418 protein-coding genes, 2 tRNA genes and 3 pseudogenes (2 of these 423 cut by a window edge) are annotated in these 452,414 nt (G+C 68.5%); 233 read left to right on the forward strand and 190 right to left on the reverse strand.

All coding sequences use genetic code 11. The annotated features are described in order from the left end of the window. On the reverse strand, positions 1-1,005 hold the 5' end (the start) of the coding sequence (locus tag ASD69_RS11555) for a primosomal protein N' (protein ID WP_056177956.1). Its footprint begins 1,227 nt before the window's first position; the window shows 1,005 of its 2,232 coding nt (coding positions 1-1,005); its start codon is at positions 1,003-1,005; its stop codon lies off the left edge, out of view. 440 nt (positions 1,006-1,445) lie between these two features. On the opposite strand from ASD69_RS11555, the gene ASD69_RS11560 reads away from it, so the two are divergent. Both ASD69_RS11560 and ASD69_RS11565 read left to right on the forward strand, forming a co-directional pair. After that, positions 1,446-2,477, forward strand: a complete 1,032-nt coding sequence (locus tag ASD69_RS11560) for a hypothetical protein (protein WP_056177958.1) — start codon at positions 1,446-1,448, stop codon at positions 2,475-2,477. Further along, positions 2,464-3,123 carry a DUF3106 domain-containing protein gene (locus tag ASD69_RS11565; RefSeq protein ID WP_056177960.1) on the forward strand — a complete coding sequence of 220 codons (660 nt, stop codon included), beginning with the start codon at positions 2,464-2,466 and terminating at the stop codon, positions 3,121-3,123. The genes ASD69_RS11560 and ASD69_RS11565 overlap by 14 nt, the downstream gene beginning before the upstream one ends. Before the next feature lie 432 nt (positions 3,124-3,555). Here ASD69_RS11565 and ASD69_RS22245 read toward each other — a convergent pair whose 3' ends face one another. After that, on the reverse strand, positions 3,556-3,867 hold the full coding sequence (locus ASD69_RS22245) for a DUF4286 family protein (protein ID WP_056177961.1): 312 nt from the start codon (positions 3,865-3,867) through the stop codon (positions 3,556-3,558). Further along, complete coding sequence (locus ASD69_RS11575) at positions 3,864-5,357, reverse strand: DUF3667 domain-containing protein (RefSeq protein ID WP_056177964.1); 1,494 nt, start codon at positions 5,355-5,357, stop codon at positions 3,864-3,866. Before ASD69_RS11575 ends, ASD69_RS22245 begins: the two co-directional genes overlap by 4 nt. A gap of 124 nt (positions 5,358-5,481) precedes the next feature. On the opposite strand from ASD69_RS11575, the gene ASD69_RS11580 reads away from it, so the two are divergent. Together ASD69_RS11580 and sppA are read left to right on the forward strand one after the other, a co-directional pair. Continuing rightward, the gene (locus tag ASD69_RS11580; RefSeq protein WP_056177966.1) at positions 5,482-6,894 is read left to right on the forward strand and encodes an MATE family efflux transporter; all 1,413 of its coding nucleotides are present in this window, start codon (positions 5,482-5,484) and stop codon (positions 6,892-6,894) included. A 130-nt stretch (positions 6,895-7,024) separates the two neighbouring features. After that, entirely contained in the window at positions 7,025-8,914 is a 1,890-nt protein-coding gene (gene sppA, locus ASD69_RS11585; protein WP_056177968.1) for a signal peptide peptidase SppA, read from the forward strand. 129 nt (positions 8,915-9,043) lie between these two features. Here sppA and ASD69_RS11590 read toward each other — a convergent pair whose 3' ends face one another. Next, positions 9,044-9,292: a hypothetical protein gene (locus ASD69_RS11590; protein ID WP_056177970.1), complete on the reverse strand. Its 249-nt coding sequence runs from the start codon at positions 9,290-9,292 to the stop codon at positions 9,044-9,046. Between the two features lie 123 nt (positions 9,293-9,415). On the opposite strand from ASD69_RS11590, the gene ASD69_RS11595 reads away from it, so the two are divergent. Continuing rightward, the gene (locus tag ASD69_RS11595) at positions 9,416-10,192 is read left to right on the forward strand and encodes an SDR family oxidoreductase (protein WP_056177972.1); all 777 of its coding nucleotides are present in this window, start codon (positions 9,416-9,418) and stop codon (positions 10,190-10,192) included. A gap of 261 nt (positions 10,193-10,453) precedes the next feature. Here ASD69_RS11595 and ASD69_RS11600 read toward each other — a convergent pair whose 3' ends face one another. The 10 genes from ASD69_RS11600 to ASD69_RS11645 all read right to left on the reverse strand — a co-directional run bounded on the left by ASD69_RS11600 (position 10,454) and on the right by ASD69_RS11645 (position 21,676). Further along, positions 10,454-11,107 carry a hypothetical protein gene (locus ASD69_RS11600; RefSeq protein WP_056177973.1) on the reverse strand — a complete coding sequence of 218 codons (654 nt, stop codon included), beginning with the start codon at positions 11,105-11,107 and terminating at the stop codon, positions 10,454-10,456. Further along, positions 11,107-11,784: a DUF4124 domain-containing protein gene (locus tag ASD69_RS11605; protein ID WP_056177976.1), complete on the reverse strand. Its 678-nt coding sequence runs from the start codon at positions 11,782-11,784 to the stop codon at positions 11,107-11,109. Before ASD69_RS11605 ends, ASD69_RS11600 begins: the two co-directional genes overlap by 1 nt. A gap of 76 nt (positions 11,785-11,860) precedes the next feature. After that, a complete protein-coding gene (locus ASD69_RS11610; protein WP_056177978.1) occupies positions 11,861-12,430 on the reverse strand; it encodes a Sua5/YciO/YrdC/YwlC family protein in 570 nt (189 codons plus the stop codon). 237 nt (positions 12,431-12,667) lie between these two features. After that, on the reverse strand, positions 12,668-13,750 hold the full coding sequence (locus tag ASD69_RS11615) for a lytic polysaccharide monooxygenase (protein WP_235567228.1): 1,083 nt from the start codon (positions 13,748-13,750) through the stop codon (positions 12,668-12,670). A 410-nt stretch (positions 13,751-14,160) separates the two neighbouring features. Then, the gene (locus tag ASD69_RS11620; RefSeq protein WP_056177982.1) at positions 14,161-16,689 is read right to left on the reverse strand and encodes a DNA topoisomerase I; all 2,529 of its coding nucleotides are present in this window, start codon (positions 16,687-16,689) and stop codon (positions 14,161-14,163) included. Positions 16,690-16,893: 204 nt separating this feature from the next. Continuing rightward, positions 16,894-17,826: an RDD family protein gene (locus ASD69_RS11625; RefSeq protein ID WP_056177984.1), complete on the reverse strand. Its 933-nt coding sequence runs from the start codon at positions 17,824-17,826 to the stop codon at positions 16,894-16,896. Between the two features lie 6 nt (positions 17,827-17,832). Beyond that, positions 17,833-18,615, reverse strand: a complete 783-nt coding sequence (locus ASD69_RS11630) for a GYF domain-containing protein (RefSeq protein ID WP_056177986.1) — start codon at positions 18,613-18,615, stop codon at positions 17,833-17,835. Between the two features lie 96 nt (positions 18,616-18,711). Continuing rightward, positions 18,712-19,200, reverse strand: coding sequence for a DUF494 family protein (locus ASD69_RS11635; RefSeq protein ID WP_056177988.1), 489 nt, complete (start codon positions 19,198-19,200; stop codon positions 18,712-18,714). Positions 19,201-19,278: 78 nt separating this feature from the next. Continuing rightward, positions 19,279-20,421, reverse strand: coding sequence for a DNA-processing protein DprA (dprA, locus tag ASD69_RS11640; RefSeq protein ID WP_056177989.1), 1,143 nt, complete (start codon positions 20,419-20,421; stop codon positions 19,279-19,281). A 91-nt stretch (positions 20,422-20,512) separates the two neighbouring features. Beyond that, positions 20,513-21,676 (reverse strand): LysM peptidoglycan-binding domain-containing protein, encoded by a 1,164-nt coding sequence (locus ASD69_RS11645; protein ID WP_056179841.1) that lies wholly within the window; start codon positions 21,674-21,676, stop codon positions 20,513-20,515. 161 nt (positions 21,677-21,837) lie between these two features. On the opposite strand from ASD69_RS11645, the gene def reads away from it, so the two are divergent. From def to ASD69_RS11665, 4 genes are all read left to right on the forward strand, one after another. Continuing rightward, positions 21,838-22,359, forward strand: a complete 522-nt coding sequence (def, locus tag ASD69_RS11650; protein WP_056177991.1) for a peptide deformylase — start codon at positions 21,838-21,840, stop codon at positions 22,357-22,359. 220 nt (positions 22,360-22,579) lie between these two features. After that, complete coding sequence (fmt, locus tag ASD69_RS11655; protein ID WP_056179842.1) at positions 22,580-23,503, forward strand: methionyl-tRNA formyltransferase; 924 nt, start codon at positions 22,580-22,582, stop codon at positions 23,501-23,503. Next, the gene (gene rsmB / locus ASD69_RS11660; protein ID WP_056177993.1) at positions 23,500-24,801 is read left to right on the forward strand and encodes a 16S rRNA (cytosine(967)-C(5))-methyltransferase RsmB; all 1,302 of its coding nucleotides are present in this window, start codon (positions 23,500-23,502) and stop codon (positions 24,799-24,801) included. The genes fmt and rsmB overlap by 4 nt, the downstream gene beginning before the upstream one ends. 844 nt (positions 24,802-25,645) lie before the next feature. Further along, positions 25,646-27,328, forward strand: coding sequence for a glycosyltransferase family 39 protein (locus ASD69_RS11665; protein WP_056177995.1), 1,683 nt, complete (start codon positions 25,646-25,648; stop codon positions 27,326-27,328). A gap of 540 nt (positions 27,329-27,868) precedes the next feature. On the opposite strand, the gene ASD69_RS11670 is transcribed toward ASD69_RS11665, so the two are convergent. Then, entirely contained in the window at positions 27,869-28,720 is an 852-nt protein-coding gene (locus tag ASD69_RS11670) for a glycosyltransferase family 2 protein (RefSeq protein WP_056177998.1), read from the reverse strand. After that, positions 28,717-29,532, reverse strand: a complete 816-nt coding sequence (locus ASD69_RS11675; protein WP_056177999.1) for a glycosyltransferase family 2 protein — start codon at positions 29,530-29,532, stop codon at positions 28,717-28,719. Before ASD69_RS11675 ends, ASD69_RS11670 begins: the two co-directional genes overlap by 4 nt. 22 nt (positions 29,533-29,554) lie before the next feature. On the opposite strand from ASD69_RS11675, the gene ASD69_RS11680 reads away from it, so the two are divergent. Continuing rightward, the gene (locus ASD69_RS11680; protein WP_200943989.1) at positions 29,555-30,610 is read left to right on the forward strand and encodes a CDP-glycerol glycerophosphotransferase family protein; all 1,056 of its coding nucleotides are present in this window, start codon (positions 29,555-29,557) and stop codon (positions 30,608-30,610) included. 234 nt (positions 30,611-30,844) lie between these two features. Here ASD69_RS11680 and ASD69_RS11685 read toward each other — a convergent pair whose 3' ends face one another. The 4 genes from ASD69_RS11685 to ASD69_RS11700 form a co-directional block, all read right to left on the reverse strand. Continuing rightward, the gene (locus ASD69_RS11685) at positions 30,845-32,293 is read right to left on the reverse strand and encodes a PH domain-containing protein (RefSeq protein WP_056179846.1); all 1,449 of its coding nucleotides are present in this window, start codon (positions 32,291-32,293) and stop codon (positions 30,845-30,847) included. An 82-nt stretch (positions 32,294-32,375) separates the two neighbouring features. Then, positions 32,376-32,906: a PH domain-containing protein gene (locus ASD69_RS11690; protein WP_082576440.1), complete on the reverse strand. Its 531-nt coding sequence runs from the start codon at positions 32,904-32,906 to the stop codon at positions 32,376-32,378. Next, positions 32,903-34,345: a tetratricopeptide repeat protein gene (locus ASD69_RS11695; protein ID WP_157499163.1), complete on the reverse strand. Its 1,443-nt coding sequence runs from the start codon at positions 34,343-34,345 to the stop codon at positions 32,903-32,905. The genes ASD69_RS11690 and ASD69_RS11695 overlap by 4 nt, the downstream gene beginning before the upstream one ends. A 71-nt stretch (positions 34,346-34,416) precedes the next feature. After that, positions 34,417-35,334 (reverse strand): lauroyl acyltransferase, encoded by a 918-nt coding sequence (locus tag ASD69_RS11700; protein ID WP_056178005.1) that lies wholly within the window; start codon positions 35,332-35,334, stop codon positions 34,417-34,419. A gap of 109 nt (positions 35,335-35,443) precedes the next feature. Between ASD69_RS11700 and dtd the strand changes: the two genes are divergently transcribed. Continuing rightward, entirely contained in the window at positions 35,444-35,884 is a 441-nt protein-coding gene (gene dtd, locus ASD69_RS11705) for a D-aminoacyl-tRNA deacylase (RefSeq protein WP_056179852.1), read from the forward strand. A 72-nt stretch (positions 35,885-35,956) separates the two neighbouring features. Beyond that, positions 35,957-37,810, forward strand: coding sequence for an RNA polymerase sigma factor RpoD (rpoD, locus tag ASD69_RS11710; RefSeq protein WP_056178007.1), 1,854 nt, complete (start codon positions 35,957-35,959; stop codon positions 37,808-37,810). 63 nt (positions 37,811-37,873) lie between these two features. Here the strand turns inward: rpoD and ASD69_RS11715 are convergent, their stop codons facing one another. The 3 genes from ASD69_RS11715 to ASD69_RS11720 form a co-directional block, all read right to left on the reverse strand. Continuing rightward, complete coding sequence (locus tag ASD69_RS11715) at positions 37,874-38,440, reverse strand: HEAT repeat domain-containing protein (protein WP_157499164.1); 567 nt, start codon at positions 38,438-38,440, stop codon at positions 37,874-37,876. A gap of 348 nt (positions 38,441-38,788) precedes the next feature. Further along, positions 38,789-39,253, reverse strand: a complete 465-nt coding sequence (locus ASD69_RS21930; protein ID WP_157489358.1) for a hypothetical protein — start codon at positions 39,251-39,253, stop codon at positions 38,789-38,791. A 455-nt stretch (positions 39,254-39,708) separates the two neighbouring features. Continuing rightward, positions 39,709-40,080 (reverse strand): nuclear transport factor 2 family protein, encoded by a 372-nt coding sequence (locus ASD69_RS11720; protein ID WP_056178011.1) that lies wholly within the window; start codon positions 40,078-40,080, stop codon positions 39,709-39,711. 142 nt (positions 40,081-40,222) lie between these two features. On the opposite strand from ASD69_RS11720, the gene ASD69_RS11725 reads away from it, so the two are divergent. Then, a complete protein-coding gene (locus tag ASD69_RS11725; RefSeq protein ID WP_056178014.1) occupies positions 40,223-40,690 on the forward strand; it encodes a hypothetical protein in 468 nt (155 codons plus the stop codon). 99 nt (positions 40,691-40,789) lie between these two features. Here ASD69_RS11725 and ASD69_RS11730 read toward each other — a convergent pair whose 3' ends face one another. The 3 genes from ASD69_RS11730 to ASD69_RS11740 are packed head-to-tail and all read right to left on the reverse strand — an operon-like array spanning position 40,790 to position 44,332. Beyond that, complete coding sequence (locus ASD69_RS11730) at positions 40,790-42,019, reverse strand: AGE family epimerase/isomerase (protein WP_056178017.1); 1,230 nt, start codon at positions 42,017-42,019, stop codon at positions 40,790-40,792. 13 nt (positions 42,020-42,032) lie between these two features. Beyond that, positions 42,033-43,028, reverse strand: a complete 996-nt coding sequence (locus tag ASD69_RS11735; RefSeq protein WP_056178019.1) for a carbohydrate kinase — start codon at positions 43,026-43,028, stop codon at positions 42,033-42,035. Further along, entirely contained in the window at positions 43,028-44,332 is a 1,305-nt protein-coding gene (locus tag ASD69_RS11740) for a sugar MFS transporter (protein WP_056178022.1), read from the reverse strand. Before ASD69_RS11740 ends, ASD69_RS11735 begins: the two co-directional genes overlap by 1 nt. 472 nt (positions 44,333-44,804) lie before the next feature. Here ASD69_RS11740 and ASD69_RS11745 point away from each other — a divergent pair, with 472 nt between their 5' ends. The 5 genes from ASD69_RS11745 (at position 44,805) to ASD69_RS21265 (ending at position 50,528) form a co-directional block, all read left to right on the forward strand. Continuing rightward, on the forward strand, positions 44,805-47,189 hold the full coding sequence (locus ASD69_RS11745; RefSeq protein ID WP_082576441.1) for a GH92 family glycosyl hydrolase: 2,385 nt from the start codon (positions 44,805-44,807) through the stop codon (positions 47,187-47,189). Positions 47,190-47,301: 112 nt separating this feature from the next. Beyond that, positions 47,302-47,377, forward strand: a tRNA-Ile gene (locus tag ASD69_RS11750). Between the two features lie 457 nt (positions 47,378-47,834). After that, positions 47,835-48,725, forward strand: coding sequence for a Dam family site-specific DNA-(adenine-N6)-methyltransferase (locus ASD69_RS21260; RefSeq protein WP_082576442.1), 891 nt, complete (start codon positions 47,835-47,837; stop codon positions 48,723-48,725). 10 nt (positions 48,726-48,735) lie between these two features. Beyond that, positions 48,736-49,365, forward strand: coding sequence for a hypothetical protein (locus ASD69_RS21935; protein WP_157499165.1), 630 nt, complete (start codon positions 48,736-48,738; stop codon positions 49,363-49,365). Next, positions 49,365-50,528, forward strand: a complete 1,164-nt coding sequence (locus tag ASD69_RS21265) for a DGQHR domain-containing protein (RefSeq protein WP_082576527.1) — start codon at positions 49,365-49,367, stop codon at positions 50,526-50,528. Before ASD69_RS21935 ends, ASD69_RS21265 begins: the two co-directional genes overlap by 1 nt. 111 nt (positions 50,529-50,639) lie before the next feature. Here ASD69_RS21265 and ASD69_RS11765 read toward each other — a convergent pair whose 3' ends face one another. After that, positions 50,640-51,986: an ATP-binding protein gene (locus tag ASD69_RS11765; RefSeq protein ID WP_082576443.1), complete on the reverse strand. Its 1,347-nt coding sequence runs from the start codon at positions 51,984-51,986 to the stop codon at positions 50,640-50,642. A gap of 274 nt (positions 51,987-52,260) precedes the next feature. On the opposite strand from ASD69_RS11765, the gene ASD69_RS11770 reads away from it, so the two are divergent. Continuing rightward, positions 52,261-52,815, forward strand: a complete 555-nt coding sequence (locus ASD69_RS11770) for a DUF2058 domain-containing protein (RefSeq protein ID WP_056178031.1) — start codon at positions 52,261-52,263, stop codon at positions 52,813-52,815. A 180-nt stretch (positions 52,816-52,995) separates the two neighbouring features. Here the strand turns inward: ASD69_RS11770 and ASD69_RS11775 are convergent, their stop codons facing one another. The 7 genes from ASD69_RS11775 to ASD69_RS11805 are packed head-to-tail and all read right to left on the reverse strand — an operon-like array spanning position 52,996 to position 59,398. Beyond that, positions 52,996-54,381, reverse strand: a complete 1,386-nt coding sequence (locus tag ASD69_RS11775) for an ATP-binding protein (protein ID WP_056178033.1) — start codon at positions 54,379-54,381, stop codon at positions 52,996-52,998. Between the two features lie 11 nt (positions 54,382-54,392). Continuing rightward, positions 54,393-55,070 carry a response regulator transcription factor gene (locus tag ASD69_RS11780; RefSeq protein WP_056178035.1) on the reverse strand — a complete coding sequence of 226 codons (678 nt, stop codon included), beginning with the start codon at positions 55,068-55,070 and terminating at the stop codon, positions 54,393-54,395. A gap of 21 nt (positions 55,071-55,091) precedes the next feature. Further along, positions 55,092-55,763, reverse strand: coding sequence for a hypothetical protein (locus ASD69_RS22710; RefSeq protein ID WP_056178037.1), 672 nt, complete (start codon positions 55,761-55,763; stop codon positions 55,092-55,094). A 29-nt stretch (positions 55,764-55,792) separates the two neighbouring features. Next, the gene (locus ASD69_RS11790; protein ID WP_056179858.1) at positions 55,793-56,584 is read right to left on the reverse strand and encodes an SDR family oxidoreductase; all 792 of its coding nucleotides are present in this window, start codon (positions 56,582-56,584) and stop codon (positions 55,793-55,795) included. After that, positions 56,584-57,258, reverse strand: a complete 675-nt coding sequence (locus tag ASD69_RS11795) for an iron-containing redox enzyme family protein (protein ID WP_056178039.1) — start codon at positions 57,256-57,258, stop codon at positions 56,584-56,586. The genes ASD69_RS11790 and ASD69_RS11795 overlap by 1 nt, the downstream gene beginning before the upstream one ends. Further along, positions 57,255-58,742: an AMP-binding protein gene (locus ASD69_RS11800; protein ID WP_056178041.1), complete on the reverse strand. Its 1,488-nt coding sequence runs from the start codon at positions 58,740-58,742 to the stop codon at positions 57,255-57,257. Before ASD69_RS11800 ends, ASD69_RS11795 begins: the two co-directional genes overlap by 4 nt. Then, entirely contained in the window at positions 58,739-59,398 is a 660-nt protein-coding gene (locus ASD69_RS11805) for a thermostable hemolysin (protein WP_056178043.1), read from the reverse strand. The genes ASD69_RS11800 and ASD69_RS11805 overlap by 4 nt, the downstream gene beginning before the upstream one ends. A gap of 431 nt (positions 59,399-59,829) precedes the next feature. Here ASD69_RS11805 and ASD69_RS11810 point away from each other — a divergent pair, with 431 nt between their 5' ends. Next, positions 59,830-61,266, forward strand: coding sequence for a hypothetical protein (locus tag ASD69_RS11810; RefSeq protein WP_056178045.1), 1,437 nt, complete (start codon positions 59,830-59,832; stop codon positions 61,264-61,266). Positions 61,267-61,369: 103 nt separating this feature from the next. On the opposite strand, the gene ASD69_RS11815 is transcribed toward ASD69_RS11810, so the two are convergent. Continuing rightward, a complete protein-coding gene (locus ASD69_RS11815; RefSeq protein WP_157489361.1) occupies positions 61,370-61,828 on the reverse strand; it encodes an Lrp/AsnC family transcriptional regulator in 459 nt (152 codons plus the stop codon). A gap of 160 nt (positions 61,829-61,988) precedes the next feature. On the opposite strand from ASD69_RS11815, the gene ald reads away from it, so the two are divergent. The 4 genes from ald to ASD69_RS11835 all read left to right on the forward strand — a co-directional run bounded on the left by ald (position 61,989) and on the right by ASD69_RS11835 (position 65,741). Beyond that, positions 61,989-63,107, forward strand: a complete 1,119-nt coding sequence (gene ald / locus ASD69_RS11820) for an alanine dehydrogenase (RefSeq protein WP_056178048.1) — start codon at positions 61,989-61,991, stop codon at positions 63,105-63,107. A gap of 512 nt (positions 63,108-63,619) precedes the next feature. Continuing rightward, complete coding sequence (locus ASD69_RS11825) at positions 63,620-64,132, forward strand: hypothetical protein (RefSeq protein WP_056178051.1); 513 nt, start codon at positions 63,620-63,622, stop codon at positions 64,130-64,132. Between the two features lie 164 nt (positions 64,133-64,296). After that, positions 64,297-64,812, forward strand: coding sequence for a lipocalin-like domain-containing protein (locus tag ASD69_RS11830; RefSeq protein WP_056178053.1), 516 nt, complete (start codon positions 64,297-64,299; stop codon positions 64,810-64,812). A gap of 32 nt (positions 64,813-64,844) precedes the next feature. Beyond that, positions 64,845-65,741 (forward strand): hypothetical protein, encoded by an 897-nt coding sequence (locus tag ASD69_RS11835; RefSeq protein WP_056178055.1) that lies wholly within the window; start codon positions 64,845-64,847, stop codon positions 65,739-65,741. A 35-nt stretch (positions 65,742-65,776) separates the two neighbouring features. Here ASD69_RS11835 and ASD69_RS11840 read toward each other — a convergent pair whose 3' ends face one another. The 5 genes from ASD69_RS11840 to ASD69_RS11860 form a co-directional block, all read right to left on the reverse strand. Beyond that, entirely contained in the window at positions 65,777-66,055 is a 279-nt protein-coding gene (locus ASD69_RS11840) for a hypothetical protein (RefSeq protein WP_056178056.1), read from the reverse strand. A gap of 99 nt (positions 66,056-66,154) precedes the next feature. Beyond that, on the reverse strand, positions 66,155-67,060 hold the full coding sequence (locus tag ASD69_RS11845; protein WP_235567203.1) for a trypsin-like serine protease: 906 nt from the start codon (positions 67,058-67,060) through the stop codon (positions 66,155-66,157). Between the two features lie 836 nt (positions 67,061-67,896). Next, on the reverse strand, positions 67,897-68,781 hold the full coding sequence (locus ASD69_RS11850) for an RNA polymerase sigma-70 factor (protein ID WP_056178060.1): 885 nt from the start codon (positions 68,779-68,781) through the stop codon (positions 67,897-67,899). Positions 68,782-68,866: 85 nt separating this feature from the next. After that, entirely contained in the window at positions 68,867-69,280 is a 414-nt protein-coding gene (locus ASD69_RS11855) for a cupin domain-containing protein (RefSeq protein WP_056178062.1), read from the reverse strand. Positions 69,281-69,345: 65 nt separating this feature from the next. Next, positions 69,346-69,825, reverse strand: a complete 480-nt coding sequence (locus ASD69_RS11860; RefSeq protein WP_056178064.1) for a carboxymuconolactone decarboxylase family protein — start codon at positions 69,823-69,825, stop codon at positions 69,346-69,348. A gap of 175 nt (positions 69,826-70,000) precedes the next feature. On the opposite strand from ASD69_RS11860, the gene ASD69_RS11865 reads away from it, so the two are divergent. The 4 genes from ASD69_RS11865 (at position 70,001) to ASD69_RS11880 (ending at position 72,879) form a co-directional block, all read left to right on the forward strand. Beyond that, a complete protein-coding gene (locus ASD69_RS11865; protein WP_056178066.1) occupies positions 70,001-70,273 on the forward strand; it encodes a sigma factor-like helix-turn-helix DNA-binding protein in 273 nt (90 codons plus the stop codon). Further along, positions 70,270-71,316, forward strand: coding sequence for a LysR family transcriptional regulator (locus ASD69_RS11870; RefSeq protein WP_056178069.1), 1,047 nt, complete (start codon positions 70,270-70,272; stop codon positions 71,314-71,316). Before ASD69_RS11865 ends, ASD69_RS11870 begins: the two co-directional genes overlap by 4 nt. Before the next feature lie 136 nt (positions 71,317-71,452). Further along, positions 71,453-72,223, forward strand: a complete 771-nt coding sequence (locus tag ASD69_RS11875; protein ID WP_056178071.1) for an SDR family oxidoreductase — start codon at positions 71,453-71,455, stop codon at positions 72,221-72,223. Between the two features lie 119 nt (positions 72,224-72,342). After that, positions 72,343-72,879 (forward strand): Ohr family peroxiredoxin, encoded by a 537-nt coding sequence (locus ASD69_RS11880; RefSeq protein ID WP_056178073.1) that lies wholly within the window; start codon positions 72,343-72,345, stop codon positions 72,877-72,879. Positions 72,880-72,980: 101 nt separating this feature from the next. On the opposite strand, the gene ASD69_RS11885 is transcribed toward ASD69_RS11880, so the two are convergent. From ASD69_RS11885 to ASD69_RS11905, 5 genes are all read right to left on the reverse strand, one after another. Continuing rightward, the gene (locus tag ASD69_RS11885; protein ID WP_082576444.1) at positions 72,981-73,634 is read right to left on the reverse strand and encodes a hypothetical protein; all 654 of its coding nucleotides are present in this window, start codon (positions 73,632-73,634) and stop codon (positions 72,981-72,983) included. Between the two features lie 19 nt (positions 73,635-73,653). Beyond that, positions 73,654-74,439 carry a thioredoxin family protein gene (locus ASD69_RS11890; protein ID WP_056178076.1) on the reverse strand — a complete coding sequence of 262 codons (786 nt, stop codon included), beginning with the start codon at positions 74,437-74,439 and terminating at the stop codon, positions 73,654-73,656. A gap of 501 nt (positions 74,440-74,940) precedes the next feature. Then, positions 74,941-77,007, reverse strand: a complete 2,067-nt coding sequence (locus ASD69_RS11895) for a serine hydrolase domain-containing protein (RefSeq protein WP_082576445.1) — start codon at positions 77,005-77,007, stop codon at positions 74,941-74,943. 78 nt (positions 77,008-77,085) lie between these two features. After that, complete coding sequence (locus tag ASD69_RS11900; RefSeq protein WP_056178079.1) at positions 77,086-78,456, reverse strand: M56 family metallopeptidase; 1,371 nt, start codon at positions 78,454-78,456, stop codon at positions 77,086-77,088. Beyond that, complete coding sequence (locus tag ASD69_RS11905; protein ID WP_056178083.1) at positions 78,453-78,848, reverse strand: BlaI/MecI/CopY family transcriptional regulator; 396 nt, start codon at positions 78,846-78,848, stop codon at positions 78,453-78,455. The genes ASD69_RS11900 and ASD69_RS11905 overlap by 4 nt, the downstream gene beginning before the upstream one ends. A 228-nt stretch (positions 78,849-79,076) precedes the next feature. On the opposite strand from ASD69_RS11905, the gene ASD69_RS11910 reads away from it, so the two are divergent. Beyond that, the gene (locus ASD69_RS11910) at positions 79,077-81,938 is read left to right on the forward strand and encodes a ThuA domain-containing protein (protein WP_056178085.1); all 2,862 of its coding nucleotides are present in this window, start codon (positions 79,077-79,079) and stop codon (positions 81,936-81,938) included. A gap of 21 nt (positions 81,939-81,959) precedes the next feature. Here the strand turns inward: ASD69_RS11910 and ASD69_RS11915 are convergent, their stop codons facing one another. The 7 genes from ASD69_RS11915 to ASD69_RS11945 form a co-directional block, all read right to left on the reverse strand. Next, positions 81,960-82,496, reverse strand: coding sequence for a hypothetical protein (locus tag ASD69_RS11915; protein WP_056178087.1), 537 nt, complete (start codon positions 82,494-82,496; stop codon positions 81,960-81,962). 183 nt (positions 82,497-82,679) lie between these two features. Next, positions 82,680-83,321, reverse strand: a complete 642-nt coding sequence (locus ASD69_RS11920; protein ID WP_056178089.1) for a DUF2894 domain-containing protein — start codon at positions 83,319-83,321, stop codon at positions 82,680-82,682. Next, entirely contained in the window at positions 83,311-83,973 is a 663-nt protein-coding gene (locus ASD69_RS11925; protein WP_056178090.1) for an OmpA family protein, read from the reverse strand. The genes ASD69_RS11920 and ASD69_RS11925 overlap by 11 nt, the downstream gene beginning before the upstream one ends. Further along, positions 83,970-86,066: a DUF802 domain-containing protein gene (locus ASD69_RS11930; protein WP_056178093.1), complete on the reverse strand. Its 2,097-nt coding sequence runs from the start codon at positions 86,064-86,066 to the stop codon at positions 83,970-83,972. The genes ASD69_RS11925 and ASD69_RS11930 overlap by 4 nt, the downstream gene beginning before the upstream one ends. Then, entirely contained in the window at positions 86,047-86,778 is a 732-nt protein-coding gene (locus ASD69_RS11935) for a DUF3348 domain-containing protein (RefSeq protein WP_056178096.1), read from the reverse strand. The genes ASD69_RS11930 and ASD69_RS11935 overlap by 20 nt, the downstream gene beginning before the upstream one ends. A 124-nt stretch (positions 86,779-86,902) precedes the next feature. After that, entirely contained in the window at positions 86,903-87,799 is an 897-nt protein-coding gene (locus ASD69_RS11940) for a LysR family transcriptional regulator (RefSeq protein ID WP_056179861.1), read from the reverse strand. A gap of 57 nt (positions 87,800-87,856) precedes the next feature. Continuing rightward, on the reverse strand, positions 87,857-88,456 hold the full coding sequence (locus ASD69_RS11945) for a cysteine hydrolase (protein WP_343123521.1): 600 nt from the start codon (positions 88,454-88,456) through the stop codon (positions 87,857-87,859). Between the two features lie 400 nt (positions 88,457-88,856). Here ASD69_RS11945 and ASD69_RS11950 point away from each other — a divergent pair, with 400 nt between their 5' ends. Then, on the forward strand, positions 88,857-89,945 hold the full coding sequence (locus tag ASD69_RS11950) for a serine hydrolase domain-containing protein (RefSeq protein ID WP_056179867.1): 1,089 nt from the start codon (positions 88,857-88,859) through the stop codon (positions 89,943-89,945). A gap of 54 nt (positions 89,946-89,999) precedes the next feature. Here the strand turns inward: ASD69_RS11950 and ASD69_RS11955 are convergent, their stop codons facing one another. After that, complete coding sequence (locus ASD69_RS11955) at positions 90,000-90,629, reverse strand: NAD(P)H-binding protein (protein WP_056178100.1); 630 nt, start codon at positions 90,627-90,629, stop codon at positions 90,000-90,002. A 261-nt stretch (positions 90,630-90,890) separates the two neighbouring features. Here ASD69_RS11955 and ASD69_RS11960 point away from each other — a divergent pair, with 261 nt between their 5' ends. Together ASD69_RS11960 and ASD69_RS11965 are read left to right on the forward strand one after the other, a co-directional pair. Beyond that, positions 90,891-91,961 carry a DUF5694 domain-containing protein gene (locus ASD69_RS11960; RefSeq protein WP_082576446.1) on the forward strand — a complete coding sequence of 357 codons (1,071 nt, stop codon included), beginning with the start codon at positions 90,891-90,893 and terminating at the stop codon, positions 91,959-91,961. Between the two features lie 66 nt (positions 91,962-92,027). Then, positions 92,028-92,555, forward strand: coding sequence for a MarR family transcriptional regulator (locus tag ASD69_RS11965; RefSeq protein WP_056178102.1), 528 nt, complete (start codon positions 92,028-92,030; stop codon positions 92,553-92,555). 34 nt (positions 92,556-92,589) lie between these two features. Here the strand turns inward: ASD69_RS11965 and ASD69_RS11970 are convergent, their stop codons facing one another. From ASD69_RS11970 to ASD69_RS11995, 6 genes are all read right to left on the reverse strand, one after another. Further along, the gene (locus tag ASD69_RS11970) at positions 92,590-94,395 is read right to left on the reverse strand and encodes an MFS transporter (protein ID WP_056178104.1); all 1,806 of its coding nucleotides are present in this window, start codon (positions 94,393-94,395) and stop codon (positions 92,590-92,592) included. A gap of 97 nt (positions 94,396-94,492) precedes the next feature. Further along, complete coding sequence (nagA, locus tag ASD69_RS11975) at positions 94,493-95,605, reverse strand: N-acetylglucosamine-6-phosphate deacetylase (protein WP_056178106.1); 1,113 nt, start codon at positions 95,603-95,605, stop codon at positions 94,493-94,495. Beyond that, positions 95,602-96,378, reverse strand: coding sequence for a DeoR family transcriptional regulator (locus ASD69_RS11980; RefSeq protein ID WP_056178108.1), 777 nt, complete (start codon positions 96,376-96,378; stop codon positions 95,602-95,604). Before ASD69_RS11980 ends, nagA begins: the two co-directional genes overlap by 4 nt. A gap of 41 nt (positions 96,379-96,419) precedes the next feature. Continuing rightward, entirely contained in the window at positions 96,420-97,748 is a 1,329-nt protein-coding gene (locus ASD69_RS11985; RefSeq protein WP_056178110.1) for a D-tagatose-bisphosphate aldolase, class II, non-catalytic subunit, read from the reverse strand. 16 nt (positions 97,749-97,764) lie between these two features. Beyond that, entirely contained in the window at positions 97,765-98,712 is a 948-nt protein-coding gene (locus ASD69_RS11990) for an ROK family protein (protein WP_056178112.1), read from the reverse strand. Then, a complete protein-coding gene (locus ASD69_RS11995) occupies positions 98,705-99,862 on the reverse strand; it encodes an SIS domain-containing protein (RefSeq protein ID WP_056178114.1) in 1,158 nt (385 codons plus the stop codon). The genes ASD69_RS11990 and ASD69_RS11995 overlap by 8 nt, the downstream gene beginning before the upstream one ends. Positions 99,863-100,230: 368 nt before the next feature. Here ASD69_RS11995 and ASD69_RS12000 point away from each other — a divergent pair, with 368 nt between their 5' ends. The 9 genes from ASD69_RS12000 (at position 100,231) to ASD69_RS21955 (ending at position 116,907) form a co-directional block, all read left to right on the forward strand. Beyond that, positions 100,231-103,539 (forward strand): TIM-barrel domain-containing protein, encoded by a 3,309-nt coding sequence (locus tag ASD69_RS12000; RefSeq protein WP_056178116.1) that lies wholly within the window; start codon positions 100,231-100,233, stop codon positions 103,537-103,539. A gap of 128 nt (positions 103,540-103,667) precedes the next feature. Beyond that, a complete protein-coding gene (locus ASD69_RS12005) occupies positions 103,668-106,655 on the forward strand; it encodes a TonB-dependent receptor (RefSeq protein WP_056179874.1) in 2,988 nt (995 codons plus the stop codon). Positions 106,656-106,740: 85 nt separating this feature from the next. After that, positions 106,741-107,850 (forward strand): ricin-type beta-trefoil lectin domain protein, encoded by a 1,110-nt coding sequence (locus ASD69_RS12010; RefSeq protein ID WP_056178118.1) that lies wholly within the window; start codon positions 106,741-106,743, stop codon positions 107,848-107,850. Positions 107,851-107,955: 105 nt separating this feature from the next. Then, the gene (locus tag ASD69_RS12015; protein WP_056179876.1) at positions 107,956-109,311 is read left to right on the forward strand and encodes a Gfo/Idh/MocA family oxidoreductase; all 1,356 of its coding nucleotides are present in this window, start codon (positions 107,956-107,958) and stop codon (positions 109,309-109,311) included. Between the two features lie 738 nt (positions 109,312-110,049). Continuing rightward, a complete protein-coding gene (locus ASD69_RS12020) occupies positions 110,050-114,789 on the forward strand; it encodes an RHS repeat-associated core domain-containing protein (protein ID WP_162250646.1) in 4,740 nt (1,579 codons plus the stop codon). Continuing rightward, the gene (locus ASD69_RS21940; protein WP_157499167.1) at positions 114,786-115,121 is read left to right on the forward strand and encodes a hypothetical protein; all 336 of its coding nucleotides are present in this window, start codon (positions 114,786-114,788) and stop codon (positions 115,119-115,121) included. The genes ASD69_RS12020 and ASD69_RS21940 overlap by 4 nt, the downstream gene beginning before the upstream one ends. 194 nt (positions 115,122-115,315) lie before the next feature. Next, positions 115,316-115,696 carry a hypothetical protein gene (locus tag ASD69_RS21945; protein WP_157499168.1) on the forward strand — a complete coding sequence of 127 codons (381 nt, stop codon included), beginning with the start codon at positions 115,316-115,318 and terminating at the stop codon, positions 115,694-115,696. A 26-nt stretch (positions 115,697-115,722) separates the two neighbouring features. Next, positions 115,723-116,145 carry a hypothetical protein gene (locus ASD69_RS21950; protein ID WP_157499169.1) on the forward strand — a complete coding sequence of 141 codons (423 nt, stop codon included), beginning with the start codon at positions 115,723-115,725 and terminating at the stop codon, positions 116,143-116,145. 237 nt (positions 116,146-116,382) lie between these two features. Beyond that, entirely contained in the window at positions 116,383-116,907 is a 525-nt protein-coding gene (locus ASD69_RS21955) for a hypothetical protein (RefSeq protein ID WP_157499170.1), read from the forward strand. Between the two features lie 216 nt (positions 116,908-117,123). Here ASD69_RS21955 and ASD69_RS12025 read toward each other — a convergent pair whose 3' ends face one another. Together ASD69_RS12025 and gcvA (ASD69_RS12030) are read right to left on the reverse strand one after the other, a co-directional pair. Further along, positions 117,124-118,008: an alpha/beta fold hydrolase gene (locus tag ASD69_RS12025; protein WP_056178123.1), complete on the reverse strand. Its 885-nt coding sequence runs from the start codon at positions 118,006-118,008 to the stop codon at positions 117,124-117,126. 191 nt (positions 118,009-118,199) lie between these two features. Then, positions 118,200-119,111 (reverse strand): transcriptional regulator GcvA, encoded by a 912-nt coding sequence (gene gcvA, locus ASD69_RS12030; RefSeq protein WP_200943990.1) that lies wholly within the window; start codon positions 119,109-119,111, stop codon positions 118,200-118,202. Positions 119,112-119,490: 379 nt separating this feature from the next. On the opposite strand from gcvA (ASD69_RS12030), the gene acnD reads away from it, so the two are divergent. The 12 genes from acnD (at position 119,491) to ASD69_RS12090 (ending at position 135,863) form a co-directional block, all read left to right on the forward strand. Next, a complete protein-coding gene (gene acnD, locus ASD69_RS12035) occupies positions 119,491-122,088 on the forward strand; it encodes a Fe/S-dependent 2-methylisocitrate dehydratase AcnD (RefSeq protein ID WP_056178127.1) in 2,598 nt (865 codons plus the stop codon). A gap of 86 nt (positions 122,089-122,174) precedes the next feature. After that, on the forward strand, positions 122,175-123,365 hold the full coding sequence (gene prpF, locus ASD69_RS12040; RefSeq protein WP_056178129.1) for a 2-methylaconitate cis-trans isomerase PrpF: 1,191 nt from the start codon (positions 122,175-122,177) through the stop codon (positions 123,363-123,365). Between the two features lie 346 nt (positions 123,366-123,711). Continuing rightward, the gene (locus ASD69_RS21960; RefSeq protein WP_056178131.1) at positions 123,712-125,322 is read left to right on the forward strand and encodes an XVIPCD domain-containing protein; all 1,611 of its coding nucleotides are present in this window, start codon (positions 123,712-123,714) and stop codon (positions 125,320-125,322) included. A 61-nt stretch (positions 125,323-125,383) separates the two neighbouring features. Further along, on the forward strand, positions 125,384-126,862 hold the full coding sequence (locus ASD69_RS12050) for an XVIPCD domain-containing protein (RefSeq protein WP_056178133.1): 1,479 nt from the start codon (positions 125,384-125,386) through the stop codon (positions 126,860-126,862). 183 nt (positions 126,863-127,045) lie between these two features. Further along, positions 127,046-129,241: a DUF5916 domain-containing protein gene (locus tag ASD69_RS12055; protein WP_056178135.1), complete on the forward strand. Its 2,196-nt coding sequence runs from the start codon at positions 127,046-127,048 to the stop codon at positions 129,239-129,241. A 107-nt stretch (positions 129,242-129,348) separates the two neighbouring features. Then, positions 129,349-129,897 carry a sigma-70 family RNA polymerase sigma factor gene (locus ASD69_RS12060; protein ID WP_162250647.1) on the forward strand — a complete coding sequence of 183 codons (549 nt, stop codon included), beginning with the start codon at positions 129,349-129,351 and terminating at the stop codon, positions 129,895-129,897. 3 nt (positions 129,898-129,900) lie between these two features. After that, positions 129,901-130,734: a hypothetical protein gene (locus ASD69_RS12065; protein ID WP_056178140.1), complete on the forward strand. Its 834-nt coding sequence runs from the start codon at positions 129,901-129,903 to the stop codon at positions 130,732-130,734. Then, positions 130,731-131,804 (forward strand): hypothetical protein, encoded by a 1,074-nt coding sequence (locus tag ASD69_RS12070; RefSeq protein ID WP_056178142.1) that lies wholly within the window; start codon positions 130,731-130,733, stop codon positions 131,802-131,804. Before ASD69_RS12065 ends, ASD69_RS12070 begins: the two co-directional genes overlap by 4 nt. Positions 131,805-131,829: 25 nt before the next feature. Next, positions 131,830-132,429, forward strand: a complete 600-nt coding sequence (locus tag ASD69_RS12075; RefSeq protein WP_056178144.1) for an ankyrin repeat domain-containing protein — start codon at positions 131,830-131,832, stop codon at positions 132,427-132,429. A gap of 456 nt (positions 132,430-132,885) precedes the next feature. Then, complete coding sequence (locus ASD69_RS12080; protein WP_082576449.1) at positions 132,886-133,998, forward strand: NAD-dependent epimerase/dehydratase family protein; 1,113 nt, start codon at positions 132,886-132,888, stop codon at positions 133,996-133,998. Between the two features lie 129 nt (positions 133,999-134,127). Next, positions 134,128-135,105 carry an ABC transporter ATP-binding protein gene (locus ASD69_RS12085; RefSeq protein ID WP_056178146.1) on the forward strand — a complete coding sequence of 326 codons (978 nt, stop codon included), beginning with the start codon at positions 134,128-134,130 and terminating at the stop codon, positions 135,103-135,105. Continuing rightward, positions 135,102-135,863 (forward strand): ABC transporter permease, encoded by a 762-nt coding sequence (locus ASD69_RS12090; protein ID WP_056178148.1) that lies wholly within the window; start codon positions 135,102-135,104, stop codon positions 135,861-135,863. The genes ASD69_RS12085 and ASD69_RS12090 overlap by 4 nt, the downstream gene beginning before the upstream one ends. 37 nt (positions 135,864-135,900) lie before the next feature. Here the strand turns inward: ASD69_RS12090 and ASD69_RS12095 are convergent, their stop codons facing one another. Beyond that, positions 135,901-136,185: a DUF4031 domain-containing protein gene (locus ASD69_RS12095; protein ID WP_056178150.1), complete on the reverse strand. Its 285-nt coding sequence runs from the start codon at positions 136,183-136,185 to the stop codon at positions 135,901-135,903. 46 nt (positions 136,186-136,231) lie between these two features. After that, a complete protein-coding gene (locus ASD69_RS12100; protein ID WP_056178152.1) occupies positions 136,232-137,281 on the reverse strand; it encodes a diguanylate cyclase in 1,050 nt (349 codons plus the stop codon). Positions 137,282-137,517: 236 nt separating this feature from the next. On the opposite strand from ASD69_RS12100, the gene ASD69_RS12105 reads away from it, so the two are divergent. Continuing rightward, the gene (locus ASD69_RS12105; protein WP_056178156.1) at positions 137,518-137,913 is read left to right on the forward strand and encodes a VOC family protein; all 396 of its coding nucleotides are present in this window, start codon (positions 137,518-137,520) and stop codon (positions 137,911-137,913) included. A gap of 10 nt (positions 137,914-137,923) precedes the next feature. Here ASD69_RS12105 and ASD69_RS12110 read toward each other — a convergent pair whose 3' ends face one another. The 3 genes from ASD69_RS12110 to ASD69_RS12120 all read right to left on the reverse strand — a co-directional run bounded on the left by ASD69_RS12110 (position 137,924) and on the right by ASD69_RS12120 (position 141,514). Then, positions 137,924-138,841: a rhodanese-like domain-containing protein gene (locus ASD69_RS12110; protein ID WP_056178157.1), complete on the reverse strand. Its 918-nt coding sequence runs from the start codon at positions 138,839-138,841 to the stop codon at positions 137,924-137,926. 134 nt (positions 138,842-138,975) lie between these two features. Beyond that, a complete protein-coding gene (locus ASD69_RS12115; protein ID WP_056178160.1) occupies positions 138,976-140,400 on the reverse strand; it encodes a nicotinate phosphoribosyltransferase in 1,425 nt (474 codons plus the stop codon). Between the two features lie 64 nt (positions 140,401-140,464). Continuing rightward, positions 140,465-141,514, reverse strand: a complete 1,050-nt coding sequence (locus tag ASD69_RS12120; RefSeq protein WP_056178161.1) for a bifunctional nicotinamide-nucleotide adenylyltransferase/Nudix hydroxylase — start codon at positions 141,512-141,514, stop codon at positions 140,465-140,467. Between the two features lie 233 nt (positions 141,515-141,747). On the opposite strand from ASD69_RS12120, the gene ASD69_RS12125 reads away from it, so the two are divergent. After that, entirely contained in the window at positions 141,748-142,554 is an 807-nt protein-coding gene (locus ASD69_RS12125; RefSeq protein ID WP_162250648.1) for a class I SAM-dependent methyltransferase, read from the forward strand. 34 nt (positions 142,555-142,588) lie between these two features. Here ASD69_RS12125 and ASD69_RS12130 read toward each other — a convergent pair whose 3' ends face one another. After that, complete coding sequence (locus ASD69_RS12130; protein ID WP_056178165.1) at positions 142,589-143,047, reverse strand: carboxymuconolactone decarboxylase family protein; 459 nt, start codon at positions 143,045-143,047, stop codon at positions 142,589-142,591. Between the two features lie 108 nt (positions 143,048-143,155). Here ASD69_RS12130 and ASD69_RS12135 point away from each other — a divergent pair, with 108 nt between their 5' ends. Both ASD69_RS12135 and ASD69_RS12140 read left to right on the forward strand, forming a co-directional pair. Then, entirely contained in the window at positions 143,156-144,061 is a 906-nt protein-coding gene (locus tag ASD69_RS12135) for a LysR family transcriptional regulator (protein WP_056178167.1), read from the forward strand. Between the two features lie 184 nt (positions 144,062-144,245). Further along, entirely contained in the window at positions 144,246-144,461 is a 216-nt protein-coding gene (locus ASD69_RS12140; protein ID WP_056178169.1) for a hypothetical protein, read from the forward strand. Positions 144,462-144,524: 63 nt separating this feature from the next. Here the strand turns inward: ASD69_RS12140 and ASD69_RS12145 are convergent, their stop codons facing one another. After that, positions 144,525-145,148 (reverse strand): nucleotidyltransferase family protein, encoded by a 624-nt coding sequence (locus tag ASD69_RS12145; protein WP_056178171.1) that lies wholly within the window; start codon positions 145,146-145,148, stop codon positions 144,525-144,527. Further along, positions 145,145-146,146: an XdhC/CoxI family protein gene (locus ASD69_RS12150; protein ID WP_162250649.1), complete on the reverse strand. Its 1,002-nt coding sequence runs from the start codon at positions 146,144-146,146 to the stop codon at positions 145,145-145,147. Before ASD69_RS12150 ends, ASD69_RS12145 begins: the two co-directional genes overlap by 4 nt. A gap of 167 nt (positions 146,147-146,313) precedes the next feature. On the opposite strand from ASD69_RS12150, the gene ASD69_RS12155 reads away from it, so the two are divergent. From ASD69_RS12155 to ASD69_RS12165, 3 genes are read left to right on the forward strand one after another with little or no spacing between them, the layout of a single operon-like run. Continuing rightward, positions 146,314-146,769, forward strand: coding sequence for a (2Fe-2S)-binding protein (locus tag ASD69_RS12155; protein ID WP_056178173.1), 456 nt, complete (start codon positions 146,314-146,316; stop codon positions 146,767-146,769). 58 nt (positions 146,770-146,827) lie between these two features. Beyond that, entirely contained in the window at positions 146,828-148,993 is a 2,166-nt protein-coding gene (locus ASD69_RS12160) for a xanthine dehydrogenase family protein molybdopterin-binding subunit (RefSeq protein WP_056178175.1), read from the forward strand. 13 nt (positions 148,994-149,006) lie between these two features. After that, positions 149,007-149,576 carry a hypothetical protein gene (locus ASD69_RS12165; RefSeq protein WP_056178176.1) on the forward strand — a complete coding sequence of 190 codons (570 nt, stop codon included), beginning with the start codon at positions 149,007-149,009 and terminating at the stop codon, positions 149,574-149,576. Positions 149,577-149,819: 243 nt separating this feature from the next. Here ASD69_RS12165 and ASD69_RS12170 read toward each other — a convergent pair whose 3' ends face one another. The 4 genes from ASD69_RS12170 to ASD69_RS12185 form a co-directional block, all read right to left on the reverse strand. Further along, positions 149,820-153,005 carry a CusA/CzcA family heavy metal efflux RND transporter gene (locus ASD69_RS12170; RefSeq protein WP_056178178.1) on the reverse strand — a complete coding sequence of 1,062 codons (3,186 nt, stop codon included), beginning with the start codon at positions 153,003-153,005 and terminating at the stop codon, positions 149,820-149,822. A 97-nt stretch (positions 153,006-153,102) separates the two neighbouring features. Beyond that, positions 153,103-154,323, reverse strand: coding sequence for an efflux RND transporter periplasmic adaptor subunit (locus tag ASD69_RS12175; protein ID WP_056179881.1), 1,221 nt, complete (start codon positions 154,321-154,323; stop codon positions 153,103-153,105). Positions 154,324-154,358: 35 nt separating this feature from the next. After that, a complete protein-coding gene (locus tag ASD69_RS12180; protein WP_056178181.1) occupies positions 154,359-155,684 on the reverse strand; it encodes a TolC family protein in 1,326 nt (441 codons plus the stop codon). A gap of 56 nt (positions 155,685-155,740) precedes the next feature. After that, the gene (locus tag ASD69_RS12185) at positions 155,741-156,109 is read right to left on the reverse strand and encodes a hypothetical protein (protein WP_056178184.1); all 369 of its coding nucleotides are present in this window, start codon (positions 156,107-156,109) and stop codon (positions 155,741-155,743) included. A 120-nt stretch (positions 156,110-156,229) separates the two neighbouring features. Between ASD69_RS12185 and ASD69_RS12190 the strand changes: the two genes are divergently transcribed. From ASD69_RS12190 to hemC, 5 genes are all read left to right on the forward strand, one after another. Beyond that, positions 156,230-157,186 (forward strand): energy transducer TonB, encoded by a 957-nt coding sequence (locus ASD69_RS12190; protein WP_056178186.1) that lies wholly within the window; start codon positions 156,230-156,232, stop codon positions 157,184-157,186. Positions 157,187-157,244: 58 nt separating this feature from the next. Then, complete coding sequence (locus ASD69_RS12195; RefSeq protein WP_157499172.1) at positions 157,245-157,931, forward strand: carboxylesterase; 687 nt, start codon at positions 157,245-157,247, stop codon at positions 157,929-157,931. A gap of 2 nt (positions 157,932-157,933) precedes the next feature. Next, entirely contained in the window at positions 157,934-158,995 is a 1,062-nt protein-coding gene (locus ASD69_RS12200; RefSeq protein ID WP_056178189.1) for a histidine kinase, read from the forward strand. An 8-nt stretch (positions 158,996-159,003) separates the two neighbouring features. Further along, positions 159,004-159,732 carry a LytTR family DNA-binding domain-containing protein gene (locus ASD69_RS12205; protein ID WP_056178191.1) on the forward strand — a complete coding sequence of 243 codons (729 nt, stop codon included), beginning with the start codon at positions 159,004-159,006 and terminating at the stop codon, positions 159,730-159,732. A gap of 424 nt (positions 159,733-160,156) precedes the next feature. Then, positions 160,157-161,077, forward strand: a complete 921-nt coding sequence (gene hemC, locus ASD69_RS12210) for a hydroxymethylbilane synthase (protein ID WP_056178193.1) — start codon at positions 160,157-160,159, stop codon at positions 161,075-161,077. A 73-nt stretch (positions 161,078-161,150) separates the two neighbouring features. On the opposite strand, the gene ASD69_RS12215 is transcribed toward hemC, so the two are convergent. The 7 genes from ASD69_RS12215 to ASD69_RS12245 form a co-directional block, all read right to left on the reverse strand. Then, complete coding sequence (locus ASD69_RS12215) at positions 161,151-161,843, reverse strand: DUF481 domain-containing protein (RefSeq protein WP_056178195.1); 693 nt, start codon at positions 161,841-161,843, stop codon at positions 161,151-161,153. A gap of 91 nt (positions 161,844-161,934) precedes the next feature. Continuing rightward, complete coding sequence (locus ASD69_RS12220; RefSeq protein WP_056178197.1) at positions 161,935-162,933, reverse strand: DmsC/YnfH family molybdoenzyme membrane anchor subunit; 999 nt, start codon at positions 162,931-162,933, stop codon at positions 161,935-161,937. A gap of 100 nt (positions 162,934-163,033) precedes the next feature. Then, positions 163,034-163,822, reverse strand: coding sequence for a 4Fe-4S dicluster domain-containing protein (locus ASD69_RS12225; RefSeq protein ID WP_056178199.1), 789 nt, complete (start codon positions 163,820-163,822; stop codon positions 163,034-163,036). Further along, the gene (locus tag ASD69_RS12230) at positions 163,819-164,037 is read right to left on the reverse strand and encodes a hypothetical protein (RefSeq protein WP_157489366.1); all 219 of its coding nucleotides are present in this window, start codon (positions 164,035-164,037) and stop codon (positions 163,819-163,821) included. The genes ASD69_RS12225 and ASD69_RS12230 overlap by 4 nt, the downstream gene beginning before the upstream one ends. Beyond that, positions 164,034-167,042 carry a molybdopterin oxidoreductase family protein gene (locus ASD69_RS12235; protein ID WP_056178203.1) on the reverse strand — a complete coding sequence of 1,003 codons (3,009 nt, stop codon included), beginning with the start codon at positions 167,040-167,042 and terminating at the stop codon, positions 164,034-164,036. Before ASD69_RS12235 ends, ASD69_RS12230 begins: the two co-directional genes overlap by 4 nt. A gap of 43 nt (positions 167,043-167,085) precedes the next feature. Then, positions 167,086-167,703 carry a hypothetical protein gene (locus tag ASD69_RS12240; protein WP_056178204.1) on the reverse strand — a complete coding sequence of 206 codons (618 nt, stop codon included), beginning with the start codon at positions 167,701-167,703 and terminating at the stop codon, positions 167,086-167,088. An 82-nt stretch (positions 167,704-167,785) separates the two neighbouring features. Continuing rightward, entirely contained in the window at positions 167,786-168,364 is a 579-nt protein-coding gene (locus ASD69_RS12245) for a hypothetical protein (RefSeq protein ID WP_157499173.1), read from the reverse strand. Between the two features lie 92 nt (positions 168,365-168,456). Between ASD69_RS12245 and ASD69_RS12250 the strand changes: the two genes are divergently transcribed. The 10 genes from ASD69_RS12250 (at position 168,457) to xerC (ending at position 179,199) form a co-directional block, all read left to right on the forward strand. Continuing rightward, positions 168,457-169,425, forward strand: a complete 969-nt coding sequence (locus ASD69_RS12250; RefSeq protein ID WP_056178209.1) for a YafY family protein — start codon at positions 168,457-168,459, stop codon at positions 169,423-169,425. Next, positions 169,425-170,387, forward strand: a complete 963-nt coding sequence (locus ASD69_RS12255; protein WP_056178211.1) for a patatin-like phospholipase family protein — start codon at positions 169,425-169,427, stop codon at positions 170,385-170,387. Before ASD69_RS12250 ends, ASD69_RS12255 begins: the two co-directional genes overlap by 1 nt. Positions 170,388-170,720: 333 nt before the next feature. Then, positions 170,721-171,056, forward strand: coding sequence for a hypothetical protein (locus tag ASD69_RS12260; RefSeq protein ID WP_056178212.1), 336 nt, complete (start codon positions 170,721-170,723; stop codon positions 171,054-171,056). A 245-nt stretch (positions 171,057-171,301) separates the two neighbouring features. Continuing rightward, the gene (locus ASD69_RS12265; protein WP_157499215.1) at positions 171,302-173,392 is read left to right on the forward strand and encodes a prolyl oligopeptidase family serine peptidase; all 2,091 of its coding nucleotides are present in this window, start codon (positions 171,302-171,304) and stop codon (positions 173,390-173,392) included. A 110-nt stretch (positions 173,393-173,502) separates the two neighbouring features. Then, positions 173,503-175,695 carry a S9 family peptidase gene (locus tag ASD69_RS12270; protein WP_056178217.1) on the forward strand — a complete coding sequence of 731 codons (2,193 nt, stop codon included), beginning with the start codon at positions 173,503-173,505 and terminating at the stop codon, positions 175,693-175,695. Positions 175,696-175,744: 49 nt separating this feature from the next. Then, positions 175,745-176,158 carry a YbaN family protein gene (locus tag ASD69_RS12275; protein ID WP_056178219.1) on the forward strand — a complete coding sequence of 138 codons (414 nt, stop codon included), beginning with the start codon at positions 175,745-175,747 and terminating at the stop codon, positions 176,156-176,158. Between the two features lie 37 nt (positions 176,159-176,195). Next, entirely contained in the window at positions 176,196-176,480 is a 285-nt protein-coding gene (locus tag ASD69_RS12280; RefSeq protein ID WP_056178221.1) for a lipoprotein, read from the forward strand. Continuing rightward, complete coding sequence (gene dapF / locus ASD69_RS12285; RefSeq protein ID WP_056178223.1) at positions 176,477-177,331, forward strand: diaminopimelate epimerase; 855 nt, start codon at positions 176,477-176,479, stop codon at positions 177,329-177,331. The genes ASD69_RS12280 and dapF overlap by 4 nt, the downstream gene beginning before the upstream one ends. After that, positions 177,328-177,996, forward strand: a complete 669-nt coding sequence (locus ASD69_RS12290; RefSeq protein ID WP_056178225.1) for a DUF484 family protein — start codon at positions 177,328-177,330, stop codon at positions 177,994-177,996. Before dapF ends, ASD69_RS12290 begins: the two co-directional genes overlap by 4 nt. A gap of 273 nt (positions 177,997-178,269) precedes the next feature. Further along, positions 178,270-179,199 carry a tyrosine recombinase XerC gene (xerC, locus tag ASD69_RS12295; RefSeq protein WP_200944006.1) on the forward strand — a complete coding sequence of 310 codons (930 nt, stop codon included), beginning with the start codon at positions 178,270-178,272 and terminating at the stop codon, positions 179,197-179,199. A gap of 153 nt (positions 179,200-179,352) precedes the next feature. Here the strand turns inward: xerC and ASD69_RS12300 are convergent, their stop codons facing one another. Continuing rightward, complete coding sequence (locus ASD69_RS12300) at positions 179,353-180,564, reverse strand: M23 family metallopeptidase (RefSeq protein ID WP_056178229.1); 1,212 nt, start codon at positions 180,562-180,564, stop codon at positions 179,353-179,355. Positions 180,565-180,727: 163 nt separating this feature from the next. Here ASD69_RS12300 and hslV point away from each other — a divergent pair, with 163 nt between their 5' ends. From hslV to ASD69_RS12330, 6 genes are all read left to right on the forward strand, one after another. Then, positions 180,728-181,297, forward strand: coding sequence for an ATP-dependent protease subunit HslV (hslV, locus tag ASD69_RS12305; RefSeq protein ID WP_056178231.1), 570 nt, complete (start codon positions 180,728-180,730; stop codon positions 181,295-181,297). Between the two features lie 115 nt (positions 181,298-181,412). Then, the gene (hslU, locus tag ASD69_RS12310; protein WP_056179887.1) at positions 181,413-182,756 is read left to right on the forward strand and encodes an ATP-dependent protease ATPase subunit HslU; all 1,344 of its coding nucleotides are present in this window, start codon (positions 181,413-181,415) and stop codon (positions 182,754-182,756) included. Between the two features lie 91 nt (positions 182,757-182,847). After that, entirely contained in the window at positions 182,848-183,405 is a 558-nt protein-coding gene (locus ASD69_RS12315; protein WP_082576455.1) for a sigma-70 family RNA polymerase sigma factor, read from the forward strand. Continuing rightward, complete coding sequence (locus tag ASD69_RS12320; RefSeq protein ID WP_056178233.1) at positions 183,402-183,998, forward strand: hypothetical protein; 597 nt, start codon at positions 183,402-183,404, stop codon at positions 183,996-183,998. Before ASD69_RS12315 ends, ASD69_RS12320 begins: the two co-directional genes overlap by 4 nt. A gap of 76 nt (positions 183,999-184,074) precedes the next feature. After that, complete coding sequence (locus tag ASD69_RS12325) at positions 184,075-185,382, forward strand: SDR family oxidoreductase (RefSeq protein ID WP_056178235.1); 1,308 nt, start codon at positions 184,075-184,077, stop codon at positions 185,380-185,382. After that, positions 185,379-185,849: a DUF2269 domain-containing protein gene (locus ASD69_RS12330; RefSeq protein ID WP_056178236.1), complete on the forward strand. Its 471-nt coding sequence runs from the start codon at positions 185,379-185,381 to the stop codon at positions 185,847-185,849. The genes ASD69_RS12325 and ASD69_RS12330 overlap by 4 nt, the downstream gene beginning before the upstream one ends. Before the next feature lie 36 nt (positions 185,850-185,885). Here the strand turns inward: ASD69_RS12330 and ASD69_RS12335 are convergent, their stop codons facing one another. After that, on the reverse strand, positions 185,886-187,124 hold the full coding sequence (locus tag ASD69_RS12335) for a hypothetical protein (protein ID WP_157499174.1): 1,239 nt from the start codon (positions 187,122-187,124) through the stop codon (positions 185,886-185,888). A 158-nt stretch (positions 187,125-187,282) separates the two neighbouring features. Continuing rightward, a complete protein-coding gene (locus ASD69_RS12340; RefSeq protein ID WP_056178240.1) occupies positions 187,283-187,738 on the reverse strand; it encodes a nucleoside deaminase in 456 nt (151 codons plus the stop codon). Positions 187,739-187,849: 111 nt separating this feature from the next. Here ASD69_RS12340 and ASD69_RS12345 point away from each other — a divergent pair, with 111 nt between their 5' ends. Continuing rightward, complete coding sequence (locus tag ASD69_RS12345) at positions 187,850-188,971, forward strand: helix-turn-helix transcriptional regulator (protein ID WP_056178242.1); 1,122 nt, start codon at positions 187,850-187,852, stop codon at positions 188,969-188,971. Here ASD69_RS12345 and ASD69_RS12350 read toward each other — a convergent pair. Further along, positions 188,948-189,610: a DUF2306 domain-containing protein gene (locus ASD69_RS12350; protein ID WP_057160278.1), complete on the reverse strand. Its 663-nt coding sequence runs from the start codon at positions 189,608-189,610 to the stop codon at positions 188,948-188,950. The two genes, ASD69_RS12345 and ASD69_RS12350, sit on opposite strands and share 24 nt — an antisense overlap. A 109-nt stretch (positions 189,611-189,719) precedes the next feature. Next, the gene (locus ASD69_RS12355) at positions 189,720-190,196 is read right to left on the reverse strand and encodes a GNAT family N-acetyltransferase (RefSeq protein WP_056178246.1); all 477 of its coding nucleotides are present in this window, start codon (positions 190,194-190,196) and stop codon (positions 189,720-189,722) included. A gap of 204 nt (positions 190,197-190,400) precedes the next feature. Here ASD69_RS12355 and ubiE point away from each other — a divergent pair, with 204 nt between their 5' ends. From ubiE to ASD69_RS12370, 3 genes are read left to right on the forward strand one after another with little or no spacing between them, the layout of a single operon-like run. Continuing rightward, a complete protein-coding gene (gene ubiE, locus ASD69_RS12360; RefSeq protein WP_056178248.1) occupies positions 190,401-191,165 on the forward strand; it encodes a bifunctional demethylmenaquinone methyltransferase/2-methoxy-6-polyprenyl-1,4-benzoquinol methylase UbiE in 765 nt (254 codons plus the stop codon). Between the two features lie 22 nt (positions 191,166-191,187). After that, the gene (locus tag ASD69_RS12365; protein WP_056178250.1) at positions 191,188-191,400 is read left to right on the forward strand and encodes a hypothetical protein; all 213 of its coding nucleotides are present in this window, start codon (positions 191,188-191,190) and stop codon (positions 191,398-191,400) included. 35 nt (positions 191,401-191,435) lie between these two features. Then, positions 191,436-191,891 (forward strand): GNAT family N-acetyltransferase, encoded by a 456-nt coding sequence (locus ASD69_RS12370; RefSeq protein WP_056178253.1) that lies wholly within the window; start codon positions 191,436-191,438, stop codon positions 191,889-191,891. Positions 191,892-191,920: 29 nt separating this feature from the next. Here the strand turns inward: ASD69_RS12370 and ASD69_RS12375 are convergent, their stop codons facing one another. Together ASD69_RS12375 and ASD69_RS12380 are read right to left on the reverse strand one after the other, a co-directional pair. Beyond that, a complete protein-coding gene (locus ASD69_RS12375) occupies positions 191,921-192,235 on the reverse strand; it encodes a multidrug efflux SMR transporter (RefSeq protein ID WP_056179893.1) in 315 nt (104 codons plus the stop codon). A gap of 25 nt (positions 192,236-192,260) precedes the next feature. Next, positions 192,261-193,001, reverse strand: coding sequence for a 3-oxoacyl-ACP reductase family protein (locus ASD69_RS12380; RefSeq protein WP_056178255.1), 741 nt, complete (start codon positions 192,999-193,001; stop codon positions 192,261-192,263). Between the two features lie 216 nt (positions 193,002-193,217). On the opposite strand from ASD69_RS12380, the gene ASD69_RS12385 reads away from it, so the two are divergent. The 5 genes from ASD69_RS12385 (at position 193,218) to ASD69_RS21965 (ending at position 199,769) form a co-directional block, all read left to right on the forward strand. After that, complete coding sequence (locus ASD69_RS12385) at positions 193,218-195,164, forward strand: M1 family metallopeptidase (RefSeq protein ID WP_056178257.1); 1,947 nt, start codon at positions 193,218-193,220, stop codon at positions 195,162-195,164. A gap of 8 nt (positions 195,165-195,172) precedes the next feature. Further along, positions 195,173-196,141: an alpha/beta hydrolase gene (locus ASD69_RS12390; RefSeq protein ID WP_056178259.1), complete on the forward strand. Its 969-nt coding sequence runs from the start codon at positions 195,173-195,175 to the stop codon at positions 196,139-196,141. 58 nt (positions 196,142-196,199) lie between these two features. Further along, the gene (locus tag ASD69_RS12395) at positions 196,200-196,907 is read left to right on the forward strand and encodes a hypothetical protein (protein WP_056178261.1); all 708 of its coding nucleotides are present in this window, start codon (positions 196,200-196,202) and stop codon (positions 196,905-196,907) included. Then, positions 196,904-197,608, forward strand: coding sequence for a GH25 family lysozyme (locus tag ASD69_RS12400; RefSeq protein ID WP_056178263.1), 705 nt, complete (start codon positions 196,904-196,906; stop codon positions 197,606-197,608). The genes ASD69_RS12395 and ASD69_RS12400 overlap by 4 nt, the downstream gene beginning before the upstream one ends. 526 nt (positions 197,609-198,134) lie before the next feature. After that, a complete protein-coding gene (locus ASD69_RS21965; RefSeq protein WP_157499175.1) occupies positions 198,135-199,769 on the forward strand; it encodes a hypothetical protein in 1,635 nt (544 codons plus the stop codon). Between the two features lie 56 nt (positions 199,770-199,825). Here ASD69_RS21965 and ASD69_RS12410 read toward each other — a convergent pair whose 3' ends face one another. From ASD69_RS12410 to ASD69_RS12430, 5 genes are all read right to left on the reverse strand, one after another. Next, a complete protein-coding gene (locus ASD69_RS12410) occupies positions 199,826-201,628 on the reverse strand; it encodes a CshA/CshB family fibrillar adhesin-related protein (RefSeq protein WP_082576456.1) in 1,803 nt (600 codons plus the stop codon). 920 nt (positions 201,629-202,548) lie between these two features. Beyond that, entirely contained in the window at positions 202,549-204,393 is a 1,845-nt protein-coding gene (locus ASD69_RS12415) for a DUF11 domain-containing protein (RefSeq protein WP_056178269.1), read from the reverse strand. Between the two features lie 556 nt (positions 204,394-204,949). After that, a complete protein-coding gene (locus ASD69_RS12420; protein WP_157499177.1) occupies positions 204,950-206,860 on the reverse strand; it encodes a DUF11 domain-containing protein in 1,911 nt (636 codons plus the stop codon). Positions 206,861-207,239: 379 nt separating this feature from the next. Next, positions 207,240-207,596 (reverse strand): hypothetical protein, encoded by a 357-nt coding sequence (locus ASD69_RS12425; RefSeq protein ID WP_157499178.1) that lies wholly within the window; start codon positions 207,594-207,596, stop codon positions 207,240-207,242. Positions 207,597-207,942: 346 nt separating this feature from the next. Then, positions 207,943-208,875, reverse strand: a complete 933-nt coding sequence (locus tag ASD69_RS12430) for a carbohydrate kinase family protein (RefSeq protein WP_056178275.1) — start codon at positions 208,873-208,875, stop codon at positions 207,943-207,945. A 325-nt stretch (positions 208,876-209,200) separates the two neighbouring features. Here ASD69_RS12430 and ASD69_RS12435 point away from each other — a divergent pair, with 325 nt between their 5' ends. The 8 genes and pseudogenes from ASD69_RS12435 (at position 209,201) to ASD69_RS12470 (ending at position 220,298) form a co-directional block, all read left to right on the forward strand. Further along, positions 209,201-210,247 (forward strand): rod shape-determining protein, encoded by a 1,047-nt coding sequence (locus ASD69_RS12435; RefSeq protein ID WP_055908252.1) that lies wholly within the window; start codon positions 209,201-209,203, stop codon positions 210,245-210,247. A gap of 226 nt (positions 210,248-210,473) precedes the next feature. Beyond that, positions 210,474-211,523 carry a rod shape-determining protein MreC gene (gene mreC / locus ASD69_RS12440; RefSeq protein WP_235567204.1) on the forward strand — a complete coding sequence of 350 codons (1,050 nt, stop codon included), beginning with the start codon at positions 210,474-210,476 and terminating at the stop codon, positions 211,521-211,523. After that, positions 211,520-212,005 carry a rod shape-determining protein MreD gene (mreD, locus tag ASD69_RS12445; protein WP_056178279.1) on the forward strand — a complete coding sequence of 162 codons (486 nt, stop codon included), beginning with the start codon at positions 211,520-211,522 and terminating at the stop codon, positions 212,003-212,005. The genes mreC and mreD overlap by 4 nt, the downstream gene beginning before the upstream one ends. 39 nt (positions 212,006-212,044) lie before the next feature. Next, positions 212,045-213,877: pseudogene (mrdA, locus tag ASD69_RS12450) on the forward strand (penicillin-binding protein 2); the annotation flags it as partial. Positions 213,878-214,296: 419 nt separating this feature from the next. Further along, the gene (gene rodA / locus ASD69_RS12455) at positions 214,297-215,412 is read left to right on the forward strand and encodes a rod shape-determining protein RodA (RefSeq protein WP_056178281.1); all 1,116 of its coding nucleotides are present in this window, start codon (positions 214,297-214,299) and stop codon (positions 215,410-215,412) included. An 871-nt stretch (positions 215,413-216,283) separates the two neighbouring features. Continuing rightward, complete coding sequence (mltB, locus tag ASD69_RS12460; protein WP_056178282.1) at positions 216,284-217,447, forward strand: lytic murein transglycosylase B; 1,164 nt, start codon at positions 216,284-216,286, stop codon at positions 217,445-217,447. Further along, positions 217,444-218,853, forward strand: a complete 1,410-nt coding sequence (locus tag ASD69_RS12465; protein ID WP_056178284.1) for a septal ring lytic transglycosylase RlpA family protein — start codon at positions 217,444-217,446, stop codon at positions 218,851-218,853. Before mltB ends, ASD69_RS12465 begins: the two co-directional genes overlap by 4 nt. A gap of 212 nt (positions 218,854-219,065) precedes the next feature. Next, a complete protein-coding gene (locus tag ASD69_RS12470) occupies positions 219,066-220,298 on the forward strand; it encodes a D-alanyl-D-alanine carboxypeptidase family protein (RefSeq protein ID WP_056178286.1) in 1,233 nt (410 codons plus the stop codon). 72 nt (positions 220,299-220,370) lie between these two features. On the opposite strand, the gene ASD69_RS12475 is transcribed toward ASD69_RS12470, so the two are convergent. The 4 genes from ASD69_RS12475 to ASD69_RS12490 form a co-directional block, all read right to left on the reverse strand. After that, complete coding sequence (locus ASD69_RS12475; RefSeq protein ID WP_157499179.1) at positions 220,371-220,805, reverse strand: hypothetical protein; 435 nt, start codon at positions 220,803-220,805, stop codon at positions 220,371-220,373. A gap of 167 nt (positions 220,806-220,972) precedes the next feature. After that, positions 220,973-221,608, reverse strand: a complete 636-nt coding sequence (locus ASD69_RS12480) for an HAD family hydrolase (RefSeq protein ID WP_082576457.1) — start codon at positions 221,606-221,608, stop codon at positions 220,973-220,975. A 114-nt stretch (positions 221,609-221,722) separates the two neighbouring features. Further along, on the reverse strand, positions 221,723-222,226 hold the full coding sequence (locus ASD69_RS12485; RefSeq protein WP_056178290.1) for a hypothetical protein: 504 nt from the start codon (positions 222,224-222,226) through the stop codon (positions 221,723-221,725). Positions 222,227-222,382: 156 nt separating this feature from the next. Continuing rightward, a complete protein-coding gene (locus ASD69_RS12490) occupies positions 222,383-222,586 on the reverse strand; it encodes a hypothetical protein (protein ID WP_056178292.1) in 204 nt (67 codons plus the stop codon). An 81-nt stretch (positions 222,587-222,667) separates the two neighbouring features. On the opposite strand from ASD69_RS12490, the gene ASD69_RS12495 reads away from it, so the two are divergent. The 6 genes from ASD69_RS12495 (at position 222,668) to ASD69_RS12520 (ending at position 230,299) form a co-directional block, all read left to right on the forward strand. Beyond that, positions 222,668-222,946 carry a DUF493 family protein gene (locus ASD69_RS12495; RefSeq protein WP_056178294.1) on the forward strand — a complete coding sequence of 93 codons (279 nt, stop codon included), beginning with the start codon at positions 222,668-222,670 and terminating at the stop codon, positions 222,944-222,946. Continuing rightward, entirely contained in the window at positions 222,946-223,626 is a 681-nt protein-coding gene (lipB, locus tag ASD69_RS12500) for a lipoyl(octanoyl) transferase LipB (RefSeq protein WP_157499216.1), read from the forward strand. Before ASD69_RS12495 ends, lipB begins: the two co-directional genes overlap by 1 nt. A gap of 221 nt (positions 223,627-223,847) precedes the next feature. Beyond that, a complete protein-coding gene (lipA, locus tag ASD69_RS12505) occupies positions 223,848-224,882 on the forward strand; it encodes a lipoyl synthase (RefSeq protein WP_056178299.1) in 1,035 nt (344 codons plus the stop codon). An 80-nt stretch (positions 224,883-224,962) separates the two neighbouring features. Further along, complete coding sequence (locus tag ASD69_RS12510) at positions 224,963-226,876, forward strand: S41 family peptidase (RefSeq protein ID WP_157499180.1); 1,914 nt, start codon at positions 224,963-224,965, stop codon at positions 226,874-226,876. Between the two features lie 229 nt (positions 226,877-227,105). Continuing rightward, positions 227,106-229,292: a carboxy terminal-processing peptidase gene (locus tag ASD69_RS12515; RefSeq protein ID WP_157489391.1), complete on the forward strand. Its 2,187-nt coding sequence runs from the start codon at positions 227,106-227,108 to the stop codon at positions 229,290-229,292. 161 nt (positions 229,293-229,453) lie between these two features. Then, positions 229,454-230,299 carry a methylated-DNA--[protein]-cysteine S-methyltransferase gene (locus ASD69_RS12520; protein ID WP_235567205.1) on the forward strand — a complete coding sequence of 282 codons (846 nt, stop codon included), beginning with the start codon at positions 229,454-229,456 and terminating at the stop codon, positions 230,297-230,299. Between the two features lie 181 nt (positions 230,300-230,480). Here the strand turns inward: ASD69_RS12520 and ASD69_RS12525 are convergent, their stop codons facing one another. Next, positions 230,481-230,981, reverse strand: coding sequence for an Lrp/AsnC family transcriptional regulator (locus ASD69_RS12525; protein ID WP_056178304.1), 501 nt, complete (start codon positions 230,979-230,981; stop codon positions 230,481-230,483). A 111-nt stretch (positions 230,982-231,092) separates the two neighbouring features. Here ASD69_RS12525 and ASD69_RS12530 point away from each other — a divergent pair, with 111 nt between their 5' ends. The 3 genes from ASD69_RS12530 (at position 231,093) to rarD (ending at position 233,523) form a co-directional block, all read left to right on the forward strand. Beyond that, positions 231,093-231,620 carry a GNAT family N-acetyltransferase gene (locus ASD69_RS12530; protein ID WP_200943991.1) on the forward strand — a complete coding sequence of 176 codons (528 nt, stop codon included), beginning with the start codon at positions 231,093-231,095 and terminating at the stop codon, positions 231,618-231,620. A 62-nt stretch (positions 231,621-231,682) separates the two neighbouring features. Next, complete coding sequence (yedA, locus tag ASD69_RS12535; RefSeq protein WP_056178308.1) at positions 231,683-232,621, forward strand: drug/metabolite exporter YedA; 939 nt, start codon at positions 231,683-231,685, stop codon at positions 232,619-232,621. Beyond that, a complete protein-coding gene (gene rarD / locus ASD69_RS12540; RefSeq protein ID WP_056178309.1) occupies positions 232,618-233,523 on the forward strand; it encodes an EamA family transporter RarD in 906 nt (301 codons plus the stop codon). The genes yedA and rarD overlap by 4 nt, the downstream gene beginning before the upstream one ends. A 40-nt stretch (positions 233,524-233,563) precedes the next feature. Here the strand turns inward: rarD and ASD69_RS12545 are convergent, their stop codons facing one another. The 16 genes from ASD69_RS12545 to ASD69_RS12620 all read right to left on the reverse strand — a co-directional run bounded on the left by ASD69_RS12545 (position 233,564) and on the right by ASD69_RS12620 (position 250,889). Next, on the reverse strand, positions 233,564-234,439 hold the full coding sequence (locus ASD69_RS12545) for a hypothetical protein (protein WP_056178311.1): 876 nt from the start codon (positions 234,437-234,439) through the stop codon (positions 233,564-233,566). Between the two features lie 164 nt (positions 234,440-234,603). Then, the gene (locus ASD69_RS12550) at positions 234,604-235,911 is read right to left on the reverse strand and encodes an ABC transporter permease (protein ID WP_056178313.1); all 1,308 of its coding nucleotides are present in this window, start codon (positions 235,909-235,911) and stop codon (positions 234,604-234,606) included. A 12-nt stretch (positions 235,912-235,923) separates the two neighbouring features. Next, a complete protein-coding gene (locus ASD69_RS12555) occupies positions 235,924-237,081 on the reverse strand; it encodes an FtsX-like permease family protein (protein ID WP_056178315.1) in 1,158 nt (385 codons plus the stop codon). Positions 237,082-237,219: 138 nt separating this feature from the next. Beyond that, complete coding sequence (locus ASD69_RS12560) at positions 237,220-237,909, reverse strand: ABC transporter ATP-binding protein (RefSeq protein WP_056178317.1); 690 nt, start codon at positions 237,907-237,909, stop codon at positions 237,220-237,222. A 117-nt stretch (positions 237,910-238,026) separates the two neighbouring features. Continuing rightward, the gene (locus ASD69_RS12565; RefSeq protein WP_056178319.1) at positions 238,027-239,298 is read right to left on the reverse strand and encodes an efflux RND transporter periplasmic adaptor subunit; all 1,272 of its coding nucleotides are present in this window, start codon (positions 239,296-239,298) and stop codon (positions 238,027-238,029) included. Positions 239,299-239,399: 101 nt separating this feature from the next. Then, positions 239,400-239,708, reverse strand: coding sequence for a transcriptional regulator (locus tag ASD69_RS12570; RefSeq protein WP_056178321.1), 309 nt, complete (start codon positions 239,706-239,708; stop codon positions 239,400-239,402). After that, entirely contained in the window at positions 239,705-240,274 is a 570-nt protein-coding gene (locus tag ASD69_RS12575) for a hypothetical protein (protein WP_056178324.1), read from the reverse strand. Before ASD69_RS12575 ends, ASD69_RS12570 begins: the two co-directional genes overlap by 4 nt. Before the next feature lie 115 nt (positions 240,275-240,389). Next, entirely contained in the window at positions 240,390-242,264 is a 1,875-nt protein-coding gene (locus tag ASD69_RS12580) for a Calx-beta domain-containing protein (RefSeq protein ID WP_162250650.1), read from the reverse strand. Positions 242,265-242,486: 222 nt separating this feature from the next. Beyond that, the gene (locus ASD69_RS12585; protein ID WP_056178328.1) at positions 242,487-244,499 is read right to left on the reverse strand and encodes a CshA/CshB family fibrillar adhesin-related protein; all 2,013 of its coding nucleotides are present in this window, start codon (positions 244,497-244,499) and stop codon (positions 242,487-242,489) included. 149 nt (positions 244,500-244,648) lie between these two features. After that, a complete protein-coding gene (locus ASD69_RS12590) occupies positions 244,649-246,031 on the reverse strand; it encodes a leucyl aminopeptidase family protein (protein WP_056178331.1) in 1,383 nt (460 codons plus the stop codon). Continuing rightward, positions 246,028-246,759 (reverse strand): HAD-IA family hydrolase, encoded by a 732-nt coding sequence (locus tag ASD69_RS12595; protein WP_056178333.1) that lies wholly within the window; start codon positions 246,757-246,759, stop codon positions 246,028-246,030. The genes ASD69_RS12590 and ASD69_RS12595 overlap by 4 nt, the downstream gene beginning before the upstream one ends. 84 nt (positions 246,760-246,843) lie before the next feature. Beyond that, complete coding sequence (locus ASD69_RS12600) at positions 246,844-247,869, reverse strand: AI-2E family transporter (protein ID WP_235567230.1); 1,026 nt, start codon at positions 247,867-247,869, stop codon at positions 246,844-246,846. Between the two features lie 98 nt (positions 247,870-247,967). Then, the gene (locus ASD69_RS12605) at positions 247,968-248,372 is read right to left on the reverse strand and encodes a hypothetical protein (RefSeq protein WP_056178337.1); all 405 of its coding nucleotides are present in this window, start codon (positions 248,370-248,372) and stop codon (positions 247,968-247,970) included. Between the two features lie 46 nt (positions 248,373-248,418). Continuing rightward, the gene (locus ASD69_RS22715; RefSeq protein ID WP_235567206.1) at positions 248,419-248,997 is read right to left on the reverse strand and encodes a phage holin family protein; all 579 of its coding nucleotides are present in this window, start codon (positions 248,995-248,997) and stop codon (positions 248,419-248,421) included. A 17-nt stretch (positions 248,998-249,014) separates the two neighbouring features. After that, positions 249,015-249,377, reverse strand: coding sequence for a hypothetical protein (locus ASD69_RS12615; RefSeq protein ID WP_056178339.1), 363 nt, complete (start codon positions 249,375-249,377; stop codon positions 249,015-249,017). Positions 249,378-249,452: 75 nt separating this feature from the next. Next, positions 249,453-250,889 (reverse strand): Do family serine endopeptidase, encoded by a 1,437-nt coding sequence (locus ASD69_RS12620; RefSeq protein WP_056178341.1) that lies wholly within the window; start codon positions 250,887-250,889, stop codon positions 249,453-249,455. A gap of 645 nt (positions 250,890-251,534) precedes the next feature. Here ASD69_RS12620 and ASD69_RS12625 point away from each other — a divergent pair. The 10 genes and pseudogenes from ASD69_RS12625 (at position 251,535) to ASD69_RS12665 (ending at position 265,699) form a co-directional block, all read left to right on the forward strand. Next, entirely contained in the window at positions 251,535-253,688 is a 2,154-nt protein-coding gene (locus ASD69_RS12625; protein WP_056178343.1) for an adenosylcobalamin-dependent ribonucleoside-diphosphate reductase, read from the forward strand. A 287-nt stretch (positions 253,689-253,975) separates the two neighbouring features. Further along, complete coding sequence (locus ASD69_RS12630) at positions 253,976-254,494, forward strand: hypothetical protein (protein ID WP_056178345.1); 519 nt, start codon at positions 253,976-253,978, stop codon at positions 254,492-254,494. 113 nt (positions 254,495-254,607) lie between these two features. Further along, positions 254,608-255,390 (forward strand): NrdJb, encoded by a 783-nt coding sequence (locus ASD69_RS12635; protein WP_056178347.1) that lies wholly within the window; start codon positions 254,608-254,610, stop codon positions 255,388-255,390. Between the two features lie 522 nt (positions 255,391-255,912). After that, on the forward strand, positions 255,913-257,343 hold the full coding sequence (locus ASD69_RS12640) for a Wadjet anti-phage system protein JetA family protein (protein WP_056178349.1): 1,431 nt from the start codon (positions 255,913-255,915) through the stop codon (positions 257,341-257,343). After that, positions 257,343-257,942 (forward strand): DUF4194 domain-containing protein, encoded by a 600-nt coding sequence (locus tag ASD69_RS12645; RefSeq protein ID WP_056178351.1) that lies wholly within the window; start codon positions 257,343-257,345, stop codon positions 257,940-257,942. Before ASD69_RS12640 ends, ASD69_RS12645 begins: the two co-directional genes overlap by 1 nt. After that, positions 257,929-261,354: an SbcC/MukB-like Walker B domain-containing protein gene (locus tag ASD69_RS12650; protein WP_056178353.1), complete on the forward strand. Its 3,426-nt coding sequence runs from the start codon at positions 257,929-257,931 to the stop codon at positions 261,352-261,354. Before ASD69_RS12645 ends, ASD69_RS12650 begins: the two co-directional genes overlap by 14 nt. Then, a complete protein-coding gene (locus ASD69_RS12655; RefSeq protein ID WP_056178355.1) occupies positions 261,338-262,516 on the forward strand; it encodes a Wadjet anti-phage system protein JetD domain-containing protein in 1,179 nt (392 codons plus the stop codon). Before ASD69_RS12650 ends, ASD69_RS12655 begins: the two co-directional genes overlap by 17 nt. Before the next feature lie 139 nt (positions 262,517-262,655). Then, a pseudogene (locus tag ASD69_RS22720) lies at positions 262,656-262,793 on the forward strand (NrdJb); the annotation flags it as partial. A gap of 859 nt (positions 262,794-263,652) precedes the next feature. Continuing rightward, positions 263,653-264,912: a delta-60 repeat domain-containing protein gene (locus ASD69_RS12660; protein WP_056178357.1), complete on the forward strand. Its 1,260-nt coding sequence runs from the start codon at positions 263,653-263,655 to the stop codon at positions 264,910-264,912. A gap of 244 nt (positions 264,913-265,156) precedes the next feature. Next, on the forward strand, positions 265,157-265,699 hold the full coding sequence (locus ASD69_RS12665) for a DUF4189 domain-containing protein (protein ID WP_082576463.1): 543 nt from the start codon (positions 265,157-265,159) through the stop codon (positions 265,697-265,699). A 225-nt stretch (positions 265,700-265,924) separates the two neighbouring features. On the opposite strand, the gene ASD69_RS12670 is transcribed toward ASD69_RS12665, so the two are convergent. Next, positions 265,925-266,581 (reverse strand): phytanoyl-CoA dioxygenase family protein, encoded by a 657-nt coding sequence (locus ASD69_RS12670; RefSeq protein WP_056178360.1) that lies wholly within the window; start codon positions 266,579-266,581, stop codon positions 265,925-265,927. 200 nt (positions 266,582-266,781) lie between these two features. On the opposite strand from ASD69_RS12670, the gene ASD69_RS12675 reads away from it, so the two are divergent. From ASD69_RS12675 to ASD69_RS12685, 3 genes are all read left to right on the forward strand, one after another. After that, complete coding sequence (locus ASD69_RS12675; RefSeq protein ID WP_056178362.1) at positions 266,782-267,144, forward strand: metalloregulator ArsR/SmtB family transcription factor; 363 nt, start codon at positions 266,782-266,784, stop codon at positions 267,142-267,144. After that, positions 267,122-267,622, forward strand: coding sequence for an SRPBCC family protein (locus ASD69_RS12680; protein WP_056178364.1), 501 nt, complete (start codon positions 267,122-267,124; stop codon positions 267,620-267,622). Before ASD69_RS12675 ends, ASD69_RS12680 begins: the two co-directional genes overlap by 23 nt. 139 nt (positions 267,623-267,761) lie before the next feature. Next, on the forward strand, positions 267,762-268,610 hold the full coding sequence (locus ASD69_RS12685) for a trypsin-like serine protease (protein ID WP_082576464.1): 849 nt from the start codon (positions 267,762-267,764) through the stop codon (positions 268,608-268,610). 66 nt (positions 268,611-268,676) lie between these two features. Here the strand turns inward: ASD69_RS12685 and ASD69_RS12690 are convergent, their stop codons facing one another. From ASD69_RS12690 to ASD69_RS12700, 3 genes are read right to left on the reverse strand one after another with little or no spacing between them, the layout of a single operon-like run. Then, positions 268,677-268,937: a hypothetical protein gene (locus ASD69_RS12690; RefSeq protein WP_056178366.1), complete on the reverse strand. Its 261-nt coding sequence runs from the start codon at positions 268,935-268,937 to the stop codon at positions 268,677-268,679. Beyond that, positions 268,937-270,250, reverse strand: coding sequence for a hypothetical protein (locus ASD69_RS12695; protein WP_056178367.1), 1,314 nt, complete (start codon positions 270,248-270,250; stop codon positions 268,937-268,939). Before ASD69_RS12695 ends, ASD69_RS12690 begins: the two co-directional genes overlap by 1 nt. Before the next feature lie 20 nt (positions 270,251-270,270). Continuing rightward, positions 270,271-271,425, reverse strand: a complete 1,155-nt coding sequence (locus ASD69_RS12700; RefSeq protein WP_056178370.1) for an SPFH domain-containing protein — start codon at positions 271,423-271,425, stop codon at positions 270,271-270,273. 495 nt (positions 271,426-271,920) lie between these two features. Here ASD69_RS12700 and ASD69_RS12705 point away from each other — a divergent pair, with 495 nt between their 5' ends. Continuing rightward, complete coding sequence (locus tag ASD69_RS12705) at positions 271,921-272,259, forward strand: hypothetical protein (RefSeq protein ID WP_056178372.1); 339 nt, start codon at positions 271,921-271,923, stop codon at positions 272,257-272,259. Between the two features lie 21 nt (positions 272,260-272,280). Further along, positions 272,281-272,781, forward strand: a complete 501-nt coding sequence (locus tag ASD69_RS12710) for a DinB family protein (RefSeq protein ID WP_056178374.1) — start codon at positions 272,281-272,283, stop codon at positions 272,779-272,781. A 15-nt stretch (positions 272,782-272,796) separates the two neighbouring features. Here the strand turns inward: ASD69_RS12710 and ASD69_RS12715 are convergent, their stop codons facing one another. Beyond that, on the reverse strand, positions 272,797-273,150 hold the full coding sequence (locus tag ASD69_RS12715) for a hypothetical protein (RefSeq protein WP_157499181.1): 354 nt from the start codon (positions 273,148-273,150) through the stop codon (positions 272,797-272,799). Between the two features lie 65 nt (positions 273,151-273,215). Further along, a complete protein-coding gene (locus ASD69_RS12720; RefSeq protein WP_056178382.1) occupies positions 273,216-274,544 on the reverse strand; it encodes a sorbosone dehydrogenase family protein in 1,329 nt (442 codons plus the stop codon). A gap of 227 nt (positions 274,545-274,771) precedes the next feature. On the opposite strand from ASD69_RS12720, the gene ASD69_RS12725 reads away from it, so the two are divergent. The 10 genes from ASD69_RS12725 to ASD69_RS12770 all read left to right on the forward strand — a co-directional run bounded on the left by ASD69_RS12725 (position 274,772) and on the right by ASD69_RS12770 (position 285,887). Beyond that, positions 274,772-275,638 (forward strand): NAD(P)H-binding protein, encoded by an 867-nt coding sequence (locus ASD69_RS12725; protein WP_056178383.1) that lies wholly within the window; start codon positions 274,772-274,774, stop codon positions 275,636-275,638. 153 nt (positions 275,639-275,791) lie between these two features. Continuing rightward, entirely contained in the window at positions 275,792-276,196 is a 405-nt protein-coding gene (locus tag ASD69_RS12730) for a VOC family protein (RefSeq protein ID WP_056178384.1), read from the forward strand. A gap of 485 nt (positions 276,197-276,681) precedes the next feature. Then, positions 276,682-279,021: a S8 family serine peptidase gene (locus ASD69_RS12735; RefSeq protein WP_162250651.1), complete on the forward strand. Its 2,340-nt coding sequence runs from the start codon at positions 276,682-276,684 to the stop codon at positions 279,019-279,021. A 213-nt stretch (positions 279,022-279,234) separates the two neighbouring features. Then, positions 279,235-279,672, forward strand: coding sequence for a hypothetical protein (locus tag ASD69_RS12740; RefSeq protein ID WP_056178387.1), 438 nt, complete (start codon positions 279,235-279,237; stop codon positions 279,670-279,672). A 224-nt stretch (positions 279,673-279,896) separates the two neighbouring features. Next, positions 279,897-280,364: a hypothetical protein gene (locus ASD69_RS12745; RefSeq protein ID WP_056178390.1), complete on the forward strand. Its 468-nt coding sequence runs from the start codon at positions 279,897-279,899 to the stop codon at positions 280,362-280,364. 105 nt (positions 280,365-280,469) lie between these two features. Further along, the gene (locus tag ASD69_RS12750; RefSeq protein WP_157489376.1) at positions 280,470-280,808 is read left to right on the forward strand and encodes a hypothetical protein; all 339 of its coding nucleotides are present in this window, start codon (positions 280,470-280,472) and stop codon (positions 280,806-280,808) included. 312 nt (positions 280,809-281,120) lie between these two features. Next, positions 281,121-282,659 carry a hypothetical protein gene (locus ASD69_RS21970; protein WP_235567207.1) on the forward strand — a complete coding sequence of 513 codons (1,539 nt, stop codon included), beginning with the start codon at positions 281,121-281,123 and terminating at the stop codon, positions 282,657-282,659. A 96-nt stretch (positions 282,660-282,755) separates the two neighbouring features. Continuing rightward, a complete protein-coding gene (locus ASD69_RS12760) occupies positions 282,756-282,998 on the forward strand; it encodes a helix-turn-helix transcriptional regulator (protein ID WP_056178397.1) in 243 nt (80 codons plus the stop codon). Between the two features lie 255 nt (positions 282,999-283,253). Next, the gene (locus ASD69_RS12765; protein WP_056178399.1) at positions 283,254-283,544 is read left to right on the forward strand and encodes a hypothetical protein; all 291 of its coding nucleotides are present in this window, start codon (positions 283,254-283,256) and stop codon (positions 283,542-283,544) included. 660 nt (positions 283,545-284,204) lie between these two features. Beyond that, complete coding sequence (locus tag ASD69_RS12770; RefSeq protein WP_157499182.1) at positions 284,205-285,887, forward strand: serine hydrolase; 1,683 nt, start codon at positions 284,205-284,207, stop codon at positions 285,885-285,887. A gap of 200 nt (positions 285,888-286,087) precedes the next feature. On the opposite strand, the gene ASD69_RS12775 is transcribed toward ASD69_RS12770, so the two are convergent. Continuing rightward, positions 286,088-286,495, reverse strand: coding sequence for an OsmC family protein (locus ASD69_RS12775; protein ID WP_056178401.1), 408 nt, complete (start codon positions 286,493-286,495; stop codon positions 286,088-286,090). 230 nt (positions 286,496-286,725) lie between these two features. Here ASD69_RS12775 and ASD69_RS12780 point away from each other — a divergent pair, with 230 nt between their 5' ends. Next, positions 286,726-287,271, forward strand: coding sequence for a hypothetical protein (locus ASD69_RS12780; protein WP_157499183.1), 546 nt, complete (start codon positions 286,726-286,728; stop codon positions 287,269-287,271). Between the two features lie 101 nt (positions 287,272-287,372). Here ASD69_RS12780 and ASD69_RS12785 read toward each other — a convergent pair whose 3' ends face one another. The 10 genes from ASD69_RS12785 to cyoA all read right to left on the reverse strand — a co-directional run bounded on the left by ASD69_RS12785 (position 287,373) and on the right by cyoA (position 298,958). Then, entirely contained in the window at positions 287,373-288,917 is a 1,545-nt protein-coding gene (locus ASD69_RS12785) for an alpha-lytic protease prodomain-containing protein (RefSeq protein ID WP_056178407.1), read from the reverse strand. A gap of 95 nt (positions 288,918-289,012) precedes the next feature. Then, positions 289,013-291,412: a serine/threonine-protein kinase gene (locus tag ASD69_RS12790; RefSeq protein WP_056178408.1), complete on the reverse strand. Its 2,400-nt coding sequence runs from the start codon at positions 291,410-291,412 to the stop codon at positions 289,013-289,015. 70 nt (positions 291,413-291,482) lie between these two features. Next, the gene (locus ASD69_RS12795) at positions 291,483-292,046 is read right to left on the reverse strand and encodes an ECF-type sigma factor (RefSeq protein WP_056178409.1); all 564 of its coding nucleotides are present in this window, start codon (positions 292,044-292,046) and stop codon (positions 291,483-291,485) included. A 143-nt stretch (positions 292,047-292,189) separates the two neighbouring features. Next, positions 292,190-292,726 carry a response regulator transcription factor gene (locus ASD69_RS12800; RefSeq protein WP_056178411.1) on the reverse strand — a complete coding sequence of 179 codons (537 nt, stop codon included), beginning with the start codon at positions 292,724-292,726 and terminating at the stop codon, positions 292,190-292,192. After that, entirely contained in the window at positions 292,716-294,062 is a 1,347-nt protein-coding gene (locus tag ASD69_RS12805) for an ATP-binding protein (RefSeq protein WP_056178412.1), read from the reverse strand. Before ASD69_RS12805 ends, ASD69_RS12800 begins: the two co-directional genes overlap by 11 nt. After that, the gene (locus tag ASD69_RS12810; protein ID WP_056178414.1) at positions 294,037-294,843 is read right to left on the reverse strand and encodes an SURF1 family protein; all 807 of its coding nucleotides are present in this window, start codon (positions 294,841-294,843) and stop codon (positions 294,037-294,039) included. The genes ASD69_RS12805 and ASD69_RS12810 overlap by 26 nt, the downstream gene beginning before the upstream one ends. Then, the gene (cyoD, locus tag ASD69_RS12815; protein WP_056178416.1) at positions 294,840-295,229 is read right to left on the reverse strand and encodes a cytochrome o ubiquinol oxidase subunit IV; all 390 of its coding nucleotides are present in this window, start codon (positions 295,227-295,229) and stop codon (positions 294,840-294,842) included. Before cyoD ends, ASD69_RS12810 begins: the two co-directional genes overlap by 4 nt. Then, on the reverse strand, positions 295,226-295,837 hold the full coding sequence (gene cyoC / locus ASD69_RS12820) for a cytochrome o ubiquinol oxidase subunit III (protein ID WP_200944008.1): 612 nt from the start codon (positions 295,835-295,837) through the stop codon (positions 295,226-295,228). The genes cyoD and cyoC overlap by 4 nt, the downstream gene beginning before the upstream one ends. Positions 295,838-295,847: 10 nt before the next feature. After that, a complete protein-coding gene (gene cyoB / locus ASD69_RS12825; protein WP_200944009.1) occupies positions 295,848-297,827 on the reverse strand; it encodes a cytochrome o ubiquinol oxidase subunit I in 1,980 nt (659 codons plus the stop codon). A 78-nt stretch (positions 297,828-297,905) separates the two neighbouring features. After that, positions 297,906-298,958, reverse strand: coding sequence for a ubiquinol oxidase subunit II (gene cyoA, locus ASD69_RS12830; protein WP_056178426.1), 1,053 nt, complete (start codon positions 298,956-298,958; stop codon positions 297,906-297,908). Positions 298,959-299,108: 150 nt separating this feature from the next. Here cyoA and ASD69_RS12835 point away from each other — a divergent pair, with 150 nt between their 5' ends. Further along, positions 299,109-300,422: an MFS transporter gene (locus ASD69_RS12835; protein ID WP_056178429.1), complete on the forward strand. Its 1,314-nt coding sequence runs from the start codon at positions 299,109-299,111 to the stop codon at positions 300,420-300,422. A 37-nt stretch (positions 300,423-300,459) separates the two neighbouring features. On the opposite strand, the gene ASD69_RS12840 is transcribed toward ASD69_RS12835, so the two are convergent. Continuing rightward, complete coding sequence (locus ASD69_RS12840) at positions 300,460-300,894, reverse strand: VOC family protein (RefSeq protein WP_056178432.1); 435 nt, start codon at positions 300,892-300,894, stop codon at positions 300,460-300,462. A gap of 223 nt (positions 300,895-301,117) precedes the next feature. Here ASD69_RS12840 and ASD69_RS12845 point away from each other — a divergent pair, with 223 nt between their 5' ends. From ASD69_RS12845 to ASD69_RS12865, 6 genes and pseudogenes are all read left to right on the forward strand, one after another. Next, a complete protein-coding gene (locus tag ASD69_RS12845; protein ID WP_162250652.1) occupies positions 301,118-302,668 on the forward strand; it encodes a serine hydrolase domain-containing protein in 1,551 nt (516 codons plus the stop codon). A gap of 140 nt (positions 302,669-302,808) precedes the next feature. After that, on the forward strand, positions 302,809-303,951 hold the full coding sequence (locus tag ASD69_RS12850) for a type 1 glutamine amidotransferase domain-containing protein (RefSeq protein ID WP_056178438.1): 1,143 nt from the start codon (positions 302,809-302,811) through the stop codon (positions 303,949-303,951). Position 303,952: 1 nt separating this feature from the next. Beyond that, positions 303,953-304,108: pseudogene (locus tag ASD69_RS22940) on the forward strand (response regulator); the annotation flags it as partial. 76 nt (positions 304,109-304,184) lie between these two features. Further along, positions 304,185-304,640: a response regulator transcription factor gene (locus ASD69_RS12855; RefSeq protein ID WP_304438367.1), complete on the forward strand. Its 456-nt coding sequence runs from the start codon at positions 304,185-304,187 to the stop codon at positions 304,638-304,640. Further along, on the forward strand, positions 304,637-305,938 hold the full coding sequence (locus ASD69_RS12860; RefSeq protein WP_056178441.1) for a HAMP domain-containing sensor histidine kinase: 1,302 nt from the start codon (positions 304,637-304,639) through the stop codon (positions 305,936-305,938). The genes ASD69_RS12855 and ASD69_RS12860 overlap by 4 nt, the downstream gene beginning before the upstream one ends. 162 nt (positions 305,939-306,100) lie before the next feature. Further along, entirely contained in the window at positions 306,101-306,448 is a 348-nt protein-coding gene (locus tag ASD69_RS12865; RefSeq protein ID WP_056179899.1) for a gamma-glutamylcyclotransferase family protein, read from the forward strand. A gap of 25 nt (positions 306,449-306,473) precedes the next feature. Here the strand turns inward: ASD69_RS12865 and ASD69_RS12870 are convergent, their stop codons facing one another. Both ASD69_RS12870 and ASD69_RS21975 read right to left on the reverse strand, forming a co-directional pair. Further along, the gene (locus ASD69_RS12870; protein WP_056178444.1) at positions 306,474-306,761 is read right to left on the reverse strand and encodes a hypothetical protein; all 288 of its coding nucleotides are present in this window, start codon (positions 306,759-306,761) and stop codon (positions 306,474-306,476) included. A 200-nt stretch (positions 306,762-306,961) separates the two neighbouring features. After that, positions 306,962-307,162, reverse strand: coding sequence for a hypothetical protein (locus ASD69_RS21975; protein ID WP_157499184.1), 201 nt, complete (start codon positions 307,160-307,162; stop codon positions 306,962-306,964). A gap of 11 nt (positions 307,163-307,173) precedes the next feature. Between ASD69_RS21975 and lexA the strand changes: the two genes are divergently transcribed. The 6 genes from lexA to ASD69_RS12900 all read left to right on the forward strand — a co-directional run bounded on the left by lexA (position 307,174) and on the right by ASD69_RS12900 (position 315,331). After that, the gene (gene lexA / locus ASD69_RS12875; RefSeq protein ID WP_056179902.1) at positions 307,174-307,773 is read left to right on the forward strand and encodes a transcriptional repressor LexA; all 600 of its coding nucleotides are present in this window, start codon (positions 307,174-307,176) and stop codon (positions 307,771-307,773) included. A gap of 1 nt (position 307,774) precedes the next feature. Continuing rightward, positions 307,775-308,401 carry a translesion DNA synthesis-associated protein ImuA gene (imuA, locus tag ASD69_RS12880; RefSeq protein WP_056178447.1) on the forward strand — a complete coding sequence of 209 codons (627 nt, stop codon included), beginning with the start codon at positions 307,775-307,777 and terminating at the stop codon, positions 308,399-308,401. 9 nt (positions 308,402-308,410) lie between these two features. Beyond that, positions 308,411-309,829, forward strand: a complete 1,419-nt coding sequence (locus ASD69_RS12885) for a DNA polymerase Y family protein (RefSeq protein ID WP_056178450.1) — start codon at positions 308,411-308,413, stop codon at positions 309,827-309,829. Then, positions 309,826-313,068 (forward strand): error-prone DNA polymerase, encoded by a 3,243-nt coding sequence (locus ASD69_RS12890; protein ID WP_056178453.1) that lies wholly within the window; start codon positions 309,826-309,828, stop codon positions 313,066-313,068. The genes ASD69_RS12885 and ASD69_RS12890 overlap by 4 nt, the downstream gene beginning before the upstream one ends. 8 nt (positions 313,069-313,076) lie before the next feature. Next, complete coding sequence (locus tag ASD69_RS12895; protein ID WP_056178456.1) at positions 313,077-313,673, forward strand: alpha-ketoglutarate-dependent dioxygenase AlkB; 597 nt, start codon at positions 313,077-313,079, stop codon at positions 313,671-313,673. A gap of 110 nt (positions 313,674-313,783) precedes the next feature. Further along, complete coding sequence (locus ASD69_RS12900) at positions 313,784-315,331, forward strand: winged helix-turn-helix domain-containing protein (protein WP_056178459.1); 1,548 nt, start codon at positions 313,784-313,786, stop codon at positions 315,329-315,331. A 1-nt stretch (position 315,332) separates the two neighbouring features. Here ASD69_RS12900 and ASD69_RS12905 read toward each other — a convergent pair whose 3' ends face one another. Beyond that, positions 315,333-316,418 carry a serine hydrolase gene (locus tag ASD69_RS12905; RefSeq protein ID WP_056178462.1) on the reverse strand — a complete coding sequence of 362 codons (1,086 nt, stop codon included), beginning with the start codon at positions 316,416-316,418 and terminating at the stop codon, positions 315,333-315,335. 130 nt (positions 316,419-316,548) lie between these two features. Next, positions 316,549-317,463 carry a sterol desaturase family protein gene (locus ASD69_RS12910; protein ID WP_056178465.1) on the reverse strand — a complete coding sequence of 305 codons (915 nt, stop codon included), beginning with the start codon at positions 317,461-317,463 and terminating at the stop codon, positions 316,549-316,551. Positions 317,464-317,611: 148 nt separating this feature from the next. Here ASD69_RS12910 and ASD69_RS12915 point away from each other — a divergent pair, with 148 nt between their 5' ends. Then, positions 317,612-318,133: a hypothetical protein gene (locus ASD69_RS12915; protein ID WP_056178468.1), complete on the forward strand. Its 522-nt coding sequence runs from the start codon at positions 317,612-317,614 to the stop codon at positions 318,131-318,133. 61 nt (positions 318,134-318,194) lie between these two features. Beyond that, a complete protein-coding gene (locus ASD69_RS12920; protein ID WP_056178471.1) occupies positions 318,195-319,109 on the forward strand; it encodes a hypothetical protein in 915 nt (304 codons plus the stop codon). Between the two features lie 41 nt (positions 319,110-319,150). On the opposite strand, the gene ASD69_RS12925 is transcribed toward ASD69_RS12920, so the two are convergent. The 10 genes from ASD69_RS12925 to ASD69_RS12965 all read right to left on the reverse strand — a co-directional run bounded on the left by ASD69_RS12925 (position 319,151) and on the right by ASD69_RS12965 (position 332,028). Beyond that, a complete protein-coding gene (locus tag ASD69_RS12925) occupies positions 319,151-320,161 on the reverse strand; it encodes a saccharopine dehydrogenase NADP-binding domain-containing protein (protein ID WP_056178474.1) in 1,011 nt (336 codons plus the stop codon). Between the two features lie 52 nt (positions 320,162-320,213). Next, a complete protein-coding gene (locus ASD69_RS12930; protein ID WP_056178477.1) occupies positions 320,214-321,107 on the reverse strand; it encodes an alpha/beta hydrolase in 894 nt (297 codons plus the stop codon). Then, the gene (locus tag ASD69_RS22490; protein ID WP_175488926.1) at positions 321,104-321,241 is read right to left on the reverse strand and encodes a hypothetical protein; all 138 of its coding nucleotides are present in this window, start codon (positions 321,239-321,241) and stop codon (positions 321,104-321,106) included. Before ASD69_RS22490 ends, ASD69_RS12930 begins: the two co-directional genes overlap by 4 nt. A 97-nt stretch (positions 321,242-321,338) precedes the next feature. Beyond that, positions 321,339-322,175, reverse strand: coding sequence for an AraC family transcriptional regulator (locus ASD69_RS12935; protein WP_056178480.1), 837 nt, complete (start codon positions 322,173-322,175; stop codon positions 321,339-321,341). A gap of 103 nt (positions 322,176-322,278) precedes the next feature. Next, on the reverse strand, positions 322,279-322,962 hold the full coding sequence (locus ASD69_RS12940) for a glutathione S-transferase family protein (RefSeq protein WP_056178483.1): 684 nt from the start codon (positions 322,960-322,962) through the stop codon (positions 322,279-322,281). Positions 322,963-323,042: 80 nt separating this feature from the next. Beyond that, positions 323,043-324,344, reverse strand: coding sequence for a condensation domain-containing protein (locus ASD69_RS12945; RefSeq protein WP_056178486.1), 1,302 nt, complete (start codon positions 324,342-324,344; stop codon positions 323,043-323,045). Further along, the gene (locus tag ASD69_RS22250; protein ID WP_056178490.1) at positions 324,341-325,321 is read right to left on the reverse strand and encodes a glycosyltransferase; all 981 of its coding nucleotides are present in this window, start codon (positions 325,319-325,321) and stop codon (positions 324,341-324,343) included. The genes ASD69_RS12945 and ASD69_RS22250 overlap by 4 nt, the downstream gene beginning before the upstream one ends. Then, positions 325,318-326,670 carry a condensation domain-containing protein gene (locus ASD69_RS12955; protein ID WP_056178493.1) on the reverse strand — a complete coding sequence of 451 codons (1,353 nt, stop codon included), beginning with the start codon at positions 326,668-326,670 and terminating at the stop codon, positions 325,318-325,320. The genes ASD69_RS22250 and ASD69_RS12955 overlap by 4 nt, the downstream gene beginning before the upstream one ends. Next, a complete protein-coding gene (locus tag ASD69_RS12960) occupies positions 326,667-327,995 on the reverse strand; it encodes a glycosyltransferase (RefSeq protein WP_235567208.1) in 1,329 nt (442 codons plus the stop codon). The genes ASD69_RS12955 and ASD69_RS12960 overlap by 4 nt, the downstream gene beginning before the upstream one ends. 7 nt (positions 327,996-328,002) lie before the next feature. After that, complete coding sequence (locus tag ASD69_RS12965) at positions 328,003-332,028, reverse strand: non-ribosomal peptide synthetase (RefSeq protein ID WP_056178499.1); 4,026 nt, start codon at positions 332,026-332,028, stop codon at positions 328,003-328,005. A gap of 555 nt (positions 332,029-332,583) precedes the next feature. Between ASD69_RS12965 and ASD69_RS12970 the strand changes: the two genes are divergently transcribed. From ASD69_RS12970 to ASD69_RS12985, 4 genes are all read left to right on the forward strand, one after another. Next, positions 332,584-333,021, forward strand: a complete 438-nt coding sequence (locus ASD69_RS12970; protein WP_056178501.1) for a GNAT family N-acetyltransferase — start codon at positions 332,584-332,586, stop codon at positions 333,019-333,021. Between the two features lie 118 nt (positions 333,022-333,139). After that, positions 333,140-334,078 (forward strand): alpha/beta hydrolase, encoded by a 939-nt coding sequence (locus ASD69_RS12975; RefSeq protein ID WP_056178505.1) that lies wholly within the window; start codon positions 333,140-333,142, stop codon positions 334,076-334,078. 80 nt (positions 334,079-334,158) lie between these two features. Continuing rightward, positions 334,159-335,175 carry a hypothetical protein gene (locus tag ASD69_RS12980; RefSeq protein WP_157499186.1) on the forward strand — a complete coding sequence of 339 codons (1,017 nt, stop codon included), beginning with the start codon at positions 334,159-334,161 and terminating at the stop codon, positions 335,173-335,175. Between the two features lie 91 nt (positions 335,176-335,266). After that, positions 335,267-336,637 carry an amino acid permease gene (locus ASD69_RS12985; protein ID WP_056178509.1) on the forward strand — a complete coding sequence of 457 codons (1,371 nt, stop codon included), beginning with the start codon at positions 335,267-335,269 and terminating at the stop codon, positions 336,635-336,637. A 99-nt stretch (positions 336,638-336,736) separates the two neighbouring features. Here ASD69_RS12985 and ASD69_RS12990 read toward each other — a convergent pair whose 3' ends face one another. Next, positions 336,737-337,285, reverse strand: a complete 549-nt coding sequence (locus tag ASD69_RS12990; RefSeq protein ID WP_056178512.1) for a C39 family peptidase — start codon at positions 337,283-337,285, stop codon at positions 336,737-336,739. A 22-nt stretch (positions 337,286-337,307) separates the two neighbouring features. Then, on the reverse strand, positions 337,308-338,135 hold the full coding sequence (locus ASD69_RS12995) for a hypothetical protein (RefSeq protein WP_157499187.1): 828 nt from the start codon (positions 338,133-338,135) through the stop codon (positions 337,308-337,310). A 205-nt stretch (positions 338,136-338,340) separates the two neighbouring features. Between ASD69_RS12995 and ASD69_RS13000 the strand changes: the two genes are divergently transcribed. Both ASD69_RS13000 and ASD69_RS13005 read left to right on the forward strand, forming a co-directional pair. Further along, positions 338,341-338,943, forward strand: coding sequence for an ECF-type sigma factor (locus ASD69_RS13000; protein WP_162250653.1), 603 nt, complete (start codon positions 338,341-338,343; stop codon positions 338,941-338,943). Positions 338,944-339,395: 452 nt separating this feature from the next. After that, positions 339,396-341,330, forward strand: coding sequence for a tetratricopeptide repeat-containing protein kinase family protein (locus ASD69_RS13005; RefSeq protein WP_255357236.1), 1,935 nt, complete (start codon positions 339,396-339,398; stop codon positions 341,328-341,330). Positions 341,331-341,406: 76 nt separating this feature from the next. On the opposite strand, the gene ASD69_RS13010 is transcribed toward ASD69_RS13005, so the two are convergent. The 3 genes from ASD69_RS13010 to ASD69_RS13020 form a co-directional block, all read right to left on the reverse strand. Next, positions 341,407-342,939 carry an amidohydrolase family protein gene (locus tag ASD69_RS13010; protein WP_082576469.1) on the reverse strand — a complete coding sequence of 511 codons (1,533 nt, stop codon included), beginning with the start codon at positions 342,937-342,939 and terminating at the stop codon, positions 341,407-341,409. A gap of 184 nt (positions 342,940-343,123) precedes the next feature. Next, entirely contained in the window at positions 343,124-344,830 is a 1,707-nt protein-coding gene (locus ASD69_RS13015; protein WP_056178526.1) for a hypothetical protein, read from the reverse strand. Between the two features lie 157 nt (positions 344,831-344,987). Next, the gene (locus tag ASD69_RS13020; RefSeq protein WP_056178529.1) at positions 344,988-345,548 is read right to left on the reverse strand and encodes a TetR/AcrR family transcriptional regulator; all 561 of its coding nucleotides are present in this window, start codon (positions 345,546-345,548) and stop codon (positions 344,988-344,990) included. Positions 345,549-345,722: 174 nt separating this feature from the next. Here ASD69_RS13020 and ASD69_RS13025 point away from each other — a divergent pair, with 174 nt between their 5' ends. Both ASD69_RS13025 and ASD69_RS13030 read left to right on the forward strand, forming a co-directional pair. Further along, positions 345,723-346,718: an alpha/beta hydrolase gene (locus ASD69_RS13025; RefSeq protein ID WP_056178532.1), complete on the forward strand. Its 996-nt coding sequence runs from the start codon at positions 345,723-345,725 to the stop codon at positions 346,716-346,718. Positions 346,719-346,781: 63 nt separating this feature from the next. After that, on the forward strand, positions 346,782-347,261 hold the full coding sequence (locus ASD69_RS13030; protein WP_056178534.1) for a nuclear transport factor 2 family protein: 480 nt from the start codon (positions 346,782-346,784) through the stop codon (positions 347,259-347,261). 73 nt (positions 347,262-347,334) lie between these two features. On the opposite strand, the gene ASD69_RS13035 is transcribed toward ASD69_RS13030, so the two are convergent. Then, a complete protein-coding gene (locus tag ASD69_RS13035; protein WP_056178537.1) occupies positions 347,335-348,036 on the reverse strand; it encodes a hypothetical protein in 702 nt (233 codons plus the stop codon). Between the two features lie 256 nt (positions 348,037-348,292). Between ASD69_RS13035 and ASD69_RS13040 the strand changes: the two genes are divergently transcribed. Next, positions 348,293-348,718: a RidA family protein gene (locus tag ASD69_RS13040; protein ID WP_056178540.1), complete on the forward strand. Its 426-nt coding sequence runs from the start codon at positions 348,293-348,295 to the stop codon at positions 348,716-348,718. A gap of 85 nt (positions 348,719-348,803) precedes the next feature. Then, positions 348,804-350,072, forward strand: coding sequence for an alpha/beta fold hydrolase (locus ASD69_RS13045; RefSeq protein ID WP_056178543.1), 1,269 nt, complete (start codon positions 348,804-348,806; stop codon positions 350,070-350,072). On the opposite strand, the gene ASD69_RS13050 is transcribed toward ASD69_RS13045, so the two are convergent. After that, complete coding sequence (locus ASD69_RS13050) at positions 350,069-350,299, reverse strand: hypothetical protein (RefSeq protein ID WP_056178545.1); 231 nt, start codon at positions 350,297-350,299, stop codon at positions 350,069-350,071. The genes ASD69_RS13045 and ASD69_RS13050 overlap by 4 nt on opposite strands. Before the next feature lie 148 nt (positions 350,300-350,447). On the opposite strand from ASD69_RS13050, the gene ASD69_RS13055 reads away from it, so the two are divergent. Further along, entirely contained in the window at positions 350,448-350,837 is a 390-nt protein-coding gene (locus ASD69_RS13055) for a putative quinol monooxygenase (protein ID WP_235567209.1), read from the forward strand. A 16-nt stretch (positions 350,838-350,853) separates the two neighbouring features. Here the strand turns inward: ASD69_RS13055 and ASD69_RS13060 are convergent, their stop codons facing one another. Beyond that, positions 350,854-351,222, reverse strand: a complete 369-nt coding sequence (locus ASD69_RS13060; protein ID WP_056178548.1) for a GFA family protein — start codon at positions 351,220-351,222, stop codon at positions 350,854-350,856. Between the two features lie 155 nt (positions 351,223-351,377). Here ASD69_RS13060 and gnd point away from each other — a divergent pair, with 155 nt between their 5' ends. The 3 genes from gnd to ASD69_RS13075 all read left to right on the forward strand — a co-directional run bounded on the left by gnd (position 351,378) and on the right by ASD69_RS13075 (position 353,896). Beyond that, the gene (gene gnd, locus ASD69_RS13065) at positions 351,378-352,283 is read left to right on the forward strand and encodes a phosphogluconate dehydrogenase (NAD(+)-dependent, decarboxylating) (RefSeq protein ID WP_056178553.1); all 906 of its coding nucleotides are present in this window, start codon (positions 351,378-351,380) and stop codon (positions 352,281-352,283) included. 76 nt (positions 352,284-352,359) lie between these two features. Next, complete coding sequence (locus ASD69_RS13070) at positions 352,360-352,875, forward strand: hypothetical protein (protein ID WP_056178556.1); 516 nt, start codon at positions 352,360-352,362, stop codon at positions 352,873-352,875. Positions 352,876-353,125: 250 nt separating this feature from the next. After that, complete coding sequence (locus ASD69_RS13075; protein ID WP_056178559.1) at positions 353,126-353,896, forward strand: N-acetylmuramoyl-L-alanine amidase; 771 nt, start codon at positions 353,126-353,128, stop codon at positions 353,894-353,896. Between the two features lie 306 nt (positions 353,897-354,202). Here ASD69_RS13075 and ASD69_RS13080 read toward each other — a convergent pair whose 3' ends face one another. Beyond that, positions 354,203-354,979, reverse strand: coding sequence for an NAD(P)H-dependent oxidoreductase (locus ASD69_RS13080; RefSeq protein WP_056178561.1), 777 nt, complete (start codon positions 354,977-354,979; stop codon positions 354,203-354,205). A gap of 84 nt (positions 354,980-355,063) precedes the next feature. Between ASD69_RS13080 and ASD69_RS13085 the strand changes: the two genes are divergently transcribed. The 3 genes from ASD69_RS13085 to ASD69_RS13095 all read left to right on the forward strand — a co-directional run bounded on the left by ASD69_RS13085 (position 355,064) and on the right by ASD69_RS13095 (position 358,179). Further along, positions 355,064-355,957, forward strand: a complete 894-nt coding sequence (locus ASD69_RS13085) for a LysR family transcriptional regulator (protein ID WP_056178564.1) — start codon at positions 355,064-355,066, stop codon at positions 355,955-355,957. 378 nt (positions 355,958-356,335) lie between these two features. Continuing rightward, positions 356,336-357,511 carry an MFS transporter gene (locus ASD69_RS13090; RefSeq protein ID WP_235567210.1) on the forward strand — a complete coding sequence of 392 codons (1,176 nt, stop codon included), beginning with the start codon at positions 356,336-356,338 and terminating at the stop codon, positions 357,509-357,511. Between the two features lie 179 nt (positions 357,512-357,690). Beyond that, on the forward strand, positions 357,691-358,179 hold the full coding sequence (locus ASD69_RS13095; RefSeq protein ID WP_157499188.1) for a hypothetical protein: 489 nt from the start codon (positions 357,691-357,693) through the stop codon (positions 358,177-358,179). A 61-nt stretch (positions 358,180-358,240) separates the two neighbouring features. On the opposite strand, the gene ASD69_RS13100 is transcribed toward ASD69_RS13095, so the two are convergent. Together ASD69_RS13100 and ASD69_RS13105 are read right to left on the reverse strand one after the other, a co-directional pair. Beyond that, positions 358,241-359,647 carry a S8 family peptidase gene (locus ASD69_RS13100; protein ID WP_056178569.1) on the reverse strand — a complete coding sequence of 469 codons (1,407 nt, stop codon included), beginning with the start codon at positions 359,645-359,647 and terminating at the stop codon, positions 358,241-358,243. A 240-nt stretch (positions 359,648-359,887) separates the two neighbouring features. Then, on the reverse strand, positions 359,888-361,174 hold the full coding sequence (locus tag ASD69_RS13105; RefSeq protein ID WP_056179912.1) for an APC family permease: 1,287 nt from the start codon (positions 361,172-361,174) through the stop codon (positions 359,888-359,890). A 247-nt stretch (positions 361,175-361,421) separates the two neighbouring features. Between ASD69_RS13105 and ASD69_RS13110 the strand changes: the two genes are divergently transcribed. Both ASD69_RS13110 and ASD69_RS13115 read left to right on the forward strand, forming a co-directional pair. Continuing rightward, complete coding sequence (locus ASD69_RS13110) at positions 361,422-362,027, forward strand: hypothetical protein (RefSeq protein WP_056178571.1); 606 nt, start codon at positions 361,422-361,424, stop codon at positions 362,025-362,027. Positions 362,028-362,055: 28 nt separating this feature from the next. After that, positions 362,056-362,820, forward strand: a complete 765-nt coding sequence (locus ASD69_RS13115) for a lytic transglycosylase domain-containing protein (protein WP_235567211.1) — start codon at positions 362,056-362,058, stop codon at positions 362,818-362,820. Between the two features lie 34 nt (positions 362,821-362,854). On the opposite strand, the gene ASD69_RS13120 is transcribed toward ASD69_RS13115, so the two are convergent. Further along, on the reverse strand, positions 362,855-363,358 hold the full coding sequence (locus ASD69_RS13120; RefSeq protein ID WP_056178577.1) for a hypothetical protein: 504 nt from the start codon (positions 363,356-363,358) through the stop codon (positions 362,855-362,857). Positions 363,359-363,590: 232 nt separating this feature from the next. Here ASD69_RS13120 and ASD69_RS13125 point away from each other — a divergent pair, with 232 nt between their 5' ends. The 11 genes from ASD69_RS13125 (at position 363,591) to ASD69_RS13175 (ending at position 370,822) form a co-directional block, all read left to right on the forward strand. Next, the gene (locus tag ASD69_RS13125; protein WP_157499190.1) at positions 363,591-364,082 is read left to right on the forward strand and encodes a hypothetical protein; all 492 of its coding nucleotides are present in this window, start codon (positions 363,591-363,593) and stop codon (positions 364,080-364,082) included. Positions 364,083-364,188: 106 nt separating this feature from the next. Continuing rightward, positions 364,189-364,383: a CPXCG motif-containing cysteine-rich protein gene (locus ASD69_RS13130; RefSeq protein ID WP_056178582.1), complete on the forward strand. Its 195-nt coding sequence runs from the start codon at positions 364,189-364,191 to the stop codon at positions 364,381-364,383. Further along, entirely contained in the window at positions 364,380-365,264 is an 885-nt protein-coding gene (locus ASD69_RS13135; RefSeq protein ID WP_235567212.1) for a hypothetical protein, read from the forward strand. Before ASD69_RS13130 ends, ASD69_RS13135 begins: the two co-directional genes overlap by 4 nt. Before the next feature lie 85 nt (positions 365,265-365,349). Beyond that, positions 365,350-365,628: a hypothetical protein gene (locus tag ASD69_RS13140; protein ID WP_056178585.1), complete on the forward strand. Its 279-nt coding sequence runs from the start codon at positions 365,350-365,352 to the stop codon at positions 365,626-365,628. Positions 365,629-365,704: 76 nt separating this feature from the next. Then, positions 365,705-366,841, forward strand: a complete 1,137-nt coding sequence (locus tag ASD69_RS13145) for a winged helix DNA-binding domain-containing protein (protein WP_056178587.1) — start codon at positions 365,705-365,707, stop codon at positions 366,839-366,841. Positions 366,842-367,208: 367 nt separating this feature from the next. Then, a complete protein-coding gene (locus tag ASD69_RS13150) occupies positions 367,209-367,601 on the forward strand; it encodes a hypothetical protein (protein WP_056178591.1) in 393 nt (130 codons plus the stop codon). Positions 367,602-367,730: 129 nt separating this feature from the next. Further along, positions 367,731-368,468 carry an HAD family hydrolase gene (locus ASD69_RS13155; RefSeq protein ID WP_056178593.1) on the forward strand — a complete coding sequence of 246 codons (738 nt, stop codon included), beginning with the start codon at positions 367,731-367,733 and terminating at the stop codon, positions 368,466-368,468. Between the two features lie 130 nt (positions 368,469-368,598). Then, on the forward strand, positions 368,599-369,087 hold the full coding sequence (locus tag ASD69_RS13160; RefSeq protein ID WP_056178596.1) for a hypothetical protein: 489 nt from the start codon (positions 368,599-368,601) through the stop codon (positions 369,085-369,087). A gap of 106 nt (positions 369,088-369,193) precedes the next feature. Further along, positions 369,194-369,634, forward strand: coding sequence for a hypothetical protein (locus tag ASD69_RS13165; protein ID WP_056178598.1), 441 nt, complete (start codon positions 369,194-369,196; stop codon positions 369,632-369,634). Positions 369,635-369,636: 2 nt separating this feature from the next. Continuing rightward, positions 369,637-370,284 (forward strand): hypothetical protein, encoded by a 648-nt coding sequence (locus ASD69_RS13170; protein WP_056178601.1) that lies wholly within the window; start codon positions 369,637-369,639, stop codon positions 370,282-370,284. Positions 370,285-370,327: 43 nt separating this feature from the next. Continuing rightward, positions 370,328-370,822 carry a GNAT family N-acetyltransferase gene (locus ASD69_RS13175; RefSeq protein ID WP_056178604.1) on the forward strand — a complete coding sequence of 165 codons (495 nt, stop codon included), beginning with the start codon at positions 370,328-370,330 and terminating at the stop codon, positions 370,820-370,822. Positions 370,823-370,912: 90 nt separating this feature from the next. On the opposite strand, the gene ASD69_RS13180 is transcribed toward ASD69_RS13175, so the two are convergent. Beyond that, positions 370,913-371,176: a hypothetical protein gene (locus ASD69_RS13180; protein WP_056178609.1), complete on the reverse strand. Its 264-nt coding sequence runs from the start codon at positions 371,174-371,176 to the stop codon at positions 370,913-370,915. A gap of 166 nt (positions 371,177-371,342) precedes the next feature. Between ASD69_RS13180 and dusA the strand changes: the two genes are divergently transcribed. The 5 genes from dusA (at position 371,343) to ASD69_RS13205 (ending at position 376,135) form a co-directional block, all read left to right on the forward strand. Then, positions 371,343-372,341, forward strand: a complete 999-nt coding sequence (dusA, locus tag ASD69_RS13185) for a tRNA dihydrouridine(20/20a) synthase DusA (protein WP_056178612.1) — start codon at positions 371,343-371,345, stop codon at positions 372,339-372,341. Beyond that, positions 372,338-373,249 (forward strand): arginine deiminase-related protein, encoded by a 912-nt coding sequence (locus tag ASD69_RS13190; protein ID WP_056178615.1) that lies wholly within the window; start codon positions 372,338-372,340, stop codon positions 373,247-373,249. Before dusA ends, ASD69_RS13190 begins: the two co-directional genes overlap by 4 nt. Before the next feature lie 257 nt (positions 373,250-373,506). Further along, positions 373,507-373,860 carry a hypothetical protein gene (locus tag ASD69_RS22725; RefSeq protein ID WP_235567231.1) on the forward strand — a complete coding sequence of 118 codons (354 nt, stop codon included), beginning with the start codon at positions 373,507-373,509 and terminating at the stop codon, positions 373,858-373,860. A gap of 54 nt (positions 373,861-373,914) precedes the next feature. After that, positions 373,915-374,598: a response regulator transcription factor gene (locus ASD69_RS13200; protein ID WP_055909122.1), complete on the forward strand. Its 684-nt coding sequence runs from the start codon at positions 373,915-373,917 to the stop codon at positions 374,596-374,598. Between the two features lie 139 nt (positions 374,599-374,737). Then, positions 374,738-376,135, forward strand: coding sequence for an ATP-binding protein (locus ASD69_RS13205; protein WP_056178618.1), 1,398 nt, complete (start codon positions 374,738-374,740; stop codon positions 376,133-376,135). Between the two features lie 183 nt (positions 376,136-376,318). Here the strand turns inward: ASD69_RS13205 and ASD69_RS13210 are convergent, their stop codons facing one another. After that, positions 376,319-377,065, reverse strand: coding sequence for a M90 family metallopeptidase (locus tag ASD69_RS13210; RefSeq protein WP_056178620.1), 747 nt, complete (start codon positions 377,063-377,065; stop codon positions 376,319-376,321). A gap of 134 nt (positions 377,066-377,199) precedes the next feature. Next, on the reverse strand, positions 377,200-377,457 hold the full coding sequence (locus ASD69_RS22255; protein WP_056178623.1) for a hypothetical protein: 258 nt from the start codon (positions 377,455-377,457) through the stop codon (positions 377,200-377,202). Positions 377,458-377,593: 136 nt separating this feature from the next. On the opposite strand from ASD69_RS22255, the gene ASD69_RS13220 reads away from it, so the two are divergent. From ASD69_RS13220 to ASD69_RS13250, 7 genes are all read left to right on the forward strand, one after another. Further along, positions 377,594-379,411, forward strand: a complete 1,818-nt coding sequence (locus ASD69_RS13220) for a DegV family protein (protein WP_056178627.1) — start codon at positions 377,594-377,596, stop codon at positions 379,409-379,411. 237 nt (positions 379,412-379,648) lie between these two features. Continuing rightward, positions 379,649-380,308, forward strand: a complete 660-nt coding sequence (gene plsY, locus ASD69_RS13225) for a glycerol-3-phosphate 1-O-acyltransferase PlsY (protein WP_056178630.1) — start codon at positions 379,649-379,651, stop codon at positions 380,306-380,308. Continuing rightward, the gene (gene birA / locus ASD69_RS13230) at positions 380,308-381,309 is read left to right on the forward strand and encodes a bifunctional biotin--[acetyl-CoA-carboxylase] ligase/biotin operon repressor BirA (RefSeq protein ID WP_056178634.1); all 1,002 of its coding nucleotides are present in this window, start codon (positions 380,308-380,310) and stop codon (positions 381,307-381,309) included. Before plsY ends, birA begins: the two co-directional genes overlap by 1 nt. Further along, a complete protein-coding gene (locus ASD69_RS13235; RefSeq protein WP_056178637.1) occupies positions 381,306-382,070 on the forward strand; it encodes a type III pantothenate kinase in 765 nt (254 codons plus the stop codon). Before birA ends, ASD69_RS13235 begins: the two co-directional genes overlap by 4 nt. 90 nt (positions 382,071-382,160) lie before the next feature. Continuing rightward, entirely contained in the window at positions 382,161-382,406 is a 246-nt protein-coding gene (locus ASD69_RS13240; RefSeq protein ID WP_056178641.1) for a hypothetical protein, read from the forward strand. Between the two features lie 242 nt (positions 382,407-382,648). Beyond that, on the forward strand, positions 382,649-383,431 hold the full coding sequence (locus ASD69_RS13245) for an SPOR domain-containing protein (protein ID WP_056178644.1): 783 nt from the start codon (positions 382,649-382,651) through the stop codon (positions 383,429-383,431). An 86-nt stretch (positions 383,432-383,517) separates the two neighbouring features. After that, positions 383,518-383,593 (forward strand) — tRNA-Thr (locus ASD69_RS13250). 187 nt (positions 383,594-383,780) lie between these two features. Here the strand turns inward: ASD69_RS13250 and ASD69_RS13255 are convergent. From ASD69_RS13255 to ASD69_RS13270, 4 genes are all read right to left on the reverse strand, one after another. Beyond that, the gene (locus ASD69_RS13255) at positions 383,781-384,467 is read right to left on the reverse strand and encodes a L,D-transpeptidase (protein WP_343123522.1); all 687 of its coding nucleotides are present in this window, start codon (positions 384,465-384,467) and stop codon (positions 383,781-383,783) included. Between the two features lie 153 nt (positions 384,468-384,620). Then, a complete protein-coding gene (locus tag ASD69_RS13260; RefSeq protein WP_056178649.1) occupies positions 384,621-384,887 on the reverse strand; it encodes a hypothetical protein in 267 nt (88 codons plus the stop codon). Between the two features lie 500 nt (positions 384,888-385,387). Continuing rightward, positions 385,388-386,560 (reverse strand): serine hydrolase domain-containing protein, encoded by a 1,173-nt coding sequence (locus ASD69_RS13265; protein ID WP_056178655.1) that lies wholly within the window; start codon positions 386,558-386,560, stop codon positions 385,388-385,390. Positions 386,561-386,836: 276 nt separating this feature from the next. Continuing rightward, on the reverse strand, positions 386,837-387,049 hold the full coding sequence (locus ASD69_RS13270; protein WP_056178658.1) for a hypothetical protein: 213 nt from the start codon (positions 387,047-387,049) through the stop codon (positions 386,837-386,839). A gap of 260 nt (positions 387,050-387,309) precedes the next feature. On the opposite strand from ASD69_RS13270, the gene ASD69_RS13275 reads away from it, so the two are divergent. Continuing rightward, on the forward strand, positions 387,310-387,606 hold the full coding sequence (locus ASD69_RS13275) for a hypothetical protein (RefSeq protein WP_056178662.1): 297 nt from the start codon (positions 387,310-387,312) through the stop codon (positions 387,604-387,606). Between the two features lie 84 nt (positions 387,607-387,690). Here the strand turns inward: ASD69_RS13275 and gcvA (ASD69_RS13280) are convergent, their stop codons facing one another. Beyond that, positions 387,691-388,626 (reverse strand): transcriptional regulator GcvA, encoded by a 936-nt coding sequence (gene gcvA / locus ASD69_RS13280; RefSeq protein WP_162250655.1) that lies wholly within the window; start codon positions 388,624-388,626, stop codon positions 387,691-387,693. Positions 388,627-388,760: 134 nt separating this feature from the next. Between gcvA (ASD69_RS13280) and ASD69_RS13285 the strand changes: the two genes are divergently transcribed. Then, positions 388,761-389,585: an MBL fold metallo-hydrolase gene (locus tag ASD69_RS13285; RefSeq protein ID WP_056178668.1), complete on the forward strand. Its 825-nt coding sequence runs from the start codon at positions 388,761-388,763 to the stop codon at positions 389,583-389,585. Next, positions 389,582-390,439, forward strand: coding sequence for an MBL fold metallo-hydrolase (locus ASD69_RS13290; protein ID WP_056178670.1), 858 nt, complete (start codon positions 389,582-389,584; stop codon positions 390,437-390,439). The genes ASD69_RS13285 and ASD69_RS13290 overlap by 4 nt, the downstream gene beginning before the upstream one ends. 179 nt (positions 390,440-390,618) lie before the next feature. On the opposite strand, the gene ASD69_RS13295 is transcribed toward ASD69_RS13290, so the two are convergent. Together ASD69_RS13295 and ASD69_RS13300 are read right to left on the reverse strand one after the other, a co-directional pair. Next, positions 390,619-391,251 (reverse strand): hypothetical protein, encoded by a 633-nt coding sequence (locus ASD69_RS13295; protein ID WP_056178673.1) that lies wholly within the window; start codon positions 391,249-391,251, stop codon positions 390,619-390,621. An 18-nt stretch (positions 391,252-391,269) separates the two neighbouring features. Further along, the gene (locus ASD69_RS13300; RefSeq protein WP_056178675.1) at positions 391,270-392,481 is read right to left on the reverse strand and encodes a hypothetical protein; all 1,212 of its coding nucleotides are present in this window, start codon (positions 392,479-392,481) and stop codon (positions 391,270-391,272) included. Positions 392,482-392,728: 247 nt separating this feature from the next. Here ASD69_RS13300 and rocF point away from each other — a divergent pair, with 247 nt between their 5' ends. From rocF to ASD69_RS13315, 3 genes are all read left to right on the forward strand, one after another. Further along, positions 392,729-393,652: an arginase gene (rocF, locus tag ASD69_RS13305; RefSeq protein WP_056178678.1), complete on the forward strand. Its 924-nt coding sequence runs from the start codon at positions 392,729-392,731 to the stop codon at positions 393,650-393,652. Between the two features lie 158 nt (positions 393,653-393,810). Next, complete coding sequence (locus tag ASD69_RS13310; protein WP_056178681.1) at positions 393,811-393,960, forward strand: entericidin A/B family lipoprotein; 150 nt, start codon at positions 393,811-393,813, stop codon at positions 393,958-393,960. 243 nt (positions 393,961-394,203) lie between these two features. Further along, positions 394,204-394,404, forward strand: coding sequence for a CsbD family protein (locus tag ASD69_RS13315; protein WP_056178684.1), 201 nt, complete (start codon positions 394,204-394,206; stop codon positions 394,402-394,404). Positions 394,405-394,514: 110 nt separating this feature from the next. On the opposite strand, the gene ASD69_RS13320 is transcribed toward ASD69_RS13315, so the two are convergent. Then, positions 394,515-395,327 (reverse strand): hypothetical protein, encoded by an 813-nt coding sequence (locus ASD69_RS13320; RefSeq protein WP_056178688.1) that lies wholly within the window; start codon positions 395,325-395,327, stop codon positions 394,515-394,517. Between the two features lie 177 nt (positions 395,328-395,504). Between ASD69_RS13320 and ASD69_RS13325 the strand changes: the two genes are divergently transcribed. The 4 genes from ASD69_RS13325 to ASD69_RS13340 all read left to right on the forward strand — a co-directional run bounded on the left by ASD69_RS13325 (position 395,505) and on the right by ASD69_RS13340 (position 399,549). Beyond that, positions 395,505-396,830 (forward strand): tryptophan--tRNA ligase, encoded by a 1,326-nt coding sequence (locus ASD69_RS13325; RefSeq protein ID WP_056178691.1) that lies wholly within the window; start codon positions 395,505-395,507, stop codon positions 396,828-396,830. A 133-nt stretch (positions 396,831-396,963) separates the two neighbouring features. Further along, positions 396,964-397,890, forward strand: coding sequence for an MBL fold metallo-hydrolase (locus ASD69_RS13330; protein ID WP_056178694.1), 927 nt, complete (start codon positions 396,964-396,966; stop codon positions 397,888-397,890). Between the two features lie 137 nt (positions 397,891-398,027). Next, positions 398,028-399,131 (forward strand): sensor domain-containing diguanylate cyclase, encoded by a 1,104-nt coding sequence (locus tag ASD69_RS13335; protein ID WP_056178697.1) that lies wholly within the window; start codon positions 398,028-398,030, stop codon positions 399,129-399,131. A 133-nt stretch (positions 399,132-399,264) separates the two neighbouring features. Then, positions 399,265-399,549: a DUF4242 domain-containing protein gene (locus tag ASD69_RS13340; protein WP_056178699.1), complete on the forward strand. Its 285-nt coding sequence runs from the start codon at positions 399,265-399,267 to the stop codon at positions 399,547-399,549. 60 nt (positions 399,550-399,609) lie between these two features. Here the strand turns inward: ASD69_RS13340 and ASD69_RS13345 are convergent, their stop codons facing one another. The 8 genes from ASD69_RS13345 to ASD69_RS13380 form a co-directional block, all read right to left on the reverse strand. Further along, positions 399,610-399,993: a VOC family protein gene (locus ASD69_RS13345; protein ID WP_056178701.1), complete on the reverse strand. Its 384-nt coding sequence runs from the start codon at positions 399,991-399,993 to the stop codon at positions 399,610-399,612. 9 nt (positions 399,994-400,002) lie between these two features. Then, positions 400,003-400,380 carry a VOC family protein gene (locus ASD69_RS13350; RefSeq protein WP_056178704.1) on the reverse strand — a complete coding sequence of 126 codons (378 nt, stop codon included), beginning with the start codon at positions 400,378-400,380 and terminating at the stop codon, positions 400,003-400,005. 46 nt (positions 400,381-400,426) lie between these two features. Further along, complete coding sequence (locus ASD69_RS13355) at positions 400,427-401,782, reverse strand: dihydrolipoamide acetyltransferase family protein (RefSeq protein WP_056178708.1); 1,356 nt, start codon at positions 401,780-401,782, stop codon at positions 400,427-400,429. A 60-nt stretch (positions 401,783-401,842) separates the two neighbouring features. Continuing rightward, positions 401,843-402,223 (reverse strand): cupin domain-containing protein, encoded by a 381-nt coding sequence (locus ASD69_RS13360; RefSeq protein WP_056178711.1) that lies wholly within the window; start codon positions 402,221-402,223, stop codon positions 401,843-401,845. Continuing rightward, positions 402,220-402,573: an SH3 domain-containing protein gene (locus tag ASD69_RS13365; protein ID WP_056178715.1), complete on the reverse strand. Its 354-nt coding sequence runs from the start codon at positions 402,571-402,573 to the stop codon at positions 402,220-402,222. Before ASD69_RS13365 ends, ASD69_RS13360 begins: the two co-directional genes overlap by 4 nt. A gap of 10 nt (positions 402,574-402,583) precedes the next feature. After that, complete coding sequence (locus ASD69_RS13370; RefSeq protein ID WP_056178718.1) at positions 402,584-403,615, reverse strand: alpha-ketoacid dehydrogenase subunit beta; 1,032 nt, start codon at positions 403,613-403,615, stop codon at positions 402,584-402,586. Then, positions 403,612-404,685: a pyruvate dehydrogenase (acetyl-transferring) E1 component subunit alpha gene (gene pdhA, locus ASD69_RS13375; protein WP_056178721.1), complete on the reverse strand. Its 1,074-nt coding sequence runs from the start codon at positions 404,683-404,685 to the stop codon at positions 403,612-403,614. Before pdhA ends, ASD69_RS13370 begins: the two co-directional genes overlap by 4 nt. Positions 404,686-405,189: 504 nt before the next feature. Beyond that, complete coding sequence (locus ASD69_RS13380; protein WP_056178724.1) at positions 405,190-408,408, reverse strand: lamin tail domain-containing protein; 3,219 nt, start codon at positions 408,406-408,408, stop codon at positions 405,190-405,192. Positions 408,409-408,601: 193 nt separating this feature from the next. Here ASD69_RS13380 and ASD69_RS13385 point away from each other — a divergent pair, with 193 nt between their 5' ends. The 6 genes from ASD69_RS13385 (at position 408,602) to ASD69_RS13410 (ending at position 414,277) form a co-directional block, all read left to right on the forward strand. Then, positions 408,602-409,474 carry a tryptophan 2,3-dioxygenase family protein gene (locus tag ASD69_RS13385; protein WP_056178727.1) on the forward strand — a complete coding sequence of 291 codons (873 nt, stop codon included), beginning with the start codon at positions 408,602-408,604 and terminating at the stop codon, positions 409,472-409,474. Next, complete coding sequence (locus tag ASD69_RS13390) at positions 409,471-409,887, forward strand: NUDIX domain-containing protein (protein ID WP_056178730.1); 417 nt, start codon at positions 409,471-409,473, stop codon at positions 409,885-409,887. The genes ASD69_RS13385 and ASD69_RS13390 overlap by 4 nt, the downstream gene beginning before the upstream one ends. A 360-nt stretch (positions 409,888-410,247) precedes the next feature. Beyond that, a complete protein-coding gene (locus tag ASD69_RS13395) occupies positions 410,248-411,783 on the forward strand; it encodes an oligopeptide:H+ symporter (RefSeq protein ID WP_056178732.1) in 1,536 nt (511 codons plus the stop codon). Positions 411,784-411,882: 99 nt separating this feature from the next. Further along, positions 411,883-413,361, forward strand: coding sequence for an oligopeptide:H+ symporter (locus ASD69_RS13400; RefSeq protein WP_056178736.1), 1,479 nt, complete (start codon positions 411,883-411,885; stop codon positions 413,359-413,361). A gap of 53 nt (positions 413,362-413,414) precedes the next feature. Then, positions 413,415-413,744: a hypothetical protein gene (locus tag ASD69_RS13405; RefSeq protein ID WP_056178739.1), complete on the forward strand. Its 330-nt coding sequence runs from the start codon at positions 413,415-413,417 to the stop codon at positions 413,742-413,744. A gap of 170 nt (positions 413,745-413,914) precedes the next feature. After that, a complete protein-coding gene (locus ASD69_RS13410; RefSeq protein ID WP_200943993.1) occupies positions 413,915-414,277 on the forward strand; it encodes a hypothetical protein in 363 nt (120 codons plus the stop codon). A gap of 10 nt (positions 414,278-414,287) precedes the next feature. Here ASD69_RS13410 and ASD69_RS13415 read toward each other — a convergent pair whose 3' ends face one another. Further along, the gene (locus ASD69_RS13415) at positions 414,288-415,148 is read right to left on the reverse strand and encodes a helix-turn-helix transcriptional regulator (RefSeq protein ID WP_056178742.1); all 861 of its coding nucleotides are present in this window, start codon (positions 415,146-415,148) and stop codon (positions 414,288-414,290) included. Between the two features lie 96 nt (positions 415,149-415,244). On the opposite strand from ASD69_RS13415, the gene ASD69_RS13420 reads away from it, so the two are divergent. Then, positions 415,245-415,709, forward strand: a complete 465-nt coding sequence (locus tag ASD69_RS13420) for a DUF6265 family protein (RefSeq protein ID WP_056178746.1) — start codon at positions 415,245-415,247, stop codon at positions 415,707-415,709. A 363-nt stretch (positions 415,710-416,072) separates the two neighbouring features. Here the strand turns inward: ASD69_RS13420 and ASD69_RS13425 are convergent, their stop codons facing one another. Continuing rightward, a complete protein-coding gene (locus tag ASD69_RS13425) occupies positions 416,073-416,555 on the reverse strand; it encodes a MarR family transcriptional regulator (protein ID WP_056178748.1) in 483 nt (160 codons plus the stop codon). A gap of 102 nt (positions 416,556-416,657) precedes the next feature. On the opposite strand from ASD69_RS13425, the gene hppD reads away from it, so the two are divergent. The 6 genes from hppD (at position 416,658) to ASD69_RS13455 (ending at position 423,311) form a co-directional block, all read left to right on the forward strand. Then, the gene (gene hppD, locus ASD69_RS13430; RefSeq protein ID WP_056178751.1) at positions 416,658-417,749 is read left to right on the forward strand and encodes a 4-hydroxyphenylpyruvate dioxygenase; all 1,092 of its coding nucleotides are present in this window, start codon (positions 416,658-416,660) and stop codon (positions 417,747-417,749) included. 248 nt (positions 417,750-417,997) lie between these two features. Further along, positions 417,998-419,323 carry a homogentisate 1,2-dioxygenase gene (hmgA, locus tag ASD69_RS13435; protein ID WP_056179921.1) on the forward strand — a complete coding sequence of 442 codons (1,326 nt, stop codon included), beginning with the start codon at positions 417,998-418,000 and terminating at the stop codon, positions 419,321-419,323. An 85-nt stretch (positions 419,324-419,408) separates the two neighbouring features. Next, positions 419,409-420,032 carry a hypothetical protein gene (locus ASD69_RS13440; protein ID WP_056178754.1) on the forward strand — a complete coding sequence of 208 codons (624 nt, stop codon included), beginning with the start codon at positions 419,409-419,411 and terminating at the stop codon, positions 420,030-420,032. 176 nt (positions 420,033-420,208) lie between these two features. Further along, complete coding sequence (locus tag ASD69_RS13445; RefSeq protein WP_056178757.1) at positions 420,209-421,162, forward strand: sodium:calcium antiporter; 954 nt, start codon at positions 420,209-420,211, stop codon at positions 421,160-421,162. A gap of 40 nt (positions 421,163-421,202) precedes the next feature. Continuing rightward, on the forward strand, positions 421,203-422,447 hold the full coding sequence (gene nhaA, locus ASD69_RS13450) for a Na+/H+ antiporter NhaA (RefSeq protein ID WP_157499193.1): 1,245 nt from the start codon (positions 421,203-421,205) through the stop codon (positions 422,445-422,447). 3 nt (positions 422,448-422,450) lie between these two features. Then, the gene (locus tag ASD69_RS13455; RefSeq protein ID WP_056178761.1) at positions 422,451-423,311 is read left to right on the forward strand and encodes a nucleoside-diphosphate sugar epimerase; all 861 of its coding nucleotides are present in this window, start codon (positions 422,451-422,453) and stop codon (positions 423,309-423,311) included. A gap of 10 nt (positions 423,312-423,321) precedes the next feature. On the opposite strand, the gene ASD69_RS13460 is transcribed toward ASD69_RS13455, so the two are convergent. The 7 genes from ASD69_RS13460 to ASD69_RS13490 all read right to left on the reverse strand — a co-directional run bounded on the left by ASD69_RS13460 (position 423,322) and on the right by ASD69_RS13490 (position 428,099). After that, entirely contained in the window at positions 423,322-423,945 is a 624-nt protein-coding gene (locus ASD69_RS13460; protein ID WP_056178764.1) for a hypothetical protein, read from the reverse strand. 38 nt (positions 423,946-423,983) lie between these two features. After that, positions 423,984-424,769, reverse strand: coding sequence for a hypothetical protein (locus ASD69_RS13465; protein ID WP_157499194.1), 786 nt, complete (start codon positions 424,767-424,769; stop codon positions 423,984-423,986). A gap of 99 nt (positions 424,770-424,868) precedes the next feature. Then, positions 424,869-425,756: an EamA family transporter gene (locus tag ASD69_RS13470; RefSeq protein ID WP_056178771.1), complete on the reverse strand. Its 888-nt coding sequence runs from the start codon at positions 425,754-425,756 to the stop codon at positions 424,869-424,871. Positions 425,757-425,870: 114 nt separating this feature from the next. Next, positions 425,871-426,386, reverse strand: coding sequence for an Mpo1-like protein (locus tag ASD69_RS13475; protein WP_056178773.1), 516 nt, complete (start codon positions 426,384-426,386; stop codon positions 425,871-425,873). Between the two features lie 46 nt (positions 426,387-426,432). Then, a complete protein-coding gene (locus ASD69_RS13480; RefSeq protein WP_056178776.1) occupies positions 426,433-426,768 on the reverse strand; it encodes a multidrug efflux SMR transporter in 336 nt (111 codons plus the stop codon). A 65-nt stretch (positions 426,769-426,833) separates the two neighbouring features. Continuing rightward, positions 426,834-427,154 carry a hypothetical protein gene (locus tag ASD69_RS13485; RefSeq protein WP_056178779.1) on the reverse strand — a complete coding sequence of 107 codons (321 nt, stop codon included), beginning with the start codon at positions 427,152-427,154 and terminating at the stop codon, positions 426,834-426,836. A gap of 18 nt (positions 427,155-427,172) precedes the next feature. Further along, positions 427,173-428,099, reverse strand: a complete 927-nt coding sequence (locus ASD69_RS13490; RefSeq protein WP_056179927.1) for a phosphoribosylaminoimidazolesuccinocarboxamide synthase — start codon at positions 428,097-428,099, stop codon at positions 427,173-427,175. A 152-nt stretch (positions 428,100-428,251) separates the two neighbouring features. On the opposite strand from ASD69_RS13490, the gene ASD69_RS13495 reads away from it, so the two are divergent. Beyond that, on the forward strand, positions 428,252-428,593 hold the full coding sequence (locus ASD69_RS13495) for a DnaJ domain-containing protein (protein ID WP_056178783.1): 342 nt from the start codon (positions 428,252-428,254) through the stop codon (positions 428,591-428,593). 63 nt (positions 428,594-428,656) lie between these two features. Here ASD69_RS13495 and ASD69_RS13500 read toward each other — a convergent pair whose 3' ends face one another. Further along, a complete protein-coding gene (locus tag ASD69_RS13500; protein WP_056178785.1) occupies positions 428,657-429,508 on the reverse strand; it encodes an outer membrane beta-barrel protein in 852 nt (283 codons plus the stop codon). A 166-nt stretch (positions 429,509-429,674) separates the two neighbouring features. On the opposite strand from ASD69_RS13500, the gene rpe reads away from it, so the two are divergent. The 18 genes from rpe to ASD69_RS13590 all read left to right on the forward strand — a co-directional run bounded on the left by rpe (position 429,675) and on the right by ASD69_RS13590 (position 448,269). Then, positions 429,675-430,349 carry a ribulose-phosphate 3-epimerase gene (gene rpe, locus ASD69_RS13505; protein ID WP_056178787.1) on the forward strand — a complete coding sequence of 225 codons (675 nt, stop codon included), beginning with the start codon at positions 429,675-429,677 and terminating at the stop codon, positions 430,347-430,349. Further along, positions 430,346-430,819, forward strand: coding sequence for a ribonuclease E activity regulator RraA (gene rraA / locus ASD69_RS13510; RefSeq protein WP_056178790.1), 474 nt, complete (start codon positions 430,346-430,348; stop codon positions 430,817-430,819). Before rpe ends, rraA begins: the two co-directional genes overlap by 4 nt. Positions 430,820-431,043: 224 nt before the next feature. Continuing rightward, entirely contained in the window at positions 431,044-431,988 is a 945-nt protein-coding gene (yegS, locus tag ASD69_RS13515) for a lipid kinase YegS (RefSeq protein ID WP_056178793.1), read from the forward strand. A 155-nt stretch (positions 431,989-432,143) separates the two neighbouring features. Next, a complete protein-coding gene (gene trpE, locus ASD69_RS13520) occupies positions 432,144-433,634 on the forward strand; it encodes an anthranilate synthase component I (RefSeq protein WP_056178795.1) in 1,491 nt (496 codons plus the stop codon). 315 nt (positions 433,635-433,949) lie between these two features. Further along, positions 433,950-434,732, forward strand: coding sequence for an SIMPL domain-containing protein (locus ASD69_RS13525; protein ID WP_056178797.1), 783 nt, complete (start codon positions 433,950-433,952; stop codon positions 434,730-434,732). A 182-nt stretch (positions 434,733-434,914) separates the two neighbouring features. Beyond that, the gene (locus ASD69_RS13530) at positions 434,915-435,100 is read left to right on the forward strand and encodes a hypothetical protein (protein ID WP_056178800.1); all 186 of its coding nucleotides are present in this window, start codon (positions 434,915-434,917) and stop codon (positions 435,098-435,100) included. 142 nt (positions 435,101-435,242) lie between these two features. Next, entirely contained in the window at positions 435,243-435,917 is a 675-nt protein-coding gene (locus tag ASD69_RS13535; protein WP_056178803.1) for a response regulator transcription factor, read from the forward strand. Beyond that, entirely contained in the window at positions 435,914-437,287 is a 1,374-nt protein-coding gene (locus ASD69_RS13540) for a HAMP domain-containing sensor histidine kinase (protein WP_056178806.1), read from the forward strand. Before ASD69_RS13535 ends, ASD69_RS13540 begins: the two co-directional genes overlap by 4 nt. Before the next feature lie 402 nt (positions 437,288-437,689). Beyond that, the gene (locus ASD69_RS13545) at positions 437,690-438,271 is read left to right on the forward strand and encodes an aminodeoxychorismate/anthranilate synthase component II (protein ID WP_056178809.1); all 582 of its coding nucleotides are present in this window, start codon (positions 437,690-437,692) and stop codon (positions 438,269-438,271) included. A 1-nt stretch (position 438,272) separates the two neighbouring features. After that, entirely contained in the window at positions 438,273-438,620 is a 348-nt protein-coding gene (locus tag ASD69_RS13550; RefSeq protein WP_056178812.1) for a hypothetical protein, read from the forward strand. Between the two features lie 28 nt (positions 438,621-438,648). Continuing rightward, positions 438,649-439,680, forward strand: a complete 1,032-nt coding sequence (trpD, locus tag ASD69_RS13555; RefSeq protein WP_056179930.1) for an anthranilate phosphoribosyltransferase — start codon at positions 438,649-438,651, stop codon at positions 439,678-439,680. Positions 439,681-439,713: 33 nt separating this feature from the next. Further along, positions 439,714-440,064: an antibiotic biosynthesis monooxygenase gene (locus ASD69_RS13560; RefSeq protein ID WP_056178816.1), complete on the forward strand. Its 351-nt coding sequence runs from the start codon at positions 439,714-439,716 to the stop codon at positions 440,062-440,064. After that, positions 440,057-441,268, forward strand: coding sequence for a beta-aspartyl-peptidase (gene iadA, locus ASD69_RS13565; protein ID WP_056178819.1), 1,212 nt, complete (start codon positions 440,057-440,059; stop codon positions 441,266-441,268). The genes ASD69_RS13560 and iadA overlap by 8 nt, the downstream gene beginning before the upstream one ends. 19 nt (positions 441,269-441,287) lie before the next feature. Next, a complete protein-coding gene (locus ASD69_RS13570) occupies positions 441,288-442,130 on the forward strand; it encodes a cyanophycinase (protein WP_056178822.1) in 843 nt (280 codons plus the stop codon). A gap of 12 nt (positions 442,131-442,142) precedes the next feature. Beyond that, positions 442,143-444,932, forward strand: coding sequence for a cyanophycin synthetase (gene cphA, locus ASD69_RS13575; protein ID WP_056178825.1), 2,790 nt, complete (start codon positions 442,143-442,145; stop codon positions 444,930-444,932). Continuing rightward, positions 444,933-446,744, forward strand: coding sequence for a Mur ligase family protein (locus tag ASD69_RS13580; protein WP_056178828.1), 1,812 nt, complete (start codon positions 444,933-444,935; stop codon positions 446,742-446,744). Then, the gene (gene trpC, locus ASD69_RS13585; RefSeq protein WP_056178831.1) at positions 446,741-447,532 is read left to right on the forward strand and encodes an indole-3-glycerol phosphate synthase TrpC; all 792 of its coding nucleotides are present in this window, start codon (positions 446,741-446,743) and stop codon (positions 447,530-447,532) included. The genes ASD69_RS13580 and trpC overlap by 4 nt, the downstream gene beginning before the upstream one ends. After that, on the forward strand, positions 447,529-448,269 hold the full coding sequence (locus ASD69_RS13590) for a haloacid dehalogenase-like hydrolase (RefSeq protein WP_056178833.1): 741 nt from the start codon (positions 447,529-447,531) through the stop codon (positions 448,267-448,269). The genes trpC and ASD69_RS13590 overlap by 4 nt, the downstream gene beginning before the upstream one ends. Before the next feature lie 251 nt (positions 448,270-448,520). On the opposite strand, the gene ASD69_RS13595 is transcribed toward ASD69_RS13590, so the two are convergent. Both ASD69_RS13595 and crp read right to left on the reverse strand, forming a co-directional pair. Beyond that, positions 448,521-448,982 carry a GNAT family N-acetyltransferase gene (locus ASD69_RS13595; RefSeq protein WP_082576477.1) on the reverse strand — a complete coding sequence of 154 codons (462 nt, stop codon included), beginning with the start codon at positions 448,980-448,982 and terminating at the stop codon, positions 448,521-448,523. 14 nt (positions 448,983-448,996) lie between these two features. After that, complete coding sequence (gene crp / locus ASD69_RS13600) at positions 448,997-449,662, reverse strand: cAMP-activated global transcriptional regulator CRP (RefSeq protein WP_036148366.1); 666 nt, start codon at positions 449,660-449,662, stop codon at positions 448,997-448,999. A gap of 243 nt (positions 449,663-449,905) precedes the next feature. Between crp and speD the strand changes: the two genes are divergently transcribed. Beyond that, a complete protein-coding gene (speD, locus tag ASD69_RS13605; protein WP_056178839.1) occupies positions 449,906-450,697 on the forward strand; it encodes an adenosylmethionine decarboxylase in 792 nt (263 codons plus the stop codon). Positions 450,698-450,805: 108 nt separating this feature from the next. Here speD and coq7 read toward each other — a convergent pair whose 3' ends face one another. Beyond that, on the reverse strand, positions 450,806-451,450 hold the full coding sequence (gene coq7, locus ASD69_RS13610) for a 2-polyprenyl-3-methyl-6-methoxy-1,4-benzoquinone monooxygenase (protein WP_056178842.1): 645 nt from the start codon (positions 451,448-451,450) through the stop codon (positions 450,806-450,808). A 9-nt stretch (positions 451,451-451,459) separates the two neighbouring features. After that, positions 451,460-452,414, reverse strand: partial view of a (Fe-S)-binding protein gene (locus ASD69_RS13615; protein ID WP_056178845.1) — the 3' portion only. It continues 224 nt past the right edge of the window; 955 of the gene's 1,179 nt are visible here — the last part of the coding sequence; its start codon lies off the right edge, out of view — the gene reads right to left on this strand; it ends in the stop codon at positions 451,460-451,462.

Consider the following 452,414-nt stretch of genomic DNA (forward strand, 5'->3'; position numbering starts at 1 on the left):
GAAGCTGCCGTCGTGCTCCTCGTCGATCACGATCAGGCCGGCCTCGGGCAGAGGCAGGAAGATCGCCGAGCGCGTGCCCACGATCACCCGCGCCTCGCCGCGCAGGCAGGCGGCCCAGGTGCGCGCGCGTTCGCCGTCGCCCAGGCCGGAATGCAGCGCATGCACCGGTACGCCCAGACGCGCGCGGAAGCGCGCCAGGGTCTGCGGGGTCAGGCCGATCTCCGGCACCAGCACCAGCGCCTGGCGGCCGCGCGCGAGGCAGTCGGCGATCGCGCGCAGGTAGACCTCGGTCTTGCCGCTGCCGGTGACGCCATCCAGCAGCAGCGGCGCGAAGCCGTCGCGCACGGCCAGGATGGCGTCGACCGCGGCCTGCTGTTCTTCGTTGAGCGCGGGCCCGGGCTGCGGCCCGGCAGCGATGGTGTTGGCCGGCACCGCGATGCGCTCGGCCAGGCCGCGCTTGGCCAGCGCGCGCGCGGCGGCGCGCCAGTCGGGATCGTGGGCGGCGTCGACGAGCTCCAGCGCGTCCTCGTCGCAGGGGCCGGCCTCCAGCCGGTCGGCGAGGCGGCGCGGGCGGCCCGCGCGCAGGCCCGGCCGCGCGGTCGCCCCGGTCTCGGTGAGCCGCCAGGCCCAGGCGTGAGTGTCGGCCAGCGGTTCGCCGTGGCGCAGCGGCGCCGGCAGCGCGGTCGCGAACACTTCGCCCAGCGGGGCGTGGGTGTAGCGGGCCAGCCAGCGCAGCGATTCCAGCAGCTCGCCGTGGAACAGCGGCTGCGGGTCGAGCCGGCTCAGCGCGGACTTGGGTTCGGGCGCGCTGGCGTCGGCGGCGCCGGTGTCGGCGACCACGCCGACCAGCTCGCGGCTGCCGAAGGGCACGCGCACCCGCATACCGACGTCGGCCGCCGTCGCCTCCAGGCCGTCGGCCGGGCGGTAATCGAACAGGCGCGGCAGGGGCACGGGCAGGGCGACCCGCCAGACGTGTGTAAGTGACTGAGCGGAGCCGTCGGACATGCGCTCAGTCTAGCGAGCGCGGTCGCGAATCGGCGCCGACGCAGTTGCGACCTATTGCTGCCCCCGCCGTGACAAAGCGCACGCAAGTGGCGGTGCTTAAAGAAAATTCACCCTTATCCACACGAGCTGTGGATAAATCTGTGCATGCCGTGTCGGCAGGGCTGCGCGATGACGCTGGAATAAGCTCTGCAGCCAGGTTGGTGAAAAAATCGCCAATGCGTATATCTCTTTGATAATCAAAGGCTTGATCGTGAAACATCGTTGTAATGCAGGGCTTTTGGGGGTTCTTCCTCAGCCCCATGACGGTTCCGTTACCGCTGTGCACAACCGTTTTTTCCTGCAGGCCGCGTCCTGCTTCGCGGAGCAGGTATTGGCGCCGTGTCAAGCGGTTTTATGCGACGGCCGCCTCGCTATGATGCGGCCATGCTGATGCGTACGCGATGAGCCCCGCCGCAACGGGCTCCACACCCTCCGGTCCCGCCGGGCACACGAACGACGCGCCGGCCGCGCTGGCCGCATTTCTGCGCGGCGTCGAGCGCCGCGGCGCGGTCCTGGCCGAGCTGCAGGCGGGCGACGCCGGCGCCGGCGATGCCGCCCTGGCGGCGGCGATGCGCGCGTTCCGCGACGGCATCGAGGCCGCGCCCATGGCCGACTGGCCGCGCCGCTTCTGGTCGCAGCTGCTGGCCCAGCCCGGGCTGCACCAGCGCACCCGCGTCGCGATCCCCTTGGACGCCACCGACCGCCTCGGCGAACTCGGCCATGGCCCGCGCGCGGCCCTGCTGCTGCGCCTGGCGGCCGGGCTGTCCGAGCCCGACGCGGCCGCGGCCCTGGGCGTGGCCCAGCCCACCTACCGCCTGGCCCTGCAGCGCGCGCTGCCGCATCACGCCGACGGCAGCGCCGATCCGGCGGCCTGGCAGCAGCTGCGCGAGCAGATCCATCGCCGCATCAAGACCCTGCCGCCGGAACGGCTGACGCGGCTGACCGCGGCGCGCGAAGCCGCCTTGCGCGGCGCGCCGGTCGCGGCCGAGGGCCAGCGCGGCGACGCGCCCGTCGTCGCTGCCGGGCGACGGCCGCGCTGGCTTATGGCCCTGCTGTGGACCTTGCTGGCGCTGTGCGCGCTCGCGTTCGCGGCGACCTGGTGGTGGCCGCTGGGCGGCGTCGCCGACTGGCTGGGCGGCCCGCCCATCCAGGTGGAGGCCCTGCCCGAGGCCGAGGCCCCCGCCGCGCGCTACAGCCACGAAGCCGGCCTGATCGGCGACCGCGACTTCGCCCTGCTGGCCGATCCCGAGGGCGAGGCCGGTGCGCGCGAGCTCGCCTTCCACAGCTGGCTGGCCGCGCGCGAGCGCGCCGGCCCTGAGGGCCTGCCCGGCGAGAGCGCCGAGCCGGTCCCCGCCGAGTCCGACGCGGCGACCGCGCCGGGCGCGGAAACCTCGACCGAATCCGAAACGGAGAGCGCCGATGTCCCGGGCTGACGCGGCCCGCCCGCGCGCCTGTCTGCGCGCCGTTGCCCTCCTGGGCCTGAGCCTGCTGCTGGGCGCGGTCGCGGCGCAGAGCTTGCCGCCGGAGTACGAAAAACTCGCTCAGCGCCTGCCCGCCGACGCGCGCGCGCGCCTGCAGGCCAACGCGGCGCAATGGGCGGCCTGGAACGCCGAGCAACGCGCCGCCTTCGCCACCCGTGCCGCGCGCTGGAGCGCGCTGCCCGCGCCCGAACGCGCAAACGCGCGCGAACGCTACGCCGCCTGGCTGGCCCTGCCCGCGGACGAGCGCGCGCTGGCCCAGGCCGCGGCCGCTCGCTATGCGGCGCTGCCGCCGGAGCAACAACAGGCCTTGCGCGCGCGCTACGACGCGCTCGACGGCAGCCTGCAGCGCGGCTGGCTGCTGGGGCCGAGCCTGGGCCTCGACTACGCGGCGTTGCAGCCCCTGCTGGCGCAGCTGCCGCCGGAGCAGCACGAGCCGATGCTGCGCGTGCTGCGCGAGCTCAGTGCGCAGCAGCGCAAGGACCTGGCGGTGCTGGTGCAGCGCACGCCCCCGCAGGCGCGCGACGCGCTGCGGCGGGAACTGCTGGCGACGCGTTGGGACGAGCGCGACGGGTGGTTCTGGCACAAGTTGGGGCAGTAGGGCTGTAGTCCCTAACCACATGCGCTGCCCTCATCCGCCCTGGCGGGCACCTTCTCCCGCAAGCGGGAGAAGGGGGCGTGTGCAACTGCAACCATGTGCGCTGCCCTCATCCGCCCTGGCGGGCACCTTCTCCCGCAAGCGGGAGAAGGGGGCGTGCGCAGCTGCAACCTCGTGCGCTGCCCTCATCCGCCCTGGCGGGCACCTTCTCCCGCAAGCGGGAGAAGGGGGGGCGTGTGCAGCTGCAACCGCATGCGCTGCCCTCATCCGCCCTAGCGGGCAACTTCTCCCCTGAGCGGAGGAAGGGGGGCGTGTGCAACTGCAACCGCATGCGCTGCCCTCATCCGCCCTGGCGGGCGCCTTCTCCCGCAAGCGGGAGTAGGGAAGGCAGACGTTCTGCGTGCGTACTCGCGCGCTCCAGCCCGCGTGCCGCGCTTAATCCTCGCGCAACACCCGCCGCGTCGCGCTGAACCGATCGCCGAACCGCGCCACCGCGTCGGCTCGCATGCGCGGCGCGTGATCGCGCACATAGGCATCCAGCGATTCCTGGCGATCGAGCCGGTAGCGCACACTCAGGCGCACCCGCCCGGGCTCGGCCGGCGGGTCCAGCTGGGTGTGGATGCGCGCTTCGAGAAAGCCGGGCAGGGCCAGGATCTCGCGCGTATGCGGCCCCAGCCAGGCGCGGTAGTCGTCGGCGATGGCCGCGTCGAGATCGAGGTTGACCTCGTAGACCACGCCCGCGCTCACATGCGCACCAGGCTGGCGATCATCAGGAAGCCCACCGCGAACGCCAGCATGAAGAAGTAGCAGCCGCCGACCACCAGATAGCGCAGCAGGGTCACCAACCAGCCGTTGCCGTACACGCGTTTTTGCATCAGCAGCAGATAGATCGGCATCCACAGCCAGAGCCCGGCCTCGACGATGCCGGCGACCCAGCCGAAGCCGGACCAATGCGGCGAGATCCAGGCGTCCAGGCCGAACATCAGGAACATCGCCAGCAGGCTCAGACACAGGTAGGCGTGGCTGTACAAGGCCACCACCAGGTGCTCCAGGTAACCGCGGCCCGAGCCCAGGTAGGTCAGCTTGAGCAGCAGCGCGAACATCGGCACCAGCAGGAACAGCGCCGAGGGCACCGCGCTCAGCGCGGCATGCTCGTACAGCGAGGGGTCCTGGGTGGCGCGCTTGAAGTTGGCGTAGCCGCGGCCGATCTGCTTGTTGAGCCAGCGGTTGAAGAACTCCGGCGCGCCGGCCATCACCACCGGATTGGTTTCCGCGTCCCAGGGCGCGTTGCCGAAGAAGGTCAGGCCTTCGTTGCATTCGCCGTCGCCATAGGTTTGCGCGTCGGTCGCGGCCTTGCGCTTGAGCGCGCCCTCGGTGTCGACGGCGTGATCGATCTGCAACTGCGCGGCGCGGCAGCCGGCACGGCGGTTGATATCGCGGATCGCGTTGGCGTTGCGCGCCAGCGCCGTGGCGTTGCCGGCGGCGATGCCGGCGCGTTCGGCCTGCAGCGGCTTGAGCCTTTCGTCGCGCAGGGCTTCCAGCTCGGCCAGCGAGTCGGCGTTCTCGATCGTGGCCGGGAGCGCGGCGTTCTCTTCCTCTTGGGCGGGCGCGACGATGCCGGCGGCCTCGGCGGCGGCGTCAGGCCGTGCGCGCTCGCGCAGTTCGGCCACGCGCTTGTCGGCGATCGCGTTGACCTGCTTGATGCCGGCGGCGATGCCGACCTGCGCGCCGCCGGGCAGGCCGACCGGGATCGCGGCGCGCGCTTTTTCGAGTTCCTTCAGGGCCTGCGCGCGTTCGCTCTCGACTTCGGACACGCTGCGCGCGTTCTCGATGCGTTCGCCGGTGCGGCCCAGGCGTACCTTCTTGCCGTCGATGACCATAGGGCCGTTGCCCTTGTAGCTGCCGCCATCGTCCTCGCCGAAATGCACCGTGAACTGGGCGATGAAGAAGGTCAGCACGCTCAGGATCACGAACAGCCGCAGCGGCGGCACGTAGCGCACGCGATGACCGCGCAGGTAATTGAGCGCGACCCGGCCCGGCGACAGCAGGTCGCGCACGGTGCGGAAGATGCGGCCGTCGAGATGCCAGAACGACTCGAACACTTCCTCCAGCGCATGCCCGGCATGGCGCAGCGGATTGACGATCGACTGCCCGCACTGGTGGCAGTAGTGGCCCTGCAGCGGCGCCGCGCAGTTTTCGCAGTGGGTCGGCGTGGGGTGGTCTTGGGCTTCGCTCATAGGTCCGATCGCTCGCGGCTCCCAGGCCGTTCATGGGCGAGCGCGTAAGATAGCGGGCTGCTATGGCCCGGCGCCAGCGCCCTTTGCGGTTGCGCGGCCGAAGTCGTGGTTCTGGTTCCGCGTCATGTCGTCTCTTTCCTCTTCCGTGCGCCCCGGATTGTCGGGCGAAATCCGCACCACCGCCCTGCTCGCCGCGCCGCTGGTCGCCGGCCACGTGTCCACCGGCCTGATCGGCTTCATCGACAACGTCCTGGCCGGGCACCACAGCACGACCACGCTCGCGTCGGTCACCATCGGCACCGCGCTGTGGTGGCTGCCGATGATGATTCCGATCGGCACCCTGCTGTCGGTGCCGCCGTCGGTGTCGCAGCTCGACGGCGCCGGCCGCCGCGGCGAAATCGGCGCGCTGTTCCGTCAGGCGCTATGGCTGGCCTTGGGCCTGGGCGTGCTGCTGTTCGCCTTCCTGACCTTCATCCCGCATGCGCTGGCGCCGATGGGCATGGCGCCGGAGATCATTCCGGGCGCGCGCGACTTTCTGCACGGCATCCGCTGGGGCGTGTTCGCGCTGACCCTGTTCTTCTGCATGCGCTATCTGGCCGAGGGCCTGCATTGGACCTTGCCGACCATGCTGATCAGCGCCGGCAGCCTGCTGGTGCTGCTGCCGATCGGCTACGTGCTGACCTTCGGCAAGCTCGGTTTCCCGGAAATGGGCGCCGGCGGCCTGGGCATCGCCTCGGCGATCATGCTGTGGATCGAGGCGATCGCGTTCGCGGTGGTGCTGTGGAAGGCCAAGCGCTTCGCCGATCTCAAGCTGTTCGAGCGCTTCGATCCGCCGAACTGGCCGACCATCCGCGGCCTGCTCGCCACCGGTCTGCCGATCGGCGTGACCGTGCTGATGGAAGGCAGCTTGTTCATCGTCACCGCCCTGCTGATCGGCCGCCTGGGCGAAGTGCCCGCGGCCGCGCATCAGATCGCGATCAACCTGTCGGCGCTGTGCTTCATGATCCCGATGGGCCTGGCCGAGGCGACCACGGTGCGGGTCGGCCACTCGCTGGGCCGCAACGACCTGCACGGCGTGCGGCGCGCGGCCGCGGCCGGCTACGCGATCGTGCTGGGCACCCAGCTGGTGTCGGGCATCGTCTTGTTCAGCGCCAGCGACTTCCTGGTCGGCTTCTACACCGCCGACGCCGCCGTCGCGACCCTGGCCGCCTCGCTGCTGCTGTACGCGGCCGCGTTCCAGTTTCCGGACGGGATCCAGGTGCTGTCGGCCGGCGCCCTGCGCGGGCTCAAGGACACCAAGGTGCCGATGCTGCTGGCCGCGCTGGCCTACTGGGGCATCGGCATGCCGCTGGGCGCGGGCCTGGGCCTGGGGCTGGGCTGGGGCCCGAAGGGCATGTGGATCGGCCTGATCGCCGGCCTCACCGTGGCCTCGGTCCTGCTGTGCACCCGCTTCGTGCGCTCCAGCCACCCGCGCCGGATCGCCGAGCGGGCCGCCCGCCAAGCCCCGCAGGCCCCGGCCCTGCAGGCCGAGGCCTGAATCCCGGGCCTGGCCCTGGCCGGCCCGGCCCGCCGGTCTTGGCCGTATGCGAAAAATCCGCGTTACGAATGGCGGATGAAGAAAAACCCCGGGTCGCGGTACGCTGCGTACGTCTAATGGAGTGTGCGCAATGAACGATACCTCGCGTCGCGGCCCGGTGGCCCGGTTTTTCGTCGGCCTCTGGGATGCGATGAATTTCACCCGCCGGCTGATCTTCAACCTGGTGTTCTTCACCTTGTTGTTCCTGTTCCTGATCGCCATGAGTTCGGCCGGGCGGATCAAACCGCTGCTGGAAGGCACCACCCTGGTGATCGCGCCAGAGGCCACCCTGGTCGAGCAGTACAGCAGCGACCCGGCCTCGCGCGCGCTCGGTAAGGCGCTGGGCGAAAAGGGCGGCGAAGTGCAACTGCGCGACCTGCTGCGCGCGCTGGACGCGGCCAAGGACGACAAGCGCATCAACCGCGTGGTGCTGCGCCTGGACCAGCTCCAGGGCAGCGGCATGGCCTCGATGCGCGACGTCGCCGCCGCGATCGCGCGCGTGCGCGCGTCCGGCAAGCAGGTGATCGCCTTCAGCGAAGCCATGGACCAGAAGCAGTACCTGCTGGCCGCGCAGGCCAACGAGGTCTATCTGGATCCGATGGGCGGCCTGATGCTCGAGGGCCTGGGCCGCTATCGCCTGTACTACCGCCAGGGCCTGCAGGAAAAGCTCGGCGTCGACGTGCACCTGTTCAAGGTCGGCGAGTACAAGTCCGCGGCCGAGCCCTACGTGCTCGATGCGGCCTCGCCGGAAGCCAAGGAAGCCGACCTGTACTGGATGAACGACGTGTGGCAGCGCTACCTGGCCGACATCGCCAAGGCGCGCAAGCTCGACGCCGCCAAGATCGCCGCCGACATCGACCAGATGCCGGCTCAGATCGAGGCCGCGCAGGGCGATCTGGCCAAGTACGCCGTGCAGCAGAAGCTGGTCGACGGCCTGAAGACGCGCGAACAGGTCGACGACCTGCTGATCGAGCGCGGCGTGGCCGACGAAGATGCCGAAGGCGGTTTCCAGCAGATTTCGCTGGACGGTTACCTTGCCCACCTCAACAGCGCGGCGCTGTCGGCCGCGGCCGTCACCGGCCCGCAGATCGCGGTGGTGGTCGCCGAGGGCGAGATCAGCGGCGGCGAGCAGCCGCCGGGCACGGTCGGCGGCGTGTCGACCGCCGCGCTGCTGCGCGAGGCCCGCGACGACGAAAACGTCAAGGCGCTGGTGCTGCGCGTGGATTCGCCCGGTGGCGAAGTGTTCGCCTCCGAGCAGATCCGCCGCGAGATCGTCGCGCTCAAGGCCGCCGGCAAGCCGGTCGTGGTCTCGATGGGCGACCTGGCCGCTTCGGGCGGCTACTGGATCTCGATGAACGCCGACAAGATCTACGCCGATCCCTCGACCATCACCGGTTCGATCGGCATCTTCGGCATGATCCCGACCATCCCGCGCACCCTGGAGAAGATCGGCGTGCGCGCCGACGGCGTCGGCACCACCCGCTTCGCCGGCGCGTTCGACATCACCCGCCCGCTGGCGCCGGAAGTCGGCCAGGTGATCCAGTCGGTGATCGACAAGGGTTACCGCGACTTCACCGGCAAGGTCGCCACCGCGCGCAAGCGTCCGGTGGAGGAGATCGACGGCATCGCCCGCGGCCGCGTCTGGAGCGGCGCGCAGGCCAAGCAGCGCGGCCTGGTCGACGACTTCGGCGGCCTGCAGGTGGCGATCGAGGACGTGGCCAAGCGCGCCAAGCTGGGCAAGGACGAGTATCAGCTGCGTTACATCGAGAAGAGCGCGACCCCGTTCGAGCGCTTCTTCACCGGCTTCGCCGAAAGCCGCATCGGCGCGGCCTGGCTGCGCAACGACTCCGATCTGGCGCGCAGCCTGATCGGCAAGGCCATGCCGCAGGCCGCGGCCGACCTGCGCTTCCTGCAAAGCTCGGTGCAGCCGACCCGCGGCGTGCCGGTGAAGTCGCTGGCCTATTGCTTCTGCGGGCTCTGAGTCCTGCGGCGCAACAAAAACCCCGCTTCGGCGGGGTTTTTTGTTGCTGGAAGTCAGCGCGGAGAAGCGAGAAGTGAGTGAGGGCAGAAGCTTTCGCTCACTTCTCGCTTCTCCGCGCTCACTCCTGCTTCAATTCGCCTGCGCTTCGATCGCGCCGCGCTGCTTGTCCGCCGCCTCCAGCACATCCGCCTCCACCGCCTGCGCCTTCTGGATCGGTTGCTGGATGCTGTCGCGCAGCTGGGTGGCCTTGGGATCGACCGGGCGTTCCTTCTCCGGCGGCTGCGGCTTGGAGCAGCCGGCCGCCAGCAGCAGCGCCAGCGTGGCCGCGCCCAGCGGCGCCAGGCGGAGCGGGGTGGTGCGGGACTTCGGTGAGCGCATCGCGGCATCCTCGTCGGTGACGCGGCTATGCTACGCCGGCGGCCGCGCGCGACAAGCGCAGGCCGCCGCAAAACGGCGACGCCGCGACGGCGATCGGCCGGACATTCGGAGGCGGAGGCAGGCATGGACCCCAAACGTTGGCGACTGGACGGACAGCTGGCCCTGGTGACCGGCGGCAGCGCGGGCATCGGCCGCGCGATCGCGCGCGAACTGCTGGGCTTCGGCGCCGACGTGCTGCTGGCCGCGCGCGACATCGCCGCGCTGGACGCCGCGCGCGCCGAGCTGCTGGAGGACTTTCCCGAGCGCGAGGTCCAGGCCTTCGTCGCCGACGTCGCCGACGAGGAGCAGCGCCGCGAGCTGCTGGACTGGGTCGAGGACTTCGGCGAAGGCCTGCACATCCTGGTCAACAACGCCGGCGGCAACCTGGTCAAGGCGTCCACCGACTACACCGAGGACGAATGGCGGCAGGTGTTCGAGATCAACCTGTTCTCGGCCTTCGAGCTGTCGCGCTACGCGCATCCGTTGCTGACCCGGCATGCGGCCTCCAGCATCGTCAACGTCGGCAGCGTGTCCGGCGTCACCCATGTGCGCACCGGCGCGCCCTACGGCATGAGCAAGGCGGCGATGCACCAGATGACCCGCAACCTCGCGGTCGAATGGGCCGAGGACGGCGTGCGCGTGAACGCGGTCGCGCCCTGGTACATCCGCACCCGTCGCACCTCCGACAAGCTCGCCGATCCGGATTACCTGGACGAAGTGCTGCTGCGCACGCCGCTGGGCCGCATCGGCGAAGCCGAAGAAGTCGCCGCCGCGGTCGCGTTCCTATGCCTGCCCGCGGCCGGCTACATCACCGGCGAATGCATCGCGGTGGACGGCGGCTTCCTGCGCTACGGATTCTGAAGCGGGCGTGGCGCGACGCGCATAGAGCCACGCGAGCCCGCCGCTCCGCCTCCCCCTTTGAAAAAGAAGGATTGAGGGGAATTTGCTTTTAGAGCCACGCGAGCCCACCGCTCCGCCTCCCCCTTTGAAAAAGGGGGATTGAGGGGGATTTGCTTTTAAAGCCAGGCGAGCCCACCGCTCTGCCTCCCCCTTTGAAAAGGGGGATTGAGGGGGATTTGCTCTTGCCAGCACGCGCATCGCCGCGACGCGCGACAACCCAGCCTATTGCCCGCAAGTGCTCTCGCGCACGATCCGCCCCATGCGCTCAACGTCCGCCTGCGCGCCCGCGCGCTGATCGGCGGGGCCGAAGCGCAACTGCGACTCGGCCTGCCGCAGGCGCTGCCGCCAGCTCTCGCACAACGCGCCATCGGCGACGCGCTGGCACTGGTCGGTGACCATCTGGCAGGCGGCGCCCGCGCTGGGGCCGCCGTTGACGCCGTAGGTCTGCAGCGGCGCGCAGCGCTCGGGTTGGTCGCCCTTGTCGCTGAGGTAGCGGTCGTTGTCGAAGGTGCGGCACTCGAACAGGGTCGGCGGCGGCAAACGGTCGCTGACGGCGCTGTCGTCCCTTTGCGCCGTGCTGGCGGGCGGCACGGCCGGCGCGGTGCTCGCCGACATCGGCGCGGCGGGCGGCGATTTCGGCGCCGCGTTCGGTGGCGGCGCGGGCGCCGCCCCGATCGGGGTGACGAACGCGGGCGGCGTGGACGTGGTCGGCGCCGAGCCGATCACGCGCTTGTCCTGCTTGCTGCCCTTCGGACAGGGCACGTCGTTCTGCACCGTCAGCGCGCCGCTGGCGTCGGTGCAGCGATAGATCGTGACCTGCTGCGCCTGCGCGGCGCCGGTCAGGGCCAGCAAAGCCAAACTCCACAGCAACCGCATCAGTACGCTCCGCAATCGTCGGCCAAGCGCGCATCGATGCCGCGCTGTTCGCTCTGGATGCGCACGCGCTCGCTCTGCAGCGCGCTGTTGTAGCGGCGGTCGAGCTCGTAGCGGCGGTCGCTCAAGCGCGCGCAGACTTCGCGTTGCGGCAGAGCGTGGCATTCGTCGCGTACCCAGGTGCCCGCAGGGTACGCGAATCCCACCCCCGGCGGCAGCGGACGCGGCGGACCGGGACGGAACTCGCTGGGCGGCGGCCGGCGCGCGCCGACGTGGTCGCCCAGCGGATTGCGGGTGGCGATCACCGGCATCAGCGTCCACAGCGGCACCCAGCGCGGATTGCCCTCGGCGGTTTCGCTGGTGTAACGGTCGCCATCGGGCGTCACGCACTCGTACATCGGGCGCGGCGTGTTGACCACGATCACCTGCGGGCGCGGCGCGGGCGCCGCGGCCGGCGCCGGCTCGGCGCGCGCGACCGCATCGGTCGGACGCGGCGGCGGATCGCGCGGCACCGTCATCGATCGGGTCTGCTGCTGCTCGCCGCGCGCGCAGGGCGTATCGCGCAGGCTGGAGCGGCCCTGGGCGTCGGTGCAGCGGTAGATCGTGACCTCGGCCGCCTGCGCGCCGCCGGCCAGGGCCAGCAGCGCGAACAGCAGGCAGGGGCGCGGACGCGGGTGCATGCGCGCATCTTGCGCCTGAGCTTCGCGGCGCGGAAGTCGATGCCGACGACGCGCGGGCCGCCGCGTTGACCGCCGTTCAGGCGCGCAATACGGCGCCGCTGCGGGCATCGCGGATCCGGGTCGGCGTGCTCAGCCCGCCGGTCTCGCCGACGCTGACGCCGTCGACCAGGCCCAGCACGGCGGGGGCCAGGGCGGCGCGCGAGGGCGCGGGCGGGGCGCCGGCGAGGTTGGCGCTGGTCGAGACCAGGGCGCCGCCGAACGCGGCGCACAGCGCGATCACGCTGGGGTGCGCGCTGACCCGCACGGCGACGCCGTCGTGGGCGCCGGTGATCCAGCGCGGCACGCGCGCGGTGGTGGGCACGATCCAGGTATGCGGGCCGGGCCAGCTCGCGTGCACGGCGGCGCGGCGTTCCGGCGCCAGCGCGTCCCAGTCGAGCAGGCCGCCGAACTGGCTCAGCTCGCCGGCGATCAGGATCACGCCCTTGTCGACCGGGCGCTGCTTGATCGCCAGCAGGCGCAGCAGGGCGGCCTCGTCGAAGGGGTCGCAGCCCAGGCCCCAGACGGCCTCGGTCGGGTAGGCGATCACGCCGCCACGGCGCAGCGCGGCGGCGGCGGCTTCGATGGTCAAATGCGCGGAGGTGTTCATGCGCGCAGTGTCGCATTCGGAGGTCGGGGCCGGAATGCATCGGAGGCCGCTTGCTGTGGGGTAGGAGCGGCGTGAGCCGCGATCCCGAAGCGAGGACAGTCGGCCGCCGGGGGCCAAGCAGGATTCGTGATTCGCGATGGCGGCCGAATGGCGCGGTCGTGGCTCGCGCCGCTGCTACCCAAAGCCAGGCGACGCCGGCAAGCGACGCAGGGGCGCAACCCCTGCGTCGCGCGCGGCTCAGTAGGCGATCCAGGCGTCGCGCCAGGCCCAGCCGGTGCCGGGGCGGTAGGCGTCGGCGTCGATGTTGCACCAGGCGCCTTCGGGGAAGGGCTTGCAGGCGTAGAGCTTGCCGTCGCCGGCCTTGACCACGGTCTGTCCGGGGACGTACTGGCCGATGCCGGCCGGATAGACGTAGTCGTAATCCGGCGTGGGGCCCGGCGGTTCCGGCGGCTGCGGCGGATCGGGCAGGCGCACATCGATTTGGTGGGTACGCCCGCTGCCGTTGAGGTAGACGCGGTTACCGGTGGCGGCGGGCACCGGCGTGATCGCGCCGTTCTGGAGCACGCCGATGCGCACGGTGCTGGCTTGCGCGTTCACGTTCTGCGCGACCCGCAGCGGCCAGGCCGCGGCGCTGGTCTGGCCGGCCATCAGCACGGTGTCGATGCGTTCGGCATCGCTGCCGTTGGCGTTGAACACGCGCACGCTGACGGTGGTGCCGATCGGGTGATCGTTCTGCGCGGTCAGCGGGCCGGCGTCGCGCCATTGCGGCGGCGGAGGCGGATTGCCGCCGCCGGCGAACTTCACGTCCATGCAGGTGTAGAAGGCCTCGGTCGAATCCGAACGCTGCCAGGTGTTGTAGATCACGTGGCGGCCCGTGCGCTGCGGGACCGTGCACTGCAGGCGGTAGATGCCGCCGACCACGGGCGTGTTGCCGACGCTGCAGAAGTGCTCCAGGTCGTTCCAGCGCAGCGGCGTGTTCGGATCCCAGCCTTCGCGGGTGATGTAGAACGCCCATTCGCGCGTGGCGTGCGGCGCGGTGCCGCGGAACTGGAACTCGTAGCTGCCGGCCGCGATGTCGGTGGCCTGCCAGTCGTCGCGCGCCAGGTCCAGGCCGCGGAAGGTCGCGTTGTTGCCGCTGCACAGCTTGCCGTCGGGCACCACCGCGCGGTGATTGTCGTTGGCGTTGGCCTGGTTGATGCTCATCCAGTCGTAGAACGCCTGGGTGCCGCCGACCTGGGTGGCGGCGCGACAGGCGGGATCGGTGGGATTCTCGATGTTGCCCTGCGCGCAGTAGTACACGCGGCTGTAGGGATGGATCATGGTGCCGTGCGCTTGCGCCGCGCCGTGCGGCCACAAGGCGGCCAGGGCGAGCGCGGCGGCGCAAGCGGCCTGCGTTCGCGTGTTGAGGATGGTCATGTCGACTCCCGACAAGAGTGGAAGGGTGGGTGGTGCCCCCTCGGTCAGGAAGTTCTGCGTCGCGCGCGTCGCGGGACATGGCCGCGATCTGTTCTAGCGTTCGATAGTAGGGCGCGCGGACGCGCGAATCTGTGGCGCAGTTCGCTATGCGGTCACGTCCGCCCGCATCGAAACGCCTCGATGCGACTGCACGCGGCATCGCGCGTGCGTCCGCGCGCCATACCGCCGCGCATGTTGCGCGCATGCGTCGCGCGCATACGAAAAACCCCGGGCAGGCCGGGGTTTTCGTTTCGTCCGCAGCGATGAGCGCGCGATCAGGAGGCTTTCTTGACCAGCTTCTTGGCGGTGCTGATCGGCTTCTTGGGCGGCGCCACGGTCTCGATCGCCGGTGCGGTCTTGGCCGCGGTCTTCTTGGTCGCCTTCTTCGCGGTCTTCTTGGCGGCTTTCTTGACCGCCTTCTTCGCCGCCGGCTTCTTTTCCGCGGTCTTCTTGACCGCCGCCTTCTTGGCCGGCGCGTCCTTCTTGGCCGCGGTCTTCTTGCCGAAACGCCCGCGCATCGGCTTGCCGGTCTCTTCCATCAGCTTGACCACTTCCTCCAGCGTCAGCGACGCCGGCTCGCGGTCCTTGGGAATGCGGCCGTTGAGCTTGCCGTCGCTGATGTAGGGGCCGAAGCGGCCGTTGAGGACCTGGATCTCGCTGCCTTCGAATTCCTTGATGATGCGATTGCGCGCGATCTCTTCCTTCTCTTCGATCAGGAACACCGCGCGCGCCAGGTCGATCGTGTACGGATCGTCCTCCTTCTTCAGCGAGGCATAGGTGCTGCCGCGCTTGGCGAAGGGGCCGAAGCGGCCGATGCCGACGCTGACTTCCTCGTCCTTGTCCTGGCCCAGCTTGCGCGGCAGCTTGAACAGCTCCAGCGCGTCGTCCAGGCCGATGGTGTGCATGCTCTGGCCCGGGCGCAGCGAGGCGAAGGTCGGCTTGTCCTCGTCCTCGGCGGTGCCGATCTGCGCGTACGGCCCGTAGCGGCCCAGACGCACGCTGACCGGCTTGCCGCTCTTGGGGTCGGTGCCGAGCTCGCGCGCGCCGGTGGCCTCGCTGCGATCGACCGATTCCTTCTTCTCCTCGACCAGCTTCTTGAACGGTTCCCAGAACCGCTCCATCAGCGGCACCCAATCCTCTTCGCCGCGCGAGACCGCGTCGAGCTCGTCTTCGAGCTTGGCGGTGAAGTCGTAGTCGACGTACTGAGTGAAGTGGCCGGACAGGAACTTGGACACCGCGCGGCCGACGTCGCTGGGACGGAAGCTGCGGCTTTCCAGTTCCACGTACTTGCGGAACAGCAGGGTCTGGATGATCGAGGCGTAGGTGGAGGGACGGCCGATGCCGTATTCCTCCAGCGCCTTGACCAGCGCCGCTTCGGTGTAGCGCGCCGGCGGCTGGGTGAAGTGCTGGTCGGTGTGGATGCGGTCCAGCGGAATGCGGTCGCCGGTCTTCATCGACGGCAGCTTGCGGCCTTCGTCCTCGTCCTCGGCGGCCTTGCTGTCCTTGCCTTCCTCGTACACGGCCAGGAAGCCCGGATCGATCACGGTGGTGCCGCTGGCGCGGAAGCTGTGCTCGCTGCCCGCGGCCAGATCGACCGAGACGGTGTTGAGCGTGGCCGGCACCATCTGCGAGGCGACGGTACGCTTCCAGATCAGTTCGTACAGGCGGCGGGCGTCGTCGTCGAGGAAGCGCGACACCTGCGGGGGCGTGCGCAGCGCCGAGGTCGGGCGCACCGCTTCGTGCGCTTCCTGGGCGTTCTTGGATTTGGTCTTGTAGACGTTGGGCTGGTCGGGCAGGGCGCGGGTGCCGTAGTCGCGCGCGATCACGTCGCGCAGTTCGACCAGGGCATCGGCGGACAGCGCGACCGAGTCGGTACGCATATAGCTGATCAGGCCGACGGTGCCTTCGTCGCCGATCGCCACGCCCTCGTACAGCTTCTGCGCGACCTGCATGGTGCGCTTGGTGGTGAAGCCGAGCTTGCGCGCGGCCTCCTGCTGCAGGGTCGAGGTGGTGAACGGCGGCGCCGGACGGCGCTTGCGCTCCTTGCTGGCCACGTCGGTGACGTGCAGGGCGCCGTTGGCGGCCGCGACGATGCGCTTGCGCGCGTCCTCGGCGGTGTCGCCCTGGGTGATGGTGAATTGCTCGAACTTCTTGCCGTCCAGCTTGGCCAGCTTGGCGGTGAAGGTCTGGCTGGGATGCGCGCACTCGGCCTCGATGGTCCAGTACTCGCGCGCGACGAAGGCTTCGATTTCCTCCTCGCGCTCGACGATCATGCGCAGCGCGGGCGACTGCACGCGGCCGGCGGACAGGCCGCGCTGGACCTTGCGCCACAGCACCGGCGAGAGATTGAAGCCGACCAGGTAGTCCAGGGCGCGGCGCGCCTGCTGGGCATCGACCAGGTCGCCGGCGATCGCGCGCGGGTGGTTCATCGCCTCCTTGATCGCGCGCGGCGTGATTTCGGTGAACACCACGCGCTGCAGCGGCTTGCCTTCGAGCAGGCCGCGCTCGCGCAGGATCTCGCCGATGTGCCAGCTGATCGCCTCGCCTTCGCGGTCCGGGTCGGTCGCCAGAAACAGGTTGTCGGCGCTCTTGGCGGCCTTGGCGATCGCATCGACGTGCTTTTCGTTCTTCTCGATGACCGCGTAGTCCATCGCGAAGTGGTTGTCCGGATCGACCGCGCCTTCCTTGGGCACCAGATCGCGGACGTGGCCGTAGGAGGCCAGGACGGTGAAGTCCTTGCCGAGGTACTTATTGATCGTCTTGGCCTTGGCGGGCGACTCGACGATGAGGAGGTTCTTGGCCATTGGAGCTCCGCAGGGGCCATTGCCGGCGCACTGCAACTGACTAACGCAAAGAAGGCTACGCCCGCGGCAATGAAGACGCGGGCGTTCAGGGTTTCCTTTTTTATTGGGACCATGCGGTGGCCCCGGCTGTCAAGCGCGGGGCGTTGCGAGTGCGACCGGGAGCCGCTTAGGACCGGGCTCCCATTCAGCTTCAGCCGTTCAGGTTCAGCGGCTGGCCAGGCCCACCGCGGCCAGCATGAACAGCGCGAACACCACGTACAGGGCGATCAGGACGCCGAAGATCACCAGGATCACGGTCGCGACCGTGCCCAGCTCGTGGCGCTGGCGCTCCGGGTGGGCGGTGTAGGCCCACTGGTCCACCACCAGGGTGCTGGCCATCATGTCGTGCAGGCCGCGCTTGCGGTCGGTGAAGGCCACCATCAGCACGCCGATGCCCAGGGTCAGGCTGCTCAGCAGATAAGCGAAGAAGCGGCCGATGCCGCGCGCCAGGCTGATCCGGCCGCCGTTGTCGTCGACCACCTTGATGCCGATCGCCATCTTGCCCAGCGTGGCCTGCTTGGCCGAGGAATGGAACATGCCGAAGTACAGCGCCTGCATCGCCAGCGGCAGCAGGTAGACCAGGACCAGCAGGGCGATCGCGCCGCCGCTTTCGAACATGGTCTCGGGATTGCCGCTGAGGCCGGCGCCGATGCCGAAGAACACCATCATCAGGATCATCTGCAGGATGCCGCCGACGATGCCGACCACGAAGCCGTCGATCATGCTGGCGGCGACGCGCTTCCAGAAGCCGGCATAGACGACTTCGCCGCCCTGCACGACTTGCGCGGTCTCGGCCAGCGCCGCGCGCGGCGGGGCGTAGGGCGAGGCCGGTTCGGCGATCGCGTAGGGGTTGGCGTCGGCGTCCGGTGCGGCGTCTGCCGAGGCGGTCGCGAAGGTGGCCGCGGCCGGCGCGGGACGGCCGGCGCCGGGGATGACTTCGCCGATCATTTCGCGCCAGGGACGCCAGGTTTCCATGCCTTCGCGCCAGACCAGGGTTTCGGGCGAGAGCTGGCCGTGGCTGTGCAGCTGTTCCAGGTCTTCGGCGCGTACCGGGCCGTGGCGGTTGCGGTCGCTGTCGCTGTAGTACCAATCGGTCATGTCGGTTCAGCCGTTACTGATGGAGGTGCCCGGGCGGCAGGTGCCCGGTCGGTAGATGGCGGGCAGATCGCCGCCGCTGCAATCCCAGTCCACGCGGTCGCCCGTGGGGATGGCTTCGAACCAGATGGTCTTGCCGTCGACCTTCGGGCCGATGCCGCGCAGCTCGATTTCGAGCGCGCAGTGGCCGTTGCGCATGGTGCCGATCTTGATCTGCGCGGTGGTGGCGCTGGCGTAGTCGGTGGCCTCGCCGAAGCCGTCGTCGCCGTTGCTGGGGCAGCGCCCGTTGGCGGCCATATGCTCGGCCACCGCCAGCTTGACCGCATTGGCTTCGTTGAAGCTCTGCGCGGTCTTGGTGCGCAGGGTGTAGTCCTGGTACGCCGGCAGCGCGATCGCGGCCAGGATCCCGACCATCGGCACCGCCAGTACCGCCAGCACGATCACGGCGATCAGGCAGCCGGACATGCCGCGCTTGGGCGGCGCCGAATAGCGCACGTCGGTGCGCACGCTGCCGCTGCCCGCGCCGGCGGCGGGGCTGGCGTAGGCGGTACTGGCGCTGACGCCGATCGGGCCGCCCGGCGGCAGCGGCGGCGGCTTGGCGGTGTCTTGCTGGATGCCGTCCAGGCCGAGCTCCTCGGACAGACGGTCCAGCGGCTGCCATTCGCGCAGGCCTTCGCGCCATACCAGGGTGTCGCGCTGAATGCGGCGTTCGCGATAGCGCGCCTGCAGGTCTTCCGCGCTCAAAGGTCCGACACGGCCTTGCGCCGCATCGTGGTAATACCAATCCGCCATCTTCGCTCCCCCTGGAGTCGTCCTTGATGAGGCGCAGCCACGGAGTCGACGCCGCGCGGCGCCTCCCCAGGCGCCGCGCGCTTGATTCGTGCGCGCTTAATGTACCGGTTCGGGCTCGTCCTCGAACATCTGGGTCTCCATCCAGGCGTAGGCCGCTTCCGACCCCGGCTGGTTGAACAGCACCATCAGCACGACCCATTTGAGGTCGTCCAGATCGAGCTCGTCCTGATCCAGCGCCATCGCGCGGTCCAGCACCAGTTCGCGCTGGTCGGCGTCGAGGATGCCGTGCTGTTCCAGGAACATCAGGAAACCGCGGCATTCGACATCGAGCTTGTCCAGCTCGGGGCCGAAGTAGATGCGGGTCGGGCCGTTCGCGCGCGGCGCGCTGACGCCCGGCCGCTGTTGGGCCAGCGCATCGAGCCACTCGAAGGCTTTGTTGATTTCGGCGGGACTGAAACCGGCCTGGCCCAATTCGTCGAACAGGGGGCCGCTGCGGAGCGAATCGCGGTCGCGGACCAGGTCCGCATCGTCGGTGAAGTAATGCTCGAACAGGTACAGCAGGACGTCCAGGATGCTCTCTTTCATTTCCCTCGGCCTGCGCCGCATGCGGCGCGGTGGGTCCGGAGTGGCTGACGACCGCTGGGCCCCTGCACAGAGAGTGGCTCAGCGGTTGCGGAAGTAACGGCCGTGTTGCGCCGCTACGCGACCCTCAAGCTCCATGAGCAGCAGCATGGAGGACAGTACGGCAGGCGTCAATCCGGTCCGCTCGACCAGGCGATCCATACCGGTGGGGTCGTGGCCGAGCGCGTTCCACAAGGACTGGTAGTCGCGATCATCGAGGCGTTCATCCTGAGCGGGCCTCGTGACGAGCGTGTGGCCGCACTGTATGGGGGCGTTCAGACGCAGCCGCAAGTCGGCGGCCAGCTCCTGGGCCAGCGGCGCCAGGGCGACGGTCAGCTCCACCGCGCTTTCGACCAGGGCGGCGCCGTCGCGGATCAGGCGATGGCAGCCGCGCGCGAGCGGGTTGTGGATGGAGCCGGGCAGGGCGAACACCTCGCGCCCGGCCTCGGCGGCCAGACGCGCGGTGATCAGCGCGCCGGAGCGTTCGGCCGCCTCGACCACCAGTGTGCCCAGGCTGAGGCCGGCGATGATGCGATTGCGCGAGGGGAAGTGCGAAGGCCGGCCCTGGGTGCCCGGCAGGTGTTCGCTGACCACCGCCCCGACCTCGGCGATGCGCGCGTGCAGGGCGGTATTGGCGCGCGGATAGGCCAGGTCCGGCCCGGTGCCGAGCACGGCCACGGTCAGCCCGCCCGCGTCCAGCGCGGCCTGGTGCGCGGCGGCGTCGATGCCGGCCGCGAGCCCGCTGGTCACCCCCAGGCCGGCGCCGGCGAACGCGCGCGCGAAGTCCGCGGCGTTGTCGCGCCCGCCCGGGGTGGGCGCGCGGCTGCCGACCACGGCCACGGCCGGGTGCCACAGGCGGACCGGATCGCCGGCCACGAACAGGGCCAGCGGCGGATTCGGCGCGCGCCGCAACAGCGCGGGGTAGTCCGGATGCCGCCAGCCGAGCAGGTGGTGGCCGGGCCGGTCCAGCCAGGCCTGGGCGCGCGCCGACACGGCCGCGTCCGGGGCCTGCAGGGCCGCGATCTGGGCCGGGTCCAGCCCGGCCTGGCGCCAGGCCGCGGGGCCGGCCGCGAGCGCGGCGGTGGGGCTGGCATGGCGCTCCAGCAGGGTCCGGCGCGGCGCGCAGGGGCCGTCGGCGGCGACGAGGGCGATCAGGGCGTGGCGGTCGGCGGCGGTTTCGGGCATGCGCACAGCCTGGCCCGGAAACGACGACGGCGCCCTAGGGCGCCGTCGCTGCTTGCTGTAGGAAAACGCCCCGGCCTGCGGGGTGCCCCGATCAGTACGGGGCGTCCGGATGCTTGAGCTCGTAGCCGACCCGGGTCGGGCGCACGCCTTCCATGACCAGGCCGTAGCTGACCTTGTCGAAGGTGCGGAAGATCATCACGTGGCCGGCGTACTCGTCGGGTACGCGCACCTTGTTGGCGCGGCCGACGGTGTCCTCGGAGCGCTCCGCGCCGACCTTGACCCGGTCGACCACGTTGCGGCCGACGCGCCAGGTCGACAGCACGGTGCCGTTATCGATGCCGTCCAGACGGCCCACCGACAGGGCGACCACGTCGCGCGCGCCGCCGCTGGTGAGCTGGTCGGCCACCGCCAGGACGCGGGCGTGACCGTACTGGAGCTCCTGCTTCGGCGGGTGCGGGAAGAACTGCAGGTCGTAGGGCTGGGCTTCGACCGGGATCAGACGGTCGCCGACCCGGACTTCGCGGCCGGCATCGTCGATCACCAGCGTGCTGGCGCCGACGCCGCCGACTTCGCCGCGGCTCACGGTGCCCGTGGTCAGCTGCATCAGCTCGTAACCGAGCAGATCGCCGCGGCCCTGGGGCAGGGTGGAGTCGGTCCACAGGGCCTGGAACCCGGGCGGGTTGCGGCCGTTGAAGTCCAGATCGTGGCTGCGCAGGGTGGTGGTGCGGCCGGTGACGTCGCAGCACTTCTCCTTGCTCAGGCGGGTGTAGCGCTGGGTCGGGCGGACCACGGCGTAACGCTGCCCGGCCTCAGCGCCTGCCAGGCCCTTGATGTAGGCGACCTGGCCTTGGGAGCCGCGCAGGCGGTCCTCTTCCAGGCTGACCACATAGGGCAGCTGCTCGAAGCTGTCGACCACGCGCAGGTTCTTCAGGAACGGCTCGACCTGATCCAGCGGGATGCCGGTGACCGGGGCTTCCTGGCGCGGACCGGGCTGCACGCCCAGGCGGTCCAGGTAGGCCAGCGAGATCACGTCGCCCGGGTAGATCAGATGCGGATTCTTGATCTGCGGGTTGGCCTGCCAGATTTCCGGCCACAGCCACGGACGCTTAAGGAAACGACCGGCGATGTCCCACAGGGTATCGCCCCGCTTGACTACGTAGGTGTCGGGGTGACCGCCCTGCATCTCCGCCGCGAGGGCGTAGGTGGCGATCGTCAGCAACGCGGCGGTTGCAACCGCGCGGAATGGTTTAAACATGGCGGCCATCTACCTGATTCCCCTTGCAGGTTTGCCCTTTGCGGGCCTCGGAACTATAGCCCAGAAGAACCCCGTGCTTGCAAGCTTTCGAGGCCCAAAACGGGGTTACAATCCCCTTCTTGCTTGTGTATGTGACCAACGCCCCCATTTTTTTCGACGCTATGTCTCTGTTGCCGATCCTCGAATTTCCCGACCCGCGGCTGCGCACCAAAGCCGTGCCGGTCGACCCTGCCCACGTCACCGAGCCGGCGTTCCAGACGCTGCTCGACGACATGTTCGAGACCATGTACGAGGCCCCGGGCATCGGTCTGGCGGCCAGCCAGGTCGACGTGCACCAGCGCTTCATGGTGATAGACGTGTCCGAGGAGCACGACCGGCCGTTGGTCTTCATCAACCCCGAAATCGTGGCCAAGGCCGGCGAGCAGGTCTATCAGGAAGGCTGCCTGTCGGTGCCCGGCATCTTCGCCGACGTGACCCGCGCCAACGAGATCACGGTGCGCGCGATCGGCCGCGACGGCCAGCCCTTCGAGCTGCAGATCGACGGCCTGCTCGCGGTCTGCATCCAGCACGAGATGGACCACCTCGACGGCAAGCTGTTCGTCGACTACCTCTCGCCGCTGAAGCGCGAGATGGTGCGCAAGAAGCTGGCCAAGCAGCGCAAGCTCGCCGGCGACGCGGCGTAAAGGCCGCTCGCGCGGCGAACCCGCCGCGCGCCGCGCCGATCGCCTGCCGACGGCGCTAACACGATGCCGCATGTCGCCCGCAGCGTGGGCGGCCTGTCGCGTTTCCCGCATTCGCTCTGCGCGCGGCGCGCAACGCGCCCGCCGCAAACGGCATGCTAGTCCCCGGACCTCCGCCGCACGGACGCGTCCGTAATCCCGCTTCCGGAGTTTGCGCATGTCCCTGAGGATCGTCTTCGCCGGTACGCCCGATTTCGCCGTGCCCAGCCTGCGCGCCGCCGCGCAGCGCAACGAAGTCGTGGCCGTGTACACCCAGCCCGATCGCCCGGCCGGGCGCGGGCGCGAGCTCACGCCCTCGCCGGTCAAGCGCGAGGCCCTGTTGCGCGGCATTCCGGTGCTGCAACCGGAGAACTTCAAGGCCGCGATCTCGCGCAAGGCGCTGCGCGCGCTGGAGCCCGATCTGATGATCGTGGTCGCCTACGGCCTGATCCTGCCGCAGTCGGTGCTCGACATTCCCGTCCACGGCTGCTGGAACGTGCATGCCTCGCTGCTGCCGCGGTGGCGCGGCGCCGCGCCGATCCAGCGCGCGATCGAGGCCGGCGACCGCGAGACCGGCGTGTGCCTGATGCAGATGGAAAAGGGCCTGGATTCCGGCCCGGTGCTGCTGGCGCAGACCACCGAAATCGGCGAGCAGGAAACCGGCGGCCAGTTGCACGACCGCCTGGCCGAACTCGGCGCGCAAGCGATCCGCGACGGTCTGGGCCTGCTGCGCGCGGACCTGTACCCGCGTCCCTGGGCGCAGCCCGAGGAGGGCGTGACCTACGCCCACAAGCTGGACAAGGCCGAAGCGCGACTGGATTGGAGCCAGCCCGCGATCGCGCTGGCGGCCAAGGTGCGCGCCTTCAATCCCTGGCCGATGGCCGAGGCGGTGCTGGCCGGCGAGCGCGTGCGCCTGCACGGCGCGGTCGCGCTGGCGCTGGACCACGGCGCCGGTCCGGGCACGGTGCTGCAGGCCGGTCGCGACGGCATCGACGTCGCCTGCGGCGAAGGCGCGCTGCGCATCCGCGTGCTGCAGCGCGACGGCGGCAAGGCCATCACCGCCGCCGACTACCTCAACGGTCGCCGCGACCTGGCGGTCGGCGCGTGAACGCCGCCAGCGGCGCCGAAAGCCGCGCGGTCGCCGCGCGCGTGCTCGATGCGGTGCTGCACCGCGGGCGCTCGCTCAAGCCCGAACTCGCCAACGCGCTGCCCGCACTGAAGGACCCGCGCGACCGCGCCCTGGTCGAGGCGATCTGCTTCGCCGTGCTGCGCCGTCCGGCGCGCTACGAGGCCGCGCTCAAGGCCTGGATGCCGCGCCCGCTGGGCAAGCGCGACAGCGACCTGCGCGCGCTGCTGTTCGTCGGTTTCGCTCAACTCGATCTGGCCCTGCCCGCGCACGCCGCGGTCGCGGCCACGGTCGACGCCGCACGCGCGATCGGCCGCAGCCATCAGGCCGGCCTGGTCAACGCGCTGCTGCGGCGCGCGCAACGCGACGGCCTGCCCACGGTCGAGGCGCATGCGCATTGGCCGGCTTGGCTGCGCGCGCGCCTGCGCCACGATTGGCCCGAGGACGAGGCCGCGATCCTGGACGCCAGCACCAGCGCGCCGCCGCTGTGGCTGCGCGTCAATCGCCAGCAGGGCGGGCGCGACGGCTATCGCGCGCGTCTGGGCGAAGCCGGCCTCATCGCCGGCGTCGACGAGGCCTTGGCCGATGCGCTGCGTCTGGATGAGGCGGTCGCGATCGCCTCGCTGCCTGGCTTCGCCGACGGCTCGGTCTCGGTGCAGGACGGCGCCGCGCAACGGGTCGCCGACGCGCTCGCGCCGCCCGCCGGCGCGAGCGTGCTCGACGCCTGCGCCGCGCCCGGAGGCAAGGCCGCGCATCTGCTCGAACGTGACCCCACGCTACGCCTCACCGCGCTGGACGTGGACGCGGCGCGTTTGAACACGGTGCGCAGCGGCTTGGCGCGCTTGCGCCTGGGCGCGGATGCGCGTCTGCTCGCGGCCGACGCGTCGGATCTGGCCGCCTGGTGGGACGGGACGCCGTTCGATGCGGTGCTGTTGGACGCGCCGTGTTCCGCCACCGGTATCGTGCGGCGCCAGCCCGATGTGCTGATGCACCGGCGCGAAACCGACATCGCGGCGGTGACGGCGGTGCAGGCGCGTCTGCTCGATGCGCTGTGGCGGACTGTGGCGCCTGGCGGCGTGCTGCTGTACGCGACCTGCTCGATCCTGAAGCAAGAGAACGAGGATCAGGTGCGCGCGTTCCTGGCGCGGACCGACGATGCGCAGGCCGAGGCCTTGGATGCGAGCTACGGGCGCGATTGCGAAGTCGGTCGACAACGGCTACCTGGGGAGTTGGGCTACGACGGTTTCTTCTATTCGCGCTTGAGGAAGGCCGTGCGGTAGCGGCGGGCGTCGCTGCCCGCTACCGCTGTCCCGAAGTTGTAGCCATCCCGCGCCATCATTCTTGCCTAGGCGTGGATCCCGTTCCGTAGGATGCAGCGCCCACAGGCAAACGGCGACGCGTATCGCCACCTCCTCTCAGGGGCGCTTTCCGTAGGAGCGGCGCAAGCCGCGACCGCGAATCCCGGCCACGTTGCTCGTTCCGGGTTGGACCGGCCTTCTGTGGGAGCGGCGTAAGCCGCGATGGCGAACTCCGGCTACAGCGCTGGCCGGGGTTTTGTTGAGATCCGCTGGCATCGGACTTGCTTTGGATCAAGGGCTAGCGCCTGCTGCGCATGTGCGTCACTTGCTTTTGCTCCTGGCTCCCTCCTTTGGAAAAGGAGGGTTGGGGAGGATTTGCTGTTGCTTTGCTTTGCGCGTGTTCTTCACGGAAGTCAAAGGCTTCCGCCTGCTGCGCATGCGGGTCACTTTCTCTTGCTAGCCCAAGAGTCCGTCTGGATTCCCTTCGGTCAAAAGTAACCAAAGAGAAGAATGGACATCCCTGTCCATTCGAAAAACGGCGCGCGTCCTGCGCGCCGCCCTTTGGGTCTACGGTTCGTCGTGTGAGTGCGGGACTTTTGGATTTGAATGCAACGGCAACGGCAACGGCACCTACAGCCACAGGCACCGCCATGGGAGTAGGGCAGGAGCGGCGGTGGGCTGCGATCGCGATCGCGAGGGCCGGGTTCTTGGGGTGGTTTGGCAATCGGGGAGATAGCGCGCTGATCCCACGTCCGCCCGCCGAGTCCGCCGGGTCCTGAACGTTTCTCCGACATCCGCCCGCGGCTTCGCGGCTATCATCCCGCGCATGCAGAATTCGACCCGCTCCCGCGACACCTGGTTGTTCTGGATCATCGCCCTGCTGGTGCTGGGCGCCGGCCTCGGGCTGCGCGATCCCTGGCCGGCCGATGAGCCGCGGTTCACCCTGGTGGCCAAGCAGATGGTCGAAAGCGGGGACTGGCTGTTCCCGCATCGCGGCGTCGAGTTGTACTCGGATAAGCCGCCCTTGTTCATGTGGTTGCAGGCCGCGGCCTACACCGTCTTCCGCGATTGGCGGGTGGCCTTCCTGCTGCCGTCGCTGCTGGCCGCGCTGGGTACCTTGTGGTGCGTGGTCGATCTCGGCCGGCGCCTGTGGACGCGCAAGGTCGGGCTGTACGCGGGCTGGGCGCTGTTGTTCGCGTTCCAGTTCACCTGGCAATCCAAGAAGGCCCAGATCGATCCGCTGGTGGTGTTCTGGATCACCCTGGCCAACTACGGCCTGCTGCGGCACCTGCTGTCCTGGCGCAAGGACGGCGGCGGCGACTGGCGGATGTGGACACTGGCCTGGGCTGCCGCCGGCCTGGGCACGATCAGCAAGGGCGTGGGCGCGATCGCGCTGCTGATGCTGGTGCCGGCCGGCATCGCCTCGCTGCGCGGCTGGCGCGTGCGCGTGCAGGCCGGCAACTGGCGGTTCTGGTTGGGCCCGCTCGCGTTCGTGGCTGCGGCCTGCGTGTGGCTGGTGCCGATGGTGATCGCCGCGACCACCAACGGTTCGCCCGAATACCGCGCCTATATGGACGACATCCTGCTGCGCCAGACCGCCAAACGTTACGGCGCGTCCTGGGACCACGGCCAGCCGCCGTGGTACTTCCTGGAGGTCGTGCTGACCATGTGGCTGCCGACCATGCTGGCGCTGCCCTGGGCGCTGCCGGCGTGGTGGCGCCGCCTGCGCCGGCGCGATCCGCGTTACCTGCTGCCGCTGGCCTGGTGGCTGTTGGTGCTGGTGTTCTTCACCCTGCCCAACGGCAAGCGCGACATGTACATCCTGCCGGCGCTGCCGATGGTGTGCCTGGCGCTGGCGCCGCTGCTGCCGGGCATCGTGCGCAAGCTGTGGCCGCGCCGCATCGCCGCCGGTTTCAGCTGGCTGTTCGCGCTGGGCCTGTTGGGCCTGGGCGCGGCGATGTGGTTCGGCAACCCCGGTTTCGAACGCAAGCTGGTCGCCGAGCGCGGCATCGCCGAGGGCGCGCATGCGATGGCGGCCAGCCTGATGGCGGTCGGCGTGTGGGGCTTGGCCAGCCTGCTGTGGTTCGGTCCCAAGCGTCCGCTGGCGGCGATGGTGTCGCTGCTGACCGGCCTGTGGGTCGGCTTCGGCCTGCTGATGGCGCCGCTGCTCAACGACTCCTCGTCCGCGCGCGGCCTGATGACCGAGGTGGGTCAGAAGATCGGACCGAACGCGGAGCTGGCCCTGGTCGCCTGGCGCGAACAGAACCTGCTGATGGCCGACCGCCCGGCCACCACCTTCGGCTTCAAGCTCGACTTCAAGGAGCAGATGCGCCGCGGCCTGGCCTGGCAGGCGCAGCGCCCGGACTCGCGCTGGCTGCTGGTGCAGGACGTGGCCTTGGATGCCTGCGTGGACGAAACCAAGACCACCCACATGGGCAACGCCAACCGCCGCGGCTGGACCCTGGTGCCCGGCGCGGCCATCCACGCCTGCGCCATTGATCGCAAATAAGGGGCGGGGTTCTCGCCCTGGCGCGTTGCGTGACCTTGTGGGAGCGGCGTAAGCCGCGATGAAGGGCGGCGATGACGCCAGCCACGAGCCCGTCTTGTGAAACGGCGTTCCGGCCGGGCTCTCTCGGGGCGAAAGCGCCGCCTGCGGCGGCATCGCGGCTCACGCCGCTCCCACAGAGAGCCGGCCGCATCGTCGCGCCGGTCCACGCTTGCGTTATCGATCGCGAATGAGAGGCGCGGATTTCCGCCCTCCACAACGACCTGCCCCTGTGGGAGCGGCGTAAGCCGCGATGAGCTGTGGCAACGACGCTAGCCGCGAAGCCGTTTCGCGAAACGGGTCCAGCATGGTCTCGCGCTTGGGACAAATTCGCCGCCTGCGGCGGCATCGCGGCTCACGCCGCTCCCACAGAAAGCTGGCCGTAGGATGCGGTGAGCCGGAGGTGAACCGCATCGTCGCGCCGAACCGAATACCCGCGCCGCCATGGCCATCGTCGCGCGCTGTTGTCGGCGCCGGCAAGAACGGTGCTGGCCTACGTTCGCGCTACTGCTTACGCAAATCCACCAACGGCGCCGCCGCGAACTCCGCCAGATGCCGATCCAGCCCCACCGGCGCGCGCACCCGCCCGCTGGCCCTGGCTTCGGCCAGCAGCGCATCGTTGGGGCTGTCGCCGTCGTCGTGGCGTTCGCGGTGGTACAGGTGCGTGGCCAGGCCGGCGAAGCGCAGCGAGCGTCGTTCCAGGCCGGCGTGAAACGCACGCACGGCCAGGTCCTTGTCCTCGCGGCCCCAGCCTTCGTAGCGCTCGTCGAAGCCGTTGAGCGCGACCAGATCCTCGCGCCACCAGCCCTGGTTGCAGGTCTTGATCGCGGCGGTGCTCTGGCCGCGCGTGCCGCGCAGCGACAGCGCCGCCAGCGGCGGGATGCGCAGGGTGTGGCGGCGCCGGGTCAGCCCGCGGTCGAAGAAGCCCAGCGCCTGGGTTTCGCCCGACAGCAGACGGTCGCGGCCGAGTTCGTCGGTGAGCACGCGCTGGCCCTGCACGAAGCTGCCCGCCTGCGCCGCGCGCAGATGATCGGCGACGAACTGCGGGTGCGCGACCATGTCGCCGTCCAACAACAGCACGTAGTCGCCGGAGGTGGCCGCGATCGCGCGATTGCGCGCCAGGGCGACGCGGAAGCCGCGGTCCTCCTGCCAGCTGTGGCGCAGCGGCACCGGATAGTCGCGCGCGGTCGCGGCGATCAGCGCGCGGGTGTCATCGCGGGAGCCGTCGTCGGCCACCACCACCTCGTAGGGCAGGCGGCGCTGGCGCGCGAGCGCACCCAGGGCCAGTGCCAGCGCCTCGGGCCAGTTGTAAGTGGTGATGACCACGCTCGCGCGCGGGGCGGTGGATGCGTTCATGGCTCGGAGGTGGTGACGGGCTGACCGTTCTGCAACATCCACAGCATGATGGTTTTCTGGCGAACGTAGTTGGCGCGCACGTAGGCGTAGACCAGGCCGTGCCAGCCGTCCAGGAAGCCCAGGCGCAGCACGTAGCCGCGCCAGAAGCGCCAGGCCGGCGCCAGCACCAGCTTGCCCAGGGTGGCGCGCTTGCCGCGCGCGTAGTCGTGTTCGGCCATCATCCGCGCGTAGCGCTGGGTCTTGGCCAGTTGCTGTTCCAGCGAGCGGTAGGGGTAGTGGATCAGATCGCCCGGCAGGGTCCGCACCGTGCCGTCGACGCTGGCGGCCTCGTGCACCTCGCGCTGGCCGCGCCAGCCGCCGCGGCGGCGGTCGAACAGGCGCAGCACCCGGTCGGGGTAGGCGTTGCCGTGGCGCAGGAACTTGCCGAAATACGCCGACAGGCGCGCGAAGCGGTAGCCGGCCGCGGCGGCGAAGCCCGTCGCCTGTTCGGCCTGGATCGCCGCGCGCAGGGCCTCGTCGACGCGCTCGTCGGCGTCCAGGCACAGCACCCAGTCGTGCGCGGCCTGCTCGATCGCGAACTGCTTCTGGCTGCGGAAACCGTCGAACGGGCGCTGCAGCACGCGCGCGCCGGCCGCGCGCGCGATCTCGACCGTGGCGTCGGTGGAATACGAGTCCACCACCACCACCTCGTCGCAGAATGCCAGCGAGGCCAGGCAGTCGCCGATGCGATCGGCCTCGTTGAACGCGATGATGCAGGCCGAAAGCTGGCAAGATGCCTGCGCCGCGCGCGCTTGCGCGCCCGCGGCGGCCACGTTCGATTCAGTCCGGGATGCGTTGATGGCGGATTACCTGTTGTTCGCGAGCGAGCGTTATGCGCTGCCCATCCTGCAACCGCTGGCCGATGCGCTGCAAGCGCAGGGGCACTCGGTACATGCCTGGTTCGTCGACGGCGCGGCCGGCGCCAGCCTGGCCGCACCGGTGCGCAACGTCGGTCTGCACGAGGCGGTGGCGCTGAAACCACGCGCCGTGTTCAGCGCCGCCAACTGGGTGCCGCCCTTCGTCGGCGGGGCCAAGGTCCAGCTGTTCCACGGCTTCAACGTCGAAAAACGCGAGGACGCGCGCGGCCATTTCCGCGTGCGCGGCCTGTTCGACCTGTACTGCACCCAGGGCCCGGCGACCACCGCGCCGTTCCGCACCCTGGCCGCCGAGGCCGGCCATTTCGCCGTGGTCGAAACCGGCTGGCCCAAGCTCGACCCGCTGTTCCGCGACGACGACGGCAGCGCCGCGCGCTTGCGCCGGCGCGCCGGCCGGCGCCCGGTGGTGTTGTTCGCCTCGACCTTCACCGAGCGTCTGAGCGCGGCGCCGCACCTATACGACGCGATCGCCCAGGAGGTTCGGCGCGGCGATCGTTTCTGGCTGCTGACCCTGCACCCCAAGTGCCCGCCGGCGCTGTTCGAACGCTACCGCAAGCTGGCTGGTCCGAACGCCGATTTCGTCGAGACCGAGCAACTGATCGCGGCCCAACGCGCCGCCGACGTGCTGGTGGCCGATACCACGTCGGTGGTCTCGGAGTTCGTGGTCCAGCGCAAGCCGGTCGTGACCTTCCGCAACCGCGCGCCGAAGGCGCACATGATCGATTTCCACGAGCCGGCCGAGCTGCCGGCGATGTTGGAGCGCGCGTTCACGCCGACGCCGGAGTTGCAGGCCTCGCTGGACGCCTACGCCGACGCCATCCACCCCTACCGCGACGGACGCTCGTCCGAGCGTGTGATCGCGGCCACCGAGGACCTGCTCGCCGGCCGTCTGGGCCGCCTGAGCGCCAAGCCGTTCTCGGCGCGCCTGCGCGCGCTGCAGATCCGCCGCGAACTGGGCTATTGGGGCCGCGGCTGAGCCGGACGTAGGCGCGGCAGCCACCTGCCTTTGGCCTTCGTAGGATGCGGTGAGCCGCAGGCGAACCGCATCATCGCGAGGGCCCGCAAGTCCGCGCCGGTGCGGTTACCACCGCACCCTACGGCCGGCGCGGCTGCGTAAGACAGCCCGCCGCGAGTCCCGCCTTCGTAGGATGCGGTGAGCCAAAGGCGAACCGCATCATCGCCGCACCGCACGTGCGCCGCCGCCCTCCGCCTACCAATGCAGCTTGCGCACCGCCAGGGTCGCCGACAGCTCGCGATACAAGGCCTCGGCCTCGGCCACCGGCAGAAAGCGGATTCGCAACGGCGGCGCCATGGCTCCGGCGCCGGCGGTGTCCAGCCATAGCGTCGCGGTGCCGCAGCGGCGGTCGATCGGGTTGCGGACCAGCTGCAGCGCCTGCAGCTTGTCGATCTCGGCGAAGCGCCAATAACGCTTCCACCAGCCCTCGCGCACGGCCACCACTTCGGCGCCCAGCGCATAGCCCATGCGCCGTGCGCGCTGGCGCGCCTTGAACACCGCCCACGGCAGCCACAGCAGCGCCAGCAGGCCCCAGGCGCCGAAGCGGACGCACAGCAAGGCGGTGATTGCCGCCAGCCAGGGCATGCCGGACAGGAACAACCGCCACCAGCTCACCAGCGGCAGCGAGCGCCAATCCAGGCGCGACCATCCGGCCTTCGGCAGCAGATGCTCGATCAGCGATTCGCAGACCGCCGGCGTGGCGATCGGCGCGAGCTCGCGCAAGGCGCGCTCCTGCTCCTGCTCGTTGCCGACCGCGGTTTCGATTTCCAGCGTGCGCCGGCGCAACAAACGGTGCACGGGGCCTTCGCGCAGCGTCCAGGCCTGGATCCGGCGGCGCGACGCGCTGGTGCGCCAGCGCGCCAGCAGGCCGCGTTCGACGGTCAGGCGGCGCCCGTGCTCACTCAGGCGGAAACCGTAGTACTGCAGCAGCGCCAGCGCCATCGACAGCAGCCGCACCAGGCCGACGAACAGCCCCATCAGCACCAGCGCCGCGAGCAGGTACTGCGGCGCACCGAAGTGATGCTCGTTGGTCCAGCCGAACAGGGACAGCACCAGTTGCCGGATCTGGCCGCCCATGCCTTCCGGCAGCAGATCGCGGCTGTAGGGCATGAAGCCGGCGATGCCGGCGCCGACCACGAACATGCCGCGGTTGTTGACCACGCCCAGGCGCAGCACCTCGCCCAAGGACATGGCCAGCAGCGGCGGCGCGGCGCTGTCGTCGGCGGCCAGGGCCGCGCCCGCGGCCGCGCCGCGCCGGCGCACCAGCGCTTCCAGCGCCAGCGCGTCGGACAGCTTGAGCACGCGCATCTCGGCTTCGGGCTTGTTGCCGCCGGCCGATTCCAGGCGCACCTCGGCCACGCCGAATACCCGGTGCAGCGCCGACTGGCGCAGCGCGACGTTGTGGATGCGCGCGAACGGGATCACCCGCAGGCTGCGTTCGAACAGGCCGCTGCGCACCACCAGGCTGTCGCCGGTGGCGCCGTAGCGATAGGTGAAGTACTGCCACAGCGACAGCACCACCAGCACGCCGACCGCGATCAGCGACCACAGCTCGTTGCGGTCGCCGCGCCCGAGCACCAGCAGCACGATCAGCGGAACCACGAACTGGCGCAGCTGCGCCAGCAGTACGAACAGCCACGACATCGGGTGCAGGCGGCGTTCGGCGCTCGCGGCCTCGACCGCGGTCGGTGGCGCACGCTCGCCCGCGGGCTCGTCCGCGATCGGATCAGGCGTCGTCATCGAGATCGATCTGCCGGCCCAGGCGATCGCGCAGGCGCTGCGCGTCGTCGGCGTCCAGGTGGGGCACGTTGACCGAGCTGTGGCGGGTGCCGGCGGTATGCACCACCAGCGTCGCCAGCTTGCGCCGGCGCTGCCAGGGGCCGTGCTTGATGTCCAGGTGCTGCACGCGGGTGATCGGCACCCGCGTCTCGCGCTGCCACAAGCGGCCGCGCCGCACCGCCAGGCCGTGCTCGTCCAGGCGCCAGTAGCAATGATTGAACTGCTTGGTGCCGATCCAGATCCCGGTGGCGATGCCGAGCAGGGCCCCGGTGGCGCCGGCGGCGATGCCCGCGGCCATGCCCAGGCCCAGCGTGCCCGACACCACCCCGGCCACGCCGAACAGCACGCCCAGCGAGATCGAAGTATCCAGCAGGAACAGCGGCCGCGCGCGCGCCGGCAGCGCCTGCCATTCGACTTGGGCGGCCGGAGTCAGGTCAGGCGCGGTGTCGAGCGCGCTGTCTTCCGATGCGGAGGTCATTTCGGTTGAGTCTCGAAGACGCTGTAGTCCTGTACCCAGTCGCGACGGGCGCTATAGGCCTTGAGGCGCTCGCGGGCGCGCTTGGGCGTTTGCGTTTCGGCCGGGTCTTCGAACTTGATCAGGGCGCGCTTCTGCAGCGCGACCGCCTCGTCGAACCGGCCGTTGGCGGCGTAAACGGCGGCCAGCGTGTCCAGTTCGGCGGCGCCCAAACGATCCTGTTCCTCGATCATGCGCTGGGCCAGCGCCAATGCGCGCGCAGGGTCGCGTTGCTCCGGAATCGGGCAGACGGCCAGGTTCCAGACGCGATTGTTGCGCGCATCCTCGTAGCCCGCGTCTTCGGCGCGCGCGATCCATTCGTCGGCCTGGCGGCAGTCGCGCTTCAGGCCCGCAGCGCCGTTGAAATAGAGCAGGGAGAGCTCGGACATCGCCATCGCATGGCCGCCCTCGGCGGAACGGCGCAGATGCGGCAGCGCCCTTGCCAGGCGCTCGGGCGGAATCGGCTGGCCCTTGGGCAGGTCGTCGCCCGCGATCAGTTCACCGGCGACCAAGGTGGCCGCGGCGACGTTTCCGCCCTCGCTGGCCTGTACCAGCAGTGTCATGCCGCGGACTTTGTCCTGGGGCACCCAGTCCGAGAGCTTGCCCGTGTACAGCATCGTGCCGAACGTGACCTGCGCGAGCGGATCGCCGTCCTCGGCCTTGCGTTGAATAGCCGCCATGCGGGTCTTGTAGGTCGCCAGGTATGTCGGCCAGCGATCGTTGAGGCTGGCGCGCAGGGCGGCGTCGTCCCGCGTCGGCTGCTCCAGGCTCGCGACCGCCGGCGTCTCGGTCTCGTCGCCGAGCATTTCGCCGAGGACGAACTGCACCAGGTCGGCTTCGCTCGTGCCCGTCTGTTGCGCGTGCCGCGCGATCTGGACCGATTCGTCGTTGACCAGCGATTCGGCCACCACCTTCCAGCCGTCTTGGGTACGCACGAGTTCCGGGCCGAACTGGAAATTGGTGCCGGTCGGCGGCCCGAACTCGCCGACCGCGCGATCGCTGCCGATCAGGGTCACGTGGCTCAGCGCCGGCAGCGACTCGCCCTCCTCCGGCGCCGCCACGCCGCACCAATCGCGGCTTTGGCACAGTTTGGCTACGCCGGTGCCGTCAAGCTCGGCCAACTGGGCGTCGCTGCGGCTGGCGCGCAGTGCGTACACGATCAGGCGGTCGCTGATCGGGATGCGCCGCACCTGGTCGGAGGAGGCCGCACGCGCCGCGTCGCGCAGGAACAGGTAGTAGTCCAGGCTGGACGGCGCGAGCAGGGCGGCGCTGGCGGGATCGTCGCGGCTGCTGAGCTGCGCGTAGCGGTCCCAGGCCTGGCTGACGGCGTTCATCTCGGCCAGATCGTCGGCCGCCATCGCCGGTGCGGCGAGCAGCGCGAAACACAACATCCAACAACGCATCCATCATCCCCTTGAGTGATTCGTTCGCGCGCCATGGAGTCGCGCGACCGTGCTCCGCCAGCGTCGTCCGCTCAGCGATTCCAGTACGGATTTTCCTCGCCCGAACCCGGCGGTCGCAGCGTATAGCGTTTGTAGGTCCACTGGTATTGAGCCGGATCGCGGCGCGCGATGCGTTCGACCGCGGCGTTTAGCGCGGTCGTCGCGATCGTCAGATCCTCGTCGCCGATGTCCGCGGGCGCGGGTTCGATGTGCAGCGCGAAGCCGGGCGCGCCGTCGTGGGTGTCGATGCGTTCGCAATAGGCGAACAGCACCGTCGCGCCGGTGCGGCCAGCGAGGCGGCCGAGCAGGGTCATGGTCAGCGCGGGCACGCCGAAGAACGGCGCGAACTCGCCGTCGCCGGCCTTGGGCTGCTGGTCGGGCAGGATGCCGGTCACGCCGCCGGCGTTGAGCAGCTTCCACAGCTGGCGTACCGCCGGGCCCTCGGCGCGGATCTGGGTGACCCGGTCGGGGGCGTCGGCGCGCACCAGGTTGAGGAAGGCTTCGCCGATCCTGGACTCCGGCGGCCGGTACAGGATCGCCAGCGGCGTGCGCGAGGCCAGCCACTGGTTCAGCAGCTCCCAGTTGCCGTAATGCGGCGCGGCCACGATCACCCCGCGCCCGGCCGCGATCGCTGCGTCGAACAGCTCGGTGCCGTGGGTCTCGCGCAGCAGGGTCAGGTTCTCCTGGTGCGGCCGGGTCCACAGGCGCAGGGTCTCCAGGATCTGGCGTCCGGTGGTGCGCAGGATCGCCCGGTGCCACTGCTCGCGCTGGGCCGGCAGCAGCTCGGGGTAGGCCAGCTCCAGATTGACCCGGGTGACCCGGCTTTCGCGGCCGTCGCGCCAGCGCCAGGCGGCGGCGACCAGGTCGCCCAGGCTCAGCAGCCAGGACCAGGGCAGGCGCGCGAGCGCGGAGGCGAGCAGATAGAGCAGGCGGGCGACGAAGCGGGTCATCGCGTCAGTCTAGCCGGCGCGGCCGCCCGGCCCGGTGCGCAGGCTGGCCGGATGCGCCGGGCCGGGCGACACTGTGCGGCCCGTCGCCGAACCGCAGGACCTCGCCGCCGTGCTCAGCCTGATCCAGCGCGTGACCCAAGCCGCCGTGACCGTGGACGGCGAGACCGTCGGGGCGATCGGCCCCGGCCTGCTGGCCCTGGTCGGGGTCGAGCCCGGCGACGGCGAGGCACAGGTTTTGCGCATGGCCGAGCGCCTGCTCGGCTACCGGGTCTTCGCCGACGAGGCCGGGCGCATGAACCGCGGCCTGGCCGACACCGGCGGCGGCCTGCTGCTGGTTAGTCAGTTCACCCTGGCCGCCGACACCCGCAGCGGCATGCGCCCGGGCTTCAGCACCGCGGCCGCCCCGGAGCTGGCTGAACCGATATTCAACCGGCTGGTCCAGACCTGCCGGGCCGCGCACGCCGGGGGGGTGGAAACCGGGCGCTTCGGTGCCCATATGGTGATCAGCCTGGTCAACGATGGCCCGGTCACCTTCCTCCTCCGGTCCTAGATCGGGCCCCAGCCGGCCCGGCCTGCTATACTGGAACGTTCCCTAGACCTACAAGCGCGGGTGGCGCAGCCCATGGCCAACGAACGACAGCCCCCTCCGTCCGATATCAAGCTCCTGATCAGCAAGGGTTTGGAGCAGGGCTATCTGACCTATGCCGAGGTCAACGATCACCTGCCGGACGACCTGGTCGACGCCGAGCAGATCGAAGACATCATCGGCATGATCAACGGCATGGGCATCGAGGTGCACGAAGTTGCGCCCGACGCCGAAACCTTGCTGCTTGCCGACGGCAACACCGGTAACCGCGAAGTCGACGACACCGCGGCCGAAGAAGCCGCGGCCGCGCTGACCGCGCTGGACGGCGAAGGCGGCCGCACCACCGACCCCGTGCGCATGTACATGCGCGAGATGGGCACGGTCGAGCTGCTGACCCGCGAAGGCGAAATCGCCATCGCCAAGCGCATCGAGGAGGGCCTCAACCAGGTCCAGGCCTCGCTCGCTTCGTTCCCGGCGACGATCCAGCTGATCCTGGAAGACTACGAGCTGCACAAGGCCGGCAAGAAGCGCCTGGCCGAGATCGTGGTCGGCTTCAACGACCACCTCGACGAAGAGCCCGAGCCGCCGGCACCGGTGGTGGTGGCCGAGGTCGAAGTGGGCGACGACGAAGAAGTCGAAGCCGCCGCCGACGAGGAAGCCGAAGAGACCGTCAGCGGTCCGGATCCGGTCGAGGTCGCCAACCGCATGGAGTCGATGGCGGACAACTACGCCAAGTTCCAGAAGGCGTACGCCAAGAACGGTCCCAGCCACAAGACCGTGCTCAAGGCGCGCGAGGACATGGCGGCGGTGTTCGTCACCCTCAAGCTGCCGCTGGCGCTGACCGATTCGCTGGTCCGCAACCTGCGCGACGTGGTCGGCAAGATCAAGGACCACGAACGCAAGATCCTCGACCTGTCCACGCGCGTGGCCAAGATGCCGCGTAAGGACTTCATCCGCGCCTGGGAAGGCAACCAGACCAATCTGGAGTGGGTGGACGAGCTGCTCAAGCGCAAGCAGAAGTGGTCGTCGGGTCTGCGCGACGTCAAGGACCAGGTCATCGCCGAGCAGGAAGCCACGATCGCGATCGAACAGGCCTCGTTCCTGACCCTGGCCGACATCAAGGAAATCAGCCGTGCGATGGCCTATGGCGAAGCCAAGGCGCGCAAGGCCAAGAAGGAGATGGTCGAGGCCAACCTGCGCCTGGTGATCTCCATCGCCAAGAAGTACACCAACCGCGGCCTGCAGTTCCTCGACCTGATCCAGGAAGGCAACATCGGCCTGATGAAGGCCGTGGACAAGTTCGAGTTCCGTCGCGGCTTCAAGTTCTCGACCTACGCCACGTGGTGGATCCGTCAGGCCATCACCCGTTCGATCGCCGATCAGGCCCGCACCATCCGTATCCCGGTGCACATGATCGAAACGATCAACAAGCTCAACCGCATCTCGCGCCAGATGCTCCAGCAGTACGGCCGCGAGGCCACGCCGGAAGAGCTGGCGAAAGAAATGGACATGCCCGAGGACAAGATCCGCAAGGTCATGAAGATCGCCAAGGAGCCCATCTCGATGGAGACTCCGATCGGCGACGACGAGGACTCGCACCTGGGCGACTTCATCGAGGACACCAACGTGGAGTCCCCGGTCGAAGCCACCACCAACATCAACCTCTCCGAGACGGTCCGCGACGTGCTCGCCGGCCTGACTCCGAGGGAGGCCAAGGTGCTGCGCATGCGCTTCGGCATCGACATGAACACCGACCACACCCTCGAGGAAGTCGGCAAGCAGTTCGATGTCACCCGCGAGCGCATCCGTCAGATCGAAGCCAAGGCGCTGCGCAAGCTGCGTCACCCGAGCCGCTCGGAACAGCTGCGCAGCTTCCTCGATATCGACTGATCGAGGCTGCGAAGTGCGTGGAAACAGGCCCCGCTCGCGGGGCCTGTTTCGTTTGTGCGGCGATCAGGGCGAGCGGGATGAGCCGGAGGCGTTCTGATAGATCGCGAATTCGCGCGCGTCGAGGCTGAAGTCGCGCAGCGCGGTGACTGCGGCATCGCGCAGTTCGGACCCCGCTGGACTGTCGCTGGCCAGCAGTAGCAAGGTCTGCTTGAGCTCGTCGGTGCGCGCGTTGGACAGGGACACCGCGGTGATCGCCGAACGCACCACTTCCGGATCGGCGTCGTCCAGACCTTCGCGCAGTGGCCGCTCGATCGCCGCACCGCGGTCCCATTGCGCGAGATGCACTAGGCCGGCGGCGCGGATGCGCGGATCGTCGGCTTCGCGCAGCGACTGGATCTGCGCGAGCAGTGGCGCGAGCTGGTCGGTCGGGAGCGGGGTTGGTGTCATCGCCGAGATGACCTCTTCCCTGCGCGAGGGATCGCGCGTTGTCGCGAGGTATGCAAGGAACGTGTCGCGGATCTGCGGGTCGGAGAGCGAGAACCTGGCGAGTTCTCCTAGACAGTTTTGCGATACCGCTCTTCGCGCGCTTTCCGAGCAATTCAGCGTCGCGAGCAGGGCGGCACGGCTCAAGTAGTCGTGGGTCGGGACGCCGCCGATTCGGCCCTCGTGCTGCGCATGCGCAGCGTCGCCGCTTGCAATCTGGTCTTGAGACAGTGGATGCGCTGCCGGAGGGTGTGCCGCGGAGGCTGCAGCATTCGCCACCACAGCGGAGCGGACCTCGTCGTCTCCGTTCCGTCCCGCGAACCGGACGGAAGCGAACCAGCCGCACGCGAAAGCTACTGCCGCGATCAATGCGACCGCGGCGCAGCGGACCGGGAGCCCAGAGATGCGAATGGGCGCGTCGAGAGATCTATCCATCGAGTGGCGAGTATCGCTGATGCGCTGTTCCGCGTATGGAGCGGACGGTCTTTCCGGATGTTAGCGGCAGTGTCCGGAAATGCCAGTGCTATAGGCGTGGACGCCGCCGGGCCTGTTGGCAACAGCGTCTATGCCGCCCTGGACCATTACGCAACGGCCCTTGCCCGGCAGGCTGAGTGGACCGGCCTGGTACTTGTAAACCTTGCTATCGAACTTAAACGGTGAGTCCGAAGCGCAGGTTCCGTAGCGGGGGTCGAAGTTGCTGCGTGTGCAGGTGCTTATCATCGCCTGCGTCCAGTGCGATTTCCCCCAAGTCCGTGCGGAATGCATGGTGCGCGCGCAGTTCTTGCCCGAGGCGGCGTCCCAATAAAGCTGAAGCTCGCCCAGCTTGGGGCCGTCTGGATAACCTTGGCGGATTACCTTCATCGCAACGAGCTTACCGGGACATGTCTGTGCGGCAGCGACCCCGGATGCGGATAGACCGGCCAACAACAACAGGCTTGCGCAGATCATTTTCATGTTCATGTTCCTTCTCCCCTGCTTCCTTTCGCCTAGTCGGCAACGCGAGCCTACGCAGGAGATGTGAAGCCAATGTTTGCGGATGAGGTTGCTGCGGAATTTAGGTGGTGAATTGCATTCCAATCAAATAAAAAAAGTGAATTTTTAATGTATTAATAGTTTAGAAAATCCAGGCGCCGCCCCGCCCAAAAGCAGCGGCGCTATTGCTCCCTGTAGGCGCGGCGTAAGCGGCGACCGCGTAAATGAAACGACGCCGAAAGCTCGGATCGCCGACACAGCCTCAAAGCGCGGCGGCTGTGCCTGCATCGGCGTAGCAACCACTGGGTGCATCGGATTCGTCCCGAACCGCATCACGGCTCACGCCGCTCCTACCCCAAAGCAGCACCGCCGCTGCTCCCTGTAGGAGCGGCGCAAGCCGCGACCACGAAAACGAAACGACGCCGAAGGCTCGGGCTGCCGACTCAACCCACGTCGTAGAAAAACTGCTCGTGCACGATCTTGCCGTCACGCACGCGGTAGACGCAGATCTCCGACATGTCGATGCGGCCCATGCCCTTCATGGTCACGTCCAGGCGCATGGACACGCTGAACCAGTTGCCCGCGACCACCGGGTCGCTGCAGCTGCTGCCGTGCATGGTCTCGATGCTCTCGTTGAACTTGCGGCCCTTCTCGCGGATCGCTTCCATCCCGTGCGCATTGCCCAGCGCTTCCGGCGGCAGGCCCTCGGGTTCGATGCTCACGGCGTCCTCGGCGTACAGCTCGACCTGGGCCTGGTCGTATTCGCCCTTGCGGCACAGCTCGACCAGGCGTTGCGCGATCTGTTCGGTATTCATGCGGGGAACTCCTTGGGTGGGAGCCAAAGACTACGCCCGGCCTGCTGACAGCGTGTTGTCAGGGGTGAGCGCCCGGGCGCATCCGGCTTGCGGGGCCTAGGCGGCTGCGGCATCGTGCGCTCTGACCCGCCGAGAGCCGCGCATGTCGCACGACAATCCGTACCAACCGCCCACCGTCTCCGTGCACGACGCGCTTGCGGTCGATGCCAAGGCGCGCCTGTACAGCCTGCGCAGCATCGGCCTGGCCACCTTCCTGGGCAGCGTCTTCGCCGGCGGTCTGCTGATGGCGCTCAACTACCGCGCGCTGGGCCGGCCCAGCCAGATGCGCATGGCGCTGATCGGGGCCTTTGTCGGGACCGTGGCGTTGATTGCGCTGTCCATGGTGCTGCCGGAAGAAGTGCCCGCTATCGCCTTCCTGTGCGTGCAATTGGCGATCGTGCTGTCGCTGGCGCACCTGCTGCAGGGGCCGACGATCCGCGCTCACGAAGCACAGGGCGCGACGATGCACTCGAACTGGCGCGCGGCCGGGATCGCCCTGCTCGTGCTGCTGGGCCTGGTCGCGGTCATGGTGGTGCTGGCCCTGCTGCTGCCCGATTCGCTGCCGGGCTGAATGCGCGGCAGCGCCTGCCGCTGCGCAGCCGACCGCCGACCCGGTGGCTTTGAAAGGCGGCGGCGCGCGGAACGCGAACGGCCGATCGGTCCGCGCGAATCAACGCGGCCGCAGCAACTCCAACGCGTCGTAGCACGCGCCCATGGTGTGATAGTCGGTCTTGCCGGCCGGGCTCTTCTCGTCGCTGTACTTGCGGTTCTCGCGATCCAGGATGCGGAACCAGGCGCCGTGCTGATGATCGATGAAATGGTCCCAGCTGTACGCCCACAGGCGCTGGTACCAATCCCAATAGCGCGCATCGCCGGTGCGCTGCGCCAGGCGCGCGGCCGCCGCCAGCGTTTCGGCCTGCACCCAGAAGTATTTGTCGTCGTCGCAGACCGCGCCGTCCGGGTCGAAGCCGTAGCTCAATCCGCCATAAGCCTCGTCCCAGGCGTGCGCGACCGCGGTGTCGAACAACTGCTGCGCGGTCGGCAGCAGCCAGTCCACCGGCGCGCCGCGCTCCTGCGCATGGTGATCCAGGATCAACAGCAGCTTGGCCCATTCGGTCTGGTGCCCGGGCTGGAAACCCCAAGGCCGGAACAGGTGCTTGGGGTCGTCGCGGTGGTAATCCCAGTCGATGTTCCAGTCGCGGTCGTAGTGCTCCCACACCAGCCCGCCGGCCAGCGCCGCTTGCCGGCGCGTGATCTGACTGGCCAGGGTGCGCGCGCGGTAGTAATAGCGCGCGTCGCCGCTGGCCTCGTAAGCCGCGATCAGGGCCTCGCACAGGTGCATGTTGGCGTTCTGGCCGCGGTAGTCGCTGAAGCGCCAGCCGGCATCGGCCTCGTCGCGGTAGAGCCCGGCGTCCTCGTCCCAGAACCAGGTCTCCAACAGCTGCCAGGTTTCCTCCAGCCAGGGCGCGGCCTCGTCGATGCCGGCCTTGATCGCGCTGGCGTAGGCCAGCATCACGAAGGCGACGCCGTAGGCATGGTTGCTGCGGTCCTCGGGCACGCCGTCGCGCAGGGTCCAGGCGTAGCCGCCGCCGACCGGGTCGCGATGGGCCTGGCGCAGATAACGCAGGCCGTGGCGCGCGGCCTCGCGGTATTCGTCCAGGTCGAACTCGCGCGCGGCCATGGCGTAATTGAAAACGAAGCGCGTGCTGCTGACCAGGTGCCGGTGCGAGCGGTCGTAGACGCTGCCGTCGTCGCGGAAGTAGTGGAAGAAACCGCCGGCCGGGTCGATCGCGCGCGGGTGGTAGAACGCCATGGTGTCGGCGATGTGCGCGCGCAGGAACGCGGGGTCGCGGAAATCCGGCGGCGTGCCGTCGTGCAGGGGGGCGTCGTAGCGGCTCATAGCGGTTCTTCCATCACGGCTGCTCTTCCATCAATAGCTCCACTTCCGAACGCGGCGGCATCGCCGCGAACGCGCCGTGGCGCGTGGTCGCCAGCGCGCCGGTCGCGGCGGCGTAGCGCAGCGCATCTTCGAACAGCTCGCGGCGTTCGAGGAAGGCCGGAAAGTCAGGGGCTTGCACGTCCAGCGTCGCCAGCCGGTGCAGCCAGCCGCCGACGAAGGCGTCGCCGGCGGCGGTGGTGTCGGCCGGCAGCACTTCGAAGGTGCTCAGCTCGCCCTGGCGCGTGCGCGTGTACCAGCGGATCGGCGCGGCGCCGTCGGTGACCAGCACGCAGGTCGCATAGCCGTGCCACAAGCGTTGCAGGGCCGCGGTCTCGCTGCCCAGCGGTGCGGCCAGGAACGCCAGCTCGGAGCGGCTGAGCTTGATCGTGTCCGCCTCCAGCAAGGCCCGCCACACCGTCGGCAGCGGGTCGAAGGCGTCGGCCCACAACGCCGGGCGCAGGTTGAGGTCCATGCTGACCAGCGCGCCGGCCTGGCGCGCGCGCTGCATGCCCGACAGGGTGGCGTTGGCGATGCCGGCCTCGGTCAGGCTGTTGGAGCAGACGTGGAAGGCCAGCGCATCCTCGAAGCAACGCGCCTGGTAGTGCTCGGCGCGGAACAGCAGATCGGCCGCGGGCGGGCGGTAGAAACTGAAACTGCGCTCGCCATGCCCGTCCAGCGACACGAACGCCAGCGCGGTCTTGGCGCCGGCGGTGCGCACCGTATAGCGCACGTCCACGCCGACGTCGCGCAGCTGGTCGTAGAGGAAGTCGCCGAACATGTCCTCGCCCAGCATGCCGACGAAGCGCGCCTGCCCGCCCAGGCGCGCGATCGCGGTGGCCACGTTGGCCGGCGCGCCGCCCGCGTATTCGACGAAGTGGCGCGGCTCGCCCGGGCGCTGCGGCGGGCGCGCGAGGAAATCGATCAACGCTTCGCCGAAGCAGACGATGGCCTGGCGCGCATCGCGGGCCATCAGTGCATCGCCCGGACTGGCGGCGCCGATGCGGACGCATCGCCCAGCAGCGACGGCGCCAGGCGCGAGCCGCGCCAGCCGTACCAGACGACGAAGGCGTAGCACAGCAGCGGGATCGCGTAGGAGGATTGCAGCCCGATGCGGTCGGCCAGCGCGCCTTGCAGCCAGGGCACGATCGCGCCGCCGACGATGGCCATCACCAGCAGACTGGACGCCTTGCTGGTCATCGGCCCCAGCCGCTCGATGGCGATGGTGAAGATGGTCGGGAACATCACCGAGTTGAACAGGCCGATCGCGAGCACCGCCCACATCGCCGGCTTGCCGTGCAGCGACATGGTCGCCAGCAGCAGGGCGATCGCGATCACCGCGGCCAGCGCCAGCAGGCGGCGCGCGTCGTAACGCCGCAGCAGCGCGGCGCCGATGAAGCGGCCGACCATGGCGCCGCCCCAGTAGTAGGCCAGGTGCCGGGTGGCGGCGTCGCCGTCCAATCCGCCGATGCCGGGCTCGCTGAGGTAGTTGATCATGAAGCTGCCGATCGAAACCTCGGCGCCGACGTAGACGAAGATCGCCAACACGCCCCAGCGCAGGTGGCGGTGGCCCAACACCTCGCCGTAGCTGTGGCGCGCGTCGTCGGCGCGCTCGGTGGCCTCGGTCAGCGGCGGGATCCGCATCAGCGCCACGAACGCCGCCATCGCCAGCAGGCCGCCGGCGATGATCATGTAAGGCAGTTGCACGGATGCGGCTTCGTCGGCGCGGTAGGCCGCCAACTGGCCCGGCGACAGCGCCGCCAGTTCGGTCGCGCCCAGCACCGCGCCGGACAGGATCAGCGGACCGATCAGATACGGAAACAGGGTGGTACCCAGCGAGTTCAGCGCCTGCGCCAGGTTGAGCCGGCTGGGCGCGCCGGCCGGGTCGCCCAGCAGACTGATGTAGGGGTTGGCCGCCACCTGCAGCAGCGTGATGCCGCTGGCCAACACGAACAGCGCGCCCAGAAACAGCGGATAGGAAGGCAGCCGCGCGGCCGGGAAGAACATCGCCGCGCCGGCCGCGGCCACCAGCAAGCCGACCACGATCGCGCGCTGATAACCCAACGTGGCCAGCACCCGTCCCGCCGGCAGCGACATCAGGAAGTAGGCGCCGAAGAAGCTGGACTGGATCAGCATCGACCGCGCGTAGTTCATGTCGAAGACGGACTTCAGATGCGGAATCAGCACGTCGTTGAGGCTGGTCAGCCCGCCCCAGGTGAAAAAGATCAGGCTGACGACGGCGGTGGCCGCGCGGTAGGACAAGGTGCGATCGTTCATGCGCTGCCTCCGCGCGGGGCGGAAGCGGTGTCGTAGCCGGCGCGAATAGGTGGACGCATCCACCCGATAGTACGCGCGGATATCGCATCGCAATCGTGCGGACTCGGCATGATTTGTGCGGCTTGGATGTGCGTGCGTTGGCAGGTGCCGATCAGCCGATGGGCCGCAGCCGTTCGAAGGCGCGGCGTGGCGGGGCGCGGATCGTGGGCGGTGCCGCCCAAAGTCGCTCGGCCAAGGCGGACGCGGGTCGGCGCCGACGGGGTGCGGCCATGGCGTCGAGCAAGGCAGGGGCGCATGCGTTGGATCGGTCTAATTGCATCGCATGCTGCGCCCCGGTGCAGCGCCTTGCATTCTGCGGTGCAGCATGCGGGCGTATCGGCCACATGCTAGCGTTTACGACGTTTAGAACGATCTAAATTCACTGTCAGCGCCCCGACCGGGCCCGTCCCGGCGCGCCCAGCCGGAGCCGTCCATGCCTGCCGATACCTCGCCCCCGCGACCCACGCCGAAGCGCCGCCTGCGCTGGCCGCTGCTGTTGGCCTGGGCCATGAGCGGCCTCGCCGCCGCGGCCGCGCCGCCCGCGCCCGACGACGCCGGTCGCCGCGCTTACGCAGCGGTCGATCCCTTCATCGGCACCGGCGGCGAAGGCCACACCTTTCCCGGCGCGGTGGTGCCGTTCGGCATGGTCCAGCTCAGCCCCGACACCCAGATCAAGCCGCGCAAGGAGGCCTACGGTTGGGCCGCGGGCTACCGCTACGACGACACCAGCATCGTCGGCTTCTCGCACACCCATTTCTCCGGTACCGGCCACTCCGACCTCGGCGACGTGCTGCTGATGCCGATCGCGGGCGAGGTGCGCCTGGAGCGCGGCGAGGACGGCAAGCCCGGCAGCGGCTACCGCTCGCGCTTCCGTCACGACGACGAAGTCGCCCAGCCCGGCTACTACGCCGTCACCCTCGACGACTACCAGGTACGCGCCGAACTCACCGCCACCGAACGCGTCGGCGTGCATCGCTACAGCTTCCCCAAGGGCAAGCCCGCGCACGTGCTGATCGACCTGCGCACCAGCATGTACGACTACCCCGGCAAGGTGCTGTGGTCGCGCCTGCGCCTGCGCCCCGACGGCACCGTCACCGGCTTCCGCGAAACCCGCGGCTGGGCGCCCGGCCGCCAGCTCTATTTCGCGATGCGCTTCTCGCGCCCGCTCAGCGGCCACCAGTTCCACGACACCGAACAGGACGTGATCTACAAGGGCTTCCCGCCGCCGGCCGAGAAGACGCCCGCACTGCGCGCGCAGATCGAAGGCCGCCAGCTGGTCGGCGCCTTCGACTTCGCCGACGCCGCTGGGCAATCGCTGGTGGTCAAGGTCGCGATTTCGCCGGTCAGCGAAGACAGCGCCATCGCCAATCTCGACGCCGAAGTGCCCGGTTTCGATTTCGATGGCGTGCGCACACAGGCGCGCGCCGGCTGGACCCAGGCGCTATCGGCGGTCGATCTCGACGCGCCCGAGCCGATGCGCAAGAGCTTCTACACCGCGCTCTATCACACGCTGATGGGCCCCAGCCTGTTCATGGACAGCGACGGCCGCTATCGCGGCCCCGACAACGCCGTGCATCAGGCCAAGGGCTATCGCCACCATTCCACCTTCTCGCTGTGGGATACCTACCGCGCGCTGCACCCGCTGCTGACCTTGGTGCAGCCCGAGCAACGCAACAGCGACTTCGTCAATTCGCTGCTGGCCTCGCGCCGCGAAAGCCCCTACGGCGTGCTGCCGGTATGGGCGTTCCACGGCCAGGAGACCTGGTGCATGGTCGGCTACCACGCCGTCCCGGTGATCGCCGACGCCTACATGAAAGGCATCCGCGGCTACGACGCCGACGAAGCCCTGCAGGCCATGGTCGCCAGCGCCAGCTACGGCCCCTACGACGGCATCGCCCAGTACATGGAACTGGGCTACGTGCCGATCGACGAAGAAGGCGAGGCCGCGTCCAAGACCTTGGAATACGCCTACGACGACTGGACCATCGCGCGCATGGCCCAGGCCATGGGCCGCAAGGACATCGCCGCCAACTTCAACAAGCGCGCCGGCAACTGGAAGCACGCCTTCGACGCCAAGACCGGCTTCATGCGCGCGCGCAAGCGCGACGGCGCCTTCCGCGAACCCTTCGACCCCACCGTCAGCGGCTACGGCAGCGACTACACCGAAGGCAACGCCTGGCAGTACTCCTGGTACGTCCCGCAGGACGTCGCCGGCCTCACCGCCGCGCTGGGTGGCGACGCCAACCTGGTCGACAAACTCGACCAGGTCTTCGACGCTAAGGTCGACCCCAAGATCTTCGAGCACATGGAAGACATCACCGGCCTGATCGGCTGGTACGCGCACGGCAACGAGCCCAGCCACCATGTCGCCTACCTCTACGCCTATGCCGGCCAACCCTGGCGCACCCAGGAACGCCTCAAGCAGATCATGGCCACCCAGTACGCCCCGCGCCCCGACGGCCTGGCCGGCAACGACGACCTCGGCCAGATGTCGGCCTGGTACGTGTTCACCGCCCTGGGCTTTTATCCGGTGGCCCCGGCCAGCAACGAGTACGTGATCGGCCGCCCCTTCGTCCCGCGCGCCACCCTCAAGCTGCCCAACGGCAAGCGCTTCAGCGTGATCGCCGACGGCCTGGACGAGGCCCACACCTACATCGGCCGCGCCACCCTCAACGGCCAACCGCTGGACCGCGCCTACCTGCGCCACGACGAAATCCTCGCCGGCGGCGAACTGCGTTTCACCATGCAGGCCCAGCCCGACAAGACCTGGGCGACCGACCCCAAGCAGCGCCCGTACTCGATGTCCTCCCAGCCCTGACCCGCAGTGGCCGCACCGCGCCCACCGGCGCGGCCGCCTCCGGCATACCTGGCCGGCACGCACAGCCCGGCTTATGCCGCGCGGCCCGCTCCCGTAGAATTCCCCGACGCGCGGGCCTATAGCTCAACGGTTAGAGCAGAGGACTCATAATCCTTTGGTTCCAGGTTCGAATCCTGGTGGGCCCACCAGTCTTTTGCCGTCAAACGCCGGCACTGCTGACCAAGCGACAATCTCGATGAGGCAGCATTAGTCGCTCGCACCAAAGGCGATCGTAAGTACGGCGCGTATCGTCTGCGGAGGGCGGGCGAGAGTAGCCCGGACGAGGCGACCAGGTAGTCCTCTTCGCCCAGTAGGTTCGAGCCCAGGATCCGTACGTCGGCTGGACGGCCGCCGAGCTTGAAACGATTGCCCAGGCTCAGCGTCGTCACGGCCGGTGCCTCAAAGCTATGCGCCGTGTCGACCCAGCGTTCGTCCATGTCGCTGAGCGTCGCATCCAGCGACCAGTCTGGTCCGATGCTGTCCTTTGAGTGGGGTGTTGGGACTTGCATGGTGCAGTTGTAGCTTTCCAAGCGTGCCCTGCTTTGAGAAATTGGCCCAAGCCGTGATACTGCCCTCCGTGGGCTCTTGCCAAGGGACGGATCTTGCATGAGGGAAATTATCAGGGGGCTACAGCGGGTAATTGATTCCGCTGGCAGTGCCCCATTGCCGAGATCGCGTGGAAGCAAATCCACGCCCGCCGATAGCGTTGTTCCATTTCTTAAATGGGCTGGGGGGAAGCGCTGGCTTGCGCCATTGGCAGTTGATCTCCGCTCTTTGCGTTTTGACCGATACTTTGAGCCGTTCCTTGGGAGCGGTGCGATGTTTTTTGGCATAGCCCCGGCTACATCTGTGCTTTCGGATTCAAATGCCGACCTGATTGACGCTTACTGCGCCATCAAAGGTGATTGGCGCGCTGTTGCAAGAAAATTGCGCGAGCATGACCGCAATCATTGTGAAGACTATTATTATTTGATTCGCTCGCAAGCTCCGCTTAAGCCACATACCAGGGCCGCAAGATTCATATACTTGAATAGGACTTGTTGGAACGGTCTGTACAGAGTTAACAAGTTAGGTGTTTTTAATACTCCGATTGGAACCAAGACGCGTGCGGTCCTCGATAGTGACGATTTCGAGCGGGTAGCCAATCGTCTGAAGAGTGCAAAATTGATTGCAGCCGACTTCGAGCATCAGATTGATATGGCTCAAGAGGGTGATCTCGTATTCGCAGATCCTCCTTATACGGTGCGTCATCAATACAATGGCTTTGTTAAATATAACGAGAAGCTTTTTTCGTGGTCGGATCAGGAGCGCTTGTGCGAAGCCCTGTGGCGAGCATCCAAGCGCGGCGCTGCGATCATATGCACGAATGCGGATCATGAGAGCGTGCGTCAGCTTTATGGGCCATATTTCAACTTGACACCTAGGCAACGGTTCAGTGCCATCGCGGGAAACGGTGGTGCTCGCGGTCAGTATGCCGAGCTGATAATTTCAGGATGAGGGCTGGGTAATGTTCTCAAAGCAAAGGATTCAAGAATTCATTAAGGGTCGTTGGGAGTGGTTTAAGCGATGGTGGGGGCCGCTGCCTCTTGTTGGACATCTGGTTCATTGCACTGGCAAGAACCATATAGACACCCTCAAGGAGTTCTCAGCCACTTTCGTTTTTAGCTCGGCAACATTCTGGCTTACGGCCATATTTCTGCTTGCGTTTAAGCCGAATGTGCCGGCAGATTATTTTCGCTTGGTCTACACGACTATGAGCACGGGGCAGCTATTTATTTTCGCTGTAGGCATGCTTGGCCCAATCCTCTTCATTGCGCTTGACGAGCCGGCTAACGCCAAAAAGTTCCCCGGCAGAATAAGTCACGTCATCTTTCTGGTTTTACTTTCAGCGATGGCTGCGGGTTTCTACTCGCTGGAGCTGGCGGCGAGAAATCCCGCGCATAAGTTTCTGCAGATACTGAATACTGATTTCCTGTTCTTCGCATCTGTATTTGTTGCCGTGGTGGTTCTGATACTTCGCTATCTCACAACTGTGTACCGGAAGAACATTTCTGGGTTCAATGTTGAAGAAGCTATGAAGGAGCAGGCCAACGATTTTGCCGGAAGCTTCTCCGCTCGGCATAAGGAGCAAGGGTGATGAGGTCTCAGAGCGTTCTTGATCAGGATTTCACTATAGATGTTCCCTGCGTTCGTGTCTCGCAACCTATTGGAGACTTCTTTGTAGCCTCGATCGACTCCGCGATACTTCGACAAATTACCTATTCGGATGTCAGAGAGCTACGTGGTGGGCGTCCTATTGATGAGTATTTAGGTATTCAGCGCGAGGTTAATCCTAAGCGTGTTAAGGACATTGGCAAGTATGTCAACACGATTGACGCATGCTTTCCGACCGCTGTGATCCTTGCTATTCCCGGCCGCTGTGCCGAGTACAATGAGTTAAATCGTACTTTGACTCTGAAAAGTGATTTGCACGTTGACGAGTCAGAAAATCGAATTGATCGGACACAAATCGCTCGCGTGCTTGACGGGCAGCATCGTATTGAAGGGCTCTTTCATCTAGCCGAGGGTCATCCGCCCTTTGAAATTAATGTGTCCATTTTTATTGAAATGGACATTGAAAGTCAGGCGTATCTGTTTTCTGTTGTTAATCTTTCGCAGACTAAGGTCAGTAAGAGCCTCGCCTATGATCTGTACGAGTATTCGCAGGCACGCAGCCCGCAGAAGACCGCGCACAATATTTCAGTCGCGCTTGATCTTGAGCCGAAAAGCCCCTTTTACCAGAGCATCAAGCGATTGGGTGTGGCAACCAAGGGGAGGTTTACCGAGACGCTGACACAGGCGACCTTTGTGGAAGCGCTCTTGCCGTACCTAACGCCGGATCCTATCAAGGATCGAGATATCTTCCTGCGTGGCTCCAAGCCTGCTAAAGCAGAGGTTAAAGATCTAGAGCGGCATATATTTAGAAACATGTTTCTAGAGAACAGAGATCTAGATATAGCAGACGTTATATACAATTTCTATAAAGCTGCTTCTGAGCGTTGGCCCACGGCTTGGGCTCAGGGGGGATCCGGCGCGATGCTAAAGAAAACGAATGGCTTCAGAGGTCTTATGAGGTTATTGAGACCGGCGTACCTACATCTTGCTAGACCTGGTGATGTGGTGACAGCGGACCAGTTCAATGTGCTTTTCTCTCGCACTAAGATTCAAGACGCTGATTTTAACGTCGACAACTTCAAGCCCGGCACGAGCGGTGAGACAGCGGTTTATCATCAATTGTTTTCTGAAATGGGGCTTCGATAGGGGGCATTTCGCCAGCATCCGGCACAAGCTGCAAAGCTTGGGCTCAGAGTGCGTTTTGGGAGGAGTTTAACTGGTGGCACAGTGCAGTGGGCTCTGAATCCGTTCGGTAACTTAGTCGCCGAAAGTCCTCGGAGCGCCGCCATATTTGCGAGGGTCGTGGTATCGCTTCTCGCGTACTTGGGCAGTGATCCGTGGGCCGTTCTCGTCAGGATGGATGTCCCGTAACTCGATTCCCTCGGCAGCCGCACATAGTCGGACGTAGCCCCGTACGATGTTCTCTGTGAACTGATACTGTCCCTTCCGATAACCTGCACGAAGTAGAGGCCCATGGCTCGGCTTTTTGAGCGTCGCAAGAGCCTGAAGGATCTTATCCTTCGGCAGCGCACTTACGCTGAGGTCTTCGCAGATGGTGGTGTACGAGGTGTATATCTGCGCAGCCGTTCGCTCCAGTTGCCACGAGTCTGCAGCCGCCCATGCAAGCAGCTTGTAATGTGGTGCTCGCCCTCGTGTGGCCTTGTCGTACGGCTTGCGGATCTCTTCCTGAGCATCGGTCACCGCTGCCGCAATGGCCCCAGAGAGATGCTCTAAGGTGATCTGAGTTGCTCCCTTGTCACCGTAAACCTTGTAGAGCAGCTTCTCCATTAGAAGGTGAACATAGTACGGAAAGCCGTTTGCGATGCTAGCAATCCTGAAGCGAGCAGTCCTTGTGGGCTCCACCTCCCAAGAGAGGCCAAACTTTGCGAGAGCGTCATCAATGATGTCGAGTGCGGACTGATAGTCGATCCGCTCAAGCGGAATCTGTGCAAGCTGTCGAAACGAAGAAGCGTGGCTGCCTAGTATCTGCTCCAGATCGGACCCTACGCCAGTGAAAATTATCGTGATCCTGGCACCTCGATCGCCTAGGAGTTTGACCAGTTCGGCGAACTGTCCGCGAATGCTCTGGTCTGTTATCCGATCCATCTCGTCAATTACTACGACGCGAAAGTAGTCACTCCGATCAGCATCCAGGGAAGCGAGTGTGTCTGCTGCCAACGCAACAGTGATGCGCGGCGCAACGCTCGTCTCAATTGTTGTGGCGCCGAGACTTAGCCACTGCCCAAAGCCCCAAGTTGACGACTTCTGGATGGTCTTCAACCGCCTCTCGTCGAAGACCTCGATAACCAACCTAAGAATGTCGTCGAACGTCGAGTCGCTGGAGCAGCCGATCTGCTTGAAGCAGTCTGCGGTCGTGGCTGCCCGTCGGCCCGCGGTCTTCGCGAGGGATGTCTTCCCGACGCCGCGTTCTCCGAATACGAAGACGTGCCTTCCTGCGGCATAAATTGCCTGGGATACATTGCTTAGTTGTTCTGAGCGTCCTTTTAGGTGAGTCTCATCGTCGATAGGCCGCGAATGAGAGACAACCGTCTGCAGCTCTAAAGCGAACTGCGCGGGGTATAGCGAGTGGATTTTGGGTATCACTAAACGGCTCCTTTGCTTCCCTTCTCAGCGGTCGCTCGTAACGGGTACGCCCGTGTCGGTGGCATGCCCCAAGTCGGTACAAGTCCACGGAAACTGGGGTCAGAGTGCACTTCACGAGACGTGCTGGCCGGAGGTCCTAAAGAGCAGCCTGCTCCCATATCCGACCCCTCGCAAGGCAATCGCACGTCCCCGCTTCAACGCCTCCACCATCTCAGGGGAAGAGCGGCGGGGGTGGGGGTATGATGCCCAGAAACCCCCAGTAAGAACCCGCAGCATGGCAAAGGCGAATCCACTTCAGGAACAGCTGCTCAAGGCAGGCCTGGTCAAAAAGTCCAAGGTGGCCGAGGTGGCGCGCGAGCAGAACAAAGCGCGGCATGCCAAGGGGCCGTCCGGGCCCAGCGAGGCACAGCTGGAGGCGGAGCGGGCGCGGGCCGAAAAGGCCGAGCGGGACCGCGCGCTGGCGGCGGAGCGCAAGGCGCAGGCGCGGGTCGCCGAGCTGCGCGCGCAGGCGCGGCAGATCATCGAGGACAGGAAGGTGCCGCGCTCGGGCGAGAGCGAGTACCGCTTCACCGCGGGCGGGGTCATTCGCACCTTGCTGGTCAATGAGGATCTGCGTAAGAAGTTGTCCGCCGGCGAACTCGTGATCGCCTGCCTGGGCGAGCGCTACGAACTGTTGCCCCGCGCGGCGGGGGATAAGGTCCGCGAGCGCGACGCCAGCATGATCGTGCTCGACCATGGGCTGGCCTCCGACGCCGGTGCTGCTGCGACGACGGCCGAAGACGATGCGTACTACGCGCAGTTCAAGGTGCCCGACGATCTGGTTTGGTGACTGGCGCTGAAATCCGGGATTAAAGCTCGGCGTCGGAGTTCGCCTTTGGAGGACTTTCGCTGGCGGTAGTGGCGAAAGTGCATTCTGGCTCCATCTTCGGCAGCTCTACCTGCGCACGGACCAGCGCCACCTCGAGCAGTGCGGACGCTGGCGCTTTTCGAAAGCGACCCGCCGTATAGATCAAACGGCGGCGAAGGTTACCGTGATGCGCAGGCCGCCCAGCTCGGGCGAGCGGTCCATCGCAATCCGCGCGCGATGCAGGGACACGGCTTCGGCGACGATGGACAGGCCCAGGCCGCTGCCCTCCACACCGGTGCCCAGTTCGCGGTAGAAGCGCTCGAACACTCTGGCGCGCGCGTCTTCGGCGATCCCCGGCCCCGAATCCTCGACCACCAGCACCGCCGAGTCGCCGTCGCGGGATACCCGCAGGGCTATCGCCCCGGGTACGGGGCTGTAGCGCAATGCGTTGTCGAGCAGGTTGCGCATCAGGGCGTCTATCGCGAGCTCTTCTCCGAATATGCTCACCGACGCTGCCGACATGGTCAGGGTCTTGCCTTGGGCCGCGGCCAGGGCGCTGTAGTCGCGGAAGTGCCGGTTGCCCACGACCGACAGGTCGATTCTGTCCATCTGCGGCTTGCGCTCGCGCGATTCGAGTCGGCTGAGCATCAGCATTTGGCTGACCAGTCGCTCCATGCGCTCGATGCTGTCGTCGAGATAGCCCTGCGATTGGGCTCTCTCGTCCTGCGTGGGCGCCTGGCGGACGTTGAATGCGTGAACCTTCAAGGCCGCCAGGGGCGTTCGAAGCTCGTGCGCGACATCGGCGGTGAAGCGACGTTCGCGCAGCAGCGCATCGTTCAGTCGCGACAGCAATCCGTTGATTGCCTGCACGATGCCATGCACTTCGGTCGGCACTTTCGCCAGGACGATGGGCTCGAGCTGTCTGGGATCCTTCAGGGCGACCGCGTCCGACACGTCCTGGATGGTGCGGGTGACCCAGCTCACCGCCAGCCACACCAGTAGCGCAAGCACGGGCAAGGCCAGCAACAGCGGCAGCATGGTGCCGAAGGCGATGTCCTCGGCCAGCTCGCTGCGGATCGCGGATTGCTCGGCCGATTGATACCAACGCCCCGCCGGCGTCTTCAGAGTGAAGGTCCGCCACTGCTCGCCGTCGAATACCGCATTGCCGTAGCCGGGCACCAGCGGCGCGAGGCCGGTACGGGGGCCGCTATCGGAAAGCAGCAGTATCTTGCCGGTGGCGTCGCGCACCTGGAACGCCAGCTTGGTCTCGTAGGCATGACCCGTGGAGAACGCCAGGGCGTCGCCGACGCCGCTGGCGTTGCCGTGCCACACCTTCACTTCGATCGGGTTTCCGGGGTGCTCGGCCAGGTCGGCCAGCGGCTCGTCCACGAGGCTCATCAGCACCCGCGCGGAATGCGCGAGCTTGGCGTCGAACATCTCGCCGGCCTCCTGCAGGCCGGCGCGGTAGCTGAAGAACGCGGCCACCAACAGCACGGCCGTGGTCCCTCCCAGCAGGGATCCCAATAGTCTGTTGCGGATGGATCCCATGAGTGTTCGCTCTATCCGTCGGCGTGGGCGATCTTGTCGTCGATAGCGTAGCCCACGCCCCTCAGCGTTCGGATCAACTCGGGGTGAAGCTTCTTGCGCAGGGCGTGCACGTGCACGTCCACCGCGTTGCTGGCGACATCCTCATCCCAGCCATACAAGCGCTGCTGCGCGGACTCGCGGCTGATGGGCCGGCCCTTGTTCTCCATCAAAAGGTGCAGCAAGGCGAACTCCCGACGCGGCAGATCGAAGCGCTTGCCCCTCCACGTCACCAGCAGCGTCGCCGGATCGAGCACCAGGTTGCCCAATCGCACTATCGGATCGGCGCGCCCCTGTGTGCGGCGAATCAGGGCCCGCACCCTCGCCAACAACTCATTGGTGTCGAAAGGTTTGCCCAGGTAGTCGTCGGCACCGGTGTCCAGCCCGAGCGCGCGGTCGCTGGCGCGTTCGCGCGCGCTCAGAACGAGGATGGGCAGGCCGTCTCCCGTGCGCCTGGCCTGGCGGATCACTTCCAGGCCGTCCATGTGTGGCAGGCCCAGGTCCAACACGACCAAGTCGATGCCGCCGTCCTTGATCGCGGCCAGCGCGCTCACGCCGTCCTGCAGCCAGTCCACCGAATAGGTGGCCCGGCGCAATGCCGTTCGGATGCCTTCGCCTAGCGACAGATCGTCTTCGACGAGCAGGATGCGCATGCGGGCAGTGTCTTCGCTGGATCAGCGGCTGGCAAGGTGCGAGCGGACCTTGGTGAGCAAGGCCTGGATGTCCTTGCGGCGGCCCTGGTCGGCCAGTTCGCGGCCAGGGCGGGCCGGCGCGGCCAGGGCCTTCTCGAGCGACGCGGCGGCGGCTTTCCAATCGCCCTGGTCCTGGAGATAGTCGCCATAGAAATAGTTGGCGTCGATGCCGTCGGGGTCCACCTGAAGACCGGCCTTCAGCAGTTCGCGCGCCTTGGCATCGTCGCCGAAGCCGATCGGCCAGCCGGGTACCTGGTAGTACAACGCGCCCAAGCTGGTGTAGGCCGCGCCGTCCAATGCCTTGGGATCGATGGACAGGGCTTGTTCGAAGTCCTTTTTGGCCTGTTTCACCAGGCTCAAGGCGCCCAGGCCGCCGCGCTCGCCGGCGAAGCTGGACAGGACGATGCCTTCCCAAATCAACGCCGATGCGTTGCCGGGCTGCGCGGCGCGAACGGTGGCGGCCTGCTTGGCCAAGGCCTCGAACCCGGATTCGCGCTGCTTCTTAGGCGTGTTGTAGTTGATCTGCGCCCAGCGGTCTTGCACGGCCGCGACTTGCGCGGGCACAGCGGCCTGCGCGGCCAGGCACGGCAGGGCGGCGACGCCGAGCAGCAGGCCGGCCAGCAGGGACGCGCGACGAATGCGGAAATCGAACATGGCTGGTTCCTCGGAAATAGGGGCGGCGATCAGGGGCGCGCGTGGCGCCGGATCAGGGACAGCTGCGCTTTCAGGTTTCGATCAATCAAGCTGGGGAACGCGCCGTTCAAGCGCGCGAACAGCTTTTCCGGCCAGCCCAGCTGCATGCGCGGTCGTTCTTGCTCGATCGCCGAGATGAGTTGCGCGGCGACCGCGGCGGGCTCGTCCTGGGCGACTTTCATCGCCCGGTTCAAGCTGTTCACCGCCTCGGAGTTGAAGGCCGTTCGCGTCGCGCGAGGCGCGAGGTATTGGAATCGCAAGCCGGTGTCGGCGTACTCGCGCGACAGGCCTTCCATCAGCCCGCGCAGTCCGAACTTGCTGGCGCTGTAGGCGGAGAACCCCGGAAACGCCAGGCTGCCGAAGGTGGAGCCGATAGCGGCCACCGTCGCGCGTTCGTGCTGCTTCAGTATCGGAAGCAGGTCGTGGATCAGTAGCACCGGCGCCACCAGGTTGGTGTCGAACAACTGTTCGAGCCGTGCGGGCGATTGATCCTCGAACAAGCCGAAGGCGCTCTGGGCGTGGGCGAGGATGACGACGGACGGCGATGGCGACAGGCGGCGCGCGAGATCGATCACGCGCGTGCGCCCCTCCGCGCTCGACAAGTCGGCGGCCAGCGGCGTCACGCGCCCCGCTTCGTGGCGCTGCGCCAAGGCGGCCAGGGCCGGCTCGTTGCGGCCGACCGCGATCACGCGGGTTCCCGTCGCCACCAGCGCGTCGCACAGCGCGGAGCCGATTCCGCCGCTGGCGCCGGTCAGCAACACCGTCTTGTCGCGCAGCGCGATCATGCGGCGGCGGCCAGTTCGTCGGACTCTTCGCGCAGCGTGCGGAAGATGTCGCCGTAGAGCTTGTAGAAGCGTCGGGCGGCATGCACCACCGCCTGGCGGTCTTCTTCCTCCTCCAGGCGGTTCATCAGCTGCTCGTAGAAGCCGGTGTGCTCGACATCCAGATCGCCGTGGGATCGCAAATAGGTGAACGCGTTGCGCGGTAGTCCCAGCGAGGTCTCGATGGTCTCGGCGGCGCGCGTGGCCAGCGCCACGCTGGTGCCCTCCAGCACCAGCACCATGCCGAAAAATCCGACCGGGTTGCCGCGCGCGATGGTGTCGTAGGCATAAGCCACCATCAGTTCGGTGGCTTGCGACGGGGCCGAGTTCGCCTTCTCCGCCCGATCGCAGCCGCAGGCCGCCAGATCGTCCAGCACCCATTCGTGGTGGCCCATTTCTTCTTCGATGTATTCGCCGATCGCGGTGCGCAGCCATTCCAGGCGGGCCGGGAGCCGCCCGCCGCAGGCCATCAGCAGCGGCACCGTGTGCCGCACATGATGAAAGGCCTGGGTCAGAAACGCGATGTAGTCCTGCCTTTCGATTTTCCCGGCCAAGGCGGTCTGGATGATGGGAATCGCGATCAGCGCTTCGCGCTCGCGCTGGGTCTGCGCCAAGAGGCGCTCGTGGAACGTCATGCGGGTACTCCTGTCTCGATAGGGGGAGAGGAAGACGGATAGCGCTGCTCGATCGCATCGGCGTAGCGCGCGAAGATCGCGTCGCGTCGCGGCCGGCCGTTGCTGGTCATCAAGCCGTCGAGGGCGCTGAAGGCCGCATCGGCGCGCACGATGTCGTGCACTTGCGCGTAGTCGGGCAGTTGCGCGTTGACCTGGTCCAGCGCCGAGCGCAGTTGCGCGTCGGTGAGCGCGGGGTTCCGCGGCCAGACCACGGCGACGTTGAATTCGCGGGCCTCGCCATGCACCACGGCTTGAGCGAACATCGGGTGTTGCAGCAGTTCGCTCTCGATCCATTCGGGCGAGACGTTGCGGCCGAAGGCGGTGATGAAGACGTTCTTGCGGCGGCCGGTGATGTAGACGTAGCCGTCCTCGTCGATTCGTCCCAGATCGCCGGTGGCGATCGCGCCGGGAGCGGGTGTGTCGGCGCCCAGATAGCCCAGGCAGCGCACGCCTTCGACCCACAGTTCATCGTCGACGACCGTCACGCGCGCATGCGGCAAGGGCTGGCCCACGCTGCCGGGCCGGATGGCGCCCGGGCGATTGAGGCAGACGACCGAGCCGCATTCGGTCAGGCCATAGCCCTCATAGACCGGCAGGCCGACGGCTTGCGCGCGCGCCAGCAGGGCGGGCCCGACGCGCCCGCCGCCGACGGCGAGAAAGCGCAGCGAGTCCGGCAAGGCGGCGCCATGTTCGGCCGCCATCACCAGCGCCAGCAGCAACTGCGGCACGACGATCGCGCTTTCGGGGCGGTAGCGGTGCAGACATGCCAACAGGGTGGGCACGTCGAGTCCGGCGGCGCCGGTGTAGCCGATCTCGGCGAGGTGGGGCACCGCGATTTCAGCGCCGGCGATCAGCGCGGCGTACACGCCGGCGACATTCTCCAGCAAGGTCGACAGCGGCAGCAGGCACAGATGGCGGCGCGGCGCCAAGGGTTGTGCGGCCTGGGCGAGGGATTGCGCCACTTGGTACAGGGCCGCTTCGTCCAGGCACACGCCCTTCGGGGCGCCGGTGGTGCCCGAGGTGTAGGTGACGCAGGCGGTGCCATTCGGCAGCGCCACCGCGGCCGCGCTCAGCGGCCATAGTCGCAGGCCCGGCGCCAGTTCCTGCGAGACGGTGATGTCCGCGTCGCCGGGGGGCGTTGATTGGTCGGACAGCACCAAGGCCTGGGCACCGCTGTCGGACAGGGCATGGGCCATCTGCGCGGGGCTGAAGAAGGTCGGCACCGGTACATGGGCGATGCCCTGGCGGCGCAGCGCGAGATCCAGGATCAGCCAGTCGGGGCCGTTGTCCAGGCGGCTGGCGACGCAGCGCAACGCCCGCGCCGCGAGCTGTTCGGCCACTCGGGAAACCCGTGCCCGCAAGTCATCGTCGCTGAGATCGCCGTCGTTCCAGGTCACGCGCAGCGCAGGTCCGACGCGTTCTTCAATCAGTCGCCCGATGCTCATGACCGCGCACCCGCGAGCGTCTTCTCGGACTGCGCGTCGGCGGCCACCGTCGACCGCTTGGCCTCCGTCAGGTAGGCGTACCCGGCTGCGAGATCGCCGAACATGAGCTTGGGCTGGGTCTCGTAGTAGCGGCCCCAGTCGCTGGAATCGCCCGCCACGCGCGCGGGCGAGGCGTCGGCGATCTCCACCGTGGCCAGGTGCAGGCGATCGAAGGCGTTGCGCAACTGCCGGGTGGCCACGAACAGCACCCAGCGATAGCCGCTGCGATGCAGGCGCGACGTCAGGTCGACGATGACCTCGCGGCTTTGCCCTGCCGACACGGCCGCGAAGTTTCCGACCTCGACCAGCTCGTTGCGATTCACCGGCCGCCCGACGAAATCGCCGATGGCGCGCTCGGCGGGCTCGTCGAGGTACTGTTCGACGAACAGTCGGCCGTCGGCGCCGCCACGCAATCCCACCGCGGCGTGCAGGGCATTAGTCTGGTCCCGGAATGCGATCAGTCGCGGCAGGAAATTGCGCAGGCGCGCGCCGTATCGCAACTGGTACACCTGAGCGATGAAGGACTCGACTTCGGGGCGGACGGCATCGTCGGAATCCACCTCCAGGCCGGATGGCCGCAGATCGAGGTCGGTATTTTTGTGGGGATGAGTGCGCATGGAGCGGCATCATTCCGCTCCCCGATTAAGTCACCATTAGCACATTGTTAGGCAGATGTAAGGCGCGCATTAGCTTCTCGTTCAACGCGTCCGCCATGCGCGCGATCCCTTGCGCGATGGGGCCGACCACCTCTGCGGTTGCGCCGCCCCTGATTGCGAATCGGAGCGATTCGCAACGCTGGCGGCCTCGTTCCCGCCACTTGGGGCGTATCGCTAGGATCGATATCCGCTCGAGCCCGGGCCGGGGTTCCGACAGGCTGGGGGCCGGGGGGAGGGGCGCGCCTTCGTGCCGCCCAGGCCGATGAATGTAGCCGCGCGTCATGGAAAACGGATGGGTCGTCAGGGTGGCGGCCCTGGGCGGGGCTATGCTGCCCACGCACCACGAGCAGCACAGACCGCAGCTCCCTATCACCCAGCTCAAGGATGAAGCCATGAACGACACTCAGGATGGCGGGGCCACGCAGCAAGGCGTGCCCGCCGACAAAGCGGCCTATCTGGCCGAAGCCACCGCACTGTTCAAACAGATCCTGCCGTTGTGGGACTCGGCCGGCAATGTCTGGCGCACCGCCTGCGCGTTCGACAGCCTGCTCGACTACTTCGTGGTCAGCGGCACCGACAGCACGAACTATGCCGATGACGCGTTGACCGCGTTGGATCCGACCAAGAAAGGCAATTGGTGGGACGATTTCGGTTGGATCGGCATCGCTGCCTTGCGGGCGGCCGAGTTGGGCTTCGCGGCCCAGCACCGTTACGACTTCCTCAAGATCGCGATCAACTCCTGGTGCTACATGTACGGCGCGGGCTGGTCGACGGCGTCGGGTCCGCAAGGGATTTATCCCTACCTCGATCCGCCGGGTTGGGCGAGCTTCGCCAGTACCCACACCAAGAACACGGGCGCGCCCAATTGCTGGGTCTACATCGACCAGACCTGGCCGGGCGTGACGCCGGACATGCAGGCCAAGCTGCGTCCGCGCTATTCGCCCGGCGGCATCTGGAACTCGCCGTTCACCGCCACCGAGCATCCCCTTCCGTCGGCCGAGTACAACAGCGGCGGTGGCGACGTCCTCAATCCGATTCAGAACACCGTCACCAACGCGGTCTATGCGCTGCTGAGCCTGCGCTTGTCGCAGGCCGCGAAGCGGCCGGATTTCGCGCCGTACTTCAGCGGTGTGGGCTTCAATCTCGCGGCCTGCAATCAGGCTTGGGAGAATCAAATCGCCTGGTGGCAGTTGTGGATGCTGAAGACGGCGGACCCGCTGCAGTCGTTGTTGTTGACCGGGCAGCAGGGCTCGCAGGGCGGGTCCTTGGTGCGCGAACGCGTGTCCAGTTTCCATGCGGTGAACAACGAGATCTACTGGGATTCCTCGTACAACAAGGACATGACCTGGAGCGGCGACCAGGGGCTGCTGATCGGCGCCCTGCGCGAGGCGAACGCGATCTACAAAGCCTCGCCGCCGCCGGTGTGCGGCCTGTACCCGGATCTGATCAAGGGCACGTTCGCCAACTACTTCCGTGCGCGCACTTATGGCTCGGTCAGCGGCAATTTCCCGTTGCCGTGGCTGGAGGTAGGCGCCGCGGACCCGTACAACGCGACGCCGCCGGGCAGCGACTACGGCGATTACCAGACCGGCGTGGGCGCTTACATGCGCTATCTGCTGCAGGCCTATCAGGCCGAGCCGGCGCTGCTGACCGCGTACAAGCCGGCGATCATCGCCACGGCCAACGCGCTGGTGAATCCGAACTTCGGTACGGCATCCCCGGTCGGCCAGTGCGACGCGTTCACTCCGCAGGGCTTCGACAAGGCCGATCTGATGTCGGCCTACGTCAACCGTTTGGCGGTGCTGACGCTGGCGATCGCGATGAGCTGAGTGTTTGCAGTGCGGTCGTCGGTGCCTGCGGGCGCCGGCGACCGATTGTTTCGATTGAGGATTCGATGCGCAGCGCGCGCTGAGTCGACGGCAGCGCGCGGTCTCACACCGGCAGTGCGGTGGTCTTCTTGACCGTGCGCAGCGCCAGCGTCGATTGCACGCGCACCACACCGGGCAGCTGGGTCAGGATTTCGGTGTGGATGCGCTCGAAGTCGGCGGAGTCCGCATAGGCCACGCGCACCATGTAATCGGCGGTGCCGGCGAGCAGGCAGCACTCGGTGACTTCGGGGTGGTGTTGGATCGCCGCCTCGAACGCGTCCAGCGAGGCGCGCCCCTGTTGGTCCAGCGACACCAGTACGAAGGCGGTGCCGGGCAGGCCCACCACTTTCTCGTCGAGCAGCATCACGTAGCGTGCGATCAGGCCGCGCTCCTCCAGCAATTTGACCCGCCGCAGGCAGGCCGAGGGCGACAGGTTGATCTGCTGGGCCACGTCGGCATTGGTCAGGCGGCCGTCCTCCTGAAGCAGGCGCAGGATGGCGCGATCGCGGGAGTCCAATTTCATTCGCATATTATTCGATGAATAGCCGGAATACTGGCGAATAGTGCGGCATTGCAGGTCTGGCAGCAACGAAATTGGCGAATAAGTGCATGTTTGCTCGTCCATACTGCCTCCCCACAAGGCGCCGGACGAGCCGGGGCCAGATCAACGGCGAGAGCAGACCATGCGCATTGGTGTCCCGAAGGAAATCAAGAACCACGAGTACCGCGTAGGTCTCGTGCCCTCGTCCGTGCAAGAGCTGGTGCACCACGGCCATCAGGTGATGGTGCAGGCGGGCGCCGGTCTGGGCGCCGGTCTGTCCGATGCCGACTACCTCGCCGCCGGCGCCGTGATCGTGGACGGCGCCGACCAGATCTTCGCCGAGGCCGAAATGATCGTGAAGGTGAAGGAGCCGCTGGCCGAGGAGCGCGCCAAGCTGCGCCCGGGCCAGATCCTCTTCACCTATCTGCACCTGGCGCCCGATGCGGCGCAGACCAAGGACCTGATCGCGTCGGGCGCGATCTGCATCGCGTACGAAACCGTGACCGCCGCGAATGGCTCGCTGCCGCTGCTGACCCCGATGTCGGAAGTCGCCGGTCGCCTGGCGCCGCAGGTCGGCGCGCACGCGCTGGAGAAGGCGCAGGGCGGTCGTGGCGTGCTGCTGGGCGGCGTGCCCGGCGTGCCGGCGGCCGAGGTCGTGATCCTCGGCGGCGGCGTGTCCGGCACCCACGCGGCGACCATCGCCGTGGGCATGGGCGCTCAGGTCACCGTGGTGGATCGTTCCGCCGATGCGCTCAAGCGCCTGGCCACCCAGTTCGGCACCTCGATCTCGACCGTGTTCTCGACCCGCTCGGCCATCGAAGAGTTGGTGCGCCGTGCCGACCTGCTGATCGGTACCGTGCTGGTGCCGGGCGCCGCCGCGCCCAAGCTGGTCACGCACGACATGGTCCGCACCATGAAGCCGGGTTCGGTCATCGTCGACGTCGCCATCGATCAGGGCGGTTGCGTCGAGACCTCGCACGCCACCACCCATGCCGCGCCGACCTACGTGGTCGACGGCGTCGTCCACTACTGCGTGGCCAACATGCCCGGCGCGGTCGCGCGCACCTCGACCTTCGCGCTCAACAGCGTGACCCTGCCGTTCACCCTGGCGTTGGCCAACCACGGCTGGAAGGAAGCGCTGGTGCGCGACGTCCACCTGCGCAACGGCCTCAACGTCTCCGAAGGCCACGTGACCTGCGAGCCGGTCGCCGAGGCGCACGGCCTGCCTTACGTGAGCGCGGAAACCGCGATCGGTCTGTAAGCGGCGGACGTCGCATGTGCGAAAGGGGCGGCGGTGTTACGCCGCCCCGTCTCGCGAAGGGCGCTTAGTCCTTCGCTGCCAGGGGCGAGCCCTGGCGGGACGGCATCGCGGCGCACTCCAGTCGCGGTGCGCTCCGGTGGCCTGAGACGGTCCCCGGCCGTTCTCGATCTCTGCTCCTACGCCTTTCCTGCGTTCCCCGTAAACGCGCCGACGCCTTGCGCGTAAGCGGCGCGCTTGCGTTCGGCTGCATGCGCGGCGCAGGCCTCCGGCTGTGCAACCGCGCGCCCGCGACAGCGATCCACTCCGATATTGCATTCCCGAGCGCTGCCCAATGGGTAGGGAGGCCGCGCGGTGCCCGCGTTCTTCTTATTGCGGCGGCTCGCGAGCCCAGGAGGGCGAGCGATGCCGCGACGCATAGGGGAGAGGTGCCGGTCGATCGCGACGTTGCGCAAGCGGCGGGCCCTGCTTCGTCCCCGACATGGCAATCAAGGAATTCACACAGGAGGTGACTCATGATCGTGCGTACGGCAATGGCAGCGGTACTGGTGGCGGGTTTGGTCGGCGCGGTGCCGGCGGCGAAAGCGGCGCCCTTGGCCCCGTCCTTCGAGGAGAATTGCCCCATCGGCACCGAATGCGGCGGCGATGGCGAAGGCGGCGGCAGCAGCGGCGGTGGCGGAGCGGGTCCGACCTACGTGCTGCAGGGCGTGATCCAGAACGAGGGCTACGAGAGCGGCCCGGCGGGCGGCAAGCGGGTCAAGATTCGCGGTTACTCGCGCTTCGCCGACGTCAACAACAACCGCGTCGATGCGGACTTCATCAGCGTGCGTTGCAACGCCTACGATGCCCTGGGCGGTTACACGACCGAGTACGACGAAGAGAGCGATGGCGCTCTGGTCGACGTGCATTTCCCGTCGAACTGGATCTACGGCGCCTACCGCAAGATCACCGTGGTCTGCGTCCACAACGCGACCAACGGCGTGAACACCTACAACGCGACCAGCACGGCGGAGTTCACCATTCCGTAAGGGTCGGGCTTCCGATCCGCAATGCGGCCGCGGCGCCCGGAGCGTATCCGGGCGTCGCGGCCAACCGCCGGCGCTTCGTTCCGATCCGTCGCTCACAGCGTTCCAGGAACGGGCGGCGCGACGCTGGTAGGGTGTAGGCCCCGACGCCGCCACGCGATAGCCGCATGAACATCGCCCGAGCTTTCTCCGCTGCTTGCGCCGCCCTGCTGGCGCTATCGGTCAGCCTGCCTTCGCACGCGGCCGACAAGGCCGCCTCGCTGGTCGGCACCTGGTGCGTCGAGCGCATCACCGATACCGACATCAAGACCGGCAAGGTCGTCCATCCCTATGGCGAGCACCCCAAGGGCTACATCGTCTACGACCCCACCGGCCATCTGAGCGTGCAACTCATGCGCACGCCCGCCACGCCGCCGTTCGCCTCGGGCGACGACGCCAAGGGCAGCGATGCCGAGGTGCGCGCCGCCTACGATGGCTTCGTGGCCTATTTCGGGACCTATGAAGTGGACGCCAAGCGGGGCATCGTCGTGCATCGGGTGGAAGGCAGCCTGATGCCCAGCTATACCGGCACCGATCAGCCGCGGCCGTTCCGGGTCGAGGGGGATGTGCTGACGATCGAAGGAGATAGCGAGGGCGTGCACTTCCTGCGTCGGCTGAGGCGCGTGCCTCAGTCGGCCCGATAAACTCGCTACGATCGATCCGGCGGGGAGCGAAAGTGCAGCAGGAAAAGGGATTCTCCAAGTACTTCGATTTCGTATCGAACTTCGTCCATCTCGAAATCAACCTGCGTTCGGAAAGCGAATGCGGCCAGTACCATGAAAGATGGATGCGGGTTTACGGCGCCGCCATGGCCACCTGGACCGATTACGACACCGTCATCTGGTGCGTTCGGGTCAGGCAATCGTTGAAGCTGTGCTTCAGCGCCACCTACTTCGCCTTGGTCGCCAATCAAACCCGCGAGCAGGGCTCGCTGGCGGCCAGCTACTACATGGGCTACTACGCCTCCATGCACGCCATGTGGGCGGTCATGTACCTGCATCCCCACGAGTCGGTCGATAAGATCACCGATATCACCCACTCGAAGATGGCTAACGCCTTCTATGCGGGTTACTCGCAGGGCAATACGCCGATCATCCGCTTGAACTCGAAAGAGCTGGTGGAGGATCTTCGCTTCCTGCGCGAGTACTACTCGTATCGGATGCCTTTGAACCCGCCGTTCGGCAAGGAGGAGGCGATCTCGAGGGCCCACGTTTCCCTTGGCGGTTTCGTCAAGCAATGCATTCAGCTGGCGAATCTTCATTCGCACCTGATCTGCAAGGCCGCCAGGAAGGCTGGCGTATCGAGCGCGGTCGTTCCTGCCGACAGGTGGGAGGACTTTAAGAACGATTTCTTTCGGATCAACGGCAAGGAGCATCGCTCGCGCGGTCTACGCCTGCTGGATCCGGCCGATAAGTATGCGCAGGCGGAGCTGTTGAACACGGGGGGCGATCTGCTGCCCATTTGCCTCCACTACGACCACATGTTCGACGAGTACATGACCTACGTCCGGGAGGATGCGTCTGAGGGCCTTTTAAGGGAAGTCAGGTCGCTGGTGTATCGCGCGCTGTTCTAGCGCCAGCGTCCGATCCGGCTTATGACCTGGGCCGGCTAACGCAATTCGCCGGTTCGAGGCATTCGCTGGAGTTCTTCGATCACCTTCTTGGGGGCGCGCAGGCGGATTTGCACCGGGAAGGATTCCTGGACGACGACATCCTTCACCACGCCGCTCTTCTCCAGCTCCATCACCCGCGCCAATACGGGGTCCGGGGATTGAGCGCTGCCGACGATCAGCGCGCTCTCGTACGGTTCCTGATCGGTAGCCGCTTGCTTGTCGCCAGGGTTGCAGCTGGCCGACAACATCAACGCCACGATGAATGCGATTCTCATGCTTGCCGCCTTGCGTGTTGGACTTGCGGGCTGGAACGTGGCGCGCCGTACCGCGGCGCGCCACGTAGCTGTTGCGGTACTTCGATAGCCGTCGCCGGGTCAGGGATAGGTGGCGATCCAGTTCTGCAGCTGGTTGTAGACGGTGCTGGTCAACCGCGTTCCGCAGTTCTGCGTGGACGAGCCCGTGGTGTGGATGCCGCGCACGTTGACGCCGCCGTCGCTGGCGATGCCGCTGCCGCTGTTACCGCCGAAGGTGTCGATGGTGTAGCACAGCCGGTAGGAACCGCTGGTCGAGACCGTGCCGGAGTGCGTCCACATCGTGCCCAGGGGTTTGTCGCCCGGATAGCCGCTGATGGTGTGGGTGCCGCCCGAGTACACGCCCCAGCCGGAGTTGCCGCCGTGCGGGGCCGAGCTGAGCACGATCAGCGCGTAGTCGTAGTTGCTGTCGGCGCTGTTGTGCCAGGCCGTCGTGGTGACGGCGCGGGCCCAGCTGGTCGTGCCCCAGGGCTGGTAGCTGCCGTTCTGGGCGGTGGTGAAATTCAGGTCGGAGTACCAGGTGCCGGCGCCGTTGGACACGCAATGCCCGGCGGTGAGCACGTGCTTCGGCGTGATCAGGGTGCCGGTGCAGCCGATCGCGATGCGACCGATATGCCAGTACGGCGAGGCGACCGTATTGGTCACTTGCACGCGGTTGTCCGGGCCGATCACGACGGTGGGCCCGACCATGTTGCTGCCGAAGCGCAGCGGCAGCTTGGGCGGGGTGTTCATGCTGGTGGAGGTGCGGCCGATCATTTCGAGGTCGCTGATGGCCTGCTCGAAGATCGCGACATCTTCCGGATCCATGCGCGATTCGTACTGGTCGCCGTTGCGGGTGACCATGATGGTACTCAGACCGGCCGCCTTCTGGCCGGGCGTCTGCTGGCGTGCGTCGGTGGCGATGCCCATTTCCGGCAACGCGCGCGTCACCAGATTGCCGCCATGGATGAACCGGGCTTTTTTGTTCAACTTCCGGAATGAAGGCTCCTTGGCTTGCGCCGTCTCCATCGCCGGGACCGAAATAAACAGCACCAAACTCAGCGCGACTAGCGTTTTCATAACAAGCTCCGTTTGTGGTGGGGTAGTCCTTTAACGGGTGGTCGAGCAAGCGCGTCCTGCACCCTCGACCTGAGCGATTCGAGCGCAAGCCCGGACCGGCTCCGACGGAACGGACGCGGGGCTGTCCGTTTCGCCTATGCGGCCGTCCATGGCCGCGCGGACAGCGCATCTGGCGACGCGCCGCCGATACCGGTGTCTGAAGCCGCATGCGGACGGGCACCCGCGCTCGCTCGCTGCGTGCCGAACGTCGCGGCTGCGGTCGTCGCTGCGGGGCGTCGAGCGTGATCGGTTCGATCAGGCGCGCGCGGCCAGGGCGCGCCTGGGAGGCGGCCTGAGCTCGTAGACGACAAGACCCAGCGTGAAACGGGCGGCCGCGAAGACTATCGGGCCTGCGCCTGCGTTGATGCGCATAGCGACCTCCATGTCCGGACGGCTGATCGCTACTGCATCAACCGCGCGTGCGTGGTGAGAAAGTCCATTTCTTGCGCGACTTAATTACGCTCTAAAGAATGTGTCCGTCGTGATGCGACTCACAAATGCTCAAACATGAGCGGAGTCGATCACCCGGCATCGCGTAGATCGCGTCTGAGGCGCATCGGCGTGTTTACCGCAAGCAACGTTTTTAACTTCTTTGAAGGTTCAGCATCGCGATTCCGTACTGAGTCCGTCTGCGAGCGCGGATTTTTTGCGGAGTCCAGCTTGCGGCGTCCGCCGTGTGCGAAGGCGCGACTGGTGCCGCGTCGCGATCAGTGTATGAGCGTGCTCGACACCGCGATCCGCCGCAACTTCTCCGGATTGCGCTGCACATACACCCGCAGGATCCGTTCGCCGTCGGTGTCGTAGGACTGCGCGGACTCCAGTTGGTCGCCGAAGTAGCGCAGCACGCCCATGCGGCCGTTGATGGTCGCCAGCTGCAGGCGCAGTTCGTGTTTGCGACGCAGGGTGCAGGCGAACAGCAGCTGGGCGATGCGGTCGCCGCCGACCATGGGCTTGGGCAGGGCGGTGACGATGCCGCCGCCGTCGCCGACCAGGACCGCGGACTCGGCCATCAAGTCCTTCATGGCGCGGAAGTCGGCGTTGGTCCACGCCTCGGTGAAGCGGCGCATCAGCTGGCGGTGGGCTTCTGCGGACACCACGTAGCGCGGGCGTTCCTCGCGCAGCTGGCTCTTGGCGCGGTGCACGATCTGGCGGCAGGCGGCTTCGCTCTTGTCCAGGGTGCTGGCGATGTCGGTGTAGTCGGCGTCGAAGACCTCGCGCAGCAGAAACGCGGCGCGGGCTTCGGGGGCGAGGCGTTCGAGCACGGTCAGGAAGGCGATGGACAAGTCGCTGGAGGCTTCCTGCAGCTCCTCGGGCGTGGCCGGGCTTTCGGTGAGGATGGGCTCGGGCAGCCAGATGCCGACGTAGTGCTCGCGCCGGCTTTGCACGCGGCGCAGGCGGTCGATGGAACGGCGGGTGGTGGCGATCACCAGCCAGGCCTCGGGATCGGCGACCTGCTCGGAGGCGGCTTCGTTCCAGCTCAGCCAGACGTCCTGGACCACGTCCTCGGCCTCGGCCAGGGAGCCGAGCATGCGGTAGGCCACGCCTAGCAGGCGGGGCTGGAGCTGGGTAAAGGTGTGAGTCGCGCCTTCCATAAAACCAAGGTCGCACGAGGAAGCCCGATTGTGACGGATGAAACGTCGGGCCGGCGTGGAGCCGGCCCGACGCTTCGTCGCCGGCTCAGGGCGACAGGATCAATGCGGGCTTGTCGATGTCCTTGAGCAGCACCACGACGAACTTGGCCGGCTTGTCGCGGCTGGCGTTGCGGCCGACGGTGTGCAGGTCGCCCGGGCCTTCGTAGAAGCTCTGCCCAGGCGTCAGCGTGACCTCCTTGCCGCCGGCCACGCCCATCACGATCGAGCCTTCGAGCACATAGACGAAGGCGTGCGCGTCGTGGCGGTGAACCGGGTCGGCGCCGCCGGGCGGGTACTCGACGGTGAGCATCAGCGCTTCTTTGCCCGGGTAATCGGGCAGGGCCTGGGTCATGACTGGCGCGACCGTGGGATGCGGGGCGTCGCTGCCGGTCTGGCCATGCGCCGCGCCCGCGCCCGTCCACAGCAGGGCGAGCAGGCTCAGGGAAGGGGGAATGCGCATGCGGGGGACTCCTGTGTGACCGCCGCGGGGCGGTGTGGGATGGGCCGGGCGCGTGGCGCCCGCTTTCAGGACAGTTGCGCCTTGTCCAGGCCGAAGGCTTGGTCGGCGCTGCCGGGCACGGTGCGGAAGCCGACGTTGACGCGGTTCCAGGCGTTGATCGCCATGACGTCGAAGCTCAGGTCGGAGATCTCTTTCTCGGACAACTGCGTGCGCACGCGATCGTAGACCTCATCCGGCACGCCCAGCGGGGACAACTGGGTGAGCGCCTCGGTCCAGGCCAGGGCCGCACGTTCGCGCGGGACGAACAGCTGCGATTCGCGCCACGACGCGATGTGGTGCAGACGCAGCGGGCGCTCGCCGTGGATGGTGGCTTCCTTGATGTGCATGTCGAGGCAGAAGGCGCAGCCGTTCAGTTGCGATGCGCGGATGTTGACCAGGTCGCGGATCGACTGTTCGATCGACGACTTGTGGGTGAGCAGGCTGAATTCGACGAGCTTCTTGAACAGCTCGGGCGACTGCTGCTGGTAATCGACGCGTTGGCTCATGGCGAAAGCTCCAGTGGGTGAGGGGCGCCGGCGGGCGCGGGCCCGACCGGTTGGCGGCCAATCTAGGCAGGACCGGACCGCGCCGGTAGGTCGCCGCGCGGACGCGCGGTGTTGAGCGCGGCGCACCAATGCGGAGGCGCTGTAACAAAACGGCCCGCGGCTGCGTCCTTGTCGTATGAGCCACCCCCAGGACGATCTCGAAGCGCCAGCGACAGCCTCGAATGTGGACCGCGTCTGGTCCGAATTCAGGGCGGCGCTGAATCTGTTGGCGCCGGAGGTGCGGGCCGCGTTTCTGTTGCATGAGGTGTTCGAGGCCGGCTACGACGACATCGCCCGGCTGATCGGCCAGCCGGCGCAGGTCTGCCGCAGCCATGTGGAGTACGCGCGAGCGCATGCGCGCACCCGCATGCCACCGTTGAGTCCGAAAGCGAAGGTCACGTCGCGATGAACGCCACCCTGTCAGACACCCACGAACGCCAGCTCCCGCTGGAATCCAGCTTCTCCGCCAGCTATGCCGGCGTGATGGCCTTCATCGCGGTGGCCACCGAGGGCAGCTTCGCGCGCGCGGCCGACCGCCTGGGCGTGGGCCGTTCGGCGGTGAGCCGCAGCGTGCAGAAGCTGGAAGGCCAGTTGGGCGCGCGTTTGTTCTCGCGCACCACCCGGTCCACCTCGCTGACCAGCGAGGGCGAGCTGTTCTTCGAGAACTGCCGCCCCGGCGTGGAGCGCATCGAGCAGGCGCTGGAGGACATGCGCGATCTGCGCGAAGGACCGCCGCGCGGACAGCTGCGGATCGCGGCGACGCACGGCTTCGGGCGCAAGGTGCTGGCGCCGCTGATGCGCGAGTTCCGCCTGCGCTACCCGGGCATCGCCATCGAGCTGATCCTGGACGAACGCGAGGCCGACCTGGCCACGGAACGCGTCGATGTGGCCTTCCGCGACGGCCGCCTGGACGACAGCCAGGTGATCGCCAAGCAGTTGGTGCCCATGCAGATGTTCGTCTGCGCCTCGCCGGAGTACGCGCGTCGCCACGGTCTGCCCACGTCCGTCGCCGATCTGGACGCGCATGCCTGCATCAATCGCCGCTTGCCCAATGGCCGCCTGCGCAGTTGGGACTTCAAGCTTGAAGGCCGCGCTCACAGCCTGCTGCCGACCAGCGATCTGGTGTTCAACGACGACGATCTGATCCTGCAGGCGGTGCTGGACGGGCAGGGCTTGGCGCAGATGCCGGGCTTCCAGGTCTGCGACGCCCTGCGCCAGGGCGCGCTGCGGTTCGCGCTGAACCAGTACGCGCCCGACGATCGCGGGCACTACCTGTGCTACCTGAGCCGGCGCCAGCTGCCCAAGCGCATTCGCGCCTTCATCGACTTCGTCACCGTGCAGGTGCGCGCGCTGAATCTGGATTGCGTCGAGTACTTGAGCCGCCTGCCGGCGCAGCCGGCGGCGCGTGCGGAGGCGATGTGGGCGCGCGCGGTCGAGGACGAAGCCGCCTGATTGGTGCGCGCCGGGAAACACCGTGCAGCCGGTTGCGTGGCTACTGCGGGCCGCGCGCGGCGCCTAGCATCGTTGCGCAGTCGCCGGTGACGCCTACGGACACCGGCTCCCCCGTCAGGACCTCAAGAGGTGGAACATGAAATTCGTCGTCATCGGTGGCACCGGACTGATCGGCAGCAAGGTGGTCTCGCGCCTGCGCGAGCAGGGCCATGAGGCGGTCGCGGCGGCGCCGTCGACCGGCGTCAACATCCTGACCGGCGAGGGCCTGGACACCGCGATGGCGGGCGCCGATGCAGTGGTGGACTTGGCCAATTCGCCCTCGTTCGAGGACGCCGCGGTCATGGACTTCTTCCAGACCGCAGGCCGCAATGTACTGGCGGCCGAAGCGCGCGCGGGTGTGGGCCATCATCTGGCCTTGTCGGTGGTGGGTACCGAAAAGCTGTCCGCCAGCGGCTACTTCCGCGCCAAGAGCGCGCAGGAGGAATTGATCCGCGCGTCCGGCCTGCCTTACACCATCGTCCACTCCACCCAGTTCTTCGAGTTCCTGCCCGGCATCATCCAGTCCGGCAGCGAGGGCGACACCGTGCGCCTGCCGACGGCGCTGATCCAGCCGATCGCGTCGGAAGACGTGGCCGCGGCGGTCGCGCGGCTGGCCTTGCAGGCGCCGGCCAACGGCATCGTCGAGATCGCCGGCCCGGTGCGCGAGCCCTTGTCCGATCTGGCGCAGCGTTTCATGAACATCGTCCAGGACCCGCGCGAGGTGGTCGGCGACGCGCATGCGCGCTACTTCGGCGCCGAATTGCAGAACGACACCCTGGTGCCTGCCGGGCCGGCCTGGCAGGGCGCGCTGAACTTCGAGCATTGGCTGGAACAGTCCGAGTACGCGCGCTACGTCCCGCGCGCCTGAGCGCGCAAGCGCAGCCCGCGCATCCATCGGCCATCGCAACCCGCGTGCGCGCGACGCGTCGCGCGCACGCCCCGCGGCTGCAAGGAATCGGTCGAACCCGCCACGGACACCCGTCGCGCATGAGCCCTTTGCAGCCGCCCTCGCCGAGCTTGCTGGACAAGTACCACGGCGACGAAACCCTGGCGCTGTACACCGGACGCGTGCGCGTGACCGGCGGCGAGGCCGCGCACGGGCGCGCGTCCGGCGTGGTGCGCTCGGACGACGGCGCACTCGATGCGCATCTGCGCCTGCCGGTCGAACTGGGCGGGCCCGGCGGCGGCAGCAATCCCGAACAGCTGCTGGCGGCGGGCTATGCGGCCTGCTTCCACGGCGCGCTCCTGCTGCTGGCCACTCGCGCGGGCGTGGCGTTGAGGGACGTGGCCGTGGAGGCGGCGGTGACCTTCGCGCGCGACCCCATGGATGGCCTGTTCCTGCTGTCGGCCGACATCCGCGTGAGCCTGCCCGGCGTGGAGCGCGCGCTGGCCGCCGAACTGGTGCGCAACACCGAGCGCGTCTGCCCCTACGCCAAGATGTTGCGCCATGGCATCGATCACGTGGTGGTGTTGGCCAGCGAGCCCGAAATGTCGTCGTCCGCCGGTCGCGCGGACCCTGCTTGAGCGACGCGCGTTCGTTATCGCGGCCGCGCCAGCCGTCCGCGTCGACGCATGATCCACAGGTGCTGCACGCGCTTCACGCCTGATCGGCGTCGGCGCCTGCGCTAACGCAGCACCATCAACAGCGTGCCTGCGGCCGCCAGTGTGGCGATCCAGAGCGGGCGCCGCGCGCTCGCACTCAGCAGGGTCGGGAACCTAGCGGCTCCGCGGCAAACGCCGACGGCGATGGTGCCGGTGGTGATCAGCATGGCGGTCATGTGCAGCGCGACCGCGGCCAGAGCCAGGGTCAGCGAACCGGTGGCCGTGATTTCGCGCGCCGGCGTGTCCGACATGCACAGCGGCACCAGCGCTGGAACCAGCATCAGTCCGGCGCCGTGCGCCGTGGCCATCAGGCAGGACCACAGCGCCATGCCGGCGTGACCGGCATGCGCATGGACGCGGAAAGCGGTGCCGCCGCGCCGCTCTTCGCGCGGCACGGCGCGATGCAGCCAGCGGTAGCACGCCAGGGCGACGAGCAGGGCGCCCGCGAATGCCTGCACCCGGCCACGGTCGACCAGCACGCCTTGCGCGACCGCGAGCACCACGATCGCCACCGAGGCGGCGTGTCCGATCGCGATGGGCAGCAGGGCAAGGCGTGCCCGGGCGCTGTCGCGCGAGCCCAGGCCCGAGGCGGCGGCGAACATCCAGCCGCTGGTCGGACTCAGCCCGTGCAGCGCGCCCAGTCCGGCGACCGCCAGCCATGGCCATAAGCCGCTCACGATGCGCGCCTGCGAGCGGTCAGGATTGAGACGCGCAACACGCGGCCGCCGCCGGCGCCTTTGCTGGCGCCTCGGACGCGTAGCGATCGTGATGGCGTACCCAGGCCATCGGATAGTCCAGGCCGTCTTCGTCGCGCCCCTTGGGAGTCAGGTCCAGCAGGGCGTAGGTGTGCATCATCGCTTCCACGCCGCGGCCGTAGCGCGAGTAGGTATGGAACACCTGGCCCGCATCGTCGCGATAGAACACGCTGATGCCGGGCGCCTCCTCGTGCGGGAAGCGCTGGATCGTGTAGTTGTAGTCGGCGTTGCCGTCGGCGACTTCGTCCGCGCTGAAATTGACGCCGAAGTCGCGATTGAAGTCGGTTCCGTACGAGGACACCCAATTGAACCGCCAGCCCATGCGTTCGCGAAAGCGCTGGATATCCGGCAGCGGCGCACGCGATACCACCAGCAGCGTCACGTCGCGCTGGGCGAGGTGGAGGTTGGCGCCGTCGTTGTGGTCGGCCATGTAGGAACAGCTCTTGCAGCCTTGCTCCCAGCCCGGCGCGAACATGAAGTGCTGCACCAGCAACTGACGGCGGCCCTCGAACAGATCGGCGAGGCGGCGCGGGCCGTCGGGGGTGTCGAACCGGTAGTCCTTGTCGACGCGCAGCCACGGCAGCGCACGGCGTTCGCGCGCGATCCGGTCCTGCAGGCGGGTGAGTTCCTTCTCCTGCGCCAGCAGCGCCTTGCGTGCGGCCAGCCAGGATTCCTTGGACACGACGGGATGATCGGCGAGGTGGGTTTCGGCAAGTGCGGCGTTCATGCGGTGCTCCTGGACCCGGGGGGCGGTGGTGGTGAGCGGGCACGGAATCGGCGGCGTGCGGGCAAGGCGCGCCCGTCTCCGATCCGTTGGCCGGAGGAAGGCGGAGCGCTTGCGGGCGCGGCGCGGACCCGACGCTCGGGCGGTCCGCGGGGCGGGGTTTCGGCGACGTCCGCCGATGCTCGGTCGGCCGTGCTGCCGGTGCGGCGCCTGATCCCGATGTCCGATGGCGCCAACGGCGGCGCCGTGGGAGCAATGTACCCAGCGATCGGCGCGGCGGGGAGTAACAGGATTGTCGCGAATGCGGCGGGCGGAACGGCCTGGTTGCTGTGCGGCCCGCTGCCGCGGGGAGAGGCCGATCCGGCAACGGTGCGGAGAGATCGCGATCGGCCCGGCCCACGCTGGGCGAGGTCGACGTGCCGGCGCCGGCCGAGCCCCGCGGCGAGGTCGCGGTGCGATGGCCGCTTGAGCGCAGGTTGCGGTGCTCCGCCGGCGAGCGCTCGCCTAGGGCGAACGCTCGGGCCGGTCGTTTCCGGTGGTGGCGTCGGGCGGGGCGGCGAGCGACAAGGGGCGATCGCCCTCCAGGAAGGTGTAGGTCCTTTGCTCGTCGTCCAGCACCAGGGCGCGCGCGCCGTCGCGCTGCGTCGCGGTGAACCGGAATCCGGCGACGCTGGGCGAGATCGATTCGATCACGGTGTCCGCGTCGTCCCGGTTCAGGAGCACCTCGGTGCGCCAGCCGCCGAAATCGAACCAGGTCTTGGCGCCTTCCGTGACGATGCGGATCGAGCCCAGCGTGGGGTGGGAGTACACCGGCGCCAGTCGCCGCAGGGTCTCGGCGTCCAGCGGCGCGAGCTGGGCGCGATGCGCCTCGCGCTCGCGTTTCAGGCGGGCGGGCAGCGCGTCCAAGGTCGCGGCGGCGCCGCGGTCCACGTCGAACAGCAGCTCCAGAAAGCGATCGGCGAAGAATCCACGCAGCTGCGCGCCGGCATCGGCGTTCATCAGCAGCACATAGCCGGCGTCGATCTCCGGCAGCCAGAAGATCTCGGCCTGGTAGCCGGCCATGCTGCCGCCGTGGGTCACTTGCAGGATGCCGGCCCGGCGATCGGTTTTCAGGCCCATGCCGTACCACTGGTCCACACCGCCGCGCGCGACCTGAGGCTTCAGACGTTCGTGCAGCGCCTGTTCGCCGATGTAGCGGCCGCCTTGCGGCAGTCGCCCGGAGGCCAGTTCCATGCGCAGGTATCGGTTGAGGTCGTCGATGTTGCTCCAGGCGCCGCCGTCGGGCCGCATCGGGATCGACATCCGGTTGTAGCCCATAGCGGCCACGGCGAGGTCGCCGTCGATGGTGAGGCCGTGCGGCGAGGCGAAGTTGCCGCGTTGCGCGAGCTCGAAATCGAAGGTCGTCGAGCGCATGCCCAGCGGGTCGAACACCAACTCCTGCATGCTGCGGTCGTAGGCCTCGCCCAAGGGCAGCTCGGGATGCGCGACGTGGGCGCCGAGGTAGCCCGCCGCGACGGCCATCAGATTGGAATACTGGTACAGCTCGCCGATTTCGGCCGTGGGCCCGATGCGCGCCAACAGGCCCAATACGTCTTGCGGCTTCAACTCGTCGCCGGACAGCGCCCATTCCATGTCTTGCGCGGGTATGCCGGTGCAGGCGCACAGCAGGTTGCGCACGCGGATTCGTTTCGTCAGTGCCGGGTCGCCGACCTGGAACGAAGGCAGCAGGCGCGCGGCGGGCGCGTTCCAATCCAGTTCGCCCCTGTCGACCAGTTTGGCCAGCATCAGCGAGGTCATGGGCTTGGTGACCGAGGCGGTCAGGAAGCGCGTGGAGGCGTCGACCTTTTCGTCGCTGCCGAGCTTGCGGACGCCGAGGCCGCCGGCGTACTTCACCTCGCCGTTTTGGACGACGCCCAAGGCGACGCCCGGGATCCCGAGGCGGGTGCGCGCGTCCTCCAGGAAGCGCAGCAGGGCCGCGATCCGGTCCGCGTCCAGCGCGTGCGCTGGCTTGCCCGCCAGGGTATCGGGCACGTAGTTCCTGGCGCGCAGGCTGGAAAGCACGCGCGTGACTTGGGCTTCGCGTCGGCTCATGGCCTCGGACGGCAGGTCCAGGATCACGACGATCCAGGTATCGCCCTCGTGCAGGAGTTGGGCGCGCAGCACGCGATTCGGCTGTGCTGCGTTTGCGTAGTCGTAACTGCGCACGGACGACCAGCCATTGCGCAGCGGACGGTCGCGCGCGTCAGGCAGGCTAGGCGCGGCGGTGGGCCGATAGTGCTTCCATGCCGATGCGATGGCTTCGTCCGCGGACTGGGCGGCGACGTCCACGATCGCGATCCTGGCGTCCTCCGCCGGCGTGCGCATCACGGTCAAGGCGCCATGCGTTTGCCCGGTCCAGCCGGCCGGCGTGATATAGCGCACGCCCGATGCGGTTCGGTTCCAAGCGTCTTCGCTCAACGCTTCGGTCGGCGCCGGACGGGCGGTGTCGGTGCCCGCGAACGCGCCAACGCAGCTGGCGTGAAGCAATAGACATCCCAGGGCGGCCCAGGGCCACCAATGGCGTCGTTTCATGTTGGAACCCTTTGTTGGTCTGTGCGCGGGACGTACGGCGGCTGCGGGAAACGGCGATTGGGCCGCGGGGCCAAGGTGTCAGGGATAGCCCAGCGACTGCTGTCCGGCCAGGAATTTGGCTTCGGCCTGCGCGGTCGCGATGCGGTAGCGCGACTCGGCGGCCGCGTGCAAGCGGCTGTAGTCCCGATTCAAGCGGTGGAGGCGCGCATCGCGGTCTGCTTGCGGCGCCGTACGCTCCAGCGCAGCAAGCTCCTGGCCGTAAGCGTCCATGAGCTTAGTCAGGGTCTGGGTATAGTCGTCGTGGCTGGCGTAAAGGAACTGGGAGTATTCGTCGTGCAGGGCGATGACGGCATCGGGATCCGTCGCTGTCGTCGGCGTGGCGGTGCGATGGCGCGAGGGCGCTTGCGCCGACGTTCGGACCGATTCGGTGCTGCCGGCCACGGGATGCTTCAAGGCGATGCGCGGTGCCGCGATGTCGGCCGCGACCCACAGGACGATCAGTGCGCCGCTCACGGACAACAGGGTCGCCGTGGCGGCCCACGTCGGCGTCTTCGGCGCCTCGATGATCGCATCGATACGCTCATCCAGTGTTGCCAGGGACGCGGCGGCGCACAGCGCCTGCGTATCGCGTCGCGGTTGCGCCGGAGCGAGGTGCTCGATCGACAGCAGCAGGGCTTCGGCATAGTCGACGGACGCGCCGTAGGCCCGCGACGCGCGCAGATCGCAGGCGATCTCGCGCGCGGAGTCGATGGCCGCGCTCATCAGTCGCAGAATCGGGTTCCACCAGAACAGCGCTAGCGCCAGACGCTGCATCAGCAGTATCGGCAGGTCCTTGCGCCGGATGTGCGAGGCCTCGTGCAGCAGCACCGCGCGCAGCGCGTCGTCCGGCAACGAGGTGGCCAGTTCGCGAGGCAGGACGATCTTCGGAGCCGCGATACCTAGCGCCGCCGGCCCGAACGAGGGCGAGACATGGATCTGCGTGCCTGCGGGAATCGCATGTCGATACCTGTGTTCGAGTTCGTGCGAGCGCTGCGATGCGGCCAGGACGCGCCGCGCGCCGGCCTGCGCCGACAACAGGCGCGCCAGGCCCCAGGCGGCGCCTGCCAGCCACAGCGAGATCAGCAGCGCGGCCAGCTCCGGAGCGATCGTCATGGCGTCGCGCTGCCAGGCAGTCATGAGTGCCGCGCCAGGATCGGCCGCGGCGGGTTCGGCTGCGCGCGGTTGGCTCGAAGACGAAGCCGGAACGATCGAGTGGCCCAGCTGTGTCGTCGGCAAGGGAATCGCGGGGCCTATCACGGTCAAGGCGAAGGCCAACAGCAACAGCGCGGCGCGTTTGCCGGGGGCGACCGCGCCGGTCCGGATCGCGAGGTACAGCAGCGGCGCGACGATCAGGCAGAGCAGCAGGTGCTCGACCGCGTAGTTCAGCAACCAGAACAGCAGCTGCGTCATCGCGCCTTCTCCTGCTTCCGCGCCGCACGAATCTTGTCGCGCAGCGCCGCGATCTTGCCGGGGTCGACGTCGTGGTTCTCGATCAGGTGCAGGGCCAGCGCTTCCGGCGAGCCGTCGAACAGCTGCGTCATCAGATGGCTGAGCGCGCGTTCGCGTACGTCGGCCTTGGTCAGGGCGGGGCGGTAGATGAAGGCGCGTCCTTCCTGCCGGAACGTCACCAGCTCCTTCTTATGCAGGATGCCGAGCATGGTCAGCACGGTGGTGTAGGCGACGGGCTTTTGCCGGGCCAGGGCATTGGCGACCTCGCGCACCGAGGCTTCGCCGAGTTCCCACAGGACCTCCAGGATCGCTTGCTCCGCTTCGGTCACCGATTGCGCCGTGGGTCGGGCCATGGGTATCGCCACTAATTCCTTAGTTGTTGCCAGCCTAGGCCGCCCTGGATGGCTTGTCAACTATGTAATTAGTCGTGGTGCCGGCTGCGCGATCGATCGCGGCATCGTCGCGCCGCATCGCAAACAAAAACTGTCGATTGAACATAGATCGGCCCGCCGCTTGCCGCAGAGCGACGGGACTAGGATGCGCTCAGGCCCGAGTGCGGCCGGTCCTTGGGAGAGGCGTCGATGAGCGTGCGCAAGGCCCGCCCCGCCGCGCGTTGGCGCGGTTGGAGGCACGCAGCGGCGCTGTCGGTCTGCGTCCTGCTGTCGGCCTGCGCCGAGCCGCCGCGCACGGTGGTCATCATTGGCGGGGCGGCCAGCGAAGGGCCGGGCAAGCACGATTATCCGCAAGGCGTACGCAAGCTGCAGGCGCTGATCGAGGCCTCGCCGGACGCGCGCGCCGCGCTGCGCGTGGTCGCCTATCCGGACGGCTGGCCGCAGGACCCGCGCGCGCTGGACGGCGCCGACACCGTGGTCTGGTACTTCGACGGTCTGGATCGTCATCCGTTGCGCGATCCGCAGCGGCGCCGCCGTTTCCAGGCGCTGATGCAGCGCGGCGTCGGCCTGGTCGCCTTGCATCAGTCCTCGACGGTGCCGGTGGGCGAGGACCTGGGCCTGGCGCGTTGGTTGGGCGGAGCCCGCGAGGGCATGTTCGACCGCAGCACCGAGTGGGCGCAGTTGCTGCCGGCCGATGCAGGCGCGTCGCTGAGCCGCGGCGTGGCCGCGTTCGCTTATCGCGACGAGTTCTATCCCACGTTCCGGTTCGCGGCGGCCGGCGGCAAGCGCCTGCCGGTGCTCAAGACCACGCTGCATCCGCAGTTTCGTGCGGGGCGACCTGTGATCGCCGATCGCGCCGAGGACGTGACCGTGGCCTGGGCGTTCGAGCGCGACGGCGGCGGTCGCGGTTTCGTCTACAGCGGCGCGCATTACCTCAGCGCACTGGATCGGCCGCAGCTGGCGACGCTGTTGCTCAATGCGATCGCGTGGTCGGCCGGCGCGCAGATCCCGCGCGATGGCCTGCGGGCGGCCGGCTTGCCGGCCGACGATAAGCCGCCCGAGGCGGTCGCCGCCGCGAGTCCGCAGCGTGCGACGTTCCATGTCGATGCGGCGCGCTCCGGCTGGCGCAGCGACGAAGCCGTGCTGACGCCTCAGAACGTAGACGAAACGCGATTCGGCGAAGTCTGGCAATCGCTGCCGCTGGACGGCGTGGACGGCCAGCCCGCGCGCCTGTACGCCTCGCCGTTGTATCTGGACCGCCTCACCCTGACCCAGGGGCCGCTGCGCGGAGAGGTCTTCCCGGTGGTGATCGCGGCCAGCAATAGCGGTTACGTCTACGCCATCGCCGCGGCCCAACGCGGCGATATCGCCGCTGGCCGGATTCTGTGGCGCACGCGTCTGGGCGCGCCCTGCCATCTGCAGCCGGCGCCGCTGGACGGCGTCGCCACCGGCATCCTGAGCACGCCGGTGATCGACGCCAAGCGCGGGCGTTTGTATGTGACCCATTGCGATCCCGCCGCGCGCTGGCAGGCGTATGCGCTGGATATCGGCAGCGGCGCGGTGCAACCCGGTTGGCCGGTGCGACTGGACGAAGAACGCTTCAACGCCGTGAACGCGAATGCCGGTCCGCAGCGCGTGCCGCCGAGGCGTCGCCACGATTTCCGCGTACAGCGCGGCGCCTTGAACCTGTCGCCCGATGGCGGGCAGCTGTACGTGGTGTTCGGCGAGAGCGAGACCGGTTGGCTGGTGGCGGTGGATACGCGACGCGCCGAAGTCAGCAGCGCGTTCGCGGCGGTAGCGATGCCGCACCGCGGCAGCGGCGGCATCTGGGGCGCGGGCGGGCCCGCGGTCGATCTCGAAGGTCGGGTGTACGTGGTCACCGGCAGCGGCTTCGAGGGCTATCAGGACAGTGCCCACGACTGGACCCAGTCGGTGCTGCAGCTGACGCCGCCGGGAGAGAAGCACGGGTTCGCGCTCAGCGGTACGTATACGCCGTTCAATTACTGCCAAAGCGCGAAGATGGATATCGACCTGGGCTCCGGCGGCGCCATCCTGCTGCCGGAAGCGAGCTCCGGCGATCGACGGCGCCTGCTCGCGGTGGGCGGCAAGCAGGGCAATGTCTATCTGCTCGATCGCGATCGCATGCCGGGCCGCCTGGATCGGCGCCCGCCTTGTTCCGATGACGCCTCCAGCGACGCGTCCCTGTTGCCGCCGCAGCGCCAACCGCAGTTCGGCGCGCGCGGGCCCTTGAACGTGTTCGGTCCCTATTCGGAACGCGACGCCGCCCTGGACCTGGCGCGTTCGCGTTCGCTGCCGGCTAGCTTCCGCGATCGGCATGGCAAGGACTATCTGTTCGTCACCGGCAACAGCAAGCGCGCGCCGGGTTCGGCCGACAGTGTGCCGCCTTCGCTGGTGCGTCTGCGGGTGGTGCGTCGCAAGGGCCTGGCCCCGTTCCTGGAAGTAGACCGACGCCAGACCTCGCTGGTGCTGGGCAACCCGGGCTCGCCCGTGGTCACCAGCCGGGGGCCTGAGCACGCCATCGTCTGGGTGCTGGACGAGAATGCGCCGCGCTCGGCCTTGCTGAGCGGCGCCGACGCGCCGCGCCCGGTGCTGTATGCCTTGGAAGCCGATAGCCTGCGCCTGCTATGGCGCAGCGCGCCGGGCGAGCTGTACACCAGCGGCAAATACAACGAGCCGGCGTTCGGCGGCGGCCAGGTGTTCGTCGGCACCGACCGCATCCAGGCCTTCGGTTTGGGTGGGCGCCGCATAAGTCGGCCGCCACCCGTGCCGCCCACGGTCGCGACCGTGGTGCCGCCCGCGCCCTCGAACGCGTTGGCGGGTGCGGCCGTCGACGAAATCTACCGCCAACGCTGCGCGGCCTGTCACGACCACGCCGTGGGCAACATCCCGCCGCGCGATGTGATCGCCCGCCATCCGCGCGAGCGCATCGTCCATGCCCTGAGCGAAGGCGCGATGCGCCCGCAAGCGGCGGGCCTCAGCGCGGAACAGATCGCACAGCTGGCGGACTACCTGCGGCGCGGCCGCAGGTAGGCGCCCTGCGCCGCGCACGCTTCAGCCGGCGCCGGTGGCGAGATAGTGCCCGACCACGCGCTGGAACCGGTCGTGATCCATCTGCAGGCTGTTGGTGTACACGACCACCGGGGTGGACACCGTGGAGTGCGTGGACAGCATGCGCTTGTAGAGCCGGTGATCGCGGTGCGCGGCCAGGAAACGATCCGCATCCTTCAGCAGCACCTTGTAGCCGTTCAAGGACGGCGTGGTGAAGTCGGTATAGCGCTCGATACCGGCGATGTCGTTCCAGCGGATCTTGATATCGCCGCTCAGGTCCAGCCCTTCCGGACCGGCCCTCAAAGGGCTGCCGCCGCGCAGCTTCGCCATGCCGAGCAAGCCCAGGCCCAGGAACAGCAGGGCGCCCAGCACCGTCATGGGATAGAAGATGGCGGGATTTCGCAGCATCGCCTTCAGGCTGTTCGGGTCGGGTCCGCGGTAGGCCATGTAGGCGGCCGCCAGGCCCAGCGCGAACAGGAACAGCGAGGAGATCAGGACCTTGCCTTTGTGGATGTCGGCCGAAAACGTAGGGGTGTTCACGTGTCGCCTCGAAGTCTGTTTCGTGGCCCGGCGCGATCGCGCACGGGGGTCCTTGCAACGCAGGCGTCGCAGTCGCGCCGGCGGCTCCCGGCGCGATGCAGCGACGGGTTGCGGTCGATCTTCGCGCAGGTGCGCTTGCGTCGGCAACAGGCACGATGCTGTCCGCCGCCGTGCGCTCTGATGCTACTCGCGGCGCTTGCGCGGTTTGCTGCGCGTGCGCGGCTTGCCGCTTTCGCGCGGCGGCGGATCCTGCGCCGCCAGCACGCCGCTGCCGTTCATCTGCTCCAGCCACGACAAGGCGTCGGCGTAGGCCAGGAACTGCTGCAGGTAGCCGGGCGAGAGTTCGCGCATCAGGCTGAGCGAGCGATGCACCAGGCGGCTGGAGTTGAGCGGGCCGGCGTGGCTGGAGGACTGTTCCAGCGAACGCCGCACCTGGCTGTCGGTGCGCACATTCGCCCACAGCGTGCGGAAGTCGCCGAGCAGGGCGAGTTCCGGCAGCGGGGTGCCCTGGGCCGCGCGTTCTTCCGCCGCGCCGCCATTGCGGGAGTCGCCGCGGCGGGCGAGTTCGTCGGCCAAGGCGCCTAGCGGCCCGCGCTCGCGCTCCAGGTCGGCGCTGGCGGGTTCGCTGCGCGCGAGCCGGCGTGCGTAGGCGTCGATCAGGTCGGCGAGTTTGCTATCCAGCACGCGTCGCGCCTCGCCGTCGTAGTCGGGTGCGCGCCGGCGCAGCGCCGTCATGTAGTGGAAGGCGAGGGGATCGACGCGATCGGCGCCCCGCTCGCGCCAGGCGTCGAGGATGGCGGGGTCGGGCGAGGGTTTACTTCGCATCGGAGGACGCGCGCGTGCGCTGCAGGCGCGGCACCGGCGCCATTTCCACGCGCCGGTTGTTGGCGCGGCCGGCCGCGCTGGTGTTGGCGCTGACCGGCTGCTCGGCGCCGAAGGCGGCGGCGAAGACCGCGGACGAGGGCAGGCCTTCGGCGATCAGGGCGCGGGTCACGGTAAGCGCGCGCTGCGCCGACAGTTCCCAATTGTCGGCGAACTCGGGATTGGCGTCGCTGACCTGGCGGTCGTCGGTGTAACCGCTCACCATCAGGGCTTCGTCGCGCTCGCGCAGGTAGGCGGCGAGCGGGCGCGCGATGCTCTTGAGCAGCTCGCGTCCCTCGGGCTGCAACTGGTCCGAGTTCAGGGCGAACAGCACGCTGCCGCGGATGCCGATGCGCCCGTCGACCAGGGTGATCCGGCCCGCCGCCAGGGGCACGGCCAAGGCGCGCTCCAGGGTCTGGCGGCGCTGGGTTTCCAGCTTGCGTTGCGCGATTTCCTGGTTGAGCTTGATCTCCAGCTGCAGCTGCACGGCGATCACGCCGACCAGGATCAGCACGAAGGCGCCGAGCAGGATCGACATCAGGTCGCCGAACGCGGCCCACACCGGCACCGAGGCGTCGGCGTCGCCATCGACCTCGCTGCTGAAATCCGCGCTCATGCCGCCGCGGCGCCGTTGGCCGCGCGTCGGTCGGACAGCTGCTGCATGTCCTCGACGATCTGCTTCTGCGCCAGCAGGCTCAGGTCGACGACTTCGCGTGCCTGGGCGACGTAGTAGGCCAGCTGTTCGTCGCTGCGCGCGAGCGAGCGCTGCAGCGCGTCTTCGATGCCTTGCAGGCGCTCGCTGAGCTGGTCGTTGGCCTCGCCGAAGACGCGCGCGGCGGCGCCGAAGGCTTCGCCCAGGCTGGCCACTTCGACTGCGCCTACGCTGACCTGGTCGGCGACCGCGCCGAGCTTGCCGGTCTCGGATTCGATATGGCCCATGAAGCGCGTGCCGACCCGATCCAACAGGTCCGCCGAGGTCGAGACCAGCGCGTCGATGGCGGCGCGCTGTTCGGTGGACGCGTGGTTCACGGCCGCCAGCAGGGTGTCCAGCGTCGCCATCAGCTGGGTGCGTTCTTCCAGCACCGCGGTGTCGCGGGCCATGCTCTCGGACAGGTTCTGGCGCAGTTCGCCGATCACTTCGGCGGCGGCCTTGGGCGCTTCCGAGGCGGTATCCACCAGTCGCGAAATCTCGGCGATGGTCTGGCTGGCGTGCGCCTGGCCGCGTGTGCCGATCTCGTCGGCGGTGCGGGCCAGGGTGTCGCAGATCTCGCGCTGGCGTTGCGCGGTGTCGGCGCTGGCCTGTGCCCAATCCTCGCGCAAGGCGGCGCTCATCGACGCCAGCGATTCGGTCCAGGCGCTCAGGCGTTGCTGGTCCTGCGCCGCCAGCGCGGTCTTCAGCTCGCCGTGCGATGCATCCACCGCGCGCAACAGCGCGGCCGAGTGCCGTTCGAAGGTGGCGGCCGCCGCGCTCAGCGCGTCCTGGTTCTGCGTCGCCAGGCCGGCGTTGAGGTCCTGTTGCTGCGACAGCGCCTGGGTCCAGGCTTGTGCGACCTGATCGGCGGTCGCGTCCAAACGCGTGGACACGCCGTCCACCAACGCGAGCGAGCGCTGCTCGAAGCCGGCGCCGAATTGATCCAGCGCGCCGCGCAGATCGCCGGTGAGGGCTTCGTGGGTCTGCTGCTGCTGAGCCAGCGATCGGTTCCAGATCTCGGCGATGTTGCCGGTGGTGGTTTCCAGGCCGCTGGACCAACCCTGCAGCTGCCGCTCCACGGCGAGGCCGACGCTGTCGCGCAGCGCGGCGGTCTCGCGCGCCATCGCCGCCATCGTGGTCTGCATCACCGGCTGCAAGGCCTCGCTGGCCACGCGCACGCTGTCGGAGACGCTGTGCTGCAGGGACTGCTCGACCGAGGCCGCCAGTTGCGTGAACACCGCCTGGGTCTGGGCGTGGAAGGCTTGCTGTTGGGCGAGCTGGCGTTCGTTCGCGCCCAGGCTGTGCTGCTCGATGGTCGCCATCATGGTCTGCAGGCGCTCGATCAGGGTCGGCATCAGATCGGTCTGGCGCTGCAGCAGGCGCAGGCTCTCCTCGCGCCGATGCGCCTGCGAGTACGCATGCAGGTCGGTGGCGATCTTCGCGTCCAGCGTTTGCACCGCGCGCAGGCGTTCGCGCCGGCGCAGCGCCGACAGCAGACCCAGCATCGCCGAGGTCGCCACGCCCGCGATCGAGGTGCCGAAGGCGAAGCCCAGCCCCTGCACGGGCGCGGCCAGCGAGTCGCGGATCGCCTGCAGATCGGTCGCGGTTTCCAGCGCCATGCCGGTGCCGCGCAGCATCGCCATCATGCCCAGCAAGGTACCCAGCATGCCCAGCAGCACCAGCAAGCCGACCAGATAAGGCGTGAGCGTCGGGCCCGGCAGCGGCAGGCGCTGGCCTTCGACGCGCTGACGCACCGCATTGCGCAGCGAAGGATCCAACTGGCCGAGCCAGCTGTCCAGGCTGGAAGGCGGCGTGGACAGCTCGCCCAGGCTGCGCTCCAGCGTGGCCGTGGCCTGCCGGTAGCGCAGCAGTTCCAGCGCGCCGGCGAGGTAGCCGGCGGCGATCAACGCGGTGACCGCCAGCCCCAGCGGGTTCGAACCCAGATAACCGGCGCCGATCCAGCACACCGCCACCAGGCCGAGCGAGAACACAACGAAATCAAGCGAATGTCTGTACATGACGTCCCTGGGGGTGGGGGCGAAGCGCTGCAAGCAGGCCTTCCAGCGGGAGAAAACGGACATCCAGTTCGGCCAGCAGCACGCCCTGCATGTCCCTGCGAAAACCATCCAGCCAAGCATCGGACGCCGCCATCGGCGCCTCGATCCGGGCCTGTTGCGCGGCCAGGCGCGAACGCTCGAAGTGCTCGCCGAGCAGGCCGGGCACCGCGGCCAGCAAGGCCTGTTCGCGCGGGCTCAGCACCGCTTCCATCAGCGCGTCCAGGTCGGCGAGCCGGCTCAGTTGCGCCGAGCGCGCGCCGAGCAGATCGCGCAGGCGCCCGCGCCAACGCCCGGTCGCGGTCAGCATCGCCCGCTGCGTGGACAGGTAATGCTGGCGGAACACCGCGTAGTCGGGCTCGGCCTCGGGCGTGTCCGCGGCCTGCGGTCCGGTTGCGCACAGCTGCAGGCAGCCGGCGATCGCGCTGGTCAGCGAGGCGCGCGTGGCGGCGTAGGCGGCCTCTTCGACCGCGTCGAACGCGGGCCCGCCCGTGCCCGCCATTGGTGTGGCGGCATCCAGCACCCGCGACAACGCGACCGCGCGGGTCCAGTCGATCCAGTCGCTCAATCGGTCCGACAGCGATGCGGGAGGAGGGGGTACGTCGACGTCCGTGAGGCGAGCGAGCAGGCGAATGAACGTCGGGCCACGGACCAGTGTCCGTTGTAGAGCTTCCAAAGATCGATTGGCCAAAAAACGACCAGTTTACAGGGTGCGGGGGGATGCCGGGCGCCGACGCTGGGCCGCGCCCGGGCCGGCCCGGGCATGCGGGCGGGGCCTGCCTGCCGGTCTAAACGGCCGTTCAGCTGGCCTGGGCGGCGGCGTAATGGGCGCGCATGAACTCGGTGTAGGCCCGCACCTTCGGCGCCAGCTGCCTGGCATGTGGATAGATTGCGTAGTAATGGCGCTGGCCGGCATGCAGCTGCGGCAGGATCCGCAGCAGGCGGCCGGCCGCCAGGTCCTCGCGTACGGTCAGGCGGGTGAACGCGGCGATGCCCAGTCCGGCGATCGCGGCCGCATGCAGGGCCAGGATCGAGTCCAGGCGCAGGCGCTCGCCGCATTCGACCGTGGTTTCGGCGCCGCCAGGCGAAGTCAGCCGCAGGCTAGGGCCATCGCCGGCATAGGCCATCAGCGCGTGCCCCGACAGATCGTCGACGCCGCGCGGCAGGCCGCGCTGGGCGACGTAGCGCGGGGCGGCCACCAGCACGCGCTCGGACACCGCCAGCTCGCGCGCGACCAGGGCGCTGTCCCGCAGCGGGCCGGCGATGCGAATGGCCAGATCGAAACCGCCCTTGACCAGATCGACGATGCGGTCGTCGCAGGACAGGTCCAGGTCGATGCGCGGATGGCGCTGCATGAATGCCGGCAGCCATTGCGCGAGTTCCAGCGCGCCCACCGCGTGCGGCAGGCTCAGCCGCAACAGGCCGGAGGGTTGCTCGGGGTCCGCGCTCAGGCGCTGCTGCGCGGCGTCCATCCGGTCGAGGATATCGACGCAGTCGCGGTAGTACCGCGCGCCGGCCTCGGTGGTGGTGAAGTTGCGGCTGTTGCGATTGAGCAGACGCACGCCCAGGTGGGTTTCCAATTGCCGCAGCAGGCGCGACACCGAGGTATGGCTGGTGCCCAGGCGCTCGGCGGCCTGGGTGAAGCTACCCGACTCGATGATGCTGCGGTAGGCGCGCATGGCGGACAGCTGATCCATCATCCCACTCCGGCGGACGGCACCCGCGACGTACGGATGCCGCGTGCGCGCAGGGTATCAGCGCACCGGAAGCGCGAGTATCCGCTCGCTGCTCATCACATCGCCGAAGGTGTCCTCGATTTCGGCCAGGGCAGAGGCGTGCAACTGCTGGTGGCCGATGCGGCCGCCATCGCGCAGATCGAGGTCGCGCGTGGCGGTCGCGTCGGAGGACACCACGACCCGGTAGCCCTTGGCGGCCGCGTCGCGCGCGGCGCCGGCGACGCAGGCATGGGTCTGCAGGCCGGCGATGATCAAGGTGTCGGCGCCGGCTTCCTTCAGAACCTGCTCGATCTCGCCCGCGGAGCGGCCCGCGAACACGCTCACCGCGTCCTTGCGCACCACGCGCTCGCCCTTGCGCGGTTGCATGTCCGCATGAAAGCCGACGGTGTCGCCGCCCTCGGCGAACAAGGGCGCGCCCGCCGGCAGCACATGCTGGACATGGATCACGCGGATGCGGCGACGGTCGGCGTAGTCGATCAGGCGGCGGGTCTGGCGCAAGGCGGCCTCGCCGTCGGGAATCGGCATGCGGCCGCCGCGGAAGTATTCGTTCTGGAAATCGATCACCAGCAACACGGTCTTGTCGGCTTGCAGTTCGGCGATCGGCGCGGCGCCGGCCATGCTGCGGATGGTGGGATGGGACGCGCGGGTGGCGGCTTGCGCATCGACGCCGCCGAGTCCGGCGATTCCGAGCGTGGCGATTCCGAGCAGAGCGGCGATATGCATGCGAGCAGGCCTTGAGTGGGGAGGGCGCCATGATGCGAGCCCGCACGCGCCGGTGTTAGAGGCCTGGGCGAACACCAGCTGTGCGGTTTTCGCACAGATGCGCGGGGCGACGCCGCCCCGACCCGCGGCTGGCCTGGCGGCGTCCTGCGCGGGAGCGCTTAAACCCGCAAGGCTATGCGCGCATCCCTGTGCTGGGTGTCGGGTGCGCGCGATGCGCGCCGCGGCCATCGACCATCGCATCATGGGCGGATCCGCCCGAGGGAGTTTCATGCTTTTCGGAAAGCCGCGTTTCATGATGGCGGTCGTCGCCATTGCCTTGTTGTGGCCCGGCTTCGGTGCGGGTGCGAGCGCCTTGGGCGACGCCAACGAGCGAGCCAGGCGCTATGTGCTGCAGACGATGCGGGAGCAACGCATCCCCGGCCTGCAGGTCGCGGTTATCCGCGACAACCAACTCGTACTGTCGGAAAGCTATGGTCTGGCCAATGTCGAGAACCAGGTGGCGGTCACCGACACGACGCGGTTCCCGATCAATTCGGCGACGAAATCCTTCACCGGCGTGGCCATGATGCAGCTGGCCGAAGCCGGGCAAGTGGACCTGGATGCGCCCGTCTCGCGCTACCTGGACGATTTGCCCGAAGCCTGGCGCCCGATTCGTGTGCGGCAACTGCTCGCGCATACCTCCGGTCTGCCGGATGTCGTCGGCCCCGACGGGATGATCGACGGCCTGCCCGAGGCCGAGGCCTGGAAGGCGGTGAAGCTGCGGCCCATGCAGGCGCCGATCGGCGCGCGCTACCGCTACAACCAGACCAACTACGGCCTGCTCGCAAGGATCATCGCGAAGCAGACCCAGCGGCCCTACGAACGCTATATGGCCGAACGCCAGTTCGCGGTGGTGGGCATGCCTCGGACCACGTTCGGCGGCAGCTACGACCTGATCGCCAATGCCGCGACCATGTACAGCTACTCCCCGCGCGGCACGATGGCCGCGGACGATGGCGATCGCTTGTCGCACTGGTACTACGAGATGCCGCCCAGCCTGTGGTCGGGCGGCGGCATCCAGACCACGGCCAGCGAGTTGGCGCATTGGCTGATCGCGCTGTCGGACGGGAAGCTGATCGGTGCCGACGCGGTTCGGCGCATGTGGATTCCGGAAAAGCTCAACGACGGCGCCGACGGCGCCTGGGCGGCCGGTTGGCCGGTGCTGGCATCGTCTCCGCATCGGCAGTTGGCCGGCATCGGCGGCGCCCGCGCTGCGTTCGTGGTCTATCCCGACGATGGCTTGGCGGTGGTCGTGTTGACCAACCTGGTCGGCGCGAATCCGGAGCGCTTCATTCCCGAGATCGCCGAAATCTATGAGCCCGCGCTACGCACCCGCGCACGCTGAGCCGATCGGGCATCAGCGGCGGCGATGGCCGCATCGCCCGCGCTGGACGACGCCTTAGATCAGTCGGTCGGAACCGACGATGCGGGTGCCCGGCGCCGGCGACAACGCCGCTTCCAGCAGCGCCTGGGCGATGCGCTCGGCGGGGTTGATCCGCCAGGCGCGCGGCAGCACCGGTCCCAGCAGGCCCAGGGCCAGCAGCGCGGCGCGCTCCCCGCCGCGATGCTCGTCGCGCTGGCCGCCGATCAGGCCGGGGCGCACCAGGGTCAGCGAGCGGAAGCCCAGCTCGCTTAGGTCGCGCTCCAGTTCGCCCTTCACCCGGTTGTAGAAGAAGCGCGAATCCGGATCCGCGCCGACGGCGGAGTTCAGGGCATAGCTCGCAACCCCATGACGGCGGGCGAGCTGGGCCACCGCGAGCGGGTAGTCGTGATCGACCCGGCGGAAGGCCTCGCGCGAGCCGGCGATGCGCAGGGTGGTCCCCAGCGTGCAGATCACCGCATCGGCGCGCCACCACGCGGCCTCCGCGGGCAGCGCATCGAAGTCCACGACCGGCGCCAGCAGCCTGGGCTGGGCGATGGACGCTCGGCGCACCGGTGCGACCACGTGTTCGATATCGGGGTGCGCCAAGGCCAGTGCGAGCACGTGACGGCCCACCAGCCCGGTCGAACCCACCAGCAGCAGTTTCATTCGCGCCAATCCGGGTAGCGCCGCGCGCAAGGGTCGCGTCGGCCTTCGCCGGATACTTGCACGGCGCAGGCCCGATTGCATTCGCCATTGCCGCTTTAATCCTTTTGCATGCCGGCTGCATCGCAGCGGAGGCGGATGCGCCGCGCGGGCCGGATCGCGAGATCGGGCGGGCGGTCAGGCGCATGCGCGTACCGGTGCAGCACGCCACCCGACATCAACGATAGCGCCGGCCTCGACGGCCGCGTCACAAGGAGTACGACATTGGCTAGAACATGGGCGATCTGGGGTCTGTTCTTGGGATTGATCGGTCCGGGTCCGGCCTGCGCGCAGGTGGACTTGTCCACCCTCGACCAGGGCATGCAGGGGACGCGCACGCAGGTGCTGGTGTTGGGCTCGGTGCATCTGAGCCAGATGCCGGAGGGTTTCGAGCGCGCGTCGCTGGCGCCGGTGCTGGAGCGGCTGGCCGCGTTCAAGCCGGACATCATCACCATTGAGGCTTTGTCCGGCGAGCAATGCGATCTGGTGGCGCGGCATCCGGCGATCTACGGCGGGCCGGACGGTCCGGGCGGGTATTGCCGCAAGCTGGATGCGATCAAGGCGGCGACGGGGCTGGACGTGCCGACGGCGATCGGCGAGGTCCACAAGACCCTGAAGCAATGGCCGGCGGCGCCCACCCCCGCGCAGCGTCGCCGCCTTGCGTCGCTGTTTCTGGCCGCCGACGACCGCAACTCGGCCCTGGTCCAGTGGTGGCAGTTGCCGGAATCGGAGCGACGTGTCGGCGACGGTTTGGACGATGCGCTGGTGGCGATGCTGGAGAAGGCCGCGCTGAGCAATAACGAGAACGCGTCGATCGCGGCGCGGCTGGCGGCGCGACTGGGTCTGCAGCGCGTGCATGCGGTCGACGACCATACCGGCGACAACGTCGACGTGAGCGATGTCGAGGCGTTCGGCAAGGCGGTCCAGCAGGCCTGGGCCGCCGGGGCGCCCGCGGCGCAGGCCATGCGCGACGGCGAAGATGCGCTGAGCAAGGCCGGCGACATGCTGGGCTTGTATCGCTACATCAACCGCCCCGAAGCGATGCGCATCGCGATCGCGGCCGATTTCGGCGCGGCCCTGAAGGACCCCTCGCCGCAGCGCTACGGCCAGCTCTACGTGGCCGGCTGGGAAACCCGCAACCTGCGCATGGTCGCCAATATCCGCGAGACTTTCCGCGAACGACCGGGCGCGCGCGTGCTGTCCATCGTCGGCAGTTCGCACAAGCCCTGGTTCGACAGCCTGCTCGGGCAGATGCAGGGCGTGGAGATCGTCGATGCGGAGCAGGTGCTGAAGTGAGCCGGTAGCGATCCTCCGGGCGTAGTATCTTCATGTGGAGATACTTCGCCTGGATAGGATCGGCGTATGCCCCAGTCCGCAAAATCGCAGATCCCCAAACCCGACGAAGACGTCGTCGATCAATTGCTGCGCGATTGGCGGCGCGAGCGGCCCGACCTGGATGCGTCGGCGATGGCGGTGGTCGGCCGCATCCTGCATTTGGGGCGCTTGCTGGAGACCGGCGCCAGCGAGAGCCTGCGCGAGACCGAGCTCAGTTACACCGAGCTGGACGTGCTGGCCACGCTGCGACGCTCGGGCGCGCCGTATCGGCTCACGCCGACCTTGCTGCGGCGTTCGGTCCTGCTGACCTCCGGCGCTATGACGGCCTGCCTGAACCGGCTGGAGGCGCGCGAGCTGATCGTGCGCAGCCACGAAGACCACGACCGCCGCGCGCTGGCCGCGGCGCTGACGCCCAAGGGCCGCAAGCTGATCGACCGCGCGATCGAGGCGCGTTTCGCCCAGGCCGAGCAGGCCGTCGCCGGGCTCAGCAAGACCGAAAGCGCCGAGTTGGCGCGGCTGCTGCGCAAACTGCGCCTGCACCTGCCCGTCGGCTAAAGCGCCGCCGGGCGCGCGCAGCGCGCCGCGATCCTCAGCGGAAGTGCGCTTCGATCTGTTCCAGCGACTTGCCCTTGGTCTCCGGCAGGAAGAACGCGGCGACCAGGAAATACACCACGGTGCAGCCGGCCCAGAAGAAGAACATGCTGGCGTAGCCGTAGTGGCCGACCGTGGGCAGGAAGATCGCGGCGATCACGGTGGACACGAACTGGTTGATGAGCAGGGCGATGCTCATGCCGTTGGAGCGGATCCGGGTCGGCATCAGTTCCGATAGCGCCAGCCACACGCATACGCCGGGGCCGACCGCGAAGAACGCCACGAACACCAGGATGCAGGCCGCGACCGCCCAACCGTGCGCGGGCGGCGGCACCGGGCCCAGGCTGGCGCGTTCGATCCGCAGCGGCGCCTGCGCGGCGGCGGCGGGATCGGGGAAGGGGTTGAGGTGGATGCGGCGGAAGAAGGCGCCGATCACGCTGTCGGCCTGGACGCTGTCCTGGCGCCGGATCGTCAGCTCGGTATCGCCCAGCGCGTCGCTGCGCAGCGAACGCACGTTGCTGAAGCCGGCATAGGCATAGGCCACGGTGAGCTGCTGCGGCTGCGCCGTCGGGTCCACGCCCAGGCGTTGCCACTGCGCCGTATCGAAACGCAGCGACAGGGCGTCGCCGGCGATCGCTTGCTGCAAGGGCGGGCGCACGTCCTGCAAGCCGCGTTCGGCCTGCACGAACAACAGCGCCGCCGCGAGCAGGGACAGGGCGATGCCGCCGCTGCCCAGCATCAGCAGGAACTTGCGGCCTTTGCGATCGACCAGCACCAGCGCGACCACGGTCATCACCGCGTTGAGCAGCTTGATCGAGACGTCGGCCCAGTTGGCCGCCGCGCCGGGCAGGCCGGCCTGGTTGAGGATGTTGACCGCATAGGCCAGCACCGAGTTGATGCCGGTGGCCTGAGTGAAGGCGAGGATCGCGCAGGCCAGCAGGAACGGCCAGACGTAGCGGCGGCTGAGCAGGCGGTCGCGCTCGGGCGCGCTGCCGGTGGCGGCGGTCGCGGGCGACTGCATCTGCTGCAGGGTGGCCTCGACTTGGGCGGCGGGCACGGTGCGCTGCAGGGCCGCGCGTGCGCGTTCGACGCGGCCGCGTCGGACCAGCCAGCGCGGCGATTCGCTCAGCAGCAGCACGCCGGCGCTGAAGACCAGGCCCGGCAGCAGGCAACTCCAGAAGATGGTGCGCCAGGCATGATCCTTGACCGCGAACAGCACGCGTTGCTGTTCGGCCGCGGCCAGCGACTGCACCGAGGCCGTCGCGGCATCGACCGCGTGCGCGTGATACAGGCCGATCGCCGCGGCCAGCACCAGGCCGACGGTGAGCAGCAGCTGGAACATCGCCGCACCGCGGCCGCGGCGTTCCGGGCTCAGCACCTCGGCCAGGTACAAGGGCACGACCACGCCGATCAGGCCGCCGCTGATGCCTTGCAGCAAGCGGCCCAGCAGCAGCGGCAGATAGCCCGAGGCCAGCGCCATCACCGGAATGCTGAGGGTGAACAGCACGCCGGCCAGCAGCATCGCGCCGCGCCGGCCGATCAGATCGGCGATGGCGCCGGCGAACAGCGAGGACAGCACGCTGCCCAGCAGCACCGCCGCCACCACGAAGCCCAGTTGCTGGCTGCTCAGGTGCCAGCTCGCGGTCGCGGTCGCCTCCAGATACGGCAGGGCGCCGGCGATGATGCCGATGTCGATGCCGTAGAGCAGCCCGCCCATGCCGGCGATGAACAACAGGTAGCGGATGCTCCAGCGCGGCGTGTCGTCGGCGGCGGGCGGGGACATGGCGGCGGTAGCGTCGTTCATCGGGCCGATCCTGTGTGCGGGTGAGCCGGCGTGCGGTGCGCGTGCGCGCCGAACGGGCGATGGCGGTGCGGGTGGTTGCGACTCGAGCGGGTGCCGCTTAACTCAGGGCGACCTCGTCGCCTTCGACGAAGACCTGGCGCAGTTGCAGTTGCGGATCCAGCACCACCAGATCGGCCCAGGCCTCGGCCTGCAGGCGGCCGCGCTCGTGCAGGCCGAGGTAATCGGCCGGATACAGCGACAGACGATTGGAGGCGTCGGCCAGGTCCAGGCCCAGCGAGACCAGGTTGCGCAGGGCCTGGTCCATGGTCAGCGCGCTGCCGGCCAGCGAGCCGGTGGACAGGCGCACGCAGCCCAGGCACTTGTGCACGCGCTGCGAGCCCAGCGCGTACTCGCCATCGGGCATGCCGGTGGCGGCGGTGGCATCGGTCACGCAGTACAGGCGGGGGATCGCGCGCAGGGCGGCGCGGATCGCGCCGGGGTGCACGTGCTGCAGGTCGGGGATCAGTTCCGCGTACTGCGCATGCGCGAGCGCGGCGGCGGCGATGCCGGGACGGTAGTGGTCCAGTCCGGTCATGCCGTTGAACAGATGGGTGAAGCCGGCCGCGCCCGCTTCCAGCGCGGCCACGCCGTCCTCGTAGCTGCCGGCGCTGTGGCCGAGCTGGACGCGGATACCGAGCGCCGTGAGTTGCGGGATCAGTTGGCGGTGTTCGCCGATCTCGGGCGCCAGGGTGAGCACGCGGATCGGCGCCAGCGCGTGCAGGCGCCGCACCTGCTCCATGGTCGCCTCGACCACCAGCGGCGGCTGCGCGCCCAGGCGTTCCAGGCTGATATAGGGGCCTTCCAGATGCACGCCCAGCACCCGCGCCATGCCCGCTTCGGGGGCTGCCATCGCCGCGGCTAGCCCGCGCAGGGCATGGACGATGTCGTCCTCGTGCGCGGTCATGGTGGTGCCCAGCAGGGCGGTGGTGCCGTGGCGCGCATGGGTGCGCGCGATCGTGCGTGCGGCGTCGCCGCCTTGCATCAGGTCGACGCCGGCGGCGCCGTGTACGTGCAGATCGATGAAGCCGGGCAGGATCAGCGCGTCGTCGTCGCTGCCCTGGTCCGTGTGCGCGGCGCGGATGCGGCGCACGCGTTGGTCGAATTCGATGCTTCCGCGCACCCATCCCGTTGCGGTGAGGATGCGGCCGTGCAATACGCGGGGCGTGGTCAAGGTGGCGACTCGGCGATGATCACCTCGATGCCCAGCCGCTGCAGTCCCTCGCGGTACTCGTTGCTGATGCCGTCGTCGGTGATGACGGTGTGGATTTGATCCAGGCGCGCGATCCGGTGCAGGCTCACGCGTCCGAACTTGGAGGCGTCGGTCAGCACCACGACCCGGCGCGCGTGCTCGACCATGCGGTGGTTGAGGCTGGCTTCGGCCTCGTGGTGGGTGGTCAACCCGAACTGCAGGTCCAGGCCGTCCACGCCCAGATACACGGCGTCGAAGCTGTAGGGGTTGAGGCTGGCCTCGGCCTGGCTGCCCTGCAGCGACAGCGATTGCTTGCGCAACAAACCGCCGGTGAGCAGCAGCTCCACGCCGGGCGCGTTGGCCAGCTCCCAGGCGATGTTGAGGCCGTTGGTCATCACGGTGACGTCGCGATGCTGGCGCAGGTGGCGCGCCAGGGTCATCGTGGTCGAGCCGGAGTCGATGATGATGTTGTCGCCGGGCTTGACCAGCCGCGCCGCGTGCGCGCCGATGGATTCCTTCAGCGGCAGGTTGAGCGCGTCCTTCTCGTGGATGTCCTGTTCCTGCGGCGGCGTGCGCACCAGGGTGGCGCCGCCGTGGTTGCGCGTGGCCAGCCCCTGCGATTCGATGTGGCTGAGGTCGGCGCGGATCGTCACCGAGGACACGCCGTAGCGTTCCACCAGATCCGCGACCTGCACGTTGCCGTGCTGGACCAGCAGTTGCAGGATCTGTTGCCGGCGTTGGCGGGTGTTTCGCATGACGGGCCCTGGAGGTTCGGAACGGAAGCGAAAGCTTAGCCTTACGAAAGCGTGTTGGCTGCGGAGGTTTCGTTTCCGGTCCCGGCGCCGGCCCCGTTGCGGGCGCAGGCGCGTGCGTACTCGGCCAGGCGGCCGTGGATCTTGTGGCGGATCAGCGCCAGCGGCTCGGCGGCCAGGCGGCCGGCCTCGACCGCGCGCTGCTGCTCGGGCATGAACTGGCTGAGCAGGATCGCCGGCGGCGGGGTCTGGCGCAGGTTGTCGATCAGCGTGCGCAGCGCGGCCCGCACCTCCGGCTCGCCCCAGTAGTAGCGGCTGCGGTCGCTGAGCGCGTAGGCGCGCAGCAGGCGCAATTGGCGCTCGTCGCCGTGGTAATGCTTGCGCCAGTGCGCGGGCTGCTCGCGCATGCAGCGGTCCAGCACCTCGACCAGGTCGGAGCACTGCGCCGGCGGCAGCAGCTCGCGTTCGATCGCGGCCAGCGCGAACACCGCCTCGCGGTAGGCGTAGGTCGCGGCCGGGCCGACCTTGAGCACGGCGTAGTGATCGCGCACCAGCGCGTGCAGGGAGGCTTCGGTTTGGTAATCGGTGGAATGCGCTTCGTAGACGATGCGCGGCTGGCTTTCGACGAAGGCCGACAGCGCCTGCGCGGCCTGCGGGTCGTAGTGCTGCACGTGGCTGTGGTCGAAGTCGACGCCGGGCTGCACCACCATCGCGATCACGCGTTCCCAGGCCGGCGCGAGGTCCGGCGCGAGGAAGGCCTGGCGATGGATCTCCAGCGTGCGTGCGGCCGCGTCGGGTGCGGTCACCGCGACGCCACCGGCGAGCGAGGCTTCGCCGCCGGGCACCGGCACTTCGGTGCCGATCACGTAGACCGGCGGCGCCAGGCCGGCTTGCGCGGCGGTGCGTTCGGCGACGCGTGCCAGGTCCGCCGAGCGTGCGGCCACGATCTCGTCGGGCAGCGGCGTGGGGTCGTCGGCGCAGGACATGCTGCAGTCGAGATGGATCTTGTGGAAGCCGGCGCCGACGTAGGCGGCGATCAGCTCGCGCGCATGCGCCATGGCCTCGGCGGCCGGGCGCTTCTGCCAGGCGTTCGGGCCCAGATGGTCGCCGCCCAGGATCAGGCGTTCGCCGGGGAAGTCCTGGGCCTGCGCGAGCGCCAGCACGTAGTCGCGGTACTGCGCCGGGGTCATGCCGGTGTAGCCGCCGAACTGATCGACCTGGTTGGAGGTGGCCTCTATCAGCAGCACGGTGCCGTAGTCGCGCGCGACCTGCATCGCGGCCAGCAGCACCTGTTCGTTGCTGCAGCACACGCTGTACAGGCCGACGGGTTCGCCTCGGCGGTGGGCGGCGATCAGGCTTTGGACGGCGGACATGGACGGGTCTCGAAGATCAGACGGTGCGATGGCGTTGGCGCGCGAGCAAGGCGGCGCCGCGTGCGCCGCCGGCATCGCCGAACATTGGCGGCAGGATCGGCGGCACGCGCGGGCCGCCGAACAGATGCGCGGCCACCGCGGCGGGCAGATCGCGATACAGGGCGTCGAGCTTGGACAGGCCGCCGCCGAGCACGATCACGTGCGGGTCCAGCGTCAACACCAGGCCGGCCAGGCCGTAGCCGAGCAGGTCGCGATGGATCGCCAACGCCTGGCGCGCCTGTGCGTCGCCTTGTTCGGCGCGCTGTGCGATCGCGCTGGCGTCGACGGCGTCGCCGCCGAGCTGTTGGTGGATCAGGGCCAGACCGCTGCCGGACACGTAGCGCTCCATGCAGCCGCGCAGGCCGCAGGCGCAGTCCAGCAGCGGCAGGTCGTGGCGCTGCAGCAGCGCGGCCGGCACGCTCCAGTGGCCCCATTCGCCGGCGATGCCGTTGTAGCCGGCGATCAGGCGGCCTTCCAGGCAATAGCCGCCGCCGGCGCCGGTGCCGAGGATGGCGCCGAACATGCTGGGATAGTCGGCGGCCGCGCCACCCTGCGCTTCCGACAAGGCGAAGCATTGGCAGTCGTTGCCCAGATACAGTGGACGTTGCAACTGTGCGCGCAGGTCCTGTTCGACGCGCTGGCCGGTCAGCGCCGGCACGTTGGAGCTGAGCTGGCGCCCGCTGTCACGGTCGACCACGCCGGGCACGCCCAGGCCCACCGCGAGGCCGCTGTCGCCGAGTTCCGCGTCGGCGCCGCGCACCAGCTCGATCACCGCCCGCTGAAACGCCTCGTAGTCCTGCGTGGGCGTGGCGACGCGGCGGCGATAGCGCACCTGCATGGCCTCGTCGCAGGCGACCAATTCGATCTTGGTCCCGCCGATGTCCAGGCCGTAGTAGGTCCGCGCGCTGGCGCCGGCATCAGTCATGGCGATGGACGATCACGCCCTGGACGACGCGATTGACGGTGCCGTCGGGAAAGGGATTGTCGGGCGTCAGGCCGAGCGCGGCCGAACGCAGCAGGGCGTAGCGCTGGGCCATGCTCAGCCACAGCGGCGCCAGCCAGGGATCGGGCAGGGCCGGCGCGTCCAGGCTGAAGTCGCCGTCCGCGGCCTCGTCGCGCGCCGGGCCCACCGAGAGCACGCGGCCGGCGATGCCGTCGCGACGCAGCTCGTCCAGCAGGTCCTGTTCGTAGCGGCGCGCCACTGCTTCGGCGCTGCGCAGCACCACCACCAGGGTGTCGCCGTCGAGCGTGGACTTGGGGCCGTGGCGGAAGCCCAGCGGCGTGTTGGCCAGCGCCAGTACGCGCCCGGCCGTGAGTTCCAGCAGCTTGAGCGCGGCTTCGCGCGCCAGTGACTCCAGCGGTCCGCTGCCCAGATAGATCACGCGCGTATACGGCGACTGCGCCAGCGCCGCGACCGGCGCTGCCCAATCGTCGAGCGCATCGCGCAGGTGCGCGGCCAAGTCGTGCAGGCGCTGCAAGCGTTGCGGCCACGGCGCCGTGTCGAACGCCGCCAGCGCCGCCAGCTGCATGCAGCTCAGGCTGCTGGTCATGGCGAAGGCGCGGTCGCAGCTCAGCGGCGGCATCAGCAGGGTCAGCGTGTCGGCGCGATCGCGTCCGCGCCGCGCGAGTTCGCCCTCGCCGTTGCAGGTGATGTCGAGGAAGCGCGCATCGGCGACGCGTTCGCGCACCAGATCCACCGCCGCCGTGCTTTCCGGGCTGGAGCCGCTGCGCGCGAACGACACCAGCAGGGTTGGGCGATCGCGCTGCAGGTACAGCGAGGGATGCGTGAGCAGGGTCGTGGTGTGCAAGGCGCGCACCTCGGCCGGCCATTGCGCATTGATCTGGTCGGCGACCATCTCGGCGATGAAGCCCGAACTGCCGGCGCCGGTGAAGATCACCCGATGTCCGGGCTGGCGCAGCCAGTCGCCGAGAAAGGCATCGATGCGCGCGCGGTTCTGCTCCAGCACCTGCGCCAACTGCTCCCACAGCTCGGGTTGCTGGGCGATTTCTCGGGCGGTATGGGCTCCACCCAGGCGCTGCCAGGCGGACAAATCGGGGAGCAGGGAAGCGTCCATTCATGGTTCCTGTTGGGCGCGCTCACGATCTGCGTTTTCTTTCGAAATGTCAAACATCGAAAGCTAATTGAAAGATTTTGGCGCCGCGCCTGGGTTTACGGTGTCCCTAGGGCGGATCGTGCTGCTAAGCAGCAATTCCGCGGTTCTTGCGCAAGTTTCGATCATTCCATGCCTCGATACGAAAGTGGTGCTTTGCACAATCTTTCGATATGAGGAAAATATCCTTCTTTTTCCTTTGCAATTTGTTGACATATTTCGACAGGCTGCCCTAGAGTCGGTCGCAAGCGTTTCGGATCCCCGCGTTAGGCGGGCTTGGGGGCAAGGTGGACACCAGCGCACGAGGCCATGGCCGCCTGCTCATCGCAGCGATGTCCTGGCTGCTGCTTTCGGCGGTGCCGGCGCTGGCCGAGCCGGTCGGCGACCTGCGTGCGATCGCACCCGGCCCGGCGCGCGAGGGGACCCCGAGTTGGGAGCTGACCACCGCCAGCGGCGCGCGCCTGCGCATCGAACTGCTGCGCGCCGATCTGCTGCGCGTGCAGGCCGTCCGCGGCGGCGAGCTCAGCGCCAACGGCGACAAGGCCACGCCTATCGTGCCCGCGCAGCCCGTCAATAAGGTCGAGCACACCTACGAAGAAGACGCGAACGAAGTGCGCATCCGCACCGAAGCGCTGCTGCTGCATATCCAGCGCCAGCCATTGCGGCTGTCGCTGGAACGCATCGAAGGCGGTCGCGCGATCGCGTTGTGGCGCGAACTGCAGCCGTTGGATCTGGCCGCCGAGCAAAGCGTGCAGGTGCTGTCCAGCGACGCGGGCGAACACTATTACGGCGGCGGCCAGCAGAACGGTCGCTACGAGTTCAAGGGCCGCGAGTTGGAGATCTCCTACTCCGGCGGCTGGGAAGAGGGCGATCGCCCGAGCCCGGCGCCGATGCTGTTGAGCTCGCGCGGCTGGGGCATGTTGCGCAACACCTGGAGCGACGGCAGCTACGACCTGCGCCAGCCCGACCAGGCCACCCTGCTGCATCGCGAGGATCGGTTCGACGTCTATTACTTCGTCGGCGCCGGCCTGCCGCAGTTGCTGGACCGTTACACCGCGCTCACCGGCCGCGCCGGTCTGTTGCCGCGCTGGGCGCTCTCCTACGGCGACGCCGATTGCTACAACGACGGCGATAACAAGAAGAAGCCCGGCACCGTACCCGAAGGCTGGAGCGACGGCCCCAGCGGCAGCACCCCGGACGTGGTCGACAGCGTCGCGCGCAAGTACCGCGAGCACGACATGCCCGGCGGCTGGATTCTGCCCAACGACGGCTACGGCTGCGGCTACAAGGAGCTGCCCAAGGTGGTGCAGGGCCTGGCGCGCTATGGCTTCCGCACCGGCCTGTGGACCGAGGACGGCGTCGACAAGATCGCCTGGGAAGTCGGCACCGCCGGCAGCCGCGTGCAGAAGCTGGACGTGGCCTGGACCGGCAAGGGCTACCAGTTCGCGATGGACGCCAATCACGCCGCCTACGACGGCATCTTGAAGAATTCGGATTCGCGCCCGTTCCTGTGGACGGTGATGGGCTGGGCCGGTATCCAGCGCTACGCGGTGGCCTGGACCGGCGACCAGAGCGGCAGCTGGGACTACATCCGCTGGCATATCCCGACCCTGATCGGCTCGGGGCTGTCGGGCCTGGCCTACGCCACCGGCGACGTCGACGGCATCTTCGGCGGCAGCGCCGAGACCTACACCCGCGATCTGCAGTGGAAGAGTTTCACGCCGGTGCTGATGGGCATGTCGGGTTGGTCCTCGGCCGGGCGCAAGCATCCGTGGTGGTACGACGAGCCCTATCGCAGCATCAATCGCGACTACCTCAAGCTCAAGATGCGTCTGACGCCGTATATGTACGGCCTCACCCGCGAAGCCGAGCTGACCGGCGCGCCGCCGCTGCGCGCGCTGATGTGGGACTACCCGCAGGATCCGCAGGCCTATACCGAGGCGCACAAGTACCAGTTCCTGCTCGGTCGCGAACTGCTGGTGGCGCCGGTGTACCGCAGCCAGGCCGCCAGCCGCGGCTGGCGCCGCGACATCCATCTGCCGCCGGGCCGCTGGATCGACTATTGGGACGGCCGCCAGCTGCAGGCCGGCGCTCAGGGCCGCCAGCTCGATCGCCAGATCGATCTGGCCACCCTGCCGGTGTTCGTGCGCGCCGGCGCGATCCTGCCGATGTATCCGGCCATGCTCTACGACGGCGAGAAGCCGCTGGACGAGCTGACCCTGGACCTGTATCCGCACGGCGAGTCGCGCTACGTCTTGTACGAAGACGACGGCAACACGCGCCGTTACCAGAAGGGCGAGTTCAGCGAGCAGGCCATCGCGATGCAGGCGCCGGCGCAGGGCAGCGGCGAAGTGCGCGTGCGCATCGAAGGCCAGCGCGGCGAGTACGCCGGCCAATTGCTGCAGCGCCGCTACGCCTTGCGTCTGCTCAGCCGCGAGCGCCCGCGCGCGGTCGAACTGGACGGGCGTGCGCTGCCGGCGCTGGCCGACCGCGCCGCGCTGCAGGCCGCCAGCGAAGGCTGGACCTACGATCCGGCCGATCGGCGCGGCACCGTGCTTGTGCGCACCGCGCCCATGGACATCCGCAGCGCGCTCGCGTTCCGCATCGATCTGCCGACCGCGCCCGCCGCGGCCGATGACGACTTCCCGGCCGCGCCCGCGCAGGGCCGCGCGCTGCCGCCCGACAGCCTGCTGGTGGTCAACCGCCCGGCCGAGGAGCCTGGCCATCCGCTGGAGAACGCCTTCGACGACGACCCGGCGACCTGGTTCCGCAGCGTGCGCAACCAGGCGGTGCGCACCGGCGCGCACGAATGGACGATAGGCTTCGGCGAGCGCGCCCTGGTCGACGGCCTCGAGATCGCGCCGCGCAACGATCAGCACTGGAAGCATGGCCAGGTCCGCGACTACGAAATCTATCTGGCCGACAGCAACGGCGAGTGGGGCGAACCGATCGCGCGCGGCCAGCTCAAACTGCAACAGGAGCTGCAGCGCATCGATTTCGCGCCGCGCGCCGGCCGCTTGTTGCGCTTCCGCGTGCTCAGCACCCAGAACCCGGACGGCGACGCCGCCAGCGGCAGCGATCCCATGGTGTCGGCCGCGCAGGGCGGCGGCGCGCGCGCGGTCGACGCGCAGCGTCCGCGCGACGTCGGCCCGATCGCGCTGTCGACCTTCCGCGTGCTCGAGCACCGCGCGCCGGAGCGCCCGGAGCGGCACTACTACCTGTCCGAACTGGCGACGGCCACCGACATCGCGCGCGACCGCGCCTACGGCGGCGCCAGCGAGATGCGCATGAACGGCCTGCAGTTCCGGCGCGGCCTGGGCGTGGGCGCGAATAGCCGGCTCGATCTGAACCTGCAGGGCGACTGGCGCCTGCTGCGCGCCGATCTGGGCATCGACGACCGCTGCCGCGATGCGGGCGGCCTGCAATTCCAGGTCTGGGGCGACGAGCGCTTGTTGTTCGACAGCGGTCTGGTCCGCGCGCCGGGCGTGGTCAAGCCCGAACTGGATATCCGGGGTCTGAAGCGTCTGAGCCTGCGCACCCTTGGCGCGCAGGGCGCGCATCCGGCGCAGGTCTGCGCCAACTGGGCCAATGCCGTGTTGATCGGACAGGAGGGCGATACCGCCGCCATCGCCACGCCCTAAGCCAGCGTCATTCCTAGCACTCGCCTTCCGACTGCGGCCCGTGGGCCGCGGCACCGGAGCTTTGTTGCCTCACGCAAGCCAACCCGCCCGCGCAGCGCCCAGCGCCGCCGATCGAAATGGAGCCGAAGATGTTGCATTCAAGCCAACGCTGTCGCCACCGCCGCATCCCCGTCACCGCGCTGTCCATCGCTCTGGCCGCCGCGCTCGCCGGCCCGGTCTACGCGCAGACCGCCGACACCGCCGCGCCGGACGCCGAGGCCAAGGAAAAGGCCACCGAACTGGAACGGATCCAGGTCACCGGCTCCAACATCAAGCGCACCGATGTCGAAACCGCCTCGCCGGTGCAGGTCATCAGCAAGCAGGACATCGAGAACATGGGCGCGCGCACCCTGCTGCAGGTGCTCGACAACCTGCCCGCGGCGCGCCCGGCGCAGGTCGATTCCAAGTCGCTGTTCACCGGCTCGGACGGCGCCTCGCAGGCCAACCTGCGCGGCCTCGGCGCGCAGGGCACGCTGGTGCTGTTGAACGGTCGCCGCCTGTCCTATTACGGCGCGCCGGCGGGCTTCCAGACCCAGTTCGTCAACATCGACTCGATCCCGGCTGCCGCGATCGAGCGCATGGAAGTGCTGACCGACGGCGCCTCGGCCGTGTACGGCACCGACGCGGTCGCCGGCGTGATCAACGTGATCACCCGCCGCGAGTACCAGGGCGCGGAGATCAACCTCACCACCGACTTCGCGCCGCGCTTCGATTCCTACGGCGAGCACCAGCTCAGCTTCACCGGCGGTTTCGGCGATCTGGACGAGGACCGCTACAACGTCTACGGCTCGGTCAATCTGTACCGGCGCGACCCGATCCCGCTGTCGGAGTGGTACGACAAGAAGCCCGAGCAGTTCTACGTCAACAACCCGAACTACATCAACAATCTGCGCCTGGGCAGCGGCAGCGCGCCGGGCGTGTTCAATCCCGGCAGCTACTTCGCGATCAATCCCGTCACCGGCCGGCGCACGCAGGAGGCGGCCCCGGGCTGCCAGAACGTCGTCGTCGAAGCGGCCGGACCGCGCTGCATCTGGCAGACCTGGCTGAACAACGAGATCGACGGCGGCGCCCAGTCCGAGCGCGCCACTGCCTATGTCAGCGCGCGCTTCCTGATCGGCGACACCACCGAAGCCTTCGCCGAAGCCACGTACACCGACATCGACCTGCGCGCCAACGGCGGCACGCCGCGCGCGTTCGGCACCACCACCGGCAACCCGACCAGCTGGTTCTCGCGCAACACCGGCAACACCGTCAACCAGTTCTTCTATCCCTACCTCGGCCCCAACAACGTCTACAACAAGGCCAGCCCCGCGCTGCGCGCGATCAACGGCGGCGTGGTCGGCCTGCAGTACCTGCTGCAGGACGTGGGCGGCAACCACTTCGGCCAGCGCAACACCGACAAGAGCTACCGCGGCATGTTCGGCCTGCGCGGCGCGCTGGGCGACTGGAACTGGGAAAGCGCCTTCACCACCGCCGGATCGCATTCGGTCACGTATCAGACCACCAACGTCAACCTGGAAGGCTTCGAACGCGCTTTCGGTCCGTTCACCGTCGACCCGGCCACGGGCCGCGTGATCATCTCCGACAACCCGGCCTACAAGTTCGGCGAGATCAGCGAGGCCAACGCCAAGCTGCTGCGCGAGGCGTATCCGACTTTCGATATCGAATCCTGGACCCGCCTGCACACCCTCGACGGCAAGATCGAGGGGCCGCTGTTCGCGTTGCCCGCGGGCGAAGTGCGCGCCGCGTTCGGCTTCAACCTCAGCCGCGAGACCTTCTTCACGCCGGGCAACCCCGACGCGGCCAACGGCCTGATCACCCAGCAGGGCGGCTCCTGGTTCGACGGCAAGCGCACCACCTACGCGCTGTTCGGCGAGGCGGTGGCACCGATCACCGACAAGCTGGAGCTGGAACTGGCCGCGCGCGTGGACAAGTACCCGAACTTCAACGCCAACTTCGCGCCCAAGATCGGCCTGAAGTACCAAGCATTTGAGCAGCTGATGCTGCGCGGCACCTATTCGGAAGGTTTCCGCGCGCCCAGCCTGGCCGAAGCCGGCGAAGGCGGCGTGTTCGCCCAGATCGGCGGTTACCGCGACGAGGTGCGCTGCAACGAGACCAACGCCATCGCCAACCTGTTGCTGCAGTCCGCGCGTCCCGGCGACGTGGACCTCGGCCGCACGCTGCGTAACTCCGACTGCAGCCGCAACGTCGCGCGTCTGACCCAGCCCAACCAGGGCCTGGAGCCGGAGAAGGCCAAGATCGCCACGCTGGGCTTCGTGTACGAGCCGACCAACTGGCTGTCGGTGTCGGCCGACTACTGGTTCATCTACCGCCGCAACGAGATCGTCGCGCCGGACTACAGCAAGCCCGAGGACATTCTGGCGATGACGCGCTTCGGCATCACCGACGCCGACCGCGCCAACCTGGCGGCGCTGGCGGCGATGTGCGCCGATCCGGCCAGCGGCGTGACCTGTCCGGGCACGCTGCCGGGCTACAGCATCGGCAACATCTCCAGCGTCATCGGCCAGTACCGCAACCGCGGCCGCACCCTGGTCGATGGCTTCGACATCGACGCGCGCAGCCGCTTCGACCTGGGCGACTGGGGCCGTTTGAACGTCGGCGTAGCCGCGACCATCGCGCGCCGCAACATGTACCACGCCGGCGACGATTCGGGCTGGCTGTACGGCAACACCGTGGGCTACTACAACAACCCGCGTCTGCGCGCGACCTTCAACGTCGACTGGAACTACGGCGACTGGAACACCAGCTTCTACGTCAACTACGTCGGCAAGACCAAGTGGGCCTACGACCGCATCGACGCGCAGGACAACAACGAAGAGACCTGCACCGGCAGTTTCGTTTCGGTGCAGCCCAGCAAGTGCGATGGCGCGCCGGCCTGGTGGACGGCCAACCTGGGCGTGACCTGGAAGCCGACCGACAAGCTCACCGTCGGTGCCACCGTCAAGAACCTGTTCGACCGCCATCCGTTCTACGACCCCAACGACTGGATGACCTTCCCGGGCTACACCAACAACTTCGGCCGGGTCTTCAGTTTCTCGGTGGGCTACAAGTTCTGATCGCAGCGCCCCGCGGCCGCTCCTGACCGGGGCGGCCGCCGTGCGCGACCACGCCACGACGACACGTCTTTACCAGGAGGGTTCCATGCGCACCATCCGCCATGCCGTGCTGTTGCTGTGTCTTTCGCTGTCGTCCAACGCCTACGCCCTGGTCGCCGGCGGCATGGTCGCCATCGACCGCCAGTGGCCCGCCACCGATGTGGGCTACCTGGACATGAACTTCCCCACCACCGTCACCGACGAGCCCGGCAAGGACGGTTACACCTACTGGGCGCACCAGTTCTGGTTCAAGGGCGGCGACGGCGGCTACGTCGGCCTGCAACAGCGCGACGGCCACAACAAGGCCTTGAACTTCTCGATCTGGAAAGCCACCGGCTGGACCGCCGAACCCGGCACCCAATGCGCCTACTTCGATCACGAGGGCAGCGGCGTGCAGTGCTGGGTCACCTACGACTGGCGGCAGCGCGCGACCTACGACATCCGCATCGTCGCCGAGGCGCCCGCACGCTGGGCGGCCTACATCGTCGACACCGGCAGCGGCGGCCAGCGCAAGGTCGCGACCATCCACGTGCCCGCGGCCTGGGGCGGGCTGACCAACCGCACCAACACCTTTCTTGAGGACTACGCGCAAGGCAGCCAGGAGCGCGCGAGCTGCGCGGCCGTGCCGGCCAGCAGCGCGGTGCTGCATGCGCCCAGCGCGGAGCAGGGCAGCGTGGCGCCGGTGACCAGCACCGCCACCACCTATGGCATCTGCGCCACCATCGCCCGCGCCGCCTGCACGGCCGAGCAGGACTGCACCGCCGCGGCCAACGTCTACGGCACCCTGGGCAGTCCGCAACGCCTGCTCAACGAACACAGCGGCTACTGCCTGGACACCTTGTCCGGCGGCGTTCAGGCCGGATTGTGGGATTGCGCCGCCAACGCCAACCAGCAGATCGAGCGCGACGACGGCTTCCGCCTGCTGATGCGTTCGCGTAGCAAGTGCCTGCAGGCCGATACCGACGGCAAGGTGCGGCTGGCCGATTGCGGCAACGGTTCGCGCCAGCGCTGGCTGCCGATCCCCGGCTCCAACGAGGTCTACAACGTCGGCGCGCGGCAGTGCCTGGACCCCATGAACGGCGCGGTGCGCGGCGCGTACCTGCGCACATACACCTGCCTGGCCAACGGCTATCAGCGTTGGCGCCTGAAACCTTGACCTATTTCGGCGGATCGGACGGTTTCGCGCCGTCCGCCCGCTTTCATTCGAGCCACGCGTGGCAAGCTGATGGCAGAGCCGGCCGCGGATGCACAGGAGCACAGCATGAACCGTAGAGATTTCATCATCGCCAGCGCCGCGATCGGCGCCAGCGCCCTGCTGCCGAACACGCCGGCCTGGGCCGCGAACCGGCGCATCCGCCTGGGCCTGATCGGCACCGGCATGCGTGGTCAGGTGCTGCTGAAGGAACTGCTGCGGCGCGACGACGTCGAAGTGGCGGCGCTGTGCGACATCGAACCGATCATGCTGCAGCGCGCGCTGGACATGGCCGCCAAGGCCGGCAAGCCCGCGCCCAAGGCCTACGGCCAGGACGGCGACGTGCATGCCTACAAGCGCCTGCTGGCGCAGCGCGGCCTGGACGCGGTGATCATCGCCACGCCCTGGGAATGGCATGCGCCGATGGCGATCGACGCCATGGAGGCCAAGGTCGCGGTGGGCTGCGAGGTCGTGGCCGGCGTCACCCTGGACGATCACTGGCAGGTGCTGCGCACCCAGCTGCGCACCGGCACGCCCTACATGCTGTTGGAGAACGTGTGCTACCGCCGCGACGTGATGGCGGCGCTGCAGATGGTGCGAGCGGGCCTGTTCGGCGAGCTGGTGCATCTGCAGGGCGGCTACCAGCATGATCTGCGCGCGGTGAAGTTCAACTCCGGCGACCCCGACCAGCCCTACGGCAGTGGCGTGGAGTTCGGCCCCAAGGGCTGGTCCGAGGCGCGCTGGCGCACCGAGCATTCGGTGCGCCGCAACGGCGAGCTCTATCCCAGCCACGGCATCGGCCCCTGCGCGATGTACACCGGCATCAACCGCGGCAACCGCTTCACCCGCATCAACAGCTTCGCCACCAAGGCGCGCGGCCTGCACGAATACACCGTGGCTAAAAGCGGCGGCACCACCCATCCCAGCACCCAGGCCAGTTTCAAGCTCGGCGACGTGGTCACCACCACCCTGGCCTGCGAGAACGGCGAGACCATCCTGCTGCAGCACGACACCTCGCTGCCGCGCCCGTACTCGCTGGGCTTCCGTGTGCAAGGCACCAAGGGCCTGTGGATGGACCTCAACCAGTCCATCCACATCGAAGGCCGCAGCCCGCCGCACAAGTGGGAGGAGTTCAAGACCTACCAGGACCAGTACGACCACCCGCTGTGGCGAAAGTACGCCAAGGACGCCGAGGGCGCCGGACACGGCGGCATGGACTACTTCGTGATCCACGCCTTCGTCGAGGCCGTGAAGGCCGAAGCGCCGATGCCGATCGACATCTACGACGCGGTGGCCTGGAGCGCGATCACGCCCTTGTCGGAGCAGTCCATCGCCCAGAACTATCAGACTCTGGACTTCCCGGACTTCACTCAGGGCCTGTGGAAGTCGCGCAAGCCGATCTTCGCGTTCGACGCCAAGTACTGAGGCGCGTCAGGTTCGAGCGCCTCGCGTCGCTGCGCGAGGCGCCCGTGCCTCAGGGTCAACGCTGCGTTCGCGTACTAGCAAGCGGACGCTGACCCATTCCAGTATCCCGCGGGAAGTCTGTCGCTTCACGCGTTTCTGGCCATCCGCAGCCAACCGGGGCTTAGATCCATGGGTTTGGCTTTGGCGCTGAGCCGTTAGCCAAGTGCTCATGCCTGGTGACGCAAGTCACTGCAGCGTCGCGCGTCTGGATCGCTCGTAGGCGGTGCAGGCTTGCGGCGAGTTCTCGCCATGATGCATTTCTAATGCTGAGCAATTGGGTTGTTCATACGCCTATTACGTGCTGAATAAACACACTTAACGAGCCGATTTCGACGCGCCGTTTCGCGGCGCTTGACGCCATTCGAGCCGGTGTAGAAGCATGTCTGTGAACCGAGTTTGGATTGCTCCAGGCGCGGGCTTTCGAAGGACACGCTGCAGCCACTCGGAGCATGGCAGTGAGGCACAGGGGACGTGAATCGATCGGCGCCAGTTCGCCGAGCTCTTGGAAGCATCCGCAGCGCGCCTTGGTTGGCGTCGTCCGATCTCGCCTGCGTGCTGACCGCTACGGAAATGCCGCCAGCTTGCGAATCGCCCTCGGATTTTCGGCTCTCACGCGTGCTGTCCATGGGCGCTCCCGTCACTGGGCGGAAGCGTGCGGCCGTCCTGGCGTCAGGTAATACAACTAGAGAAGGGGATGGTATGGGTTTCGAAGGAATGAGCTGTCAGCGCGCCACTGCCGTACGGCTGCGCCTGTCGATGATCCTCTTGTGGTCCTTGTCCTGGTTTAGCGGCGCCGCTGCCGCGCAGGAAATAGGGCAAGTCTGGGTCAGCGACTGGGCCTTCAACGGGCCGCACCTCACCGAGCGCGCCGTGCAGCAGGACATGGAAAGCCTCCATGCCAATTCGCTGCCCTACGGCCCCTTCAGTTTCGAGGTCACCAAGCAGACCGTACTAGACGATCGCACCGTCTATCAGTACGAGTTCGAGCGCGTCCCGCCCGTGGTGGGACAGTGGAGCCACCACAGCCTACTCGACCCGCAGCAGCCGAACGCGACCCTGCAGATGGTGGTGGATCAGATCAAGGCGCGTCTGAATGCGGACAGCACCGGCCAGGGATGCGCCGCGTCCACCATGGTGACCGTATCGCCGAACTGGCAGGTACAGAGCAGTTGGGATAACGGCCAAAGCCTCAACGAGGACACCACCTACACAGCCAGTTACGCCGTGATGAGCGGCGGCGGCTGCAGCAGCACCAACGAGAACGGATCGATCTTGCGCAATCGTTCGATCCAATGCCCCAACATCACCGTGCACGCATGGAGCAGCGCCAAGCAGGCCTGCGCCGGCGTGCCGGGCTCCGAGATGACTTACGCCAGCGCGCCGGTGCGCATGTGCCCGAACGAAGAGGATTGCCAGCCTGGCAGCGGCAACAAAACCGAGGCCACGCGCGATTTCGACCTGGGTTGGATCTCGTTCCAGCGGCGTTACAACTCTACTGGTTCGGCGGCGGCTGGCGGCTTCGGCAGTGGCTGGACGCATTCCCACAATATCCGTCTGAGCATAGGCACCAACCCGAGCAGCGGAAATTCGACTTTGCACTACGGGCTAGTCGACGAGGATGGCGTGCACACGCCGTTTAAGAGCTTGGGCGCCGCCTACGAGGCCGCCGATGGCAGCGGCGATCGGTTGGTAGCCTCCGGTGCGCAGTGGACGATCTATCGCGCCGACCGTGTGCTGAGCTTCGACGCCGATGGGCGTCTGTTGCAGCAGCGTTATGACGACGGCACTACGTTGAGTTACGCCTACGACAGCCAGCAGCGGCTGAGCACCATCACTCATAACAGCGGCCGTACGCTCGTATTCGCCTATGTCTCGGCCAAAGGCGGCTCGCCGATCGCTTCGATCACCTCAGCAGGCACGGTACTGGCCAGCTATGGCTACACCGCAGGGGGACAGGTCGAGACGGCGACCTACGCCGGTGGCGCGCAACTGCGCTATCACTACGGCTCGACGTCGTTCCCGGCGCTGCTGAGCGGGGTCACGGCCGAAGACAACCGACGCCTTAGTACCTACGACTACGATGCCAAGGCGCGTGTCGACTACAGCCTCGAGGGCAACCTGCTGGATGGACCCGTGCTGGACTATCAGGCCTCGGGCACAGCCACCGTGACCAATGCGCTGGGCCGCACGAACACCTACACCTTTACCGCCGCGCCGCCCAGCGGCGCGCCGAAGAAATTGGCGTCCGTCGCCAATAGCGCCGGTACCCGCAGCTACACCTACTATCCGGAAGCCACCGACTTCCGGCGCCGCATCGATACCGTCACCGATCGCAACGGCACGGTGACCAAGCACCAGTACGCCGACACCACCGACGCCGTGTCCGGTTTGCTGGTGCGCGTGCATACGACGACCGAGGCGCAGGGCACCGCGCAGGCGCGCGTCACCGAGCAGCGTTACGAGCGATCGCAGAACCGCTTGCTGATGACCCTGGTGGGGCAGCGCGAAACCAGAATCGCCCGCAATGCACGTCAACAGCCGGTCACGGTGACCGTGCGCGATACCGCCAACAGCGCGACCCGCGCCACGACCTACGCCTACTGCGAAGCGGCCGATGTGTCGGCGCTCAACAGCACCTGTCCGCAGCTGGGATTGTTGAAGTCGATCAACGGCCCACGCACCGACGTCAGCGATATCACGGGTTACGCCTACTACTCCAGCGACGACGCCAGCTGCGCATCCGCTCCAGCGACCTGCCCGCATCGCAAGGGCGATCTATGGAAGACCACCAATGCCCTGGGGCAGATAATCGAAGTGCTGAAGTACGACGCTCAGGGGCGCGTGTTGTCGCTCAAAGACGTCACCGGCGTGGTCACCGACTACGAATATCACGCACGCGGCTGGCTGACCGCCACCAAGGTCCGCGGTACCAACAACGCGGTCGAAACCGACGACCTGATCACCCGCATCGAGTACTTTCCGACCGGCCTGGTCAAGCAGGTCACCCTGCCCGACGGCAACTACACCCGCTACGACTACGACGCCGCGCAGCGATTGACCAGCGTCACCGATCGCTCCGGATGGAACATCCAGTACACCCTGGACGCCGCCGGCAACCGCACGGCCGAGGACTACAAGAAGAGCGACGGCGTTATGTATGCCACCCGATCGCGCGTGTACAACGCGCTCGGCCAGCTACACACCGAAAAGGACGGCCTGAATAACGCCACCCAGCATGTTTACGATGCGGTCGGTCGCCTGGACGCCACGACCGACGCGCTGGCGCGGGTCACCGACCACGACTACGACCCCTTGGGCCGTTTGGTGCGCACCCTGCAGGACGTCGGCGCCGGTAGGATCAACGCCGAAACCAAGTTCCAGTACGACGCCCACGATCAGGTCGTGCAGGTCACCGACCCCAAGGCCTTGAACACCACCTACGCCTACAACGGCTTCGGCGACCTGACCCAGCTGAATAGCCCGGACACCGGCATCACGACTTACACCTACGACAGCGCGGGCAACCGCAAGACCCAGACCGACGCCCGCAGTATCACCGCCACCTATAGTTACGACGCCCTTGGGCGGACGACCCAGCAGGCTTATCCCACGGCCGTCCTGGGGACCACCTACACCTACGACACGGCCGCTAGCGGCTGTCCCGCGGGCGAGACGTTCGCGCAAGGCCGCTTGAGCCAATCCAGCGGTACTGGCAGCACGATCCGCTACTGCTACGACCGCTTCGGCCGCATGGTCCGCAAGACCGTATTGACCACAGGCCCTACCCTGACACTGTTGTATGCCTACACGCAGGCGGGCGCCCTGAAGTCGGTGACTTACCCCGACGGTACCTTGGTCGACTACGTGCGCAGCACGCACGGCCAGATCACCCAGATCGGCGTGACCCGCCCGAGCCAGGCCCGCGAGATTCTGCTCACCTCGGTGGGCTACTACCCTTACAGCCCGTCGGCCGGCTGGGTATACGGCAACGGCCGCGCGATGACTCGCAATCTGGATCGCAACTACGCGGTCTACAAAGTGCTGGGGGCGCAAGACGGCCTGTCGCTGTACTTGCATCGCGACGCGGTGGGCAACGTGACGCGCCTGAGCACCGCCGATCAGGCGACGATCCTGGCCCGTTATCAATACGACGCGCTCAACCGCCTAACCCAGACCCAGGACGGTCCGACCGGCATCGCCTTGGACACCTATGCCTACGACGCCACCGGCAACCGCACCAGCATGCTGCATGGCGGCGCCACCCAGACCTACGCCTATCCGGCCTCCAATCATCGCCTGAGCTCGAAGGGCGGCGTGGCCCGCACCTACGACGCCGTCGGCAACACGACCGGCATCGGCGGCACCGCACAGCAATTCGTCTACAACGACCTGAATCGAATGAGTCAGGTCAAGGCCAACGGCGTAGTGCAGATGAGCTACGCCTACAACGGCCAGGGCCAGCAGGTGCGGCGCTACAACGGCACCCACATCCGCCACGCCATGTACTTGGAGGACGGCCGCTGGCTGGGCGAGTACGACGACGCGGGCGTGGCGCAGCAGCAAGTGGTCTGGCTGGACGATCTGCCGGTGGGGCTGTTGGCCGGCAACGGCCCTACGCAGAAGCTGCATTACATCGAGCCCGATCACCTGGGTAGTCCGCGCGCGGTGATCGACGCCGCGCGCAACGCGGCGATCTGGAAGTGGCAGCTAAAGGGCGAAGCGTTCGGCGCCAGTCCGCCCGAGCAGGATCCCGATCAGGACGGCACCGCGTTCGTGTTCGACATGCGGTTCCCAGGGCAGCGCTACGATGCGGCTAGCGGGCTGAATCAGAACGGGTTCCGCGACTACGACTTCGACGGCGGAAGATATGTCCAGAGTGATCCAATAGGGCTTAGTGGTGGCATTAATTCCTATGCCTACGTCGGAGGGAGCCCCCTGAGCTCTATTGATCCGTCTGGCCTGGAGGGCTTTGGTTCTCAGCAAAGCGCCCCGCTTATGTACGACTTGGGGCAGCGACATGGAGCAGCAATACGCGCTCGCTACGCGCTACTAGAGCAATGGAGACTGTGGGGGCACAGCAACTTCCCCGGTGAGCGAAATTCGGCCATGAGACATTGCACGGTAAGTTGCATCGTTGGCGATCGTATGGGCACAGGAAAAGCGCGTGCAGCAGGAGTTGGCAACGAGGTCATCGGTTTCATTCGTTGGGATATTCGGATGCTTGGAAGCAGATTGCGAGGAGATACGCCTTGGGCTTTCCAATGGGACGATTTGCAAAACAATGAGCGTGGTTTTAGTGCGTCTGATGGACTGGTTTGCGGGCTTTCTGACCAGCAGTTGCCTGAAGAATGCATGCGGAAGTGTTTGCAGTCCCTCTCATCGCCGCCGCCGTCGTCGCGTAGGATTGACCCCAGAATATTTAAAAGGACGCCACTATGAGAATATTTATTCTTATGATCTTGATAGCGCCTGCGGTTGGCTGCTCTTCAGGGCTTACGGAGAAGCGCGTAGAGCAAGATTTTCGTGGCTTGATCAAGGCAAACTACAAGGTCATCACTATCGAGAAAGTGCACCGCGTCTCCTTTGGCGACGGTTGGGATGATGGTGCCGAGGTAAGGGTTTACTTCGTAGCAAAATGCGAGACAGGGGGTGCTGCCGATGCTCAGGGTGCCGAGTGCTGGGATGGAGAAATGCACATGCAGATGTCTTATCAAAAGAACTCTAGCGGCAGTTGGGAATTATTGTCGTCTAGGGTTCTTGCTGCAGAGTAGGGAATTCATTGCTACGTGATAGACGAAGCTCAGGGCACCCACAGTTCCACATTAGTCTGACACCCGGCTCAGACTTTTCTGGTTGCGCAAGCACGACAGCCCGAGGTGCTGGCCCCACGACACAGGATGGTCGCAGGTCGGGCTTAGATGCTACTAGTCCGTATTTACCAGATCCTTGCAAATGAAGGGATGACATGAAGTCAGTTTCCTGGCGAGTTGCATCACTAGTACTCGTTGCTATTGCGTATGGATTTTGGATAAATATTGTCGGCAAGCAGTATCTTCCTATGCTATTGCTGCTCATGAGTGTGTTGGCGTTCGTAATTCTTATGCTTCTTGGCCAGAGATTGCTTCGTAACAAGTCTCTGGCTTTCTATGTGGGCATCGGTTTTTTGGCGGGATACGCTTCTTCTGTGGTCGCCGCGTTGGTGGTTACGTTTGTTCTATATGGCGTTTCGAATTTTGCCGAGCGCGCGTACCCGGCAACACTTTTTGATTACCCTCTGGTTTCCCTGGTGTGGGCATTTGGTGCGATTTCAATGTTAGCAATGAAAGTGAGAGATAATAAGCGGTAGTGTAGTAGGCCGTGAGGATGCTTTCGGTGAAGAATTTCTTCGCTTTTTCTCTGTTTGTCGTTCTGCTTCATGCGGCACCTGCAGTGGCGGCGGCCTCAGCGCGACGTGTTTGTGTGTCGCCAGTTAAAGTGAAGTCCGTCGATCGTGGCTTGGTTCTGTCACCTCCAGGTAGTCCGGATTTTGGTAGGTATCCTGGAAAGGAGCACTTGGTCCAGATCGATAACGGCTCGAAAATTGCGGTTCAAGAGCAAGTAGGCACATTGCTGTCCGTCGAGTCGGGTCGGAAAATTCATTTTTTTAAGGTCTATCGCGATAAAAAGATTATTCATTCATTTCGCTTCAGTTTTTCTAGGGCGAGTGCGAAATGCATAGTCTTTAATCCGGCGCACGAAAGTTGGTCTATCACCGACATTGCTGATGTTTCCAAGTGCGGATGTAAGTTGCAGTGAATGCCTGTTTTCGATAGGGAGTTGGCTTGAGATGGGCTGTGCCATACGACCAGATCACCGAGGTTGGCATGACCGGTCCGAGCCAGAGAGGCGCTGGTTCAAAACTTTAGTAAAAAAGTATGCAGAGACTCATTTCATGCCAGACGGCTCTCCACCGTCGACCGCGGATCAAATATTGTTCCGATTGTTTGATAGCTCAGACCCTCCGCCGCCTCCAGCGTCTACCGATGTGATTTGATGAGATTCAACTGTCAAGAAGAAGTCTTTCAGACCGGTTTTCTGCTTAAGGGTAGAGTCGTCTGGTTTGCTTGGGTGGCGTCGACAACCGGTTCTGACTATTTCATGGTCGAGAATGGTGTCTTGCTTTGGTCTTGCGAGCGCGCGGATCTCGAGATTCGCCTAAGAGATAAAGGTTATGCGGTTGAAAAAGAGGCGAGCTATTTTGATGTTGACGCTCTTGTCGGCGGCTTGAGGAGAGGCTTTGTTGTCAGTCCGGAACTGGCTCTCAATGTCTGGAATTTATTCACGGATTTCTATAGCGCCATTCATCGAAAAACGGTCGCAATGTTCTGTGCGGAATTTGATTCGGATGGGTTGTATGAGCGCTTGTTCTCTTTGTGCGAGGTGGCGAGGGCTGTTGATTTGGAGGCGGCTCAGTTGTCTGTCAATGACGTTAAGGTGTTATGTGAAATAGTTGAGGCGGGGCTTGGCATGGTCGACTCGCATGTCCATGAAGGGAGGGGTGGGAAAGCAGTTAATTGAGGAATTCATCTAGTCCGTTGATTGCTTCAAATCGGGTTGGCTTTTTACCGTGCAATGCGGGCGCGATGGGTCGATGCCGATCGTGGTTTGTTCTGTGCGATCCAGGCTTTTCCTTTATCGCAGATGCACGCTGGATAGGCGGATGCCTTCTAGTGCATGGGGCACCACTCGCATATGACCTTGTCGACATTGGTCGTGTGGCATCGGTGTATGCGCTCAGCCAGAGGCTTGCAGGAAAGACAGCAGCAAGCGATTCACTTCGTCGGGCTTCGCCAGCGCCGCCAGGTGGTGAGCGCCGGGAATCACTTCACCGCTGAGGCCGGGCATGCGCGCTAGTGCGCGGCGCAGGGTCTTGCGCGCGGGGTACAGCGTCTCGCGTTCGCCGATCAGCAGCAGGGTGGGTGCGCGTATCGTCGCCAGCTCGGCGGTATCGAACACGGGTGGCGCGATCAGGTTGGGGCGCGCCGAGTCGCTCATGACCACCGCCATCAAGGCGGCCCAGGCCTCGTCGTCGACGTGCAGCGTCGCGTCAGGGCCGAGCAGGTCGGCGATGCCGCGCCGGCGTTGGCCGCGTAGCCAGCGTGCGATGCGCGCGCGCAGGAAAGCCCACAGCAAGCCGCCGACGAACACGCCGGCGGGACTGATCAGGGCGACGCGTCGCACGCGCTCGGGCGCGCGCAGCGCCTGGTTCAGGGCCAGGAATCCGCCGTAGGACGCGCCCACCAGAGAGGCGCGCGCCACGCCCAGGCCGTCGAGCAGGTCGGACAGCCAGTCGGCCAGGTCCTGCGCGTTCGCGAAGGCGCGCGTCTGCACGCTCTTGCCGGCCTGTCCGGGCGTGTCCACGGCGTAGGTGCGATAGACCGCGCTCAAGGCCGCCACGTTCGGCCGCCACAGGGTCGCGCTGCCGGCGAAGGAGGGCAGCAGCACCAAGGCCGGCGCGGACTCGGGGCCGCTGGCGATCACGTGCGTGGCGCCGTAGCGCGTCGGTACGTCCAGTTCCTGGTAGTCCATGGGCCAGGCCCGCAGCACCGCGTCGTAGGCGGTGCGATAGCGGGCCTCGCTTTCGGGCGAGGAGAACGCGGGGTAAGAAGTGGAGCTCATGAACTTCACCTCCAGCGTAGGGATGGCGTTCGTCGGCGCGGCGCACGTGCGACGGCGGCGAACTCTACTGCGCAAGCGGCGACGCGGACAGTCTGTTGGGGCGCGAATTGCGGGGGTACACTGCTAGTCAAGGCGGCGCTGTTTTCTCGCGGTTTCCGGCCCCGGTGCGCATTGGCGCGCGGCGCGCGCCCTCAGTTCTCGGCGACGCCCGCCTGTTCCAGCAGCCAGCTCCGAAACGCGCGGATGCGCGGATCGTCGCGACTGCGCTGCGGGTAGACCAGGTGATAGGCGTACTCCGGCGCCACCGGCACGACCGTGTCGAACAGCCGCTGCAGGCGGCCCTGGGCGAGGTCGTTGGCGATCATGTCCAGGTCGGCCAGGCCGATGCCGCCGCCGTCGATCACCGCCTGCACGACGTGGCTGGAATCGGAGAAGCCGACGCAGCGGCGGTCGTCGAAATTCTCGATGCCGGCCGCGGCCATCCACATCCGCCAGTTCGGCCAGACCATGCCGTCGGTCTTCCAGTCGACGTAGTACAGGGTGTGCCGCAGCAGGTCACTGGGGTGTTCGAGTTTGGCGCCGTCGGCGATCAGGCGTGGGCTGCACACAGGTGCGATCACGGTGTCGAACAGGCGGTCCGCACAGGCGTCGGCGACACGGCCGGTGCCGAAACGGATCGCCAGGTCGATGTCGTCGCCGTCGAAGTCGCGCAGGGCATCGCTGATGTCGAAGCTCAGTTCCAACTCGGGGTGCGCGGCCTGGAGCTGCGGCAGGCGCGGCAGCAGCCAGTTGGTCGCGAAGCGCGCGCTCAGAGAGATACGCAGCTGGGTGGCGCCGCGCGCCATGCCGCGTGCGCGACCGACCGCGCGTTGCAGCGATTCCAGGGCCGAGGCCGCGGCTTCGAACAGCGTCATGCCGGCCGGCGTGAGCTGCAGGTTGCGGCCGCCGCGCGCGAACAGCACCAGGTCCAGCTGGTCCTCCAGTTCCTTGATCTGATGGCTGACCGCGGCCGGGGTCAGGCCCACTTCCTCGGCGGCGCGGGTGAAGTTCAGATGCCGGGCCGCCGCCTCGAAGGTCCGCAGCGCGCGCGTGCCTGGGAACATGCGATTCATCGATCTCAGGGCCGATGCCAGGGAGGGGCGAGGATTGCCCGTTTCGACGGGGACGGTCAAACCAGTGGTAACCGCGATCGCCTTGGGTGACGGGCATCGGCGCGGTCGGATCGGCCGCCGCGCGCGCGTTCGCCCGGCTTGCGACGGCGCTTACGTGGCCCGGAACGCCCGGCTTTGCCGCCGCATGGCCCCGGCGCGACGGCAATTGCGGGATAATCGCACCCGCCGGCGACTCCCGGCCTCGGCATCGCCGTCTTCCTGGTTACCGCATGCGCGCATGTGGCGGGCCTGGGTTCGTGCGTGGCGCCGTCGCCATTGCGATGCCGGCATATGCAAGACCGCCCTTTCGCATTGAAGCCAGCCGCCAGCCATGAACACTGAATACCGCAAGCCGCTACCGGGCACCACGCTCGACTATTTCGACGCACGCGCCGCGGTCGAGGCGATCGCGCCCGGCGCCTACGACCGCCTGCCCTATACCTCGCGCGTGCACGCCGAGAACCTGGTGCGGCGCGCCGAGCCGGCGATGCTGGCGGCCTACCTGACCCAGTTGATCGAGCGCCGCAGCGACCTGGACTTCCCCTGGTTCCCGGCGCGCGTGGTCTGCCACGACATCCTCGGCCAGACCGCGCTGGTCGACCTGGCGGGCCTGCGCGACGCCATCGCCGAGCGCGGCGGCGACCCCTCGCAGATCAATCCGGTGGTGCCGACCCAACTGATCGTGGACCACTCGCTGGCGGTGGAGCACGGCGGTTTCGACAAGGATGCGTTCGCCAAGAACCGCGCCGTCGAGGACCGCCGCAACGAGGACCGCTTCCACTTCATCAACTGGACCAAGCGCGCGTTCCGCAACGTCGATGTGATTCCGCCGGGCAACGGGATCATGCATCAGATCAATCTGGAGCGGATGTCGCCGGTGGTGCATGCGCGCGACGGCGTGGCCTTCCCCGACACCCTGGTCGGCACCGACAGCCACACCCCGCACGTGGACGCGCTGGGCGTGATCGCGATCGGCGTCGGCGGCCTGGAAGCCGAGAGCGTGATGCTGGGCCGCGCGTCGTGGATGCGCCTGCCCGAGATCGTCGGCGTGCACCTGAGCGGCAAACCGCAGCCCGGCATCACCGCCACCGACATCGTGCTGGCGCTGACCGAGTTCCTGCGCCAGTCCAAGGTGGTCGGCGCCTACCTGGAGTTCTACGGTACAGGCGCGTCCGCACTGACCCTGGGCGACCGCGCCACCATTTCCAACATGGCGCCCGAGTACGGCGCCACCGCGGCGATGTTCTTCATCGACGACAAGACCATCGACTACCTGCGCCTGACCGGCCGCGAGGACGCCCAGGTCAAGCTGGTCGAAACCTACGCCAAGCAGACCGGCCTGTGGGCCGACGCCCTGGTCGGCGCGCAATACGAGCGTGTGCTCGAGTTCGACCTGTCGACCGTGGTGCGCAACATGGCCGGCCCGTCCAATCCGCATAAGCGGCTGCCGACCTCCGAACTGGCCGCGCGCGGCATCGCCGGGCAGTGGCAGGACGTGCCGGGTCAGATGCCCGACGGCGCGGTGATCATCGCCGCCATCACCAGCTGCACCAACACCAGCAACCCGCGCAACGTGATCGCCGCCGGCCTGATCGCGCGCAACGCCAATGCGCGCGGCCTGGTGCGCCGGCCGTGGGTGAAGAGCTCGCTCGCGCCCGGCTCCAAGGCGGTGCAGCTGTACCTGGAAGAGGCCGGCCTGCTGAGCGAACTGGAGCGGTTGGGCTTCGGCATCGTCGCCTTCGCCTGCACCACCTGCAACGGCATGAGCGGCGCGCTGGACCCGGCGATCCAGAAGGAAGTGATCGAGCGCGATCTGTACGCGACCGCGGTGCTGTCGGGCAACCGCAACTTCGACGGCCGCATCCATCCCTACGCCAAGCAGGCCTTCCTGGCCTCGCCGCCGCTGGTGGTCGCCTACGCGATCGCCGGCACGGTGCGCTTCGACATCGAGAAGGACGCGCTGGGCTACGACCCCGACGGCCAGCCGATCACGCTCAAGGACATCTGGCCCAGCGACGAGGAGATCGACGCGATCGTCGCCAGCAGCGTGAAGCCGGAGCAGTTCCGCCAGGTCTACGAGCCCATGTTCCGCTCCGACGGCGCCGTCGGCGGCAGCATCGACCCGCTGTACGCCTGGCGCCCGCAGAGCACCTACATCCGCCGCCCGCCGTATTGGGAAGGCGCGCTGGCCGGCGAACGCACGCTCAGCGGCATGCGCCCGCTGGCGGTGCTGGGCGACAACATCACCACCGACCATCTCTCGCCGTCCAACGCGATCATGCTCGACAGCGCGGCCGGCGAATACCTGGCCAAGATGGGCGTGCCGGAAGAGGACTTCAATTCCTACGCGACCCATCGCGGCGACCACCTCACCGCGCAGCGCGCGACCTTCGCCAATCCCAAGCTGCTCAACGAAATGGTGCGCGACGAGGCCGGCAAGGTGCGTCAGGGGTCGCTGGCGCGGATCGAGCCGGAAGGCGAGGTCACGCGCATGTGGGAGGCGATCGAGACCTATATGGAGCGCCGCCAGCCGTTGATCATCGTCGCCGGCGCCGACTACGGTCAGGGCTCCTCGCGCGACTGGGCGGCCAAGGGCGTGCGCCTGGCGGGCGTGGAAGCGATCGCCGCCGAGGGCTTCGAGCGCATCCACCGCACCAACCTGATCGGCATGGGCGTGCTGCCGCTGGAATTCCTGCCCGGCACCGACCGCAACACGCTGGGCATCGACGGCACCGAGACCTTTGATGTGATCGGCGAGCGCACCCCGCGCGCGACCCTGACCCTGGTGATCCACCGTCGCAACGGCGAGCGCGTGGAGGTGCCGGTGACCTGCCGCCTGGACACCGCCGAGGAAGTCTCGATCTACGAGGCCGGCGGCGTGTTGCAGCGTTTCGCCAACGATTTCCTCGAGTCCGCGCAGGCGGCTTGAGGCCGATATCGCCGACCTCGCCGCCGCGGCGGTCGAGGTCGCGATCCTTACGCAACCATTCCCCCGATCCACGGAAGCCATCGCCCATGTCGTACCTCCCCCAGCTCCGCATCCCCGCCACCTACATGCGCGGCGGCACCAGCAAGGGTGTGTTCTTCCGTCTGGAGGATCTGCCCGCCGCGGCCCAGGTGCCGGGGACGGCGCGCGATGCTCTGCTGCTGCGCGTGATCGGTTCGCCCGATCCCTACGGCAAGCACACCGACGGCATGGGCGGCGCGACGTCCAGCACCAGCAAGTGCGTGATCCTGGCCAAGTCGGCGGTGCCGGAGCACGACGTCGATTATCTCTACGGCCAGGTCGGCATCTCGCAGTCCTTCGTCGACTGGAGCGGCAACTGCGGCAACCTCAGTTCCGCGGTGGGCCCGTTCGCGATCGCCGCCGGCCTGATCGATCCCGCGCGCGTGCCGCACGACGGCATCGCGATCGTGCGCATCTGGCAGGCCAACATCGGCAAGACCATCATCGCGCACGTGCCGGTCAGCAACGGCCAGGTCCAGGAGACCGGCGACTTCGAACTCGACGGCGTGACCTTCCCGGCCGCCGAGATCCAGCTGGAATTCCTGGATCCGGCCGACGAAGGCGAGGGCGGTGGCGCGATGTTCCCCACCGGCAACATCGTCGACGACCTGGACGTGCCGGGCGTGGGCACGCTGCGCGCGACCATGATCAACGCAGGCGTGCCGACCATCTTTCTCAACGCCGCCGACCTGGGCTACACCGGCGCCGAACTGCAGGACGCGATCAACGGCGATCCCGCCGCGCTGGCCAAGTTCGAAACCATCCGCGCCCACGGCGCGGTGCGCATGGGCCTGATTGCGGACATCTCCGGCGCGGTGCAGCGCCAGCACACGCCCAAGGTCGCGTTCGTCGCGCCGCCGCAGGACTACACCTCGTCGGGCGGCAAGCGTATCGCCGCCGCCGACATCGATCTGCTCGCGCGCGCGCTGTCGATGGGCAAGCTGCACCACGCGATGATGGGCACGGCCGCGGTCGCGATCGCCACCGCCGCCTCGGTGCCCGGCACCGTGGTGAACCTGGCCGCGGGCGGCGGCAACGACCGCGCCGCGGTGCGCTTCGGCCATCCTTCCGGGACCCTGCGGGTGGGCGTGGAAGCGCGTCAGGTCGACGGCGAGTGGGCCGTGACCAAGGCCTCGATGAGCCGCAGCGCGCGCGTGCTGATGGAAGGCTGGGTGCGCGTGCCCGCCGACTCCTTCTAAGCAAGGGGCAAGCTAAGCAAGGGACAAGGCCGGCGGCGGGCGCCCGCGCCGCCGCCCGCCCTGGCCGGCCGTCGCCGCTGGGGCCGTTTACCCGCCGAGCGTGGCTGGGCCATGGCGCCGGTTCGGCGCTGCCGACCGGGCCGCGTTCCGGCACGACCGCTCGTCGTTTATGTCCACGGTATGTGTGGATTAAAAGTGTCATGGAGGTGGCGAGTAGCGGTATCCTCGCCGCCGTGCCCGCCGTGAGCTCGATCCGGCCGGGGCAAGGCCGGCGCCTGGGGACGAGCGCCGGTCGTCGATCCGCCAGTCATCACGGAAGTCGGTTTCATCGACAGGGAGAGGCAGCATGGCGCACGAGTTCATTCCGACCCAGTTGCACGGCGGCGGCCGGGTCACCTTGGTGAAGTGGGAAGACGAGGCGCCGACCAAGCACGGCGACGATCTGCAGGCCAAGGCCTGGAACCCCAGCCATCCGCGCAAGGGCGTGGGCTTCTACGAGTCGACCATCGACTACATGCGCAACGACTGGGCTATCGAGCACATGTCGCCCACCAAAGCGTCGAAGGACGGCAAGCATCTGCTGCTGTTTCACAACGCCGCCACCGATACCTGGCATTCGGCCGACGCGCTGGACATCGATCACGCGCGCAAGTGGAAGGAGCATCTCACCGCGCTCAAGGTCGACAACTACGCCGACGCCAACCGCGCCTACAACGACGTCGGCAACCTGCGCCTGCTGCCGTCGCCGGTCAATCGCGCGCGCGAAAGTTTCGAGACCATGCTGGAGGAGCACGGCAACGACTCCCCGCAGACCAAGGCCTGGGTCAAGAAGCATTTCGCCTTCGACCCCGACGCGGCCCATCCGGCCTACGACGCCGAGAGCGACCTGGCGCGGCGCACCGTCGCCACCACCGGCCGGGATTGGGATTCCAGCGAGGGCCGCAAAGGCCTCAGCTTCGACACCCGCGTGCTCGACAAATGGTTCGACCACCAACTCAAGGAGAGCTACGCCGGCAGCGTCGAGATGACCAGCCCGACCACCGGCAAGGTCACCGCGGTGCCGTTGTTCCATTGCGCGGCGTCCGGCCAGCTATGTACGCGCGACGCCCTCGACATCGACCATGAGGTGCCGTTCGAGATCCTGGCCAAGGAGATGGTGAAGTACGCCGAGGGCGGCGTGGCGACCAAGGCCAACGCGCTGGACGCGTTCAACGAGACCAGCAACCTGCGCCTGGTCTCGCGCAGCGCCAACAGTTCGCACGAGTGGGAGCTGGACCAGTTCGGCAACTACCGCGACGACGAAGACCCGGAGTTGTCCGGCGAGTTCGACGATTTCATCGACGACGAAGTCGCGCCGATGCAGCTGGGCAGCGAATCGCGTTCGAACGCGGCGCCGCCGCTGGCCGCGTCGGCCGCGGCCGCGAGCCCGTCGCTCTCGACGCCCGCGTTCAACCCCTTGTCGTCCACGCCCTCGTTCGCCGCGTCGCCGACGGTGGCCGCAGCGGCGACGGGCCTCGGCGGCGCGCCGTTCGGCGCGACGCAGCCCAGCGCGCAGACGCAGCCCCCGGTGTTCGCGTTCGCGGCGGCCGTCGCGGCCGCGCCGCTGATGAACGACCCGCGCCATCCCGATCATCCGCTGTTCGCGCAGGCGCTGAAGTGCCTGCAGGCGGGGCCGGGCGCGAAGCTCGGCCCGACCCAGCAGGAGAACGCGGCCTCGTCGCTGGCCTGGGTGGCCAAGGCCAACCAGATGACCGCGATCGATCAGGTGGCCTATAGCGAAGGCAAGTTGTTCGTGGTGCAGAACCCCAACTCGCCCGGGCGCCTGATCGCGTCGGCGGGGGCCGACCTGGCCGCCAGCCGCACCGTGGAGCAGAACACTTCCGTTATCGACAAGCTGCCCACGCCGGCCAAGGCGCCCGCGCCAGGGCAGGGCCAGCAGCAACCGATGACTTACTGACGGGTCCGCCCGCCGCCCGCCCGCCAAGGACGCCGATGCGTCACCGCCAAGGAGCCCAACCATGCCTTTCGAAGACGTCACCCTGCAAAGCGGACAACACGTCACCCTGGTCAGCTGGGAGGACCTGAAGCCGACCCAGCACGGCGGTCGTCTGCAGACCACGCCCTGGACCAGTCAGGACACGCGCGAGTCGCTGGCCTTCTACGACTCCACCGTCGAGTACATGCGCAACGACTGGGCGTTCAAGAACATGTATGCGCAGCCGGTCGAAACCGACCAGGGCCGGGTCGCGCTGTTCCACAACGCCACCACCGATACCTGGCACAGCATCGACGCGCTGGACATCGATCACGTCACGCCGTGGAAGCAGCACTGCGTCAACAAGGGCGTCGATAATCAGGCCGATGCCCACTACGCCTACAACGACGTCGGCAACCTGCGCATGCTGCCGGCGGTGGTGAACCGCGCCCGCGACAGCGCGGACCTGATCTACGCCACCCACGGGCCGAACTCGCCGCAATGGCAGAAGTGGGTCGACGAGCGCCTGGGTTTCGACACCAACGTCAACCATCCCGCGTTCGACGAAGACCGCGACCTGGCGCGACGCCACAAGACCACCATGGAAACGCCGTGGTCGGCCGATGAAGGGCGCAAGGGCCTGAGCTTCGATGCCCGCGTCGCCGGCAAGTGGTACGAGGCGCAGCTGGAACAGGCCTATGCGACCACGGTGCAGATCAAGAGCCCGACCACCGGCAAGATCAGCGACGTGCACCTGTTCAAATGCGACGCTTCCGGCCAGCTGCTGACCCGCGACGCCCTCGACATCGACCATCGGGTGCCGTTCGAGATCCTGTCCAAGGAGATGATGAAGTACGCGCCCGACGGCGGCATCACCAAGGCCCATGCGGCGGACGCCTACAACGAAACCAGCAATCTGCGCTTGGTCGGCCGCAGCGCCAACAGCGGTCACGAGTGGGAACTGGATCGGCACGGCCAGTACCGCGACAAGGTCGAGATCAAGCCCATGCCCGGCGACTACCGTGAGGATCAGCTGACGCTGTCCCCCAGCATGCGCGATCAGATCCGCAGCACCATGCGCCAGACCTACGGCGGCATCGGCAGCCTGCAGGAAGGCGGCTTCGGCGGCCTGCCGTTGGGCGCGCCGCAGCAGCCGCAGGCGATCCTGCTCAACGACCAGCGCCATCCGGATCATCCGCTGTTCAACAACGCGCTCAAATGCGTGCAAGCCGAGTACAAGGCGCTTGCGCCGCAGCAGCAGGAAGTGCTGGCCTCGTCGGTGGCCTTGTTCGCCAAGCAGAATCACATGCCCGACATCTCGCGGGTGGTGAGTCACGAAGGCAATCTGTATGCGGTGCGCGATCATGGCTTCAGCGGCGCGCGCGACGTGGTGCTCCATCCCGAGCAGAACCTGCTCAACCGCACCCTGCAGCAGAACAGCCAGGAGATCGCCAATGTGGCCACGCCGACCCAGCAGGGTTGGCAGCAGGGCCAGCAACAGAACCGCGGCTTGGTCCAGTAATCCGCGTCGTCGCCTGCGCCTGGCCGTTCACGGCTCGGCGCAGGCCTGTTGCGCCGGGACGAAACCCGGCTAACCACCGCCGCCGCATCCCATCCAATCCTGTAGACGCAACGCACCGGGATTGAGATGACAACGAGTAAGCGCAGCACGCATGCCTGGGCATGCGGTGGATGGGTATTGCCGATGATGTTCGCCGGCGGCGCGCAGGCGGCCATCGCGATCGACGGCAAGGTCGACGAGGCGCAGTGGCAGCAGGCGCGCGCGTATCAGGACTTCAAGGTCACCGAGCCCTACCGCTTGGAAGCGCCGCCCGCCGGCACGGGCACCACGGCGCGCCTGCTGTCCACGCCGGAGGGCATCGCGGTGGCGTTCGAGCTGGAGCAGTCCAGCGCGTTCGCGCGGGTCAAACCGCGGCTGGAACGCGACCAGGACCGCGCCGCCGATCGCGTCAACGTCAGCATCGATTTCGACGGCGACGGTCGCACCGCCTACAGCTTCAGCGTCGACCGCGCCGGCTCGGTGCAGGACGGCGTGGTCGTCAACGAGAACGTACTGAACCTGGACTGGGACACCGACTGGTCCTGGGCGGTGAGCGAGACCGCCACCGGCTGGCAGGCCGAACTGCTGATCCCGTGGTCGGTCGCGACCATGCGCGGCGCCGACGCCTCCACGCGCAAGATCAACGTCTACTTCAGCCGCACCCTGGGCAGCAACGGCGAGCGCCAGGCCACGCCGGCGGTGGCGACCTCGCGCGGGCGTTTCGTGTCCGGCTTCGAGCCGATCGAAATCGCCCAGTACCGCAAGCCTTTGCTGCACTTCTGGCCTTACCTGACCGCCCACCACGACCTGATCGACGGCCGCACCCGCTACAACGCCGGCGTCGATGTGTTCTGGAAGCCTTCGCCGACCTTCCAGCTCAGCGCCACCGTCAATCCGGATTTCGGCCAGGTCGAGTCCGACGATCTGGTGATCAACTTCGACGCGGTCGAGACCTTCTACAGCGACCGCCGCCCGTTCTTCACCGAGAACCAGAGCATCTTCGATCTGACCACGCCCGACGCGGGACGCCTGATCCACACCCGCCGCATCGGCGGCGACGCCGACGACGGCTCCGGCGCCAGCGACATCGACGCCGCGCTCAAGCTCAACGGTTCGGTCGGCGCGCTGGGCTACGGCCTGCTCGCGGCCAGCGAGGACGGCGAGGCCGGTCGCGATTTCTATGCGGCGCGCTTGCAGTACCCGCTGCGCCCGGGGCTCAACCTGGGCTGGCTGGGCAGCCTGGTGCAGCGGCCCTACCGCGATCGCGAGGCGCAGGTGCAGGCGCTGGATCTGAGCTGGAAACCGAACGACCGATTGATCGTCAACGCCCAGGCCCTGGCCAGTTTCATCGACCAGGCCGGACGCGGCAGCGACGACAGCGGCGCCTGGCTGCGCATCAATTGGACGCCGTCGAACCGCTGGCGCTACGAGTTGGAGCTCACCCACTTCGGCGACCGGCTCGACTTCAACGACCTCGGTTTCCAGCGCCGCGCCAGCCTCAACGAAATGGAGGCGACCGCGGTGTATCTGCACCGGATCGAGGATGCGGCCTCGAAACTCGGCAGCACGCGCTGGTCGGCCGAACTGCAGGCGCGCAGCAACGACCGCGGCGACCGTCTGCCGACCTATCTGCTGCTGGGCGGCAACCTCAACTTCCGCAACGGCGACCTGATTTACCTTGAGGCCAGCCTGATCAGCGACGGCGCGGACGACCTGATCTCGCGCGGCAACGGACTGTGGCAGCGCTCGGGCCGCTACGACGCCGAGGTCGGTTACAGCAGCCGCCGCTACGGCGACTGGTCGCTGGGCGCCTCGATCGAACTGGCGCCGCGCGGGCTGAGCGCGCGCCCGACCCAGGAAGTGGTGCTCAGCGCCAACTGGTACCCCAGCGACGCCTTCAACGCCTCGTTCGAGTTCGGCCCGGACCGCGGCGAGGACTGGCTGATCTGGGAAGGCGGGCGCAACTTCGGCCGCTACGCGCGCCGCGGCGACTTCGCCAGCCTCGGTCTGAGCTGGTTCCCGGGCCAGCGCCACGAGCTGCGCCTGAAGTCGGAGTGGGTGGCGGTGCGCGGCAGCCGCGGCCAAGGCTACCGGCTGCAGCCCTCGGGCCGGATGGCCGCCAGCGGCCAGGCGCTGCCGGACTTCGACGTCAACAACTTCGGCCTGCAGCTGCGCTACCGCTATCTGCTGGGGCCGCAGTCGGACGTGTTCCTGGCCTATTCGCGCGGCGGCTACCGGCGTCAGGAGCGCGACGGCATCGGCGGCGGCGCCCTGTTCGACGACGCCCTGGGGCTGCGCGACGCCGACCAGCTGCTGGCCAAGATCCGCTACCGGTTCTAGGCCGGGGGACGGCGCCCGCACATCCGGGCTAACCGATCGCGGGGTGGGTGCATCCTAAGGGGATGGACGGCGGCGACCCACCCTTGGACAGCGCAGCGCAATCGGCGGTGGCACGCGCACGCGCCGGCGACGAGCGCGCGTTCCGCGGGCTGGTGGACGCGCACGCGCGGCCGCTGTTCCAGTTGTGCTTCCGCATCACCCGCGACGCCGCGTTGGCCGAGGACGCGGTGCAGGAGGCGTTCTACAAGGCCTGGCGCGGCCTGGCCGGCTACGACGGCCGCGCCGCGTTCTCGACCTGGCTGCACCGGATCGCGGTGAACGCGGCGCTGGAGCAACTGCGCCGCGACGCCCGCCATCGCCAGGACGGCCCCGCCGCCCATCCGGAGGACGAGGAAGGGGCGGATTTCCTGGCCGCGCTGCCCGACGACGCGCCGGATCCGGAGGCGCGCGCCTCCGGCGTGCAGATCGGCCTGCGCATCGACCGCCAGATGCAGCGCCTGAGTCCGTCCGAGCGCGCCGCTTTCGTCCTGCGTCATTGGGAAGGCGAACCGCTGGAGCGGATCGCCGAAACCCTGGGTATGAATACCGGCCAGTGCAAGCAGGCCATCTTCCGCGCGGTGCGCAAATTGCGCGACGCCCTGGAAACCTTGAGGTAAGCCATGTCCATCCGCGACGACGACCTGATCCTGTACCACTACCGCGACGGCCTTGCGCCCGAGCGCCTGCGCGAGATCGCGTCCGCGCTGGCCGCCTCGCCCGAGCTCGCCGCGCGCTATCAGCGCCTGCGCCAGCTGTTGGCCGCGGCCGACGCCGACGCGCTGCCGCCCTACGATCCGGACCTGGAAGCGCGGCTGTGGCAGCGTCTGCAGCCGCGACTGGCCGAGGCGTCGGCGCCGGCCACCGCGTCGGTGCCGCGCGCGACCGCGCGCGCGCATGCGCGGCCGCGCCGCCGTCTGCGCGCCTGGGGCGCCGGCCTGGCCGCGACCGCCGTGCTGGCGCTGGCGGTCTATCTGCCGTTCGCAGGCCGCGACCCGATGCCACCGGCCGCGCCGGTCGCGGCCCAGCCCGCCGCGCCCGTGCCCGCGCGCGCGCCGGAGGGTGCCGGCAACGACCGCGCCGACCGCGTGCTCGACGCCTACGTGGCCGGACATCTGCGCAGCACCGAAGGCCTGTTGCTGAGCGTGGTCAACAACGAGGGCGGGGCGCTGGCGCCGATGGATCCGGCCTATGTGCGCGACCTGGTCGACGACAACCGTCTCTACGCCGCCGCCGCGGCCGAGCGCGGCGACCGCGCGCTGGCCGGCTTCCTGCATTCGCTGGAGCCGACCCTGATCGAACTGGCTAACCGAACGCCCGCCGCGGGCGTCGAACAAGAAAACGCGCTGCGCGACTATGTCGACGGCAGCGATCTGGTGTTCCAGGTGCGCGCGGTCGAAGCGCGTTTGCAACAGCGCAGCGGCAGCGCCGCCGCGCAGGAAGGAGCGACGACATGATCCGCCACATCCCACTGCGTCCGCGCCTGACGGCGCTGACCCTGGCCACGCTGCTGTTCGCCGCGCCCCTGGCGGCGGCGCCGCTGGATCCGGGCGGCGAGATGAACGCCCTGTATTGGCAGGGCCACAGCGCCCTGGGCTCGGGCGACTGGAGGGGCGCGCAACTGCGTTTCGCCGATCTCGAACGGCGCCTGCGCCAGAGCGAGCCCGATGCGGTCGACGCGGCCATCTATTGGCAGGCTTACGCGCTCATGCGCGCCGGCCGCGACGACGAGGCGACCGCGCTGGTCAAGCGCCTGCGTGGCGAGTTCCCGCGCAGCCGCTGGAACCGCGACGCCGCGCAGCTGCTGCACGGCAGGAACCAGGCGCCGGCGGTCGGTGGCGACGACTCGCTGACCGCGCTGCTGCGGCAGCCGCCCGCGCAGGCGATCCCGAAACTGGTGGCCCTGCTCAACGGCAACGGTGCGCCGCGCCTGAAGCAACGCGCGCTGTTCCTGCTCAGTCAGATGGACGACGCCGGCGCGCTGGCGCAGGTGGCGGTGGTCGCGCGCGGCAACGATCCGCTGCTGTCCGAGCGTGCGGTGCGCATGCTGGCGGTGGCCAACGCCGGCGACGAGCTGCGCCAGGTCTACGCCGCGGTGCCGCAGGCCGATCGCAAGCTGCTGGTGCTCAAGGCGATGGGCGTGGCGGGCAGCTACCAGGATCTGGCCGAGGTCGCGCGCCGCAGTTCGAACGCGAGCCTGCGCCGCGGCGCGCTGCAGGCGCTGGGCGTGGCCGGGCAAAGCGAGGTGCTGGCCGAGGTCGCCAACAGTTCCACCGATTCGGGCACCCGGATCGCCGCGATCCAGGCCCTGGGCACCGCCAACGCCACCCGCGATCTGCTGGCCCTGTATCCGAACGTGCGCAGCGCGCCGCTGCTGCGCCAGGAAGTGCTGAAGAGCCTGCTGGTCGCATCCAACGAAGGCGTGGTGATGAAGCTGTATCACCAGGCCGCCACGGCCGACGAACAACGCGCGGTGCAACGCGTGCTGATCGACGCCGGCTACGACCCCAATCGCCCGCGCCGCTGAGCGCAACAGTTCCGGAGCTGCCCGCATGCGTATCCGCTATCCGATTCGCGCCGCGCTCTATGCGGCGCTGGTGCTGGGCCTGTTGGCCTCGATGCTGCTGAAACCGGCCAGCGCCGCCGCCGAGGACGGCGCGGCCTTGATCGACGCGGTCAGGGCCGGTCGTATCGACGCGCTGCGTCACATGGTCGCGCGCGGCGCCGACGTCGACGCGGCCGTGCCCGGCGACGGCACCGCCCTGATCGAGGCCGCGCGCCGGCGCGATCCGGCCCTGGTCGCCGAGCTGCTGCGCCTGGGCGCCCAGGTCGACCTGCGCGTGCGCGGCGACGGCAACGCCCTGATCGCGGCCGCCGCGCAGCGCGACAATCTGGCCGTGGTTCGCCGCCTGGTCGAAGCCGGCGCGGACATAGACGCCATCGTCGAAGACGACGAGACCGCGCTGATCAACGCCGCGCGCAGCGGCGATGCGCGTGCGGTCGCCTACCTGGTCGAACGCGGCGCGGACGTCAACCTGGGTGTAGCGGTGCGTGCGCATGCGGGCGCGGCGCCGGTGTGGCGCTCGCCGCTGAATCAGGCGCGCACAGACGACGTACGCCGCTATCTGATCGAGCGCGGCGCGCGCCGCTGATCGGGACGCGTCGATCGGGCGCCGGGCTCCGGCGCGCGCAGGCGGTCGGCGAGAAACGCGCCGGTCGCGCACACACCCGGCAGCAAGCCGCGGCGATGCGACATCGTCAGGCTCGTGCTCATGCGGCCCGCCGCCTGGCCCGGAAGCGTAGTGCCGGCGGCCGGCGCTCAAGACCAGGTGACGGAAACTCCGGCGGCCGGTCCAGCGCGCTCGCTGGCGCCAACCAACGTCAAGCCGATCCCGGCCTCGCTTCGCGCATGCGGCCCTAGCGCGAGCGTGCGGCCTGTCCCCGGGGCGTGCTGTGCGGCAGCGATCGTTCTCGCGACGGCGCGCACACGATGCATGCGACCTGCGTGCGCAGCGGATGACATTCGTCAGTTACGCCGCCATGACCGCGATGCCAAGGTATGCCACAGGCCGGTCGTGTCGCGACCGGCGCAGGCAACGGAGGGCAGGATGAACTCGAACAGACGCGCCCTGGTCCTGGGCGCCAGCGGCGGCATCGGCGGAGAAGTCGCGGTGCGCCTGGTCCAGCGCGGCTGGGAAGTGCACGCGCTGCAGCACCGCAGCCGCATGGCCGGGCGCCGCGGCAACGGCATCTACTGGTGGCGCGGCGACGCGATGCAGCGCGACGACGTGATGCAGGCCGCCAAGGGCGCGTCGCTGATCGTGCATGCGGTGAACCCGTCCGTGTTCCAGGACGGCGATACGCAGTCGCTGAGCATGCTGCAGCACAGCCTGGACGCCGCCATCGCCGGCCGCGCGCGTCTGCTATTGCCGGGCAGCGCCAGCAACTACGCGCCCTCGGCGTCGGTGGCGGAGGACGCGCCGCAGCAGCCGCAGACGCGGCGCGGCGCGTTGCGGGTGGAGATGGAGCGGCGCCTGCGCGACGCGGTGGAGCAGGGCGCGCGCGCCCTGATCGTGCGCAGCGGCGACCACTTCGGGCCGCACGCCGGCCACAGTTGGTTCGCCCAGGCCATGGTCGAACCGGGCCGCGCGGTGAGCGGCGTGCGCTACCCCGGTCGCGTCGGCATCGGTCACCAATGGTGCTATCTGCCGGATCTGGCCGAAACCATGCTGCGCCTGGTCGAACAGGAGGAGCGCCTGGACGCCTACGAGCGTTTCCATGTCGGCGGACATTGGGACGCCGACGGCACCGCCATGGCCGCGGCGATCGCGCGCGCGCTCGGGCGTGCCGGCCTGCGCGTGAAGCGCTTCCCCTGGGCCCTGCTGCGCATGAGTTCGCCCCTGCTGCCGATGTTCCGCGACATCGCCGAACAGCGCCGGCTGTGGATGGAGCCGGTGCGGCTGGACAACCGCCGTCTGCTCGGCTTCCTCGGCGAGGAGCCGCGCACCGACCTGGACACCGCCGTGCGCGAGACCTTGTACGGCATGGGCTGCCTGCGGACGGCGCCGCTGCCGCAACCCGCACCCGTGGTCGCGCGAGCGACGCCTACGCCCGAGCAGTTGCCGTTCGAACTGGCCCTGTTGGAGCGCAAGCTGCTCGATCGCGTGCTGCAGGACCATGCCGCGCAGCAGCATGGCGAGGAACTCGCGATCGCGGCCTGAGCGCGACGCCGTCCGCTGCACAGTGCGTGCGCGCCGGGTCGGGTAGAGTGGCGACGCTCGACCTGGTCGGCGGATCCCGCGCCGCCGGCGTCGCCCCGCTGTCGCCGCACCGATCCTGACGGAGTTGCCATGCCCTCGACCGCGCCAGCGCCCGACCGCGCGTCCAGCGAAGCCATCGTCTCCATCGTCGGCCTGACCAAGGCCTACGCCGGCGGTTTCCAGGCCCTCAAAGGCGTGGATCTGGCGATACGCCAGGGCGAGATCTTCGCCCTGTTGGGGCCGAACGGCGCCGGCAAGACCACCCTGATCAGCATCGTCTGCGGCATCGTCAATCCCACCTCGGGTACGGTGCGCGTCGACGGCCACGACATCCTGCGCGACTTCCGCGCCGCGCGCGCCAAGATCGGCCTGGTGCCGCAGGAGTTGTCCACCGACGCCTTCGAAAGCGTGTGGGACACGGTCAAGTTCAGTCGCGGCCTGTTCGGCAAACCGCCCAATCCGCAGCACCTGGAAAAGGTGCTGCGCGACCTGTCGCTGTGGGACAAGAAGGACGCCAAGATCATGGCCCTGTCCGGCGGCATGAAGCGCCGGGTGCTGATCGCCAAGGCGCTGTCGCACGAGCCCAAGGTGCTGTTCCTGGACGAGCCCACCGCCGGGGTCGACGTCGAGCTGCGCCGCGACATGTGGAACATGGTGTCGGCGCTGCGCGCGAGCGGCGTGACCGTGATCCTGACCACGCATTACATCGAGGAGGCCGAGGAAATGGCCGACCGCATCGGCGTGATCAACCACGGCGAGATCGTGCTGGTCGAGGACAAGGCGGCGCTGATGCGCAAGCTCGGCAAGAAGCAGCTGACCCTGCACTTGCAGACGCCGCTGCAACGGCTGCCCGAACCGCTGACCGGGCTGCCGCTGGAGCTGTCGGCCGACGGTCAGGAACTGGTCTACACCTTCGACGCCCAGGCCGAGGAGACCGGCATCGCCGCGGTGCTGCGCTGCCTGGGCGAGCACGGCATCGACTTCAAGGACCTGCAGACCACGCAGAGCTCGCTGGAGGAGATCTTCGTCAGCCTGGTGCGCTCCAGCGCGCGCGGAGCGACGCCATGAACGTCTACGCGATCCGCGCCATCTACTACTTCGAGATGCACCGCACCTGGCGCACCCTGATGCAGAGCATCGCCTCGCCGGTGCTGTCGACCTCGCTGTACTTCATCGTGTTCGGCTCGGCGATCGGCTCGCGCATGGTCGCCATCGACGGCATCAGCTACGGCGCCTACATCGTGCCGGGCCTGATCATGCTGGCGCTGCTGACCGAGAGCATCTCCAACGCCTCCTTCGGCATCTACATGCCCAAGTTCACCGGCACCATCTTCGAGATCCTGTCGGCGCCGATCTCCTTCGTCGAGGTGGTGCTGGGCTACGTCGGTGCGGCCGCGACCAAGTCGGTGATCCTGGGCGCGATCATGCTGGCCACGGCGCGCCTGTTCGTGCCGTTCGAGATCGCGCACCCGTTCTGGATGGTCGGCTTCCTGGTCCTGACCGCGGTCAGCTTCAGCCTGTTCGGCTTCATCATCGGGGTCTGGGCGGACGGCTTCGAGAAGCTGCAGATCGTGCCGATGATGATCGTCACTCCGCTGGCCTTCCTGGGCGGCAGTTTCTATTCCATCCACATGCTGCCGCCGCTGTGGCAGAAGCTGTCGCTGTTCAATCCGGTGGTGTACCTGGTCAGCGGCTTTCGCTGGAGCTTCTACGGCGTGTCCGACGTCAGCATCGCGGTCAGCGTGGGCATGACCGCGGCCTTCCTGCTGCTGTGCCTGCTGGCGATCTGGCTGATCTTCCGCACCGGCTACAAGCTCAAGTCCTAGGCGCGCGCAAGGCCGCTCGCCGCGGCGACGCGTCCGATCAAGGCCGCTCGCCGCGGCCTTGCGCCTTGGCGTTGGCGATCACCGCATGCACCAGCTCGCGATCGCGATGGCGCGAGATCGCGACCGCGCCCAGGGCGATCGCGCGTTCGCGCATCGCGGTGTCGACGTCGTAGTGGGCGCCGCTGGTCTTGTTCTGGAACGCGCGCCGCGGAATCCCCAGCCGTTGCGCGAAGGCGTGCAGCTCGTCCAGGGTATCGGCCATCAGATGGGCCCAGCGCGCGCCGCGCCAGGGCCAGACGGCATCGTCGACGTAGACGGTCATGCGCGATCCGATGGGGAAGGGGACCAGTATCGGCCAGGCGGCGGCATCACTGCGCCAGTTCGACGCGATCGCGGCCAGCGGCCTTGGCCCGGTACAGGGCCTTGTCGGCCTTGCGGATCCAGGACCCGGCGTCGGGCGTGCTCGGCCCGGCTTCGGCCGCGCCGATGCTGATCGAGCAGCGCAGGCCCTGCGCGAACAGGCGCTCGCGCACGCGCTCCAGGGCGCGTTCGGCCACGTGTTGGGCCTCGTTGAGGTCGGAGCCCGGCAGCACCACCGCGAACTCGTCGCCGCCGTAGCGGCCGGCGGTGTCGGTCTCGCGCAGGCAATGCTGCAGCAGCGCGGCGAATTCCTCGATGACCTGGTCGCCGACGGTGTGGCCCTGGCTGTCGTTGATCTGCTTGAAGTGGTCGATGTCGATCATCATCAAGGTCGCCGGCCGCTGGGTGCGCTGGTGGCGCGCGAGCTCGCCGCGCACCACTTCCAGCCAATGCCGGCGATTGGCCAGGCCGGAGGCGAAATCCACCACCGCGACCTCGCGCAGCAGCTTGTTCTGCAGGCGCACCTTGTGGCCCAGCTCCCAGGTCGCGATGCCGATGGTGAGCGGGTAGGCGATCAGCAGCGGCAGCGAGCCCAGAATCTCCATCTGCCCGCTGTGCGGCGCGAACGCGAAACCGTTCAAGGCCGCCACGATCAGGCAGGCGGCCATCATCCACAGCAGCGCGCGCGAGGCGAAGCGCGGGCCGCCGACGCTGAGCTTGTCCATGGTCAGCATCACCGCCAGCAGCACCGAGGGCAGCAGGTTGAACTGCATCAGCGCGATCCAGACCCCGCCCATGGCCGAGTCCACGGTCAGATTGCGGAACTCGGTGCGGTCGGGGTGGGCATTGCGGCGCGACAGCCAATAGGCCAGGTGCGGCCAGACCAGGCCGTTGAACGCCAGCAGCGCCCACACCGCCGCCGGCGCGTCGGTGGCGTACAGGCCCGAGCCCACGCACAGCATGCCCAAGCCCAGGCCGATGCTGCGCATGCGACGGATGCGGCGGATGAAACGCAGGTGCGACTGCGTCAGGTCGGCGGCGAGTTGGGTGGACGGCATTGCGACAGCCTGTGGCTTGGACCAGTGTCTCGAACCAGGGTCGGGCGATGTCGTGGGGGATGCGGCTCGTCCTGCCCGAATTGTCTCAGATCGTCGTGCAGGCGATGTCGACGCGGCCGCGCCGCGGCCCCGCAGGCACGGTCGAACCGGCATGCCGATCGTGGCGTGAAGGCGGGGCCGCACCGAGCTGGCGATGCCCGCCCTAGAATAGGGCTCGCCCGATTGCGACGACCGTCATGCGGATTTCCGCCCTCCATCACGTTGCCCTGATCTGCTCCGACTACCCGCGCTCCAAGCACTTCTACACCCAGGTGCTGGGGCTGCGGGTGATCGCCGAGGCCTACCGGGCGGCGCGCGACTCCTACAAGCTCGACCTGGCCCTGCCCGACGGCAGCCAGCTGGAGCTGTTCTCGTTTCCCGATCCGCCGCCGCGCCCGTCCTACCCGGAGGCGCGCGGCCTGCGCCACCTGGCGTTCGAGGTGGTCGACATCGACGCCGCGGTAAGCGCCCTGCAGGGCCATGGCGTAACGGTGGAGCCGGTACGCGTGGACGAATACACCGGCCGGCGCTACACCTTCTTCGCCGACCCCGACGAACTGCCGCTGGAGTTGTACGAGCGCGCGCCCGACTGAGCGCGCGTCCTCAGTCGCGCGCGATCGCGTGGCCTTCGGCCGCCCAGGCCGCGAAACCGCCCGCGAGCGGGCGCACGCGCTTGTAGCCGCGGCGCTTGAGTTCCTGCGCCAGCACCGCCGCCGAGGCCTCGCTGGGACAGTCGCAATAGACGATCACTTCGTCGGCCGGTATCAACGGCGCGTCCGACAGGGTGGCGACGAAGATCGCTCCCGGGATCCAGCCCGATTCGGCGCGGCTCTCGGCGCGGCGGACGTCCAGGATGGTCGGGCCGCTGCCGTCCTCGATCATGCGGTAGAGCTCGCCGACCGTGATCCGGGCCATGCGCAACTGGCGCAGAAACCACTGCCGGCGCACCCACTTGTAGGCCACGAAGGTCGCGATCAGCGCCAGCAACACCGGCAGCGCGTAGTGGCCCAGCGCTTCCAGGCGCGCGAGCACGTCGTTGACCGCGCGATGGAACACCGCGCCCACCGCCACCGCCACGCTGGCCCATAGCAGCGCGCCGATCGCGTCAAACAGCAGGAAGCGGCGCGTGCTGGTGCCGGTGTCGCCGGCCAGGGTGGTCGCGACCGCGGCGAAGCCGGGCACGAACTTGGCCAGGATCAGCGAGGGCGCGCCCCAGCGCGCGTACACGCCGCGCGTCATCAGCACGCAGGAATCCGGCGACAGCGACAGTCGGCACATCAGCTTCAGCAGCGCATTGCCGAACCGGCGCCCGCCTAGGAACCACAGCCAGTCGGCGACCACCGCGGCGGCCGAGGCGACCAGCACGATCGCCAGCAGGCTCTCGCCGCGGTCCACCGCGATCGCGGCGGTGACGATGATCGGCGGGTAGGCCGGCACCGGCAGCCCGCCCTGATCCAGCAGCACGGCGACGAAGACCACGAGCAGGCCGTAGCTTTCGATCAGGTGCAGCAGTATGTCCATCGGGGTCTCGGGCGGCAGGCCACGCGGGCCAGAGCGGCAGTGTCCGCGCAGCCCCGGCGCCGCGCAATCGGCGCCGGGAAGAAGCAGCGTTGCGCGGCTGGCACGCCGCGCCAACGGGCGCGTGGCGCCCGCGCTTACAGCCGCGCGGCGTTGGCCAGGGCGCGCACCTCGTCGAAACGCCAGTCGCGCAGCAGGCGGCCGTTCTCCCACACCGTGACCATGGCGTCGTCGTAACCGGCAGGCCGAGCCAGGTCTTCCAGCGTCGCCGCCTCGGCCGGCACCGGCACGGTCTTGAAGTGGCCGTACTCGCGATGGCGCAGCAGGGTCATGCGACCGCGTTTGCTGGCCTTGCCCTTGTCGGTGACCGGGTCCTTGTAGACGTCGATCCATTCGCCGTTCACGCGCGCGGCCGAGCACTTGAGCGCGAACTTCTGGGTATCGCGGTCCAAGCGTTGCAGCAGCGCGCCGCCCATGCCGAAGGCGAGGTTGTCGGTGGCGTAGCCGTAGCTGGTCGCGCGTTCCAGGATCGCGCGGATGCTGGTCGGGTTGATGCCGTCGCCCTGGATCACGCGCACGTGGTTGAGCACCTTGTAGCCCTTGCCGTTGACGGTGTGGCCGAAGGCTTCGTCGAGCAGGCTCAGGCACTGGTGGACCACGTCGACCGGGTCGCCGGAGTCGGGGCGGATCACCACGGTCGCGCCCGAGGCGATCACTTCCTCGCGCAGGGTCTTGCCCCAGTGCTCGCGGATCGCGTGGAAGATGTCGTAGCTGTCCGAAACCACGGCCACGATCGCGCCGGGCTTGGCGAACTGGCGCAGCATGTTGCGGTAGGCGTCGACCTCGTGCTCGCGGCCCCAACTGGTGATGGTGCTGTGCTCGGCGGCCGGGATCGAATAGCCGGCCATGGCCTCGTGATAGTAGGCGCGCGCCGCGAGCAGGCTGGCGACGGTGTCGGTGCCCATGAAGTTGACCAGGTGGGCGACGCCGCCCAGCGCGGCCGATTCGGCGCTGGACACGCCGCGCGCGCCGAAGTCGTGCAGCTTGAACGGCAGCTGGCCTTCGGGATCGTCGCTGGTGCGTTCCAGGAACTGGCGGATGGTCTGCTTGGCGTGCCAGCTGATCGTGGCCACCGTCACCGGGTACCACAGGCGCAGCAGCAGGGTCTCGACGTAGGACGGCACCCAATACGCCTGCGGGTCGGTGGACTCGATCGTGACCAGGGCCTGATGGGTCGGCACCACCGTGCCTTCGGGCACCCCGCGAATGCGCAGCGGCAGCAGGCCGCCGTGGTGATCGACGATGTAGCGCCAACCGGCTTCGTTGAAGGGCTCGCCGTGCGCGGCGTAGAGATCGCGCGCCTCGTCGATATCGGCGTGGCTGATCGGCTTGCCCAGGTATTCCTTGAGGATGGCCTGCAAGCCGAAGAATACGGTGCGATCGTAGACGCCGCCGCGCGATTCGACGTAGAAGAACGTGGCATCGGTGCCGGGCGGATACTGCAGCCAGTGACTGGCCTTGTAGCTGTCGGTGTTGAGCAGCAGGTTGTTCAGGCATTGCATGACGGGAAGCTCCTTCGCGTCGGGATGACCGGCGGTCTGTCCGCCGGCGGGGGCGGCCGGCGGTTCAACCGCGGCCGAGGAAGAACTCGAGTATGTGCAGGTGGTCTTCGAACAGCTGCGGGCCCATCTCCAGCGCCACGCTGACCGGAATCCAGCGCGCCTTGTCGGCGTCGTCGCCGCCGCGCACGTCGGGCAGCTCGCCGCTGGGGAAGTCGAAATGGAAGGCGTGGGTGATGGTGCGCCCGCGCTGGCTGCGCTCGGGATGGTCGAACACGTGCTGGTGGCGGATCGATCCCTTCAGCACCGGCAGCGGAATCTTCAGCCGGGTCTCTTCGCGTAGCTCGCGCAGGCAGGCGTCGAGCAGGCTTTCGTCCTGGCCGACGAAGCCGCCGGGCAGCGCCCACAGGCCCTTGCCGGGCTCGGCGCGGCGCCGCACCAGCAGCACGTGGCCGGAATGCACCACCACCGCGTCGGTGGTGACGAAGGTGGGCGGGTAGGGCGCATCGGCCCAGGCCGCGCGGTAGGTGTCGATGAACTGGTGCTCGGCGACCAGTTGCTTGAACGCCGGCGAGTTCTTGCGGAAGGCCTCGAGCATGTCGAACACCGGGCCGGGCACGTTGGCGCGGATCAGCATCAGGCCGCCGTGGCTGTCGAGCTGATTGGCCTCGTACAGATAGCGGCGCAGTTCGGTGGCCGACAGAGTGGCGGTGTGCTGCACGTCGACCAGCTGCCACTGCGGGAACTCGCGCAGGTAGTAGCTGGAGGCGTCCTTGTCCTGACCGATCAGGCCCACCCGCGCCTGCGCGTCGCCGCCGTCCTGGGCGATCGCCTCGGCGACCGCGCGCTGCACGCCGGCGATCCAGCGGCTTTCGTTGTAGAGACGATCGCGCAGCGGACGCACGATCAAGCGTTCGGCGGCGTCGCCCAAGGCGGATTGGATCATCACCGCGCGCTCGGCCACGGTGAACGGGTTCTTGGTGGTGCGCGGGGTGTCGGCCGAGCCGACCAGGAAGATGACCTTGCGGGCCTTGCTCAGGGCGAGGCGGGCGACGGCGGCGTGACCGTTGTGGAACGGTTCGAAACGCCCGATGAAAACCAGGTAGTCGTAGTCCATGAGGCTCCCTCACGGTGAGTAGCCCCGGGTCTGTCCCTGGGCTTGTCGATCATGCTACGCCGATCGCGCGAAGCCGACAATGCGGTCGCGTGGTTCGCTCGCGACCCGTCCGGGATGCCGCTGCCGCGTCTACGCCTGATCCTCACATGCGCCGTCGCAAGATCGCGTATGGGGCGAATGCCGACGCGAACGGACGCGCGGCGGCGGCCCCGTCGCTAGGCGGGAGGAAGCACGTGCAATTGCAAGGCGCCCAGCAGACGCTGTTGATCACGCTCTACGCCAAGGCCCTGGACAACCGTTCGGCGCAGCCGCTGCTGCACGATGAACTGGCCGACGAGATCGTGCGCCGGATCGACTACGACTTCGGCCGCTTCCCGCTCAATACCGGCCAGATCGCCGGCATCGCCCTGCGCGCCAAGGTGCTGGACGAGTGGGCGCGCGAATGGCTGGCGCAGCATCCCGACACCATCGTGCTGCACCTGGGCTGCGGCCTGGACACGCGCGTGTTTCGGATCAATCCGCCCGCCGATCTGGACTGGATCGATATCGACTATCCGCAGGTCATCCAACTGCGTCGCGAGTTGCTGCCCGAGCGCTACGGCAGCTACCGCATGCTGGCGGTGGACGCGTCCGATCCGGACTGGCTGGCGCCGATCGCCGGCGGCCGCCCGGCGCTGGTGATCAGCGAAGGCCTGTTCCCGTATCTGGAGGAGGCCGACGCGCGCGACTTGGTGAAGCGCGTGATCGACCGCTTCCCGCGCGGCGAATGGTTGTGCGACATCTATAGCCGCTTCGCCCTGCGCCTGCTGCGGCGCTCCTGGGTCGGCCGCAGCACCGGCGCGCGCTTCGGCGATTGGGGCGTCGACGATCCGCGCGAGATGGAGGACTGGCATCCGCGCCTGACCTTCGTCGACGAGCCGCGCTTGAGCGAACGCCCCGACGTGCTGGGTCTGCCCGCGCGCCAACGCTGGGTCTACCGCGCCTACGACCGCTGGAGCTGGCTACGCCGGCTGGGGCGGCTGGCGCGCTACCGATTCTGAGGCGCGCCAACCGTCGTTACTCGCCCCGTCAACCTCATGCCGCGTTGGCGGCGCGGGTGGCCGGCGGTGTCTTGCGGAACGGAATCGCCAGACGGTTCCAGGCGTTGATCGCGATCACCGCGTAATTGAGCGCGCCCAGGTCCTGTTCGCCGAACGCGGCCAGCGCGCGCGCATAGACCGCGTCGGCGACCGGCGCGTCGGCCACGCGCGTGACCGCTTCGGTCCAGGCCAGGGCGGCGCGTTCGCGTTCGCTGAAGGGGCCTTCGTCCCACACCCGCAGCAACTGCAGGCGTTCGGCGGTTTCGCCGTGGGCCATGGCCTCGCGCGTGTGCAGCCACAGGCAGTAGGCGCAGCCGTTGATCTGCGAGGCGCGCACGTTGATCAGGTCGATCAGCGCGGTTTCCAGGCCGCTGCGTTCGACCGCGCTGTGCAGGGCGCCCAGGGCCTGGAGGCCGCTGGGCAGCAGGGTATTGGTGTCGAGACGTTGCGACATATGCGTGCTCCGGTAGGGGGAAGGCGGCGCCCGTGCCGGGCGTGTGCGGAGCAGGTTAGGATGTTCATTAGTGAAATACATTCCGACAAGGATGCAAGCGGTGATTGCATGAATGAACAACGTCTGTCCTGGGACGACTACCGTTTCATCCTCGCGGTCGGCCGCGCCGGTTCGCTCAACGGCGCGTCCAAGCGCCTGGGCGTGAGCCACCCCACGGTGTTCCGGCGCATCAACGAGATCGAACGCAAGCTCGGCGCGCGCCTGTTCGAGCGCGCGCGCGAAGGCTATGCGGCGACCGTTACCGGCGAGGAGGTGATCGCGGTCGCGGCCGAGATCGAGCAGCGCATCGAGGCCACTGAGCGCCGGCTCTCGGGCCTGGACGCGCGCCCGGCCGGCAGCTTGCGCGTGACCACGGCCGAGGCCCTGCTGAGCGGCCTGATGCCGCCGTTGCTGGCGCGGTTCCGCCAGGCCTATCCGCGCATCGTGCTGGAGCTGACCGCCGACAACGCCACCCGCGACCTCAGCCGCCGCGAAGCCGACGTGGCGCTGCGCCCCGGCGGACAACCGCCCGACAGCCTGATCGGGCGCAAGATCGCGACGATCGCGGCGGCGGTGTACCGGCCGCGAAAATTCAAACTGCGCGCGGGCGCCGACCTGGGCGAGCAAGATTGGGTGGTGCCGGACGACAGCCTGTCGCATATCGCGATGGCGCAGTGGGGGATCAAGCGCGGCTATCACGAGACCGCGGTGCTACGCAGCAACAGCCTGCTCGCGCTGCGCGACGCGGCCGCGGCCGGGATCGGCATGGCGGTATTGCCCTGCCATCTGTGCGACGGCGACAAGCGACTGGTGCGAGTCGGCGATCCGATACCGGAGCTGCGCTCGGACCTGTGGCTGCTGACCCACCCGGACCTGCGCCGCAGCGCGCGGGTCAAGGTATTCCTGGACGCCATGCGCACGGGCTTCGCGGAATTGCAGCCGCGTCTGGACGGATTGCCCGCGCGTGAGGGGTAGGAAAAATCCTACAAACGATCGAGCGCTCGGATGACGTTATCTGAGTCACGAAAAGCGCACATTGAGCTCGTCCCCGACAGCACGGCCTTAGGCACCGGCAGGACGCCGCGCCACGGAGACGGACGCCGAGACAGGAACTGTCGGAGCTGGGCCGGGGACGCCTTATTCAGAGCAAGGAAGCGCCATGTTTCGCGTCGAACTTAAGCTGCGGAACGGCAACGGAGGCAAGGCCCTGACCACCGCGATCGCGGAACTGGCGCAGGATTACCTCAGCCCCGAAGCCGCACTGGAAGCGGTGCTGCCGCTGGCGCAGCGCTACGCGGAGCAATCGCGCAATGGACTGTGGCTGCGCATCTACGACGCGCGCTCGCAGGCTGTGTTCGGCACGCTGGTCCCCTAGGCCCGCGTGAAGCCCGTGCCGCCCGGAACGTTGGACGAGCGCTCCGGGCGGCGCGGGCGCCTCTCAGGCGTTCGCGCCGCGATCCAATACGCCACGATCCAGCAAGCCGGCCGCGACCGCGCGCGCGACGTCGGCTTCCACGTCGATGTCCCAATGCAATGCGGGGGCGTCGAGCCAGGTCAGTTCATCCGGCGGCAGGCGCGCGAGCAGCGCACCGAAGCCGCGGTCGCCTTGCAGGCCACGCGCCTGCGCCATCAGTTCGCCTGACACTACCGCCGGAATGCCCGGCGCATCGCCGTGGCGGGTCGCCGCGCACTGCGAGTGCGCGCGCGTCGCGCCCGCGAGCAGCGCTTGCAGATGTTCCAACTCCAGGGCCGGTTGATCGCAGCCCAGGATCAGCACGGGCCCGGCGTGCGTAGCCAAGGCCGTTGCGCCACACCGCAAGCTACTCGCCAAGCCGAGCTCCCAATTTGGATTGAGGCAGACCTCGGCGGGCAGGTCGGCGATCGCGGCTTGCAGGGCGTCGGCCTGCGCTCCCAGCACCACCAACAGGCGCTGCGGTCCCGTCTGCGCGGCCAGGCGCACGGCGCGATGGATCAGGCGTTCGCCGTCGCGCGTCAACAGTTGCTTGGCGCGACCGAGCCGGCGGCTGCCGCCCGCGGCCAGCACCAGCGCCGCATGCGTCATGCCGGTGCGTGGCGCAGCGACTGCAGCTGCGCGGCGACGCTGAGCGCGATCGCTTCCGGGCCGTCGCCGCCGAGCTTGAGCCCGATCGGCGCGTGCAGGCGCCGCGCGAGCGCGGCGCGCGCGGCTTCGGGCAGCACCCGGAACAGGTCGTCGCGACGCTGGTGGGGCCCGAGCAGGCCGACGAATCCGATCTCGCTCGTGGCCAAGGCTTCCAGCGCTTCGCGGTCGAGTTCGAAATGATGATGCATGACCAGCACGGCGTCGTGCGGACGCGCGCTCGCCAACGCCTGCGCGGGGGGGCGCGCGATCGCGTAGTCGGCGTGCGCGGCCTGGGCGGTCCAGCGCGGGCGGCGCTCGACCACGCTGGTGATCCAGCCCAGCGAGCGCAGCAGCGGCAGCAGCGAGGCCGATTCCGGGCCGGCGCCGAACACCAGCACCGACGGCGGCCGCGCGATCTCCAGCAGCCAGGCGGTCGCGCCGCGGCCCAGCCACGAGGGCGTCGCCACCGGCAGGGTCCAAGGCTGGTGCTCGCCGCCGACGCGCACGCGCATGGCGCCGTTGAGATTGATGTCCAGGCGCAGGTCGCCGTGACCGCGCCGCCATTCGTCGACCAGCGCCGGCAGTTCGCGCAGCGCGGCCAGCGGCAGCAGGGCCAGGCGCAGGCGGCCGCGGCAGCCGATCGCCGAACCGTCGAACAGGTCCTCGTCGCTGCGGGTGTCGATGTCCATCCACTCGACCCGGCCGTAGCGCGCCGCGGTCGCGGCCAGTTCCTCGATTTCGGGCTCGATGCAGCCGCCGCTGAGCCAGCCGACCTGGCCCTCGCGCGCGCCGAACAGGGCCACCGCGCCGGGGTGCACATAGGTCGAGCCCTCGCTTTCCAGGACCACGGCCAGGCTGGCCGGGTCGCCGCGTTCCTGCGCGCGCACCGCGGCTTCCAGGGTGCCGCGCACGCCGCCGGCGGCGGGCAGGGCGGGCGCAACGGGCGGAGCGTCTGGCACGGCGAATCCCTGAGCGCGGACGACCGCCCGATCATGCGGTCTGGCCATGACGCCTGCAATGCGGGCGGCCGCAGGACAGGCGCGCTTCTTGCAGGGCGCCGGCCATGGATGGCGTAAACACGGCCGCAGGCGTATGTTCGGCTTTCCCCAGCCGCCGCGAGGGATCCATGAAACTGCATGTCAACGGCAGCGAGCACGAGGTGGACGCCCCACCCGACATGCCCCTGCTCTGGGTCCTGCGCGACCTGATGCAACTCACCGGCACCAAGTTCGGTTGCGGCATCGCCCAATGCGGCGCCTGCACCGTGCACGTCGACGGCGCCCCGCGCCGCGCCTGCGTCACCCCGGTATCGACCGTGGAAGGCAAACAGATCCTCACCATCGAAGGTCTGTCGGCCGACGGCAGCCATCCGGTGCAGCGCGCCTGGGCCGAGCTGGACGTGGTCCAGTGCGGCTACTGCCAGTCCGGTCAGATCATGTCGGCGGCGGCCTTGCTGGCCAAGGTGCCCGCGCCCACCGACACCGATATCGATCAGGCCTTGTCCGGCAACATCTGTCGCTGCGGCACCTACCCGCGCATCCGCGCGGCGGTGAAGCGCGCGGCGGGGCTCGGCAAGGCCTGAGTCGCGCGCGCGGCCGCGCGGCCGCCGCGAGCTTCGTCATTCGCAACGGAGGTGTGCCGTGAACGCTGTGCCTCAGCCTTCCCGACGTCGATTCCTCAAGGCCGGTGCCGTCCTCGGCGGCGGGCTGGTGATCGGCTTCGTGATCCCCGGTGCGCGCCGCTACGCGCTGGCTGCGCCGGCCGCCGCCAGCGCCGCCGCGCCGTTCGTACCCAATGCCTTCCTGCGCATCGGCGAAGACGACAGCGTGACCGTGCTGATCGCGCATTCGGAGATGGGCCAGGGCGTGTGGACCGGCCTGGCCATGCTGGTCGCCGAGGAACTGGACGCGGACTGGTCCAAGATCCGCGTCGAGCACGCGCCGGCCGCGCCGGCCTACGCGCACACCGCGTTCGGCCAGCAGATGACCGGCGGTTCCACCAGCACCTGGTCCGAATTCGACCGCTACCGCCAGGCCGGCGCGACCGCGCGCCAGCTGCTGGTGGCGGCGGCCGCGCAGCGCTTCGGCGTGGCCGAGGCGGACATCCGCACCGAGAACGGCGTGGTCGTGGCCGGCACGCAACGCGCGCGCTACGGCGAGCTCGCCGCCGACGCCGCGAAACTGCCGGCGCCGAAGGCCGCGCCGGTGCTCAAGGACGCCAAGGACTGGAAGATCATCGGCAAGCCGACCAAGCGCCTGGATTCGCCGGAGAAGATTACCGGGCGCGCGAAGTTCGGCATGGACGTGCAGTTCGACGGCCTGCTGACCGCGGTGGTCGCGCGCGCGCCGGTGTTCGGCGGCACCGTCAAATCCTTCGACGCCGCCGCGGCCAAGGCCGTGCCGGGCGTGCGCGACGTGGTCCAGGTGCCCAGCGGCGTGGCCGTGGTCGCCGATCATTACTGGGCCGCCAAGCAGGGCCGCGATGCGCTGAAAGTGGACTGGGACCTGGGCCCGAACGCGGGCCTGGACACGGTCAAGCTGCGCGAGGAGTTCCGCAAGCTCGCCGCCACCCCTGGCGCCGTCGCCGCGCAGGCCGGCGATGCCGCCGCCGCGCTGGCCAAGGCCGGCAAGACCCTGGACGCCGAGTACCACACGCCCTATCTCGCGCACGCGCCGATGGAGCCCCTGAACTGCACGGTCAAGATCGACGGCGACGGTTGCGAGATCTGGACCGGCACCCAGTTCCAGACCGGCGACCAGCATGCCGCCGCCGGCATCCTCGGCCTCAAGCCCGAACAGGTGCAGATCCACACCATGTTCCTGGGCGGCGGCTTCGGCCGGCGCGCCACCACCAACTCGGATTTCGTGTCCGAAGCGGTGCAGGTCGCCAAGGCCGCGGGCAAGCCGGTCAAGACGGTGTGGTCGCGCGAGGACGATGTGCGCGGCGGCTACTACCGGCCGATGTACCTGCAGCAGGCGCGCATCGCGGTCGACGCGCAGGGCTATCCGGTGGCCTGGCAGCATCGCCTGGTCGGCCAGTCCATCATCGGCGGCACGCCGTTCGAGGCGCTGATGGTCAAGAACGGCGTGGACGCGACCTCGGTGGAGGGCGTGTCCGATTCGCCGTACCTGAAGGACATCCCCGACCACCGCGTCGAACTGCATTCGCCCAAGACCGGCATCCCGGTGCTGTGGTGGCGTTCGGTCGGGCATAGCTACAACGCCTTCGTGATGGAAAGCCTGATCGACGAGCTCGCGCATGCGGCGAAAAAGGATCCGGTCGAATACCGGCGCGCGCTGCTCAAGTCGCATCCGCGTCACCTGGCCGCGCTGAACCTGGCCGCCGAGAAAGCCGGCTGGAGCACGCCGGCCGCGCAAGGGCGCGGGCGCGGCGTCGCCGTACACGAATCCTTCGGCAGTTTCCTGGCTCAGATCGCCGAAGTCTCGGCGGAGAACGGCGCGATCCGCGTGCATCGGGTGGTGTGCGCGATCGACTGCGGCCTGGCGGTGAACCCGGAAGGCGTGCGCGCGCAGATGGAATCGGGCATCGCCTTCGGCCTGGGCGCGGCGCTGCACAGCGCGCTGAGTTTCCAGGACGGGCGCGTGCAGCAGTCCAACTATCACGACTACCAGGTGCTGCGCCTCAACGAGATGCCGCAGGTCGAGGTTCACATCGTGCCCAGCACCGAACGCATGGGCGGCGCCGGCGAACCGGGCACGGCGCCGATCGCGCCGGCGGTCGCCAACGCGGTGTTCGCCCTGACCGGGCAGCGCCTGCGCGAACTGCCGCTGCGGCTCAAGGCCTGAGGAGGACGACGACATGCGCATCCTGCTGATCTGCGGTGTGGTCCTCGCGCTCGCCGCCTGCGGTCCGCGCCCCAGCCCCGAGCAACGCGAAAAAGCGTTGGTCGCGTTCGCCACCGTGCAGAAGGTGTTCCAGCATCCGCGTTGCCAGAACTGCCACATCCCCGGCGATCAGCCGCTGCAGTTCGACAACGGCCAACCGCACGCGATGGGCGTGGTGCGCGGCCCAGAGGGCAAGGGCGCGGTCGGCCTGCCCTGCGCGACCTGTCACGGCGAGAAGAACCTGCCCGCCAGCTACGGCCCCAACGCGCCGCCGGGCGCGCCGCATTGGCAGCTGCCGCCGCCGGATCGCAAGATGGCCTGGATCGGTTTGCCGCCCAAGCAGCTGTGCGAAATGATCCAGGACCAGAAGCGCAACGGCGGCCGCGACTTCGCCGCCCTGCTCAAGCACGTCAGCGAGGACAAGCTGGTGCTATGGGGCTGGGAGCCCGGCGGCAACCGCCTGCCGGTGCCGGTGCCGCACGACGAGTTCGTGGCTCAGTTCAAACTCTGGGCCGATGCCGGCGGTCCGTGTCCGGCGGCGTAGCCACTCGGTTGCCGGAACCGCTTTGCTTCCTGTGGGAGCGGCGTAAGCCGCGATCGCGGCCGCATCGTCGCTTCATTGCCATCGCGGCTTACGCCGCTCCCACAGGGTAGTACCTGGCAAGAGGGGCTCGTACGCCTCTGAGTTCGCTGCAACCCGGCACCCGCAGGTGCCGCCTGCCGCCGAACGTTTCCAGCATCGTCCCGCGAATCGAGGCCCGCGCTTCGCGGCGCGGGCCTCGTCGTATCAGGTCGCGGGCATCGCCTTAGGAGCGTCCTCGCCCTCCCGATGCAACCACCGATACAACACCGGCAACACCAGCAAGGTCAGCAGCGTCGAAGACACGATGCCGCCGATCACCACCGTCGCCAGCGGCCGCTGCACTTCCGAACCGGCGCCGACGTTGAAGGCCATCGGCAGAAAGCCCAGCGAGGCCACCAGCGCCGTCATCAACACCGGACGCAAGCGTCCCAAGGCGCCGTCGACGATGGCGTCGTCGAGGCGGTCGCCCTGCTCGCGCAGCTTGCGGATGAAGGCGATCATCACCAGGCCGTTGAGCACCGCCACGCCCGATAGCGCGATGAAGCCCACGCCGGCCGAGATCGACAGCGGTATCCCGCGCAGCGCCAGCGCGATCACGCCGCCGGTCAGCGCCAACGGCACGCCGCTGAACACGATGGCTGCGTCCTTGGCCGAACCGAAGGCCCAGAACAGCAGGGCGAAAATGATCGCCAGCGTCACCGGCACCACGATCGCCAGGCGCTGGCTGGCCGATATCAACTGCTCGAAGGTACCGCCGTAGTCGATCCAGTAGCCGGTCGGCAGCTCGACCTGGGTCGCCACGCGTTGGCGCAGGTCGCCGACGAAGCCGCCCAGGTCGCGGCCGCGCACGTTGGCGGTGATCACCACGCGGCGCTTGCCGTTTTCGCGATTGATCTGGTTCGGCCCCAGGGTGGTCTCGATCTTCGCCACCTCGCGCAGCGGCACCGTCTGCGGCGCGCCGGACATCCACGCGGCGGCGCGGCTGGACTCGTCGACGTTGTCGTTGCCGGCCAACGGGATGGGCAGGTCCTGCAGAGCCGCCGGATCCTGGCGCAGACGCTCGGGCAGGCGAACCACGATGTCGAAGCGACGATCGCCTTCGAACAGCTGGCCGGCCACTTCGCCGCCCACCGCCGTCGCCACCGTGTCCTGCACCGCGCCGGGATTGAGGCCGTAACGCACCAGCGCCTGCCGGTCCGGCACGATCGTCAGCAAGGGCAAGCCGGTCGCCTGTTCCAGCTTGACGTCGGCGGCGCCGGGTACCGCTTTGGCCACCTCCTCGATGCGCCGGCCGACTTCGACCAAGCGATCCAGGTCGTCGCCATAGAGTTTGATCGCCACGTCGGCGCGCACGCCCGAGATCAGCTCGTTCATGCGCATCTGGATCGGCTGGGTGAACTCGTAGTTGTTGCCCGGCAATTGCTTGACCGCCGCTTCGATCTCGGCGACCAGCTGCGCCTTGGATTTGCGCGGGTTCGGCCATTGCTCGCGCGGCTTGAGCATCAGGAAGGTGTCGGCGACCGAGGGCGGCATCGGATCGGTCGCGACCTCGGCGGTGCCGAGTTTTCCGAACACGCGCTCCACCTCCGGAAACTGCTTGATGCGCGCTTCCAGGGTGGCCTGCATCTTGATCGCCTGTTCCAGGCTGGTGCCCGGAATGCGCATCGCATGCATGGCGATATCGCCCTCGTCCAGGCTGGGAATGAACTCCGAGCCCAACCGCGTCGCCAGCAGGCCGCACAAGGCGATGCCGGCCAGCGCGCCGCCGATCACCCAGGCGCGGCGACGCAAGGCCCAGGCCAGTGCGGGTTCGTAGGCCTGGCGCGACCAGCGCATCAGCCGGGTTTCCTTTTCCTCGACGCGGCCGCGCAGGAACAGGGCGATGGACGCCGGCACGAAGGTCAGGCACAGCAGCATCGCGCCGGTCAGCGCCAGCACCACGGTGATGGCCATCGGGTGGAACATTTTCCCCTCGACGCCGGTGAGAGCGAAGATCGGCAGATACACCGCGGTGATGATGCCCAGGCCGAACAGGCTGGGTCGGATCACCTCGGCGGTCGCCGACGCGGTCGTATCCAGCCGTTCCTCGTCGCTGAGCGGGCGTTGCAGCGCATGCTGCAGTTCGCCGAAGCGGCGCAGGCAGTTCTCGATGATGATGACCGCGCCATCCACGATCAGGCCGAAGTCGAGCGCGCCCAGGCTCATCAGATTGCCCGACACGCCGCCGCGGACCATGCCGGTCATCGTGAACAGCATCGCCAAGGGGATGACCGCGGCGGTGATCAAGGCCGCGCGGAAATTGCCCAGCAACAGGAACAACACCACGATCACCAGCAAGGCGCCTTCGATCAAGTTCTTGGCCACCGTCTTGATGGTGCGATCGACCAGCGCGGTGCGGTCGTACACCGGCGCGGCCGACACACCGGCCGGCAGGCTTTTGTTGGCCACGGCCAGTTTTTCGGCGGCGGCCTGGGCCACTTCGCGGCTGTTGGCGCCGATCAGCATGAACGCCGTGCCCAGCACCACCTCGCGGCCGTTCTGGGTCGCCGCGCCGTTGCGCAGCTCCGGGCCTTCGCCGACCTCGGCCACGTCTCGCACGCGGATCGGCACGCCGTCGCGACGGTCCAGCACGATGTCGCGGATCGCATCGAGATCGGCGACCTGGCCCGGCGCGCGCACCAGGAACTGTTGGCCGTTGCGTTCGATGTAGCCGGCGCCGACGTTCTGATTGTTGGCCGCGACGGCCGCGACCACGTCGTGCAGGGTGAATCCCAGCGCCACCAGCCGCGCCGGGTCGGGCGTGATGTGGATCTGGCGGGCGTAGCCGCCGATGGTGTTGACCTCGGTCACGCCGGGCGTATTGCGCAACTGCGGCCGCACCACCCAGTCCTGCAAGGTGCGCAGGTCGGTCGCGGTCCAGGGCGTGCCGTCCTTCTTGCGCGCATCGGGCTTGGCATCGACCGTGTACATGAAGATCTCGCCCATGCCGGTGGCGACGGGGCCCATCTGCGGCTCCAGTTCGGCCGGCAGCTGCGATTTCACCTGCTGGATGCGCTCGGCGACCTGTTGGCGGGCGAAGAACAGGTCGGTGCCGTCCTTGAACACCACCGTGACCTGCGACAGGCCGTAGCGGGAAATCGAGCGCGTGTAGTCCAGGCCCGGCAGTCCGGCCAGCGTGGTTTCGATGGGGAAGGTCACCCGCTGTTCGGATTCCAGCGGCGAGTAACCGGGCGTCTCGGTGTTGATCTGCACCTGGACGTTGGTGATGTCGGGCGTGGCGTCGATCGGCAGCTTGGTGAAGCTCCAGACGCCCACGCCGATCAGCGCCGACGTCAGCGCGATCATCAGCCATCGGTGCGCGATGGCGAAGCGAATGATTTTCTCGAGCATGAATGTTTCCTCGGTATTCGGGTGGGCCGCGCATCGCGAACGACGCGGCGGCGTGCGCCGGACCGCTGGCCGACAGGCCTGGCGGACCGTTGCGCCCTCAGTGGTCGTGGGAAGCGCCGGACTTCTCGATGTCCGCCTTCACCACGTAGCTCTGCTCGACCACCACCTGATCGCCGGCTTTCAGCCCTGAAAGCACCTCCACCCGTTGCGCGTCGCGCTTGCCCAGTTCGACCGGCCGCACTTCGTAGACGTCGCCGTGGCGGATGAACACCGCATCCCAATCGCGGAAGGTCTGCAGCGCCGCCAGCGGCACCACCAACTGGGCCGGCTGGCGCTCCACCGTGATGCGCGCCTTGACCGCCGAACCCGGCCGCCACAGGCCGTCGGCGTTGGCGATGGTCGCGCGCGCCACGGTGCTCTGGCTGGCGGTGGCGGTGCCGGGCAGCACGCGTTCCAGCGTGGTGTCGGCGGTGACGCCGTCGCTCATGCGGGTCACGGTGACCGGCACGCCGGCCTGGATGTGTTGGGCATCGGCGCCGAACACGTGCAGGTCGACCCACAGCGAAGACAGGTCGGCGACTTCGAACAGCGCCGCGCCTTCGCCGGCCACCGAGCCGACCGCGGCGTTGCGCGCGAGCACCACGCCGGCGATCGGCGAGGCGACGGTGTAGGTGGTCAGGCTCAGGTTGCTTTCGATGCTGGCCAGCGGCTGGCCGGCGCGCACCTGGTCGCCGACGTTCGCGTTCAAGCGCCGCACCGGACCGGGGAAGCGCGCCGCCACCTTGGCGACCCGCCCCTCGACCGGAGTGAGCAAGCCTTGGACTTCGTGCTCGTCGGCGATTACGCCGGCCGCGGCCGGCGCGACGCGGATGCCGGCGTCGTGCGCGACCTTGGCCGCGATCTGGGTCCGCCCCTCGTAACTGGGATAGGCCCAACGCAAGGCCGTGCCGGCGATGCGGGCCGTCACTTCGACGTCGAACGAATGCGGTTCGCCGACGACGCTGGCGGCCATCAGGCTGCCGTCCGCCTGGGGCTTCAAGACATGGGTCTCGGCGACGCCGCCCAGACGCTTGAGCCGGACCTCGACGCTGCCGGCGGACGCCGGCAGCGGTTTGCCGTCGCGGTACAGCCAGGCCTGGTACTTCGGCGGCGTGCCGTCCTCGGCGATCGCCAACTCCACGGCATAGCCGTTGCTTTCCAGCACGCGGCCGCCGTGCTCGCCCTTGCGCGGCGCTTCGGCCTCGGCATGCGCGTCGCCTTCGTCGTGGGCGTGCTCGGCCGGCGCGGACGGATCGCCGCCGCAGGCGGCCAGCAGCAGGGTCAAGGCCAGTGCGGCGCTGAAGTGAGAGATCTTCACGGGGCGGTTCCTTGTGCGGTGGAGGCGGCCGGAGCGGCGACGAAGGCCTCGCCGGTGAGCCTCTGGATTTCGATCAGGGCGCGCTGCGCTTCGAGCGCGGCCTCCAATTGCTGCTTGCGCCCATTGGTGCGCTCGGACTGCAGCTGCGCCCATTCGAGGTAGCTGATGGCGCCCGCGCGGTAAGCGCGTTCGGCCGCGGCTTCGGCGCGCGCGAGCTTGGGCAGCACGTCGTCGTTGAGGCGTCGCACCTCGAGCGCGGCGACCTGGTAGCGGCCGTGCGCATCGGCCAGGGTCGAATACAGCGACATGCCCTGGGCTTCGCGTTCGATCCCCAGCATCGCCAGCTCGGCTTCGGCGGCGCGGATATCGGGAGCGGCGCGACGCGACGCGCCCAGGGGCAGGGCCACGCTGCCCAGCAGTGCCTGGTCGCCGGTCTCCTGCAGGCGGCGCAGGCCGAACTGCCATTCCAGATCCGGCGTCGCCTGGGTGCGCGCGAGCTGCAGCCGCGCCTCGCGGATGCGGCCCTCGTCGGCGAAGCGCGCGATCTCCGGGCTGCGCTGCAGCAGCTCGGCGAGCGCGTCGAAGTCCTGGATCGCCGGCAACGTCAGAGGATCGCCGGCGGCGGCGGCGAAGCCCGGATCGCGCTCGCCCCACAGCGCCGCCAGATGCCGGCGCGCGGCGAGCCGACGCTGCGAGGCGCGTTCGCGCTCGAGTTCGGCGCGCGCCAGCGCCGCCTGCGCGGTCAGCACCACCGATTCCGGCGAGGCGCCGGCCTGCAGGCGCTGGCGCGCCGCGGCGACGGTCCGTTGGCGCTGGCCGATGTCGAGTTCGGCGATCGCGTGTTGGCGCTGCGCGGCGACGATATTCAGGTAGCGGCGCGCCGCTTCGGCCAACAGATCCAGGCGCCGGCTTTCGCGTTCGACCGCGAGCGCGTCGATGCGGCTTTGCGCGAGCGTGCGTCGCGCGTCGAGCTTGCCGCCGCGTTCGAACACCGAGGCCAGGGTCAGCGACAGCTCGGCGCCGCGCAGGCCGCTGAACTCGCCGCTGCCGAACGCGTTCTCCAGCGTCGCGCCGGCGGTCAGCGCCGGGCGTTGGCCGGCGCGGTCGAGTTCGGCCGCGAGCGCGTCGCGGCGGCCGCCGAACAGGCGCAGGTCGGGGTGGGTGGCGTCGATGCGCGCGAGCGCATCGTCGAGGGTGAACGCCGCCGCGCGAGCGGGTGCGGCGGCAGGTGCGGCGACTGAAGCAGGGGGCGACGATTGCGCTTGTGCCGGAAAGCACAGCGCAGCCGCCAGGACGGCCGAAGCCGCTGGACGCAACCACATGGGGACGTACTCCGAATCGGGACAGGAAGGTGCGGCCGGCACAGCCGGCGTAAACCTCAGCCCGCGATCGGGGGACGGAACGGTACCGGCTGCGGTGCCGGTACGAAGGCGAACGCGCGCGGCGGCATCGGCGCGCGCGCGTCGGGCGCGAGCATGCGCAATTCGTAGCGCGGCAGCATCGCGGCCTGTTGGCCGCAGCAGTGGCTCAGGTGCCAGCGGTTGTCGTTGTCGTCGCCGGCGCCGGGCTTGCCCGGCGGATGGTCGTGGCCGTGCTCGCCCAGGTTGGATTCGCTCTGGGCGTCGAGCGCCGCGATCTCGCGCGCTTCCTCGGCGAAGGCCAGCGCCGGCCGGACCACGGCCATCGTCATGAGCAGGCCGAAGACCAGGCAGCGCAGGATCGAGGACAGGGGCGGCAGGCCGTACATGAGCGCTAGGGTACGGGCCCGGTGCGGCGATACACAATTGCGCCGACCCGGCACAGTGGGTGCCGCACGGCCGTCACATGCGCTGGCCAGACTGCGCGCCTCGTCTACAGGGGGCGTGCCATGAAGTGGGTTCGGAGCTGTGCGGTCGTCGCCGCGCTGGCGTGCCTGGCCGCGTGCGGCGGCGAACGGCCGCCGCAGAGCCTGCAGGCCTCCTCGTCGCTGGAGGTGGCGCCGGCGCGCCCGGCCCTGGCCAGCCTGGACGCGCAGCGTTTGCGCACGCTGGCCGCGCAGGCCCTGCGCAGCCAGCGCATGTACGCGCCGGCCGGCGACAACGCGGTCGAGTACTACCTGGCCTTGCGCGACAAACAGCCCGGCGAGGCCGCCGTCGCCAGCGCCTTGCAGGAGCTGCAGCCCTACGTGCTGATCGCCGGCGAGCAAGCCCTGGCCGGCGGCGAGCTGAACGAAGCGCAACGCATGCTGGATCTGCTGGCGCGGGTGGACGCGCAGGCGCCCGCGCTGCCGCGCCTGCGCGAGAGCCTGCTGGCGGCGCGCGCCGCGCAAGTCGAACAGATCCAGCGCATGGACGCGCAGCAGGCCGAGCAACTGCGGTTGGCGCAACAGCGCGCGCTCGTATCGGCGAACCCGGTCAAACCGCCGCCGTCCGCGTCCGCGTCCGTATCCACGCCTGCACCCGCGCCCGTTGCGCCGCCGCCCGTGGCGACGCCGAGCGCGGCCGCAGCGCAGATCGCCGCCGCCGAACCGATCGCGATCGCGCCGCTGGCGCCGCCCGCTGCGCGCAATGCAGCGCCCGCCACACGCCCGTTGCCGCGCCTGATCAGCGATTCCGCGCCGCGCTATCCGCTCAGCGCGCTCAATCGACGCATCGAGGGCAGCGTGCAGATCGCCTTCGTGATCCAGCCCGACGGCAGCGTGACCGCGGTGCGCCTGTTGTCGTCGACGCCGCCGGGCGTGTTCGACGAAGCCGCGTTGGCCGCGGTCTCGCGCTGGCGCTTCGAGGCCGGCGGCGAGCGCGTACCGACCAGCCGCACCCTGAGCTTCCGCCTGCCCAAGGGCTGAGCCGGCGCCGTGACGCCGGTGCTGGCGGCTCGCCGGGGCGGCAGCGCACAATGCGGCGATGACTACCGCCACCGCCCCCCTGCTGGACACCGTCGAACACGAAACCGGCCCGGCGCCGGCCTGGACCGTGCTGTGGTTGCACGGGCTGGGCGCCGACGGCAACGATTTCGCACCCATCGTGCCCGAGCTGCTGCGCCCCGACTGGCCGGCGCTGCGCTTCGTGTTCCCGCACGCGCCGGTGCGCGCGGTCACCATCAACAACGGCGTGCGCATGCGCGCCTGGTACGACATCCGCGATTTCAGCGATCTCAACCACCGCGCCGACGAAACCGGCGTCGACGAATCGGTGGCCCAGATCGAGGCCCTGATCGCGCGCGAGGCCGAGCGCGGCGTGCCGGCCTCGCGGGTGCTGCTGGCCGGCTTCTCGCAAGGCGGCGCGGTGGCCCTGGCCGCGGGCCTGCGCCGCGTGCAGCCGCTGGCCGGTCTGATCGCGCTGTCGACCTATCTGCCGATGCCCGATCGCCTGGCGCGCGAGGCCCAGGATGCGGCGCGTTCGCAGCCGCTGTTCATGGCCCACGGCAGCTACGACCCGGTGGTGCCCTTCGCCGCCGGCGAAGTCAGCGCCGCGCGCCTGCGCGCGCTCGGCCTGAGCCCGGACTGGCACGCCTATCCGATGGCACACCAGGTCTGCCTGGAGGAAATCCGCGACCTCGGCGACTGGATGTCGCGGCGCTTCGCGGCCTGAACATGAGCGCCTCCGGCAGCGAGCGCGAACCCTGGCTGCCGGACCTGTGCCGCCTGCCGCGGCTGGTGGTGATGCTGAGCATGGCCGAGCTGATCGTGGTCGTGCTGGCGCTGGCGCCCGACGGCGGCGCGCCCTGGGATTGGCAGCGCTTCGTCTCCGGCAGCACCTTCGCCCTGTGGCTGGCGCTGACCGTGTCGGTGCTGCTGTGCGTGTCGCGCGAACGCCTGCTGCGTCTGCCGGCCAGCCTGGGCGGCGTGATCGCGACCGCGGCGGCGGCGCTGCTGGGCGCCACCTTCGCCGCGATCACCCATTCGATCGACCACGCCGTCGGCGCCAGCCTGGTGCCGCCCGGGGTGACGCTGGCGCGTTTCAGCCTGGGCACCGCGGCGGTGACCATGCTCGCGGTCGGCGTGGTGCTGCGCTATCTCTACGTCAACGACGGTTGGAAGGCGCAGGTGCGCGCCAGCGCGCGCGCCGAGGTCGACGCGCTGCAGGCGCGGATCAAGCCGCACTTCCTCTTCAACAGCATGAACACCATCGCCGGCCTGGTGCGCAGCGACCCGGTGGTGGCCGAGCGCGCGGTGCTCGACCTGTCGGACCTGTTCCGCGCCGCGCTCGGCGCCGGCGAGTCCGACTCCAGCCTGGCCGAGGAGGTCGAGCTGGCCGAGCGCTACCTGGCGATCGAACAACTGCGCCTGGGCGACCGGCTGCGGGTGGAGTGGCGCAAGCACGAGCCGCTGCCCTGGACCCTGCCGATGCCGCGCCTGGTGCTGCAGCCGCTGGTCGAGAACGCGGTCCTGCACGGCATCTCGCGCCTGTCCGGCGGCGGCACCCTGGAAATCGAGCTGGCCGTCAGCGGGCCGATGCTGGCCCTGCGGGTGCGCAATCCGGCCCCGGCGCCGGCCGAAGGCCCCGGCAACGGCACCCGCCACGCCCAGCGCAGCATCGGCCAGCGCCTGCGCTACGCCTATGGCCCGCAGGCACGGATGACCGCGGGCTGGGCCGAGGACTACTATCTGTGCGAACTGCACGTGCCGACTGGGGTGGAGGCGCTGTACCGATGAAGGGCGCAATGAGGATAGTCATTGCCGACGACGAGCCGCTGGCGCGCGAGCGCCTGCGCGCGCTGCTGGCCGAGCAGCACGGCGTCGAGGTCGTGGCCGAAGCGGCCGACGGCCAGCACGCCTTGCACGCCTGCGCCGAACATCAGCCGGACCTGGTGCTGCTGGACATCGCCATGCCCGGCATCGACGGCCTGGAGGCGGCGCGCCATTTGGCCGCGTTCGAGCCGCGCCCGGCGGTGGTGTTCTGCACCGCCTACGACGCGCACGCGCTGTCGGCCTTCGAGGCCGAGGCGATCGACTACCTGGTCAAGCCGGTGCGCGCCGAACGCCTGAGCGCCGCGCTGGAGCGCGTGCGCACCTTCGCCGCCGGCCGCGAGCGCGGCGGCGAGGTCGCGCCGGGCCAGCGCCGCACCCACCTGTGCGCACGCCTGCGCGGCAGCCTGCGCCTGATCCCGATCGAGGACGTGCACTACCTGCATGCCGAAGAGAAGTACGTGATCGTCCACCACGCGCGCGGCGAGGACCTGATCGAGGAATCGCTGAAGTCGCTGGAAGACGAGTTCGGCGAGCGCTTCGTGCGCATCCACCGCAACTGCCTGGTCGCCCGCCACGAGATCGTCGAACTCAAACGCTGCCCCGACGGCCACGTCCAGGCGGTGCTGCGCCACGGCAAGCAGCCGCTGGAAGTCAGCCGGCGCTGCGTGTCGGCGCTGCGGGAGACGTTGAAGCATCTGTAAGGGGCGGCGCCGCTCCGGCGAGGGTCGCGGGAATTCGCGACTCAAACGCCGTCCGTGACTGCAGGCGCCGCCCTTATCTTCGGAAGCTGTAGCTCAGGAGCCGCCCGTGGCTCCGGCAGGCGTTCGTGGTGAGCCCGTCGAGCCATGAGCGGCGGGTCTGCGTTGCTGCAAAGCAAATCCCCCTCAATCCCCCTTTTTCAAAGGGGGAGGTCAAGCAGGGCTGCTTCGAGTGCTGTTCGTGGTGAGCCCGGAGAACCATGAGCGGCGGGCCTGCGCCGTTGCAAAGCAAATCCCCCTCAATCCCCCTTTTTTCAAAGGGGGAGGCGCATACGTTGGTGGTGGATGGCGCCGCCTTCTCCCCGCTTTTGCGGTTCCCCCCTTTGAAAAAGGGGGGCTAGGGGGGATTTGCTTCTAAAATTCCCCCATGACCCGTCTCCGCATCGCCACCCGTAAAAGCCCGCTCGCCCTGTGGCAGACCGAGCACGTCGCCGCCCGCCTGCGCGCCGCCCACCCCGGACTGGAGGTGGTGCTGGTGCCGATGAGTACCCGCGGCGACGAGGTGCTGGACCGCTCGCTGGCCGCGATCGGCGGCAAGGGCCTGTTCCTGAAGGAGCTGGAAGTGGCGATGCAACGGGGCGAAGCCGATTGCGCCGTGCATTCGCTCAAGGACGTGCCGATGGAACTGGAGCCGGGTTTCGCCCTGCCCGCGATCCTGGAGCGCGCCGACTACGCCGACGCCTTCGTCAGCCCGCATTACCCGCATATCGGCGCCCTGCCGCAGGGCGCGCGCGTGGGCACGTCCTCGCTGCGCCGCCAGACCCAGCTGCGCGCGCTGCGCCCGGATCTGCAACTGCTGGACCTGCGCGGCAACGTCAACACCCGCCTGGCCAAGCTGGACGCCGGCGAGTACGACGCGATCGTGCTCGCGGTCGCCGGCCTGGAACGCCTGGGCTTGGGCGCGCGCGTGCGCGAACGCCTGCAGGCGCCGCAGTGGCTGCCGGCGCCGGCGCAGGGCGCGATCGCGATCGAATGCCACAGCGACCATCTGGCCACGCGCGCCTTGTGCGCCGCGCTGGATCACGCCGACACCCGCACCTGCGTCGAGGCCGAGCGTGCCATGAACCGCGCCCTGCACGGCAGCTGCCACGTGCCGGTGGCGGCGCACGCGCGCCTGGACGGCGAGCACCTGCGCCTGGACGGCCTGGTCGGCGCCGCCGACGGCCGGCAGGTGCGCGCTCACGGCGAAGGCCGCGGCGACGCCCCCGAATGCCTGGGTCTGGAAGTCGCGCAAGCCCTGCTCGCGCAAGGCGCCGGCGATTTCATAAAAGCGGTGATTCGGGATTAGGGATTCGGGATTCGTAGAGCGGGTGGATTGGGCTTATTACCGAATCTCCAATCTCCAATGCCGAATCCCGGCCTCAAAACCGCCGCCGCAGCTCGATCGAACTCTCCGCCGATTCGCTGCCGCCGCCGCCGTTGGAATCGTGGCGTATCGCGAAATCGGTCTCGAGCGTCCAATCCGGCCACAACGCCACGTCCAGCCGCACCGACTGCTTGACGAAGGTGTCGCCGCGTCCGCTCTCGACGAACACGCGCTGGGTCCAACGCGCGCGATCGCCGATCTTCTGCCCGAAGTTGAGTTCGCCGCGCATCACCGCGCCCGGGCGGTTGATGCCGTCGTCGTACAGCGGCGCCAGCCGATAGCCGGCGCCGAACTGCAGGCCGAGCTGGGTCGGACCGTCGCGCAGCACCTGCAGGCCATACCGGGTGCCGATGCGGAAATCGTTGGAATAAGCGCCGCGGCTTTCGCGCGCGGCGGCCGGTGCGCTCAGGCCGATGTAGCGCTGCGAACCCGGCAGGCGCAGCGGTCGGCGCGATGGGGTCGCGGGCGCGGCGAGATCGCGCGCCTGCGACGGCGGTGGCGCCAACGCCAGCCGCCATTCCTCGTCGCCGCAGCGTGTCGAAAAGCAGTACAGCCGCATCTGCGCCGGATCGCTAGCGAGCGCCATCAGCGTGGGGTCGCCGGAGACCGGCAGGGTCGGCAATGTGAGGAGGGGGCCGCCCAACAGGGCGAGCCCGAACAAGCCGGACATCGTCGTGAACAGGGCCAAATAGGTGCCAAGATGATGCCATGGAAACGATTACAGTCCCAAGACCCCGGCTGAACCGCTGTCGCGACCGCGTCAGAACGCGGTCGCAGCCTCAGTAATACAGCGTGACCAGGTGCCGGGCCTGGGCGAAGAACAGCCAGCGTTCGACCAGCGCGCCCAGCAGCGCGGCGGCCGCCGCCAGCGGGAACGCGAGCCAGGCCGCGCCCGGCCACAGCCATACCAGCAGCGCCGCCAGCAGCGGCACGGCCGCGAACGCGAGCACCGCGATCAGGCGCAACTTGCGCGCGTGCTTGCGCGCGAGCACGTAGCCCATTTCGCGGGTCAGATAGTTGTCTTCGGTATGCGGACGCTCGAACACGCTGAGCTCGCGGCCGGGCAGGCCGACCGCATCGGCGCGAGTGACGGTGAGCGGGGTGGTGTCGATCGCGCGCCAGTAGCGCAGCTTCATCGCGGCCGTTGTCAGCGCCAGCACGCCCAGGGCCAGCGCGAGATAGCGCAGGGTCGGCGCGGGCAGGCCGTAGCGAGTGGTGGCGACGGCCAGGCTCGCGAGCAGGGCCCAGCCGGTGAGCAGGGCGAAGCCGAGATAGACCGGCACCACCAGGCGATGGCGCCAGGCCGGAATCGGCGGCAGCGAGGCGTAGATCATCGCCGTGCAGACCACGGTCAGCAGCGCCAGCAGGGCCAGCGCCGCGCCGGCCACACGTCCCCAGCTCGCCAACCGCGCGAGCGCGTCGGCATCGCCGCCCGCGGCGTTCCACACCAGCGCCGCCAGCGCCAGCGCGGGCAGGAAGGTCGCCAGCGACAGCACGCCTTCGCGCGACAGCCATGACGTGCGCCACTGCGAGAACGCGCGCCAGGCGCGCAGCGGCTTGCCCAGGTGGAAGGTGGACGCGAGCAGGCCGATTACGCTGAGCAGCAAACCCAGCGCCAGCGTCAGCAGCGCCAGCGTCGTGATCGAACCGGCGCCGGCTTCGCCATAGGACAGCGCCTGCAGGCGCGAGCTCGCGATCAGGGCGCCCAGCCAGGCGAGCAGCCCATAGCCCGCGCCGGACAAGGTGGTGAACAGGATGACCGAGAAGGCGGGATGCATCAGTGGACCGGCGTTCGGCGGAACGATTGGGTGGGAAGTAAGGCCGGCGACGGGCGCGCGCGACCGTTCGTACCGACGAGCGCGCGGCGGAACATCGGCCTCATCGAGACAACACTCTGTCCAGCCAACGCAGCACCGGCGGCAGCGCGGCGGCGTCGAGTGTTTCCTCGGGCGCTGTCGGCATGGCGGCGGTTTCGCCCGCGCGCCGTGGCCGCGGCGGCAGATACTGGTTGGTCGGCTTGTAGCCCAGTTCCGGCATCAGGTCGACGCCGCCGCGCGCGGCGACCAATTGCGAGACCTTGGAGTCCGGATCGCCGAGGTCGCCGAAGTGGCGCGCGCGGGTCGGGCAGGCCTGCACGCAGGCCGGTTGGCGCTCGGCTTCTTCCAGGTGTTCGTTGTAGATGCGGTCGATGCACAGCGTGCATTTCTTCATCACGCCTTCGACCGGGCTGTACTCGCGCGCGCCGTAGGGGCAGGCCCAGGAGCACAGCTTGCAGCCGATGCACTTGTCCTCGTCGACCAGCACGATGCCGTCCTCGGCGCGCTTGTAGCTGGCGCCGGTCGGGCACACGGTCACGCAGGCCGGGGTTTCGCAGTGCAGGCAGGAGCGCGGGAAGTGCAGGGTCATCGCCGGCTGCGGGGCCACCGCCTCGGCGCCACCACCACAGCCGCCCGATGCCGGCTCCGCCGCCACCTCGTAACTGTGCACGCGGTTGAACCACACGCCGGTGGGGTCCTTGCCGTAGGGCTGCTCGTCGGTCAGCGGGCCGGCGAAGCCGCCCGCGTTCCATTCCTTGCAGCTCACCGCGCAGGCATGGCAGCCCACGCAGGTGTCCAGGTCGATCACCAGACCCATCTTCTTCTTGCCCGGCGGCGGCAGGGCGGTCACCGTTTGCGCCCCGTGCTGATCAGCCACACGCCCAACGCGAACAGCGCGATGCCGAAGCTCACGCTGGGCAGCAGGCCCATCAGCACCGGCGTCAGCGAATCGTGGCCGGCGACGCTGCCGACCGGGTCGAAGATGCCGGCGCCGATCAGGACCACCAGCGCGAAGCTCAGCGCCACGCAGCACCAGCCGACCAGCATGCGGAAGGATCGTTTCATCGGGACGCCTTGTTACGGAATTCCGCGCCGTAGCGCAGCGGTCGGTTGTCGGCCTCGCCAAGTTGCAGCGGCGGGAACTGCGGCGCGCTCTCGCCGACGGGCTCGACGCGTTCGATGCGCACGCGCAGGTCGAACCACGCCGCCTGGCCGGTGACCGGGTCGGCGTTGGCGTAGTCGCCGCGCGGGGTGATGTCGGAAATCAGGTGGTTGAGCAGGAAACCCTTGCGGCCTTCAGGCGCGTCCTTGGCCAGGCGCCAGGCGCCCTTGCGCTTGCCGATCGCGTTCCAGGTCCAGACCGTGTCGGGTTGCACGTTGCCGGCGAACTTCGCCTGCGCCGTGATCCGCCCGTGGTGCGACTCCACCGCGATCCAGTCCTCGTCGGCGATGCCGTGGCGCGCGCCGGTGTCCGGATGCAGGTAGAGATAATTGCGCGCGGTGATCTGACGCAGCCAGGCGTTCTGCGAACCCCAGGCGTGGTACATGAACATCGGTCGCTGGGTGACCGCGCTGAGCGGATAGCGACTGGCCGAATCGGCGACCTGCGCGCCCTCGAAGGGCTCGTACCAGATCGGCAGCGGGTCGAAGTAGGTCGCCACGCGCTCGCGGTGTTGCTCGGGCGGCTGGCGCTCGCCATGGCCCTGCGCGGCCAGACGGAACTTCTGCAAGGTCTCGGAGTAAAGCTGCAGCACGATCGGGTCGGCATGGCCGATGAAGCCCATCTTCTGCGCCCAGTCCAGATAACCGCGGTTGGCCATCTTGAAATAGCGCGCGTGCTCCGGAATCGGGCTGCGCCAGAAACCGCCGTGCTCGATGTAGCGGTCCAGCTGCTGCGGATTCGGCGGACCCTTGGCTTCGAGATCGCCGTGCTCGCCGCGCCAGCCCGCGAGCAGGCCGACGCCAGGCGCGCGCTCGTGGCGCACGATGTAGTCGGCGTAGTCGCGATAGCGCGGGCTGCCGTCCTCGTGCACCAGCCCGGGCAGGCCCAGGCGCGCGCCCAGATCGATCAGCACCGACTGGAAGCCGCGCACGTCGCGGCCCTCGCGCTGTTCCTTGGCATCGACCACCGGATGACGGATCGCGTCGATCGCGCTGTCGGCATCCGAGATCGGGCGATCGAGCATGCTGATCGCGTCGAACCGCTCCAGATAGGTCGTGTCCGGCAACACCAGGTCGGCGTAGGCGACCATTTCCGAGGCGTAGGCGTCGGCGTAGATGATGCGCGGGATGCGGTATTCGCCGCTGTCGTCCTTGTCGGTGAGCCAGCCTATGGTCTCGGAGGTGTTCATCGCCGAGTTCCAGCTCATGTTGGCCATGAACATCATCAGGGTGTCGATCTTGTAGGGATCGCCGGCCCAGGCGTTGCGGATCACGCTGTGCATCATGCCGTGCGCGGACAGCGGGTAGGCCCAGGAGAACGCGTGGTCGATGCGGCGCGGCTGGCCGTGTTCGTCGACCACCAGGTCCTCGGGCGCATGCACGAAACCCAGCGGCGCGGCATCGAGCACGCCGTTGGCCTGGCGCAGCTTGCCGGGCCGGTTCGACGGTGCGATCGGCTTCGGGAACGGCGGCTGGTAGCGGAACGAGCCCGGCGTATCCACCGCGCCCAGCAGCATCTGCAGCAAGTGCAGGGCGCGGCAGGTGTGGAAGCCGTTGCTGTGCGCGCTGATGCCGCGCATGGCGTGCATGCTGACCGGGCGCCCGACCATTTCGCTGTGCTCGCGGCCGTGGGCGTCGGTCCAGGCGATCGGCAGGGTCAGCGGATGATCGAACGCGGCTTCGGCGAGCTCGCGCGCGATGCGGCGGATGGTGTCGGCCGGAATGCCGCAACGTTCGCTGACCGCGTCGGGCGCATATTGCGGGTCGAGATAGCGCTCGGCGATCAGATGGAACACCGGACGCGCGCGGCGGCCGTCGGGCAGGGTGTATTCGCCGACGACGGCGGGCGAGATGCCGATGGCGTCGGCGCGCAGCGCGCGGCCCTCACCCTGTCCCTCTCCCGCAGGCGGGAGAGGGGATCCTTCGGCGGTATGCGTTGCGCCGTGAACAATGCCGGCTTCGGCCGCGCGCGTGGCGGCCGTGTGCGGCGTATCGGCTCCCTCTTCCGCTTGCGGGAGAGGGCCGGGGTGAGGGTCGCGCACCCAGCACAAGGGATGCCCTTCGCCGTCGCGCGCGAACAAACCGTCGTCCGCGCCGCCCGGATTATCGATCACCAGCCAATGCGCATTCGCGTAGCGCACCAGGTAATCCAGATCGATGCGGTCGGCCTTGAGCAGTTCGTGGATCAGCGCGAACGCGAACAGGCCGTCGGTGCCGGGGCGGATCCCGATCCACTCGTCGGCGATCGCGCCGTAGCCGCTGCGCACCGGATTGACCGCGACGATCTTGGCCCCGTGCGCCTTCAACTTGCCCAGGCCCAGCTTGATCGGATTGGAGTCGTGGTCTTCGGCCACGCCCCACAGCATCAGATAGCGCGAATGCTCCCAGTCGGGTTCGCCGAATTCCCAGAACGAACCGCCCAGGGTGTACAAGCCGCCAGCGGCCATGTTGACCGAGCAGAAACCGCCGTGAGCGGCGTAGTTGACCGTGCCGAACTGCTGCGCCCACCAGCCGGTCAGCGCCTGCGACTGGTCGCGGCCGGTGAAGAAAGCCAACTCGTCGGGGTTGCGCTCGCGGATCGGCGCCAACCAGTCGGTCGCGATCCGCAGCGCCTCGTCCCACTCGATTTCCTTGAACTCGCCGCGTCCGCGCTCGCCCACGCGCAACAAGGGCTTGTCCAGCCGTGCCGGCGAGTAGTGCTGCATGATCCCGGCCGAGCCCTTGGCGCAGAGCACGCCCTGGTTGACCGGATGTTCGGGATTGCCCTGGATGTAGCGGATCTTGCCGTCGGCCAGCCACACCTTGATGCCGCAACGGCAGGCGCACATGTAGCAGGTCGTGGTCTTGACCTCGTCGCCAGGCGACGGCGACAGGTTCAGAACTGGCTCTTTGGGAGCGGGCGCGGGCATGCGCGCATTGTGCCTGCGCGCGCCGATTCCGGCGAGCGCGCGCTCAGGGGCGGCAGTAGCGGCGCTCGTAGTCGACCGCGCGCTCCAGGGCGGCGCGATCGCCGCCGACCGCGAGCGCGGCGATGTCCTTGCGGTTGTCCGGGCACGGCGAACTGCGTCCGCCGAACAGGCTGCCGACCTTCTCGATCACCGACGCGGCGCTGATCGGTTCGCGCATCGGCACGCCCAGGGTAGCGCCGGCGCCGGGCAGGCGCGGGCTGCGGCTGGCGAATGCGTCGGCCTGCGGTTCCAGCCCAGGCGGCGGGCGCTCGCGCAGGCGGCCCGCCTGTTGCACGTAGACGGCCGACAGCGGGCGGCCGGCCAAGGGTTCCGGCGTGGCGACCACCGTCGGCGTCGCCGCGGGCGCAGGCCGGGCGCGTGTCGGTCGCGGTGCGGGCGCGACCGTGGGCGCGGCGCGCGCGCCGGACGCAGCACGGGGCCGCGCGCGGGTATCGCGCGGCGGGCTCACGAACACCACCTGCAAGGCCTCGTCCTCGCGCGCGCTCGCGGCGGGCGCATCGAGACGCAGGAAGCGGTTGAGCGCCAGGGCCATCAGCAGATGCGCCGCGATCACGATCGAGCCGATCCAGATCTGCTCGACCCACCACGTCCGTGTCCGCATCGTCGGCTTCCGTTCCGGGGCGACGCATCTTGCGTGCGCGCCGGTTAAACGCTCGTTAGCCGCGATGTCGCGCCCGCTGCGTCTATTTCGGAACCTCGACCTTGATGCCGGGATCGTCGAAACGCGAATAGCGGATGGTGGTGACCACCGGCTTGCCGCGCAGCTTCGCGCTGGTCACGATCTGCAGCGGATAGCCGTTGCCGGCCACCCACAGGGTCATGCTGCTCGCCTGCGGCTGGGTATGGTCGACGCGATACTTGCGCGTCGCCACCCCGCCCAGGCTTTCGCTGCCCAGCGCGGTCACGCTCATGGTCTTGGCGTTCTCGGCCAGGCGCGCCGGATCGCGCCATTGCGAGAGCGTGCCCTTGGGCAGCGGCACCTTCATGCTGCGGCCGCCCACGTTCAGGTACATGGTGTCGCCGACGATGGTCTGCTCGCCCATGCCGGCCATGCGCATGCGATAGCGGCCGGGTGCGACGTAGTCGATGTCGTTGCTCATCGGGCGCTCGCCGGTCGAACTCATGCTGGCGTGGAAGCTGCGCGCGGCCAGAAATTTGTCGATCGAGGCTGTCACCTCCTCGCGCGGGCCGGCCCAGACCGCCGCCGGCGACAGCGTTACAGCCAAGCACAGCAAGCTTCTTGCGCACCCGATCACGTTCATGGCCCATCCGGCAGTAGCGGCCGTGCATCGGCCGATGCCATGCTTAACGCGGGAATCGCCCCCGACCAGCCAGACACGGCCGCCGAATCGCCATGGAACGCATCGAACGCATCCACGCCCTGCACCGCATCCTGACCGCCGCTCGCTATCCGGTGACCGTGCAGCGCCTGCAGGAGGACCTGGAGTGCTCGCGCGCCACGGTCTACCGCGACCTGGCCTATCTGCGCGACTACCTGATGGCGCCGGTGGTCGGCAACGGCGAGGCCGGCTTCCGCTACGACAGCAGCGAAGGCGACCGCTTCGAACTGCCGGGCCTGTGGCTGAGTTCGGAGGAGCTGCACTCGCTGCTGGCCGCGCAGCAGCTGTTGCTGCGCAGCGGCGGCGGCGTGCTGTCGAACGCGCTCGCACCCCTGCAGCACCGCATCGAGAAGTTGCTGGACGAACACGCCGGCGGCCGCCGGGTGCCGGTGGAGCGCGTGCGGGTGATCCCGCACCGCACCCGTCGCCTGGACGAAACCGCGTTCCGCAACGTCGCCACCGCGGTGCTGGACCGCAAGGTGCTGAGCTTCGAATACCGCGCGCGCTCCACCGACGAGCGCACCCGTCGCAACGTGTCGCCGCAGCGCCTGACCCATTACCGCGAAAACTGGTACCTGGACGCCTGGGACCACGAGCGCGACGCGCTGCGCAGCTTCTCGGTCGACCGCATCAGCGGCGCGCGGATCGGCGAGAGCGAGGCGCGCGACGTGCCCGACGAGGAGCTCGACCGCCACCTCGCCTCCAGCTACGGCATCTTCTCCGGCACCCCCAAGGGCTGGGCGACCATCGTGTTCAGCGCCAAGGCCGCGCGCTGGGTCGCCGACGAGCACTGGCATTCGCAGCAGCAGGGCCGCTTCCTGCCCGACGGCCGCTACGAACTCAAGCTGCCCTACAGCGCCGGCCGCGAGCTGCTGATGGATGTGATGCATTACGGCAGCGAAGCCGAAATCGTCGAGCCGACGGTGCTGCGCGAACAAGCCAAGAGCATGCTGTCGCTGGCGCTGGCCAACTACGACCGCTGATGGCAGGCGCCGACGCTCCGCGCATCCGCAGCGACGAGCAGGTCGCGCTGGTGCTGGGCGCAGGCGGCGCGCGCGGCCTGGCCCAGATCGGCGTGATCGAGGCGCTGCAGGCGCGCTCGATCGACATCGTCGCGGTCGCCGGCTCCTCCAGCGGCGCCCTGGTCGGCGGCCTGTACGCGGCCGGCAAGCTCGACGCCTATCGCGACTGGCTGTACGGCCTCAGCCGCACCGACATGCTGCGCCTGCTGGACCCCGCGCTGGGCCAGGCCTCGCTGTTCCGCGGCGAGCGCCTGATGCAGGCATTGCGCGAACTGGCCGGCGAGCCGCGCATCGAGGATCTGCCGATCGCGTTCACCGCGGTCGCGGTGGACCTGATGCGCCAACGCGAAGTCTGGCTGCGCGAGGGCGATCTGTGGGACGCGGTGCGCGCCTCGATCGCGATCCCCGGCGTGTTCACCCCTCACGAAGTGCATGGCCGCGAGCTGGTCGATGGCGGCCTGCTGGCGCCGCTGCCGATCGCCGCGACGCGGCTGTCCGACGCCCATCGCCTGATCGCGGTGGACATGCACGGCTGGCCGCAGCGTCCGCCCGGCACGCCGGCGCGGTGCGACGGCGGCGACGACAGCGCCCGCCAGGCCGATGAGGCCGAGGCCCAGGCCGTGCACACCCGCAGCGCGCGCCTGTGGCGCTGGTTCGGCCAGCGCTGGCGCCGCGAGAACGCGGCCTCGGCGCCGGTCGCGGACGCGGCCGGCCACGAGCTGGGTTTCAGCGAACTGATGGCGCGCTCGTTGGACACCATGCAGGCCCAGATCGCGCGCGTGCACCTGGCCCTGGACCCGCCCGAGCTGGTGATCCGCATTCCGCGCGACGCCTGCCAGTTCTACGAATTCTGGCGCGCGCGCGAACTGATCGCGCTGGGCCGCGCGGAAGCCGACAAAGCCCTGGACGCGGCCGGCTACTAGCGAAGCCCCCTGCCTTTGCCGTGGGGTAGGAGCGGCGTAAGCCGCGACCCGGAACTACGGCGGTGGTTGCAAGTTCGCTGCAGGTGGAAATCACGGTCGCGGCTTACGCCGCTCCTACCCCAAAGCCGCGTCAAGCGCGGCCGTAGGATGCGGTGAGCCACAGGCGAACCGCATCGCCGCGCATCCGCGCGCCGGCGCCGGCCCTAGCGCCGCGAACGCCGCCTCACCCCCTCGCACCCCATCGAATCGAGGGTCGCAGCCTCTGAGACGGCCCCGTCCCAAGGTGGCTCCATCGGGTCGCCAGGCCCGGTCCCGCCACCCGGAGCCCTCGCCATGCGCCAGTCCGTCGCCCGTCTCGATTCCTCCCGTTCCGCCGTCGACCCGATCGACCCGCGCGTCGAACAGGCCCTGCGCTACATCGTCGCCATCGGCGCGGTCCTGGTGTTGCTGCTGCCGGCCGCGCGCGCCAGCAGCGCCCAGATCGGCTGGCTACCGCTGTGGCTGCTGGCGATGCCGCTGACCGCCTGGTGGGCGCTGCACCGTTTCCGCCTGCCGTGGCGCGCGCAGGACCAGGCCGCCGCGATCCCCGTGCGCCGCCGCCGGCCGGGTGCCCAGGCCCGGCGCCGCGCCCGCCCGCTCGCGCGCGCCGCTGCCGCGCGCGCGGCCTGAAGCGCTCCGGCGCGAAGCGCCGCAACGCGCAAAGTCGCGCCCCGGCGCACGCGAGGTGGATGGGATTTGCGCCGAAAACGCCGCGGAAACCGCCATAACGCGAGCGCGGCACACCCTCCCCACATGACTTCGGGCACGGCGGGGCCCGTCGGGCCCTGTGCTAGCGTTCGGCCTTTCCCTGTATTCGCGGAGCGCCGATGTCCACGCTGTCCAAGGCCTGCAAGCCGTTGCTCGTTTCGGTAGGAATGATCTCCATCGGCATCGCCGGTCTGGGGGCCCCGGTCGCCACCGCCGTTGCCGCCGAGGAGGCCGCCAAAATGACCGACGGGTCCGATCCCTATGCCTGGCTGGAAGACGTGCAGGGCGAGCGCCCGCTGGCCTGGGTGCGCGAGCGCAACGCCCAGGCCGAGGCCGAACTGGCCGCCACGCCCGCCTTCAAGACGCTGGAAGCCGACATCCGCGCCATCCTCGACTCCGACGCCAAGATTCCCGGCGTGATGAAGATCGGCGACCACTACTACAACTTCTGGAAGGACGCGAACCACCAGCGCGGCCTGTGGCGCCGCACCACCCTGGCCGAGTACCGCAAGGACAAGCCGGCCTGGGAAACCGTGATCGACCTGGACGCGCTCAACAAGGCCGAAGGCGAGAACTGGGTCTGGCACGGCGCCGACTGCCTCAAGCCGCAGTACCAGCGCTGCCTGATCGCGCTCTCGCGCGGCGGCGCCGACGCCGACGTGACCCGCGAGTTCGACCTGAGCACCCAGACCTGGGTCAAGGACGGCTACTTCCGTCCCGAGGCCAAGGGCGGCCTGCAGTGGATCGACCGCGACAACGTCTACGTGTTCACCGATTTCGGTGCCGGCAGCATGACCTCGTCGGGCTACCCGCGCATCGTCAAGCAGTGGAAGCGCGGCACCCCGCTGAGCGCCGCCACTGTGGTGTACGAAGGCACCGCGGAGGACATGTACATCTCCGCCGGTCACGACCCCACCGAGGGCTTCGAGCGCGACTTCGTCTCGCGCACCATCGCCTTCTACAACAACGAGCTCTACCTGCGCGGCGCCGACGGCAAGCTGACCAAGGTCGACGCGCCGAACTCGGCCGAGAAGGGCGTGCATCGCGAGTGGCTGACCCTGGAGCTGCGCGAGCCCTACAGCGCCGGCGGCAAGACCTATAAGCCGGGCAGCCTGATCGTCACCCGCTTCGACGACTTCATGGCCGGCAAGCGCGATTTCGCCGTGCTGTTCGAGCCGACCGAGCGCAGCTCGCTGGCCGGCACCACCTGGACCCGCAACAAGCTGGTGCTCAACGTCATGGAGGACGTGAAGTACAAGCTCAGCGTGCTCACTCCGGGCAGCTGGCAGCGCAGCGAGTTCATCGGCGCGCCGGCCTTCGGCAGCATCGGCGTGTCGGCGGTGGACGACGACGAGAACGACGACGTCTGGCTGACCGCCACCGACTACCTGACCCCGACCACGCTGTCGCTGGCCAAGCTCGGCCAGCAGCCGGAAACGCTGAAGACCATGCCGACCTTCTTCGACGGGTCGAACAACGTGATCGAGCAGCACTTCGCGACCAGCAAGGACGGCACCAAGGTGCCTTACTTCATGGTCCGTCCGAAGAACCTCAAGCTCGACGGCAGCACCCCGACCCTGTTGTACGGCTACGGCGGCTTCGAAGTCTCGATGACCCCGGGCTACTCCGGCGGCGTCGGCAAGGGCTGGCTGGAGAAGGGCGGCGTGTACGTGGTCGCCAACATCCGCGGCGGCGGCGAGTACGGTCCGCGCTGGCACCAGGCCGCGCTCAAGGCCAACCGTCACAAGGCCTACGAGGACTTCGCCGCGGTCGCGCAGGACCTGATCGCGCGCAAGGTCACCTCGCCCAAACACCTGGGCGCGCAGGGCGGCAGCAACGGCGGCCTGCTCACCGGCAACATGCTGACCCAGTACCCGGAGCTGTTCGGTGCCGTGGTCGTGCAGGTGCCGCTGCTGGACATGAAGCGCTACAGCCACCTGCTGGCGGGCGCCTCGTGGATGGCCGAGTACGGCGATCCGGACACCGCCGACTGGGACTTCATCAAGACCTTCTCGCCCTACCACCTGTTCGACGCCAAGCGCGACTATCCGCCGACCCTGTTCACCACCTCGACCCGCGACGACCGCGTCCACCCGGGCCACGCGCGCAAGATGATGGCCAAGATGATGGAAGCCGGTAAGGACGTGCGCTACTACGAGAATATCGAGGGCGGCCACGGCGGTTCGGCCAACAATGCCCAGGCCGCGCACATGAGCGCGCTGGCCTACACCTTCCTGTGGGACAAGCTGTCCAAGTAAGCCCTTAGCGACGGGCGCCGCACGGCGCCCGTCCTCCCCAGCCAGGCATGATGCCCCGCGGCGGCTCGCGGCCCGCCGGCCATTGCGCTCTCCGCAAACGGACCTTATCTATGAAACCGACCTCCCTCCTGCTGGCCGCAACGCTACTGATGACCACGACCCCCAACGCCTCCGCCGCCGACGCCCCGTTGCCTCCCGACGTGGCCAAGAAGCCGCATGTGGTCAAGGCGCCGCACGGCGCCCAGCGCAACGACGAGTACTACTGGCTGCGCGACGACAAGCGCGAGAACAAGGAGATGCTGGCCTATCTGGAGGCCGAGAACGCCTACGCGACCGCGCAGATGGCGGCGCTCAAGCCGCTGGAGAACACGCTGTACGACGAGATCGTCGCCCGCATCAAGCAGGACGACAGCTCGGTGCCCAGCCGCGATCGCGGTTACTGGTACTACAGCCGCTTCGAGACCGGCCAGGACTACCCGATCTACGCCCGCCGCAAGGACGGCCCCGGCGTGGACGCCGCCTCGATCCAGAAAGCCAACGCCGACGGCGATTTTGCCGGCGAAACCGTGCTGCTGAACGTCAATGCCATGGCTAAGGACCAGAAGTACTACCAGGTCGGCGATTACGAGATCAGCCAGGACAACCAGCTGCTGGCCTACGCCGACGACACCAACGGCCGCCGCCAGTACACGGTGCGCTTCAAGAACCTGAGCACCGGCGAGACCTACCCCGACGAGATCAAGGGCGTGTCCGCCAACCTGGTCTGGGCCGACGACAACAAGACCCTGTTCTACGTCGAGAACGATCCCGAGACGCTGCTGACCAAGCGCGTCAAGAAGCACGTGCTCGGCACCCCGGTCGCGCAGGACGCGGTGGTCTACGAGGAGAAGGACGACAGCTTCTACATGGGCATCGACCGCACCCGCGACGACCGCTACATCGTGATCGGCGTCAGCAGCACGGTGTCCGACGAACTGCGCTACGCCCCCGCCGCCGACCCCAGCGCGTTCGCCGTGCTGGCGCCGCGCGCGCGCGACGTCGAGTACGACGCCGACCACTTCGGCGACCGCTGGGTGATCCGCACCAACGCCGACGGCGCCACCAATTTCAAGGTCGTCACCGCGCCCAGCGGCTCGACTTCGCGCAAGGACTGGAAGGACTGGATCGCGCACCGCGACGACGTCTACATCGAGGGCATCGAACTGTTCCAGGGCTACACCGCCGTGGCCGAGCGCTCCGACGCGCTGGAGCGCGTGCGCATCCTCAAGGCCAACGGCGAATCGGAATTCGTGAAGGCCGATGAGCCGGCGTATTCGATGGGCCTGTCGTCCAACCCCGAAGCCGATACCCCGTGGCTGCGCTACAGCTACACCTCGCTGACCACGCCGGCCACGGTCTACGAATTGAACGTGGACACCGGCGAGCGCCGCCTGCTCAAGCGCCAGCCGGTGCTGGGCGGCTTCGACGCCGCCCAGTACGTGACCGAGCGCGTCTGGGTGCCGGCGCGCGACGGCGCCCGCATCCCGGTCTCGCTGGTCTACAAGCGCGGCTTCGAGAAGAACGGCAAGGCCGCCCTGCTGCAGTACGGCTACGGCAGCTACGGCGCCTCGATGGATCCCAGCTTCAGCGTCGTCAACGTCAGCCTGCTCGACCGCGGCATGGTCTATGCGATCGCGCACATCCGCGGTGGCGAGGAAATGGGCCGCAAGTGGTACGAGGACGGCAAGCTGCTGAAGAAGAAGAACACCTTCACCGACTTCATCGACGTCACCGATTACCTGGTCAAGGCCGGCTACGCCGCGCCCGACCGCGTCGCGGCCTACGGCGGCAGCGCCGGCGGCCTGCTGATGGGCGCGATCTCCAACATGGCGCCGGACAAGTACCGCGTGATCCTGTCGCAGGTGCCCTTCGTCGACGTGGTCACCACCATGCTGGACGCCAGCATCCCGCTGACCACCAACGAATACGACGAGTGGGGCAACCCGGAGCAGAAGAAGTACTACGACTACATGCTTTCGTACTCGCCCTACGACAACCTGTCCAAGCAGGCCTACCCGGCGATGTTCGTCGGCACCGGCCTGTGGGATTCGCAGGTGCAGTATTTCGAGCCGGCCAAGTACGTGGCGCGCCTGCGCGATCTGAACACCGGCGCTTACCCGCTGCTGTTCCGCACCAATATGGAAGCCGGTCACGGCGGCAAGTCCGGCCGCTTCCAGCAGTATCGCGAGCGTTCCGAGATGTTCGCCTTCATGCTCGGCCAGCTCGGTCTGGCCGGCGGCGGTGCCGCCACCGCAACGCACTGACGCATCGCCGGTGCGGCCGCGGCACGCGCCGCGGTCGCATACTGGCGGCATGTCGATCCCGCCCCCGCCCGAGGAGCCCACGCCGGTCCGTCCCAGCCGCTTCCGCTGGGCCTGGTGGCTGCTGGCCTACGCCAGCCTGGGCCTGGGCATCGTCGGCATCGTCGTGCCCGGCCTGCCCACCGTTCCCTTCGTATTGCTGTCGGCGTTCGCGGCCGCGCGCGGCTCCCAGCGCCTGCACGCCTGGCTGCTCGCGCACCGCCAGTTCGGGCCGATGATCCGCGACTGGCAGGCGCACGGCGCGGTCAGCCGGCGGGCCAAATGGCTGGCGGTGAGCATGATGTCGGCCTGCGCCGCGATCATGTTCCTGACCGCCCCGAAATGGTGGATGGCGGCCACCGGCACCGGCTTCATGACCGTGGTCGCAATCTGGCTGTGGGCGCGACCTGAACCGCCGTCGCGCTGAGCTTCGTTCGGTCGCGCTCGCGGGCTACACTGCGGCCATGAATGCACGCATCGTCCTGAGTCTGATCGCGCTGTCGCTGGCCGTCTCGGCCTGCGGCAACAAGGGCCCCCTGGTCCTGCCCACCAAGCCGGTTCCGGTGACCGCCCCGGCCCAGCCCGCGGGCGAGGTGCCGGTGCAGATGGCCCCCGAGGCCACGCCGCCGTCGCAGCCGCAAAAGGCGGCCGAGCCGCCGGCCGCCGAACCCGCCACCGACACGCCCACGGACGGCTCGACCGACGACGGCAAGGACGATCCGACCCCGCCGGCCGACGGCGGCCGATGAGCCCCGGCGCGGAGCGGAAGATGCGGCGTTTCAGCAAGATGCATGGCGCGGGCAACGACTTCGTCGTGCTCGACCTACGCGGCGGCCTGGCGCCGCCCGCCGCCGCGCACTGCCGCCTGCTCGCCGACCGCCATTTCGGCGCCGGCTGCGACCAGATACTCACCGTCGAGGATCCACGCGAATCGGGCTCGGTCGCCAGCTACCGGATCTGGAATTCCGACGGCTCCTCTTCGCAACAGTGCGGCAACGGCGCGCGCTGCATCGCCGCCTGGCTGGTCCGCGACGGCGCCGCGGGCGAGGGCAACTTCGCCTTGGACAGCCCGCTCGACACCCACCAGGTCGAACGCCTGTCCGAGGACGGCTACCGCATCGGCATGGGCGAGCCGCGCTTCGACCCGGACGCGATTCCGCTGCGCGGTTTTCCGGGCGCGCGCGACCAATACGTGCTCGACATCCACGACACCGTGATCGGTTTCGGCGCGGTGTCGATGGGCAATCCGCATGCGGTGATCGAGGTCGACGACGTCGACGCTGCGCCGGTGGACAGCATCGCCTCGCTGCTGCAATCGCATGAGGCGTTTCCCGAATCGGTCAACGTGGGTTTCGCCCAGGTCGAGTCGCGCGGGCGCATTCGCCTGCGCGTGTACGAGCGCGGCGCCGGCGAAACCCTGGCCTGCGGCAGCGGCGCCTGCGCCGCGGCCGCGGTGTTGATGCGGCGCGGCCGCGTCGATCGCGACGTCGCCGTGGTCCTGCCCGGCGGCGAACTGCGCATCGTATGGCCGTCCGACGACGCTCCGCTGTCGATGTCGGGACCGGCCGCTTTCGTCTACGAGGGGGAATGGGCGCAATGAACGAAACCCTGGACAAGCTGGGCGCGCACGAGGTCGCGGCCTGGCTGCGTCGTCACCCGCGCTTCCTGCAGCAGTTTCCCGATCTGGCCCTGAGCCTGATCGTGCCGCGCGAGGAAGGCTCGGCCGCCTCGCTGGCGAGTTATCAGCTGGAAGTGCTGCGCGACAAGAACCGCGAACTCTCGCGGCGTCTGCAGGAGCTGTTCGGCAACGCTCAGGAGAACGAGCGTCTGTCGGTGCGCACGCACCAGCTCACCCTGGCCCTGATGCGCCAGAACAGCGCCGGCGACACCCTGCGCGCGATGGCCGCGACCCTGGCCGAGGATTTCAACGGCGACCGCGTGCGCCTGGTGATGTTCCAGCCGGTCGAGGGCCTGGACGCGCCCGAGTGGTTGCAGGTGATCGCCGCCGACGACGCGCGTCTGCAGCCGTTCCGCGACTGCCTGGCCGACGGCGAACCGCTGTGCGGCCGCCTGCAACCGGAAAAGCATGCCCTGCTGTACGGCGCGCAGGCCGACGAAGTCCAATCGACCGCCTTGCTGCCGCTGCCCGGCATCGGCCTGGTCGCGGTCGGCAGCCGCGACCCCAACCGCTTCTTCCCCGGCATGGGCACGCTGTTCCTGCGCATGATGGGCGAGTCGCTGACGGTGGCCTTGAAGCGCTACTAAGCGCGTCGCCGCAACACCGCTCTTCCTCCCCTTTAAAAAAAAAGGGGGATTGAGGGGGATTTGCTCCTCCCGCTCCTGGGTGCTTTTAGCTCGTCATCCCCGCGCAAGCGGGGATCCAGTGACTTAAGCGCCAAGCGACGCCCGACTGCGTAGCGTCCGAAGCCCCGGCGGTCGCGCAGGCCTGTCCTTCGCGGTTCGACAGGCTGACCTGACCGCGCGCGCAAGCCTCCCTCGACATCCCCCACCCCGCATCGCAAGATGCCCACGATTCCGATGCACACGTCGGAACCCCGGAGCCCGTGTCCCGTGTCCCCAGGACCGATCGAAGATTTCCTCGCCCATCTGCAAGTCGAGCGGCGCATGTCCGCGCATACGCTCGACGCGTACCGCCGCGATCTGACTACGCTCGCCGGCTGGTCGCAGACCCAGGGTGCCGATCCGCTGGCCCTGCACACCGAACAGCTGCGCGCGTTCATCGCAGCCGAACACCGACGCGGCCTTACGCCCAAGAGCCTGCAACGTCGTCTCTCCGCCTGCCGCAGTTTCTACGGATGGCTACTCAAGCAAGGCCGCATCGACACCAGCCCGGCCGCCGCGATCCGCGCGCCCAAGGCGCCGCGCAAACTGCCGCAGGTCTTGGATCCCGATGAAGCCAAGGCCCTGGTCGAAGTGCCGACCGACGTGCCGCTGGGTTTGCGCGACCGCGCCCTGCTGGAATTGTTCTATTCCTCCGGCTTGCGATTGAGCGAACTGTGCGGCCTGCGTTGGCGCGACCTGGACCTGTCCGATGGCCTGGTCAGCGTGCTCGGCAAGGGCAACAAACAACGCAGCGTGCCGCTGGGTTCGCACGCGCGCACGGCGCTGGGCGAATGGCGCGCGTCCACCGGCGCGGTCAACGAGGCGCCGGTGTTTCCGGGGCGCGGCGGCACGCCGATCACCCCGCGCGCCGTGCAACTGCGCCTGCGCCAACTCGCCCAGCGCCAGGGCCTGTTCAAGCGCGTGCATCCGCATTTGCTGCGGCATTCCTTCGCCAGCCACATCCTCGAATCCTCCGGCGACCTGCGCGGCGTGCAGGAACTGCTGGGCCACGCCGACATCGCCACCACGCAGATCTACACCCACCTGGATTTCCAGCACCTGGCCAAGGTCTACGACGCCGCGCATCCGCGCGCCAAGCGCAAGGCCGACAAAGAAGGCGCGTAAGCGCTACGGGCTCGGGCAAATCCGGACCAACCGAACCGGCAGACCGGCAGACGATCCGGGCGTGATCGCCGACCGTCTGCACGCCGAGGCTTGGCGCGCCTGTATCGCCGGGCCGCCAGCGCCCGCAGACTCCGCGGCGGGCGCGATGGCGCTCTAGAACCCGAGTACCTCGCCGTCCAGCGGCATCTGCTTATGGTGTTCCACGCGTGCCGGACTGAACTTCGCGTCCGGGTCGATCGCGTTGGTCAGCGTCCAGGTACCCGGCGATGCATAGGCGTCGAACACGAACGGCAGGCCTTCCGAGCCCTCGAAGGTCGCGGCGTTGGACACGTGGATATGCAGGTGCGGACCGTTGGTGTTGCCCGACTGTCCGAGCCGTCCCAGCACTTGCCCGCGGCGCAGCTTCTGTCCCGGCGTCACGCTCACGCTGCCGGGCTGCAGATGGGCGTAATGCACGAACACGCCGGGGCCGATCTGCAGCACCACGTAGTTGCCGTACAGGCCGTGCGCGGTCAGCGAGTCGGGTTCGGGCTGCGCTTCCAGCGGCGCGTGATCGGGCGTGCCGTCGCGGACATCGCGCACCACGCCGTCGGCGACCGCGAGCACCTCGGTGCCGTAGCCGATCCAGTCCTCGCGTTTGCTCTTGGTCAGATCCATGGCGCCATCGCGCAGCACACGGCCATTGCCGTCCAGGCCGAACACATCCAAGGCATAGCGCTGCGGAATGGTGACCTGGCCGTTGGCCGCGACCAGGCTGCCCCAATGGTGCGAGCGCGAATTGCCCGGGCCTTCGCCGGCCAGCCACAGCCCCGCGCGTAGCGGCGGCCCCAGCTTCACCGGCGGCTTGGTGTCGACCACGACGCGCGCGCCGTCGACCAGGTCGAGGGCGCCCTTGGCGTCGACGAATTCGAGGCGATGGCGCAACACGCGCGGCGCCGGTCGATCGGTCGGCAGGGTCAGCCATAGGAACGCGATCGCGCGCATGCCTGCGGCGACCGGCACGCTGTCGCTCGCCGCGGCGTCGTCGGCGGGGCGGGGCTGCACGATCTGGACCAACGCCTGACCCTCGTAGCTCGCCAAGGGCCGGGTGTCGCCGTCGGCGAACACCTCGATGCGGCGCAAGCGCAGCACGCCGGTATCGCGGTAGAAATTCGTCACATGCAGTTCGTAGGCCAGATGCGTGCGGCCATCGCCGCCGACCACCGGCGCGGGCGCCCAGGGATTGCGCACCTCGACCGGCGCCAAGGCGCGCTCGGCGCTCGCGGCTTGCGCCGCGAACAGGCCCAGCGCGGCGAGCAACAAACAAGCGCCGACGCCGCGCGAGCGGGACGCGGTTGTCGAACAAAAACGGGTGCTGAAGCGCATGCGAAGGTCCTGGCGGGGAGGGCTTGCATCGTGGGCGTGCGGCCCATAGTAGCGGCAGTCCGCGCGCCGTCCGGGCACCGAAGCGCACGCGACCGTGGCCGCCTGAGCCCCTTGCGCCGGCGCCGGCCGGCCCCATCAAGGGAATTCGTATCCCGGAGGCCGTATGGACCCCAGCCAGAACCCCAACACCTTCCACGCCACCACGATCGTCTCGGTGCGCCGCAACGGTCGCGTGGCCGTAGCCGGCGATGGACAGGTGACCTTGGGGCATACCGTAATGAAGTCCAACGCGCGCAAGGTGCGCCGCCTCGGTCGCGACGGCCAGGTGCTGGCTGGCTTCGCCGGCGCCGCCGCCGATGCCTTCACCCTGTTCGAATTGTTCGAAGCCAAGCTCGAGAAGCACGGCCAGCTCACCCGCGCCGCGGTCGAACTGGCCAAGGATTGGCGCACCGAGCGCCGCCTGGGCAAGCTCGAGGCCTTGCTCGCGGTCGCCGACAGGGAAACTTCGCTGATCATCAGCGGCACCGGCGACGTGATCGAACCCGAGGACGGCATCATCGCGATCGGGTCCGGCGGCATGTACGCCTTGTCGGCCGCTCGCGCGCTGATGGCGCACACCCAACTCGACGCCCGCACCATCGCCACCGAGGCGATCGGCATCGCCGGCGACGTCTGCATCTACACCAATCGGAACGTGGTGGTGGAGGAGCTAGGAGTGAGCGGACAGGAGTGAGGAGTGAGCTAACGCTGCGTCCTCATCGTTGTTCCGCCCGCCCAGGCCTTCGCTCGCTACTCACTTCTCTGGACTCACTACTCGCCTTATGAAACCCGACAACAGCCACGCCACCATGACTCCGCGCGAAATCGTGCAGGAGTTGGACCGTCACATCATCGGCCAGCAAGCGGCCAAGCGCGCGGTCGCGATCGCGCTGCGCAACCGCTGGCGGCGCATGCAGCTCGCGCCGGATCTGCGCAACGAGGTGATGCCCAAGAACATCCTGATGATCGGCCCGACCGGCGTCGGCAAGACCGAGATCGCGCGCCGCCTGGCGACGCTGGCCAACGCGCCCTTCGTCAAGGTCGAAGCCACCCGCTTCACCGAGGTCGGCTACGTCGGCAAGGACGTGGAGCAGATCGTGCGCGACCTGGCCGACACCGCGGTCAAGCTGTACCGCGAGCAGGCCAAGCAGCGCGTGCGCACCCAGGCCGAGGAGCGCGCCGAAGACCGCATCCTCGACGCCCTGCTGCCCAAGCGCATTCCCGGCGGCTTCGGCTTCGGCGCCGACACCCCGGCGCAGGACCATCAGGCCCCCGACAACGACACCCGCGCCAAGCTGCGCAAGCAGCTGCGTGCCGGCGAGCTCGACGAGCGCGAGATCGAGATCGAAACCGCGGTCAATCTCGGCGTCGACATCATGGCTCCTCCGGGCATGGAAGAGATGGGCCAGCAGCTGCGCCAGATGTTCTCGCAGGTGTCGGGCGGCAAGACCCACAAGCGCCAGCTCACGATCAAGGCCGCGCGCCCGCAGCTGATCGAGGAAGAGGCCGGCAAGCTGGTCAACGAGGACGAGGTGCGCGAGGCCGCGATCGAAGCCTGCGAACAGCACGGCATCGTCTTCATCGACGAGATCGACAAGGTCGCCAAGCGTTCCGAGAACGTGGGCGGCGGCGACGTCAGCCGCGAGGGCGTGCAGCGCGACCTGTTGCCGCTGGTCGAGGGTTCGACCGTGAGCACCAAGTACGGCGCGGTCAAGACCGACCACATCCTGTTCATCGCCTCCGGCGCCTTCCATCTGGCCAAGCCCAGCGACCTGATCCCCGAGTTGCAGGGCCGCTTCCCGATCCGGGTCGAGCTGAGCGCGCTGAGCAAGGACGACTTCGTGCGCATCCTGACCGAGCCCAAGGCCGCGCTGACCACCCAGTACGTCGAACTGCTGCGCACCGAGGGCGTGACGCTGTCCTTCAGCGCCGACGCCGTCGATCGCCTGGCCGAGATCGCCGCCCAGGTCAACGAGCGCCAGGAGAACATCGGCGCGCGCCGCCTGCACACCGTGCTCGAACGCCTGCTCGATACCCTCAGCTACGAGGCGCCCGACCGCGGCGGCCAGGCCGTGGCGATCGACCGCGCCTACGTCGACGCCCACCTGGGCGAGCTGGTCCAGGACCCGGATCTGAGCCGCTACATCCTCTGATCCGAACCGCGGCGGCCGCGACTTGCGGCCGCCGTGTCAGGTTTTCCAGCCCCGGGCAGACTATGCAGGCAGGGGACCCAGGAAGACCGGTATGGACAACACCGCGGAAGCGGTAACGAGGCAGGGCAGCGACGCCGACGCGCACGCGCGCGTCGGCGCGGCCGTGGCGCCGGATTTCGACGGCGTGCTGCGCGAACACGGGCCCATGCTCAGCCGCATCGCGGGTAGCTACCAGTCCGAGCCCGGCCGCCGCGAGGACCTGCTGCAGGAAATCAGCCTGGCGCTGTGGCGCGCCCTGCCGGGCTGGCGCGGCGAAGCTTCGCTGCGCACCTTCATCGCCCGGGTCGCCCACAACCGCGCCATCGATTACCTCGCCCGCCATCGCCGGGTCGAGGACGAGCTCGACGAAAGCCACCCCGATCCGGGCGACGACCCCTTGCGCCACGCCGAGACGCAACAGCGTCGCCGCAACCTGCTGGAGGCGGTGCGGCAGCTGCCGCTGGGCCAGCGCCAGGTCGTGGTGCTGGCCCTGGAAGGTTTTTCCCTGCGCGAGATCGGCGACTCGCTGGGCTTGGAAGAAAACACCGTCGCGCAACGGCTCAGCCGCGCGCGCCGGGACCTGCGCGACAGCCTGGGAGCATCGGCATGAGCGACCCGAATTTCGACTGGGGCAGTCTGGGCGACGAGTGGCGCGCGCAGCCCAGCGCGGGGATCGACGTCGATCGCCTGCGCGCCGAGGTCCGCAAGCGCGGCCGCGCCCTGCGCCGGGCTCTGCTCGGTGAAGTGGCGCTCACACTGGCGTGCCTGGCCACGCTGGTCTGGCTGATGCTCAAGACCGACGCCTCCGATCCGATGATGCTGGTGTTCGCCCTGCTGATTCCGACCTCGATCGGTTTCCAACTGTGGTCGCTATGGCTGCGCCGTCGCCAGTTGCGCGACGACGGCCTGGACGCTGCGGCCATGCTGGAGCTGGAGATCGGCCGGGTGCACAGCGGTCTGCGCTACTGGCGCCACGGCACCTGGTACGGCGTACTGCTGTTGCTGGGCGTCTATGCCGTCGCATTGGCCGGCCTGAACCACGCCAACCCGATGCACACCGGCGGCATGATCGGCGGCGCGATCGGCGGCGGCCTGGGCGTGCTGGTCTCGGCGGCCACGTCCTGGTTCAAGCACCGCGGCGCGCGCAGCCGCCTGGCCTATCTGCGCGAACTGCAGGCGCAGTTGAACGACGACGGCGCCTAACCGCTCCACCGCGTCGCGGACGACGACGCGGTGGCCGCTTGCGCGCACCTGGCCGCGCTCGGTTAGCCTGTGGCGCATGTCCGCAGCCATCCACTCCGCAGCGACCGCGCGCACCGTCCTGGTGATCGGTGCCGACGGTTTCCTTGCCGGTTACATCCTCGCCGCGTTGCGGCGCACCGGCTGGCGCGTGCTGCGCGGTGTGCGTCGCGGTGGTGTCCTGGGCGAGGACGAGCGCTATTGCGACCTCACCCGTTTGACCCGCGAGCAGGATTGGCTGCCGCTGCTGACCGGCGTCGACGCGGTGGTCAATGCGTCGGGCATCCTGCGCGAAGTCGGCCGCCAGCGTTTCGACTGCATCCATGTCGACGCGCCGCTCGCGCTGGCGCGCGCCTGCGCGAGCGCAGGCGTCGCGCGCTACGTGCAGGTGTCGGCGCTGGGCCGCCCCGAGGATGGCGAATTCATCGCCTCCAAACACCGTTTCGACGAGGCGCTGCTGGCCTTGCCCCTGGACGCGATCGTGCTGCGCCCGTCGGTGGTCTACGCCACCTCGGGTTCGTACGGCGGCACTTCGCTGCTGCGCGCTTTGGCCGCGTTCCCCGGCGCGCAGGTGCTGCCGGGCGACGGGCATTGGCCGATCCAGCCGCTCGCGGCCGAGGACCTGGGCGAGTTGGTCGCGCGTGCGCTCGATACAGGCACGCGTGGCGTATACGAAGTCGGTGGCCCGCAGCCGACCAGCCTGCGCGACTACCAGCGCCAGTGGCGGCGCTGGCTGCGTATCGATGGCCAGCGCGTCTGGCAGGTGCCGCAGGCCCTGGTCTCGCTGCAGGTGCGGGTCGGCGAATGGCTGGGGCGCGGTCCGGTCGGCGAGACCATGTGGCGCATGCTCCGGCGCGGCAACGTGACCGCGCCGCAGGCGTCCGCGCGGCTGCGTGAGACCTTCGGCTTCGCGCCGCGCGCCCTGTCCGAGGTGCTGGCCGCGCATCCCAGCCAGGTGCAGGACCGTTGGCAGGCGCAGCTGTATTTCCTCGCGCCGACCTTACGCGTGGCCATCGTCGCGCTGTGGTTGCTGTCGGCCTGGGCCGGATGGGCCGCGCCGGCGGCGGATATCGACGTGCTCGCATCGGGCTCGGTCTTGCAGCATCTGGCGCCGGTCGCGCTTGCGCGCATCACCGCGACGCTGGACCTGGTGCTGGCCGTATGGCTCGCGAGCGGCTGGCGACCGCGTTGGGCCCTGGGCCTGATGGGGCTCAGCGTGGCCGCCTACACCCTGGCGTTCGGCTTGGCCTTACCGGGGCTGTGGCTGGATCCGCTGGGCGGACTGGCCAAGAATCTGCTGGTGCTGCCGGCGCTGGCGGTAGCCTGGGTGCTGGCGGAGCGGAGATGAGCATGGCCTATCTGTGGGTGAAGTGGCTGCACATCCTGTCCTCGACGCTATTGTTCGGCACCGGCCTGGGCATCGCGTTCTTCTTCTGGCTCGCGCATCGGCGCGGCGACGCGCGCGTGATCGCCGAGACCGCGCGCACCGTGGTGATCGCAGACGCCTGTTTCACCGCGCCGGCGGTGGTCGTGCAGTTCTTCAGCGGCCTGTGGCTGGCGCATGCCCTGGGCCTGCCGTTCGAGTTGTTCTGGTTGAAGACAGCGCTGCTGCTGTTCTTCGTGATCGGCGCCTGCTGGCTGCCGGTGCTGTGGCTGCAGTTGCGCGCGCGCGACTTGGCGCGGGTGGCGGCGCGCGACGGCACGCCCTTGCCGCCGGCCTACCACCGCACCATGCGCTGGTGGTTCTGGTTGGGTTGGCCGGCCTTCCTCAGCGTGCTCGCGATCTTCTGGCTGATGGTGCTCAAGCCGGTGTAGCGGCACGCGGGCGGGCGCCCGCGTGCCGCCTGGCGATCAGTCTTCGCCGACCCGGGTCCAGCCTTGCGGCGCGGCCAGCGAGGGCGTGAGCTTGAGGCCGCTGTCCAGGCGCAGGTCGCGCACCACGATCGAATACGCCGCCTTGCCCTGACGGTCGCTGCCGACCAGCTTCAGCAGCACGCCGGTATCGCTGTCGACCCACATGCGGAAGCGCTCGGCGCCGAGTTTGCGGCCCAGGTAGTCGCCGTGCTTGCCGGCGACCACGGTCGCGTCGCGGCCGAGCAGGCGTTGGTGGCCGGCGATGCGCACGTCTTCGGTGGACAGCCAGAACGCGTAGTTCTGCGGCGACAGCACCGCGTCGGCGCCGACCGCGCCGGCCGGATCGGGACGGTGCACGAACACCGGCTCGCAGCGCGCGTTGCGGTACTGGCGGGCGCCGCTGGGCGCGGGCGCGTCCAGGGTGCGGGTTTCGCTATAGGACGCGGTCTGCGGATACAGGCTGAGGGTGGTGCCGGCACGGCTCACATGCTCTTCGACGCGGCCGCGGTCGCGCGCGATGCGCACGAAGCTGGTGCGCGCGGATTGCGAGACCTCGAAATCGATCGCTTCGTCCTGGCCGTTGTTGCCGAAGCGCACGTCCACCGAGCCGGCGGCGTCGCGGTAGCGGTCGACGGCGTCGAGCATGCGTTGCTGCAAGGCGGCGACGCGCGCGTCCTGCGGCGCCACGGCGGCGCAGCGGCCGCTCAGATCGCGATCGGCTTCGGTCACGCGTGGAGCGGTGTCGGCCGCGGCCAGGCCGTTGAAATACAGCTGCACGATGTCGGCGCCGTTGCGGCCGTTGCCGCTAGGGGTGACGGTGAACAAATAGCCGTAACCGTAGCCGACGTAATTCCAGCCACCGGGCGCGGTGTTCTGGTTGATGGCCGCGGTCTGCTGCGAGCCGTTGGCGGTGTTGATCACGTTGTAGCGCGCGTAGGCGTCGGTGAAGGCGGCGTTGTTGAGCCAGGCGTAGAAGCTGTAATAGCGGTCGGTGCCGGGGAAGAAGTAGCCGTACCAGCCGCTGTTGGTGGAATTGAGCCGATCGTCGCCGTTCCAGTCGCCGGCCTGGCCGCTGCGGTAGACGTAGTTGTGGCCGCCCATATTGCTGCAATTGGGGTATTGGCCGGCGGAGCGGTCGTTGTCGCACTGATAACTGCCGGCCCAGGCCGGGGCCGCGCACAGGCCGGCGGCGGCGATGGCGCCGAAGATCAGCGCGCGCTTACGCATTACGTTCATTCAATCTCCTTGAGTACCGCTGCATGGATGGACGCACCATTCCATTGATCACCCCTGCACGGCCAAGGGTAGCACCGTCGCATGACGGCGGATCGCGGTCTCAAGCCACTTCGATACGCGAGCGCGACGCGCACAGGCGTCGCGCTCGCGCAGCGCGTTCAGTCTTCGCCGATGTCTTCGTTCCAGACCTCCGGATGCGCGGCGATGTAACCGCCGAGCAGGTCGATGCATTCGCCGTCGTTGAGGTCGATCACTTCCACGCCGCTTTCGCGCAGCCAGTCGACGCCGCCCTGGAAGTTGACCGATTCGCCGACCACCACCGTGCCGATGTTGAACTGGCGCACCAGGCCGCTGCAGTACCAGCACGGCGCCAGCGTGGTGACCATGATGGTGTCGCGGTAACGGCGCTGGCGGCCGGCCTTGCGGAAGGCGTCGGTCTCGCCGTGCACGGAGGGGTCGCCTTCCTGGATGCGGCGGTTGTGGCCGCAGCCGAGCAGGCGGCCGTCGTTGTGGTACAGCGCCGCGCCGATCGGGATGCCGCCCTCGGCCAGGCCCTGGCGGGCCTCGGCGACGGCGGTGGCGAGCAGGGCGCGGTAGTCGGGGGTGGCGATCATGCGGAGCTCCTGAAGACAGAGGCGCAGTCTGGCGCGCGCACGCGACGCGGTCGAGAGCCGCGGCGCGGGCATAATCGACGCCTCCGCCGCCACGCCGACCCTCCGCGCCGCATGATCTTCTGGAGCCTTGTGTTCGCGATCGGCGCCGGCCAGGCCGCGCTGCTGGCGCTCGCCCTATGGCGGCGGCCGGTGAACGCGCAGGCCAATCGGGTGCTGGCGGGCTGGGTGGCGCTGATCGGCGTCGATCTGGCGGTGAAGGCCGCGTACTTCCACGGCCCGGCGCCGGAGTTGCTGAAGGCCTACCGCCTGGTCGGGCTGTTCCCGTTCCTGTACGGCAGCCTGTTCTATCTGTACGTGCGCGCGCTGACCGAGGCGCGCGGCCTGGATCGCCGCGACCTCGTGCACCTGGCCGGCTTCGCGGTGTCGCTGCTGCCCAACCTCGGCGTGTTCCTGCAGGACGCGGCGCAGCAGCGCGCGTTCTTCGAGCACCTGCGTCAGGGCGGCTACTGGCCGGGCCGGCCCTGGCTGGACATCGGGCTGTTCGTCTACAGCCTGAGCTATGTGATCGCCGGTCTGGTGCGCGTGCGCCGCTATCGGCGCGGCCTGCTGCAACGGCGTTCGGATGCCGACCGCATGTCGCTGCATTGGATCGACGCGATGGCGGTTTCGCAGATCGTGATCTGGTGCATCGCGGTGGTGCAGTGGCTCGCGCGCATTCCCTGGATCGACTACCCGCTGATCTACGGCGCGGTGGTGGGCTGGGTGTTCGTGGTCGGCTATCTGAGCCTGCGGCAGGTCGCGGTGGCGGCCGAGCCCGCGCCCGCGTCCGTCGAGGAGGCGAGAGCGGAAGAGCCCGCGGCCGACGATCCGCGCTTCCCCGCGGTCGAGGCGCGGCTGGCCCAGCTGATGGCGCAGGAACAGCTGTACCGCGAGCCGGCGTTGACCATCGGCCATCTGGCCAAGCGCAGCGGCTACCCCGAATACCTGGTGTCGGCGGTGATCAACCGCCGCTTCGAGGGCCACTTCTGGGATTACATCAACCGCCAGCGCGTCGAAGCCGCGCGCGCCTGTCTGGCCGATCCGGACGAAGCGCGTACCATCCTCGACATCGCCTACGCCTGCGGCTACACCTCCAAGTCCACCTTCAACGCCGCCTTCAAGCGCCAGCTCGGCCAGACGCCCAGCGCCTATCGCCAACGCCACGCGGGCTCAGCCGCGAGCGGCCCCGCTTGAGTAGCCGCGGCGCGCGCCCAGTCGTGCGCGTATCGCCGGCCAGCGCAGCAGCAGTTCGCACAGCGCCAGGTTGAACGTCCAGCAGCCCCAGGCTGCGGCGATGTAGACCGGCAGGAACGGCCACTGCATCGCGCCCGCGCCGACCCCCAGCATGATCCGCAGGGTCACCGCCGAGGCGGTCAGGGCGGCGCTGCGGTACATCCAGCGACGGTGGCGTTCGAAGTCGCGGACGAGGGCGTAGCGGATGCCGACCGCGGTGCAGGCCACCCACACCAGCGCCAGCAGCGCGAAGGCCGAGCCGCTGGCCGCGCCGCCTTGGGAGTGGCGCGCCAGCGACAGCGCCGAGATCGCGGCGATCAGGATCGCGCCCGCATAGAGACCGCCGCCGAGCCGGTGCAAACGCGGCCAGCGCCGGCGGATCCCGCCCAGCAGCTGCAACGGCACCAGCAGCAGGGCCAGCCCGGCGCCGAAGATATGCCCGGGCACGTCCCAGCCGGAGACCGCGAAGCGCGCGTCGAAGGGATTGCCGATGTTGCTGTCGCGGGAGAAGAAGGTGAACGCGTACAGCGCCACCGCCAGGCAGCCCAGGCCGAAGATCAGCGCCGCCCCCCGACGCAACCAGACCGTCCCAGCCGACATAAGCCACCTCCACAGGATTCAGGAGGCTGCAGGGTGGCCGTGGCGGCCTCGTGGGTCGTCCGAACCGGCGGATTCGTACGTCCTGAACGGCGGAATCGGCCGCCCGGGCTCAGGCGCGGCCCGGGCGCAGCAGGTCGATGTGCGGGATGCCGTCTTCGACGTAGGGCTCGGACGAAGGCGCGAAGCCGTGGCGGCCGTAGTAGCCCTGCAGATGGGCTTGGGCGCCGATCTGGATGTCGGCGCCGGGCCAGCGCGCGGCGATCGCCGCCAGCGCGGCCTCGATCATGGGATCGCCCAGCCCCTGGCCGCGGAACGCCGGCGCGGTCAGCACGCGTCCGAAACTGACCTGTGGGTAGCTGAGCCCGGCCGGCAGGATCCGCAGATAGGCCGCGAGCGCACCGTCGGGCGCGCGGCCGAGCAGGTGCAGGGCCTCGGGGTGGCGGTCCTTGCCGTCCGGGTCCAGATACACGCAGTTCTGCTCGATCACGAACACTTCCGCGCGCAGGCGCAGCAGCTCGTAGAGCTCGTCGCGTTCGAGTTCGGCGTAGGGCTTGGCTTGCCAGTGCAGGGTAGGGGGATGGCTCATGGAAGGATGATGCCGCAGCAGGCGGGCTTGCGCTGCCTCATTCCAGCCACGCCCCAGGCCCGCCCGCATGGCGGTCGGGCGCCCGGTGCAGCGCGAGCCAGTGGCTCGCAAGCGCTGCCCCCGTGCACGGGAGAGGGCTGGTGCGGTTGTGGCCGGGGCCGTCATTTCCGGAAGCCCCACGACCGCCATGCGATAATCCCGCCCATGAGCGAACAGACCCAAAAACCCGGCGACACCACCCATTTCGGTTTCCGCGACGTGCCCAAGGGCGAGAAGCAGAAGCTGGTCGGCGAGGTGTTCTCCTCGGTCGCCGGCAAGTACGACCTGATGAACGACCTGATGAGCCTGGGCGTGCATCGGGTCTGGAAGCGCTATTTCGTGTCCACCGCGCAGGTCAAGCGCGGCGACCGCGTGCTCGACCTGGCCGGCGGCACCGGCGACATCGCCCTGCTGCTGCGCGACCGCGTCGGCGACAGCGGCAGCATCGTGCTGGGCGACATCAACGGCGCCATGCTGCGCGTGGGCCGCGACCGCATGACCGACATGGGCAAGGTCGGCGGCTTCGAGTACGTGCAAATGAACGCCGAGAAGCTGCCGTTCCCGGACGCCAGCTTCGACCTGGTCACCATCGCCTTCGGCCTGCGCAACGTCACCGACAAGGACGCCGCCCTGCGCGAGATGCAGCGCGTGCTCAAGGTCGGCGGCCAGGCCCGGGTGCTGGAGTTCTCGGAAGTGAAGGCCGAGTGGTTCAAGCCGATCTACGACTTCCACTCGTTCAACATCCTGCCCAAGCTGGGCAAACTGTTCGCCAACGACAGCGACAGCTACCAGTACCTGGCCGAGAGCATCCGCAAGCACCCGCCGCAGGACGAGCTCAAGCGCATGATGGGCGAGGCCGGTTTCGCGCGCTGCGACTACAAGAACCTGTCGGCCGGCATCGTCGCGATCCACACCGGCTACAAGGTCTGAATCCGGCGCCGGAGGCGGGACGATGGCCCTGTGCAAGTGGTGCGACGAACAACCCGCCGACCCCGCATCGGCGGTGCAGTGGTGGCTGTTCCTGCCCTTGATTTGGCTGTGGATACCGTCGCCGTCGCGCGGAAAGTACTGCAGCGATTGCGCCGGCGGTTTCAACCTGATCGGCGCGCTGGTGTTTATCGCCTCGCTGGCGATCGCCTTCGTGCTATGGGTGATCTTTTGGTAACGCGCCGCGTCGCCGCGTAGGACAGGAACGCCGACATGAACCTCCGCGACTACCGCGACAGCGACTGGCCGCGACTGTGCAAGATCCGCGACGCCGCGTGTCGCGACGAACTGGGCGCCAGCGGCCTGATGGACGCGTACCTGAGCCTGGAGCAGACCGCCGACAACGAGGGCCTGTTCGACGCCCGTGTGGTCGTCGCCGAGGTCGACGGCCGTGTGCTGGGTTTCGCCGCGTACTCGGATGAAGAGCTGACCTGGCTGTACTGCGACCCGCCCGCGTATCGACAGGGCATCGGCCGCGCGCTGCTGCGCCATGCCGTGGCCGCCTGCGCGGGCGACCTCTACACCGAAGTGCTGGTGGGCAACGAAGCCGCGTTAGCGCTGTACCGCTCGGAGGGATTCGACGTGCAGCGCACGGTGGAAGGCAAGCTCGCCGGCAACGAAGCCTTTGCCGCCTCGGGTTATTACCTCAAGCGCAGCGGCCCAGCCTGAGCGCGCGAGCGCGCCCAGGCGCAGCGCGCTCAGTGCACCAGCTTCAAGCCGATCACGCCGCCCACGATCAGACTCAAGCACAGCAGCCGCGCCGCGGTCGCGGGTTCGCCGAAGGCGACGATCCCCGCGATCGCCACGCCGACCGTGCCGATGCCGACCCAGACCGCGTAGGCGGTACCCACCGGCAGCCACTTCAGGGCCAGCGCCAGCATCGCGAAGCTCGCGACCGCGGACGTCAGCCCGATCACGCTGGGCCACAGACGCGCGAAGCCTTCGCTTTGCTTGAGCGCGATCGCCCACACGATCTCGAGCAGCCCGGCACCGACCAGCAGCGCCCAGGCCAGCATCGCCGCGCGCGTCATCGCCGGCTCAGGCCGAGAAGCCGCCGTCGACCGAGATCGCGGCGCCGGTGATGAAACGCCCGCCCGGACCGGCCAGGTGCGCGACCGTGTCGGCCACGTCCTCGGCTTCGCCGTAACGGCCCAGCGGCAGGCCGGCGCGCTGGTGCTCGGCGCCTTCGCCGTCGGCAGGATTCATCTCGGTGTCGATAGGACCGGGCTGGACCACGTTGGCGGTGATGCCGCGCGCGCCCAGATCCTGGGCCAGGCCCTTGCTCAGGCCGACGGTGGCGAACTTGGTCAGCGAGTACAGGGTCATGCCCGGCGCGCCCACGCGTTCGCCCAGGCAGCTGCCGATGGTGATGATGCGGCCGCCTTCGCCCATGTGCTTGGACGCGGCCTGGGCGGCCGCGAACGGCGCCTGCACGTTGATCGCGATCGCGCGTTCGAAACTTTCGCGCGACTCGTCCTCGAACGGGCCGTACATGAAGATGCCGGCGTTGTTGACCAGGATGTCGATGCGGCCGAATTCGGCCACCGTGCGCTCGACCGCGGCGACCACCGCGTCGGGATCGGCGCTGTCGGCGCGGATCGCGAGCGCGCGGCGGCCGCCGGCTTCGATCGCCGCGACCACGGCCAGCGCCCGCTCCTGCGAGGCGGCGTAGGTCAGCACCACGTCGGCGCCGTCGCGCGCCAGGCGCTGCGCGGTGGCCGCGCCGATACCGCGGCTGCCGCCGGTCACCAGCGCCACTTTGCCTGCCAGAGGGGTCATCGTCTTGTTCCGTAGGAGGGAGGCCGCCGATGCTAGGCGCCTGTGCGCGCCCGCGCAGCCGGGCGCGCGGGATTGACTGTTGCAGCGGCTGGGCGCGGAAATCAGCGTTGCGGCGCCGGCGCTGACCGGCCCTGGGCGAACCGCCATGCTGTGCGGTGCCCCCGGCGCGGACTAGGCGCTAAACTCGAACGCTCGATCCCTTGCCGTGGGCCTTCCATGCGTTATTCGATCCTTACCGTTTGCCTCGCCGCCGCGCTCGCCCTGGGTTGTTCGCGCGAGGCCGCGACGCCCGCCGACGGCGCCGCCCCTCCCGCAGCCGCCAAGACGGAGACCGCCGTGACCAGTCCTGCCGTGGTGGACGCGCATTCCTACGCCCAGCCGGACAAGGTCCGGATCGACGACCTCGCCCTGCAGCTGGCGGTCGACTTCGAGCACAAGCAGCTCAGCGGCTCGGCCACCTACACCCTGAACTGGGTGGACAAGGCCGCGACCCAACTGGTGCTGGATACGCGCGGCCTGAACATCGAGAAGATCGTCGGCGAGCGCAGCGACGGCAAGTGGGGCGATCTCAAGTTCGCGCTGGCGCCGGCCGACAAGTTGTTCGGCAGCAAGCTGACCATCGAAACGCCGGAGCGCAACGCGCGCGTGCGCGTGACCTACAAGACCTCGCCGGACGCGTCGGGCCTGCAGTGGCTGACCCCGGCGATGACCGAGGGCAAGAAGACGCCCTTCATGTTCAGCCAGTCGCAGCAGATCCACGCGCGTTCGTGGGTGCCGCTGCAGGATACGCCCAGCGTGCGCTTCACCTACACCGCGCACGTGACCGCGCCCAAGGACGCGATGGTGCTGATGAGCGCCGACAACGATCCCAAGGCGGCGCGCGACGGCGACTACGAATTCAAGATGCCGCAGAAGATCCCGTCCTACCTGCTCGCGATCGCGGCCGGCGACCTGGTGTTCCAGCCGATCTCGCAGCGCAGCGGCGTGTGGGCCGAGCCGGCGATGGCGCCCAAGGCGGTGGCCGAGTTCTCCGACACCGAGAAGATGATGGAGACCGCCGAGAAGCTGTACGGCCCCTACCGCTGGGACCGCTACGACATCCTGGTGCTGCCGCCGTCGTTCCCGTACGGCGGCATGGAGAACCCGCGCCTGACCTTCGCCACCCCGACCGCGATCGTCGGCGACAAGTCGCTGGTGTCGCTGATCGCGCACGAGCTCGCGCACAGCTGGTCCGGCAACCTGGTGACCTTCTCCACCTCCAACGACGCCTGGCTCAACGAGGGCTTCACCAGCTACGTCGAGAACCGCATCGTCGAAGTGCTCTACGGCAAGGAGCGCGCCGACATGGAGAGCCTGATCTCGCGCAACGAACTGCGCAGCGAATTCACCGACGCCAACAAGCCGCTGCAGGCGCTGGCGATCAAGCCCGGCGCGCTGGACGACCCGGACAACAACCTCACCGGCACCGTCTACACCAAGGGCGCCTGGTTCCTGCAGTTCCTGGAGCAGCGTTTCGGCCGCGACAACTTCGACGCCTTCCTGCGCGGCTACTTCGACCACTTCGCGTTCCAGAGCATCTCGACCCAGCAGTTCGTCGACTACGCCAAGGCCAATCTGCTCGACAAGTACCCGGGCAAGGTCACTCAGGCCGAGTTCGACGCCTGGTTGTACGAGCCGGGCATCCCCAGCAACGCGCCGCAGACGCCGTCGGCGCGCTTCGACGCCATCGACGCCGCGCGCAAGGCCTGGCTGGACGCCGGCACGCTGCCGGACAAGGCCGCGACCGCCAAGTGGTCGACCCAGGAATGGGTGCACTTCGTCGAAGGCATGCCCGACACGCTCAGCGCCGATCAGCTCAAGGCCCTGGACGCCGCCTACAAGCTCACCGGTACGCCCAACGGCGAGATCGCGCAGCGCTGGTATCCGCTGACCGTGCGTAGCGGCTACACCCAGGCCGACGCCGCCATCGCCGCGTTCCTGCAGCGCATCGGCCGCCGCAAGCTGATCATGCCGACCTACAGCGAACTGGTGAAAACGCCCGCCGGCCTGAAACTGGCCGAGGACACCTTCGCCAAGGCCAAGCCCGGCTATCACCCGATCACGACCGAATCGGTCGAAGCGGTGATCGCCAAGGCCAAGGCCGCGCCGCAGGCGGCCAAGTAAGCGACGCCATGCGTTGGCGTCGCGCCAGACTCGCGGCCGCCCTCGTGGCGGCCGCGTTGTTTGCGACCGTTGCCGCGCTGCTGTGGCGCGATCCCTATCGCGTGGTGCTGGCCGACTACAACCGCCAGCGCATCGTCGCCGGCTTGTCGCGCGACAGCCTCAAGCTCGACGACCATCGCTGGGTCTACGCCTACGACGACGAGGCGCCGGCCGGTGCGCCTGTCGTGGTGATGGTCCACGGTTTCACCGGCAGCAAGGAAAACTGGTACCCGCTGGCACAGCGGCTGCGCGGCCGCTACCGCTTGCTGATTCCCGATCTTCCCGGCTGGGGCGAAAGCCAGCGCCGCGACGGCGGCGACTACGGCTTCGTCGCCCAAAGCGCGCGCCTGGCGCGTTTCATCGAACAAGTGGCGCGCCCGCGCGGCGACGAGGTGGTGCTGCTGGGCCATTCCATGGGCGGCGGCATCGCCGCCCTGACCGCGGCGCGCTACCCGCGCGCGGTCGATCGCCTGGGCTTGTTCGACGCGGCCGGCGTGCGCTTTCGCGACAACCGCTTCGGCGTGCAGGTGCTGGCCGGCCACAACCCTTTCGCGGTCGCCGACGACGTCACGCTGCAGCGTTACCTCGACACCGTGTTCTACGACGCCGCCGCCAAGCCGACGATCCCGTGGCCGGCCGACGAGATCTACATCGCGCGCCGCAAGCGCGATGCCGCGTTCGAACAGACGGTGCTCAACCGCATCGGCCGCGGGCCCGAACGTTTCCTGCCCGGCGAAGAAGCCGCCAGGATCCGCCAGCCGACCCTGCTGCTATGGTGCCGCCAGGACGCGGTGATCGACGCCAGCGCGATGGCGCTGTACGCCGCGCGCATGCCGCAGGCGCGACAGGTGCTGCTGGACGGCTGCGGCCACATGTCGCCGGTGGAGCGGCCCGATGCGGTCGCGCAAGCGGTCGCGCAGCTGGCCGGGCCGCCCTGACTCCTTTTACGAATCCGACGAACCGATACGAGACACGCCGATGAACGCCAGGACTCCGATGCTGCTGCTCGCCGTCACGCTCGCGCTCGCCGCCTGCAAGCCGGCCGAAGACCCCAAGGCCGCCGCCGCGGCCAAGGCCGCGACCGACGAGAAGGCGGCCGAGGACATGGCCAAGTCCTTCGAGGCCGCCGTGGCCTTGAACAAGTGGGACGTGGCGCGCGCGCACGGCGACGTTCTGACCGCGCAGTACCCGAACAGCCAGGCCGCCGCGCGCATCAAGGCGCAGTACGAAGTGGCCAAGGTCGAAGCGGTCAAGGCGTTGGAGACGCGCCGCCTGGCCGCGCTGTGGTCCTACCAGACCCAGCCGGTGCTGTCGGGCGGCGAGCAGCGCTCGGCCGCGCTCTACGCCAAGGACCACATCGACACCGACGGCGGCGGGCCGCGCGAAGTGCGGCTGATCTTCCGCGATCATCCGGAGTGGGGCCGCAGCAGCTATCTGGTGCTGCAGGCCGGCGACTTCGACTGCTACGGCGGTTGTAAGGTCAAGCTCAAGATCGACGACGCCGCCCCCAAGCCGGTGGCCGCGAGCCGCCCCAAGACCGACGAAGCCACCGCGATGTTCATCGAGGACGAGCGCATGCTGTGGCGCACCGTGCGCGGCGCCAAGACCATCGCAATCGAGTTCCCGGTCAAAGCCGGCGGCACCCGCACCGCGGTGTTCGAAGTCGGCGGCCTGGACGCCAGCCAGATGCCGGGCTGGAAATGAAAGAACGCGGCTGGCGCATCGCCGCCGCGTTGACCGGCCTGACCGCGATCGCGCTGTTGGGCGCGGTAGTGGCCTGGCAATGGTTCCTGCATTGGCAACCCGATCGCGCCCGCTATCCGCTGCGCGGCATCGACGTGTCCCACCACCAGGGCGCGATCGACTGGCGCGCGGTCGCCGCAGACGATGTCGCCTTCGCCTATCTCAAGGCCAGCGAAGGCGGCGATCACCGCGATCGCCGTTTCGACCAGAACCGCCGCGACGCGCGCGCGGCCGGGCTCGCGGTCGGCGCTTACCACTTCTTCACCTGGTGCAAGCCGGGCGCCGAGCAGGCGCGCAACTTCCTGGCCGCCGCCGCGCCGTCCGCGCACGATCTGCCGCCGGCGCTGGATCTGGAGTTCGGCGGCAATTGCGGGCGCAATCCAGACGGCACCCAACTGCGGCGCGAGCTCGACGCTTATCTGAGCCAGGTCGAGGCCGCCTACGGCCAGCCGGCTTTGCTCTACGTCACACCGGAATTCCTCGCCGCCCATCAGCGCGACCTGCCGCCGCGCGCGCTGTGGCGGCGCGCGATCGTGCGCAAGCCCGATGCCAGCGCCGACTGGGTGGTGTGGCAATACCACAACCGCGGCCGCGTGCGCGGCATCGACGGACCGGTGGACTTGAACGTATTCGACACCGACGCCGCGGCGTTCGCGCGCTAGCGCGCTACGCGGGAGCGATGAGTAAAAGCGGTATCGACTCGCCGTGCCCGCGCTGACGGCATCGGTGCGCTCATGCAGATGGCAATGACAGGCCGAAACGCACCCCGCATCCTCCCGCGAACCGCCTTGGGGTAGGAGCGGCGTAAGCCGCGACCGCGCGCCCACGACCCACGACGCCCCCCAATCGAGCGGTTCTGCCACACATCCTCGCGCCTCCACCCGCTTCCTGTGGGAGCGGCATCAGCCGCGATCGCGAAAAAGCGAACCCCTGCGCAAATCCAATCGCGCCGCCACCGACAGAGCCGGCACAGTTTTAATGCCAGTTACTAGCCGATCCCAAGGGCCTGTTAGCCATCATTCGGCCGCGCCAGAGCGAGTCAACTGCGGAAACAGGACGTCCAAAGGGCAATTCTCCGAGGCATCTAGCGATATCTGGGCCGCAATAGTGTGGACTCTTGCTGTCTAGATGTTGGTATTTGATCCGTGATAGCTAAATGGTCTCGAATCGTAACGGCAGGGATGTGCCATGGCTGACGACAAAGACGACGAGCGTGTGGGACAGGATCCGGCGGCCCCACAACCCGCGATCGCACAAGCAGGCACGGCGGCGCGCAACCCAAGCGAGGTTTACGGCCCACCGGCGCCGCAATCCTCTGCGCAGCGCGCGGACGAGTCAGTGATATCGACGCCACCACGGCCCAGGTCGGCGGCACAACCGCTCGACATATTGAATCCCGGTCTTCCGCTGGCGGGCATGACCCGGCCTGGCATTCCCCTACCGGGTTCCGCCAACGCATCCGCCGGCGGGTACACCTTCAACGCTAGCGGTCAATCCATTTACAGCGGCCAGATACGCGAGACCGATGCCGACACCGGCGCGGTTTCGATGGGTGCAACTGTCGGCAATCCCCAGACGGGCATCCGGGACGTCTACGTCGGCAATAGTGTCGGCGCCGATATCTTGAGCGCCGCGACCAGTCGTCGCGGTCAGGACTTCGCCACGGTCGTCGGTGTGGGTACCGGCAACGACACCAGGGCCTTGTCTGGCGGCATTGCGGTCAACACCGAAACCGACACCTATGGCGCTTTTGTCGCGGTGAGGAGCGAGGATTATTCGTTGAGCGGCAGCTACGCCGCGATCCCCGATGGCAGCAGGCAGGCAGTGACTGCGGGATTTCCATTGCCGGCGAACGCTTCCGGCACGGTGTCTTTCAGCAACAACACGGCCGACGGCAGCAACGCGGTATCCGCTACTTACGTGAACCCTGCCGAAAACTTCAGGTTGAATGCGGGCGTCCGAAATGGGGAGATCGTGGAATTGGGCGGTAGCACAGTTGTGGCGACTGGGCTTACATCGCGGACGGAAATCGGTGCTGGGCTCGGTGTTGGTCGCGATACCTTCCAGGTCAGTGCCAACCTCGATCACAAGTTCAACCCAAGAGAATCGGCCCGCTTGTCGGGAACGTATAGCAGTACCGAAGGCCAAGGCGATCGCTATCGAGTCGACGCGCTATACCAAAACGGCGATATCGGCGTGCGTGGGTTTGGTTCGATCAATGGCGACGGATGGGCGGTGGGGGCGGCGCTTTCGTTCGCGTACGACGGTCCATCGGTCCCACGACCGGCGTCGCGCGATCGAACGGCGGAGAGGAATGTGGCTCTGCTTGCCGAAGCGGAGGCGTCCCGCGAGGCTAACCAGGTAGCGAACGGGTCGCAGGAAACGCCGTCCGTCGGCGTGGCGAGCCGCTCCGCTGGGAATACACAGTCGATCGCGGTCGATCCCACCTTGCGCACGCAAGCCGAAGCGCACATCCGCCGCATCAACGAGGGCCTGCCCGAGAACGCGCGCTTGCCCGTGAACGAGACCGCGCAAAGCTTGGCCGGCATCGCGGAGCTGCGCGGGCTGCCGCGCATCGGCTATGTCGAGCTAGGCAGTCCCGGTGCCGACGGCGAGCGCCGCCTGTTCCTGGGCGCCGAAGCTAGCGCGCGCGATCGTCAGCCCGGCGCCGAACTGATCAGCGTCGGCGCCAGCGACGCACGGCGCGGCTTGTCGGTCGAAGCGACGGCCGCATTGGGCGAGAAACGCGAGCAGGAATCGCGCACGCCCGCCGCGCCGGTGGCCGATCCGCAGCAGCAGGCGATCGCGCCGCGGTCGATGTAGGGCGCACGCGCATACGCGTCGCTGCACCATGAAGCGGGCAGCGATGCGTATCGCGCTTACTGCACGTTGCAGGTGAAACTCAGAACGGCGGTCTGTCCAGCGGCCAAGGCGCCCAGCGAGATGCCCGCGGTCAGGTTGGCGACCGTGAACGGACCGCCCAATGGCACGCCGTCGCCGCTGATGGTCACGGTATTGCCGGCGGGGCAGGTAATGCCCGCGCCGGGCGTATCCCGAACGACGGCGCCGGTGATCGTGCTGGGCCCGCTATTGGTGGCACGCAGGGTGTAGGTGGTGGCCGTGCCGCTTTGCAGGGTATCGGACGCTTGATCCACTTCGTTATTCAGACCGGGCGTGTTGGTCTTCGTTACGGACAGGTCGGCCACTTCCGCCAGGGCGATGGCGTAATCCTCTACTTCGCCGTCGACGGCGTTGCCGGTCGGCGCACCGGCTTCGGTCGCGCTCGAGGCGATACGCAGGCGCAAGTAACTGGCGCCCCTGGACAGGCCGCTTGCCGCGGGCATGGTCCAGGTGACGGCGATCGGGCCGGTTCCGGGGCAAGTGGCGGCCGCGGAACGTTCGTCGCTATCGGCGAAATCGCCGTCGCGATTGAAATCGATATAGCCGTAGACCGTGCCTGTGCCCGCGCACTGGACATTGTTCAGCGTATAGCTGCTCCCCGGAACCAAGGTGATGCTGGCCGGTGGGATGACGCTGTCCTCGTCGTCGAGCAAGGCGATATCGTCCCCGGTCGCGCCGGCGTTCGACTGGTTCACCAACTCGGTATCGACGAACGGCCCCAAGCGCAAACTCGGGAAATTGAACTGCGCAAGCGGGTAACTGAACAGACCCGCCACACCAGCCGTCGGCACGCCGCCCGTAAACTGGAACCGCGGCAAGTGCAGAGCCTGTCCATACGAGACAGGCGCATCGCCGAGGTCGGCGACGTACACCATCACGCCCAGCGCGAGCGCCGAACGGCCGCCTCCCACCATGGCAAAGCTCACCACCGTCCCGCCGTCGAGAAAGGCGATGCCGGCCGGGCCCGCCGCACCTACGCCGGAGCAACCTGATCCCGCGGCGCCATTAAATGCCAGCAGACTGGAGGCAGGAACATGCGTGGTGGTCGCCCCGAACTCGCCGCAGGTCGAGGCTCGTTCGATCAAGCGCCAAGTCGTACCCGGGGTGCCCTGCATCGAGATGTTCTCGCCCTGGGCACCGGACGACTGTTCCGCATCCGCGATGACCAAACCGCCGAGCGGGTAGGCCGGATCGGCCGCGCTGTTGGTCGGGCCAAAGGTGGCCGAACACGACACCAGACCGTTAACCGTGGTGACACCCGAGGGCCCGCCGCCGTTGGTCCGGTTGGCCAGGCCGACCACCAGGGTGTTCAAGGTTCCCGCGCCTAATCCAGTGAAGTACATGTCGTCAAAAATATCGCCCGTCCAGTTGCCGGGACGGTAAGCGATCAGATCGGGGTCCGCCTTGTTGCCGCCGATTGCGCTGATCGTGCAGGTCGTGCGCAGGAACTGCCCGCCTATGGCCGTGGAATTGGTAACGGATCCGCCCGCTTGCGGGATCGCCCCGCCATCGATGCCCCAGCTGAACCAGACGATCTGGTTGCGGTAAACCCCCGCCCCTCCGGTCGCGAACTGCGCCTTTGCAGGGGATGGCAGGAATGCGATGGCCGCCAGCAGCCATAACGCGGCGATTGCCGGACGGTGGGCGTGGAGCTTATTCCCGGCCATGGCCCCCGCATGGGCGGCTCCAAGCGGCGGGCGCGCCACGCCTCGCCAGCAGGCGTCAACGGCCGCTGCGAGGCGGCTTTCGAGTACGAAGCTCCAGCATCCCTGGTCGAACATGGTGGATCCCCTTTACGTCGGTCGGTGGCGCCGGAAACCGGGTCGCTACGCTCCCGCCCTGCCCTCGTGAACGGCACGCATGTCCCCATGCGGCCGCTATGGCAGTGCGAAAGGGGGCGAAAACCCGGCCTCTAGCCCTCTGCAACCGGATAAATCTCCGCTCGACGGGGAAATAGGACGTCATTTAGACGCTTTATTGATTGATTTAGGGTGTCTGTGGTCAAAATTCGACGTGCCTAGCGCCTGCGGACGGGCACACGTTTAGCCAGCAGGGCCGAAGCCCGAGCTGACGATATGGAGTGGGGGCGTCGCTAGGGGCTCAGCAAGCGCGGTGCCGGGGTAAGGCCGGCCCTTCAAAGGTCATGCGCCCAGGATGTGGTGAGCGAGCGCGAGCCGCGCCGCCGCGCCGCTCCGGACCTCGCGACGGCGCGGTTATCGCCGCACCCTACGAGTGATGCGGACACGCCGCCGCTGTGCGACAGGCGCAGCGGCGATCGCGCCGCGGAGGCTCAGCAGAAGCGGATCCAGGGGGATACAGACCTTTCAAAAGCCACCCACCGTCGTAGGGTGTGGCGAGTGAACCAAAACCGCACGGCCGCGCCGCTCCGGACTCTCGGGACAGCGACGCACGTTTCCTCGCTCGCGGATCGCTCCACAATTCGTTCGCGCGATGGCGCAGGGGACATGAAGACCTCGGGCCGCCGATTCCGGCGGGTCCGGAGCGCGCTGCGCGTGGTCTCGACCGATCCGAGCGGCGCGCACGCAGGCTTCAAAAGGTAGCTTGCGCAATCGTAGAGAAATAGATCCCCGTCAGTCTTGGTCCACAAGCCTGTATCGCTCAGCGCGCGCCACAAACTAAACGGCCCGCAACGCCCTCCGGAAATTCCGGCAGCGATGCGGGCCTGGTCTTGATCGGTCGCCTACTGCACGTTGCAAGCGAAGCGGAGGATGGCCGTCTGGCCGCTCGCCAATGCAGTCAGCGTGATGCCAGCCCCGGTCAGATTGGCGATGGTGAACGGCCCGCCTGCCGGCGTGCCAGCACCGGTAATCGTCACCGCATTGCCGGCCGGGCAGGTAATGCCTGCACCGGGTGCGTCGCGGACCACCGCACCGGTGATGGTGGTGGGCCCGTTGTTGGTGACCCGCAGCGTATAGGTGGTGCTGGCGCCCGAGGTCAGCGTATCGGTCGATTGATCGACTTCTCCGTTCAAGCCCGGCGTGTTGGTCTTGGTGATGCTCAGGTCGGCCTGAGGCGGGGTATTGGTGATCGTGCATTGCACGGCGCGGCCGCCGGATTGCAGCGCCAGACCGGCAAAGGGAATAGTGACAACGGCACCCGCCGACGAAGCACTCTGTCCAGCCGCCAGCCCGGTGCAGTCGACGCTGGTCAGCACCCATCCGGCCAGCAGGGTTTCGGTAATCGTGGTGTTCGCCGTCGTGCTGGCGACGGTCAGCGTCTGCTGCGCTCCCGCCGTCCCTGGCGCGCCTGCGGCCGTCGTCGTGATCGAGTGGTTGGCGATGCCGTTGTTGCCGCTGAAATCGAAGCTGGCGGTGTTGCCAACAGAGATTTTGGTAATCGTCAGCCGGTTGACCACCCATTCCATCGCAACGGTCTGCAGCGCCAGGTTGAGGCCGGTCGAGCTTGAGATATTGTCCGCGGTGGCGTCACCGTTGTTGACCACATTGTTGTAGACGCCGGCGGTATTGCTGACCACATTGACCGTGAGCGTACAGGTGGTGGCGGTGCCGCCCGCTGTTCCTGCAGCAAGCGTGCCATTGGCGATCGAAATCGTCCCCGCGCCCGCGGTGGCCGTCACCGTACCGCCGCATGTATTCGTTACACCCGGCGTCGCTGCGACCGTGACACCCGCAGGCAGGGTGTCGGTAAAGCCCCAGCCGATCTTGGCCTGATTGTCCCCGGTGGTATTGGTGATGGTGAAGGTCAGCGGCATCGCCACGCCGACATAGCGAACACCGGACACCGACTTGCTCAACGTCGGGCTGACATCGAGCACGGTGAAATTGTCGAACGCCCAGTCGTTGCCTATGCCTGATGGCTGAAAATTACGGACGCTGAAGGTCATGGAGGTGCCGGCGACCAATATGTTGGCGCCGGCCCCATTGGGGAGATAGTCCGCCACACGAGCGGATTGAGCTGGCGCCACACCCCGCGCCTCGGTGATGATCGTCTGCGGATTTTGTCCGTCGGTGCACAGGTTGAAGGCGCCTAGCGCGGTTTCGCTGAGGCCGTTGACATACTGGAATTGCATGATCGGGGCGTTGGCGAAGCAATTGACGGCTGCACCGGTGAGGCGCAGCGTGGCAAAACGACCGCTGCCGCCGGGCGGGACAGCCGGGAACGGGATCGGCACCGTATTGCGCAGGATCACGGTGCCGTTGATTGGATTAACGGCTGTATAGGCCGTGACCGCCAAATTGTTGCGCGCAACCGCTGCGGTCTGCCCCCGGTACATACCCAGCGCCTGCGCTATGGACATGCCATAGTTCCAGTTGGTCTGGTTTTGGCAGTGCGCCGCGCTGATCGGCACTGCCGCCGCCACAGGCGAATTCCATCCGGCCACCCAGCCGTTGCAAGCGGTCAGCCAGGAAGCATCGGCCGTATAGGTGATGCTGTTGGGCGCGGGCCCGACATAGGTATTGACCAGCCGCGGCGTCGCCATCGACCCATTGCCGCTGTCGAACGTCTCTTCATAGACGAGGGTTTGCGCGTGCGCAGGCGCTACCAGCAGGATGCAGACCGCCATCAGCGGGAGCGCCCAGAGGGATGCCCGTCTACGTGACCGTTGCGGCGATCGACTGCGGATGGCGATTGCGCGTACGTGCCGGAGCGATGTACGGGTTTCACGCGCGACGCGATTCGTGTCCATGCGGCTCCGTAAGGGATTCTTGAAGGGATTGTTGGTACGGGCGCTTGAACGGAGACGCGAACCGGACCGGCATCCGTCGTGCAGCGGCTGTTCGAGATCGCGGGGTCAGCGGCCCCACTACCGAATTCGTGCAACGGTAGGGAGACAGGACATGCCCAGGTCGCCATCAGGCGCGGGCTTGGAGCGCGGCCTCATCATCGATACGCGGGGTGGGCCATGGCGGACCGCACCATGCGCAGCTTCTGACCTCGCGAGCGCGTGGTGATCACCGCTGCCACCTGAGCGACGCGGGCGACGCGCCATAGGCGGTGCCGCGACCGGCCCGCTACAGACGAGTTTCACGGAAACGGTGCCAAGGGCCCGCTCTGATGGTGGCCACAAACGAAGAGGGCGCAGTCGCCTGCGCCCTCTCCGTCTTGTCCGTAGCGATCGCTTATTGCACGTTGCAGCTGAAGCTCAGCACCGCAGTTTGCCCGGTCGTAAGCGTGCCGAGGGTAATGCCGGCGCCGGTCAGGTTGGCGATGGTGAAGGTGCCCACGGGCACGCCGTCGCCGGTAATCGTGACCGCGTTGCCGCCGGGGCAGGTGATGCCGGTTCCGGGCGTATCCCGCACCACCGCGCCGGTGATAGACGTAGGGCCGCTATTGGTAACGCGCAGGGTATAGCCGGTCGTCCCGCCCGCAGTGACGCTGTCGTTGGCCTGGTCCACTTCTCCGTTCACGCCCGGGGTGTTGGTCTTGGTGATGCTCAGGTCGGCGGAGCTGGTTTGGTTGCTGAAGACGCAGGTGATGTCGTCCAGCGCGGCCAAGTTGGACAAGCTGAAACTGCTGCCGTTGCCGCTGGGCATAACGGTACCGGTGCCGGCGGTGGCGTTGGTGCAGCTGTAGCTGGTGGTGTAAGCGCCTATCGTGCTGGCGCTGCCCGCCGCCATGGCTTCGGACAAGGTGTAGTTGGTAGCCGTATCGGCATTGGCGAAATCGGCGGTGCCGTTGGCCGTGCTGCCGCTGCCTGTGGTGCTGGCCGTCCTGGTAGCCGCGATCGCGGTCTCCGTTCCCGCGACGCTGAGCGAGAATTGGTCGGCGGGGGCAATACGTCCGTTCGGCAATTGCTTCTGCAGTCGAACGCGCGGCCGGCTGTTGGTGTAGGTGCAGGTTACCGGGCTGGCCGGTATGACGCTGTTGGCCGGCAGGAGCACGGCACCCGTTGACACGTCATATGTCGGCGCAATGGCCCAGCCGGTGCAATTGATGGCGGTGACCCTGTACACGCCGAATGCGCTTTCGGTGATTCCGGTATCCAGGAACCGATTGGCCACCACCATCGGTTGTATACCGAGCGAAGCCGTGACCGTTCCATTGTCGGCCCATGAGTCGAAAGTCGATGGCGTATTGGCTGCCAAGGTAACGACGGTTGGATTGCCCTGTGTACCTGCGGTTATCAGGTCGGCGTCGAGATTTACCGTGGTGTAGACGAATCCCTTGGCGCTCTCCTGGCGGTTGGTCTGCTTGACCAGGCATACCGTGGGCGTCTCGATATTGGCCAGGCGAACGGTGAAGTCGTCGGTGGCGCCGTCGGAGGTGCCGTTTTGCGTGCGGCTGGTGCGGAATTGCAATACCGCGCCGGACGCAACGCCCGCGGGAAGAGTGATCCGGTAGACCTTCATGCTGGGCAAACCCGAAACGTTCCAGTCGCCGGAAACGAGGGTCAGCACGGCGCCGTTGCTCGCGAACGGCGCAGGCGGGGCGAGGGGGCCCGCCGCTCGATACGTCGATGTGTTGAAGGTCGCATAGACCACGTTGTTGTAGCGCACTTCCAATCGGGCCTGATTGCCATTGACCCCGTTGGAGCCGCTGGCGTTGGCCCAGGACACCGAAAAAACGATATCGCTGCCACCGGTCACGCCGCCGGCCACCGTTTGCTGCATGGAATTGAACACATTCAGGCTGCCGGCGTTGCCGCCGAAATTCTCGGTATGGGTCACGCCGCCGCCGCCGGCATTTCCCCAGCCCGTTCCGGCCACGATGGTCTCGCTCCAGGGAGCCGCCACGCCGCTGGGCAGGGTAGGGGCGATTACCGGCGTCAAAGCGCTGCAGGTTTGCGCGCTGGCTTGGCCGGACAGTAGCAGGCCGGCCGAGCACAGGCAGGCCAACCAGATACGTTTGCGAACGCCGCTGCTACGCGATGTGTTGCGCACAGGTAGATCCAGGCAGTCATCGGCGATACGGCCGGTCGAAGCCTGCGCGTGGATGTCACTCGGCGAGCGTGCCGTTTCGCGTTCGCGCGCGCCGGCGGCCGTCGCACAAGGCCCTTCGAATACGAAACTCCAGAAACTATTGCCGAACATGATGCCCCCTGATGGTCGCTCAACTCGTCGGACGCGCGTTCGCCCTGCCTAGATGCTCGATTCGGCGCTCACGGATCGCCGCGCGATGCGTCGGCCCAGCGTGGCGAGGGCGGCCGATCCAGGCGGGTCCGGAGCGCGGCGCGCGCCATCTGGACGTTCTTCTGGGGCATGCACGCAAGCTTCATAGGGTAGTTCGCGCAGCCGCGATAAAGTAGGACACATCAAGGCACTTCTTAGTCGCAAACATGGGTCAGTTCCGCACATATTTTTGTGCCTTTAGATCATGCCTAAGCGTCTGTATCGCAGAGCGCGTGACAACAATAAGGGCCCCTGGGGTTCTGCAAAATTCCGGAGCGGCGCTAGCGATCGTGGACGATTGCTAACCCAAGGCAGGTTGCGCGTCGCGAGAGGTGACGCGACGCGCTTCGTTTAACTGCTTCGGATGCGAGTACGCGTACCCGTAGACGTTCTGCGCTACGTCGTTAGCGCCGGTGCTGCAGTCCGTCGAGAGCATCGCGTTGGCGCCGTTCTTCAACTGGATGAAGTTGCAGGTGAGGGTCGCGCAGTGCTGCGCCGCCGCCGGCAGCGGAACCGCGCCGGCGAGCAGGAGCACGGCGAGCAAGCTGGACCATGTCCGCCGCCGGCATTGCCGCAGCCGCCACTGGACGAAGGCGTTGCCGCGCGCTGCGCGCCACCACGGCGCCTGAGGCGCGCCGCCCTTTTTACTGGAACTCATGCCGCCCTCGCGCCCTGCTGCTATGGAAGTGATGGCGGTCCTTGCCGAGTGCATCGCATGCATCCAACGGTGGACGCGTCACCACAGGCTTGTGGGTGGCGGGCGTCCGTCGGCCTGTGCCGCTGGCCGGTGCTTTTGCGCCGATGCACTGTTTGGAGATCGCAGTTCGCCGCGGGGACAGGACAGCACGGGCGTGGGCGGGCGCCGCGTGGCTCGCCACGGTACGCGCCCTGGGCCGAAGCGGCTTTGTGCCCGCACAAACGAAAAGGCCCGCAGCGATCCCCGTTGTTGCGGAGGCGATGCGGGCCTTGGCGCGCGCGTGGTGCGCGCGCGATGTCGCGCGGTGTTACAGCGCGTAGCCGAACTGCTGGCGGAACTGTTCGGCGAATTCGTCGTAGTCGAAACGCTGGTTCTGGGTGCCGGGGTGTTCGACCTTGAGCGCGCCCATCAGGTTGCCCATGCGGCCGATGGTCAGCCAGTCGTAACCCTTCTCGATGCCGAAGATCAGGCCGGCGCGGAAGGCGTCGCCGCAGCCGGTGGGATCGGTCACGCGGCGCTCGTGCGCCGGCGGGATGTCGTAGGTCTTCTCGGCGGTGTGGATCAGCGAGCCGTGCGGGCCGCGCGTGGTGATGTAGGCCTTGACGCGTTCGACGATCTGCTTCTCGCTCCAGCCGGTGCGTTCCTGCAGCAGGTTGGATTCGTAATCGTTGACGGTGACGTAGTCGGCCTGTTCGATGAAGTGGCGCAGCTCTTCGCCGTTGAACAGCGGCATGGCCTGGCCCGGATCGAAGATGAAGGGGATGTTGGCCTCGGCGAACTCGGTCGCGTTCTGCAGCATGCCTTCGCGGCCGTCGGGGCTGACGATGCCGAAGCTGACGCCGGCGACGTCGCGCACGTGGTTCTCGTACGAACGCATCATCGCGCCCGGATGGAAGGCGGTGATCTGGTTGTTGTCGTGGTCGGTGGTGATGAAGGCCTGCGGCGTGAACAGCTCGTCGATCACCTTGACCTGGTCGAGGCGGATGTTCTGCTCTTCGAACCACTCGCGGTAGGGGCCGAAATCCTGGCCGACGGTGGCCATCGGAATCGGATCGCCGCCGAGCAGCTTGAGGTTGTAGGCGATGTTGCCGGCGCAGCCGCCGAACTCGCGACGCATGCGCGGAACCAGGAAGGACACATTCAAGATGTGGACCTTGTCCGGCAGGATGTGGTTCTTGAACTGGTCGGGAAACACCATGATGGTGTCGTAAGCCAGAGAACCGCAGATCAGTGCAGACATCGCTGAAACCCCAATGTTGAGAGCCGCTCGGTGCAGCGCCGGTGGGCGCGGAGCGGCCATAAAAACGGCGGCCCTTTGCCGCCCGGCGGCGTAGGGTAGCCGCTGCGGGGCCGTCCGGCCAGTTTGTGACGGCAATCAGGATTCGACCCGGTCCCGGCGAGGGACCCCTATTCAGGCTCGGACCGACCCCGCACCGGGACCGCCCCGGCAGATGACCCTTAACGGCGAAAAGCGTCGGAAAGCGTTGTTTTTCCTTGCTCGCAGGGGGGGCGGGCGTTAGGCTAGCGAACCTCTTCTTGCCTCCCTTTTGACGGCCTATCCCCCGATGTTCAAGAAGTTTCGCGGCATGTTCTCCAATGACCTGTCCATCGACCTGGGCACGGCCAACACCCTCATTTATGTGCGTGGACAAGGGATAGTCCTGAACGAGCCTTCGGTGGTCGCGGTGCGCCAGGACCGTCTGATCGGCGGCAACCGTACGGTGGCGGCGGTCGGCGGCGAGGCCAAGCAGATGCTGGGCCGTACCCCGGGCCACATCACCACGATCCGTCCGATGAAGGACGGCGTGATCGCCGACTTCACCTACACCGAAGAGATGCTCAAGCACTTCATCCGCAAGGTGCACAAGTCGCGCTTCCTGCGTCCGAGCCCGCGCGTGCTGGTGTGCGTGCCCTGCGGCTCGACCCAGGTCGAGCGCCGCGCGATCAAGGAATCGGCCGAAGAGGCCGGTGCGCGCGAGGTCTACCTGATCGAGGAACCGATGGCCGCGGCGATCGGCGCCGGCATGCCGGTGACCGAGGCGCGCGGCTCGATGGTGGTCGACGTCGGCGGCGGCACCACCGAAGTCGCGGTGATCGCGCTCAACGGCATCGTCTATTCGGCCTCGGTGCGGATCGGCGGCGACCGTTTCGACGAGTCCATCATCAATTACGTGCGCCGCACCTACGGCACCCTGATCGGCGAAGCCACCGCCGAGCGCATCAAGCTCGAGATCGGTTGCGCCTACCCGCAGCAGAAGGCGGCCACGATCGAAGTCTCCGGCCGCAACCTCGCCGAGGGCGTGCCGAAGATGATCCTGATCAATTCCAACGAAGTGCTGGAAGCGCTGCGCGAGCCGCTGGCCGGGATCGTCTCGGCGATCAAGCTGGCGCTGGAGCAGACCCCGCCGGAACTGTGCGCCGACGTCGCCGAGCGCGGCATCGTGCTCACCGGCGGCGGCGCCCTGCTGCGCGACCTGGACCGCTTGATCAGCGAGGAAACCGGCCTGCACGTGCAGGTGGCCGACGATCCGCTGACCTGCGTCGCCCGTGGCGGCGGCCGCGCGCTGGAGCTGGTCGACATGCACGGCAACGAGTTCTTCGCTCCCGAGTAAGGCCGGGAATCGGGACTCGGGACTCGGGAATCGCACAGCGGCTCCCGTCGGCTCGGTTCTCGATCGACGGCTCGATGGTTGAGTAGCCCTTTGGACGATGGCGACGGCGCCAGATCGCTCCGTCGCGCTTTTCCGATCCCCTATTCCCTATTCCCGATTCCCGGCCTCAATGCCCTCTTACGCCGGTCCTCCCACCACCGCCCGCATTGGTGATGTCGCAGGGACCTTGCGCCTGCTCGCCTATCTGGCGCTGGCCGTGGTGCTGATCGTGCTGGACCACCGCGGTGGCTGGTTGACCCAGGCGCGCCGCCAGGCCGGGGTGATGGTGGCGCCGTTGTGGGCCGTGGCCGGCTGGCCCGGGCGCGTGGCCGAACGCATCCACGACGATGCCGGCACCCTGAGCCAACTCACCGAAGACAACCGCCGCCTGCGCAACGAGCTGCTGGTGAACCAGGCGCGCATGGCGCGGCTACAGACTCTGGTGGCCGACAACACCCGCCTGCGCGGGCTGCTGGAAGCGGCCGAGCGCGGCAACCTGGACGTGGTGCTGGCGCCGATCCTCGACATCGACCTAGACCCCACCCGCCAGCGCCTGGTGCTGGACGCCGGCAGCCGCGACCGCGTGCGTACCGGCCAGAGCGTGATCGATGCCGGCGGTTTGCTCGGCCAGATCATCGGCGTCAATCCCATGCACGCCAACGTGCTGCTGATCACCGACCCCTCGCATGCGGTGCCGGTGGCGGTGGCGCGCAACGGCGTGCGCCTGGTGGTGTACGGCGATGGCCGCAGCGACATCCTGCGCCTGGCCAGCGTGCCGCTGTCCAGCGACGTCAAGGTCGGCGACCAACTGGTGACCTCGGGCCTGGGCGGGCGTTTCCCGCCGGGCTTCCCGGTCGGCACCATCGCCGCGCTACGCCCCGACGACAGCCGCGCCTTCCTGATCGGCGACGTCAAGCCGGCGGCCAAGCTGGATCGCGGCCGCGAAGTGCTGGTGCTGCTGTCGATGCCGCCGCCGGTGAACGCGGAGGAATTCGATAGCGCGGCCGCGCCGGATGCTGCGCCCGCGGCGACGGGTACGACCGCCGCAGGCACGACGACGGGCGCTGGCGCTTCGGCGCCGGCCAATGCCGCGCCGGTTGGGAGCCCGCCCGCTACCGCGCCCGCCACGACCGCGCCGGCATCGTCGGCGCCCGCCGGCCCGAATCGCGCACCGGCTACCACCGCGCCCGCGAATCGCACGCCTGCCGCCACCCCGCCCAGCGAGCCGCGCCGATGACCCGCACCCGCCAACACTGGGTGCTGCCGGTCAGCCTGATCGTCGCGCTGCTGCTGGGGTTGCTGCCGCTGCCGCTGGCGCTGCAGCCGCTGCGCCCGTACTGGCTGGCGCTGGTGCTGGCCTACTGGGTGATCGAGGATCCCGACCGCGCCGGCCTGGGCTTCGCCTTCGCGATCGGCCTGCTCGGCGATCTGGTCTATGGCGGCCTGTTCGGCGAGCAGGCGCTGCGCCTGGTGGTGATGACCTTCATCCTGCAGCGCTTCCGCGCGCGCCTGCGCTTCTTCCCGCTGTGGCAGCAGGCCTTGTGGGTGGGCGGGTTGATGCTCAACGACCGCATCGTCACCGCCGCGATCCATGTCGCCCTGGGCGAACCGACCCTGCCGGCGACGTTCTGGCTGGCGCCGCTGTCGGGCCTGCTGTTGTGGCCGCTGATCTTCCTGCTGCTCGACGCGCTGCGCCTGGGCACCTGGCGGAGGCGCTGAGCCGTGGGCCCGCGCCGCCGCTGGTTCGGCCCGCACCCGCTGAAGAAGCGGACGCTGAAGAACGCCGCGGCCGAGGCGGACCAGTTCCGCCGCCGCGCCGCGGTCGCGTTCGCGTTCGTGCTGCTGGGCGTGATCGGCCTGGGCTTCTGGTACTACCGCCTGCAGGTGCTGCAGCACGCCGACTACGTCACCCGTTCCGATGCCAACCGCATCAAGCTGCGGCCGGTGGTGCCGGGGCGCGGGCTGATCTACGACCGCAAGGGCCGGATCCTGGCCGACAACGTGCCGGCGTTCCGCATCGACGTGACGCCCAGCGAGGCCGGCAAGACCGAGACCTGGATGCCGTCGCTGGCCAAGCTGATCGCGCTGTCGCCGGATGACATCCAGCGCTTCGAGAACGAGCGCAAGGCCACCCGCGGCTTCAAGCCGATCACGCTCAAGCTGCGCGTAAGCGACGAGGAGGCGGCGCGCTTCTCGGTCGACCGTTGGCGCTACCCCGGCGTGGAGCTGGTGTCCTACCTCAACCGGCGCTATCCCTACGGCGAGGTGCTGTCGCATGTGATCGGCTATGTCGGCCGCATCGACACCAAGGACCTGGAGACGATGGCCGAGGGCAACGCCGCTCTCACCCACGTCGGCAAGACCGGCCTGGAGCGCTATTACGAGGAAGCGCTGCGCGGCAAGGTCGGCTACGAAAAGATCGAGACCAACGTCGACGGCCGCCCGATGGGGCAGGTCGGGCACGTGCCGGCGCAGCCGGGCGCGGACCTGCGCCTGAGCATCGACCTGGACCTGCAGCGCGCGATGGTGGCCGCGTTCGGCGATTTCGACGGTTCGGCGGTGGCGGTGGATCCGCGCACCGGCGAAGTCCTGGCCATGGTCAGCCTGCCGGGCTACGACACCAATTTGTTCGTCAACGGCATCTCCAGCGCCGACTACCGCGCGCTGATGGACAACCCCTCGCGGCCGATGTTCAACCGCAACGTGCTCGGCGGCGGTCCGCCGGGCTCGACGGTGAAGCCCCTGATCGGCCTGGCCGGCCTGGACAGCGGCCTGCGCACCGCCGACGACAAGGTGTTCTCGACCGGCGAGTTCCACATCCCGGGCCAGAAGCGCGGTTACCGCGACGCTCACGGCGGCGCCGGCTGGACCGATCTGCGCAAGTCGATCTCGCAGTCGGTGAACTATTACTACTACAAGCTCGCCTACGAGATGGGCATCGCCCGTTTCGAGCAGTACATGCGCAAGTACGGTTTCGGCGGGCCGACCGGCATCGACCTGGCCGGCGAGAACAGCGGCGTGGTGCCGTCGGCGGCGTGGAAGGCCAAGCGCAGCAAGGAAGGCTGGTACCCGGGCGAGACCGTGATCGCCGGCATCGGCCAGGGCTATTGGGTGGCGACCGCGCTGCAGCTGGTGCGCGGCACCGCCGCGATCGCCAACGGCGGCGATCTGCGCCGCCTGCACCTGGTGCGCGAGCGCCGCGACGGTTACGAATCGCCGTGGACGGCGGTGGAACAGCCGGCGCCCAGCCGCATCACCGACAACCCCGCGCATTTGCGCGCGGTCCAGGAAGGCATGGTCGGGACCATGCTGCCCGGCGGCACCGGCGCCAGCCTGGTGCGCGGCGCGCCGTATCAGAGCGCGGGCAAGACCGGTACCGCGCAGAAGATCAGCCGACGCGGCAACGTCAGCATGAACCCGCATTCGCTGCCCTACCACCTGCGCCATCAGGCGCTGTTCGTGGGCTATGCGCCGGCGCAGAACCCGACCATCGCGGTCGCGGTGGTGGTGGAGCACGGCGGCTACGGCGCCAGTTCGGCCGGCCCGATCGCGCGCAAGATTTTCGACGCCTGGCTGCTGGGCAAGATGCCGGAACCGGAGCCCGCCGAGCACAACGCGATTGCGCCGCTGAGCGCGCCGGTCGCGGTGAGCCCCGCGCAGGCCGCGCAGGCTGTGTTGGCCGCGGCCGCTGCGGAAGAGGGCGTGGTCGCCAATACGCCGGCGCCGGTGTCGCCCGCGTTCGCGGTGGGTGAGTTGAGCCCGCAGGCCTTGGCCGCCGAAGCGGCCAAGGGGCATGCGAATGCGCCTACGGTGAGCGCGCAGCGGGGCAGGGCGGCCCTCACGCCGGCGCCTGCGGCATCCGCGGGCTTGCCGCCGCGCGCCGCGCAGGCCGCCGCAGTGCCCGCCAATGGCGCCGCGCCGCCGTCGCGTCAGAACGGCGCGACCCAACCGAATCGGAACGGCGCGACGCCGCCGGGTCGCAACGGCGCTACGCCGCCGGAGCCGCGCCGGTGAGGGTGATCCTGCGTTGGCTGTTCGATCTGATCGCGCGCGCGCTGCGCACGGTCGATCTGCCGCTGCTGGGCGCTCTGTTGGCGCTGATGGCGATCGGCCTGGCGGTGCTGTACAGCGCGGGCGACCATTCCATGCGCATGGTGCTGGCGCAGGGTTCGCGCTTCGGCGCCGGCCTGGTCGCGATGTGGGCGCTGTCGCGCATGCCGACCTCGCAGCTGCGCAACTGGACGCCGCTGATCTACGGCGCTTCGCTGCTGCCGCTGTTGCTGGTGCTGGCGATCGGCACCGGCAAGCACGGCCGCCACTGGATCGACCTCAAGGTCTTCTATTTCCAGCCGGCCGAGCTGCTCAAGCTGAGCCTGCCGATGATGGTGGCCTGGTACCTCAACCGCCAGGCGCTGCCGCCGAAGTTCATGTCGGTGCTGGTGGCGGGCGTGACGATCGCGGTACCGACCCTGCTGATCCTGCTCCAACCCGACTTCGGCACCGCGATGCTGGTCGGCATCAGCGGCGCGTTCGCGCTGTATCTGGCCGGGCTGCCCTGGTGGTGGTTCGGCGCGGCCTTCGGCGGCATCGCCGCGATCGCGCCGGTGGCCTGGTTCTGGCTGCTGCGTCCGTACCAGAAGGACCGCATCCTGACTTTCCTCAACCCCGAGTCCGATCCATTGGGCACGGGCTGGAACATCATCCAGTCCAAGATCGCGATCGGCGCCGGCGGCATGACCGGCAAGGGCTGGCTGCAGGGTTCGCAGTCGCATCTGAACTACCTGCCCGAGCACACCACCGACTTCATCTTCGCCGTGCTCAGCGAAGAGTTCGGTTGGCTGGGCGTGGCGGTGGTGCTGAGCCTGTACCTGTTCGTGGTCGGGCGCTGCCTGTGGATCGCGGCCGAGGCGCGCGACGGCTATTCGCGCCTGATCGCGGGCGCGCTGGGGTTGGCCTTCTTCGTCTACGTGATCGTCAACGGCGGCATGATCGCCGGCCTGTTGCCGGTGGTAGGCGTGCCGATGCCGCTGCTGAGCTACGGCGGCACCTCGGCCGTCTCGCTGCTGGCGGGCCTGGGCGTGGTGATGGCGGTGCGCGCGCATCGCCCGGTGCATGGCGGGCGCTAGCGCCGGCAGAGCGGCCCTCATCCGCCCTGCGGGCACCTTCTCAGCCTTGCACTCCCTTCGGTCGCCGCATGCGGGAGACGGGACGGCAATATTCATCGACCTGCACGCTTTAGCCCCTCTCCCGCTGGCGGGAGAGGGGTTGGGGTGAGGGCCGACGCGAGCGACAAACGCCAACCTGCCCTCATCCGCCCTGCGGGCACCTTCTCAGCCTTGCACTCCCTTCGGTCGCCGCACGCGGGAGAAGGGACGGCGACATTCATCGACCTGCACGCTTTAGCCCCTCTCCCGCTGGCGGGAGAGGGGTTGGGGTGAGGGCCGGCGCGAGCGACAAACACCACCTCATCCGCTGCCCTCATCCGCCCTGCGGGCACCTTCTCCCGCACGCGGGAGAAGGGACGGCAACATTCATCGACCTGCACGCTTTAGCCCCTCTCCCGCTGGCGGGAGAGGGGTTGGGGTGAGGGCCGACGCGAGCGACAAACGCCACCTCATCCGCTGCCCTCATCCGCCCTGCGGGCACCTTCTCCCGCATGCGGGAGAAGGGACAGCAAAGCCATCGCGTCCTCGCGTGATGCCAGCGGAGCAGGGGCAGCAAAATTCATCGACCTGCATGCTTAGCCCCTCTCCCGCTGGCGGGAGAGGGGTTGGGGTGAGGGCCGACGCGAGCGACAAACGCCACCTCATCCACTGCCCTCATCCGCCCTGCGGGCACCTTCTCAGCCTTGCACTCCCTTCGGTCGCCGCAGGCGGGAGAAGGGACGGCAACGCCATCGCGTCCTCGTGCCGATTAAGCAACAAAACCTGACTATCGGCCGCGATCTTCACGTATTCACGGTTTTGGCCGCTGTTTTCGCGTGCTAACCTCGCGGCGATGACTCGACGCCCCAACACCGTACGCCGCGCCGCGATTTGCGCGCTCACGCTCGCTCTGGCGGCCTGCGCCACCCAGGCGCCGCCCCCGACCGCCGCCCAGCCCTCGGTGCCCGCGCCAGCCCCGGCCCCGCCGGCGGCCAAGCCCGATCCGCTCGCGCACCTGCCGCCGCCGGTGGTGCCGATGCCGATCGAGCAGGCCCGCGCCGCGTTCGTGCGCGACACCGCCGCCAAGTATTCGATCGACCCGGCCTACATCGAGTCGGTGCTGGCCAAGGCGCAGATCCGCGACGGCATCGTCGCGGCGATGTCGCGGCCGGCCGAGGCCAAGCCCTGGCGCGATTACCGCCCGATCTTCATCACCCAAAAGCGCATCGACGGCGGCCGCGCCTTCCTGGCCGAGCACCGCGAGCAGCTGGCGCGGGTCGAGGCACAGACCGGCGTGCCGGCGGAGATCATCGTCTCCATCCTCGGCGTCGAGACCAGCTTCGGCGGCAACACCGGCAGCTATCCGGTGATAGACGCCCTGTACACCTTGGCATTCGCGTATCCGCGCACCGGCGATCCGGCCAAGGCCGAACGCGAGAACCGCCGCGAGGCCTTCTTCCGCGACGAGTTGGGCCAGTTGTTCGCGATGGGCAAGGAAAACGGGATGGACGTGGCCAGCCTGACCGGCAGCTACGCCGGCGCGATGGGCTGGGGCCAGTTCATGCCGTCCAGCTATCGCCAGTACGCGGTCGACGGCGACGGCGACGGCAAGAAGGATCTGTTCACCGATCTCGACGACGTGTTCGCCTCGGTCGCCAACTACTTCGTCAAGAAGGGCGGCTGGGTGCGCGGCGGCCCGATCGTGGTGCGCGCCAACCGCGACGCCAACGCGTTGGACTTCAAGCCCGAGAATCTGGATCCGATCATTCCGCTCAGCGACCTGGCCGTGCGCGGCTACCGTCCGCTGGGCACGGTCGCGCCGACCGAAACGGCGACGCTGTTGAACCTGGAAGGCGTCGCCGGGCCGGAGTATTGGCTCGGCTTCCGCAACTTCTACGCGATCACCCGCTACAACATCTCCGCCCACTACGCGATGGCGGTGTATCAGTTGTCCGAGGCGATCGCCGGACGGGAGAACCCCTTGGCCGCGAACAGCAACGGACAGCCTCCGGCATGAAGCGGCTGATCGCCGCGATCCTGCCCCTGGCCCTGGTGGCCTGCGCTAGCGCCCCCAGGAAACCCGCTTCCCAGTCGGTCGCCTTGCCCGACCGCGACGGCGTCCACCGCGCCGGCCTGCCGTCGGCGGGCGGACGCAAGAAATCGCCTTACGCCCCGGCACAGGAAGATCCGCGCACGCGCGGCAACTACACCGCCGGCGGCCTGTACGCGCCGGGCGTGAGCGACAGCACGCCGGACCACGTGCCCGACGTCGATTCGATCCCGGAACCGGAGATCGTGGCCGAGCCGCGCTCGCGCTTCGGCAACCGCTCGCCCTACAGCGTGCTGGGCAAGACCTACCGCGTGCTCGACAACCACGACGACTACGTCGAGACCGGCACCGCCTCCTACTACGGCCAGAAATTCCACGGCCGCCGCACCTCCAACCTGGAGGTGTACGACATGTACGCCTTCACCGCCGCCCACAAGTCGCTGCCGCTGCCCAGCTTCGCGCGCGTGACCAACCTGGACAACGGCAAGTCGGTGACGGTGCGGGTGAACGACCGCGGCCCGTTCCACGACGGTCGCGTGATCGATCTCAGCTACGCCGCCGCGGTCAAGCTGGGCATCACCCAGCGCGGCACCGGCCGGGTCGAGGTGCGCGCGCTGCATCCGGGCGAGGCGCCGCCGCCGGTGTACGCCAGCGCGGCCAACAATCCGCCGCCGCTCGCCGCCGCCAAGCCGCCCGCGCCCAGCGCGATGGACCGTCTGGTGTCGGCCATCCCGGTCGCCAGCGCCAGCGCTGGCGAACTGCCGCCGGGCGCGCGCATCGCCACAGGCAAGCCGGCGCCGGTGGCCGCCAAGCCGGCCGCGGCCGCGGGCAAGCCCGCGCCGGGCGGCGACTACCGCTTCGACATGCTGCAAAACGGCAAGACCATGACCGCCGACGAGTTCGAGGTCTGGATGAAGTCGCGTCAGGTCCGGGTCGCCACCGGCAAGGCCGTGCGCATCGAGAACGCGCCGCCGCGCAAGCTCAGCCGCGCCGAACGGCGCGCATTGGAAAAGCGCCAGAAGGCCGAGGCGGTCGCCGCCGCCGCGTTGCCGGCGCCGCCCAAGGCGCCACCGCCGCCGAGCCCGGACAAGGCCGCGACCGTGGTCGCCGCCGCGATCGAGCGCAACGAGGTGCCGCGCGGCCAAGACGTGACCTTGCAGGTCGCCAGTTTCAGCGCGCGCAGCAACGCCGACCGCGCCCTGGGCATGCTCAAGAGCGCCGGCATCGACGAGGCCCGTCTGCTCGACGGCAACGCCAACGGCCAGAAGGTCTGGCGCTTGCGCGTGGGTCCGCTGCAGGCCGCCGCCGCGCCGGAACTTGCCGCGCGCATCGTCGGTCTGGGTTTCGGACAGCCGCAGCGCGTGCGCGACTGAGCGCGTCAGGAGCTACACCTCGCTCCGGACTGGTCCGGAGCGGCGCGGGGCAGGACGTCCCGCCGTCGATCGCGGCCCGGGACGGCCGCATCGAACGCACGGGGAGGGCGCAGGCCCGGCCCCGCCGAACTGGAGCGCCCCGGACGCGCGGCTCCAGCCTAGAATTCCCAGCCCAAGCCGGCACGAGACCGGCTCCCCGGAGTAGTTGAACGATGAAAGCCCGCTTCACCCCTCGCGCCGCCGCGCTTGCCGCGTTCGCCGCGGCTTGCCTGGTCACCACGACCGCCGGCCTGGTCTTCGCGCAGTCGCCCGTCCCGAAGCCCGCCGCGGCCCTGCCGCCGGCCAGCGATTCGCTGCCCGTGCCGCCGCCGCCGGCGATCAAGGCCAGCGCCTGGGTGCTGATGGACGCCGCCAGCGGCAACGTGCTGGCCGGCGAGAACATCGACACCCGCGTCGAGCCGGCCAGCATCACCAAGGTCATGACCAGCTACGTGATCGCCGCCGAGCTCAAGGGCGGCAAGATCAAGGACAGCGACCAGGTGATGATGACCGAGAACGCCTGGCGCAAGGGCGGCGCGGCCACAGACGGCAGCTACTCGGGCTTCGAGGTCAACAAGACCGCGCCCCTGGTGGACATGGAAAAGGGCATGGTGGTGCAGTCCGGCAACGATGCCGCGATCGCCCTGGCCGAGCACGTCGCCGGCAGCGAGGACGCCTTCGCCGCGCTGATGAACCAGTACGCCGCGCGCATCGGCATGAAGAACTCGCACTTCATGAATCCGCACGGCCTGTCGCAGGAAAACCACTACTCCAGCGCGCGCGACCTGGCCCTGCTCGGGCGCGCGCTGATCCACGATTTCCCGGTCGCGTACTCGTACAACAAGATCAAGGAACTCAAGGTCGGTCCGATCCTGCAGTCCAACCGCAACCGCCTGCTGTGGCGCGACCCCTCGGTCGACGGCATCAAGACCGGCCACCATTCCGGCGCCGGCTATTGCCTGATGGGCTCGGCCCTGCGCGGCGACCAGCGCCTGATCTCGGTGGTGATGGGTTCGACCTCCGACGACCAGCGCACCGTCGACAGCCAGGCGCTGCTGAACTGGGGCTTCCGCTTCTACGAAACCCACCGCCTCTACGATGCCGGCAAGTCCATCGCCAAGCAGAAGGTCTGGAAGGGCACCGCCGACGAAGCCCAGCTCGGCGTCGCCGAGCCGCTGCTGGTGACCGTGCCGCGCGGCAAGTACGCCCAGCTCAAGCCCAGCATGGACGTCAACAAGACCCTGGTCGCCCCGATCAAGCAGGGTCAGGCCGTGGGCACCGTCAAGGTCGTGCTGGACGGCAAAGTCATCGCCCAGCGCCCGCTGGTCGCGCTCAGCGCGGTCGAAGAGGGCGGCTTCTTCAAGCGCCTGTGGGACGAATTCTGGATGTGGTGGGAGTCGGAGTGATCCGGCTCTAACGCATCAACAACAAAGCCGGCGTCAGCCGGCTTTGTTGTGTGGGATGCGGCAAGGGTGGGGTCAGTGTTCCTGCGGCGTGGCGTCTGCCTGCGCTGCCTCTGCGTGGCGGCACGAGGCGATGGGCTTTTCGTTCTTGACCACCACCTGCCAGCGCCGATTGCTCATCTGGCTGTCATGCAGAGCCACCAATTCATAGCGGATGCACGGTGCCATTTCGATGGCGAAGGGCTGATAAGTGACATCGCCACGCCGTCCGGCCTTGGTGCTGGCGATGTGGAGCAAGTGAAAACCGGGCGCCACTTTGTACGAGCGTTTGGACTTGAAGTTCTGACTGCCATCGATCGCCAGAATCGTCACCGCGTACTCGTCAGGATTCGATTGAGTAACCGCGCCGATATTGACCTCCGACCACGTATCTCCTTCGGCGGCGATGGTTGCGAACGACAAGCAAAGCGCGAGCGTACCGACGACACCCGTCGCGACCGGACGAAACATGAAATTTCCCCTGAACTCTGAAATACGCGCGGATCATTTTAACGGGTTGTAGCGCGCCAGTCTCAGCTGCGGATCTGATGGCACTTTGCGTGCGTATGAAATCAACATCTCAGGATAGGGCGGAACTCGGAGTAAACGACCGCACCGCGGCATGTGCGTTGCTGCGCTCAGCCGCTTTCTGCAGGAGCGGCGTGAGCCGCGATCGCGATCCCAGCGTAGCGATGCGGCTGCGGACCGGAGTCGTCGCCGCCCGGCATTTCCTGCCGCGGCCGCTCCCGCCAACGTCGCTTCTCGATCCGGCGCACATTCGGCTCCAGAGACAGCCGATCTAGGTAGCGCATCAGCCACAGCAACTCGTCGTCGCCGTCGTTGCGACCCAGGTACTCCTCGACGCGGATCAGATTGCCGTAGTTGTACGCATGCTTGGTCGGCGTGTCGTCCACCGCGATGATGCGTTCCAGACGATAGCCGCGGCGCTTGAGCTTCTTCAGGCGTTTGCGGCTGAGGTATTCGCCGGTGGTCCAGTCGCGCGTGATCGAGCAACGTTCGCGGGCCCAGACGAAGCTCAGCGACTGGGCCGGGAACAGTTCGGCCACGATCGCATCGGCGTAGCGGCGCCCGGACGAGGTCCACACACCCACCTCGAAGCGGGCCAGTGCATAGGCGATGAACTCCGCCAGATGTGGACGACGGTAGATGTGATAGCCGCAGGCGCGAAAATCGGCCGCGCGATCGAGCTCGGTCGCGCTGGCGTGGAGCAGCGTTTCGTCGAGGTCCAACACGAGCAGATGGGCAGGCGTCATTGAGGAGCCGCCCGCGATGGGCGACGTATCAGGCGGTTCAGGCGAGCCTAGCAAACCGCGGCGCGCGCTACCCAGCCTGGTCGGCCCTCCGGCGCCGCAACGATGCCGAAACGGTCAATCGATCGGCCGGCGTGCCCACAGGTGCGGGAAACGCGAGATGTAGCGGCCGAGTGCGAGCAACAAGGGCAACCCGAGCGATAGCGTGCCGACGATCCAAACCAGTTGCGGTAGGGCCGACCAGAGTCCGGAGACGGCCCCCACCCTGACCTGGCCCACCAGGATCGTTAATTGCAAGCCGGCCGTGATCAGCATCAGGGGCCATGACACCGCCAGATGGCTGATCCATAGCCAGCGTGGCCCGATGCGCCGCACGCGGATATAGCCGTACATGCCCACCGCGCCCAAGCCCAGCAGCAACGGAAACGTGAACGCGACCAGCCGGTAAGGCGAGGTGGTCGAACCCGTCAGCACCAGCCGCAGCGCCAGCGATCCCAGCACCAGCGCCGTCAGCGCCACCAGCGCGAAGAGCAGCCACCATGCGGTGCTGGGCCGCTGCAGCGCGCCCGGTACGACGATGGCGCTGCGTGGGGCGGCATAAGCTTGTTCGATCGGGTCCATACGCAGGTCCAGGAGGATCGGCGCCAGCCTAACAAGCCTCATGTGCGCTTGCCGCAAGCACAGGAGCGCGGCGGCCGGCCAGCCGGCGCGAGCGCAATGACCATGCCGCTGGGAATCTGGGTATCCGAGTGCGCGATGCGGCGCTTGGCCCGATCGTCAGAACCGCAGGAAATACGGAATCGCCGCCAGTACCGCCCCGATCAGCACCATCGCCCAGTTGTTGGAGACGAAGTAGGGAAAGGCCATCAGGCCCAGCCCGCACAGCAGCGGCACCGGGGCGCCCTGGCGCTTGCCGTACATGAAATAGCCCAGGCCTATCGAGCCGAACAGCAAGCCCCACCACAGCGACGCTGTATTCATCCGACGAGCCTCCCGGAACCGGCCTCAAAGGGCATCCTACGCCTGCTTGGGTTCGGCCCCCTACGGACCCATAATTCGCGCATGGACATTCATTCCGACAATCCCGATCACGGCTTCCAGTTCCCCGGCACCTTCGAGCTCAGCGCCATGGGCACGGCCGAGGCCGGGCTGGAGCGCGAACTGCCGCGTCTGCTGATGGACGCCGGCATCGAGGTCGAGGCCGAAACCATCCAGTGGAAGCACTCCAGCAGCGGCAAGTACGTGTCGGTGCGGATCAGCTTCCGCGCCGCCGACCGCGCCCAATACGACCTGGCCCACCAGGTGCTGCGCGATCATCCGGAAGTGAAGTGGACGCTGTAATCGACGCGGTGGCGGCGGTGCTGGGCGGCGATCGCGGCCCACCGGTGGCGCAGCTGCGCGACCTGGGCCGTCAGCCCTACGAGCCGGTCTGGCGCGCGATGCAGGCCTTCACCGACGCCCGCGACGCCGACACCCCCGACGAGCTGTGGCTGGTCGAGCACGACCCGGTGTTCACCCTGGGCCAGGCCGGCAAGGACGAGCACGTGCTGATGCCGGGCGATATCCCGGTGCTCCACGTCGACCGCGGCGGCCAGGTGACCTACCACGGGCCCGGCCAGATCGTGCTGTACCCGCTGCTGGACCTGCGCCGGCTCAAGGTCGGGGTGCGCGAGTACGTGGACCGGATCGAGCAGGCGGTGATCGACACCCTGGCCGAGTGGAACATCGAGGGCGCCCGCAAGGACGGCGCGCCGGGCGTCTACGTGGCCGGGGCCAAGGTCATGGCCCTGGGCATCCGGGTCCGGCGCGGCTGCACCTTCCACGGCCTGGCCTTCAATATCGCCATGGACCTGTCGCCGTATCAGCGCATCAATCCCTGCGGTTACCAGGGGTTGCAGGTGACCTCGGTGGTAGACTTGGGTGGCCCGTCCGGGCTGGACGCGGTCAAGCCGGTGCTGGTGGACCAGCTGGCCCGGCAATTCGGCCTGACGGTGGAAACCGCCGAGCCGTCGAGCTTCTGATTTCCCTGCTTCCGTTCGCGGGAGCACGCTTTACGTCATTAGTTCCGCTAGTGGAACCAATGCTTGATTTCCATTCTCCCGCATGCGGGAGAAGGTGCCCGAAGGGCGGATGAGGGCGCGCGAATCCGCCAGCCGCCGCGATCGTCGCGGTGCCTGCCCTCACCTCAGCCCTCTTCCGCCCCAGGAAGAGGGGGCCAAACGACAAGAGTTCACGCAGCGCCATGACCGATCCCGCCTCCAAGACCATCCCGCTCACGGTCGTCAGCGGTGGCGCGCCCGACGCGCCGGCGGTGCTGCAGTCCACCACCATGACCCCAGGCGCCAAGCAGTTGGGCGGCGACAAGATCCAGCGCTCGCCGGTGCAGTTCGTCGACGCGCCGGTGCTGCGCAAGCCGTCCTGGATCCGGGTGCGCATTCCCTCGGGCAATTCGGTCGCCCAGCTCAAGGCCAAGCTGCGCGAGAACCGCCTGGTCACGGTCTGCGAAGAGGCCAGTTGCCCGAACATCCACGAGTGCTTCAGCCACGGCACCGCGACCTTCATGATCCTGGGCGAGGTCTGCACGCGGCGTTGCTCGTTCTGCGACGTCGCCCACGGCCGCCCCAAGCCGCCGGATGCGAGCGAGCCGGCCAACCTGGCCCGCACCGTCGCCGACATGGGCCTGAAGTACGTGGTCATCACCAGCGTCGACCGCGACGACCTGCGCGACGGCGGCGCCCAGCACTTCGTCGACTGCATCAAAGCGGTGCGCAGCGAAAGCCCGCGCACCAAGATCGAGATCCTCACGCCCGACTTCCGCGGCAAGGGCCGCATGGAGCGCGCGCTGGAGATCCTCAACAGCAATCCGCCGGACGTGTTCAATCACAACGTCGAGACCGTGCCGGACCTGTACGGCAACGTGCGTCCGGGCGCCGACTACCAGTGGTCGCTGACCCTGCTGCAGAAGTTCAAGGCCCAGCACCCCGAGGTCGCGACCAAGTCCGGCATCATGCTGGGCCTGGGCGAGACCATGGAGCAGGTCCAGGCCACGCTGCGCGACCTGCGCGCGCACGACGTCGACATGATCACCATCGGCCAGTACCTGCAGCCGACTCCGCACCACCACCCGGTGCTGCGTTACTGGACCCCGGAAGAGTTCAAGGAACTCGAGCTCTACGGCATGGCGCTGGGCTTCACCCATGTCGCCTCCGGCCCGTTGGTGCGCTCGTCCTACCACGCCGACCGTCAGGCCATCGAAGCCGGCTTCGCCGCCGCCTGATCGCGCGGTCCGGCGCTCGGCGCGCCGGGTATGATCGCCGGCGACGATAGGGAGTCGCCGGGGGACACCGAATGAATTGCTTGCGCACGAGCCTGGCGCTCGCGCTGCTGGGCTGCGCGCTGCTGGCGTCCGCGTCCGCGGCCGATACCGCGACCGCTACCGACGACGACGCCAAGCAGCGCGCGACGACGGTGGCGCTGGTGAGCGGCCTGTACACCGATAAACGCTACGCCTACCGGGCGCGCGCGCTCGACGACGCCTTATCCGCCGAGCTGTTCGATGCCTGGCTGGCGCAGCTCGATCCCGATCGCCTGTATCTGAGCGCCGCCGATGTCGCCGGCTTGCAGCGCTATCGCCCGCAGCTGGACGACGCGATCCGAGCGCGCGATCTGACGCCGTTCCTGGCCATGCGCGAACTCGTGCTGACGCGCCTGGACGCACGCATGGCGGCCATGCCGGGCTTGCTCGCGCGGCCTTTCGACTTCGACGCGCAGGACAGTTGGGCCGTCGACCGCGCCGCCGCGCCTTGGGCCGCCGATGCGGCCGCCTTGGACGCGCTGTGGCGACTGCGGCTGAAGAGCGAGGCGCTGGATCTGAGCCTGGGCGGACGCAATCCGGCGCAGATACGCAGCGCGCTCGAGCGGCGCTACGCCGCGCTCGCGCGCGCCGCGCATGCGCCCTCGTCGGAGGCGGTGTTCGCGCAGGTCCTCAACACCTATGCCCGCACCAGCGATCCCGGCGGCGACTATTACCCGCCCAGCGCCGCCGAGCGCCTGCTCGATTCGGCGCCCGGCACCGTCGGCGTCGGACTGTCGCTGAAGCGTGAGCGCGGCGACGAAGTCTCGCTGGTCTACCTCAGCGCGGGCGGCCCGGCCGTGCGCGCCGGCTTGCGCAGCGGCGATCGTCTGCTGGCGTCGGGCGAGGGCGAGACGGGCGCGTTGGAGGAGGTGGACGGCACCGATCTGGACACCCTGGTGACGCGACTGCGCGGCCGCCCTGGCAGCCGCGTGCGCGTACAGGTGCAGCCGGCCGGCTCCCTGCCGGGCGAGCCCACGCGCACCGTGGTGCTCGAGCGAGCGCGCGCCGGCATGGCGAACCAGCACGCATCGTCCAGCGTGATCGAGGCCGGCGGAAAACGCATCGGCGTGATCGTGCCGGGCAGTTTCTACGTCGATTTCGAACGCATGCGCAGCGATCCGAGCGACTACCGATCGGTCTCGCGCGACGTCGCGGAGCTGCTGCGTCAATTGCAGGCGCAACGCGTCGACGCGGTGCTGGTGGACCTGCGCGACAACGAAGGCGGCGCCCTCAACCAGGTGTCGGCACTGGCCGGCCTGTTCCTGAGCGCGCCGGCGGTGGTGCAGATCCGCGAGGGCGGCGGCCGCGTCGACCTGCTCGACCCGGCCAAGGGCGCGCTCTGGACCGGTCCGATGGCGGTGCTGGTCGATGGGCGCTCGGCCGCGGCTTCGGAAATATTCGCCGCCGCGATCCAGGATTACGGCCGCGGCCCGGTGATCGGCCGCGCGACCTACGGCCGCGGCAGCGTGCAGAATCTGGTCGACCTGGACCGCTGGCCGGGCGGGCAGGGACCGCGCCACGGCCAACTGCGTCTGACCATCGCCCACGCGTTCCGGGTCAGCGGGCAGCCGCTGGAGGGGATCGGCGTGACTCCGGATCTGGCGCTGTGGTCCGACGCCGCCGCCCCGGCGCGCAAACCGGGGCCGCGGATCGTCGCCGTACCGGGCTACCGGCCGGCGCCCGCGGCTTCGCGCCAAAACCTGCTGTCGGCGCACCAAACGCGTGCCGCAGCCGACGGCGAGTTCCGACGTTGGCAGCAGCGTCAGCAGGCCCTGGCCGCGCACGCGCGCGGTCCGGTGTCGCTGAACCTAGCCGCGCGCCGCGCCGAACTGGCGCGCCTGGGGCCGCCGCCGCAGGCCGATGCCGAGCTGGCCGAGGCGGCCGCGGTGCTGGCCGACGACGCTGCCGCGCCCTGACCGTCAGCCCCATACCAGCCCGTCCTGCGTTCATTTCGATGAGCGCCGGCGCGGCCTCGTAACGCTCGTCTAACGCTTGTGCTCGCGAACCTGAACGCCATCCGCCCCCGGATGCCCGAAACCGTTACCGCCGCGCGTGACAGGCACGGCAACTTTCGGCACTGTGGGCTTGTCCAATTCCGCTACATCCTCGACGCCTAGGCCAAGCTCGGCCATGAAGACACCCGCGATGACCGCCAAGACCACTTTGTTCGCCTTCATGCTGACCGCCCCGCTCGCGCTGCTCGCGCGTGCCGATGCGGGCGGCGCCCCGAACGCCCTGACCAACGCGCCGACCGCCGACCAGGCCACCGCCGCCAAGCTGGTCTACGGCGTGTTGTCCGACAGTCGCTACGCCTACCGTCCGCGCGCGCTCGACGACGCGCTGTCGGCGGACATGCACAAGCGCTATCTGGAATCGCTGGACGCGGGCAAGCAGTACTTCACCGCCCAGGACATCGCCAAGTTCGACGCCTACAAGACCAAGCTGGACGACGCCATCCGCGGCGGCGACCTGAGCCCGGCCTACGCGATCTTCGCCACCTTCAAGCAGCGCGTCGACGAACGCGTGAACTACGCACGCGCGCTGCTCAAGCAGGACATCTTCAGCTTCGACGGCAGCGACCGCTTCGAATACGACCGCGAGAAGGCGCCCTGGGCCGCCGACACCGCCGCGCTGGACACGCTGTGGCGGCAGTCGGTGCGCAACGACTGGCTGCGCCTGAAGCTGGCCGGCAAGAAGCCCGAGGACATCCGCAAGACCCTGGACAAGCGTTACCAGAATCTCGCCAAGGGCTTCTCCGAGCTCAAGAGCGAGGACGTGTTCCAGACCTTCGTCAACAGCTACGCCAACGCGATCGATCCGCATACCGACTACTTCACTCCGAAGTCGGCCGACAACTTCAACATGACCATGTCGTTGTCGCTGGAAGGCATCGGCGCGGTGCTGCAGAAGCAGGACGACGTGGTCGCGATCCGCGAGATCGTGCCCGGCGGTCCGGCCGGCAATTCCGGCAAGATCAAGGCCGGCGACCGCGTGGTCGCGGTCGGCCAGGGCGACAGCGGCGCGATGGAAGACGTGATCGGCTGGCGCATCGACGACGTGGTCGCCAAGATCCGCGGCGCCAAGGGCACCAAGGTGCGCCTGGACGTGATCCCGGCCGAGGCCGGCCTGGACAGCAAGCCCAACCGTCTGGTGCTGGTGCGCGACAAGGTGCGTCTGGAAGACCAGGCCGCCAAGTCCGAGATCATCACCATTCCGGCCGCGGGCGACGCTCCGGCCAAGCGCATCGGCGTGATCAAGCTGCCGGGCTTCTATCAGGATTTCGAAGGCCGTCGCAAGAACAACGCCGACTACGCCTCGGCCACGCGCGACGTCAGCAAGCTGCTGACCAAGCTGCGCGCCGACAAGGTCGACGGCGTGGTCCTGGACCTGCGCTACAACGGCGGCGGTTCGCTGGACGAAGCGATTGAGCTCACCGGTCTGTTCATCGACCGCGGCCCGGTGGTGCAGGTGCGCCAGTCGGGCGGCCGCATCGAGGTCAACGGCGACGACGATTCCGGTATCGCCTGGGAAGGTCCGCTGGCGGTGCTGATCAACCGCGGCTCGGCCTCGGCTTCGGAAATCTTCGCCGGCGCGATCCAGGATTACGGTCGCGGCCTGGTCATCGGCGAAACCACCTTCGGCAAGGGCACCGTGCAGAACATGCTGGACCTGGACCGTTGGCCGGCCAACGAAGGCCCGCGTTTCGGTCAGGTCAAGCTGACCATCGCCCAGTTCTTCCGCGTCAGCGGCGGCTCGACCCAGAACAAGGGCGTGGTGCCCGACCTGGCCTTCCCGGCCTCGGTCGACGCCAGCGAGTACGGCGAGAGCACCTACGACAACGCGCTGCCCTGGACCAAGATCGCGCCGGTGCCGCACGTGCGCTACGGCAACTTCGCGCCGCTGCTGCCCAAGCTGTCGGCGCTGCACGACAGCCGCGTCGCCGCCGACAAGGAATTCCAGTGGTGGTCGCAGGACGTGACCGAGTTCCGCACCGAGCGCGCCAAGAAGTCGATCACGCTCAACGAGGCCGAGCGCCGCGCCGAGCGCGATCGCGACGACGCCAAGCGCCGGCAGCGTCAGGCCGAGCGCAAGACCATGGGCCTGGACCTGGATCCGCTGGCCGACGACAACGGCGACGACGGCCTGCAGTCGAGCGAGCGCAACCTGGCCCAGGAAGTGGCGCGCGAGAAGGCCGCCGAGAAGCGTCCTGACCCGCTGCTGCGCGAGTCCGCGACGATCCTGGCCGACGCGGTGCGTCTGCTCAACGACGACCGTCAGCTGTCGGCGCAGGTGCTGCCGACCGCGAACAAGCCGGGGCACTGGGCCGACTGAGCCCGCCGCGACGGCGATGCATCGCGAAGGCGCGCCCCGCAAGGGCGCGCCTTCGTCGTTTCGGGGTCGGTGAACGGCCGCGAAACCCGCACTGACGCGGATGCGGGCGGGGTGCAAGAATCGGATATCGCGCCCGTGCCGGCGGCCCTAACCTGCAGGCCATGAACGCCATGACCCCGATCCGCGATCTCACGCCCCTGGACAAACTCGACCAGGCCCGCGCCTTGCTCGACGCCGGCGAGCCGACCCTGACCGATCTGGCCAGCGCCGTCGGCATCAGCGCCTCGCACCTGCAGCGCCGCTTCAGCGCGCGCTTCGGCATCAGCCCGGCCGAGTACCTGGCCCAACGCAAGCTGGGCACGCTGAAGTCGGCGTTGCGCGAAGGCAGCGACGTCAGCGCCGCGCTCTACGACGCCGGTTACGGCTCGCCCTCGCGCGTGTACGAGGGCGGCGCGGCGCGCCTGGGCATGACCCCCGCGCGCTACCGCGCCGGCGGCGCCGGCGAGCAGATTCGCTGGAGCCTGGCGCGCACCGCGCTGGGCACGGCCCTGGTGGCGACCACCGAACGCGGCGTATGCATGGTGGAACTGGGCGAGGACGCGGCGGCCCTGGAAGCCAAGCTGCGCGCCGAGTTTCCGCAGGCCCAGCTCGAGCGTGTCGATGCCGGCCGCGACGAGTTCCTGGCGCCGCGCCTGCGCGCGGTCGCCGACACCCTCGGCGGTCAGGCCCATGCGGTGTCGGTGGACCTGCTGGGCACGGCGTTCCAGAAGAAGGTGTGGGACGCGCTGATGAAGATCCCGGCCGGGCAGACCCGCAGTTACGCGCAGGTCGCCGAGGCGATCGGCGCGCCCGGCAGCGCGCGCGCGGTCGCGCGCGCCTGCGCCGGCAACCGCGTCGCGGTGGTGGTGCCCTGCCATCGCGTGGTGCGCGGCGACGGCTCGCTGGGCGGCTACCGCTGGGGTCTGCCGCTCAAGGAAAAGCTGCTGCAGCGCGAACGCGCGGCGTAGCCGGACTGGCGCAGGCAGGGCGATCGCGGCTCACGCCGCTCCCACAGGGAGCAAGTACGACGCGTCCAACCCAGCTTGGGCCTTCTGTGGGAGCGGCGTGAGCCGCGATCGCGTCACCCGCTCGCCGCCGCAGACATCGCAACTGCTAGCCACCCGGCTACCGCGCCCTGCGCATCCCCAGCTACTTGCGCCTGCGCGTCGCCTTCGGCGCATCGCGCGTCGGCAGCTCCAGACCATGCTTGACCACATCGAACACCAGATGGGTTTCGTAACGCCGGATGTTGCCCTCGTCCAGGAACAGCCGGTCGGCGACCTGGCGGCAATGGGCGACGCCGGTGGTGGCCAGGATCACCAGATAGTCCCACTGCCCGGCCAGCACGTAGCACTGCTGCACTTCGGGGGCGGCGCGCATGCGCGCGTAGAACGCGGCGTGGCGGCTCGCCGATTCGCGCTCCATCGTCACCCACACCGCGGCCAGGGTGCTGCCCAGGGCGATCGGGTCCAGCAGCGCGACCTGGCGCAACAGACCGTGTTTGCGATAGCGGGTGAGGCGGCGCTGCACCGCGCTGGGCGACAGGCCGATCTCGTCGCCGAGCGCGGTCAGGGTGGCCGAGGCGTCGCGCTGCAACAGCCCCAGCAATTTGTGGTCGAGTTCGTCGAGCGCGAGGGGGGCGCGGGCCATGCAAAAATTTTGCGTTCAAGCGGGCGAATTTTCAATCGCCTGTCTGCGCCCGCGGCTAGTCTGAATGGGTCGAATCACCCGAAGAGCCGCATGCAGCGCCTCGCCCCCCACTTGCCCCCAGTTCGCGCCGGCCTCGAGCGCTACGCCGTAAGCGTGGCCGCGCGCGCGGATATCGCCGCCATCCATGCCCTGATCCGCGAGCACGGTCCCAATCCGTGGAACTACCTCGCCGAGCCGGCGCTGTCCCAGCACCTGCGCGCGATCGGCGACGGCGTGGACGCGGTGCTGGCCCGTCTGGACGGGGCGCTGGTGGCGGCGATCACCTACGCCGACAGCGACGACTTCGCCTGCTACCAAAGCGCCGGCCGCGAACGCGCGCGCCACGGCTGCATCGGCGAGGCGGTCGTGCATCGCGACCATCGCGGCGCCGGCCTCGGCGCGCGCCTGCTGCGCGAGGCGATGGCGCAGTTGCGCGCGCGCGGTCTGCGCGAGTGCTATGCCGAACGACACGAAGAGAACGCGGGGTCGGCTGGCATGATGCGCAAGGCCGGCTTCGTCGTCGTCGATACCTTCCACGACCCCGTGCGCCGCAACGTCGGCAGCTGCCGCACCGCGGTCTGCGTGCACCGATCCGATTGACGCCGCTTCTCGCCCGCCACCGATACGCCCCTCTCCCTTCCTCCCCTCGGAATCACCACCGCATGAGCGTCGCATCACCCACCGCAGCAAGACTGGCCCCGGGCGCGATAGCGGTCGCGCTGGCCCTGGCCTCGGTCTACATCCTGTGGGGCTCGACTTATCTCGCCATTCGTTTCGCCTTGGAGAGCTACCCGCCCTTCATCCTCGGCGCGCTGCGCATGTTCATCGCCGGGGCGCTGATGTACGCCGTGCTGCGTTGGCGCGGCGCGACGCCGCCCACGCGCAAGCAATGGCGCACGCTATGGGTGCTGTCGATCTGGATGGTGCTGCTGTCCAACGGCCTGGTGAACCTGGCCGAGACCGAGGTCGGTTCCGGCCTGGCCGCGATCGCGGTGGCGTCGATGCCGCTGTTCGCGGGCGTGTTCGCGATGCTGCGCGGCCGGCATCCGTCCAAGATCGAATGGATCGGCCTGGTGATCGGTTTCCTCGGCGTGATCTGGCTCAACGCCGGCAGCGCGCTGTCGGGTTCCACCCTGGGACTGGTCTGCTTGATCGTCGCGCCGATCGCCTGGGCTTGGGGCTCGATCTGGAGCCGCGACCAGGACCTGCCGTCGCCGTTCATGGCCGCCAGCGCGCAGATGCTGACCGGCAGTGTGTGGATGCTGGGCGCGGCCGCGGTCACCGGCGAACGCATGAGCGCGATGCCCAGCGCGGGCGCGACCGGGGCCCTGCTGTACCTGGTGGTGGCCGGTTCGATCTTCGGCTTCACCGCCTACATCTGGCTGCTGCACCACGTGCGTCCGGCGCTGGCCACCAGCTACGCCTACGTCAATCCGCCGATCGCGGTGCTGTTCGGCGCGCTGCTCGCGGGCGAGCGTTTCAGCTCGCACGATCTGGGCGCGATGGCGGTGATCCTGGTCGGCGTGGTCATCATCACCCTGGCCAAGGCGCGCGCCGCGCGCACGCCGGTCGCGCCGGCGCCGAACGAGCCGCCGGCATGAACGCCGCGCAGGCGGAGGGGCGGCGCGGTCTGTGGATCGCGGCCGCCTCGTTCGTGCTGTGGGGGCTGATGCCGCTGTACTGGCACCTGCTCAAGGCAGTGCCCTCGCTGCAGATCGTCGGCCACCGCATCGTCTGGAGCGCGGTCATGGTCGCGGCCTGGCTGTCGTGGAAGCAGGGCGGCGCCTGGCTGCGCGATGTGCTCGCGCAGCCGCGCAAAGCAGCGATGCTGGCGCTCAGCGGCGTGCTGATCGCATTCAACTGGGGCTTGTACATCTGGGCGGTCAACGCCGGCCACGTGATCGAAACCAGCCTGGGCTATTTCATCAATCCCTTGGTCAACGTGGTGCTGGGCGTGGCCCTGCTGCATGAGCGCATGAACCGCGTGCAGTGGCTGTCGGTGGCGATGGCCGCGGCTGGCGTGGGCTGGTTGACCTGGCAGTACGGACAGGCGCCGTGGATCGCGATCGGATTGGCGCTGTCGTTCGCCGCCTACGGATTGATCCGCAAACTGGTCGCGGTGGAAGCGGTGACCGGCCTTGGCATCGAAAGCGTCTATCTGTTCCTGCCCGCGTTGGCGGTGTTGCTGTGGGGCGAAAGCCATGGCCAAGGCGGTTTCCTCGACGGCTGGGGCCTGGGCATCGGCTTGATGCTGGTGCTGGCCGGCGCGCTTACCGCGCTGCCGCTGATCGGCTTCGCCTATGCGGTGCGACGGGTGCCGCTGTCGGTGGTCGGCCTGATGCAGTACATCGCGCCGACCCTGCAGTTCCTGATCGGCGTGCTGGTGCTGCACGAGCCTTTCGACCGCTCGCGCCTGATCGGCTTCGTGTTCATCTGGATCGGTTTGCTGATCTTCGCCGGCGAGGGCGTGTGGCGGTCGCGGCGGCAGGTGCTGCCGGCTTAGCGCACGCGAGTCTGGCCGACGCGGCGTCGGGCGCGTGGGCTCATTCGACGTAGTCGATCAGGAAGTAGCCGGCCACGATCAGCAGCAGATAGGCGACGACGAGACTCCAGGTCAGCGAGCGCCGACGCGCGAGGTCGTCGGCGCGCCAGGACCGCTCGCGACGCAGGCCCTGGACACGTTGGCGCTCGTAGGATGAGGCGCGGCGTTCGCCCGCATCCTGCGATTCGCGCAGGCGTTGCGCGTAGAGCACCGCGTCGCGCCCGGCGGGTACGGCCACGTCGACATGCGCCGCTGCACGGGGCGCGGCCGGGATGGCGCCGCGATCGCGCAGATGCGCGGCGACCTCGTCCAGCGGCATGTCGGGGTTCCAGCCTTCCACGAAGGGCGCCGGATCGGCGCGGCGCAAGGTCACCGCCAGCGTGTAGAGCGTTCGCGCCTCCACGTCGAACAGGCTCAACGGCACCCAGACCAGGCCGTAGTCGGAGCGCGTGGAGCGCATCGGCGGTCTCATCCAGAACGGGGCGCGATAGCGCTCCGGGCGGCGCAGGCACAGCTGCAGGTGGTAGCGCGGCCTCAGCGTGAAGTTCGCCCGCGAGTAGTAGGTGTACAAGTGCAGGCCGACGATGTCGGACCAGGCGATCGCGCCGGTGAACACCGTGCTCAGGCCGTGTTCGTTCAGTGTCAGATGGGGGGCGGGCCGCAGGCTGGCGCGCAGCAGGGGCAGGAACGACAGTCCGATCGACGCGAACACCAGAGCCGGCCAGCCGGTGCGCCAATGGCCTTTCAGCAGTTCGGGTACGAACAGGACCAGCATGGCCAGGATAAGAATCGTGCCGACCAGAAACGGTCCGCGTCGAAACCGGCCGCGCAGCTGTCGGACGCGCAGCGCGTGGGTGAGTTCGCGATCGGCTTCCATGCGCGGCGGTCCCGGGGTGTATCGAGTGGCGCCAGCCTAGCCGATCCTCCCGCCGCCGCCGATACCGGTCCGGCGCAAGCGCCTGCGGAACGGCGAACCTGACCCACAAAAACGAACGAGGCGCCGCGAACGGCGCCTCGTCGTGTCACCCGATGGCGGCGCGCTCAGGCCGCGCGCAAGGCCGTGGTCACCGGCAGTCGCGCCGCGCGCAGGGCCGGGAACAGGCCGCCGACCAGGCCGATGCCCAGCGCCCACTTCAGGCCGCTCCACAGCAGCTCCGGCGAGACTTTGAACTGGAACACCACCTGGCTGAAGTTCGCGCCCAGGGTGGACACCTGATAGCCATTGAAGATCAGCCAGGCCAGGGCCGCGCCGAGTAGGCCGCCCAGCAGCGCCAGCAGCATGGTTTCCAGCATCACCGCGATCACCACCGGAACGCCGCGGAAGCCCAGCGCGCGCAGGGTCGCGATCTCGCGCGCGCGTCCGGCGACGGCGGCGTACATGGTGTTGAGCGCGCCGAACACCGCGCCGATCGCCATGATGGTGCCGATCACCGTGCCCAGGATCTTGATCAGCTTGGTCAGGCCCTCGGATTGCTTGGCGTAGTAATCGTGGGTGGTCTGCACGTCCAGCTTCAGGCGCGGATCGGCGGCCAGCGCGGCCTTGAGCTGCTTGAAGCCGTCCTTGCCGGCCAACTTTACGGTCACCGATTGGAACGCGGTGCGTTGGTAGGTCGAAGCCAGCACTTCGCCGTCCGCCCACAGTTCGGAGTCGTGCGAATCGCCGGCGGCGAAGATGCCGACCACGGTCCAGTTCTGGTTGGCCAGCTCGATCTGTTTGCCGACTTCCAGCCCGCGGAACTGCTTGGCCGCGCCCTGGCCCGCGATCAGTTCGCGCAGGCCCGCGCCGAACTTGCGGCCCTTCACCATCTTGACGTTGGGCCGCAGCGACCAGGCTTCGCTGCCGACGCCGCGCAGCTGCGCATTGGCGTCGCTGCCGTCGCTGACGGTGGGCAGGTTGATCACCTGCGACAGCTCCGGCGAGACCTGGGCGCGGCCGTTGCCGTCCTTGGCGATGCCGGCCAGGGCCGAGATCAGCGGGACCTGGTCGCGGGTGATGACCGAGTTGGTCTCGGCCTGCGAACCGCCGCGCAGGATGATCGCGGTGTCGTCGCTGCCGGTCTGCTTGAGCGTGTTCTGGAAGCCTTCGCCCATCGCCAGCATCGCCACCAGCACGCCGACCACGCCAGCGATGCCGATCACGATCACCGAGGACGCGCCCCAGCGCTGCGGCAGGCTGGAGATGCCCACGCCCGCCACGGCCAGCGTCTGTTGGCCGCGCTTGCTCAGGAACAGCCACAGCAGCAGTGCCGCGACGATGGCGAGCACGGCGTACCAGGGCAGGAACACCCACACGCCGAGAGCGGCGAGCAGCAGAACCACGATTCCGGCATTGATCAGGAACTTAATCATCGTGATTTCTCCTTAGCGGCCGGCCAATGCATCGACGATCTTCAAGCGCATACCGCGCAGCGCCGGCATCAAGCCGACCGCCACGCCGATCGCGATCATGAGCCCAAGTCCGACCAACCAGGTCTGCGGCAGCACGGTCGGCAGCTGGATGATGCCGCCGCTGGCCGCGCTCACGCCCGGCATCAGCAGGGCGGCGATGCCCAGGCCGAGGGTGCCGCCGATCACGATCAGCAGGATCGATTCGGTCAGCACCAGCGCCAGCACGCTGCGGTCGCTGAAGCCGATGGTCTTGAGCACCGCCAGCTCCGGGATGCGCTCGCGCACCGCCTGGGCCATGGTGTTGCCGGTCAGCAGCAGCAGGGTGAAGAACACCGCGCCCATGATCGCGGTCACGATCAGGCCGATGTCGGCGAACTGCTTGGCGAATGACTGGTTGAAGGCCTGTTCGGTCTGGGTCTTGGTCTCGTGGTCGGAGTTCTCCGACAGCGCGTCGATGCCCTTGGCCACGCGCGTGGCCTGGTTCACGTCGCTCAACTTGACCATGTACCAGCCGACCCGGCTTTTGACGTAGTCGTTGGACTCGTCGAAGTATTTCCAGTGGAACAGCAGCTGGTTCTCTTCGCCCTTGCGCTTGCTGTCCTTGATCTCGAAGATCGCGCGCAGCTTGAGCGGCCAGTCGTTGCTGCCCTTGGTCGGGAAGATCGTGGCCTGCAGCGGGATGGTGTCGCCGACCTTCCAGCCGTGGCGCTTGGCCAGCGAGGCGCCGACGATCGCGCCTTGGCGATCGGCCTTCCAGGCTTTGACCTGGTCGGCGGACACCACGTATTCCGGATACAGGTCGAGGTAGTCGGGGCTGACCGAGAAGTTCGGGAAGAAGTTCTTCGGATCCTGATAGATGCCGCCGAACCAGGCCGCGTAGGCGACCTTCTTCACCCCCGGCTGGGACTCGATCTGGGTGAGCAGGTTGTAGGGCAGCATCTGCGTGATCGACAGGCGCGACGCCACGACCAGGCGGTCGGCGCCGGCGACGCTGCCGCCGGAGTTGAAGGCGACGCGGACCGAGTCGAGCATGCCGAACAGCAGGAACGCGGCCACCACCGACAACAGGGTCAGCAGGGTGCGGGTCTTGCTGCGGAACAATGCGGCCCAGATCAGGTGCAGGTATTTCATGTCTGCTTTCCTTTAGGTGTTTCCTTCTCCGCGCGGGAGAAGTGGCTCAAGGAGCGGATGAGATCCGGTGCGAGGCGCGGGCCGCGCTGCGCGCCGGCCGTCGACCTGTCCCTCTCGAACGGAGAGGGCGCGCGGATCTCAATGCGCGCCGCCGTCGGCCGCGAGGGTGCCCTTGTCGAGATGGATCGTGCGGCGCGCGTGATCGGCGGCCTTGGGATCGTGGGTGACCATGACGATGGTCTTGCCGTGGTCGCGATTGAGCGATTGCAGCAGGGCCAGGATCTCCTCGGCCGCCTGACGGTCGAGGTCGCCGGTGGGTTCGTCGCAAATCAGCAGGGTCGGGTCGGACACGATCGCGCGCGCGATCGCCACGCGCTGCTGCTGGCCGCCGGACAATTCGTTCGGGCGGTGCTTGCCGCGTTCGGCCAGGCCGACCAGCTGCAGTGCGATTTCGGCGTTGCGCTTGCGCTGGGCGGCGTTGAGCTTGGTCAGCAGCAAGGGCAGCTCGACGTTCTTCTGCGCGGTCAGGGTGGGCATCAGGTTGTAGAACTGGAACACGAAGCCGACGTTGTTGCTGCGCCACTGCGAGAGCTGGCCGGCGCTCATGCGGTCGATGCGCTGGTTGTCGATTTCGATCTCGCCGTCGCTGGGGTTGTCCAGGCCGCCGATCAGATTGAGCAGGGTGGTCTTGCCCGAACCCGACGGACCCATCAGCGCGACGAAGTCGCCCTTGGGGATGTCGAGGTTGATGCCATGCAGCACTTCGACCTTTTCGGGGCCGCGCTGATAGGTCTTCTTGAGGTTGCGGATCGAAACCAGCGTATCCATCTTGGACTTCCTCGCAATTGTGAAACCGGGATTCGGGAGTCGGGATTGGGGATTCGCAAAGGCGGCATCGGCTTCAACCCATCCCGAACCCCGAATCTCGAATCCGCGCTTTAAACCTTATTCGCTGCTTGAGGCGGAATCGTCACCGGCGGACTCCACGGCCACGCGCACGCGCGCGCCGTCTTTCAAATCGTCCGGCGGGCTCAGCACCACGATCTCGCCGCCGGCCACGCCCTGGGTGACCTCGCGGTCGTCGCCCAGGCTGCGGCCGAGCTTGAGCGCGCGCTGCCGGACCTTGTCTTCTTCGACCACGAAGGCGACGTCGCCGCCGTCGCGCTGCACGATCGCGGCGCTCGGCACCAGCACGCCGGGCTTGGGTTGATTGGCCGCGACCGGCTTGGCCGCTTCCAGGAAGCTCACGCGCACGCCCATGTCAGGCACGATGCGCGGGTCCTTGGTCTTCAGCGCGATGCGCACCTTGACCGTGGCCTTGCCGCGGTCGGCGGCCGGAATGATCGCGATCACCTCGGCTGGGATCTTCCAGTCCTGATAGGCGTTGAGCGTGGCCTCGACCGGCATCTTCGGCTGCACGCGGCCGATGAAGGCCTCGCCGACGTCGACTTCGACTTCCAGCGAGTCCATGTCGACGATGGTGCCGATGCCGGTGCGGGTGAAACCGCCGCCGGCCGACAGCGGCGACACGATCTCGCCCGGCTGCGCCGCCTTGGCGGTGACCACGCCGGCGAACGGCGCGCGCACCACGGTGTTGTCCACGCCCAGGTCGGCGATGCGCAGGCGGCCGCCGGCGACCTTGGCGTTGCGCTGCGCGGTCATCAGTTGCGCGCGCAGCGAATCGCGCTGCGCCACGGCCTGATCGTATTGCGAGCGCGACACCAACTGCTGCTTGACCAGGGTGGACAGGCGGGTGGCGTTGATCTCGGCTTCCTTGAGCTGGGCCTGCACGCGCACGGTGTCGCTCTGCGCGGCGCCGAGTTGCGCATCGGCCAGCGAGCGTTCGGCGTCGGCGTCGATCGGGTCCAGCGTGGCCATGATCTGGCCGGCTTCGACGCGTTGGCCTTCCTCGATCATCACCTCGCGCACCTTGCCGGTGATCTTGGCCGAGACCGTGGCCATGCGGCGCGCGACCACGTAGCCGGTGGCGTCCAGCACCGAGGTGCTGCCGCCGCCGTTGCCGATCGCCACCGCGGTGGCGGTTTTGACTTCCGGCGCGTTGCCGCGGCCGAACACCGCCCAGCCGGCGACGCCCAGCACCGCGATCAGGCCGACCGCGCCCAGCGCGATCCACAGCCCGCGTCCTGAGCCGGACGGCGGCGGCGGAGCGCTGCGGTCGATGCGGAGTTCCTTGAGCAGATCGGCAGAGGTCGACATATCCCAACCAGACGAAAAAGTTTGCCTAGTGTGACCCTAGGCTGTTCGAGCGCCAACCTGCCGGAAGTCAGAATCTGTCAGCAGACGGGCGCCGCGGCGCTCTAGGTCGCGGTGCTGCCGGCGGCGGCGATCATCGACTGCAGCGCCCCCAGGTGACGTTCCAGCGCGGCGCGGCCGGCCGCGGTCATGCGGTACCAGGTCACGGGTTTGCGTTCGACGAAGTCGCGGCGCAAGGCGAGATAGCCGGCCTCCTCCAGGCGCCGCAGCTGCGCGCCGAGGTTGCCGTCGGTGAGCTGCAGCTGCTGCTTGAAGGCGGCGAAGCTGATCTCGTCGTGGCGCATCAGCAATACCGCGATCGCCAAGCGCACGCGGTGCTCGAATTCGGGATCGAGAGCCGCGAGCGCCTTCATCGCGGCGCTCCGCTCCCGCGCCGCATCGCCGACAGACCGGCCCAGGTCAGCGCCGCCGCGGTGGCGACGCCGGCGAAAGTCCAGGCATAGGGCGGCGAGAACAGCATCATCGCGGCGTAGGCGACGTACATGATCAATCCGCTCCACAGGATCGGACGATCCAGATGCACGCCCGCCAGCGCATAGGCGGTGCCGCCGATCAGCAGGAAGTTGGCGACGCCGGCATGGATCTCGACGCGGCCCAGGGCGATCGGCAGCCCGGTCAGCAGAAACGCCACGCCGGCCACCAGCCAGTGATAGCCGTAGCGCCTCCCGCTTTCCTTGTCGATCACGCCGTTGCGGCGGCCGTGGCGCATCCCCAGCCAGACGCTGAGCAGGCCGCCGCCGATGCCGGCGAAGAACCAGTAGGGCGCGGCGATCCGCGGCGCCCAGTCCGGCAGGCAGAAGCCGATCAGCACCAGCAGCGCCCACAGGAAATAGATCGCTGGCACGCCGGGCGGACGCTCGTGGTGGCGCACGGCGCGGGCGACGTAGTCCAGGTTGCTCTGCAGCTCGTCTTGGGTCATGGCGGCGGGGCCAGTGGGCAGGTGATTGCAAAGTACTCTGAAATTCAGAGTAAAGCAACCGAGGCCAACGCCGCTGGAGAGGAGCGTCGGCGCAGGCCCGAATGCGGGCTCAGTATCAGTAGGCGTTGGCGTTCGGACTGAAACGCACGTTGACGGTCACGTCCACGCAGGCGTTGACCGGCAGGTTCACTCCCGCGATCGCCACCGAGGTGTCGCCCAGGTTGCCGCCGGTGGCCGGGCAGCTGCCGCCGCCCGAGCCCACGCAGGCCCACGGCCCGGTCAGGGTCACGCCGCTGGGCAGCGGATCGCTGATGGTGGCGCCGTTGGCGCCGTCGGGCCCGGTCGGGTTGCAGGCCTGGATCGTGTACGTGGCGATATCGCCGGGCGTGTAGGTGGTGACGTTGCCGGGCTGGGTCTTGGTGATGGTGAGATCGGCGCACATCGGATCGACCGTGGCGCTGGCGCTGTTGTTGGCGCTGCCGCCCGGCACGGGAGTGGTGAAACCTGCCTGTGCCGCCACGCCTTCGCCCAGCGGCGCATTGGTCGCGATCGAGGCGTTGTTGGTGATCACGGCGCATTGGGCTGCGCCCAGGGTCGCGTTGATGGTGTAGGTAACCGTGCCGCCCGCGACGCCGCCGGTGCCGGCCGGCAGGGTCGCGCTGCCGGAGATCGCGCCGCTGCCGCTGGCGGCCGAGCACACGCCGCCGTTGCTGCCCGCGCAGGTCCAACTGGTGAAGGTCAGGCCCGCCGGCACGGCATCGGTGATCGTCGCGATCGCATCGTGCGCGGTGGTATCGCCGACCGTGGGCTTGGCGGTGTTGTTGGTGTAAGCGACGGTGAATTGGGTGGTGCCGCCCGCCGGCGGGGTGGCGTTGCCGCTGTTGGTCTTGGTGGTGCGCAGGTCGACGTCGTTGTCGAGGATGGTGAGCGTGGCGGTGTTCTGCACCGTGGCGCTGCCGCAGGAGGTGGTCGAGGCCAGGGTGTAGGCGGCGGCGTTGGGCAGCACCTGCACCAGCACGGTCTCGTTGTTCTCTATCACGCCGTCGTCGATGATGGTGATCGGGATCGGGAAGCGGTTGTCGTCGTAGGTGCCGGCGGGAATCGTCACGTTCACGTTGCCGCCGTTGATGAGGTAATCGCCGCCCGCGGTCGCGGTGCCGCCGGTGACGTTGACCAGCACGGTGATGCCGCCGGCCGGCACGGTGCCGGTGATGCGGATGGTCGGCAGCGAGGGCACGGCCTGGGCTTCGCGGGTGGTGTAGCTGACCGGATCGAATTCCAGATACGGGCGCAGGGTGACCTGGATGTCGTCGAGGAAGTTGCCCGCGGCGCCGCCGCCGACGGCCTGGAAGCCGAAGTTGTGGTTACCGCTGGTGCCGTTCCAGTTGAAGCTGCCCGAGTAGTCGGCCCAGCCGTTGCCGCCGGCGGCCACGGTGCAGCTGATGTTGTCGACGTTGCCGCTGTCCACGCAGACCGGAATGCCGCCGGCCACAGTCGTGCTCGACAGCACCGCGACCGTGTTGGCCGTGCTGTCGATGTTGAAGTTCATGACGTCGGGCGTGATGTTGCTGTTGCGGCCGCGGTGGCTGAGCCGCCAATCCACGCGCTCGCCATTGGTGAGGCAGATGGTCTGCGACAGGCGCGAGGGGGTGTAGGCGTTGAGCTCGGCGTGCTGGTCGCCGGCGCGCGGCGGCACGCTGCTGAAGGCGGGGCCGCGCCAGATCTCGACCGGGCCGTTGATGCTGGCGCCGTTGGTGACGCCGGCCAGGGAGCAACTGCCGGTGGCGAGATTGCTGGGGTGATCGGTGGCCCAGCCCGGAACCAGGCCGACCGGCAGGATCAGGAAGCAGTTGCTGCCGGTCAGCGCCGGCTGCTCGAACCCCAGATTGACGAAGGTGCGCTGGACCTGCGCGCTGGCGTCGGGTGCGAACACCGCCGCGGCCACGGCCAAGCCCAATGCGCCGAGCCGGCGCGTTGCGTGATCCAGCATTCCCCTTCCTCCTTGAGCCCGGCGCCAAGGCGCTGGTGCCGGCATGCGAATCTGCAGCGGCCGTCGTCAGCCCCGGTGCGCGGGGCGCTCTCGGGGATTACGCGGCTGCGGCCACGGCACGGCCATCCACGGCCGCCGTTCCGTAGCGTACTGCCTCAACGCAATTTACGCATTTCTTGTTCAAGGGAAGTGGTGGAGCGCGTGTAAACCGTGCCTGGGTGCTCAGTAATCGCTCGCGTTCGGGCTGAAGCGCACCGGCACGCTGACCGTCACGCAGGCGCCGACCGGCAGGTTGACCCCGGCCACGTTCACCGCGCTGTCGTTGACCGCGCCGCCGCCGGCCGGACAGGCCCCGCCGCCGCTGCCGCTGCAGCTCCAGGGCCCGGTCAGGCGCACGCCGCTGGGCAGCGGATCGCTGATGCTGGCGCCGCTGGCGGCGTCCGGGCCGGCGTTGTTGCAGGCCTGCAGGGTGTAGGTGCTGCTGGCGCCCGGGGTGAACGCGGTGGCGCCGCCGACTTCGGACTTGCTGATCGCCAGGTCGGTGACGATCGGGCGGTTGTTGTAGGTGCAGGTGATGTCGGCGCGCGCGCGCAACGCGCTGCTCGGCACGGTCAGCACCGCGCCGGCGAGGCTGCCGAAGCTGGCCGGGTTGCCGGTGACCGCGGCATTGGCGTCGCTGCAGCTGGCGCCGGTCAGCAGCCAGCCGGCCGGCACGGTCTCGGTGATGGTGACCGCGCTCGCGGTCGAGCTGACGTTGGCGGTGGCCGAGGTCGCCAGCGTCGCCGACGCGGTGGTGGTCACCGAGAACGCCGCGCTGCCCAGGTTGGTCGCGGTGAAGTTGAAGGTGCCCGTGCGGGTCTGACTGATTTTGCCCACGCGCACGGTGGGGATCAGCGCCGGCAGGACGATGCGGTAGTCCTCGACTTCGCCGTCGGTCGACACGCCGGTGGGGTCGGCGACCGCGGCCAGGGTCGGTGCCAGGCGCAGGCGCAGATAGCTGGTGGTCTGGGCGACGTAGCCACTGGGCAGGGTCCAGGTCAGGGTGACCGTGTTGCTGCCGGCCGCGCAGGTCGCGGCATTGGAGGCTTCGCCGGCGTCGAAGCTGCCGTTGCCGTTGAAGTCGATCCAGCCGCGCACGCGCGCCGGGCCGACGCAGGCGACGTTGGCGATGCTGTAGGTGCCGCCCGGCAAGGCATTGGGCGCGGCCACGTTGGCGTAGCCCGCGCCCAGCGGGCCGGTGGTCTTGGGCAGGGCATCGACGTCGCTGCCGCCGATCGCGCCGGTGGCGTCGGCGTCGGGCTGCACGGTCGCGCCCAGGCGCGCGCTGTAGATCAGGGTCGCCAGGTTGGCCGGGTTGTTGAAGTTGACGCCGTTGCTGGCGACGCCGCCGGTCCAGGCCGAATTGAGCACGTGCGCGGCGATGCCGTAGCTGGCCGGGATCGCCTCGGAGAATTCCAGTTCCAGCACCGCGCCCACCGCGACCGCCGAGATGCCGCCGCCGCGCGCGATCACGCGCGCGCCGGTGGCGCCGTCGACGAAGCCGACCAGCGACGGGCCGCCGCGCAGGCTGGCGGTAGCGTTGCTTTCGCAACTGGCTTGCGGCGCGGTCGGGCCGTTGAAGCGCACTTCCTGCGGGGTGCCGGCGATCACGTTGACCGTGCTGGCGCTGCCGCATTGCGAGATCTGGTCGATCACGCGCAGGGTGCCGCCGTTGGTCAGGCGCGCGGCTACGTACTCGTTGCCGCCGCTGGCTTCGGCGTCGGCGAACACCAGGCCGGTCAGCGCGAAGGGGGCGCCGCCCAGGGTCGCCGAACAGTTGAAGTTGAACTCGACCGTGGCGCTGTTGTTGACGCGCAGGCCCACCGACAAGGTGTTGGGATTGGCGCCGGTGCCGGGCTGGTTGCCGCCGATGTTGTACAGCTCGTCCAGGCCGTCGCCCTGCCAACTGCCGGGCGTGTACACGAACAGGCCCGGGGTGCCGGCGGTCGTGGTCGCGTTGGAGAGGGCGCAGGTGATGTCGAGCCGATTGGCCGCGGTCGCCGGCGAGCCGATGTTGAAGCCGCGGGTGATGGTGGCGCCGTTGTAGACGTCCTGGCCGTTGTTGCCCCAGTCGACCCAGAAGATGCGCGAGCGGTGCAGGCCGCTGCCGCCGCTGGCGAACTGGGCGTGGGCGTAATGCGGGAGCAGCGCGGCGCAGGCCAGCGCCAGCGTGGTAGCCAGGCGTATCGCGTTCAAGAGGGTCCCCGATGGATGCGGACGGACCCTAAAGCGCCTCGGCGGGCGGTTAAGCCGGCTTAGCGCTTAGTGACGCTGGTCACAAGGCCCGTTCAGGTTCGCACTGTAACGGGTATTTTGTGTGCCTGAAAGCGTTTTTACTGTGCCAGTTATGTGCCAGGTTGGGCGTAGCCCTTGAGCAGCGCATAGGCCGCGCGCAAACCCTGCGCCTCGCCGCCGGCGGGCCGGCCGGCGCGATCGGCGTCGTTCCAGCTGTATACGTCCAGGTGCGCCCAGGGCAGGGCGGCCGGCACGAAGCGCTCCAGATACAGCGCCGCGGTGACCGAGCCGGCCATCTTCGAGGGCCCGCCGTTGGCGATGTCGGCGATCGCGCTGGTGAGGTAGCGCAGGTAGGGGCGCCACAGCGGCATGCGCCACAGCGGGTCGCGCTGCTGTTGGGCGGCGTCGAGCCAGCGCTGGGCCAGGGCGTCGTTGTTGCTGTAGAGCGCGGGCAGGTCCGGGCCCAGCGCGATCCGCGCCGCGCCGGTCAGGGTGGCGAAGTCCAGCACCAGCGCAGGCGACAGTTCGCCGGCGTGGGTCAGCGCGTCGCACAGCACCACCCGGCCTTCGGCGTCGGTGTTGTCGATCTCCACGCTGATGCCCTGGCGGGTGGCGATGACTTCGCCCGGGCGGAACGCGTCCGGGCCGATCGCGTTCTCCACCGCCGGCACCAACAGAGTGATGCGCAGCGGCAGCTTGCGCGCCATCACCAGCTCGGCCAGGGCGATCGCGTGCGCGGCGCCGCCCATGTCCTTCTTCATGTTGCGCATGCCGTCGGCCGGCTTGAGGTCGAGACCGCCGGTGTCGAAGCACACGCCCTTGCCGACCAGGGCGATGTGCGGATGCGACGCGTCGCCCCAGCTCAAGCGGATCAGGCGAGGCGCGCGGTGCGAAGCGCGCCCGACCGCGTGGATCGCGGGGAAGTTCTGGCTGAGCAGCTCGTCGCCGACCACTGCGTCGATCTTGGCGCCGTGGCGCTGCGCGATCTCGCGCGCGATCGCTTCCAACTGCTCCGGGCCCATGTGCTCGGTCGGGGTGTTGATCAGATCGCGCACGCGCAGGCAGGCGGCGATCAGTGCGTCGGTTTCGCCGTCGGCCTGCTCGACCAGCAACTGCGCCGGCGCGCGCGGCGGCTGCTTGTAGCGGCTGAAGCGGTAGCTGCCCAAGCCCCAGCCCAGGCGCAGCGCGGCCAGGGTGGCGGCGTCGTGCGCGCCGGCGACGCGCCAAGCCTGCGCCGGCAAGCCGAACGGCGCGTGGCCGTAGGAATACGGATCCAGCGCATCGCCGATGCCCAGCACCGCGCCGCCCAGGCCACCGTCGGCGCCCGGCAGGACGAGCAAGGTGCCGGCCGCGGCTTCGTAGCCCTGCGCCGTCACCCAGGCCGCGCTGCCCGCCGGCAGGGTCGCGCGCCAGGCGGCGAAGTCGGCGCGCGTCACCAGATGCAGCGGCAGCGCATCGGCGGCGGAATCGGTAAAACCCAGGGGCAGGTTCATGCGGCGGCGGTATCCGGAGTCTGGGCCGCGTCCAGCCAATCGGCGAGCGCGGCGAGGGTGTCGAATTCGAGGTCGGGGCGCAGGCCGGCGTGCGGCCATTCGCGCCGTTGTCCGGCGTCGTCGACGCGGTTGATCCAGCAACTGCGCAGTCCGGCGCGATGCGCGCCGACCACGTCCATTTCGATGTCGTCGCCCACGTGCAGCACGGCCTGCGGTTCGCAATCCAGGCGCGCGCAGGCGGCGTGGAAGATGCTCGCCGCCGGCTTGGCTTCGCCGTGTTCGCGCGCGCCCAGCTGGAAGCGGAACAGATGCATCAGGCCGATCCGCTGCAGGTCGGCGTTGCCGTTGCTGAGCGCGGCCAGCGGCACGCGCGCGGCCAGGCGTTCCAGCGCGTCCACCGAATCGTCGTAATGCTCCACCTCGCAGCGCGCGTTGAAGAACACCTCGAACGCGGGCGCGACCAGGCCCAGGTCGTCGCCGGAATCGCGCAGCATGCGTTCCAGGGTGAGTTTGCGCTGATGGGTGAAGTCGTGCGCCAGGTGCGGATGCTCGGCGGCGATCTGGTCGCGCAGGCGGCGCATGGCCTCGGCCGGCCAACGCTGCGCGGTGCGCGGCGCATGCTCGCGCAGCCATTCGCCCAGCGCGCGTTCGGCGCGGATCATGACCGGAGCGATCGGCCAGAGGGTGTCGTCTAGGTCGAGGGTGATGGCGCGGACGGGGAAAGTCATCGCACTATTTTAGCGCGTAAAGCCCACGCTACCGCGGCATTCCCGCGCGAAACGCCTAGGGGTTTTCACTCAGGCGGCGGGGCCTCACTCCAGCAGCTTGGACCACTTCTCCAAACCCTCGATCCGCGCCAGCACCAACTTCACGCAGACCAGCATCGGCACGGCCAGCAGCAGGCCGACGATGCCCCACAGCCAGCCGAAGAACATCAGCGCCAGGATCAGGATCAGCGGCGACAGCCGCATGCGCCGGCCCAGCACGATCGGGGTCACGATCTGGCCCTCGATGGTGTGCAGCAGCAGGTAGAGGCCGGCCGGCAGCAGCGCGCGCCAGGCCTCGTCGAAGGCGACGAAGCCCATCAGCAGCATGGTCACCATGCCGATCAGCGGGCCCACATAGGGCGCGAAGTTGAGGATCGCGGCCATCGTGCCCCACAGCAGCGCCTCCGGCAGCGGCACGCCCAGCCAGAACAGCGTGCCGGCCAGGGCCAGGCCCAGCGCGGTATTGATCACGCTGATGGTGAGCACGTAGCGCGAAATCTCGCGCTCGATCGATTGCAGGATGTCGACGGTGATCTTGCGTTCGCGCAGGCCGGGCAGCAGGCCGATCGCGTTGCGTTGCAGGCTTTCGCCGTAGACCATGAAGAAGAACGTCAGCAGCACCACCGCCAGCACCGAGGCCACGTACTTGGGCGTGGAGGTCAGCGATTTGTAGGGGTCGTTGAGCTCGGTCTTGACCACCTGCACCGGCTTGGCCGTGCTCTCGCCGCCGGCGGCGCGCGCGATGTTCTGCGCGGCGCGGTTGGCTTCCTGCATCGGCTTGGTCATCTCGCGCAGCTTGGGCGCGAGCTGCTTCATCTCGCGCGGCACCTGCCGCACCCATTCGCCGGCCGGTTCGATCAACTGGTTGGCCAGCAGCCCGGCCGCCGCCAGCCCGCCGATCAGCACCAGCAGGGCCGCGGCGAAGCGCGGCAGCCACAGCTTGCGCAGGCCGCGGATGATGGGGTTGCCGATCAGGGCGAAGAAGGCCGCCAACAGCACCGGCAGGATCAGCGCCTGCGCCGCCCACAGGGTCGCGCCCACCGCCAGCGCCGCCAGCACCACCACCGACACGGGCGCGCGTGGGCGCGGCGGCGTCGGGGTCTGCGCTTCGTCGTCGGCCGGCGCGGGCGCGTCGGGTGAGGCGGTGGATTCGTGCTCGGCGGACGCGTTCAAAAGTCGATGGGATCGGCGGCGGAACGCACAGCTTGCACGGTCGCTTCGGCGCGCGCCACGACCGCGTCCTCGCCTTCCTCGACCGCCGCCGCGACGGTCTCGGTGTTGTCGGCCGCGCGCTCGGCCTGGCTCGCGGCGACGCCGGCGCTGCCGCCGGCGAACAGGCTGGACAGCATCGACACCATCTGCATCATGCCGCCGCTCTTGGCCGCCACCCGCAGCGGTTCGGCGCGACCGACCGCGAAGCCGCTGACCAGGCCGGCGATCACGATGCGTCCGGGTGTCCAGGCTTCGCGCCAGGAATGCTGGACCTGGCGCAGGTTCGCCACCAATCGGCGCTCCTGCGCTTCGACCACGTCTTCGGCCTGGTGCACTTTGGCGATCAGCTGTTCGAAACTCACGGGCGTCGGGCCTCGCAATGCGATGGATCGGAAAACCTGAGTGCGATCAAGGCGGCGTCAGGTCGACGCCGCGTTCGTCCTTGCCGGCGCCGGGGCCTTCCGGCGGCCAGCGCCGCGCGGCTTCGCGCGCCGATTCCGGCGAGCCCGGCGTGGGCGTGACGTCGGCCAACTCGCCGATGCCCAGCCGCGCCAGCTGCCGACGCGTGGCCTGCATGCGGGTGTGCTCGAAATAGCGCACCGCCTGCCAGCCCGCCCAGGCCGTTACCGCCAGACTCAGCAGTGCGGTCAACAGCAGCGCCAGCGACCACGGCACGCCCAGGGTGCGGCTCAGGAACACGATCAAGGTCGCCATCAGCAGCAACCAGGCCGAACCGCCGAACGCGATCGCCACGCCCATCAGCGCCAGCGCCCGTCCCAGCGCGCTGCGCGCCAGCGAGATATCCGCCGCGACCAGACTGCGCAAGGCCTTGGCGGTATCGCCGGCCGCGCCCAATCCGGCGCGACCGGTGTCGCCGAGCTGGCGCAGCGATTCCAGCAGATCCGGCGCGGCCTGGGCCGCGGCGTCCTCCTCGCCCGCGCCCGCGTCGCCGCCGCCAGGCGGCTGCGGCGGGCGCTCGTCCCCCATGGCCTGCATGCCTGGCCTTACTTGTCGCTGCCGCGGGCGAGCTTGGCGATGATGAAGCCGGCCGCGAAGGCCACGCCGAACGAGGCCAGCGGACGCTCGCGCACCAGCTCGGCCGCGCTTTCGATCAGATCGCGGCCCTTGTCCATCAGCACATCGACCTGCTCGCGCGCGGCGCCGCCCGCATGCTCGGCCGCGGCGATGCCGGCCAGCGCGCCGTCGGCCAGGTCGGCCTTGACGTTGGCCTTGCCGATCTTCAGTTCGTCGCCCGCCGCGCCGGCGGCGCCGCGGATCGCCACGCCGGCGTCGGCCGCGGCTTGTTTGAGGTGCGATCCGGCTTCACCGAGGTTGGCCTTCATGGCGTCGGTCGAGGTAGGGCTCATTGCATTCTCCTGGGAAAAGGGCGGAACTCGTCTGCGCTGCGCGTCCCGCGATGATCGCTCATCCCCGGGTCCGCATTACTGCATCAACAGGTTGGCGATCGCGTTGCCGCGCATCACGCGCAGGACCAACTGTGCCGGAGGCCGTGTGAAGCTCGCGCGGAAGCCAGGCAAATCCTCGAAATCGCCGGCATTGGCGGCCACCACCACGTCGCCCGAGCGCAAACCGTTGCGCTCGGCGCGGCTGCCGCGCGCCACCGACTCGATCAGCACACCCGAGGCGCCGGACTGGCGCAGGCGCTCGGGCAGCTCGGCGAAGCTGGCGCCGCCCAGTCGTTCGTCCAGGTCCTTGCCCGCATAGGCCTTGGGCTGCTCGCGCAGGGTCGCCGCCAGTTGCAGCGGCTTGCCTTCGCGGCGCACCTCCAGCGAGACGCGCCCGCCGATCGCCTGCAGGCCCTCGAAGTTGCGCAAAGCGTCGCGGTTGTCGATGCGCTGGCCGTTCGCGGCCAGGATCACGTCGCCGGCCTTCAGGCCCGCCGCCGCCGCCGCGCTGCCGGCGAACACCCGCGTGACCACCGCGCCGCGCGGCTCGTCCAGCTTCAGCGCCTGCGCCAGGCGCGCGTCCACGTCCTGCGATTCCAGGCCCAGCGAACCGCGCCGCACCACGCCGTCGTTGGCGATCAGCTGGTCCTTGATGTTGCGCGCCAGGTTGGCCGGGATCGCGAAGCCCAGGCCGATGTTGCCGGCCATGCTGCCCTGCGGGTTGAAGCTGGCGGTGTTGATGCCGACCAGCTCGCCGTTGAGATTGACCAGCGCGCCGCCGGAATTGCCCGGATTGATCGAGGCGTCGGTCTGGATGAAGTTCTGATAGCCCAGCCCGCGCAGGCCGCTGCGGCCCACCGCCGAGACGATGCCCGAGGTCACGGTCTGGCCGATGCCGAACGGGTTGCCCACCGCCACCACGAAGTCGCCGACCTTGAGCGCGTCGGAGTCGGCCAGGGTCAGCGAACTCAGGTTCTCGGCCGGGATCTTCATCACCGCGATGTCGGTGTCCGGATCGGAGCCGGTGAACTCGGCCTTGAGCGTGCGCCCGTCGCTGAGCGTCACCGAGACTTCGTCGGCGCCCTCGATCACGTGGTGGTTGGTCAGCACGTAGCCGTTCTTGGCGTCGATGATCACGCCCGAGCCCAGCGACTCGTTGATGCGCTCCTGTGGGATGTTCGGGAACATGCGCCGGAACATCGGATCGTTGGCAAAGGGGTTGCGGATGCGGATGGTCTGCTTGGTGTGCACGCTGACCACCGCCGGCGTCACGCGCGCCAGCATCGGCGCCAGCGAGGGCACCGGCTGGCCGCCCACCGCGGTCGGCAGCGCCGACACCGCCGGCAGCGCGGCCGCGGCCGGCGAGGCCTGGGCCGGCGCTTCCAGGCCGTCGCGGATCGCGGTGGCGGCGAAACCGCCGAACGCGGCGGCCAGGGTCAGGGCGAACAGGGTCGGCAGGGGACGAGGACGCATCGTGGAACCGTTCCGATAAGAGTCGTGTGGGGGAGGGCGGACGTCGCGGCGGCCCGGCCAGGGGCCCGGCGCCGGCGACGGGCGCGCAGCTGAACGAAGTGTCGGTCAACCGCGCTAAATATGCGATGAAGTGTCCCGCCTGAGGGTTTGCATGCACGGCGTACACACAAATTGTGGCCGCATTCCCAAAGCGTTTACGTAAGGCGCGCGTGTGACGTTTGACCCCATCCCGACACGTGACTGCCATCAAAAAAACCGTTGACACCGCCCAGGGCCGGGCGTAGCTTGAGTCCTCGCTTCGACACTACATGTAGTGGTTGTCTTTGCGACGGGAGCCCAAGCTTAGGGGTTCGGCTTGGGTCGGTTAGGCGCCAACGGGGGGCGGCGCATGACAGGAGCAGGCTCGGCCCGATGCCACCAACACAATCTCGCACGCGGCGCGTAACAGCGCGATCGCGCGCGTCGCCGTCGGTGGCCAGCCACCACCGCGGTTCGCGGCAGCAAGTGCGGTAGAGGTGCGGTAAGCAAGACCCCGATCCAGGCAACACATCCAGACAACACCCCGGTTACCAGCAATCACAACAAGACTCACCCGGCGGCGGGCGCAACCGAACGGCCCGCCCCAGTTAAGGAGACAGGACAGGCATGAGTACGGTTCGCCTCGAGGCGGTCAAGACGGAAGCGGTTGACAAGGACATCCCGCTGCAGCCCGCATCCCAGGACATCTGGGACAAGAAGTACCGGCTGAAGACCAAGACCGGAGAGGCGGTGGACGCCGACATCGACTCCACCTACCAGCGCGTCGCCAAGGCCCTGGCCGACGCCGAGCCCACGTCCGAGAAGCAGCAGTACTGGTACGAGCGCTTCGTCTGGGCCCTGCGCCGCGGCGCGATCCCGGCCGGCCGCATCACCTCCAACGCCGGCGCGCTGGAGCACAAGCCCGCCACGTCCACGATCAACTGCACCGTCTCGGGCACCATCGAAGACTCGATGGACGGCATCCTCGAGAAGGTCCACGAAGCCGGCCTGACCCTCAAGGCGGGCTGCGGCATCGGCTACGAATTCAGCACCCTGCGTCCGCGCGGCGCCTTCGTCGCCGGCGCCGGCGCCTACACCTCCGGTCCGATGTCCTTCATGGATATCTACGACAAGATGTGTTTCACCGTGTCCTCGGCCGGCGGCCGCCGCGGCGCCCAGATGGGCACCTTCGACGTCAGCCACCCGGACGTGAAGGACTTCATCCGCGCCAAGCGCGAAGACGGCCGCCTGCGCCAGTTCAACCTGTCGCTGCTGATCACCGACGGCTTCATGGACGCGGTCAAGACCGACGCCGACTGGCCGCTGGTGTTCCCGGTCAACATCAAGGAGCGCGGCGACCTCGACCTCAACGACGCCGACAAGGTCGTCTGGCGCGAGTGGCCGACCCACAAGAACTACATCTCCCGCGAAGACGGCCTGGTCGCCTGCAAGATCTACGGCCACATCCGCGCGCGGCACTTGTGGGACATGATCATGGTCTCGACGTACGACTACGCCGAGCCGGGCTTCATCCTGATCGACCGCGTCAACGAGATGAACAACAACTGGTGGTGCGAGACCATCCGCGCGACCAACCCCTGCGGCGAACAGCCGCTGCCGCCCTACGGCGCCTGCCTGCTGGGTTCGGTCAACCTGACCAAGTTCGTGCGCAACGCCTTTACCGACCAGGCCGAATTCGACTGGGAGGAATACAAGGAAGTCGTGCGCGTGTTCACCCGCATGCTCGACAACGTGGTCGAGGTCAACGGCCTGCCGCTGGAACAGCAGCGCGCCGAGATCATGCGCAAGCGCCGTCACGGCATGGGCTTCCTCGGCCTGGGCAGCACCGTGACCATGCTGAAGATGAAGTACGGCTCGGCCGAGTCCTGCGAGTTCACCGAGCGCATCGCGCGCGAGATGGCCGTGGCCGGCTGGGAAATGGGCCTGTCGCTGTCCAAGGAAAAGGGCGCCGCCCCGATCATGGAAGAGCGCTTCGCCGTCACCGCCGAGATGCTGCGCAAGCGCCCGGAGATGAAGAAGGACGGCTGGAAGGTCGGCCAGGAGATCCCCGGCAAGCTCCTGCACGCGCGCTACTCGCGCTACATGCAGCGCGTGGCCGAAGTGGCGCCCGAGCTGGTCGACGAGCTGGCCGAAACCGGCGCCCGCTTCACCCACCACAGCTCGATCGCGCCCACCGGCACCATCTCGCTGTCGCTGGCCAACAACGCCTCCAACGGCATCGAGCCCTCCTTCGCCCATCACTACAGCCGCAACGTGATCCGCGAAGGCAAGAAGTCCAAGGAAAAGGTCGACGTCTACTCGTTCGAACTGCTGGCCTACCGCGAACTCATCAACGCCAAGGCCATGCCGTTCAGCGACGAGGTAGGCACCCAGCTGCCCGACTACTTCATCTCCGCCGACGACATCACCCCCAAGGAGCACGTCGACGTCCAGGCCGCCGCCCAGAAGTGGGTCGACAGCTCGATCTCCAAGACCGCCAACGTCCCCACGGATTACCCGTACGAGGACTTCAAGGACATCTACCGCTACGCCCACGAGCAGGGTCTGAAGGGCTGCACCACCTTCCGCTTCAACCCGGCCGCCTTCCAGGGCGTGCTGGTCAAGGAAGCCGACCTGGAGAACACCACCTATCGCTTCGAGCTCGAAGACGGCAGCGTGCTGGAGGTCAAGGGCAACGAACAGATCGAATACGACGGCGAAATGCACACCGCCGCCAACCTGTTCGACGCGCTCAAGGAAGGCTACTACGGCAAGTTCTAAGCCGGCCTTTGCTCCTTCCCCCCTTTGCAGAGGGGGGCTAGGGTGGGATTTCCGCGAAACCCGCTTACGCCGAAACCCGAGCCGCTAGAACCCCAATTCCCGGCGGAGGCGACCGTTCAAACGCCTCACGCGGCGCCCCGGCCGGGCACCGCGCACCACAGCCAGGCCGACGCGCGCGACGCGGTTCAGTGTGTTGCGCGCACACCGGGTATAGGATCGCTCCGGTAACACCCCGATTACACATAGCCAATACGTAACGCCGACGAAAGCGCCCACGAGGAGGGCATATGAGCAACGGAAATGGAGTGACGGCGACCCTGACCCAGGCCGCCGAGAACGTGAAAGAAACCGCGTCCAACATCGGTAGCGCCATCGCCACCCGCGCCGAAGACGCGGTGAAGTCGGTCAAGAAGACCGCCACCAAGGCGCGCAAGGCCGCCAAGAAGGCCGTCGGCACCGCCAAGAAGAAGCTCGCTTCGGCCAGCGCCAAGGCCAAGAAGGAAGCGTCCGCGCTGAAGGCCAAGGCCACCGGCAAGAAGCCGGCCAAGAAGGCCGCGAAGAAGGTCGCCAAGAAGCCCGCCGCCAAGAAGGCTGCGAAGAAGGTCGCCAAGAAACCGGCCGCCAAGAAGGCCGCGAAGAAGGTGGCCAAGAAGCCGGCAGCCAAGAAGGCCGTCAAGAAAGCCGTGAAGAAGGCGGCCAAGAAGGTCGTCAAGCAGCCGGCCAAGAAGAAGGCCGCCAAGGCCGCCAAGAAGGTTCCGCGCCAGCCGGCCAAGAAGGCCGCCAAGAAGGCCGCGAAGAAGAAGTAAGCCTTCAAGCCCTCCCTCTCCCGCGTGCGGGAGAGGGCTGGGGTGAGGGCCGCGCCTTACCCGCGCATCCAGACCAAAACTAGAAAAGCGCCACCGCAACAGGAGCCTGGCCCATGGCCGTCAAGATCGAAAAGAAAATCAAGGGTTACAGCGTCGTCACCCCGGAAGACAAGGCCAAAGAAAGCGCCAGGTCCGAGGCCGCCGCGCGCAAGGCCGTCGACGAGTTGCCGACCGCCGACGTCATCCAGATGCACGAACGCATCGAGCGCCCCGAGATCCTGATCGGCTCCACCTACAAGATCAAATCGCCGCTGTTCGAGCACGCGCTGTACGTGACGATCAACGACATCGTCCTCAACGCCGGCACCGAGCACGAACTGCGCCGTCCCTTCGAGATCTTCATCAACTCGAAGAACATGGACCACTTCCAGTGGATCGTGGCCCTGACCCGCATCATGTCCGCCGTGTTCCGCAAGGGCGGCGACGTCACCTTCCTGGTCGACGAAATGAAGGCCGTGTTCGACCCGCGCGGCGGCTACTTCAAACCCGGCGGCGTCTACATGCCCTCGCTGGTCGCCGAGATGGGCGCCATCGTCGAGGACCACCTCAAGTCGATCGGCATGATGCACGACCCCGACATGAGCGACGCCCAGCGCGCCCTGATCGCCGAGAAGCGCTCCGCTTACGAGCAGCGCTCAAAAAAAAACTCTGACGTAGCCATCTCCGCGCCCGTCCAGACCGAAGGCAGCGGCCACGCCGAAGACATCGAAGTCACCGGCGAGGGCGTGTCCTTCCCGCCCTCGGCCACCCTGTGCCACAAGTGCAGCACCAAGGCCTTGGTCATCATGGATGGCTGCGCCACCTGCTTGAACTGCGGTTACTCGAAGTGCGGCTAAACGCTGTCGCGAATCTCGAACGCATCGACCAGGTCCGCAGCAATCGTAGTGCGGCATATAGGCATAAATAAGGTGCCGTGCGGGCCGTGTAAGGCTTCGGCCCTCATTTAAAATCCTCACGAAGGGGCTCTTAATGGAGCCCCTTTTCTGTTGTCGGGCGTCGCGTAACCCCGACCCATTGCAGACGAACCGGCTAAAGGTGGCCGCCCATTCATTGGGCGGGAAAGGCATTGCACGGCCGGCGGGGAAGGAGGCTTGTGCGGTGCGGCAATAATCCGCCTCAGTGCGAGCTGACGGTCCTATGTCGCAAGTTTTGAGAATGGCGATATATAGGCTCAATAACGACGCGCTAGTCCCGAAGGGCCCAAGTAGCATATTTGGGTATGCTCGGCGTAATCGGTAATGGGGATCGATCGCGCTGGATAAGGCTCTGTCGTCGCTCGCTTTTGTGCCTGGGCGGCCGTCCGGCGCGGATCGCGTTGATTGCAGAGGGTTTCATCCCTAGCCTTTATTGACTGGACGATGGGTTTCGCATTGGACGCCAACTTTCCGCCACCCCTATTCGATCGTCTGCCGCCGGCTCTGTTTAGGCCGCTGGCGGCAGCGAACAATCGACGCTATTGGATAATTCTGTGCCGCCTTATCGAGGAGATGTGGGGCGACGGCGGCCGATCGCCCGGCGAAGAGGCGCCGAGGGCGGTGGTGGTGAGAACCATCGAGACGTTTCTAGCCGCCGACGATCCTTGGGAGGAAGAGCTCGAGACGCCGGTGGCGAACCGCGCACACAATATCGCCGATGTGCTGGTAGGCAGCGGTTGGCTGGCCCAAAGGCGCCGTGGTCTGGTCGACATGATTACGGTCCGTCCGGTGATTGCCCAGTTCTATGTCGTTCTGTGCGAGTTCGCCTATCACGAGCCCGAATTTATTGGCAGCAAGGTTCGATCGATTCTGCTCAATCTTCGTGCGGTGGATTCCGGCGAGGCCTCTGGCGATCAGTACGTGGAGGCCGCCAAACAGGCTAAGCGCTGCATGGCGCATATCGCCAACACGGGCTGCCGCGTTCAGGATTTGATGGAGGCTTTGCTGAAGCGCACGTCGGCACGGGACTTCGTGCATGGTTTCTTCGAGGAATACATAGAAAAGGTATTCATCGCGGACTACAGCGAACTGCGCACGCGCGACCACCCTTTGCAGTACCGCTCCGCCATCATCGCACTGACCCTTCAATTCCAGCACGATCCAGAAAAATCCGCTGCTTTGATCGATTGGTATCAAGAGAAGCTAGCTGCCGGTGACAGAGTGAAGGCCGAGACCTTGTATGAGCGCGACACGCGCCTGTTACTGCGCTTGCGCGATGTGGATGATCAGCTGAGGCGCCTGGATGAGGAAATCCGCGACGCCAACCAAAGAGCAGTGACCTTTATCGAGTACAAGCTTCGTGCACCCAAGCAGCTGGACAAGCTCATTGCCAAGGCGTTGCGTTCGATCGATGGGATAGAAGAGGGGGCGATCGCTCTACCGGCGGCGCCCCGCGGGCGGCATGCCTCCGAGTGGGGCCTGGCCAGGCCGAGGCAGCTTGCACGGCCTTCGGTCTCGACCGATGTCGAGCGTACGCCTCCGACGATCGAGGAGCTGGCGATGGAAGCACTGCGCAGGCGGATGGCCGAGAGCCGTATGGTCAAGCCTGTCCACTTGGCCAATTACGTTGGTAAACATCTTTCTGGTAGGGGATCGGTGTCTTCCGACGATCTAACGATTACGTCCATTAACGATCTTTGCTGCTATCAGCGTCTGCTACTGATCGCCTCGCGCGGCGACTGTCCGCCGGCCATGCGTCGTTCAGATCCACAACTGCAGATGCTCAAGCGCGTCTGGATTTCTTTCGACGACGGGATCACATGCAACGCCTATATGGAGCACCGTCGGTTCAATATCCAACTGGAGCCCGCCTGATGGCCAACTGGGAGCGACTGGCCGAGCAAAGCCAGGATTACACTGTCGGGGACTTCCAGCAGGCCGGCTACCGGCTGGTAATGGAACAGGTTCTCTATGCCGCCGATAGACGCAGCCGCGTCGCTTACGATTTGATCGTCAAGCATCTGGCGACTTATCGAGAGCTGCTAGGAAAGCTAGGAATTGTGGTGGTGCACAACCCGCACATGTCCTATCTAGTGGCCACGCCTAACCAATATGTGGCCGAGAAGATGCGGCTATCCGAGACTCGCCTGGCGCTTGTGTTGAGGCGATTGTACGACGATAAGATCCATGCGACCGAGATCGTCGCAGGCGAGGCCTTCGTCGAACTCATCGAACTCGAACGTGCCTACAAAGACCTGCTATCGCGCGAGCTTCCCGACAAGGCCGAGCTAAGGGAGCTGTTGCGGGCCATTAAGCGCTACGGGCTGGTCAAGTTCGAGGAGGCAGACGACGACCAGCCGTTCCAGATCGTAATTCGGCCGGGCATCGTCGATGTGCTGGGTGAGACAGCGCTGCTGCAGTTGGCCAATCATGCGCCCGTCGTGGGTGGGGAGGACGACGATGAAGCAGCTTGAAGCGATCGGTCTGATTCAGTTCTTCCTTTACGAGCGCAAAGACCTTGAGCTTGGCTGGAACACGGCCTTCCTTGGTCCGAACGGAACGGGCAAGACGGCTTTGCTTGATGCCTTGCAGATCGTCTTGCTGGCCGCAGACAGCAATCGGACGCACTTCAACGCTTCCGGTGAGGGTAAGAAGCGCGCCCGCGGCCTCCGCGACTACTGTCTTGGCATCTATGGACAAACCGAAGCCGAGCGCTACCGGGCCGGGGCCAACACCTATATCAACCTAGTCTTCCGCGATGCCGAGAGCGGTGTGCCGGTGACCGCAGGCGTCTCCTTGGCCGCACAGGCGGATAACCCGGAGGTCGCCTTCAACGGTTTGTACATTCTGCCCGGCGTCGCGCTGGATACCGGCGCGCACGTTGAGCGAGAAGGGGGGCGGGAAACCATCTTGCCTTGGCGTAGGTTTCAGCACGTTGCCGGCGACCTGTGCCGATTGGCCGGGACATCCGCATTCTTCACCGCGAATCGCGAAGAGTTCTCTCGGCGCCTGTACGTCGAGCATTTGGCTTCCCCGGGCGAGAAGCCGAATGTACGCGCCATCCGATCGGCCTTCGCGCGATCGCTTAAGCTCAACAAGGACGTAACCGATCTTAGCGAGACGCTCCGCGACCACCTGATTGAGCAACGCTTCACTAACGTGCGCCAGTTTCGCGCCCGTCTGGATCAGTTTCGACACGTACGCGAGCTGATCCGACAGATTACCGAGCGGATCGAGCGGGTTACGGCAGTGACGAAGGGTTATGCGGTGGTCCAGCGCGAGCGTACCGCACAGTCGAATCTCGAATGTCTGCAGGCTGTCTACGAGACCGAGCGTGTCGGCGAGAAGCTGGCGGAGAACGAAGATCGCATCGAGGCGCTCGCCAAGGATCTAGAAGCCGCGACCCTAGCATTGGAGCGAGCCGAGCTGGAGGTTCGCGAAGCCGATGCCGCGCGTGAGCGTGCATTGATGGCTCGGAGCCTAGATCCGGACTTCCAGAAGCAAGCAGGGCACGCGGAGCGTCTGACAGACCTCGAGACTAGCTGGAAGGATAAGCGGGAGGCATTGACCTCGACACTCGAAATCGCGATCGCGGCGGTGGCGCTCGCCGGCAAGCTACCGGAAATGGCCGACGAACGCGGCGTATTCGAGGATGCGGTGACACAGCTGCTGTCTCTGAAGGAAGCAGCGACTGCGGGGCAACTGCCACCGGCTGAGGACATTTTGTCTGTGACCCGGCTGCTGGCCGAGATCCATGGGCTGGTGCTCAAGGCCTCGTCATCAGCGGACCTCGACTTGCGAGCGGCCCGCGACCTGCGTCGAGATACCAAGATGGCGTTGGATCGGGCCCAGCGCGGTCTAACTGCTCTGCGCGAACCGACGTTGGCCCTACAGCGCATGCTCGCGGATGCTGGGATACACGCGACGCCCGTGTGCGATCTGGTATCGGTTACGGACCCTGAGTGGCAGCCGGCGCTCGAAGCCTATCTCGCGACTCACGTCGACGCATTGTTGGTACCGCGCGAGCAGGAGCTTGCGGCAATCGATCTATATAAAGGGCTGAAAGGCGCGCAGCGCGTATATCGAGTGAAGTTGGCGCTGCCTTCGCGTGGCCGGCCCTGGCAGGCGCCTGGCGGCGGCAAGTATGCTGCGTCATTGATAGCCGGCGAGAGCCGCGAAGCGGTCTGGTACCTGCAGGGTGAACTGGGCAGGTTGTCGTTGGCCAGCAGCAGCCAGGAGCTGCAGGCGGGCACGAAAGCGCTGTCCAAGGAGGGCATGGTTAGCTCAGGCGGTGGTGTGGAACGGCTGCTGCTGCCGCCCCAGAACGAGCTGAAAATCGGTCGCAGCGACTCGGACGCTTTGCGCCATCGAGCGGAACTGGCGCTACGAGAGGCTGAAATCCAACTGCAGAGCACCGAGCAGCGTGCCAGGCAATTGCAGGCGGCGTTTCCGCGTCTGGCTCCGTACGCCGAAGCCGAGGACGTTCGCGTACGGCTGGAAGGCCTGTTCTCCGCGGCTCGTGAGAACGGCCGAGTCGTCGATGAGCTTCGCATGCGACTGGCGGCCTCGCAGACCGATCAACTTGCGAACCTCCAGGCATCGCTTGAGGCGGCCGGCCGCTTAGCCTCGGGCGCGCGCGATGCCGAAAAGCATTGGGTCGGCCGGGTGGCTGAGCTGAAGGCCCAACATGAGGTCGCGACGAATTCAGGAAAGAATCTGATTCAACAACTGGAAGTGGTGCGAGCTCGCGAAACTGCGTGCCGACAACAGCCGCTATACGATGCCAACGAGGTCGAGCGCCATCGAGTCCGTTATGACGAGCGCTTCGAAGAAGATATGGATGCCAGGCTTCATGCTTGTGCCGAGGCGATTCGGAGCGCAGGAACGAAAGCTGACAACGCCGATCGCGACGCCTGGCGGGACTTCAGCCAGTACGTAGCCGACTTCCAGCTGCAGAATCACGATATTTCCAGCAACCAATGGCAGCGGGCGTATCAGTACGCGCTTGAGGATAAACGTCGTTTAGAAGAGATGGAGTTGGCCGAGCGCCTTGCGCAGGCCGAGGAAGCGTATGACGCTGCCGTAAAGGTTTTTCGCACCGACGTTGCCCAGACATTGTTGGAGGGGTTCGACGCGATAGGAGAGCAGATCAACAACCTCAACCAAGTGCTAAAGGCCGCGCCGGAGTTTTCAAACGGCGAGCGGTATCAGTTCAAGTACAAGCCGGTTGATCAGCACCGGGCCCTCTACGATTTCCTCAAGCGTGTCCGCGAACAGGGTGATGCGGAAGAGGGGATTTTCGGAGGGTCGGGCAAGGTGCCGGAGGAGTTCAGGTCCCTAGTCGAAGGCGACGCAAACTCGGAACTCTTACTGGAAAGCAGTCCGCTGAACGACCACCGCCGCTTCTTCAGCTACGACGTAGAGATATATCATGATGGAAAGTCGATGGGCTGGCTCAGCAAGCGCTTCGGGCCGGGTTCAGGAGGCGAGCACCGTACTCCCTTGTATGTCATCTTCGGCGCCGCGCTTGCGGCCGCGTACGGCAAGGCCCGTGGTGCGCAAACCACTGGCGGCATCATCATGCTCGATGAGGCTTTCGAGAAGATGGACGCGCAGAACGTGCGGGCAACCGCCGAGTACCTGAACGCCCTTGGCCTGCAACTGATCATGGCAGGGCCAGAGACCGACCAGCCGAAAATGTCGTCCTTCCTGAATGTCTATTACGACATGGCGAGGTTCGGGTCGCGAACCGTGCAAATGACAAAGAACGTCGTTATGGATGAGGCCAGGGAGCTGCTCCAGAGCGACAACTTCCTGCTGCATCCCGAGTTGCTTGAGCGCGAGAAGGAAGCGTTGGCGGAGTCGGAAGATGTCCCTCGCGGATGACGTCCTCTTCCGTTTACTGAAGCGCGGCGAGAGCGCCTCGCTTCGTGCGTCCGGTCGTGCGATCCGAGAGCGGTTCCAGGCCCCTGCATCAGGGTACTGGCGTCTGTCTCTCGATCAGCGCGATCATTGCCATGAGCGGTTGCGTGCGGCAGAAAAGGCCGGTGGTATCGAGTTGAAATGGGCCGGTCAGGGCGGAGACGACAGGCCGATCGAGCTCGTGCAGTTGCACGATACGGAGAGGTTGGCGGCATTCCTCGGCGTTAATAGTATGGCGGCCGCAGTGGCGAGTGCGGCCGAGGTTCTGGCACCTTGGCGCAAGCGCATACTACGAGTTGACGAGCTGCTTGATCGTTGGTCGCACCTGAAGAATGTGCGTGGTCTGTCCACGGTGGCCGCGACAGAATTTGCCGATGCGCTGCGGGTGATGGACTCTCTGGAAGAGCGGCAGGGAGAGGATCAGATCGTCCGCACGCTTAGTGCGCAGCTGTTCGGAGATTCAAAGCGCATCGAACAGTTGGAGCGACACTTGGACGTGCTGACAGGGGAGTCGATCACCTCACCGGCTCGGCATTGGAGCGAGGTGTTCGGAAGGTTGGGGTTGGTGAAGGAGCCGCAGCCATTCCTCGTTGCCGGCACAGGAGCGCTGGAACTCGTCGGGGGCGAGGTTTGTCCGATCGTGAGGCCGTTTGTGGGAGTATCGAACAAGGCCGTGCTCGGCTACAAAGGCAGCCCATGCTGGGTGCTCACGATCGAGAACCTTACGACATTCCACGCCGCCAGCCAGTTGCTCGATGGTAGGGGAGCGCTAATTCTGTACACGGCCGGGATGCCGTCGCCGACCTGGACCTCGGCCTACTCACGAATACTGGCATCGTTGCCTGAGTCGGTCTTGACGTACCACTGGGGCGACATTGACGTGGGTGGTTTTCGTATCGCGGCCTATATCAAGCAGAAGTGCATCGGAAGTCGGCGTTTCCGCCCCTGGCTGATGGACGCGAGTCGGCTGGTATCGGTGGCGCGGGGCGCTCCGGAAGCGGAGTCGACGAGAGCTCTCATGGCCAAGCATGCTGCCAGTGCAGGGTGGGCTTCGCTTTCTGAGTCCATGATGCCGGTTTGTATAGAGCAGGAGCAGATTAAAGTGGCTGTTCCAGGGCTCGAGTAGGAGATGTGGCTCGAGGAATTTTCTCGATTAGACGAACGAAGTCAGTCCGGTGGGCCATAGTTTTGCCCGACTTTGCTTAAGTCGTACTGTGGCGATATTCCGCGTTTCCGATGTTACTTCCGAAGGCAGCGGCCACGCCGAAGACACCGAAGTCACGGGTGAAATAGTGTCCTGCCCGCCCTCGGCCACCCTGTGTCACAAGTGCAGCACCAAGGCCGTGGTCATCATGGACGGCTGCGCCACCTGCTTGAACTGCGGTTACAGCAAGTGCGGTTGAGCGCCGGTATGCGCCACCGTTGAGTGACGAAAGGTGCGCACGCTTTAGTTGCGCCCGGGTTGCTAGTACGGGCATCTGGACGCTGCTGCTACCCAAATGGGGCTCTCCGAGCCCCATTTTGTTTTGACGAACTACTACCGCCCCAAGCCTGCCGCGCTGGCTAGGAATGGTTGGGTTCGGTGCCCTCGAGCGCTGCGTAGCCCCTGTCTCCGGAACGTCTCAACCACGGAGATTCGCCTAGGGCACACTTAGCAAAAGGGGCTGAATGTCGGCGCAGAACGGGGGGCTGCTCGCCATCGCACACATAGGCATGCTCTGGGCCGAGAAGCAGGGCCGTGGGTGGCCCTGGTCTAGGGCAGGGGGCGACTACGGGACGGGCATCGAGGACGTATTCGACTGGAATACATAGTTCCTGGACGTGGATGGCCTGTCGCGGGCCATCGATTGGATCTGTGTCGCAGATGGAATTGCGGCGTTGCCTTTCGAGCATCAAATCTTATTCGGAACGACAGGTTACTGCCGACTCGCTGACAGACCGCACTCGTAAGCTTGAGGAACCAGATGCCTGAAGAGCATCTCGCGATGTCGCCGGCTTCGCACGCAGCGTCGCATGGCCTCAAGCGGGCACTCGAAGAAGTCGGCAGGCGTATCGCCGCGAGCGGACCGTCATTGCGACTCAAGCCATGCTGCACGTTACTTGCGCGATACCTGTAATCAGGCACGGATACCTTGGGCAAGCGACGCACCCTCACAGCTGTCTTCAAGCTTCGCGCATTCAGCACGCCGTCGCTGCGCAGCGGGCGACGATGAGTTGAATTGAAAACCAAATGGACTCAACCACGCTCAAGGAGAGCAAGCAATGATCAGCAATACGATGAAGGTTTCGTTGGGCATGGCCATCGGTGCCATCGGCGTAGTGGCAACGCCGGCAGGGGCCGCGGCGCTGGACCCCACATTTGGTTCGGCGGGCACTACCTCCACCGCATTCGGCGGCTACGGTGCCGCCGCCCGGGTGGTTATCCAGCCGGACGGACGGATTGTCAGCGCCGGCCAGAACGCACTCGGCGACTTCGCACTGGCCCGTTATACGACCAGCGGTGCGCTGGACACGAGCTTCAATGGCACCGGCATGGTCACCACCACGCTGTCCGGCAGTTGCTCGGGACAAGCGCGTGCACTCGCCTTGCAGGCCGATGGCAAGATCGTCGTTGCAGGCGCCTCGTGCCCGAACTTCACAGCCACCCGCAACTTCACCATTGTTCGCTACAACGCGGACGGTTCGCTGGACACCAGCTTCGGCAGCTCGGGCAAGGCGACCGTCAATTTCTACGCGGGGGCGTCGGAAGCCTACGCCGTTGCGATCCAGGGCGGCTCGATCTGGGTTGCGGGCTATGCCGGCTCCGGCTTTGCGCTGGCGCGCCTTACCGGCAGCGGTACCTTGGATTACAGCTTCGGCAGCGGTACCGGCACCGTCACTTCGACGGTCGGCACCAGCTCGGCCCTCGCCAACAGCCTGGCCATCCAGGCGGATGGCAAGCCCGTGCTGGCCGGCTACGCATCGAGCGGCGGCACCGTATTCGCGTTGACGCGCTACACCACGACAGGCGCGCTGGACACCACGTTCGGTACCGGCGGTAAGGTTCTGACCAATGTGGGTGGCACTTTCACCGGCAACTCCGCCGTCGCCACTTCGCTGGCGATTCAAAGCGATGGCAACATCGTCGCCGCTGGCTACGCAAACAGCGCGAGTGGCGGCTACTATCGAATGGCTGCCGTTCGTTACACCAGCGCCGGCGCGCTGGACAGCTATTTTGGATCCGGCACCGGCAAGGTCCTTACCGCCATCGGTAGCGGCAATGCGATCGGCAGCGATGTCGCCATCGATGCCACCGGCGGCATCATTGTCGGCGGCTACTCCAGTGCGGGCAGCTACCGCCAGTTGACCTTGAACCGCTACGACCCGTACGGCAACCAGGACTACAGCTTCGGGCCTGTCGCCACCGCCGTCGGCAGCGCGAATGCCGCTGTTCAAGGGCTCGCCATACAGAGCGACGGCAAAATCGTCGTGGCGGGCTATGGCAACTCGCCAGTGACCTTCGTGGTTGCCCGGTATCAATAAGCTGCGGTTCGAATCGCCGGCCTGAGGGCAGGGCTTGCTGCCGGGATGAGGGCGGGCCCTGCTGCGGTCGGTGCCGTTGACATACGCCACAGGGTCGTTCGTCCCACGCTGGGGCGCGAGGCGGGATTTTCTGGAGTCATAAGCCCGAGGACTGTCGCCGTAAACTGGTCCTTGAGCCCATGAACCACCTGGCCGACACTGCGGTGCCCCGCACCTGCACCGCCGGACCCGAAAAGGAAACGAAATGAGAAAGCCGGCAATGGGTAACGCCCGCCCAGCCGCGATCGTTGGTCTGGCGGGGCTCGTCTTGCTTGGGCTCCCGCTGAGCGGCTTCGCGGAAGGCCGGTGTCCTGCCGGCATGTTCGAAACCGGATCCCGAGACTTCATCGCCTGCGCGCCGATTCCGGGCTATGGCGAGGGAGGCGAGGAAGAACAGCAAGAGACCATCCAGATGGTCTGGGCCGACCGATGGGGCGCGTATGCCACGGAAAAAGGCGCCAGCGGACTGGGCGTGGCGAACGGTCGAGCGTCGAAAGCGGCCGCCGAGAAAGATGCGGTACTCGACTGCAGGCAGGTGGCGAAAGAGCCGAGCAAATGCTCGGTGCAACTGTCGTTCTACAACCAATGCGCCGCATACGCGTGGGGCGGAGGGCACGGCGTGGCGGCGTCCGCGGTCAACGAGAAGGCCGCGATTCGCGAGGCGACGAAACTGTGCGACGAGGCATCCGGCGTGGAGTGCCTGATCTATCACAGCGGTTGCAGCTTTCAGGAGGCGGTTCCGCCGTAGGGGCAGATTGAAAGTTAGGGAGCCGACGTATGGCGGGTGCGCTGGCCACTAGCGCCCATGCAGGCTAACGATTCGAACACGCGTCCAGCGGGCCGCGGAGCGGCTTAGTGCTTCGGTTCGGCACAGCTCCGGCGCCCGGCGACCGTTCTCGGCCGAAGGCGCCATGTGCGCTTCCGCGCCGACACCGCCGCGATCGGGAAAGAAGCGTGGCGCCCGCAACTTACCCTACGGTTCGAACCGCCCGCTGGTGTCCATTCGGACGCCGCGCAGTCGCATCGTTTTCAGGTGCTGTGCGTAATTGGATTCGGCGAAGTAGCCCATCAGCAGGGAGCGGCGGCGCAGGTTGCCCGGATTCAGGCTGCCCGCATGGACGAGATCGGCGTCGAATACCAGGATGTCGCCCGCGGCGCCTGTTAGTTGTGTGCTGCGGGACTCGTCGTCCTCCCCGGGGGGCGCTGCGCCCGGCCTAGGGCGATGGCTGCCGGGCACCAGGCGGGTCGCGCCGTTGTGCGGGCCATAGTCGTCCAGGAACGCCAGCGCGTTCACGGTATCGCCGGGCCGCTGCGCCGACAGGTCGCGGTGCAGCCCCTGATGGCCTTGTCCGGGCAAGGGTTCGCGCCCCTCCACCTGCGACAGGAAGAACCGCTCGCCGATCAGCGCGCCAGCCGCGGCCAGGACGCGTGGCAGCCGACAGACGGCCTGCACGGTCGGGTCGAGGTCCAGCTGCGAATGGCGCCAGTCTGCGCCGCGCGGCACGGGCCAGCGCTCCGACGGCTGCACGCCCGTATCGAAGGCGCGGCGCAGATCGCCCAGCCACTCCGCCGGAATTTCGCCGCGGAGCAGGGCATAGCCGTCCCGATGAAGTTGTTCGCGGTCGATCATGGGTTTTCGGCTTCGTCTGCGGGTGCCGGTTCTTTTACCGAGTCCGTGCCCGGAAGGACAGCCCGAAGGCGAAGTAAGCGCGCAATGAGCGGCGGCCCTCAAGCAGCAGGGCCACATAACGCGAGACGGGAGCCGGCCACGATTCGTCGGCTGCGGCCATCCGCTTGCAAATCGCCTGTGCGCGCTCTACAGTGAACCATATGGTTCAGTATCAAGCCCGCCTCGACGCAACCTTCGCCGCGCTCTCCGACGTCACCCGGCGCGGCGTGCTCGAACACCTGGGCGGTTCGGAGGCTTCCATCACCGACCTTGCCCAAAAGTTCGACATGACCCTCACGGGCATGAAGAAGCACGTCAGCGTACTGGAGCAGGCGGGGCTGGTGACCACGCAGAAGGTGGGGCGCGTACGCACCTGCAAGCTCGGACAGCGCCGGCTGGAGGAAGAGGCCGCCTGGATCGAACGCCACCGCCAACTCTGGAGTGCGCGCTTCGACGCGCTCGACCAGCTGGTCGAACAATTGAAACGCGAGGAGAAGGCAGATGCCAAAAGGAAACGAAGCTAGCCCCGACGCCATCAATCGCACCGTCGTGGAGCGCAAGTCCGACCGCGAATTCGTCGCGACGCGACGATTCAACGCGCCCGCGCATATCGTCTTCGAAGCGTGGAGCAGGCCCGATTTGTTCAAGCAGTGGTGGGTTCCGGAGTCGGCCGGCCTGTCGCTGCTCTCGTGCGAGATGGAGGTTCGCACCGGAGGCAGGTATCGCCTCGTGTTCCGCCACCCCGCCACCGATCAACCGATAGCATTCTTCGGCACCTACACGGAGGTGACGCCGAACCAGCGCATCGTGTGGACGAACGAAGAAAGCGATCAGGGCGCCGTGACCACAGTGACGTTCGAAGAAAACGCCGGCAGCACGCTGGTCACCTTGCACGAACTCTACCCCACGCAAGCGGCCCTCGACGAAGCCCTTGCCGGTTCGGCGGAAGGTCTGCCGGAGCAGTTCGCGCAGCTGGACGCCTTGCTCGCAAGCGGAGCGTGATCGCCGGCGTATGCGACGGATGGGGCGAAGGGAGCGCATCGGCCCATAGCCGCTGGCTCGGCGCCGACGAATTGCCGATACTCGAATGGGGCTCTTGCGAGCCCCTTCCTTTCCCGAAACATCGCTTTCCAGGTGCCCGATGCGTCGTGCGGTCCTTTCGTTTTTTCTGCTGGCATCGTTCGGCGCCGGCGCGGTCGTCATTCGGGACGACGTCCCCGACATGCGCTATCGGATGGCCATATCCGAATTCCCGGCATTGGCCGACGTGCCGGGCGAGGGCCATGGCGTCCTGATCGCACCGCGGTGGGTGCTGACCGCCGCCCACGTGGTCGGCTGGCAGCAAGGGGTGGAGGTGGTCGTCGTAGGCGGCACTCCCTACGCCGTAAGCCGTGTCGTAGTTCACCCGGATTACAAGAAGCCGCCTCAGGACATGGTCGACGCGGCGATCAAGTCGGGCGATTGGGCCGCCTTCCTGGCGTTCATGGCCGCTTCCGACGACATCGCCCTGATCGAGTTGGTCGAGCCGGTGCGCGACGTGGCTCCCGTGCGCATCTACAGCGAATCGGCGCTGGGGAAGGTGGTGCGGATCATGGGGCGGGGCGCCACCGGGACGGGTACGCGGGGGCACCATCCGCACGGCCCGAACCGGACCGATCTGCGCCAGGGCTACAACGAGATCAGCCTCTCGGAGGGCCGATGGATCGGATACACCTTCGATCCGCCGCCGGCGGCACTACCGCTGGAGGCGTCGTTGGGCAACGGGGATAGCGGCAGCCCCATGCTCGTCGCGGTGGGCGACGAATGGCAGGTGGCCGGGATCACCGCATGGAAGCGCGTGCAGGGCAATCCGATGGAAACCTGGCCGGGCAAGTACGGACAGATGAATTACGGCGTGCGGGTGGAGCACTACCGCGGCTGGATCGAGAAGACGATCGCGGTGCCCGCGAAGCTGTCGGGCGAAAACACCGAAATCCAAAAAACGCCGTGACGCGCCGGCTTGGATAGGAAGGCCCGAGTGGCCTTCCTCGGGGCCGCCGACAGCGCGTGGCCGAACTCAGCCCGTGTCGCCCTCGATGCGTTTCACGCGCTTGCGGTAGGCCTGCACGTTGTTGCCGTCGATCTCCGTCTCCCGCGTTCCCGTTACCTCGCCGATCTTCTGGTCCGAGCCGGTCACCGGCTGCGCCTCGACGGTCGTTTCGCGTTCGAACGCGTGCGACTTGTCGGTGTTGCGGTAGTACCGATACAGGCCCCAATACAGGCCGGTGGCGCCGGCCGGGCCGAGCAGGAGCAGCCATAGTCCGCTGTCGTCGCTCATTAAGAGTTCCCCACGATCCAGAGTGCGATGCCTTCGAGGAAGGTGCCGACGGTGATGGCGGTCAAGAGCAGCTTCCACTGCTGCACAGGCACGCTGCCCATCGTCTCGCCGGTGCGGCCGTTCACGGCGATGTAATGCAGCATGCCGCCGTTGCTGCCCGGCTGATGATAGGAATACAGCCACACCGGCAGGTACATCGACACCCAGCGAGTGCCGTGGACGTCGAGACGTTCCTGCTCCCAGCGCACGCCGCGACCGTAGCGCTCGACCGACGCCTCGACCTGAGCGCGGGCGATCGACAGAAGTTGGTCTTCCAGGCGCGGGCGCAGGTGCTGCACGTCGGTGTTGCGCTTCTCCGAACTGAAGCCCGACAGATAGGACGCGTTCCACTTCACCGCGTTCTTGGTGTCGAACGGCAGGATGGTATTGATGATGTTGTTGGTGTTGACCCGGATGTCCAGATTGCCGCGTTCGGTGGACGATTCCAGCGGCAGGTCGTCGACGGTGAAGTCGACGTGCCGCTCCACCCGATAGACGTCCGCGTCGTAGTAAGTCTTCTTGTCGTCGCCGCTGCCCCTGGTGTAGCGGCGCGTCTGGATTTCGCCCTGGCCGGCGATGTCGGCGCTGGCTTTGCCGTCGACGATCATGTACGGCAAATAGACGCCGACGACGTTCTCCGGGGTGAACTGTTCCTTGAAGGCCTTCAACGCGAAAAAGCGGCGCTTGTCCACGAACTGACGGATACGGGCGACGGCATCGTCCTTGCGGATGTGAAACGGCAGCACCGCGTCGGGCACCGCGCCGTTGGCCACCTGCTCGTTGACGCCGAAGACGTGCCGACACCAGTGACAACGCGCGGTCATCCCGGCGTCGGTGTTGACCGTCACCTCGGCGCCGCAACCGGTGCACTTGAAGGTCATCAGGCTGGCGGCGTCGGCCGCGATGTCGCGCGCGCCCGAGGCGATGATGGTGCCTTTGAGCTGGTCGAGGCCCTCGCCGAGTCCGAACTCCTCCTCCACCCGCGCGCCTTGCCACTCGTTGCGGCAATACAGACAGATCAGCAAGTCGCTGCCCGGCTTGTGGCGAATGTCGGACGCACCGCATTTCGGGCAGCGGTTGAGGCCGTCCTTGAGCTCATCCGAGGACGTGTCGATGGCGACCGGATCGGGCGCCAGCAGCTCGTCGCGGATCGGCTCGGGCAAGGCGGCCGGATCCAGCGGCGAGCTGCCGGGCAAGGGCGGTACGTCCTGCGGCGACCCCGGGCCGGTATACGGCGGCAGCGGCGGTGGCGACGAACGGGTGGGGTTCGACATGGCGGCTATGCGGCTCCGGTTTACAGACCCAGCGTCTTGGTCTTGAGCGCGTCGTAGTCGGCCTGCGTGATCAGGCCCAGGTCCAGCATCTCCTTGGCCTTCTTCAACTTGGCGATCGGATCGTCGGCGGCGGCCGCGGCCGGCGCCACCGGCTGCTGCAGGCCGCCGATGCCCGCGCCGACCATGCCCGTGGCCATGCCGACGCCCATCAGGCCCGCCGCGCCGCCGTTCTCGCCGGCCGACTGGATGCCCGCCGCGACACTGGCTTGCAGGTTGGAATTGCCGCGCGCACCCGACAGCGCGTCGGCGCGCTGCACGGTCTTGAGCAGTTCCCGGGTGGTCGCGTCGTACTCGATGGAGACGATGGCGGTCTTGACGATGGCCAGGCCGCGGTCGGACTTCCACTGATAGGCCGCTTCCACCGCGTCGGACAGGCTCTTGGCGAAGCCCAGGGAGTCCTGCTGGATCTTGGTGATGCGGTTGCCCTTGTCCGCGTCGTTCGTATACAGGCTGAAGGCCGGCGCGAGCGAGCCGACGACTTCGTTGAAGAGCTGGCTGGCGGCGGCGTTGTCGACGTCGGTGAAATCGAAGACCTGGCCGGGCCGCAGGTAGGTGGCCGGCACGAAGTTCTTCACGAACAGGATCGGATCGACGATCTTCAGCGTGTAGGAGCCGCGCGTCAGCGCGCCGACCTGCGTGTTGAGGAAGCCGTCGTTCCAGTAGATCTCGGACTGCGTGCCGAAGCGATTGTCCGGCAGTTCCTTCAGCGAGACGAAGAACGCGGCCTGCTGCGCGCCCGGCTGGCCGCCGAACTTGAAACGCTCCCAGCTTTGCTTGATCAGCGAGCTGACCAGGCCGTCGCCGGCGAAAATGGATTGGGAGTTGAGGTCGTCCGACCGCCATTCGTAGCCGCCCGGCTCGGCGACGAATCCGGTGATCGCGCCGTCCTGGAACAGCAGCAGCCCGTAGCCCTCGGGAACCACGATCTTCGAACCGTTGCTGATGATGTTCGAGGAACCGCTGGTATTCGAACCGCGACCGGCATTGGTACCGCGCGGCACCGCGGCGAACAGCGCCGCGGTCGGCGGCAGGCCATCGGGAACCGTATAGAAGTCCTTCCACTGGTCGGCGAGCACGCCGCCGACCGCACCCGCCACCGCCTGCACCAGACCCATGACCTTCCCCACGTTTCTTGGCCGGGCACCGTGCCCGCCTTGCACGCCGAAACTATACAGTTCCGCGCGGCGCGCCGGAGGCGGGCCGGCTCAATCGGCGCTGGTCCAGGCGAACCGGCGGCTCTTGCGCCTATCCGTAGCGCCCGGCTTCGACCGTCTCCTTCTGTACGGTCCGACTGGCCGACGCGTTCGCCTCGGCCAGCGCCTCTCCCGGCGCCCTGCCAGCCCGGCCATCTTGCGTTAGCGCTATGCGGCCCGAGGGCAGCGCGCCGGCGGGCGCCTGCCATCGGCCCAGAGGCTATTTCGGGCGGGTACCGGTCGCGAGTCCTCCGACGCAGGGGCGCCTTCGCCCCAGCCGCGACCTGCTCGCCCGATAGTCGTGCCGCCTTGCTGCGGCGCGTCAGCAGCCAGGCGCCGCCGGGCCTACAATCGTGCGTGCAACGGCTGTCCGCTTAGCCATGGTCCCTCACGCGTCAGCGTTTACCGGAGGCTGCAATGCGACGTTTCGCTCTTGCCGCGGCACTGCTCATGTTCTCGGCCGCTACCTATGCCTACGAATGGCCGTTGGGCATCCCCAGCGACGCCAAGTCCCAGTACTTCATCCTCGAAATCGGCGGCAAATGGCCGGGCCGCACCGTCATCACCAAGCGTACGGGCGCCGATGGCACGAATTATTCGAAGCGCTTCTACGACTGCCTCAACGGCTCGATGAAGTACCTCGGCAACGGCGCTACGCTGTACGATATGGCGCGCTCGAAACCGGACCAGGACATGGCGCCGGTGGCGCCGCGATCGGTGGCGGACTATGTGGGGCGGGAGGCGTGCAAGCGCTAGGGTTCGGGTGCCGAGGAAGTCATGACTATTGCTACGCTAAAATCGTTGTTCGGCTACAAGGCCTGGGCCAACGCCGAGTTGTTCGCGCTGCTGGAGTCCGTGCCCGCCGAGCACGCCGGTCCGCTGCACTCCTGTATCCGCACGCTCAACCACGTCTACGTCACCGACCGCATCTTCCGCGCACACCTGAGCGGCGGGCCGCGACCGTTCGATGCGACGAATACGCAGGACACCCCTGGCCTGCAGCAGCTGCGAGCCGACGTGCGGGCCACGGATGCCTGGTATCTGGACTACGTCTCCACGCTCGCCGAGCCGGTCCTGGCCGAAGTCCTGGATTTCCGGTTCACCGACGGCGACCGCGGCCGCATGTCCCGCGAGGAGATGCTGTTGCACATCGTCACGCATGGCGGCTATCACCGCGGCAATGTCGGCGAGGCGCTCAAGTTCATCTCGATCGATGCACCGCGCGATCTGTACACCAAGTTCCTGCACCAAAGCGAGCCGTCCAGGCGCGGTGCCTGAGCGTACGCGCCGCGCTCAGGCCGGGCCGAATGCCGCCAGGAACAGCAGGGCGAGTGCGGTAACGGCGGCGGTCGCATGGCCGACGACCAGCCAGGCCGGAAGCAGGCGCTGGCGCCATTTGTAAGCCAAGCTCATGACCGCACCGACGGCGGCGGCCAGCAGGAACAGCGCGAGCGCGAGTATCGCGGAAGACGGCACGGTCAGCATGCAAACGGCATAAGCCAGCAAGGTCAAGCCCGATGCGGCCAGCAAGCCATGCAGCATGGCCAGCCAGGCGGGTGGATTGCGCTTGCGCGAGAAGCGGATGATCGCCATGAGCAAGCCGCCCAACGCGGTGATCGCCAACAGGGTAGTCGCGGTCTGCAGCATGGTCGTAATCCTCGGTTCGATGGGCAGACCAGCCGCGCTCGGCTGGGCGGTACTGAGATCGGGCGCTAGCGCGCCGGCGTCACGCGCCAGACGACATTGCCGACATCGTCGGCTACCAGCACCGCGCCGCGGCCGTCGATCGCCACGCCCACCGGCCGCCCGTGCGCCTGCCCACGCTCGTCCAGGAAGCCGGTGAGCACGTCTTCGATCGGGCCGGTGGGCCGTCCGTTCGCGAACGGCACGAAAACCAGCTTGTAGCCGCTAGGCGGCTTGCGGTTCCACGAACCGTGCAGGCCGATGAAGGCGCCGTTGGCGTAGCGCGCAGGAAGCAGCTTGCCTTCATAGAACGCCAGCCCCAGGGCGGCGACGTGAGCGCCCAGCGCGTAGTCGGGTGCGATCGCCTTGGCCACCATCGCGGGGTCCTGCGGTTGCACGCGCGTATCGACATGCGCGCCGTAGTAGCTGTACGGCCATCCATAGAACGCGCCGTCGCGCACCGAGGTGAGGTAGTCGGGCACCAGGTCGCTGCCAAGCTCGTCGCGCTCGTTCGCCACCGTCCACAGGGCGCCGCTTTGCGGTTGCCAGGCCAGACCCACCGGGTTACGCAGGCCGCTGGCGTAAACGCGGCCCTGGCCGGTCTTGACGTCGATCTCATGGATCGCGGCGCGGCTGGCTTCGATGTCCATGCCGTTCTCGCCGATATTGCTGTTCGAACCGACGCCCACGTACAGCTTGCCGCCGTCGCGACTGGCCAGCAGGCTCTTGGTCCAATGATGATTGCGCGGCGCGCCGGGGAGATGCGCCAACTTCGTCGGTACGGCGTCGATGCGCAGGTCGCCAAGACGGTACGGCACGCGCACGATCGCGTCGGCGTTGGCGACGTAGAACTCGTCGCCGATCAGCGCCATCCCGAACGGCGACATCAGGTTCTGCAGGAAGACCGCGCGGACTTCCGCCACGCCATCGCCGTCGGCATCGCGCAGCAGGGTGATGCGGTTGGCGCTGGGCGCGGCGGCGCCGGCCTTTTCGAAAGCCGATTTCATGAACATGCCGCGGATCGGATTCGACGCGGGATCCGGCGTCGGCGGACGATTGCTTTCCGCGACCAGCACGTCGCCGTTGGGCAGCACATACAGCCAACGTGGATGATCCAGCCCGGTCGCGAACGCGTTCACCGCCAGTCCCGCTGCCGGCGTCGGCTTCGCGCCCGTCGGCCAGCCGACGGCCTTGGCCACTTTGACGGTGGGGATCAGCGTAGAGGCGGGCTCAGGCAGCGTCGGATTCGGCCCGGTATCGGCCTTGGCGGCGAGGCGGGCGGAGCCGCCGCAACCGACGACGACCGACAGCGTCAGCGCGTACGCGGTCGCGCGTGCGAGCGGGGTGATGCGGAGCATGGCCGCTTCCTTATGGGGCAGCGCAGCCGAGACGCAATCTGCCTACGCATTTCAGTGTCCGCTGGACGCCATGAAGTCGATGTGACTTCGTACTCGTCGCGTGAAGGCGTGGCTACCGCAAGACGTTAACTCATGAAGACCTGACGTTCACCGGAGATTTCCAGCCGACAACTAATCTGCCACTGGTTATCAAACCAAGGCCAACGCGGCAAAGGAGAGGACGGTGCATGTACGTGATCATGGGCGGTACGGGGCATGTGGGGTCGGCCACCGCTGAGGCGCTGCTCGCGCGCGCAGAGGCGGTCGCTATCGTTACCCGTTCCGCCGAGCGCGCCGGCGAGTGGCGTGCGAAGGGCGCGGATATCATCGAGGCGGATGTGGAGGACACGGCGTCGCTGCATGCGGCCCTCCGACGCGGACACCGTGCTCTCCTGCTCAATCCGCCCGCCGATACCAGCACGGATACCGACGCGGTCGAAAGGCACACCGTCGCCAAGATTCTGGCCGCGCTCGAAGGCTCGGGCCTGGAGAAGGTGGTCGCGGAATCGACCGGGGGCGCGCGGCCAGGCGATCGCATCGGCGATCTCAACGTGTTGTGGGAGCTCGAGGAAGGCCTGCGCGGACAAACCATCCCGGCGGCCATAAACCGGGCGGCCTACTACATGAGCAACTGGGACGGGCAACTCGATGCCGTCCGCGCCACCGGCAAGCTGCAAACCTTGTTTCCCGCCGATCTCGCGCTTCCCATGGTCGCGCCGCGCGATCTGGGTTGGGCGGCCGCTACCAGGCTGTTGTCGTCGCTGGACGACACGGGCGTGCGCTATGTGGAAGGTCCGCACCTGTACTCGTCCAACGACGTCGCGCACGCGTTCTCGCAAGCCCTGGGCCGACCGGTGGAGGTGGTGGTCACACCGCGCGAAGCATGGAAGCAGGCCTTCCTCAAGCTGGGATTCTCCGACGCCGCGGCCGACTCCTATGCGCGGATGACTGCGGTCGCCGTCGATAGCGGCTTCGACGTGTCGGACGACCCGCTGCGAGGCACGACCACGCTCGAAGCCTATGTTCGGGATTTGGTAGCCAAGTCGCAGGCTTAGCCCAAGAGGGGCGGACCTGCACAAAGATCAGCGCTGCGGTGCCGGAAAGCGCGGGCCACGTCGCATGGATGGCGGGCTTATCGTCGGTCCCCAAGGCCTTGCCTTGCGCGATCTGGAATAGAGTGCAAGAACGCCCCCGAACGGAGCCGCGCCATGCTGGATCACCTCTTCCTGTCGGTAAGCGATGTCGGCCGCTCGGTCGCCTTTTACACGGCCGCCTTGGCCCCGCTCGGTATCGAGCGAAAACACGACTACGACGGCAAGGATGGCCCTCCGGGGCATCCCGATCTCAAGGGCTTCGGTGCCGACGGCCGGGTGTTCTTCTGGTTACGTCATGGATCCGTGCAACCGGACGCGGTGCATATCGGCTTCGTGGCGGCGGGTGAGGCGCAGGTCGATGCGGCCTATGCGGCAGCGATCGCGGCAGGGGCGACCGATCGGGGCGCACCGGGCCCGCGATTGCACTACGATCCGCGCTACTACGCCGCGAATGTGTTGGATCCCGATGGGCACAGTCTGGAGTTCGTCTACAAGTGCTGGCAGCACCCGTCGCGATGAGGGAAAGGGAGATGACGAGCCCGCCGTGTTCGCGTTCGTTCGACGCGAACTCGGGCGCCGTCTCGGCTATTCCGGTGCGCAGCCCACGCCATGCCGCATGGCCGGCGACGGTGAGACAAGAATGTCCTAGTCGCGCAAAGCCGAACGAATTCATGTAGCAACCGTTTTCCATACGCTCCACGCACGCGTAACGCCGCGATGACCTGTCGCTGTCGGATTACGCGTTGAATACGTTACACAGGGACCGTGCATCAGCCATGGAGGCTAGCGCAACGCAACCGCGCCTATCGTAGTGCCATCGTCGTTCGCCGACGGTGTCGTCCGCAGTACGCATCGGGTCGTCAGACCGAACCCCCGCTATGCATCCGAGACCGGCTTCAAGCCCGGATGGGCGAAGCCATGCCGTCCCGCTGCCGAATCGTCGTGTACCGACGATGGACGCCTGTCACCAGGCAAACCCGAACCATCATGGAGAGTACGAGATCATGGAAAGGACGAACGACAATCTAGGGCGGATAGGAACGCCGCCGCAGCGACGCGGCGTGCGGGCCGCGGTATGGGTGGCCTCCGGCTTGATCGCCGCGATGCTGCCGCTGGGCACGAGCATGGCCCAGACGCCGATGGCGCCGCTGATCAACGAGAACGCGCCCAAGCGTATCCCGGGCCAGTACATCGTGGTCTACAAGCAGGGCGTGGCCAGCAAGTCGCTGCAGACCTCGCAGGAGCGCGTGCGCGCGCTAGGCGGCAAGATCGGTTACGTCTACACCAGCGCGCTGCGCGGTTTCAGCGCGACCTTGCCGGACAACGCCGTGCGCAGCCTGCGCCAGAACCCGGACGTCGCCTACATCGAGGTCGACCAGGTCGGCGATCTCAACGTCGTCCAGAACAACCCGCCCGCGGGCCTGGACCGCACCAGCGAGCGCCTGCTGCCGTTGGATCTGCGCTACACCTACAGCGAAACCGGCAACAACGTGCATGTGTACGTGATCGACACCGGCATCCGCGCCACCCATAACGAAATGGTCGGGCGCGTGTCGGGCGGCACCAACACCATGAACCTGGCCGCCGGCACCGGCGATTGCCACGGTCACGGTACTCATGTCGCGGGTACGATCGGCGGCACCACCTTTGGCATCGCCAAACAGGCGCTGCTGCATCCGGTGCGTGCGGGTGATTGCGCCAACACCTACCTGGCGCCGGTGATCGCGGCAGTGGATTGGGTCACGGCCAACCGCGTGCTGCCCGCGGTCGCCAACCTCAGTTCCGGCTTCTCGCCCAGTCCTACCCTGGACACGGCGATCGCGAACTCGGTGGCGTCCGGCGTCACCTACTCGGTCGCCGCGGGCAACAACAACGGCGACGCCTGCAACATCTCGCCGGCGCGTGCGCCGACGGCGATCACGGTGGGCGCGATCAATCCGAACAATGACACCCGTGCCAGCTTCTCCAACTGGGGCACCTGCGTCGATCTGTTCGCACCTGGCGTGAGCACCCTGTCGGCCGGTATCGCCAACGATGCCTCGACGGCGGTGATGTCGGGCACCTCGATGGCGGCCCCGCACGTGGCCGGCGTGGCCGCGCGCTATCTGCAGATCCACCCGGCATCGACGCCGGCGGCGGTCTGGGCGGCGATCCACAACGCCGACAACACCGCGGCGACTCCGGGCTGGCCCGGCGTCATCAATCGCGGTGTGGGTTCGCCGAACGAGCAACTGCACTACGGCTCGCTCAACGACGGCTTCAACGACGGCGACCCACATATCACCACCGTCAATGGTCTGTACTACGACTTCCAGCCGGGCGGTGAGTTCGTGGCCCTGCTCGGCGGTATGGGCATGGAGATCCAGACCCGCCAGACGGTCGTTCCCAGCGCACCGTGGGTCAGCGTCAACACCGCCATCGCCGCGCGCGTGGGCAGCTATCGCGTCACCTGGGTGCCCAACCTGAGCGGCGTGCCGGATCCCAGCGGGCTGCAGTTGCGCGTGAACGGTACGCTCGTCAGCCCCGGTCCGGGCGGCATCGCCCTCGGTGTCGGCGGCCGCGTCAGCAAGTACGGCAGCAACGGCATCCAGATCGACTTCCCCGACGGCACCACGCTGATCGCGACCTCGAACTGGTGGTCGAACCAGAGCCAGTGGTACATCAACGTGCGCGCGTACCACACGCCCGCCACCGAGGGCATCATGGGCGTGCTGACGGCCAACGAATGGACCCGTCCGGGCTTCGTCGACTCCTGGCGCGTGACCGACAAGACCTCGCTGTTCGATTACGCCAAGGAAGACTCGACCGGCAACTACCGCAAGGATCCCTTCCCGGAGGACAAGATCCCGCCGATGAAGCCCGAGAACGTCGAGCTGGCGCGCCGCGTCTGCGAACCGCTGAAGGACCGCAAGATCCGCGGCGACTGCGAGTTCGACGTCGGCACCACCGGCGACGAGATCTTCGCCGAAAGCGCGAAGGTCAGCCAGGACGTGCAGCGCGGCGGCACCAAGACCTCGCTGGGCGCCAACGCCAAGGGCGACAGCCTGATCCTGACCGCCACCGTCGCGCGTTTCGCGCGCGGCCAGGAAGTGCCCACCGGCGCCGCCCGCCTGCTGGTCGACGGCAAGGACATCGCCGAGCCCGCCGGGCTGGACAAGACCGGCCGCGCCAACTGGACCGTGTCGGAAAGCGCCATCAAGGGCCTAAGCGTGATCGCCGAGTACGTGCCGGCCAAGGACAGCGAGTTCCTGCCCAGCACCAGCGGCGCGCTGGACTACGGTCGCGAAGCCAAGCGTGTCAGCAACCCGCTGGCCGACCCGATCTATCTGCGTCTGTCCAAGTAAGCAGGGATGAAACCAGCCGGTCGCCATGGGGCGCCGGATGAAACAGCGCCGCGAACGCGGACGCGCCCGGGCATCGCCGACAGGTCGGTGGTGTCCGGGCGTTTGCGCTGAAGGGGCGGCTGCAGGCCCTATGTCGGAAGACCCGATTGACGGCATCCTGGGCCAAACCCAGAATTCGCGCGACTCCCCACGTGGGGCAGAGTCAGGTACCCAATGGAGTTCGACTCTTTAGGCCCCGTTTCAAGCGGCCTCATCGGCGGCGCGATTGCCGTCTGGCTGACCTCGCGCTGGGCGCGCACGCTGCCAAGAACCTACAACGCCAAATCCCGGGATGCCCTGCTCAGGCAGCATCGCCTGTCGACCTGGGTGGCCAATGCGCTGTTCATCGCAGGGATCTTTTTTGGCGTGGCGCTGTACCCGCTCGGCGGCTATGAAGATTCCGATCCCGTCCCGGTGCTGTGGGGATTCGGCTTGGCGAGCGTGCTGCCGTTGTTGGCCTTGGGTCTGATCCCCCTCGTCACCGGCCGCAATGTCAAGGAAGCCTACGTCGCATTCGCCTGGGCTCAGGACACTCCGCTATGGCTGACGTACAGCGTGCTGGGCGGGGGTGTCGTGGCATTCGCGTTCGCGCTGGCGAGCCTTCGCGCCTGACCGGCCGTTCAAGCCGAAGTCGCTGCGCGGCGAAGCAGGCGCTGGGGCACCGGGGCGACCGAAATCCCCGCTGAAATCGCATCCCCGCCCACCGCCTGACCCGGCCCCGAAACCGGGCGTATGATGGCCTGGCCCACTGCGAACGGACCCGGGGGCAAGCGGAGTCCGCCGGCAGGCGCAGTACGCATGAAACGCCGATCCACCCCCTTCAGGGAGGAAGTGGAATGCTCAAGCGATTCGTGGACTTCTTTCGCGATCCGCCGCCGGCGCAAGCGCCCGCGCCCGGCGCACCGCAGCCGCGGCAAGCCAGCGCCTTGGCCGACAACGATTACAGCCGGGAGAGGCTGCCCGCGTGCGGCGGCCCCCGGCGCACCAGCCACGGTCCTCTAGCCGAAACCCTGCGCTACCGGCGCGGTTTCGAGAACGCGCTCATGCTGGGCCTCGACCTGCCTGTCCTGCCTCACCCGGGCAAGCCTGTGGACGCCGACCGCATTGCCCTGCGGACCAGTGCCTTGGGCGCCTTCGTCAACACGGCCATGCTGTACCCCATCACCCTGGGCGAGGAAGGCGCGCAAGCCGGTCGTGACCCGGGATCGATGATGGTCACTCAGCAGGAACAGGCCGGGCTTAATCCGATGGGGACGCAGACGACGCCGTCGTTACTGACGCCCACCAGGAAGGGGCACCAGTAGGCGAAGGGTGGAAGACAGAGCAGCGCTTTGCGGAAAGGAGCGGAGCCTGTTTTGGAAAATGGTGGATGTTCCGGATTTGTGGCCTTAGCGCCAAAGGAGCGATCGATGCGATGTCTTACCCTCGGTGCTGCACTGCTGATGTGCTCGGCCGCAACGTACGCGTACGAGTGGCCGCTAGGCATCCCCACTGACGCCAAGGCCCAGAACTACATCCTGGAAATCGGTGGCAAGTGGCCCGGCCGCACCCTCATCACCCGCCGCACGGCGGCCGGCAGCACGAACTACTCCAAGCGCTTCTACGACTGCCTCAACCACACCGTGAAGTTCCTCGGCACCGGCGGAACGCTGTCCAAAATGGCCTTGTCGAAGCCCGAGGCGGACATGGTACCGGTGGCTCCGCAGTCGGTGGCGGATTATGTGGGGCGGGAGGCGTGCAAGCGATGATCCAATGGCGGCTGCGATTAGCCGGAAGTGTTACTGTTCGAGCGATATCTAAGGTGGGTGTGGGAAACAGATTCGCTAAGCTTTGCGGGCAAATGTCTTCTGTTCTTTTCCTGCGCATCTGTGCTAATCGTTTGAAGTGGCGCCATTACAATGGAGAACGGGAATTATATGGTCCAAAGGCGAAATAGTTCCGAAGCCGAAAGTCGACTTGTAAGTGTGACTTGGGCGCAGTTGGCCGGCGATGCCACTTCGTCTGTTTCGGCTGCACGTCAACGAATACTGGCGTGGGTTGCAGAAAGGACCAGCGAGATATTGCCCTCCGTCGCCTACGACGGTCGATCTTTTTCCCTCGCTCTGGGTAATGGAGCAGCGGTGTCCGGGCAGGGCATCTGGGCGTTGCGGTTTGATACCGCCGATGAAAAACTGAAAGAAGACGGCATTGAGCGTAGGTGGCGGACTGAAGTCGTTTTAGCTCGAATCGCTAGAGAGCCAATGGCTCATTTGTCCCTGCGTCTGTCTGTTGTTACAACCACTCCAGGCGTCCCATTTGGTAGGACCGCGCCCAAATTGCTGCGCACATTGGCTAGTGAGCAGGGTTTGGTTTTTGATGGTGTTACCGATCTAGAAAATTACGGTGCCGACTTGGAATTGTTGGTTCAGCTTCTCGAGCAACCCGAGCGGCGGCCAGTCATTCTTGTGGCAGAAGACGATGCTGGTCGCGTCACTGTGAATGTAGATCGGCTGAAGAACGGAGCGATTGGGTTTGCGCATGTTGTGAGAGTTCCATCAGTGACAGCGCGAGCCTTTATCCGAGAGGTTGGGGGAAGGTGGGCTGTGTTTCCTGGTGGAATTCGAATTTATTATCCGGGTGTTGATTTCTCCGAGTCTCAATTTCGTGCGCACCCGTTCTGGTCATTGGCGTCAATGCCGCGCGAGTCCTCGGATATACGAAGATTCGAGCAGCGACTAATTTACCGGCTTCTGGCGATGTCGGTAAATCGTACAGATATCGATGATCTCGCTCCTAGCTTCGGCGCAGTTGATGCGATGCTCCGCGAAGCGCAATTGCTGGCCGCAGCTCGCGCTTCCGAGGAGGCCCAAGCGAAAGCGGAGGCTGCGAGCACGATGCAGGAGAAGTGGGCGGCTCAGCAGGAGCAACTAGATACTCTGCACGTGGAAGTTTCCAGCCTTAAGGGGGAGTTGCAGGCTGTAAAAGAACGCTCTAGGGAGGTTGTTCAAGATCGTGACATGGCTTATGACGCCAATGAGGAGTACACCGCTGAAATTGAGCGCTTGCAAGGACAGCTCTATGGGCTAGGCGCGAAAGTGCGAGCTCTGGAAGGCAAGCTATTGGAGCGAGGCGACGCCACTGTTCAAGCGGTTCCCATCCCCAGCTCTTTCAACGAGCTCGCAGGTTGGGCGGAAACCTACTACCCAGACCGCTTGGTGGTTTTGCCCAAAGCAGCTCGTGCTGCAAAGAAATCGGTTTATGACGATGTTGCTCACATCTACCAGTGTTTGATGCTGCTGGCCGACGAGTACGTCGACTATAGGCGTGGCGAGCCTGGCGCTCAGATGAAGTATCAGGATGCCTGTTCCCATCTTCGAGTAGAAGTTACACCCGTTGGAGCTGCGCTGGATAATAGAAAATATAGAGATCAGTTTCGAACGCCTTATAAGTCTGGCTATTCAGAAATTGATCTGCATTTGTCCCCTGCGCCCGGCACTTCGGAGCGGGGCAGTTATGATCCGAAACGAACGTACCGGATCTATTTTTTCTGGGATGAAGAGAATGAGTTCGTCGTGGTGGGCAGTCTGCCTGCGCACCTCACCACCAGTCTGACGAACTAAATGATCATATGGTTGAGGCGAGCAGTTATGGAGTACTGCGAAAGCCATGCCTAACCCCAAAATGGGTTATTTCGAGTTGGGCATTAGGCTTTGTATATGCCTGCTGCCTTGCACAAGCCCGAGTACGTACGTTTGCGCCAATTGCTGGTCGAAGCGCGTGAGCGGGCCGGCCTAACTCAGGTGCAGGTGGCGCAGAAGCTGCAAAAGGCCCAGTCGTTCGTCTCGAAGTACGAACTGGGCGAGCGACGCCTGGACGTGATCGACTTCATGCACGTCTGCGCGAGCCTGGGTGTCGACCCGGCCGATCTGCTGCGGCAGATCGCTAAGTCCCGTAAGTAGTCTCCTAGCTCCGTCCTCCTCCATTGAGCTGACTGCCCTAACTTGAGGGGCCAATCAGGTGCCGATTGGCTTACCCCAAAATGGGTTGAAATTATCCCAAAATGGGCTATAAGGATGTTGTGCGGTTGGCCAGCTGAGCAATCGCATGGAAGCCTTCGCTTTCCCAGTTGCTCCGGCTTTGGGCGGCGACGGCACGGTCGGCAACAGCGCCTGCAAGTTGCGGCGCCAGATCCTTGAACTCAGAGGGAACCGGGTATGCCCAACGCCACACAAGACACGTCCTTCTCCATCCCGCTTCATCGTTACGGACCGTACCTGGACGATGCCGGTTTGGCCTTCGCGCGCACCTGCTCCCACGATCTCCGCGTCTCCGTCGCCTACTTCTACGCCGACAACGACCTGCTGGCCGAGGCGATCCTGGCCTTCGGTCTGCTGAGCGAGCCGGAGCGGCGACAGGCCCTGCGCGACATGAAGGCCAAGTTGGGCTACGGCCCGGACGACGAGGGCGGCGGAAGTAAGCGGGGCGGGGTACGGAAGGCGCGTTGATCTGACGCTAATCATCGGCGGCCTGATCGGAAGGGTGCGCGCCCCTTCGCGAAGGGCGTCGCCGGCTTCGCGTAAGGCGTTGCGGCGTGACCGAACCCGCCGGCGGCCTTGCGGAAGGCGCCGCAGTGATTCGCGAAGGCCGGCGCCGGCTTCGCGTAAGTCCTGGCCGTATTCCCGAAGCCGCCGACGGCCTTCCGTCATGTGTCGCAGCGATTCGCGAAGGGCGGCCCCGGCTACGCGAACGGAAACAGGGGTCAGAGTCGACATTCTAGAGAACCCATTCTGATCCTTGTTTCGCTGATGCAATGCCTGAGCGCGGGCGCGCATTTCCGCGATCCACCGTATGCGCACAAGCCATTTTTTCGACAGGTTTGCGCGATGCGCTTGTGGGTCAGTCCCACTGCGTGGTCTTCAACGCAGCCTGTCAGCGGAGAGGGCCGCGGCCTGCGAGGCAAACTTAGCGCAAAAAAAATGGGAGGGTTGGCGCCAGTGGGCTGGTGGGTGCTGGAAATGCTCCTTCGATGGGCGGATGAGTCGCCGTCCCCGGAGAGCACTTCTGGCCTATATCCGTTCGTAAGGGGACGGTGTTAGCTTGCGCGGGCCCACGCTGCCGTGTGCAAAAAACCAGAGGCCCTTGTGAGTGTCAATCGATCCGTTTTCTTGATAACGATCATCGCCGCCGCCTGGGCCACGCAGCCCTTCGTCGTGCGAGCGCAGTCGGCGAGTGCGTCGGCCGCCGAACGCCACAAGCAAGTGGACGCGATCTTCGCGCCGTGGAGCGGCACCAATACGCCCGGCTGCGCGGTGGGGATTTCCCGCGACGGCGTGCTGGACTACACGCGCGGCTACGGGATGTCGAATCTCGAGTACGACATCGCCATCACCCCGGAATCGATCTTCCAGGTCGGTTCCGTCTCCAAGCAGTTCACCGCCTTCTCGATCGCACTGCTGGCGCAGGACGGCAAATTGTCGCTGGACGACGACATTCGCAAGTACCTGCCGGAGATGCCGGACTTCGGCAAGACGATCACCATCGCGCACCTGATTCATCACAGCAGTGGCCTGCGCGAGCAGGGGCAGCTGCTGTATTTGGCCGGCTGGCGCGGCGACGACATGATGACCGAGGCCGATATGCTGGCGGTCGCCGCGAAGCAGCGAGGGCTGAACTTCGCGCCAGGGACCGAGACGCTCTACAACAACCTCGGCTATACCATGCTGGCGGTCATCGTGAAGCGCGTATCCGGCAAGCCTCTGACGGTCTTCGCCCAGGAAAGGATATTCCAGCCGTTGGGTATGACCGACACGCATTTCCAGGACGACCACACCGAGATCGTGCGGCGCCGAACCGCGGGATATCAGGCGCACCGGGACGGCGGATGGCGCATCAGCATCCCCGCGTCCGACTACTACGGACCGACCGGCCTGTTCACCACGGTGGGCGACCTGCTGAAGTGGCAGGACAACTTCATCCACGCGCGTGTCGGTGGACAAGCGTTGGTGGCGTCCATGCAGACATCGGCCCTATCGGACACCGGCGTGGCGAGCGGCTACGGTGGCGGTGTATTCGTCCGCAGTTACCGGGGCCTGCGCACGGTAGGGCACGACGGCGTGCATGCCGGGTATCGTGCGGACGCGGTTAGCTTCCCCGATCAGCGGCTGGCGATCGTGACCTTGTGCAACGGCGCCACGATTGCTCCGCCGGAGCTCACGCAGAAAATCGCGGCCGTGTATCTGGGTGATCGCATGACGCCCGTGGCGCCCGCGGTGAAAGTGCCGGAACCGGCGTTGTCGGCGCTGGCCGGCGTCTATTGGAGTTCGCTGACGGATGAAGTGGTACGAGTGGAGGTGAAGGACGGTGCATTGCGCCCCACTGGCGCATCGACGCCGCTAGAACCGCTCGGGAACGGGTTGTTCCGCTTGGGCGAGACTGCGCGATGGCAATTCGACGCCTCCGCGGACGATGCGCTGAAAGCGCCCGAGCTACGGATCTGGGATGCCTGGCCTACGCCAAGAATTTTTACCCGCGTCAACGCGTCGGTGCCCTCGGCCTCGGCGCTGGCATCGTTCGCGGGGCGGTACCGCATCGACGAGGTCGATATGACTTATACGGTGCTCATGGCGGACGGAAAGCTGACCATGCGATGGCCTCGCCAGACCGATCTCGTGCTTGAAGCCGTCGGCGGCGATCGCTTCGTCAGCGGCGCATGGACGGTGACCTTCACGCGCTCGGCGTCGGGCGCGGTGGATGGCTTGACGCTTACCGCGCGTCGTTTGCGTCGCATGCGCGCGGAGCGGCTCACGACAGCGGAGACGCCTGTGATTCGAGCCGGTAACAGCATCTAGGCGAGATGCGGCCGATGACGGTCCTCGTCTCGGTCGCTTGCGCGACTCCAGCTAGATAAGCCCCAGTTGAGTCGCGTTCAACGTAGCTGCCGCCCGCGTGCCAGCCTCCAGCTTGCGAAACACGCTCTCGACATGGGGCGCACCGTGCTGGGGCTGATGCGGCGCAACCGCTGGCGTTGCGTGCACGGGCGTCGCGCGGCTTAGGCCTGCAACGTCGTCGCGATCCGTACTTCGCCCGTTAGTACCTTGTGGATCGGGCAGGCGTTCGCGATCTGCAGCAGGCGCTCGCGCTGTTCGTCGCTCAGCTCGCCTTGCAGCGCGATCTTGCGCTCGATGTCGGTGCCCGCCGCCGGCTTGCCGTCCGGGTTGAAGCGCAGCGCGACTTCGACGCCGGCCAGCGGCCATTGCTTGCGCGCGGCGTACATGCGCACGGTGATCGCGGTGCAGGCGCCCAGGCTGGACAGCAGCGGGTGCTCGGGCGTGGGGCCGGTGTCACCGCCGCCCAGGTCGGCCGGTTCGTCGGCCTGCCAGGTATGGCCGACGTCGTCGATGAAGGTCACCACGTAGGGCGTGGGCTGGGTGCTGGCGCGGACGGTCGCGACGGTCATGGCGTTCCTGAAGGCTTGCGGCATTGATGCCGCCGAGGCAGACCTTAAGCCCGCGCCGGCACTGGCACCAGCCGGGGCGGTCGCACGGACCGTCCCAGTGGCCGAATGATGCCTCGCTGATCAATCCGATTCAGTGCCCAGGCCGGGAGGATCGGCATCAGGGATCGGGGCTATCCGCAAGGCTTGGCTATCGGTGCAAGATAGGTGAGCCGATACCGATCGAGATGCCCATGAGAGTCATGCAGAAGACGCTACAAATACTGAAGCAACGTCAGGCGCTGGTAGACCTGTATCGGGACCATCTTTCCAGCGAGTCGCTGTCCGGTGTAGTCACCGACTACTCCGAGGACTTCGTATACCTCAGCCTCTTCACCGAAGCAGGCCAGGCCAACGGCATCGCGGTCTGCTTCCGCAGCGACATCACCCGGATCCGCTGGGAAGGCAACGAGCGTCAAGCCTTGTCGCAGATGATTGAGGCCACGGGAGCCAAGCCGACCGCGCCTGCGCTGTCCCTCGACTCCCTGCAGTCGGTGCTGGATTCGGTATCGGCGACCTTCGGCTACGTCAATGTGCTCACGGAGCGCATGGACGATTCGGTCACGTTCATCGGCGAAATCGCGGAGCTGGATGCGGAATCCTTGCTTCTGGAAACCTTCGGAACCTATTCCAGTCGGGATCGGAGCAGGCTGTGGCTCAGCCTCGCCGAGATCACTCGCATCGACGCCGATGCCGCATACGAGCGCAGCGTTGTCTATCTGGCGGGAAAGCCCGCTTGATCGGCGCTGTGTCGCGACATACCCGCCTCTGGACCTGCCGAGCTTCGACATAGATCACCGCTCAATACGGGCGGCGCCTTCCAGCGCCGCCCGCGCCGCCGTCAGCGGCCGGCGGTATTGGTTTGCCAAAGCGGCTTGCGTTCGTGGTCGTACACCACCACGTTGCCGTCGTTCTGCACGAACAGCACCGCGCCGCGCTTGCCGCCGGTGTTGCTCGCCCATCGGGTCTGTCCCGCGCCGTCGCGCACGGTCAGGTTGCCGTCGGTCTGCATGTGCAGGGTGTGGCCGCTGCCGTAGACGTGGTTGGCCCAGATCGCGCCTACGTTCTGTTTGTACAGCACCAGGTTGCCGTCGCCCTGGATCGCCAGCGTGAATCGCTGGTCGCAGGAGGTCAGGGTGCCGTTGGTCTCGCGCCAATCGCGCGGATTCAGGCGGCCGCAGGTCGGTACCGTGCGCAGCACCAGGTCGTAGGCGTTGAGGATGGGTTGCAACGGCTGGAAATAGCCCTGCGGCGCCGGATCGCCGCAGTTGTCGTCCCGGCCTTCGGAGAAATGGCCGCCGGAGTACACGCCCTGCGCCTCGGCGCCGGGGGTGATCACCGCACCGCCCGAATCGCCGAAGCCGGCGCAGGCGTTGGATTGGGTCAGGCCTTTGACGGCGCCGTACTGCGGGCCGTAGTCGACCGTCACCTGCTTGGCCTGCACGGTGCCGCAGTGGTAACCCGTCTTGTTCCCCGACCGGCACACCGCCGCGCCGATCGGCGCCTCCAGGCCGCCGCGCACGTCTATGTCGACGCCGGCGTAGTTGTAGACCCAGGGCAGGACGTGCCAGAGGTTCGGTTGCGTGTTCTGCACCCAGGCATGGTCGGCGTTGGGAAAGGTGGAGTACGCGAAATGGCCGATAGGGGATTGGTTAGTGCCGCGCACCGCCATGTTGACCGTTCCGCAATGGCCCGCCGTCACGAAGCCGGGCGTGTTGCCGCGAAAAGCCGAGAACCCCATCGAGCACCAGCTATCGGGCGTCAGGTAGCGATCGCCGCCGCGCAGGTCGTGCTGGGGCTTGGGGCGCTGCGTGGAGGTCACGATCTGCACCATCCTGGCATCGATGCCGCTGCGCGCGATCAGCTCGATCGCCGCTTCCTGCGCGTTGGGGTCGATGGTCAGGATGATGCGGTTGTTGGGCAGATCGACGTTCCAGGCCTGCACGCGGGGGCCGTCCTTGCGCATGAGGCCGGCAGTCAGTCCGCGATGGGCCTGATCCAGCTGCGATTGGGCGGCGTCCAGCTCGGCCGCGCTGTGCTTGAACACGCGCACTTCGTCGCCGCTCTGGCGCATGCGGCTGACGGCCTTGCGATCCGTCACGCCCAGGATCAATCGATAGTCGCCGGCCGCGTCGCGCTCCAGCCAGCTGCCGGCATAGTGCGCGCCCAGCCCGGCCTGTGCTTCGGCCTGCAAGCGCATCGCACGATGTTCGGTGGCCAGATAGGCCTGAAGTTGCGAGGGCTTCAGGCCGAGGTCGCGTTGCAAGGCCTGGCGCATGGCGGCCGGTATCGGATTGGTCTGCGGCTCGGCGGCGTGGCCGATGGCGGGTGCGAGCATCGCGCACAGCGATACGGCCAGCGCCGCGCCGGTGTGAGTGGCATTCATGGGTTCTCTATCCTTCCTTAGTGGTATGGGACGCACGCACGTCCTGTAGCGTCCGTGCCTATTCCCATACGAGAGAGGGTGCGGAACCCTGACATTCAGTTATGGGCTTTTTCTCGGGCCTGGCATTCGGCCATCCAACGCCGGCCGAGCTGGCGCTGCCAGGAGGACGCGTTGGGCATCGCCTCCAGTTGCCGCAGCGCCGCGGCGAGTTCGCGGCGACGGTCGGCGCCCTCGCAGCGCGCGCGCTCCAGCGCGACCTGTTCGAAGCGCGGTTGGGATTCGACGACGACTTCGCCGGTACGGCGGGCGGCATTGGCTTCCAGCGTCGCGACCGCGGCGGCCACCCGGCCACGTTGCAGCCCGGCCACGGCGCGCAAGCCGTCGATGTCCAGCAGCTGGCCATGGCCTTCCGCGTTGCGCCGCGCCGACAGGCGCCGTGCCCGCTCCAGGTCCCGTTCGGCCAAGGCCCATTCGCCGCGCGCCAGCCGCGTCTCGCCACGCCCCAGCAAGGCCGAGACCGCAGCCGGATGCTCTTCGCCGTGGAACTCCAGTGAGCGCTCCACCATGCGGTCGTACTGCCGCAGTGCCTCGTCCAGGCGTTGGGTTTTCAGCGCGGCGAAGCCGAGGTTGCGGCCGATCAGCAGCTCTTCGTCCGGATTGCGCGGCACCAGCTGGCGCACCAGCGCGTCCGCCTCGCGCAGCAGCGGATAGGCCTTGGCCGCGTCGCCGTCGGTCAGCGCGATGCCTGCGCTGTTCACCAGCGCACGGACGTAGTCCTTGCGGGTATCGGGGCCGCCGGCCTTGAGCAGCGCGAGGCTGCGGTCCAAATAAGTCCAGCCCTTGGCCTGGTCGCCTAGCGCGAAGTGGCCGAGGCCGACGTTGCCGAGCAGACGCGGGTACAGCGGGTCCTGGGTTGCACCGGCGCCCTCCAGCACCTCGGCGGCCTGCGAGCTGTAGCGCAGGAACTGCCGCGGCTGGCCCAGCCCGTAATGCGCGGTCGCCAAGCCGCGCAGCGCGTCGGCCAGAGCGAGGGGGTCGTCCTGATCGCGCAAGGCCGCGACCGCGCGCGCGTAGGCGTCGCGCGCTTGCGTGGGCATGCCCAGGTCGGTGTGGACCTGGCCCAGGGCGTGCAGCAAGGCGGCCAGGGCCTGCGGGGAGTGGCTGCGGCCCTGCTGGTCCTGCAGCTGCTTCATCCCGCGCTCCAGCAGCTCGCGGGCGGTGACTTCGCCGCTGGCGGTCGCCCTCGGCGTGCTGGCGCGGAACAGGCTGACGAAGTAGTCGGCCACGGCGAGCGCCTTCTCGCGCTCGCGTTCGGTGCGTTCGAGCTGGCGGTCCAGGCTGTAGATATGAAACGCGGCGAACGCGATGCCGACGGCGACGGTGGCGAAGACGGGCCAGCGACGGCGCAGCGTTCGGCGCAGGCGGTAACCGCGTTCGTGGCGGCGCGCGCGGATCGGCAGGTGTTGCGACCAGCGCAGCAGGTCGTCGGCCAGGGCCTCGGCGCTGGGGTAGCGTTCGCGTGGGTCGGTGGCGGTGGCATGGGCGACGATGCACTCCAGGTCGCCCCGCAAACGCGCGGCCAGGCGCGAGGGCTTCATGGCGCGGGTGGCGGCGATGTCCGCGGCCGCCGCCGGATGCTCGCGCAGCAGGGCGGCCCAGCGTGCGCTCAGCCGCGGCGGCGACTCCCCGCTCTGTGCGGGCGAACCCAGCAGCAAGGCCTGTAGCAGCAGACCCAGTTGATAGACGTCGGTGGCGGTGGTGACCGGTTCGCCGCGGCGTTGCTCCGGTGCGGCCCAGGCGGGCGTCATCGAGCGGGTCTGGGTTTGGGTCGGGTCGGCTTCGTCCAGTAGTTTGGCGATGCCGAAATCCAGCAGTTTGACCTGGCCGGCCGGGTCGACCAGGACGTTGGCGGGTTTGATGTCGCGATGCACGACCAAGTTGCCGTGGGCGAACTGCACGGCCTCGCAGACCTGGCGGAACAGGGCGATGCGCTGTTCGAGCGTGGCCTTGCGGCGGTCGCACCACTGGGTGATGGATTCGCCGGGGACATGCTCCATCGCGAACCACGGTTGGCTATCCGCCGCCAGGCCGCCGTCCAGGAGCTGGGCGATGTGCGGATGCTGCAGGCGCGCCAGCACTTTGCGTTCGCGCAGGAAGCGTTCGGTCAGCGGCGAGAACCCGCCCCAGATCCGCTTCAGCGCGACCTGGCGTTGCCACGCGCCGTCGGCGCGCTCGGCGAGGAACACCTCGCCCATGCCGCCCTGGCCGATGCGCCGCAACAGGCGGTAGGGGCCGACCATGGCGCCGCTCGCTTCTTCGACGGCGGGCTCCGCGCCGGTGTCGCCTTCGTCCAGATGCGACAGCAGGGCGCGCACGCGCTGGGCGAGCTCAGGCTGCGTCGCGCAGGCGTCCCGCAACAGGGTGTCGCGTTGCTCGGGAGAGGCGTCCAGCAGCTGGCGCAGCAAAGGCAGCGCCGCACGGTCGAGAGTATTCATGGCGGGGATCGTTCGATCAGAGAATCGGAACACACAGCGGGAGTACGGGATCCGGTCCCGTTTCCTGACACTAGGCCTGCAGGCGATCGCGCAGCCAGGCTCGGGCCGCGGCCCAGTCGCGATACACGGTGCGCTCGTCCAGTTCGAGGACGCGAGCCACCTCCGGCACGCTCAAACCGACGAAGTAGCGCAGTTCCACAACCTGGGCCATGCGCGCATCGAGCTGTTCCAGGGCCGCGAGCGCGGCGTCGAGCTCGGGCAGATGGGTCTCTTGCGGAATAGGCAGTTGCAAGGCTTCGGTGAAGTCGTCGCGTCGCCAGGCGCCGCCGTGCTTTTCGCTGGCCGCCTTGCGGGCTCGGTCGACGAGGATCTGGCGCATGATCCGCGCCGCCGTATTGAACAGATGCGCCGGGTTCTCGAACGCGACGCTCTGCTGGCCCAGCAAGCGTACGAACACGTCGTTGACCAGCGCGGTCGGTTGCAGCGTGTCGTGCCCGCGGTGCTCGCGCAGCTCGCGCGCGGCGATCGCGCGCAGGTCGGCGTAGATCAACGGCAGCAGCGATTCCAGCGCGCCCGCGTCGCCGTCGCGCCAGCGTTGGATCAGGGTGTGCGGGTCCGGGGCCGTACCTGGCATGGCGCTGTCTCCTTGGGCCCGCCATCGTTGTGGGGACGGTCCATGGCCGTCAAGCAGGCGCTGCGCAGGGCGAAGGCATGGCGCCACCCAGGGCGTTCGAGGACACCGCAGGACGAGGTAAGCGGGCTGGCGAAGCGCCGCGCCTACTTGATGCGTCGCTTCTCCAGCTTGCGCGCCAGGGTGCGCCGGTGCAGACCCAGCCGGCGCGCGGCCTCGGAGATGTTGAAGTCGCTCTCGGCCAGCACTTCGTGGATGTGTTCCCACTCCAGCGTCTTGATCGAAGTGGTGCGGCCGGTGAGTTCGACCTCGGCGTCGCCGGTGGCGCGCTGGAACGCGGCTTCGATGTCGTCGGTGTTGGAGGGCTTGGCCAGGTAATGGCGCGCGCCCAGCTTGATCGCCTCGACCGCGGTGGCGATGCTGGCGTAGCCGGTCAGCACCACGATCAGCATGTCCGGGTCGAAGGCGTGCAGGTGCTTCACGCAGGACAGGCCGGAGGCGTTGGCGGCGAGCTTGAGATCGACCACGGCGTGCGTGGGCGCGAATTCTTCCAGCAGCGCCGGCAAGCCGGCTTCGCCGGGCAGGTGGCGCACGCTGTAACCGCGGCGTTCGAACGAACGCACCAGGGTGCGCGCGAACGTGGTGTCGTCTTCGACGATCAGCAACCTACGTTCACTCGTCATCGCCGTGCTCCTCGATGGCAATGGCCGACAGCGGCAGGGTCAGGGTGACCACCGCGCCGCCCTGCGGCCGGTTGCGTGCCGTGAGCCTGCCGCCCAGCGTACGGGCGACGTTGACCGAAAGGAACAAGCCCAGTCCGCCGCCGGGGCGGCCCTTGCTGCTGTTGTAGGGCGTGCCCAGGCGCTCGAGGACGTCGGCGGCGAAACCGGGGCCGACGTCGCTGACCTCGATCACGAGCTGGCCGTCGCGGCAGTCGGCGTCCAGCGCTACCCAGGCCGGCGAGGCCTCCAGGGCGTTGTCGAGCACGTTGAACACCATCTGCCGCAGGCCGTCGTCGGAAACGATGCTGGGATCGTCCTGGCAATGGCGCTGGTAGCGGAACGATTCCGGCGCGCGCGCGGTGCGCCACTCCTGGGCCAGATCGTCGAGCAGCTCGTGCAAGGTGGTTTCGACCGGCGATTCGCCGCGGGTTTCGCCGGCCGACAGCAGGATATTGGTGACGATGGACTTGCAGCGCGCGACCTGCGCCAGCATCTCGGCGACATCGTGGTGCAGCTCGGTTTCCGAGGCGATCGTGGGCAGGTGCTGCCAGTCGCCGAGGATCACCGACAGCGTCGACAGCGGCGTGCCCAGTTCGTGCGCGGCGCCGGAGGCGAGCAGGCCCATGCGCACGATGTGTTCCTCCTCGGCGGCGCGCTGGCGCAATTGGGCCAGGCGCACATCGCGTTCGCGCAGGATGCGCCCGATGCGGGTGATGAACACCACCAGCAAGGCCGCCACCAGCAGGAAGCAGATCAGCAGGCCCTGCACGTAGTGATCGGCCAGGCCCTTGCCGGGTTCGACCGCGATCCGCAGCGGCGTCGGCGACACCGCCAGGGCGGTGAAGCACAAACCCGCGGCGGCGGCGATGATCCAGTTGGCGGGCGAGCGCAGCAGCACGGTGCCCAGCACTACCTGCAGCAGGTAGAGGAAGACGAAGGGGTTGGTGATGCCGCCGCTGTAGTAGAGCTGCAGGCTCAGCGAGACCACGTCCACCAGCAGCCCGATCAGCATGGCCCGGTTGGACACCTGCGCGCGCCGTTTCCACCACAGCTGGCTGCCGAGATTGAACGCGACCAGTCCGGCCAGGACGGCGCCCATCGGTCCCAACGGCAGGGCGATGCCGATGCCGTAGTGGACGACCAGGATGGTGACGATCTGCCCGACCACCGCGATCCAGCGCAACTGGATCAGCTGCTGCATGTTGCGCAGCCCGGTGCGGTCCTGCGAACCGCTCACGCCCAATTGGCGGGTTACGACGTCCGCGGCGGCCTCAGGAGCGCTGGATCGGGCTTGCATGACCGGGGGAGCCTCCTCGCTGCGCACGATCTTGCCGCAAACGACGCTCCGATGCGAACAGGTAGTAGCCCGCGACCAGGGTCAGCGCGGCCAGGCCGAACCAGGTCAGGGCATAGGACAGATGATGATCGCGGAACGCCACCACGGTCATGCCGCCGCGCGGCCAGGCGTCGCTGGACGGGTCCCGGGCGGCATCGATGAAGTAGGGCGCGCTGGCATCGGCGGGCAAGCCCTGCGCACGCAGGATCGCGGCGACGTCGCGCGAGTACCAGTGCCCGTGGGCCGGATCGTTGCTGCGCAGGAAGCCGCCCTTGGGCTCGCTGATGCGCAGCAGTCCTTCGACCTCGACGCGTCCCGCGGGTACGGGCGCGGCCTGCGCCTGCGCGGGCACGAAGCCGCGATTGACCAGCACGTAGTCGCCCGCGTCGGTGCGCAGCGGCACCAGCACCCAGGCGCCCGCGCCCAGCGCCGTCACGGCCTGGCTGCGCGCTTGCTTGTCGGGCAGGAACTGCCCGGACAGGCGCACGCGCCGGTAACCGTCGCTTGCTTCGCTGACTTGCGCCCACTGCGCGCGGGAGGGGGGCGCCACCGGCGCGGCCTTGAGGCGGGCCTCGACGCGCGCGATCAGCGCGTGCTTCCAGCCCATGCGCTGCACTTGCCACACGCCCAGCGCGAGGAAGCCGATCAAGGCCACCGCCAACGACGCGGCGAACACGGCCAACAACAGCGGACGGCGGCCGTGCGCCGGTGCTACGGCCGCTGCGTGGCGCTCATCGCTCATGGCGCGTTCTTGAGCATTTCCTGCATGTCGTGCGCGCCGGGCATCATGTTCGCGTTCATGTGGTGCATCACCCATAGCGAACCGGTCAGCACGATCACCACCAGCACCACGGTGAAGATCAGCGCCAGCACGTTCCAGCCGCCTTCCGAGCGGGTGTTCATGTGCAGGAAGTAGATCATGTGCACGACCACCTGCACCGCGGCGAAGGCCAGCAGCACGATCGCGACCAGGCCCGAGCTCGGGATCACCTTGCCCATCACCAGGCCGAACGGAATCGCGGTCAGCACCACCGACAGCATGAAGCCGGTGAGGTACTCGCGCGCCGAGACGTGCGGGATGCCGTCCTCGAGGTGGTCGTCGTGATCGTGCGTGTCGTGCTGGCTCATGGCAGCACTCCCATCAGGTAAACGAAGGTGAAGACGCCGATCCAGACGACGTCGAGGAAGTGCCAGAACATCGACAGGCAGGCCACGCGGCGGGTGTTGACGCGGGTCAGGCCGTGGCGCTGCACCTGCACGCACAGCACCACCAGCCAGATCACGCCGAACAGCACGTGCAGTCCGTGGGTGCCGACCAGGGCGAAGAACGAGGACAGGAAGGCGCTGCGCTGCGGGCCCGCGCCCAGGTGGATCAGGTGCGCGAACTCGTAGATTTCAACCGCTAGGAAGGACAGGCCGAGCACGCCGGTCAGGGCGAGCCAGCGCAGCATGGCGCGCTTGTCGCGGCGCTGCATCGCGATCATCGCGAAGCCGTAGGTGATCGACGACAGCAGCAGGATCGCGGTGTTCAGCGCCACCAGCCACAGGTCGAACAGGTCGGCGCCGGACGGGCCGGCGGCGTAGCTGCGGCCCAGCACGCCGTAGGTGGCGAACAGGCAGGCGAAGATCATCAGATCGCTGAGCAGGTACAGCCAGAAGCCGAACAGCGTGCCGTTCTGCGGATGGTGATGCCCGGCGGTGTCCAGGAACACGGGCGAGCCGTCCTGGCGGGTCATGGCGATGGGCTCAGACATGGGCGGCCTTCAGCTGTTCGCTGCGCGCCTGCTCGGTCGCGGCGACCGTGGCGGCGGGAATGTGGAAATCGCGGTCGTAGTTGAAGCTGTGGTAGATCGCGTAGGCGACGATGCCCAGCAACGAGGCGATCGCCAGCCACCACACGTGCCAGATCAGGGCGAAGCCGCAAGCCGTGCTCACCGCCGCCAGGACCAGGCCGGCCGGGGTGTTCTTGGGCATATGCACCGCCAGAAAACCGGAGGTCGGGCGCTGGAAGCCGCGCTGCTTCATGTCCCACCAGGCGTCGTTGTCGTGCACCACCGGGGTGAAGGCGAAGTTGTAGTCCGGCGGCGGCGACGAGGTCGACCACTCCAGGGTGCGGCCGTTCCAGGGATCGCCGCTGAGGTCGCGCAACTGCGCGCGCTTGCGGAAGCTGACGTAGATGCAGATCAGGAAGGCGGCGATGCCGATAGCGACCAGGACCGCGCCGAACGCGGCGATCTGGAACCAGATCTGCAGCGAGGGATCGTCGAAGTGGCTCATGCGGCGGGTCACGCCCATCAGGCCCAGCACGTACAGCGGCGTGAACGCGAACCAGTAGCCGGCCAGCCAGAACCAGAACGAGACCTTGCCCCAGAAGTCGTCGAGCTTGAAGCCGAAGGCCTTGGGGAACCAATGCGTCATCGCCGCGAACAGGCCGAACACCACGCCGCCGATGATCACGTTATGGAAGTGCGCGACCAGGAACAGGCTGTTGTGCAGCACGAAGTCGGCCGGCGGCACCGCCAGCAGCACGCCGGTCATGCCGCCGACGACGAAGGTGACCATGAAGCCCATGGTCCACAGCATCGGCACCTCGAAGCGGATGCGGCCGCGATACATGGTGAACAACCAGTTGAAGATCTTCGCGCCCGTCGGGATCGAGATGATCATCGTGGTGATGCCGAAGAACGAGTTGACGCTGGCGCCCGAGCCCATGGTGAAGAAGTGGTGCAGCCACACCAGATAGGAGAGCACGGTGATGCAGACGGTCGCGTAAACCATCGACGAGTAGCCGAACAGGCGCTTGCCCGAATAGGTGGACACGATCTCCGAGAACACGCCGAACAGCGGCAGGATCAGGATGTAGACCTCCGGATGGCCCCAGATCCAGATCAGGTTCACGAACATCATGGCGTTGCCGCCCAGGTCGCTGGTGAAGAAGTTGGTGCCCGCGTAGCGGTCTAGGCCCAGCAGCGCCAGCACCGCGGTCAGCACCGGGAACGACACCACGATCAGCACGTTGGTGCACAGCGAGGTCCAGGTGAACACCGGCATCTTCATCAGGCTCATGCCCGGGGCGCGCATCTTGATGATGGTCACCAGCAGGTTCACGCCCGACAGCAGGGTGCCCACGCCGGCTATCTGCAGCGCCCATATGTAGTAGTCGACGCCTACCCCGGGACTGAAGGCCACCCCCGACAGCGGCGGATAAGCCAGCCAGCCGGTGGCGGCGAACTCACCGAAGAACAGCGACATCATCACCAGCACGGCGCCGCTGACGGTCATCCAGAAGCTGAAGTTGTTGAGGAAGGGGAAGGCGACGTCGCGCGCGCCGATCTGCAGCGGCACCAGATAGTTCATCAGGCCGGTGACCAGCGGCATGGCCACGAAGAAGATCATGATCACGCCGTGGGCGGTGAAGATCTGGTCGTAGTGGTGCGGCGGCAGGTAGCCCAGGTTGTCGCCGAAGGCCATCGCCTGCTGCAAGCGCATCATCAGGGCATCGGCGAAGCCGCGCAGCAGCATCACCAGGCCCAGCACGATGTACATGATGCCGATCTTCTTGTGGTCGATGCTGGTGAACCACTCCTTCCACAGGTAGCCCCACAGCCGGTACTTGGTGATCGCCGCGACCAGGGCGAGACCCAGGACGACCGTGCCGATGAAGGTAGCCGCGACGATGGGCTCGTGCAGCATGGGTACGGCGTCCCAGGTCATGCGACCGAAGATCGGGGAGGTCGGGATGGTGCCGCTTTCGAGAGACATCGGAGAACTTCCAGAAACGATTCGGGTCGTCGCTTGCGCGCGTCAGGGCGACTTCATGCCGGCCAGCATCGGCGACAGCGGCGGTTGATCGACGGTGCACACGTCCGCGGACACGTAGGCGCCCAGGCGCGGATCGCCGCGGCGCGGCATCGCCAGCGAGTTCAGGCCTTCCAGGCCGAGGCCGCCGGCGGCGTCCAGCGCCATCATCTGGTCCATGCACAGGCGCTCGGAATCGACGCAGCGGTTGAGGATGGCGTTGTACAGGCTGGCGTCGACGTTGGCGTAGTGGCGCACCGGTTCGCGCTCGCTGGGCTTTTCCAGCTCCAGATAGGCCGCGCGCGTGAGCGAGTCCTTGCTGCCGCGCAGCCCCGCGATCCAGCGGTGGTAGTCGGCGTTGGACATGCCGTGGAACTTGAAGCGCATGTGCGAGAAGCCGGCGCCGCTGTAGTTGGCGGAGAAGCCCTCGTATTCGCCCGGCGCATTGATCACGGCGTTGAGCTTGGTCTCCATGCCGGGCATGCCGTAGATCATTCCGGCCAGATTCGGCACATAGAAGGTATTCATCACCGAGGAGGCGGTGATGTGGAAGCGCACCGGACGATCCACCGGCACCGCGACTTCGTTGACCGAGGCCACGCCTTCCTTCGGATACAGGAACAGCCACTTCCAATCCAGCGCGACCACCTGGATGTCCAGCGGTTCCAGTTGCGCCGGCACCGGACGACCGGCCGCGATGCGGTCCAGCGGGCGGTAGGGATCGAGCAGATGGGTGCTGATCCAGGTGATCGCGCCCAGCGCGATGATGATCAGCAGCGGCACGCCCCAGATCACCAGCTCCAGCTGGGTGGAGTGGTCCCAATCCGGGGTGTACTTGGCGCTGCGGTTGGAAGCGCGGTACTTCCAGGCGAACCAGAAGGTCAGCGCGATCACCGGCACGATCACCAGCAGCATCAGCGCCGTGGCCACCAGGATCAGCTGGCCCTGGCGGGCGGCGATGTCGCCGGCGGGGTCTAGCACCACCAGGTTGCAGCCGGAGAGCAGGCCGAGGGCGGCCAGCAGCGCGGCGGTTCGCAGGAGTCTGCGCACGTTGGACATGGGGGAGGGCGGAGTCCTAAATGTTGGGCGACAATTTAGTCCCCACGCCGCGCGCCGAGTATTGGACGTTTTGTCCTATCGCGTCCGGCCCCCGGCTCTGTCAGTCTAGGCTCGAACACTCCCTGCCCGACGTCGACTCCCGCACTCCAGATGGCTACCGCTCACGGCCCCACCGCATCCACGCACGACCACGGCGTCAAGGCGCATGCCGACGTCGCCCCGGGCGAAATCGCCGTCGGCGTCGTGGTGGGGCGCGCCTCGGAATACTTCGACTTCTTCGTCTACGGCATCGCTTCGGCGCTGGTGTTCCCGTCGGTGTTCTTCCCGTTCATGGATCGCTTGCAGGGCACGCTGTACGCCTTCGCGATCTTCGCGCTCGCGTTCCTGGCGCGCCCGTTGGGCACGATGCTGTTCATGGCTATCCAGACGCGCTGGAGCCGCGGCGTCAAATTGACCGTGGCCCTGTTCCTGCTCGGCACCGCCACCGCCGGCATCGCGTTCCTGCCGGGTTACGCCACGCTGGGCTGGGTTTCGATCGCGCTGCTGGCGTTCTTCCGCGTACTGCAGGGCATCGCCCTGGGCGGTTCCTGGGACGGCCTGCCGTCGCTGCTGGCGCTCAATACCCCCAAGGAACGTCGCGGCTGGTACGCGATGCTGGGGCAGCTGGGCGCGCCGGTCGGCTTCATCGTCGCCTCCGGCGTGTTCGCCTTCCTGTACGCGAGTTTGGGCGAACAGGATCTGCTGACCTGGGGCTGGCGTTATCCGTTCTTCGTCGCATTCGCGATCAACGTGGTGGCGCTGTTCGCGCGCCTGCGCCTGGTCGTGGCCGAGGAATACCAGGACAAGATGGGCGAGCTCGAACTGGAGCCCACCCCCATCCGCGAATTGTTCAGCGCCAAGGGCCAGCACGTGGTGGTCGGCGCGTTCGCCGCGCTCGCCAGCTACGCCCTGTTCCACATCGTCACGATCTTTCCGCTGTCGTGGATCAAGCTGTACTCGGATCAGTCCATCGTCGGCTTCCTGATGGTGCAGATCCTGGGCGGCTTCATCGCCGCCGGCGGCATCATCGTGTCGGGCCTGATCGCCGACCGCGTCGGCCGCGCCCGCACCCTGGGCGGCCTGGCCATCGTGATCGCGATGTTCAGCGGCTTCGCGCCCACCTTGATGGGCGCCGGCTCGCTGGGCCAGGACGCCTTCATCCTGATCGGCTTCGCGCTGCTGGGCCTGTCCTACGGCCAGGCCGCGGGCGCGGTCACCGCCAACTTCGGCCGCCGCTACCGCTACACCGGCGCCGCGCTTACCTCCGACCTCGCCTGGCTGATCGGCGCGGCGTTCGCGCCGCTGGTCGCGCTGGGCCTGTGCTCGCAGTTCGGCCTGGCTTGGCTGGGCGCCTACCTGTTGTCGGGCGCGATCGGCACGCTCGCCGCGCTGGGCATCAACCGGGCGATGAACTACAAGAGCTGAGCCGGGCGCCGCGTCAGCATCGCGATTCGGACGCTGCCTAAGCCTCGAAGTCGACCGTGATCGAAGCGGCGCTGCGTCGGCCTTCGCCGTGGTACACGGCTTCGATGTTGTTGCCGTCCGGATCGAGCACGAAGGCCGCGTAATAGCCTGGGTGGTAGGTGCGTTCGCCGGGCGCGCCGTTGTCGCTGCCGCCATGGGCCAGCGCCTGCTTGTGGAACTCGTCCACGCTGGCGCGATCCCTGGCCTGAAACGCCAGATGGTGGCGACCGGTCAGCTTGCCGTCCGCCATCGGGCTGTCGGCGGTGGACACGCATAGCTCGTCGGCCCAGAAGAAATCGTCGCCGGCACCGCCGATGGGGATGTCCAGCGTCTTGAATACGGCCTCGTAGAAGCCCTGACTGGCCTTGAGGTCCTTCACCACCAATTGAACGTGGTCGATCAAGCGACCGCGATGAATCCGTTGCGTTTCCATGCTGCGCTCCGGCTTGGGGGAAGGCCGACGCTAACACCGGTGGCGACAAGACGACGTGCATGACCCCGCCTGCGCGCGGGGCGTGGCCCCTGCCGCAGCGTTCGTTTTCCGACTGAGCCGAAAGCTCGGGCCCTGCAACCGATCTCGCGACCGGCGTATCCCGGGTTCGCGACAGCCGAGGTGCCTTGTGCGGAGGTCGATCCCTACGCCTATGGAGAGCGGCATGCATATCGGACTGTTCAGGATTGGGAGGGCCGCCGCATTGCGTCGGGCTTGCTTCGGTGTCGTGTGGGCCATGGCCACGACCTCCGTGGCGGCCGCGAGCGAGCCCGACGACGGCGCATCCGGCGTGCGGGCGGCGGCCCATGAAATCCGCGCGGCGCTGGCGGATATCCAAAAGACGCCGGGCTCTTTTCCCGCGGTGTCGGCGCTGATCGTGCACGGCGACGCCACTCCTCTGCGATTCGTCCAGGGCGTCGCGCGCGCGGGGCATCCTGGAACGGTCGATCGCGGATCGCGGTTCTATATCGCTTCGCAAACCAAATCGTTCATCGCCTTGTTGGCCGCCCACCTCGACGAGACCGGCGTGCTGCCGCTGGATACCAGTTTGGCGGAGATCTGGCCACGACTGGTGCTGCCGGCGCCCGCGGATCCGGCCAAGATCACGATGGCGGATCTGCTGTCGCATCAGGAACGATTGAAGACGGATACCTTGAACTTCCTGACCGCCTACGTGCGCGCCGTGCCCGCGAGCGACTACCCGGCCATGCTCGCGCGCTACACCGAAGCGCGCGAAGAGGGGTTCCGCTACGCCAACATCGGCGACCTGATTTACGGCGCCGCGCTGGAAACGCGGACCGGCCGGGATTGGAAAGACTGGTTGCGGCAGGAAGTGCTGCGGCCGCTGCGACTGGAACAGGTCCATAGCCGCTCATCGCAAGCGCCCACGCATCGGATGGTGTGGAACCATCGTTGGGACGGCAGCGCGTGGATCGCGTATCCGCCCAAACCGGACGAGTTGATGCACGCGGCAGGCGGCTTGCTCGCCTCCACGGACGACATGGCGACCTGGATGCGGGCCAACCTGCGCCGGCATTCTCCGACCGGAACCCCGTCGGCCCGTGGCTTCGAGCGCGCCCAGCGCCCGATAGCCCAGGCGAAGCTATCGGATGGCGAGTTCGTGTGCGACGGATACAGTCTCGGCTGGTACTCGTGCGTCTACAAGGATGAGCGCGTGTTGATGCACCCCGGTAGCTACACCGGCGTGGTGTCGGCCACCGTGCTACTGCCGGCGAGGGACGCCGGTTTTTCCTTGGTGGTGAACAGCGATAGCGCGATCGAGGGGCTGGCACTGGAGCTGATGAAGGCCTTTATCGGCTTATCCACCGACAAGGGCGGCGAAAGCGAGCGCCTGCGCAAGGCGGTGGCGGACTATCCCTCGCGCCTGGCGCGTGTCGTCTCGGCACGACGTGAGAGTGTGCAAAAAGCCCGCGCCGACGGCATCTGGGGCGACTGGGCATGGATGCCGTCGCAGGCCGAGACGCGCCGATATCTGGGGGTGTTCCGCAGCGAGCGTCTGGGCAGCTTGGAGGTGGTGCAGGGCGCGCACGGCTTGGAGGTCCGGCTGGGTGAGATGCGTCTGAATTTGACGCCGGCGAGCCCCGGCTTGTTCGGCGCCGGCAAGTCCCCGCTCGACGCACCCGAGGTTTTCCGCTACGCCGATGACGTCGATTCCTTGCATTGGAACGACGATCGCTTCGTTCGCGTGCGTTAGGCGCCAGTCGGAGCGCGGCGGACAGCCAGAGGGCGATACGCGTCGGGCGACGCCTCGGCCGCCCGGGCACGAGCGTTTGCCGAATTTTTGATATTGCGCCTGAACAATGAGGGCTACCTAGTTCACTGCGGGATCGCCTCATGTCGCTACGACGCACCCTCTGGATTTGCTTACTCCTCGCGGCGGCCTCGCCCAGCAGCGCGCTCGCGCTGACGCCGGCGGCACCGGATACCTCGAAGGCATCGCCCTCGGTGCTGATCGTGCTCAGTTCGGCGGGCCGCGACGGCGGCAAGACCCGGCCGGGCTTCGAGATGGACGAGTTGGCGCAGGCTTGGGGCATCTTCGTGGATAACGGCCTGCAGGTGAAATTGGCGAGCCCGGCTGGCGGCAAGGTCGAAGCCGACGCCTACAACGCGCGCGATGCCGCCAATGCGCGCCTGCTCGCGCATGCGGGCGTCATGGCGCAATTGGAAGCCACGGCGCGTATCGACGAGCTGGATCCGGCGGCCTACGACGCGGTCTACGTGGTGGGCGGAAAGGGCGCGATGTTGGACCTGGCCGAGCATCCGGGGCTGGCGGCCTTGTTGGGGCGCGTCTACGACCGCGGCGGCCTGGTCGCCGCCGTCTGCCATGGCAGCGCCGCCCTGGCCGAAGTGCGCCTGGCCGATGGCCGTCGGCTGATCGAGGGCAGGCGGGTCACCGGCTTCAGCGCCGAAGAGGAAAGCGTGTTCGGCAAGAAGTGGTCCCAGGCGTTTCCGTTCGTACTCGAGGACGGCCTGCGCGCGCGCGGCGCGCGCTGGGTGGAGGCGCCGCTGATGATGCCCATGCTGGCGGTCGACGAGCGTTTGATCACCGGCCAGAACCCGTACTCCACTCATGCCGTCGCCGAGGCGCTGGTCCGTGCCCTGGGCATGACGCCGCAGCCGCGCGTACCGGACCGGGACGAAGCCAGCCTTGCGCTGCTTCAACGCGCCCTTGCGGGCAGCGCCACCGCGGTCACCGAACTCGCCGACGCGCCCGCGCGCTTCCACCCCGAACTGATCGGCATCATCGGCCACTACCAACTGCAGCTTGCCCAGGACGACGCGGCGGTGCGCGCGGCGCTGGTCGCGATGGACTTGGCCGCGCCGTACATGACCGCCCCGGAGCTGAGCCTCAGCCGCGCTGAAGCGTACCGGCGCCTGGGTCGGCGCGACCAGGCGCGCAGCCTGCTGGACCGCGTGCTTGCGACCCACCCGCAGTTGCCTGAAGCTCAGGCCTTGATGCGGCGATTGGACGAGTGAGATGACGCGTTCCGGTCTCAGGGTGTTGGTGGTGGAGGACAGCCTCGCACTGCAGGCGACGCTGGCGACCTTGTTCGAGTCCCACGGCCATCGCGCCGACTTCGCCGCCGATGGTCGTCGCGGCTTGCAACTCGCGCTAGACCAGCCGCCCGACGTCCTGGTGCTGGATTTGGGCCTGCCCGGTTTGGACGGCCTGCGCGTGTGCCGGGAGTTGCGCGCGCGCGGATCGCCACGTGCCGGTGCTGATGTTGACGGCGCGCGATGCGGTCGCCGACAAACTGCAGGGCTTCGATGCCGGCGCCGACGACTATCTGGTCAAGCCCTTCTCGGGCGCCGAGTTGCTCGCACGCTGCGTCGCCCTGTCGCGTCGCCACCGCGTCGGTGAAGCGAACGATCTGAGGATCGGCAGCCTGGTGATCGATCGACGTAGCGGCGCCGTCCGGCGCGGAGACAGGATCTTGGCGCTCAACCAGAGCGCCTTGCACCTATTGCGCGCCCTGGCCGAGGCCTATCCGCGTTCGCTCACGCGTTCGGAGCTGGTGCGCCAGCTGTGGGGCGACGAGTCGCCGCCGTCCGATCCGCTGCGCACGCATCTGTATCTGCTGCGGCGCGAGCTCGACCCGCCGGGCGTGTCGCCGATGCTGCGCAACGTGCATGGCGTCGGCTACCGTCTGGAGACGGACCTGTGAATCCGAACCGCCGCCTGCAGCGGCGCATTCTGCTGGTGCTGGCCAGCGTCACGCTGGCCGTGGCGGCCGTGTTCTCGCTGTATGCCGTGGTTTTCACCTACGAAGTCGAGGACGCGTTCCTGAACGCGCAGGTCGCGGACGAGGCCGCGTTTCAGAAGGCGCGCCGAGCCGAAACCGGCTATTGGGGCCCCACCCGAGACCCGCGCATCCAGCTACATCGCAGCCTCGCCACGCTACCTCCGGAGGTGGCGCAGCTGATGCGTCGCGAACCGCAACGCCTGGAGGCCTCGGGGCGCGACGGCCGCCATTATCACGTCCGAGCCTTACGCGCGGACGGGGAGGTCGCCTGGTTGCTGTACGACGTCAGTCGCGGCCTGGTGGTGAAGCCGATGCGCGATTCCATCCTGTGGCTGCTCGCGTGGACCTCGCTGATCGCCGTCGCGCTGGCCCTGGTCGCGGGTTACCTAGTGTCGCGGCGCATCACCCGGCGCCTATCGCGTCTGGCCGACGAGGTCGACCATCTGGACCCGGCCCGTCTGCCGTCGAGCTGGTCGTCGGCGGACGGCGACGACGAAGTGGGTGCGGTCGCTCAAGGCCTGGAGGACATGACCGCGCGCCTGCGCCAGTTCATCGAGCGCGAACGCGGCTTCACCCGCGACGCCAGCCACGAATTGCGCACGCCGCTGGCCGTTATTCGGGCAGCCGGCGAGCAACTGGACCTGCAGCCCGAGTTGGGCCCGGCGGCGCGCGGCCATGCGCGCCTGATCCGCGAATCCACGATGCATCTGGAGCAAACCGTGGATACCCTGTTGACCCTGGCGCGCGAGGAGCACGCCGATGCCCCGGCGGTCGAGTTGCGCCTGCTGCCGCTGCTGGAACAGATCGTGCTGGAGCAATCCTGCCGCCTCGACGGCAAGCCGGTGCAGCTGCGCTTCGACGTGCCGGACAGCGCGCGGGTACGTGCGCCGGCGGCCGTGCTACGCATCGTCCTGACCAACCTGGTCGGCAACGCCTTCGCCCATACCGATGCCGGCACGATACGCATAGGTGTCGAAGAAGACGCCCTGCTCATCCGCAACCCCGCGCGCGAGGACGCCTTCCCCGTGAGCGAGGAAGGCGTCGCGTTGTTTCGCAAGGGCGACGGCAGCGACGGCTTCGGCCTGGGGCTGACTATCGTGCATCGCCTGTGCGGACGGTTCGGGCTGGGTCTGCGTTTCGAATCCGTGGACAACGAGTTGATCGCGCGCCTGCCTTTGACGCGCGGCGATATGTCGCATGCGGAAGCGTCGACGCCTTGAGGGCCGGCGCTTGCGAGGATGTCCGAACCGCGCGCGTGGATCGCCGCCATGGTCGGGACGGTCGCCTCCAGGCTCATGCCGCTTCCTTCGCGCCACTCCGGATCGAATCAGGGCGACGACCATTTACAATGAATCGGATGTTTCCGAACCCATGAGATGGCGATGACCGAGCGACTGTTCGTATACGGAACGCTGGCCCCGGGCCGCATCAATGCGCACGTTATGGCCGACATTCCGGGGCGATGGGAGCCCGCGAGCGTGGTCGGCACCTTGCTGCAGGAAGGCTGGGGCGCGGCGGCGGGTTTTCCGGGCATCGTGCTGGACGAGGACGGCGCCGAGGTGTCCGGTCTGGTGTTCAGCTCGGATCATTTGGCCGAGCACTGGGCGCGCCTGGACGAGTTCGAAGGCGAGGGCTACCGGCGCGTCCCGACCACGGCGACGCTGGCCGACGGCAGCCGCGTGCAGGCCTACGTCTACAGCTTGAGCGATACGGCCGCGCAGCACGATTGAGCGTCGTCGAGCTCGGCCGCGCCGGTTAGAGCTCTTCCGGCGTCGCTTCGCGCGCGCAGCAGTAGATGGTGACGCCGGTGTCCATGGTCTTGGTGTAGACCAGGTTGCCGTAACGCAGGTGCGTTTCGTCTTTGCAGGTGTAGGTGAACTTGGCCAGCACCAGCTTGTCGTCGCGGCCCAGCTTGCGGGTCTCGTTGAGCTTGTCCAGCGTGCAGCCCGGATAGAGGGTGAGCACGTCGCGCTCGACGATGCCCGGGGTGACGCCGCAGCCGGCCAGCAGGCAGACGGCGAGCAGCAGAAGAATTCGAAGCATGTGTCCCCGGCGGCGTGTGCGGCGCGATGCCTGCGTCGCGCAGGCTTCCTGCAACTGGACTGCGCATCCAACTGCGTGCCGCCAAGGATACAGGCGGCCGGCTTCGCGCTTCGGGTTAGCGCCCGCCTGCGGCACGATCGCCGCGCGGGCGGGTCAGGGCGGGGCGCCGCCCCGGTCGAGATCGAAGAACCGTCGGGCGATCAGCCCGCTTCGTTCGCCTTGCCGTCTTTGTTGAGGGAGTGGACCAGCTGCAGGTGGGCGTCGCCCATGGCATCGGACAGCGAGCGATAGGCCTCGTCTTCGCTGCCGTTCCAGACCATCGAGGCGGCCTGGGCGCGGATCGCGAACGGCGCGCAGCCGGGGTCTCGCCTCGGGCGACCAATGGGTGTACAAATGTACACCTATGGACCCGATCGACTCCCTGCCGCCGCAACGCGCCGCCGTGCTGGCCTTCCTGCGCCGGGAGCTGGCGGCCGGGCGCGCGCCCAGCCTGGCCGAGATCGCCGCCGCCTTCGGTTTCGCCTCGCGCAATGCCGCCCAGAAGCACGTACAGGCCCTGGTCGCCGACGGCCTGCTGGCCCTGGTCCCAGGCCGCAAGCGCGGCTTGCGCCTGCCCGGCGGCGGCGCCGACGTGCTGCCGCTGGCGGTGCTGGGCCGGGTCGCGGCGGGCGCGCCGATCGGGGCCGACATCGGCCTGGATCAACAACTGTGGCTGGACCGTCGCCTGTTCTCGCCGGCGCCGGATTACCTGTTGAAGGTGCAGGGCGATTCGATGATCGACGACGGCATCCTCGACGGCGATCTGGTCGGCGTGCACCGCACCGCCGACGCCCGCGACGGCCAGACCGTGGTCGCGCGCATCGACGGCGAACTGACCATCAAGCGCCTGCAGCGCACGCGCCGGCAGATCCGCCTGCTGCCGCGCAATCCCGCGCATGCGCCGATCGTGGTGGAAGCGGATCAGGACTTCGCCATCGAAGGCGTCTACTGCGGCCTGGTGCGGCTGGGCTGAGATGGGCGGCGTGGTCGCCATCGAAACCCTGCTGGCCGCGCAGACGCTGTGGCACGCCGGGCGCAGCGCCGGCATCGCCGCCGAGGGCGAGCCTACCGGGCATGCGGCGCTGGACGCGCTGTTGCCGCAGCGCGGCTGGCCGCGACGCGCGCTGACCGAGTTGCTGTTGCCCGCCGACGGGGTGGGCGAGTTGTCGTTGTTGATGCCGACCCTGGTGCGCACGACCCGGGCCGGCGGCACGGTGGCGCTGATCGCGCCGCCGTATCTGCCGTATGCGCCGGCCTGGCAGGCCGCGGGCGTGGAACTGGCCGCGTTGCAGATCGTCGATGCCGGTCCGCGCGATGCCCTGTGGGCGTTCGAGCAATGCCTGCGCAGCGGCGCCTGCGCGGCGGTGATCGGCTGGCCGCTGCAGGCCGATACGCAGGCGTTGCGGCGTTTGCAGGTAGCCGCCGACAGCGGCGACTGCCTGGGTTTCGCATTGCGCGATCGCAAGCACGCGGCCAATCCCTCGCCGGCCGCGCTGCGCGTGGAGTACGCGCGCGACGCGCGCGGCCAGGGCGCCTGGCAGGTGCGCAAATGCCGCGGCGGTCCCGCGCCCGCGCAGACCTACGCACCGGGCACGGCGTGAGACGCACGCATGTTGTGGGCCTGCATACTGCTGCCGCAGCTGGCGCTGGACGCCGTCCTCCGGCGTCTGCCTGATCCCGACCCGCCGCTGGCCCTGGTGGCCGGGCCGGCGCAGCTGCGCAGCCTGCATGCGGTCAATACCCGCGCCGCCGAGGCCGGCCTGCGCGCAGGCATGCGCCTGACCGCCGCGCATGCCTTGCTGCCGGATTTCGCGATGGTGGAATACGAGCCGCAGGCCGAGGCGCGCTGGCAGCGTTTCCTGGCCGCCTGGGCCTACCGCCACAGTTCGCTGGTCAGCGCGCAATGGCCGGGCTGCATCGTGCTGGAGGTGCGCGCCAGTTTCCGCTTGCTGGGGCCGTGGCCGCGCATCGAGGCGCGGCTGCGCGAAGAACTTGCCGCGTTGGGCTTCAGCCATCGCATCGCCCTGGCGCCGACCGCGCGCGCGGCGCACGTGCTGGCCGGTCTCAGCGACGGTCTGGCCCTGCCGCATCCCGGCGCGATGACGGACTACCTGGACCGCGTGCCGGTGCGGCGCGCGCGCCTGCCCGAGGGCGACGGCGAGCGCCTGCAGCGTATGGGCGTGCGCGACCTGCGCGCCTTGCGCGCGCTGCCGCGCGACAGCCTGCGCCGCCGCTTCGGTCTGCCGCTGCTGGAGCATCTGGATCGCTTGTACGGGCAGGCCGACGACCCGTTGAGCTACTACGCGCCGCCGGACCATTTCGATGCGCGGGTGGAGTTGGGCTACGAAGTGGAAAGCCACATGGCGCTGCTGTTTCCGCTGCGGCGTCTGCTCGGCGATCTGTGCACCTATCTGTCGATCCGCGACGGCGGCGTGCAGCGCTTCGTGCTGCGCCTGGAGCACGAAGGCGCGCACACCGACGTCGAGGTCGGCCTGCTGGCGTCGGAGCGCGAGCCGGCGATGCTGTTCGAGCTCACCCGCAATCGTCTGGAGCGGGTCCGGATCGCGCAGCCGGTGGTGGCGCTGCGTTTGCTCGCGCGCGAACTGCCGCCGTTCGTGCCGGCCTCGCGCGATCTGTTCGATCTGCGCGCGCAACAGACCCAGCCCTGGCCGCAACTGCGCGAACGCATGCGCGCGCGCCTGGGCGACGAGGCGGTGTATCGGGTGGCGCCGGCCGGCGATCCGCGCCCGGAGCGGGCCTGGCGACGCGTGGACGGCGACGAGACCCGCATCGGCGCGGCGCCCGCGCGTCCGCCTCGCCCGCTGTGGCTGCTGCCGCAGCCCGTGCCGCTGCGCGATCCGCAGCCGCGCATCCTGTCCGGCCCCGAGCGCCTGGAAAGCGGCTGGTGGGACGGCGCCGATGCGCGGCGCGATTACTACGTGCTGGAGACCGGCCAGGGCCAGCGCGCCTGGGCCTATGCGGCGCCGGGCGAGCGCGAGGGTTGGATGCTGCACGGGTGGTTCGCATGAGCTGGGACGATGCGGTGAACGGCGTCGACCGCGATACGCCGGGCGGGCGTCCGCCGCGCGCCTGGGAAGTCGCGCAGCGGCTGCGCCTGCAGGCCGCCAACGACGACACCGACAGCGCCGACGATCTGCCCGCCTACGCCGAGCTGCATTGCCTGTCGGACTTCTCCTTCCTGCGCGGCGCGTCCAGCGCCGAGGACCTGTTCGCGCGCGCGCTGCACTGCGGCTACGAGGCGTTGGCGATCACTGACGAATGCTCGCTGGCCGGGATCGTGCGCGCCTACGAGGCCTCGCGCGCGACCGGCCTGGATCTGGTGGTGGGCAGCGAGTTCACGCTGGAGTGCGGGCTGAAGCTGGTGCTGCTGGTGGAAACCCAGGACGGCTACACCCAACTGTGCCGGCTGATCACCATCGCGCGGCGTGCCGCGCCCAAAGGCGCCTACCGCCTGACCCGGCAGGACCTGCAGCAGGTGCTGGGCGATACCGAGGCGGGCGTGTTCGCGCTGTGGCTGCCGGCGTCGGTGCCGGACGCCGAGCAGGGAGGCTGGCTGCGCGCCCTGCTCGGCGAGCGCGCGTTTCTGGCGGTGGAACTGCGCCGCGAGGACGACGATGTCGCGCGCCTGCAGACCTTGATGGCGCTGGCGGCGCAGCTGCGGCTGGTGGCGCTGGCCAGCGGCGACGTGCACATGGACCTGCGTCGCCAGCGCGTGCTGCAGGACACCATGACCGCGATCCGCCACAACACGCCGCTGGCCGATTGCGGCGCGCAGCTGTTCCGCAACGGCGAGCGCCACCTGCGCACGCGCCGCGCGCTGGGCAACATTTATCCGCCGCAGTTGCTGGCCGCCGCCGTCGGGCTCGCGCGTCGCTGCCGCTTCCGCATGGATCAGGTGCGCTACGACTATCCGGCCGAACTAGTGCCGGACGGGCATACGCCCACCACCTGGCTGCGCGCCCTGACCGAGGCCGGCATGCGCCAGCGCTGGCCGGAAGGCGCGCCGGCGCAGGTCGTCGCGCAGATCGACGGCGAGCTGGAACTGATCGCCAAGCTCAAGTACGAGGCCTTCTTCCTGACCGTGGAGGACATCGTGCGCTACGCTCGCTCGCTCAACATCCTGTGCCAGGGGCGCGGGTCCTCGGCCAATTCGGCGGTGTGCTACGCGCTGGGCATCACCGCGGTGAATCCGGCCGAGAGCCGTTTGCTGATGGCGCGTTTCCTGTCCGAGGAGCGCGGCGAGCCGCCCGACATCGACGTCGACTTCGAGCACGAGCGGCGCGAGGAAGTGCTGCAGTACGTGTACGCCAAATATGGCCGCGAGCGCGCCGCCCTGGCCGCCACCGTGATCCGCTACCGCGGCAAGAGCGCGGTGCGCGACGTGGCCAAGGCCTTCGGCTTGCCGCCGGACCAGATCGCGCTGCTCGCCGAATGCTACGGCTGGGGCAACGGCGAGACGCCGATGGAGCAGCGCCTGGGCGAGGCCGGCTTCGATCCGGACAATCCGCTGATCCGGCGCGTGCTGGCGGTGACCGCGCAACTGCGCGGGCATCCCCGCCATCTCTCGCAGCACGTCGGCGGCTTCGTCATCAGCGATGCGGCCCTGAGCACGGTGGTGCCGGTGGAGAACGCGGCCATGGACGAGCGCACCATCATCCAGTGGGACAAGGACGACCTGGAGACCATGAAGCTGCTCAAGGTCGACTGCCTGGCGCTGGGCATGCTGACCTGCATCCGCAAGGCCGTGGACCTGATCGAACGCCATCGCGGCTATCGCCTGGACATCGCGCATCTGCCGGCCGGCGACGGTCCGACTTACGAACTGATCCAGGCCGCCGACACGGTCGGCGTGTTCCAGATCGAATCGCGCGCGCAGATGAGCATGCTGCCGCGCCTGAAGCCCAAAAACTTCTACGACCTGGTGGTGGAGGTTGCGATCGTGCGGCCCGGTCCGATCCAGGGCGGCATGGTGCATCCCTATCTGCGGCGGCGGCAGGGCAAGGAGAAAGTGGAGTATCCCTCGGCCGGGATCGAGGACATCCTTGGCCCGACCCTGGGCATTCCGCTGTTCCAGGAGCAGGTGATGGAGCTGGTGATCCACGCCGGTTACGAGCCGCACGAGGCGGATCATCTGCGCCGTTCGATGGCGGCCTGGGGCCGCGGCGGCGACATGGAACCGCATCGCGAGCGCATCCGCGAGCTGATGGAGGGCAAGGGGTATTCCTCCGCCTTCATCGAGCAGATCTTCGAGCAGATCAAGGGCTTCGGTTCCTACGGTTTCCCGCAGAGCCATGCGGCCTCGTTCGCCAAGCTGGTCTACATCAGCTGCTGGATGAAGCGACACGAGCCGGCGGCCTTCGTCTGCGCTTTGCTCAACGCGCAGCCGATGGGCTTCTACTCGCCCAGCGAAATCGTGCAGGACGCGCGCCGTGGGCGCGGCGGCCGCATCGGCGTGGAAGTGCGCCCGGTCGACGTGAGCCGCAGCGATTGGGACAACACGCTGGAGGGCGGCGAGCTGCGCATCGGCGAGGACGGTGGCCGCCAAGCGGCGCTGCGCCTGGGCCTGCGCCAGATCGGCGGCCTGTCGAAAACGATGGCGCTTGCGCTGGTGGCCGCGCGCGCGCAGGCGCCGTTCACCGACGTGCGCGACCTGTGCCTGCGCGCCGGCCTGGACGAGAAGGCGCGCCACGCCCTGGCCGAGGCCGGCGCCTTGCAGAGCCTGGCCGGGCATCGCCATGCCGCGCGCTGGGCGGTGGCGGGGATCGAGCGTCAGCGTCCGCTGCTGCCCGACAGCCCGGACGAGGACCTCATCGAATTGCCGGCGCCGACCCAGGGCGAGGACGTGGCCTCCGACTACCGCGCGGTCGGCCTGAGCCTGCGCGCGCATCCGCTGGCTTTGCTGCGCCAGCGCCTGCAGCAGCTGCGGGTGATGGACTCGCAGCAGCTGAGCGCGCAGCGGCACGGGCGCGGCGTGCATGCGGCCGGCATCGTCACCCAGCGCCAACGCCCGGCCACGGCCGGCGGCACCATCTTCGTCACCCTCGAGGACGAGCACGGCTCGGTCAACGTGGTGGTGTGGCAGGACGTGGCGCTGCGGTCGCGCAAGGCCCTGCTGGGCGCGCGTCTGCTGGCGGTGCGCGGGCGCTGGGAGCAGGTCGACGGCGTGCGCCATCTGATCGCGCGCGAGCTGCAGGACCTGAGCCATCTGCTCGGCGAGCTGCAGACCAGCTCGCGCGATTTCCATTGAGGTCGGCCATGAAAGCCCTGTGCGACTACGCCGACGACCTGTTCGCGCCCGACTGCCAGACCCTGGTGGACGACGCCGAAGGCGGGGTGCGCTATTGGCCCGGCTTCGTCGATGCCGCGACCGCGCGGGTCTGGTTCGAGGCGCTGCATGCGCGCGCGGCCTGGACGCATCTGCAGCGCCCCATGTACGACCGCATCGTCGACGTGCCGCGCCTGCTCGCCCACTATGCCACCGACGAGCTGCCCGACGCATTGCCGCTGGCGCGGATGTTGCAGCAGGTGCGCGCCCGGGTGCCGGCGCCGTACAACCGCATCGGCATGAACCTGTACCGCGACGGCCACGACAGCGTGGCCATGCACCACGACAAGCTGCACACCCTGTTGCGCGGCCATCCCATCACCCTGGTCTCGCTGGGCGCGCCGCGGCGCATGCTGATCCGCGCCCAGCGCGGCGCGCGCGAGACGATCGCGGTGGACCTGGCCCCGGGCAGCCTGCTCAGCATGAGCCACGCCTCCCAGCTCAGCCACGAGCACGGCATCCCCAAGACCCGGCGCGCGCAGGGGCCGCGCATCAGCGTGGTGTTCCGCGTGCGGCCGCCGGGCTAGCGCGCCGGGGCGGGCGAAAGCACGGTCGACGCGACTACGCGGTCGCGCGCCCGTGTAGCATCGCGGACGCCGCGCCCTGGTGCGCGTTCCCTCCGCTGCCTCGTATCGCCGTGTCCCGACTGCAATTGCTGGACCTGAGCATCGATCTGCAACGCCAACGCGTGGAGCGCGAGGGCGTGGCCTTGGACGTGTCCGGGCTCAGCTTCCGCCTGTTCGCCTGCCTGCTCTCGCACGGCGACCGCGTGCTGGGTTTCGATCAACTGGCCAGCGAGGTCTGGGCGCCGGCGGTGGTCAGCGAGGAAACCATCACCCAGCGCATCAAGCTGCTGCGCCAGGCCCTGGGCGACGACAGCCGCGCGCCGCGCTACATCCGTTCGGTGCGCGGGCAGGGCTATCAGCTGTGCGCGCCGCCGCGGCTGCTGGCGGAGGCCGAGACCGCGCCGCAGGCGCCGACGCGGCGAACGCGGCGCTGGCTGTGGGCCGGGCTCGCGGCATTGGCATTGATCGGCGTGGGCGCGGCGCTGTGGTGGCGGGCGAACCACGAGCGGCCGCGCTCGCCGTTGCTGGCGCGAGCGGCCTACTACGCCGGCATCGGCCAGGCCGACAACAACGAACGCGCGATCGCGCTGTACCAACAAGCCTTGGCCGCCGATCCGGACGATGCGACGGCGTTGCTGGGGCTGAGCCGTCTGTCCAGCGCGCGCACCTGCCTCTACAACGGCGGCCGCGACGATGCCGAGCGCGGGCTGCGCCTGGCCCGGCAGTTGCTGCGCCGCGATGCCGGCAGCGCGGCGGCCTGGAGCGCCTTGGGCTATGCGCACGATTGCCTGGGCGATATCGGCCAGGCCGTGGCCGGCTACGAGCGCGCCTTGCGCCTGGACCCGGACGACGACCACACCCGCGCCTCGCTGGCCTATCTGTATCAGGAGCAGGGCAAGATCGCCGACGCCCTGCGCGGCAACATGCAACTGCGCGGCGATCCGGCGCGGGTGCGTTTCCGCGACGTCCAGGTCGCGCGCGAACTGGAGCTGCTGGGTTTCGCCGAAGCCGCGCGCCGCCGCCACCAGGCTAATTTCCGCCTGTTCCCCGACAATGTGTTCTCCAATATCGCCTGGCCGCGCAGCCTGTTCGGCGCCGGCCGCTACGACGAAGCGGCCAGCGCCTTGAACGAAGCGCTGACGCGCGGCACGCCGCATCCTGAGCTGTATCTGCTGCAAGGCGAGCTGGCCCTGCAACGCGGCGATCGCGCGGCCGCGCGCCTCGCGTTCGCGCAGGCGCGGCGCCTGCGCCCGCAGGGATCGCTGGGGATCACCGTCGACGGGCTCTACGCCGAACCCGCGCCGAGCCCGCAATGGATCGCGCAGCGCATCGCCGAGCTGCGTCCGAAGTCGGCGCAACCGGCGCCCTGGCCCAGCCTGTACCTGGAGCTGGCCTTGCTGGAACTGGGGCGGCGGCAGCCGGCCGCGGCCGTGGCCGCGCTGGACGAGGCGGTCGGCGCGGGCTATCGCGACCGCGCCTACCTGCAGGCCTCGCCCTTGTTCCGCGCCTTGCACGGCAATCCCGGCTACGCACGCGTGCTGGCGCGCATCGATGCCGACCTCGCGGCCCAGCGCGCGCGGGTGGCGTCGGCCGACTGGAAGCCGGCCGACCTGCCCTGAGTCAGCGCAACGCGGCTAACAGCTCGCGGAAGATCTCGCGCGACTGGGTGTGGCCGTCGCGCTGGTTGTAGGCGCTGCTGGTGATGGTTACCACCAACTGCCGCTCCGGTACCACGAACACATAGTTGCCGCCGTTGCCGGACATGGCCCAGGCGGCGACGTCGCGGCCGCCGACCTGGAAGTGCATGCGCCACCACTGGTAGCCGTACTCGGATTCGTCGTTGGCCTGGGCTTGCACGCTGGTCATGGCGGCGATGTAGGAGGCCGAGATCACCTGCTTGCCCTGCCAGCGGCCTTGGTCGACCACCAGCTGACCGAACTTGGCCAGGTCGCGGGTGCGGTAGCGGGTACCGCCGCCGCCCATGCCGATGCCCTCGGGCGAACGGTTCCACTGGCTGCGCACGATGCCCAGCGGCCGTTCCAGGGCCTGCGCGGCGAACTCGGACAGCGGCTGACCGGTCGCGCGTTCGACCACCGCGCCGACCACGAAGGAACCGGCGGTGCAGTAGGCGAAGGCGCGCCCGTGCGGGCTGTCGGCCGGCTTGCGCATCCACGGCGCGTAGCCCTTCACCGGCAGCGCCAGGGCGAAGTCCAGCCAGCGCTCGGTCACGTACATGCGCTCCTCGTTGCCGCTGGAGAACGGATTCTCGTCGTCGCATTCCCACAGCGAGCTCATGGTCAGCAGATCGGCCAGGGTGGTCGCGCGCAGGCGCGGGTCGACGCGATGGGCGGCGGTGAACTCCGGGAAGCGGTCGTAGACGCGGTCCTGCACGCCCGGCAGCAGGCCGCGATCGATGGCCGCGCCGGCCAGCAGCGCGGTCACGCTCTTGGTCGCCGAGCGCACGTCGTGCAGGGTCTGGGCGTCGGCGCCGTTGAAGTAGCGCTCATACACGGGCTGGCCGCGCTGGACCGCCATCACGCTGGTCAGCTGCTTGAGGCGGCCGTCGCTCAGGCGGGCGTCCAGCGCCTTCAGCGGCACCGGGTCGAACGCGCTCTCGCTGGGGCGCGCGTCGGGCCAGCCGTCGTCGGCGGCGTACGCGGCGGGACTGGCTAGGGCGAGCAACAGCAGCAGGCGGTGCAGGGACATGATCGGCTCTCATCGGCGGAAGGAGCCGCGATCACAGCGGGAAACCGTCTGAAGTGCCTGATCGGCGAGTGAAGAATTATGAAACCGCGCTGCGACGGGCCTTGCGACGCTTGCGCGGCGCCCGTCGACCTCAGTCGGGCGGCGCGTGTCGGCGCGACGACACCGTGTCGGCATCGACCGGTTCGCGGAACGGCAGCAGGTACATGCGCCACAGGCCCGGCTCGTTGGGACCGATCCCGGTCTGGGCGACCGGGCCCTGGCTGTAGGTACCGAACAGGCGGTCCCAGACGATCGCGTTGCAGGCGTAGTTGCTGTTGCTCTGCTCGAACACCAGCGAGTGGTGGCGGCGGTGGTGGTCGGCGCTGGTGATCAGCCAGGACAGGCCCGGCGTGTGCATGCGCAGGTTGGCGTGCGCCAGCACCGCGTTGACCATCAGCACGATGCCCGCGGCCTCCACCGCCCGTTCCGGTGCGCCGGTGGCGGCGGCCAGCAGCACCAGCGGCAGGATCAGGAACACCACCTCGAAGGGATGGTTGGTGCCGACATTGAGCGCGTGCAGGTTGTGGAAGCCGTGGTGGAAGCCGTGCCCGCTCAGGCGCCACAGCAGCGGCCAGCGGTGGATGGCGCGGTGAATCCAGTAATAGATCAGGTCGGAGGCGAAGAACAGCAGCGCCGCCTGCAGCGGCAGGGGCCAGGTCTCGGGCCACAGTGCGGCGCCGATGCCGGCGCGCAATCCGCTCAGCGCCGGCCCCAGCACCGCTTCGTAGGCGCCCAGCAGCAGCACCGACAGCGCCAACGCGAGCGCGTACACCCCGATCAGGCGCAGGCGCGTGCCCAGGCTTTGTCGCCACTCGGGCATCGCCGGCATCCAGGCCTCCAAGGCGCTGGCCGCCAACAGCGCTGCGATCAGCACGATCAGGCTCGCCGCCCCGCTGGGCAGCAGGCTCCACCACAGCAGCAAGGCGCCGGCCAGGATCGCCGGCTGCGCGCCGCGTTCGACCCAGGCGGTCAGGCGCGGTTGGGGAGCGGAGCTGGACGGCGGCATGCGGGACTCCTGTCGGCATCGGTGACGTCTGCGCTGTTTATAGGCCCCGCGGCCCGCGCGGTCTTGTGCCGGAAGGCCCTGATCCCACCCGCGGCGATGGCTGGGATGGTCGCCGAACGCCAGGTTCGGCTTCGCCTAAACTGCGGCCATGTGCCGCTTCATCACCGCCACCCTGCCCACCGACGCCGACCACGCCGCCTTGGCGGCGATCGCGCAACGGCATGGGCGCCGTCTGCTGCCGATATCCAATCCCAGCATCGACCGCCAGATCGGTCCCGGCCTGCGTCATTACCTGACCACGCCCGGGCATTGCGACTGCGACGTGCCGATCGGCCGGCGCCTGCGCGAGCGCGCCAAGGATATGGACGAGGCGATCCAGCGCCTGCGCCGCAAAGGTTGGAGCGAGGCCAAGATCGAGCGCGCGCTCGCCCAGCAACAGGACAAGCGTGCGCAGCGCGTCGTCGAATCCACGGCGCCGTGGCTGGCCTTCATCCGCGACATGCTGACCCAGACCAAGAACACGCAGATGGGACTGCTGATGCATCACTACAGCGGCGCCCTCGACGCCGACATCGTGCTGTCCGCGCGCGAAAGCCTGCCCTTGCCGATGTTGAGCGAGGAGCTGCTGGAAGGTCTGCGCGAAGACGTGCTCTACGAATTTCGGCGCTGAGCCGTTCGCGCGGCCGCGAAGGCCCTACACTCGCGCCTGATCCCCGCCACGCTCGCTCGCAATGACCTCTACCGGTTTCTTGTCCGTCTTCGCTCCGTCCTTCGCCCTGGGCGGTCCCGTGCTGCTGGGTTTGTGGGGCGTCTTGCGCAGTCGCGGACAAGCGCGCGCGGCCTCGCCGTCGCCGGCCTGGGACTGGAAGCTGATCCTGGCCTCGATGCTGCTGTACGCCTTGAGCTTCAGCCTGATCTTCTTCGTGCAGGAACTGTTCCTGGTCCTGCCCAAGGCGTTCACGCCGGGCTTGCGGCCGACCCTGTTCCACAACAATCACAACTGGGACGGCGACAACCCGCTGGCCAAGCTGTTCCAGGGTACGGGCGCGCTGGCGACCCTGATCCTGGCCGCGCTCTGCGCCTACTGGCTCAAGCGCTGCCCGCCGCGTTCGGCGCTGTGGCGGATGTTCGCGCTGTGGATGGTCTTCCACGGCTGCTATCAGGCCCTGCCGCAGTTCGTGGTCGGCGCGATCTTTCCCGGCAACGACGTCGGCATGGCGATGGAGTACCTGCAGTGGAGCGCGGCGACCAAGACCGTCGCCGCCTTGCTGGCGATGGCTTTGATCGTGTGGATCGCGGTGCGCCTGCTGCGCCCGCTGCTCAGCCTGGCCGCGCAAGCCGATGAGGTCGCCACGCCGGGCCGGCGCGCGGGCTTCGTGTTTCGCGTCGCGACCCTGCCGGGCTTGCTGGCCTTGCCCTTGATCATCGCGATGCGGGTGCCGGGCAGCCTGGACCAGGTTGCGATCGTGCCGGTGGCCGAGTACGTGATCGGCCTGTGGTGGATGCAGGCCGCGGCCTGGTTCGCGATTCCCGCGCGCGCCGGCGAAACCACGCCGGTGCGTTCGATCGCGGTGCCGTTGCTGGCCTTGATCGCCTTGACGCTGATCTTCCATCTGATCCTGCGTCCGGGCATCGCGTTCTACTGAGTGGGGGACGGCGGAGCCTGCGGGTCCGCCGTCCTTAGCCCTCAGGCCTCGACCTCCAGCGTCCATTGCAGCGCCGGCAACGCGCTCAGGAACGCCGCCGCGTCGAAGGTCTGACCCGGTGCGACCACACCCACCGCGTGCGCGCGACCGTCGAGGATCCGTACCAAGGCCTCGACGATCAACGGCGCGCTGACCGCATAGATGTCGCGCCCTTGCGCGAACGCACGATGGCTGCGGCCTTGGCGATGCACGCGCACATCGACCGCATAGCGCTGCGCCGAATGTCCGCTCGCATCCGCGGCGGTCGGCGGCGGCGTGTGCGGATCGCGCACGTCCTGGATCGCGGTCAGGTTCATGTACGAATCCACCCGCGTACTGCGCACATGGCGCGACAGGGTGGCGATCTCCGAGAACGGCAACGCGACGGTGGACTGGACGCCGAAAGGCGCCGGGAAGGTCCAGTCGCGCGTCGCCGGCGGCTGCGCCAGCGGCGACAGTTCGCCATCGGCGATCACCAGCCGCGCGCGCTGATTGCGCTGGCCGGTGATGCGCGTGCCCGCGGTCGGGTGCCAGCTGTCCAGCGCGACCGCTATTTCGATCGCGTCCGCATCGGGCCAATCGTCCAGCGCGGCGGTGGCCAGCAGATCGGCCAGGCCGCCGAAGAAGGCCATCGCCGGTATCGCGACGATGCCGGCGGCGCGGGCGCGCTCGTCGTGGTGTTCGACCAAGTCGAGCACGGCGCCTTGCTCGGCGCACAGGTCCAGATACGGCACTCGCGCACGCAGCGCCGCCTCCAGCACCGGCGCCGCGGTGTCCAGAAAGGGGCCGGCGCAGTTGATCACCGCGGCGGCGCCTTCCAACAGTCGATCCAGCTCGGCTGGCGCCTCGATGGACGCCTGACGGCATTGCAGGTCCGGATGGGCCTGGGCGAGCGCCGCCAACTTGGCGGCGTCGCGTCCGCCCAGGCGCGGCACCAGGCCGCGCCGGAGCAGTTCGGCGATCACGAAGCGGCCGGTGTGGCCGTAAGCACCGTAGACAGCGATGGTGTGCATCAGTTGAAACTCCGTGACCTGGCGTGAGAGAGCGGATGCGCGCTGCAGCGATTCATGCCGTGGCGGCCTGCGCGCGCACCGGCTCGACCGAATGCGCCTGCCAATGCGCGCGCAGTTCGCGGTTGAAGTCCTGCCAACGCTCCTCGGGGAAGAAGATGCGCGCGCCCTCGAACTCCACCCGCCGCACCGTGCCGGGGATGGTCTGCTGCAACCAGAACGACCACTGCAGCGGGAAATAGACGTCGTCGGTGCCCCAGGCGATCAGGGTCGGCGCCTGCAAGCGGCGCAGGCCGTCCTCGATCGCCAGGGTGTGGTGGCAGTCGAAGGCGTTGACGAAGCGTTCCAGCTCGCCCAGGCGCGCCGGTTCCAGCAACGGCCGCAGATAGGTGTCGATGGTGGCGTCGCTGACCTGTTCCGGGCGCTCGTACGCCGGCGCCAACGCGCTGCGGAACACCGATTTGTCGGCCAGCATGGCCTGCAGGGTGTCGCCCAGCCCGCCCGCGGCGACCATCGCCACGAAAGGCTTGAACGCCTCCGGCGGCCAGTTGTCGTGGGCATCGCAGTTGCTCAGCGCCAGGCTGCGAATGCGCTGCGGGTAGAGCGCGGCGAAGATCTGGCAGATGCCGCCGCCGCTGTCGTTGCCGACCAGGTCGACGCGGTCGATGCCCAGCGCATCGAGGAACTGCGCCAGCATGTGGGCGTTGGCGGTAACCGACGCGTCCTGTCCCGTACCGGCCTCGGTGTAGCCGTGGCCGAGCAAGTCCGGCGCGATGCAGCGCCGGCTATCGCCGAGCTCGGCGAGCTGATGTCGCCACAGGTAGCCGTTGAGCAGCACGCCGTGCACGAACAGCGCCACCGGGCCTTGGCCCTGTTCGACGTAGCTGATCCGGCCCGAGGCGGTGTCGACCGTGCGGCGGTCGGCGAAATAGCGCTGACCGCCGCTCATGGCCGCAGCTCCGCTTCGCGCAGCTTGTGCGCGCATTCTTCGCAGCACACTTCGACGGCACGGCCGCCGATCGTGACCTGGATCGCGTGTTCGTCCAGCTCGCTGTCGCAAGCGGCGCAGGTGTTCTCGTTCATGGGGTTCTCCGATAGGGGCCCGGTTCGGGCACGCTCAGGAGACCATCGCGGCGGCGGCGTCGCTGTCGGATTCTTTAGCTGTTTGCGCGGCGCGCCCTTAGGCGCTCTTGGCCAGCGCCGAACGCTGGAACGCCGAGGGCGTGCGGCCGTAGGCCTGCTTGAACGCGGCGGTGAAGTGACTGTGGCTGGAGAAACCGAGGTCCAGAGCCAGCGCCGACATATCCTGGCTGTGCGGGATCCGATCCAGCGCGCGCGCCAGGCGCAGGCGCAGGTGATAGCGGTACAGCGGCAGGCCTTCGACCTGCTGGAAGGCCTGAGTCAGATAGACCGCCGACCCACCGATCTCGGCCGCGATTTCTTCCAGCGTCCAGCGCCGGGTCAGGTCGGCGGCCAGCAGCACCTTGACCCGATCCACCAAACGGCGCCGCGCATGCGTCGCCGCGGTGATGTGGGTGGTGCGCGGCCCCAGGCTGCGGCAGACCAGGGTCAGGGCCAGGCTCTCGGCTTCCAGCGTTTCGATGCGGCCCAGCTGCAGGTTATGCCGGAGCAGGGCGACCAGCGCCTGCGCGCGTGCATCGATGCGCAGCGATTGCAGACGGAAACCGAGCTGGTCGCGCTTTTGCAGCAGTTCGGCCGGCGCCAGTTCGCGCAGCAGCGGTTCGGACAGGGCGATCACCAGGCTGGCGTCGCCGCCGGTGACGGGGTGGCTGACCTGGTAGCCCTCGCCGGCGTTGAACAACAGGGCGTGGTTGGCGTCGGCTACCGACTGGTCCTGGCCGACGTGGCGCAGGTACAGGCCGCGATAGGGAAACACCAGATGGGTCGAGGAGGCGCACTCTTCCTGGCTGCGGTGGCGGCACTGGCCGCCGCACAGCACATCGCGCACCGCCAGGGTGCCGCTGTCGAACAATCGGGCGACTGCGAAATCCGACATCGCGTTGCTGCGGCCAGGTTCGGGCTTTCATGCCGATGATAGACAGGGCAGGCCGCGCCGGCCATGACCTGCGAGGTCATGGCGCGTCGGCGCCCGCGCGCATCTAGTCCTCGGCCAGGAACCGCGCCGGCATGCGCTCGTAGTAGGGGAACAGGGTGAAGTAGGGCCGCGCCTCGTTCAGCACGCGCGCGTAGGAGGGGCGCTGCAGCAGGCGTTCGAAGTAGGCGCCGAGCTGCGGATAGGCCTCGCCGAACGGGCTCACGATGCCGGCATAGAACAAGGCCGGCGCGGCCGCGCAGTCGGCCAGGCCGAAGCTGTCGCCGGCGGCCCAGACCCTGCCGGCCATGCGGCGTTCGACCATGCCGTAGGCGATGGCGAGACTGGCGTGGGCGTCGGCTACGCCGCACGGGTCGCGTTCGCCGTCGCCGCGCAGCCGATCCAGCACGATCTTCTGCATCGGCACGCTCACGTACAGATCGAAGAATCGGTCCCACAGGCGCGCGTCCAGGTTGGCGGCTGGATCGACGGGCAACAACGGTTGCGGCCCCGGGTAATGCCGGTCCAGGTACTCGATGATGATGCTGGTCTCGGGTACCGTCGCGTCGCGCGCTTCGTCGCGCAGCACCGGCATCTTGCCGACCGGCCACAGGTCGAGGAAGCGGGCGTGCTCGTCTGCGGCCGCGCGTTCGATCAAACGCGGCTCGAACGCGGTGCCGTTCTCGTACAGCGCGATCAGGACCTTGTGGCAGAACGAGGCCAGGGGATGCTGGTACAGCACGAGCGCCATCGCGGCTTCCTCGATCGGGGGCGGTCTTCAGGTTAGCCCCATGGCGGCCGCGACGCAGCCGTGCCCAAAGTCAGGGCGGCTCAGCCGGCCAGGGCCGCGTCTTCGACGCGCGCGTGCGGAGCCGCCGCGGTCGGCGCGCGCGCGACCTGGGTTTCCAGCACCGCCATCAGGGCTTCGCGCAGGGCCTGGGCGCGGTCGAGGTCGATGCAGTGCTCGTCGCCCATGCAATAGAAGCGGATCTGTCCGTGCAGGGAATACACCATCAGGCCCAGCGCGCGCACCGAATGCGAGTGCACGTAGAGGCGGAAGTCCTCGAGGCGGAACGGTGCGTGGTCTTCGACCAGATCGAGTTGGCCCAGGTTGGACAGGGTGATGCGGTTCCAACTGCCCTTCAGACCCAGCGCGTTGCCGAAGCGGATCAGCGCGTTCAAGCGCGCCGGCGCGGGCGGCCGGATCAGCTCGCAGAAGTGGTAGCGGCTGGGAATCTCACGGCTCTCGCGTTCGATCTGCGCCTGCATCGAGCGATGCGCGTCGCGCGCGCGCTCCCAGAAGCCGGTGCCGTTGTCCTGGCCGGTGCGGAACTTCAGGCCGCCGCCGCCGTAGAACAGGCGATCGTCGGCCAGCGCCGGCACGCGCCCGCGCCGGCCGTCCATGGGGCTTTCGATCCAGGCCGGCACCTGTTCGCGGCCCAGGGAGGTGAGCAAGGCCTCATCCAGGGCAACCAGCAGGGCGGCGTGCACCGACACGTCCTCGCGCTTGCAACGCTGGCGCAGCGCGCTGGACAGCACCGCGCCCGCACTCCATTCCAGGTGGTGCTCACGATTGCGCGGCGCCGCCATCGGCGGCAGCAGCCGCAGGGCCAGGCCGATCAGGCCGGCGACGCAGCGCCGCCGTCGCGGATGCTCGGGCCTGTAGTCGCCGACGATATCGGCGGCGGTGAGCGGCGGGTATGGCAGCAGCGGGGCGTCGTCGTGCAAGGCGCGCAAGGTCTCTCTGGCCACGATCAGCAGGCTCATGCCGTCGCAGATGCGGTGCGAGGCCGCGAACAGCAGTTCGCTGCGACCGGCGCCGCGCAGCCAGACCAGGCGCAGCTGCGGCTGGCCCTCGGCGAACGGCGTCTGCAGTTCGAGGTCGATCTCGCGGCGGGCGTCGCCGCCGCCGCGCAGCGCCAGCGCGCGCAGCGGGATCGGGCCCGCACCGTCGTCGACGTAGCGCACCGCCGCGCCTTGCGTGCGCAGGGTCGCGCGCAAGGCCGGGTGCTTGGCCTGCACGCGCGCGATCGCCTTGCGCAGGTCGGTCTCGTCGATCTCGCCCTCGATCCTCAGCGCGTAGACGATGCAGCCGTCGATCAACTGCTCGATCGTGGACAGCGGGCGGCTCACCCGGCGTCTCCCGGTGCGGATGCGGGCTTGGCGTGCTCCGCCGGATGCGCATCGCGGCTGGCGCGGGTGCAATAGGCGTGGATGCGCGGATGCAGACGTTCGAAAGTGCCCAACCGCCCGCGTCGGCCGTCCAGGTAACCGCAGGCGATGGCGGTGAGCTTGCGCAGCTTGTCCGGCTCGAACAGGGCCACGCACAGGCCCTGGTGCAGGGCCAGCGCGCCGCTCAGCCAATGCAGGCCCCAATGCGCCTTGTACAGGCGCAGGCAGTGCACCGCATTGCGCGCGCCGTAGTAGCGGCGCCAGGCGACGTGGTGGGTGGTGTAGAGCTTGCCGTGGCGGCGGATATGGCCGGTGGTCTGCTGCATGGTCACATCGGCGTTCACGTACACCGGCACGCCCTGGCTGGATGCGCGCAGGCCGTACTCGATATCGATGTACTCGATGAAGTAGTCCTCGCGGAAGGCGCCGAGCTTGCGATAGGCCGCCGCCGAGATCGCCGAGCCCGACGAGATCACGAACAGGGTCGGGAACAGGCCGTGCTCGCGTTCGGTCATGCGCACCGGCCTGGGGAAGCGCCGGCCGGGCGGAAAGGTCGGCATGCACTTGCGCAGGTTGATCTCGTACACGCGCGGCCCAAGCACGAAACTGTCGCCGCCGACCTCGGCGCTGGCCCGCATCATCGCGGTGAAGAACGAGGCCTCGATCTTGGAATCCTGATCGAGCAGGAAGATCACCTCGCAGCCGCGCGCCAGCAGCACCTCGGCGCCACGGTTGTAGGCCCCCGCCAGGCCGCCGCGATTGCGGTTGACCAGGACATCGATGCGTTCCCGATGCAGGGCCGCGTGCAGGGCCGCGTCGGGTTCGGGCGTATTGTCCACCGCGACCAGATCCGCGCAGATCTCGCGCGCGTGGCGCAGGTTGTCGACGAACTCCGCGTCGGGCTGGTAGAGCACGAAGATCAGGCCATAGCGGTTCATGCGGCGCGCACCGGTTCGGCGGAGGCGGGGGCGGGCTCGGCGCGGGGCTGCGTTTGCGGCGCGGTCAGCGCCAGCAGCAGGGCCGTCGCGCGTTCGCGGATCTCCAGCGCCTGCGCGCGCGGCAGCGACTCCTGATCGGAGGACAGCGCGAAGTCGTAGCGGCCGGCGTAGCGCGAGATCACCAGCTGATGCGCGGGCGTCGCGCCGACCACGCCGGAGATGGCGCGCACCGCGCGCAAGTGGAAGCCGCGGTAGTCCTGCGCCAGCGACAGGCGGCCGAGGTTGCTGAGGGTGAGCTGGCGGCCCGCGCGGCGCGAGCGGCCGTACACGGCCATGCGCTCGAATACCCCGTGCAGGCGTTCCAGGCCGAGGAAGTTGCGATAGACCTTGGCCGGCAGCACTTCGATCTTGCGCTGCAGGTCGGCCTGCAGGGCGCGCGCGCGCGTCCAGAATTCCTCCGGCGCGGCGGTGCCGGCGCCGGTCTTGCCGGGGCGCAGCTCGACCGTGGGCGCGATGCCGAACAGATCGTCGTCGCCTATGTTCGGCAGCAGGCTGCGCATGTCCACCGGGGCGACGAAGCGCTGGATGCGCCGCGCGCCGCAGACCGCGCGGAAGGCCAGCACGAAGGCCAGGCTGATGGCGACATAGGCGCTCACGCGCTGCGCGCGGCATTGCTCGGACAGGCGCCGGCTGGCGGCTTCGTCCAGCATCCACAGCTCGCGGTAGATCGCACCGTAGCGTTGCGCCGGGCGATCGCGTACCAACAGGCGCAAGGCCAGCGCCAGGGCGGCCGCGCGCCAGCGGATGCTGCGCTGCAGGCCGCGATCGGCGCGCACCGTGGCGGGCAACAGATCGGCGAAACCGGGCAGCGCGTCGCGGGTCTCGACCGCGCGCTCCTGTCCGTCGCAATCGCGCAGGAGTTCGCCCAGCAGGTGGGTCAGCGCACGACCGTCGCAGATCGCGTGATGGCAGATCAGCACCAGCTCGCTGCGGTGCTCGCCGCGCAACCACAACAGGCGCGCCAGCGGCTCGCGCCTGCCGTCGAAGCAGCGTTGCAGCTCGCGGTCCGACCAGGTCACCCAGTCCTCGTCGCTGCGGCGATCGATGATGCGCAGCGGGATCTGCGGCGGCGTGCGCCGCAGCTCGAACCAAGGCCGGCCCTCGCGTTCCACGATCAGGCAGCGCAGCAGGGGATGCCGCGCCTGCGCGTGGCCGAGCGCGCGCAGCAGCGCGGCCGGCTCGATCCGGCCTTCGATGCAGGCGGTGACGACGACGTTGCCCGGCAGGGTGCCGTCGCCGTACAGGGCGCGTTCGAACAAGCTCAGCGGGCGGCCCGGCGACGCGTTCATGCCACGCTCCGCAGGTGCCGCCGCTGGGGCAGTACCGGATCGGCGATCGGCTCGACCAGGCCCCAGGCGCGCAGCTGCGCCAGCGCATTGCCGATGCCGTCTTCGGCGCGCACCGTGTCGCCCAGCCGCGCGGCCGCCTGCCGCATCGTTGGCGTCTGGGTGGCGGCGATGGCGGCGGCCAGTCGCGCCGCATCCAGGCCTTTGCGCTGCACCGCCGGCGGCGCGACGCCGCGCGCGTGCAGGCAGCGCGCCCAGAACGGCTGGTCGCCGTAGAAGGGCACGACCACCGAGGGAATGCCGGCGCGCACCGCCGCCGCGGTGGTGCCGGCGCCGCCGTGGTGCACGGCCGCGCACATGTGCGGGAACAAGGCGTCGTGCGGGGCATGGCGCAGGAAATAGCAGCGCCCGTCGCGCGCGCCGTCGGCGCCGTCCAGGCCGCCCCAGCCGGTCGCGAGCACGGCGCGCAATCCGCTGCGCTCGACCGCGTCCAGCACGGTGCGGGTGAACGCGACCGCGTCGGCGTTGACCATGCTGCCGAAGCCGACGTAGATCGGCTTGTCGCCGGCGTCGAGGAAGGCTTGCAAGGCGTCGTCGGGCCGCCAGGCGGTGTTCTGCGCGAACCAATAGCCGGTGACCTGCGAGCTCTCGGGCCAGTCCGCCGGGCGCGGCAGCAGACTGGGGCTGTAGCCGTTAAGGGTTTTCTCGCGCTGGGCGTTGCGGCCCAGATGCGGGCCGTACCAGGGGTAGCGCGGCAGGCCCAGTTGCGGCCGCACGATGTCGTTGATCGCCGGCTTCATCACGTACCAGACCAGCAGGTGGATCAGGCGGTACAGCCCGAGACTGAGCGCGCCGGGCAGGCGGCCGCGGCCGCCTGCCATCACCATCGGCGGCAGCAGGCGCGACGGCGTCAGTGGCTGCAGGCGCGCGACCGCGAACGGCAGGCCGCGCGCTTCGGACATCGCCTTGGCCAACTGGATGGCATTGCTGACGCCGATCAACAGGCCGGCGCCTTCGCTGGCCGCCAGGCCTTCGGCGGTCCAGTGGCGGGCCCAATGCGCATAGCGCTCGCGGAAGGTGCGCGCCATCGCGTACAGGTTGAGTCCGCGGTCGGCGATGCTGCGGTCGGCGGCCAACATGGCCTCGAAGTCGGCGGTCAGCGGGTAGTAATCCAGGCCCGCTTCGCCCACCAGCGGGGCGAAGTTGGCGCTGGTGACGATGCGCACGGGATAGCCGGCGCGCTGCAATCCCTGGCCCAGGGCGACGCAGGGCAGCACGTCGCCTAGCGTGCCGATGGTGAAGATCGCGATCGGTCGGATGGCGCTCATGGTCGGCTCAGGCATGCGCCACCGTGCGCGGTTGCAGGCCGTCGTCGCCTGCGTTCGCGCAGGCCGCGCTGCGCGGTTGCAGCCGCTCCAGGTGTCGGCTCAGGACATGGCCGATGCGCGCGGCGGGCAGGGTGTCGAGCACGCTCTCGTGGTGGCAGTCCAAGGCGTGCAGTTCGAAGCGGCCGCCGATATAGGGCCGCCAGGTCTCGGGATCGTGTTCGATCAGCGCGGAGGGGTCGCTCAGGCGCTGGGTGGCGTGGAAGTAGACCAGGTCCAGGTCCAGGCGACGCGGCGCATGCCGGCGCGCCAGCGCCAAGTTGTTGCGCATCACCGCGAAGGCATGCTCGACGAAGCGCGGATGATCGCGCGCGATCTCGCGCAGCAGCGGCATAGAACGGGCGTTGTAGGCGAGCAGGGCCGGCGCCAGTTCGTCCAGCGTGCGCGGCGCCGGCCCGGGCCCGGGCGCGATGCCCAGGAAGTCCAGCGCCGCGCGCACTTCGTCGCCGGGCTCGCGCGCCTGCCCGGGCGCGCCGGCGGTGAACAGATAACTGTCGATCATCGCCAGCAGTTCCACGCGCTCGCTCTGTTCGCTCATCTGCGCGGCGATGGCGTGGCCGATCAGGCCGCCCAGCGAGCGGCCGAGCAGGCGATACGGTCCCTCGGGTTGGATGCGGCGGATCTGGGCGAGGTAGTCGGCGGCGATCTCGTCGATGCTGTCCGGCAGGCGATCCATGCCGCGCAAGCCGCGCGCCTGCAGGCCGTACACCGGCATCGCCGGGTCCAGATGCCGCAGCAGGCCGGAGTAGCCCAGGCTGAGGCCGGCGATGGGATGGATGCAGAACAGCGGGCGCGGGGCCGCGCTGGGCGTGGTCGCGCGGCGCAGCGACAGCACCACGCCCAGTGGGTCGCCGTGCTCGTGGTCGGTGTGTTCCAGCAGCGCGGCCAGGCCGGCGATGGTCGAGGCTTCGAACAAACTGGCGACAGGCAGACGCTTGCCGAAGCGCTCGGGCAGGCGCGCGATCAGTTGCGCGGCGATCAGCGAGTCGCCGCCGAGTTCGAAGAAGTTGTCGTGGACGCCGACGCGCGTCAGCCCCAGCAGCTCCTTCCAGATCGCCGCGAGCTTGCGCTCCACCGGCGTGCGCGGCGCCACGAAGCCGTTGCGTTCGCCGCGTTCCGGCGCGGGCAGGGCCTTGCGGTCGAGTTTGCCGCTGGGCGTCAGCGGCAGCGCCGGCAGGCTCACCAGCGCGCTGGGAATCATGTAGTCGGGCAGTCGCTCGGCCAGATGCCGGCGCAGCGCGTCGATGCGGATGGTCTCGCCCGCGGCCGGCACCAGATACGCGGTCAGACGCAGGCCGCCTTCGCTGCCGGCGGGCTCGGCGATCACCGCGGCCTCGCCGACCGTGGCATGCCGCATCAGCTGGCTTTCGATTTCGCCCGGCTCGACCCGGATCCCGCGAATCTTGACCTGCTGATCGCTGCGGCCCAGGTACTCCAGCACGCCGTCCTCGCGCCAGCGCACGCGGTCGCCGCTGCGGTACATGCGCCCGCCGTCGGGGTCGAAAGGGTCGGGCAGGAATCGCTGAGCGGTCAACTCGGGCCGATTGAGGTAACCCAGGGCGACGCCGGCGCCGCCGATGTACAGCTCGCCCGGACAACCGCTGGGCGCCAGTCCGCCGCTGTCGTCGAGCACGTACACGCGGGTGTTGCGGATCGGGCGGCCGATCGGCGGCGCGGCCAGGTCGGCGGCCGACAATTCGATCGCGGTGGAGTAGACGCTGGTCTCGGTCGGACCGTAGAGATTGCTGACCCGATCCGCCAACGCCGCCAACCGCTGCGCCAGTTCGGCCGACAGCGCTTCGCCGGCGGCCAGCGCATGCACGCCGCTCAGATCGGTGTCGCCGCTGGACAGCAGCATGCGCCACAGCGAGGGCGTGGCCTGCATATAGCCGATGCCGTGCTCGCGGATCAGGCCGGCCAGGCGCGCGGGATCGCGCACGATGTCGGCGCCGGCGATCACGGTGCGCGCGCCCACGATCAGGGGCAGGAACAGTTCCAGCGCGGCGACGTCGAAGATCACGGTGCTGACCGCGAGGAAGCGATCGGCGGCCAAGGGCGCGAGGCGGCGGCGCATGGCCTCCAGCAGATTGCTCAGATTGGCGTGACTGACCTCCACGCCCTTGGGCAGGCCGGTGGAGCCGGAGGTGTAGAGCACGTAGGCGCGCGACCGCAGCGTGGACAGGTCGAACGCACGTGGTGTCGCGAGCGACGGCGCGAGTTCGGCCGGCGCCAACGTCGCCAGCGGCGTGGACAGCCGCGCCAGCCGCGGCGCCAGTTCCGCCGAGGTCAGCAACAACACCGGCCGCGCATCGTCCAGCATGTTCGCCAGACGTTCCTCCGGCGCTTCCGGGTCCAGCGGCAGATAGGCCGCGCCGGCGAAGCCGATCGCGAGCATCGCCACCAACAGGTTCTCGTCGCGCGGCAGCGCCATCGCCACGATCTGGCCGGGCGCGACGCCGCGCTCGATCAGGCGGTTGGCCTCGTGCAGGCTACGCACGTGCAGTTCGCGATAGCTCAGGCGCCGCTCGCCGTGGCATACGGCCACCGCCTCCGGGCTGCGCCAGGCCTGCTCGGCGAACAGGGCCGGCAGGGTCGCGGTGGGCAAGGGCGCGGCGGTGTCGTTCCAGTGCCGCAGCAGACGCTCGCGTTCTTCCTCGCCGATGACATCGATCGCGCACAACGCGGCGGCGGGATCGCTCAGGGCGGCGTCGATCAGGCGCTGCAGGCGACGGCGGTGTTGGTCCAGTTCGGCGTCGCCGTACAGCGAGGGATTGGCGTCGAAGTCGAAGCGCAAGCCGCCATCGTCGCCGCGGTCGTAGACGAAGACGGTGAGGTCCTCGGCCGAGCCGTTGGAAAGATTGCGCGGCACGCCGGTGGCGCCACCGAAATCCAGCGCGTAGTCGAAGGGTTCGATGTTCACGCCCAGCCAGGCCACGCGCTGGCCCTGGCCGATCAGGCCCAGCTCGCGGCGCAGGTCTTCGTAGCGATAGCGCTGATGGCGCAGCGCCTGCGCGACCACGCGCGCGACCTGCGCGATCAGCTCGCCTATGCTCTGTTGCGGCCGCATGCGCAGGCGCAGCAGCACCGCATTGGCGAGCATGCCCGGGGTATGCCGCAGCTGATGGTTGACCCGGCCGCTGACCGGCATGCCCAGCACCAGATCGGCGGCGCCGGTGGCGCGAAAGTAGTAGGCGGCGATCAGGGCGATCAACACCTGCGGCAGGCTTGCCGCGTGTTGTTTGCCGAGCGCGCGCAAACGCCGGGTGCGCTCGCTGTCGAGGTAGCCGGTGCTGCGCCGCAGGCCGCCGTCGCCGCGCACCTGCCGTCGCGACAGCGTCACCGGTTCCGGTAGATCGGCCAACTGCTCGTGCCAGTACTCGCGGTCTCGGCGGCAACGGTCGGATGCGCGGTAGCTCTCCTCCGATTCCAGCAGCGAGGCCAGCGAATGGAAGCCGCTGGCGTCCGGTTCGCGATTGAGCGCATAGGCGGAGTAGACCTCGGCCACGCGGCGCGCGATCAGGCCGCCCGCGTAGCCGTCCAGCACGATGTGGTGCGCGCGGTGGTACCAGACGTGGCGGTCGTGGGCGATCTTGAACAAGGCGCACACCCACAAGGGACGATCGTCCACCTCGGTTTGCGTGCTCAGCTCGTGCGCCATCCAGGCCTCGGCCGCCGCGGTCGCGGTGTCGGGATCGCTCAGTTCGGAATAATCGAAGTACGGAAACGCATCGATGCGCGTGCCGACCACGCATTGACGCGGTACGCCATCGACGTCGATCAGACGCAGGCGCACCGCCTCGGCTTCCGACGAGACCTGGCGCAAGGCGCGCAGGAACAGGCCGGGATCGATCCAGCCGTGGATTTCGATCGCCTCGGCGAGATTGAAATTGGCGCCAGGCCCGGCGATTTTCTGGCTGAACCACAATCCGAGCTGGGCCACGGACAGCGGCAACGAGACTGCACGCGCATCGTTCATCGCACTGCTCCTTGTGCGCATCGCCGGAGTGGCCGCGGCTGCCTGCCGCCTCCGGTGCGATGGTGTCGTCCAGACGTGTCGGTGATGAGTTCAAGTCCGAACTCAAGCTCAGGTTGCCATCACCGTGAAATTGGAACTGTGAAGTCGATTGTGGATTCGTTGTGTACTGCAACAACGTCACGCCGTCGTGACGCGCGCCTCGTGAGGGGAATCACTCAGTGCGCGTGCGAGATGCTCCGCGACCGGCTTGAGAATCGGCGAGCGCGTCGCGAGTTCGGCGCCTGGTCGCGCGCGAACGCTTTAGAAAGCCTCGAAGTCGATCGGACGGGCGCAGGCGCCGGTCGAGGATCGCCGCGCGCAATCACTGGTGCAATTGGCCCAGGCGTCCGCCGCTGCCGTCCAGGTCGATCCGGAACTCGAAACCTCGTTCCACTGAGCTCACCAAGACTGGATCGTAGAAGGAACCAGTGCCAGCCTAAGCTGGGTCGGTGCAGGCCACCCAGCGCCCGCGCCCCCGACCACCGCGCCGCGACAGGCGCCCTGCGAGCGTATGAGATGACGACGACGATGGAATGGCGACTGGACCTCGAAGGTATCGATTGGGAACGGCTGTCCGAGCTCTACCGGATCGCGCCGCTGGGCGATAAGCCCGCGGCCGATCTGGCGGTGGTGTTCGGCAACAGCCGCTATGTGTGCTTCGTCTACGACGGCGAGCGCCTGGTCGGCGCCGGCCGCGCCCTCGCCGACGGTCTGGACTGCTCCTATCTGTGCGACATCGCCGTGCATCCGGACTATCAGGGCGGCGGCCTGGGCAAGGCGATCATCGAGCGCCTGAAGACGCTGTCGGCCGGCCATCGCAAGATCATCCTCTACGCCAACCCGGGCAAGGAAGGCTTCTATCGCAAGCTCGGCTTCCTGCGCATGCGCACGGCGATGGCGATTTTCCTCAACCGCGAGCGCGCGCTGGAGACCGGGCTGGTGACGGAGGACTGAGCGGCGCGGGCGAAAAAAGTTTCGTCGGGCATGTCGATTCGCGCCACCGCGGTTCGTCGTTCCAGTGAGAGCAAAGACTCGGCGCCATTCCGGCGCCGGACCTCACCGGAGACCGACCATGAAACTGCTCGACCTGGCCCTGTGGGCCTGTACCGCCATCGCCTTGGCGCTGCCCGCCGCCGTATCCGCGGCCGAAACCCGTCCCGCGGCCAAGATCAGCGCCGCCGTCACCAAGGGCCGTCAGAAGATCGATGGCATCGATTACTACTACGAGATTCACGGCAAGGGCGAGCCCTTGCTGCTGTTGCACGGCGGCCTGGGCTCGACCGATATGTTCGGCGCCGTGCTGCCGCAGCTGGCCGCGCACCGTCAGGTGATCGCGGTCGACTATCAGGGCCATGGCCGCACGCCGCTGGGCGATCGGCCCTTCAGTTGTCAGGCCAACGCCGACGACATGGCCGCGCTGGTCGCCAAGCTCGGCCACCCGCAGGTCGATGTGCTGGGCTATTCGCTGGGCGGCTGCGTGGCGCTGCGCATGGCGATCCAGAAGCCGGCCAGCGTGCGACGCCTGGCCCTGGTGTCGGCGGCCTACTCCGACGAGGGTTTCTATCCCGGCATCCGCGCGCAGCAGAACGGCCTGACCGCCGCGGCGGCACCGATGATGAAGGACACGCCGATGTACCAAAGTTACGCCGCGGTCGCGCCGAACGTCGACGAGTTCCCGCGCCTGCTCGACACCCTGGGCGACTTCATGCGCGCTCACTTCGACTGGTCGGCCGAGGTAAAGCAGCTGAAGCTGCCGGTGATGCTGGTCTACGGCGACGGCGACATGTACCGCCCGGAGTACATGGTCAAGTTCTACCAACTGCTGGGCGGCGGCCTGCAGGATGCCGGTTGGGGCCGCGAGACCTTGTCCCAGAACCGTCTCGCGATCCTGCCCGACCTGACCCACTACGACATCTTCGCCTCGCCGCGCCTGGCGACCACGGTGCTGCCGTTCCTGGATGGCACCAAGGATGTCAAAAGCTGGGCGGAGCAGGTCGAAGCTGCGCACTGAGTCTTGCGGTTTGCTCCGACTGGGGCCTCTGGGCTCGCCTCGCCCGGGCGGGTTACCCTGGCCGTTCTGCCGGAGGCCCCATGCTGGATCGACTGAGAGCTTGGTTTCGCGCTGCGCCCGAGTCCGCGGCGCACGCGCCGCCCGCCGCGTCCGCACCCCCGCAGGTGACCATGCATTGGCTGGCCGACACACGCCAGCCGGTGCCGGATTGGGAGCGCATCGCGGTAGCGGAGGACGGCCTCTGGTCGGAGTCCGAACGCGACGCCTTCTGGACCGCGGCGGCGGATAACTGGTTGCGCGAGCTTGCGGCAGCGCTGGGCCCCGACGTTTACCGCGTGCATACGTCTGAGCGATTCCTGCTGCTGGCGGGGTTGCCGGACGGCGACGCGCGAAAGTTCCTGTCGTTTTGCGAGCACGCACGGCGTCGGATCATGGGCAATCTGGGGACGCTGGCCCATCCGGTGGGTGGCGGGAAGCATGTCTGCCTGGTGTTCGCCGATCAGGACGCGTATTACGACTACATCGATCACTACTACCCCGACGACGGTGGCGTGTACGCCATGTCTTCAGGAGTATTCATCCAGGCGGGCTACGGGCACTTCGCGCTGTCGGCGTTCGATATGGACGCGATGCGGCCGGTCATCGCGCACGAACTGACTCACGCTTTGCTGTCGCATCTGCCGATACCGGCCTGGCTCAACGAGGGCATGGCGGTCAACACGGAGCATGCATTGTTTCCGAGCCTGGCCGATCCGCGCGCATCGGGTTACTCGCTGGAGGAGATCGCGCACAAGCACCGAGTGTTCTGGGATCGTGAGCGCATCCAGGAATTCTGGGCCGGTACCTCGTTCCTGCGCAGCGACGACGGCAATAGCTTGTCCTACGATCTGGCCAAGAAAATGACCCTGCTGATCGCTCGCGATCACGACTCCTTCATCCGCTTCGCGCTGTCTGCGCATCTGGACGACGGCGGCGCCGCAGCGGCGATCGCGGAACTGGGCTACCCGGTCGAAAATCTGGCGCTGGCCATCCTTGGCGAGGGCGATTGGACGCCTACGCCGGAGCTTTGGCGGGACATTCAAAGCGGGCGGTCCTAGCGGGACCGGCTTCCGGTGGCGCCGACGGCCCGCGTCCCGGCCCCCGCTGCTGTATCGTTCCGCCTTCACCGCTCCGATCGCAGATGGCCGAATGACGCCCGAATCCACGACCGCCCGCCCCGCCGAACCGCAGCTGGGCTACGCGATGAAACCGCGTCAGTTGGTGATGATGGGCCTGGGCAGCGCGATCGGCGCCGGGCTGTTCCTGGGGTCGGGCGTGGGTATCCAGGCGGCCGGTCCGGCGGTGCTGCTGTCCTACCTGATCGCCGGCGTGCTGGTGATCATCGTGATGCGCGCGTTGGGCGAGATGGCCGCGGCCAAGCCGGCCAGCGGCGCCTTCTCGGTCTACGCCGCCGACGCCATGGGCGCCACCGCCGGCGCCACCCTGGGCTGGTTGTGGTGGGCGCAGCTGGTGATCGTGATCGCGGCCGAGTCGGTGGGCGCGGCGGGTCTGCTCGCGACGGTCTGGCCGGGGCTGCCGGTGGCGATGATGTCGCTGTTGTTCATGGTGGTGTTCACCGGCATCAACCTGCTGGGCGTCAAGAATTTCGGCGCCTTCGAATTCTGGTTCGCGATCCTCAAGGTCGCCGCCATCCTGGCCTTCATCGCGGTCGGCGCGGCGCTGCTGCTGGGCTGGTTGCCGGAGGTGAAGTCGCCGGGGCTGTCGAACTTCGTCGATCACGGCGGCTTCGCGCCCAAGGGCTGGGCCGGCGTGGGCGCGGCGCTGCTGGTGGTGATCTTCGCCTTCGGCGGCACCGAGATCGTCGCGGTCGCGGCCGCCGAGACCCAGGACCCGGTGCGCAGCATCACCCGCGCGATCCGCACCGTGGCCTGGCGCATCCTGGTGTTCTACATCGGCTCGGTCAGCGTCATCATCGCGGTGGTGCCCTGGACCAGCGAGTCGCTGAAGTCGCCGTTCGCGGCGGTGCTGCAGGTCGCCAACATCCCGGGCGCGGCCGCCGCGATCACCCTGGTCGCCGTGATCGCGCTGCTGTCGGCGCTCAACGCCAACCTCTACGGCGCCTCGCGCATGATCTATTCGCTGGCCGAACGCCGCGAAGCGCCGCGCTTCCTGGCCGCCGTCGACCGCCGCCAGGTGCCGGTGGCCGCGGTGCTGGCCAGCGTCGCGTTCGGCTTCTTCGCCGCGCTGCTGGAACTTTGGTATCCCGAGCGTGTGCTGCCGGCGCTGCTGAACGTGGTCGGCTCGACCTGCCTGCTGGTCTGGGGCATGTCGCTGGTCTCGCAGCTGATCCTGCGCCGTCGCGCCGACCGCCTGGGCACGCCGCTGCCGTTCCGCATGAACGCCTTTCCCTACCTGACCTGGCTGGGCCTGGCGATGCTGGGCGGTGTGATCGCGCTGGCCCTGCTCACCGAGGGCCCGCGCATGCAGCTGCTGTCGACGATCGCGCTGACCCTGGGTATCGCCGCGATCAGCGAGATCGCGCGGCGGATGCGCGGGTAACGCCGCCAGAGAGGACCCCGGCGACGCTGGTGGGCCGTGGTGCGAGTGCGCTTGCGCTCATCACGCGCCCGCTCGCCGTGGAGCGGGCGCGCAGCGGCCTCAGTACTGCACCAGCACGTCTTCCCAATGCCGATCGGGCGCCGATACGGTCGAAGCGTAGGTGCGGGTATAGCTGCCGTCCCAGGGGTCGTTGAAGTACACGTAGCTGCCCGAATACCCCTTCACCACCACGTCGTGGCCGCCGCCGTTGCTCCAGCGCCAGGACATGATGAAGGGCTTGTTGGCATTGATGCGGTACTGCAGATCGGCCTGGCTCAGGTAGCCGTTCTGCTGATAGAAGCGCATCCCGCCCCAGTAGTAGTTCATGTGGTCGTCGACGTAGTAGTTCCAGTTGCCCTGATTGGCGGGGCTGTTCCAGTAAAAGGTGCTGTTGCCGCAGGCGTAGTTGATGTTGAACGCCTTGTTGACGAAGGTGCACTGCGCCAAAGGCCTGCCGTGATACTGCAGGATCATCGTGGCCGAGGCGGCCCAGCACCAGTTGCTGTGTTCCTGCATGTGCAGAGGAACATTGAGCACGCCGGCCGATGCGGTGCCGACGGCGCTCAGCGCCAGCAGCAGGGCAGTGGAGAGTTTGTTCTTGAGGTTCATGGCTTTCTCCGAAAGTAGTGGGTCACTGCCTGCCGCGCTGCAGGTTGCCCTGCACGGCGGATTGCAACGAGGGCAGCAGTTCCTCGCTGGTCAAGGTCGCGCTTTTCGCCGCCGCGTCGGAGAGCGACAGCGAGCGCCGCGCCGACCGCAGCGGCACGTAATGCGCGGTGTTGTTGGCGCCGCGCACTTCGATCAGATCGGAGGTGGCCTGATAGATGCGCACGAAGCGGAACGCGCCGGCCCCGGTTGCCGGCGCGGATGCGGCGAGATCCTCGGCCAGCTTCGATGAGCCAGCGCCGATCGCTTGCCAACGGCCCTGGACCTTGTTCATGTCCAGCAGGCCCACCGGCCGGCCATCGGATAGGAGCATGAACTTCCAGGTATCGGTGCCGCGCGTCATGCGGCTCAGATCGGCCGTCTGCTTGGCGAACATCAGCGGCGCCGGGTCGATCGTGTTCACCTCGAAGCCGGCACCCAGCGACACCTTGCGAAGCTCGCCGAAGGTCGCTACCGCGATCGGAAAGTCCGCCGGAACGCGCGCGTTGGCCGCCTGCCCGCGCGCCAACTCCGACATCATCGTGCGCAGACCCTGTTCGGCCGCTACGCGCAGCGTCGTATTCGATTGATCGCGCAACGCGATCCTTCCCTCGGCGGCCGGCGACTGCGCCGCGGCAGAGAAGGTGGCGGCGGCCGCGATCAGGCCTAGGGCGATCGCGCGCGAGATGACTGCGTTTCTGATGTGCCTGGTTTTCATCAATGAATCTCCAAAATGGTGTCGTTGATGTGCGCATATGCGATGGAATTGTTCAGGCGTAATCGCGGGGATAAGCGGGCGTCCTGTCGATGCCATCGTATGGAGCTACCCGATAGCGACGCGCGATCCGCCAGCCATCGCCGATTTCCGCAGCGCATCACGCGAATTCGTGATCGCTGCCTGTGTTTTGAGCGCTTGCGGCTTGCGAATTCGGAGCTCGAAAACGCGGCCGGTGATATAGCGTGAGTCGCACGCGATGGACGACGTGCGCGCCGCGGCAACCGCCGCACCTGGAGCCGCCGTGATCGAGCGACCTGAACGGACCGAGCCGACGCTTGCGGGCATAGGGGAAATCACCGTGCTGCTGGGGCGCGCGCGCGGCGGCGACGATGCCGCCTGGGATCGCGTGGTGCATCTGCTGTATGCGGATCTGAAACGCCTGGCGCGGCGCGCCAGCGCCGGGGCCGCCGCGCAGGAGGTGACCGCGCTGGTGCACGACTGCTACCTGCGTCTGGACCGTTCGGGCGCCGACCATATCGAGAGCCGTGCCCACTTCCTGTCGCTGGCCTCGATGGTCATGCGTCAGCTGTTGATCAACCACGCGCGCGATCACCTCGCCCAGAAGCGCGGAGGCGATCACGCCCACACCACCCTGGGCAAGGCCGATCTGGATATCGCGCAAGCGGTCTACTCCGAGGCCGAAGAACTGCTGGCGATCGACGCCGCGCTCAAGCGATTGGGCGAAACCGATGCCCGACTGGTGCGGGTGGTGGAATGCCGGCTGTTCGGCGGGCTGAGCGAGGAGGAGACCGCGACGGCAATGGATCTGCCGCTACGGTCGGCGCAGCGGCTATGGCAGCGCGCGCGTGCGCGCCTGCGCGATCTGGCCGACGAGACGGGCTGAGCGTCCCCGCATGGCGCTGCGCGACCGCCTGCTCGAACCGCAAGGGATCCTGCGCGGCGCGCTGTTCCAGGACCTGCTGCGCACCCGGCTCGCCGACCGTGCGCTGATGGCGGGCGCGCGCGTGGGCGCCTGGCGGATCGTGCGCGAGTTGGGGCGCGGCGGCATGGGGCAGGTCTATCTGGCCGAGCGCTGCGAAGGCGACTTCGAACAGACGGTCGCGCTGAAATGGTTGCCGGACGCGGCCCAGTCGCCGACCGGCGAAGCCTTGTTCCGCCGCGAACGCCAGGTGCTCGCCGGGCTGTCGCATCCCAATATCGCCCGCCTCGTCGATGGCGGGCACACCGACGACGGACATCCGTGGTTCGCGATGGAATACGTGGAAGGGCTGCCCATCGATCGGCATGCGCAGGCCAACGCGCTGAGCGCGCGCGCGCGTGGCCTTGTTGCTGCCGGTGCTGCGGGCGCTCGAGTTCGCCCACAGTCGGCTGGTGATCCACCGCGACATCAAACCCGGCAACGTCCTGGTCGACCCGCAAGGGCAGGCGAAGTTGCTGGATTTCGGGATCGCCGGCCTGGCTCAGGACGAGGAGCAGGCCGCCGCGTTCACACCGGGCTACGCCAGCCCCGAGCAGCGCGCCATGCAACACGTCGGCACGCCGTCCGACGTCTGGCAGCTCGGTCGTCTGCTGGACGCGGTACTGCGGGCGGGCAACCTGCGCGAACCGGGCCAGGACCTGCTGGCCGTGATCGGCATGGCCACCCAGGACGATCCCGCGCGGCGCTACCCCACCGTCACCGCATTGAAGTACGACTTGATCCGATACCTGGAACTCAAGCCGGTCGCGGCGCGGCAAGCCGGCTATCTGTACCGCCTGGGCCGGACGGTCCGCCGCCATCCCCTCGGTACGATCGGCATCGCCCTGGCGACCTTGGCCGCGACCGCGCTGGTGACGGGGTTTGTGGTCTATGCGGCGCAGGAGCGGTCGCGGCTACGGCTGGCGCGCGACGAAACCGTCGCGGTCAACGATTTCCTGAGCGAGAACATCCTGGCCGCCAGCGATCCCTTCGAAGGGCGCGACCACGACAAGTCCATCGCCGATACGCTGGAGGAGGGCATCGCAGCGGCCGAATCGCGTTTTCGCGAGCACCCCGGTACCGCTGGCCGCATCCTCGTCGCGCTCGGCAAGGGGCTGATCTCGCGGGGGCGTTACGCTGCGGCCGAGCGCGCCGCCGATCGCGCCATCGTGCTGTTGAGCGGAGCGGATAGGGCGAGCACGAGGGCGGTCGCGGATGCGCGTCTGCTGCGCGCGACCGTGGACATGCACCGCGGCTATCCGGATCGTGCGCAAGCGCGCCTGGATGAACTGCAGACCGCGTTCCCCTACCGAGTCGATGCGCCATCCTCGATGGAATGGCGCATTCAAGCGGCGCGCGGATGGAATGCGATGCTGCGCAATCGCTATGCCGAATGCATCGCTACCTATACCGGCATCCTGGAGCGTCCGGGCGCCGTAGGCGGGAGCGAGCTCGGCGATGCCTACAGCAGTCTCAGCGTCTGCCAGACGGCGGCCGGATACCCCGCGCAGGCCCTGCTCAGCGGCGAGCGGGCCGCAGGCCTGACCAGCGCTGCCAGCGGCCCGCGCAGCGGCAATGCCGTCATCGCGCGCATCCGCATTGCCGTGGCCCTGGGCGAGCTAGGCCGGCATCGCGAATCCACCCAGCGCTTCCAGCGCGAGGTGGAGACCCTCATCGATCTGCTGGGGGAGCAGCACGGCGTCACCGCCGCCTACATGGATCACCTGGCGGTGCTCTATCTGTGCGGCAACGACCCTGTGCCTGCCGAGGTATGGGCGGCGCGCAGTCTGAGCGCTCGCAAAATCGCGTTCGGTCCGCGGCATACCTGGAGCATCGGCACCCAAGCCGTGTACGCGATCGCCTTGCTGCGCAGCGGCGAGATCGAGCGCGCGCGACCGGTTGTCGCCGAGATCGAACAACTGCAGAGGCTGGCCGATGACCCCGGGTCGCGAGTGTGGGTCTACCGCGCGCTCGGCGAGTGGTATCTGCGAACGCGCGAGTTCGACAAGGCGATCGCCTATTACCGCGCGACGCGGCGGCTGGCCGCGCAGCCCGGGATGGAGGCGCGCTGGAACCTGCATGTCGTCGACGGGGCCCTGGCGCTCGCGCTGTCGCAGGCGGGCCGCATCGACGAAGCGCGCGCGGCCTATGCGAGGTACGACGCCAGCACCCGCTACGCCAATCGCTGCGTCAGCACGCTGAGCCGCGACGTGGATCTGGGCCGGGCGCAATTGCTGCCGCATGCTTCGGATCGCGCCAAGGCGTCGACCGTGGTGGCTTCGATGCGGCGTCGGTCCGGGCGCGGCTTATAGGTCCAGCGGTTCGGGTCGCGCGGTGGCGTTGGCCGATCGCCCGGGGGCGCAGGGGCGTAGGCCCGCGATCCATCCGTCAGGGCGCTGGCTTGGATCGCTCCGCTGCCGCCTGGCGGGCCTGGAGGCGTTGCGAGAGCTCGCGCATCTCCCGATCCGACTCCTTCAGCATCGCTTCTATCCTGGCCGCCGGCAGCCAGCGGCCCTGCACGAACACGCCGTCGATGCGGGCGACGTTGCGGAGGTCGGCCAGCGGGTCGGCGTCCAGCAGGACCAGATCGGCGCGCTCGCCGACGCGTACCGCGCCGCTACCGCCCTGGCGGTCGAACAGGCGGTGAGCGTTGACGGTCGCGGCGCGCAGCACCTCCAGCGGCGACAGGCCCACCTCGCGCAGTTCGATCATTTCCTGGTGCACCGAAACGCCGAAGGCCAGACCCGGCAGGGGGGCGTCGGTGCCGACGGTCAGCGGCACGCCGCGTTTCCACAGTTCGCGCGTGAGCAGGCGCGAGAAATCGTAGCCGGCCGAGAAGGTATCGGCGCCGTCCTGGTTGCGGAATTTCGCGCTGAGATAGGGGTTGTTCGCGGGCGCCCAGTCCAGGCGGGTGACCGGATCGACCAGCGCCAGCCAGTCGCCGGGCACGGGCGGGACTTCGCGCTGCACGTACATGTGCAGGATCTGCTTGAGCGTGATCAGGGTCGGCGTGACGCCGATCTTCCCGCGCGCGACGCGCTCGGCGAGCGCGTCGATATCGCGCGGCGCCAAGTCGGATTCGCGGCCGTAGCGGCCCAGCTCCTCGCTGTGGGCGATGTTGTCCAGCGGATGCGCGAACGCGAAGGCGCGGTCGGCGCAGACGCCGCAGCCCAGTTCGGGCAGGTGGCCGGAGCTGACCATGCCCTGGCGCCGGGTTTCCTCGACCACGGCCTGGTAGGTCTCGCGGTTGAGGAACTGATAGGGCTTGATGAAGTCGTAGCCGCGCTCGCGCGCGGCGCGCACGGCGGCGATGCCGTCGGCGGCGGTGGTCGGCGCGCCGGGCTTGGAAGCCGGCACTTCGGCCGGACGCGGCGAAGCGACTTCCGCGCGCGGCCCGTTGATGCGCTTGGCCACGTACAGGCGCGGCCCAAGGATGCGGCCGGCGGCGATCTCGTCGCGCAGCCATAGCAGGTCCTCGTCGCTGTGCGCGCCGCCGCCCAGGTTGGCCGCGCCGGTCACGCCGGCCTTGAGGAAGCTCAGCAGCACGTGGCGGTCGTAGACGTGGTCGGCACCGGTATCGAGACCGGCCAGCAGCGGATTCTTGCTGTCGCGCAGCGCGCCTTCGGTGGCGATATGGACGTGCGCGTCGACCAGGCCGGGAATCAGGAATTTGCCGCGGCCGTCGATGTAGCGTGCCCCCGCCGGATGGAGCAGGGCGCCAAGTGCCTGGATACCCGCGATGCGACCCTCACGGATCACCACAGTGCGGTGCGCGAGCACTTCATCGGTATCGGCGGGGATTACCGTCACATCCCGGATCACCCAGACGCCGCGATCGGGCTTTGCAGCCGCCGGCTCGGCCGCGCCCACGGGTACGCTACCTGCGACGCACAAGGCCGCCGCCAACCACAAAGCCTTCATTCGCCGCTCCACGCATTGCCAGGGCCATGATACGGGTGCGACCCTCGTCGTCGCGCCTCCTCGATGCGATGCCCGCAGCGGCGTCAGGGTTTAGCCGGCGCGCCCCACGTCGTCCGTGTGGACGTGGGGCGCGCCGCCTCCCGCGCATCGCGGTCCCCCGACCGCGCCGCGCCGGCCGAACAGCTCAGGCGTGGACCCAGAACGCGCTTTCGGCGAAACGCTCGTCCTTCCACCAGTTGGCGGTGCTGGTGCCGTAGCGGAAGTTGCTGACGCCGGCCTGGCTTTGCAGCGGCTTGTCGACCTCGCCATTGGCGGTGCGGTGCGCGCGTTCGGTTTCGGTCTCGGGCACCACTGGCAGGATATGCCCGGATTTACCCTCGATCTTGCGCCTCGCCACGATCAGCGCCACCGCGCCCTGGTTGGCTTCTTCCTGCAGCCGCGTAGGCGAAGCGACCTGGCGCCAGCCGAACTCGGGACCGAAATCGCGCAGCCAGCGGAACAGGTCGTTGGCGCGCACCTCGAAGATAGTGTTGCCGATCAGCGGCTCGACGGTCTGGCCGCGGCGCAGCTTTTCGATCGCCGGCGAGCTCCACCACACGCGCGGCAGATAGACGCCGGCGAGATGGCAGTAGTCGTGGGCGTAGATGTTGCAGAAGGTCAGGCCCGAATGCGGCTGGTAGCGCTTGTGGCCGGGCTTGTCGACCGCGAGCCAGTCGATGATTCGGGCCAGGTTCTCGCGCAGTTCCGGCGCCGTGGCGCCGGAGCGTTCGGGCTGGCCGTCCTCGTTGAGCGAATGCGCGCCAGCGGCGTCGCGACGGCGCGTGACCGTGCCCGGCCGGCGCGGCATGAACACCGCGACCACGCCGGTGCGCGGCGGGTCGCGTGCGGGTTCGACCACTGGAATTTCGCCGATGCCGCCGTCGCGGACCAGGAACTGGGTCGAACAGAAGCCGCGCAGCAGCGCGCCGAACAGGCTGGTTTCGACCTCCATGAAGCCGTTGACGGCGCGTCCGGTGATTGCGCGCACCGGATGCCCGTCCGGCAGTTCGCCTTTGACGTTGGCGGTGGGCGGACGGCTGACGCGCGGTTCGCTGCGCAGGCGCAGGGTCGAGACGCGGGTGTCGACGCGGAAGAAGGGTCCGGTGGCGGTGACCGGGGCGGGCGGAGGCACGGCCGCCTCGCCTGGGCGCGGAGTGGGCAGCGGCGCCGGTGCGTCCGGCGTCGGCACGGTCTGGGCCTGACGGATGAAATCGAAGATGGCCTGACCGTAGAAGCGCTGGCCGTCGAAATGGCCCTGGCGCAGCCCGCGTTCGGGCTTGAAGCCGCCGGTGTTGTAGACGATCGCCACCGAGGCCAACTCCATCGTCGTCAATGCCGGACGGTCCTGCAGGCGCAACTTGCGCAGGCCGCGCTTGAGCTCGGCCACGCACATCTCCAGCGTCTGCTCGAACTGCTCGTAACGGCGTTCGAGGAAATAGTCCGGATCGTCGCGGAAGAACTGCAGATCGCGCTGGAACATGCCGAAGCCATGGCAGAACTTGTTCGGCCGCGACGCGGCGCCCTGGTAGGCCTCGACGTGCGCGGCCATGTCGACCAGGGCCTGGCGCGCGATCGCGAACATCTCGTCGCCGCGCGCGACGCCCAGCAGCGCGGTCTTGGTTTGCGGAAACGCGCTGCGGCCGGCGTTCGCGTCCAGGGTGTCGCCCACGCACAGGGCCAGGATGCGTTCCTCGCTCATGGATGTGCGCCGCAGCAGCGGCCAGACCTCGCCGGTTTCCTGGCAGGCCAGGGCGGTGATCAGGTCCAGGGTGAGCGGGGTGTCGACCAGCGCCGGCGCCACGCGCGCGGCGAAACGGGTCTTGAACCACAGCATGTCCGCGCTGTTCGGCATGGCCAACCTCCTTGTCGTGCCTGGAATCCGTTCCGCGCCCTAAGCCCAGGCGCCACTCTCAACGAACGAATCGGCAACGCGGAATCGGCCAGGCTGGCGACGAACGGTCGCGGGCGGCGCGTTCGATCTCCTATGCGGTTGCGACGGAAGCTCGCGCTCAGCCCAGCAGTTGCTGCGGCAGGCTGTTGAGCACGCGGCGGAACGGCTCGGATTCCGCGATCGCGCGCGAGACGATCAGCGAGCCCTGGATGCGCACCACCGCGTCCTCGGCGCGGCGCTGCGCCTCGCGCGCGGACACGCCGTCCTTCTCGCGCGCCAGTCGCGCGAATCCGTCGATCAGGCCGCGCAAGGACGCGTTGAGCCGATCCTGGAACAGCGTGCGCGCATCGCCGACGACCAGATTGCCGAACAGACAGGCCTCGGCGCCGCCGCCGTAGAAGTGGTCGAGCTTGGCGATCACCTTGGCCAGGCGTCGCTCGGGCGTGCCGCTGCCCTGCATCGGCGCCAGTACCTCGTCCTGCATCCAGGCATCGACGCGATCGAACACGGCGCGCGCCATGTCTTCCTTACCGCCGGGGAAGTAGTGGTACAGGCTGGAGCGGCCCAGGCCGGTGGCTTCGGACAACTGGCCCAGCGACGCGGCGTCGTAGCCGTGGCGGCGGAACGCGCCCAGCAAACGGTCGACGACGGCATCGCGGGAGAGCAGAGGGGCAGGCATGGCGGTCAGTCGGATGGAACGATCGGTCCAATATGGTTGCAGTGCGCGGCGCGGTCAATGTAGCCACCGCTGCAACGCTGCGTCCGCATTGTCGGCGTTGACGGGTGGGGTATCCGAATCTATTGTACCGATCGTTCGGTACAAAAACACAAGCCAACCCCAAGGAGCCCTCTCATGTCCGTCCCGACCGCACGCAAGTCCTCGCCCAGCCTGCGCACCGCCGCCGCCCTGTTGCTGGCGACCGCCAGCGTGTTCGCCGCACCGCTGGCGCTGGCCCAGACGCCCTCCGCCGGCATCGAACGCCAGGATCCCAGCGCCGTCCACTACCGCACCGTCAAGGTCGACGGCGTGGAGATCTTCTATCGCGAGGCCGGCCCGCGCGATGCGCCGGTGCTGTTGCTGCTGCACGGCTTTCCGACTTCCAGCCAGATGTACCGCGACCTGATCCCGCGCCTGGCCGATCGCTATCGGGTGATCGCGCCCGACTATCCGGGCTTCGGCCGCAGCGCGACGCCGGCGCCGAACGAGTTCGAGTACAGCTTCGACCACTACGCCGTGCTGATGGACGGGTTCACCCGCCAGCTCAAGCTGCCGCGTTACGCGCTGTATCTCATGGACTACGGCGCGCCGGTGGGCTTCCGCCTGGCCAGCGCGCATCCCGAGCGCGTCGATGCGCTGATCGTGCAGAACGGCAACGCCTATCTCGAAGGCATCGGCAAGTTCTGGGACCCGATCAAGGCCTACTGGAACGACCACAGCGCCGCCAACGGCGAGCACCTGCGCCAGGCCGCGATGACCCTGGAAGGCACGCGTTGGCAGTACCTGCACGGCGAGCCGGATCCGTCGCTGGTGAGCCCGGACGCCTACACGCTGGACCAGGCCTATCTGGACCGGCCCGGCAACACCGACATCCAACTGGCGATGATCTACGACTACCGCAACAATCTGCCCAAGTACCCGCAATGGCAGGCCTACTTCCGCAAGCATCAGCCGCCGACCCTGGTGATCTGGGGCAAGAACGATCAGATCTTCCTGGCCGCGGGCGCCGAGCCCTACCGTCGCGACAATCCCAAGGCCGAGGTGCATCTGCTGGATGCCGGTCATTTCGCCCTGGAAACCCAGGGCGCGCGGATCGCGCAGCTGATCCGCGACTTCCTCGCCAAGCAATGAACTGCCCGCAGCGCTCCGGCACGCCGGAGCGCTGTTCCGCTCTCTTCCGATCCAGAGACAGCCATGAACGCAAACCCATCCCGCCCACCGCTGCCGCCCTTCACCCTCGAAACCGCGATCGCCAAGGTGCGCGCGGCCGAAGACGCCTGGAACAGCCGCGATCCGCAACGCATCGCGCTCGCCTACAGCCAGGACAGCGCCTGGCGCAATCGCGCCGAGTTCTTCAGCGGCCGACCCGCGATCGTCGACTTTCTGACCCGCAAGTGGGCGAAGGAGCTCGACTATCGGCTCATCAAGGAGCTATGGGCCTACTGCGAGGACCGCATCGCGGTGCGCTTCGCCTATGAGTGGCGCGACGAGGCGGGCCAGTGGTTCCGCGCTTACGGCAACGAGAACTGGGAATTCGACGCCGACGGCCTGATGCGCCAGCGTCACGCATCGATCAACGACCTGGCGATCGAGACCGGCGAACGCAAGTTCCATTGGGATTCCTGGGGCCCGCGTCCGCTCGATCACCCGAGCTTGAGCGAGCTGGGCCTGTAAACGCCGCCCAGCCCGAGCCGGCGCCGCGCGCCCACCTGATAAGGCGGGCGCGCATTGCCGATCGCAGCCCGGCTTAGGGCAGGTACTCCAGCGTCGCTTCGGCGATCGCGGGGCAGGGCGCGCCGTTGTTGAACAGTGCGTCCAGACCGACCAAGGGATCGGCGGCGAGCGCGGTCGCGATGCAGCTGACCTGCTTGATCACGCGCGAGTTCTCCAGCCAGTCGCAGGACGTGGGCTTCACCGCGCCGAAGGCGTGCTTCTTCCAGACGTTGCGCGCGCCGCCGCATTGAGTGGCGGCCGGAAACGCGTACCACTTGCCGCCGCTGTCCTGTTTGACGTTGAAGCCGGTGCCGGTGCAGGAGTCCAAGGCGCCGCGCCGGCAGACGCGCGCGCACTGGTGCAGCAGCTCCGGCGCGAGGTTGGAGGGGCAGCCCTTGTTCTTGTTCTCCAGATTGCACTCGCAGTAGTCGTTGGGCGGGTCTTCGATGCGGGTGACGTTGTAGCGGATCGCCAGCGCCTTCGAACCGACTTGGCCGGCCACCGCCAGGGCGAAGGCTTTTTCGTCCGCGCCGTTGGCTTCCTGGATCGAAATCAGCGGCCGACCGGCGGCGTCGACCTGGATCGTCGGCCAGGACTGGATCCGGTAAACGTGGATGGTTTCGCAGGGGCTGGCGCCCGGACAGGCGGCCGCGGCCGCGCCGCTCCAACCCAGCACGGCCAGCCAGAACGCCGCGCCCAGCAGTGCATGGGCGAACTTGTGTGTTGCAAGGCTCATGTCGCGTCTCCATGCGCGCGTGATAAGGAAGGCGGACGCGCGCACGGGTCCGCCTGTCGTTATCAACGCGGCGGGGCCGCGGTTGTGAGGTTTGCGCCCGGACCGACGGCGACAGGGCGGGTGGCGATGTCACGCGGATCCGCGCTGAATCGTCGTCCCGGTGTCCGCATAGCTCATGGCGGCTGTGCGGCGCGCGCTTGATCGCGCCGTCGCGGTCGCCATCTCCGACGGCATTCATTCCCCCAACAGGACGACCATGACCACCTTTCATCCGACCCCGGTGCTGAGCCTTTCCAATCCCGCGGGCCTCTACGACCCCGCGCCCAACGGCTATTCCCATCTGGCCAGCGTGAGCGGCGCGACGCGCTGGCTGCTGGTCGCCGGCCAGGGCGGCGAAACCGCCGATGGACGCCTGTCGCCCGACTTCCGCGATCAGGTGCGCCAGGCGCTGGCCAATCTCAAGACCGCACTGGCCTCGGCCGGGGCCGGCACCGCCGATGTCGCCAAACTGACCGTCTTGATCGTCGATCACAGCGAGGAACGCCTGCATGTGTTCGGGGCCGAGTTGCAGGCCGCGTTCGGCGATGCCGCCAAGCCTGCGTGCACCCTGATCCCGGTGCCGCGCCTGGCCCTGGACGGCATGCTGTTCGAGGTGGAGGCGATCGCGGCCCTGGCCGCCTAGTCGCGCGCGGCCCGCGCGCTGGCCCGTCGGCGGCCTCGGCGCCGTTGGATGTCAGGACATCGTGGCGTTCATGGAGAGGACGACGATGAAACGCGAGTCGCAGGCCGCCTACGCCGATCCGGCCGATTACACGCGCTTGGGCGAGGAAGCGCTGGTCGTGCATCAGCGCAGCCCGGTCAGCGCCAACGACAGTCTGCTGGTGTTCGTGCACGGTCTGGGCGGCAGCCGCTACGGGCCGGGCGCGACCTGGGGCCGCTTTCCAGCCTTCCTGTACGACGACCTGCCCGAGGTCGACGTCGGCATGTACCAGTACCGCACCGCGGCCGGGCGCTGGGCCTGGACGCGATCGATCGCGCTGGAGGACGAAGCGCGCGTGCTGGCCGATCTGATCCGCGACCAGCTCAAGGCCTACAAGCGCATCGTCCTGATCGGCCACAGCATGGGCGGACTGCTGTGCAAGGCCACGATCCACCGTCTGCTGGAAACCGGCGAACACGACGCGCTCAACCGCATCGCCGGCCTGCTGCTGATGGCGACGCCGCAGTTGGGAGCGCTGCGGGTGCCGGCCTGGCTGGGCGCGTTCTCCCTCGATGCGCGCGCGCTGCGGCCGCACGGCGAGCTGGTGCGCAAGATCAACCTGAGTTTCGAAAACCACATCGCCCTGGACGAACGCGTCAGCACTTTGCGCAGGACCACGATCCCGACCTGGGCGGTGGAGGCCGTCTACGACCGCTGGGTGGACTCGCTGAGCGCGGGCATCGGCCTGACCTCGTCGCGGATCAAGGTGGTGCGCGGCTCGCATACCTCCATCGTCAAGCCCGACGACCGCGACAGCGACGCCTACGCCTGGGTCAGGGAACGCATCGGCATCGCCCTGGACCGCTTCAAGTACGACGTGTTCGTGGCCGCGGCCATGGCCGGCCACAGCGGCGACGCCGAGTACGCCGACAACCGCGCCACCGTGCTGGCGATGATCGAGGTGCTCAAGCAGCGTTGCGGTTATACCTCGGTGTTCTACGCCGGCGCCACGATGCCGACGATGGAGGATTTCGATCCGGAGGAACTCGCGCTGCGCAAGGACATGGCGGCGCTGCGCGAGAGCCGTCATTTCATCCTGTTCTATCCGAAGAGGATCGTGTCCAGCGTGCTCTACGAGGCCGGTTGGGCCCTGATCCTGGGCAAGCCGTCGATCTACATCGTCGGCGACGACCAGGACCTGCCGTTCCTTATGCAGGAGGCCTCGCAGGCCTTCGTCGAGCGCCGCGTGCGCATCTTCGAATGCCCGGACCGCGCCAGCGTGCTGGAACGCCTGACCGCCTACGGCCCCGAACTGTTCGACGCCAGCGCGGCCTAGCCGGCGACGCCGTCGTCCTCCAGTACCAGCCCGCGCGCGGCCAGCATGGCCTGGATGCGGTCCAGCGCATGCGCGTAGTCGTCCGCGGCGGCGGCTTCGAGGACGGGATTGGCCGACAGCGCGAAACGCGCGAGCACGTCGTGGCGGTCGGCCTGATCCTCGATCGCGGGCAATTGCACTTCCAGCGCGGCCAGTTCGGCGTCGAGTCGGTCGCGGGTCCAGGGCATGGGCACCTCGGCGGGTGGAGGACGCGCGCTCGAACGAACCCGCGCGCCTGGATCATAATCGGGCGCTGTGTAGGAGGCGTCATGTCGAAACGTCGAGTCGCTACGGGGCGCCAGCCATGTCGAGCAGGCCAGCGCTAAGATGCGCGCCATGGACCGCAAGCGACGCGAGTTCGTGCTCATGGCCGGCGCCGCGATCGCCGGCGCCGCCTTCGCGCCGGTGCGCGCGAGCCCCGCAGGAGCGCAGACGATGTACGGATTGATCGGAAAGATGACCGCCCATGCGGGCAAACGCGACGAACTGGTCGCGATCCTGCTCGAGGGCGTGCACGACATGCCCGGCTGCCTGAGCTATATCGTCGCCCACGACGCCGACGATGCCGACGCGATCTGGATCACCGAGGTCTGGGACGGCCAGGACAGCCACGCCGCCTCGCTCAAGCTGCCGGCCGTGCGCGCGGCGATCGCGCGCGCGATGCCGATGATCGCCGGCTTCGATGCCGGCACCACCACCCACCCGGTGGGCGGGCACGGCCTCTAGGGCCGCGCCGCCGCGTTCACCACAGGTTCTTGCCGTCGATCACCGTCACGGGCACCGCGTCCAGGTCGAACTCGTCGAGCAGGCGCGCGTTGATGCTGATCTTGGGGTTGTCGAAATCCGGCTTGAAATCGACCCAGCTGGGGCTTTCGCCGTAGGTGGTGCAGCCGCAGGTGGCGCAGAAGTGGTGGGCGACCATGCCGGTGTTCCAGCGGTAGGTGGCCACGTCTTCCAGCGGCGTCAGCAGGCGGAACTGGGCGGGGGTGTAGTAAGCCCAAAGGCCGCCGCGCTTGCTGCAGATCGAACAGGTGCAACGGGTCACTTCGGTCGGGGCTTCGGTCACTTCGAAACGGGTCTTGCCGCAGTGGCAACTGCCTTGCAGGGGCATGAGCGGGTCCTCGCTGGGTTGTGGTCCATGATCGCCCGGGCGCGTGTCAGTTCCTGTCAGCAGCGTCCGTGCAACGCAGTGCTGCGTGAGGAGCGTGTTGCGGGCCTGCCCGGCCGGCCCCATACACTGCCACAACCTTACAGCGGGAGCGGGCGATGGAACTGGGCATGGTCGGCTTGGGCCGAATGGGCGCGAACATGGCCGAGCGCCTGGTGCGTGGCGGGCACCGCGTTACGGGCTACGACCCCGGCGCGACGGCGCGCGAACAGGCCGCGGCGCGCGGCATCGGCAGCGCGGCCTCGCTGGCGGAGCTGGTGACGGGCCTGCCGGCGCCGCGCGTGCTGTGGCTGATGGTGCCGGCCGGCCGCATCGTCGACGAAACCCTGGCCCAGTTGCTGCCGCTGCTGGCCCCTGGCGACAGCGTGATCGACGGCGGCAATTCCAACTACAAGGACACGATGCGGCGCGCGGCGGAGCTGGCCGAACGCGGCCTGCACTTCGTGGACTCCGGCACCAGCGGCGGCATCTGGGGCCTGGCCGAGGGTTACAGCCTGATGATCGGCGGCGACGAGGACGCGGTGGAACACCTGCGCCCGCTGTTCGAGACGCTGGCGCCGGCACCGGACCGCGGTTGGGGCCGGGTCGGGCCCAGCGGCGCCGGGCATTTCACCAAGATGGTCCACAACGGCATCGAGTACGGCCTGATGCAGGCCTATGCCGAGGGTTTCGCGATCATGCAGCGCAAACCCGGCTTCGACCTGGACCTGCACCAGATCGCCCAGATCTGGCGCCACGGCAGCGTGGTGCGCTCCTGGCTGCTGGACCTGGGCGCGGACGCGCTGGGCAGGAATCCGGCCCTGGACGGCATCGCACCCTACGTGGAGGACTCCGGCGAGGGCCGCTGGACCGTGGCCGAGGCGATCGACCTGGACGTGGCGGCGCCGGTGATCACCGCCTCGCTGCTGGAGCGCCTGCGTTCGCGCGAAAGCGATTCCTTCGCCGACAAGCTGCTGGCGGCGATGCGCAACGAGTTCGGCGGCCACAAGGTCAAGGCCGGCTAATGCGGAAAGTTACCTCCGGCACCTAGCCTGCGCCGCGCGGCCGGCGCAAAGTGCGCCTGAACCCTGGAGCGCGACCATGCAACTGAGCCTGCCCGCCATGACGCCGATCCTCGCCACCGCGGGCATCGGCTGGATCTACTACCGCCGCATCCGCAGCCAGTTCGGCCGCCAGGCCTACCGGCCGCGGCGCGCGCTGGTGCGCCTGACGATCCTGGGCGTGGCGATGCTGGCCCTGATCTTCGGTGCGGTCATGTTGCCGCACGTATGGCCGGGCGTGCTCGCGGGCAGCTTGATCGGCGCCGCGATCGGCGTGTTCGCCTTGCGCCATACCCATGTCGAGCCGTGCATGAAGGACGCGTACTACACGCCCAACCCCTGGATCGGCGGCGCGCTGTCGCTGCTGCTGATCGGGCGCCTGGCCTGGCGTTGGGCCGGCGGCGCGTTTTCCAGCGGGATGCCGACGTCGCAGGCCAGCCCGTTGACGATGGCGATCGCGGCGACCCTGGTCGGCTATTACCTGGTGTACGGCATCGGCTTGCGCCGCCAGATCCGCCGCCCCGCGGCCGACGCGGCCGCGTCGGCCATCGAATAGGCGAGGGTGGCGGCCTCCGGCACCGCGGCCCGCCGCGTCCTGGCCGTAGGCCGCAGCAGGCTGGCGCCGAAGGCCGCCATGGTCGTGATCGCGATACGCTGGTTCGCTTGCGAGCGGGCGTCGTGCGACGATCCGGCTGCGATGCGAACGGAGCGCGATGGTGCAGTCGGTAGCCGCTTTCAATAAATCCGGTTCCAGCAAGCTCGTTTCCGAAGAGCTCGACTCTGAAAACGCCGTACGCGTTCGGCCTGTGAACGCGCTGCGTCTGTGCATCGCGGCGTTGTTGATCGCCGTGCTCGGCGCCTGCGCGAGCGCGCCCGCGCGCAACCCGCTCGCACAGTGGCACGGCTCGCCCAACCACGGCCCGCGCCGGGCCCAGCTGATCGTGCTGCACCACACCGAAATGGACAGCGCCGAGGGCGCCCTGCGCGTGCTCAGCGCGGGCGATCCCGAGCGCCGGGTCAGCGCGCACTACCTGATCGGCGCCGACGGACGCCTGTACCAACTGGTCTCGGAACAGGACCGCGCCTGGCATGCCGGCGCCGCCAACTGGGGCGGCATCGAGGACCTCAACTCGGCCTCGATCGGCATCGAACTGGACAACGACGGCAGCGCGCCCTTCGCCGAGGCCCAGATCCAGACCTTGTTGCGTTTGCTGCGCGACATCACCCAGCGCCTGTCGATCCCGCCGCAACTGATCGTCGGCCACGGCGATATCGCGCCCACGCGCAAGCACGATCCCAGCGCGCTGTTCCCCTGGTCGCGCCTGGCCGAGGCCGGCTTCGGCCTGTGGCCGCGCGCCGAGCGTACCGCCGCGCCCGCGGGTTTCGACCGCTGGGCCGCGCTGCGCACCATCGGCTACGACCTGCGCGATCCCGCCGCGGCGCAGCGCGCCTTCCATCGCCACTATCGCGGCCAGGATAGCGAGGGCTGGCTGGAAGGCGACGACGAGATCCTGTTCGATCTGCAGCGGCAGTTGATGGCGATGCCGGTGGGTGGGGCAACAGCAAATCCCCCTTAGTCCCCCTTTTTCAAAGGGGGAGACAGCGACTGCGGGCGCGGACCGCCTAAAGATTCGTCTACTCGATCTGCAGCGGCAGTTGATGGCGATGCCGGCGGGTGGGGCAAAAGCAAATCCCCCTTGATCCCCCTTTTTCAAAGGGGGAGACAGCGACTGCGGGCGCGCACCGCCTAAAGATTGGTCTACTCGATCTGCAGCGGCGTTTGATGGCGATGCCGGTGGGTAGGGCAACAGCAAATCCCCCTTGATCCCCCTTTTTCAAAGGGGGAGACAGCGACTGCGGGCGCGGACCGCCTAGAGATTCGTCTACTCGATATGCGCGCCGAATCCGACCCGATCGGGTGCGACTTCCGGCTTCAAGGTCAACGCAGGGATTTCGTACTCGCCGCCGTTCTGGCGACGGAACCGAATCGGCGCGGTCGTCCACAGCGCGTCCAGGCGTTCGCCTAAGCCGTCGCGCACAGCCGCGTAGCGCTCCTCGTCCATGCGGCTGGTGCGGTAGACCACGTAGGGCGGCAGCACCTCGAAGCCCGGGTAGTGCAGCACGCCGTGCTGGATCGGAAACAGCAGGTCGTCGATCGGGCCGTTGACGCCGCGCGGGCCGTAGTGGGACTCCCAGCCGCCGGTGGTGACGACCAGCATCGCGCGCTTGCCCGCCAGGGTGCCTTCGCCGTAGCGGTCGCCCCAACGCGCATCGGAGTGCTCGCCCACGCCGTAACCGAAGCCGTAGGCATAGACGCGATCGACCCAGCCTTTGAGGATCGCCGGCATCGTGAACCACCACAGCGGGAACTGCAGGATCACCGCGTCGGCCCAACGCAGCTTGTCCTGCTCGGCGGTGATGTCGGGGCTCTGGCGGCCACTGTCGTAGGCGCGCTTGGAGTCCAGCACCGGATGGAAGGGCGCGTCGGCGGGGCGGTCCAGGTGATCGTCGCCGTCCAACACGGCTTTCCAGTCCATCGCGTACAGGTCCGAGACCTGGACCTCGTGACCGGCCGCGCGCAGGCGTTCGACGGTGTAGTCCCTGAGCGCGCCGTTCAAGGATTGAGGCTCGGGATGGGCGTAGACGAGCAGGACGTTCATGCGAAGGCTCGGGGAGAGGGTGCGCGCAGGCTAGAACCCGTCCAGGTATATTGGAAATGAATTCTCAATATTCCAGGTATAGCAATGGATAATCTCCGGCGGCTGGACCTCAACCTGCTGGTCACCCTGGACGCCCTGCTGGCCGAGCACAATGTGACCCGCGCGGCGCAACGTCTGAATTTCTCGCAGCCCTCGGTCAGCGTGCATCTGGCCAAGCTGCGCGACCTGTTCGGCGACCCGTTGCTGTTGCCGGGACCGCGCGGCATGCGCCCGACCGCGCGCGCCGAAGCCTTGCGCGAACCTTTGCGGCAGGCGCTGGAGGCGGTCGAACGCGCGGTGTCGCCGCAAGGGCCTTTCGATCCGGCGCGGGCGCGGCAGACCTGGCGCGTGGCCTCGGCCGACTACGGCGAATCGGCGGTGCTGCTGCCGGCGCTGGCCGGCCTGCGCGCACTGGCGCCGGCCTGTCGTCTGGCGGTGCTGCAGATGCAGCCTGCGCGCGTGGCCAGGCAGGCCGAACAGGGCGAGATCGATCTGGCCCTGCACACCACCCAGGGCGCGCCCGAGGGCTTGCGTCGACGCGCTTTGTTCAGCGAGCGCTACGTGCTGGTGGGGCGCGCCGATCATCCGCGTTTGAAGCGACGCCCGACCCTGGCGCAGTTCTGCGCGCTCGAGCACGTCATCGTGTCGCCCGACGGCGGCGGTTTCCACGGCGTCACCGACGAAGCGCTGGCGCCGTTGGGCCTGTCGCGCCGGGTCGTGCTGTCGGTGCCGCACTTCCTGTTCGTGACATCGGTCGTGGCCAGCACTGACCTGGTCGCGCTGCTGCCCGAGCGGCTAGTGCGCGACGCGCCCGCGCTGCGCGTGGTCGAGCCGCCCTTGGAACTGCCGGGCTTCGAATTGTCCATGCTCTGGCACGAGCGCTCGCATCGCGATCCCGCCCATCGCTGGCTGCGCGACCAGATCGCCGCCTCGGTCTGAGGCAACACCGTAGGATGCGGTGAGCCGAAGGCGAACCGCATCATCGCCCTGTACCGCAAGCTCGCGTTCGTACGGTCGCTGCCGCAGCCGTGGCCCGCGCGCTGTGTCGAATGACGCGGCGCGAATTGGGACAGTGATTCCCACAACGCCGAATTTTCGCTAAAGCCAGACGCGGCGCGGGCTTGCGCGGATTGATCCGTTGCTGGAACGCAGACGCGGCGCCGTTCGCGTTTATCGTCGCGATCGCGCCGTCTAGATTGCAAGGCCCGCGGCGCGGACCGCGGCGCAATCCGCTACCGCCCTCGCCACCGCCCGGTTCCGCCGTCTTCGTCGCCGGCGCTGGCGGTCGCGCCTTATTCGCAAGCTACGGAGCCCCACGTGCTGCTCTTGCCCATCATGCTGCTGTCGGCCGCGGGTTTCACCGTGCTGACCACCGAGTTCATCCTGGTCGGCCTGTTGCCGCCGCTGGCGCGCGATCTGGGCGTCAGCATTCCCCAGGCCGGTCTGCTGGTGACCTTGTTCGCGTTCGCGGTGGCCGCCAGCGGCCCGTTCCTGACCGCCTACTTCTCGCGCTTCGAGCGCAAGCGCCTGTTCGTGATCGTGCTACTGCTGTTCGGTCTGTCCAATCTGGCCGCGGCGCTGGCGCCGAACATCGGCGTGATGGCGCTCGCGCGCCTGATCCCGGCGCTGGGCGTGCCGGTGTTCTGGGCGCTGGCCAGCGAGACTGCGGTGGACCTAGTCGGACAGGAACGCGCCGGACGCGCGATCTCGATCATCTCCTTCGGCGTGATCTGCGCCACCGTGCTCGGCGTTCCCATCGGCACCCTGGTGTCCGACGCCTACGGTTGGCGCGTGGCCTTCGGCGCGTTGGCGGCGGTCGCGTTCGGCAAGGCGGCGCTGTTGTATTTCTTCCTGCCGTCGACCCGGCTGGAACGCGCGCACGCGCCGCTGGCCGAGCAGTTCCGGGTGCTGCGCGATCCGCTGCTGATCGGCCACGTATTGCTGTCGACCCTGCTGTTCACGGGCATGTTCACCGCCTACACCTATCTGGCCGATCTGCTGGAACGCCTGGCCGGTTTCGACGGCAGCTGGATCGGCTGGACCCTGATGGCCTTCGGCGCGGTCGGCTTGATTGGCAACAGCATCGGCGGGCGCCTGGTCGATCGCAATCCGATCGGCGCGTCCTTGCTGTTCAGCGCGCCGATGGCGCTGGGCCTGCTGGCGGTGGTGCCGGCGATCGGTTCGGCCTGGGGACTGACCCTGGCGCTGACGGTCTGGGGCGTGACCCAGGCCGCCTTGTTCATCGTCAGCCACGTGCGGGTGATGAAGGCCGCGCCGGGCGCATCCGCGTTCGCGGCCTCGCTGAACATCTCCGGCGCCAACCTGGGCATCGGCGTGGGCGCGTTGGTCGGCGGCCGCGTGATCGAGGCAATCGGCGTGGGCGCCCTGGGCTACGCGGCGGCGGCGATCGTCGCGGTCGCGATCGCCCTGTCGCTGTGGCTGATGTCGGCGCAGGCGCGCGCCAGCGCGGCGGTCGCGGACTGCCCGGCCTGAGCGACTTGTCCGAATTTGGCGGAATCGCAGCGCGGCCTCTGCTCGCGGGCACGCTCACTTAGCATCGAGCGTGCCGGTATGCACACGCGTGCCGGCGCGGGCGACCGGGGACGCGCGCGCCCGCACAGACACGAGACGGGCGCGACCGGTCGTCCGGCCTCTTTGCAGGCAAGGGAACCATGCGCGCATTTCGTTTGAGTTTGATTCTGATCGCGGCCTTGTGCGCCGCACCTGTCGCCGTCGCCCAGGAGGCGAAGTCGTTCGACGCCGCCACGGTGCTGGTGCAGCAACGCCAGATCCGCAGCGACATCGACGCCGGCAGCGGCGCCTACGGCCGCCTTCCGGCCGATCTGCGGCGCGAAGTCGTAAAGCGCCAGGACGCGCTGTTCCAGTTGCTGGAAGGACGCAGCTACGAACAGTTGGACGAGAGCCAGCGTGCCCAGGTCAGCGACGACCTGGCCTGGATCGAAGCCGCGCCCAAGCAGTCGGCCGAGGAGCGCGTGGTCTGCGAACGCGTGAAGTCGATGGGCAGCAACCGCGTCGAGCGCGTATGCAGGACCGTCGCCCAACGCCGGGCCGATCGCGACCGCGCCGACAAGCGATCGATCGATCGCGCGCTGGAACAGCGCAACGTCTGCGCCAACGCCACCTGCGGCGGCGCGCCCTGAGGACGCCCACAACGAAGAACCCCGGCTCGCGCCGGGGTTCTTCGTTCATGCGGCGCTGCCGTTACGGCGTCGCGTCCAGGGTCTTCTTGGCGTCGATGATGCCGGTGCCGATCGCTTGCGCCGGGGTGGCGCCGAAGGGTTTGGTGTTGGCCTTCAGCAAGGCCTCGACCTGGGCCGGGGTGGGATCGGTGCCGGGCTTGGACAGCATCATCGCGACCAGGCCGGCCACGTGCGGCGTCGCCATCGAGGTGCCGCTGTAGGAGGCATAGCCGGCGGTGGTCGGGCCCTTGGTGCCCAGGTTGAGGGTCGACAGAATGTCCACGCCCGGGCCGGACACGTCCACGCCGGTGCCGTAGCTGGAGAAGCTGGCCTTGGCGCCGGCCGAGTCGGTGGCGCCGACCACGACCGTGTTGTTGCAGCTGGCCGGGGTGGCGCCGGAGACGTCGGCGTTGCTGTTGCCGGCGGCCACGACCACGGTGGTGCCGCGCGAGACCGCGCCGTCGATGGCCGCCTGCATCGCCGCGCTGCAGGCGCCGCTACCGCCCAGGCTCATGTTGATCACGTCGGCCTTGTTGGCGCCCACCGCGGGCGCGCCCGCGACCGTGCCGCCCGAGGACCAGACGATGCCGTCGATGATGTCGGCGATGGTGCCGCCGCAACGGCCGAGCACGCGCACCGGCAGGATCTTGGCTTGATAGGCCATGCCGGCGACGCCGGTGGCGTTGTTGGTCACCGCCGCGACGGTACCGGCGACGTGGGTGCCGTGCCAGCTGGAGTTGGTCGGCAGCGGATTGGCGATACCGCACTGCAGGAAGGTGGTGTAGTCGCCCGGATCGGAGGGATCGGCGTCGCGGCCGTTGCCGTCGCCGGCGGTGCTGGCGCTGCTGATGAAGTCGTAGCCGCCCGCGATCACGTTGGCGTTGAGGTCCGGGTGCGAGGTGATGCCGGTGTCGACCACCGCCACGATCTTGCCCTGGCCGAGATGGCCGCTGTCCCAGGCGGTGGTGGCATTGCTGCCGCCGGCGCCGGTGCCGAAACCGTACTGGGTGGAGAACTGCGGATCGTTCGGGGTCGCCACCGCGTACAGGCGGATGTTGGGTTCGATGTATTCCACGTCCGGATTGGTCGCGATCTGGCGCATCACCGTCGCGGCCTCGACGCTGTCGAGCAGGGTGCTGGCGCGCACCAGTTCGGCGCCGATGCCGAGGGTGCGTTCGCGCTGCAGACTCAGCGGCTTGGCGCGCCCGAACACGGTCGCGGCGTTGTTGAGGCTGCGCTGCAATACGCCGGCATCGCTGCGGCTGGCGCTGCCCGGGCGATAGCGCACGATGAAGCCGTCGACGGGGCCGTTGAGCCCCAGCGCGCCGAGATTCACGCGTTCGGCCGACCAGGCCGGCGCGGACAGGCAGGCGGCGGACAAGGCGACGGCGAGTGCGGCGTGGCGGAGTTTCGGATGCTGCGATCGCATGGGGCTCTCCCTTGAGCGGAATCGGATGCTGCCCGGCATTGGCGTGGCCGGACGGCGGCAGGCGAGGGCGCGGTCGCACCCTGCCCCGACAGTGCCGGGCGCCGAGAAGGAGGGTCAATCGGGAGAAATCCCTACGGATCGCGCACGTTTGAGGTGCGTCTGCCCGATAAGACGGATTTCGGATGCTTGCGTTGTGCCGCGCCCGCCGCCTGGGCTCCCCAGGCAGCGGCCGCGTCCGGCTTAAGCGGTGGGCGCGATGTCGGGCTTGCGGCGCAGCAGATAAACGACGGCGCCGACCGCCAGTGCGATCGCCGCGGCGACCAGATTCTTCAGGCTGGCGCTGGCCAGCAGGCCCAACGACAGCAGGGTCGCCAGGATCGGGATCAGCGGCCCGCCCGGCAGTTGCAGCGCTTCGGGGCGGTCGCCGTGGCGGCGCCGCAACACCAGCACCGACACCGCGGTGCCCAGGTAGGTGCACAGGCGCGAGACCACCGACAACAAGGCCAACTGCACGAACGAACCCGACAGCGCCAGCGCCAGCGAGATCGCGCCGATGCTGAGGATCGCCACCGCGGGCGTGCGGAAGCGCGGATGGATCGCCGCCAGCGCGCGCGGCCCGTAGCCGTCGGCGGCCAGCGCCAGCAGATAGCGCGGCGCCATCATCACCGTGTTGTTGTTGGTGCCCAGGATCGAGACGCTGGCGCCCACGGTCAGGATCAGCGCCAACCACCAGCCGCCGAAACGCGCGGCGGCCTCGGCCAGTGGCGCCTTCGATTCGGCCAGGCCGGGCAAGGTGCCCAGCGCCACCCATTGCACCGCGAAGTAGATCGCGGTGACCGAGGCGATCATGGTCAGCAGCGCGAAGGGCACATCGCGACGCGGATTGCGGTATTCGCCCGCGGCGGCCGGCAGGTTTTCGAAACCGGCGTAGGCGAACAGCAGCAGCAAGGCCGCCTCGCCCAGGTTGCGCAGCGGAATCGCGTCGCCGGGCAGGGCGCCGGCGCTGTCGGCCACCGTGGCATCGAAGTGGCTGGCGCCGAGCAGCACGAACAGGAACAACGGCAGCAGCTTGGCGACCGCCAGCAGCACGCCGGCGCGCGCGGCCGCGCGCACGCCGACCAGGTTGATCGCGACCAGCAACGCCAGCGAGCCCACCACCACCGCGATGCGTCCCACGCCGCTGGCCGCGCCCGGCCAGAAGTGCGCGACCGCCTCGGCCAGGCCGTTGCTGAGCGCGGCGGCGGTGGCGATGCGCGTGAGCAGCAGCATCCAGCCGACCTCGAAGCCGATGAACGAACCGAAGGCCTCGCGCGCATACAGATAGCCGCCGCCGGGCTGGTCGAAATAGCTCGCGGCCTGGGCGTAGCACAGCACCAGCAGGGCGACCGCGAAGCCGGCCAGCAGCACCGCCCACAAACTGGACGGGCCCAGCAAGGCGGCCGCAGTCGCGGGTAGCAGGTAGATGCCGCTGCCGACCACGTCGTTGATCGACAGGCCCAGCAGCTGCCAGCGGCTGACCGCGCGCAGGGTCGCGGGGGCGGTGTCGGCGGAGCGCGCGCCGGTGCGATCGGACGAGGACGGTTCCAAGGCATCACCGGGCGGGAGCGTGAGGGCCAGAGTGCCCGAGTGGGCGCCCGCGAATCCAGCGCGGGCACGCCGTATCGCGACCGCCGCCACCGGTTGGGCGCCCGTTAGGCCGGGAATCACGGCTACGGCGCTACTATCCGCACGCCTCGGCCGCCGCTGGCCGCCGATCCTCAAGGAGATCGACCCGATGAGAGCGCTGATCCTGACCGCCGCCACTGTCGCCCTGCTGGCCGCCTGCAAGCCCGTGCCGCCCAGCGAGCTTCCGGCGCCTGCCGCGCCCGCCGCGCCCGACGCGCCTGCCGCGCCCGTGGTGGACCCGCCCGCCGTTCCGCCCGCGGTCGCAAGTCCGGAAGCGCCTGCCGCCGATCCCGCGCCTACGCCGCCCGGGAACGACGCGGGCCGCGCCCAGGTCAACCAGTCGATCGAGGAAGTGCTGGGCGATCCGGCGCTGTACGAGCCGGCGATCCTCGCCTTCCAGAAAGCGGTCGCCGCGCACGACGCCGCGGCGGTGGCCCGGATGGCCGACTATCCGTTCAACGCGACCCTTGCCGGCAAGCCGACCAAGATCCAGGACGCGGCCGCCTTCGTCGCCGCCTACGACCGCATCGTGACGCCGGCGATCGCCAAGGTCGTGACCGAGCAGAAGTACGCCGAGCTGGCCGTCAGCGGCAAGGGCGTGATGTTCGGCAACGGCGAGGCCTGGATCAACGGCATCTGCCAGGACAAGGACTGCAAGCGCGTGGACGTGCGCGTGGTCGCGCTGCAGTCCGGCGAACCGGCGGCCGCTCATTAACAGGCGTCCGCCCCTGCCGCTGGCGATCGTGCTGGGCGCCGTGCTGGCCTTGGGGGCGGCCGGCAGCGCGCACGCACGCAAGGTCTACCGCTGCGTCGGCCGCGACGGCTCGGTCAGCCTGGCGACCGCGCCCGAGCCGGGCTCGCGCTGCGAGGTGCGCGAGTTCGACGACAACGTCGCCAAGGTGCCCAACCTGTGGGGCTCGATGGGCGTCATCAACGGCACCCTCTACGAACGCCAGCAGGACGGCCAGACCGTCTACAGCACGCGCAATCTGCCCGGCTCGACCAAGGTGCTGTCGTTCATGGTGGAAACGCCGCCGGGCGAACCCGCGCACGTCGGCTTGGGCCTGGTCGGCAAGCCGCAGTTGGACAAGTACGCGGCGCAGTTCCGTTCCGCCGCCAAGGCCACCGGCGTCGACGACGCCTGGTTGCGCGCGATCGCCCATGCCGAAAGCGGCTTCAACGCCGCCGCGGTCTCGCCCAAGGGCGCGCAGGGCGTGATGCAGCTGATGCCGGCCACGGCGAGGGAATACGGCGTGGTCGATCCGTTCTCGGCCGAGGACTCGATCAACGGCGGCGCGCGCCACCTCAAGCAACTGATCCGTCGCTACAAGGGCGACCTGACCCTGGTCGCGGCCGCCTACAACGCCGGCATCGGCGTGGTCGCGCGCTACGGCGGCGTACCGCCCTACCGCGAGACCCAGGCCTACATCGCCAAGGTCCAGGCCCTGCACGAGAACTACCGCGCCGCGCTCGCGCCCAAGCCCAAGCGCGCGGGCAAGAAGCGCTGACGCGAGCGCGAAGCGGCGGCGCGGTTCGCCAGCCTCAGGCCAGCGCGGCCTTGTGCGCCTCGAACGGCAGCGGCGTCGCGCCGCTCTGGGCGACGATGCGCGGCTCGGCTGCGGTCAGCAGTTCCTTGCTGCCGTCGACCACCACCAGGATGCGGCCGGCCTCGATCTCGTCGTGGAACTTGCGCCGGATCGGATCGGGCAGGGACGAGCCCACCAGCGCCGAGGCCCAGCAGCCGACCATCGCACCGGCCATGGTCGCCGCCGCGGCGCCGGCCAGGGTCAGCGCGATCGGCGTGGCCGCGACCACCGCCAGGCCCGCCGCCAATCCTGCCGCGCCGCCGATACCGGCGCCGCGCAACGCGGCCGGCATCAGGTCGGTGTCGGCTTCCTTGCGTTCGTTGGGGATCGACGCGAGCTCGATGTCCGAGCGCGCGATCAACAGGATGTCGTCGTCGTGCACACCGGCTTCCTGGGCGGCGTTCATCGCGGCCTGGGCGCTGGCTAGATCGGGCGTGCTGAATACGTGTCGGATCTTCATGCTTCCTCCTGACGAAGCTTCGTCCTGGAGAGCGTTGCGATACGTTCGATCGCGATGCGCATCGCGTGGATGGCGGCCTGGGGCGCGCAAGCCGCAGCGTCGTCGCCCGGCCGTCGCGGCGAGCTTGGGCGCGGCCGGGTTACCGCGACGTGAGGGCGGCGCGCCTGCGCTTGGCGTTAACGTCGCGGTGCTAATGTGCGCTTCGTTCGTCACCGCATTCATGGAGCTCCGCATGCGCCGTCATCCCGGTTCCGCTTACGTACTCGCCGCCCTCATCGCGCTGAGCTTGGCCGCCTGCAAGCCGGCGGCAGCGCCGGAAACGGCCGCACCGGCGGCCACGCCGGCCGCCGCCGAAACCGCCGCGTCGGTCGCCGAAGCGACGCCGCCGGTCGCGAACGCGGCCGCGCCGTCGCAGTTCGCCGGCAAGGTCTGGGAGGTCAAGGAGTCGGCCACGGTCGAGAAGGGCACCACCTACGCCTTCCTCGCCGACGGCCATCTGGTGATCGACGGCCCCGGCGGCACCCCGCTGCAGGCGCAATGGAAGTTCGATGGCGGTCAGCTGACCATCATCGAGGAAGGCCAGGTCTATCCGACCGACATCCTCAAGCTGGATGCCGGCGAGTTCCGCATCCGCAGCCACAACCCCGGCGAGCCGGTGGAAGTGCTGCTGGTGCCGGCGGCGGACCAGACCCTGCCGACCGCGCAGCCGAACACGTCGATATGAGCGCGGCCGCGACGAGCGAGGGCGCAAGCCGCCGCGCGGCGCGGGTGTTCGCGCGCAGCGTTCTGGGCCTGCGGACCGGACGGGTCCGCCGCCCCGGCGTTTGACCATGTCCATGCAGCCCTTCATCGACGTGAGCTGCCCGTATTGCGGGGAGACGATCGGCCTATTGCTGGACGTCTCCGCGGGCGATCAGACTTACATCGAGGACTGCCAAGTGTGCTGCCGTCCCATCGTCGTCTCCGTCGCCATCGACGAGGAGGGCGAGCCGCAAGTCGGCGTCAGCGCAGAGGACGAGGCATGAGCGCAAGCGTGGGCGGCCGCACCGCGGCCTGGTGTCTGTTGTGGGGCTGGATGCTCGCGGCCTCCGCCCACGCCGCCGAGGTGCTGCCGTGGCAGCCGGCGCGCATCTCCAGCGCGCAATTCGAATCGCATCCGGCCTTCGACCCGCGCAACGGCGATCTGTACTTCGTGCGCAGCCGCCCCGATTTCAGCGGCTGGCGCCTCTACACCAGCCATTGCGGCGCCGACGGCTGGTCGGAACCCGCATCGCCGCCATTCGCGGGCGACGGCGTCGAGGCCGATCCCTGGTTCACGCCCGACGGACGCAGCCTGTACTTCATTTCCTCGCGCTCGGTCGACGGCGTGCCGCGCAAGGACCTGGATATCTGGCGGGTGGATCGCGACGCCAGCGGGCAGTGGGGCCCACCCCAGCGGCTGCCCGAGCCGGTAAATTCGCCCGGCGCCGAATGGTTCCCGCGTCCCGCCGCGGATGGCTGGCTGTACTTCGGTTCCACCAACCGCCCCGGCGGTTACGGCAAGACCGACCTGTGGCGCGCGCGCCAGGACGCGCAGGGCGCCTGGAAGGTCGAAAACCTCGGCCCCCAACTCAACACCGCCGAGGACGAGTACGAACCGCTGATCGCGCCGGGCGGCCAGCGCATCGTGTTCATGGCCGGTGACGGCCTCTACGAAAGCCATCGCAAGCACGGCCGGTGGGCGCCACGCGCCAAGCTGGGTCCGCAGATCAACGTCAACGGCAGCGAGATCGGCGCGCTGCTGTCGCCCAGCGGGCATTCGATGCTGTTCGCGCGCGACACCAAGGGCGAGCGGTCGGGCGAGTTGTTCCTGTTGCGCGGCAAGGGCGATGAGGACTGGCCCCCCAGGTGTCCGAAGGCGCGGTGAATCGGAAGAGCGGAGCTCGCTTCGCTCGAGGATTGCTCCCCTGCTTGGGAGCCGGGCGAGGGGCAGGGCAGCTTAGGAGATGGCTATGGACGAGATCGACAACCTACGACGGATACTGAAGAACTACTTCAATGCCGAAGACGGCCTTTCGGAAGAGGTGTCCATCGGCCTGTACCAGCGATCGTTTTCGTCGCCGGAACAGCGTCGGACGTTACGGGATCAGCTGAGCCGCGCATTCGCCGATCCGCTCCGCGATTGGCGGTCGCTGCTTGCGAACGGCGAGTACGAGGTCTACTTCGCCGCTACCGAGGAAGAAGCAAGGGCGTTTGCGCGACGGATCCTGTGGGATCCGATACTGGGCTAGCTGCGCTGTCGCGCCCCGCTCGAGTCTGGTTCGCTCCCTTCCTCTATCGTTCCCGTACGCGCCCCGAACAGCGATCATGCCTGCAAAAACCTCCACCGCCGCACCCAGTACCGGTAGCGACACGTTACCTCCACGCGCGCTCAATCGAGCCTTGCTGCAGCGGCAGTCGCTGCTGCAGCCGTCGTCGGCATCGCCGCTGGCGATGATCGAGCGCCTGGGCGGTCTGCAGGCGCAGGCGCCGAACCCGCCGTATCTGGGTTTGTGGTCGCGCTTGTCCGAGTTCCGCCCCCAGCAACTGACCGAACTGATGCAGGCGCGTCAGGTGGTGCGCGCGACCATGATGCGCGGCACCCTGCATCTGGTCAGCGCACGCGACTACCTGGACTGGCGCGCGACCCTGCAGCCGATGCTGCGGCGCCTGTTCCTGCAAAGCGATCAGGGCCGCGCGGTGCAGGGCATGGATCTGGACGCGCTGGGCGCGGCCGGGTTGGCGCTGCTGGCGCGCCAGTGCTTGAACGCCACCGACCTGGGCGCGGCGCTGCAGCCGCAGTGGCCGCAACGCGACGCCGCGGCGATGGCGCGCTGGGTGCGCGGCGTCGAGCCGCTGGTGCACGTACCGCCGGCCGGGGTCTGGGACTCGCATCGCGCGGCCGGCTTCGCCCCGGCGGCGGACTGGCTGGGCCAGCCCTTGAGCGCGGACGACGCCAGCGACGCGATCGTGCTGCGCTATCTGGCCGCGTTCGGCCCGGCGACGGTGCAGGACATCGCCGCCTGGTCGGGCCTGCAGGGCGTGCGCGCGATCGTCGAGCGCCTGCGTCCGCGCCTGCGCACGTATCGCGACGCGGCCGGCACGACCTTGTTCGATCCGCTCGACGCGCCAGCGCCCGATCCGGATTCGCCGGCGCCGCCGCGCCTGCTCGCCGATTTCGACAATCTGCTGCTCGCCCACGCCGACCGCAGCCGCATCTTCGACGAGCGGCTCAAGTGGTCGGTGTTCACCCGCAATGGGATCGTGCGCGCCACCGTGCTGATCGACGGCTTCGTCGCCGGCACCTGGAGCTTGGAGCGCACCAAAGACACCGCGACGATCGCGATCGTCCCGTTCGCGTCGCTGGCCAAGCCGCAGCGCGCCGCCTTGGATGAGCTGGCGCAGCGTTGCTTGAGCGCGTTCGCACCGACGCTCGCACACGCGGTGAGCTTCCAACCCGCCTAGGCGAACTCGCGGTGCCCCGGATCACGTCGAATCCGCGATCGGTTCGACGCCGATGCGCGTGCGCGCCTGAGCGCGTCGCCCGCGAACGCATGCGCGCATGACCGGAGCACGCGCGATTTCGTAAAGGTTGTGTTGCGTTCAGCCAATCCAGGCACAGCGCGACCCGGCGCAATGCCGCCTTAGGTCACGTTTTTACGCGTTTCGACGGACTCGCCTAACGTCATTCCTAAGCGATGTGGTTAAGCGAACGTAGCTTTAACGCTTCGCGCGCGCGATCGGTTCAGACGCGCGCCGGCAAGGTGCAGTCGTGCGGTGACCCCCAAGCTTTCAGACATCCGCGCAACACATCACCTCCAGGAGAGATCGCATGAATACCCTGTCCCGCAAGTCGCTGATCGGTGCTTTCGCCCTCGTCGCCAGCCTGTCGGCTCCGCTCGCGTTCGCGCAGCAGGCCGAGCAGGCTCCGCCGGCCGAGCAGGCGCAGACCACCGACGCCGCGGCCGCCGCCGCGACCGATGCGACCGCCGCCCAGACCAGCGAGCCGGCGGCGACCGCCGCCGCGCCGCAGAAGAAGAGCTGGAGCGATGTCGACGTCGACAAGGACGGCAACCTGAGCAAGACCGAGGCCTCGAGCGTGCCGGCCCTGGGCCAGGTCTTCGACAAGGCCGACAGCAACGCCGACGGCTCGCTGACCGCCGACGAATACAAGGCCTATGTGGCCAAGGCGCAGAGCAGCAAGCCGGCCAAGCACGGCGGTTGATCCGCGCCGACGTAGCTCGGTAAAACCCGAGGGGTGTGGACTCCCCTGCGGAGGAAGGGCGGCTAGGGCCGCCCTTCCTGTTTGCAGGCCCGGTTTTTCGCCGGGCCGCGCGCGCGGCATAATGCGCGCATGAATCGCACGCACGCGGCCGCCATCCGGCTGGTCGGCTTCGACGCCGACGACACGCTCTGGCGCAGCCAGGATTATTTCGACCAGGCCCAGCTCGATTTCGAGCGCATCGTCGGCGCCTATGTCGACCTGCACGATGCCGGCGTGCATCAGCACTTGTACGAAGTCGAGAAGCGCAACATCGCGCTGTTCGGCTACGGCGTGAAGGGCATGGTGCTGTCGATGATCGAGGCCGCGGTCGAGATCACCGGCGAGCGCATCAGCGCCGCCGACCTGCACCGCATCGTCGGCCTGGGCAAGGACCTGCTGCGGCACCCGGTCGAGCTGCTGCCGGGCATCCCCGAGGCGGTGCGCGCGATCGCCGGCGAGTACGACGTGGTCCTGATCACCAAGGGCGACCTGTTCCACCAGGAAGCCAAGGTGCGCCAGTGCGGCCTGGCCGACCTGTTCCGCCGCATCGAGATCGTCAGCGAGAAGGACACCGCCACCTACGCGCGCCTGTTCGACGAGTTCGGCCTGAGCGCCGGGCAGTTCGTGATGATCGGCAACTCCCTGCGCTCGGATATCGCGCCGGTGCTGGAGTTGGGCGGCTGGGGCATCCACATGCCCTACCACGTGACCTGGGCGCACGAAAACGAGGCCGAGGTCGCCGCCGATGCGCCGCGCCTGCGCCGCGTCGACGGCGCCGCCGCGCTGCCGGATGCGGTGCGCGAACTGGCGCGCGCGGCCGTCGCCTGAACGGGCGACGACGCCAGCCCAACGCCGGCTGAGCGGTTCCGCGCTAGGCCGGCGAAATTACGAAATCGTTCACCGTCGCGGTCGCATCGTCGCCCCATGCCTGCAATGGTGCAGGCTTGAGGAGAACGACATGACCGCACTGTCCCGATGGCTCGCCCCGGTGGTCGTGGCCGCCGGTTTCGGCGTGGTCGCGATGGCGCCGGCCCCGGCAATGGCGCAGAGCGACGACCTCGCCCGCGTGATCGTCAACGTGGCCGATGTGATCATCCGCGGCAACACCCCGTACTACCGTTACGGCAACTACGGCTACGACGATCGCCTGATCGTGGTGCGCGATCGCTACGGTCGTCCGACCTACTACCGCAACGTGCCGCGCCACGGCTACGCGCAGCCGCCGTACGGCAACGCCTACGGCTATCGCAATCAGTACAACCGTCCGGGCTATAGCACCGGCAACTGCAACCAGTACGGCAAGTGCCGCACCGAGTACTACGACGCCCGCTACGACCGTCGCCACGATCGTCGTTACGACAATCGCTACGACAACCGGTATTACAACGGTCGCTACTACGACAACCGCTACGACAGCCGCTACGACCGCCGGCGCTACGACGACTAAGCGCCGCCCCGACGGCACCGCATGGCGCGGTGCCGTCGTCCGCCCTGCTGTCGCGCACCGCGTTCGGTGCTAGCCTGCGGCCCTGCCCGCAAGGAGTCGTCCCGCCATGAAATCGCTATTGCTGTGCGCCAGCCTGGCCGTCGCCGGCCTGGGTTCCGCCTGGGCCCCCGCGGCGCAGGCCGCCGGCCACGTCGACTGCAAGCTGCGCTTCAACCTCGCGGGCTGGTCGGTGTTCTACAAGACCTCCTCGGGCAGCGGCACGGTCACCTGCGGCAACGGCCAGAGCATGGCGGTCAAGATCAGCGCCAAGGGCGGCGGCCTGACCGTGGGCAAGTCCAAGATCGAGAACGGCGTCGGCGAATTCTCCGGCGTGCACGACATCTCCGAGATCCTGGGCACCTACGCCACCGCCGAGGCCCATGCCGGCGCGGTCAAGTCCAGCAAGGCCCAGGTCATGACCAAGGGCGAAGTCTCGCTGGCCCTGGCCGGCAAGGGCCAGGGCTGGGACCTGGGCGTGGCCTTCGGCAAGTTCGTGATTTCGCGTTGAGCATGGACCGCAGCGTCGCACCGTCGCCCAAGCCGCCGCGTCGGCGCCTGCGGGTGCGCCTGCTGGCGCTGCTGGCCTCGATCGCGGCGGTGCTCGGGATCGGCCAGAGCTGGGCGCAGGACTACGCCTTCGGCTGGGATCCGCGCAGCGGCGACGCCTGGGTCGACACCTGGCTGGGCGACGTGAACCGCTACGGCGCGCGCTACCGCGAGCCCTTCGTCGACGAGATGGTGCGCAACTACGGCGCGCCGCGCGAACTGGTGTCTGAACTGCTGGGCGCGCGCCGCTGGGCCGCGGGCGACGTCTACTACGCCTGCGCGCTGGCCCAGGTCTTGGGCCGTCCCTGCCGCTACGTGGTCGACGAATGGGAACGCAGCCACGGCGAGGGCTGGGGCGCGGTCGCGCAGCGCCTGGGCATCAAGCCCGGCTCGCCCGAGTTCCACCGCCTCAAGCGCGGCTTCGTGCCCACCTACGACCGCTGGGGCCGGCCGATCGCGATCGATGCCGAACTGCGCCGCGATTTCCCGAACCGGCCCAGCGTGAAGAGCAAGCGCGCGCAGCCGTCGCAGGCCGCGCGCGAGGCCGGCAAGGGCAAGAGCGCCGACAAGGCCAAAGGCCCCGCGCCGCGCAAGGCACAGGGCAAGCAATAGGCGCGCCCGCACGGCTGGGCTGGGGCGGCTTTATGATGGCCGCATGAGCGAACGCGCCCCCGCCGCGGACATCCGCATCGTCGATTTCGCGCCGCAATGGCGCGCCGATTTCGCCCGCCTCAATATCGAATGGCTGGAACGCTGGTTCGTGGTCGAACCTATCGACCGCACGGTGCTGGAAGACCCCGAGACCCACCTGCTCGCCGACGGCGGACGCGTGCTGTTCGCCGTGGACGGCGCGCAGCGCGCGCTGGGCACGGTCGCGCTCAAGCACGAGGGCGATGGCGTCTACGAGCTCACCAAGATGGCCGTCGACAGCAGCCTGCGCGGCGGCGGCCTCGGGCGCCTGCTGATACTGGGCGCGCTGGAACGCTTCCGGTCGATGGACGGCCGCGAACTGTTCCTGGAATGCAACACCAAGCTGACGCCGGCGTTGAAGTTGTACGAGAGCGTCGGCTTCCGTCATTACCCGGCGCCGCGTCCCGGTTCGCACTACGCCCGCGCCGACGTCTACATGGTCTGGCATCCGCCGGAGTAAGGTGGTTCGCAAATCCGAATCGGCTGCGCGCAGATGCGGCGCGTGTGGATGTCGGTTCTCGGAATGCGCCGGCGCGGGCAGGGCGGGGGATCAGGGCTCCGGCGGTGCACGCAACATCGGCTTGACCAGCATCGCGATGCCCGCCAGCAACAGCAGCACGCCCGTTCCCAGGGTCCAGTAAGCGCCGTGGTTGCCGGGCGCCATATGACTATTCCAATAGGCTCCGCCCGCGCCGAACACCACCAGCACCGCGCCGAAGCCGAAGCTGCCCAGGCCGAGCAGCAACGCCAGCCACACCGGCAGGCGCAGGAACACCATGCCCCATGCGGCCAGCACCAGCACTGCGTAGGCCATGATCGCTCCCTGTCGCCGACCGCCCTAAGTTAGCGGCAGCGCGGTCCGCCAACAATGCGCGGCAGGGCCTGCCGAGCGGTGTCGGCGCAATGGCCGGCATTCGCCCAGCCGGCACCGGTCGGGCCCCAGAGCCGGGGCTCGGCTGCCGCGCCGTACAATGCGCGCCATGACCGCCGCCACCGCCATTCCCGCCGCGCAACTGCGTCTGTCCGTCGCCCCGATGATGGATTGGACCGACACCCAGTGCCGGGTCTTCCACCGCGCGCTGGCGCCGCATGCGCGGCTGTACACCGAGATGGTCCACGCCAATGCGGTGATCCATGGCGATCGCGACCGCTTGCTGGCGATGGATCCGGTCGAGCATCCGGTGGCGTTGCAGTTGGGCGGCAGCGAGCCGGCGCTGCTGGCGCAGGCGGCGCGGATCGGCGCCGAGCGCGGGTTCGACGAGATCAATCTCAACTGCGGCTGTCCCTCCGACCGCGTCCAGGCCGGGCGTTTCGGCGCCTGCCTGATGCGCGAGCCGGCGCTGGTGGCCGATTCGGTCGCGGCCATGGTCGCGGCTTGCGACGTGCCGGTGACGGTGAAGTGCCGGCTCGGGGTCGACGACGACCAGCATTACGAGGTGTTCCTGGCCTTCATCGAGCGCGTGGCCGCGGCCGGCTGCGGTATGTTCGTGGTGCATGCGCGCAACGCCTGGCTCAAGGGGCTGTCGCCGAAGGAAAACCGGGAAGTGCCGCCGCTGCGCTACGACTGGGCCTACCGGCTGAAGCAGGACCATCCTGAGCTGCAGGTGATCGTCAACGGCGGCATCGCCAGCCAGGCCGACGCGACCGCGCACCTGGCCCACAGCGACGGCGCCATGCTCGGCCGCGCCGCCTATCACGATCCCTATTTGCTGCATCGGCTGGACGTGGCCTGGTTCGGCGGGGAGCTGCGCAGCCGCGCCGAGCTGCTGCGCGGGCTGCGGCCCTATGTCGAAGGCCAGCTCGCGCGCGGGGTCGCGCTCAAGCACATCACCCGCCATGTGCTCGGCCTGTTCCACGGCGAGCGCGGCGGGCGCGCGTTCCGGCAAGTGCTCAGCGAGGGCGCGCACCGGCCCGGCGCGGACTGGTCGTTGGTGGAACGCGCGCTGGCGCTGACCGAAGCGCGGGCCGACGCGGCATGATCGGTCGCGATCGCGAGGCCTTCCTGGCGATCGCGCGCGACTGCGCGCCGGACTTCGGGCCGGCCACCGCGCGCGCCGCCTTCCTGGTCGCGCCCGACGGCTTCGCGCGCGCCGAGCAGTCGGCCGGCGACAACCGCTACATGGCCGCGGCCGAGGGCTTCGATCCGGGCCTGGCCAGCGCCCAGCACCGCGAGCTGCAGCGCGCGCTGTCGGCGCTGCTGCCGACCGTGTGTTTCGCCGGCGACCCGGACACGCCCGACGCGCTGTTCCCCAACAACGTCTACGCGACCGCGCCCGGCCGCACCCTGATCGGGCGCATGCGCCACCCGGTGCGCCAGCGCGAGGCCGCGCGCGCCGACATCCGCGCCTTCTTCCGCGAGGTGCTGGGCTACGCCGAGATCGACCTGTCGACCCAGCCGCACCCCTGCGAGCTCACCGGCGCGCTGGTGATCGACCGCGCGCGCGGGCTGGGCTACTGCGGTCTGTCCGAGCGCTGCGACGCCGAGGGCGCGCGTCTGATGCACGAGGCCCTGGGCCTGCGCGCGACCCTGCTGTTCGACCTGGCGCCCGGCGAATACCACACCAACGTGGTGTTGGCGGTGCTGGCCGGCCGCGCCGCCCTGATCTGCCCGGGCGGCTTCGCCGACCCGGCCGCGGCCGCCGCGATCGCCGCGGTGTATGCGCCGCATGCGATCGAACTGAGCCCGACCGAGCACGCCGCCTTCGCCGGCAACGCGATCGCGCTCTCGCCGGACCGGGTCTGGATGAGCACGCGCGCGGCCGGGGCCCTGAGCGAGGCCAGCCGGGCCGGGCTGGAGCGCGCCGGCTTCGCCGTGGCGGCGGTCGCGCTGGACGCGATCGAGGCCGGCGGCGGCTCGCTGCGCTGCTGCGTGGGCGAGATCTACTGAGGCCGTTGACCACGATGTCATCGCCGCGGGGCAAGTGCGGCGGTCGCGGCCCTCGAATTCCAGTACCGGACGGTTTCGCCGACGCTCCGCGCCATTGCTCGCAAGTACGGGCCTGAATGGTGGCTGGGAGGTAAAGAAAAAGTTCAGACCGGATTCACCGCTCCGTTTCGAGAATGCCACCTCATCCAGCGCCCGTGCGCTATTGTTCCGTCACGTTGTCCTGCCGAGTCCCCATGAAGATCCTGTCCGCCCGAGTCATGGCTACGCTGCTGCTCGCCGCTACCGCGGTCGGGGCGGGCGACGCCTGGGCGCAGGACCGGGGCGGTCGCGGCCAGGGTCAGGGCCAGGAGCGGCGCGACCGCGACGACGGCCATGACCGGCATGAAGGCCATCGCGCGTTGTCCGATGCTGTGCGCCGCGTCGAACGCGAAAGCGGCGGCGGCCAGGTCCTGAGCGCCGAGCGCGTGCCGTTCGACGGCCGCGACGTCAATCGGGTCAAGGTCGTCGATCCCAGCGGTCGGGTCCGGATCTACATGGACGACCCGCAGCAGGGCCGCGAACGGCGCGACGACGGCGGCCGTACACGCGGCGACGACAACGACAACGACTAACCTCTGGCGTAGAGGTCGCGCCCTCCGGCGCGGTCGACTGATAAGGGAGTGCCCATGCGAATTCTGTTGGTCGAAGACGAAGCACCGCTGCGCGAGACTCTGGCCGCGCGCCTGAAGCGGGAAGGCTTCGCTGTGGATGCCGCCCAGGACGGCGAGGAAGGCCTGTACATGGGCCGCGAAGTCCCGTTCGACCTGGGCATCATCGACCTCGGCCTGCCCAAGATGTCGGGCATGGAGCTGATCAAGGCCCTGCGCGACGAAGGCAAGAAGTTCCCGGTCCTGATCCTGACCGCTCGTTCGAGCTGGCAGGACAAGGTCGAGGGCCTCAAGCAGGGCGCCGACGACTACCTGGTCAAGCCCTTCCACGTCGAAGAGCTGCTGGCGCGCCTCAACGCGCTGGTGCGCCGCGCCGCGGGCTGGAGCAAGCCGACCCTGGAATGCGGGCCGGTCATGCTGGACCTGGCTGCGCAGACGGTCAGCGTCGCCGGCACCAACGTCGACCTGACCAGCTACGAATACAAGGTGCTGGAGTACTTGATGATGCACGCCGGCGAGCTGGTCTCGAAGGCCGACCTCACCGAGCACATCTACCAGCAGGATTTCGACCGCGACTCCAACGTGCTCGAAGTCTTCATCGGCCGCCTGCGCAAGAAGCTGGACCCGGACGGCGCGATGAAGCCGATCGAGACCGTGCGCGGCCGCGGCTACCGCTTCGCCATTCCGCGCAGCGGGGAGTAAGGACGGGCTTCGTCCGGCCGCGGCCGGGCGAGGACGTCGGGCCGGGCATGCGGGCGGACGCCACTTCCAGCGAACCTAAGCGACCGGGCGCGAACACGATTCGCGCCCGGTTTTCGTTGCTGCGCCGGAGGCCACGGCCATGAGCTGGGGCCAAGCGCGCTCGCTGCGCGCCCGCCAGCTGCTGGCGGCCAGCCTGGGCCTGCTGGCCTTCCTGGCCCTGGCCGGCTACGCCCTGGACCGCGCCTTCCTCGACACCGCCGAGAACAACCTGCGCGAGCGCCTGCACGGCTACGCCCTGGCCTATGCGGCCAAGGGCGACTTCGACCGCAGCGGCGAGTTCGTCGAACCTTATGAGCCGATCGACCCGCGCTTCGATCAGCCCGGCAGCGGTCTGTACGCCGAGCTGGTGCTGCCCAACGGGCATTGGGACTCGCCCTCGGCGCAGGGCCCGCTGCTGCCGGCCGCGTCCATGCTCAAGCCCAGCGAGCGCCGCTTCGAGGGCCCGCTGCCGATCACCGAGATCAACGGCGACGTCGGCGAGGCCTACCGCTACGGCATCGGCCTGACCTGGGCCGCGGGCGGCGATCCGCGCGCCGAGTTCCCGTACACGATCTACATCCTCGAGAACACGACCTCGCTCAGCGGCCAGGTCGCGGTATTCCGCGGCGCGCTGTGGCGCTACCTGGGCGGCGCCGGCTTCATTCTGCTGCTGCTGCAGGCGCTGATCATGCAGTGGAGCCTGCGCCCGCTGCAGCGCGTGATCGACGAGCTCAAGCGCGTGCAGCGCGGCCTGGCCTCGCGCATGAGCGAGCGCCACCCGCGCGAGCTGGAGCCGCTGACCGAGAGCATCAACGCCTTCATCGAGAGCGAGCGCGAGAACCTGGACCGCCAGCGCAACACCCTGGCCGATCTCGCCCACAGCCTGAAGACGCCGCTGGCGGTGCTGCGCGCGCGCCTGGACGACAACGCGCCCGACGGCGAGCTGCGCGAGGACGTGGACCTGCAGCTGCGGCGCATGAACGACCTGGTGTCCTACCAGCTCGCGCGCGCGGCCTCGGGCGGCCACGCCCTGTTCGCCGCGCCGGTGGCGATCGAGCCGCATGCCGAGCAGATCGTGCGCGGCTTGGAAAAGGTCTATGCCGGCAAGGGCGTGCTGTGCGAGTTCGACGTCGCGCCCGATGTGCAGTTCCACGGCGAGCCGGGCGACCTGCAGGAGCTGCTGGGCAACCTGCTCGAGAACGCGTTCAAGTGGGCGCATTCGCGCGTGCTGCTGACGGTGACCCCGGGCGAAACCGCGCCCAACCGCCGCCCCGGCCTGCTGCTGGCGGTGGACGACGACGGCCCGGGCATACCGGCGGAGAAGGTCGCCCTGATCCTGCAGCGCGGCGTGCGCGGCGACGAGCGCGTGCACGGCCACGGCATCGGCCTGGCGATCGTGCAGGACCTGGTACGCGGCTACCGCGGCACCCTGGACGTGGTGCCGTCGGAAGAGCTGGGCGGCGCGAGGTTCGAGGTCAAGCTGCCGCCGGGGCTTTGAGGGGCGGTACGGGTTAAAAGCAAATCCCCCCCTAGCCCCCCTTTTGCAAAGGGGGAAGACCAGCGGCCGTCGGGCGAGTCGCGATTCCAAATCGAACCGCGTAAGTTCCCCCCTTTGCAAAAGGGGGGCTAGGGGGGATTTGCTGTTGCTGTTGCCGTTGCTCTCGCCCCGATTCCCCACCCCTCAACCAAACGGCGACGCCCCATAGAAGCGCCGCAGCTGCGCCGCGATCTCCGGCATCGCCTCGCGCAGCAGGGCGGGGTCGCTGAAGTGGTACTCGGTCGCGACCGCGAAAAACTCCTCCGGCGCTTCGGCTGCGTAGGGATCGATCAGGGTCTTGCGGCCGGAATCGACCTCGTCGACGAAGCCGTCGTACACGCGCTGGAAATCGCGCGCCCACTCGCGCTGCCAGGGACGCGGCAGCGGCGGGGTGCCGTCGAGCAGGCCGTCTAGCGCGTCGAGCTTGTGCGCGATCTCGTGCGCGGCCACGCAGAAGCCCGCGCGCGGGTCCTCGCAGTCGGCCAGCACGTCTGCCCAGGACAGGATCACCGGCCCGGCGTCCCAGGCTTCGCCGATCAGCTCGTCCTGCCATTCGTGGAGCACGCCGGCGGCGTCGATGTGGCTGCGATTGACCCGGAACGCATCCGGATAAACGATCAGCTGCGACCAGCCGCGCAGGCCTTCCTCGCCGAACTCCAGCAAGGGCAGGCAGCACAGCATCGCCAGCATGCAGCGTTGGCGATCGTCGAGGCTGAGCTCGCCGATCGGGCTGATGGTCTTCTCGTGCACGAAGCGCGCGACCAACTCGCGCAGGCGCGCGTCGCGCGGCGCGTCCAGCGCTTGCGCCCACGGCACCGCCGCGCGTGCGTCGCGCCAGAGATCGTCGGCGATGGGCGGCGGGCGCCGCAGACGGCGCAGAAGTTCGAACACGGCGGGCGAGGGCGCGGCGGAGGGAGCGACAGGCTAACCGCAAGCGTTCGCCGACGCACAAACGGACGCGCCAACAGAGCGAATGGGTGGGCTAGGGCAACAGCCGGAGCGCGGCGCGCTCCAGCGGGTCGGGCTTAGCGGAACATGCCCGGCAGGAAGCTATGCCAGCGCGGCGACTGCAGACGGCCGTTGTTGGCGTCGCTGTGCACCGTGGGCTTGGCCTTGGGATCGGTGCGCGTGGGCGCGACCACGGCCCGATTGTTCGCGCGCACCGTGTCCTTCTTCTGCGAGGCGCTTTCCGGGCAGCTTTCGTTCGCGCTCAGCTTGACCTCGCGCGCGGCGACGCTCGCACTGGCGAGGGCGATCAGCAGGCAGAAGCAGATCCGTAGCATGGCGGAATCCTCGTTAGCCCGGATGGGTATCGCCACCGGACAGATCCGGACTATAGCGCGAAACTGTGCGCCCCGTTGCGGCAACCCATGCTGCGTCGCAGCAGGTTCGGACGAACGGTTCGGGCAGACTCCGGGCATGAGCCCGCCGCGCCCGCCCCTGACCGCTCCCGCCCTGCGCCGGGCCCTGATCGCCGGCGCCCGCCGGGTCATCGCCGGGCGCGACACTTTGAACAAGATCAACGTGTTCCCGGTCGCCGACGGCGATACCGGCAACAACCTGGCGCACACCCTGGGCAGCTTGCTGAATGGGGCTTTGAGCCGGCGCAGCCGGCATATCGGCGAGCTCCTGCTGCGCATCGGCAACGACGCCATCGACGGCGCGCGCGGCAATTCGGGCGCGATCCTGGCCCAGTTCCTGCACGGGGTGGCCGAGCACGCGCGCGGCCAGCCGGTGCTGGACGCGGCCGCGCTGGCGGCCTCGGTGCGGCACGGCGCCGACAGCGCGCGCGCGGCCCTGGCGCATCCGGTCGAGGGCACCATCCTGAGCGTGATCGGCGCCTTCGCCGACGCCCTGGACGAAGCCGCGCGCGAGGCGAGCGGCGAGGGCGACCCGCGTCCCGGCTTCGCCAGCGCGCTGGCCCGCGCCCGCATCGCCCTGGCGCGCACGCCGCAGCAGATGGCGCTGCTGCAACGCGCCGGCGTGGTCGATGCCGGCGCGCAGGGTTTCGTCGACCTGCTCGAAGGCATCGCCGAGTTCGTCGACGGCGGCCCACGCGCGCTGCGCGTGCATGGCGCGGTGGCGGCCGCCAACGAAGCGCCCAGCGCGAACGAAGGCCATGCGCCGCACGAGGGCGTCGATCCCGAGCGGCGCTGGTGCAGCGAATGCCTGCTGCTGGGCGAAGGCATCGAACGCGATCGCCTGCGCGCCGCGCTGGAAGCGATCGGCGCCGATTCGCTGGTGCTGGCCGGCGGCGGCACGCGCATGCGCGTGCATGCGCACGTCGGCGCGCCGCAGCATCTGTTCGATGCCTGCGCCGCGTTCGGCACGGTCGAGGGCATGAAGGCCGACGACATGCTGTTGCAGCAGCGCAGCGCGGAATCCTCGCAACGCGTGGCGGTGGTGACCGACAGCGCCGCCGACCTGCCGCAGGCCGTGCTGGAGCGCCATGCGCTGCACGTGGTGCCGGTGCGCGTCAGCGTCGACGGCCGCGATTATCTGGACAAGGTCGGTCTGGCCACGGCCGAGTTCTACCGGCGCATGGCCGCCGCCGCCGACCTGCCCAAGACCAGCCAGCCGCCGCCCGGCGATTTCCGGCGGCCCTTCGATTTCCTGCTCGCCCATCATCCGGAAGTGGTGTACGTGGGTTTGTCGCGCGCGGTTTCCGGCACGCTGCAGTCCGGCGAGCAGGCGGCCACGCGCGCCGACCCGCTGCGGGTGCGCGTGTTCGACAGCGTCAACGCCGCCGGCGGCCAGGGCCTGCTGGCCTGGCGCGCGGCCGAGCTGGCCGAGGCCGGCGCCGACCTGCCCGCGATCCTGGCCGAGCTGGAACGGTTGCGCCCGCTGACCCTGACCTGGGCGATGGCGCGCGACATCTCGCATGCGGTGCGTGGCGGCCGTATTCCGGCCTGGGCCGGTCCCGCGGTGCGCTACAGCGGCCTGACCCCGGTGGCGCGGATGAAGGCCGACGGCCGTCTCGGCGTCAGCGGCGGGCTGCTGGCGCGGCGCAGCGCGCCGGAGAAGTTCGCGCGCTACGTCGCGCTCCGACTGCCGCGCAACGCGTCTTGGCGCGCGATCGTCGGCCATTGCGACGCGTACGACGATGGCGCGCGCCTGCTCGAATGCCTGCGCCGCCGCATCGATCTGGCCGAAGCGCATCTGGTCGAGACCGGCCCGGCGATCGGCGCGCACGCCGGACGCGGCGCGCTGCTGGTATCGGTGCAGCCGGCGCCCTGACCCATCCGCGTTGTGATGTCGCAGCGGCGCAAGCCGCGCCCGCGCCCATGCGGCCCCGGTGTAAGCCCCGATGTCGGCACGCTATCGCCACCGCAGGCGCCCAAACCGCAGGCGTTCAAAATGCACCCATGCGGCCAGGCTCGTGCCCTTTAGTGAGGCTCGCGGTCGCGGCTTGCGCCGCTCCTACCCCAGGGCCGCGGTACGCATGCGGGCGCGGCGCTCGCGCATAATCCGCGTATGCCGTCCCCGTCCCTGACCTCGATCGCTCCGGCGACCTACGCGCTGATCCTCGCCGCCTATTTGATCGGATCGCTGTCCGGCAGCCTGCTGCTGGGGCGCCTGCGCGGCGTGGACATCCGCCAGCTGGGCAGCGGCAACGCCGGCGGCACCAACGCCTTCCGCACCCAGGGCCTGCGCTTCGCCTTGGGCGTGGTGGTCATCGATATCGGCAAGGGCATGCTCGCGGCCTGGCTGGCGCTGCGCTATGCGCCGGTGGCCAGCGCCCTGAGCGTGACCGCGCACGGTTATACGGCCGCGTTCGCGGCCGTGCTCGGTCACGTCTGGCCGCTGTGGCACGGCTTCCGCGGCGGCAAGGGCGCGGCGACCGTGGTCGGCGGCCTGTTGGTGTTGTGGCCGTTCGCCATCCCGGCGCTGCTGATCGTATGGGTCGCGACCCTGGTGCTCAGCGGCTACGTCGGCCTGGCCACCGTGCTGGCGGCGCTGTGCCTGCCGCTGCTGGCCTGGTGGAGCGATGCCGGCGAGCCGCGCCTGTGGTTCGCTTGCGCGGCGGCGCTGCTGATCGTCTACACCCATCGCGGCAATCTCGCGCGCCTGCGCGCGGGCACCGAGTCGCGCTTCGCGCGCGCGCGCCTGCTGCACCGCCTGCGCCGCGGCTGATGGACGAGCGCGCGCTGTTGCAACGATTGATCGCCGGTCCGGCTTCGGGCGACGCGCTCGCGCGCGTGTCCGGACAGACCCGCGCCGCGGTGTGGAAACGCATCGAGGCGCTGCGCGAAGCCGGGGTCGCGATCGAGGCCAAGCCCGGTCGCGGTTACGCGCTCAGCCAACCGCTGGACTTGCTGGACGCCGCCGCGATCGTGGCGGCGCTGCCTGCGCGCGAACGCGCGCGACTGGCCGAGCTCGAAGTGGCCTGGAGCATCGACTCCACCAACAGCGAACTGCTGCGCCGCGCCACGCCCGCGCAGGGCGCGACGGTGCTGCTGGCCGAGCGCCAGACCGGCGGCCGCGGCCGGCGCGGGCGCGAGTGGGCGTCGCCGCTGGCCGCGCATCTCTATCTGTCGCTGTCGCGCGGCTTCGGCGGCGGACTCGCGCGCCTGGGCGGATTGAGCCTGGTCGCCGGCATCGCCGCGGTCGAGGCCCTGCACGGCCTGGGTTACGACGGCGTGCGTCTGAAATGGCCGAACGATCTGGTCGTGCTGGACGCGCGCGGCCTGCGCAAGCTCGGCGGCCTGCTGATCGAAGGCGGCGGCGAGCACGCCGGTCCGGCGCGCGCGGTGATCGGCCTGGGGCTCAATGTGCGCATGCCGGCGGCCGCGGCGGCGGCGATCGACCAGCCCTGGTGCGATCTGGCCACGCTCGGCGACGGCACGGCGCCCGCGCGCGACACGGTCGCGGCGGCGCTGCTGGCGCGCCTGCTGCCGGCGCTGGACGAGTTCGACGCCGACGGCCTGGCGCCGTTCCTGCCGCGCTACGCGGCCCTGGACGCGCTGGCGGGCGCGGCGATCGCGGTGCACGGCGGCAACGGCCAGCGCCAGGACGGCGTCGCGATCGGCCTGGCCGAGGATGGCGCCCTGCGCGTGCGCCTGGACGATGGTTCCCTGCAGAGTTTCCACGCCGGCGAAGTCAGCGTGCGGCGCGCGCCTGGAGCGAGCGCATGAGCGCCTGGCTGTTCGATCTCGGCAACACCCGGCTCAAGTGCGCGCCGCTGCAGGCCGACGGTCGCGCCGGCGCCGCGCTGGCCTTGCCGCATCGCGAGGAAGATGTGGCCGCCGCGCTGGCGCAGGCCTTGCCCGCGCGCATCGAGGTCGCCTATCTGGCCAGCGTGGCCGCGCCCGGCCTGCGCCTGGCGGTACTCGACGCGCTCACCGCGCGCTGCGCGCGCATCGCGGTCGCGCGCACCCAGGCGCGCCTGGGCGCGGTGCGCATCGCCTACGTCGATCCGCGCAAGCTCGGCGTGGATCGTTTCCTGGCCCTGCTGGGCACCCACGCGCGCGGCGACGGCGCCAGCCTGGTCTGCGGCGTCGGCACCGCCCTGACCGTGGACCTGATCGACGCCGACGGCCTGCACCTGGGCGGCCGCATCGCGCCGTCGCCGACCCTGATGCGCGAGGCCTTGCACGCGCGCGCGGCGCAGCTGCCCGAGCAGGGCGGCGACTACGTCGATTTCGCCGCCGATACCGAAGACGCGCTGGCCTCGGGTTGCGACGGCGCCGCGCTGGCCCTGATCGAGCGCAGCCTGGACGCCGCCCAGCAGCGCCTGGGCCAACGCCCGCGCCTGCTGCTGCACGGCGGCGGCGCCGAGGCCCTGCAGCCGCACCTGCCCGAAGCGGAGCCGGCACCGGGATTGGTGCTGGACGGGCTGGCGATCTGGGCCGCGGTCGAGCGCGAGGGCGCAGGCGTGGGCGGCGTTGCCGCCTGATCCCCGCGCGAGCCCGTCCGGCGGGCGCGGCGTGCTGATGCGCACACTTGCTGCCTAGAATCGACGCGTGATCCGCCTGGAACCCAGCCCATGCTGCTGCGCGCCCTGATCGTCCTGTTGCTGGTGCTGAACCTGGGCGTGGCCGCGTGGTGGTGGCAGCGCGAATCCATGCCCGCCGCGGCGCCGGCCGCCGTCGCGTCCGGGATCGCGCCGCTGCGTTTGCTGAGCGAGACCGCGCCGCGCCCGCGCACGGCCGTCAAACCCGCGCTCGCGCAGGCGGTGCCGGCGGCCGTCGTCAGCGCGCCCGATCCGGCCGTGGCCGCCGCCGCGAACTGAGCGCGGCGCATCGCTAGCGCACAGCGCGACGTCGTCCGCTTCGGCGTCGTTGCCATCGGCTCGATACGCACGCGCCGCAGCACACGATGCGCCGGTCGGCGCCGACGCCGCATCGGCGGCCATGTGACGCTCGCCATCGCATTGCGCACGCGCACGCAGCGAATATGACGCGCGTCGCAACGCGCGCGTTCGAGGCCCGTGCGAACTGGGAGCGCGTGCGGCCCAGGGCATAGAATCGCGCCATGCTGGTCCGCGCGCTGCTCGTACTGTTGTTGATGCTCAACCTCGGCGTGACCGCGTGGTGGGGCCTGCGCGCGCGGGTGTCGCCGCCTGCGCCCGATGCGCCGCCGCTGGGCATCGCCCGTCTGCAATTGCTCAGCGAGCGCGATGCGCCGGCCGCGCGCGCGAACGCGCGCCCCGCGATCGGCGCGCCCAGCGCCGCGCTGCGCGATGCCACCGCGACCGTGCCGCCGCCAGCACCCGCCCCGGCATCGCCACCGGCGGATGCCGCGCCCACGTCCACGCCCGAGGCTACCGCGCCCGAACCCGTGGCCGCGCTAGCCAAGAACGCGCGCTGCTACAGCTTCGGTCCGTTCGAGAGCGCCGACCTGGCCGGGTCCGCGCGTCAATACCTGCAACCGCTGGCGCAACGCATCGCGGTGCGTGAGCAACGCGCCGCGCCCGCGCGCGGCTGGCGCGTGCTGCTGCCGCCGCAGCCCTCGCGCGAGCAGGCGCAGGCGGTTGCGCAGCGCATCGCCGCCGCCGGTTTCAACGATTACTTCGTGGTCGCCGACGGCGCCGAAGCCAATGCGATCGCGCTCGGCCGTTACCGCACCGAAGACGCCGCGCGCAAACGCGCGCAAGCCCTTAATGCGGGCGGCTTCGCGGCCCAGGCCGAACCGCTGGGCGACGCCCGCGCCAGCACCTGGCTGGACGTGGTCGCGGGCGAGGGCTTCGATCCCGACGCCGCCCAAGCGGCGATCGCGGTGCAGCGCCGCGGCATCGACTGCGCGAAGCTGCGCTGAGTCGCGGCACGCCTGGGGCATTTCCGGGGCGCATCCGCACCGGAATCCGCCACCCGACGTGCGCACGGGCTAGAATGTCGCCCTTCGCCGGCATAGCTCAGTTGGTAGAGCAACCGCCTTGTAAGCGGTAGGTCGTCAGTTCGATTCTGACTGCCGGCACCAAAGCCTGGGGTTGGTCGTTCCCAAGACAACCTGGCGATGACAGCAAACCTCGCAGTGGCGGGGTTTTTTTGTGTCTGGTCGTCCTGGGCCGCCTATTGCAGCGGTTTAGGGGTGAGGCCAGGCCACCACCACCAGCGTCATCCGCTACGTTGCCTCGCACAGCAAAGGCAAGCCGCCGGCGCGCCCTTCACTCGCGGGAGGCGCGTGCGCGTTTTCCACCCTTGCGTTTCGTGGTCTCGCGACTTTTAGCGAAGTCCGGGAAGGCCTCCGCTATCGGCTCCGCATCCGGCAAGATGTAGAACACTCCGCCGCGCTCGAACGTCGGACGGATGATCTGCTCGTAAAACTCGGGCGAGACGTTGATGCAGCCATGAGTGACGCGGTTGTCGTCCGGCGAAGGCGATGCAAGGCGTTCGGGGCGTCTCTCTTCGGGGACGCCAGTGGCGATAGGGTGGATGGAGACCGCGGAATCGTAGTCCACCCACAGCACGCGGCCTGCGTCGATCGACGGGCCGAAACCGCCCACGAAGCGACCGGCAGGCGTGGTGCGATCCCGGCCTGGAATCTCGCGCAGCGCTAAACCGGCGACGCCGGGGGCCGTGTGATCGCCGACCGCCGAGCCAAACAGCCCGGGTGCCGCGCCGCGTAGCCGGCCGTCGCCGCCGAACACCAGGATCTGCGCGGAGGCCTTGTCTATGACCGCGAAGGGATAGCCGTGGCTGTCCTTGGCTGCGACCACCCAGCCCGCGAGCTCGATGACCGTGGCGGATACGTCTTGATCTGGCGGAAGCTGGTCGGCGGCGGCTACTGGTCGCGTAGGGGCCTCCTCGGCGCTGGCCGCGTCGAAGCTCGCGAACGCCAGCACCAATGCCAGCGCACCATGAATGGCCCGGATCGCAGGGCGTGTGCTCGTACGGATGGGACGGTTCCTTAGAACGAAGACTGGGCAAAGACCAAGGACGCCGGTGGCCGGCAAAGGCCACCGGGTCCCGATTCAGGTCGTTCGTCGCGAGTCGTGCAAGAGCGATTAGCCGCGCGGCTTACGGCGCGGCGCCGCTTCGAGCTGCTGGACGCGGCTTTCCATTTGATCCAGGCGCTGGTTGGCTTGCTGGGCGGACTGATTGGCGGATTCGGCGCTCTGGGCCGCGCCCTGCACCTTCGTGTCGAGTTGATCGAGGCGCGAGTTGATCCCTGCGAACTCTTCTTTATAGGTGGCACAGGCGCCGAGGCTCAGAGCGACGATCGCCACGCCGAGCGTACGTGCCACCACCAGATGTTGCTTGGTCAAAAACATTCCAATCTCCTTCGTCGGGGGAACCTGGAATATAGCGGCCTTTTTATCGGTGTCATGACCCGTCTTCAGCTGAGGTTGAAGTACGTGGATGGATTGTGAAGATGTGGCAATTAGTGAGAGCTGTAGCCTGAATTCATCGGGTTCCGCGAGAATTCGCAGCGTTTGATCGACTATCGCAAGCTGATCCGCAGTCACCATCCACATTCAAGGTGAGCAGCAGGTCTCAATGAGCGAGCGGTTTGGCACGGATCGATCTTCAGGGACTTCTTCGACTCCCCTATTCATCAGCAAGGAAGGCCATGCCGGCCCTCATGCGCCTAGGTGGTCGACATAGTCTCCCGGCATCGCTGTTGCGCCGCGCGCAATGTCCGCTTTGAGTCGGAAGCGGACATTAACGTCGCCCAGGCGGGTCCGCCCTGCCGAATGTCCCTTATCAGCCAGTAGCGGTCATCTGCAGCTCCTCAGTCCAGCCGCGCCGCAAAACGCGATCGTGACAGGCCTTAGCTGGAGACATTTTCTCGCGCAGCTATTCTCTCGACCAGCGTGTTGATCGCCGCCTCCATCGCACGGGCAGTCTTGTCGCCGCTCTGGTTGGTGATGACGAAAATGCCAAGGTCGTACTTCGGCACGATGTAGATGTAGCACTGCGAGCGGGGCACGCCACCATGATGGGCATAGTAGGCGCCCTTCAAGCGATCGCCGCCAATGATGTTCCAGAAATAGCCGATGCTGAACTCGGAATCGAATTCGACGAGGGTACGGTGCGATTCCGTCACGACGGGCCCACCGGCCAGCTGGAACTTGAGGTACTTCACCATTTCCGGGGCGGTCGCCTTTACGTTCCCTGATGCTCCCCAAGGCAACTCCGGCATGGGCGTGGTCGGTACCGCGTTGTCACTGTGGTAGCCGACCGCAAGCCGGGGCTCCTCAGCATCGCTCAGCCTGATTCTAAGGTCCGCCATCGCCGCGGAATCGCGAAAGAACCCGCGTAACACCGACTCGTAGTCGCTCTTGTAAACCATCTCCAGGATATGCGCCGCCAGTTGGGTTCCAGCACTGGAGTAAGCGTAATCCTTTCCGGGCACCTGGCGAATCTCGACGGAATGCAGGTCCTTGAAGAAATGCGCTTTGCCATAGCCGGTGTAAATGGCATTGAGTTCGCGAGGCGTGCGCTGATCGGTGAAGTCCTCGAGCACCCTGTTCGCGCGTTCTGGCAACATATTCGGCAAGCCGCTCGTATGCGACAACAGGTGACGGATGCGAATGGGATTGCCCTTGTACTGCAGGTTCGGATAATCGCCGTGCAGATACTTCCGAACGTCGTCGTCCAGCTCCAGCCTGCCCTCCAGGACGGCATTAGCCATCAGGGTCCCCGCCATGGTCTTGCTCAACGAACCGATTTCGTAGAGGGTTGCATCGGTCGGAGGTCCAGGCTTGCCGGCTTCCATGTCGCCGCGATGACGGATGAATTCTCTACCCCGATAGACGACTGCGATCGAGGTCGAGTGGAGCAACGGCTGCTGTATCAGTGCTGCGGCAACCTCATCGATGTCCGCTCCCAGGTCCTTTGCCGGCACCTCCTCGCCCTTGCAGCCCGCAGCCAAGAGCACGACGGACAATACGAAGTAGTTGAACCACCGCCCGTTTCGAACAATCCTCGAAATCGCTTGCATGCGTCGGTGCTTGAAGGGCTGTGGAAAGGTCTCCCAAGATAGCTGAATGCCGAGGCTCGCGCCTGCATCTGTTCTCGCAGAGGCCGTCCCCAACCAGGTGTGTGTGGACGTCCGCTTCGGGTCGGAAGCGGACATCGCATCGGTCGTGACCTCCGCCTGATCTAAAGCTCCGCTGAGGCGATAGCAGAACTAGCGATGTAATGGCGAAGGCCGGAGACACTCGCAGGGACGGTGTCAGCGACTTCCCTCATCGGCGGGCCGCTCGCGTTTCCGGGCTCAGGCGGGAAGCCTGCCCTTGAGCGCGTTGCGCGCCGCATTCGCCTGGTTGGCGTCGGCGAATTTGGGTAGCACGACGTGCCCGCCCAGCGTGACGATCTCGAACGTCGAGGCAACCGCGCCGCCGCTCCCGCCAGTGCCAGAGGGATGCACAGGTCCCAGTGCGGCGATCTGGCGCGGGTCGATCAGATAGCCGGCAACTTCAGTCCACATGGCTCGGTCCTCCTTGGTTGGAGGCCCGATGGTAGAGCACAGTCGCAGGCCGAGGAGCCCGGTCGAACCATCCGAAGAACAGCGGCGCGGCCAATCGGTGAGTAGGTAGTGCATGCAGCGCCACGCCCTCGGGGACTCGCCGCCGGTACGCGCTGTCGATTGCCTGCTAGCCACGGGAACCCTTTGCTAGCGGGCGAATCGGACCGGATCCGGTAGTAGGCTTGAGGGGCCAATCACCCAACTCACCACCGGAGACTTCCTTGGACTTCAAGTTCGAACTGGATCGCTTGCGTTTCGAGATGAATCAGCATGTCCTGCAGTTGCGCGAGGACCTGGACGTCGCGCGCGGCGACCTGCTGGCCACCAACGCCGTTCTCCACGCGGTCGTCGCGACGCACCCCGATCGGGAGCGTCTGCGCTCAGTGCTGGCGAAATTCGATGAGCAGGCTTCGGAGCGCGCAAAAGCAGGGTCCACCAAGTGTCGATACGCCTATGCGGGGGCGATGAGCAGCCTGGAATGGACGATGACGGGCGCGGATGCGAGCGTGGCCGGATAGATTCGGGCGTCCGCGAGCTTCAGCTGGGACCGCTTCAGGTCGGCCAGCCTGGCCAGGCTCGCGCGTCCCTCGGCTTGCGCCTCTTCATTCGCGACGTGCGTGCGTGGCTGTCATCGGTTCCGAGGCTTCCTTGCGCAACCACGAGCAGAACGCATCGACGGATGGATGGCGTTCGGCGCCCGCGCGACGCACGATCCAGAACGCGTAGGCGTTGGGCAGCGCGAGCGCGTAGGGACGGATCAGGCGCCCGCGTTGCAGGTCGTCCTCGACTAGCGGCGCGACGCCGAGCGCGACGCCATGGCCGGCGACCGCGGCTTCCTGGGCCAGGTAGATGCTGGAGAACACCGGCCCGCGGTTCGCGTCCACGCGCTTCGCGGCGCTGGCCTGCAGCCAGGCCGGCCAATCGGGTACGCCGACGCGGCCGAGCGCGCTTTCGTCGTGCAGTAGGGTGTGGTGGCGCAGGTCGTCGGGCTTGGCCAATGGATGCGCCGCGTCGGCGGGCAGCGTAGGCGCGCAGACCGGAAACACAGGCGCTTCCAGGAAACGTTCGGCATCGACGCCGCTGTAGCCGCCGGGTCCGTAGCGGATCGCGACGTCGGTGCCGTCGCGCACGAAGTCGCTGCGCTCGTTGCCGGTCTCGATGCGCAGGCGCAGTTCCGGATGGTCGCGATGGAAGCGATGCAGCCTGGGCGCCAGCCACTTCGCGGCGAAGGACTCGACCGTGCTCACGCGCAGGTCCGCGACCGTCGGCGCCATCGCGCGGTCCAGGGCCAGATCGAGTTGCCCGAACACCTCGCCCAGGGAGGCGGCCAGGGTCGCGCCCTCGGCGGTCAGTTCGACCGAGCGATGGCCGCGATGGAACAGCTTCAGGCCGAGGTAGGCCTCGAGGTGTTTGACCTGATGGCTGACCGCCGCCGGGGTCACGAACAACTGCGCGGCCGCAGCCTGAAAACTGAGGCAGCGCGCGGCCGCTTCGAAGGCCCGCAGGGCGTTGAGCGGAGCGGCGTGGCGGGGCTTCACGGGCGCCTCGGACTGGCGGATGCCTGAGCGCATGGTATCAAGTTATTTTTACTAATGTGATCGCGAAAACATCTCGTTTGTCGCGCCCGCACGCGCTGGCAATGATGCGTCCCTCGATACCAAGGGCGTTGGTCATGCGATTCGAAGCGTTGGGTCCCCAGGTGCTGATGTTCGTCGGCGACGGCTACGAGTCGGTCGCCACCGCCTTCCTGGCCGGAGATGAGGTCTTGTTGGTGGACGCCCTGGGCAGCGAGGAAGACGCGCGCTGGCTGCATCGCACGCTGTGCGTGGAGATGGGCAAGACGGTGCGCATGATCGTGGCGACCCATTACATGAGCGATCACCTCGCAGGTCTGGCGCAGTTTCCCGAGGCGCTGACGATCGCGCACCGCCACCATCGCCACAGCTTCCTGTCGCAGAACCGCCGCGTCGATGCGTTCTATCGCGAGCCCAAGGTGGTGTTCGACCACGCGATGAGCATCCAATGGGGGCCGCACGAGCTGCGCTTGCTGCACAACCCCGGCAAGACCATGGACCACCTCAGCGTGGACGTGCCCAGCGCCGATCTGGTCTGCGCGGGCGACAACATCGTCGGTCGCATCGTGTATCTGTCCAAGGCCGATCCGCAGCTGATCCGCGCCGCGATCGGCCGACTCTGCCAGTTCGGTCGCGCCACGGTCGTGGGCGGGCATATGGGGCGCTTTCCCGCGGCCGTACTCGACCACGCGCTTCATTACCTGGATCGGCTGCAGGACGCGGTCGTGCGTATCCGCGCCGAGCTCGCACCGCAGCAGGCCGATGCGCGCATCGCAGCGATCGCCATCGAGGACTGCCTGGCGGCGGGCGTGGAGGCGGTGGCGTTCGAACGCGAATGGCACCAGCGCAATCTGGAGGCCGTCGTCGCCCAGTCGGTGTTTTCCTTCGACGCGGCGCTGGCCGCGCAGGCGGGTCGCGCATGAGCCGGCGCCCGCAGCCGCTCGATCGCGGCATCGCGCGCAGGCGATTTCTGGCCGGCTGCGTCGGCCTGAGCGCCGCGGCGCTGCTGCCCGCCGGGCGCATCCTCGCGGCCGCGCCGGCCGAGGGCTTGCGCATCCAACGCCTGGCCTGGGCGGGCATACGCCTGCAACTGCCGGGCGCGACCTTGTTCATCGATCCGCTGATCAATCCCGAAGCCTGGGGCCCGGCGCTGAAGGACAAACTGATTCCGGTCGGCGACGCCGTCGGCGATACCTATGTGCTCATCACCCACGCGCATCCCGATCATTTCGACGCGATGGCGGTGGCGCAGGCGCTGAGCCAGGGCGGCGCGCTGGTGCATCCGGCCGGCACCAATCCGCTGCCACTGCCCGAGAACGCGCGCGCACGGCCCAGCGCGCCCTGGGAGCCGCAACTGCTGGGCGATTTCACCGCCACGCCCGTGCCGGCTTCGGACGGTTACGGCGATCCGCAGGTGTCCTGGGTGGTGTCGGCCGGCGGTCGGCGCATCTTTCATGCGGGCGACACGCTCTGGCATGGGCATTGGTGGCGGATCGGCCGCCAATTCGGTCCGTTCGATACGGTGTTCCTGCCGGTCAACGGCGCGCGCTTCGGCTGGCGCAAGCCGGTCAGCGGCCTGCCGGGCGTGCTGACGCCGGAGCAGGCGGTGGCCGCCGCGACCATCCTGGGTGCGCGCCGTCTGGTGCCGATCCACTACGGCGTGTCCGGGCTCGCGGAGTACGTGGAAGTCGACGATCCGATCGGACGCCTGCGCGAGGCCGCGCGCGACACGCCCATCGACATCCATCCGATGGCGCCCGGGGCGTGGCTGGACTGAGCCGGCTGCGCTCAGTCGGCGTGCGTGGTCACAGCGCCTGCTCGGGCGTCGTCGATTCGTCGCTCAGCTCCAGCGCGTCCAGGCTGCCGCGCACCGTGCCCAGCGCCTTGAGTTCGTCGCGTTGCGGGCCAGACGGGACGGTCGCCGGGCCGTGTCCGGCCCGGCGTTCGCGCCGGCGCTCAGCGCGGGCGACGCACCGCGCGCACCTTGCCGCTGCTGCCGCCGCCGCAATAGAAGCGGTCGGCGCCGTCGGATTCCAGGCCGGACACCATCTTGCCCGCCGGCATCTCCACGCGTTCCAGCACTTCCCCGCTGTTCGGATCGACGCGGCGCAATTCGCTCTCGTCGCTTTCCCAGGTGCCGTGCCAGAGTTCGCCGTCGACCCAGGTGACGCCGGTGACGTAGCGGTTGGATTCGATGCTGCGCAACACCTTGCCGGTGTCCGGATCGACCTGATGGATCTTGCGGTCGCGATACTGGCCGACCCACAGCGAGCCCTCGGCCCAGCTCATGCCCGAGTCGCCGCCCTGGCCGGGCGAGGGAATCGTCGCCAGCACGACGCCGCTGGCCGGATCGATCTTGTGGATGCGGTCCTGCACGATCTGGTACAGATGGCGGCCGTCGAAGGCCGTGCCGGCATGCGCCGCGGTGGCGATCGATCGCGAGGTCTTGCCGCTCTCGGGATCGAGGGACTGCAGCGAATCGCCGGTGGCGAACCACACGTTCTCGCCGTCGAAGGTGACCCCGTGCACGGTGTCCGTGCCGGGGAACGGGCCGTACTCTCGTACGATGTCTGCGTTTGAGGTTTTCATGGCTACACCGTAGCGGCTCTAGGGCAGGGCGGGGAGTAACAAGCTCGTCGCGAAACCGGGCATCGGCGGCGTGGTCCAGCGGCGCGCGCGCCCGCGCCCGTAGGACTGCGCCTTGCCCGCGGCGGCCAGGGTGTCGAGCGCGCGCTGCACATTGCGCTGGCTCGCGCCCAGTGCCAGCGCCAAGGCCGAACTCGACCAGGATTCGCCGTCGGCGAGCAAGGCCAGCACCGCCGCATGCTTCTCTTCGACCGGTCTGGCCAGCACCACCAGCTCGCGCGCATGGCGTGGATGCAGCGCGTAGCCGCGCGCGGTCGCGTCGACTTCCGCCATTGGGCGCAGCAAGGCGCGCAGGCGTCCGATCTCGACGCGCAGCCGCGCGCGGTGGGTTTCGTCGACGCGTTTGAAGCCGAAGGCGTGTGCGATCAGGGCGTCGCGCGCGACATCGTCGGGCCAGGCCTCGCCCAGCGCACGCGCGAGCGCGAACAGGATAGGGCGCGAAGCCAGCGACACGCGCGTGCGGCCGTCGCTCAGCGCGTATCGGCAGGCGTCGATCACGAAGGCATCCGAGGCCAACAAGGCTTCGACCTGCTGCAATCGCAGAGGGCGCGCGCCGTCGCGCTCGATCAGATGCGCGGCCGGCGCGTCCATCATGGCCTGCGCGCTCGCGACTTCGGCGATCAGCGCGGAGATGTTGGCGTGGCGCGCGGCCCGTTCGGCGCGGATCAGCGCCGCGCGCGCGGGCTGGGTACGCAGGCGGCGCATGGCGATGCCGGCCAGCACCAGTTCGTGCACGGCGCGCGCGGCGGGCGGCAGCGGTGCGGGATCGAGCTCGGCCAAGGCGCGTTCGGCCTCGTCGAGGCGGCCGATCAGGAGCAGGCGTCGGATCGCGAGCTGGCGCGCATAGGCGGCGTTCGCGCGGTCGCCATGGCGCTCCAGCGTCGCGCGCGCCGCGTCCAGCGTGGGTTCGGGCCAGCCCAGATCGCGCGCGGCGAACGCGATCTCGGCCTCGGCCAGCACGCAACGGGCGCGCGCCAGCGCTTCCTTGGGGCCGAACGCGCGCGCTGCGCGGCGCACCAGGTGGCGGGCGCGATCCAGGTCGCCGAGTTGGGCCATCGCGATGCCGCGCAAGGCCAGCGCGGACGCGTCCTCGCGCAGCGCGACGTACTTCAAGGCGAGCAGCGCATCGCCCGCCGCGAGCGCGCGCGCCGCCGCCGTGATCAGCGAGTCCACTGGTATTCCACCACGTCGCTCACTCCGGCCCTCGTTCAGGCGCGCTCTAGGCTAACCCAAGGCGGCGGCGCCGCTTGCGCAGCGAGCGCGCACCCGCGGGTTTGCGCGGGCGACCCCGGCGGTCGTTTGAGTGCGACAATGGACGCTTGGCCGGACGCGCGCTTCGTGGCGCATCCGGCCGGGGCGGCCGCGGCCGTCCTGCCATCGCATTCGTTGCCGCCAGTCGGCAGGGTCAGGAGGATCACGTATGAGTCGCAACTATCCCCCGGTTTCGCTGATCGGCGCGCCTACCGACGTAGGCGCGGGACATCGCGGCGCACGGCTGGGGCCGGAAGCGCTGCGCATCGCCGGTCTCGAAGAGGCCCTGCTCAAGCGTGGCGTCGACGTGATCGATCGCGGCAATCTCGACGGCCCGCGCAATCCCTGGCAGAAGCCGGTCGATGGCTATCGCCATTTGCCCGAGGTGGTGGCGTGGAACCGTTTGGTGATGGACGCGGTGGCGGCCGAATTGCGCGAGGGCCGCATGCCGATCCTGCTCGGCGGCGACCACTGCCTGGGCCTGGGCTCGATCACCGCGGTCGCGCGCCATTGCCGCGAAACCGGCAAGCAGCTGCGCGTGCTGTGGCTGGATGCGCACGCCGATTTCAACACCAGCCGGGTCACGCCCTCGGGCAACGTGCACGGCATGCCGGTGGCTTGCCTGTGCGGCATCGGCCCGGAAGCGCTGACCACGCTGGGCGGCGAAGCGCCGGCGATGCGCGCCGAGGATATCCGCCAGATCGGCATCCGTTCGGTCGATCCGGGCGAGAAGCAGCTGATCAAGGAGCATGGCCTGGACGTCTACGACATGCGCTATATCGACGAGATCGGCATGAAGCGGGTGATGGAGGAGGCGCTGGAAGGCATCGACGACAACACTCATCTGCACGTGAGCTTCGACGTCGACTTCCTCGATCCCAGCATCGCGCCGGGCGTGGGCACCACGGTGCCGGGCGGCCCCAACTACCGCGAGGCGCAGCTGGTGATGGAGATGATCGCCGACAGCGGGCGCCTGGCCTCGCTGGATATCGTCGAGCTCAATCCGGTGCTGGACAAGCGCAATCGCACCGCCAAGCTGTCGGTGGACCTGGTCGAAAGCCTGTTCGGCAAGTCGACTTTGATGCGCGACTGAACGCGACGTGTGCGCCGCAGCATGAACGGCGGCAGGCGCATTAGGGCCGATTCCACACGGGCTTCACATCGCCTCACGTCTCATTTCTCCAAGGTCACGCCGCCGGACGACGCGTCCGAACGGCTTACCGACCGGTACTACCGACCAAGGAGAATTCAATGAAGCGTCTGACTGCCCTGTTGCTGCTCGCCCTGTTTTCGATGGGCACCCTGACCGCCTGCAACACCGTTGCCGGCGCCGGCAAGGACGTGCAGAAGGCTGGCGAGAAGGTCGAAGAGAAGGCCGAGGAAGTGCGCGACGGCAAGTAATCGCCTCGCGTTTCTCGCAATGGAGAAAGGCCGGAGCGATCCGGCCTTTCTTTTTGCGCGTGCGCAGGCGCGCGATCGTGCGAATCGCGCATTCGCCTAGCTGAAGCGTTCATCGCGTTCATCCTCGTCAACACGCGCCTAACGCAATCGCGACCTTGCGCGAATGCCGCGCTTGCGAAGCTTGCGTCAACGGTGCAGCGCTGGACGCACCGTTCTCCCCCAAACGAGATCGAGGACTGACTGATGAACAAAGACATCATCGCGGGCAAGTGGACGCAGCTCAAGGGCAAGGCCCAGGCCAAGTGGGGCGACCTCACCGACGACGTGTTCGATGTGGCGGCGGGCGATTCCAAGTATCTCGCCGGCAAGCTGCAGGAGCGCTACGGCTGGGAACGCGAACGCGCCGAGAAGGAAGTGAGCGATTTCGAGAAGACCCTGAACTGACGATCTCGTCGATCCGCGCGCGGGCCGCCTCAGACGCCGGCTAGCGCACGGATAGCCAAGCGGGAACGCGAAGGGCCGGGTGCGCACCCGGCCCTTCGCTTTTGTGGCGATCAATAGCGCGGCGGATCGGCGACGAAGCCGCTGGGGAAGGCGCGCGGCTCGCTGTTGCGGTAGTCCGGATAGCGCGGGTAACGCGGTAGCACGCCGCGCGCGACCAGGGTGTTGTAGTCGTCGTAGCGCAGCTGGGTGACCTGTGCGGGCGAGCGCGTGGCGCGATTGAATCCGGTCTGCGACACGGGCGACCACTCGCGCTGGCCGTGACCGGTGCCGATCGACTGCGTGGCCATCGCGTCGGCGCTGCGCGATTCGGCGGCGGGCGCGGCGGCCTTGGCGGCGTCGTTGCCGGCGCGGTAGCGGCCGCTGGCCTCGCGTTCGCCGCGCGCGATCGGCGCGGGGTAGTCGTAGCGGTAGACCGGACGGGCTTCCTCGAACACCGCCACGCCGATCACGCCGACGTTGTCGGGGCGGCCGGTGCGCGCGGCGTAGCTGTCGGGCAGGTCGGTGAACACGAACTGGGCCACGTCCTCCATCGACTTGCGCCAGCCATTGATCTCGGTGCTCTGCCAGGGCTCGAGCACGTAACCGGCCTGCGAGGGGTGGGCGTTCTGGCCGGTCACGGCGTTGACGCCGTCCACCGACAGCACCACCAGCACGCGCTGGTCGCTGGTGTTGGTCAGGCGCACGGCGTAGCGGTGGCCGGGCGCGCCGGCGATCCACTGCTGGCCGCGGTGGGGGTAGGTCGGCAGCCAGTCGCCGGCGTCGCGGTCGATCACGGCGACGTCGACCAGCGGGCGGGCGGACAGGGGTGCGCAGGCGGTGGCGGCGATCAGGGCGCCGGCCAGCAGGACTAGGGAGCGGAACATGGCGGGTTCTCCGGGGTGGGCACTGCTGCGAACGCACCGGCATCGGCGGCGGGGTTAAGCGCCGGCGTCGGCGCCGCAGCCGTTGGCGGGCGCTCAGCTTCGGCGAGCCGGCAGGGCCGGCCACGAGGGCCGGGGCCAGCGGGTAAACTGGCGGGCCCTGCTCCATCCAGGCCCGCAATGACCTCGACCCGCGTCCTGACCGGCATCACCACGTCCGGCACTCCCCACCTCGGCAACTACGTCGGCGCGATCCGTCCGGCGGTGGCCGCCAGCCGCACCCCGGGCGTGGAGAGCTTCTACTTCCTGGCCGACCTGCACGCGCTGATCAAGGTGCAGGAACCCGAGCGCGTGCAGCGTTCGACCCTGGAGATCGCTGCGACCTGGCTGGCCTGCGGCCTGGAGCCGGACAAGGTCTGGTTCTATCGCCAGAGCGAGATCGTCGAGATCCCCGAGCTGACCTGGTTCCTGACCTGCGTGGCCGGCAAGGGCATCCTCAACCGCGCCCACGCCTACAAGGCCGCGGTCGATCGCAACCGCGCCGACGGCGAGGACGACGATGCCGCGATCACCGCCGGGCTGTTCATGTATCCGGTGCTGATGGCCGCCGACATCCTGGTCTTCAACGCCAACAAGGTGCCGGTGGGCCGCGACCAGATCCAGCACATCGAGATGGCGCGTGATTTCGCCCAGCGCTTCAATCATCTGTACGGCGAGCACTTCGCCCTGCCCGAAGCGGCGATCGAGGAGAACGTGGCGACGCTGCCTGGCCTGGACGGCCGCAAGATGAGCAAGAGCTACGACAACACCATCCCCTTGTTCGCGCCGCGCGAGACGCTGAAGAAGTTGATCTATTCCATCGTCACCGACTCGCGCGCGCCCGGCGAGCCCAAGGACGCCGAGACTTCCAACGTGTTCCAGCTCTACCAGGCCTTCGCCAGCGGCGCCGAGACCGAGCGGATGCGCGCGGCCTTCGCCGACGGCATCGCCTGGGGCGAGGCCAAGCAGGCGCTGTTCGAGCGCATCGACGCCGAAGTCGCGCCGCAGCGCGAGAAGTACGAGACCCTGATGGCCAAGCCGGCCGAGATCGAGGCGATCCTGCGCGACGGCGCGCAGCGCGTGCGCGCGACCCATGGCGTGCCCTTCATGCAGTCGCTGCGCGCGGCGGTGGGCCTGCGCGACCTGTCGCAGGTGGTGGTGGGCGAGCGCAAGAAGGCCGCCAAGGCGGCCGCGCCCAGCTTCAAGCAGTACCGCGAGAGCGACGGCAAGTTCTACTTCAAGCTGGTCGACGGCGAGCGCGTGTTGCTGCAGAGCGCCGGTCACGAGTCGGCGCGCACCGCCGGCCAGTTGATCGGGCGCCTCAAGCAGGAAGGCGGCGCGGCGCTGCATCGCGCGGAGAACGCGGCGGTGCATGCGGGCGAGGAACTGATCGGGCACCTGCACGAAGGCGTGGAGTTGGCCGAGGTGGCCGAGGCGCTGGCGCAGTTCGCGGTTGAGGAAGGCTGAGGCAAGAGCGGCCCGCACCCCGATCCCTCTCCACTCACGCGGGAGAGGGGCTGGAACGCCGAAGGGACGGGACGTCTTCGCTTATCGCCTGAGGGCGACCTAGACTGGCGGCCTCGCCCCACGCGTCGCTTCCATGACCGACTCCCATGGCATTGTCACCATCGATACCGGCTTCCATCGGCCGGCCTTCGATGCGGCTTATCTGATCGTCGAGCAAGGCCGCGCCGCCTACGTCGACTGCGGTACCCAGCATTCGGTGCCGGCGCTGCTGGCGGCGTTGCAGGCGCAGGGCCTGGGGCCCGAGCACGTCGACTGGTTGATCCTCACCCACGTCCATCTCGATCACGCCGGCGGCGCGGGCGCGCTGATGCGGCGTTTGCCGAACGCGCGTCTGGCGGTGCATCCGCGCGGGGCGCCGCACATGATCGATCCTTCGCGGCTGGTCGCCGGTGCCACCGCGGTCTACGGCGCCGAGGAAATCGCGCGCAGCTACGGCGAGATCCTGCCGGTCGCGGCCGAGCGCGTGGTGGCGGCCGGCGACGACCATCGCATCGACCTGGCCGGGCGTTCGTTGCTGTGCCTGGACACGCCGGGGCATGCGCGCCATCACCTGTGCTTGTGGGACGAGCGCAGCCGCAGCTGGTTCACCGGCGACACCTTCGGCCTGTCCTATCGCGAGTTCTACAGCGCGCGCGGCGCGTTCGCGATCCCGACCAGCACGCCGGTGCAGTTCGAACCCGAAGCCTTGCAGGCCTCGATCCGCAAGCTGCTCGCGTACGAGCCGCAGACCATGCGGCTCACCCATTACGGCCCGGTCGGCGACGTCGCCCGCCTCGCCGACGATCTGATCGCGCAGATCGACGCCATGGTCGCGCTGGCGCGCGCGGCCGACGGCCACCCGGACCGGCATGCGCGTCTGGTCGCCTCGCTGGGCGAGCTCTACGTCGCGCGCGCGGCCGCGCACGGCAGCGCCATGGACGCCGCCCAGGTACTGGCCCTGCTGGCGGTGGACATCGAGCTCAATGCCCAGGGGCTGGAGGTCTGGTTGGGTCGGCATTGACCGGATCGGGCGCGAATTCAGCTGGCTGAATGGCCGCAGCCTTAACCGGCGCGCGACCGCCCCGGCAGCTGTGAGGGCGGTCACAGGACGGCGGTCCCAGGGGCGGTAGCCTGCAAGGGTCTCTCCGGTACCCCCCGATGTCCCTTGCCCGCCTACGCGCCGTTCCGGCGCCCACCGACGAGGCTCAGCGCCAGGATGCGCTCGATGCCTACGCGGTGGTAGACAGCGTTTCCGAACAAGCCTACGACGACCTGGTGCGCCTGGCCGCGACGCTGTGCGACGCGCCGGCGGCGGCGATTTCCTTGATCGATCGCGACCGCCAATGGTTCAAGGCGCGCGTCGGACTGGACCAGTCGCAGACTCCGCGCGCATTGGCGATCTGCGATCACGCCATCCGCACCCCGGGCGAAACCTTGGTCGTGCGCGACGTCGCCGACGATCCGCGTTTCAGCACGCGCGTGGTCAGCATCGACGGCCGCCCGCTGCGCTTCTACGCCGGGGTGCCGCTGCTGAGCCCCGACGGCCATGCGCTGGGCACGATCTGCGTGCTCGACAGCCAGCCACGCGACCTGCGTCCGGCCCAGCGCGACGGCTTGGAAGTGCTGGCGCGCCAGACCCAGCACCTGTTGGAGCTGCGCCGTTACGCGATGGAGCAACGGCGCCTGCTCAACGAACGCGAAGCCTTCGCGCGCCGGCTCGAGGACGCCCAGGCCGATCTGCAGCGCCGCCACGACGAACTGCAGTACAGCGCCAGCCACGATGCCCTGACCGGCCTGCTCAACCGCGCCGCGCTGGCGCAGCTGCGCGAAAGCCCGCAGGCGATGCGGCGCCTGGAAAGCGCGCCCTACGCCTTGCTGCTGCTGGATGTGGATCACTTCAAGCAGGTCAACGATCGCTACGGCCATCTGCTCGGGGATCGCGCGCTGCGCGCGGTCGCGGATGCGGTCGCGTCCTCGGTGCGGCAGGGCGACATCGCGGTGCGCTACGGCGGCGAGGAATTCCTGATTGTGCTGCCGGACGCGCGCCTAGCGCAGTCCTACGAAATCGCCGAACGCATCCGCCAGCGGGTCGCGCGTTCCTCGCTGCCGTTCGCCTTGTCGGTGTCGGTGGGCGTGGCCGCGGGCGAGCCGGGCCGGGACACGCCCGAGCGCGTGTTCGACCGCGCCGACCAGGCCCTGTACCGGGCCAAGAACCTGGGCCGCGACCGCGTGGTCGCCGACGATACGCCGCGACGCGACTGACGCTTGCCGGGCCGCGAACGCGGGCGCAGACTGGCCTTGCGCTCAGGCGCAGGCGGCGACAAGTGGAGCTTGCCGCGATCGCAGTCCGCGTAGCCGGACACCGGACGTCAGCACGCGCTTCCGAGGGCGTGTCATGCCCAGATACATCATCGAACGCGAACTGGTCGGCGCCGGCGCGCTCACCGGCGCCGAGCTGCAGTCGATCGCGCGCAAATCCTGCGAGGTGCTGGATGGCCTGGGGCCGAAAGTGCAATGGCAGGAGTCGTTCGTGACCGACGACAAGATCTACTGCGTCTACATCGCGCCCGACGAGGACAGCATCCGTCGCCACGGCGAACTCGGCGGTTTTCCGGTCACGAGCGTGGCGCAGGTGAAACACGTGATCGGTCCGACCACGGCGGAGAGCGCCGCGGCTTGACGCCGCGCGGTCCGATCGAACCGCCGGCGCGCGCCGGACGGGCGATTGCGGCCGTTGCGATCAGTCCCAGACCTTGGGCGGCGCGCCGCGTTCGGGGTGCTTCATGCGCACCACGCAGAAGCGATGGCCGGTGGGCGCTTCCATCACCCACCAACGTTTGATGAACTTGATCTTCTTCGCGCCCAGGCGTTCCAGGCGCGCGGCCTCGGCGTCGATGTCGTCGGACTCGATGTCCAGGTGCACGCGCGAAGGATGGTCCACCCGCTGCACTTCCACGTGCAGTTCGCCGGGCGCGTTGCGCAGCTCGACGTAGCTGGCGCCGTCCTCGTCGTAGCCGTCGCCCAGCGGCAGGCCGAGCGCGTTGCTCCAGAAGCCGGCGGCGCGGTCGACGTCGCCGGTCTCGCAATCGATGATGAAACCGGCCAGGCGGCTGCGGTGGGTCATACGGGGCTCCTATGCCTCGTCGAAGGCGGCGATCGGCTGCCCGAACTGGAGCAGATAGCCGTTGTTGTCGTAGATCGCGAACTCGCGCATGCCGTAGCCGAAGTCCTCGATCGGATAGCACACGCGCGCGCGTTCGCGCAGGCGACGCCACCAGCCGTCGACATCGTCGGTGCGCAGGTACAGCGAGCCGGTGAAGGCCGGTGCGAGGTCGCCCTCGTGCGCGTTGAGGCCGCTGAGCATGAGTTCGACGCCGTCGCGCTCGAGCGCGGCCCAGCCGCCGGCGGCATCGCCGGCGCTGAGGCGGAACTCCAGGACCTGGGTATAGAACGCGATCGTCGCCGCCGTATCGGGCGTGCGCAGCATCGGCGTGAGCGCGCGCAGGTTCATGGCGCGTCGCCGTCGATGCCGCTGCCCGTTCGCGCCGGCGCCGCGATCACATCGGCCGCGCCAGATCGTCCAGCATCGCCTTGAGGAAGCGCGCGGCCTCGCCGCCGGTGCAGGCGCGGTGGTCGAAGGTCAGCGACAGCGGAATGACCTTGTGCGATTCGAAGCCGCCCATCACCGGGGTCATCTGGTGGCGGCCCTTGCCGGCGGCGACGATGGCCACGGTCGGCGGCACGATCACTGGGGTGGCGTAGCGGCCGGCGAACATGCCGAAGTTGGACAGCGAGATGGTGTAGCCGCTGAGCTCGGAGGCCGGAATGCTGCGGTCCTCGACTTGGGCGCGCAGGCGGTTGACCGCCTCGCGCACGCCGCGCGCGTCGAGCACGTCGGCGTTGCGCAGCGCCGGCACGAACAGGCCGTCGTCGGTGTCGACCGCGATGCCGATGTCGACGTGCGGATGCAGGGTGCGGGTCAGCTTGTCGCCGTCGAACCAGGCGTTGAGCGCGGGCACGGCCTTGCAGCCGGCCACGATCGCGCGCACCAGGCGGCCGGTGATGTCGTTGCCCGGCGCCCAGGCATGGATGTCGGCGTCGTCGCTGAGCGTGGTCGGCACGACCTTGGCGTGGGCGTCGGCCATCACCCGCGCCATGTTGCGGCGCACGCCCTTGAGCTGCTCGGGCTGGCCGCTGACGCTCACGCCCGGCGGTTGGGTGCGCATCGGCCGGCCGCTGGCCGACAGCGCGCTGCGCGCGGGCGCGGCGGCCGGGGTCGCGGCAGCCACCGGCGCGCGATCGACCGCGCGCGGCGCCGGTTCGGCCCCCGCGACGGCGCTGCCGTCGGCGGCGGCGCGCTTGACGTCGTCGCTGGTGACCACGCCGTCGCTGCCGGTCGCGCGCACGCGCGCCAGGTCGACGCCGAGCTTGCGCGCCAGCGCGCGTACCGCCGGCATCGCCTTGACGCCGCCGACCGCGACCGCCTGTTCGCTGCGCACCGCGTCGGAGGACTGCATCGCCCCGACCACGGTGCCGCTGTCGGCGCGTTCGGCGTCGGCGGCCTTGGCCGGCGCGGCCTCGGCCTGCGGCGCGGGCGCGGCCGGCGCGGCATGGCCGCCGCCGTGGTGATGACCGGTGTCCTGGCCGTCGGCGCGCTGCGGCTGGCTGGGATCGAGTTCGAACTCGGCCAGCATGGTGCCGGTCACGACGATGTCGCCGGCGGCGCCGGCCAGCTTGAGCACCTTGCCTGAGACCGGCGAGGGCACTTCGACTACCGCTTTGGCGGTTTCCATCGATACCAGGGTGTCGTCGAGGCGGATCGTGTCGCCGACCTTCACCGCCCATTCGACGATGGTCGCGTCGGGCAGGCCTTCGCCGAGGTCGGGGAGCAGGAAGGTTTTGGTGTCGGTCATGGTTCGATCGTCTCGTTGGTTATGCGATCGCCGTCGGCCCGGGCCGGCGGCGGATAAGGTTCAGACCCACACGTCGTTGCGCGCGGTCAGGTCGCCGCCGGCTTCGCCGGTGTTGACCACGCCGCGCGGCTCGATGATGAGGGCATGGCATTCGTGTTCGGCGCGGGTGATGTGCTCGACGCCGCGCGGCACGACGTACATCTCGCCTTCGCCCAGCTCCACGTCGTGGTCGCGGAAGCCGATCTGCATGCGGCCGCGCACCACCATGAACACTTCGTCGGTGTGCTCGTGCGCATGCCAGACGAACTCGCCCTGCAGCTTGACCAGCTTGAACTGGTAGTCGTTCATCTCGGCGATCACGCGCGGCGACCAGTGCTCGCTGAAACGCGCGAGCTTGTCGGCTAGGTTGATCGCCTCGCGTGGCGCGGCGGACTCGGTCATGGCGATCCTTCGTCGAAGAGTTCCAGCGCGCGCGCCGGGATCCAGCCCTGTTCGCCGCGATCGTTCTCGGCCCACCACCACTGCGCGAGCTCGTAGTGCAGGGCCAGGATTTCGTCGGTCCGCGCGGCCAGTTCGCGGGTGTCGTAGTCGCTGAGCGCGGTGGCGGGGCCGCGTTCGCCGTCGAACAGCGCCGCCGGCACCCAGCCGCCGTGGCCTTCGTTGAGCACGGTCCAGACGAACTGCGGCCAGTCGCGATCGCGCTCGCCCAGGGTCACGCGCTGGCCGCGCGCGACCTGGATCGGCGGCCGATCCGGCACGCGGTGGCCGACGACGACGCGTGCGCGACGCATCGCCCTGCGCTCAGCCCGCCGCCAGCGCGCGCTTGGCCGCGGCGACGATGCGTTCCACGCTGGGCAGGTACTTCATTTCCAGGCGGAACAGCGGGATGTGGGTGTCGTAGCCGGTGACGCGCTCGACCGGCGCGAGCAGGTCGTACATCGACTCCTCGGCCAGGCGCGCGGCGATTTCGGCGCCGAAGCCGGCGGTCTTGGGCGCCTCGTGCACGATCACGCAGCGGCCGGTCTTGCTCACCGATTCGGCGATGGTGGCGAAGTCCAGCGGGCGCAGGGTGGCCACGTCGATCACCTCGGCGCTGATGCCTTCGCCGGCCAGCTTGTCGGCGGCTTCCAGCGCTTCCTTGACCTGCGCGCCCCAGCTGACCAGGGTCACGTCGCTGCCGTCGCGCAGCACGTAGCACACGTCCAGCGGCAGCGCCTCGCCGTCGTCGGCGACCACTTCCTTGTACTGGCGGTAGATGCGCTTGGGCTCCATGAAGATCACCGGATCCGGGTCTCGGATCGCGGCCAGTAGCAGGCCGTAGGCGCGCGCCGGCGAGGACGGCATGACCACGCGCAGGCCGGGCACGTTGGTGAAGATGGATTCGTTGGCTTCGCTGTGGTGCTCGGGCGCGCGGATGCCGCCGCCCCACGGCACGCGCAGCACCATCGGGCAGTGCAGACGGCCGCGCGTGCGGTAACGGAAGCGCGCGGCGTGGCAGATGATGTGATCGACCATCGGATACACGAAGCCGTCGAACTGCGATTCGGCGACCGGCTTCATGCCCTGCGCGGCCAGGCCGACGGTGAGGCCGGCGATGGTGGTTTCGTCCAGCGGCGTGTCTAGCACGCGCTCGGAACCGAACTGCTGCTGCAGGCCGGCGGTGGCGCGGAACACGCCGCCGTTCACGCCCACGTCCTCGCCCAGCACCAGCACGGTCTCGTCGGCGCGCATCTCGTAGGCCAGGGCCTGGGTGATGGCTTCGATCAGGGTGATCGCGACCGGCGCGGCCACGGCGTTGGCGGTCTCGACCTTCACTTTGGTATCGACGTTCATCGACGACCCTCCAAGGCCAGCGCGGCCGCACGTTGCGCGAGCAGATCCGGCGGCGGATCGGCGTACAGATAATCGAACATCGCCTCGACCGGCTGCACCGGGGTTTCCAGATAGGCGTTGATCTCGACGTCGACCTTCTTGCCGCATTCCTCGGCCCAGGCCTTCTCTTCGTCCTCGCTCCACAGGCCCTGCGCGGTCAGATAGGCGCGTAGGCGCGGCACCGGGTCGCGGGTCCAGGCCTCTTTGACTTCGGCTTCGCCGCGATAACGGCGGGCGTCGTCGGCGGTGGTGTGGTCGTGCAGGCGGTAGGTCATGAACTCGATCACGCTGCCGCCTTCGCCGTTGCGCGCGCGCTCGGCGGCGCGGCGCATGCCTTCCAGCACCGCGATCAGGTCGTTGCCGTCCACCTGCAGGCAGTGCAGGCCGCCGGCGATGCCCTTCTGGGCCAGGGTCTTGGCGCCGGTCTGGGCCGAACGCGGCACCGAGATCGCCCAGCCGTTGTTGATCACGCACAGGATCAGCGGCAACTGGTAGGCGCCGGCCGAGTTCAGCGCGGCGTAGAAGTCGGTCTTGGACGAACCGCCGTCGCCGCAGCAGGCCACGGCCAGGTTGTTTTCCTTGCGCAGCTTGAACGCGAGCGCGGCGCCGGCGGCGTGCAGGCACTGGGTGGAGATCGGCACGCACCAGGAGAAGTCTTTCCTGGGGCCGGAGAAGTCGTTGCCGCGCTCGTCGCCGCCCCAGTACAGCAGCACTTCGCGCGGCAGCACGCCGCGCATGAACTGCGCGCCGTACTCGCGGTAGCTGGGCGCGAACACGTCGTCGGGCAGCATCGAGGCGCCGATGCCGACGTGGGTGGCCTCGTGGCCCAGGCAGGCGGCGTAGGTGCCGAGCTTGCCGGTGCGTTGCAGCGCGATCGCCTTGGTGTCGAACACGCGCACGAACAGCATCTGCTTGAACAGCGGCAGCAGCTTGCTGGCGTCGCGGAACGCGGGCGGCAGTTCGGCGACGGGCTGGCCGTCGATGCCGAGGTATTGCAGGTATTCGATTTCGAACGTCGCGGCGACGGTCATCGCGGGGCAGTCCTGAATTGGGGATGGGGGAGGCCCGAACCTTCCCGCCCGGATCCAGTGCCGGCGCGCGGACCGTTCAGACTGGCTGGGTCCGCGGCGGCCGGTGAGGGCTTGCTGCGGACCTGGCGCTGTCGCAGCGGCCGCGGTGGCGGCTGTTGCGTGGTGCTGCGGATGATACCCAAACGCGTGTTAAGCGCCGTTGCGCGCTGCGGCATGCAAAAAATCGCGGAAACGACTAGGCGCGACTGCACGCGGGCGTACGGTGGGCCCCGTTTTGGGGGCGCTGCGCACCGCTTCGGGGTAGCAGCGGCGTGAGCCGCGACCGCGAAATCAAAGCGGCGGCGCTACACCGGAATCCGATTCGGCGCGGACGCGCGGGCTTGCGCGATCGCGGCTCACGCCGCTCCCACAGGGAGCAAGGGCAACCGCGGTCGAGGCAGCGGGCCGCACAAACGAAAAGGGCGCGGCTCGCGCCGCGCCCTTTCGTTCAAGCCTTGCTGCGGATCAGCGGCGGATCTGCACGCTGATGGTGTCGCTGTTGTTGCCGGCGACCGGGTCCGGGGTGGCGGCGCTGATGTTGGCGTCGAACACCAGGCTGCTGCCCACGGCCGGACGTTCCGGCACCACGACCGCCAGAGCGAACCACTGGGTACCGCGGTTCATGCTGCCGTTGCGGTTGCACTCGGCGCGGAAGCCGGTGGGCACCGCGGTGCGGGCGCAGGTCCAGCCGGCCGGGGCGGCGACCGCCGCGGACGAGACCGCGACGTTGCCGGTCAGCACCAGCTTGGGCTGGGCGGCGGCGTCCGGGCCGGCGTTGGTCACGGGCACCAGGAAGGTCGCGATCGCGCCCTTGCGCACCGGCAGCGCGCCGCCGGCGATCTGCACCGACAGGTCGGCCTGGGTGGTCACCACGACCTGCGCCGAGGCCTGGTTGTCGCCGTTGGCCGGGTCGCGGGTCTGCGACTGCGCGGCCACCGCCATGCGCAGCGGGGTGCCGCTGGCCAGGGCCGGCAGGACCACGTTCAAGGAGAACGTGGCCGAGGCCTGCGAGGCCAGGCTGGGCGTGGTGCAGGTGACGGTGGTGGTGGTCGCGTCCTGCACCGGTGCGGCGCAGGTCCAGCCGGCCGGAGCGGTCGCGACCGGCGCCACCAGGGCGTCGAACACGAAGGCCACGGCGGCGGCGTCGGCCGCGTTGGGACCGGCGTTGAACACGCCGGCGGTGTAGGTCGCCGTCTGGCCGGCGCGGGCGCTGGCCGGGCTGGCCGAGGCGCTCACCGCCAGGTCGGCGCTGCGGAAGCCAGGCACGCTCAGGACCAGACGCACCGGGTCGTGGTCGGACACGCGCAGCGGCTGGCTGGCATCGCCGAAGCGGAACACGCCGAAGTCGGCGTTGATGCGGGCGTGGTCGACCGACAGGCCGACGTTGTCCATCACCAGCGCCTCGTTGACCAGCACGTGGTCCAGAGTCTGCGCATTGCCTTCGAACACGTACGAGTAACGCTGGGCCGGATCGGCGATCAGCTGCGAGCCGTCGACGAAGATGCTGGTCAGCGGGCTGTCGACGTAGGTCAGGACCTGGTCTTCGGCGGCTTCCTCGCCCTTGATGATGCCCAGCACGTCGGTGTAGCCGTCGTTGAACTCGAAAGCGTTGAAGTCGCCGATCAGCACGATCTTCTCGTTCGGGTTGGCCTGCTGCATCTGCTCGATCAGGCCGGCCAGGTAGGCCGCCTGCGCGCCGCGCTTGGCGCGCACGCGCGCGCCCTCGGTGGACCAGCCGTTACCGCCGGAGGCGACATCGTCGATGCCGTTGAGCGAACGCAGGTGGTTGGCGATCACCGTGATCGGATACGACGCGCCGTTGTCCTGGTGCACGATCGCGCGCAGCAGCAGCGGCGGACGGTCGTTGAGCAGCGCGGTGCTGCCGTTCGGATTGGCGAAGGTCGCGTCCTTGCCGTACTGCACCACTTCCAGCACTTCCACGCGCGGCTGGCCGGCGCCGTTGTCGCGGGTGGCGACCAGGAAGCCGACGTTGATGCCGCCCGGGTCGTTGCCCGACACCAGGTAGGGCACGTAGGCCGGCGCGCTGGGGCAGTTGGCGTTGATGCGCTCGGCCAGGCGGCCGAGGATGCCGATGTTCTCGACTTCGACCACGCCCAGGATGTCGGGCGTCTTCAGGTACTGGCAGATCGCCGCCGAGGTCTTGCCCAGGCGCTTCTCCACCGCTTCGGGCTTCAGCGTCGGCGCGCCGTTGCTCTCGGCCACTTCGTCGAAGAAGCGCAGCAGGTTGAAGCCGCCGATGGTGATGTCTTCGTAGGCCGCGTCGGCCACCGCCTCGGGCTGCTTGCCGCCGGCGAAGGTCGGCGGCGTGGCGGTGTCGGGCAACAGCGCCCAGGTGCCGGCGAAGTAGTCGAGCACGCCGAGCAGGCCGGAGATCTGGGCCTGGCCGTCGACCGACAGCGGCAGCGCGCCGATCTGGCCGCGGCTGCGCACCATCAGGCGTTCTTGGTTGGTGTCGAAGCGCGGCGGGTTCTTGCCGGCCGGGATCGGGATCGTGTCCATGATGCCGATGCCGGGCTCGCGGAACGGCACCGCAACCTCGGGCAGGCGCACGTAGAACACGCCGTCGCTGGAGGAGTTGGCGTCGTCTTCGTCGATGCTGCCGTCGGTGCCGGAGATAGCGACCGACTGGGCCACGCTCACGCGCATCGCTTCCAGGCGTTCCAGCGTGCCCGGGGTGGCGTTGGCGCCGAGCTCGGCCGAGCTCAGTTCGACCGCGGCGGGCAGGGCGACGCCGGTTTCCAGCAGCTCCACCGTCGGCGAGACCAGTTCGGTGATGCTGAGCTGGTTCGGATTCGAGGGCGGGGTGAACTCGTCGACCTTGGCGGTCACGCGCACGCGGTTACCAACCGCGGCGCTGGCCGGCGGCGCGGCGCCGGTGAACACGAACACCGCTTCGGAGGTGGCCGGGTTGCCGTCGTCGTTGGCGCTTTGCAGGAAGAAGCCGTTGTTGAACTTGCGCGCGGTGACGATGCCCTCGGTGACCACGAGCTTGTCGTCGTAGGCCGAGAGCAGGCCGGCGCCCTGGATCTGGGCGATGGTCAGCGCGACCGGCGGATCCGGCGGGTTCGGCGGCGCGGTGCCGGTGTTGCGCGGGGTCGGCGCGCCGGTGCTGAAGTCGGCGCTGTTGTTGCCGGTGTCGGTGGCGCCGTCGTTCTTGCGCAGCGCGGCCGTGGAGTTGGTCAGCGTCGCGGTGGGCGCCGTCTCCGAGCAGTTGGCGGCGGTTCCGTAACCGACGAAGTCGACCACGGTGGCGCCGCCGACCGGGCAGGCGCCGCTCAGCGACACGTTGTTGTTGACCAGCGCGACCTTGCCGGCGGTGCCGGCCATGGCCAGGGTGCCGGTCGCGTCGGGCGTGGGCAGGTCCACGGTGCCGCCGGCGCCGTCGGCCTGCTTGATGAGGTAGTAGCCGCCCGCCGGAATGCTGCCGGTCAGCGGTGTGCGCGCCCAGGTGGCGCCGGCGGAAGACGCGTATTGCACGCTCCATCCGCTCAGGTCGACCGCCGTGGCGCCGTTATTGCGCAATTCGATGAAGTCGCTTTTCAGCGTGGCACCGGAATTGCCGCCCCCGCCGTAGACCTGACTGACCACGACTTGCGCATGCGCGCCGCCGGCCATCAGGAACGTCAAAGCCACGGCCGCCAGGCGGCCTAAGAACTTGTCCATGTTTTTCCCCGTTGGATGCCGCCCGCCCAAAGATTCCCCAGGAATGCTCCCCTGACGCGGGCTGGCAAGATTGTGCATCAATCGTCACAAATCGGCATTTCAGAGGCATGACGGCATACCATACGGTGATGGGGGTGGACCGTCCGGAAGGTGTGCGCTGCGGTACCCTTTGCGCCCCTAAGCGAGAACCGCGATGACCGTCGAGAAGAACCAGCGCGAACTGGAGACCGGAATCCACACCGATCTGCAGGGGCGGATCACCTATGCGGGCTATCTGCAGCTGGATCGCCTGCTGTCGGCCCAGCACGGCCGCTCCGACCCGCCGCACCACGACGAATTGCTGTTCATCATTCAGCACCAGGTGTCGGAGCTGTGGATGAAGCTGATCATCCACGAGCTCAGCGCGGCCATCGAACACCTGCGCAACGACCAGGTCTGGCAGTGCCAGAAGGTGCTCGCGCGCTGCAAGCAGGTGCTGCGCCAGCTGACCGAGCAGTGGTCGGTGCTGGAGACCCTGACGCCGTCGGAATACATGGGCTTCCGCGACACCCTGGGGCCGTCCTCGGGCTTCCAGTCGCTGCAGTACCGGCGCATCGAATTCATGCTGGGCAACAAGAACGAGGGCATGCTGCGGGTGTTCGGGCACGATCCCCAGGCCCAGGCCGAACTCGAAAGCGCGCTGGCCGCGCCCAGTCTCTACGACGAATTCCTGATGTACCTGGCGCGTTTCGGTCACGCGATCCCGGCCGCGCACCTGCAGCGCGACTGGCGCCAGCCGCATGTGGCCGATCCGGCCCTGCAGCCGGTGTTCGAACGCATCTATGAAAACACCGATGTGTACTGGCGCGAGTACGCGCTGTGCGAGGACCTGGTCGACGTCGAAACCCAGTTCCAGCTTTGGCGTTTCCGCCATATGCGCACGGTGCTGCGCATCATCGGCTTCAAGCGCGGCACCGGCGGTTCCAGCGGCGTGGGCTTCCTCAAGCAGGCGCTGGAACTGACCTTCTTCCCGGAGCTGTTCGAAGTGCGCACCAGCATCGGCCCGGGCGGCGCGATCGTGCCGTGAGCGCGCGCGTGCACGAGTGCGTCGGCGCCTTGTTGGTGTGCGACGGGCGCGTGCTGCTGGGCCGGCGCACGGCCGACCGCGAATTTCTCGCCGGTGCCTGGGACGTGCTGGGCGGCCATAGCGAGGACGGCGAGAGCGAAATCGACACCTTGATGCGCGAATTGGACGAGGAGGCCGGCGTGGTGCCCACGCGCTGGCGACGCCTGGACACCCTCGAGGGCGTGCAGCCCACGCCCTGGCGCCTGCATCTGTATGCGGTCACGCAGTGGCGCGGCGAGCCCTGCAACCGGCAGCCGGACGAGCACGAGGAATTGCGCTGGTGCACGGCGCAGGAGGCGGCGCGCCACCTCGCTGCGGCGCATCCGGCGTTCGCGCGCCTGCTGGGCGAGGCGCTGGCGGCCGAGGGGGCTTGAAGCGGGCGGGCGCGGGCACTGGGCTGAGATCGTCGACCGCGCAATCGCGCGCCGACGGCGCGCACGCGGCGGGCGCCGCATGCCGCGCTAGGCATTCGTTCATCCGGTCCGCAGGGTCCGCGTCGGCCCGAGGGCAGCGCTGCATGTCCCAGCCAGGCGCAAGCCCAGCGGCGGGATTCGGCAAAATCGCTTCCCGTTCAGGCATTTTCGCGCGACGCGCGGCGCCGATTGCTGCGCCGCAGCAATACGCGAGCGTCTTCACAAAGGTTTGACGGGACCGACAGCACCCGGTAAATCTCCCCGATCCCGTGCCGCCGGCAAGGGTCATCTCATTCAGTTTCGACACACGGGGGACACCGCATGAGCGGAGCCGCAACGACGACGGGCGAAACGCCCATTCCGGAATTCAAGCAGGTCCTGGGGCATCCCAAGCCTCTATGGATGCTGTTCATGTCCGAATTCTGGGAACGCTTCGCGTTCTACGGCATCCGCTGGGCGATGGTCCTGTACATCGTGGCGCAGTTCCACGGCGGCGACGCCGGCTACGAAAAGCCCGCCAGCGAGCTCTACGGCGCCTACCTGGCGCTGGTCTACGCCTCGGCGATCTTCGGCGGCTGGATCGCCGACAAGCTGATCGGCTACCAACGCTCGATTCTGCTCGGCGCCTTGATCATGGCGACCGGCCTGTTCCTGCTGGCCTCGCCCACCGAGACCATGTTCAAGCTCGGCCTGGCCACGATCATCGTCGGCAACGGCCTGTTCAAGCCGATCATCTCGACCATGGTCGGCAAGCTCTACCTGCAGGGCGATGGCCGCCGCGATTCGGGCTTCACCATCTTCTACATGGGCATCAACCTGGGCGCGTTCCTGGCGCCGTTGATCACCCAGTACCTGGCCCAGAAGGTGTTCGGCGTCAACGACACGCCGGCCTACAAGGTGGTGTTCATCGCCGCCGGCGTCGGCATGGTGCTGAGCCTGATCTGGTTCTGGTTCGGTCGCGCCCAGCTCAAGGGCATCGGCCTGCCGCCCGCGGACAAGACCAGCCTGACCCGTTCCTTCATGGTCCTGGCCGGCGCGGCGCTGATCGCGATTCCGATCTTCTTCTTCCTGCTGACCATCAACGCGATGGTGCTGCAGTACATCCTGATCGCGCTGCTGATCGTGCCGGCCATCATGCTGGTGGTGGAAGGCATCCGCGAGGGCAAGGTCTCGCGCGACAAGGTGATCGCGATGCTGATCATCCTGACCTTCAACGTGTTCTTCTGGTGCTTCTTCGAACAGGCCGGCAGCTCGTTCAACTTCCTGGCCGAGAAGATCGTCGACCGCAACATCGGCTTCGAGAGCCTGTTCCAGGCGCTGGCCGGCGGCACGCAGTTCCCGGTGTCGTGGTTCCAGAGCGTGAACTCGGTGGCCATCATCACCCTGGCACCGGTGATCGCCTGGATCTGGGTGCGCATGGGCCGCGCCAATCCCTCGATCCCGCGCAAGTTCGGCCTGGGCCTGATCTTCAACGGCCTGGCCTTCCTGCTGCTGATGTTCGCGCTGGTCAACCTGATCGCGCCGGACACCGGCAAGATCCCGTTCTGGACCCTGTTCGCGGTGTACTGGATCCAGTCGGTGGGCGAGCTGTGCCTGTCGCCGATCGGTCTGTCGATGGTGACCAAGCTGGCGCCGGCGCGCCTGACCGGCTTCGCCATGGGCGCCTGGTTCCTGTCGATCGCGATCGGCAACAACCTCGCCGGCATCTTCGCCGGTCAGGCCAGCGGCGAGACCGGCATGACCACGGCTTCGGCGCTGACCGCCTACACCATGGGCTTCTACATCCTGGCCGGCGCGGGCCTGCTGCTGTTCCTGATCGCCCCGCTGATCAACCGGTTGATGCACGGCGTCAAGTAAGCGCCGTCGCCCGCAGCCGTACCCCTAGGCGCCACGGCCGGAGAGCTCCGGCCGTGGCGTCGCCGCATTCGCAACCCGCTATCGCATGAGCGCCTTCCGATGACCGTCAGCAAACACGTCGAACCCGAATTCATCGCACCGCCGCCGGGCGAACTGGTCGGCCACCCGCGCGCGCTGTGGATGCTGTTCGGCGCCGAGATGTGGGAGCGCTTCGCCTACTACGGCATGCGCGCGCTGCTGGCCGTGTACGTGGCCAGCACCTTTTTCAGCCTGCTGCCGGAAGGCGAGGCGCGTGCTCAGGCCAGCCTGACCTACGGCGCCTACACCGCACTGATCTACGCGACCGGCCTGTTCGGCGGCTTCATCGCCGACCGCTACCTGGGCTACCGGCCGTCGATCGTGCTCGGCGGCGCGATCATGGCCGTGGGGCTGTTCCTGCTGATGATTCCGCAGCTGACCTGGTTCCTGCTGGGCCTGGCGGTGATCGTGGTCGGCAATGGTTTGTTCAAGCCCAATATCTCGACCATAGTCGGACGCCTGTATGCGCCGGCCGATCCGCGCCGCGACTCGGGCTTCACCATTTTCTACATGGGCATCAATATCGGCGGCGCGCTCGCGCCGCTGGTGTGCGGCGTCATCATCGGCGAGCGCTTCGGCTATCGCTGGGGTTTCTTCGCCGCCGGTGTGGGCATGATCTTGGGCCTGATGATGTTCCATTGGCTGCGCGGCCAGCTCGGCCGCATCGGCGAATCGCCGGTACCCGCGCTCAACCGCGCGCGTTTGATCAAGGTGCTGCTGGGCTGCATCGCCGCGGTGCCCGTGGTCTACCTGATGCTCAGCCGCACCCAGATCGTCGGCTACATCCTGCTGGCGATGATGATAGGTCTGAGCGTGTACTTCATCGGCGGCAGCCTGCGCAGCGGCGACAAGGTACAGATGCACCGCTACACCGCGATGCTGCTGCTGTTTCTGGCCAAGATCCTGTTCTGGGGCATGTTCGAGCAGGCCGGCTCGTCGCTGAATTTCTTCGCCAAGGACCACGTCGACGCGCCGTTCAACTTCGCTTTGTTCCAGTCGGCCAACTCGGTGTTCATCATCGCGCTGGCGCCGCTGTTCGCCTGGGCCTGGCCGCGCCTGGACGCGCGTGGTTGGAACCCGTCGGTGCCGCGCAAGTTCGCGCTGGCGCTACTGCTGGTCGCGGTGGGCTTCTCGGTCCTGATCGCCGGCATCGCCTACATGGCCGACGGCAGCGGGCGCATTCCCTGGGAAATGCTGGTGCTGGCCTACCTGTTCAACACCATGGGCGAGCTGTGCCTGTCGCCGATCGGCCTGTCGATGGTGTCCAAGCTGGCCGCGCCCAAGGACACCGGCATGGCGATGGGCGCCTGGTTCCTGTGCTCGGCGATCGGCAACTACGTCGCCGGTCTGGTCGCGGCGGTGGCGTCGGGCGGCGATCTGGGCGGCTTGGCGCAGTACTCGGCCACCTATACCCACATCGCTTACGCGGGCTTCGGCATGGGCGTGGCCTTCCTGCTGTTCGCGCCGTTCATCAACAAGTTGATGCATGGGGTGAAGTAGGCCATCGGAGGTCGTTTCGCATCTGTTCGATCGGATCCGGTCTTGGAGGCCGTATGACGCGCGCTGAATGGTTCGAACCCAAATGGCTGTGGCTGAAGCGTTTCGCACTGGCGGCGGGCTTGGGGCTAGTCCTCATGATCGTCGGCATTCCGACCGATGTGGTGGCGCTTACGTTCGTCGGCATCCTGTTGGCCGCGCCCTTGTTCTTCTGGCTCATGTTCATTCCCGTCCTGCATTGGAAGGATCGTTACATCGGCGGCGCGAGCAACGTATGGGGCGCGTTCCTGGTGTTCGAGACCTCTGGCTGGTCGAAGCTGTTCTATTGGTTCATCCACGTGCTGCCGGATCGGAGGCGGTCCGGGCAGTACGCGGACGCTCCTTGAGGCTGGATCATCGGCCATCGTCGATGCGCACGGCCTTGGCGGAGATACGGGAGCCGCAACCCGCTGCCTGAAGGGGAGTTCAGCCGCTGGCCGCAGGAGCAGCCGACGGCAGCGATGGATACGCCCTGGTCGCCGATCGGCTTGGCCCGAGCGGGCATTGGATGTTCAATGTGAACATGATCGAAGCCAGCCCCGAGGACCGACTGCCGCTGTGGCGCGCTTATTCGGAGTTCTTCCTCGATACCGAAATCGACGAGCCTACTTACGCCTACATCGCCCGGACGGTGGCCGAGTCCGGGCTGAGCCGGAGCGAGGCCGAGGCGGTGCTGTGGAACGAGGTGTTCCCGGCGCTGCACGCGAACTTGCGCAATCACCTGGGCGTCTGGGACGGCTGGCCGGACGAGTGGTTGCTGGCGCATCTGCGCATCGCCTCGGGGCCGGCCGTGCGCTCCGGACCGCGCGCCACGGTCGCCGAGATCGAGCGTTGCTGGAATCGGATGCGCGCGTACTGGCCCGAGCCGCAAAGCGACTGAGCCGCCTGCGCTAGTCGCCCAGCGCCACCGCGCGCACGCCCGAATGTCCGCGCACGAAGGCCGCGGCCAGGCGCAGGGTGGCTTCGCCGTCGCGATCGCCGCGCAGCGCGCGCACCAGCCGCGCGGGCGTGGTGCCGGTCCAGCGGCTCAGGTCGTGAGTGGCGTGGGCCTGATCGCTGTAACCATGGCGCGCGGCGGCATCGGCGATCTCGGCGCGTTCTTCGTCCAGGCTGCGCAATAGGGCTTGCAGGCGCCGCACCCGCGCGTACTCCTTCGCGGTCATGCCGACCGCGGCCAGGAAACGCGCCTGCAGGTTGCGCAGGCCCAGGCCGGCGGTGCGCGCGAGTTCGGCGATGCGCAGGTCGCCGTCGTGTTGGTCCAACTGCGCGAGCGCCTGTTCGATCGCGGCGTCCGGCGGTTGGGCGGCCGCGCGCTGCGCGAGCAGCGCCCACATCGCGTCGACGCCGTGTCCGGCGACGCAGGCGTGGGCGGCCTCGGCGAAGGCCGCGGCGAAGCCCGGGTCGAGCTCGCGCAGGTCGGGGATGCGATCGCGCAACGCGGCCAGGCGCGCGCCGGCGACCAAGGTCGAGCCGGCCGGGGTCAGGCGCACGCCCAGGCAATGCACCGGTCCGGTCGGCTGCAGGCGGATCGGGCCGCGTTGCTGAGCGGCGAACAACAGCGGCGCCTGCAACTGGGAGTCGCCGTTGGCGCCGTACAGGCGCATCGGCGCGCCCAGGTGCGCGATCAGTTCGCAGCGGCCGTCGGCATAGATCGCCTGCACTTCGGGCGCGGGCGCGTCGTCGCGCAGCCGCCACAGGCATTGCACGTGGCGGCTCAGCGATGGCGGTACGGGCTGCTCGCTGTAGTCCATGCCACCATCAAAGCCCGAGCCTGCGCGTTTTTACAAGCCGATCGCGGTGCGCCGAGGCTAGCGTGGCGGTCAATCGATCACGAAAAGGGGAAGCCGATGAATTTCGCCGCGAGTCTGTTGGGCCTGGGGTTGCTGCTGGCCGTGTCGCCGACGCCCGCCAGTGAAGCCGCCGCCGATCTGGGCTGGATGGCCGGGCACTGGTGCAGCGAAGCCGACGGGGAACGCATCGACGAGACCTGGCTGCCGGCGGTGGGCGGGCGCCTGTACGGGGTGTCGCGCACCGCGCGCGGCGAGCGCGTCGGCAGTTTCGAGTTCCTACGCATCGAGCCCGTGGACGGCGTATCGACGTATCTGGCCCAGCCCGGCGGCGGCAAGGCGACCGCATTCCGGCGCAGCGAGGGCGGGCCGAATCGGGTTCGGTTCGAGAACCTTGCGCACGATTTTCCGCAGCGCATCGAGTACCGGCGCGAGGGCGAGCGGCTGCACGCGGAGATCGCGGGGCCAGGGCGGGAGGGGAAGGAGCTGCGGATCGCGTTCGAGTACCGGCGTTGCGGGGAGTAGGTTCTGCCCGGACACCGCATCGCCCTCGACCTGAGGCGCTGTGGCGATGCGGTTCGCCTTCGGCTCACCGCATCCTACGAAGCTCACAGCTCTCCGTGTTGCGGGAGAGGGGCTAACGCGTAGGCGCGATGAGAGGCGTACGCGCGATGGGAGTTCCTTCTCCCGCTKGCGGGAGAAGGTGCCCGAAGGGCGGATGAGGGCGGCGCACGCGGYWGGCGTTGCGCGCCTGCGTCGGCCCTCACCCCAACCCCTCTCCCGCGAGCGGGAGAGGGGCTAACGCGTAGGCGCGATGAGAGGCGTAAGCGCGATGGGAGTCCCTTCTCCCGCGAGCGGGAGAGGGGCTTGAATACAGCGCCAGCTAGCTCACCCCGCCACCGGCAACTCCGCCTCGGCGCGAATCTCCAGCTCATCCAGCCGATCCAGCAAGCGGAACAGCAATTCGCGCTCGGCGCCGTCCATGCCGTCCAGCAGGCGGCGCTCGAAGGCCAGCGCCAGCGGCGCGACCTCGTCGTAGATCTTGTAGCCGTCCGGCGACAGCTGCAGCACCGAGCGGCGGCGGTCGTCGTCGTGGGTCTCGCGGGCCAGGCGGCCGGCCTCGATCAGGCGCGCCACCGCGCGGCTGACCGCGACCTTGTCCATGGCCGTGCGCTGGGCGACCTCGTTGGCCGACAGGCCCGGATAGCGGCCCAGCACGGCCATCACCCGCCATTCGGTCACGCTCAGGGCGAAGCGCTCGGAGTAGACCCGCGCGATCGCGCTGCTGACCCGGTTGGACAGCACCGACAGGCGGTAGGGCAGGAAATGCTCGAGGTCGAGCTCGGCATGGCGGGGTCGGGGCTTGTTCATGCTGCGCTGTACCTTGCTTGCATATGGTTTCATATGAAACTATAACGGCTCTTCGCACCAGGCCGTCCCGCGCGGGTCCGGCCGCTACCTGAGAACAATGCCATGAATGCGCAGCCCAACCTCGGCATGCAGGTCACCACCTTCGAAAATCCGCTGGGTATCGACGGCTTCGAGTTCGTCGAGTTCGCCGCCCCGGCCGGTCAGGGCGAAATGCTGCACGACTACTTCCGCAAGCTCGGCTTCACCGCCGTGCTGCACCACAAGACCCGTCCGATCACGGTCTACCGCCAGGGCGGGGTCAACTTCCTGGTCAACGAAGACCCGGACAGCTTCGCCGCCGACTTCGCGCGCGCGCACGGCCCCAGCGCCTGCGGCTTCGCGATCCGCTTCCAGCAGCCCGGCACCACCGTCCTCGATGCCGTGCTCGGCAACGGCGGCGAGGCGATCGTCGACCAGGCCGACAGCCGCGCGGTCGACGCGCCGGTGGTCAAGGGCATCGGCGACTGCATGCTGTACCTGGTCGACCGTTACGGCGACAAGGGCAACGTGTACGAGGACTACCTGCCGGTGCAGGGCGCGCCGCAGAATCCGGCCGGTTTCGGTCTGACCTTCATCGACCACCTCACCCACAACCTCTACTTCGGCAACATGCAGAAGTGGTCGGACTATTACGAGCGCTTGTTCAACTTCCGCGAGATCCGCTACTTCGACATCAAGGGCGCCAAGACCGGCCTGGTGTCCAAGGCGATGACCGCGCCGGACGGCGTGGTGCGCATTCCGCTCAACGAGTCCAGCGATCCCAAGTCGCAGATCAACGAATACCTCGACGCCTACAAGGGCGAGGGCATCCAGCACATCGCCTGTTTCACCGACAACATCTACGACACGGTGGAAGCGATGCGCGCGCAGGGCGTGGAGTTCCTGGACACTCCGGACACCTACTTCGACGTGATCGATCAGCGCGTGCCCAACCACGGCGAGGACGTGCCGCGCCTGGCCAAGAACAAGATCCTGATCGACGCCGACCCGGAGACCCACCAGCGCAAACTGCTGCAGATCTTCACCCAGAACGCGATCGGTCCGATCTTCTTCGAGATCATCCAGCGCAAGGGCAACGAGGGCTTCGGCGAGGGCAACTTCCAGGCCCTGTTCGAGAGCATCGAACGCGACCAGATGCGCCGCGGGGTGCTCTAAGCTCGGCGCTTCAAGCCCCTCTCCGTCGGAAGAGGGGTGGGAGAGGGGCGGGACATGGCCGTACGCTCAAATCCGCCTCTCCCCACTGTCAGGATGGATGAACACCGAAGCGGTGGTCGAGGCGACCCTCTGGGCCCTCGGCGGCCGGACCCTCGCCCCAACCCCTCTCCCGCAGGGAGTGGGGCTCTAAGCTCCAGAGCGCAATCGCCATGAACACCGCCGCCAACGACAGCGACAACGTGATCCCGATGCCCGAGCGCGATGCGCAGCGGGTGGCCGCGCGCGGGTATCTCAGCGGCTTCGGCAACGAGTTCGCGACCGAGGTCTACACCGGGGTGCTGCCGCAGGGCCAGAACTCGCCGCAGCAGGTCGCCTACGGCCTCTACGCCGAGCAGCTGTCGGGCACCGCCTTCACCGCGCCGCGCGGCGAGAACCGCCGCAGCTGGCTGTACCGCATCCGCCCCGCGGCGATGCACGGCACGTTCGCGCCGTATCCGCAGCCGCGCCTGCACAACGATTTCGAGCACGGCCCGGTCTCGCCCGACCAGTTGCGCTGGGATCCGCTGCCGATGCCGGACGCGCCGGTCGATTTCGTCGACGGCCTCTACACCATGGCCGGCAACGGCTCGCCGGCTTCGCAGCACGGCGTGGGCGTGCATATGTACGCGGCCAACCGTTCGATGGACGGGCGTTTCTTCTACGACGCCGACGGCGAACTGCTGATCGTGCCGCAGCACGGCCGCCTGATCCTGGCGACCGAACTGGGCGTGCTCGAAGTCGAGCCGCAGGAGATCGCGGTGATCCCGCGCGGCGTGCGCTTCCGTGTCGAGCTGCCCGACGGCGTCGCGCGCGGTTACGTCTGCGAGAACTTCGGCGCGCTGATGCGCCTGCCGGACCTGGGCCCGATCGGCGCCAACGGCCTGGCCAATCCGCGCGATTTCCTGACCCCGAACGCGGCCTACGAGGACGTCGACGGGCAGTTCGAACTGATCGCCAAGTTCCAGGGCCAGCTGTGGCGCGCCGATCTCGGCCATTCGCCGCTGGACGTGGTTGGCTGGCACGGTAACTACGCGCCGTACAAGTACGACCTGCGTCGCTTCAACACCATCGGTTCGATCAGCTTCGATCATCCGGACCCGTCGATCTTCACCGTGCTGACCTCGCCCAGCGACACCCCGGGCACGGCCAACCTGGATTTCGTGATCTTCCCGCCGCGCTGGCTGGTCGCGCAGCACACCTTCCGCCCGCCGTGGTTCCACCGCAACGTCGCCAGCGAGTTCATGGGCCTGATCCACGGCGCCTACGACGCCAAGGCCGAGGGCTTCGTGCCCGGCGGCGCGTCGCTGCACAACTGCATGAGCGGGCACGGCCCGGACGCGGCCACGTTCGAGAAGGCCAGCCACGCCGATTTGAGCAAGCCCGACGTGATCGGCGGCACCATGGCCTTCATGTTCGAGACCCGCGCGGTGATCCGTCCGACCGCGCAGGCCTTCGAAGCGCCCCACCGCCAGCGCGAGTACCAGGCTTGCTGGGCCGGTCTGCGCCGGCACTTCGAGCCGCCGCGTTCGGCCTGAGGCCGCGCGGCGCTTCGCGCGCCGTTCACGCCTGGCCGCTAGGCTGCGCGCGTCTTGCACACGCTGCGCCGCAGCCGGGGTCGTAATGAAGCAGGGTTCCATCCAGTTGGGCGCGAGCGCGCTGCTGCTGAGTCTGGCGCTGACCGCCTGCGGCGATCGCGCCTCCGCCCCGGCGCCTGCGCCCACCGCAACGCCGCCGGTCAGCGATCAGCCCAGCGAAGACGTACCGCCGGCCACGGCGCCGACGCCGCTGGCGCCGGCCAAGAACGGCGGCTTGGCACGCATGGACGGCTATGGCGATCTGCGCCTGGGCGGCGACGCGGCCGAAGCCCGCAAGGCCTTGGGCGGCGACGTCGCGGGCAAGGCGGAAGCACCCGGCGGCTGCTACTACCTGAGCTCGAGCAGCCGCCCTGAGCTGCCGGGCCTGATGATCGAAGGCGAGAAACTGGTCCGCTACGACGTCGGCGAGGGCGAGGACATCGTCGCGCCCGGCGGCGGCAAGGTAGGTATGGGCGCGGACGAGCTGCGCGTGCTGTACGCGGGACGAATCGAAACCCAGCCGCACAAGTACGTCGACGGCGGCGAGTACTGGCGCATCAAGGATGCGGCCGGCCCTGGCGTGCTGCTGTTCGAGATCGTCGACGGCAAGGCCAGCCTGTGGCGGGTGGGCCTGGCGCCGCAGGTCGATTATGTCGAAGGCTGCTCCTGACCCCAGCCCGCCGACAGGGCCGTAGGCTGCGGTGAGCGCAGCGAACCGCGGCATCGCCCTGTCCGCTCGCTCGCCTTGGCCCGCAAAGCAGGCGTGGCGCCTATCCGTACCGCCGATGGACGCCAAGCCCCGCACTCGGCATAGAATCGGGGCAGTGTCCGCGAGGGGAAGAGACCATGCTCGAAGCCATCGGCTTGTTCGTGCTGGGGTTGGTGCTGCTGGCGCTGGGCGGCGATTCCATCGTCAAGGGCGCGTCCGGGTTGGCCCAGCGTTTCGGCGCCTCGCCGTTCGTGGCCGGGCTGGCGCTGGTCGCCTTCGGCACCTCGCTGCCCGAGCTGGCGGTCAACCTGCAGGCGGTGGTGCGCGGCGAGCAGAGCCTGGCGCTGGGCAACGCGGTCGGCAGCAACATCGTCAATTTCGGCCTGACCCTGGGCATCGCCGCGTTCGCCGCGCCACTGCTGGTGCGCTGGCGCTCGCTGGCGCCGCTGCTGCTGGTGCTGATCCTGGGTACCGCCGCGGTGATCGCGCTCGGCCTGGACGGCGTGCTCAGCCGCGCCGAGGGCGTGGGCATGGTGGTCGTGTTCTTCGCCGTGGTCGCCTACGCGATGGCGCGCACGCGCCGCGAGGCGCCGGAACTGCAGGACGCCATCGCCGCGTTCGCGCGCACCCGCACCGATCTGGGCTTGAACCTGCTGCGTTTCGCGATCGCGGCGGTGCTGCTGTACTTCGGTTCCAAATTCGTGGTCGGCGCGGCGCCGCGCTTGGGCGCTTCGCTGGGCCTCACGCCGCTGCTCACCGGTCTGTTGCCGGTCGCGATCGGCACCGCGCTGCCGGAAGCCGCCGCCGCCATCGCCGCCGCGCGTCGCGGCCAGGGCGATATCGTGGTCGGGCACGTGATCGGCTCCAGCCTGTTCAATCTGCTGATCGTGGTCGGCGGCATGGCGGCCTGGAACGCGGTGGCGCTGCCGGCTTCGTTCGTGCGCTTCGAACTGCCCGCGGCGATCGCGTTCGCGCTGATGCTGTATCCGATGCTGCGCGGCGATCTGCGCGTGAGCAAAGGCGAGGGCGCGGTTCTGTTGATCGCTTTGCTGGCCTGGATCGGCTTCGAGCTGGCGATGCTGTATCGCTGATGCGGAGCGGGCGCCGGCGTCGGGTCGATATACTGAGGCCATGAACACGCCAGTCTCTTCGCCGCCGCCGTCGGCGCGTCCGATTCCGACCCGCGCGCTGCGCGCGCTGAGCGAGTTCTTCCGCTTGGAAGCCGCCGGTGGCCTGGTCCTGATCGCCGCCGCCGCGCTGGCCCTGATCGCGGCCAACTCGCCGCTGCACGACGCCTACGAATCGTTCCGGCAGATGCCGGTGCAGGTGCGCATCGGCGCGCTGGATATCGCCAAGCCCGCGCTGCTGTGGATCAACGACGGCCTGATGGCGATCTTCTTCCTACTGGTGGCGCTGGAGATCAAGCGCGAAATGCTCAGCGGCCAACTCGCCGGACGCGCCCAGTTGATCCTGCCGCTGGCCTGCGCGAGCGCCGGCGTGGCGGTGCCGGCGCTGCTGTTCTACGCGATGAACCGCGGCGACGCCGAAGCCATGCGCGGTTGGGCGGTGCCGACGGCGACCGATATCGCCTTCGCCCTGGGCGTGCTGGCCCTGCTGGGGTCGCGCGTGCCGGCGGCGATGAAGCTGTTGCTGTCGACGATCGCGGTGATCGACGACCTGATCGCGATCCTGATCATCGCGCTGTTCTATTCGCACGGCCTGTCGATGACCGCGTTGATCTGGGCCGGCGCCGCGCTGGCCGGCATGTGGCTGTTGAACCGTCGCGGCGTGACCGCGCTGGCGCCGTACCTGCTGCTGGGCGTGGTGCTGTGGGTGTGCGTGCTCAAGTCGGGCGTGCACGCCACCCTGGCCGGCGTCGCCACCGGCCTGATGATTCCGCACGTCGACAAGCGCAACGCCATCGACGACGCGCACGAGCATTCGCCGCTGGAAACCCTGGAGCACGCGCTGCATCCCTGGGTGGCCTACGCGATCCTGCCGCTGTTCGCGTTCGCCAATGCCGGCCTGGTGCTGGGCGGGTTGAGCCTGGACGACGCTACGGCCGCGCTGCCGCTGGGCATCGTGCTGGGCTTGGTAGTGGGCAAGCCGATCGGCATCGTCGGCATCGCCCTGCTGCTGCGCGCGCTGGGCTGGGTCAAGCTGCCCGCGGGCATGGACCTGCGCGCGATGCTGGGCCTGGGCCTGATGTGCGGCATCGGCTTCACCATGAGTTTGTTCATCGCCTCGCTGGCGTACCAGAATCCTCTGCATTACGAAGAGGCGGTGCTGGGCGTGCTGGCCGCCTCGGTGATCTCGGCGCTGGTGGGCTATCTGTGGTTGCGCGCGGTGCTGCCGTCGCGCGCGCAACGGAGCTAAGGGATGCGGCACGCTTTGGTGTTCGGCGCCAGCGGGCAGATCGGTCTGCCGCTGCTGGGCGCGTTGCGACGCGCCGGCTGGCGGGTCAGCGCGGTGTCGCGCCAGGACCAGCACGACGAGCCGGGGCTGCACTGGTTGCGCGGCGACTTCGCCCAACTCGAGGAGCTGCCGCGCCGGGTCGATGCGATCTTCAGTTGCGGGCCGCTGGACGGCTTTGCGCGTTGGTACGCGACCTCGCGGGTCGAATCGCCGCGCGTGGTCGCGTTCGGCTCGACCAGCGTCGAGACCAAGCGCGGTTCGGCCGATCCGGACGAACGCGATGTCGCCGCGCGCTTGCGCGCGGGAGAGGCGACTTTGTTCGCCGAAGCCAGCGAGCGCGCCGCAGCCGCGACCGCGCTGCGGCCCACGCTGGTCTACGGCGCCGGCCGCGACGCCACCCTGACCCGAATCGCCGCGATCGCCCAGCGCTGGGGGCGTTTTCCGCTGCCGCGCAACGCCACCGGCCTGCGCCAGCCGGTGCACGTGGACGATCTCGCCGCGGCCGCGTTCGCCTGCGTGTCGGCGCCGGCCAGCTACGGCCAGGGTTACGCGCTGCCCGGCGGCGAGACCCTGAGCTATCGCGACATGGTCGCGCGCGTGCTGGGCGTGCTGGAGCCACCGCCGAAACTGATCGAGCTGCCGTCGCCGGTGTTCAACCTGGCCTTGCTGGCCGCGCAGGCCAGCGGCCATGCCACCGGCTTGGGCGAGGCCGCGGTGCGGCGCATGCGCAGCGACCTGGTGTTCGATCTGGCGCCGGCGCAACGCGATTTCGCGTACGCGCCGCGCCGCTTCCTGCCCGAACGCTCGATGTTCGATCCGCGCTGAGGCGGCGCGCTCAGAGTTCGAAATCGCCGGGCTTGGTCTGCACGTTGGGCTTGTAGCTGGCGATGGCGAGGTAGATGCGGCTGCCGTCGCTCATCTCGAAGCCGTAGCCGACCGGCTGATCGTTGCCGAACCAGGCGGTGGCGCGTTCGACGTCGCTGCCGAACACGCGCGGATCCAGGCGCGCGCCGCGCAAGGGCGAGGATTTGCCGGGATTGATTTCGCCCAAGGACGAATAGCGCTTGAGTTCGCCGGCCGTGCCCAACGCGATCAAGGCCAGCGGATCGACGACTTGGTCGGTGGTGGCCTTGCCCGTCGTACCGCTGGCCTTGTCGCGCCAACGCGCGATGCCGGCCTGGGCGACGAAGGTCAGCTCGTTCTTCTGGCCGGGGCGCAGCACGAAGCGGAAGCGGTCCGGGCGTTCCAGCAGCAGCTCGACGCTGTCGACGCTGACCAGCGCGTGCTCGCTCTTGCCCTTGGGCGGCGGCGCGTATTGGCTGATGCGGGCGACGACGCGCGCGCTGTAGTGGGTCTTGTCCATGCTCTGAAGCAAGGTAGTGGCCGAACTGGCGGCGTGCAGTGCCAGCGGCGCGAGGCAAAACAGACCGATGGCGACGAAGCGCAGGGGGAGTTTCATGGCGATGTTCCCGTAGCTGGAAGGGGGACGGGCGCGGCTCAGCGGCAGGCCATGCGCGCGATCGTGCGCAGCGGCCGCGGCGGCTGCTGCATGGTCGCCGAGCAGCGCGCGGCCAGGTCGGGCGCGCTGGCGCCGATGGTGCGCGCGTTGGCCAGGTCGGCCGGCACCCCGTCGACGCCGGGCTGCAGGCAGCGGCCCGGCAGCAGGTTGAAGGCCATGCTGCCCGAGGTCGTGCTGACCTCGACCATGATCGGCACGCCGTTGGTATTGCACAGCTCGGCCAGGCGCATGTTCGGCGACAGCCGCGGCGGGCCGGGAATTTCGGCCGGCAGATTGACCGGGGCATTGCCGGAGCAGACGCCTTCGTGCAGCAGCTCGCTGTCGATGGTGCCGGTGATGCGGGTGATGGTGTGGGTCTGGTCGCGCAGATTGGTGCGCTGGACGAAGATGCGCGTGCTGCCGTCGAAGCGCGAGGTCGGGATCGTCACCGCATCGCGATCGATGTCGAAGGTCACGTCGACGCGGTCGGCGGTGGGCGCGAAGGTGAAGCTGTCGGCGAATGCGCGCACTGTGCGCGGCGGGAAGGCCTCAGGCGCGCTGGTGATGTTCATGGTCGGAAAATGCGCGGCGCAGTCGACGTCGGCGGGGCAGGTTTCCTCGCGCAACAAGTCGTAGGACGCGGTGACGGTATCGCCGGGGCAGTACTGCGCGGGCGTGACCTGGCCCATGCCGTTCAGCACGCTGCGCTCGAGGCGGCAGCCGCCTGCCAGGGCCGTGCAGGCGAGCAGCAGGGCCAAACTCGCGGTCGAAGTCCGAATCGTCATGGCGGGCGTCCTTGTCGGGGGCATGGTTTGGCGGCTGACAAGGACGATCAACGGCGTGGCGGCGCGCGAGCGGACACGGCCGCGCGCGGCCGCGCGCGTTCAGGGCGTGTCGGAGGCCGGGATCGGGCGCGATTTGGCCAGCGCGCGCAGCGCGATGATGAGCACGCCGCCCAGCACCATGGCGCCGCCCAGCAGCAGGCGCGGGCCGGGGCGGTCGCCCCAGAACGCGACGCCCAGGCCGATCGCTAGCACCGGCACCAGCAACAGCCACGGCGTGACCTGCGCGACCGGGTGGCGCTGCACCAGCACGTAGTACAGGCCATGGCCCAGCAGCGAGGACACGAACGCGGCGTAGAGCGCGCCGAACCAGCCGACCCAGCTCACCGATCCCAGGCTGGCGATGCCGCCGGGCTCGAGCAGCGCGCTGATCGCCAGCAGCGGCAGCACGCTGAGCAAGGCGGTCCAGCCCTGCTGGCTGTAAACGTCCAGTCCGCGCAGGCCCTTCATCAGCACCGTGCCCACGGCCAGGAACGCGGCCGAGATCAGCATCAGCACCAGCGACATCGGCTTGTCCAGCACCAGCGGATCGAAGCCCAGCACCAGCACGCCGGCGAAGCTCACCGCGATCGCCACGCCGGTGCGCCAGGCGAAGCGCTCGCCCAAGACCATCCACGCCAGCAGCGCGGTCATCGGCACGTAGCTCTGCATCACGATCGCCGGCGAGGACAGATCGCCGGCCAGTTTGAGGGCGGTGAAACTCAGGCCGAAATGCAGCACGCCGATGCACAGGCAGACTGCGATCAGCCGCGGCCATTGCCCGGGCGCCGGGCGCTTGACGAAGAACATCAGCGGCAGCGCGAGCAGGGCGAAGCGCAGGCCGGTGAACAGGAACGGCGGGATCTCGCGCATCGCGAACGCCGAGGTCAGGAAGTTGCCGGCCCAGGCCAGGACGATGAGCAGCAGCAGGACGATGTCGCGGGCGGGCATGAGGTCGGAAACCGGAAGCGGCGCGGCCGAGGCGTAGCCGCGCGGGCCCTATTGTCGCCGCTGGCGTACGCGCGCGGCGCGTACGCCGTCGCACGCAGCGTTGCGCTTACGCGTTCAGTACGACCAGCCGAGCTTGCGGTACAACTTGGCCAGCACCCAGGCCGGCCCGATCAGCAGATAGCGAAGGTCGGTGAAGAAGCTCGGGCGCTTGCCTTCGAACATCTTGCTGTGGCCGATGAACTGGCCGATCCAGGCGACCACGAACACGCCGATGCCCAGGTACAGCAGCTGCGTCGTGCCCAGGCGCTGGTGCAGCCACTGGGTGAGCCAGCCCGACAGCACGAACAGGACCAGCATGCCCAGGCCGAGCCGGCGCGAGGCGCGGTAATAGAACATCCAGGCCGCGAACATCGCCAGACCGGCCCAGAAGCCGGCGCGGAACCAGGTGCCCGGCGAGGGGATGCACCACAGCAGCGCGATCACGCTCCAGGCGATCGCGGGCACGCAGATCACATGGATGAGCTGGTTGGCGTGGTTGCGGTGATCGCGCGAATAGTTGGCGAAGTAGCGATCGATCGGACGCTGCTGGTACGAGGCGTCTTGCGATGCGGGTTCGGCGGCAGTGCTCATGACGGGCTCCCGGCGGGTCAGGCGTGCGCGGCGGCGGACGGGCGGTTCAGTGCGCACCAGTACGGGAGAATAGCTGGATTACCGCCACCCCGGCCACGATCAGGCCGATGCCGATCATGCCGGCCAGATCCAGCGGCTGTTTCAGCACCAGCCAGCCGATCAGGGCGATCAGGACCACGCCCACGCCGGACCAGATCGCATAGGCCACGCCCACCGGTACGGTCTTGAGCACCAGCGAGAGGAAATAAAACGCAGTCGCATAGCCGGCTGCGACGATCAGCGAAGGCCCGAGGCGGGTGAAGCCCTCGGAGGCCTTGAGGGCGCTGGTGGCCACCACTTCGGCCAGGATCGCGATGGCGAGGAAGAGCAGGCCTTTGGGCATGAGGGTGGCTCCGAGGGCGGTGCGCGACGATGCGGTTCGCTGCGCTCACCGCATCCTACGGTCGATCAGCCGAGCCAGCCATGGACGATCCAGATCGTTGCCACACCGAGATACGCATACAACAAAATATCGCTGGTCAGCAGAACCATGCGTAATTTCTTGACGGTCTTTGCCAACCCCGGCGGCGGCGGTTGGAAGTACAGAACTTTGAATCGACACGGGCCGGATTTTGGGAGGATGCGTTGACCCCAGGTCCGGAACAGCTGCTGCGCATAATCGGGAGCGACTTCCGAAATGCGCAGCTTCGCGGTGTAGGCGCAAAGTTCCGCCGCTAGTAGGCTGATCGCTACCAGCGCAAACAGTCCCAGCATCCAGCCCACGGACATACGCGGATCCGGCCGACCTCAGTCGACCGAAATCCCCGCCAGCTTCTGCAGCGCTTCGGCGTACTTGGCGCGCGTGCGCTCGATCACCTCGGCCGGCAGCGGCGGGCCCGGCGGCGTCTTGTCCCAGCCCAGCGCCTCCAGATAGTCGCGCACGTATTGCTTGTCGTAGCTGGGCGGGCTGGTGCCGACCTGGTATTCGTCGGCCGGCCAATAGCGCGAGGAGTCGGGCGTGAGCATCTCGTCCATCACGTACAAACGGCCGTCGGCGTCGGTGCCGAACTCGAACTTGGTGTCGGCCAGCAGGATGCCGCGTTCGGCCGCGTAATCGGCGGCATAGCGATACAGGCGCAGGGTGGCGTCGCGCACGGCTTCGGCCAGCTCGGCGCCGACGGTGCGCACCGCGGTGTCGAAGTCGATGTTCTCGTCGTGGTCGCCGACGGCGGCCTTGGTCGAGGGCGTGAAAATCGGCTCGGCCAGCTTCTCGGCCTGACGCAGGCCGTCGGGCAGGGCGATGCCGCTGATGCGGCCGGTGCGCTGGTAATCCTTCCAGCCGCTGCCGATCACGTAACCGCGCGCGATGCATTCGATCGGCACCGGCTTCAGGCGCTTGGTCACCACCGCGCGCTGGGCGTACAGCACCGGGTCGGTGCCCGCGGGCAGGACCGCGGCGACGTCGATGCCGGTGAGGTGGTTGGCGACGATGTGCGCGGTCTTGCCGAACCAGAAGTTGCTGATCTGGCACAGCATCTCGCCCTTGCCCGGAATCGGGTCGGGCAGGACCACGTCGAAGGCGCTGAGGCGGTCGGTGGCGACGATCAACAGGTAGTCGCCGACGGGCGTGCCCGGCGGCAGGCGTTCGGCCGGCAGGTCGAAGACGTCGCGGACCTTACCGCGATGGCGCAGCGGCAGGCCGGGCAGATGGGACTCGGAAAGGGCGGATCGCAAGGTGGTCGACAACGTGTAGTCCCCATGGCGGCGGGCGGAATCCCCGACGTCGGCCGCGTGCGCGGGCGCGACGGGGCCGGGCAGTGTACGCCGGCCGGGCCTCGCGTGCAGGTAGACTGACGGCCGGTTCTGGGCAGGCGGTTGCGGCGGCGATGGCGACGAAACGCTGGTACGGCAAGTTGCTGGGGTTTTTCGCCGGTGCGGCGCTGTTGCGCTCCAACCCCTTCCTGGGCGCGCTGATCGGTCTGCTGGTCGGCCATGCCTTCGACAGCGACTGGTTCCGGCTTGGCCGCGACAACCCGTACGCGGTGCTGGGCCTGACCGCCGAGGCCAGCGACGCCGAGGTCGACCAGGCCTATCGCCGGCTGATCTCGCAGTACCACCCGGACCGCCTCAACGGCGCCGCGCCCGAGCTGCGCCAGCAGGCCGAGAGCAAGGCGCGCGCGATCAACGGCGCCTACGACCGCATCAAGACCCTGCGCCAGCGGCGCTGAGCCGTCCGGGACCGCGCAGCCGGGGCGGGGCCGGTCGGCCCGCACCCCGGCCCGCGGTTGGGTTCAGAAGCGGTAAGTGGCGGTCAGGCGGATGCTGTCCAGATCGAAATCGTCGTCGCTGCGGCGGAAATCGGTGCCGGCGGCGTTCTGGCGGATGAAGGGGTTGGTCGCCGGCGCCGGGCCCTGCGCGCGCACCCGGTACTCGTCGTCCTTGAGCTGGGTGCGCAGGTACTCGATGCCGAGCGCGAGGTGCTCGTTGACCCGACGTTCGTAACCGATGCCGAACTGGGCGCCGTTGGCGTCGCTGTCGCCGTTGGTGGTGAAGGTGTTGACGCCATTGCTGGTCAGGAAGGTGTTCTCGACCTTCGCCGTGGCGTAGCCGGCGGTGAAATAGGCCAGATTCCGGCCGTCGTCGCCGAATGCCATGCCGACGCGAGCGCGGATCGCGGCCACGCTGTCGACCTTGCGCAGCATGGTGTAGCGGGCCGGCGTGGTGCTGAAGGACGACACCGCATCGCGCGCGTCGTTCATGCCGTAGTCGCCGACCACGCCGAACACCCAGTCGCCGACCTGCCAGTCGTAGCCCGCGCGCAGGCCCCATTCGGCGCCGCCGTTGTTGCCGTCGCAGCCGGCGGCCGGCGTCGGGCCGCGCGCCACGCCATTGCAGGAGCCGGGCGAGAACGCGTCGGCGCCGGCCGCGGTGGTCACGGTATCGCCGTAGCGGCCGTCCAGGTTGGTGTCGAACACGAAACGATCGTTGCCGTCGTCCGGGTCCAGGACCTGGCCGAGGTAGCCGCCGACGTAGCCGCCGGTCCAGTCGCCGGAGGATTGGGCCAGCGCGGCCGGGGCCAGGCTGGCGCCGAGCAGGGCGAGCAACAGGGGGCTGTAGCGTAGATGCGGATGCTTGCGGGTCATGCGTTCTCTCCTTAGGGGGCGGTCCGGCGGCCGGGCAGCGCCGCGCAACGGGTCTGGGCCCGCTTTAGGACATACGACGGCGTGGCCGGGACGGATGCAGGCGCCGCGCTTGGCCGGCCCCTCGCCGGGAGGCGACAATGGCGGCCTGTCCGTCCGAGCCCCGCCCATGCAGCCCACCGTGATCGCTCCGTCCATCCTCTCGGCGAATTTCGCCAAGCTCGGCGAGGAGGTCGACAACGTGCTGGCGGCCGGTGCCGACTGGGTGCATTTCGACGTGATGGACAACCATTACGTGCCCAATCTGACCATCGGCCCGTTGGTCTGTGAGGCGCTGCGCAAACACGGCGTGACCGCGCCGATCGACGTGCACCTGATGGTCGAGCCGGTGGACCGCATCGTCCCCGACTTCGCCAAGGCCGGCGCCAGCATCATCAGCTTCCATCCCGAAGCCAGCGCCCACGTGCACCGCACCATCCAGCTGATCAAGTCGCACGGCTGCCAGGCCGGGCTGGTGTTGAACCCGGCCACGCCGATCGAGGTGCTGGACTGGGTGCTGGAAGATCTGGACCTGGTGCTGCTGATGTCGGTCAATCCGGGCTTCGGCGGCCAGAGCTTCATTCCCTCGGCGCTGGACAAGCTGCGCCGCGTGCGCGAGCGCATCGACGCCACCGGCAAGCCGATCCGCCTGGAGATCGACGGTGGGGTCAAGGCCGACAACATCGCCGAAATCGCGGCCGCCGGCGCCGACAGCTTCGTCGCCGGTTCGGCGATCTTCAACGCGCCCGACTATGCGGACGTGATCGGCCGCATGAAGGCGGCGGTGCAGGGCGCGCGCGGGTGAACACCTGCGATCTGTGCGACCTGCACGGCGATCGCCTACGCGTGATCGAGCTGCCGCTGCGCGACTACGGCGGACGTCTCGCGTTCGACGGGTTGGTCAGCACGGTGCGGGCGCACGAGGACAATTCGCGGGTGCGCGAGGCGGTGGCCGAATCCGGCCACGGCCGGGTGCTGGTGATCGATGGCGGCGGCTCCATGCGGCGCGCGATGCTGGGCGACCTGCTGGCGGCCAAGGCGGTGGAGAACGGTTGGGCCGGCGTGGTCGTGATCGGCGCGATCCGCGACAGCGCCGCGATCGGCGCGCTCGAGTTGGGCGTCAAAGCCTTGGGCACTTGCCCGCGCAAGACCGACAAACACGATCGCGGCGAGCGCGACGTGGCGGTGGAGATCGGCGGCGCGACCGTGCGGCCCGGCGATTGGCTGTGCGCCGACGAGGACGGCGTCGTCGTGTCCGACGCCGTCCTCCGCTGAAACGCCGGGCGTCCTGCCCGGCGTCTTGAAAGGGCGCCGCGGCGCCCTTCCGGAATATTGGAGGCAATCCAGCCTCCGCCCGTCGTCCCTGATATGGCCTTCGATACTCCAGGCCGGCGATGACGCGACGATGACAGGCGCGCCACCAAAAGCGCGCGACCCGTTCACCGGGTTTTAGCGCGCCGCTGCTAGCCTCGCCGATCCTTACGCGCGAGACCCACCCGATGCCGCAGCCGCACTGGCGCCTGATCCTCAACGGCAAGTCCGCCGGCGACGACGCCCTGCGCGAGGCGGTGGCCGCGATCCGTGCCGACGGCGTCGACCTGGACGTGCGCGTGACCTGGGAGGGCGGCGACGCCGAGCGTTACGTCTCCGAGGCGATCGCCGACGGCGCCGACTGCATCGTCGCGGCCGGCGGCGACGGCACCCTCAGCGAGGTCGCGACCACGCTGGCGCATCGCGACGAGCCCGCCGACGCGCTGCCCGCGCTGGGCCTGGTGCCGATGGGCACGGCCAACGATTTCGCCAGCGCCGCCGGCTTGCCGGTCGATGCGCTGGAGGCCTTGCGGCTGATCCGCGCCAGCCGCCCGCAGCCGATCGACCTGCTGCGCCTGGAGGCGGCCGACGGCGGCCACTGGGCCGCCAATCTCGCCAGCGGCGGTTTCGGCACCCAGGTCACGGTGGAAACCGACGCGGGCCTGAAGAAGATGCTCGGCGGCCTGGCGTATTTGATCACCGGCATCTCCAAGCTTGGCCGCATCGAGCCGATCCGCGCGCATCTGCGCGGCGAGGGTTTCGATTGGCAAGGCGATTTCATCGCCCTGGGCATCGGCAACGGCCGCCAGGCCGGCGGCGGCCAGGCGCTGTGCCCGGACGCGTTGATCGACGACGGCCTGCTCGATCTGACCGTGGTGCCCGATCTGAGCGGCGAAGTCGGCGCCACCGCCGCGACCCTGCTGACCCAGGGCCAGCACGCCGCGCTGGAGCGGGTGGCGGTGCGCGCGCGCCTGCGCAGCGTGGAGATCGACAGCGAGCGCGAACTGACCCTCAACCTGGACGGCGAGCCCGTGCGTTCGCACCATTTCCGCATCGACTGCGTGCCCGCGCGCGTGCGCATGCACCTGCCCGAGGGCTGCCCGCTGCTGGCGGCCTCGGTGCCGGCGGCTTAGCCCGGGGCCCCCGTCGCGCCGGCCCGGCGAAGCCGTTACAGTGTCGGCCATGAAAGCCTGGGCGAACCCGCATTCCTTTTGCGCCGACGTGGGTTGGCGATGGTGGCCGTCGGCCATCGTCGCTCCTGCCCACTCGTCCATGAAGGAACCGCCGCGTGATTTCGCCCGAACTCTTCCAGCAACAGGCCGCTAACGGCTACACCCGCATTCCCGTCGTGCGCGAGGTCCTGTCCGACCTCGACACGCCCCTGTCGGTCTACCTCAAGCTCGCCGACGGGCCGCACACCTATCTGTTCGAATCGGTCGAGGGCGGCGAACGCTTCGGTCGCTATTCCATCATCGGTCTGCCGGCCAAGCGCGTGTACGCCTTCGCCGGCCACACCTTGTTCGTGACCGAACTGGGCGAACTGCTCGAGACCCGCACCGTCGAGGACCCGTTCGCCGAAGTCGAGCGACTGCGCGCCGCGCACTCGGTGCCGCGCATCGAGGGCCTGCCGGGCTACACCGGCGGCCTGGTCGGCTGGTTCGGTTTCGAATGCATCCAGTACATCGAGCCGCGCCTGGCCGCGCCGCAGGCCGACGGCAGCCACAAGCCCGACGAGCTGGGCACGCCCGACATCCTGCTGATGCAGAGCGAGGAAGTCGCGGTGTTCGATAACCTCAAGGGCCGGCTGTACCTGATCGTGCACGCCGATCCCAGCGAGCCGCAGGCCTACGCGCGCGCCAACCGCCGCCTCGACCAGCTTACCCATCGCCTGCGCCACGCCGGCGCCGGCTATCCGGAAACCCTGGACTCGGTCGGGCTGGAGGAAGAGGATTTCGTGTCCGGTTTCACCCGCGAGGGCTTCATCGCCGCGGTCGAGAAATCCAAGGAACTGATCCGCGCCGGCGACATTTTCCAAGTGGTGCTGTCGCAGCGCCTGAGCGTGCCGTTCAAGGCGCGCCCGGTCGACGTGTACCGCGCCCTGCGCGCGCTCAACCCCTCGCCCTACATGTATTTCCTCGATGTCGGCGAAACCCAGGTGGTGGGTTCGTCGCCGGAAATCCTGGTGCGCCTGCAGGATGGCGAAATCACCGTGCGTCCGATCGCCGGCACCCGTCCGCGCGGCAAGACCGTGGAAGAGGACAACGCGCTCGAAGCCGAACTGCTGGCCGATCCCAAGGAACGCGCCGAGCACCTGATGCTGATCGACCTGGGGCGCAACGACGTCGGCCGGGTCGCCGAGGCCGGCACGGTGCAGGTGGGCGAACAGTTCGTGATCGAACGCTACAGCCACGTGATGCATATCGTCAGCGAAGTCACCGGCCGCCTGAAGGAAGGCCTGAGCTACGCCGAAGTGCTGCGCGCGACCTTCCCGGCCGGCACGGTCAGCGGCGCGCCGAAGATCCGCGCGCTGGAAGTGATCCGCGAACTCGAGCCGATCAAACGCAACGTCTATTCCGGCGCGGTCGGCTACATCGGCTGGCACGGCGACGCCGACACCGCGATCGCGATCCGCACCGCGGTGATCCAGGACGGCCGCCTGACCATCCAGGCCGGCGCCGGCATCGTCTACGACTCCGACCCGCAGAAGGAATGGGAAGAGACGATGAACAAGGGCCGCGCGCTGTTCCGCGCGGTGGCCCAGGCGGCGCGCGGGCTGTAAGCGCGCGTCGCCCGCGCGCCGCTGCTTCGCGGCGCGCCTCCATCCACGCGCGTTTGCTGTGGGGTAGGAGCGGCGTAAGCCGCGACCGCGACATCCACACGGCGACGCCAGCGCGCATCTCACGACGCAAGCGCATGACCTGTCGCGGCTCACGCCGCTCCTACCCCAAAGCGGTTCGCGCGGGTCGATAGCGCGTGCGCGCCCTCTCCGCTAACCCCGGACTCCGACTTCGCCCGTTGCGATACAGGTGCGCCGTCCGATCTCGGACGGCAGCGCGTTCAGCATCGACACCACGATCGTCATCAAGGAGGCGACATGAAGTTGCGTACCCTGGCCTTGCTCGGCCTGGCTTTCATTTCCACCGCCGCGCAGGCGCAGGTCAACGCCTTGCCGCCGACGCGGCATATCCTGGTTTACGGCGAAGCCCAGGCACGCGCGGTGCCGGACCGGTTCAAGATCGCCCTGCAGTTCGAGGCGATCGACGTCGACCCAGCCGCGGCGCGCCGCCGCGTCGAAACCCGACTGCAGCAGGTGCTGGCCCAGCTCAAGAGCGCGGGCGTGGCCGACAACGAAATCGTCGCGACTTCGATGCAGGTCGATACCCGTCGGCGCCACGACGACAGGTTGAACGAGCAGGTCTTCGTCGGTACCGGTGTGCGCCGTACGCTCAGCGCGCGCTTCGATCGCAAGGAAACTTTGGAGCAGTTTCTGGGCACGCTCAAGACCTCGAACGAACTGTCGATTTCCAGTGTCGCCACCGAACTGTCGAGCGAGGCCGAGCTGCAGCGTCAGCTGCGCCAGAAAAGCATCGAGTCCTCGCGTGAGAAGGCCGAGGTCATCGCGAAGGCCTACGGCGCCCGCCTCGGTGGCGTCTACAGCGTGTCCGATGTCGCGCCGCAGTTTCAGTACGGCGTGCGCGAGGGCTCCTGGCCGGCGCAGTACGCCTGGGACACGCAGGGTTATTCGGATGGCTTCGGCAGACTGGAGCGCATCCAGGTCACCGGCAGCCGTATCGGCGCCAACCAGGCGCCTTCGTTCCAGGCCGGCTACGTCGATTTCCAGGACAAGATCTACACCGTCTTCCTGCTCGAAGACTGAGGCCGTCTCGGTTTCGGACCCTGCGCGGGCCGCAACGGCCCGCGCCAAACATTACGGATAGTTCATGCGCCCGAAAGCTCGCCGGCAACGCCCGGCGCGCAATCTGACCCTGCGCTGGGGCAGACCCCAACGGCAAGAACCCGATATCCCGTGTTCCCCATCCATCGTCCAGGAGCCTCACCATGAACGTCCGCAATGCCCTGATCGCGCTCGCCCTGACCGCCGTCGCCGGTTCCGCGTTCGCCGCCGCTCCGGCCCCCGCGCCGGGCGCCGCCGCTCCGGCCAAGACCGCCGCCGTCAAGCACAAGGCCCACAAGGCCAAGAAGGCCGAGGCCAAGACCGCCGCAACCGAAGCCAAGAAGAGCTGATCGCTTCGTAATCGTCCTACCGCCATAGCGTTCTCCTGCGTTCGACCGTTCCACCCGTCCCCGAAGCCCACCTCGACCCCAGGTGGCTGCCCCGCCGGCTTCCTCCCGGCGGGGTATTCTTTTTGCGACACCGGGAGTCGGCATGCGCGTTCTGCTGATCGAAGACGATCCCCATACCGCGGGCTTCATCGCCAAGGGCCTGCGCGAGGACGGGCACACCGTCGACCATGCCGACAACGGCAAGGACGGCCTGTTCCTGGCCACCACCGAAAGCTACGACGCGCTCGTGCTGGACCGCATGCTGCCCGGGCTGGACGGCCTGGTCCTGCTGCAGACCCTGCGCGGCACCGGCAACCGCACCCCGGTATTGCTGCTGACCGCGCTGGGCGAGGTCGATCACCGCGTCGAGGGCCTGCGCGCCGGCGCCGACGACTATCTGGTCAAACCCTTTGCCTACGCCGAGCTCAGCGCGCGCCTGGACAGCATCCTGCGCCGCGGCAGCGCCGGCGGCAGCGAGCCGACCCGGCTGCGCGTGGCCGATCTGGAACTCGACCTGCTCAGTCGCGAGGCCCGCCGCGGCGGCAAGCGCATCGAGCTGCAGCCGCGCGAGTTCCGTCTGCTCGAATACCTGATGCGCCAGGCCGAGCGCGTGGTCACCCGCACCATGCTGCTGGAAGCGGTCTGGGACTATCACTTCGACCCGCAGACCAACGTCATCGACGTGCACATCAGCCGCCTGCGCCAGAAGATCGACCTGGGCTATCCCAAACCGCTGCTGCACACGGTGCGCGGCGCCGGCTACCGGCTGGGCGCATGACCCTGCGTTCCACCAGCGGCCGGCTGGCGCTGGCGGTCACCGCCTCGTTCCTGCTCGCGTTCGTGCTGCTGGGCGCGGGCGTGCACTACGCGGTGTCGGCGCTGCTGGTCGAGGACGCACGCGAGGTCGTGCGCGCCGACGCAGCCGGCCTGGTCGAGCTGTACCGCGAACACGGCCGGCAAGCGCTGCGGACCGAGCTGCGCGAGCGCCTGGACGCGCAGGACGATCCCGATGCGGTTTACGCCCTGATCGCCGCCGACGGGCGCGTGCTCGCGGGCCGCTATGAAGGCCATGCGATCGCGCGCGCGCCCAGCACGCGCTGGACCGAATTCGTCGAGCGCGACGGCGACGAACGCCTGCGCGTGGTCGCGCAACTGCAGCGCCTGTCCGGCGGCGACACCCTGCTGACCGGCGTGCGCCTGCGCTCGCAGGGGCGCTTCCTGGCCTTGATGCTGCGCACCGCGCTGGCCGCGCTGCTGGTCGCCGCCACCCTGGGCGCGCTGATCGGCTGGCTGACCTCGCGCTGGGTGTCGCGGCGCCTGCGCAGCCTGGACGACACCGCCGAGCGCGTGGGCGGCGGCGAGCTCGCCTTGCGCGTGGCCCTGGACGGCAGCGACGACGCCTTCGACCGCCTCGCGCGCCGCTTCAACGGCATGCTCGACCGCATCGGCGAGCTGCTGGGCGGCGTGCGCCACGCCACCGACCACATCGCCCACGACCTGCGCACGCCGCTGACGCGTTTGCGCAACCGCCTGGAAGAACTGCGCGACCGCCCCGACGATGCCGGCCGCGAAGCCGAGCTGGACGCGGCGATCGCCGAAACCGACCAACTGCTGCATTCCTTCGGCGCCTTGCTGCGGTTGGCGCGGATCGAGGCCCAGCCGCCGGTGCACGACGAGCCGGTACTGGACCTGGCCGAACTCGCGCGCGACGCGGTCGAGCTGTACACGCCCAGCGCGGGCGAGCGCGGCATCATCTTGCGCACCCAGCTGCCGCGCGCCGACGAGGCGCCGGCGACAGTGCGCGGCGATGCCGACCAGCTGTTCCAGATGCTGGTCAACCTGCTCGACAACGCCGTCAAGTACGCGCCGGCCGATAGCGAGGTCGAGGTGCGCCTGCGCCGCGAGCGCGGCACGGTGACGCTGGCCATCGGCGACCGCGGCCCGGGCATTCCGCCGGCCGACCGCGAACGCGTGTTCGACCGTTTCCAGCGCCTGGAAGCGCACCGCGGCTCGCCCGGCACCGGCCTGGGCATGAGCCTGGTGCGCGCGATCGCCCACCGCCATGGCGGCCATGTCAGCCTGGGCGACAACGCGCCCGGGCTGGAAGTGCGCATCGCGCTGAGCGCGGCCGAGACCGGCCGCGGTTAGCGCCGGCGCGGGTCCGGCCCCGTCGCGTCTAAGCCGGGAAGCGGCTACAGTAGGGCCATGATCGTTCGCGCGAACCCGCAATTCCCGTCCAAGGCCGTCCCGGGCTGGCGATGGTGGCGTGCTGCCGCTGTCTGCGTTCCGTCGACCTTCCGGGAAACCCCGCGTGACTCCATCGCCTTCGCTGCAAGCCCGCGCCGTCCGCTGTCCAGCCTCGCCTGACGGCCGCGCGTCCCCGCGCCGTACCCCCTTGCGATCGTTATTTCCCGTGGGCCGCCCGCGGCCGGATAATCGTGGGCTGGCGTTCGCTGGCCCGCGACCGTCGCCGGATGTGTCCGCGCGTGGCGGTCCGCAGCCCGATGTCCGCCTCCCCAGCCCCGGCCCCCAACGCTTTCGAGACGCGTCATGTCCGTACTGATGATCGATAACTACGACAGCTTCACCTACAACCTCGTGCAGTACCTGCAGGCGTTGGGGGAGGAGGTGAAGGTGATCCGCAACGACGATTTGAGCGTGGCGCAGATCGCGGCGTTGCAGCCGGAGCGGATCGTGATCTCGCCCGGTCCGTGCACGCCGAACGAGGCCGGCGTGTCGCTGGAGCTGATCCGCGAACTCGGCGCGAAGGTGCCGATCCTGGGCGTCTGCCTGGGCCACCAGAGCCTGGGCCAGGCCTACGGCGGCGACGTGATCCGGGCCAAGACCATCATGCACGGCAAGACCTCGCGCATCCGCCACGAGGGCCAGGGCGTATTCGCCGGGCTGCCGGACCGCTACGAGGCCACGCGCTACCACTCGCTGGTGGTGTCGCGCGAGACCTTGCCGGACTGCCTGGAAATCACCGCCTGGACCGAGCACGAGGACGGCAGCTTCGAGGAGATCATGGGCCTGCGCCACCGCGAGCATCCGGTCGAAGGCGTGCAGTTCCACCCCGAGTCGATCCTGACCGAGCATGGCCACGCCCTGCTCAAGAACTTCCTGGAGCGTTGAGATGACCCGCATGCAGTTGACCCTCGCTCTCGCGCTGCTGGCCGTGCCGGCCCTGGGCGCGCACGCGGCGACCAAGCCGTCCAGCAACGCCTGCGCCGCCGACGCGGTGATTCAGGCCAAGAAACTGCTGGCCTTCCACACCGACGACGACGATCGCGCCGAAGTGTCCGGGCCGGCCAAGCCCTTGCCGTCCATCGTCAATCCGGCCAATGCCAAGCAGCGCTTCGACGTGCTGGAAGTCTGGGGTTATGTCTACAAGGGCCAGTACCGGATGCGTCTGGAGTACTACCGCCTCGGCAACGACTGCGTCCTGATGGGCCAGGAAATCCTCGAACACGCCTCGCTCTGATCTGAGAGCTTTGAATCCGGACCGCGCCATGCCTCTGACTCCGCAAGAAGCCCTGCAGCGCACGATCGAGCACCGCGAGATCTTCCACGACGAGATGGTCGAGCTGATGCGCATGATCATGCGCGGCGAAGTCTCGCCGACCATGACCGCGGCCATCCTCACCGGCCTGCGGGTGAAGAAGGAAACCGTCGGCGAGATCGCCGGCGCGGCCACCGTGCTGCGCGAATTCGCGCGTCCGGTCGAGGTCGCCGACCGCAGCGGCCTGGTCGACATCGTCGGCACCGGCGGCGACGGCGCCCACACCTTCAACATCTCCACCGCCAGCATGTTCGTGGTCGCCGCCGCAGGCGCCAAGGTCGCCAAGCACGGCAACCGCAGCGTGTCGTCCAAGTCCGGCAGCGCCGACGTGCTCGAGGCCCTGGGCGCGGCGATCGAACTGCAGCCCGAACAGGTCGCGCAGTGCATCGCCGACACCGGCATCGGTTTCATGTACGCACCCGTGCACCATCCGGCCATGAAGGTGGTCGCGCCGGTGCGACGCGAAATGGGCGTGCGTACCTTGTTCAACATCCTCGGTCCGCTGACCAATCCGGCCAACGCCCCCAGCATCCTGATGGGCGTGTTCCATCCCGACCTGGTCGGCATCCAGGTGCGCGTGCTGCAGGAACTGGGTGCGCGGCGCGCGCTGGTGGTCTGGGGCCGCGACGGCATGGACGAGCTGTCGCTGGGCGCCGGCTCGCTGGTCGGCGAGTTGCGCGACGGGGTGGTGCGCGAGTACGAAGTGCATCCGGAGGACTTCGGCATCGCCATGGCCGCCAGCCGCAATCTGCGCGTGGCCGACGCGGCCGAATCCAAGGCCATGCTGCTGCAGGCGCTGGAGAACCGCGACGGCCTGCCGCGCGAGATCGTCGCCCTCAACGCCGGCGCCGCGTTGTACGCGGCCGGCACCGTCGACAGCATCGCCGAAGGTATCGCGAGCGCGCGCGCCGCGCTGGCTTCCGGCGCCGCGCGCGCCAAACTGGACGAGTTCGTCGCCGCGACCCGGCGACTGTCTTCCTGACCTCTTCGCCAGCCTTCGCCAGCGAGTCCGACCATGAGCGACCCCTTCGCCGCACTGCCCGCGCCGCCGTACTACGCGGTGATTTTCAGTTCGCGTCGCACCGAGCAGGACGACGCCGGCTACGGCGAGGCGGCCGACCGCATGGTCGAGTTGGCCGCGCAGCAGCCGGGCTACCTCGGGGTCGAATCCACGCGCGGCGCGGACGGCTTCGGCATCACCGTCAGCTATTGGGCGGACGAGGCCTCGATCGTGGCCTGGAAGCGCAATCTCGAGCACGCCGCCACCCGCGAACGCGGCCGCAAACACTGGTATGGTCGCTACGAATTGCGCGTGGCCAAGGTCGAGCGCGCTTACGGATGGACCAAGGGACCGCAGGATGAATGACGCCGCGCCGCAGGCCGGAATGCGCCTACTGCGCAACGCCGAGGTCTATGCGCCGCAGCCGCTGGGCCGACAGCAACTGCTGCTGGGCGGCGGCCGGATCCTGTGGATGGGCGCCGACGCGCCCGCGCTGCCCGCACAGCTGCAGGCCGAGAGCATCGACCTGCAAGGCCGGCGCCTGATTCCCGGCCTGATCGATGGCCACGTGCACGTCACCGGCGGCGGTGGCGAAGCCGGTTTCCGCACCCGCGTGCCCGCGCCGATGCTGTCGCGCTACACCCGCGCCGGCGTGACCAGCGTGGTCGGTCTGCTCGGCACCGACGATCTGGCGCGCAGCACGCGCGAACTGGTCGCGGCGATTTACGCGCTGCGCGAAGAAGGCTTGAACGCGTGGGGCTATTGCGGCGGCTACCACCTGCCGCCGACCACCCTGACCGGCAGCGTGCGCGGCGACGTGGCCTTCATCGAACCCCTGCTCGGCGTGGGCGAGGTCGCGATCAGCGACCACCGCTCCAGCCAGCCGACCCTGGACGAACTGCTGCGACTGGCCTCGGAAGCGCACGTCGCCGGCTTGATGACCGGCAAGGCCGGCATCGTGCATCTGCACCTGGGCGACGGCGCGCGCGGTCTGGAACTGGTGCGCCAGGCCCTGGAGCGCAGCGAACTGCCGGCGCGCGTGTTCAACCCCACTCACGTCAACCGGCGCAAGGCGCTGTTCGAGGAAGCGCTGGAACTCGCGCGCCGCGGTTGCTGGATCGACCTCACCGCGTTCCCGGTCGAGGAGGGCGAGGACGCCTGGAGCGCCGACGAGGCGCTGCAACGCTATCTCGACAGCGGCGCGCCGCCGGAGCGGGTGACGGTGAGCTCCGACGCCGGTGGCTGCCTGCCGTGCTTCGACGCGCATGGGCGCGTGTGCGGCATGGACGTGGGCGAGTCCGGCGCCTTGCTGGACAGCCTGAACGCGGTGCTCGCGCGCGGCGTCGCGCTGGAGCGCGCCTTGCCGGCCTACACCCTCAACCCCGCGCGCCTGCTGCGCCTGGACCGCAAGGGCCGGATCGAGGTCGGCGCCGATGCCGACCTGGTCGCCCTGGACGCGGCCGGCGCGGCGCATGATGTGTTCATAGGCGGGACGGCGCATGTACGCGATGGCGCGCTGTTGCGCCATGGCCAGTTCGAAACCCCGTCGCGGCATTCCGATCAAGTTTAAGTAGAAGCGAGTAAGTAGGATGGCACCCAGCAAAATCCCCGACGGCGAACAACGGGGTTGGATCGTTCCGATCGGCGGAGCGGAAGACAAAGAGAACGACACCGCCATCCTGCGGCGTTTCCTCCAGGTCAGCGGCGGCCGCTCGGCCGATATCGTGGTGATTCCCACGGCGAGTCGTCTGGCCGATACCGGTGACCGTTACGAGAAGCTGTTCAGCGAGCTGGGCGCCGCCGAGGTCGAGGTGATGGACTTCGACACCCGCCGCGACTGCCACGAACCGGGCCGGGTGCGCCGGATCGAGCGCGCCAGCGGCATCTTCTTCACCGGCGGCAATCAGATCCGGATTTCGACCATGCTGGGCGGCACGCCGGTGGCGCAAGCGATCCGCGCCCGCAACGCGCAGGGCGTGACCGTCGGCGGCACCAGCGCCGGCGCCAGTATTCTCAGCGAGCACATGATCGCTTACGGTGTCGAAGGGGCGTCGCCGCGCGCCAACAGCGTCCGGCTCGCGCCGGGCCTGGGTCTGACCAATCGCGTGGTGATCGACCAGCACTTCCGTCAGCGCGACCGTCTCGGTCGTCTGGTGGCATCGCTGGCCTACAACCCGTTCGCGGTCGGGATCGGTCTGGACGAGGACACGGCGGCCTTCATCGCGCCCGACAACACGATCGAGGTCGAGGGCAGCGGTTCGGTCACCGTGGTCGACGCCGACGGCCTGCAGTTCTCGTCCATGCATCTGGTGGGCGAGAACGAGCCGGTGTGCCTGCTCGGCCTGGGCGTGCATATCCTCACCAAGGGCGCCACGTTCAATCTCAACACCCGCAAAGCATCCGCCGGTTCTCTGGCACCACCCAAGACATGAAGTGAGGTTCACATGCGCATACTCGAACGCACCGTCTACGTCGGCCCTTCGCTCTATGCGCATTTTCCGGTCATACGGCTGGAACTGGACCTGCAGGCGCTGGAAGCCTGGCCCACCGCGCGCCTGGGGCCGGCCTTCGTGGACGGCCTGCTGGCGGCGCTGCCCGGGCTGGCCGAACACGGTTGCTCCTACCGCGCCCCCGGCGGCTTCGTGCGCCGTCTGCGCGAGGACGAGGGCACCTGGCTGGGCCACGTGCTCGAACACGTCGCGATCGAGCTGCAGAACGTCGCCGGCGAGAATGTCACCTTCGGCAAGACCCGCAGCGTCGGCGACGACCGCCCCGGCGTGTACTCGGTGGTCTACGAGTACGCCCAGCGCGAGGAGGGCATCGCCGCCGGCGAGCTCGGTCTGAAGCTGCTCAGCTCGCTGCTGCCGACCGAACTGCGTCCGGCCGGCAGCGTGCCCGAGGACTGGGATTGGGAATCGGCGCGCGACGACTTCATCCGCTACGCCCAGCGCCGCGCGCTGGGGCCGTCGACCGCTTCGCTGGTGCGCGCGGCCGAGGAGCGGGGGATTCCGTGGCTGCGCCTGAACACCCAGTCGCTGATCCAGTTCGGCCACGGCAAGTACCAGCAGCGCATCCAGGCCACGATCACCGGCCGCACCCCGCATATCGCGGTCGAGCTGGCCAGCGACAAGGAAGAGACCAACAAGATCCTGGCCTCGCTGGGCCTGCCGGTGCCGCGCCAGGAACTGGTCACCGACGCCTCCGGCGCGGTGCGCGCGGCGCGCAAGCTCGGCGGCGCGGTGGTGACCAAACCCTATAACGGCAACCACGGCCGTGGCATCACCATCAACATCTCCGGCGACGACGAAATCCGGGCCGGCTTCGAGGCCGCGCGCGAGCATTCGCGCTCGGTGATCGTCGAGACCTATGTCGGCGGCGACGATCATCGCCTGCTGGTGGTCAACGGCGAGCTGATCGCCGCGACCCGGCGCACGCCCGGGCACGTGGTCGGCGACGGCCAGCGCACGATCGCCGAGCTGGTCGAGGCGGTGAATCAGGATCCGCGCCGCGGCGTCGGCCACGAGAAGGTGCTGACCCGGCTGGAGCTGGACGCGCAGGCCGTGCTGATGATGGAACGCGTCGGCTACACCGCCGAATCGGTGCCGGCCGACGACGAGGTCGTCTACCTGCGCTCCACCGCCAACCTGTCCACCGGCGGCACCGCCACCGACGTCACCGACATCATCCATCCCGACAACCGCGACATGGCGGTGCGCGCGGTGCGCGCGATCGGCCTGGACGTGGGCGGCGTGGATTTCATCTCGCCCAACATCGCCGAGAGCTACAAGAACGCCGGCGGCGGCATCTGCGAGATCAACGCAGCGCCCGGCTTTCGCATGCACGTCGCGCCCAGCGAGGGTACGCCGCGCGACGCCGCCGGCCCGGTGATCGACATGCTGTTCGCGCCCGGCGCACCGTCGCGGGTGCCGATCGCCGCGGTCACCGGCACCAACGGCAAGACCACCACCGCGCGCATGCTCGCGCACATCGCCAAGATGGCTGGTTACACCCCGGGCCTCACCACCACCGACGGCGTCTACATCGACGGCCAGCGCACGGTCGAGGGCGACATGACCGGGCCGGTGTCGGCGCGCATGGTGCTGTCCGATCCGCAGATCGACCTGGCGGTGCTGGAAACCGCGCGCGGCGGCCTGCTGCGCGCCGGCATGGGCGTGTCCGAGGTCAACGTCGGCGCGGTCATCAACATCCAATCCGACCACCTCGGCCTGAAGGGCATCGACACCCTGGAGCAACTGGCCGAGGTCAAGCGCGTGGTGGTGGAGGTGGCCAAGGATTGCGCGGTGCTCAACGCCGACGATCCCAACGTGCTGAAGATGTCGGCCTACACCGACGCCAAGGTGATCTGCTACGTCACCATGAACCCGGCCCACGCGCTGGTGCGCGAGCACATCCGCGCCGGCGGCCGCGCCTGCGCGCTCGAAGCCGGCGTCAACGGCCACATGATCACCCTGTACGACAAGGGCAGCCACATCCCGCTGCTGTGGACGCATTTGATCCCGGCCACGATGGAAGGCCGCGCCCTGCACAACGTGCAGAACGCGATGGTGGCCGCGGCGATGGCGTTCTCGCTGGGCATGAAGCTGGACGCGATCCGCCACGGCCTGCGCACCTTCGACACCACCTTCTTCCAGGCGCCGGGGCGCATGAACGTCTACAACGAGCATCCGTTCAAGGTGCTCATGGACTACGGCCATAACGCGCACGCGGTCGGGGTGATGGCCGATCTGGCCCAGCGCCTGGACGTGGCCGGGCGCCGTCTGGTCGTGGTCGCCGGCCCCGGCGACCGCCGCGACGAGGACCTGCACGCGATCGCCGAGGCCGTGGCCGGCAAGTTCGATCACTACATCTGCCGCCGCGACGACGGCCTGCGCGGACGCGACGGCGACGAAGTGCCGCGCATCATCGCCAAGGCCCTGCAGGCGCGCGGCGTGAGCGACGACGCGATCACCCTCATTCCCGACGAGCAGGCCGCGATCGACGCCGCCTTGCGCATGGCCCAGTCCGGCGACCTGCTGCTGGTGTTCGCCGACGCGCTGGCGCGTTCGTGGAAGCAGATCATCCACTTCCAGCCCGAGGGTGGCATGACCGCCGCGGCCGCTCGGATCGAGCTGCCGCCGCTGGAGCAGACCCTGGACGAGGCCGTGGTCGCGGCCATGGAAGGCGTGGTCCGCGACGAACGCGGCCTGCGCTTCGAGCGCGAAGAGAGCGACTGAGTGACGGCCGAATCCAAAGCGGCAGCGCTACCGGAGTACGAGTTCCCGTTCGAGGATTCGCGCCGGCTGACCGGCGCGAATCTGTATTTCGATCGGCCTGGCGCGGTGTTGGAGACGCGCGGCGAGCGGCCGCTGGCGCCGGCGCTCGCAGGCTGGCGGCGGAACATCGCCGAGGCCCGCGATCTGCTGCGCTGGCCGCAAGCGGGCGACGTCGTCGTGCGCGAGCACGCCAGCGGCGCATCGTTGGCGTTCGTGGCCCCGGTCGACTGCCTGTACAGCGCCACCGAAATCAACGAATGGGCCTGGATCGACGCGGTCGGCCCGATCGCGCAAGGCGCGTTGCCGCCGCACGCGCCCGGCCACGCCGCGTACTGGGATCGCGACAATGCCTTGCGCACCCTGCAAGCCGCGGCGCGCGCCGAGGCGCGTGCCGACCTGGTCGCGCTGATCGAGCAGGCGCGAGCGCGCGAGGTGCTCGCCTACAGCGACGACGAGGCGCTGTCGCTGGGCGAGGGTGTCGGTAGCCGCACCTGGAGCCTGGATGCGCTGCCGGCGGCCGACGAAGTGCCCTGGCCGCTGCTGCGCAGCATCCCCAAGGCCATCGTCACCGGCTCCAACGGCAAGACCACCAGCGTGCGTCTGCTCGCGGCGATGGCGCGCGCGCAGGGTTGGAGCACCGCGCACAGCAGCACCGACGGCCTTTACGTTGGCGGCGAGTGCATCGACGGCGGCGACTACTCCGGCCCGGTCGGCGCGCGCACCCTGTTGCGCCGCCCCGACGTCGAAGCGGCGATCCTGGAGACCGCGCGCGGCGGCCTGCTGCGTCGCGGCTTGACCCCGCAGGATGCGCGCGTGGCCCTGGTCACCAACATCAGCCCCGATCATTTCGGCGAATACGGCATCCACACCCTCGACGATCTGGCGCAGGTGAAGCTCACCGTCGCGCGTGGCCTGGCCGAGGACGGCCTGCTCGCGCTCAACGCCGACGACGAACTGCTGGTGCGGCACGGCGTGGCGCTGCCGCACCGGATCGGCTGGTTCGCGCTGGAGGAGGCGCATCCGCGCTTGCATGCACACCGCGAGCAAGGCGGCGCGACCTGCGGCGTGCGCGACGGCCGCCTGCGGCTGCACTACCGCCGCCACGATCACGACCTGGGCGAGGTCGCCGCGATGCCGCTGACCCTGGGCGGCCGCGTGGCCTACAACCTCGCCAACCTCACCGGCGCCGCGCTCGCGGCCGCCGCGCTGGGCGTCGCGCCCGAGCGCATCGCCCAGGTGCTGGCGCGCTTCGGCGCCGCGCCCGGCGACAACCCCGGGCGCCTGCAGCGCTGGGCCTATGGCGACAGCGAGGTCTATCTGGACTACGCCCACAACCCGGACGGCCTGGGCAAGCTGCTGGAGGTCGCGGCGCGGCCCGGACGCCGGCTCGGCCTGCTGCTGGGCCAGGCCGGCAACCGCGAGGACCGCGACATCCGCGAGTTGGCGGCGGTCGCGGCCGGCTTCCGCCCCGACCGGGTGGTGCTCAAGGACATGGAGGGCTACCTGCGCGGGCGCGCCGAGGGCGAGGTCGCCGGGATCCTGCGCGACGAGCTGCTGCGCCACGGCCTGGCGGAGGACGCGCTGGAGGTCTGCCTGCAGGAGGTCGAGGCCGCCACCCGCCTGCTGCGCTGGGCCCGGCCGGGCGACGTGCTGGTGCTGCCCATCCACAACAGCGAGGCCCGCGATGCGGTCGTCGTCTTGCTCGATCGGCTGCAACTGGGACAATGGCGCCCCGGCCAGCCCCTGGGGGGCGATGTGGAGATAATGGAATGACCGATGTCCTGCGCACGATCCTGGCCCGCAAGGTCGAGGAGATCGAACAGCGCAGCCGGGTGCGCTCGCTGGACGACCTGCGCGCGCGCGCGGCGCAGCAGGCGCCCACGCGCGGCTTCGTCGACGCGATCAAGCGCAAGCACGCCGCCGGCGAGGCCGCGGTGATCGCCGAGGTCAAGAAGGCCAGCCCGTCCAAGGGCCTGATCCGCGCCGACTTCCAGCCCGCGCAGATCGCGCGCAGCTACGAGGCCGGCGGCGCCGCCTGCTTGTCGGTGCTGACCGACGTGGATTTCTTCCAGGGCAGCAACCTCTACCTGGGCGAGGCGCGCTCGGCCTGCGCGCTGCCGGTGCTGCGCAAGGATTTCACCATCGATCCCTACCAGGTCTACGAGGCGCGGGTGATCGGCGCCGACGCGATCCTGCTGATCGTGGCCGCGCTCGAGGACGGTCCGATGATCGAAATGGCCGGCCTGGCGATGGAACTGGGCATGGACGTGCTGGTCGAGGTCCACGACATCGACGAGCTGGAACGCGCGCTGCAGACCGATTGCGAGCTGATCGGCGTCAACAACCGCAACCTGCGCACCTTCGAGGTCTCGCTGGACACCAGCATCGCCCTGCGCGACGCGGTGCCGCGCGATCGCACCCTGGTCACCGAGAGCGGCATCGCCACCGGCGCCGACGTGGCCAAGATGCGCGGCGCCGGCATCGAGACCTTCCTGATCGGCGAAAGCTTCATGCGCGAGCGCGACCCGGGCGCGGCCCTGCAGCGGCTGTTCGCGGCATGAGCGCGGCGGGGCGCTTCCCGCCCGCGCGCGAGGACGCGCCGCTGGTGGTGTTCGACTTCGACCACACCCTCTACGACGGCGATTCGGGCAGCCATCTGTTCGCCTGGCTGATCCGGCGCTCGTGGTGGCGGCAGCTGCTGGCGCTGCTGATCGCGCCGCTGTTCGGGCCGATGATCGCCTACCTGCCGACCCGCCGGGTCGGCATTTCCGGCTTCGTCTGGGTCGGTTCGGTCGGCATGGGCGGGCGGCGCGAGTTCGACGCCACCATCGACCGTTACGTGGCCGCGCACACCGACGAAATCCGCCGCCGCCTGCTGCCGGTGGCGCTGGACGTGCTGCACCACCACCGCGAGCGCGGCGACCGGGTGGTGATCGCCACCGGCGCGCCGCCGGAATTGGCGCGCGCGATCCTGGCCTTCGTCGCCCACGAGGACGTGCCGGTGGTCGGCACCCTGGTCGGCGCGCGCCTGGGCGCGGTCGGCGCGCTGCGCCACTGCCATTCCGAAATGAAGATGACCATGCTGCGCGAGGCCGGCTACACCGCGCCGGTCGAAGTCGCCTATTCCGACAGCAGCGCCGACCTGCCGCTGCTCAAGGCCGCGCGCCGGCCGGTGGTGGTCAACCCCAAGCCGCGCCGCATCGAGATGTTCCGGCGTGTGCTGCCGCCGGGCACGCCCATCCTCAACTGGGGCTGCCCCGGCCGCGGCGGCGACGCGGTGGCGTCGGCGGCAGGCTAGGCCGCGGCCTCGCACAGGTCGCCAGGTTTCGTAATCGCGGCTTACGCCGCTCCCACAGAGAGCCAGGGCGCCCCGCTGTGGGGCCGCGATCCGCGCAAGCACGCACAGCGGCGAGACGCCCAATCCGCGGCGGTCCCGTAGGATGCGGTGAGCGCAGCGAACCGCATCGTTGCGGGGCTCAGGAGGCGTCGTCGGTGCGGTTCTCTACGTTCGCCACACCCTGCGAACGTTCCCACGCGGCTGTCGGCGGGCTAGTCGCCCAGCGCCTTCACGAAGCGCAGCGAGCCGTCGCTATAGCCGCAATCGCGATAAAAGGCATGCGCCTCCTCGCGGCGCAGGTTGCTGGTGACCTCGATCCGCGCCACGCCGACGCGGCGCGAGATCTGCTCGACCTCGCGCAGCAGGCGCCGGCCGACGCCCTGGCGCTGGCAGGCCGGCGACACCACCAGGGCGGTGATGCGCGCCAGCTCGGTGCCGTGGACCACCGAATACAGGGTGTAGAGCGAGATCAGGCCGCAGGCGTCGCCGTCGATCTCGGCCAGCAGCAGGTGCTGGCGCGGGTCGTGGCGGACCACCGCGATGCGTTCGGCCGCTTCGTCGCGGCTGCAGGGATAGCCCAGGTCGCCGAGCAGGCGGGCGACATCGTGGGCATCGCCCAATTCCGCCGGACGCACCCGGGGTGCGGTCTCGGCGGAAGGGGCGGCGCGACCCATCGTGGACGGGCGGCTCAGCGCGTCCCGTACAGGACGACGGTCTTGCCGCGGGCGTGCAGCTTGCCGTCGGCCTGAAGTTTCTTGAGCACGCGGCCGGCCATTTCGCGCGAGCAGCCGACCAGGCGCGACAGCTCCTGGCGCGACACCCGCAGCTGGGTGCCCTGCGGATGGCTCATGGCCTCGGGTTCCTTGGCCAGGTCGTGCAGGGCGCGCACGATGCGGTCGGTCACGTCCAGGAAGGCCAGGCGGCCGGCCTTCCTGCTGGTGTCGAGCAGGCGGCGCGAAATCTGGGCGCCGATCGCGTACAGCAGCTTGGGGGCGTCCAGCGACAGACGGGTCAGCAGCAGGTCGTAGAGGCGCTCGTGGCCGATCTCGGCGAGCTCGCAGGTGCTGCGCGTGCGCAGGATCACCTCGCGATGGTCGCTCTCGATGAACAGGCCCAGCTCGCCGACGAACTCGCCGGGGCCGAAGTAGCCCAGCACCAGTTCACGGCCGTCTTCCTCCTCGGTGATGATGCTCACCGAGCCGGAAACCACGTAGTACAGCGTGCTGGCGGGGTCCCCCGGGCGGAACACGTCGGTCCGCGACGGGTAGCGTCGGCGGTGGCAGTGCGCCAGGAAGCGTTCGATCGTCGCGCCGTCGGGCAGCAACGGGCTATTGGTTCGGCGCAGGGCAGTCAAGGGGGCTACCGGATTGGCGGACATGGGATTGGGCTTAGGTTATCGAGTGAGCTTAGGACGAACCGGGGGATTGGGCAAATAGCGTCACCCTGCGGCACTCTACGTCACCCCGGGCCGATATGGGCAGTCCCCTGGCCGCCCAGGTCTCCGACTTGTGACCACGGGGTGACAGCGGCGCGTTTCCCCCCGCTGCCGTTTGCCGCATAATCCACGCCCTCGCCGTCCGACCGGGATCCCCCTACCGTGGTCAAGCCGTTGCCGCGCCTGAGGTTGCAAGGTTTCAACAACCTCACCAAGGCCCTCTCGTTCAACATCTACGACGTCTGCTACGCGGTCTCGGAAGAGCAGCGCCAGCGGTACATCGAGTACATCGACGAGGCCTACAACGCCGATCGACTGACCCAGATCCTCACGGATGTGGCGGACATCATCGGCGCCAACATCCTCAACATCGCGCGCCAGGACTACGATCCGCAGGGCGCTTCGGTGACGATCCTGATCTCGGAAGAGCCGGTGATCGACAAGTCGGCGGCCAAGGGCGTGATCTCCGACGCCGTGGTCGCGCACATGGACAAGTCGCACATCACCGTGCACACCTATCCGGAGACCCACCCGGACAACGGCATCGCGACCTTCCGCGCCGATATCGACGTGGCGACCTGCGGCGTGATCTCGCCGCTGAAGGCGTTGAACTACCTGATCGAGAGCCTCGAGTCCGACATCGTGGTCATGGACTACCGCGTGCGCGGCTTCACCCGCGACGTGAAGGGCAAGAAGCACTACATCGACCACAAGATCAATTCGATCCAGGACTACCTGGCCAAGAACGTGAAGTCGCGCTACGAGATGCTCGACGTCAACGTCTATCAGGAAAACATCTTCCACACCAAGATGCACCTGAAGGAATTCGACCTCGACAACTACCTGTTCGAGGAGAAGGCCAAGAACCTGTCGTTCAAGGAACGCATGAAGATCGAGGCGCGGCTCAAGCGCGAGATCGAAGAGCTGTTCCATGGCCGCAATCTGGTCGATTGAGGGCCGGGATTCGGGATTCGAGATTCGGGATTCGATAGAGCAAGAACGCAAAAGGCCCGCCAATGGCGGGCCTTTTGCTTTTTCGAATCCCAAATCCCGAATCCCGAATCACAGCCTATAAGCCACCGCCTTCATCAGCTTCGACGCCGCCGCCATCAGGCTGGGTACCGGCGGTGGCAGCAGGCGCGCGCCGGCGGCTTCGGCGTTGGCGGCATGGCGGGCCTCGTCTTCCTTCATCGTGCGCAGGATCGCGCGGCTGCGCGCGTCGGCTTCCGGCAGCGATTCCAGGTGCTCGTCGATGTGGGCCTCGACCTGGTGTTCGGTCTCGACCACGAAGCCCAGGTTCCAGCCGTCGCCGCGCAGGCCGGCGAGGGCGCCGATCGCGTAGCTGCCGGCGTACCAAAGCGGGTTGAGCAGGCTGGGGCGGCTGTCGAGTTCGTCCAGGCGCTGCGCGCACCAGGCCAGGTGATCGGTTTCCTCCTGCGCGGCTTCGAGCAGGTGCTCGCGCGTGGCCGCGTCGCGCGCGACCGCGGCCTGGCCGCAGTACAGCGCCTGCGCGCAGACCTCGCCGACGTGGTTGATGCGCATCAGGCCGGCGGCGTGGCGGCGCTCGCCGTCGTCTAGCTCGATCTGGGCGGTATCGGCGGCCGGGTTGGGGCGCGCGGCGTAGGGCGCGCCGAAGACGGTGTCGAGGGCGCGCTGCGCATCGCTGAGCAGGCGGTCCAGGGGAGACAGCTCGCGGATCGTGTTCATGCGCGCAGTTTACGGCGCGGCGGCGTTCGCCGGCAGTGAATCGGCGTCCTCGATCAGGCCGGCCAGGAATTCCAGCGGATGCAGCGGCGGCGTCGCCAGCGCCGCGCCCAGGTGCAGCCGGCAGCCGATATTGGCGCTGAGCAGGCGGCTCGCGCCGCTGTCGGCGAACTGGCGCAGCAGCGGCGCGCGGTAGTCGTCGGCGCGCTCGGGCTCGGTCAGCATCTGGGTGCCGGCCGCGCCGCAGCAGCCGTAGCCGGCGTCGAGTTCGACCACGTCCAGCCCGGGCACGCGCGCCAGCAGGCGGCGCAGCGCCGGCACCGAGCCGACCACGTTGCGCTGGGTGCAGGGCAGGTGCAGGGCCACGCGTTCGCGCAGCGGACGCAGGCGCAGCGCATCGGCCTGGGATTCGAGGAAGGCGATCGCATCGAGCACGCGCGCGTCCGGGGCCAGGGCCTGCGCCAGGGCCTCGTGGCAGCCGCTGGCCAGGCTGAGCACGGTGCCCACGCCCGCGAACGCGGCGCGGTTGCGGGCGGCCAGGGCCTGCGCGCGCTCGGCGTCGCCCGCATGCGCATGCAGGCTGCCGCAGCAGGTTTGCGCGGGGATGGCGCGTATCCGATAGCCCAGATGGCCGCAGAGGCGGGCGACCGCGTCGCGCAGCGCCGTCTCATAAGGGCCGGCGACGCAGCCGACGAACAGTGCGACTTCGCCGCGTGGTCCATTCACGACGGGGGGCGCGATCGCGGGGCGTGTCGCCGGCGGCCTAGGCAGCGGCCGCCAGGCCCCCGGCAGGGCCGGGTAGGCCAGCCGATACAGCCCCAGCAGGGCGCGCAGCGCACGCGGACGCGCGGCCAGGGCCTCGATCCAGCGCTGGCGGCGGCCGGCGGGGCGGCGCTGGCGCTGACGGCTGCGCGCCAGCCCCAGCAACTCGCCATACTGCACGCCGGCCGGGCATACGGCTTCGCAG

It is taken from the genome of Lysobacter sp. Root604, assembly GCF_001427505.1.
Taxonomy (GTDB): domain Bacteria; phylum Pseudomonadota; class Gammaproteobacteria; order Xanthomonadales; family Xanthomonadaceae; genus Lysobacter.

Bases quoted from the DNA above. Each gene is read 5' to 3' on its own strand.
- ASD69_RS11560 (WP_056177958.1), top strand. From the start codon at position 1,446: ATGAGCCCCGCCGCAACGGGCTCCACACCCTCCGGTCCCGCCGGGCAC.
- ASD69_RS11565 (WP_056177960.1), top strand. From the start codon at position 2,464: ATGTCCCGGGCTGACGCGGCCCGCCCGCGCGCCTGTCTGCGCGCCGTT.
- ASD69_RS11575 (WP_056177964.1), bottom strand. From the start codon at position 5,357: ATGAGCGAAGCCCAAGACCACCCCACGCCGACCCACTGCGAAAACTGC.
- ASD69_RS11580 (WP_056177966.1), top strand. From the start codon at position 5,482: ATGTCGTCTCTTTCCTCTTCCGTGCGCCCCGGATTGTCGGGCGAAATC.
- sppA (WP_056177968.1), top strand. From the start codon at position 7,025: ATGAACGATACCTCGCGTCGCGGCCCGGTGGCCCGGTTTTTCGTCGGC.
- ASD69_RS11590 (WP_056177970.1), bottom strand. From the start codon at position 9,292: ATGCGCTCACCGAAGTCCCGCACCACCCCGCTCCGCCTGGCGCCGCTG.
- ASD69_RS11595 (WP_056177972.1), top strand. From the start codon at position 9,416: ATGGACCCCAAACGTTGGCGACTGGACGGACAGCTGGCCCTGGTGACC.
- ASD69_RS11600 (WP_056177973.1), bottom strand. From the start codon at position 11,107: ATGCGGTTGCTGTGGAGTTTGGCTTTGCTGGCCCTGACCGGCGCCGCG.
- ASD69_RS11605 (WP_056177976.1), bottom strand. From the start codon at position 11,784: ATGCACCCGCGTCCGCGCCCCTGCCTGCTGTTCGCGCTGCTGGCCCTG.
- ASD69_RS11610 (WP_056177978.1), bottom strand. From the start codon at position 12,430: ATGAACACCTCCGCGCATTTGACCATCGAAGCCGCCGCCGCCGCGCTG.
- ASD69_RS11615 (WP_235567228.1), bottom strand. From the start codon at position 13,750: ATGATCCATCCCTACAGCCGCGTGTACTACTGCGCGCAGGGCAACATC.
- ASD69_RS11620 (WP_056177982.1), bottom strand. From the start codon at position 16,689: ATGGCCAAGAACCTCCTCATCGTCGAGTCGCCCGCCAAGGCCAAGACG.
- ASD69_RS11625 (WP_056177984.1), bottom strand. From the start codon at position 17,826: ATGACCGATTGGTACTACAGCGACAGCGACCGCAACCGCCACGGCCCG.
- ASD69_RS11630 (WP_056177986.1), bottom strand. From the start codon at position 18,615: ATGGCGGATTGGTATTACCACGATGCGGCGCAAGGCCGTGTCGGACCT.
- ASD69_RS11635 (WP_056177988.1), bottom strand. From the start codon at position 19,200: ATGAAAGAGAGCATCCTGGACGTCCTGCTGTACCTGTTCGAGCATTAC.
- dprA (WP_056177989.1), bottom strand. From the start codon at position 20,421: ATGCCCGAAACCGCCGCCGACCGCCACGCCCTGATCGCCCTCGTCGCC.
- ASD69_RS11645 (WP_056179841.1), bottom strand. From the start codon at position 21,676: ATGTTTAAACCATTCCGCGCGGTTGCAACCGCCGCGTTGCTGACGATC.
- def (WP_056177991.1), top strand. From the start codon at position 21,838: ATGTCTCTGTTGCCGATCCTCGAATTTCCCGACCCGCGGCTGCGCACC.
- ASD69_RS11665 (WP_056177995.1), top strand. From the start codon at position 25,646: ATGCAGAATTCGACCCGCTCCCGCGACACCTGGTTGTTCTGGATCATC.
- ASD69_RS11670 (WP_056177998.1), bottom strand. From the start codon at position 28,720: ATGAACGCATCCACCGCCCCGCGCGCGAGCGTGGTCATCACCACTTAC.
- ASD69_RS11685 (WP_056179846.1), bottom strand. From the start codon at position 32,293: ATGTCGTGGCTGTTCGTACTGCTGGCGCAGCTGCGCCAGTTCGTGGTT.
- ASD69_RS11690 (WP_082576440.1), bottom strand. From the start codon at position 32,906: ATGACCTCCGCATCGGAAGACAGCGCGCTCGACACCGCGCCTGACCTG.
- ASD69_RS11695 (WP_157499163.1), bottom strand. From the start codon at position 34,345: ATGCGTTGTTGGATGTTGTGTTTCGCGCTGCTCGCCGCACCGGCGATG.
- ASD69_RS11700 (WP_056178005.1), bottom strand. From the start codon at position 35,334: ATGACCCGCTTCGTCGCCCGCCTGCTCTATCTGCTCGCCTCCGCGCTC.
- rpoD (WP_056178007.1), top strand. From the start codon at position 35,957: ATGGCCAACGAACGACAGCCCCCTCCGTCCGATATCAAGCTCCTGATC.
- ASD69_RS21930 (WP_157489358.1), bottom strand. From the start codon at position 39,253: ATGAACATGAAAATGATCTGCGCAAGCCTGTTGTTGTTGGCCGGTCTA.
- ASD69_RS11720 (WP_056178011.1), bottom strand. From the start codon at position 40,080: ATGAATACCGAACAGATCGCGCAACGCCTGGTCGAGCTGTGCCGCAAG.
- ASD69_RS11725 (WP_056178014.1), top strand. From the start codon at position 40,223: ATGTCGCACGACAATCCGTACCAACCGCCCACCGTCTCCGTGCACGAC.
- ASD69_RS11730 (WP_056178017.1), bottom strand. From the start codon at position 42,019: ATGAGCCGCTACGACGCCCCCCTGCACGACGGCACGCCGCCGGATTTC.
- ASD69_RS11735 (WP_056178019.1), bottom strand. From the start codon at position 43,028: ATGGCCCGCGATGCGCGCCAGGCCATCGTCTGCTTCGGCGAAGCGTTG.
- ASD69_RS11740 (WP_056178022.1), bottom strand. From the start codon at position 44,332: ATGAACGATCGCACCTTGTCCTACCGCGCGGCCACCGCCGTCGTCAGC.
- ASD69_RS11745 (WP_082576441.1), top strand. From the start codon at position 44,805: ATGCCTGCCGATACCTCGCCCCCGCGACCCACGCCGAAGCGCCGCCTG.
- ASD69_RS21260 (WP_082576442.1), top strand. From the start codon at position 47,835: ATGAGGGAAATTATCAGGGGGCTACAGCGGGTAATTGATTCCGCTGGC.
- ASD69_RS21935 (WP_157499165.1), top strand. From the start codon at position 48,736: ATGTTCTCAAAGCAAAGGATTCAAGAATTCATTAAGGGTCGTTGGGAG.
- ASD69_RS21265 (WP_082576527.1), top strand. From the start codon at position 49,365: ATGAGGTCTCAGAGCGTTCTTGATCAGGATTTCACTATAGATGTTCCC.
- ASD69_RS11770 (WP_056178031.1), top strand. From the start codon at position 52,261: ATGGCAAAGGCGAATCCACTTCAGGAACAGCTGCTCAAGGCAGGCCTG.
- ASD69_RS11775 (WP_056178033.1), bottom strand. From the start codon at position 54,381: ATGGGATCCATCCGCAACAGACTATTGGGATCCCTGCTGGGAGGGACC.
- ASD69_RS11780 (WP_056178035.1), bottom strand. From the start codon at position 55,070: ATGCGCATCCTGCTCGTCGAAGACGATCTGTCGCTAGGCGAAGGCATC.
- ASD69_RS22710 (WP_056178037.1), bottom strand. From the start codon at position 55,763: ATGTTCGATTTCCGCATTCGTCGCGCGTCCCTGCTGGCCGGCCTGCTG.
- ASD69_RS11795 (WP_056178039.1), bottom strand. From the start codon at position 57,258: ATGACGTTCCACGAGCGCCTCTTGGCGCAGACCCAGCGCGAGCGCGAA.
- ASD69_RS11800 (WP_056178041.1), bottom strand. From the start codon at position 58,742: ATGAGCATCGGGCGACTGATTGAAGAACGCGTCGGACCTGCGCTGCGC.
- ASD69_RS11805 (WP_056178043.1), bottom strand. From the start codon at position 59,398: ATGCGCACTCATCCCCACAAAAATACCGACCTCGATCTGCGGCCATCC.
- ASD69_RS11810 (WP_056178045.1), top strand. From the start codon at position 59,830: ATGAACGACACTCAGGATGGCGGGGCCACGCAGCAAGGCGTGCCCGCC.
- ASD69_RS11815 (WP_157489361.1), bottom strand. From the start codon at position 61,828: ATGAAATTGGACTCCCGCGATCGCGCCATCCTGCGCCTGCTTCAGGAG.
- ald (WP_056178048.1), top strand. From the start codon at position 61,989: ATGCGCATTGGTGTCCCGAAGGAAATCAAGAACCACGAGTACCGCGTA.
- ASD69_RS11825 (WP_056178051.1), top strand. From the start codon at position 63,620: ATGATCGTGCGTACGGCAATGGCAGCGGTACTGGTGGCGGGTTTGGTC.
- ASD69_RS11830 (WP_056178053.1), top strand. From the start codon at position 64,297: ATGAACATCGCCCGAGCTTTCTCCGCTGCTTGCGCCGCCCTGCTGGCG.
- ASD69_RS11840 (WP_056178056.1), bottom strand. From the start codon at position 66,055: ATGAGAATCGCATTCATCGTGGCGTTGATGTTGTCGGCCAGCTGCAAC.
- ASD69_RS11850 (WP_056178060.1), bottom strand. From the start codon at position 68,781: ATGGAAGGCGCGACTCACACCTTTACCCAGCTCCAGCCCCGCCTGCTA.
- ASD69_RS11855 (WP_056178062.1), bottom strand. From the start codon at position 69,280: ATGCGCATTCCCCCTTCCCTGAGCCTGCTCGCCCTGCTGTGGACGGGC.
- ASD69_RS11860 (WP_056178064.1), bottom strand. From the start codon at position 69,825: ATGAGCCAACGCGTCGATTACCAGCAGCAGTCGCCCGAGCTGTTCAAG.
- ASD69_RS11865 (WP_056178066.1), top strand. From the start codon at position 70,001: ATGAGCCACCCCCAGGACGATCTCGAAGCGCCAGCGACAGCCTCGAAT.
- ASD69_RS11870 (WP_056178069.1), top strand. From the start codon at position 70,270: ATGAACGCCACCCTGTCAGACACCCACGAACGCCAGCTCCCGCTGGAA.
- ASD69_RS11875 (WP_056178071.1), top strand. From the start codon at position 71,453: ATGAAATTCGTCGTCATCGGTGGCACCGGACTGATCGGCAGCAAGGTG.
- ASD69_RS11880 (WP_056178073.1), top strand. From the start codon at position 72,343: ATGAGCCCTTTGCAGCCGCCCTCGCCGAGCTTGCTGGACAAGTACCAC.
- ASD69_RS11890 (WP_056178076.1), bottom strand. From the start codon at position 74,439: ATGAACGCCGCACTTGCCGAAACCCACCTCGCCGATCATCCCGTCGTG.
- ASD69_RS11895 (WP_082576445.1), bottom strand. From the start codon at position 77,007: ATGAAACGACGCCATTGGTGGCCCTGGGCCGCCCTGGGATGTCTATTG.
- ASD69_RS11900 (WP_056178079.1), bottom strand. From the start codon at position 78,456: ATGACGCAGCTGCTGTTCTGGTTGCTGAACTACGCGGTCGAGCACCTG.
- ASD69_RS11905 (WP_056178083.1), bottom strand. From the start codon at position 78,848: ATGGCCCGACCCACGGCGCAATCGGTGACCGAAGCGGAGCAAGCGATC.
- ASD69_RS11910 (WP_056178085.1), top strand. From the start codon at position 79,077: ATGAGCGTGCGCAAGGCCCGCCCCGCCGCGCGTTGGCGCGGTTGGAGG.
- ASD69_RS11920 (WP_056178089.1), bottom strand. From the start codon at position 83,321: ATGCGAAGTAAACCCTCGCCCGACCCCGCCATCCTCGACGCCTGGCGC.
- ASD69_RS11925 (WP_056178090.1), bottom strand. From the start codon at position 83,973: ATGAGCGCGGATTTCAGCAGCGAGGTCGATGGCGACGCCGACGCCTCG.
- ASD69_RS11930 (WP_056178093.1), bottom strand. From the start codon at position 86,066: ATGTACAGACATTCGCTTGATTTCGTTGTGTTCTCGCTCGGCCTGGTG.
- ASD69_RS11940 (WP_056179861.1), bottom strand. From the start codon at position 87,799: ATGGATCAGCTGTCCGCCATGCGCGCCTACCGCAGCATCATCGAGTCG.
- ASD69_RS11945 (WP_343123521.1), bottom strand. From the start codon at position 88,456: ATGGCCGGCGCCGCGCCGATCGCCGAACTGCAAGCCGACAAGACCGTG.
- ASD69_RS11950 (WP_056179867.1), top strand. From the start codon at position 88,857: ATGGCGGTCGTCGCCATTGCCTTGTTGTGGCCCGGCTTCGGTGCGGGT.
- ASD69_RS11955 (WP_056178100.1), bottom strand. From the start codon at position 90,629: ATGAAACTGCTGCTGGTGGGTTCGACCGGGCTGGTGGGCCGTCACGTG.
- ASD69_RS11965 (WP_056178102.1), top strand. From the start codon at position 92,028: ATGCCCCAGTCCGCAAAATCGCAGATCCCCAAACCCGACGAAGACGTC.
- ASD69_RS11970 (WP_056178104.1), bottom strand. From the start codon at position 94,395: ATGAACGACGCTACCGCCGCCATGTCCCCGCCCGCCGCCGACGACACG.
- ASD69_RS11980 (WP_056178108.1), bottom strand. From the start codon at position 96,378: ATGCGAAACACCCGCCAACGCCGGCAACAGATCCTGCAACTGCTGGTC.
- ASD69_RS11985 (WP_056178110.1), bottom strand. From the start codon at position 97,748: ATGTCCGCCGTCCAAAGCCTGATCGCCGCCCACCGCCGAGGCGAACCC.
- ASD69_RS11990 (WP_056178112.1), bottom strand. From the start codon at position 98,712: ATGACTGATGCCGGCGCCAGCGCGCGGACCTACTACGGCCTGGACATC.
- ASD69_RS11995 (WP_056178114.1), bottom strand. From the start codon at position 99,862: ATGGACGCTTCCCTGCTCCCCGATTTGTCCGCCTGGCAGCGCCTGGGT.
- ASD69_RS12000 (WP_056178116.1), top strand. From the start codon at position 100,231: ATGTCCTGGCTGCTGCTTTCGGCGGTGCCGGCGCTGGCCGAGCCGGTC.
- ASD69_RS12005 (WP_056179874.1), top strand. From the start codon at position 103,668: ATGTTGCATTCAAGCCAACGCTGTCGCCACCGCCGCATCCCCGTCACC.
- ASD69_RS12010 (WP_056178118.1), top strand. From the start codon at position 106,741: ATGCGCACCATCCGCCATGCCGTGCTGTTGCTGTGTCTTTCGCTGTCG.
- ASD69_RS12015 (WP_056179876.1), top strand. From the start codon at position 107,956: ATGAACCGTAGAGATTTCATCATCGCCAGCGCCGCGATCGGCGCCAGC.
- ASD69_RS12020 (WP_162250646.1), top strand. From the start codon at position 110,050: ATGGGTTTCGAAGGAATGAGCTGTCAGCGCGCCACTGCCGTACGGCTG.
- ASD69_RS21940 (WP_157499167.1), top strand. From the start codon at position 114,786: ATGAGAATATTTATTCTTATGATCTTGATAGCGCCTGCGGTTGGCTGC.
- ASD69_RS21945 (WP_157499168.1), top strand. From the start codon at position 115,316: ATGAAGTCAGTTTCCTGGCGAGTTGCATCACTAGTACTCGTTGCTATT.
- ASD69_RS21955 (WP_157499170.1), top strand. From the start codon at position 116,383: ATGAGATTCAACTGTCAAGAAGAAGTCTTTCAGACCGGTTTTCTGCTT.
- ASD69_RS12025 (WP_056178123.1), bottom strand. From the start codon at position 118,008: ATGAGCTCCACTTCTTACCCCGCGTTCTCCTCGCCCGAAAGCGAGGCC.
- gcvA (WP_200943990.1), bottom strand. From the start codon at position 119,111: ATGTTCCCAGGCACGCGCGCGCTGCGGACCTTCGAGGCGGCGGCCCGG.
- acnD (WP_056178127.1), top strand. From the start codon at position 119,491: ATGAACACTGAATACCGCAAGCCGCTACCGGGCACCACGCTCGACTAT.
- prpF (WP_056178129.1), top strand. From the start codon at position 122,175: ATGTCGTACCTCCCCCAGCTCCGCATCCCCGCCACCTACATGCGCGGC.
- ASD69_RS21960 (WP_056178131.1), top strand. From the start codon at position 123,712: ATGGCGCACGAGTTCATTCCGACCCAGTTGCACGGCGGCGGCCGGGTC.
- ASD69_RS12050 (WP_056178133.1), top strand. From the start codon at position 125,384: ATGCCTTTCGAAGACGTCACCCTGCAAAGCGGACAACACGTCACCCTG.
- ASD69_RS12055 (WP_056178135.1), top strand. From the start codon at position 127,046: ATGATGTTCGCCGGCGGCGCGCAGGCGGCCATCGCGATCGACGGCAAG.
- ASD69_RS12065 (WP_056178140.1), top strand. From the start codon at position 129,901: ATGTCCATCCGCGACGACGACCTGATCCTGTACCACTACCGCGACGGC.
- ASD69_RS12070 (WP_056178142.1), top strand. From the start codon at position 130,731: ATGATCCGCCACATCCCACTGCGTCCGCGCCTGACGGCGCTGACCCTG.
- ASD69_RS12075 (WP_056178144.1), top strand. From the start codon at position 131,830: ATGCGTATCCGCTATCCGATTCGCGCCGCGCTCTATGCGGCGCTGGTG.
- ASD69_RS12080 (WP_082576449.1), top strand. From the start codon at position 132,886: ATGAACTCGAACAGACGCGCCCTGGTCCTGGGCGCCAGCGGCGGCATC.
- ASD69_RS12085 (WP_056178146.1), top strand. From the start codon at position 134,128: ATGCCCTCGACCGCGCCAGCGCCCGACCGCGCGTCCAGCGAAGCCATC.
- ASD69_RS12090 (WP_056178148.1), top strand. From the start codon at position 135,102: ATGAACGTCTACGCGATCCGCGCCATCTACTACTTCGAGATGCACCGC.
- ASD69_RS12095 (WP_056178150.1), bottom strand. From the start codon at position 136,185: ATGACCGTCTACGTCGACGATGCCGTCTGGCCCTGGCGCGGCGCGCGC.
- ASD69_RS12100 (WP_056178152.1), bottom strand. From the start codon at position 137,281: ATGCCGTCCACCCAACTCGCCGCCGACCTGACGCAGTCGCACCTGCGT.
- ASD69_RS12105 (WP_056178156.1), top strand. From the start codon at position 137,518: ATGCGGATTTCCGCCCTCCATCACGTTGCCCTGATCTGCTCCGACTAC.
- ASD69_RS12110 (WP_056178157.1), bottom strand. From the start codon at position 138,841: ATGGACATACTGCTGCACCTGATCGAAAGCTACGGCCTGCTCGTGGTC.
- ASD69_RS12115 (WP_056178160.1), bottom strand. From the start codon at position 140,400: ATGCAATGCCTGAACAACCTGCTGCTCAACACCGACAGCTACAAGGCC.
- ASD69_RS12120 (WP_056178161.1), bottom strand. From the start codon at position 141,514: ATGGACTACGACTACCTGGTTTTCATCGGGCGTTTCGAACCGTTCCAC.
- ASD69_RS12130 (WP_056178165.1), bottom strand. From the start codon at position 143,047: ATGTCGCAACGTCTCGACACCAATACCCTGCTGCCCAGCGGCCTCCAG.
- ASD69_RS12135 (WP_056178167.1), top strand. From the start codon at position 143,156: ATGAATGAACAACGTCTGTCCTGGGACGACTACCGTTTCATCCTCGCG.
- ASD69_RS12140 (WP_056178169.1), top strand. From the start codon at position 144,246: ATGTTTCGCGTCGAACTTAAGCTGCGGAACGGCAACGGAGGCAAGGCC.
- ASD69_RS12145 (WP_056178171.1), bottom strand. From the start codon at position 145,148: ATGACGCATGCGGCGCTGGTGCTGGCCGCGGGCGGCAGCCGCCGGCTC.
- ASD69_RS12155 (WP_056178173.1), top strand. From the start codon at position 146,314: ATGAAACTGCATGTCAACGGCAGCGAGCACGAGGTGGACGCCCCACCC.
- ASD69_RS12165 (WP_056178176.1), top strand. From the start codon at position 149,007: ATGCGCATCCTGCTGATCTGCGGTGTGGTCCTCGCGCTCGCCGCCTGC.
- ASD69_RS12170 (WP_056178178.1), bottom strand. From the start codon at position 153,005: ATGCTCGAGAAAATCATTCGCTTCGCCATCGCGCACCGATGGCTGATG.
- ASD69_RS12180 (WP_056178181.1), bottom strand. From the start codon at position 155,684: ATGTGGTTGCGTCCAGCGGCTTCGGCCGTCCTGGCGGCTGCGCTGTGC.
- ASD69_RS12185 (WP_056178184.1), bottom strand. From the start codon at position 156,109: ATGTACGGCCTGCCGCCCCTGTCCTCGATCCTGCGCTGCCTGGTCTTC.
- ASD69_RS12190 (WP_056178186.1), top strand. From the start codon at position 156,230: ATGAAGTGGGTTCGGAGCTGTGCGGTCGTCGCCGCGCTGGCGTGCCTG.
- ASD69_RS12195 (WP_157499172.1), top strand. From the start codon at position 157,245: ATGACTACCGCCACCGCCCCCCTGCTGGACACCGTCGAACACGAAACC.
- ASD69_RS12200 (WP_056178189.1), top strand. From the start codon at position 157,934: ATGAGCGCCTCCGGCAGCGAGCGCGAACCCTGGCTGCCGGACCTGTGC.
- ASD69_RS12205 (WP_056178191.1), top strand. From the start codon at position 159,004: ATGAGGATAGTCATTGCCGACGACGAGCCGCTGGCGCGCGAGCGCCTG.
- hemC (WP_056178193.1), top strand. From the start codon at position 160,157: ATGACCCGTCTCCGCATCGCCACCCGTAAAAGCCCGCTCGCCCTGTGG.
- ASD69_RS12220 (WP_056178197.1), bottom strand. From the start codon at position 162,933: ATGCATCCCGCCTTCTCGGTCATCCTGTTCACCACCTTGTCCGGCGCG.
- ASD69_RS12230 (WP_157489366.1), bottom strand. From the start codon at position 164,037: ATGAAACGATCCTTCCGCATGCTGGTCGGCTGGTGCTGCGTGGCGCTG.
- ASD69_RS12235 (WP_056178203.1), bottom strand. From the start codon at position 167,042: ATGCCCGCGCCCGCTCCCAAAGAGCCAGTTCTGAACCTGTCGCCGTCG.
- ASD69_RS12240 (WP_056178204.1), bottom strand. From the start codon at position 167,703: ATGCGGACACGGACGTGGTGGGTCGAGCAGATCTGGATCGGCTCGATC.
- ASD69_RS12245 (WP_157499173.1), bottom strand. From the start codon at position 168,364: ATGAACGTGATCGGGTGCGCAAGAAGCTTGCTGTGCTTGGCTGTAACG.
- ASD69_RS12250 (WP_056178209.1), top strand. From the start codon at position 168,457: ATGGAACGCATCGAACGCATCCACGCCCTGCACCGCATCCTGACCGCC.
- ASD69_RS12255 (WP_056178211.1), top strand. From the start codon at position 169,425: ATGGCAGGCGCCGACGCTCCGCGCATCCGCAGCGACGAGCAGGTCGCG.
- ASD69_RS12260 (WP_056178212.1), top strand. From the start codon at position 170,721: ATGCGCCAGTCCGTCGCCCGTCTCGATTCCTCCCGTTCCGCCGTCGAC.
- ASD69_RS12265 (WP_157499215.1), top strand. From the start codon at position 171,302: ATGATCTCCATCGGCATCGCCGGTCTGGGGGCCCCGGTCGCCACCGCC.
- ASD69_RS12270 (WP_056178217.1), top strand. From the start codon at position 173,503: ATGAAACCGACCTCCCTCCTGCTGGCCGCAACGCTACTGATGACCACG.
- ASD69_RS12275 (WP_056178219.1), top strand. From the start codon at position 175,745: ATGTCGATCCCGCCCCCGCCCGAGGAGCCCACGCCGGTCCGTCCCAGC.
- ASD69_RS12280 (WP_056178221.1), top strand. From the start codon at position 176,196: ATGAATGCACGCATCGTCCTGAGTCTGATCGCGCTGTCGCTGGCCGTC.
- dapF (WP_056178223.1), top strand. From the start codon at position 176,477: ATGAGCCCCGGCGCGGAGCGGAAGATGCGGCGTTTCAGCAAGATGCAT.
- ASD69_RS12290 (WP_056178225.1), top strand. From the start codon at position 177,328: ATGAACGAAACCCTGGACAAGCTGGGCGCGCACGAGGTCGCGGCCTGG.
- xerC (WP_200944006.1), top strand. From the start codon at position 178,270: ATGCACACGTCGGAACCCCGGAGCCCGTGTCCCGTGTCCCCAGGACCG.
- ASD69_RS12300 (WP_056178229.1), bottom strand. From the start codon at position 180,564: ATGCGCTTCAGCACCCGTTTTTGTTCGACAACCGCGTCCCGCTCGCGC.
- hslV (WP_056178231.1), top strand. From the start codon at position 180,728: ATGGACCCCAGCCAGAACCCCAACACCTTCCACGCCACCACGATCGTC.
- hslU (WP_056179887.1), top strand. From the start codon at position 181,413: ATGACTCCGCGCGAAATCGTGCAGGAGTTGGACCGTCACATCATCGGC.
- ASD69_RS12315 (WP_082576455.1), top strand. From the start codon at position 182,848: ATGGACAACACCGCGGAAGCGGTAACGAGGCAGGGCAGCGACGCCGAC.
- ASD69_RS12320 (WP_056178233.1), top strand. From the start codon at position 183,402: ATGAGCGACCCGAATTTCGACTGGGGCAGTCTGGGCGACGAGTGGCGC.
- ASD69_RS12325 (WP_056178235.1), top strand. From the start codon at position 184,075: ATGTCCGCAGCCATCCACTCCGCAGCGACCGCGCGCACCGTCCTGGTG.
- ASD69_RS12330 (WP_056178236.1), top strand. From the start codon at position 185,379: ATGAGCATGGCCTATCTGTGGGTGAAGTGGCTGCACATCCTGTCCTCG.
- ASD69_RS12335 (WP_157499174.1), bottom strand. From the start codon at position 187,124: ATGAACGTAATGCGTAAGCGCGCGCTGATCTTCGGCGCCATCGCCGCC.
- ASD69_RS12340 (WP_056178240.1), bottom strand. From the start codon at position 187,738: ATGATCGCCACCCCCGACTACCGCGCCCTGCTCGCCACCGCCGTCGCC.
- ASD69_RS12345 (WP_056178242.1), top strand. From the start codon at position 187,850: ATGATCTTCTGGAGCCTTGTGTTCGCGATCGGCGCCGGCCAGGCCGCG.
- ASD69_RS12350 (WP_057160278.1), bottom strand. From the start codon at position 189,610: ATGTCGGCTGGGACGGTCTGGTTGCGTCGGGGGGCGGCGCTGATCTTC.
- ASD69_RS12355 (WP_056178246.1), bottom strand. From the start codon at position 190,196: ATGAGCCATCCCCCTACCCTGCACTGGCAAGCCAAGCCCTACGCCGAA.
- ubiE (WP_056178248.1), top strand. From the start codon at position 190,401: ATGAGCGAACAGACCCAAAAACCCGGCGACACCACCCATTTCGGTTTC.
- ASD69_RS12365 (WP_056178250.1), top strand. From the start codon at position 191,188: ATGGCCCTGTGCAAGTGGTGCGACGAACAACCCGCCGACCCCGCATCG.
- ASD69_RS12370 (WP_056178253.1), top strand. From the start codon at position 191,436: ATGAACCTCCGCGACTACCGCGACAGCGACTGGCCGCGACTGTGCAAG.
- ASD69_RS12380 (WP_056178255.1), bottom strand. From the start codon at position 193,001: ATGACCCCTCTGGCAGGCAAAGTGGCGCTGGTGACCGGCGGCAGCCGC.
- ASD69_RS12385 (WP_056178257.1), top strand. From the start codon at position 193,218: ATGCGTTATTCGATCCTTACCGTTTGCCTCGCCGCCGCGCTCGCCCTG.
- ASD69_RS12390 (WP_056178259.1), top strand. From the start codon at position 195,173: ATGCGTTGGCGTCGCGCCAGACTCGCGGCCGCCCTCGTGGCGGCCGCG.
- ASD69_RS12395 (WP_056178261.1), top strand. From the start codon at position 196,200: ATGCTGCTGCTCGCCGTCACGCTCGCGCTCGCCGCCTGCAAGCCGGCC.
- ASD69_RS12400 (WP_056178263.1), top strand. From the start codon at position 196,904: ATGAAAGAACGCGGCTGGCGCATCGCCGCCGCGTTGACCGGCCTGACC.
- ASD69_RS21965 (WP_157499175.1), top strand. From the start codon at position 198,135: ATGGCTGACGACAAAGACGACGAGCGTGTGGGACAGGATCCGGCGGCC.
- ASD69_RS12410 (WP_082576456.1), bottom strand. From the start codon at position 201,628: ATGTTCGACCAGGGATGCTGGAGCTTCGTACTCGAAAGCCGCCTCGCA.
- ASD69_RS12415 (WP_056178269.1), bottom strand. From the start codon at position 204,393: ATGGCGGTCTGCATCCTGCTGGTAGCGCCTGCGCACGCGCAAACCCTC.
- ASD69_RS12420 (WP_157499177.1), bottom strand. From the start codon at position 206,860: ATGTTCGGCAATAGTTTCTGGAGTTTCGTATTCGAAGGGCCTTGTGCG.
- ASD69_RS12425 (WP_157499178.1), bottom strand. From the start codon at position 207,596: ATGAGTTCCAGTAAAAAGGGCGGCGCGCCTCAGGCGCCGTGGTGGCGC.
- ASD69_RS12430 (WP_056178275.1), bottom strand. From the start codon at position 208,875: ATGTCTGCACTGATCTGCGGTTCTCTGGCTTACGACACCATCATGGTG.
- ASD69_RS12435 (WP_055908252.1), top strand. From the start codon at position 209,201: ATGTTCAAGAAGTTTCGCGGCATGTTCTCCAATGACCTGTCCATCGAC.
- mreD (WP_056178279.1), top strand. From the start codon at position 211,520: ATGACCCGCACCCGCCAACACTGGGTGCTGCCGGTCAGCCTGATCGTC.
- mltB (WP_056178282.1), top strand. From the start codon at position 216,284: ATGACTCGACGCCCCAACACCGTACGCCGCGCCGCGATTTGCGCGCTC.
- ASD69_RS12465 (WP_056178284.1), top strand. From the start codon at position 217,444: ATGAAGCGGCTGATCGCCGCGATCCTGCCCCTGGCCCTGGTGGCCTGC.
- ASD69_RS12470 (WP_056178286.1), top strand. From the start codon at position 219,066: ATGAAAGCCCGCTTCACCCCTCGCGCCGCCGCGCTTGCCGCGTTCGCC.
- ASD69_RS12475 (WP_157499179.1), bottom strand. From the start codon at position 220,805: ATGTTTCGTCCGGTCGCGACGGGTGTCGTCGGTACGCTCGCGCTTTGC.
- ASD69_RS12480 (WP_082576457.1), bottom strand. From the start codon at position 221,608: ATGACGCCTGCCCATCTGCTCGTGTTGGACCTCGACGAAACGCTGCTC.
- ASD69_RS12485 (WP_056178290.1), bottom strand. From the start codon at position 222,226: ATGGACCCGATCGAACAAGCTTATGCCGCCCCACGCAGCGCCATCGTC.
- ASD69_RS12490 (WP_056178292.1), bottom strand. From the start codon at position 222,586: ATGAATACAGCGTCGCTGTGGTGGGGCTTGCTGTTCGGCTCGATAGGC.
- ASD69_RS12495 (WP_056178294.1), top strand. From the start codon at position 222,668: ATGGACATTCATTCCGACAATCCCGATCACGGCTTCCAGTTCCCCGGC.
- lipA (WP_056178299.1), top strand. From the start codon at position 223,848: ATGACCGATCCCGCCTCCAAGACCATCCCGCTCACGGTCGTCAGCGGT.
- ASD69_RS12515 (WP_157489391.1), top strand. From the start codon at position 227,106: ATGACCGCCAAGACCACTTTGTTCGCCTTCATGCTGACCGCCCCGCTC.
- ASD69_RS12520 (WP_235567205.1), top strand. From the start codon at position 229,454: ATGAACGCCATGACCCCGATCCGCGATCTCACGCCCCTGGACAAACTC.
- ASD69_RS12525 (WP_056178304.1), bottom strand. From the start codon at position 230,981: ATGGCCCGCGCCCCCCTCGCGCTCGACGAACTCGACCACAAATTGCTG.
- yedA (WP_056178308.1), top strand. From the start codon at position 231,683: ATGAGCGTCGCATCACCCACCGCAGCAAGACTGGCCCCGGGCGCGATA.
- rarD (WP_056178309.1), top strand. From the start codon at position 232,618: ATGAACGCCGCGCAGGCGGAGGGGCGGCGCGGTCTGTGGATCGCGGCC.
- ASD69_RS12545 (WP_056178311.1), bottom strand. From the start codon at position 234,439: ATGGAAGCCGATCGCGAACTCACCCACGCGCTGCGCGTCCGACAGCTG.
- ASD69_RS12550 (WP_056178313.1), bottom strand. From the start codon at position 235,911: ATGATTAAGTTCCTGATCAATGCCGGAATCGTGGTTCTGCTGCTCGCC.
- ASD69_RS12555 (WP_056178315.1), bottom strand. From the start codon at position 237,081: ATGAAATACCTGCACCTGATCTGGGCCGCATTGTTCCGCAGCAAGACC.
- ASD69_RS12560 (WP_056178317.1), bottom strand. From the start codon at position 237,909: ATGGATACGCTGGTTTCGATCCGCAACCTCAAGAAGACCTATCAGCGC.
- ASD69_RS12565 (WP_056178319.1), bottom strand. From the start codon at position 239,298: ATGTCGACCTCTGCCGATCTGCTCAAGGAACTCCGCATCGACCGCAGC.
- ASD69_RS12570 (WP_056178321.1), bottom strand. From the start codon at position 239,708: ATGAAGGCGCTCGCGGCTCTCGATCCCGAATTCGAGCACCGCGTGCGC.
- ASD69_RS12575 (WP_056178324.1), bottom strand. From the start codon at position 240,274: ATGACCCAAGACGAGCTGCAGAGCAACCTGGACTACGTCGCCCGCGCC.
- ASD69_RS12580 (WP_162250650.1), bottom strand. From the start codon at position 242,264: ATGCTGGATCACGCAACGCGCCGGCTCGGCGCATTGGGCTTGGCCGTG.
- ASD69_RS12590 (WP_056178331.1), bottom strand. From the start codon at position 246,031: ATGAACCTGCCCCTGGGTTTTACCGATTCCGCCGCCGATGCGCTGCCG.
- ASD69_RS12595 (WP_056178333.1), bottom strand. From the start codon at position 246,759: ATGACTTTCCCCGTCCGCGCCATCACCCTCGACCTAGACGACACCCTC.
- ASD69_RS22715 (WP_235567206.1), bottom strand. From the start codon at position 248,997: ATGGGGGACGAGCGCCCGCCGCAGCCGCCTGGCGGCGGCGACGCGGGC.
- ASD69_RS12615 (WP_056178339.1), bottom strand. From the start codon at position 249,377: ATGAGCCCTACCTCGACCGACGCCATGAAGGCCAACCTCGGTGAAGCC.
- ASD69_RS12620 (WP_056178341.1), bottom strand. From the start codon at position 250,889: ATGCGTCCTCGTCCCCTGCCGACCCTGTTCGCCCTGACCCTGGCCGCC.
- ASD69_RS12625 (WP_056178343.1), top strand. From the start codon at position 251,535: ATGAGTACGGTTCGCCTCGAGGCGGTCAAGACGGAAGCGGTTGACAAG.
- ASD69_RS12630 (WP_056178345.1), top strand. From the start codon at position 253,976: ATGAGCAACGGAAATGGAGTGACGGCGACCCTGACCCAGGCCGCCGAG.
- ASD69_RS12635 (WP_056178347.1), top strand. From the start codon at position 254,608: ATGGCCGTCAAGATCGAAAAGAAAATCAAGGGTTACAGCGTCGTCACC.
- ASD69_RS12640 (WP_056178349.1), top strand. From the start codon at position 255,913: ATGGGTTTCGCATTGGACGCCAACTTTCCGCCACCCCTATTCGATCGT.
- ASD69_RS12645 (WP_056178351.1), top strand. From the start codon at position 257,343: ATGGCCAACTGGGAGCGACTGGCCGAGCAAAGCCAGGATTACACTGTC.
- ASD69_RS12650 (WP_056178353.1), top strand. From the start codon at position 257,929: ATGAAGCAGCTTGAAGCGATCGGTCTGATTCAGTTCTTCCTTTACGAG.
- ASD69_RS12655 (WP_056178355.1), top strand. From the start codon at position 261,338: ATGTCCCTCGCGGATGACGTCCTCTTCCGTTTACTGAAGCGCGGCGAG.
- ASD69_RS12660 (WP_056178357.1), top strand. From the start codon at position 263,653: ATGATCAGCAATACGATGAAGGTTTCGTTGGGCATGGCCATCGGTGCC.
- ASD69_RS12665 (WP_082576463.1), top strand. From the start codon at position 265,157: ATGAGAAAGCCGGCAATGGGTAACGCCCGCCCAGCCGCGATCGTTGGT.
- ASD69_RS12670 (WP_056178360.1), bottom strand. From the start codon at position 266,581: ATGATCGACCGCGAACAACTTCATCGGGACGGCTATGCCCTGCTCCGC.
- ASD69_RS12675 (WP_056178362.1), top strand. From the start codon at position 266,782: ATGGTTCAGTATCAAGCCCGCCTCGACGCAACCTTCGCCGCGCTCTCC.
- ASD69_RS12680 (WP_056178364.1), top strand. From the start codon at position 267,122: ATGCCAAAAGGAAACGAAGCTAGCCCCGACGCCATCAATCGCACCGTC.
- ASD69_RS12685 (WP_082576464.1), top strand. From the start codon at position 267,762: ATGCGTCGTGCGGTCCTTTCGTTTTTTCTGCTGGCATCGTTCGGCGCC.
- ASD69_RS12690 (WP_056178366.1), bottom strand. From the start codon at position 268,937: ATGAGCGACGACAGCGGACTATGGCTGCTCCTGCTCGGCCCGGCCGGC.
- ASD69_RS12695 (WP_056178367.1), bottom strand. From the start codon at position 270,250: ATGTCGAACCCCACCCGTTCGTCGCCACCGCCGCTGCCGCCGTATACC.
- ASD69_RS12700 (WP_056178370.1), bottom strand. From the start codon at position 271,425: ATGGGTCTGGTGCAGGCGGTGGCGGGTGCGGTCGGCGGCGTGCTCGCC.
- ASD69_RS12705 (WP_056178372.1), top strand. From the start codon at position 271,921: ATGCGACGTTTCGCTCTTGCCGCGGCACTGCTCATGTTCTCGGCCGCT.
- ASD69_RS12710 (WP_056178374.1), top strand. From the start codon at position 272,281: ATGACTATTGCTACGCTAAAATCGTTGTTCGGCTACAAGGCCTGGGCC.
- ASD69_RS12715 (WP_157499181.1), bottom strand. From the start codon at position 273,150: ATGCTGCAGACCGCGACTACCCTGTTGGCGATCACCGCGTTGGGCGGC.
- ASD69_RS12720 (WP_056178382.1), bottom strand. From the start codon at position 274,544: ATGCTCCGCATCACCCCGCTCGCACGCGCGACCGCGTACGCGCTGACG.
- ASD69_RS12725 (WP_056178383.1), top strand. From the start codon at position 274,772: ATGTACGTGATCATGGGCGGTACGGGGCATGTGGGGTCGGCCACCGCT.
- ASD69_RS12730 (WP_056178384.1), top strand. From the start codon at position 275,792: ATGCTGGATCACCTCTTCCTGTCGGTAAGCGATGTCGGCCGCTCGGTC.
- ASD69_RS12735 (WP_162250651.1), top strand. From the start codon at position 276,682: ATGGAAAGGACGAACGACAATCTAGGGCGGATAGGAACGCCGCCGCAG.
- ASD69_RS12740 (WP_056178387.1), top strand. From the start codon at position 279,235: ATGGAGTTCGACTCTTTAGGCCCCGTTTCAAGCGGCCTCATCGGCGGC.
- ASD69_RS12745 (WP_056178390.1), top strand. From the start codon at position 279,897: ATGCTCAAGCGATTCGTGGACTTCTTTCGCGATCCGCCGCCGGCGCAA.
- ASD69_RS12750 (WP_157489376.1), top strand. From the start codon at position 280,470: ATGCGATGTCTTACCCTCGGTGCTGCACTGCTGATGTGCTCGGCCGCA.
- ASD69_RS12760 (WP_056178397.1), top strand. From the start codon at position 282,756: ATGCCTGCTGCCTTGCACAAGCCCGAGTACGTACGTTTGCGCCAATTG.
- ASD69_RS12765 (WP_056178399.1), top strand. From the start codon at position 283,254: ATGCCCAACGCCACACAAGACACGTCCTTCTCCATCCCGCTTCATCGT.
- ASD69_RS12775 (WP_056178401.1), bottom strand. From the start codon at position 286,495: ATGACCGTCGCGACCGTCCGCGCCAGCACCCAGCCCACGCCCTACGTG.
- ASD69_RS12780 (WP_157499183.1), top strand. From the start codon at position 286,726: ATGAGAGTCATGCAGAAGACGCTACAAATACTGAAGCAACGTCAGGCG.
- ASD69_RS12785 (WP_056178407.1), bottom strand. From the start codon at position 288,917: ATGAATGCCACTCACACCGGCGCGGCGCTGGCCGTATCGCTGTGCGCG.
- ASD69_RS12790 (WP_056178408.1), bottom strand. From the start codon at position 291,412: ATGAATACTCTCGACCGTGCGGCGCTGCCTTTGCTGCGCCAGCTGCTG.
- ASD69_RS12795 (WP_056178409.1), bottom strand. From the start codon at position 292,046: ATGCCAGGTACGGCCCCGGACCCGCACACCCTGATCCAACGCTGGCGC.
- ASD69_RS12800 (WP_056178411.1), bottom strand. From the start codon at position 292,726: ATGACGAGTGAACGTAGGTTGCTGATCGTCGAAGACGACACCACGTTC.
- ASD69_RS12805 (WP_056178412.1), bottom strand. From the start codon at position 294,062: ATGCAAGCCCGATCCAGCGCTCCTGAGGCCGCCGCGGACGTCGTAACC.
- ASD69_RS12810 (WP_056178414.1), bottom strand. From the start codon at position 294,843: ATGAGCGATGAGCGCCACGCAGCGGCCGTAGCACCGGCGCACGGCCGC.
- cyoD (WP_056178416.1), bottom strand. From the start codon at position 295,229: ATGAGCCAGCACGACACGCACGATCACGACGACCACCTCGAGGACGGC.
- cyoC (WP_200944008.1), bottom strand. From the start codon at position 295,837: ATGACCCGCCAGGACGGCTCGCCCGTGTTCCTGGACACCGCCGGGCAT.
- cyoA (WP_056178426.1), bottom strand. From the start codon at position 298,958: ATGTCCAACGTGCGCAGACTCCTGCGAACCGCCGCGCTGCTGGCCGCC.
- ASD69_RS12835 (WP_056178429.1), top strand. From the start codon at position 299,109: ATGGCTACCGCTCACGGCCCCACCGCATCCACGCACGACCACGGCGTC.
- ASD69_RS12840 (WP_056178432.1), bottom strand. From the start codon at position 300,894: ATGGAAACGCAACGGATTCATCGCGGTCGCTTGATCGACCACGTTCAA.
- ASD69_RS12845 (WP_162250652.1), top strand. From the start codon at position 301,118: ATGCATATCGGACTGTTCAGGATTGGGAGGGCCGCCGCATTGCGTCGG.
- ASD69_RS12850 (WP_056178438.1), top strand. From the start codon at position 302,809: ATGTCGCTACGACGCACCCTCTGGATTTGCTTACTCCTCGCGGCGGCC.
- ASD69_RS12865 (WP_056179899.1), top strand. From the start codon at position 306,101: ATGACCGAGCGACTGTTCGTATACGGAACGCTGGCCCCGGGCCGCATC.
- ASD69_RS12870 (WP_056178444.1), bottom strand. From the start codon at position 306,761: ATGCTTCGAATTCTTCTGCTGCTCGCCGTCTGCCTGCTGGCCGGCTGC.
- imuA (WP_056178447.1), top strand. From the start codon at position 307,775: ATGGGCGGCGTGGTCGCCATCGAAACCCTGCTGGCCGCGCAGACGCTG.
- ASD69_RS12885 (WP_056178450.1), top strand. From the start codon at position 308,411: ATGTTGTGGGCCTGCATACTGCTGCCGCAGCTGGCGCTGGACGCCGTC.
- ASD69_RS12890 (WP_056178453.1), top strand. From the start codon at position 309,826: ATGAGCTGGGACGATGCGGTGAACGGCGTCGACCGCGATACGCCGGGC.
- ASD69_RS12895 (WP_056178456.1), top strand. From the start codon at position 313,077: ATGAAAGCCCTGTGCGACTACGCCGACGACCTGTTCGCGCCCGACTGC.
- ASD69_RS12905 (WP_056178462.1), bottom strand. From the start codon at position 316,418: ATGTCCCTGCACCGCCTGCTGCTGTTGCTCGCCCTAGCCAGTCCCGCC.
- ASD69_RS12910 (WP_056178465.1), bottom strand. From the start codon at position 317,463: ATGCCGCCGTCCAGCTCCGCTCCCCAACCGCGCCTGACCGCCTGGGTC.
- ASD69_RS12915 (WP_056178468.1), top strand. From the start codon at position 317,612: ATGTGCCGCTTCATCACCGCCACCCTGCCCACCGACGCCGACCACGCC.
- ASD69_RS12920 (WP_056178471.1), top strand. From the start codon at position 318,195: ATGACCTCTACCGGTTTCTTGTCCGTCTTCGCTCCGTCCTTCGCCCTG.
- ASD69_RS12925 (WP_056178474.1), bottom strand. From the start codon at position 320,161: ATGCACACCATCGCTGTCTACGGTGCTTACGGCCACACCGGCCGCTTC.
- ASD69_RS12930 (WP_056178477.1), bottom strand. From the start codon at position 321,107: ATGAGCGGCGGTCAGCGCTATTTCGCCGACCGCCGCACGGTCGACACC.
- ASD69_RS22490 (WP_175488926.1), bottom strand. From the start codon at position 321,241: ATGAACGAGAACACCTGCGCCGCTTGCGACAGCGAGCTGGACGAACAC.
- ASD69_RS12935 (WP_056178480.1), bottom strand. From the start codon at position 322,175: ATGTCGGATTTCGCAGTCGCCCGATTGTTCGACAGCGGCACCCTGGCG.
- ASD69_RS12940 (WP_056178483.1), bottom strand. From the start codon at position 322,962: ATGGCGCTCGTGCTGTACCAGCATCCCCTGGCCTCGTTCTGCCACAAG.
- ASD69_RS22250 (WP_056178490.1), bottom strand. From the start codon at position 325,321: ATGAACCGCTATGGCCTGATCTTCGTGCTCTACCAGCCCGACGCGGAG.
- ASD69_RS12955 (WP_056178493.1), bottom strand. From the start codon at position 326,670: ATGAACGCGTCGCCGGGCCGCCCGCTGAGCTTGTTCGAACGCGCCCTG.
- ASD69_RS12960 (WP_235567208.1), bottom strand. From the start codon at position 327,995: ATGAGCGCCATCCGACCGATCGCGATCTTCACCATCGGCACGCTAGGC.
- ASD69_RS12965 (WP_056178499.1), bottom strand. From the start codon at position 332,028: ATGAACGATGCGCGTGCAGTCTCGTTGCCGCTGTCCGTGGCCCAGCTC.
- ASD69_RS12970 (WP_056178501.1), top strand. From the start codon at position 332,584: ATGACGACGACGATGGAATGGCGACTGGACCTCGAAGGTATCGATTGG.
- ASD69_RS12975 (WP_056178505.1), top strand. From the start codon at position 333,140: ATGAAACTGCTCGACCTGGCCCTGTGGGCCTGTACCGCCATCGCCTTG.
- ASD69_RS12980 (WP_157499186.1), top strand. From the start codon at position 334,159: ATGCTGGATCGACTGAGAGCTTGGTTTCGCGCTGCGCCCGAGTCCGCG.
- ASD69_RS12985 (WP_056178509.1), top strand. From the start codon at position 335,267: ATGACGCCCGAATCCACGACCGCCCGCCCCGCCGAACCGCAGCTGGGC.
- ASD69_RS12990 (WP_056178512.1), bottom strand. From the start codon at position 337,285: ATGAACCTCAAGAACAAACTCTCCACTGCCCTGCTGCTGGCGCTGAGC.
- ASD69_RS12995 (WP_157499187.1), bottom strand. From the start codon at position 338,135: ATGGCATCGACAGGACGCCCGCTTATCCCCGCGATTACGCCTGAACAA.
- ASD69_RS13010 (WP_082576469.1), bottom strand. From the start codon at position 342,939: ATGAAGGCTTTGTGGTTGGCGGCGGCCTTGTGCGTCGCAGGTAGCGTA.
- ASD69_RS13015 (WP_056178526.1), bottom strand. From the start codon at position 344,830: ATGCCGAACAGCGCGGACATGCTGTGGTTCAAGACCCGTTTCGCCGCG.
- ASD69_RS13020 (WP_056178529.1), bottom strand. From the start codon at position 345,548: ATGCCTGCCCCTCTGCTCTCCCGCGATGCCGTCGTCGACCGTTTGCTG.
- ASD69_RS13025 (WP_056178532.1), top strand. From the start codon at position 345,723: ATGTCCGTCCCGACCGCACGCAAGTCCTCGCCCAGCCTGCGCACCGCC.
- ASD69_RS13030 (WP_056178534.1), top strand. From the start codon at position 346,782: ATGAACGCAAACCCATCCCGCCCACCGCTGCCGCCCTTCACCCTCGAA.
- ASD69_RS13035 (WP_056178537.1), bottom strand. From the start codon at position 348,036: ATGAGCCTTGCAACACACAAGTTCGCCCATGCACTGCTGGGCGCGGCG.
- ASD69_RS13040 (WP_056178540.1), top strand. From the start codon at position 348,293: ATGACCACCTTTCATCCGACCCCGGTGCTGAGCCTTTCCAATCCCGCG.
- ASD69_RS13045 (WP_056178543.1), top strand. From the start codon at position 348,804: ATGAAACGCGAGTCGCAGGCCGCCTACGCCGATCCGGCCGATTACACG.
- ASD69_RS13050 (WP_056178545.1), bottom strand. From the start codon at position 350,299: ATGCCCTGGACCCGCGACCGACTCGACGCCGAACTGGCCGCGCTGGAA.
- ASD69_RS13055 (WP_235567209.1), top strand. From the start codon at position 350,448: ATGGACCGCAAGCGACGCGAGTTCGTGCTCATGGCCGGCGCCGCGATC.
- ASD69_RS13060 (WP_056178548.1), bottom strand. From the start codon at position 351,222: ATGCCCCTGCAAGGCAGTTGCCACTGCGGCAAGACCCGTTTCGAAGTG.
- gnd (WP_056178553.1), top strand. From the start codon at position 351,378: ATGGAACTGGGCATGGTCGGCTTGGGCCGAATGGGCGCGAACATGGCC.
- ASD69_RS13070 (WP_056178556.1), top strand. From the start codon at position 352,360: ATGCAACTGAGCCTGCCCGCCATGACGCCGATCCTCGCCACCGCGGGC.
- ASD69_RS13080 (WP_056178561.1), bottom strand. From the start codon at position 354,979: ATGAACGTCCTGCTCGTCTACGCCCATCCCGAGCCTCAATCCTTGAAC.
- ASD69_RS13085 (WP_056178564.1), top strand. From the start codon at position 355,064: ATGGATAATCTCCGGCGGCTGGACCTCAACCTGCTGGTCACCCTGGAC.
- ASD69_RS13095 (WP_157499188.1), top strand. From the start codon at position 357,691: ATGCGCGCATTTCGTTTGAGTTTGATTCTGATCGCGGCCTTGTGCGCC.
- ASD69_RS13100 (WP_056178569.1), bottom strand. From the start codon at position 359,647: ATGCGATCGCAGCATCCGAAACTCCGCCACGCCGCACTCGCCGTCGCC.
- ASD69_RS13110 (WP_056178571.1), top strand. From the start codon at position 361,422: ATGAGAGCGCTGATCCTGACCGCCGCCACTGTCGCCCTGCTGGCCGCC.
- ASD69_RS13120 (WP_056178577.1), bottom strand. From the start codon at position 363,358: ATGAAGATCCGACACGTATTCAGCACGCCCGATCTAGCCAGCGCCCAG.
- ASD69_RS13125 (WP_157499190.1), top strand. From the start codon at position 363,591: ATGCGCCGTCATCCCGGTTCCGCTTACGTACTCGCCGCCCTCATCGCG.
- ASD69_RS13130 (WP_056178582.1), top strand. From the start codon at position 364,189: ATGTCCATGCAGCCCTTCATCGACGTGAGCTGCCCGTATTGCGGGGAG.
- ASD69_RS13135 (WP_235567212.1), top strand. From the start codon at position 364,380: ATGAGCGCAAGCGTGGGCGGCCGCACCGCGGCCTGGTGTCTGTTGTGG.
- ASD69_RS13140 (WP_056178585.1), top strand. From the start codon at position 365,350: ATGGACGAGATCGACAACCTACGACGGATACTGAAGAACTACTTCAAT.
- ASD69_RS13145 (WP_056178587.1), top strand. From the start codon at position 365,705: ATGCCTGCAAAAACCTCCACCGCCGCACCCAGTACCGGTAGCGACACG.
- ASD69_RS13150 (WP_056178591.1), top strand. From the start codon at position 367,209: ATGAATACCCTGTCCCGCAAGTCGCTGATCGGTGCTTTCGCCCTCGTC.
- ASD69_RS13155 (WP_056178593.1), top strand. From the start codon at position 367,731: ATGAATCGCACGCACGCGGCCGCCATCCGGCTGGTCGGCTTCGACGCC.
- ASD69_RS13160 (WP_056178596.1), top strand. From the start codon at position 368,599: ATGACCGCACTGTCCCGATGGCTCGCCCCGGTGGTCGTGGCCGCCGGT.
- ASD69_RS13165 (WP_056178598.1), top strand. From the start codon at position 369,194: ATGAAATCGCTATTGCTGTGCGCCAGCCTGGCCGTCGCCGGCCTGGGT.
- ASD69_RS13170 (WP_056178601.1), top strand. From the start codon at position 369,637: ATGGACCGCAGCGTCGCACCGTCGCCCAAGCCGCCGCGTCGGCGCCTG.
- ASD69_RS13175 (WP_056178604.1), top strand. From the start codon at position 370,328: ATGAGCGAACGCGCCCCCGCCGCGGACATCCGCATCGTCGATTTCGCG.
- ASD69_RS13180 (WP_056178609.1), bottom strand. From the start codon at position 371,176: ATGGCCTACGCAGTGCTGGTGCTGGCCGCATGGGGCATGGTGTTCCTG.
- dusA (WP_056178612.1), top strand. From the start codon at position 371,343: ATGACCGCCGCCACCGCCATTCCCGCCGCGCAACTGCGTCTGTCCGTC.
- ASD69_RS13190 (WP_056178615.1), top strand. From the start codon at position 372,338: ATGATCGGTCGCGATCGCGAGGCCTTCCTGGCGATCGCGCGCGACTGC.
- ASD69_RS22725 (WP_235567231.1), top strand. From the start codon at position 373,507: ATGGCTACGCTGCTGCTCGCCGCTACCGCGGTCGGGGCGGGCGACGCC.
- ASD69_RS13200 (WP_055909122.1), top strand. From the start codon at position 373,915: ATGCGAATTCTGTTGGTCGAAGACGAAGCACCGCTGCGCGAGACTCTG.
- ASD69_RS13205 (WP_056178618.1), top strand. From the start codon at position 374,738: ATGAGCTGGGGCCAAGCGCGCTCGCTGCGCGCCCGCCAGCTGCTGGCG.
- ASD69_RS22255 (WP_056178623.1), bottom strand. From the start codon at position 377,457: ATGCTACGGATCTGCTTCTGCCTGCTGATCGCCCTCGCCAGTGCGAGC.
- ASD69_RS13220 (WP_056178627.1), top strand. From the start codon at position 377,594: ATGAGCCCGCCGCGCCCGCCCCTGACCGCTCCCGCCCTGCGCCGGGCC.
- plsY (WP_056178630.1), top strand. From the start codon at position 379,649: ATGCCGTCCCCGTCCCTGACCTCGATCGCTCCGGCGACCTACGCGCTG.
- birA (WP_056178634.1), top strand. From the start codon at position 380,308: ATGGACGAGCGCGCGCTGTTGCAACGATTGATCGCCGGTCCGGCTTCG.
- ASD69_RS13235 (WP_056178637.1), top strand. From the start codon at position 381,306: ATGAGCGCCTGGCTGTTCGATCTCGGCAACACCCGGCTCAAGTGCGCG.
- ASD69_RS13240 (WP_056178641.1), top strand. From the start codon at position 382,161: ATGCTGCTGCGCGCCCTGATCGTCCTGTTGCTGGTGCTGAACCTGGGC.
- ASD69_RS13245 (WP_056178644.1), top strand. From the start codon at position 382,649: ATGCTGGTCCGCGCGCTGCTCGTACTGTTGTTGATGCTCAACCTCGGC.
- ASD69_RS13260 (WP_056178649.1), bottom strand. From the start codon at position 384,887: ATGTTTTTGACCAAGCAACATCTGGTGGTGGCACGTACGCTCGGCGTG.
- ASD69_RS13265 (WP_056178655.1), bottom strand. From the start codon at position 386,560: ATGCAAGCGATTTCGAGGATTGTTCGAAACGGGCGGTGGTTCAACTAC.
- ASD69_RS13270 (WP_056178658.1), bottom strand. From the start codon at position 387,049: ATGTGGACTGAAGTTGCCGGCTATCTGATCGACCCGCGCCAGATCGCC.
- ASD69_RS13285 (WP_056178668.1), top strand. From the start codon at position 388,761: ATGCGATTCGAAGCGTTGGGTCCCCAGGTGCTGATGTTCGTCGGCGAC.
- ASD69_RS13290 (WP_056178670.1), top strand. From the start codon at position 389,582: ATGAGCCGGCGCCCGCAGCCGCTCGATCGCGGCATCGCGCGCAGGCGA.
- ASD69_RS13295 (WP_056178673.1), bottom strand. From the start codon at position 391,251: ATGAAAACCTCAAACGCAGACATCGTACGAGAGTACGGCCCGTTCCCC.
- rocF (WP_056178678.1), top strand. From the start codon at position 392,729: ATGAGTCGCAACTATCCCCCGGTTTCGCTGATCGGCGCGCCTACCGAC.
- ASD69_RS13310 (WP_056178681.1), top strand. From the start codon at position 393,811: ATGAAGCGTCTGACTGCCCTGTTGCTGCTCGCCCTGTTTTCGATGGGC.
- ASD69_RS13315 (WP_056178684.1), top strand. From the start codon at position 394,204: ATGAACAAAGACATCATCGCGGGCAAGTGGACGCAGCTCAAGGGCAAG.
- ASD69_RS13320 (WP_056178688.1), bottom strand. From the start codon at position 395,327: ATGTTCCGCTCCCTAGTCCTGCTGGCCGGCGCCCTGATCGCCGCCACC.
- ASD69_RS13325 (WP_056178691.1), top strand. From the start codon at position 395,505: ATGACCTCGACCCGCGTCCTGACCGGCATCACCACGTCCGGCACTCCC.
- ASD69_RS13330 (WP_056178694.1), top strand. From the start codon at position 396,964: ATGACCGACTCCCATGGCATTGTCACCATCGATACCGGCTTCCATCGG.
- ASD69_RS13335 (WP_056178697.1), top strand. From the start codon at position 398,028: ATGTCCCTTGCCCGCCTACGCGCCGTTCCGGCGCCCACCGACGAGGCT.
- ASD69_RS13340 (WP_056178699.1), top strand. From the start codon at position 399,265: ATGCCCAGATACATCATCGAACGCGAACTGGTCGGCGCCGGCGCGCTC.
- ASD69_RS13345 (WP_056178701.1), bottom strand. From the start codon at position 399,993: ATGACCCACCGCAGCCGCCTGGCCGGTTTCATCATCGATTGCGAGACC.
- ASD69_RS13350 (WP_056178704.1), bottom strand. From the start codon at position 400,380: ATGAACCTGCGCGCGCTCACGCCGATGCTGCGCACGCCCGATACGGCG.
- ASD69_RS13355 (WP_056178708.1), bottom strand. From the start codon at position 401,782: ATGACCGACACCAAAACCTTCCTGCTCCCCGACCTCGGCGAAGGCCTG.
- ASD69_RS13360 (WP_056178711.1), bottom strand. From the start codon at position 402,223: ATGACCGAGTCCGCCGCGCCACGCGAGGCGATCAACCTAGCCGACAAG.
- ASD69_RS13365 (WP_056178715.1), bottom strand. From the start codon at position 402,573: ATGCGTCGCGCACGCGTCGTCGTCGGCCACCGCGTGCCGGATCGGCCG.
- ASD69_RS13370 (WP_056178718.1), bottom strand. From the start codon at position 403,615: ATGAACGTCGATACCAAAGTGAAGGTCGAGACCGCCAACGCCGTGGCC.
- pdhA (WP_056178721.1), bottom strand. From the start codon at position 404,685: ATGACCGTCGCCGCGACGTTCGAAATCGAATACCTGCAATACCTCGGC.
- ASD69_RS13380 (WP_056178724.1), bottom strand. From the start codon at position 408,408: ATGGACAAGTTCTTAGGCCGCCTGGCGGCCGTGGCTTTGACGTTCCTG.
- ASD69_RS13385 (WP_056178727.1), top strand. From the start codon at position 408,602: ATGACCGTCGAGAAGAACCAGCGCGAACTGGAGACCGGAATCCACACC.
- ASD69_RS13395 (WP_056178732.1), top strand. From the start codon at position 410,248: ATGAGCGGAGCCGCAACGACGACGGGCGAAACGCCCATTCCGGAATTC.
- ASD69_RS13400 (WP_056178736.1), top strand. From the start codon at position 411,883: ATGACCGTCAGCAAACACGTCGAACCCGAATTCATCGCACCGCCGCCG.
- ASD69_RS13405 (WP_056178739.1), top strand. From the start codon at position 413,415: ATGACGCGCGCTGAATGGTTCGAACCCAAATGGCTGTGGCTGAAGCGT.
- ASD69_RS13415 (WP_056178742.1), bottom strand. From the start codon at position 415,148: ATGGACTACAGCGAGCAGCCCGTACCGCCATCGCTGAGCCGCCACGTG.
- ASD69_RS13420 (WP_056178746.1), top strand. From the start codon at position 415,245: ATGAATTTCGCCGCGAGTCTGTTGGGCCTGGGGTTGCTGCTGGCCGTG.
- ASD69_RS13425 (WP_056178748.1), bottom strand. From the start codon at position 416,555: ATGAACAAGCCCCGACCCCGCCATGCCGAGCTCGACCTCGAGCATTTC.
- hppD (WP_056178751.1), top strand. From the start codon at position 416,658: ATGAATGCGCAGCCCAACCTCGGCATGCAGGTCACCACCTTCGAAAAT.
- hmgA (WP_056179921.1), top strand. From the start codon at position 417,998: ATGCCCGAGCGCGATGCGCAGCGGGTGGCCGCGCGCGGGTATCTCAGC.
- ASD69_RS13440 (WP_056178754.1), top strand. From the start codon at position 419,409: ATGAAGCAGGGTTCCATCCAGTTGGGCGCGAGCGCGCTGCTGCTGAGT.
- ASD69_RS13445 (WP_056178757.1), top strand. From the start codon at position 420,209: ATGCTCGAAGCCATCGGCTTGTTCGTGCTGGGGTTGGTGCTGCTGGCG.
- nhaA (WP_157499193.1), top strand. From the start codon at position 421,203: ATGAACACGCCAGTCTCTTCGCCGCCGCCGTCGGCGCGTCCGATTCCG.
- ASD69_RS13455 (WP_056178761.1), top strand. From the start codon at position 422,451: ATGCGGCACGCTTTGGTGTTCGGCGCCAGCGGGCAGATCGGTCTGCCG.
- ASD69_RS13460 (WP_056178764.1), bottom strand. From the start codon at position 423,945: ATGAAACTCCCCCTGCGCTTCGTCGCCATCGGTCTGTTTTGCCTCGCG.
- ASD69_RS13465 (WP_157499194.1), bottom strand. From the start codon at position 424,769: ATGACGATTCGGACTTCGACCGCGAGTTTGGCCCTGCTGCTCGCCTGC.
- ASD69_RS13470 (WP_056178771.1), bottom strand. From the start codon at position 425,756: ATGCCCGCCCGCGACATCGTCCTGCTGCTGCTCATCGTCCTGGCCTGG.
- ASD69_RS13475 (WP_056178773.1), bottom strand. From the start codon at position 426,386: ATGAGCACTGCCGCCGAACCCGCATCGCAAGACGCCTCGTACCAGCAG.
- ASD69_RS13480 (WP_056178776.1), bottom strand. From the start codon at position 426,768: ATGCCCAAAGGCCTGCTCTTCCTCGCCATCGCGATCCTGGCCGAAGTG.
- ASD69_RS13485 (WP_056178779.1), bottom strand. From the start codon at position 427,154: ATGTCCGTGGGCTGGATGCTGGGACTGTTTGCGCTGGTAGCGATCAGC.
- ASD69_RS13495 (WP_056178783.1), top strand. From the start codon at position 428,252: ATGGCGACGAAACGCTGGTACGGCAAGTTGCTGGGGTTTTTCGCCGGT.
- ASD69_RS13500 (WP_056178785.1), bottom strand. From the start codon at position 429,508: ATGACCCGCAAGCATCCGCATCTACGCTACAGCCCCCTGTTGCTCGCC.
- rpe (WP_056178787.1), top strand. From the start codon at position 429,675: ATGCAGCCCACCGTGATCGCTCCGTCCATCCTCTCGGCGAATTTCGCC.
- yegS (WP_056178793.1), top strand. From the start codon at position 431,044: ATGCCGCAGCCGCACTGGCGCCTGATCCTCAACGGCAAGTCCGCCGGC.
- ASD69_RS13525 (WP_056178797.1), top strand. From the start codon at position 433,950: ATGAAGTTGCGTACCCTGGCCTTGCTCGGCCTGGCTTTCATTTCCACC.
- ASD69_RS13530 (WP_056178800.1), top strand. From the start codon at position 434,915: ATGAACGTCCGCAATGCCCTGATCGCGCTCGCCCTGACCGCCGTCGCC.
- ASD69_RS13535 (WP_056178803.1), top strand. From the start codon at position 435,243: ATGCGCGTTCTGCTGATCGAAGACGATCCCCATACCGCGGGCTTCATC.
- ASD69_RS13540 (WP_056178806.1), top strand. From the start codon at position 435,914: ATGACCCTGCGTTCCACCAGCGGCCGGCTGGCGCTGGCGGTCACCGCC.
- ASD69_RS13545 (WP_056178809.1), top strand. From the start codon at position 437,690: ATGTCCGTACTGATGATCGATAACTACGACAGCTTCACCTACAACCTC.
- ASD69_RS13550 (WP_056178812.1), top strand. From the start codon at position 438,273: ATGACCCGCATGCAGTTGACCCTCGCTCTCGCGCTGCTGGCCGTGCCG.
- trpD (WP_056179930.1), top strand. From the start codon at position 438,649: ATGCCTCTGACTCCGCAAGAAGCCCTGCAGCGCACGATCGAGCACCGC.
- ASD69_RS13560 (WP_056178816.1), top strand. From the start codon at position 439,714: ATGAGCGACCCCTTCGCCGCACTGCCCGCGCCGCCGTACTACGCGGTG.
- iadA (WP_056178819.1), top strand. From the start codon at position 440,057: ATGAATGACGCCGCGCCGCAGGCCGGAATGCGCCTACTGCGCAACGCC.
- ASD69_RS13570 (WP_056178822.1), top strand. From the start codon at position 441,288: ATGGCACCCAGCAAAATCCCCGACGGCGAACAACGGGGTTGGATCGTT.
- cphA (WP_056178825.1), top strand. From the start codon at position 442,143: ATGCGCATACTCGAACGCACCGTCTACGTCGGCCCTTCGCTCTATGCG.
- trpC (WP_056178831.1), top strand. From the start codon at position 446,741: ATGACCGATGTCCTGCGCACGATCCTGGCCCGCAAGGTCGAGGAGATC.
- ASD69_RS13590 (WP_056178833.1), top strand. From the start codon at position 447,529: ATGAGCGCGGCGGGGCGCTTCCCGCCCGCGCGCGAGGACGCGCCGCTG.
- ASD69_RS13595 (WP_082576477.1), bottom strand. From the start codon at position 448,982: ATGGGTCGCGCCGCCCCTTCCGCCGAGACCGCACCCCGGGTGCGTCCG.
- coq7 (WP_056178842.1), bottom strand. From the start codon at position 451,450: ATGAACACGATCCGCGAGCTGTCTCCCCTGGACCGCCTGCTCAGCGAT.